The following is a 461373-nucleotide window of genomic DNA, read 5'->3' on the forward strand; positions in this document are numbered from 1 at the left end:
CTACTACAACCCCGCGCACTTCACCGCCAGACCGCGCCTGTGGGACGCCATCCAGCGCACACTGCGCTGCCGCGCCGTGACATTCGCACTGTTCGGCGGCTTCCCCGACGGCAAGGGCTTCGCCGTGGACCGGGACGTGTACGAGAAGGTCGGCGGCATCGAGATCTTCTACCAGCTCCACAATGGACACTTCGTCAACCACCTGTCCGACGACTGGGACTTCGGCATCCGGGTGCGGGGTTCCGGCGAGGACATCGTGTACGCGCCGACCTCGCGGGTGGAGATCAATCCGCGCCGGGTGGACCACGCCATCGAGGAGGTGATCACCGGCCGGGCCTACGGCAACGACGGCATCATCGTGATGCGGGACATCCGCCCCGAGCGGCCCAGCACCCGCGACGTCGACCTGACCGAGGCGCAGGCCCAGCAGGCGTGGGAGTTCTCGATCAAGGACTTCACGCCCAAGAACACCATCCTGCCGCTGCTGCTCACACCATCCCTTGTGGACTCCGCGGACGTGATCGAGTTCTTCGGCGCCGCGCTGGTCCAGCGGCTGCGCGCCCGGATCGAGGAGATCGCCGACGAGATGCGGGTCGTCGACTTCACGCCGATCCACGTCTACAAGACGCCGTCGTACCGGCTGTACCTCGAGTTCGCCGACGAGATCTTCGCCCGGCTGCGGGCGACCGTCGGCGAGGACATCGGCTACCCGCCGCCGCTGCCGGCCTGCTTCTCCGAGGTGCCGCCGGCCCGCTTCCGCGAGTTCGTGCGGTACTACTGCGAAGACCGGGAATCCGGCGAGGCACACAACTACTTCGGCAACGGCGGTGTCTTCTGATGCTGGCAGCCTTGCGCGCACCGGAAAACGCTCACCTGCTGGAGTACGTGACCCAGGATCCGTTCGGGGCCCACGTGTTTCCCGGCGACACCCCGGACTACTCCCCCGCCGAGTTCTTGGCCGACCTGGACGTGCAGCTGCGGGACACCGCCCCGATCCATCTGTGGTCGTACATCCCGACCTGTGCCTATCGCTGCCGGTTCTGCCAGTACCCGGTCGTGCTGGTCAAGGGCGATCCCGGCAAGCTGACCCAGTGGGCCGACTGGAACATGCGGGAAGCCTTGCTGTGGCTGGAAAACGTGCCGTCCTTGAGTTCGGCCCCGATCGGCGAGTTCAACGTCTTCGGCGGCACCCCGTCGCTTCTTCCCGCGGCGGACATCGCCCGGCTGTTGGAGTTCTACCGCTCGCACTTCAACTTCGGCCCGGAGACCACGGTCCGGTTCGAGGGCGATCCCAGCACGTTCACCGTGGAGAAGCTGGAGTTGTTGGCGTCCTTGGGCTGCACCAAGCTGTCCTGCGGCGTGCAGAGCTTCGACGACCCGGTGTTGAAGCTGTGCGGGCGGGAGCACACGTCTCAGATGTGCGTGGACTTCATCCGTGCGGCGCAACGGGTTGGGTTCGAGCGAATCAGCATCGACCTGATGTACGGGCTGTTGGACCAGACCGTGGACAGCGTGCGCCGCGATCTCGATGTCGTGCTGGACACCGGCGTGAACTCTGTGGTGTGCACCAAGTTGCACCTCAAGTCGTACGCCGAAACGCGGACCGGCGTCGCCGGCGAGAAGCCCGCCGCGTGGCAGGTCGACAGCTACCGCTCCCGTCTTGAACGCGACGGCCACTTCTGGCCGACGCTGGACGAGCAGTACGAGATGCGGGCGGTGCTGACCGAGGGCCTGCGCGCCGCCGGGTACGTCGAGCATCCCACGATGTACTTCGCCGCCAACGGAATCGGGCCGGAGACGTGGAAGTCCATCATGGTCGACCAGGACCGGCAGGAGGCCGAGGTGGCCATCGGGCTCGGCGGCAGTTCCAGCTGCCGGCGGTCCGAGGCCATCACCGACGTCAACTGGCAGACCTACGCCGCTTCCGTCGAGGCCGGCCGCGTTCCGCTCGGCTCCGCGACGGCGTTTTCCCCTTCCGGCCAGGAGACCCGGGCCGTCAAGATGGCCTTGACCTCACTTCAGCCGCTGCAGGATTCCTTGCACCGCAGCCGCTTCGGCCGCTCCCTGTTCGACGAGCCGTGGGCCGGCCGGTTCCGTTCGTTGCAGGACCGCGGTTTCGCCGTGCTGTCCGATGACGCGGTGACCCTCACCCCGGCCGGGGAGACCTTGGTCGAGGCGATCATCAACACGGAGTTCTGAGCAGCGGCGCCTGGGCACGGGTGTGCGGCCTAAGCGGTGGCGGCGCGGACACCGAGGGCGACCAGGACGACGGCGGTGACGCGGCGGGCCCAGGCCCGGAAAGTGTCGGTGCGAGGGAGCCGACGGAGGACGAAAGCCCACAGGGACAGCCACACCAGGGCGAGGAGGGCGTGGGCGGTGACGAGGACGAAGATCTGCGCGGCCAAGCTCTCGGTGGGGGTCACGAACTGGGGAACGAGGGTGAGATAGATGGCGGCGGCCTTGGGATTGAGGACGTTGGCCAACACGGCCCGGATGTAGGTGGGCTCGGCACGGGGCTTGGGCCGGCGGGAACCGCCGAAGAACCAGGTCCACAGGCCGAGGCCGACGAGATAGACGGCGCCGGCGATGCGGACGACGGAAAACGCCTCGCTGGACTGCATGACGATGGCGGACAAGCCGAGGACGGCCAGCGAAGCGTGCACGTACAGGCCGGTGACGGTGCCGGCGATGACGGGCAACGCGCGGCGAGGGCCGGCCTGGATGAGCAGGGCGACGCTGGCGCCGGGAGTGGCGGTGATGGGAAAGACGGCGGCGAGGAAGCCGACGACCGCGTAGAAGTGGATCACACGGAGCGGAAGTGCGTCGTGATGCGGGTGCCCTCGACGACATGGAACGCGACGCCGGGCGGCTGGTCCCAGTTGTCGAAAGAACCGCCCTCCCAAGGCAGTCGCACGGCATAGGTGACAGCGGGAGAGACGATGATGGGACGACCGGCGAAAGAACTGGCGCAGGCGGTGTGGGCATGGCCGGTGAGCACGGCGATGACCTGCGGATGGGCCTCGACGATGGCGGAGAGGCGGTCGGGGTCGTGCAACAGGATGCGGTCGATCAACGGCTCGTGCACGGGGACCGGCGGATGGTGCAAGGCGATCAAGGTCGGGGTCTGGTCCCGCAGATGGTCGAGGATCCAGCCGACGGTCTCGTCATCGAGAAATCCGTGATCATGCGCCGGCACGATGCCGTCCACCATCAGGATGTTGACGCCGCCCACCTGGTGCAGGCGGTTGACGGGGCCGTCGGAAGGCTCCTCGTCGAGCAGGGCCTTGCGGAAAGGAGCACGGACATCGTGATTGCCGGGACAGGTCAGCACGGGGAACCCGGCCCCCGCCAGCAGGCGGGAGACCTCCTCGTACTCGGACTCGGTGCCGTGATCGGCGATGTCGCCGGTGACCAGCAGGGCGTCCACGGGCTGGGCGAGGCCGTTGAGATAGTCCATCACCCGCCGGGCCCGCGCCGTCGCCCGCTCGGAACCGTCCAGGTGCAGGTCGCTGATCTGCGCCAACAACACCATGTCATCCCCCTGACAGAGCCGTCCACGGCACCGTAGCAGGGGGCTCAGTTCGGGTCGCGGGATGCCAAAGTGCTCAGCGCGTCGTCGACGCTGACCCAACAGCTCTCGGTGCCGGGCAGCACGACGTCGTACGTCCGGTCCAGAAACTCGGCCAGGTCCTCGGCGAGGCCCTCGAACACGGCCAGGCCGGCCGGCGCGCTCAGGACCAGCACCACGAGCTCGACGGCGTCGGCGGCCGGGCCGATGCGGACATCGCCCACCCCGGACTCCTCGATCAGGCCGTCGGCCAGCAGGTCACGGGCGAAGCACCATTCGACGCAGCCGGACGGGCCGGCTCGGAAGGCGGCGGTGACCGCGTACGGATCACGGGTGTCGTATCGCAGGTCGACCTTGACGCCCACGGGCGGCGACTGCGGCACGAGCAGGTCCAACGTCACCGTCGACCGCAGCGTCCGATGGTTGTTTCGCACAATTCACCTCCCCTCGGCTGTGACCGAAGGACTATGCACCTCCGGCGACCGCGCGCACAGCCGCCGTTCCGGGATCCGGAACCTTTTGCGACCAACGGCGCGGGGACAGCGCCCAGCGTTCGCCGCTACGCTGCGCGCATGACCGCTTCCTCCCTGCCGGAGACGGATCCAGTCGCCGCGCGACGCCCCCAGTACCTCGCCGACATCGCGGCCGGGCTGGACCGCTTCTTCGAACCGCGCCGCGACGACTGCCCGTGGTGCGGGTCGGCCACGTTGACCACACGGCTGCGTACGGTGGACCTGTTGCAGCACAAGCCCGGACGGTTCGAGCTGTCCGAATGCGCGGACTGCCACCACATCTTCCAGAACCCACGGCTGAGCCTGGCCGGCCTGGAGTTCTACTACCGCGACTGCTACGACGGCCTCGGTGAGCAGCAGATGGCGGCCATGTTCGAGGGCAACACGACCGGGTTGAAGGACCGCGCGGCGCTGCTGACCAAGCACCACACGCCCAAGCGCTGGCTGGACGTGGGCACCGGGCACGGGCACTTCTGCAAGGCGGCGGCGGAAGTGTTGCCGGACACCGATTTCGACGGTCTCGACCTGAGCGCCGGCGTGGAACTGGCGCAGGACAAGGGGTGGATCACCAAGGCCTACCGGGGCAACTTCCCGGAGATGACGGCCGAGCTGGCCGGCAACTACGACGTGCTCAGCATGTTCCACTACCTGGAGCACACGCTGGATCCCCAGGTCGAACTGGCCGCCGCGGCGGACGTGCTGGCGCCCGGCGGGCACCTGGTGATCGAGCTGCCGGACCCGGAGAGCAAGTGGGGCCGGGTGCTCGGCAAGTACTGGATGCCGTGGCTGCAGCCGCAGCACCTGAACCTGATGCCGATCGGGAACCTCAAGCGAGCGGCCGAAGAGGTCGGCTTCACGGTGGTGGACGAGCAGCGGGCCGAGCCGCACGGCTCGATGGACATGATCGCGGCGACCCTGTTGTGGGCCAACTGGGTCGTCGGCGGCAACAACGTGCCGTGGCACCCGAAGCGGCCGAGCGCGCTGCACCGGTTCGCCCGCAAGGCCAGCATGGTGATCACGGTGCCGCTGATGATCCTGGCCCTCATCGGTGACAAGCTGCACGCGCCGTGGGGCCGCAAGCACGGCTGGTCCAACGCCTACCGCGTGCTGCTGGTGCGCACCTAGTTGTACTGCCTTGGGAGGTTGCGAACGGGCAGACACGTGAACCGATGATCTTGAAATGAGGGAAGGCCTCCAGGTTCGGTGTGGATTGCGACGTCTACACCGAGCTCCCGGAGGCCCTCATGCCCCACCGTAACGCACCCTTGACCGAGCTGGGCAGGCTGCGGCTGGCCCGCTGCGTCGTGGACGACGGTTGGCCACTGCGACCAGCGGCCGACCGGTTCCAGGTCTCGGTCAGCACCGCTCAACGCTGGGCGCGGCGCTACCGCCAACTCGGTGCCGCTGGCATGGTCGACCGGTCCTCCCGTCCTCACACCAGCCCTGGCCGTACCCCTACCCGCACCGAACGCCGCATCATCAAGGTCCGCGTACTACGCCGCTGGGGACCGGCCCGCATCGCCTACCTGCTCGGCCTGAACCCGGCTACGGTGCACCGGGTGCTGCGTCGCTACGGCCTGGCTCGCCTGACGCATCTGGACCGCGCCACCGCGCACCCCATCCGCCGCTACGAACGCGACGCTCCCGGCGACCTGATCCACGTCGACATCACAAAGCTGGGCAACATCCCCGACGGCGGCGGTCACCGGGTGCACGGCCGTCAGATCGGCGGCCGCAACAGCCAACGCACCGCCACCGCGACCCGCAGCGCCTACCGCAACCCCTCGCTGGGCTACGGATTCCCGCACAACGCGATCGATGATCACTCCCGTCTGGCCTACACCGAGATCCTGCCCGACGAGACCAAGGAAGCCGCCGCCGCGTTCTGGCAGAGGGCGCAGACCTTCTTCCACACCAACGGAATCACCGTCAAACGGGTACTCACTGACAACGGGTCCTGCTACCGCTCACGACTCTGGCGCGACACCCTGGCCGCCGCAGACATCACCCACAAACGCACCCGCCCCTACCGGCCCCAGACCAACGGCACAGTGGAACGGTTCAACCGCACCCTGCTCGACGAATGGGCCTACGCCCGCCCCTACCGGTCCGAGACCGAACGCCGCCAGGCCCTGCCGCAGTGGCTACACGCCTACAATCACCACCGCGGCCACACCGCACTCAAAGGCCTACCACCAGCCAGCCGCGTTCCCAACCTCACGGGTCAGAACACCTAGACCAGCAGTCCGGTGCGGACGGCGTGCAGGGCGGCCTGCGTCCGGTCCTGCACGCCGAGCTTGGCCAGAATGGCGCTGACGTGCGTCTTCACCGTCTTCTCGGACAGCACGAGCGACTTGGCGATCTCCCGGTTGGACCGGCCGCGGGCCAGCTCGGCCAGCACCTCGCGCTCACGGCCGGTGAGGTGCACGCCGTGCGGCTGGGCCTCGCCGGCGGCCAGCAGGCGCGCGACATCGGGATGCAGCAACACATGCCCGGCGTGCACGGCCCGAATGGCGGCGGCCAGCGCGGGCGGGTCGACGTCCTTGTAGACGTAGCCGGCGGCGCCGGCCCGCACGGCCGGCAACACGGCCACCGGATCGGTGAAGCTGGTGATCACCAGCACCCGCGCCGGGCTGCCGGCGGCGCGCAAGCCGTGCAGCGCCTCCACTCCCCCGCTGCCGGGCATCTTCAGGTCCAGCAGCACAACGTCGGGTCGCAGCGCCAGCGCGGCGTCCACACAGGACTGACCGTCGGCCGCCTCGCCGACGACGGTGAGGTCGTCCTGGAGGTCGAGGAAGGTCCGCAATCCTTGGCGCACAACGGGGTGGTCGTCCACGACGAGCACCTTGACCACATCAGCCACCGGTCGCCACCTCCACCCGCACCGTGGTGCCACCGCCGGGCGTCGAGGTCACGGTCAGCCGCCCGCCGACCGTTCGCGCCCGTTCCCGCATCGACGTGAGCCCCAGCTTGCGCGCCGCCTGCTCGGACCGCTCGGCGTCGAAACCCCGGCCGTCGTCCCGGACCTGAAGCACGACCTGCCCGTCACCGGTCGAGAGGTCGATCTCCACGTGCGCCGGATCGGCGTGCCGCAAAGCGTTGTGCAGGGCCTCCTGCGCGATCCGGTACAGGGCCTCGCGCCGCGCGGACGTCAGCTTCGGCACGGGACAGCCGACGAAGGCGACCTCGGCCTCGTGCACCCGGTTGAGCAGCTCGGCCTGCTTGCGCAGGGCGGCATCCAGGCCGTCACCGGACAGGTCGACCGGCAGCAGCCCGACGACCACCGCGCGCAGCTCGTCGCTGACCTCGGCGGCCAGCCGGCGCACGTTGTCGATCTCGGTGACCGCCCGGGCCTGGTCCCGGTCGACCAGCGCCGCGGCGGCGTCGGCGGTCAGGCGCAGGGAGAACAGCTTCTGTGTCACGGCGTCGTGCAGCTCGCGGGCGATCCGGTTGCGTTCGGCCACAATGGACAGTTCGCGGCTGCGCTCGTACAGCCGGGCGTTGACGATGGCGATGGCGGCGTGCCCGGCCAGCAGCCGCAGCAGCTCCTCGTCCTCGGCACGGAAGCCGCCGGGCGTGTTCTTGTTGGCCAGGAACAACTCGCCGAGGATCTCGTCCCCGTCGGTGATCGGCATGCCCAGGAAGTCGGTCAGCACCGGATGGGCCGACGGCCACCAGTCGAACTGCGGATGCTGGCGGATGTCGCTCAGCCGCACCGGATTCGGGTCGCGCAGCAGCACGCCGAGCAGCCCGTGCTGGCGCGGCACCGGTCCGATCGCCTTCCACTGCTCGTCGGTGATGCCGTCGGCCAGGAACTCGGCGAAGGAGCCGTTCTCGTCGGGCACGCCCAGGGCCGCGTAGCGGGCGTCGAGCAGCCGCCGGGCCGAGGTCAGGATGGTCTGTAGCACCTCGCGCACCGACCGCCGCGCGGTCACGGCGAGCACGGCCGCGCTCAGTTCGCGCAGCTCGTCCCGGTCGCAGGTGCCCATGACGCAACCGTACCCACTGAAACCGGCCGGCGGATCGGGCGGCGGTCCTAGGTCCAAGGTCGTAGGCCGCGCGGGCCCGTCGCCCGATGGCATGGCGTCCGCGGCTGCATAGCGTCGGTGACGAGCACAGACGACCACCCGAGGAGGTGACGGGGATGCCCGTCGCGATCATCACCGGCGCGTCCCGCGGTCTGGGGCTGGCACTGGCCAAGGGCCTGTCCGACGCCGGCTGGAGCCTGGTCCTCGACGCCAGGGGGCCGAGGACCTGCGCACCGCCGCCAGTGAACTGAACGGGACAGTACAGGCGATACCGGGCGACATCACCGACCCCGCACACCGGGCCGCCCTGGTCACGGCGGCCGACGAGCTCGGCGGCCTCGACCTGCTGGTCAACAACGCGGGTGTGCTGGGGCCGAGCCCGCTGCCGACGCTGGCCGAGTTCCCGCTGGACCGGCTGCGCGAGGTGTTCGAGGTGAACGTGCTGGCCCAGCTCGCGCTGACCCAGCAGGCGCTGCCGGCGCTGGTGGCGCGGGCCGGCTCGGTGGTGTTCGTGACGTCCGACGCCGCGGTCGAACCGTATCCCGGGTGGGGTGGATACGGCTCGGCCAAGGCGGCGCTGGAGCACATCGGCCGGGTGCTGGCCGTGGAGGCGCCCGAGCTGCGGGTTTGGGTCGTCGATCCGGGCGACCTGCGCACGCGGATGCATCAGGACGCGTTCCCCGGCGAGGACATCAGCGACCGGCAGCTGCCGGAGGCCGTGATACCGGCGTACGTGAAGTTGGTGACCGAGCGGCCGGAGTCGGGGCGGATCCGGCTGTGAATCCGGTCGCACTGTGGTTGCCGTACGAGGTCGAGGATCTCGTCGCGGCGACGGAGTTCTACACGGTCCGACTTGGACTGTCCGAAGTGGATCGATTCGACGGCGGGGTCGTGCTGCGGGCCGCCGACGGCGCTTACGTGGAGCTGGCCGCGGCCGGCTCGCCACGATCGGCGCCGGCGGCGTTCCAGCTGGCCACCGACGGCGAGGTGGACGCGGCGTTCCGCGCGCTGCGCCCCCGGTCCGACGAGCTGGTTCGCGGGCCGGGCCGCTATCCCCGAGGCCACTACGGCTTCGAGGTGCGCGGCCCGGCGGGGGCGACCGTGATGATCTGGAGTGAGCGATGACCGCAACCGTGGAGTTCACGCTGCCGGCCGAGTTGGAGGCGCACGAGCCGCCGGAGGCTCGTGGGCTGTCCCGCGACGCCGTCCGGCTGTTGGTCGGCCGGCGGGCCTCCGGGGAGATCAGCCACCACCGGTTCGACGAGCTGCCGACGCTGTTGACCCCGGGCGACGTGCTCGTGGTCAACACCTCGGCGACGCTGCCGGCGGCCGTGCCGGTGCTGGACTCGGACCTTATGCTGCACGTGTCGACCAGGCAGCCGGACAGCAGCTGGCTGATCGAGCTGCGCACCGCCGACGGGCCGTTCCGGGACGCCGTTGCCGGCCAACGGTATTCGCTGCCCGGCGACGCCACGGTGACGTTGCTGGAGCCGTACTCGCGGGGTCGCCTGTGGACAGCTGCGTTCGATGTTCCTTCCGTGCCACGGTATCTGCTCGACCATGGCGTGCCCATCCGCTACGGCTACGTGCCGCGGCAGTGGCCGTTGCCCTTCTACCAGACGGTTTTCGCCGAGCACCCGGGCAGCGCCGAGATGCCCAGCGCCGCCCGGCCGTTCACCGATCGGGTCGTCACGCGGCTGGTGTCGGCCGGCATCCAGTTCGCGCCGATCCTGCTGCACACCGGCGTCGCCTCGCCCGAGGCACACGAACGTCCTTATCCGGAGCGGTTTTCCGTGTCGGCGACGACCGCGCGCATCGTCAACCAGGCGCGGGCGGCCGGCAATCGGGTCATCGGCATCGGCACCACCGCCGTGCGGGCGCTGGAGAGCGCGGTCGAGGGCACCGAGGTCGTGCCGGCGCAGGGCTGGACCGACCTGGTGATCACGCCCGAGCGGGGCGTGCGGGTGGTGGACGGGCTGCTCACCGGCTTCCACGAGCCGATGGCCTCGCACCTGGACATGCTGGCCGCGATCGCCGACGAGCCGCTGCTCATGGCCTGCTACGCCGAGGCCGTGCGGGCCGGCTACCTGTGGCACGAGTTCGGCGACGTCAACCTGCTGTTGCCCTAAGCCGTCACGGTCGGTGACCACGTCATTCGGGTGAGCGACCGGCATGGTGAACTGAATCTCATCGAACACGTGTTTCAGCACCTCGACACGGACACGGCGCTGCGCCACGGGCTCGGACGCAAGTAGGGTTGCCCGGTGCATATCAGCAGCGAAGGAACGGAGACCGTGGTCCTCGCCGTGTCCGGCGAGGTTGACCTGGGCACCGCGCCGGGCCTCGAGGAGGCCGTCACCGCGGCCGTCTCGACCGCCGGCGCCCACGCCGTGAGAATCGACCTCGCCCAGGTCTCCTTCATGGATTCCACCGGACTGCGCGTGCTGCTGTCCGGCCGCCAGGCCGCCGAGCAGCGCGGCATCGCCTTCACCGTGGCCAACCCCCAGCCGCACCTGCTCAAGGTGATGCGGGTGACCGGCATCGACGGCCTGCTGGGCCTGTCCTGACCCGAACTGTCCTAATCGGACTGGTGTCGCCAGCAGATGCCATAGCTGAAGCCCTGTTCCGGACGCTCGAACCGGGCCGCCACCTCGTCGGCGCCGTCGAGGGCGAGCAGCGGGCCGTCCGGCGTGCCCCGGTGCGGCAGTGTGCCCGGTCCGGCCCGGTCGGTGCGCCACACGGCCAGCGGCCGTCGTTGCGCGCCGAATCGGACACGCGTCTCGAACAGGGCGCACGTGACCAGCGGGTTGAACACGTAGTGATCGGCGATGGGCTGCCCGTCACGGACCTGGAAGACGATGGCATACGTGTGCGTCTCGTTCCAGGCCAGCGGCCGGGGCAGCCTGAGCAGATAGCGGAAGTGGACGGCGTTCAGGCGGTGCGCCGCGACGATGCGGGCCCCGTGCTGGATCTCGGCCTGCACCTCGCGGTCGATGTCGGCGCCGTCGCGTCGGCGCGGCACGCTGAACCGGGCGACGATGTGGTCGAGGCCGTCCCGGGTGGCGACGATCGTGCGCTCCTCAATCACCTCCGGGCACGGCCGGTCCAGCCGCACCAGCACGCGCAGCCGGCGCACCGCCCAGCCCCGCTCCGGGTCTGACGGGTCGACCGTCCGGGCGATCAGCTGGGCCAGCTTCACGAACGCGTCGTCCACGCGACGCCGGGCCGTGCGCTCGGACAGCCGGCGGTCGGCCGCCAGCAGCTCGGTCCGCCGGGACAGCGTGGCCGCGTGCAGGTCGCGGTCGAGGCCGAGGGCCACCAGCACGGCCTTGCGGTCCTCCGCCGGCAGGTCGACGTCGGTGAGCAGGCCGATGGCCTGGCCGACCAGCCGACGGACCTCCGCGCCTCCGCAGTCCGGCGGGATGTCGGCCCAGCGCGCCACCTCCCGCCCGATGCGGTGGTGGACGTCGGCCCGGTGCAGGCCGCGACCCCGTCTCAGCGTCGTGAACTCGGCGATCAGGTCGGCCTCGGTCATCCCCCGCCCCCTTCGGCCACAACCGGCGCAACATGGCCAGGACCTGGCCAGTTCCGGCGCGGCGGCCACGCGACCATGCCAGCTTCGATGCTATGAGCGGCCGGCCCCGCGGGGTGCGGCGTTCACCCGGAAGGCGGTGGAGTCCGTGGCGCTGTTTCGGTCCCGGCGGGTGCGGGCGGTGCGGGTGTGCTGCGCGGCAGTGCTGCGGGTGTGGGAGGACGGCCGGATCGTGCTGGTGGAGTCCGGCGCCCGGCCCGGGGCGTTCACGCCGCCCGGCGGTGTGCTGCGGCTCTCGGAGCCGCTGGCGCACCTGGGTTTTGCCGCCGACGACGACCACCACCTGCGCGGATCCCTGTCGACGCGGTCGATCGAGGGATTCGTGCGGTGGTTCGAGAGCGGGACGGGCCGTGAGGACGGGGAGGAGTGCCTGCGGCGTGCGCTCGCCGGGGTTCTGGCCGAGTTCGGGGTGCCCGGCCAGAACCTGAGCTTTGCTCGGTTGGGGATCGAGGTCGAACGCTCGCCCGTGGAGCTGCGGGGATTCGAGTTCTTCGACCTGGCGCCGGGTCCGGCGCGGGACCGACTGCTGGCACTGGCCGCCGATTCCCGCGTGCACACGGTGTTGTCGGCAACGGCTGCGGAGGTCGCAGCCGGTCGGATCGGCAACGCCGTGATCGCGCCCCATGCCCGCTACCTGACCAGCGAGGTGGCGGAGAACGCTCGGTGACGCCGGCCGGTCCGGCCGGCGTCATGTCCGTCAGCTCCTGGCGATTCCGGCAATGAGCACGATGACGTGGCTTTCCATGTGAATTCCCCTCCGTCTGGCAACAACGCCAGAATGCGACGGGCGGGCATTTCACACAGTGCCGTGTGACACGCGCCGAATGTGCCATGTGGCTCACAGACGGGCTAGCGACCGCAATACGTCCGGCCGTCCCACGATGATCCGGCGGCGGCCGGTCACCAACACTCCCCGGGCTCGCAGCATCGCCATCGCCCGGGCCACCGCCCTTCTCGACGCGCCCAGTTGGTTGGCGATCTCCTCCTGCGTGAACGGCGTGTCGATCACGATGCCGTCCGCCGTCGGCCGTCCCCGCTCGGCCATCAGCCGGGCCAGGTGGCCGGCCAGCCGATGGCTGATGTCCAGCGCCACCGCCCCCACCCTGGCCCGTTCCGCCTCCCGCAGCCGGACGGCCAGCGACTTGATCACCCCGATCGCGATCTCCGGCCGTTTCCGCAGGCAGGCCTGGAACTGCTGCGCCGTCAGCTGCACCACCGTCGTCGGCTCCACACTCCGCACCGACGCCGTCCGCTCCCACCCGTGCAGCGCCGCCAGCTCCCCCAGCACGTCCCCGGGGCCGCGCAGCGCGTAGACCAGCTCCCGGCCGTCCGCCAGCAGCGTCGACACCCGCACCCAGCCGCTGACGATCACGTGCAGGAAGTCGGAGGGGTCGTCCTCCCTGATCAGCACCTCGTCGCCGCCGAAAACGCGTCTGATCCCGCCGGCGAGCAGGTGTTCGCGCTCGGCCTCGGGCAGGTAGGACAGCAGACTCCCCCGCGCCGGTTGCATCACGAAGCCCCCTCCCGGTTCGCACGACCACCGTAGAGCGTTCGTGGCGCAGGAGTTGCCCGCGCGACCACCGGTAGGTGCCGCAATCGTGAGCCGTGGCTACCGTGGCAGTGTCGACCACGTTCACTCGAAAGCATGACAACGGCGGCCGGTGGTAGTCCTTCGCGGCCTCCATCCGGAACTCTCCAGAAGGGCATCCGGTGGCCACCCCGACGGCCCCACACCCCGATTGGCTGCCCTTGACCAAGGAGCACACACCATGACCTCCGCCATCGCCGACATCGTGTCCGCGGATGCGCTCGACTTCGCCGCCGACGGCGGCTTCGACGTGGTCAACCCGGCCACCGGGGAGGTGTTCGCGCAGGCGCCGCAGATCGGCGACAAGGCACTGGACTCCGTCTTCGCCACCGCGCAGCAGGCGTTCCGGAGCTGGCGCAAGGACGAGGACGCGCGGCGGGCGGCCCTGCGGGCGGCGGCCGACGCCATCGAGAAGCGGGCCGGCGACCTGGTTCCCGTGCTCACGTCCGAGCAGGGCAAGCCGCTCAACGACGCCATGGGCGAGGTCTACGCGGCGGCGATGTGGCTGCGCTACTACGCCGACCTCGAGGTGCCGCGCGAGATCATCCAGGACGACTCGGTCGCGTACCAGGAGGTCGTGCGCAAGCCGCTCGGCGTGGTCGCCGGCATCACGCCGTGGAACTTCCCGCTGGCCCTGGCCACGTGGAAGATCGCGCCGGCCCTGCGTGCCGGAAACACATTGGTGCTCAAGCCTTCCCCGTACACGCCGCTGGCCACCCTGGCCATGGGTCAGGTGCTGCGCGATGTCCTGCCGGACGGTGTGCTCAGCGTCGTCACCGGCCGCGACCCGCTCGGCGCGGCCATGGTCGCGCATCCGGTGCCGCGCAAGGTCAGCTTCACCGGCTCCACCGCGACCGGCAAGAAGGTCGCCGCGTCCGCGGCCGACGACCTCAAGCGCGTGACCCTCGAGCTCGGCGGCAACGACCCGGCCATCGTGCTGGGCGACGTCGACGTGGACGCCATCGCGCAGGAGCTGTTCTGGAGCGCGTTCCGCAACAACGGCCAGGTCTGCCTTGCCGTGAAACGGGTCTACGCCCACGAGTCGATCCACGCCCAGCTCGTCGAGGCCCTCGCCGCCATCGCGTCGACGGTCAAGGTCGACGACGGCACCGTGGACGGCGCGCAGCTCGGGCCGATCAACAACCGGCCGCAGTTCAGCCGGGTCAGCGAGCTCGTCACCGACGCCCTCGGCCGTGGCGCCCGCGCCGTCACCGGCGGCGCCCCGCTGGACCGCCCCGGCTACTTCTTCGCCCCCACCATCCTCGACCAGGTCTCCGACGGCGTGCGCATCGTCGACGAGGAGCAGTTCGGGCCGGTGCTGCCGGTGCTCTCCTACCGTGACGAGGACGACGCCATCGCGCGGGCCAATCGCTCCAACTACGGCCTGACCGCCTCCGTCTGGTCCGGCGACGCCGAGCGCGCCCACGCCCTGGCCACCGAGATCGACAGCGGCCAGGTGACGATCAACAGCCACGGCGCCGGCGTGCGGCCCAACCTGCCGTTCGGCGGGCACAAGTGGAGCGGCCTCGGCGTGGAGAACGGCCCGTGGGGCCTCTACGGCTTCACCGAGATCCAGGTCGTCGCCGGTCCCCCGCGCCAGCAGTGAACCGGCCGAGCCGGCCGCCCCGACGGGGCGGCCGGCCCGGTGATCAGTTCGCCGAGGTGGAGATGATCTTCGCGTTGGGGCCGCTCCAGGTGCCGGAGGGGCTTTCCCAGCCCTGGTAGGAGAACAGCGGCGTGACGATGCCGGTCGGGCCGCCGTTGGCCACGTAGATCCGGGTCAGGCCCCACGGGTAGTCGTAGAAGGCGGCGATGTCGGTCTTGCCGTCACCGTTGAAGTCGCCGGCCACGAAGGTGGCCAGGTTGTTCTCCCAGTTGCCGGCGCCGCTGGACCACTTCTGGTCAAGGGTGAAACCGGTGCCGTTGGAGGAGAACGCCCAGTATCCGGTCTGGCCGCCGTCGTAGTAGTAGAAGCCGCCGATATCGGTCTTCCCGTCACCGTTGAAATCACCGGACACGTACTTCGCCCGGCCGCTGTCCCAGTTTCCGGGGCCGCTGTCCCACTTCAGGTCGAGCGTGAAACCGGTGCCGTTCGACGTGAACTGCCACAGTCCGGTCCGCGCGCCGCCGTAGTCGTAGAACGCGGCGATGTCGGCCTTGCCGTCGCCGTTGAAATCACCGGCCACGAACCGCGCCCGGTCGTTCTCCCAGTTGCCGGGCCCACTCAGCCAGCTGTCGCTGCGGGTGAAGCCGCCGCCGGTCGAGGTGAGCAGGACCAACTTGGTCTGGCCGCCGCCGTAGTAGTAGAACGCGCCGATATCGGTCTTGCCGTCGCCGTTGAAATCACCGGACACGTATTTCGCCTGGTTGCTGTCCCAGTTGCCGGGGCCGCTGTTCCACTTCAGGTCGATCGTGAAGCCGGTCGCGGTGGCGGTGAACACCCACAGCCCCGTCTGCCCGCCGCCGTAGTCGTAGAACGCGGCGACATCGCTGCGGCCGTCACCGTCGAAATCGCCGGTCACGAACCGGGCCCGGTAGTTCTCCCAGTTGCCGGGGCCGCTGTTCCACTGCGAGACCGGGTTGCCGCTGATGCCGTTCGGGGCGCCGCGCCAGCCGAACAGGGTCATGTTGGCGTTGGACTGGTCGTAGCCGACGACGATGTCGTCCCGCCCGTCGCCGTTGATGTCACTGCCGGTGGAGGCGTGCGGGACGGCCTTCTGCTTGATCCAGTCGGCGAGGTCGTCCACCCGGGTCTCGATCGCGCCGTTGCGGGTCTCGGTCTCCCCAAGACACCCGTGCTGCCAGGAGGTGCTGGAGATCGCGACGAGTTCGACCTTCCCGTTGGCCTCCCGCAACGCCGGTCCGCCCGCGTCACCCTTGCAGATCGCCGCGTCGCCCGTGGCACCCGTGATCGACACCGTCGAGGCCTGGACCGCTTGCACCGTAAAGGATCCGGCGTGCAGCTGGTCCGGCACCCATTCGGTTGCCGTACGGCCATATCCCGCCACGCGCAGCGTGTCACCGGCGACCGGCGCCGCCGTGCCGATCGCCACCGGCGCGATGTCCACCCTGGTCTGCAGCCGGGCCAGCACCAGGTTCCGGTTCTCGTGCGGCACCAGCTCCACGACGTTGGCCACCCGGCCCTTGTTGCCGGACAACAGCGTGCGCCCGATCGTCGCCGTCGTCGGCTGCTTCGGCGCACCCGCCGTCACCGTGCCGCCCGCCTCGGCGAAGCAGCTGCTGGCCGTCAGCACCCACTGCGGCGTGACCAGCACCCCCGTGCACGCCCGCCCCGCAGTCTCGATCTTCGCCACGAACGACAGCGAATCCTCCGCAACCGGCGGGCCGACAACGGCGCCGGCCGGCGCACCGGTGGATAGCATCACCGTCGCGACGAGCAGGCCGGAAATCCACGCCGCGCGCGGATGTCTGTGAGACACCTTGAACAATCCTCCTTGTTGACGCATGCCGAGGTCAGGGATTCGCGGTCAGCTGGAGCAGGGCGGTCGGCGCCGAGCCGGTGCCCTGGCCGACCGGCGTGCTGCTGTTCGGGTTGACGTCCACAGTGGACTGCGCGCCGGCGTCGGTGGTGAGCCGGGCCTTGACCTTGTGGCCGGCGCCGGGCGCGTAGCCGTCGCCGCGGATCTCGAACACGGACGGGATCTGCATCTGCACCGTGCCGGTGGTGGCCAGCACCTGGAAGCAGACGACGCCGTCGTGCTTCATGCCGATGGCCTGCGACGAGTGCACGACCAGCAGGCCGAGGTCACCGGTGCGCGGAGTCGCGCAGTCGGCGAACAGGATGTGCCCGTCCCCCGAGATCAACTTGACCCCCGTGTCGGCGAGGATCTTGTCCGCGCCGGGATAGCTGAAGTCCTCCACCGCGGACGGCGGCTGGTCGGTGCCACCGTCCGCGAAGGCCGTCGCCACACCGCCGGCCGCCGCCGCGGCCGCCAGCGCGGTGACGAGCAGCACCGATCTGAACGTGCGTTCCATTGCTTGTCCTCGTTTCGGTGAAATCAGTCCAGGAAGAACGCGTACGGCTCGTAGCGCTGGACGAGGCTCTTCAGTTGCGTGATCTGGTCGGCGTGCAGGCCGACGGTGTCGACGAGCACGTAGTTGGCGGTGCTGCCCTGGTGGGTGTTGATCGCCTTGAGGACCTGGTCGGCGATGGCCTGGGCGTTGAAGTTGTTCGGGTCGAACGGACCGAGCACGCTGTAGGTCATGCCGTCGGCGCCGACCCAAGCCGGCCCGGAGCGCAACGGCCAGCGGAACAGCTTGACCCCGAGCTTGTTCTGGATGGCCACGGCCAGATCCTGTTGGTGCTGCTGGAAAGCGCCGTTCAGGTTGGGGTCCATGCCGAGCCGCTTGACCCGGTCGGCGTCGCTCAGCCCGGCGAACAACTCGGCCTCGGTCTCCACCAGCGAGTCCTTCGTCTGCTCCAGGAGCACCTCACGCCACTGGTCCCAGCCCTCGCCCCAGAGCGCCACCGTCGGACCGTGCACCGCCAGCGTCACGCCGACCTCCTGCCAGGTGGTGGCGGCCAGTTCGGAGAGCTGCTCGGTGACGTAGCTCCACTGGGAGTACGCGGCATCCGCCGCGCCGCCGCAGAACTCCATGAGCGCGAGGCAGAACAGCGCGGCCTGGTAGACCAGCTCACCGTTGGCCACCGCGGTGATCATCTGGGTCATGGTGTTGGTCTGCACCAGGAACTGGTCGGTCATGAACGTCGGCTGCAGCGCGTCGGCGGCGCAGTTCTCCAGGTACTTCCCGGAATCGCCGTACATGTTCTGGCAGAAAAGGCCGCGGCCGTAGATGTGGCCGATGCGGTCCTCCGGGCTCTCGCCGGCGAACCGGAGGCAGTCCTCGTAGGCCTTCTGACCGCCGATGGTCCCCTGCGTCTCGCAGGCCCGGGACATCTGGTCGGCCTGGGCTGCCCGCGCGTCGTTGATCTTCTGTGTGGCCGCGTCCTGGGCCTTGCCGGCGGCGTCGATCGCCGCCAGCAGGTCCTTGCCGGCGGCGACCGCCGAGTCATAGGCGGCGTGCCAGGCGGCGACGGCCTGCGTGGCGTAGCCGTACGCGCGATTCGCGGACACGTTGGCCCGCACCGCGAACCACTGCGCCTGCTGGGCCGCCTGCTCGGCGCGGGTCGCGGCGTTGCGGGCGGTGTCGGCCGACGCCTGGGCGTCCTTGGCCGACTGCTCGGCCTTGACCGCGGAATCGTGCGCCTGCGCGGCGTACGTTCCGGCCAGGCCGGCCGCGGCCTTGGCCTGGTCGGCCCACTGCGCTGCCTGGTCGGCGGCGTTGCGGGCGACGGCGGCGACCTGCTGGGCGGTGTCGGCGTCCGCGGTTGCGGCGGCCGCGGCGCCGGCGGCCTGCTTGAGGTAGCCCTGCACCTGGGCTTCGTGGTTGGCCGCCTCCTGGTCGTGCCGGTTCGCGATGTACTGTCCTGTTTGGACGAACTGGTGCAGGTACCCCGCGGGGCCGTCCAGCATGGCCTGCGCCATGCCCTTGGTCTCCGGCCCGGAGTTCGGGTCGGCGATGAGCCGGTTGGCGACCAGCCGCTCGTCGTTGGCGGCCGCGGCGTACTGCCCGGCGGTCACGAAGGCGTGCAGCGTGTCGGCCGAGCCGTCGTCCAACGCCTTCTGACCTTCGGCCTTCACCGTCGGACCGCCGGCGGTGACGATCTGGTTGGTCTGGATCCGCTCGTCCATCGCGCGGCTCGGGTAGACCGGGTTCAGCAGGAAGCTGTGCACCCCGGAATCGGCGCCCTTGGTCACGGTGTCGATGGCGGCTCGGAGCCCGTCGGTGCCGTTGTCGCCGACCGTCTCCAACGTCTCCCTGTCGTCCTGTGCGGCCGCGACGTTGACGCCGTTGCGGACATAGGCGACCGCCTCGGCGTCGGTCGCGGCCAGGGTGGCCAGAGCCGCGGACCGGCCCCACGGGCCGCCGGACGAGGCCAGCGTCAAGGCGACCTTGCGCGCATCCGCGACGACCACCGCCTGCGCCGTCCCGGCCGCGTTGGCCTCCGCGATCAGCCGGTTTGTCTCGGCGTCCCGCCGGGCGTCCTGCGGCGCGTCCCACGCCCGGAAGCTCAGCCGGTCGGCGTCGGCCTTGGCCGCCAGCGCGGCGTCGTCGGCCTGGCCCACGTTCGTCGCGATGCGGGCGGCCTCGGCCTGCACCGCCGCGTCGTGGATCTGCTGGGCCTGGTTGGCCGCGTCGGTGGCCCGCGCGGCGGCGGCTGTGGCGGCGTTGGCGTGGTCGGTCGCTTCCTTGGCCGCGTCGGCCGCGTGCCCGGCGTGGTCGGCGGCGTCATCGGCGGCCTGTGCCGCCGCGACCGCATCGGCTGCCGCGCGTTGCGCCGCGTCCCTGGCCGCGAACGCCGCGTTGGCGGCGACCTGGGCAAAGGCCTGCGCGGCGTTGGCGGCGGTGTCGGCTCGCGCGGCCTGCGCCCGGGCTCGAGCGGCGGCGGCTTCGGCCGCGTGCGCGTCGGCGCCGGCCCGCTTCGCGAAGGTCACCGAGTCCGTGGCCGCCTTGGCCGCATCGTTGGCGTGGCCGCTGGCGTCGCGGGCGGCGGTCGCCGCGTTGTAGGCCTGCTGCGCTGCCTTGCCGGCCGCGTCGGCGGACACTGCCACCGCGTTGATCCCGGTCGCGATGTCACGCGCGGCTTGAGCGGCCTTGCGAGCGTCGCTGGCCTTGGTCGCATCGCCAGCCGCTGCGGCAGCAGCCTGCTGAGCCCGCGACGCCGCCCCACCGGCCAGCGCCGCCGCGTTGGCCGCACGGGCCGCCGCCGACGCCGCGCCTCGGGCGGCCGTGGTGGCCGCGTTGGCGGCACTGATCGCCACCTGGGCCGCGTCGGCGGCGTGGTTGGCGGCGTCGGCCGCTCGACCGGCCGCTGCTGCCGCGTCGGCGGCGTTGTGCTGAGCGGATTCCGTTGCCTGGGCAGCGGCTACAGCCGCCTGCCGGGCCATCTCCGCCTCGACGACCGCACGTTGGGCGGCGTCCTTGGCCGCCTGGGTCTGTTGGGCGGCTTCGTCACCCGCGTCCTTGGCCACCGTGGCCAACTGCGCGATGCTGGCCGTCTCCTGGTCCCGTGCCTGGGCGACGGCCAGTTCGGAGGTGAGGAACCGCGCGTAGGCATCGGCGGTGCCGGCGTCGAGGGCAACCTGTGCGGCCGCCTTGACGGCATTGCCGCCGCCGGACACCAGCTGGTTGATCCGGATCCGGGTGTCGGTCAGCCACGGGTTCACCCAACCGTCGTTGAGGAACTTGTGCAGCGCGTCGGTAGAGCCGTCGTCCAGCGCCTGCTGGCCCGCCGCGCGCTCGAGTGGACCGGCCGCGGCGATCAGCTGGTTGACCCGCAGCCGCTGGTCCTGTCCGGACGGCGTCTGCCAGCCGTTCTCCAGGAAGCCCGCCAGTGCGCCGGGATCGGTGGCGTCCAGTGCGGTCTGGGCGGCGGCCCCGACGGCCGGACCGCTCGTGGAGATGATCCGGTTCACGCTGATCCGGCGGTCGATCTGGGCCGCCGGATTCAGTCCGTGGGCCAGGAAGTCGGCCACATCGGCATCGCTGCCCACCAATGCGCGTTCGGCCCCCGCCCTGACCTGCGGGCCGCCCGTCTGCCACAGCATGAGCAGGGTGGCCCGCGGCGGCGCCGCTGCCGCCGGTGGTGGCGGATCCGCTTGTGCCGCCGGCACTTGAGTCAGCGTGGCCGCCAGGCCGACGCCGAGCGTGGCGGCCAGCAGCCGCCTTGTCGAGAACATCTCCAGCTCCCCCTTCGACCAGATCTCGGTCGCCCGATCAGGCGACCGCCGGGCGGCGCCAGCAGGGGTCAGGGGCGGGAGATCGGGCCGGCGGACGGATCCGTGGACACGTGGATCCCGTCGGCCGCCGGCAAAACACCAGATTCTCGCGACACCGCAGATGCCCCCCTCAAGGCGATGTGTGGGTAGTCAACCAGCTGACGTCCGGGCCGAGGCCGGCAACTTTTCGGCCGGGCTCGGGGGACGCCGTCCCACCGCGGGCCAATGGTGGTGTCGGGCCGGTACGGCGACCAGGCCACGGGACCGGCCATCTATGGCCGGTCGGCCGCGGCCGGGTGGTCGGCGGTGCTCGTCGGCGCGGGCGGGAAGGTGGTGCGGAATTTGGAGCAGGGGATAAAAGCCGAATTGCAGGGTTGCCTACGGCCGATCAGGCGACAATGACAATTGAGCGCCACGTGGACTGTTAGCATACCGGCATGCAGGCGACCCCCGCACTCAAACCATTGTTGATGAACGCTGAACCACTCGCCGAAATCCTTCGTGACAACCCGGAGAGATGGGCGGTATTGGCGGCCGAACTGGCGGCGGCGTATCCGCAGGGCGCGAAAGAGGACAAGGTGTACACCCTCGGCACGGTGTACTACGCGTTCAAGAAGGACCGGCTGATCGTGCCGTACCAGAAGGGCGTCAACGAGGGCCTTGTCACCAAGGTGGTGAATTTCCTCGAAGTGTTCATGACGGCCAACGGGTAGTGGACCTACATCAACCAGCAGCCCTGGTACACGAATCATGGGCACGTCATCGGTATCGACATCAACTTCTATCCGAACCGGGCCCAGGCGGCCTACAAGGTGACGCCGCAGTTCCACAAGGACACCGGCGGCAACAACATCTTCGTCAACCTAGTGTTCGACAACGCCAATCCCATCGAGGCCACCGAGTGGTTCGTCGACGTCGAGGAGCCGGGCGGACTGCGCGCGAAGTGGCAGGAGCGGCTGCTGCCGGCGGAGCACCGCAAGGAGCTGGCCGACCTGCGCGAGTACCTCCGACTCCACCGCGACGAGCAGCGAAGCCTGCTCGAGGTGCAGGGCGGCGTGCTCGAAGGCCGGCACATCTGCGTGTCCTGGGTGGACGACCTGGTCTGGCACGCGACGCCGACGGTGAACCAGCGCTACGAGTACCACGCCGCCGACGCCATCGCCGACTACGCCGCCAGCACCAGGGCAGCCACGTTCCTGGCCACCACTGTGCTGCCCGACCGCTCCGTGAGCAACTACTACGATTACAGCAGGCTCACCTACCGGAGCACCGGCAAGAATTACGACATCCATCTGGTCGAGCTCGTCGGCACGATCGCCGACGAACCTGGCACGGCACTGGTCACCTGGCTGACAACCGCGGGCAAACGGCAGCAGGACATCGACTGCGACCTCGCCGTCACTGCCTGGATGGCGCTCTACGCCAACGATCGGAAAACCTTCGAGAACGACGTGGCGTTGCGCGACAAAACGTCGTGGCGGCTGACCGGGGGCACGGCCGAGGCGATCGCCTACGACGACCGGCTGGCGAAGGACCCCTCCGTCGGCGAAGCGATCACCACCAACGAACAGCCGGTCGGCCTGGCCAAGATCCGCCGGGCCAACAGCGCCGGTTCCGAGGAGTTCAAGAAGCGGCTGGCCGATGTCGCCGCGGCCAATGCGAGCGTGCCTCGCCGATTCATCCGAACCTGGGTGCGAATTCTGCCGGCGACCAGCGCCGAGGTGCGGGACGCCGGTTTCCGGGTCCAGTGAGGCGTCCGGTCACCGTAAATCGCGTGGACAGGTGACCGACGAGAGGCCATGATCGCCCGAGCGTCACGCGGAGCGGTCACAGCCCTGTGCGACGTGGCGGAGGAAGACCCCTCCGCGGGGCCGGCCGGGTCGACGACCCGGCCGGCCCTTCACCTTTCGCCGGGCGTTCAGCCGGCCAGTGCCCAGCTCACGTGGCGCAGCGCGGGCGCGAAGCCGGCCTTCTCGTAGATGCCGAACGTCTCGACGGGATTCTCCTGGTCCACGCTCACGCGGACCTGATCGAAGCCCTGATCGGCGGCAGCCCGCAGCGCGTGCCCGATCAACGTCCCGGCGACACCCCGCCTCCGGTAGTCCCGGAGCGTGCCGATGAGCACGAAGCGCGCCTCGCGAACTCCGGTGACCACCGTGTCGCCCTCCCAGTACTTGGTCAGCAGCATGCCCGCCGCGGCACCGTTGGCCACGTCCCGGAGCAGGAAGCTGACGTCGGGCCGGAACGTGTGGTTGATCATCCTGTTCTGCCAGTTGTCCACGGGCATCTCCGCCAGCCCCGCGTCCTTGAACGCCTCGTTCCGGATCCGCCGGAACTCCTCGTCGTTCCGCTCCGACCACGGCTCGACCCGCAGCCCGTCGGGGACCGCCGAGTCGGGAATCGCGGCACCGAGCGGGTGCACCAGGTGCTGGGAGTAGAAGACCGGCGCGAAACCCCGGGAACGGAACAACTCGGCAGCGCCCGCGATGTGTTCGGCCTTCTGGGCGACGATCACGAGCTTCACCGTCGGGTGCTGCCGCGCGTGTTGTGCCTTCACCGCCGCCACCGCGGCATCCACGAGCACCGTGCCGATACCGCGGCGGCGGTAGTCGGGATGGACCCCGCCCTCGACGAGGACCCGGTGGACTTCTTCCGTGGCCGGCTTGTAGCTCGCCTTCATGAACCCGACCATCAGGTTGCCGTCGAAGGCCGCGAGGCTCGCACGCTGCCGGTCCAGGTAGGGGTCGACCAGCTCCTGGAGCGTGTCCTCGGCAAGGTAGAACTCGCCGAGCTGGTCGGCGGTCTCCATGGCGTTGAGGAGATCGGCCGACGTCTGCGCGTCCGCAGGGGTGAGCGGCCGCCACGTGAGCGAGCTGGAATCGCTGGTCATGCGGCCGACAGTATGGACTCCCGGCCAAGGCTGTCACCTCGGTTTCCGCTGGATCCACAGTCGGCCAGATCCGCCAGGTATCGGGACTCCTGGCGGATCTCGACGGCCGTCGAACCGTGTGCTACCACTTCGTGGGGCGCGCTCGTCTGGTACGGCGGCGGTGGCGGGCACGGCCACGTGGCCATCGCCACCAGCAACCACGACGTCATCGGGACCTCGGCGCCACGGGCGGTCGGCGAACGGTCCATCGACGCCCACTCGCAGTACCGCGGTTGGAGCACCGCTACGTTCCCGTTCGCGGGCTGAGCAGCCGCCCCGCGGCCGCCGCCCGAGCATCGGGCGGCGGCCGCGGGATCAGCACGGCGGCTCGTAGGCATCGTCGCCGAAGTGCTGTCGCCACTCCTCCGGCGAGATCCGCGCGCCCGCGAAGGCGCAGATCCGCCCGGCGACCGCCTCGACGTCGGTGTCCCAGACCCGGGTGAGGGTGTCGCCGACGGTGGCGAAGCGTCGGGAGTCCGCCGCGTAGGCCGGGATCAGCAGCTCGGGATCGGACACCACTGCCGTCAACTCCGGGTGCCGGCGATCGGCCAGCGACCAGACGCGGATCGTGTTGTCCAAGCCGGCCGTCAGCAAGGACTTCCCGTCCGGGCTGAACGACGCGCCCACGACAGCGTCGGTGTGCCCGACCAGGGTGACCGGATCGTCGAGCTTTCGGCCGGTGACGTCCCACAGACGCGCGGTCCAGTCGTAGCCGGCGCTGACGAGGATCTGCTGGTTCGGGCTGAAGCGGGCCACGACGACGGCCTCGGTGTGCGCTGTGGAATGGGAGAGCTCAAGCGGGTTGGCCGGGTCGGTGGTGTTCCAGAGCCATATGCCGTGGTTGGTATCGGCCGTGGCCATGAGGGCGCCGTTGTCGGCGAAGGCGATGCTGTTGACGTCGTCGAAGTCCTTGTCGATCGTCTTGAGCCATCGGGGATCCCGAGGTTTGCTCACGTCCCAGATCATGAGGTGGCCGGCGTTGTCGCCGGTGACCAGGATCCGTCCGCCGGGATGGAGCGCGGCGGCGCGAAGGTCGTCGATCGGCAGCTCGACCAGCCGCTCGGGATGCGTTGGGTCGCCGATGTCCCACAGTGTCACGGCTTTGTGCTTGGCCACGGTGACCTGCAAGCGCAGAGAGTGCTCGGCGGCACCGGGGCCTTCGACACCGACCAGCATGCGGCGGCCCGGATCGGTGACGTCCCACAGCTGCGTCGGCCGGTCGCCCAGCAGAGCGAGTTCGGGCCCGGGCGGCCCGACTGCGCGTGGACCACGGGTGGTGAGCAGGGACAGCGGGTCGTGCCAAACGTGGACGCTGCCGCCGACGCCGCCGGCGATCACGTCGCCGTCGCGGGTGAAAGCCGTGCTGAGCAGTCGGCTGGACAGCCCGAGGTGCGCGAGTTCCCTGCCGGTGGCGGCGTCGTACAGGGTGATCCGCTTGTCGTTGCCGCCGGTCGCCAGGATCGTGCCGTCAGGGCTGAACGCCAGCCCGAACAGCATGTCGCTGGTTGCCGGCCGCACGGGAGTGGAGAAGTGACGATCGGCGTCCACATGATAGATCCGCAGGTCGTAGCCGGAGCCGGACACGGCCAGCGTGCGGCCGTCCGGGCCGAACACGGCCGCGTCCAGCCCTTCGCCGGCGTTCATCGTGATCTGAGTCGGCGGCCGGTCGAGGTCGTGGGCGTCCCACAGCAGCACCGTCCCGTTCCCACCGGTGAGCAGGCTGGCGCCGTCCGGGCTGAACGCCACGAACTCGGCCACACCGTGTCCAGGCAGCACCGTCAGCGGCGTGACCGATCCCGACGGGCCGACGCGCCACAGGCGAACGACGTCCGAGTCACCGGTCGCGAGCACTTGGCCGTCCGGGCTGAACGCGCCGCCGCGAATCGCGCCGTCCAGCCGGGCCACTTCCGTCGGATGCTCGGATTTGGTGACGTCCCACAGCCGGCCTTGGCCTGTCTCGGCGGTGAAGAGGATTCGCGTCGCCGGACCGGGACGGAAGGCGACGGCGGAGATATGCCCTGAAGTGGGCAGCACACCGAGCGGCTGTTGCCGGTGCGGCTGCGTGACATCCCACAGCTGGGTGATGCCGTTGTTGGTGCCCATGGCCAACGTTCGCTGATCGGGAGCCACGGCGAGGGCCTGCACCCAGTCCCCGCCGCCGGCGTAGCGGGTGACGTAGGGGGCGATCGAGTCGAGCACCGCGCCGCGAGCTTCGACGGTCTGCGCCCGCCGGTACGCCGCCAGCGCCAGCTGCATCGCCAGCGCGGGATTGGTCTTGCGCAGCACGGCAACCTGCCCCGCGACCTTCTGCGAGACGGCGATGTCCTGCGCGCGGCGGGCCTCAGCCCGTTGCCACAACGCGGTTCCGGTGGCTGCGGCCGACAACAGCACGAGCACGCTGAGCACCGCGACCAGCCGTCGGAGTCGGCGGGTGCCACGCTGCTGCTCGCTCGTGCTCGCGTCGAGGAACTCCCGCTCCGCCGGGCCGAGCTCACCGGTGTGGTCGGCCGCCCACGCCGTCGCGATCACAAGAGGTGCACCCTGGTAGAGCAGGGCGCGACTTCGCAGCGGCCGCCATGCCTCGGCGGCTTCGGCCAGGCGCTGGTAGGCAGCCAAACCGGCGCGGTCGGCTTCGATCCACCCCGACAGCCGCGGCCACGCCGTCAGCAGCGCCTCGTGGGTGATCTCCACGGTCGCCGTGTCCGCGGTGAGCAGCCGGGCCCGGACGAACACCGCGAGCACATCGGCCAGCGCCGGATCGGGCACCTGGCGATACAGCTGCTCGACGGCGACGCGGCGGCGGGTCTGACCCGTATCGGCCCCCACCTGCACGAGCCTCAACAAGAGCCGCCGGGCGGCGTCCTTGCCCGACGCGTCGAGTGAGCCGAATGCGCGTTCGGCCGTTGTCGCCACCGCGGCGCGAATCCCCCCGGTCAGCTGGTAGCCGGCGACCGTGAGCAGCCGGCCCTGGCGGTTCTGCCAGGTGACCAGCAACGCGTGCGCCAGCAACGGCAACGCCCCTGGATCGGCGGCCGTACCCGGCGGAGTCAGGTCCCGCAGCAGCAGCTCGACCAACCCCGGCTCCAACCCGAGTCCGGCCTGCCGGGCCGGGCGCTCGATCGCGACGTGCAGTTCGTCGGCGGTCATCGGGCCCAGGGTCACCTGCCCGTCGGGCAGCGAGGCGGCGAGCGCGGGGTGAGCCAGCAGGTGCCCGTAGAAGTCGGCCCGCACGCCCAGGACCACCAGCGCCCGGGGCGCCTGCCCGTCCTGCGGGCTGGCCAGCGCGCAGAGGGTGTCCGAGGAACCGCTCGCGCTGCTGTTCGTCCTGGCACTGCGTGAAAAGCTCTTCGAGCTGGTCGACGACCAGCACCGCACGGCCGTTGTCCGGCAGTTCCGGCAGCGCCGCGAACGGGTCGTCGCCGGGCGTGAAGATCGTGACCGGCCAGTCGCGCGCGCCGTCCCGGGGCAGCACGCCGCGGGCCAGCGCCGGGATCAACCCGGCTCGCAATAGTGAGGACTTGCCCGCGCCCGACGGCGCCACGACCGTCACCGGCCCTGTGTCAAGGCTGGCGGTGACCCGCTCCAGCAGCTGCGCCAGGGCCCGTTCCCGGCCGTGGAACCACTGCGCCTCCCCCGTCGTGAACGCCGCCAGCCCGCGGTACGGACAGCTCTCGTCGTTCGCTGCCGACTGGACGGGAATCGGCGGCGGAGCCGGCACCAACGCGAGCAGCTCGCCGCCGGCGTCGAGCGCTTGGTCGCACAGCCGCGCCAGCGCCTCGGTGGCCGGCTTCTCGGCGTTCTCGATCTTGCTCAGGTAGCTCTTGCTGTAGTGCACCAGCGCCGCCAGCCCGGCCAGCGACAGCTCGCGCTTGGCCCGCCACCGTCGCAGCTCGGCCCCGAACACCGCGGATCTGTTCGGATCGGCGTCCTGGCCTGCTGTTTCCCGCTGTTGACTTCCCATCGGTGGACGGTCAACCCCTCGACTGCGCCGACGGGCACCCCGACGATCGAGGTGACAACCCGTGACCGAGAAGTTACGACAGGTTCCGGTCAGGTCCGTCGGCCGCGGGATGTCACCGCCCGAGGAATCCCCGATCGAATGACAGGAGTGGTTGACATGCGCACGACTCTTCGCCTGATCACGGCGGCCGCCGTGATCGCCATCGGCTGTGCCGGCACCGCGCAGGCCGGCGCGACCTCGTATCAGCAGACCGTCACCATCGTGGACGTGCAGGGGCAGAGTCCCCGCACTGTCGCCGGGTCGAAGGACGGGGTCTGCGACAACCAGGAGTTCTGCCTCTACACCGGCGCGAACCGCACGGGCAGCGTGGTGGACCAGTTGGTGTACGACAACAATCTCGACGACACCTACATCGGACACCAGGGCACCGGCTCCTGGTGGAACCGCAGCAGCCACGACTGGTACGTCTTCGACGGCCTGCACTGCAGCGGCCGCCAGGTTCGACTCGGAGCCAATTCGTGGAGCAACACCTCCTCGGCCTGGCGCGGCCACATCCGGTCGGCGGCCCGCGCGGACAGCCTGAGCACCTGTCAGAAGGGATGATCTACCACCAGCTCCCACGATAACGGGGGCATGATCGCCAGGCGGGCCGTCGAGGCTGTCGATCGGCGGCCCGCCTACTCGGGCTTTGCCGTGCTGTCGTCGATCTTGGCATCACTCGGTTGCGCTGACACCGCCGCACGTTTGGCGGCAAGGAATTTCACGATGATGAGCTTGGCTGCGCTCTGCTCCTCTTCCGGCATCGTGAGCACGATTCGCTCGGCCGCCAGCGCCCGTTCGACCTCAAGTGGGTGCGCGAAGAACGCCCCCAGTTCCTTGGACGAGCTCTCCGAGTTCCGCAGGACAGCCCGCGCGACGTATCCGGTCACGCCCGCGCTGACCGCCGTGAGCACCGCGGAGGAGATCGCGGACGACGTGCTGTCGACGAACAGGGAGAAGGCTCCGACGCCCAGCATCAACACGGCCGCGCCGACCAGGGTCAGCCGCGTCAGTTGCCGAGTCGACTCGGCGTACTTGAGCACCAGCCGGTGGTAGTGCCGAAGCTGCTGCTTGTTCGACACCCAGAGGTTCTCGAACTCGGTTGACGGCACCTTCTCCTGCTCGTCCTCGATCGCCTTGAGGGCGGCGGCTATTTCGGCACGCCGCTCCGCCTCAAGTCGCAGGTGCCGCTTGACCGGAAGGTAGAGCAAGCAGAGGGCCAACAGCACGCCAAGGCCGATATAGGCGGAGTTCGTGACCCGTGACGCGAAGGCGTTCGCGCCGTCGAGCCGCGCACTCGCGTCCGCGAGCGCCTGCTCGGCCTTGCTCATCTTCGCGGCGCTGCTCTGATATTCGCCTTGGGCGAACGTCACAGCATCCTTCAGCGCATCAATTTCGCTGGCCGGCGAGAGAAAGACCGGATCCGTCGCCGCGCTGAGCGAAGCGCGGGCCGCTCGCAACCGATCATCCGTGGCCGACGCGTCGCGGCTGGCCGACAGAGCCGCGTTCTGGGCGGCCACCTGGGCATGGCCTGCTTCTTCGATGGCGCCGCCAGCGACGACGAATCGAATGATCGCCCAGGTCACGGCCGAGACCACCACAACGGCGGCCATCGCCAGCCGGATGATCGACAGGTTGCGCGGCAGATGCCCGTCCGGGGCCTTGGGCACATCCGCCGTCGGTTCCGTTTCGGGTTCCGAGTTCGCGGTCTCCACCCGTTCTCCCTCAGCTCGTCCGGCCCAGGATGAGTCGTGGGAGCTCGGGCAGTCGTTACCGCGTGGGAAGCAGCGAGGCAAACCCGAACATCGAGCAGCTCGGCACGCCGGTCAGTACTGGTCCCGCTCGGCAGGCGCTCGCCCGCGCCGAACTGGCTCGCGTGCCACGGCAGAGCCTGCGGGGATTCGTCCACTGTGGCACCGACGGCGAACAGCCTGTCCAGCTCGGCGAGTTGGATCGGCGGTGTCCATTGCGGACACATGCCGGAGGCAGGCGGTCAGGTGCCGGTCAGGATGTCGTTGATCTCCTCTCGGAGTGCCGCGGAGCGCGGATCATCGAACTCGGTGAGGATGGCGGCGGCTTCGTGCCAACGAGGGCGAGCGCGGTCGATTCCTTCGGTCTCGTTGAGCGCTCGGGCAAGGTTGTTCAAGGCGGTCGCGAGCGACCATCGGTCGCCGGTCTCGCGAAAGGTGGCGGCGGCGCGGCGGTGGAACTTCGTCGCCTCGTCGGGTTGTCCGAGTTCCCGATAGGTCTCACCGGTGCCGTCCAGCGCCATGGCCTCACGGTTGCGGTCATTGATCTGTCGCTGTATCGCCGCGGAGGTCTGATAGGTGCTGAGAGCCTCGCCGGCATCGCCTCGCCGGCGCTGCAGGCGGGCGAGTTCCAGCAGCCAGAAGGCTTCCCAGGCGTGGTGACGTTCCTCGCGGGCGATGGTCAGCGCCGATTCGATCGAGGCCATGGCCCCGTCGAGGTCGCCGCGTTCGCGCTGGGTCCGGGCAAGGCAGAAGGAGGCGTTCCCCTCGTATGCGCGATCGCCGAGCTCACGGCACAACGCCACGGACTCGATCAGCGCGGCCTGCGCCGACTCGAGGTGGGCCAGTTCGTGCAGGCTCATCCCCAGATTGCTCAGCAGCACGGCCTCCCAGCGGCGGTTGCCGAGATCCCGGACAGCGGTTAGAGCTGACTCGAAGTGGGCGACGGCGTCCACGAGTCGGCGACGGCGCCAGTTCAACAGGCCCAAGGCATTGGTCGTGATCGCCTCACCGAGGCGGTCGCCGAGCTCCCGGCGAATGGCCAGCGCCGCGCGGTGATGCTCCTCGGCGAGATCGAGCTTCTGGCTCTGCAGGTAGGCTTTGCCGAGGCTGTCGAGAAGTTCGACCTCACCGGCGCGGTCCTGGACCCGACGAGCCGACTCCAGGCCGATCAGGCTGGTCTCGATCCACTCCTGGAAGAAGTTCTGCCGGGCGTAGATGGTGCGCAGCGTTGCCGGTATTCGCCACGCGGTCTCGTGCAGGCCGGCCTCGGCGGCCGACCTCACCGCCGCGACCAGATTGGCGCGTTCGTTCTCGTACCAGCGCATCGCCGCCGCGGTGTCGGTGAACGTCATCGGTGGCACGGCCGAATCGGCCGTCGGCAGTGCGATGTGCTCGTTGAGCGGCGCGATGGTCGTGACCGCGGCATGCGCGCTGTGCAGGTACCAGTTCAGCACCCGCTGCAGCGCGTCACGACGCCCCTCCGGAGTCTCCTGCTGCGCCGCCTGTTCGGTGGCGTAGATGCGCAACAGGTCGTGGAACTGATAGCGGCCGGCGACCTGGTGCTCCACGACATGGGCGCCGACGAGCACGTCGAGGAGGTTGCGGACCTTGGTCACGGTCACCCCGGCCAGAGCCGCGGCCGCCGAGATGCCGAATTCCGGACCGGGGTGCAGACCGAGCAGTCGGAACAACCGTGCCGCCGCCTCCGGCAGGGCGCGATAGGACCACGCGAAGACGGTACGCACCGCGTCGGCCTCCTCGTCGTCTTCCGCCGTGAGAGCGTCCCAGAGCGCGGACTCGTCGCGCAGGTCGGCGATGAGCTCGTCCAGGTGCATGAACGGGCGGCTGGAAGCGCGCTCCGCCGCGATCCGAAGTGCCAGCGGCAACCGCGCGCACAACGCCGCCAGCTCCCGCAGCATCGTCGGGTCGTCATGGGGCCGGTGGCCGCCGGTGATGACCCGGAGCAGGTTGACCGCCTCGGGCTCCGGAAGGACGTCCACGGTGAGCCGATGTGCGCCGTCGCGCGCGACCAGGCCCGACAGGCGGCTCCGGCTGGTGACGATGACGAGGCACTCGGCGTTTCCCGGCAGCAACGGCCGGACCTGTCGGACCGTGGCGGCATTGTCGAGCACGACGAGCACTTTCCGGTCCGCCAACAGTGACCGGTACAGCGCTGATTTGTCCTCCAGTTCCTGCGGAATCACCGACTGTTGAATGCCCAGCGCGCGCAGGAAGCGATCGAGCGCCTGGTCTGCCGACACCGCCGGCCCTGGATCATAGCCGCGTAGGTTCACATAGAGCTGCCCGTCAGGAAACTGGTGCCTCACTCGATGCGCCCAATGCAGCGCCAGCGATGTCTTCCCGACACCGGCCGTTCCGGTGACGACGAACACCCCGATGACAGCCGATTCTTGACGTTCCGCAGCAACGACCTCGTCAAGCCGGCCCAGCTCGTCATATCGGTTCACGAATCCGCCGACGTCACCGGGCAGCTGCCGCGGCGTCAGTTCAGCCACATAGTGGATACCGTGGAAATGAACTCCGCCGTGAACTTCCCCGGCCTGCACCACATCGGACGCGCCGCCCGACAACGTGGCTCGATGATCGTATCGGGACGCAGGCTCGCGATTATCCGATCCCCCGGTCGACATCGCTCACTCTCCGAACGAGTCCTTCAGTGAAGGCACCTCGCGCTCGCAGTACACGTCGATTTTCTCGCCAGCTTCGTAGAGGTCCTTGGTGATGTTCCGCCAGCGCTCGATCAGTTCGCGATCCGTGTATCGAACGCCACCCTGACCGACGCCGTCATCGTCGTAGAGGACCTCATACATGACGGCGTCGCCGAGTATCACGATCTCGGGCAGCTGTCCGTTTCGCTCCAGCTCCGCCACCTGCTTCGCATCGACGATGCGGGCCGCGCCGCCGAGCTCGTCGCGCAGTCGCAGCAGATGCAGTTCCCACCGCAGGTACGGGGAGATCGGCTGTTCGACGATCCGCGCCCGGCGGGTGTAGAACCCGTGCGCCGAGATCTTCTGGTAGTACTCGGCCAGCTCGGGACGACGCGCGTCGGTGAGCCGGCGCGCCTGCGCCAGATCACCGGCCGCGAAGGCTCGCCAGCTCTCGCTGCGGGGTTCCCGGAAGGTCTGCCGACGTTCCAGTTTCCAGAAGCCCGATTCACCGATATTCCAGAACGCCTTGTCGAAGTCCTCCGGATAGGCGTTTCCAGGCAACAGCTCACCCTGAACGCCGTCAAGAGTGTCACGCATCAGGAATATCCACCTTCGCCGCGATTATCATCCCACGCGGGATAATGACGAGTCTTTCATTCGAACCGACGGTAACGCCGCCGGGAAGTCGCTGCGCATACACATCGGTGAGATCGCGACCGATTACCGCGACATCACCGTTGTCGAGCTCCCAGATTTCCGGACAGTCATTGTCCTCACCACTGGCCTTTTCGTCGCCGAACCGCCCACTACCCGCCACATGCGGCGATATGCCGAGACGACGCGTGAATTCAGCGGTGGGATCAGCCTGCCACACTTTTCCGGCCATACCCGCCTCCCCAGGAAGGGTTCCCTCCAGAACAAATGACTATATCGAATAAATACCCATGACGCGAGAGCTGACACTGAGCCGATCGAGTGTTACATCACTCCTTCGAGTGGACTGCCGACTGGACACAGCACAGCCGACGCGCCACGTCCAGCGGACTTGCCAGAACCCGTCACGACCGCCGGGACAATATCGACTTCTACACGGAACTTGTCGAACAAACTGTTCACAAGCTGCGTGTATTCACGACCATCCCACGGACGCCACCAGAGGGCGCGGCACACCTGGTCTACGCCTTCTCTCCGTGTTGACGATCTTGACGGGGAGGTCATATCACGGCGCGCGGCGCCGAGGCCAGGGTCCAGCGGCGAGTCTGCCCACTACCTCGATTTCACCCTTCCGCACAGCCGTCCGTGTGCCGGCGGGCGGCTCGTGCACGTGCACGACCGCGACGTGCCGACCGAGCGGTCACCCATGGACGCCCAAGCACGGAAACACCGGCCGCGCGGCGACGCAGTATTCGTCAGGCCAAGCGAAACACGCCCAGCGACGGCGGCAACCACACGCGAACAAGCACAGCGCGACGCCCGTCTCGCTCGACGATGTCACGTGGAGCCATCGATCAGACCCCACCTCCGCACGGCCGAACCGAGCCGGACACTTGCATTGCGCAATGCGGCCTTCGCCGCCTCGGCGCCGTCTTCCGTGAGTTTGTAATAGCGACGCCGAGGACGCTGTTCGTCGTGCGGGTCGATCATTTCCCACCGGCCGTCGATCCAGCCCGCCTGCTGAAGCCGAAGCAGGATGGGATAGGTCGTGCCCGGCAGCAGGCCGGTCCGTTCGGCAATTTCGAGACCATACAGTTCCGCATTGGGGTCGGCGAGAAGCGCGTGCAGCACTGCCTGTGTTTGCACTGTCATCCGCGGCCGACTCACTCGACCGACCCTATCCCGCCCACAATCGGACCGGCGCGCGGATGTGCTGCGGACCACCAAGATCAACACCAACGGACCGCGCGGCTTCAAGCACGCGCGGGTGCGCGCCGCCCGAGCCACCTATATTGAATAAGATGTAGGGTACAGTGGACGCCGTGATCCCAGTGGCGACCCCACGGAGCGAGGCCGACCACCGACTGTTCCCGGTCCGCGGACACGCTTGCCGCCCCCGCGTCTGCGCTTGCCCCGCCACACACCGGGCCGAGCGACGAGTCCCTCCACACGAGACACTCCGACAACGGCGACGGACCGACCACCGGTTCCCCTCATTTGGGGGACAACAAAGGGTTTCACGACTCGATCGGGTGCGAGGCCGTCTGGCATGCGCATCACAGCACCCTCTAAAGCACACTTGTTACGTCCTACCGGACAGTCGAGAATCACACGTTCGCACCAGCAAGTTCACCCCTGATGCTGGCTAGCGACGCATAAGGTTCTTCCATCGCACACGGCTCACCCGTGACAGTCGGCCAGCCACACTGATCACGCGGCCGCCAAACATCGTGGAGTGGACAGTGACATCGCTCTGGAGTCGTTGTGATGTCAACATTGCGGCCGCGCACGCGAGCGGATCCGGTATCGCCGCGTCCCAGCTGGACGGGCCTTCGGCCGGCACCGTCCTCGCCGCCGGCGTAACGGCGCTCGGTCTGCTGGCCGGCAGCCGGCTGCGGGCTTTCTCCAGGTACCGCCGAAGTGGACGGCACGGCATGCTGGCCGCCGTGGCGGCGCTGATGCCAGCGCCCCTCGCCGTGTCATGGCTGGAAGAAATGCAGGCACAGCTGGAAATGCGCCCTGACGCTGGCCGGCTCCGACTCCTGCTCGACTTGGCGATGCGGTGTCCGTCGACGTGGTGCGCGAGTTGGGCCGTGTACTTCAGGCACGCCGAGCTGCTGCGCGTCCACGGCAAACGAACCACGCTCGCAACCCGGCTGCATGACGCCCTCGAACCGCGGACCGACCTGCACATCTCCGTAGCAGCGCTGGAGGTTCTCGGGTTGTCACGGTCCAGGGTCCTCCATCCGACCAGGACGGTGCCCGCGCTCGCCACCGCTCGAAGGCTTCTCACCCAACGCGGACCGGAGCTCCACACGATCAGGGAAGATGTGGAAAGACTGCTGCGCGCACGCGAACAAGCCCATACCATCGCTCGCGCACTTCGCAGGCACCAGTTGAGGGTCTGGCCCGGCGCACACGAGGATTCCCAAGCACACCAACGCAGTGAACTGACCAGGCTGCGCGTCGAGGTGGTCAGCCACGCTGCGTCGCTGCGCACCGCGCTGCACGACTACGTCACGAACCGCTCCACCCGCAAGCCCACAATGGACTGATCTCTCGACTTCCGCGAGCCGCACGCCGACATTCGGACGGGCATCGTGGGCGACACACCCCGCCAACGGCGGGCGATCCCGGCCGACAGCTGTCAACCCGAACAGGCCGATGCCTGTTCAGCCGGCCGGGAGCTCGAACAAACGAACCATTGTCAGGAGGGACTCAATGGCCAGTTCGGCCGAAGCTCGTGGCGAGCAGCACGAGGGACAGTCAGGTTCGGAACACGACAGGGGCGGGGAGGACTGGAACTGATCGATCTCCGGTGACGTGGCGCGCTGGCCGGTCCGGCTCGCGCGCTCGTCCCCTCGTTCCCCCGCGAGGCCGACAGCAACCGTGACGGGCATCGTCCGGAACGGCACCCTCGTCCCGGGGCTCACCGTCGCGGCCGCGTCACACCTCGCGCTCGACGCCATGACGGCGCCGGTCAGACGATGACGATCCGCTCGTAGGTGTCGCCGCGTCTGATCAGGACGTCGTCGCCGTCGAACTTGATCGCCTGGTAGATCACGTCGCCGTAGCCGACCAGGCGCCGCACCGCCTCGGTCACGGTGACCCCTTCTGTCGCTGCCAACCGGTGCAGCGCCGTCATGGTGGCCGGGTTCAAATTCGCGGTGAGCCGGGTGGACGCCGGCGCCGAGGCCGCCCGACCCGTGCGGCGGGCCGGCGTCTCACCTTCGTCGTCGGCTGCGGGGCTGCGCTTGGCGCGTCCGGTCATCGCCTCCCCTTCCGCGTTGTCGGTGCACTCTGCCGTGGTCGCACACGCTCATCACCGGAACCGTAAGTGATCATCGTTCCATCATGGCACAGTGCACGCGCAATATGCACGCGCATCTGCATGCGCGCTTTCACTCTCCGCAAGCGCAAGCGCTCACTCCCGTTAGCAACTCATGAAACACCTACTCGAATGGCCTCAACCTCCTCTGACTCCGCCCGCACAACCCGACCTGCGACCGCCTCACCGCCGGAGCCCCTGAAACTGCATCATGGCGGGAACAATTCGAACTGCCGATCCCACCACCGAGGCAATGGCCACACTCGCCGCTATCAGGCCGAACGCCGTCCATCCATCATCCAATGAGCGGAATCGAGAACCACCCGCGCGCCAAACCACGACACCATCCGAGTGAATTCGGGCAATCGAGCCTGATTTCACAGAATTACGCGATCCCGACTCGTGCTCGCATTTACGGCGGGCGTGACGCGTATGAATCTCACGGCGCAGCAGCCGTCGCCCGGGGCGGCAGGACGGATGACCGCGCCGTGCCACCCGAGCCGCCAACCAAGTCGTCCAGGCCGGCGAAGTGCCGGTGTGCTCATCCACGTCGAACAGCGGCACCAACCAGCCGGCGAGCTGGTCGGCGGCAGCGGCGATTCGGGCGGCGATGTGGCAGAGGATCGCGCCGCCGGACTTGGAGTCCGCCAGGGCCGGGCAGAGTCCGGCCGAGCGGCGCCCGATTGGCAGACGAAAGTGCCCGGACGCCGCAGCGTCAGGGCACCATCGCAATTACGAGGGTTGTTCAGCTTGCGGGGGTGAGGACCTTGTCGATGACGAACACGGTGGCGTTGCCGGTGGGGATGTTGCCGCACAGCACGTGCGCGTCGTTGACCATCATGCCGGCGCTCTTGTCACCGGAGATCTTGACGGTGCCGCCCTGCAGGGTCTTCTCCGAGCCGGCGGCGATCAGGCCGTCGGCGTCGAAACGCTGCGGGAGCACGTGGTACTGCAGGATCGGCGCCAGGGTGGCCGGGTCCTTGGCCAGCGCGGCGAACTTGTCCGCACCCAGCGCGTCGAACGCCGGGTCGTACGGCGCGAACACGGTGATCGCCTTCTGGGAATTGAGGGTGTCGACCAGGTTCGCGGCCTTGACCGCGGCCACCAGCTTGGTCAGCAACGGGTTGTTGCTCGCCGCGGTCGCGACCAGGTCGCTGGCCATGCCGTTGAGCGAACCCTTGCCATCGGCCGGGATCTTCCCGCACGCCGGACCGAAGGTGTCACTGGTCTTGGTGACACCGTCCGACGCCGCGCCGGACATCGTCGTGCTCGGCGCCATCGACGTCGTGGTGGTGCTGCTCGACCCGGACGACGAGTTGCTGCCGCCGCATGCGGCAAGCGTCAGGGCGCCGGCGGCGACCAGGGCCGCGGCGGCGATACGGTGGTAGTTGCGCACGAGGATCACTCCATTGGTTTAATAGCGAGGAATGCTCAACCTTGTGGTCGGCATCTCCGTTGTCTGACTTGGCGTTCGCTCGACCGCGAAGGTCGGTTCGACACCTCTGGTAACGCTTCGATCACACGCCGGCTCAGGTCGTGGTGAACAGGATCGTGTGCCAGCCCGTCGCACCGTCGGGGATGGGACTCACCCGGTCCTGCGTCTGGGTGTAGCCGGTGCTGTCGGTCGCGCGGCAGACCACCTGATGAGTACCCGGCTTGAGGTCGAAGGATTTCCGCCACATCCGCCACGTCTCGTCGTTCACGGTCACCGCGAGATCGGCCTCCTGCCAAGGACCGTTGTCCATCTGCAGCTCTACCTTGCGGATGCCCTTGGTCTGCGCCCAGGCGATGCCGGCGACGACGACCTTGCCACTCGGCAGGGCCTGGAGCCCCTGCGGAACGTCGATACGAGACTCGGTCTTGATCGGCGCCCGCGCGGAGTAACCCCGCGGCACCCAGTACTGCTGCTTGGCGGCGAACGTCGTCAACTCGATGTCGGTGACCCACTTGGTCGCCGAGGCATACCCGTAGACACCGGGAACGACCAATCGCGCCGGAAAGCCGTGCTCCGGCGGCAGCGCCTCGCCGTTCATCCCGATGGCCAGCATCGCGTTGCGCCCCGGGTCCATCACCGTCGCCAGCGGCGTTCCGGCGCTGTATCCGTCCACACTGGACGAGAGGACCTGGTCGACGCCCTGCTGGACACCGGCTTTGGCCAACAGCTCCCTGAGCAACACCCCGGTGAAGTCGGCCGTGGACACGTACGGGTCACCGACCTCGTTGGAGACGCACGTCATGGTGATCGTTCGGGTCACCAGGTCCATCGACTTCACGTCGTCGAAGGACAGGCGCAACTCGCGGTCGACCATGCCGTGGACACGGAGCGACCAGTCCTCGGCCCGCAGCTGCGGCACCGACAGCGCGGTGTCCACGCGGTAGAACTTCGCGTTGGGAGTAAGGAAGGTCTCCGTTCCCTGAACCGCGAAGTCGGCGCCGTCCGGGACCGACGTCCGGGTGAAGCGGCTCAGGAAGGCCGTGACCTTCGACCTCGAGCCCTGCACGTCCACTCGGCCGGTGAGCCACTGGCCGAGCCCGCCGGCGACGGCGACGCCGAGCACTGCCGCCGCTGAACCGAGCATGAACCGGCGGCGGCCCGCGGATTCCGGCTGGACCGCGTTGTGTTGGTCGCGCATGGCGAGGGCATGCAACCAGCGGAAGACCGCGACGCCGGCAACCAGGCTCGTCACCGGCGCCAGCACAGCCACCGGAGTCAGGTTCGGCCGCGCGAGCACGGCGGCGATCGCGAGCGCTCCCAGCAACACAGCGAGAACCGTTCCCGGGACTGCGGTCCGCCGAGAAAGACCGCCGGCGGTCGCCGCTACCAGCAACAGAAACACGCCCATGCCCGTCAGGAGCACGAGCTTGTCGTACGTCCCGAACGTGCGGACAGCGAAATCCTTCAGGGGCAACGGCGTCAGATCGATCGCGCTGTTGCCGACGGCGAGGAACGGCGAGGCAGCTGGATCGATGAACGCGGCCACCAGGTGTCCGGCCGCCAGCGCCGCCGCGACACCGACGATTCCGATCACCACCGCGATGATGACCGGCAGCCTGGGTGAGCGTTCTTCCATATCGGGACGTTCGCCCCGGCCGGCCACATCGGTTCGTCGCTACGAGGGGTGAATTGTTTCCGTCAGGCGGTCGTGGTGAAGCGGAACTCGACCGAAGCGGGCAGGATGTCCAGGTCGAGCGCCTCGCGCAGCCGAGGCAGGCCCTCGGTCTCGAGTCGCTGACGGATGTCGGTCACGTCGGCGTCCTGCCCGGCGATGACCACCACCATCATTCTCGGCGCAGCCATGGTGCCGGCAAGAACGGCGCGGGCGGCACGCACGCCGGGGTAGGCCTCGATTTCCCCGCAAAACGGCGTGGTCGCGACGTTCGACGCGAACCGCGAGACACCGTCGTCGCCTTCCAACCGCCACACACCGGCCTTGGGCGCACGTGAGAGCTGCGCGAACAACCACCGCAACGACAGCAGCCCGATGACCACAGCGACGCCGCCCGCAGCAAGAAGGACACCGGTTGCCGGCGTGTCCGCGGTGTACAAAACGCCGGCTTGCCGTTCGACGATGCGGAGTCGGCCGTAGTGGGCGGCGACGGCGAAACCCCCGGCGGCGAGCAGCACGAGCCCGATCAGCGCGAGCAGGAAGCGATTGAGACGAGCCGGACGGTTCATGCCGGTCATGAGGCACTCCTGCGAGCTCGGACCCTGACCGCCACCGCGGGCCGGGGCAACGGCGTGATCTGGTCGAGTCGTCGGTCCAGAGCGTCACGAACGCCCTGCTCCAATCCCGCCGGATTGGTTCGCTCGGTTCGAACCACCGCGACGACTCGGCGCCGGCTCAAGGCGACCTTGGCGCCGCTGACCCCGTCCACCGCCGACGCCACGGCTCGCAGGGTCATACGAAGGCTGTGACGCTCGGCGCCCGCAACGATGCCGCCGTCGTCGCCGTCCAAGGGCGACACCACGAGGCCTCCAGGTAGGAGCGCCACGAGCACGAGGATCGCCCCGACCACGCCCGCGGCACCACCCGCAATCGCCATAGCTCGGTCCTCCCAGCGGAGCGAGCGCAGGGTGTCCGTGACCGAGGCATAACTGACCCAGGGCTGCTGTCCGGCCAGGGTCTGCGCGGCGGAGACCGCGACGATGACGCAGACCGCGAGCAGCGCCAACGCGACCAGTGCAGCGGGGAGGACGCGGCGGGGCCTGAGTTTCATTGGATTCTCCTGACGGCCGTGACGCTTGAGGTCATCCCGGTCACGACGATGTCCACTCTGGACACCGAGCAAGCCGAGGTGAGTGGATGTCATGGTGGGCTCCCGTTCGGTTCGGACACCGGACGCGTCATTGCACGCGGACAGTCTCGGCATCGTCGATCTGCTCGTCGGTGGGCAGATGGATGTCGCTGACCGCGATGTTGACCTCGACCACCTCCAGCCCCGTCATCCGCTCGATCGCGGTGATCACATTGCGGCGAACCGCCCGGGCCAGGTCGGCGATGGACACGCCGTACTCGACGACCAGTTGGACGTCCACGGCCGTTTGCTTCTCGCCGACCTCGACCGACACGCCCTGGCCGACGCTGGCCGAGGCGCCCGGGATGCGGTCACGCAGCGCGCTGAACGCCCGCGCGGCGCCACCGCCGAGGCCGTGAACGCCGGACACCTCCCGCGTGGCCAGTCCCGCGATCTTCTGCACGACAGTGTCGGCGATGCTGGTCATTCCGTGGGTCGACATCAGTGCGTGGCTCTTCTCGATCTCGCCGCCGGTCGTGATCGAGTTCGGGTTCTTCGCGGTCGAGGTGGTCATGACGTCTCCTCATGTTGGTCGGTCGAGTCGGGCGCATCGGCCCACGACAGATAGATCCGCCGCGCGGCGCCGCGATCTCGTCGTACGAGCGACCGTGCACCTCCCGGAGCAACCAACAGGCCCGCTGCTCGGCCGTCAACTTCTGCAGAGCCGTCGTCAGAGCGGCCATCTGGGCATTGGTCTCCGCGACCCGATCCGGTCGGTCCCCGCGGCTGGCAAGCTCGTGCTCCGCCGGGTCGGCCTCCACCATCGGCTTGCGGTTGCGGATCACCTGCAGACAGCGGTTGGTGGCCGTGCGGTAGAGCCAGCCCACGAACGCTTCGGCGTGCTCCAGCTGGGCGAGCCTGCGCCACACGGTCAGGAACACCTCCTGCACAACGTCATCCGCGTCCGCCGTGCTGGACAGCATGCGCACCGCGAGCCGGTAGATCGGCGCCTGGTGACGCCGCACAAGCTGCTCGTAGGCGAGAAGGTCGCCATCACGCGCCCGGACGACCAGCGTGGCCTCGTCCAGCGCTCCTGGTTCGATCGCCGGTTCGGTGAGGCCGGACGGCACCGTCATCGGCCCCACCAGCGCATCGCGTGCATCTCATCCCCCTCCGCCGACTCTCGTGAGCGCCGACCACTGGTGGGATGCGTTCGCGGCCACGCTCGTCACGGTTCGAGTGCTCACTCGTTGGTGTGGCTGCGATCACCCCACGAGGGCCGTGACGTCCGCACGCGTGGCCGCGTCTTCACTGCGACACGCGCCAGTCCGGCGCTCCGAGGACGACCTCATGGAGGCCGCCGGGGGTCTGGTGAACAAGGTGAAGGAAGCCTTCTCAGAAAAGTGACCGGTCATCAGGCGGAGCCTTCAGAAGTGGATGTCGACGATTTCCTGCTCCCGTCCGCCAGCCCGTCCCGGCAACAGGAATCACGGATGGTCTTCCTCGTCCTCCGCACGCTGCTCGCGCAACAACCCGGTGCCTCACCACAGCTGCTGGCTGTCGTGCTCGCCTTCGTGACCGGCGCCGTGATGTCCGTCGGCTTTCTCCGGCTCTGGCGGCTGGAGGGCGGCGTTCGGTATTCGCTTCGCAGCCAGCGCAACAGCCCCGGCCATTCAGTACGGAAACTCTCCACAGGCTGACTCCGGCGCATCTGCTGCCCCACACGACGCGGCAGGTCGTCCTCGACAGACCGAACCGGATCGGTACCGGCGCACGAACACCGCGAAGGTCCGCGGTGGCGCAGCGCGAGGGGCCTGCGTCACCACGGACACCCAGGTACGGAGGACAACGATGGACGACAGTCTGGTGCTCGACATCGGCGGCGAGATCGGCGCCCTGGTCATCCGCGGCGGCGAGGTGACCGAGTACCGGTGGCTCGGTGAGCGCTGACCTCGACGACCACGCATGGTTGCTGCGGGCGGTCGCCCTGTCGCGGCCGACGACGTGCACACAGCTCGTGCTGGCGGCAGGCCTGCGTCGAGTGGTGTACGCCTACCGGGAGCCCACGTTGTTCGTGGCGAACTGTCAGGGGGTGGAGGTCCTCGCCGAGCACGGCGTGACCGTCGTCCAACTCCGGACCTTGGCGGCCGCGGCATGCCTGGTCAACCAACACTTGGATCTATAGCGGCTCGGTTCGGGAACGTCCTACGGGAACCGAACCGAACCGTCGGTCCCGACCGAACCACGGAGGTGACGACCTGTATGGACGCCGACCCGACCGCCGCGACGCAGGCCGCTGACGCGGAACTGGTCAAGGCTGTGGCGGCCGGCGACCATGAGGCCTTCGCGGCGCTGTACGACCGGTACGGTCGGCAGGCCTACTCGCTGGCCCGCCGGGTTTGCGTCGACCCGGAGTTCGCCGAGGAGGCCGTGCAGGAGGCCTTCCTCTCGGTGTGGAAGGACCCCAGTCGGTTCGACCCGGCCCGCGGTGCGTTCGCCAGCTGGCTGCTCACTCTGGTGCATCACCGTTCGGTGGACGTCGTGCGCCGGCAGGCAGTTCACCGCAGGCGCACCGTGTTCGGAGACGACGAGGCGCTCGATCAGGCCACGCCGTCGGAACACGGAGCTGATGAGAAGGCGATCAGCGGCATGATCGGGTCACTGGTGCGCGAGGCGTTGGGGCAGCTGACCTCGAACCAACGTGAGGTCATCGAGCTGGCATACCTCGGCGGCTACACCCAGAACGAGGTCTCCTCGATTACCGGGTTGCCGTTGGGCACGGTCAAATCCCGCACGTTCGCCGGGATCAAACGGCTGCGACAACTGTTGTCACCGCTGACCGCGGGACCCGACAACGACGAGGGAATGGAGGTGCAGTGATGGACGTGATCCGGGACGACGGGCACTGCCCACAGTTGGAGGACACGGTGGGTTGGGCGCTGTATGCACTCGAGCCTGAGGAGGAGGACGCCGTCCGCACGCATCTCCTGACCTGTCCGGTGTGTCGGGAGACGGTGCGCGCCACCGAGCAGGTCGGCGCACTGTTGGCTACGACGGTGCCGTATGACGAGCCGCCGCCGGGGTTGCGGAGCCGGTTGATCGCAGCGATCCAGGACGCGCCCCGGCTGTCGGTGGTTTCGCCGCCGGCGCCCATCCATGTGGTCCGTCGTCGGCGACACGGGCCGACTCGAGGTCTGCTGGCCGCCGCCGCTGCAGTGGTGGTGGCGCTGGGCGGTGCGACCGCGGTGCTGGGCGTGCAGGTCAGCAACCTCACCAGCGAGCAACAGGCGCAGGCCGCGGGCGATGCCGCGATCAGGTCCGTCGTCGGCGACCCCGCCGCCAAACGAGCCGTGCTGACCAACGCCGCCGGCAAACCCGCCGCCATGCTGATCACCAGTGCGGCCGGCGCGGTCGTCGTGCCGCTGGCGCTGTCCCCCAATGCCGCGAACCAGCGGTACGTGGCATGGGGGCTGGTGGACTCCGGTCCCGAGGCGCTTGCTGCCTTCGACGTGCCGGCCGGCGGCATCGGTCCGATGGTGATCAATTGGCCGTCCACGGCCGGTGCCCTCACTCGCTTCGCGATCTCGCTGGAGCCGGGCCGGACCATGCCGGCCAAGCCGTCCAACGTGATCGCCAGCGGCGCCGACGCCTGAGGCGTCGATGCGACTTACAGACCGGCTGATCGCCACCTTCATGCACGCCGCCGCAACGTGGACGGTGTGTTACGGGGACAACCTGCGATTCGCCGGTGACGACCTTCCCGCACCCCGGCGGGTCCGTGTGCCCTCGCGGCACGGTTCGGTGCCGGTGTGGGTCTATCAGCCGTCGTCGCCGGCCCGAACCGCGCACGTGCATTTCCACGGCGGGGCATGGCTCATGCGCTTTCCCGGTATGGACGACTGGTGGTGCCGCTACCTCGCGGCCACTGCCAAGGTCACCGTGCTCAACGTGGACTTCCGCACCGGCCCCTACGTCACGTACCCCGTGGCTCAGCACCAATGCCACGACGTCGCCGAGTGGGCGGCCAGCGGCGGCGGCGACCTCCACCTCGGCCCGATTTCCGTCGGAGGGTTCTCCTCCGGCGGCGGGCTCGCCGCCTCTGTCTGCCTGCAGGCCCGTGACGCCGGGCGGTGGCTGCCGACGTTGCAGGTATTGGGTGTGCCGGCGCTCGACCTCGCCACCGATCCCGTGGTCGAGGAGCGGGGCAGGTTGTCGGTGGAGCTACGCAGACTCGTGCGCCGCGTCTATTTTCCGGACCCGGCAACAAGAACACACCCCTACGCCTCCCCCGTGCTCGCACCGTCGCTCGCCGGACTTCCGCCCGCGATCGTGCTGACCGCCGAACACGACGTACTCCGCCACGACGGCCGCCGCTACGTCGCCCGGCTGCGCGAAGCCGGTGTGCCGGTGATCCACGACGAGACACCGGGCGTGGACCACTACTTCCTCACCGAGAACCCGGTCCGCGCCCGCGCGACGATGGCCATGGTCGCCGCGAAGATCGCCGAGACCGCCCGCTGACCGAAACCCCTTGCCAGCAAGGGAAACGATGGTCCGAGCATGGTGTGCCCGACCCGCCGTCATCGTTGCCGCACGGGCCCGACAAGCTCGGCGACAACGCCGGCCGACCCTGCGACTGAGCCGACGTGGAGTCACGTCTACATCACTGTAGTTGTTAGGTGAGGCTGCCCTGAGTTACGGTGTGCGCCGCTGTACCGCCCTCGACCTCGGGAGTTACCCATGTCGTCCGCGCAGATCGCCCTGCTCGGTGCCATCGCCGGCTTCACCATCTACCTCGGCCTGCCGCTCGGCCGGCTGCGGGCGCCGATGCCACGGCTCAAGGCCGGGTTGAACGCGGTCGCGATCGGCATCCTGGTGTTTCTGCTCTGGGACGTGCTCACGCACGCATGGGAGCCGGTCGACGAGGCGCTGGGCCACCAGGAGATCGGGGCCGCGCTGGGCAACGGTGTCGTGTTGGCGGTCTGCGTCGGCATCGGGCTGCTCAGCCTCGTGTACTTCGACCGCTGGTCGGCGCGGCGCGGCGGGCGGCCCGGTCCCGGAGCGGCCGCCGTCGGCGAGCTCGCCACCGGCACCTGGCGCAGCGCCTCCGGGCAGCTGGCGCTGATGATCGCCATCGGCATCGGGCTGCACAACTTCGCCGAGGGGCTGGCCATCGGCAACTCCGCCGCCAAGGGCGAACTCGCGCTGGCGGTGCTGCTGATCATCGGCTTCGGCCTGCACAACGCCACCGAAGGCTTCGGCATCGTCGCCCCGCTCACCGGCAGCCGTCCATCCTGGGGCTTCCTCGCGCTGCTCGGCCTCATCGGCGGCGGCCCCACCTTCGTCGGCACGCTGGTCGGGCAGAGCGTCGTCAACGACACCCTGTCGATCGCCTTCCTTGGCCTGGCCGCCGGATCCATCCTCTACGTCGTGATCGAACTGCTGGCCGTCGCCCGCAAGGCCGCGTTGAAGGAGATCACCACCTGGGGCGTGTTCATCGGGCTGGTGCTCGGTTTCGCCACCGACGCCGTCATCACCGCCGCCGGAGCGTGACGTCAGGATTCGGCGTCTTCTGCGGCTACGCGACCGTGGCGGTGATCCTCGGCGCGGTGCTGCTGCGCCGCCGCGACGCCTGACCCGGCCTATTTGCCGAGCCCGGCCACGAGGTTGATCATCGCGGCGATGATGACCGCGCCGAACAGGTAGGACAGCAGGGCGTGCCGTAGGGCGGCCCGCCGGATCTCCTTGGTCTTCAGTTCGGTGTCCGAGACCTGGAACGTCATGCCGATGGTGAAGGCCAGATAGGCGAAGTCGGTGTAGCACGGTGGCTCGTCCTCGTTGAAGTCCACCCCGCCGGGCGAGTCGCCGTAGTACAGGCGCGCGTACCTGGTCGTGAACACCGTGTGCACGGTGGCCCAGGAGACCCCCACCGCCCCGATGCTCACCAGCGCCTGCACGGTCTCCGCGCCGGCACCCCCGCCGTTGGCCGAAAGCAGGGCGCCGACGGCCGCCAAGCTCGCAACCGCCGCGACGAGCACCAGCGCGTCGGCCGACGCCCGGCCCGGGTCCTCCCGCACCGCGTGGGACGAGGTGCGCTCCCCCGACATCGGCCAGATGATCACCCACAGCCACGCCACGAACGTCCCCGCACCGACCAACCATCCGGCCAGCAGCCCGTAGCGCCACCCGGCCAGCATCGTGCAGATCACCCCGACGACAACGGCGAGCACGACCGACGTGAGTGTCCGCGCCCTCGCCGACACAGCACTCCCACGTGGACCAAGTCGCATCCGGCCAGGGTTCCCACCACAACCGCCAGCGAAACGACCGCCCCACGCGTTCCGCCGAACAACCAACAGGTCACGTGACCGCGTACCGGTGTTCTGGGCGTCCCGCGCGGCCGTACTCCAGGTGCAGATGAACGGCGCCACGGCGATGCAGCTCGCTCAGGTAGCGCTGCGCGGTGGGACGGCTCACGCCCAGCTGGTCCGCGAGGGTGCACGCGCCCACCGGCTCGACGGACAGCCGTACGGCGTCGAGGATCTTCCGCATCGTCGGCGGCATCATGGCGTCGGCCGACTGCGACGGGGTCGCGCCGCGCAGCAGCGTGTAGAGGGCGTCGACGGTGGCCTGGTCGGCTTCGCCGCCGCCGCTGGTCTGCGATCGCCACAGCCGGTATGCGTCAAGCTGGCGACGCAGCTGCGGCAGCCCGAACGGCTTGACCAGGTAGTAGATCGCGCCCATGTGCATCGCCGACCGGACGGTGGCCAGGTCGCGGGCGGCGGTGATGATGATGCAGTCGGGCGCGGGGCCGTCGGCGGCGGCCAGGTCGCGCAGCAGGGACAGCCCATCGCCGTCGGGCAGGTAGAAGTCGAGCAGCAGCAGGTCCGGTGCGGATTCGGCGATCGCCTGCCGGGCCTCGGACACGGTGTGGGCCTCGCCGACGCACGTGAAGCCGGGAACGCGCGCCACACTGGCGGCGTGGATGCGGGCCACCCGGTAGTCGTCGTCGACGACCAGCGTTCTGATCATCTGGCCACCTCCAACTCGGTGGTGTGCAACGGAAGCGTGATCTCGAACCGCGCGCCGGGGCCGGCGGCCACCTCGATCGAGCCGCCTGCGCGCACCACGAGCCGGCGGACCAGGGCCAGTCCCAGGCCGCGCCGCATCCCGTTGCGCGTGGACTTGGTCGAATAGCCGTCGAGGAAGATCTTCTCGACCTCCGTCGCCGGAATACCCGGCCCGGTGTCGCTGACGAGCACCCGAACCACGTCGGCGGTGTCGGTGATCCGCACGGTCACCTCGCGCGGCTGCGGGCCGCCGGCCACCGCGTCGACCGCGTTGTCGATGAGGTTGCCGAGCACGGTCAGCAGCGGCCCGGTCTCGGCGTACCCGCGATCGAGCCGCGAATCCGCGTCGATGATCAGACGGACACCCGACTCGGCGGCGGTGGTCACCTTCGCCACCAGCAACGCGGCGAGCTCGGCCGGCGCGATCCGGACCTGGATGTCGCCGGCCTGCGCGGCGCCGCCGCCGGCGACCTCGGCGAGGTAGCGCGCGGCTTCGTCGGTCTCCCCCAGCCCGAGCAGGCCGGCCAGCACGTGCAGACGGTTGGTGAACTCGTGTTCCTGGGCCCGCAGGGCATTGGTCAGCCCGGTCAGCGCGTGCAGCTCCCGCATCAGGCCCTCCAACTCGGTGCGGTCCCGCAGGGTCACCACGTGTCCGGCCGGCCGCCCGGCCAGCAGGACCGGCATTCTGTTCACCACCAACAGGAACTCGTCGGTCAGCACGATCTCGTCGTTGCCCAGCGGGCCGTCCACGAGCAGATCCCGCAGGCGCCCCGCCGGCACCAACTCCGCGACCGGGCTGCCGGTGCCGGCTCGGCGGATGCCCAGCAGCCGGCGGGCCTCGTCGTTGAGCACGCTCACCCGGCCCCTGGCGTCGATGCCCACGACGCCTTCCCTGATGCCGTGCAACATCGCCTCGCGTTCCTGGAGCAGCGCGGCGATCTCGGACAGCTCCAGTCCGAAGGTCACTCGTTTCAGGCCCCGGGCGAGCAGCCACGAGGCCAGCACGCCGATGCCCAGCGCCAGCAGCGAGTACAGCGCGATGTCACGTAACTGCAAGAAGATCTGGCTGCTGACCCGCTCCTCGGGGATGCCGACGGACACCTCGCCGATGATCGCGCCGTTCGACGCGCGCAGCGGCACCTTCGCGTTGGCGGAGTTGCCGAGGCTGCCGGGGTCGATGCCGGTGTGGACGTTTCCGTCCAGCGCGACAACGGGTTCTTCCAGGCGCTGGCCGATCAACGCCAGAGTGGGATGCGAGTACCGCACGCCGTTGCGGTCGGCCACCACGACGTAGCTGGCGCTGGTGTTCTTGCGCACCTGCTCGGCCAACGCCTGGATGCGGTGGTCGGGATCCTTGTGCGCCAGCGCATCGGCGACCTCGGGAAGCTGCGCGACGGTGTTGGCGATGTCCAGCGCGCGCTGCGTGTACTGGACGTCCAGGGTCTGGTCGGTCAGGTTCGCGTACAGCACGGCGCCGGCCGCGCTCGTCGCCAGCAGGATGGCCAGCACACAGAGCAGGATCTGGGTTGCCAGCGGGCGGGTACGCCACATGGCCACTCCGATCTGCCACGTCTCGTCGGGGCGTCGGCGAATGACATCACGCCGTCACACCGATGCCAAGCCGGCGGACCGTTTTGCCGGAATCGCGACTGAGCGGAACGAGCAGAACTCAGGGAAACGCACTCCTCGACGGGTATCGAGCGTTATCTGTCGGCCTGATCCCGTCCTGCCTACCGTCCTGCGGCAACGAGAACGAAACACGCCGGCAGTGACGGAGGGAATCCTACCGTGTGCGCAGAGAAATCACCGCCCGCGATCGAACTGCGACAGGTGACCAAACGGTTCACCACGGCCGGCGGCACCCCGTACACGGCGCTGCGCGACCTCGACCTCACCGTGGCCGAAGGAGAGTTCTGCGCGGTGGTCGGCCCGACCGGCTGCGGCAAGTCGACCACGCTGACGCTGGTGTCCGGGTTGGAACGGCCGTCGGTCGGTTCGGTGACCGTGCACGGCAAGCCGGTGGACGGCATCACTGCCGGCGTCGGCTTCATGTTCCAGACCGACGCGATCCTGCCGTGGAAATCCGTGCTGGACAACGTCTCCGCCGGTCCGCGGTTTCGCGGCGTGCCGAAGAAGCAGGCACTGGAGTCGGCCCGCGACTGGATCAGGAGGGTCGGCCTGGCCGGGTTCGAGGACCGCTTCCCGCACCAGCTCTCCGGCGGCATGCGCAAGCGGGTCGCGCTGGCCCAGAACCTGATCAACGAGCCGCGGGTGATCCTGATGGACGAGCCGTTCTCCGCGCTGGACGTGCAGACCAGGGCCAAGATGTCCGACGAGCTGCTGGCGCTGTGGGACCTGACCCGCCCGGCGGTCGTGTTCGTCACGCACGACCTGGAGGAGGCCATCGCGCTGGCCGACACCGTGGTGGTGCTGACCGCCGGCCCGGCTGCCACGGTCAAGGCCCGGTTCCGGGTGGACCTGCTCCGGCCCCGGGTCGTGCAGGAGATCCGGTTCGAGCCGCGCTTTCTGGACATCTACCACCAGATCTGGGAGGCGCTGCGCGCCGAGGTGGACATCGCCTACTCGCAGAGCACCCGGTTGGACAGGGCGTCGTGATGACCGCGCAGCAGGCACAGGTAGAGGTGGCGCCGGTCGAGTCACTGCACCGCCGGGCCGCCCGCCGGCACCGCGTGCTGGTGCACCTCACCCAGGTGGCGGTGCTGCTCGTGGTCGTCGGCGGCTGGCAGCTGACCGTCCAGGACAGCCCGCGCAGCGTGATCCTCTACGGCGTGCCGTCGGGCATCGTGGGCCGGTTGACGACCTGGATCACCGAGGGCACCGCGATCGGCTCGCTCGGCGACCAGATCGTCACCACGCTGGAAGAGGCGCTGATCGGGTTCGTGATCGGCACCGTGCTGGGCATCGTGTGCGGCGTCGCGCTGGGCCGGGTGCGGTTCCTGTCCGAGGTGTTCGGCCCGTTCATCAAGGTGCTCAACGCCATTCCGCGCATCGTGCTGGGCGCGGTGTTCGTGCTCGCCTTCGGCCTCGGCATCGAGTCGAAGGTGCTGCTGGTGATCGTGCTGGTGTTCTTCGGCGTGTTCTTCAACGCCTTCCAGGGCACCCGCGAGGTCGACCGCAACTTCATCGCCAACGCCAGCATCCTCGGGGCGTCGCGCTGGCAGGTGACCCGCCAGGTGGTGCTGCCGTCGGCGTTCACCTGGATCATCGCCAGCCTGCACGTGAGCTTCGGTTTCGCGCTGATCGGCGCGATCGTCGGCGAGTTCCTCGGCGGCACCTCGGGCCTGGGGGTCCTGATCAAGAACGCGCAGGGCACGTTCGACGCCAACGGCGTCTGGGCGGCGATGGTGATCATGGCCGTGGTCGCGCTGATCGCGGAATGGCTCATCACGCGCCTGGAGAACCGCCTGCTGCGGTGGCGCCCGGCCCAGTTGGCCGGCCCCGACCTGTGAATCCCCCGCTGTCAAAGGAGATCGTCGTGGTGAAGAAGTCGTGGATCGGTGTGGTGGCCGCCGCGCTGGTGTTGTCGGCCGGCTGCGCGAACAACGCGTCGCAGAGCGCGGGCAGCGGCTCGGGCGGGAGCTCGTCCGGCGGTTCGGGCGAGAAGGTGTCCATCATGGTCGGTGGCCTGAACAAGCAGATCTACCTGCCGTTCATGCTGGCCGAGCGGCTGGGCTACTACAAGGAGCAGGGCCTGAACGTCACGCTCCAGGACGAGGGTGCGGGCGTCGACGCCACCACGGACATGGTCGCCGGCAAGGTCGACGGCGTTGGCGGCTTCTACGACCACACGATCGCCATGCAGGGGCTCGGGCAGCAGCTGGAGTCGGTGGTGTCCATGCTCACCACGCCCGGCGAGGTCGAGCTGTGCCGCAACGAGGTCAAGGACCAGATCCACTCCCCCGCCGACTGGAAGGGCCACAATCTCGGCATCACCGACGTCGGCTCGTCCACCGACTTCCTCACCCAGTACCTGGCCCAGAAGAACGGCGTCGACCCGACCAGCACCCACCGCATCGGCGTGCAGTCCGGGGCCACCCTGATCGGCGCCATGCAGCACGGCAACGTGGACTGCGCGATGACCACCGAGCCGACGGTGTCCACCATGCTGGCCACCGGTGACGCCTACATCCTGCTGGACATGCGCACCGCCGCCGGCACCGCCAAGCAGCTCGGCGGCGAGTACCCGGCGACCTCGCTCTACATGACCGCCGACTACGTCGACAAGCACCCCGACATCGTGCAGAAGCTGGTCAACGCCTACGTCAAGACGCTGACGTGGATCCAGGGCCACAGCGGCGCCGACGTGGCCGCCCAGATGCCGGCCGACTACTACGCCGGCTCCGGCAAGGACGCCTACGTCAAGGCGTTCGACAGCGAGAAGGGCATCTACAACCCGACCGGCATCATGCCGCCCGACGGGCCGGCCACCGACCTGAAGGTGTTGCAGGCGTTCAACCCGGACGTGAAGGGCAAGTCGATCGACCTGGCCAAGACCTACACGGACAAGTTCGTGCTGGCGGCCAAGTAGCTCCCAGCCGCCGACCGCCGTCGGCGGTGAGAACTGCGGGATCAGCGGCGTCTCGTGTAGACCTGACGCAGCACGCCCGAACCGGCGTCCTCGCTCGACACCAGCGTGAGGTCGAGCGGTGCTGACGCGGCGTCGAAGATCCGGCGGCCCTTGCCGAGCACGGTCGGGAACACCAGCAGCCGGAACTCGTCCACCAGGTCCTGAGCGATCAGCTGGTCAACGACGCAACCGCTGCCGGTGACCACGACATCCTGGTGACGGACCCGGTCGCGCACCGTCGAGACCAGGTCTGTCTCGAGGGCGGTCGAGTTGGCCCAGCGCCCGACGTCGACACCCGAACGAGTCGCGACGATCTTGTCCATCGCGGTCAGCGCACGGGAGAAGTCGTCCTCACGGCTGGCGAAGAGCCCGGCGAACAGTTCCCACGTGGTCCGGCCGAGCAGGTTCACGCCGGTGCGGAGCAGCGCGCCCAGCGCGAACTTGTCGCCGGCGACGGGGCCGGGCCCGTAGCGGAAGGCCCAGCCTCCGTTCGGGGTGCCGGCCGAGCCGTCGGGGTCGTCCGTGACGCCGTCGAGCGAGACGAACTGCGCGACGATGACCTTCTGCATGATGCCCTCCTCGGGAAGTCGTTCATCGAGAGGACGAACGCAGGGGACGCCGTAGGACCCGATCGAAGGTGACCTGGATCACAGTCACTGTGGCCGGCCGACTGCTGCCCGGGTAGACGTCCAGCGACCCGACTTCGGGGCCAGCACCACACCACGTCGAAGCGGTCGTCCGGCCGGCGGCGCCGGGGTGACCTGGCCGAACGACGCGACAGCGGTCCCGCCGACGGCCAGGGCCGGACGGCGCTCCGCCAACCCGGTGGTCTACCGTGGCGTATGAACTACTACGTGCATGTAGTAGAAGGTCAGGAGGTGCCGGCATGGACGACGCGCTGATGCGGGCGATCAACTCCTTCGCCCGCGCGACGCCCTGGCTGCACAGCCTGATGTACGGCTACGCCACCTACGGCGTGGCGCTGTTCGCGGCGCTGCTCGTCGCCGGCTGGTGGATCGCCCGCCGCTCCGGCAACCCGGCCCGAGTCGCCGCCGCGGCCTGGGCCGCGCTCGGCACGCTCATTGCCGTAGGCATCAACCAGCCACTCGTGAACACCTTCCACGAGGCTCGCCCGTACACCACGGCGCCCGACCTGCTGGTGCTGGCCGACCACACCACCGACTTCTCCTTCCCCAGCGACCACGCCACCATGGCCGGCGCGGTGGCCGCCGGCCTGTTCCTGGTCCGCCACCGGCTGGTCGCATGGCTCGCAACCGCGGCGGCGCTGCTGATGGCCTTCTCGCGCGTCTACATCGCCGCCCACTACCCACACGATGTCGTCGCCGGCCTCCTGCTCGGCGCCGTCGTCGTGCTGGTCGGCTGGGCCCTGCTCCGCGGACTCCTCACCAGGCTGGTCTTCCTGGCTGCGCGAACCCCACTTCGACCGCTGGTCACGACCGGCGGCCTGCCATGACCATGCTCGCAGCGATGGTGACATCGCCGCCGCCCTCATCGGCGCGGCCGGCCGTCCTTGACGACGCCATCACCATCGCCGTGCCGAACTGACAGTCACAGTCGTCAAGCCCGCACGATCGGACGTGACGCTGCCCCCGGCCGAAATGACGGCCGGGGGCGGTCGCATTTTGTTGGATCACCACCAGTTGGTGCAGTTGAAGTAGACGGTCCCGTTGCTCGTGACTCCACCGCACGCCCGCATGGCCGTGCTGGCCAGGCTGGACGTCTGGAAGGCATGCGTCCAGGCCTGCCCGCTGACCGGCGAGCTGGTGCTGCCGCACGTGGCGTGGGTGGCCTGCGAGTCCCGGGTGATGTCGAGCCACATGCCGTCACCGGGACGGGCGTTGCCGATCCGGGTCCAGGCGTACTCCACGTTGTTGCCCCAGGTGAACCCGTGGCGCAGTTCCACCGTGACGGTGCGGCCGCCATGGGTGGCGGTGGTGGAACGCACCGTGGACACGTTCTGAAGCCCGGTCGGATCGCCGATGTCCTGGGTGCACGAGGAACTCGCCGGGGTCGCGACCGACGCCTGGGCCGGCGTCGCGAACGCGCCGCCGAGCAGCGCGCCGGTGCCGATCAGGATGGCGATGAGTTTCCGCATAGTCGCTCGGTCCTTTCCGAGGTCGTCACGGCCAGATGAGGTATTCGCCGTCGGCCCAGCCCGACACCCTGGTCGACCCGTTGTAGCCGTAACCGTCGACCCAGTAGATGCCGCCGACCGTGCGGCCGGAGGCGCTGTTGAAGCAGAAGCCCGAACCACCCGGGATCTGCCCCACGGCCGGCGTGTTCACGCCGGGCGAGGTGTGGATCCGCAGCCAGTCGATCGAACTGCGGACGTGGGTGTAGGACTGGCCGCAGGCGAACGCTGGTCCGGCCGCCGGGGACGCCGACGCGATCGGCGCGGTGACCACGACGGCGCCCAGCGCCGCCGCGGCTGCGGCGAGCACACGCTTTCCGTGCATTTCCTTGTCCTTTCAGGCGGAATAACCCTTCGGCGGAACGAGGCTGGCCAGTTTGCCCAGGGACAGCCAGTAGTGCTGCGGCACGGCGCCGAATCCCGGCAGGCCGGAGGCCGGGTCGACGATGTACACGTTGTCGGTGCCGGGCTCGTATCCGGCGACGGTGAAGTAGTGCAGGATCTCGTAATTGGGATAGCCGGGCGGGTGATTGCTCGCCGGCGCGTCGATGTTCACCACGAGCGCATAGCCGTGGTCGACGTCGTAGGTGATGTCCGACCACAGCAGGTTGACCTGGGCCCCGGTCGGCGGGTCGTTGCGCATCCATTTCGTCTCGTACCAGCTGGTGTGCAGGTCCCGGTTGAGCACGCCGGTCACCAGCCCGACGTTGTCCGTGCCGGCCGTGGTGGTGCCGAGTTGGCCCGCCAGCGTCGCCTGGCTGGGCAACCCGGAACCCATTCGCGCGGACAGCGCGATCCGGGTGGCCGCCGGCCCGCACCAGTAGTTGTACGATTCCCGCTGCCAGACCACGTTGAGGACTTTTCCGTTGCCGCCGCCCGGTGGTGTCGACGCGTTCGCGACACCGGTGGTCGCGAGACCGGCGCCCATGACACCGAGCAGCGCGACGACGGAAACGAGCACCCGTCGAAGCATGTGTTTCCCCTCCATTGCCGTTGCGCGCGGGGAAAGTCCGGATTGCCGGGCAATTCCGTCCCCGCTCGGGCAACAGTGCCGACCGGACCCACGGCAAACCCTTCAGGAACCTTGAACCGCCAGGCCGGGTCTGGTCTGCTTGACCGGGCGGAGGTCGCAGTGGGGGTGGCCGATGACGGTGCGGTTCCGGGTGTTGGGCCCGGTGTCGGCCCTGGCTGCCGGCCGGCCGATCGACCTCGGTCACGCCCGTCAGCGCGGCGTGCTCGCCGTCCTGCTGCTCGCGCCCAACCATCCGGTGTCCGCCGACCAGTTGATGGCCCGGGTCTGGGGAGACACCCCGCCCCAGCGGGGTCGCGAGGTGCTCTACAGCTACCTGTCACGCCTGCGGGTCGCGGTCGCCGGCCCGGCGGGAGTCGAGATCCAGCGAGGCCGGGGCGGCTACACGCTGGTGGTCGACCCGGCCGACGTCGACGTGCACCGCTTCCGGGAAATGAGCGCCCGGGCCCGCGCCGCCGGCCCGGCCGACCAGGCCCTGAAACTGTTCGACGAAGCCCTCGATCTCTGGCACGACAAGGCATTCGCCGATGTCGACAGCACGTGGTTGGACGCGATGCGGCAGTCGTTGGACGCCGAGCGGCGCGCCGTCGAACTCGACCGGACCGACGCCGCCCTGCGGTGCGGGCGGCACGCCGAACTGCTGGCCGATCTCGACCGGCAAACCGCGCGACACCCGCTGGACGAGCGCGTGGCCGGACAGTTGATGCTCGCGCTGTACCGCGCCGGTCGGCAGGCCGACGCACTGTCCACGTACCAACGCCTGCGCGAGGAATTGGCCGAACAGCTCGGCGCCGACCCCAACCCCGCCCTGCGGCAGCTGCACCAACAGATCCTGACTGCGGATCCGGCCCTGTCCGCCCCGGCCCGAGCCACCGGGACGTCGGCCCCGACGCCGCGCCATCTGCCGCTGGCGCCGGCGGGATTCACCGGGCGGGCGACCGAACTCGCGACCCTGACCGCAGCCGTCGAGACGGCGTCGGCGGACCCGACCACCGTGTTGATCACGGCGCTGGCCGGAGCCGGCGGCATCGGCAAGACCTCGCTGGCCCTGCACTGGGCCCACACCCACGCCGACCGGTTCCCCGACGGGCAGCTGTTCGTCGACCTGCGTGGCTTCAGCCCCGACAGCGAACCCCTCGATCCGCTCACCGCGGCCCGTGGTTTCCTCGACGCCCTCGGCGTCGACTCCGCACATGTCGGCGGCGGCCTGGACGAGCACACCGCCCGCTACCGCAGCCAGATCGCCGGCAAGCGGATGCTCGTCGTGCTCGACAACGCCGCGACCGCGGACCAGGTCACGCCGCTGCTGCCGGGCACCTCGACCTGCACCGTGCTCATCACCAGCCGCGCCGTGCTCACCCCGCTGCTGTCGCGGCACAACGCCCGCCATCTGAACCTGGACGTCCTCACCGGCGCGGAGGCACGGGCCCTGCTCGTTCAGCGCCTCGGCCAGCCCAGGGTGACAGCCGAACCGAACGTCGTGGCCGAGATGATCCAGCTGTGCGGCCGGTATCCGCTGGCGCTCACCATCATGGCCGGCCGCGCCCAGGCTCTCCCCGACCTGCCATTGACCGATTTTCTCGCCGAACTGCGCGGATCCGGCCTGGACGCGCTCGACGACGCCGATCCCACCGCCAGCCTGCCGGCCGTGCTGTCGTGGTCCCTGCGTGGCCTGACCGACCAGCAGCGCACCGCATTCGCCGTGCTGGGCATCGCCCCCGGTCCCGACATCGGCCTGCCCGCCGCCGCCAGCCTCATCGGGCAGGATCTACCTGAGACCCGAACGGTGTTGCGGACCCTGGTGGAGGCTTCGCTACTGCACCGCAAGCCCCACGACCGGTATGCGATGCACGATCTGATCCGTACCTACGCCACGACCACCGCCCACCACGACCTGAACGAGCAGCAGCAGGAAGCGGCGCTGCTGCGGGTGTGCGATTTCTACGCCCGCGCCGCCGACAGCGCTGCCCGCGTCCTCTCACCGCACCGCCGGCCACTCGAGCTCGGCGCGCCCCCGCCAGGCGTGCAGGACCACTCCCTGCCGGACGACAAGGCGGCGCTGGCCTGGTCGGACACCGAGCATGCCGCCTTGCTGGCCGCTCAACACATCGCGGCCGACCACGGGTGGCACCAGCTTGTGTGGCAATTGGCCTGGAACCTGGAGACCTACCACGACCGGCAGGGCCACCGTCACGATCGGCTGGCGGTGTGGCTGGCCGCGGCCGAAGCCACCGCACCCCTTCCCGACCCCACCGCCCACATCCTCGCCCAGCGGCGCCTCGGCGCCGCCCATGCCGAACTAGGCCAACGCGCGGAGGCGTTCGCATGCCTGGACCAAGCCATCGCGCTGGCCGAGCACCACCACGACACGAACCAGTTGGCCCACACCCACCATGCGCTCGCCCGAGCCTGCGAGCAGTGGGGCGAATCGCGACGCGCCCTTGGGCACGCCACCAGTGCCCTGCACCACTACCGCACGCTGGGACAGCCGGTGGGGGAAGCCAGCGCGTGCAACCTGGTGGGGTGGTTCGCCGCCCAACAGGGCGACTACGACAGCGCTCGCCAACACTGCCTGCTCGCTCTCGCCCTCCACCGACGCCATCAGAACCTCGCGGGCGAGGCGGAAACCCTCGACAGCCTCGGCTACATCGACCACCACACCGGACGTCACCGACAGGCCGTCGACCACTACAACCAGGCCCTGGCGCTAACCCGCGCCATCGGTTACCCGGCGCAGGGCGCACGCACCCTAGAACAGCTCGGGCACGTCCATACCGCTCTGGGCGAAGGGAAGCAGGCTCAGGCGGTGTGGCGGGAGGCGCTGGAGCTGTACCGGGAACAAGGCCGCGACTCCGACGCCGAACGCGTTCAACGGCAACTCGACCAACTCGACGACCCAGGTGTTGCCAGCGATGGTCCGGATGATTGCTGACCTGGCGGCCGTCGAGGACGAACATCCTGACCACCGAAGAGCACTACACCGTGGCCGCGCCAGCCGCGGCGAGGGCGGTCGGCACTGCCACCAACCGAGAGCAGGAGCTCCTGCACGGTGTCCAGCGCGAGCCTGACGGGGTCCTCCCGGTGCGTCACAACGGTCTCACCGCCCAGTCCGGGCCGGCCCGACGCTGCGCTGCTCTCGCACCGATACGGCGCTCAGCCAATCGCCCATGAACCAGCTCAATAAATTCCGCCGCGGAATTGCCTGAACGTCCGCGCCTCAAATGCGGAATAGCCTGAGCGTCGCAGCACAACAACACCGGCCATACATGGCCGGTCACATTGCCTGTTCCGCCCGGAGATGCGCAGCCAGGATCTGTCTCACCGAAGCACCGGGACAAACCGGAAACGGTCATCGAATTCCCGGCGACATCGCGCAGTAAATTCCCGAGGGGGACACGTGAAATTCCGCAGGTTGTTGGCCGGGGTGCCGGCCCTTGCTTTGCTTGCCGCGACCGTGACCACGGCGCTCGCGCCGGCCGGCGTCGCCGCGCCGAGCTCGACCGTGGCCGCCACGGCCGGTTCGGCCCAGGCCAACTCAACCCTGGGCGGGCAGATCACCCGGTCCGAGGTGATCGACCGGGCCCGGTACTGGCTCGAGAACTCACCCTCCTACAACCAGGGCGCCTTCTCGGTCGACAAGGACGGCGACGGCTGGTACCGCCACGACTGCTCCGGCTACGTCTCCATGGCCCTGCACATCGCCAGCAGCCGCAGCAACCCCAGCCCCAACACCGCCGGTCTGCCCGGATTCGCCCACAAGATCTCGCGGTCCGAGCTGAAGGCCGGCGACTTCCTCGACCGGTCGGCCGCCGACTATCCCGGCGACGGCCACACCTTCCTGTTCGAGAAGTGGGACGACAACAACGGCAACTTCTCCTACTACAACTTCGGCAGCACGCCGGTGAACCACGGCCACACCAACATCAACAACCCCAGCCTGGTCGGCCACCCGAACGCCAGCTACGTCGCCTACCGGTACAACAACATCGTCGACGACGCCCCGTCCGTGCCGCAGCGGCCGTCGCAGAAGGCGTTGGTGACCAAGGACGGCACCATCGCGTTGTTCCAGACCAACACCGACGGCAACGTCTGGAGCACCAAGCAGGATGCGGTCGGCGGCCCATTCCGGGCGTGGCAGCAGATCAGCTCAGGCGTGCAGTTCTCCGGTACACCGGAAGCCGTCCAGCTGCCCAACGGCACCATCGCGCTCTATGACCACACGGTCGACAACCACGTGTTCGGCACAAGCCAGCAACAGCCCGGTGGGGCGTTCGATCCGTGGTACCAGATCGCCAGCGGCGGCGTGGCCAGCGATCCCACCGCGGTCGTGCTCAACAACGGAGCCATCGCTGTCTACGCCGTGTCCACGGACGGCAATTTCGTCGGCACCAACCAATCCGCTCCCGGCACCGACTTCCCGGACTGGGTCCACATCGGCAACGGCGGCGGCTGGACGGGCAAGCCCGCCATCGTCAAGCTCGCCAACGGAGCCATGGCGCTCTACTCACGCACCACCAACAACACCATCGTCGGCACCAGCCAACCGGCACCCGGCACCGACTTCGACCCGTGGAGCCAGATCGGCAGCGGCGGCGTGGCCAGCGACCCCACCGCCGTGCTCCTGAACAACGGAGCCATCGCCCTCTACGCCGTCTCCACCGACGGCAACTTCGTCGGCACCAACCAGCCCGCCCCCGGCACCGACTTCCCGGACTGGGTCCACATCGGCAACGGCGGCGGCTGGACCGGCCGACCCGCCGTGATCAAACTCCCCAACGGCGCCATAGCGCTCTACTCCCGCACCACCAACAACACCATCGTCGGCACCAGCCAGCCCGCACCGGGCACCGACTTCGACCCGTGGAGCCAGATCGGCGGCGCGGGCGCGATCAGCGACCCCGCGGTCATTCTCAGCAGCACCAACACCATTGCGATCTACGTCGCGGCCGGCGCGGACTACGTGGCCGGGACCAGTCAGCAGACGCCCGGTGGGGACTTCCCCGAATGGACGCCGATTCGCTGACCGTGCCCGTTCACTTGCCAGCAAAGGAAAAACGATGAAGCACACCCCGATCAGGACGACAATCGCCGCGCTGCTCGTCGCCGCCGCGGGCCTGACCGCCACGGCCGTCACCGCGACCGCCGCCCCGCTCAACGCCATGGCCCTGCCGCAGCTCGCGTGCCAGCCCGGCGGCCCCAACAGCACCGACTCCGCGATCGCCGACCAGGTCAGCCGTCAGCTCGGCGCGACGTTCAACGCGTACCAGATGTCCTGCGGCCGGGCCATTGCCGGCGTGGTGCAGTCGAGAGGCTTACCCAAGCAGGCGCTGTACATCGCGCTCACGACGGCGCTGACCGAGACCACCCTGCACAACTACGGCGCGGGCGCCGGGCAGGATCATGACAGCCTCGGTCTGTTCCAGCAGCGGCCGAGCCAGGGCTGGGGCACGCCGGCGCAGCTCGAGGACCCGGTGTACGCCACCAACAAGTTCCTCGACGTGATGCTCACCAAGGACTGGCAGAACCAGGCCATCCACATCACCTGCCAGCAGGTGCAGCGGTCGGGCACCGCCGACGGCAGCAACTACCTGGCCTGGGTCGGCCGAGCCCAGGTGATCGCGGACGCGCTGTGGGGCCAACAGGTCACCCCGCGGCCGTCGCAGAAGGCATTGGTGACCAAGGACGGCACCATCGCGTTGTTCCAGACCAACACCGACGGCAACGTCTGGAGCACCAAACAGGACACTGTTGGCGGCCCATTCCGGGCGTGGCAGCAGATCAGCTCAGGCGTGCAGTTCTCCGGTACGCCGGAAGCCGTCCAGTTGCCCAACGGTGTGATCGCGCTCTATGACCACACGGTCGACAACCACGTCTTCGGCACAAGCCAGCAACAGCCCAGTGGAGCGTTCGATCCGTGGTACCAGATCGCCAGCGGCGGCGTCGCCGGCGACCCGACCGCGGTCGTGCTCAACAACGGGGCCATCGCGGTCTACGCCGTGTCCACCGACGGCAACTTCGTCGGCACCAACCAATCGGCCCCCGGCACCGACTTCCCGGACTGGGTGTTCATCAACTCCGACCACCAGTCCACCGGCAAGCCCGCAGTCGTCAAACTGGCCAACGGCGCCGTCGCCCTGTACGCCCACACGGTCAACAACACCATCGTCGGCAGCAGCCAACCGGCGCCGGGCACCGACTTCGATCCCTGGAGCCAGATCGGCAGCGGCGGCGTGGCCAGCGATCCCACCGCGGTCGTGCTCAACAACGGAGCCATCGCCGTCTACGCCGTGTCCACCGACGGCAACTTCGTCGGCACCAACCAATCCGCCCCCGGCACCGACTTCCCAGACTGGGTCCACATCGGCAACGGCGGCGGCTGGACCGGCCGACCCGCCGTGATCAAACTCCCCAACGGCGCCATGGCGCTCTACTCCCGCACCACCAACAACACCATCGTCGGCACCAGCCAACCGGCACCCGGCACGAACTTCGACCCGTGGAGCCAGATCGGCGGCGCAGGCGCGATCAGCGACCCCGCGGTGATCCTGACCAGCACCGGCACGATCGCGATCTACGTCGCGGCCGCCGCCGACTACGTCGCCGGCACCAGCCAGCAGACGCCAGGCGGAGACTTCCCCGAGTGGGTCCCGATCCGCTGACAGCGTGACCGAGCGGCCCGTCGACGACCAGCGCCGACGGGCCGTTCTGCTGTCAGGCCGGCTGCCGGCTGAAGATCACTGCACGTTGTCCCAGGCGCCGGCCGAGGCGACGATCATGGTTTGCCGCGACACCAGGGAGCTCGGACTCGGCGCGTTGACGACGCTTCCCTTGCGGTAGCCCCCGAACAGCAGGCCGAGCAACAGCACCGCGAGGACGGCCAGCAGCAACCACAGCCAGATCGATCTACGCACTGCGCCTCCCCGCGTTTCCCCTACGATGAATAGCCGTACGCCCGCTCATCAAACCGTCGACAGCACGGTACTGGCAGCGAGGGGAGTCACGTGCGCATGGGGATCTGGCGGAAACGTGCCATCGCCGCGGTTGTCGCCGTCGTCCTCCTATTGGCGGCACTATTGGTTGGATCGGCCGTACAACTGTTACCCCAGTTGCGCAATCCGTTCGCCGACACAACCCAGGAGCGGTCCGGGCCCGTTCTGCTCAAGTCTATCGTCCAGATGTCCCGGTACGAGGCTGCCAGCGGCACCTTCCAGGTCGTCGTGGACATCTCGTCGGGCAACTCGTTCCTGCCGAGCTTTCTGGAAGGCAGCGACACGATGTTCGTCGGTGTCGGCACCGTGAACGCCTACGTCGACTTCGCCCACCTCTCGGGCGACGCCGTGCATGTGTCCGACGACCGGCTGTCCGCCACGATCACCCTGGACCACGCCCAGTTGGCCGCCGCGGCGCTGGACGTCAAACAGTCCTACGTCTACGCGCAGCAGCAAGGGTTGTTCACCAGGATCAACGACTTCCTCAACGGCAACCCGAACTCCCAACAAGCGCTCTACGAGCTGGCGCAACGCAACATCCAAGACGCCGCTGGCAAAAGTGAGCTGACCGCCGACGCCGAACGCAACACCAAGGCCATGCTGGTCAACCTGCTGCAGTCACTGGGTTTCAAGGCCGTCACCGTCACCTTCGGCCACCCGAGCACGAACTGATTGGGGATGGTGGCAGCCGCGCGCCAACGCACTCTCGGGCCCTCGACAGGGAACCCACCGGGCGGCGTCATAGCAGGTCAGACGGCCCCTGGTGCACTCGCACCGGGGGCCATTCTTGTCCCCTGCCTGTCCCGTGGCCAGCGATGGACACCCACAGATGCTGACGGACAGTGACAGGCCCCGCCGTCCCGCACCCATCAGCGTTTACGCTGGTCAGAGGCGGAAAATGCCCTCAGCCGGCGGTGCCGTCGAGGTGCAGGGAGTTGCCGGCGAAGATGCCCAGCTCTTCCTGGTAGAACTCGAGGCCGACGCCGTTGGGGTCGCGGACGTAGAGGCTGTCGTCGGCGCCGCGGTCGGGGCCGAGGTAGTCGATGCCCTCGGCGTCGAGCTTGGCCTTGATGGCGGCGAAGTGCTCGGCGTCGACGGACAGGGCCAGGTGCTGCACGGCGCCGACGGTCTCGACGTAGTCCTGGTGGGGATGGCCGGGGAAGTCGAAGAAGCCCAGCAGGTTGCGGTTGCCGAGGTCGAAGAAGAAGTGGCTGGAGCCGGCGTAGTCGCGGTTCTCGACCAGCTCGACCAGGGGAAAGCCGAGGAACTCCTGGTAGAAGCGGATGGTGGCCTCGACATCCTTGGCGACCAGGGCGAGGTGGTGCACGCCCCGGACGGGGGTGGCGGGACGCTCCCCGACGGGTCGCAGGTACTTGTCCTTGAGCTCGGCGCGGCGGGCCCGCGCGGCCTCCAGCTCGGCGCCTTCCGGTTGCGGCATGGTGCTCTCCTCTCGGGTCGTCACCAGTATAGTTGAATGCTCAACAACTCGCCACCGCCTGGACGAAGGCGCGGATCCGGCCGTGATCCTTGACCCCTTTGGACGCCTCGACGCCGGAGCTGACGTCGACGGAGAGGGTCCGACAGAGCGGGCGCAGGGCGGCGATGCCGGCGGCGACGTTGTCGGGGGTGAGGCCGCCGGACAGGACCAGGTGCGACGAGGGTGCGGCCGGCAGCAGGGACCAGTCGAAGGTGCGACCGCCGCCGCCGTAGCCCGGAACGTGAGCATCCAACAGGATGGCCCGCGCTTGATCGAAACGCTTCGAGAAGCCGACCAGGTCGAACGGCGGCGCGTCGGGGTCCAGCGGGATGCGTGCGGCACGAAGGAAGGCGTAGCGCCCGAAACCCGAAGCCTCGTGACACTCCTCGGGCGTCTCGTCGCCGTGGAACTGCAACAACGCGCCGGGCACACCGGCGGCGGTGGCCAGCACCTCGGCCGGCGGGGTGTTCACGAACAGCAGCACCGGCGTGACGAAGGCCGGCAGCCGCGCGGCCAACTCGGCGGCTCGTTGCGGCGTCACATATCTCGGGCTCGGCGGGTAGAGCACGAAGCCGATCGCGCCGGCCCCCGCCCCGACCGCCGCATCCACGTCCTCGGGCCTGGTCAGGCCACAGATCTTCACGGGCGTCGCACTCCCCATGGGCCGCACCGTACACGTAGTCACGGGCTTCCCCCATTCGAGTTCACCACGCTAACGGGACCGTCTCCACGGCGAACTAACCGACATGACGCCATGCCCGACGTGCGGCCGGGAACTCGGTCCCCACGCGCGGTTCTGTGGATCGTGCGGAACGCCCGTCGCGCAGCAGCCGCAGCCGCAGCAGCCACTGCCGCCCGAGCCGCAGACGATCCCCCAGCCGACGCAGTACCCGCCGCCGGTCCAGTCCCGTCACAGCGCGCCGCGCAGCCTGCTGCTGCCGATCGTCGCCGGCGTCGCCGTGCTTGCGCTGGCAACAACCGGCGTCGTCGTGTTCCTGTTGCCCCGCTCCACAAGCGAGGCCCAGCCGCCGGCCACGACCAGCAGCGCGCCGACGACCACGACCACCTTCACCACCACGGTCACCACGACCACGGAGACGACAACCACGACCACGCCGAGGCCGCCGACCGAGTCCGACCTCCAGGAGCAGGCCCGCGCCGACCACGACACCGTGGAAACCCTTGTCGGACAGTGGGTTCCGCAGATCTCGTCGAAGAAGCCGGGCCTGGTGGTCAACGGTGTGCAGTTCGGCTATCCCGAGATCATGGCCGACTACCAGTCGCTGAAGGCCCGCTTCCCGCAGGCCGTGCTGCTGAACTCCAACGACTACACCAACTTCTCCGGCAAGGACTTCTGGGTCACGGTGCAGGCCACCACCTTCGGCACGGCCGACGAGGCCAACGCCTGGTGCGACCAGCAGGGCTTCGCCACCGACGACTGCTACGCCAGCCGCCTCATGCACACCGGCGGCCCGGCCGGGAACTCCAAGACCCGTTAGCCGACCCGGGCGGCCCACGTCGCCGGGTCGGCCAACTGCGCCAACAGCCGGGCCCGTCCGCCGGAATTGGTGCTCACGGCGACGGTGTTGTGGTAGTCCCGCGACCGCGTGATCTTCCCGTTCACGACCGTGGTCACGATGGCGTTGTGCACCCGGTAGGGCTCACCGGTCGCCCGCGCGAAGCCCCGATATTCCCACTCCGCCACGACTTCGTCCGGCCCGGTCTCATGGATCACGAGGTCGTGCACCTCGACGTTGCGCAGGTTCGACGGGTCACGCCCGGACATCGCGGCCAGCACGCCGGCGGAGCCGACGATGGTCAGCGGCCTCGGCAGCTCCAGCCGGACCTCCACCGGCGCGTCTTCCGTGTACAGCGAGGCAAAACGGGCGATATCGCCGGCGGCGGAGGCGTGGATCAGATCGGTGACGACCTCGGCCGGTGTCGGGTACTCAGCCATTCAGCGCCTCCAGCAACGGGTTCAGGCCACCGGTGATGAAGGCCCGCGTGACGTGGTCGAGGTAGGGCCGCTCGCTCACGATGCGACCGTCGCGGACCCGGACGATGAGCAGGTTGCCGGTCACGACGTCCTGGCCGGTATCGGGATTCCGGCCCACGTAGTCCCATTCGGCGATGGCCACCTCGGGGTCCGGCGTGGTCCGGATCGTGAGGTCACGCACCGGCAGCGCGGTGTGGCAGGCCTTGACCAGCGCACGGGCCTCGGCCCCGCCGAACAGCATCGGGCCGTCGGGGGCCAGCGGCGCGAACACGACGCAGTCGTCGGAGTAGAGCTCGGCCGCGTCGGCGAAGCGGCCGGTGGCGAAGCACTCGATCAGCTGACCGACCACTTCGGACGGTGTGTCTGCCATGACTTCACCATGGCAGAAGAAATGCCGGCGGCTGACCGGCGACGACCGGTCGGCCTCCCGTTCGTGTCCGTCCGGCGCACCGGACCGGAAATCCGGACCGCTCAGGCCAGAAACTTGGCGATCAGCTTGGTGACCTCCATGACCGGCTCGCTCAGCACACCGACCACGGCGGCGATGCGCTGCCAGCCGGTGCGCACGACTTCCTTGTCCGGCTTGCCACTTCGCAGCTGGGCCTCGATCTCGTCCAGCCGCGCCCGCACGTCGTCACGGCCGTCGGGCGGCGCGTCGCCGAGCAGATCCGTCCGCCGCGACAGCAGTGCCGTGAGCAAGGCATCCGATGCGGCCCCGTAGTTGTTGACGGTGGCGCGATTGCCGATGGCGCTGCCGCTGATGTGCGCGTTGCCGAGGTCGAACTTGTCGCCCATCGCCTAGCCCTTCTTGTTGTTCACCGAGCTGCCGGTGCCCACCGCGGAGTCGACGAGCGTGCTGCCCTGGAGGTTGTAGTTGTTGACCTGCGGATCGGCCAGCTTCATGAACTCGACCGCCGAATAACCCCGCTCCTGGAGGTACTCCCCCACCGCACGGAACAGCGTCGAGTCGAGGATGCGCACGTACCGCTCGACGTCCACGTCCTGGAAGTAGCTCTGCACGCGGTCGGCCTGGGCGTACTCGCGCAGGCTGCGGTCGGCCCCGTACTTGGCCGGCATCACCTCGTTCACGCCCTGCTTCAACGGCTTGAACCGGCGGAACACCGACACCGCCCGGCGCACGATCGTCGCCGGCAGCACAAGAATCTCCAGCAGCGACGACTTGATCGGCGCCAGCAGGGGATCCCGGTACTCGTCGATGGCCCGGAACCCGGGCATGATCGGCAGCAGCGCGAAGAACTGCCACTCCAGGAACAGCATCTTCTGGTCGGTGCCGGCGTGCACGTAGCAGGAGGTGGTGAGATCCCGGTCCCACGCCTCGACCCGGTAGCAGCTGTAGTAGCGCGCCCATTCCACGGCGGCGTCGGCCAGCGACCGGGCCTGCTCGGTGGTGATGCGCGAGCTCGGCGCGTGATCAAGCGTGGGCAGGATCTCCGGCACGGTCCGGTGGTCGATCACCAGCCGGTCGGCCGGGATCAGCACCTGCTCGCGCCGCACCAGTTCCTCCAGCCGACGGCCCGGCCCGAGGGTGGACGTGGACCGCAGCCGGTTGATCGCCGCGGTGATGTGGTCGTGCAAACCGGTGACGCTGATGGGTTCCGGCGCTTCGTCCTCATCGGACGGTTCGAGGGCCAGCGCGATGACCTGGTCGTGCACCGGCACGCCGGCCCCGATGAACGGTGAGAAACCCCGGTGCACCACCACATCGGCGTCGCCGGCCCGCTGACCGGACTGCTCGGTGGCGGCGACCCGGTTCAGCGGCAGCTGGAAGGTCGGCAGCCCGAGGCCGCGCAGCCGGGCCTCCCACTCGTGCCGGCTGGTTCGCCCGTCGGGCAGGAAGTCGTTGCGGCGGAAGCGGTTGAACACCAGGTAGTGCACGGCGAACTCGTCGACCACGATCACCGCAACGATGGCGATCAGCAGCAGCACCGTGATGATCAGGTCGAGGGTCAGGAAACCGCTGCCCGACGACGTGTCCACGCCACCGGAAGGGTAGCCGCCCGAGGGGTAGCCGCCGGGATAGCCATAGCTGCCCGAGGAGCTGCTGCTGCCCAGGGACGAGAAGATCGCGAACGCGGCGAAGCCCAGCGTGCCGAGAACAGCGGCGAGGACCGCGCCGATCACCACCACGACCACGGCGATGATCGCGCTGCGCCGGCTGATCACGAAGCGCCCCAGCAACATCGCCACCACCAGCGCGAACACCAACCACGGCACGAACAGCACGGGATTGGCGATCAGCAAGGCGGCCAACAGGATCAGCAGCACGCCGTCGCGGATCCGGCGGCGGGCCCGGGCGGCGACGGCCTCGCGCAGCACCGACGTGGTGTCGACGCCGGGCGCGGGCGGGATGGCCCGCAACGGTTCCACCAGGAACTCCCGGATCGCCGTGTTGGCGTAAACCTCGCTGAGCTGCGCGGCCGCACACAGATAGCGTGTCGTGTTGTCGCGCTGCACCAGCGAGGCCCCGCAGCCCTGGCAGAACTTGTCGCCGGCGGCATTCACCGTGGCACAGCGCCAACAGTGCTGGTTGCGTTCGGTGATGCCGGCAGCCATGGCCGCTCCCTCCGGGCGAGTTTCCCGCCCGGAGATCGCGTCCTACGCCAGTTGTCGTTAGCTCATGTCACTCGTTCGCGGCAATGCTGGCGTAGCCCACCTGGCTGCCGATCCAGTCCGCGACCACGTCGACGCGGGTGGTGGTCTCCGGGGTGTCGTGCGGGCAGTCCGGCCCGTCGCTCTCCACGGACACCAGCACGCCGGCCTTCACGCCGATCGGGCGGAAGTAGGGCGCGCCCGAGTCGTACAGGCAGGCGCTGGTGTCGGGCGCCGGGGAGACGCCGTGCACCAGCAGGTTGACGTCCTCGACCGTGGACACGGCCACGCCGCCGTACGTCATGTGCGTGCCCGGAGTCGGGTTGACCGAGTCCTTCGCGCCCCAGCCGGCGATGGTGAGCTGCTGGCCGACGGTCGGCTGCTGCCGGTTCACCAGCAGCGGCAGGATGCCGTACACCGGCTTGTCCAGCTTGCCCAGCGCGATGTCGCCCTTGGGGGCCTGCCGCACCTCGACCACGTTGGCGGTCTTGCCGCCGGCATCGGCCAGGTCGACCTTGCCCAGGGTGGCCGTGGTCGGGTACGGCACCGGGCCGCTGACCGGGTTGCGGTTGACGTCGTGGAAGCAGTGGCCGGCGGTGATCACCCACTGGGGCGCGATCAGCGCTCCGGAGCAGGCGCTCGACCGGGTGGTGCCGTCCGGGTTGGGGATGTTCGTCATGGTGAACTTCACCGAGAACGGGAACATCCCGGGGGTCGCGTCGTGGCCGTCGGCCACCGCGCCGGCCGGGGCGGCGAACGCCCCGGACAACGCGAGGGCAGCCGCCACCGCTACTGCGTAACGCTTGTGCGCCACGGAAACTGGTCCAATCTCTGGGGGTGTTTGTCGCCATCCGGCCGTATGGGCAGGCCCGGATGGACGTTTCGCACGCTAGGAACACAACACGTCGGTCACAAGGGACGCGTGCGGGTGACCAGCGATGCGTGCCCGGAGTGTCGCACACCTAAGATCGGCCGGAAGGCAATTGGCACGAAGGGGCACGACAGTTGCAGGTGCTGCTGGTCGAGGACGACGACGGCGACGCCGTGCTGGTCACCGCGCTGCTCGACGAGGTGGGCGCGACGGTCGACGTGACGCGCGCGCGGACCGTGCGGGACGCGGTGGGGCTGCTGCCCGGCTTCGACTGCGTGCTGCTCGACCTCGGTCTGCCCGACGCCAGCGGCCTCGACGGCCTGCGCCGCATCCTGGAGCAGGCGGGGCAGGCCGCGGTGCTGGTGCTGACCGGTCACGACGACGAGGAGCGCGGGATTCAGGCGCTGGCCGTCGGCGCGCAGGACTACCTGGTCAAGGGCCAGGTCGACGGCTCGCTGCTGCTGCGCGGCATCCGGTACGCGGTGGAGCGCCGCCGGGCCGAGGACACGCACCGCCAGCTGCGCGAGGAGCGGCTGCTGGCCCAGGAGACGGCCCGGCTGGAGCGGGGCCTGCTGCCGACGCCGCTGCTCACCGAGCAGTCACCGCGGCTGACGTCCCGCTACCGCCCCGGACAGCGGCGCATGCAGCTCGGCGGCGACTTCTTCGACGCCGTCACCGGCCCGGACGGCTCGCTGCACGTGGTGATCGGCGACGTCTGCGGGCACGGCCCGGACGAGGCTGCGCTGGGCGTGTGCCTGCGGATCGCGTGGCGGGCCCTGGTGCTGGCCGGGCAGGCCGACGACCAGGTGCTGAGCACGTTGCAGGAGCTGCTGATCCACGAGCGGCACCGTGAGGGCATCTTCACCACGCTGTGCATGGCCACCGTCGCCGCGGACCAGTCGTCGGCCGCCGTCTACCTGGCCGGGCACCCGTCGCCGATCCTGATCGACGACGCCGGGCCGCGGCCACTGCCCCGGGATCGCGCCGGGCTGCCGCTGGGCGTGCTGACCGAGGCCAAGTGGACGGCGTTGGAACTGGCGCTGGAGCCGGGGTGGTCGCTGCTGCTGTACACCGACGGCCTGATCGAGGGGCGGACCGGCGTCGGCCACGAGCGGCTGAACGTGGAGGGGCTGGTCGACCTGGTGGCCGTCTGCCACCGTGACGGCCTGGTCGGCGAGCTGCTGACGGCGGTGGAGCGGAACACCGTCGGCCAGCCGGACGACGACCTGGCCGTCGTCCTCCTCCAGGACAGCCGCTAGTTTCCTGCCACATGCGCTTCCCATGTGGCGTTCAGTGCCACATGGGAAGCGCATGTGCGTCTTCGGGCGGGTTGCGGCGGCATCACGGGGTCGGTTGCCAAGGTGCGGGATCATTTCCGACGGCCTGAGAGTCGATCGGGAGGGGATTCATGCGAGCGCGCAAGAATTGGCTCAGCACGGCAGTGGTCGCCACGGTGGTGGCGACCGGACTCGGCCTCGGCGGCGGTATCGCGTCCGCCGGCCAGGACTTCCAGCGGCCGACCGCCGGCAGCGACGGCGGCGGCGACAGCTACTACCCGCAGGACGGCAACGGCGGCTACGACGTCGCCGACTACAACCTCAAGGTCGGCTACGACCCGGCCACCCGCCAGCTCACCGGCCTGGAGCGGATCACCGCCTCCGCGACGCAGGCGCTGAGCTCGTTCGACCTGGACTTCCGCGGCCTGACCGTGGACTCGATCAAGGTCGACGGCCGCGCGGCGACGTTCACCCGCACCGGCGACCACGAGCTGGTGATCACGCCGAAGCTGCCGCTGTGGCGGTGGCAGCGGTTCTCGGTGGAGATCGCCTACCACGGCGTGCCGACGCCGATCGCCAACCCGCTGCTGGGCGACCTCGGCTGGCAGTACACCAACACCGGCGCGGCGTTCGTGGCCGGTGAGCCGCAGTCGGCGACCACCTGGTACCCGGTCAACGACACGCCGCGGGACAAGGCCACCTTCCACCTGGCGATCACCGTGCCGGACGAGTGGGGCGTGATCTCCAACGGCCGGGAGAAGGGCACGCACAAGGCACAGAACGGCACCACGCACGTGTGGGCCGAGGAGACGCCGATCGTGCCCTACATGACCACGGTGGCGATCGACAAGTGGACGTTCGACCGGCAGCAGCGGGCCGACGGGACGCCGATCGTCAGTGCGTTCTCCCCGGGCGTGCCGGACTCGGTCAAGCAGGCCGAGGCCCGGCTGCCGGAGATCCTCGACTTCCTCGAGTCGAAGTTCGGGCCGTACCCGATCGACGCGGCCGGCGGCATCTTCCTCAACGCGCCGATCGGCTTCTCGCTGGAGACGATGAGCCGGCCGATCTACACCAGCCTGGCCGGTTCGGTCGGCGTGATCGTGCACGAGAACGCCCACCAGTGGTACGGCGACTCGGTCGCGGTGACGTCCTGGAAGGACGTCTGCATGAACGAGTGCTTCGCCTCCTACGCGCAGTGGCTGTGGAGCGAGGCCAAGGACAATGTCGACCTCAACGCGCGCTACCTGACGGCCGTGAAGAACGCGTCGACCAACTTCTGGAACGCCAAGCTGTACGACATGGGCCCGGGCAACGAGTTCACCTATGTGTACTCGAAGGGCCCGGTCATGCTGCACGCGCTGCGCAACTACATCGGCCAGGAGGCGTTCGACCGCGTGCTGCGCACGTGGCCGTCGCTGCACCGCGCCGGCAACGGCACGATGCAGGGGTTCCAGCGGCTGACCGAGACGATCGCGCACCGCGACCTCTCGGGCTTCTTCAACGCCTGGGTCTACGGCACCGGCAAGCCGGCTGACGAGTTCCTCTACCCCGGCGGCCTCAAGCCCACCGCCTGACGGACAAAACCGCCACATGCGCTCCGCACTTGCCTTTGAACGCCAAGTACGGAGCGCATGTGGCACCAAAGCCGCCGGGACTGTCACATGAGCGTCATACTTGCCTCCCTGAGGCACATCCGGACCGCATGTGCCGAAAAAAGTGGGGGGTTGCGCTGCGCGGCGGGGCGGGCTGGCCGATGCTGTAGAGATCATGGACGAGCGGATGGGGCCGGGCTGGCCGTTGCAGCGCTGGTATCTGGCCGTGGTCGTGGTGATGGTGCTGGTGGTGGCGGCCGCCGTCGGCGTCGGGGCGTGGGCGCTGCACAGCCTCAACGGCGCCCGGTCGCTGGTGGTCGACCAGATCGACCCGGCGTCACGGCAGGCCCTGTCGCTGACGAACGCCCTGGTCGACGAGGAGACCGGCGTCCGCGGCTACGTGCTGACCGGCCGGCAGGACTTCCTCCAGCCCTACCAGGACGGTCAGCGGCAGGAAGCTCAGGCGGTCAGCGCCCTGCGCACGCTCCAGACGGGCGATCTGGCCTCGGCCGGCGCGGCCCTGGACGCGGTGCAGCAGGCGGCCGACCAGTGGCGTGACGAGTACGCCGTGCCGGCGATGGCCCAGGCCAACGCCGGCGACATCGAGCGGGGCAAGGCGTTGTTCGACCGGGTCCGCGCCGCGCTGAGCAGCCAGGATGCGCAGCTCACCGCGGCACGGGCCGGCGCTCGGGCGGCGTTGGCCGATGCCGCCGACAACCTGGTGACGGTCGGTGTCGTGGTGGCGGTCGCGCTGCTGGCGCTCATCGTGTTGCTGGCCCTGCTGGCGCACTACGGCATGGTGCGACCGGTGTCGAAGCTGGCCACCGAGGTGCGGCGGGTCGCCGACGGCCAGTTCCAGCGCAAGGTGGCCGGCAGCGGGCCGCGGGAGTTCGTCGGGCTGGCCGCGGACGTGGAGCAGATGCGGCTGCACATCGTCAACGAGCTGGACACGCTGCACCAGGTGCACGACGAGCTGGAGCGGTCCAACCGCGAGCTGGAGCAGTTCGCCTACGTCGCCTCGCACGACCTCCAGGAGCCGCTGCGCAAGGTGGCCAGCTTCTGCCAGCTGCTGGAGCGCCGCTACAAGGGGCAGCTGGACGAGCGGGCCGACCAGTACATCGGCTTCGCCGTTGACGGGGCCAAGCGCATGCAGGTGCTGATCAACGACCTGCTGGCGTTCTCCCGGGTCGGCCGGCTGACCCGGGAGAAGGTCATCGTCGATTGCGACGAGATCGCCGCCCAGGCGGTGGCCAACCTGGGCCCGGCGATGGAGGAGACCGGCGCCGAGATCGAGGTCGGGCCGCTGCCGTCGGTGCGGGGCGAGCCGGCGCTGCTGGCCGCGGTGTTCCAGAACCTGCTGGGCAACGCCGTGAAGTTCCACGGCGAGGATCCGCCCCGGGTGACCCTTTCCGCCTTGCGGGACAACGACTTCTGGACGTTCACCTGCGCCGACAACGGCATCGGGATCGAGCCGGAGTACGCTGAGCGGGTCTTCGTGATCTTCCAGCGGCTGCATCCGAAGGACGCCTATCCGGGCACCGGGATCGGGCTGGCGATGTGCCGCAAGATCATCGAGTACCACGGCGGTCGGATCTGGCTGGACACCGACGCCGACCGGGGCACCGTGTTCCGGTTCACCCTGCCGGTGGCCGACGAGGAGGCGCAGTGACGGAGTCGTTCATGGACGTCGTGGACGTGCTGCTGGTCGAGGACGACCCGGGCGACGTGCTGATGACCCGTGAGGCCTTCGAACACCACAAGCTGCGCAACAAGCTGCACGTGGTGGCCGACGGTGTCGCGGCGCTGTCGTTCCTCCGCCGCGAGGGCGAGCACGCCGACGCGCCCCGGCCGGGCCTGGTGCTGCTCGACCTGAACCTGCCGCGCAAGGACGGCCGCGAGGTGCTGGCCGAGATCAAGTCGGACGAGTCGCTGCGCAGCATCCCGGTGGTCGTGCTGACCACGTCGGAGGCGGAGGAGGACATCCTGCGCAGTTACGACCTGCACGCCAACGCCTACGTGACCAAGCCGGTGGACTTCGACCGGTTCATCGACGTCATCCGGCAGATCGACGACTTCTTCGTCACCGTGGTGAAGCTGCCGCGGTGAGCGCCTCGGCCAGCGACCGGGTGGCGCTGGCCATGCCCCGCTCGTTGGCCAGCTCGCGCCAGATGGCCAGCGCCTCCTCGAGGTAGCCGACGGCGTCGGCCGGCAGCCCGGCCCGCAGTAGGCTGGTGCCGGCGTGTTCCGAGGCGTAGCCGAGCATGTGCCGGTGCCGGGCCCCGGTCTGGCGGAGCAGCGCGGCACCGCGTTGGCCGTATTCGACGGCCCGCGCCGACTCGCCCCGTTCGGACAGCAGCTCGCACAGGTTGAACGCGGCGATGGCCTCCAGGAACAGCGCGCCCTGTTCACGAGCGTCGGCCAGGTCGCGTTCCAGCAGCTCGACCGAGCCTTTGTGCCGGGCGAGCCGGGTGTGCGCGACGGCCAGGTTGGCCGCCACCGCCGGGTCGGTCCGGTCCAGCCGCACCAGGATCTCGGCGGCGACCTCATGGCAGGCGACGGCCTGCTCCTGGTCGTCGAGGAAGTAGTGGTAGGCCACGCCGGCGTCGTTGCACAGCCGGGCGATGTTGAGTTGGTCGTCGGTGCGGCGGGCGGCGGCCAGGCCGATGTCGATCACCCGGAGCCACATCGCCCAGTGGCCGGTGCCGAAGCACAGCACCGCCAGCGTGGCCGCGAGCTGCGCGCACAGCCGGTCGTGTCCACGGTCGGCGGCCGCCTTGGCCAGCGCCGCCAGGGTCGGCAGGCGCTCGCCGGCCCAGGCCAGGGCCTCGTCGTAGCCGATCGGGTGCGGGTGCGGGCAGGTCACGCCGGGCACGATGTCGCCGAGGCCCGGCGTGAGGGCCGCCCGGGCGTCGTGGGCCGCGGCCAGGGCGCACTCCAGCAGCCGTTGCACGGCGGCGTCGGCCTCGGGCTCGGGCTGCTCGGCGGCGAAGATCCGTAGCAGGTCGTGCAGGCGGTAGGAGTCGGTGTGCGCCACCAGGTGCTGGCTCACGAGGCGGGTCATGATGTCGCGGGCCGCGTCGATATCGGTGTCGAGCAGGGCGGCGACATCGTGTAGGTCGATCTCCGCGCCGGGATGCCGGCCCAGCAGCCGAAAAGCGCGGGCCAATGTCGGTTCGAGGGACTTGTACGACAGGTGGAAGACCGCTCGCACATCGGACAGCTCGTCGTCGTCCGGCGTGAGGGCGTCGAGGCGGTCTTCCTCGCGCCGCAGCTCTTCCACCATGTCCACCAGGGCGTACGAGCTGGAGCCGATGCGCTCGGCCGCCACCCGCAGGGCCAGCGGCAGATGACCGCATTGCACGGCCAATTCGCCGGCCGAGTCGGGGTCCTCGCGCACCCGGTCGGCCCCGAGCACGCTGGCCAGCAGGGCCACGGATTCCGCCGGGGACAACGTGTCCAGGCCGAACCGCGGTCCGTCCAGGCTCAGCCGGTTGCGGCTGGTGACCACCGCGAGACAGCCCGGGGCGTCGGGCAGCAGCGGCCGGACCTGCTCGGCACTGACGGCATTGTCCAGTACCACAAGGACTTTGCGGTCGGCCAGCAGCGAGCGGTAGTGCGCGCCACGGTCGGCCTGCTGCTCATCGGCCCCGAGCGCGCGCAGCATCCGGTCCAGCGCCTCTTCGGCGGTGACCGGCTGCGCGATCGGGTCGAAACCGCGCAGGTCGATGAACAGCTGGCCGTCCGGGAAGCGCGGGGCCATCAGGTGCGCGAACTGCACGGCCAGCGTGGTCTTGCCGACGCCGGCTTGGCCGTCGATCACCGCTGTGGCGCCCGGTTTCGTGGCCTGTAGTTCGCGTAGCAGCCGCGCGCGGCCGGTGAAGTGCGCGACGCCGTGCGGCAGCTGGGCCGGCACCACGGTCGGCGTCAGCAGGGCGAAGGCTTCGCGCAGGCCCCGGCCCGGCTCGATGCCGAGTTCGTCGTCCAGGGCTTGGCGCGCACGGTCATAGGTCTGACGCGCCTCGGCCGCGCGGCCGGTGCGGTGCTGCGCGGTCATCAGCAGCTCGTGCAGCCGTTCGCGCAACGGGTTCGCCGTGGCCAGCCGGGACAGGTCGATGATCGCCTCGTCCGGGCGGCCGACCGCCAGCAGCGCGGAACAGCGCAGCTCCTGGACGTCCACCCAGAGCGCCTCGATCCGGTCACGCTCGTGCGCCACGAACGGCCCGACCGCACCGGCCAACGGCAGGCCATGCCATTCCTGGACCGCGCCTTCGCTGGCCGTCAGCGCGCCGACGAAGTCGCCGGCCGCCCAGTGCCCGCGGGCGTCACGGAAGCAGTTCTCGAATCTCCTCAGGTCGACCGCCGTCGGCAGCACGGCCAGCCGGTAGCCGACCCGGCTGCCGATCACGTTGTCGCCCAGGGCTTTCCGCAGCATCGAGACGTACGTGTACACAGTGGACCGTGCCGTCCGCGGCGGCTCGTCGCCCCACAACGCGTCCACCAGGTCGTCCGCCGACACCGTCTCGCCGGCGCTCAGCGCCAGCCGGGCGAACAGCGACCTCGGCCCCGGCGCGCCCAGGTTCAGCTCGACACCGTCCAGCACCGCGCCGACCTGGCCGAACAGCCGGACCGCCAGACCAGTCATGCTGCCATTCGAGCCAACCCCCGCCTCCCGCGCAAGTGATCGAGGGACCGATCCTGTCGTTCAACGTCAGGAAGGGCCCCTCACTGTCATTCAACGTCAGTAAGGGGCCCTTCCTGACACAAGGGGCTCAGCGCCAGCTGGGGAGCCAGAGTTCGGCCTGCCAGCGGGCGTTGGTGATCAGGTCGCCGTTGAGGATCGGCCACAGCCAGGCGAAGTTGGCCACGACCAGGCCGGTGTAGATGGCGACGACGAGCAGGCCGGTGCCGCGGCGTTCCGCGCCGGCGCGAGCGCGGCCGAGGATGTCGCCGCAGGCCAACACCAGGCCCAGCACCAGGAACGGCGCCATCGGCGTCACGTAGAAGAAGAACATCTGCCGGTCGATGTTGACGAACCACGGCAGCAGCCCCGCCATGTAGCCGACCATCACGGCGGCGTGGCGCCAGTCGAACTTGACGATGGCCCGCCACAGCGACCAGCCGATCATCGGGAAGGCCAGCCACCACATGGCCGGCGTGCCGACCAGCATCTCGGCCCGGATGCACTGCACCGCGCCGCAGCCGGTGGCGAACGGGTTGGGGCCCTGCTCGATGTAGTACAGCATCGGCCGCAGCCCCATCGGCCACGTCCACGGCTTGGATTCCCAGGTGTGGTGGTTCTTGCTGCTGAGCAGGTTCTCGTGGAACTTCAGCACGTCGGCCTCGTAGTAGAAGAACGAGCGCAGCGCCGTGTCGAAGGAGTGCCGGTCGATGCCGGTCTCGCTGCCGAACCATCCCCACCAAGTGGCGAAGTACACCAGCACGGGGATCGCCACGAGCGACCACAGCGCCGGCAGCACGTCACGGACGACCGCGCCGACCCACGGCCGCTCCACGCCGGCCGCGCGGCGGGCCGTCGCGTCCCAGATCACGGACAGCAGACCGAAAGCGACGATGTAATAGAGGCCGTTCCATTTCACGCCGCAGGCCAGGCCGAGCGAAATGCCGGCGGCGAATCGCCACCAACGGAAACCCAAGCGCGGACCCCAGCGGGAATCCTCCACCCAGCCCTCGGTTACCGCGACGGCCAGTCGATTTCGGACCTGATCCCGATCGGCCAGCAGACAGGCGAAGGCGATGACCACGAACAGCGCCACGAAAATGTCCAGCAACGCCGTCCGTGACTGCACGTGGCTGACGCCGTCGCAGATCAGCAGCACCCCGGCCAGCGCGCCGAGCATGGTCGACCTGGTCAGGCGACGGGCGATCCGAATGATCAGGAAAATGCACACCGCGCCGGCGATCGCCGAGGAGAAACGCCAGCCCCAGCCGTTGTAGCCGAACAGCCATTCGCCGGCCGCGATGAGATATTTACCCACCGGCGGATGCACGATGAACGCGTAGTCGAAGCCGATATCGTCCTCGAAGCCGCCGTTGCGCAGCATCTGCCACGCTTCCGGGGCGTAGTACTTCTCGTCGAAGATCGGCGTGCCGCGATCGGTCGGCCAGCCAAGATTCCAGAACCGGACCAGTGCGCCGATGGCCGTGACGGTCAGGGTGACGATCCAGCCGCGGGCCGTGTCCGCCGGCCGCCAGACCGCCAGCCGCTCCAGCGGCCCCGCAGTCGACGGTCGTGTTGTCGGCGGCAGTTCCCCGACGTCCACCACGCCGTCGATCGTCCCCATAGGTGACGATCATGCCTCATTCGGCGTGAACACGTGGTCAGGCGGGCAATGCCGGCCAGAAACGAGCCGCGCTCAGGACAGTGCGACTACGTACGCCGCCGGCCGACTACGTACGCCGGCCGCGTACTGCGTAGGTCGCGCCGGTCGCGGGAAGGTGCGTAGGTTCACCAATAGCTGGCGTCGTGTTCACGGGAGGAGGCTGTACCCGGAGTGTGGGTCACGAGCCGGAGGTGTGACGTGGACGATCAGCGGTTGCCACGATCGATCGGGAAAGCCCTGATGGTGTTCGCGGCGCTGCGTGAGGGCGGCACCCCGATGCGGCTGACCGAGCTGAGCGTGCGCACCGGGATCGCCAAGTCGACCACGCACCGCATGTTGTGCGCCCTGACCTCGGCCGGGCTGGTCGCCCGCGCCGGCACGCACTACCAGCCGGCCCGGCTCGACTCGCCGACCGGTCACCGCGACGGGCTGCGCCGGCTGGCCCCCTTCCTCGGCGACCTGTTGGTACGTACGGGAATGACGGCCAGCCTGGCGGTGCTCGACGGCGTCGAGGTCGAGTTCGTGCACCGGGTCTACGGCCACCGCCACATCTGGGGTCCCGACGACGCCGACCGGGCGCCCGCGCATGGGTCGGCCGCCGGCCGCCTGCTGCTGGCGTACGACGAATCCGCCGCCCGCACCGTGATCCGACTGGCCGAGCTCGGCACTCCCGAGGCGGCCGAGCTCGGCGGCGACCTGATGCGCATCCGCCAGCGCGGGTACGCCGAGCTCACCGGTTCGTACGGCAACACCATGCTGGCCGTGCCGCTGCGACTCCCCAAGCCGCCGGCCGTCGCCCTCGTCGTCGAAGGCAGCGGCGACCGGGACCGTGCCCTGCACTGGTTGCGCCGCGTCGCCGACGCCGCCCTGCGCGAGGTGTGCTGGGCGGCCTAGGTCGGCCTGCGGTCCACGACCCAGGCCGCGAGCTGCGCGCGAGAGGTGAACCCCAGCTTCTTGGTGATGTTGGCCAGATGCTTCTCGGCGGTACGGGTCGAGATCACCAGCCGGGCCGCGATCTCCTTGTTGGCCGCGCCGGCCGCGACCAGCTCGGCCACCTCCAGCTCCCGCCCGGTCAGGGTGATCGGGCCGGCCTCGCACGCCTGGGCGATCGTCGTGGACAGCTTGAGTAAATGATCGACGGCTTCGTCGAGATTGGCGCCGATGGAGGTGCCTCGGGCGTACGCGGTTCGGTAGCGCTCCACCCCCAGCGCCGCGCGCGTCACCGCCTCGCAGTTGCTGTGGGGCACGCGCCAGTTGTCGGACGTGGCCACGAGCTCGCTGCTCATGTGCCGCCACACCATGCTGGCCACGCCGAGCGCCTCGGCCGCCTGCTGCGCCGAACCGGCGGACGTGACGATCCAGGCGACCGTCTCGCCCAGCACGGCCAGCCCGAGCAGGTCGTTGAAATCGGCCTTGAGCTGGAGACTCTCCGTCGCGTGCCGGGCCGCCTCGGCGTACCGGCCGACCCGCCAGTTCGCGAGCGCGACCGCGTAGTGCGCGTACGAATTGGCCCAGCGCTCGCCGCGTTTCTCGGCGATCTCGATCGCGTCGGCCGCCCGGGCCTCGGCCAGCGCCAGGTCGCCGCCGGTCGCCGCGACCATGGCCATGGACGCGTAGGCCAGCACGATCCGACAGTCGATCACCTTGGCGGCGAGGTAGCACTCGGCCGACCGCTGATAGTGCCGGTCGCCTTCCGCCAGCTCGCCGTGGATGAAGGCGGAGCCGCCGGTGATCAGCCTGGCGTTGGCCTGTTGCAGCGGATCACCGGTGCGGTCGGCGATCTCGGTCGCCTGTTCGGCGAAACGCTTGCCGGCCGGTAGTTCGCCGAGCGCGGTCGCGGCGTACGAGTTGATCCACAACGCGTCCTGGCGGATGTCGTCCGGCAGCGCATCCAGGTCGAGCACGCGATCGAGCCAGCGCCGGGACTCGCCGAGGAATCCGCACAGCCAGTAGAAGTACATCGCGGTGGCCAGCCTCGCGCCGACGAACCGCTGCTCGGGGTCGCCGAGCCCGAAGTCCAGTGCGGCGCGGAGGTTGTTGTGCTCACGGCGCATCTGTGTCAGCAGCTCGACCTGGTCCGGGCCGCACCACTGTTGGCCGATGCGGTCCACCACGCTGTGGAAGTAATCCAGATGCCGGCGGCGGAACTGCCGCTCGTCGCCCGACTGTTCGAGTAGCCGCAAACCGTAGTGGCGGATCGTGTAGAGCATGCGCAGCCGGGTCACACCGTCGACCTCGTCCCGGATGAGCACGGACTTGTCGACCAGGCCGCCCAGCAGCCGTAGCAGCGCTGTCGGTGGAATGCGGTCGTCGGTGCAGACCGCGGCGGCCGCCTCGACCGTGAAACCGCCGGTGAACACCGAGGCCCGGGCCCACAGCGTCTGCTCGTCGGGGGCGCACAGCGCGAAACTCCAGTCCACGGCGGCGATCAGCGTCTGCTGTCTCGACGGCCGGGCCGCTGCTTCGGCCGTCAGCAGCGCGAACGTGTCGTCGAGCCGGGTGAGCACGTCGTGCGCCGACATCACGCGTAACCAGGGCACCACCAGCTCGATGGCCAGCGGGATGCCGTCGAGCCGGGAGCAGATGCCGAGCACGGTCTCGCAGTTGTCGTCGTTGACCGTGAAGTGCGGCAACGCGAACGTGGCGCGGTCGGCAAACAGCGCGACGGCGTCGTCGGCGCGGGCCGTGTAGCGGTCCGGCACCGACAGCGGGCGGATCGGCAGCAGCTGCTCGCCGCCGATGCCCAGCACGTGCCGGCTGGTGGCGAGGAATCGGACGTTCGGCGCGGTGTCCAGCACGGCCGTGACGAACTCGCGGCAGGCTTGGACCATGTGCTCGCAGTTGTCGAGCACGATGAGCAGGTTTTTGGTGCGCAGGAACGACAACAGCTGCGCCGTCGGGTCCAGCGGCACGTCGCGCAGGCCCAGCTCGACCGCCACCACCTGCGGCAACAGTTCCGGGTCGGTCAGCGCGTCCAGCTCGATCACCACCACGCCGTCGCCGTGGTCCTGGGCCAGGCGTTGCGCGATGCGGGTCTTGCCGACGCCGGCCGGGCCGACCAGGGTGAGCAGCCGGACCACATCGAGCAGGCGGCGGGCTTCCGCGAGTTCGGTGTCCCGACCAACAAAGGTGGTCAGCTGGCTGCTCACTGTGTGCTCCCGCGCGGGATCGGAGCACTCGAACGTAATACACGACGTGAGCAGCCACAATCCCCGGGAATCGCGTTCTTGGTGACCTGCAAAACTTGAGATTGTTCACCCGATTTGATGAATTACTCAGGTGCCTTTGGCCCGTCGGCCGGCGATCCAGGCGGCCAGTTGGGCCCGTGAGGTGAAGCCCAGCTTCTTCAGGATGTTGGCCAGGTGTTTCTCCGCGGTGCGGGTGGAGATCACCAGCCGGGCCGCGATCTCCTTGTTGGCCGCCCCGGCCGCGGCCAGTTCCGCCACTTCCAGCTCGCGACTGGTCAGGGCGTTCGACGTCGGCGGGTGGGCCGCCGCCAGGCTCGTCGCCACCTTCAGCGTGTGCGCCACCGCGTCGTCCACCGTGGTCGAGCCGGCCATGCCTTTGGCGTGGTTCGCCTCGTACCGCTCGTCGCCCAGCGCCGCCCTGGCCGCCTGTTCGCAGCGCTTGTGCGGCACTGCCCAGTTGTCCGAGGCCAGGAACACCTCGCCGCCGGTGTGGCGCCACAGCGCGCCGGCCACGCCCAGCACCTCCGCCGCTTTCGGCATCGCCCCGGCCGACGCCGCGATCCAGGCCACCAGTTCCACCAGCAGTGACAGGCCCAGCAGGTCGTTGAACTGGTCCTTGATCCGGATTCCGGTCATCGCGTGCCGGGCCGCCTCGGCCGGGCGGCCCGTCTGCCAGGTCGCCACCGCCATCGCGTAGTGCGCGTACGACCGCACCCAGCGTTCGCCGTGGGCGTCGGCCAGGTTGATGGCGCGTTCCGCCGCCGTCACCGCCCGGTCGAAGTTGCCGGCGAAGGCCGCGCACATGCCCAGCGCCGCGTAGGACAGGATCGTCTGGCAGTCGATCACGTTGGCCGCCGCGTACTGCTGCACCGCTTCCTCGTACAGCGTCTGGCCGAGTTCGAGTTCGCCGCCCACGAACGCCGCCCCGCCGTGGGCCAGCAGCGCGTTGCCCATCATGAACGGGTCGCCCGTCTGTCCCGCGATCTCCACCGCGTCGAGGCTGAGGATCCGCCCCGCCGGCACTTCACCGAGCGCGATCAGGCAGTAGGCGTTGATCCACAGCGCGTTCTGCCGGATGTCCGCGGGCAGGTCGATCTCCAGCACCCGGTCCAGCCAGCGCCGTCCTTCGCCGATGAAGCCGCAGTCCAGCCAGTAGTACTGCAACGCCGTCGCCAGCCGCGCGCCTTTGTGTTCGTCTTCGGTGAGCGCGAATTCCAGCGCCGATCTGATGTTGTTGTGTTCCGCCCTGGTGATCGCCGCCAGCGTCACCTGGTCCGGCCCCAGCCATTCCGCCGCGCATTTCTCCGCCAGCGCCAGCAGGTATTCGAGGTGCCGGTGCCGTGTGCGCCGTTCGTCCTGCGATTCCGCCAGCAGTTGCAGGCCGTACTGCCTGATCGTGTACAGCATGCGCAGCCGGGTCACCCCGCCGGTTTCGTCCCTGATCAGCACCGATTTGTCGACCAGTCCGCCCAGCAGCCGCAGCACCGCCGTCGGCGGTATGCGGTCGTCCGCGCAGACCTGCACGACCGCTTCGACCGTGAAGCCGCCGCTGAACACCGCCGCCCTGGCCCACAGCAGTTGTTCGTCCGGGGCACACAGCGCGTAGCTCCAGTCCACCGCCGCGATCAGCGTTTGCTGTCGGGATGGCCGGGCCGCCGCTTCCGCCGTGATCAGCGTGAACGTGTCGTCCAGCCGGCTCAGCACGTCTCGGGCCGACAGCACCCTGAGCCAGGGCACCACCAGCTCGATCGCCAGCGGTATCCCGTCGAGTCGGGAGCAGATGCCCAGCACCGTGTCCCAGTTGTCGTCGTTCAGCCGAAAGTTCGGCAGCGCATTCGTCGCCCGGTCCTTGAACAGCGTCACCGCGTCGTCTTCGGTGTCTTTCGCCTTGGCCGGCACCGCCAGCGGCCGCACCGGCAGCAGTTGTTCCCCGCTGGCCCCGAGCACGTGCCTGCTCGTCGCCAGCACCCGCACTTCCGGCGCCGCCACCAGCACTTCGTTGACGAATTCCCGGCAGGCTTGCGCCATGTGTTCGCAGTTGTCCAGCACCACCAGCAGGTTCTTGCCGCTCAGAAACGACAGCAGTTGCCGCGTGGTCTCCACCGCGACGTCCCTCAGCCCCAGTTCCGACGCCGCCACCTGCGGCAGCAGTCCCGGGTCCGTCACCGCTTCCAGTTCGACGAACACCACGCCGTCCTGGAACCTCCGCCGCGCCTGCCCCGCCACATGTTGCGCCAGCCGCGTCTTGCCCACCCCGCCCGGCCCGATCAGCGTGAGCAGCCGCGCCGTCTCCAGCAGCGTCGCTGCCTCCCGCAGGTCGTCGCCCCGGCCAACGAAGGTGGTCACCTCGCTGATCACTGCACGCTCCCGAGCCCTTGGCTGCGCCGAACGTAGTACAGCGTCCCAACCAGGCGCAATCCGCCCCATACCCCCCGTTCATCCCCGTATCTCCCCCGATCCGGGTGATCCCCTTTTCCCACCCTTCGCCCGTCCGTGACCCCCATCCCGCGGGCAGGAACCGGCTTTCCCGCGACCGCCCCGAGTTCGGGCATACCGAGGCCGGAACGTGTAGCCCCGCACCGTGAACTCGGCCGGGTCGCCAATCCCGTGGCACGGGCACCAAACCCCGCCACAATGCTGAGAACCCGTCCGGACGGGGATCGGCGGCAGCCCGTCCGGACGGGGCGGCGGGCCGGGCTGGGAGGGGCCTGGCGGGCCGCATGTCGCCACCGCGGAAAGGCAGCCGCGGCCGGGGTGAGGGGGTGCCCACCACCAGGCGATGCCGGGCGGCTGGGAATGGGTTACCAGCCAAGCCTTTCCACGGTGCGCCCGCTCGACCGCACAGAGTGTAGGAACGGCGGGGACGGGCGGCCAAAAGGCGTTCTGGGGTGCGGAACAAACCTACACGGGAGAGCCGATCGAACGGCCGAAGCGGACGGGGTCGGCTACGGGGCCGGTGGCGGCGCGGAGCTTGGCGGCCTCTTCGAGGCGGGAGAGCTGGTCGCCGCCGCCGATCTCGCCCAGCAGGATGCGGCCGCCCTCTACGCCGAGGACCTGGAATCGGGTGCCGGGGAGGAAGACGATGGGCTCGAGCTCGGGCTCGAAGTAGCCGGTGCGCCGCCCACTGTCGGACCAGATGACGAACTCGGCGTCGCCGGGGAGCGCCACCTCGGAAGAGGTGACGGCGTTCAAGAAGCTGACCTCGGTGAGGATGGCGCCGGCGCGATGGGTGCTGGGGTCCAAAGCGCCGCCGCAAAAAGCGACGCCCTCATAGACCGGCAAACGCTGTAGACCGGAGATTACGCAGCTCAAAAAAGGCAGGAGAGCGTCGACGTCGCCGGAAAGCAGGGCCTCGTCGGCCTTGCGTTCGCCGGCGGCCAGATAGACCAACACCGCGACCAGGTCGGTGACCACGGACTGGAGTTCGCCGTCGCGCAGGGATGGGTGCTGGACGAGCAGACGCAGAACCCGGCTGGCGTAAGAGTCGTACTGGTCGCCGAGGGTGCGGCGCATCCACGCGCGATGCTCGTCCAAAGCGGTCTCGGCGGCGACCAAGGTGTCGAGCATGGTGTCGACGTCGATACCGGGATCGACCAGAAAAGGCTCGACGCGGGCGGGCACGGGAGGCGGCTCGACGGGCCAGATGTCGAGCGACGCCGTGGCGGAGCCGGAAACGGGCTCGGCGACGGCGACAGCGACCGAAGCCGAAGCGGAGGCCGAGGCGGCGGAGATCTGGAGTTCCATCTGACGCCGCAACAACACCATGGTCGGCAGGTCGTCGCCGATGTCGTAGTTGATGTCGGCGTCCACCGCGGTCGGCACGGGCTCGGCGTCCTCGACGGGAACCTCGACGACGGCCTCGACCTCAGGCTCGGCGGCCTTGGGCGCTTCCCCGAAGACAAGACGCACCACGCGCTGCGTCTCGGCGTCCAAACCGGCGAACAGCTTGGCCCCGGCCACGCTGACCTCGTCGCCGACCTGCTCCCCGGGAACACCGACGGTCAACCGGGCCCACTCGGGGTCGACGGGCATGGAGCGGACGGAATCGCCGTCAACGGCAGCGGCGGCCCGAACCCACAGCCCGGACGCGACGGCCTCGACGACAACGCTCTCGGTGAGCTCCCAAAGCCCGGGCCGCAACGGCTTCAACCCGGAGACGGGCGGCCGGGCGGCAACGACCTCAGGCGCCTTCCCGGGCCGGTATCGGAGCTCGGTGGCGAAAGACCGCCAGGTCGGACGGCCGTCCGCGGACACGATGCCGACCTCGATGCCTCGCTCGGTCGACAGGGGCAATCCGTTATAGGCAATTACGGGGCGGCCGATGGTGTCGGCGGCGAACTGGCCGAGCTCGGCGCCGAAAGACGCGAACCGAACCCGGCGGCGGATCTCCTCGGGCAGCGCCTCCCACAACGCCCGCAGGTCGGAGGACGGCAGCCGGGCCTCCTCGGGCCCGCCCAGAACAACCGTCAACACGTCCATCCGCACGGGCACGCCGAAGGCCAGCACGGAATGCCGGCGCAAGGCAGCGGTTGGCGTGGCGTGCAGCCACAGCCCGGTCGGCACGGGCTCGGCGACGGACACGGGCCCGGCCCGCCACGGGGCGGTCGTCATGAACGACTCCCACTCGGGCGACGGGAACCGAGCGCCGAGGGCCTCGCTGGGCTTGTCGGGGTGGAAGCTGCGCCACGCCCCGGTGGCATGGGCGTTGGCGACGAACGTCGACCCGCCGGGCACGGGCACCAACGTCCCGTCGGGGGCGACGACCTCGGCCTGGAGCTGCTCGGCCAACCACTGGGCGGCGATGGCCCGGGTCGGCCCGCTGCCGGACGCGCTGCCGGCGCCGGACACGGCCAACCGCACGGGACCGCGACCCCGCAGCGCCTGCACGAGGGCGCTCCAATAGCCGCCGTTGTCACCGGACGGGAAGTCGACGACGACCATCGTGCGCCCGGGGTCGCCTGGCACGGACGCGGCCAACGCCATGGCGTGCCACCCGGGCCCGGGCGGCGCGGAGACGACGAGCGCGGCACCGACCTGGCGGGTCTGGAACTCGACGACGGGCGCCTGCGGCGCGGCCGGCGTCGGCGTCGCGGACTTCGACCGGCGCGACTTCAACCAGTTGATCATGGAGCCCCCACTACGGGCTCACCGAGGTCGAAGGACACGCGCACGCCCCCGATACTGCCAGGTCCCCCGGACACCTTCACCCGGCCGGGTGAACAGCGGCGTCGGCGATGGTGGACGCCAACAGCCGCGTCGACGTCGTCGCACCCGGGTTGACCAGGGCATCCACCTCGTGCTCGGCCAACATGCCGGCCAGCTCGGCCGCGTTCACGACCTGCCACGCCTCGGCCCGCACGCGGCCCCGGTGCGCCGGCGCGGTGGTCACCAGCAGCGACAGCACGTCGTCGGGCGCGGGGGCGATCAGCGGCCGCTGGTGCTCGTCCAGCGCCACCCCGAACTCGGACTCCCGGATCACGGCGAACAGGGCGTCGCTGTCCACCTCGCCGTCGGCGGCCATCCGCAGCGCGGCGTCAACGGGGTCGGTCGGCGACTCCGGCGTCAACGGCTCGTAGTCGGGGTTGGGCTCGAACCGCCCGACCACGCCGTCGGTCACCAGCCAGCCCCCGACCACCGACCCGGCCGGCGGGTTCTGCCCGTCCTCGGCCGCCTGCCAGGCCGGGTCGACCAGGAACAGCCACTGGTCACTGCTCATCGGTCCCACGCCCCTCACCGGCAGAGCTGACAGAGCCCGGAGGCGGCAACTCTATCCCTATCATCCGCATCTCCATCTGTGCGGCGGCCGCGGCCGCCGCATTGCCGCCCTGCGCCCACGCCCGCGCCATGCCGTGCAGCAGGTGCGACAGCATCAGCCCGGCGGTCACGGGATCGCCGGCCTTGCGCAGGTACGGGTTCAAGGCACCGTCCCGCTCCAGCATCTCCACGGCCCGCTGCAACCCGGTCCGGAACTTGCCGGCCGCGGCCTCGCCCTCGACGGCCTTGATCTCCTCGGCGGCCTCGTCGGTCGTCGACTTCACCAGGTCCACGGTCTCCGGCGCGGCCCCGCTCCCGGCCAGCCGCTCATCGACACCCTTGACAGCAACGGGCGTGTCAGGGATGGGCTCCAGCAGGTGCGCGCTCAGCGGCGCGGGCCGCCGGAGCCGGCTGAACGGCGTGGCCGACGTCCAGCGCTTGATCCGCGACAGCGGGCTGTCGTCGCTGAAGTGCTTGCCCAGCTCGACACCGGCCGACCGGACGGCCGCGTCGTGGAACCGCGCGGACGGCTCGGCGACGGTGTGCCGGGCCTGGTCGCCGTGATCGAGGTGGGTCGTGACGACGGCGTCGCGCCGGTGCGCGTCGTACGCGCCGACGGTGTCGGACTGCGGCACCAGCTGCTCGACGTCGAGCTCCCGCGTCCGCGGCGGGGCGTAGATGGTGAGCTGCCGCTGGATCTGGTTCATCAGGTACTCGCGCACGTCGTCGGCCCGCTGCCGGCCGGACACCTCGCCGGTGGCCCGGGAGTTGCCCAGCGGCGAGCCGCTGGAGTACCCGGTGATCTTGGCGACCGGCAGCGGCAGGTCGTCGGCCTGCCGTTCCAGGGCCAGCTTGGCGAACTTCTCGGCGAACGCGTCGAGTTCGGGCACGCGGCCGGCCGGCAGCTTGAACTTGCCCCGCTTGAACTGCACGTCGACCGGGTCGTGCCCGCCGGGCTCGCTCAGCGGCCCGTGCTCGCCCAACGCGTTGAGCCGCACCGGCCGGCTCACCTTGCCGTCGCCCTCGTGCCAGGTCGACTCGCCGGTGACGGTGAACCGCTCGCGGGCGGTGCCGACCGGCACCGGCACCCACTGGTCGCGCCGGTCGCGATACCGGTCGGTGATGGAGTGCACGGCCCCGCTGGTCGCCGGGTCGGAGGCGATGTGGGACAGCACGATCGCGGTGACGATGTCCGGCCGCTGGTGCTTGCCGGCCTTGCGGTGCACGTCGGCGAGGTCGAGGTGGCCGCCGTTGCCGGGCAGCTTGGCCACGGCGTCATCGGCGACGGCCTTGGCCAGCCGCAGCGTGTTGGCCCGGTCGGACAGGCCGATCTTGCCGTCGATGCGGGTCGGGCCGTCGGCGTACTTCCACCCCTTGCCCAGTGCGGTGGCGATCTCGGACACGATGGCGGCTTCGTGCTTGGGCAGGACCGGCCCGAAGATGTTGTAGTGGCCGCCGCTCTCCACCGCGGTGAGTCGGTCGCCGTGGCCCTCGCCGAACAACGTGATCTGGCTGGCGCCGATCACGCGGTCGGCCTTGTCCTTGGCGGCCAACGCCAACTGGAGGTCGTGGGCCAGTCCGCCCGGCCCGTCGACCGCGCCGGCCTTGCAGGCCAACAACATCGTGGTGCGGCGGCCGCCGTCGACGGCCTTGGCGAAGCCCTCGGTCCGTACGGCGATGTCGGCCAGCGTGCTGGCCTTCACCCGAACGTCGCCGAGGCCGCGCACATGCAGGCCGGCGCTGTACGGGTTGGCGTGCGCCATCAGCACCGCGGACTCGTCGGCCAGACCGGGCACGGTCGTGGCCAGGTCCTTGTCGTTGACGACGCGGCCGCGGCCGTCCTTGTCGTACTGGTAGACCCGGTCCGGGTTGGCGCCGCCGGCCCAGCGGCGGGCCAGCTTGCGGTCGGCCTCCTCGTGGAAGAAGGACGTGCCGAACACCTTGCCGGAGCTGTCCCGCAGGGCGGTGTGGGTGACGCCGGACATCGGGAACCGGCGCTCGCGGCCGGCGTCGTCGTGGCCGCTGAACCAGTCCTGCCTGGTGTCACCATGGGAATCGTTGTGCGGCAACGAGTCGACGCCGCGACGCGGGTCGTTCTGAAGCTGCTCGAGGTGGTGGCCGGTGAGCTTCTCGCCCACCTGGTGATCGGTCAGCCCGAGGTGGGTGCCGATCTTCTGCGCCAGCTGCGCCGGGCTGTCCTTGAGGCTCCAGACGGCGTGTCCCTCGGCCGGGCCGTCGGCGACCAGCTTGACCCGGGCGTGGGCGTCGAGCCGGTCCTCGACCTGCTGGAAGCGGACCCGGAACTGGTCGCCGCCGGGCAGCCGCTCCTGGTTGAACTGCTTCTCCGCGCCCAGGTCGAGGTTGCGCAGCACGTCGCGGGCCTGCCGCGGCGTGACGTCGCCGTCGAAGTGCACCTTGACGGTGGCCTCGCGGACCCACTCCCCCGGCTTGACCTCCATGCGGCGCATGTCGTAGCTGAACCGGCCGTGCTCGGTGGACGCACGGACGATGTTCAGCGGCGCGTCGTCACGGACAAGGTCGATGTCGGCCAGCTGCACGCGCTCATGTTGGGGCGCAACGACATCCGGCGCGGACCGCATCTCCGCGCGCTCGTGCACCGGCTGCGGGTACGCCGGGCCCTCGATGCCGGTCTTCGGCACCACCTGCCGCGGCGCGGGGCTGCTGTCGTTGAGCCGGGTGTGCGGCACGACGGCCTGGTCCTGCGTGACCCGCTCGACCTGCCAGAGGTCGCGGGGCCGCAGGGCGGCACCGGTGTCGTGGGCGTGCAGCACGCCGGCCTCGTCGCGCGGGCCGAGGTACTGGAGCACGGCGTGGGCCAGGGTTGCCGGGGAATCCTCGGTACGCCAACGGTCCTGGCGGGTTTCGGCGCCGCCGACCCGTACGGACGCGTGGGCGTCGTTGGCGTCCACCCGCTCGATCCGGACGTGGAACTGGTCGCCGGTCGGCAGGCGGTAACCCTTGTTCAGCACGTCCCGAACACCGTCGGAAGCCTTCTGCCAGGCGCGATCCACGTCCTCATGGGTGGCGCCGGAACCGGGCTCCATGTGCAGCTTGACGGTGTACTCCTGCACGAACCGGCCCTGCTCCACCTCGATGCGCCGCACGTCGTAGCGCACCATGCCGGTGTCGGAGCTGAGGATCCGGGCCGGGCCGGAGACGTCGCTGTGCCGGTCGTGCACGCCGGTGTTCTCGGTGTGCACGGAGTCCAGCAGGTCGTCGCGGCGCAGGTGCTCCCACTGGTCGGGCGTCATCGGCCGGTTCGGCTCGAACCACGGCGCGGTGTCGGCCGGGTTGTGCCGCCACTGCTCGTTGCCCAGCACCGGGTCATTGGCCGACCGGTGCGAGTCGTGCAGCGCCGAGGCGATCTGGTCCACGCTGTAGCCGCCGTTGAACAGCTCGCTCATCTCGGGCCGGATGGCCGGCTCGAAACCGTGCTGTAGCAACAGCTTCGGTAGCAGCGTGTACACGTTGAGGCGGCCGTTGGCGTCCTCGAACGGGTGCAGCACGTGCAGCGTGCGCACGACCCGGCCGATGGCCCGCAGCCGGTCGAAGTCGTCGTGGGCGCGGCCGATCTCGGCGTGGAACTGGGAGAACGCCGAGTCGATCAGCTGCGGGGCGTGCTCCTGCGAGTAGTTGGTGGTGATCGTGGTGTTCTTGCCGACCAGCGTGCTGGTGAACGTGGCCGGCGGCTGGTCGTGCTGGTCGTTGACCATCGAAGCCAGCGTGGCCACCAGGCGCCGGTCGCCCAGCCGCTCGGTCAGCATGTCGTGGGCCAGCGGACGGTCGCCGATCGGGAAGTGGGTGTTCTTGGTCTTGCCGCTGCTGCCGGTCGAGCCCGACCACTTGTAGGTCTTGCCGAGGTGCGCGGTGACGGCGTCGTGCATCTGCTTGTACTTGGCCGAGTCGTAGCGCTCGTTGGGGTCGATGGTGTTCAGGTAGCGCTCGTAGGCCGCTTCCATGCTCTGCTGGAAGCCCTTGGACTGCTCGTGGTCGTACATCGAGCCCGGGTCGTCGGGGAAGCGCTGCTGCGCCTCCTCGTGGTGCGCCGGGTCGATGTACAGCTTCCACCAGTCCTTCTTGGGCAGCACGGAATCCAGCTGCCGGGCCGGGCCGGCCGGGATCGGCTCGGGGTTCTCCTCCTGCGGCTCCGCCTCACGCCGGGCCGACGCCGCCTGTCCGCGCCGCAAAGCCTCCTGGGCCAGCTGCTCACGGTCGTGATCGGCGTTGCGCTCGCGCACCGGCGGCAGGTGCTCGGGCACGTCGTGTTCCGTGCGCGGCAACGTGTTCCAGTGCTGCGGGTTGGGCCCGTTCAGCCGGGTTTCGGGCACGTTGACCTGGTTGCGGGCGATCCGCTCGACCTGCCACAGGTCGCTGGGCCGCGGGCCGACCGCCGGCTCCGAGGTGATCGGCCGGCGCGGGTCGTCCCGCGGGCCGACGTACTGCATCACCGCGTGGGCCAGGGTTTCCGGCGAGTCGTGGCGGTCCCACTGGTTCTGCCGGGTCACACCGTGATCGCCGACCGACACCGTGGCGTGGGCGTCGGCCGCGGTGGCCGCCCGCTCCAGCCGCAGGTGGAATTGGTCGCCGGAGGGTAGGCGGAAACCCTTGTTCAGCAAGGAGTTCACGCCGGTCTCGGCCTTGTGCCAGACCGCGTCGGCGTCGGGGCCGTCCACGTGCAGCTTGACGGTGTACTCCTGCACGAAGCGATCCGGCGCGACCTCGATGCGCCGCAGGTCGTAGCGGACCATGTTGGCGTCCGAGGAGATCGACCGGGCGTCGCCCCGCTGGTGCACCGCCTTCACGTCGCTGACCTCGGTGTGCACGGTGGCCTTGAGGTCGTCACGACGCAGGTGGTCCCACTGGTCGACGGTCAGCCGCTGGCGCGGCTGCGACCACGGCGCGGTGTCGGCCTCGCTGTGCCGCCAGCGCTCGTCGGTCAGCACCGGGTTGCGCATGGCCAGGTGCTCTTCGTGGATGGCCGAGACGATCTGGTCCAGCGACCGGCCGCCCTGGAACAGCTCGTCCATGTCGGGCCGGATCACCGGGTCGAAACCGTGCTCCAGCAACAGCTTCGGCAGCAGCACGTGCACGTTGAGGCGGCGGTTGCCGTCCTCGAAGGGGTGGATGATGTGCAGCGTGCGGACGGCACGGGCGATGGCCCGCAGCCGGTCGAAGTCGTCGTGCGCGCGGCCGATCTCGTCGTAGAACTGGTCGAAGGTGGTGTTCACCATGTCCCGGGCCTCGCCCGGGTTGTAGTTGGTGGTGATCAGCCGGCGGCCGCCCTCGATGTGGGTGTAGGTCACCGGGTTCGTGCCGCGGGTGGACAGCGCCTTCATCACGTCGACGACCAGCGGGCGGTCGCCGACCTTGTCCAGGAAAACGTCCGGGTCGACCTCACGGCGTCGCACCGGGAAGTTCGTCGGCACGGTGACGCCGTTGTGGACCTGGCTGCCGGTCCACTCGAACTTCTTGTTCAGGTTGCTGGTCGCGGTCTCGTGCATCTCCTTGTAGATGTCGGCATCGAGCCGCTCGCCGCGCCGCGCGTCGAGGAACTTCTCGTAGGCGCCGACCATGCTGCGCTGGAAGCCCGGCGAGCGCTCGTTGTCGTACAGCGAGCCCGGGTCGTCCGGGAACTCCCGCGCGGCCTGCTCGTGGTGGCGCGGGTCGAGGTAGAGCCGCCACCAGTCGTTCTTGGGCAGCGCCTCGGACAGGGTGCGCGCGGGACGCGGCTCGTCCGGCAGCGCCCGCATCTCGGGCTCGTGTTCCTCGATCTCGGCGATGGACTCCAGCATGTGCCGACGGTTGTCGGCGAGCCGCTGGCCTTCGCTGTGGATCCGTTGCAGCGCAGCCATTCCCCGGCGCGTGCCGGGCAGGTCGCGGTCGTGCAGCGCCTGTCCGAAGCGTTCCCGCGCGGCGGCGGCGTTGGCCATGTGCACGGCGCTGTCCCGGGTGTTGCGCTTCAGCAGCGAACGGTGGTGCTGCAATTCGTCGCTGTGGTCGCGATCCGGTGGCGTGAACGGCATGTCGTCGTTGGAGGAGTGGGTTTCCTCGGGCACGGGCGGTCGGCCGGCCAGTGCGGCGTCGCGCTCGCGGCGGGCGGCCCACCACGCGTCCTCGGCGTCGCGGGCCTGACGGTAGGTGTCGACGGCGTGGTCGAACGCCTGCTGCCGGGCCTGGTCGGCCTGCCGGAACGAGTTCGTCAGCTCGTCCTGCTGGCGGGTGAGCTCGTCGGCGTGCTCGTGGGCCAGCGTGAGCTGCTGCTCGACCTGGTCGATACGGGGCCGGTCGTCGGCCGCGTAGGCGTTGTACAGCTCGCCGCGCAGCCGTCCGAGCTCGTCGTTGTTGGTCTCCTGGGCCCGGCGGTTGCGTTCCAGCTGCTCGCGCAGCGGCTCGGTCTGCTCCTTGGCGGCCAGGTAGGCGTCGTCGGCCACGTGCCGGGCCTTGACGACGTTGTTCTCGGCGGTCCGCCAGGCCTTCTCGGTGTCGCGGACCTTGTCCTGGGCCTGCCGGACCGGCTCGGGCAGCGTGCCGTCGTCGTAGGTCCGGATCCGGGACGAGTCGTCGAACTTGAGCGACACCGCCCGGTCGCCCTTGACCAGGCGGATCTCGGTGTCGTGCACCAGAACCTGGGTGCGACCGGGGTGGCTCGTGCTGCCGGCCGGGGCCGGGTGCACGGCGCCGCTGGTGCTGGAGCTCTGGCTGTGCGACATGCCGCCGCGGTCCAGGTACACGCCGGACTCGCCGGCGTTGAAGTCCCGGTGCTGCGGGGCGTGCGGGCCGTCGGTGACGTTGCCGCCGACGCCGCCGATGATCGCGTTGACCGAGCCCGAGACCGTCCGCGACACGGTCGTGTCGATCTTCGACGAGTGCGCGGTGCCGCCGCCCAGGTCGACGGAGTCGCTGACGGTGACCAGGCGCGGGTTGGTGAGCTTGGCGTACGCGGTCAGGCCGGCTTCGCGCAGGCCGGGCAGGTCGACCGGGCCGCGCAGCATCGCCGGCAGGTTGGCCTTGATCACCTCGGGGGTGAGCGTGGTGGTCAGCGCGTGCTCGGAGGTGCTGCTCAGGTCGCCGGCCAGCCGCCGGGCCTCGGTGCGCAGCAGGTTCACCGGGCCGGTGAAGTCGTCGACGTGCACCTCGTCCGGCAGCTTGGCGCCGTCACGCTGCCAGGCGGCGTGGTCGACCGGCCCGTCCTCCATCCGAGTAACGGTTGCACCGTTACGTACCGGCACGTCGGTGGTGGTGCTGACGTCGTCGGCCAGCTTGCGGACCACCAGGTCGTGCGGCTCGGGCTCGGAGAACTGGAGGTGCTCGCCCTTGTGCTTGATCTCCAGCCGGAAGTTCACCGGCAGCTTGAACCGGGCCTGCGGACCACTGGCCTCGCTGGTCTGCGTGACCTCGGTCGAGTCGGTCCTGGTGGTCTTGGTGCCGGTGGAGTGGGTGATGCTGGCCGAGGTGGCATTGTTGACGGTCATGCTGGCCGCCGGGTCCTTCAGCTGCGGCAGACCCGTGCCCAGGAACCGCCCGCCAACGCCGGAACTGGCCTCCTTGCCCTTGGTCTGGGCCTCGGACAGGGCGCCGGTGGCGTTGTGCGCCATCTTGCTGCCGTCGTGGGACACGCCGAGATAGGTCGGCCCGTCCTCGGTCGGCGTCGCGTGCAGCACGACCTCGTAGTTGTCGTGCGTGAAGGTGTTGGGCTTCGGCGTCATCAGCGACACGCCACCGTTGAGGGCACTGTCCACAAGGGAGCGAACACCGTCCTGTGAGGACTGCTCCTCAAGGCGGCGCAGGTTGCCCATGGCGTCGTCCAGCACGGACTGCGGCAGCAGCTCCTTGCCGAGGCCGCCCAGGTTCTCCCGCAGCGACGGCACCAGCTTGACCAGGTCGCCGGTCGGCTCGACGTGGCCGAAGCCGATCGACGGACGCTCGGTGCGCAGCGTGTTCGGCACCGGCAGGCCCGGCTTGGGCCCGATCGGCGTCGGATCGGTCGCCAGGTCGTGCTCGGGCAGCACGCCCATGGCCCGCGCCTGCTGCTCGGTGACGCGCACGAACACGCTGTCCGGCAGGTCGACCGTACGGCCGGCGGTGCGGACATCGGTGTCGTGCAACATGTTCGTCTGCCGCGACTCGGCCACGACGTGGACCTTGGCGTTCATCCGCAGCAGCACGGTCCGGCCGTCCGGCGAGGACACGCTGTGCTCGGCGGTGCCGCCCATCGACCGCGCGATTTTGGACGTCCAGGTCCAGTTGCGCAGGCTCGCAGTGGCGAAGATGCCGGCCCGGCCGTGCGGGTGCGCGGTGTCCGGCGTGAGGGTGAGGGCGTTGCGGGACGAGGACGTGCCGACGTTGATGCCGACGGAATGCTGCGTCTGCTTGGCCCCGCTGGCCGAGTAGCCGCCGGATTGCTGCTGCTTCAACGAGATCTCGTCGGAGACCGACACCAGCTTCGGCTCGGTCAGCTCCATGGTCATGCCGACCGCGCCGACCCGGTCCATCACGCGCCGGTTGTGCTGCAAGCCGTCCAGCTGCACGCCGTGCGAAACCAACTGCGGGTCGGCGGTCAGCGTCTCCGGGCTGAAGGCGTGGTGCAGCGCGTCGGCGCTGACCGTGCCCTGCAAGGCCAGCGCGCGGTCGCCGCCGCCGGCCTCGGCCAGGGCCTCCTCGGCGGCGCGGTGGATGTGCTCCGCGCCGACGATCGCCTCCACCCGCTGGAACTCCGGCTGCCGCTTGGCCCGGGCGGTGGCCCGCAGGTCGCTGATGTGCGGCGCGTCGGCCATCGGCGTGGTGACGTGGTTGTCCACGTGCTGGTGCGGCGGGGTCTTGCTGGTCAGGCTGTGCGGCACCAGCACGGTGACCTCGCCGGCCGGCGGCGTGCGGTGCGTGCCGTCGTTCGGGCCCACGTGCGGAGTCCGGTGCACGGTCGGCACATCGGTGCCGGGGGTGCCCGGGGTCAGCCGGCGGACCCAGGATCGGGACCGGCTGTGGTCGTCCACGGTGACGTCGTAGGCCACCTTGGCCTTGAAGCCGTGCACGTCCTCGCCGCCGCCGGTGGACAGCTTGTGCCCGGTCGACGGGCCGGCTTCGGTGTCGTGGGCCCGGTTGTAGCCGTACTGGACGCCGACCGAGGCGGTCGGCGCGCCCTTGACGTGGCCGCCGTCGAACGGCGTGGTGACGCGGCCGTCCGCGTACACCGTGACGCCCTTCTTCGACGAGCCGGAGATGCCCAGCTCGTGCGAGGTGCCGCCGGCCCCGGTCACGGTGTGGTCGGGGGCCTGGCCGAGGTGCTCGAACTCGGTCAGGCGGGCCTTGACCGTGACGGTGACGTAGCGGTTGAAGAACAGGCCCGGCTTCTTCAGGCGGATCTTCATGCCGTCGCCGAGCATGCTGTCCATGTTGGCCGCGAGGTGCTCGTCGGACAGCTTGGTGTCCAGCTCGCGGCGGTTGGCCGCGGCCAGCGCCTTGTCGCCACGGGAGGCGTCGGCGAACTTGGCGCTGCCGAAGTCCGGCGCCAGCTCCTTGAGCTTGTCGTTGCCCAGCAAGGTTTCCTCGACCCGCTGGCGCACGTCGTCGCCGCCGGACAGGCTGAGGATCTTGGCCAGGCCCATGGACTTGCCCGAGGACAGGTAGCTGGGCGCGTGCAGCGGCTCCGGCGTCGGCTCGAAGTCGGTCTTGGCGCCGTGCGGCGGCTCGATACCGGCCCGGTTGGCCTCGACACCGGACATCCGCACGTGCGCGGCGCCGTCACGGAACACCACCGGCTCGTGCCCGATGGCCTGCACGTGCAGCTTGAAGCCCATCTTGTACAGGCCGGTGACGCCCTCGGTCTCCAGCACCGACTGCCACTTGGCGGCGTCGCCGATCTTCGTGCCGAGGCTGTCGGTCTTGCTGAACGCGGCGGTCAGGCTGGCCCCGGCGGAGATGCTGTGCGTCGGGTCGGCGACGCCGGCGGCGCTGCCGCCCAGCCACAGTTCGCCGCCGGTGGTGGAGGTGTTGGACCGGCCGGCGCTGCCGGATCCGCCCAGCGTGGAACCGATCTTGTAGCCCTGGCCGCTGCCCTCCAGCGTGGCGTCGACCGGTTCGATCTTCATCCGGACCGCGCCGATCTTGCTGCCGTCGGCGCTGAGCAGGTCCGGCGAGTAGATCCAGTCCTTGCTCATGGCCGGCAGGTTGTCCTTGATGTTGCCGGCGGACAGGAAGTGCAGCAGCTGCTTGCGTCCGGGCGAGCCGATGGCGGTGACCTTGGGGTGCAGGTCCTTGGCCATCAGGTCGAACGCCCCGTGCACACCGCTGACCGACTCGGCGGCGAACACCGACAGGCCCTCGGTCCTTACGGCGTGCGGGACCGCGGCCGCCGGCTTGTCGCCGACGGCGTCGTGCGGCAGGGCGATCGAGGCGTCGTGCTCGAACCGGTCGATGCCCGCACCGGTGACGGCGCCGTCCTTGTCGGTCAGCCGGATCTCGATGTGCGCCTTGGCATCGACGACGTCCGAGCCCTCGTGGCTGATCGACACCGAGTGGCTGGCGCCGTGCGAGGACTCCAGCGTGACCACCGGCTTGGCGTGCAGCACCGAGGCGAACACCGAGCCGCCGCCGATGCCGTTGCCGGCGCTGACCGCGGCGGCCAGGTCGTGCTGCTTGGCCTTGGTCGTGCTCTCGGACGTGGACCGGTCGGTGCCGCCGGCGCGGTCGAGGCTGCGGTCCGGGTCGCTGACCCGCAGCGAGTCGGTGAAGTCCACCTTGGCCTTCACGGTGGCCTCGTACACCTTGTCGCCCACCCGGACCTCGAACTTGCGGCCCTGGCCGAGCAGCGAGTCGAAGTTCTCCGTCACGGCGTGGTGCACGTCGTCCAGGCCCCGCGCGGTGGCCCGCTCCTCGATGCCGTGCGGCAGCAGCTCGGTGATGCCCCGGCCGATGCGGTCGGCCAGCGCGTCACCGTCCATCAGCCGGCCGAGACCGAGGGATTCGTTGTCCCGCACGTAACTCGGCAGCTGCTCGTGGTCGAGGAACTCCTCCTCGTGGATGGCCGCCATGCCTCCAGGAGCGGGCCGGGACCGCGTCGGCACCGGCACGGTTTCGCCGCTGTGGTCACGGACCGGGACCGGGTGGTCGACGAAGTCGGTGGTGTGGAAGGCATGCGCCACCGCCGAGTTGGCCGCCTTGATGTGCTCGGCGGTCCAGCGGTCGCCGGACTCGATGCGGTCGGCGATGTCGTTCTGGACCTTTTGGTCCAGTCCGGGCAGGTGCCGCTCCGGGTCGGCACGGAGCTCGTCGGCCAGCCGCTGCCAGATGTCCCAGCTGTCGTGGGCCTTGCCCAGGTGCTGGTTGAGCCGGCTGGCGAAGGACCGGCCGACGCCGGTACCGCCGGGCGTCGGCTCGGCGGTGTCCTCAGCGGACTGGTCGATCTCCTTGGCGTGCAATCCTTCCGGCACGTCCCGCTCGCCGGTGAACATCTCGTGCGAGGTGTCCGGCAAGGCGGCGTGGTCGTCGGCCACGCGCTCGATGGTCGCGAGGTCGACGTCCTGGAAACGGGCGTCACGGTCGGCGATGCCCTCGCCCATCGGGCTGCTGCCGTCGTCGATCCGGTTCCGCGCCCCCACACCGGTATCGCTGTTGAACACCCGGACGGCGTCGTCCTTGCCGGCGATCCGGTTCGGGTTGGCCGGGTCCGGCGCGACGTCGTTGTAGCGGTCGGGCAGGCCGAGGAAGTGGCCGACCTCGTGTACGAACAGTCGTTCCGAGCCGTCGATCGGCCAGTGGTGCTGGTCGATCGGCCCGTCCTGGCCCACGTGCACGGTCTCGTGCGCGGCCGCCGGGTCGTCGTGGAACTCCACCCGCACGTGCAGCAGGTCGCCGGACTCCGGCAGCCGGTGCTGGTGGTTGTACAGCTCGTCGACGCCCTGGGCCACGCGGGCCTTCAGCACGTCGAGCTGCGCCGGGTGGATGTCGGCGTCGGCGGCCAGGTGCAGCTTGACGGTGTGCTCCCGGACCCAGTGCCCGGGCTGGACCTCCATGCGGCGCACGTCGTAGTGGATGCGGCCGTCGACCCGGTTCAGCTCGGCCGGGCGGCCGTCCTCGTGGGTGCGCGGAACCTGGCGCAGCACGTCCGGGTCGTCCAGCTCGACGGTCCGGTGCGGGGCCCGCTCGCGGCCCTCGTCGTACTGCCGGTTCCACTCGTCGGCGGTCAGCTCGGACGGCCGCGGCTCGGGGGCCGTGGTGTCCGGGTGCAGCGAAACCGGCTGGTCGGTGGCGGTGTGGTCCTGCCAGTGCGGCGCGGGGCGGCCGTCGTACAGCGGCCGGCGCGGCGTCGGGTTGAGCACCTGGTGCGCGCCGTCCCGCGGCACCAACAGGTTCCAGCCCTCACGGGTCAGGTGCAGGCCTTCACGGTCGCCGTGCACCAGGTTGGCCCCCGACAACGCTTCGAAGGCCCGCCGGAAAGCGCCCTTCGACATGCCGAACTGCTGCCGGACCTCCATCTCGTTGCCGACGTCGTCGAGCTTGCGGAAGCCCCGCTCGAACACCAGTACCTTGGCCACGGCAATGGCCTCGGGCGAAGCGTTGGGCAGCACCGACCGCAGGTCGCGCTCGACGTCCGGCGCGTGCAGGCCGGTCAGCTCGTCCACCGGCCGTTCCGGCGTGGACCGGCCCGAGTGGTACTCCGGCGACATGGACCGGTCGCCCTGCACGTTGCCGGCCTCGCGGATGTTCTTCGACGACTGCGGCGGGCCGTAGCTGGACCGGTCGTTCCACTGATCCATCCACGGCCGGACCGCGTTGGTCGCAGCCGGGTCGGTTTCCAAGCGGCTCAACGACTCCAGCTGCCGTTCGATCCGACGCCGGCGGCCCTTGGTGTAGTCCAGGTCCTGCTGGAGCCGGTGCGCCGCATAAGCAGCGTCCTGGTTGCCCCGCTTGGCATCGCGCTGGGCCAGGCGGAGCTGCTCCTCGATGCCGCGCTCGCGCTTGCGCACGATGTCGTGGAACGCCCGCTGGCGGTCGCCGTTCTGCACGTGCGCCCGGGCCGTCTCGACCAGGCGGGCCTTCATCAGGTCGTGCACCTGCTGGTCGGTGAAGTGGTGCAGGTTGGAGCCCTCGAGATTGCCGCTGCGGTAGTCCTCGATACGGTCGCGCAGCGCCTGGTCGGCGTGCCGGGCGACGCCGGCGTTGCGGTCCAGCAGGTCGGAGGCGTCCAGGAAGTCGATCAGGTCCTGGGCCACCTTCTTGACGCTGTCCTCGTTTCGCTTGGTGCGCTTGAGGATCGTCTTGGCCTTGTCGGCCCGCAGGTCCTCCAGCGACAGCACGTCGATCGGCCGGCCGCTGCCCGGATCCTTGCGCACGGTCCGCGGCCGGTGGCCGCCGACGGCCGAGAGGCTGACCTCGTGGCCGAACCAGTTGTGCGTGCCGATGGTCCGGCCGCCGCCCAGCTCGCCCAGCCGGTCCAGCTGGCCGCCCCGACCGGCCTGCCCGGCCTTGACGTCGACGTGATACTCGTTGATCTTGCCGGGGATGATCGTCTCGTTGATCGCCCGGAACAGGTCGGTTCCCCTTGCGCCGTCGGCGAAGTTGAGCACGCCGCTGTCGCCGGCGACCCGGAAGTCCAGGTCGCCGATCGGCCGCAGACCACCGTGGAAGCCCAGCGCGGCACCGCCGGACAGATACGGCTTGTAGCCCAGCTTCTCGACCGCCTCGGCGAACTCCGACGCGACCCGGCCCAGCGGCCGGACCACGGTCGGCTCGGTCTCCGGGGCCCGCGTGACCGTCTCGAACGGCCGCGGGTCGGGGCGATTGCCGGACAGCTTGTCGTCGCGCATCTCCTGCCGCGACAGGCGCCGGCCGCTGCCGCCCTGGTGCGCCGGCAGCTGGTGGTACGGCGAGTTCTGGTCGAACGGGGCCGGGGCCGGCCGGTGCTCGACGCCGTCGGCGTCGCGCTCGGACGTGGTCCACGGGTCCTCGGTGTCGCCGCGCTTGGCCGTCTCCGGCAGCGGGCCGCGGTCGACCAGCGGGTGGTCGTGCTGGACGGTGCCCGACTTGGACACGTCGTCGATCGTGCGCAGGTGGTCGTCGGTCAGCTCCGGGGCCTTGTCCAGCACGGACTTGCCCATCGGGCCTTCGACATCCGCGTCCTCGACCTTGGCCCGGAAGATCGCGTCGTCCTGGCGGTACTCGTCCTTGAGGCCCAGGTTGTGCAGGACCTCGTGCAGCAGCACGGGTCCGGTGGCCTTGGCCGACCACTTGGCCTGGTTGGTGTCGCCTCCATTGTGGACGGTGACGTCGCCGTGCTTCGGCCCCTCGCCGCCGAATTCGACCCGCAGGTGGAACTGGTCGCCGCCGGGCAGCCGGTACCGGCCGTTGATGTGGTCCTCGACCGTCTTGGTCAGCTTCTCCTGCGTGGCCCGGACATCGTCGTGACTGACACCTTCGCCGGCCTTGGTGTTGAGGCGGACCGTGAACTCACGGACCCACTTGCCCGGCTCGACCTCGATCCGCCGCGTCTCGTGGGCGATCCGGGTCTGCCAGCCGTCCAGCCGATCAGCCGTGCGATCGCCACGGGTGCTCGGGTCGAACCGCTCGGTGTCCACATGCGACACCGGCGCGTCGTCCCGGCGATGGGCCCACTTGTCCTGTGCGAACAGGGTTTCGTCCTTGGCCGACGGACCGTGCGGCTCGACACCGTCGCCCTTCGGCGCGTACGCCGGGTAGTGGCTGGCGTAGTCGTAGAGCGGCCGGCGCGGCGTCGGGTTGGGCACGCGGTGCGCGCCCTCCTGCGGCACCAGAAGCTTGTAGCCCTCGGTGGTGAGGTGGAAGCCCTCCTTGCCCGGCATGGCCAGCTTGGCCTTGGTCAGCTCCTTGTACGCCTTGGCGAACTCGTTCTTGGAGACGCCGAACTGGCGCTGCGTCTCCATCTCGTCGTTGGTGTTGCCCATCTTGCGGAAGCCGCGGGAGAAGGCCAGCGTCTTGGCCACCTTCACGGTCTCCGGCGCGGCGTTGGGGATCTTCGTCCGCAGGTTCTGCTCGACGTCCGGCGCGTGCAGCTCGTGCAGCTCGCGCACCGGCTGCTCGGGCGTGGAGGCGCCGGAGTGGTACTCCGGCGACATCGACCGGTCGCCCTGGATGTTGCCGGTGGCACGGATGTTGCGCGAGGTCGACGGCGGCCCGTAGTTGGCCGGGTCGTTCCACGTGTCCATCCACGGCCGGACGGCGCTGGTGGCGGTGGGCTCGGTGTGCAGGCGGCTCAACGACTCCAGCTGCTTCTCGATGGCCCGGCGGCGGTCCTTGACGTAGTGGTACTCGTCGTTGAGCCGGTCGACCACGGCCGGATCCATACGGCCGCGCTTGACCTCGTGGGCCGCGTACTTGATCTGGTCCTCGACGCTGCGCTCGCGCTTGCGGATGATGTCGTGGAACGCGTCGGCCCGCGCGCCGTTGCGCACGTGGTCCTTGGCCGTCTCCACCAGCCGCGCCTTCATCAGGTCGACGACCTGGCGGTTGGGCAGGTGGTGCAGGTTGGAGCCGTCGAGGTTGGCTCCCTTGTACTCGTAGACCCGGTCGTGCAGCGCGGCATCCACGTGCTGCCCGACGCCGGCCCGCTTGTCGATCAGCTGCGCGGCGTCCAGGAAGTCGATCAGGTCCTGCGCGACCTTCTTCACGCTGTCCTGGCCGTGCTTGGTACGGGTCAGGATCGTCTTCGCCTTGTCGGCGCGCAGATCCTCCAGCGACAGCACGTCGATCGGCCGGCCGAAGCCGCCCGGGTCCATCGTCACCGTGCGCGGCCGGTTGCCCGGCACCGCCGACAGGCTGACCTCGTGGCCCAGCCAGTTGTCGGTGCCGATGGTCAGCGAGGAGCCGATCGGGTGCAGCTGGTCGAGCTGGCCGCCGCGCTCGGCCCGGTTGGCGTTGGCGTCGTTGTGGTACTCGTTGACCACGCGCGGCAAGGTGTTGCCGTTCAACGTGGTCAGCACGGCCGAGCCCTTGCCGCCGTCGGCGAAGTGCACGATCTCGCTGTCGCCGGCCACCCGGAAGTCCAGGTCGCCGATCGGGCGCAGACCGCCGTGGAAGCCCAGCGCCCCACCGCCGGACAGGTACGGCCGCAGGCCCATCTTCTGCAACGCGTCGGAGAAGTCCGCGGCCACCCGCTCGCGCGGCCGGACGACCTTGGGCGGGGCCGTCGGCAGCGCCTGCGCCAGCGGCCGCAGCGACGGCAGCTCACGCTCTTCGTGCTGGGTGGAACGCTTGGCGTCGAACCATTCCTGCCGCGACGGCCGGCGGCCGCTGTTGCCCTGGTGCGCCGGCAACTGGTGGTAGACCGAGTCGCCGTAGTACGGCGACGGTGCCGGCCGGTGCCCGTCACCCTCGTGCTCGGTGGTGGTCCACGGGTCCTCGACGTCCCGGTGCTCGGCCGACGGCGGCAGCGGGCCGCGGTCGACCAGCGGCAGGTCGTGCTGCACCGCGCTGGCCTTCTGCACGTCGTCGATCGTGCGCAGGTGTTCGTCGGTCAGCTCCGGGGCACGGTCGAGGACATCCCGGCCCATCGGGCCGCGCACGTCCTTGTCCTCGACCTTGTCGCGGAAGACGGCGTTGTCCTGCTTGTACTCGTCCTTCAGGCCCAGGTTGTGCAGGACCTCGTGCAGCAGCACGGATCCGGTCGCGTCCTTCGACCAGCCGGCCTGATCGGTCTTGGTTCCATTGTGGACGGTCACGTTGCCGTGCTTCGGCCCCTCGCCACCGAATTCGACGCGCAGGTGGAACTGGTCGCCGCCGGGCAGCCGGTAGCGGCCGTTGATGTGGTCCTCGACCGACTTGACCAGGCGTTCCTGCGCCGACACCAGCTCGTGCTCGGAGACGCCCTCGCCGGCCTTGGCGTTGAGCCGAACGGTGAACTCGCGGACCCACTTGCCGTCGGTGATCTCCATCCGGCGCGACTCGTAGCCGATCCGGGTCTGCCAGCCGTCGATGCGGCCCTTGCCGTCGGCCCCGCGCTTGCTCGGGTCGAACCGCTCGGTGTCGACGTGCGCGGCCGGGGCCTGGTCCCGCAACGACTCCCACTGGTCGTGGTGGAACAGCTCCGGGTCCTTGGGCGACGGCTCGTGGTGCGAGACAACGGAATCGCCCTCGGGGGCCCAGGCCGGGCGGTGGCCGTACGGGTCGCCGTGCGAGGTGCTCGGCCGCGACAGCGAGACGCCGCGCAGCGCGTTGGTCACGTTGGTCAGGCTCAGCTTGCGACCGCGAACCTGGTCGCCGCCGGTGACGTCCTTGAGGTGCGCCTTGGCCTCCCGCAGCTGGTTCTGCACCTGCTGGAGGTGGTCGTGCGCGCCGTCGGCCACCCAGGTCTGGTAGTGCGCGCCCTGCTCGGTCTGGGCCAGCGCCTGGTTGGCCTCGCCGATCCGGCGGTGATCCGACGGCAGCTTGTTCTGGTACCACTTGAGATTCGCGTCGACATCGGCCCGGTACTTGGCCTGGATGTTGCGCTGTTCTTCCCAGTGCGCGCGGGTGTTGGCCAGCTTGGTCAGCCGCGAGCCGCTGACGCCGGCGTCCCGCGCGTCGCGGTGCGCCTTCTTGGCGTCGTCATAGGTCCGCTGCACGTCGGTCAGCGTCTTCTGGGCGGCGTCGAGCTGCTTGCGGTGCTCGGCGATCTGCCGCTCGGTCTCGGCCCGCTCCGACTCGGCCGCGGTCACCGCCTCGCGCGCCCGCTGCTCGGCCTCGGCCTGCTCGTGGGTGACCTTGGCCTTGCCCTTGTTGATCGTCTGGACCTGCTGCTTGGCCGCGCCGAGCTCCTTCTCCAGCCGCTCGACGTCGGCCCGGGCCTCGTCCACCCGGATCTTGTGCAGCTGCTGCCGGGCATCCCGCAGCGTGCCCTCGGCCTTCTCCACCGCGACGTGGGCATCGTCGCGCTGCTTGTACCACGGGGCCGCGTCGGCGCTGGCCTTCTCGTGCCACTGTGCGGCGGCATCGCGCTGGCCCAACGCCTCCCGCGTACCTTGCCGGTACGCGGACAGCTGCCGGTCGGCCTCCTTGGCCGCCAGTTTGGCGTCGTCGCGCTCCCTGATCGCCTGGTTCTCGAGCTCCTGGGCGTGCTGGGTGCGCAGCCGACGGCGGTCCTCCCGGGCCGTCTCCCGCGCACGCTGAGTCGTGTCGGCGTGGTCGTCGGCCTGGTCACGCTGCCGCCGCAGCTCCTCCTGGTGCCGTACCCGGGCCAGGTAGTGCTCGTCGGTGTCGCGGGCCGCCTTGGCCGCCTTGCGGGCCGTGTCGTCCAGGCTGCTCAGGTGCTTCTCGACGTCGGCCAGGTACTTCCGGTGGTCGGCCAGGTTCTTGTCGAGCTTGGCGATGTGCTCGACCTGCGCGTGCTCCATGGGCGACGGCACGTGCTGGGCCGCCGGCGCGGCCACGTCCCGGCGCGGGCCGACCGACTGGCTGCGGCCGTGGCCGGTCTGCCCCATGGAGAACGACTCGGCACGAGCACGGCCGCCGCCGATGTCGAAGACGTTGCGCCGCGGCTTGGGTGCGGCGCTGTACATGGCCAGCCGGACGTTGTGCGCGCCACGCGGCAGCTCGGCCAGGCCGTTGCGCTGCCCGTCGAGGAAGACCACGCCGTGCTCGGTGTTGAGCACGTTGACCACGTGGCTGCCGTTGCTGTGGTCGAACCAGACCAGGCCGCGGTTGAACCGGTCGCCCGAGATCCGGTCGATCACGTCGTCGAAGCCGTTGACGTGCTCGTACTCGGCGCCGACCCGCTTGAGCATGCGCCGGTCGGCCCGGTACGGCTCCAGCTGCGGCTTCGGGTGCACCGGCGCGACCGCGCGCTCGCCGTCGAGCACCTTGTCCACCGCGGCCACGGCCGAGGAGCAGTTGACACCGGCGTTCGGGTCCCGGCCGAAGCTCGGGTTGACGCCGCGCACGTCCGGGAACTGGTCCTTGACGAACTCGTTCTCCTGCCGGATGCGCTCGTGGTCGTACGACGGGGTGTGCGTGATGGCGGCCTTGGAGGTCACGCCGGGCACGGTGTGCTTGAGGTCGCTCCACGGCGTGTGCAGGTTGGACCAGCTGCTGCCGCTGCTACGGGCCGAGGCGTCGTGCTGGGGCTGCTGGTGGCGCAGCTGCTGGATCTCCGGCCGCGGGCCGGAAACGCTGCCGCGACGCAGGCCCTGCATGAACTTCTTCATGCCGCCGGGGCCGCCCTCGGTCCGGCGGGTGTCGAAGACGTCCCGCAGGGTCTCGGACAGCCGCTCGGCGCCGTCGAAGGGATGGCGGTTGTTGCGGTCCTCGTACAGGCGGTAGGCGACGGCGGTGTGGATGTCGTCGAGCAGCTTGGCGTGCGCCGTTTCCTCGGGCGTGAGGTCCTTGCGGAACAGCGGCGGGGCCTCGTGCCGGTCGGCCATCAGGTCGCCGGCCTCGGCCAGGTAGTGGTGCTGCTCGTCCTGGTCCAGCTCGGCGAACCAGGCCTTGCGCAGGTTCATGTCGTCGCGCCAGGCCTCCCGGCTGGAAGCGGGACTTTCCTCCTCGTGCGGGGCCGGGGCGGGGCGGTGGCCGGGCGTGTCCTCGTCGTGCCGGGTCAGGTTCCACGGGTTCTCGACGTCGCGGTCCTGCCGCGTCGGCGGCAGCGGGCCGCGGTCGACCAGTGGGTGGTCATGCTGGACCGCGCTGGCCTTCTGCACGTCGTCGATCGTGCGCAGGTGGTCCTCGGTCAGCTCCGGGGCCCGGTCGAGGACGTCCTTGCCCATGGGGCCACGGACATCCTTGTCGTCCACCTTGGCGCGGAAGATCGCGTCACCCTGGCGGTACTCGTCCTTGAGGCCCAGGTTGTGCAGGACCTCGTGCAGCAGCACCGGTCCGGTGGCGTCCTTGGACCAGCCGGCCTGATCGGTCTTCGGACCATTGTGGACGGTCACGTCGCCGTGCTTCGGCCCCTCGCCGCCGAATTCCACCCGCAGATGGAACTGATCGCCGCCGGGCAGCCGGTGACGGCCGTTGATGTGGTCGTCGATCGACCGGGTCAGCTTCTCCTGCGCGGCACGGACATCCGCCGGCGTGATGCCCTCGCCGGCCTTGGTGTCCATACGGACCGTGAACTCACGGACCCACTTGCCGTTCTCGACCTCGATCCGCCGTGACTCGTACCCGATCCGCGTCTGCCAGCCGTCCAGCAGCTTGGCCGTGCGGTCGCCACGGGTGCTCGGGTCGAACCGCTCGGTGTTGACCTGGGCCACCGGGGCGTCGTCCCGGCGATGAGCCCATTTGTCCTGCGAGAACAGGGTTTCGTCCTTGGCCGACGGCCCGTGCGGCTCCACGGCGTCGCCGTGCGGGGCGGATGCCGGGTAGTGGCCGTCGGTGTAGTCGTGCAGCGGGCGCCGCGGCGTCGGGTTCGGGACGCGGTACGGGCCCTCGTGCGGCACCAGCAGCCGGTAGCCCTCGGAGCTCAGGTGCAGGCCCTCACGGCCGTCCAGCACCAGCTTGGCCTTGCTGAGTTCCTTGAACGCCTTGGAGAACTCGTTCTTGGACAGCCCGAACTGCTCGCGGGTCTCGTTGCTGTCGGCGGCGTTGTGCAGCCGGCGGAAGCCGCCGGAGAAGGCCAGCGTCTTGGCCACCGCCATGGCTTCCGGCGATGCCTTGGGCAGCTTGGACAACAGCTTCTGCTCGACGTCCGGCGCGTGCAGGTCGGCGATGTCCCGTACCGGCAGCTCCGGCGTGGAAGCGCCCGAGTGGTACTCCGGCGACATCGAGCGGTCGCCCTGGATGTTGCCGGTGGCGTGCACGTTGCGGGACTCGCGCGGCGGCCCGTACGAGGACGGGTCGTTCCACTGGCGCATCCACGGCCGGACCGTGCTGGTGGCGGCCGGCTCGGTGTGCAGGTGGCTCAACGACTCCAGCTGCCGCTCGATGGTCCGGCGGCGCGACTTCACGTACTGGAGCTCGCGTTCCAGCGACTGCGCGTGCCGGGCCGCGTCCTCGCTGACGTGCGCGTACCGGGCGGCGTGGTTGAGCTGGCTCTGGACCTGGTTCTCGCGCTTGCGGACGATGTCGTGGAAGGCGTCGGCCCGGGCGCCGTTGCGCACGTGGGCCTTGGCCGTCTCGACCAGGCGGGCCTTCATCAGGTCGACGACCTGGTGGTTGGGCAGGTGGTGCAGGTTGGAGCCGTCGAGGTTGGCGCCCTTGTACTCGTTGACCCGGTCGCCCAGCGCCTCGTCCACGTGCTGCGAGATGCCGGACCGGCCGTTGCGCCGGCCGTCGATGAGGTCGGCCGCGTCGAGGAAGTCGATCAGGTCCTGCGCGACCTTCTTCACGCTCTCCTGGTCGCGCTTGGTCCGCGTGAGGATCGTCTTCGCCTTGTCGGCACGGAGATCTTCCAGCGACAGCACGTCGATCGGACGGTGCAGACCGCCCGGATCCATCCGGACCGTCCGGGGCCGGTTGCCCGGCACCGCGGACAGGCTGACCTCGTGGCCCAGCCAGTTGTCCGTGCCGATGGTCAGCGGCGAGCCGACCGGCCGCAGCTGGTCGAGCTGGCCGCCGCGCTCGGCCCGATTCGCGTTGGCATCGCCGTGGTACTCGTTGACCACGCGCGGCAATGTGTTGCTGTTGAGGGTATGCAGCACGCCGGAACCGCGGCCGCCGTCGTCGAAGGTGCGGATGCCGCTCTCGCCGGCGACCCGGAAGTCCAGGTCGCCGATCGGGCGCAGACCGCCGTGGAAGCCCAGCGCCGCGCCGCCGGACAGGTACGGCCGGAGACCCATCTGCTCCAACGACTCCGAGAAGTCGGCGGCCACGTGCTCGCGCGGGCGCACCACCTTCGGCGGGGCCGGCGGCAGTGCCTCCAACATCGGCCGCAGCGACGGCAGCTCACGATCGTCGTGCTGGCGCTGCTCCTTCCAGTCCCGCTCGTCCTGGCGCGACCCCCGCCGGGTCCGGTTGCGGTGCGCCGGCAGGTTCGAGTACGGGTCGTTCGGCGCGGGGGCCGGCCGGTGCCCGTCGTCGTCGTGCCTGGTGGTGGTCCACGGGTCCTCGACGTCCGGGCGGTGCTCGGGCGACTTCGGCAGCGGACCGCGGTCGACCAGCGGCAGATCATGCTGCACGGCACTGGCCTTCTGCACGTCGTCGATCGTGCGCAGATGGTCGCCGGTCAGCTCCGGCGCCTTGGACAGGACGTCCTTGCCCATCGGGCCACGGACATCCTTGTCGTCCACCTTGGCGCGGAAGATCGCGTCGCCCTGGCGGTACTCGTCCTTCAGACCCAGGTTGTGCAGCACCTCGTGCAGCAGCACCGGGCCCGTGGCGTCCTTGGACCACGACGCCTGGTCCGTCTTCGGACCATTGTGGACGGTGACTTCGCCGTGCTTCGGCCCGTCACCACCGAATTCCACCCGCAGGTGGAACTGGTCGCCGCCGGGCAGCCGGTAACGGCCGTTGATGTGGTCGTCGACCGTCTGCGTCAACTTCTCCTGCGCGGCACGGACATCGTCCGGACCGAGGCCCTCGCCGGCCTTGGCGTTCAGGCGGACCGTGAACTCACGGACCCACTTGCCGTTCTCGACCTCCATGCGCCGCGACTCGTACGCGATGCGGGTCTGCCAGCCGTCCAGCCGGTCGGCCGTGCGGTCGCCACGGGTGCTCGGGTCGAACCGCTCGGTGTTGACGTGCGCCACCGGCGCCTCGTCCCGGCGATCGGCCCACTTGTCCGGCGAGAACAGGGTTTCGTCCTTGGCCGACGGCTCGTGGTGCGCCACGCCCTCGCCCTCCGGCGCCCACGCCGGCCGGTGGTCCTGCGAGGTTCCCGGGCGGGACACCGACATCGAGCGGAGCCGGTTCGTGATGTTCTGCACGCCACCGGAGAAGCTGCCGGCCCGGGCGCGGCCGCCAGTCGGCCGGCCCCGGTTCTCCACCTCGGTCAGGTGGCTGCGGGCCGCCTCCAGGTTGCGGCGCGCGACATCGAGGTTGCGGGTCGCGCCGGCCACGTGCCAGTTGGGCGTGGTGCCGAGCTGCCGGTGCTGGCGCAGCCGCTGGTCGAGCGTGCGGACCTCGCTGCGCGCGGTTTCCAGTGCGGCACCGACCCGATTGGCCTCACGGCGCGCGTTGTCCCGCGCGGTGCGGGCATCGTCCCGCTCGTCGCGCAACGTGCGGCGGGTGTCGTCCAGCCGGCGCATGCGATCGCCGGACACGCCACGGTTGCGGGCGTTGTCGGCGGCCTGCTTCGCCTCGTCGTACTTGCGCTGCGCCTCGTTGTACTCGCCCTGACGCTCGTTGAGGTCCGTTTCCCTGGCGCGGAACGGGCCCTCGAGCTCGTTGCGGCGGGCAGTGGCCTGGCCCAGCTGGATCTCCAGCTGGCGGCCGCCGAAGTTCTGGGCCGGCGCGGCCTGCCGCCGGGCCGCCTCGGCATCGGCCAGTTCTTTCTGCGCCGCCTTGTGCTTGGCCTCCGCGTCCCGCACGTGTTCGCGGGCGTTGGCCAGCTCGGCCTCACGCAGCTGCGTGTGGGCCTGGGTCAGCTCGGCACGGGCACCGTTCACCTCGCTGCGGGCGTGGTTCTGTTCCAGCTCGACGTTGTGGTCGATGGTGCGGGCCTGCTCCTCGTGCCCGACGGCAGTGTCAAGATGCTGCCGCGCGGCCTGCACGTGCGGCTCGAAGTCGCGAACCGCCTGCGAGGCCCGGGAGTAGGTCTCGTCGGCCCGCGTCCGGGCCCGCCTCGCCTCCCGCTCCAGGTGCCGGTTCTCGGACGTGTTGTTCCGGTCCGTGATGGTGCGCATGCGCTCGCGGTAGGCCTGCGCCTCGCCCGCGGCCCGCCGGGCCACTTCCTCCTCGTGCCGCAGCTGACCGTGCTGCTGCTCGAGCTCGGTCAGCCGCCGCTCGGCGTCGCCGGCCAGTCCCTCGTAGCGACGGAGCTGGTCCTGCGTGGTCTGGCGCTGGGTGGTGAGCTCCTCCAGCCGGCCCTGCTTCTTCGGGATGTCGGTTTCCAGGTGCCGGATCCGCGACGACAGCTGGTTCTGCCGCTGCGACGGCAGCGGACCCTGCTGCACCCGGTCGTTCGGGCCTTGCGAGCTGCTGCGGCCGTGACCGCCGGAGATCGAGGTCGACCGACCGCGCTGGTCGCCGCCGAGGCTCAGGAAGTTGCGGCGGGGCGTCGGCGTGTCGACGTAGCGGGCGAACTGGATGTCCCGCGCGTTGTGCGGCAGGATGCCGAGGCCGTTGCGCTGGCCGTCGAGGAAGACGACGCCGTGGTCGGTGTTGACCACGTTGAACACGTGCGCCGTGCCGTCCGGATTCTGGAACCAGACCAGGCCGCGGTGGTCGGGGTTGCCCCGCATCTGCTGGACGACCTCGTCGAAGCCGCGCACCGGCCGGTAGTTGGCGTTGTTGCGCGCCAACAGGTCCAGGTCGCCGCGATAGGCGTCGTTGTGCGGGATCTCGTGCATGTTGGCGACCGCCGGCCGTCCACTGAGGACGGAGTCGACGGCGACCACGGCCGAGCTGCAGTTGACCTGGGCCCGGCGGTCGTTGGCGTAGTTCGGGTTGACGTTGGCCAGGTCCGGGAACAGGTCGCCGACGAACCGGCGCTCGTTGGCGAACATGTTGGGATCGCCGACAACGAAGCTGATCGCCCGCTCGGTGGTGACGCCGTGCACCGGCCGGTTCAGGTCGTCGAACGGGGCGTCGACGGCCGACCAGCTGCTGTGGGAACTGCCGTCGGAGGTCGGGCGCGGGCCACTCATCGACGGCCGCCGGCCGCCGTTGTTGCTGGTGGACGGGTGGTTGCTGGTGGAGGCGTGCTGCGGGCCGGAGCTGGTCGACGGCCGCAGGGCGTTGCTCAGGCGGCGCAACCGCTTCATGCCGCCGACGCCACCCTCGGTGCGGCGGGTGTCGAAGACGTCGCGCAGGTTCTCGGAGAGCCGATACGCGCTTTCCCTGGGGTTGCGGCTGTTGCGGTCCTCGTACAGGCGCTGGGCCACTGCGGTGTGGATGTCGTCCAGCGTCTTGGCCCTGGCCGCCTGCTCCGGCGTCATCTCACGGCGGTTGATCGGCGGGGACTCGTGCCGGCCGGCCATGATCTCGCCGGCCTCGCGCAGCCAGTGCCGCTGCTCGTGGGCGTCGAGCTCGCCGAACTGGGCCCGGCGGAAGTTGAAGTCCTCCCGCCACGCGTCCTGCGTGGCCCGCTTCTCCTCTTCCGGGGTCGGCACGTGGTCCTCGACGTGCTCGTCCGGGCGGGGCGGGGCTTCGGCCGGCTCGTGACGGCCGCCCTGGTGCACCTCGTGGGGCAGCGGAGGCTCATCCACGGCGACGTAACCGCGGTCCTCGCGCAGCTTCTGCGTGAAGTCCCGGAACTTCTCCAGGTGCTCGACCGGGTGTCCGCCCTGCCGCGCGTCATGGATCTGCTGCTGGACGTGCTCGTGCACGGACTCCAGGTCGGCCCGGCTCATGTCCCGCCAGCCGCGGCCGCCGGGGTCGTCGGGCAGCCGCAGCGCCTGCACGGTCAGCGCGGCGTCCCGGTCGTTGGTGAGCTTGGTCAGCCGGTCCTGCGCCGTCTGCACGCGTTGGTCGTTGGCGGCCTGCTCGCGCCGCATGGTGTCGTTCTTGAGCGCGTTGGGCACGACATCGGTGAGCCGCCAACGGTTTCGGCGGTTCTGGGCGTCGCGCAGGCCCTCGCGCGCGGTCTGGATCCGGTGGTCGTAGTCGCCGGCCCGGTTCAGGTCGACCATGCGCTTGATCGCGTCCGTGCGCGCCGGGTCGTGGGCGTAGCGCTGCTGGAGCTCTTCGAGTTCCGCGCGGTCGCGGCCGTACAGCGACGCCTCGAACGAGCGCAGGCCACCCTCGGCCACCGGGTGGATGCCGCCGGGCAGGTGCAGGTCGGCGTCGGGCGTGTGCTCGGATCGGGTGTCCGACCCCGACCGCATGAACGGCCGCGGCTCCGGCGTTGGCTCATGGTCGGCGACGGGCTCGCGCGCCGGCGGCGTCTCATGGCCGGCGTCATGGCTCGGAACGTGCGGCCGCGGCTGGGAATCCGCTGCCGGCAACGGAATCCGGTCCACCACCCGCATGTCGCGGGCCCGGTCGAACAGACGCTCCAGGTGCTCGGTCGGGTGGCCGCCCAGCTGCGCGTCGTGGATCAGATCGCTGACGTGGTCCTCGACCGCCAGCAAGTCGTTGGGCGTCAACCGGTCCCAGCCCGGCGCGTGCGGATCGTCGTTGAGCGACAACGCATGCGTGGTCATCGCGCCGTTGCGGTCGTGCCGCAGCCGCTCGATCTCGTTGTTGAGCCGCCACACGTGGTGCTTGAGCTCGGACTGCTGCCGCTCGCGGTCGGCCTGGTCGCGGCGGGTCAACTCGGACTTGAACGCGTCCGGCAGCAGGTCGGTGGCCTTGCTCAGCTCGCCGGCCCGGCGGCGGGTGTGCTCGGCCTCGCGCTCGAGGTCGCGCAGGTGCTGCTCGATGCCGCCCGGCTTCTGCGAGATCGCGTGGTTGTCGATCATCTGCTCGATGGCCCGGTGCCGGAACGGGTCGTCCCCGTGCACCTCGTCGAGCTCCCGCAGCTCCTCGACGCTCTTGCCGTACAGCGAGGCCTCGAACGCGCGGAACTCCTGCCGCGGCGTGAGATCCCGCGGCGGTGCGATGTTCGCCTCCCGCTCGGCGCGGGACAGCTGCTCGTCCAACTCGTGCTGCTGGCGCTCCAGCGCCGCGTCGAGCCGGTTGCGGTCGGCCTGCTCCTGGATCCGGTCCTGGTCGGCCTGCATCCGGTCCAGCTCGCGCTGGATCTCCTGCTGCTGGCGCTCGATCGCGCCGTGCTCGATGTCGTGCGCCAGCTGCTCGTCCAGCTGCCGCTGCTTGGCCTCGGCGTCGGCCAGCATCTCGGCGATCTCGGCCTGCTGGCGCTCGATCTCCTCCTGCCGGCGCTGCTCGACGAGGGCCATCATCGCCTGCTCGGCCCGGGCCTCCTGGCGTTCCTGGACGCCGCGCGAGCGGGCGTTGATGCCACGCAGCTTCTGCATGGTCCGGAAGTTGTCCTCGGCCCGTTCGAACCGCTCCCGATAATCGGGATGGTCGATCAGCTCCAGCTGGCGCCGGGACTCGTCGACACCGTGCTGGGCCTTCTGGAAGTCGGCCTCCAGCTCGTCGTCCTGCTGGCGGGTGCGCTCGTCGAACAGGCTGGAGAACATGTGCAGGAAGCCGCTGCGGGACTCCTTGCCCTCCGTGGTGTTGCGCAGCGCGACCTCGTAGTCCTCCTGGATCTTGCGCAGGCTCTCGACGCCGTCCTTGGAGACCTTGCTGTAGAGCGTCCGAACCTCCATCTCCTTGCTCACGCGGTCGTTGAGCGACTTGAGGTGGGAGGCGTCGAAGCCGGCCTTCTCGGCCGCCGAGACCTGCTTGGACAGGTGCTCGCCGAGGTTGACGATCTGGTGCCCGCCGAGGGTGGCGAGCCCGTCGGCGTTGCGGCCCTCGACGTGCTTGTCGACCAGGTTCATCAGGCCGAGCGTGTGCGACTCCGAGCGCAGCTGGGTGATCCGCTTGTTGCGGTCGTCCAGCAGCTGCCGCAGATCGTCGATCTGCTGCTGCCGGCGCTGCTCGGAGCGCTGGGTCTCCTTGCCCTGCATGAACTTGGGCAGGGCGCTGCCCTCGGACTCCAGCTTGCGGATCCGGTCCCGGAAACCGTTGGCCTCGGACGTGAGGTCGCGGACGAACTCGTTGGGGCCGCCCGGGTGCTCGACCGCGCGCTTGAGCGTCTGCATCCGCTGCACGGCATCGAAAACGCGCTTGTCCTGGCCGCCGTGCACGATGTCGGCCACGTGCTCGCCGATCTCGCGGGTGGTCTTGCCGGACAGCCACGCGTCAAGACCGGCCCGCATCTCGTCACGGTTGGGCTGGCCCAGCGCGGAGAACTGGCCGTCGCGCTGGCGGACCTCCACGTGCGGGGCGTTGTCCGGGCCGTGGTGGGTCTGCGTCTCGCCGTCGTGCACGACCACGTGCGCGCCGAGGCCGTGGGCCACGGCGTCGGGCAGGTGCTGGCCGACGTGCGACGAGTGCCAGGAGGGCGTTTCCAGGCCCTTGGTCAGCAGGTCGGCCGAGGTCGGCAGGTGGTGCTCGTTGACGACCGTATCGGTGACGTGGTTGAGGACTTCCTTGTCCCCGTGGGACATCGGCCCGTCATGCAGCGTGTCCCGGACCGACTGCCAGCGCTGCGCCGAGCCGCCTTCGAGGTCGTGCGTGAGGGCATCGCGCCACTGCCGCGTGTGGGCGTCATCGGTCAGACCTTCGCGGTTGGGCCGCAGGTCGGGTGCGACGCGCTCCAGGCCGTCCGGCCCGACGTGATCGGCCGCCCAGCGGGACAGGCCGCGGTTGCCCAGCCCCGGGAAGGCGAAGCGGTCCGGGTTCTGCCTGATGTTGGACAGCACGGTGTCGGTGGCGGACTTGACGTTCTCGCGGTTGGCGAACGGCGTCGCGCCGGGCACATCGGCGTGCTGGAAGGCCGAACTGCGCAGCACGGACTCCACGAGTCCGATGCCGTCCATGTTCGGCTGGTGCTCCTGGAACGGCTGCGGCTCCTGCTCGCGGGGATCACCCGGGACATGCTGCTCGAACGCGCCCGGCATGTCGCGGTCGTCGCGCGTGATCACCTCGGCCGGCGTGTGCCGCGTCGGGCGGTCGTTTTCCGTTGCCGGCGGGAGGGTGTCGCGGTCCAACTCCTCGCGCGGCGGCGGTGCGTCGTCGCCGAGGTGGTGGTCCCGAACGTTGGCCTGGTTGGAAATGTCCTCGATCTTGCCCAGGTTCTCGCGGGTGATCGTGTTGTCGGACCAGGCGTCCCGGCCCATCACGCCGGGCTCGTCGTCCCGGTTGAACAGCAGCTTGTCGTTCTTGTAGCCCTCGCCGAGACCGATGAAGTGCATGATCTCGTGGGTCAGGCCGGTGCGCGGATCGCGGACGTCCCAGTTGGTCTGGTTGGTCGGCGGGGCCTTGTCGACCCGGCTGTCGTGCACGTTCACCGGCACGCCGAGCAGGTCGTGCGTGCGCCAGTGCTGGTCCTTGTCGTTGCTGGACCGGGCATCCACGGTCACGTGCAGCTGGTCGCCGCTGCCCGGCAGGTTGTAGCGGTGGTTGACCGTCTCGTCGAGATGGCGCTGGAGGTCGGCGGCCATCGCGGCGCGGTCCTCGTGCGACACGGAGCCGCTCTGCGAGCGCAGGTCCAGCGGCACCGTGAACTCGCGGACCCACTTGCCCGGGCTGGACTCGAAACGCCGCACGTCGTAGCGGATGTGCTGCATCGCGCCGTCGAGCTCGCCGTCCTTGAGCCCGGACCGGTCGCCGCGGAACTGCTCGGCGATGGACTTGGCCGGGTCGAACCGCTCGGACACGAACCGGGTCGGGCGGGCGCTGTCGCTGCGGTCGCCCCACTGGTCACGGCCGGGCAGGTGACCGCCGTGATCGCTGCGGGTAGCCGTCGTGGTGGCCGGGCGGGGCGGCGCGGCGGCCGGCTCGGACCGGGCGGGCGGTGGCACGACGTCGTGCGGGCGGATGTGCGTCGGGTCGGGCACCTTGTGCGGGCCCGTGGTCGGCACCAGCTGGTCGAAGCCCTTGGGCGTCAGGTGCAGGCCGGCGTCGGACGGCTCGACCAGGCCGGCCTTGTGCAGCTCGTTGTAGGCCTTGCCGAACTGGGCCTTGGTGAGGTCGAACGACTCCAGCGTCTGCGCCTCCGACTTGCTGTCGGACAGCGACCGGAAACCCTTGGAGAAGGCCAACACCTTGGCCACCTTCTCGGCGTGCTCGGACGCCTTGGGCAGCACCTCGTGCAGCTTGTCCGACACGTCGGGCGCGTGCTTGTCGAGGATGTCGTGCACCGGTGTCTGCGGCCGCGAGTACGGCTCCGGCGACAGGTCGCGCGGGCCCTGCTCGTGGGCCGGGCCGTGCACGTTGCGGGAGCGCGACGGCGGCCCGAAGCTGGCCGGGTCGTTCCACTCCTTCATCCACGGCCGGATCGCCCTTGTCGCCGCCGGGTCGGTGTCCAAACGGGACAGTTTGACCAGCTGCTCCTCCAGGCTGGCCCGGCGTTCCTGGATCTCCGTGAGCTCGTGCGACAGCTCCGCCGCCGACTTGCCCTTGGGCGGCAGCCCCTCCTCCAAGGCCTTGTTGGCCTCGTTGAGGTCGTGCTCGATCTGCTGCTCGCGCTTGCGGATGATGTCGTGGAAGGCGTCGGCCCGCGGGCCGTTCTGCACGTGCGCCTTGGCCGTCTCGACCAGGCGGGCCTTCATCAGGTCCAGGACCTGCTTGTCCGGCAGGTGATGCAGGTTCGAGCCGTCGAGGTTGGCGCCCTTGTACTCGTTGACCCGGTCGCCCAGCGCGGTGTCCACGTGGTGGCCGATGTCGCCGCCGTTGTGGCCCGGCTTGGTGTTGATCAGGTGCGAGGCGTCCAGGAAGTCGATCAGGTCCTGGGCCACCTTCTTCACGCTGTCGTCGCCGTGCTTGGTGCGGGTCAGGATCGTCTTCGCCTTGTCGGCGCGCAGATCCTCCAGCGACAGCACGTCGATCGGCCGGCCGTGGCCGCCCGGGTCCATCGACTCGGTGTGCGGGCGGTTGCCCGGCACCGCCGACAGGCTGACCTCGTGGCCGAACCAGTTGTCGGTGCCGATGGTCAGCGGCGAGCCGACCGGCCGCAGCTGGTCCAGCTGGCCGCCGCGCTCGACGTTGCCCTTGTTCAGGTCGTTGCGGTACTCGTTGACCTTGCCGGGAATGGCCGTCTCGTTGATCGACTTGAGCACGCCGGCGCCGCGGCCGCCGTCGTCGAAGTTGCGGATCCCGCTGTCGCCGGCGACCCGGAAGTCCAGGTCGCCGATCGGCCGCAGCCCCCCGTGGAAGCCCAGCGCCGCGCCGCCGCTCAGGTACGGCTTGAGGCCCAGCTTCTGCACCGCCTCCGAGAAGTCCGCCGCGACGCGTTCCCGCGGCCGGACCACCTTCGGCTCCGGCCCCGACGACTTCTCGATCGGCTCCCTGACCGGCGGCGGCTCGGTGAACTCGTCGTTGTGCTTCCGGTCGAAGTCCGCCTGCCGGTCCCGGTGCCCCTGCTGCCCGCTGTGCGCCGGCAGATCCTCGAACCTCCGGCCGCCCTTCGGTTGCGGCGCTTCGGCCGGAGTGTGCCGGGACGGCTGCTCGTGGTCGACCGCCCGTCCCTTCCCCTTGTCGACCGGGGCGGATTCCTTGTCGTTGGGGACGTGCTCGCTGTCGTTCGGGGTGTGGCCCTTCGACCCGGGCGCGTGGTCCTTGTCGCTGGGCGCGTGGTCGTGCTGCTCGCTGTCCCGGCCGGCGGTGTCCTTGCCGCCCAAGCCCTTGTCGCCCAGGCCCTTGCTGCCCGGCTCGGTGTCCTTCGCGCCGGGCGCGTCGCGCTCGGTGGTGCCCTTGTCCCCCAACCCCTTGCTGCCGCTGCCGTGGTCACTGCCGGGCTCGTGCGGCGGGGGCGGCGGGGCGTCGTGGCCGGACTTGCCGCCGCCGGTCGCGTTGTGGTCGGCGTAGACCAGTTCCGGGCGCTCGCCGGGGAAGAAGCGGATCAGCGGCTCGGGCCGGGTGTGCGACTCGCTGTGCTTGTTGGCGATGTCGTCGAAGATCTTCTGCTGGAACTCGCCGTTCGGGCTCCAGTACATGTGCGCGCCGTGCTGCACGCCGGAGCCGCGGTTGGTCAGCATCCAGACGACGTTGTCGTAGTCCTCCTTGGGCAACGGCTTGCCGTCGTCGAGGAGGCGGATGTGGAACAGGTCGTGGTCGCCGGTGACCTTGCGGTAGCTGCCGTCCTGGGTGTGCGCCTCGACGACGCCGTCGGTGACCCGGAACTTGTTCTGCTCGGTGTACTTGTCCAGCTCGGGCTTCAAGTTCTTGTACTCGTTGGCCCGGTCGTCGAACCGCTGGTTGACGATGTCCTGGTCCTGCTTGGGCAGCTTGGCGAACTCGTCGGGCGAAGGCCGCTTGGGCTCGAACAGGCCGACCAGCCCGACGTGGTCGGGGTTGGCCCCGAGGTGCACGTCGTACTTGTTGATGGTCTTGGCCTTGATGTCGACCGGCTTGGGCACCGCGCCCTTTTCCAGCCAGCGCACCGAATCCGGGTTGCTCGGCCGGACGTCGAGCACCACGTTGAACCGGTCGGCGAAGTCGCGGAACCGCTTCTGGTTGTCCCGCGTGATGCCGAAGTCCTTCTCCATGCTCTCGTACGAGAGCGGGCCCTCCTCGTGCGGCTTGGGTGAGGACCACTCACCTTCGCGCAGGTCGTGCGGGCGCGGGGCCGGCGGCACCTGGTGCTGGATCGCGTCCATCAGGTTGGGCACGAAGTCGCCGATGCCCTCGAGCTTCAACGGCTTGAAGTCGCCGATCGGCGTGAACTTGTTGAGCGTCTCCTCGTCCAGCTTGGGCAGGCCGTGCTCGTCAAGCCCGTGCTCGACGGAGGACACGAACTTGTCGCCGGTCTCCGGTTCCGGCAACGGGTGGAAGTCCTCGACCGGCGTGTGCTCCGGCGGCCGGTTGGACGGGCCGGCGTCGTTCGACGAGCCGAACAGCTTCTTCCAGAAGTCCCGACCGCCGCCCGGGCCGCCTTCCTTCAGCCTGGTGTCGAAGACGTCGCGGGCATGCTCGGACAGTTGCCGCGCGTCGTGCGTCGGGTTGGCCCGGTTGCGGTCGACGTACAGCTCGTTGGCCACCGCGCTGCGGATGTCGTCCAGCAGCTTGGCGTGGGCCTGCTGGTCCGGGGTGAGATCGCGCCGGTTGATCGGCGGCGCCTCGTGCCGGCCGTTCATGATCTTCGACGCCTCGTCCAGGTAGTGCTTCCTGGTCTCGTTGTCGAGGGCGTTGAACTCGTCCTTGGCCCGCAGCACCCGCTGGTGCAGCTCTTCCCGCTCCTCATGCCGCTGCGGCGGAACCTCGTGCTGCTCCTCATGCTGCTGAGGCCGCTGCTCGTGATCCTGCGGCCGCTGCTCGTGGTCCTGGGAGTGCTGCTCCTGCTGGTGTTCCTGGCTCGACCCGTGTTCTTGGGTCGGGCCGTGTTCCTGGGTCGGGCCGTGTTCCTCGGTCTGCTCGTGGACCTGAGTCTGGTCGTGGGTCTGGGTCTGGTCGTGGACCTGAGTCTGGTCGTGGGTGTCGCCGGGAGTGCGGGCCGGGGCGTTGCTCTCGGTGGCGATCTTCGGAGCGTCCTTGGCCGTGGTGTCCGGCTTGCCCTTGCCCGTCTCCGACTTGACGTCGTCGGTCCTGGTCGCGACCGGCTTGTCCGTGCCACGGTTGCCGGTCGGCGTCTCGTGCTGGGTGCCCCGGGTCGGCGGCGGCGTCGACGTCTGCCGGTCGCCGCCCGTGCCCGTGTTGCGGTCGCCCCGGGTCGGGCCGTCGTGGTGGCCGCCCATCGGGACCGGCGGTGCGACGTTCTGATTCTGGTTCTGGTGCTGGGTGTTCTCGTGGTCGTCGCTCGCGGAGCGGACCTCACCGCCGTCGTGCGTGGGCGGCCGGACGCCGTGGTCGGTGAGGTTCTCCTGCGAGGTCGTGTCATGGGTCTGGACGTTGTCGTGCGGCGTGTCCGCGCGCTGCGGCACGTTCGATCCGCCGGTCTCCTGCCGCACCGGCGGCGGCGACTGCACGGACTCGTGCTGCCCGGCGTTGTTCTGCACGGTGTTGTCGTGCTGCACGGTGTTGTCGTGCTGCACGGTGTTGTCGTGCTGGACCGTGTTGTCGTGCTGGACCGTGTTGTCGTGCTGCACCGTCGGGCCGTCGTGCTCGACCGGCGGCGCGGTGTGCTGCACCGGCGGGGCATTGTGCTGGGCCGGCGGCTGCGCGGTCTCGTGCGGCGGGACGTTCTGGTTCTGCTGCGGCCCGTCCTGGTGCTGCGTCTCCTGATGCTGGGACGGCGGCACGTTCGAGGACCCACCGGTCTCGTTGCGCACCGGGGGCGGCTGGTTGACGGCCGGGCCATGACCGCCCGCGTTGCCCGGCGGCGGCTGGCTCACGGTGGTGTTGTGGTCACCGGTGTTGTTGCCACCACCGGTATTCGCCGGCGGCGGCTGATTCACCGTCGGGTTGTGACCACCAGTGTTGCTACCGCCCGTGTTCGCCGGCGGCGGCTGGTTGACCGTAGTGTTGTGGTCGCCGGTGTTGCTGCCGCCAGTGTTGGTCGGCGGCGGCTGATTCACCGTCGTGTTGTGGCCACCAGTGTTGCTACCGCCCGTGTTCGCCGGCGGCGGCTGGTTGACCGTGGCGTTGTGGTCACCGGTGTTGTTGCCACCGCCCGTGTTGGTCGGCGGCGGCTGATTCACCGTCGTGTTGTGGCCACCGGTGTTGCTACCGCCCGTGTTGGCCGGCGGCGGGGCGCCGACCTCGGTGTGGCTGCCAGAGTTGTTGCCACCGACGGAATTCCCACCACCAGCGCTGGTGTGGCTGCCGCCGACGCCGGACGGCGGACTCTCCAAACCGGACAGTCCACTGTGGTTGCCGTTGCCCTCGCCGAGGCCAAGGGATTCCTTGGGCGGCGGCACATCGAGGTTGAGATCATCCTTGATGTTGGGCATGTCGAAGTGCACGCCGTCGACGTTGCCGACGTGGATCTCGCCCATCTTGGGCACGCCGCCGTGCGCGCCGCGACCGCCACGGCCGCCGCCGATGGCACTGCCGATCGCCCCGGCCAGACCGGAGGTGACGCCGTAGCCGAGGTCCTCGGTGTCGTGCTCGGGATCCATGGCGACGTTGATGCCGGTGATGCCGAGACCGGTCAGACCGGCGTTGGTGAACAGACCGGCGACACTGTCGCCGAAGCCCCGCGACATGCCCTTGTTCAGACCGATGTGCAGGCCACCGCCGAGCAGACCGCCGAGGCCGCCCATCGCGGCGGCCATGCCGGTGTTCTGCAGGTTCCAGGAGAACTCACCCGGGTCCTTGGCCTTGAGCTTCTGGATGAGCTGGATGGCGACGTCCAGCGCGACCTGGGAGATGACGCCCATGGCGATGGCCATGGCCAACCGCCGCAGGATCATGCCGACGGTCAACCGGGTGGCGGCGATGAACACCGGCTCCATGGCCAGCGACCCGCCGAACGTCCACACCGCGTTGGCCACGGCCCAGGCCAGCTCGGCGGCCAGCAGCACCAGCTGGCCGATGATCATGTACTTGGAGTACTCGACCTGCTGCGCGGTCTTGTAGGACAGCTTGGTGATCTGCGCGCCCGCGTCGACCAGGGCCGGCAGCTGCTGGTGCATCTGCTTGACGAACTCGGCGAACTGCTGCCCGGCCGAGCCGGTCGCGTTGCCCGTGACCATCTGGAAGTACGGCTCGAAGTCCGCGGAGATGTCGTGCACGGACGTCGAGAACTCGGTCCACGCGCGCGCCAGCTCGCGCAGCTTGTCCTCGTCGCCCTTGGGCCAAGCCTGACCGGCCACGATCTTGAACAGCCAGTCGAGCTCGGACGGCATCTCCAGACTCATGGTCTGCCCTTCACTGTCCTACCGCAGTCAGGTCTACTTCTCCGGCTCGGCCGGGATCGCCGGCTCGGCGGGAAGGAATATCTCGGGCTCCAGCTCGGCGAAACCGACCGGCTCGGAGCGGTGCCTCGGCGACGTCGCCTCGCCCGGCGCGAACCGTGCCGTCGGATGCGGCGCGTTGACGTGCGACGGCGGCGTCGCGACACCGTCTGCACGGTGCAACGGCTCCCCCGGCACACCCTCGTGCCGGGGCAACGTCACCTCGCCCGGCGCAGGCTCCGTCACGAACCGCGAAGTCGCATGCGGCGCATGCACGTGGGAGGGCGGCGTCGCAATGCCGTCCGCGCGGTGCAGCGGCTCAGCCGGAATGCCCTTCTCCGCCGGCAAAAGCGCCTCGCCCTCACGTGGAAGCAGGTGCCCCATGGGCGTTCCCGGCTCGGCGGCGGACCACTTCGCGTCGGTCAACGGAACTCCCGGCGTCTGCGGGACGAACTCGCCCCGCTCGGCCGGAATCGCCGCCGCGAACCGGCCCTCGGCCGGCACGCCGGGAGTCGTGGGGATGAACTCCGCCGGCTCGGCCGGAACGGACTTCACGAACTTCCCCTTCTCGGCCGGAATCGACACGTCCTCGACCGGACGGGCCGGCACTTCCGCGGTACGCGGCAACAGGTCGTGGCGCTCGGTCGGCTCCAGCGGCACGCCGTCCCTCGACGTGGCCAGCACCGGCTTCGACGGGATCGCCGGCTTGAGCTCCTCACGCAGCGCCGGCCGCAACGGCTCCAAGGGCTCACCGTTCTCGCCGGTCGCCGGGATCCGTTCTGCCTCACGGCGCAGCGCGGGCTGCAACGGCTCGGCCGGCGTCTGCCTGGTCAGCTCACGGCGGGTCGCGCGCTCCAGCGGCACCTTCTTGTCGTCGCCGGTCACGCTGAGGTTCTTGGTGTTGCCGGGGCCATTGCCGCCCCCGCCACCGCCACCACCGCCGTAGCTGCCACCACCACCGCCGCCCCCACCGCCACCGCCGTCGCCGCCGCCCTCGCGGCGCAGCTGCATCTTGCGGGCCAGCTCCTGGTTGTGCTCTTCCACCTTCTCGTAGGCGTCGATCATCTGCCGCACGCCCTCGCCCACGCTGTGCACCACGTCGGCCATGTCGGTCACGCCGGTGAGCGTCTGGTCCCGGGCGGTGCCGTACTGCTTGAAGAAGGCGTGCCCGTTCTTGTCGTTGCCCCACGGCGTGCCGAGGCTGTCGAGGGTGTGCTCCAGCTTGGACGTGATCTGCACCAACCGGTCACCCAGGCTCTTGAAGCCGTCGACCGCGGGCGCCATGCCCTCGGTGTTGACGGACACCTTGTCGTCGGCCATGAGAAACCTCCTGTGTCGGGTGGCCGGTCAGAACTTCTCAGTCGTCGGAGACGCCGGGAATGCGCCCGTTGTCCACGTACTCGCGCAGCTCGTCGGACATGAACGGGTTGCGGGGCATGGCCTTGGTCAGGTCGGCGTCCGATCCGAACAGCGCGCTCACGTTCACGCCGGCCGGCGCGTTGGCCGCCATCAGCTCACGCTGCTGCTTGATCAGGTCGTCGCGAGCCGTGCTGAAGGTGTCGATGATCAGGTTCGACAGCTCGGTCGGCGCCATGTCCCGGTAGGAGTCGGTCAGGAACTTCAGCTCCATCAGCTGTCCCTGCGCGCCCACCGTCACCGACACCTGCTTGCGCTGCGACACACCGACCCCGGTGAGCTCCGACATCTTGCGCTGGTGCTCACCGAGCTTCTCCAGCTGCTGCTGGTAGTCGGCCATCAGCTTCTGGACGGCGTCGTCGTACTCCGACATCGTCAGCTCCTCTCCACCACGATCACGGTCATCCCAGCACTCCGGGCACATCGGAGCCGCGGCTGTCCCACTGGTCGGACCGCCGGTCGAGCAGGTCGGCCGAGGTCCGCTCGGGCTCTTCCTCGGGCTCCTCGCCCTCGGCGACGGCCGAGTCCGGCTCCGGCTCCGGTTCCGGCTCGGCGTTCGGGTCGGGCACGTGGAACGAGCTGCGCGCGCCGCTGACCTCGGGCTCCGGCTCGGCCGAGCCGGGGATGATCTTCCCAGGCCGCCAGGTTGCCAGCTTCGCCTGGTCGTCGGCCGGTGCGGGCACGCCGCGCAGGTCGCCCTGCACCCACTTGTCGTTGTCCTCCACCGGGGCGTCGGTGGCCAGGTCCTCCTGGCCGTCCTGTCCCTTGCGCCCGAACAGCCACGGCAGCACGGCGGCCGACGACGCGCCGCCGACCTCCCACGCCGTGAAGTCCTCGGCCCCGTCGTTCCCGTGCACCATGGCCACACGGTCGGGCGGCGTCGCCGGTTCAGCCGACGGCACGCCGATGTGCTCGGTGTTACCCGGGTGATGGCCGCCGTGGCCCTCGGCGAAGGCGCTCTCGCCGACCCCGCTGCCCGTCGCGAGCAGCTCCGACGCGTCCGACCGGTGACCGGCCGGCGTCGACGACGGCTGCCCCGGGGCCACGCCCGGCGTCATCATCGTCGGCATGCCGGGCGTCGGCTCGGCCGCGGTCTCCGTGACGTCGGCCGGCGTGGTGCCGTCGAGGCCGTAGAGCGTGCCGGAGCCGCCGGCCGCGCCGGTGCCGCCGGAGAGCAGCACCGACGGATCGCCGGCATAGTCGGCCATGCCGCCGCCGGGAAACGCGGTCGGATCGAGCAAGCCACTGGCATCGGACTTGGGCGGGGCCTGGTTCTGGTTGCCCATACCGCCGCCCATGCCACCCATACCCGGGCTCATCGGCATACCCGCGCCCGGTGCGCCAGGCGTACCGGCGGGGCCGCCGCCAGCCGGCAGCTGCTGGTTGTCGCCCGCGCCATCCTGGCCGAGATCGTGGACGCCGCCCGCGCCGGCCAGCGACGGGTCGTTGACGTCGGTGCTGCCGGGGAAACCACCGACCGGCGGCAGATCGGCACCGCCATCGGAGCCGGCCAGGTTGTCCAGACCGTCCAGCGAGCCGGAGCCGCCGGCCGCACCGGTGCCGCCCGAGAGCAGCACCGACGGATCGCCGGCATAGTCGGCCATGCCGCCGCCGGGGAACGCGGTCGGGTTGAGCAGGCCGCTGGCGTCCGACTTGGGCGGCGCCTGGTTCTGGTTGCCCATACCGCCGCCCATGCCACCCATACCCGGGCTCATCGGCATGCCCGAACCGGGCACGCCGGCGGGGCCGCCGCCGGCCTGCGCCAGCTGCTGCTCGTTGCCGCCGAGGCCGTCGCCGAAACCGTCCTGGCCAAGGCCATGGTCGCCGGTCAGCGACGGGTCGTTGACGTCGGTGCTGCCGGGGAAACCGCTCACCGGCGGCAGATCAGCGCTGCCGCCGCCGCCACCGCCGCCCGCGCTGGTCAGGTTGTCCAGACCCTCCAAGCCCTTCAGACCGTCCAAACCGGACAGTCCGCCACCGCCGCCGGACGCGCCGTCGCCGCCGTGCAGCAACGTGGACGGGTCGAACACGTCGCCGTCCAGCGAGCCCGGGAACTTGGTCGGGTTGAGCAGGCCGCTGGCGTCGGACTTGGGCGGCGGGTTGTTCTGCCCCATGCCGCCCATGCCACCGCCCATGCCACCCATCGGCGGCATGCCGCCGGCGCCGAGCTGGTTGTTGTTCGCACCGCCAAGACCGCCGCCGGTGCCGTCACCGAGGCCGGGGAACTGGTTGGGGGCGTTCTGCTCCAGGTTGTTGGCCAGGTTCTTGAGGTCGTCGAGGCCGCCGCCACCGGCGCCGCCCAGCTTGTCGTCGCCGAGGCCGCCCGCGCCACCACCACCGCTGCCACCGAGGCCGGTGTCGCCGGGGAAGCCGCTGACCGGCGGCGGGCTGAACTTGGTGTTGCCGAGGCCGCTGCCGTCCTGGCCGCTGGTGTCGTTGAACAGGTCGTTGTTCTTGCCCAGCCCGTCAAGGCCGCTGTTGCCGAGACCACTGTTGCCAAGGCCCGTGTTGCCAAGGCCGCCGCCACTGCCGCCGAGGCCACCGGGGAACTGGCTCACCGGAGGCGGCACGAAGTTGCTGCCCCCACCGCCACTTCCGCCGCCGGCGCCACCGCCGAGGCCGTCGCCACCGAGACCGTCGCCACCGCCCGGGAACTGGCTCGGGGGCGGGATCGCGGCCAGGTTGTTGCCGCCGAGGCCACCTCCGCCGCCACCACCGCCGCCGAGGCCGTCGCCGCCAAGACCATCGCCACCGCCGGGGAACGGGCTGATGGGCGGCGGCTTGAAGTCGCTGCCGCCACCGGTGCCGCCACCGCCACTGCCCCCACCGTCACCGCCACCGTTGAACGCGTTGACGGGTGGCGGCTTGAAGTCGCTCCCGCCGCCTCCGCCGCCACCGCCGCCGTCGCCGAAGGGGTTGTTGTTGCCGTCGCCGAACGGGTTGTTGTTGCCACCGCCGTCGCCGCCACCGGGCGGCGGCGGGATGTTGAAGTTGCTGCCGTCGTTCGGGCCCGGCAGGTCGTCGGGGCTCGGCGCCGTGAAACCGTCGTTGGTGACCGCGTAGTGGCCGGACAGGTTGGTGATGACCTTGCGCATGTCATTGGTCATCATGTCCACGATGACCTGGTCCTCGTGGACCATGACGTAGCCGTTCTTGTCCTTGCTGGCCCCGCGGGCCAGGGCCTGGTCGGCGTACCACTGGTCGATGGCGTGGATGGTCTGGATCGCGGTGTCCAGCCGGACGCCGTTCTGGAAGACCTGGTTGGGGATGTTGTCCGCGGCGATGTCGCCGCCAAGCACCTGCGCGTTGGCCTTGATGTTCTGGCTGAGCTGGTACATCTTCGTGTTGAAGGCGGAGGCCGCCTCGCCCTTCCACGGCGCGTCGTCGCCGTAGGACAGGGCGTCGGCCTGGTCGCGGATGCTCTGGCCGACCATCTCCAGCGCGCCCTTGACGTAGTTGAGCGCGTTGGCCGCGTCCTTGAGCGACTGCGGGTTGGACAGGCCCGAGTTCGACGCGCTGCCGTAGTAGCCGACGATGGCCGTCATGATCTTGTGCCAGTCCCAGGTGCTGAAGTCGTCGGGCGTGCCCTCGCCAGGGTTGTTGTTCGTCTCGCTCGGGTCAGCCATTTCCGCTCCAGCTCCTTGAACCGACTACACACCGGCCGGCCGGCCACCCGTCCATTGTGGACGGGCGACCGGCCATCAGCCGGTCAGGACCCGCTACTTACCCTTGCCGAACGCCGAACCGGCGTCGCCGACGGCGCCGATGTCGGTGCTGACCCAGCTGTCGTTCAGAGCCCGATTCAGCTGCTGGCCGGTCATCTTGTTCAGGTCGTCGACGTTGTCGTAGTCCTTGGCCATCTTGACCACGGCCTCGTGCACGTCGGTGACCGTCTTGATGGTCTTCTTCAGCACCGTCTCGAAACCGGCCTGCATCATGCCGGTGCCGTCGTTGGCGGTGAGCATGGTCTTCATGACGTGACCGGTGTTGAAGTCACCGGCCTCGACCGGCTTGAGGTCCTGGAGCTTGGTCAACGCGTTGTTGAGCGGCTCCTTGAGCTTGTCGATGTTGTCGGCGAACACCTTCAGCGTCGCCGTGTGGACCTCGGTCTTGCCGCCCTTGCCGTCGCCCTTGGTGCCGGGCACGTCCGGCGGGGTGAAGCTCGGGTTGTCCGGCGTGCCGGTCGCCGTGGTGAAGCCGGGGATGTTGTTGGTGTCGAACGGCTTCGCGTCGGGCTTGGGCGGCGGGGGTGGCGGCGGGATCGTGCTGCCGTCGAGTGTGCCGTACGTCATGACGAACCTCCTTCGGTCACACGCCCCACTTGGAGGAGCCGACCCGCTCCGCCTCGAGGATGTGGTTGCGGATGTCTTCCAGGTCGCGCTGGGCCAGCGCGAGGTCGCTGGTCATGGTCTCGTGGGCCTGCTCGTACTGGGCCTCGACCGTGACGAACGCGTTCTTGGTGTCACCCTCGAACTCGTTGGTGTGCTGCTTGACCTGCTGCGACAGCGTCTCGCCGACCTGGTTGAGGTGGTTGGCCACGGCCTGGATGGACTGCGAGATGTCCTCGACGACGTGGAGTTCCATGGAGTAGTCGGACATTGTCTCCTCTTTCGTACGGGTCTACAGGGGGAACGGAAGGTGAGGGAGGCTCAGATGCCCAGGCCGCTGGTGTGGCTGCGGGCCTTGCCGGCGACCGAGATGATGTTGTCGTTGGTCGCGCCGTACAGCTTGGCCGTGTCCAGCATCGTCTGCTGCATCTCCTTCAGCTTCGCCACCACCTGCTTGGCGCCGTCCTGGAAGGAGTTCATGGCCTCGTGGTAGGTCGAGGCGGCCTGCCCGGTCCACACGCTGGCCAGCGTGTCGCAGTGCTGCTGAAGGTTCTGCAGCTCCTTGTCCGCGCCCTGGATGGCGTCGTCCTGGCTGGTCGCGGTGTTGTACAGCTCCTGCACAGTCACCTTGGAAACGGAAGCCATGCGGTTTCACTCCTCGAACTCGGTGGTGCGCTCGGTCACCACGTGGGGTTGTCTCGGTCGTCCGTGCCGCTTCAGGCCGGCACGGGAACCGCCTTTCGCTCCTCGGTCGACGGCATGGCGCCGTCGAGGTCGGCCGTGGTGACCGTCCTTGAGGTGGCGTTCGCGGCGACTGCCGCCGCGAACCGGTGCGCCTCGCGCACGCCGCCGGCCGTTGCCCCGGCCGACAGCGCCGCCATGACGCCTTCCCCCGCCTGCCAACCGTTCTCGGTCCACCAGCGGAGGACGAGTTCGGCCTTCTCGGCCGGCGAGTAGTCGGTGAAGCGCAGGTGCTCGGCGAAACGGCCGGCCAGCTCCGACCGGCCGCCGAGCAGTGCGCTGATCAGCTGCTGCTGCCCGGACAGCAGCAGCACGGTGTCGGACGCGGCCCCGAGCACCTCGTGCACGGCCGCGACCACACGGTTCTTCTCCTCGTCGGACCGACGCAGGAACGCCGGATCGATGTCGACGAGCAGCGCGCCGCCGGCCGCCGCGTCCAGCGCCGCCCGCACCCGGATCGCGGCCTGGCCGTCGTACCGGCCGGGCACCGCGGACAGCGGAAGTTCCGTGACCACACCGGAAGCCAGCAGCCCCAGCTCGGACAGCGAGCGCGTGAACAGCCGGGCCACCGTGCGGCGGCCGGTGCCCAGCGGGCCGTCCAGCACCAGGTTGGCCAGTCCGCCCAACGGCTGCCGACGCCGGCTCAGCGCCAGCAGACCGGTCAGCCGGGCCAGCAGAGCCTCCTTGACCGCGGCCTGACCGACCAAAGTGGACAGTCGGCGGGCGCTGGCCCCGGGCGGCAGGTTGTCCTCGGGCGTGTCGGTGCCGTCGTCGCCCTCGGCCAGCGGCACATCGCTGATCGCGAAACGGGACAGCTCGTTGTCCGCGCCGCCGGTCATGGCCAGCCGGGAGGCCTGGGTGGAGATCATCGACTCGAACAGCTGGCGCGCGACACGGCCGTTGCCGAAGGTCTTGCCCTTCGGCGTCTTGTCGAAGAACCGGTGCAGCGCGTTGAGCACGTCGTCGTCGAGCTCGTAGTAGTGCTTGGCCGCCATCCCCCGCACGATGGTGACCAGCTCGTCCACCGTGTAGTTGGGGAATTCCACGGTCTTGGTGAAGCGGGAGGCCATACCGGGGTTGGAGGCGAGGAACTGCTCCATCTGGTCGGTGTAGCCGGCCACGATGACCACGATGTCGGACCGGTGGTCCTCCATCAGCTTCATCACCGTGTCCACGGCCTCCTGGCCGAAGTCCGGGCCGGAGCCGCCGGACTGCGAGGTCAGGGTGTAGGCCTCGTCGATGAACAGCACGCCGCCCAGTGCCTTCTCGAACACCTCGGTGGTCTTGATCGCGGTGGCGCCGATGTACTGCGCGACGAGGTCGGCCCGGGCCACCTCGATCATGTGGCCTTCACGGAGGATGCCCAGCTCGGCCAGGACCGAGCCGTACAGGCGGGCGACCGTGGTCTTACCGGTGCCGGGCGGGCCGGCGAAGACCAGGTGCCGGCTCACCGACGGCATCGGCAGACCCAGCTGCTCACGTCGCTGGGCCATCCGGTTCAGGTTGATCAGACCGGTGACCTCGGCCTTCACCGAGTCAAGGCCGACAAGGCTGTGCAGGTCGGCCAGCGGGCCGTCGCCGCGGTGCTGGGCCTCCTCGGCCTGCGGCAGCGGCGGCTGCTCCGGCTTCGCGGCCGGGGCGGCCGGCTGCACGACCGAGGCCGGCGCGGGAGCCACGGGAGCGGGGGCCGGCGGGGCTGCGGCCTCGTTGTCGAAGATCTCGCAGCTGTCCAGTTCGGACACTCCGCTGCCCCGGACATCGATACCGGGCCCCGAATTGTGGTGCACACGGCAGCGGGTGGCCCGCAGCGTGCCGCCGTCGGCGACGACGATGCCGGCCCCGTTGACCTCCGAGACCTCGCTGGCCTCCAGCGTCAGCAGGCAGCCGGAGCCGATCTCGATCGGGCAGCCCTTGGCCGCCGCCGACGTCACGGAAGCGTTGGCATTGCCCGTGAGCAGCAGGCCCGCGCCGGATCCCGTACGCACGCTGAGCTCGTCGACACGGCCGGTGGAGGAGCCCTCCAGCGCGACACCGACGCCGCTGTCCAGCTCGACCAGCGCCCGGCGCAGGTCGATCCGGGAGTCCACGACCCGGACGCCGCCGGTCACCGAAAGCCCGTCGATACGGGGCTTTCCACCGCCGCTGACCAGAACCGAGGACTGCTCGGCCTTGGTCACGGTCAGCATTCGCACGCTCGGGTCGGCGTTGGCGTCGACCAGCAGGCCGATCGGGCTCTCCGTGATGGTGCAGCCCTCGATCACCGGCGACGCGCCGCCGGTCACGTGCACGCCCTGGCGGGCGGCGGCGGTGAACGTGCAGTCCCGCAGCACCGGCTTGGCGCCGTTGGCGATGTGCACGGACTGGCCGCCGGAGCCGGTGAACTCGCACTCGGTCAGCGTCACCGCGCCGGCGCTGGTCAGGTACGCGTCCAGGCTGGCGCTGCCGGTGATGGACACCCGGGTCAGGTCGGCCCGGCCGTCCTGCTCGATCACCACGGCCGGCTTGCCGGCGCCGACGATCCTGGTGTCCTCGACCTGGCCGACGCCGTTCCCGTTGACGCACAGGCCGTTTCCCTTGACCCGGTCGAACACGCAGCCGCGGACCTGCACCCGGCCCTGCTCGGCAACGACCATCGCCGACGAGCCGACCTCGACGATCACGGTCTCCTCGACCGAGCTGTTGCCGACGGAGGTGACCACGATGCCGGCACCGGTCGGGTTCTGCACCCGGCACTGCCGCATCGCCAGCACACCGGTCTGCCGGGCCAGCACCGCCGTCCACGCCGCGCCGCCGACCCGGCAGTTGTCCAAGGCCGCCTCGCCGTGCCGGACGTCCAGCACCGGCAGCTCGGCGTCGTCGCCCGTGATGTCCAGACCGGACAGCTGCACCGCGCCACCCGCGACCACGACGGTGCTGCCGGTGGCCGAGTGCAGCCGGACCGTGCCGGGGCCGTCCTCGGCGTTGATCGTGACGACGCCGGTGATGGCCAGCGACTCCTCGTAGCGGCCGGCGGCGACATTGATCACCGAGCCGTTGGTCGCTCTGGTCAGTGCCTCCGCGATGGTCCGGAACGCGCCCGGGACCTGAAGGACCTGGCGGGTCATGCGCTCGTCCTCTCCAGCGTGGTGGACAGCAGCCCGGGCGGGGCGCTCGCGGTCGGCCGCGCCGTGTCCTTGGCCGGCTGGGCCCACGCCTCGGCCGCCTGGTCGAGGCCGTTGAGGGCCAGGTCGTCGAACATGCTGCGGCCGGTGTTGACCTGGCCGTCCTCGCCGATCTCGGCGGTGGACAGCTCACGCAGCAGCACCACCGGGGTGGGCTCGGTCCGCACGTCCAGCACCTTGAAGTTGGTGCCGGGCAGGAACAACACCTGGTCGGCCACGGACGGGTCGATCAGCTGGGTGCGGCGGGCGGTCATCGACCACACCCGGAACTCCACCTCGCCGGCCGCGGCCGGCCGGCCGTTGATGGTGGCGGTCAGGAAGGCCCATTCGCTGACCAGCAAACGGTTCCGGTACCAGTCCAGTTCGGACGGTCCGGCGGCGGCCCACAGCTGGGTCGCGCCACGGTAGGACGGCAGCCGCTTCAGGCCGGAGCTGACCACCCGGGCCAGCGGCACGTGCGGTCCGGGGGCGGCCGCGCGGATCGCCTCGTCAACGCCGGCGGCATCGCCGGTCAGGTACAGCCGCACGCCGACCAGGTCGGCCAGCACCTCGTCGGCGTCCACACCGACGCGCAGGCCCGGCACCTGGGACAGCATCCGGCCGACCGTGCTGGCGGCCACGTCGTACTGGGAGCTCAGGGTCTTGCGCAGCCAGGCCCGTTCCTCGGTCAGGGCCCGGCCCGGCGGCACCGCGCAGGCGTTGGCCGCCGGCACCGGCTGCACGGCCACCCGCTTGGCCGTGGCGGCCACTGGTTTCGGCGCCTCGGTGGCCACGGGAGTCTCGGCCACGACGACCGGTTCCGGCTGCGGGACCGGCTCGGGCTCCAGGATCTCCTGCGGCGACGGGGTTTGCGGTGCGGCGGGGGCCGGGGCGGCTGCCACCGGGGCCGGCACCGCGATGGCCGCGAAGTCGATGCCGAAGTCCGGCACCGAGGACTCCAGCCGCAGCCCGGACGGCATCGCCGCCGGCGGCGCGTCCACGGCAGCGGTCATGATCGGCTTGGGGGCGGCGTCGGTCGGCGACTCGATCACCGGCCCGGCGACCGCGACCGCCGGCTCGACGACGTCGGGCTCGACCACCGGGGCCTCGACCACCGGAGCCTCGGCGACCAGAACCTGCACACCCGGCGCTGCAACGGTTTCGGGCACAACCACCGGAGCCTCGACGGTCTCGATCACCGGAGCCTCGGTCACCAGGACCTCGGTCACCGGCGCCTCGACCACCGGCTCGTCTTCGACGATGTCCTCGGTGTGCCCGATGACCGCCGACTCCAGCACGATCTCCGTGCCGGTCTCCACCGCGATCGGCTTGGCCGGAACCCGCTTCGCCGCAACGGTTTCCGCCGGCTCGACCTGGGCGGTGAACGGGACGTGCACGGTCGGCGCGTCCAGCTCCTCGCCCTCGACGACGTCGGCGTCCCCGATCAGCTCGACCGACACGATCTGCGTGGCCTCGACCGGGGCGTCCACCGGCGCCGAGGGCAAAGCCGGCAGCGACAGCTGCGGGGCCATCTGCTCAACGCCGGTGTCGGCCGGCAGCTGCACCGTCGAGCCGGCGGTCCAACGGCCGGGCACGCTCTCCACGATCATGCCGCGCGCGGCCGGCAGCGTCGGCACGTGCGACGAGAAGGCCGAGGCCGGCAGCACGCGGAACATACGGCGCATGGCCGGGTCCAGCGTGCCCATCAGGTCGCCGGCCAGCTTCTGCATACGCTCGGACAGGTGCCGCGTGGTCGTGTCGAACACCACGGCGGCGTGGCGGGGGTCGATCGGGGCGGTACGCACGAAGTCGGCGTTGACCGGGGCCACCGGCGGCCGCAGCCACAGTCCACTCTGGACGATCTCGACCACGGCATCGTTGGCGTACCAGTAAACCCCGGGAGAAAGCTCAGTCGCGCCGTCGATCGGGCTGTCGTGGGACAGCAGCTGCGGCGGCAGGATCCGGCCGGCGGCCGCGGCACGCGGCTGGTACCGCAGCTCACGGGCGAACGAGCGCCAGCCCAGCTGCCCGTCCGGGGACACCACGTGCAGCGTGCCGGCGGTGGACGGCATGCCCGCATGGAAGGTCACCGGCGCGCCCAGCTGGTCCGCAAGCGCTTGCCCCACCGAGGAACGCAGCGTCTCGACCGGTCCGTACTGGATGAACCGCAGTCGGTCGCGGCTCTCCGGCGGCACCGAGTGGCAGAACCGGGCGATCTCGCTCATCGGCACCGGGCGGGACTTGGGCGAGCCCAGCACCACGGTCATCAGGTCCAGCCGCGGCACCAGGCCGGAGATCAGCAGCGCCCGCTGGTCGTCGGCCGACTCCAGCGGCCGGATCCACACGCCGGACGGCAGCGGCTCGACCACGCTGACCGGACCCGGCTGCCAGATCTGCTCGGTGCCCGGGTACGTCCACTCCGGAATGGGAAAGCGGCGCGAGTCGTGCTGCGGCGCGCGGCCGCGCTTGAACAGCACCCAGCCGACGCCCTTGAGCGCGGAGCTGAACAGCGCGCCGCCGGGCGCCATCACGACATCACCGTCCGGCACCAGCACCGGCACGTTGAGCCGCTCGGCCAGCCACTGGCCGGTCATCACGGCGGCGTCCCGGGAGTGCTTGCCCAGCACGAGGCGGTACCCGCCGCGACGACGGCCCAGCAGCGCCGCGACGGCGTGCCACAGCTCGATCGGCCCGTCCGGCGGCACGTCCACCACGACCACGGTGTGGTCGGGGTCCTTGGCGATCATGCGGGCGAACGCCAGCGCGCGCTGGTTGAGGTGTCCCTCAAGGTGCAGCAGCATCGCGTGACCCGCGTCGACAGCGACCACCTGTGGCAGTGCCGTGTTCTGGGAAGTGGTGCCCACGGCCCAGGTGCGCAGCCTCGTGCCCAGCATCATGTCACTGCCCTCCTCCGCGATTCGCCGTCAACACGGCCTTGCCCATCACCAGGTCGGGACCGGACGGCATGGCGTCCAGCACCTCCTTGGGCACGCCGACCGGCGCGTTGCCGAGCCCGAGCGGTCCGAAGGCCTGCTGCGCCACCCGGAACTTCTCGCCCTGGTCGGTGATCAGGTAGTAGGTCCGGTTGTTGGCCTGCGACGGCGCCGGCTCGGCCACCGCGAGCATTCCCTTGCCCGGCGGCACGTTCATCAGGGTCCGCCCGGCGTACACCGGCAGCGGCTCGATCACCAGCTCCCCCTTGCCGACCACGTCGCCGCGCGAGTGCTGGAGCACGCACATCGCCTGGTCGGCGATGAAGTTGCGGGCGGAAACCAGGTTCGGCGTGCCCTGCAACAGCGTGTGGTCGGCCGACTCGGGCAGGGTGGCCAGTTCGGCCGTGCTGATCTGCTTGGGCTGCGCGGCGCCCGGCTGGCCGAGCAACAGGGCCAGCGCGGTCGGGTTGACCGGGGCGACGCCGTCCTTGCGCACGACGAAGGTCTGCTGCTCGCCACCCGCGTCGGCCCGCACGAGGTCGCCGACCTTGAGCCCGGCCTGGAAGTTCGTCCCGGCGTCGGGGATCTTCGGCACGTCCAGGGTCGGGCCCTGGTCGAGCTGGTGGATCCACACGGTCGGCACCTTGGTCGGCGGCACGTCGCCGAAGCCCAGCGCGACCAGCGCGGTGTGCGAGGCGATCGGGAAGATGCGGCTGCGCCAGACCGCGTAGTTGACCTGGTCCGGTCCCTGCACCAGGTAGCGGGCGTTGTCGTCGAGCCCGGTGGTCCTGGTGTTCGGGTCGATGTCGATCACCAGGGACGGCGCGGTCGCGCCGGGGGCCGCGCACAGCGACCACTCGGGCCCGACCATGTCCTTGGCCTGCGGCACGGAATCCGGCGCGCCGGGGATGCCGACCGCCGCGCCGTGCGGCACGCCGACCAGCGAGTTGCGGGAGACCGGGGTGAACTGCCCGGTCTGGTTGCTGCCGGCGTAGAACAGCATGGCCGAGGCGGTGTTCAGCGTCGGGTACAGCGCGCCCTCGAGGTAGAGGTACCGGTTGCCGGTCTCCTTCTCCACCACGATCGCGCCGGCCTTCTTGTAGTCGGTGTTGCCGCCCGGCACGATCAGGCCGTACACCGCGAAGCCCAGGCACAGCAGCACGGCGACCAGCACGCCCCACATCAGGCCGAGCGATGACCGGCGCAGCGGCGGCTCGCCGCGGCCGGGGTCGCCGGTGGTCAGGGCGCTGGCCAGGCGGGAGGTGACGAACTGGTAGGCCTGGACGTGATCGCGTCGACTCTGCATGCCTCAGCCCGCCAGCGCCCGGAACCAGTGGTACGCGTCCAGCACGACCAGCAGCAGCGGCACCAGCGCGATCGCGGTCCACAGCTCGGCGATGTCGCCGACCTGGCCCCAGATCGGCAGCAGCCGGGTCTGCGGCAGCCGCCACGCGCCGATCACCAGCGCCACCACGACCAGCAGCACGCCGACGAGCAGGCCGATGCGGCCGGTCGGGGACAGCGAGAAGGCGTAGTTCAGCACCACCGAGGTGATGATCAGGGCGCCGGCCCACACCGTGGATCCGCGCTGCCACACCGACAGCAGCGACTTGGCCCGCAGCAGCGCGGCCAGCCCGAACACCAGCGGCAGCACCCAGCCGATCCAGCCCTCGACCATCCGCACCAGCACCAGGCAGTCCACAATGGACACGATGGATGCGGCCACGATGACCGCGGTCAGGTAGCCGTCGGCGATGGCCGCCTTGGCCGCCACCTGGTTGGCCGGCGCCGGGTCGATGTCGGTCTGCAGCTCCTCGGTGGTGCGCGGCAGGTTCGGCACCCTCAGCCGGGCCAGCCGGGCCGCGATGCGCGCGCCGAACGTGGCGAACAGGAACAGGAAGACGGCGACGATGCTGACCGCGCCGGGCACGTCGGCCGAGGTGCCGGTGAGCAGCACCGAGCCGAGGATGCCGCAGAGGCCGAGCAGCCCGGCCGCGCCGTAGACGGCGATGCCGCCCCTGGTCGCGGCGGCCAGCGCCGCCGCGACCAGCACCACGCAGATGCCCGACAGCAGAACCCCGGACGGCTGTGGGGCAAGCACATCGGCCACGTCCTGCTGGCCGATCAGGCCGGCGGCCGCGGCGAACACGCAGGCGGCGACGCCGCCGACGTAGGAAAGCGGGCGGTCCTGGGTGATCTCGTGGATGGCGACCGCGCCACCGCCGAGGGCCAACGTGATCACGCCGCAGTAGATCGCCAGCAGGCCACCGGGTCCGCCGGCGAACAGCACGGCGACGCCGAGCACGACCACGGTCAGCGTGGCCAGGCCCAGGAAGATCCGCCGGGTCGACTCGGGCCGCCAGCGGTCCGGCCGGGCGGCGATGGCCTCGCCGACGCCGTCGGCCAGGTCGTCGTAGGTCAGCTCGGGCATCGGGGCCACGGCCGCGCGGAGGTAGAGCACGTCGCCGTCGTGCAGGTCGGCCTGCTCCGGCGTGGCGTCCAGGTCAAGCGGGGGCTCGCCCAGCCGCTGCAACACCCAGTCCTTGCCCTCGTCCTGGCCCCGGTTGACGTGCCGGGCCAGCACGGGCAGCAGCAGCCCGAACGTGGCCGCGGCCGGGATGGCCAGGTCGGCCCGGCCGTCCGGGCCGTGCACGGTGATCCGGCACAGGTCCGCGCCGCCGGCGCCACCGGCCAGCGCCACCTGCTCGACCGGGGCGTCCTGGACGGCCACCATGGTCCCGCGCGGCGTGGCCGGGAACGACGCGTCCGCGCCGATCGCGTCCGTGGGCCTCATTCTTGTGCTCCTGTCCAGGATCCGTGCCGGGAGTGAGACGTGCTCAGGTTCTGGGTATGACGCGAGGTGGCGATCATCACGCGGCCCCGCTCTGGAACAGGCGGATGGACCGGCGGGTGACCAGCTGGGCCCGGCCCGGCGGCAGCGTGCGCGGCTTGGCCTCGCCGAGGAACTTGCCCTCTTCCTTGGGGTAGCTCAGCAGCACGCCCGGGTTGCCCAGCTCCCACATGCGGCGCAGCAGCGGGTCCATCATCGCCCGCATCGCGCCGGAGGTGCTGCGCGAGATCACCACGTGCATGCCGATGGTGGCGCCGTGGGCCAGCAGCGGGATCAGCGGCTGCGTCGGCGAGGCCATGCTGCCGCCGCTGACCAGCAGGTCGTAGTCGTCGACCAGGATGAACAGCTTCGGACCCGAGTACCAGTCCCGCTTGGCCAGCTGCTCCGGCGTGATGTCCTTGCCGGGCATGCGTTTGGTCATCGAGACGCCGGCGTTGGCGATCAGGTCGGTCAGCGCGTCGGCGTCGACCGCGTAGCCGATCCGGTACGGCTCGGGCACGTCGTCGTGCAGCTGCCGGCGGGTGTCGCCGAGCAGGATGCGCGCCTCCTGCGGGCTGTAGCGGCCGATCACGTTGCGGATGATCAGCTTGAGCATGTTGGTCTTGCCGACCTCGGTGTCGCCGAACACCGACAGGTGCGGCGTCTGCTCGAGGTCGTGCCACACCGGCGCGAGCCGCTGCTCGTCGATGCCGATGCAGAACCGGCTGCCCTCGGGGGCCGGCAGGTCGCCCATCGGCAGGCGGGTCGGCAGCATCCGCACCTCGGGCGCGCGCTGCCCGCCCCAGAACGTCGCGATCTCCTCGCACGCCGCCTTGGTCGCCGTGGTCAGGTCGTCGGTGGCCGAGGAGCTGTCGATCCGGGGCAGGCCGGCCAGGAAGTGGAACTTGGTGTGGGTCAGGCCGCGGCCGGGCTGCTCCGGCACCCGGGCCGCCACGCGGGCCCCCAGCTCGGACTCGACCGGGTCGCCCAGCCGCAGCTCCAGCTTGGTGCCCAACGGATCCCGGGTCGCCGGGCGGATCTCCGACCAGCGGTTGGACGCGATCACCACGTGCACGCCGAAGGCCAGGCCGCGGGAGGCCAGCTCGTTGACCCGCGGCTCCAGGTCGGGGAAGTCGTTGCGCAGCGTGCTCCAGCCGTCGACGATCAGGAACACGTCGCCGTTGGGGTCCTGGATGCGGCCGGTGGTGCGGCCCTGCCGGTAGGCGACCATGGAGTCGATGCCGGCCTGCGCGAACACCTGCTCGCGGCGTTCCAGCACCTGCGAGATCTCCTCGATGGTCCGCAGCACCCGGTCGCGCTCGAGGCGGGTGGCCACCGAGCCGACGTGCGGCAGGCCGGCCGTGGAGACCAGGCCGCCGCCGGCCAGGTCGAGACAGTAGAACTGGATCTCGTCCGGCGTGTGGGTCAGCGCCAGCGACAGGATCAGCGTGCGCAGCAGGGTGGACTTGCCGGACTGCGGCGCGCCGACCAGGCCGACGTGGCCGTTGGCCCCGGACAGGTCGGCCACCAGCAGCTCGCGGATCTGCTCGTACGGGCGGTCGACGATGCCCAGCGGCACACGCAGCGAGCGGGTGGCCGGGTGGTCCAGCGCGGTCATGCCGCGGACCGGGTCCGGCACGATGCCGGGCAGCAGCTCGTCGAGGCTGGGCGAGGCGGCCAGCGGCGGCAGCCACACCTGGCGGGCCGGCGGGCCCTGGTCGACCAGCCGGTCGATCAGGACCTCCATCAGGCTGTCCTCGTCGTCGTTGGCCGACTCGAGCCGCTCCTCGCGCACCTGCTCCGGCTCGTCGTCCTCGGGACGGCGGATGCGGCCGGGCAGCAGCGCGAACGGGGCGACCTCGCCGACGGCCCGGTTCTGCGCGGCGGCGGACTCGCCGGGGCCGTCCGGGCACGGCCCGGAGACGTAGGCCGCCTTGAACCGCACCAGGTTGGTCGTGTCGATCTTGAGGAAGCCGTGGCCGGGGGCCGAGGGCAGCTCGTACGCGCTGGGCACGCCGATGACGCTGCGGGACTCCATGGCCGAGAAGGTGCGCAGCGCGATCCGGTAGGACAGGTGGCCCTCGACCCGGTGGATGCGGCCCTCGTCCAGACGCTGCGAAGCCAGCAGCAGGTGCACGCCCAGCGACCGGCCCAACCGGCCGATCTGGACGAAAAGGTCCATGAACTCCGGCTTGGACGACAGCAGCTCGGAGAACTCGTCGACCACCACGAACAGCACCGGGAACGGGGCCAGCTGCGCGCCGCCGGCGCGGGCCTTCTCGTAGTCGTACAGCGAGGAGTAGCCGTGCTGGCGCAGGAACTCCTGGCGGCGGTTCATCTCGCCGCTGATCGAGTCCTGCATGCGGTCGACCAGCGGCAGCTCGTCCTGGAGGTTGGTGATCACGGCGCTGGTGTGCGGCAGCTTGTCCATGCCCATGAACGTGGCGCCGCCCTTGAAGTCGACCAGCACCATGTTCAGCACCTCGGACGAGTGCGTCGAGGCCAGGCCGATCACCAGCGTGCGCAGGAACTCCGACTTGCCCGAGCCGGTGGCGCCGATGAGCACGCCGTGCGGGCCCATGCCGCCCTGCGCCGACTCCTTGATGTCCAGCTCGACGACCTCGCCGCTCTCGGTGACGCCGACCGGCACGGTCAGCCGCGCCTTCTGGTTGCGCCGCGGCCGCCACTGGTTCTGCACGTCGAAGTTGCGGGCGTCGCGGATGCCCAGCAGCGCCGTCAGGTCGAAGTTGCTCTCCAGCGGCTGCTCGATCAGGTCCACGGTGCCGCTGGTGCGCATCGGGGCCAGCTGCCGGGCCACGTTCTCGGCGGCGGTGACGCTGACCGTGTCGACCACGGCCTTGCCGGTGTTCTCGCCGGCCGGGAACTCCACCTCGGCGCCGGACACGGTCAGCCGCAGCACGTCCGGGCCGCCGTGCATGGCGCCGGTGACGTCCAGCAGCACCACGTTGCGCAGGCCGGTGTCCAGCAGCCGGGAGTGCTCGGGGATCTGCACCCGGTGCGCCACCACGACGTGGAACGGCTCGTTCGGGCCGGGCGGCACGGTGCGGTCGAAGTCGGGGCGGTCGGTGACGGCCGCGCCGAGCAGGTCCATCAGCGTGTCGTGGTCGTCGGAGACCAGCCGCAGCGGGCCGGCGCCGTCACGCATGGCGGCGTGCGTGACGTGCGGCAGCCACTTGCACCAGTCCCACTCGGCGCTGCCCGGCTCGTCGGTCAGGATGGCGATCTTCAGGTCGTCCGGCGAGTGCAGCACGGCCAGTTGCAGCAGCATGGCGCGGACCAGGGCCAGCACCGGGCCGGCCTCGCCGGCGAACTCGACGCTGGTGAAGCTGCGCAGGCCGACCGCGATGGGCAGGTCGCCGACGGTGCGGAAGGCGCGGATGAAGCGACGCAGCGCGATCGCCGTCAGCGGTTCGAGGTCCTCGATCGGGCGAGTGCGCGGCGGGATGAACTCCAGCGCGGCACGCTGCGCGCCAAGGCCGATGCGGACCCGGCCGAAGTCCTCGTGGCTGGCCCGGCGCTCCCACAGCCGCGGACCCGAGACCAGCGACCAAAGCGAGGAAGGCTCGGGATTGTCCCAACGGGAGGCGGCGCGCTGCTCATCGGCCGCGGCGCGGGCCTGGCCGCGCAGCTGGGCCAGGTAACGCAGGTAGTCGCGGCGCTCGGCGCGCATCTTGCGCTTGCGCTCCATGCCCTGGCGCCCGATCTGGGTGACGCTCATGGACACCATGGAGACGCCCATCATGCCGGACATCATGTAGACGGTCGGCGAGCTGCCGGCGATGGAGAACATCATGACCATCGCGGCGCTGCCGAGACCCATCGGCAGGTAGACCATGGCCGAGCTGAAGTCGAGACCGGCGGGCTCGCCGAGCACGGGCGGCTCGGCCAGCTCCACCTCCCCGGTCGGCAGGGCCGGGCCGGCGACGCGCTGCGATCGTTTGACGATCACGATGCTCATCAGTCTGACTCCATGGTCGCGGCGGCACGCTCATCAAAGGCTATGTGAGGCGATGAGTCGCTGTTGTACTACAGGGGATCAATGGCAAGCGATGAGTGCCCTAAGGTCCCTCACCAGGCTTGTCCAGCGGTGGCCCCACCGGTTCAAACTTCCCAGGTCGGGATGCATGAGCCGACGGACGTGAAAAAGCTACAGGAACGTTATTCGACGTTTGCACCAGGCCATGCGGGAACTACATCACAACAATGTCGTACCGTTTGTCTTGCGTCGAGGTTCCGTTCCGCTTCCCGGCACACGCTTCACACGGACGAGCGACAAAACCGGTTCGGGCCTGTGACCTGCTTCACACTCGGCCGGGTGGCGGGCATGTGCGCTGGTCACCGGCGCGCGGTAACCAACGTGCTGTCACGGCCGGCCTCCTCGACTGCCTGAGCAGGTCCATAGTGGACGGAAGCCGGATGGCGCGCCAGTCCCTCGACGCCCACGCGAACGTCCTATGGGACACCGCCCCGGCGGCGCGACGGCACCTGACCGAACGTGCCCCTGAGCACGAGCGACGCTGCACGATCATTCACCCGCTCGGTGGGAGCGCTCTCTCCACCCCACCGATCCACCTCCCATCGATCTCCACCCTGCCCTGTCCAGATCCACAGCCAATCAATGCCGTCTCCACACCTTCTCCACGGATACTTTCAGGGACAACAGATCCCGAGGTGGGAAGCCTTTTTTCGGATCCGTCACGACTGCTTGACCCGACCTTCGTAGGGTGTCGGAAGTGAGCCGGGACACCCGTCCACATCTGTCGTCTCCAGGACGTGGAGAGCGGTCGACCCGCTACGGGCACCCCGGCCGAGCCACGGCCGCCGACGCCCCGTACATTCGCCGGTTGTCTTGCGCCGCCCCGGAAGTCGATCGTGTCGAATCACCGGAAGGGGTGACACCGGTTCCGCGCTCGCCTCTGCCCGTTCGGGAGGCGCCCCGGCCGCTACCGTCGGGGCCATGGCGGAATCCGACGAACAGTACGACGCGCTCGGCCAGACCTACGAGCGGGCCAAGCACATCCCCACCGGCCGCGCCGAGCAGGCCACCTTCCTGTCGGCGCTGCCCGACCTGGCCGGCCGGTCCGTGCTGGACGTGGCCTGTGGAACGGGTTTCTATCCCCGCAGGTTCGTCGACCTCGGGGCCGCGAGGGTGGTCGGCGTCGACTCCGCGGCCGAGATGCTGGCGTACGCGAACCACGTGGAGCGCAAGGAGCCGCGCGGTATCGAATACCACCAGGCCGACGCCGCCGCGCTGCCCGACCTGGGGCGGTTCGACGTCGTGACGGCGGTGTGGCTGCTGGGCTACGCCGACAACCCCGACAGCCTCGACCAGATGGCGGCCAACCTCGCGGCGCACCTGGTGCCGGGCGGCACGCTCGTGGTGCTGGTCCCCAATCCCGACGCCGACTTCGACATCCTCGCCGGCCCCTACGGCCGCTACGGCTACGACGTGATCAGGACCGGCGAGGCGACCTTCCGGCAGCCGGTCTCGGTCCGGGTGCTGGACGACCCGGCCTTCGCCTTCGACTCCTTCTTCTGGCCGCCGGGCGCGTTCGAGACGGCCCTGTCGCGGGCCGGCCTGGTCGACGTGCGCCGCGCGCCCACCGTCATCCCCGACGACGACCTCGGCGAGGAGTTCTGGGCCGACCTCCGCCGCAGCCCGAGCTTCGCGGTGTTCACCGCCCGTTCGAACTAGGCCAGTCGAAATAATCGAATTCGCGGCCGGGGAACAGCGTTCCCCGGCCGCGATTCGGCTAGCCCCTGGTGTACGTCATGCAGTTGCTGGCGTGCCCGCCCTCCCCCGGCGCGACCCGCACGCCGCCGGCCGCCGTGCACTCCAGGTCCTGGTTGTGCAGGCAATCACTGCGGGAGCAGGCCCCGACCTGGGCCATCACCCTTGGCAGGCCGCCCTTGCGGGCCAGCGGGATGAACGTCGCGCAGTCGGCGCTGCCGTTCTCGCCGCTCACCGTGATCGCGAACGCGTGGCACCCGTCGTGGTTGTAGGAACAGCCGGTCACCGTGCACTCGCTGACGACCGGCATTTCCGTGGTGGTCATGAGCTCTCCTCATGGCGTCGTGTTCGGCCGATCCGACGCTGCCAGCGAACCCCCATGATCGCAACGTGAAATCAATAAGGTAAGGCTCAGCTGAACGTCCACAAGAAACGCTCGTATTCGGCAGTCCGGCGGGGATTTTCGGTCAGCGCCGGACGTGCGGACCACGGTCGCGCGGGTAGCGTACCGAGACATGGGCCAGCAGATCGATGTCGACGCCGCCGTGAACGCCTTCTACGACACGCTTCGCCGGTTCACCGAGTTGTGCCCCGGCATGCTGACGCGGGAAGGCGCGGCCGGCACGAGGCTGCTGTACACCGGTCTGCCGGTGTCCACATTGAACTGTGTGGCCGTCGCACCCGACCCCGATCTGGCCGAGGTCGACGCGTTCGCCAAGGAAATAGCGGCAATGGGCGTGCCGTGGAGCATTCAGACCCGCGGTGAGCCCGAGGCCGGCGTGCGCGACATCGCCGCCCGGCACGGCCGTACCAACGTCAGCACGCTCCCCCTGCTGGCCGCCGACATCTCGCAGCCGCCGCTGACCGCCGTCCCGGCCGGCGCCACCGTCCGCGGGATCACCGGCCAGGACGGCGCCGTGTACGCCGCCGTGCTGGCCGAGGGGTTCGAGATGCCGCAGGAGATGGCGGACGTCTTCACCGAGCCCGCGCTGCTCGACGCCCCCGGCTGCACCGCCTTCGTGCTCGAGGTGGACGGCGAGGCCGTCGCCGCCGGCTTCAACGTGGTCATCGGCGAGTACGTGGCGCTGTACAACGGCACCGTGCCGGCCCGCCACCGCCGGCACGGCTACTACCGCGCCCTGGTCGCCGCCCGCCTCCGGCACGCCGTCGCCGCCGGCGCGCGCTACGGGATCACCCAGAACAGCACCATGTCCCGGCCGCTCTACGAATCCCTAGGCTTCGCCCTCTCCGAGGACTGGCGCTACCTCAGCGGCTGACACCACATGCGCTTCCTATGTGGCATCTGATGCCACATAGGAAGCGCATGTGGCACTCAGAGCTCGATGCCCAGCAGGGCGTCGACGGCGGTGCGGATCAGCGCCGGCGCTTGCTCGTCCGAGCCGCCGTGGGTCAGCGCCTGCTCGGCCCAGGCGTCAAGCGCGGCAAGGGCTTTCGGCGTGTCCAGGTCGTCGGACAGGTGGTCACGCAGCCGGGCGACGGTGTCGGTGGCGTCCTGCGCCGACGACAGCGCAACGGCCTCCCGCCAGCGGGCCAGGCGGGCCTTGGCCTCGGTCAGCAGGCCGTCGGTCCAGGCCCGGTCCTGACGGTAGTGCCCGGCGAACAGGGCCAGCCGGATCGCGCCCGGGTCGATGTTGTCGGCCCGCAGCCGGGACACGAACACCAGGTTGCCGCGGGACTTGGACATCTTCTCGCCGTCCAGCCCGATCATGCCGGCGTGCGCGTAGTGCCGGGCGAACGGGTGCCGGCCGGTCAGCGCCTCGGCGTGCGCCGCGCTGAACTCGTGGTGCGGGAAGACCAGGTCGGAGCCGCCGCCCTGGACGTCGAAGCCGTCGCCCAGCCGGTTCAGGGCGATCGCGCTGCACTCGATGTGCCAGCCCGGACGGCCCGCGCCCAGCTCCGACTCCCACGACGGCTCGCCCGGCCGGGCCATCCGCCACAGCAGCGCGTCCAGCGGGTCCCGCTTGCCGACCCGGTCCGGGTCGCCGCCGCGCTCGGCGAAGAACTCGGTCATGGTCGGGATGTCGTAGTTGGACTCGTAGCCGAAGTGGCCGGAGGCGTTGCGGTCGAAGTAGACGTCCGGGAACTCCGGGTCGTCGGCCCGGTAGGCCGCGCCGCTGGCCAGCAGCTTGGCGATGGACTCGACGATCTCCGGGATGGCCTCCACCGCGCCGACGAACTCACGCGGCGGCAGCACCCGCAGCGCCACCATGTCCTCGCGGAACAGCGCCGTCTCCCGCATGCCCAGCACGACCCAGTCGTCCTGGTCGCGCTCGGCCCGCTCCAGCAGCGGGTCGTCGATGTCGGTCACGTTCTGCACGTAGTGGACCTGGTGCCCGTTGTCCAGCCACTGCCGCTGCACCAGGTCGAAGGCCAGGTACGTGGCGGCGTGGCCGAGGTGGGTCGCGTCGTACGGGGTGATCCCGCAGACGTAGATGGTCGCCGTCTCGCCGGGGGCGGTCGGCCGGACCTGCGCGGTCGAGGTGTCGAACAGCCGCAGGGGTCGGGGCGTGCCGGGGACCCGGGGTACCGGGACTGAGGACCAGGTCTGCATGACACCGACACTAACTTGGGGGCCGACGTGGGACAGCACACCCCGACCGACCGGCCGAATCAGCCGTCCACGATCTGGGACGACACCGCGTACACGGCGGTCTGGGAATTCCGCCACACCGGTGTCAGGCTCCGGACCTGGTCAAGTCCCTTCAGGCCGGGGATGGGGGACGGCTTGGCCCCGACGATCTGCCCCTGCGACACGAAGACGTAGCGGATGTTCAGGTCGCGCACGGCCGCCTGCACCGCGCGGTCGGTGTCCAGCATGTTGAACCGGTTGAACAGCAGCATGCGCTGCGGGCCGGCCGGGACCGCGTCGCCGGGCAGGATCAGGGCGTGGCCGAACACGGGGTGCGCGCCGGCCAGCGACCACATCCACGGCGAGCCGTCGAACGGGTCGTTCATCACCAGCGAGCCGGCCGGGGCCAGCCGGGCCAACTCCTCCATGCCGGCCTCCATTGTGTGGGAGACGACCGGGCCGTCCGAGAACGCCTGGGCCAGGCGTTCGGTGTTGCGGTTCACGTACAGGCCCCTGGTGGCGATGATCACCAGCAGCGCCACCAGGCCGACCGCCGCCACTGAGGTCAGGCGGGGTGTGACGCGACTGAGCAGGCGGCCGATCGTGACCAGGCCGACCGCGGCCAGCACCACCGAGCCCATCGCGCCGATCGCGTCCAGCCGCCAGGAGTCGTTCCACCACGGCTGCGTGACCGCCCGTACCCATGGAGCCTCGGAGGACGAGTCCAGCACGAACAGCACCGCGAACACCGCGCCGCCGACCAGCCACCACAGCAGCGGCCGGGTGCTGCGCAGCAGGAACAGGCCGATCACGCCGACCGCGCACAGGCCGGCCAGCCAGACCTCCGGCAGGCCGATCGAGCGGCTGCCCGTGGTGAACTCCTCGACCGCTTGCCAGGCCGTCCAGTCCGCCTTCCAGGCCGATCCCCCGCCGCCGGCCGCGCTGAGCGTGCCCAGCACCTGGAAGACGCCGGTGAGGCCGCCGACCACGGCGATGAGCAGCAGGGTTCGCAGGTCGGCCAGCGGGACCCTGCGGCGCGTGATCCAGCGTTGGGCCAGGAAGAACGCCGCCGGGATGACCGCCGCGACCGTCACGCTCGGGTGCACCGCCGTCAGGCCGACGCCGGCGATCGCCGTGGTGAGGACCGTGCCCGGGCTCGGTGCGTCCATGGCCCGGCCGAGCAGCGCCAGCAGGGCCGGGATGAGGGCCACGCCGGCCGTGAACGGGAACAGCGGGCCCCAGGTGAGCGTGTCATAGGGGAATTGGGTGAATGCGCAGGCCAGAATGGCCGACGCCGCCGCCAGTGCCGGCATTCTCGTTGTCCGGGCAACCATGACCGCAATCGACAGGCTGAACAGACCGGCCTGAAAACCATTGCTCACGTCCATGACCTGCGGAATCGGCCAGCCGCCGAGCTGCTGTACCGTGGCATCCAGCACGTGATACGCGTTCGGGTAGAAGAAGTTATTACTCGCCGTCGCATTGACGGCTTTCAGCGCCGCCGGCGACGAGTTGCCCGAGTCGGCGATGAACCGGATCGCGTTGGCGTGGAACGAGGCATCCCACCATTGTGGGATCGCCGTGAAGCCACTCGCGCGACCCATAGCCAGCAGGCCCACACCGGTCGCCACCAGCACCGCCCCGGCCAGCATCCAGTGCCTTGACCTGGGCCAATCCAGGCTCTGCGGCCTCCGTTCAGTCCTTGTCAGCCGCCCGAGGCCGTAGGCGATCGCCGCCGACAGCACACTCACCGCCAGCAGCGTAAGCACATTCCACCGCAGTCCGATCAGCGGCACCAATGGCCCGTAGATACCAATTACACCATACGTCAATGGTGCCGCCGCAGCCGCCAACAACCAGCCACGAATTCCTGACGCATACCCGACAAGCAGCCCCGGCGCAATGACGACCAGCAGATAAACGGCAGCCGTCATCGCGACGGCCAGCGCCGCCCCGTTCATGTGGTTCCCCCCACAGTTCAGTGCATTCGGCGATCGTCGACGCGCGACGATCACCCCCATTGTGCCGTACAGGGAGTAGACGGATCCTCTGAATTAACGTTGCCCCGTGACCACGGTCGTTATCGACCTGAGACCGTCGAGCTGGTAGAACCGCACCTCGTGACGACTCGTGTGGACAGCGTCGGCGACTTCGACCTGCCGGTATGGCTGCCGGCCGGCGGGCAGGGGCCCGCCATCGTGTTGGTCCAGGAGATCTTCGGTCTGGACGACTACCTGCGTTCCGTCGCCGCCGAGCTGGCCGCCGCCGGCTTCGTCGTCGGCGTGCCGGACCTCTTCTGGCGTACCGACCCCGGTTGGTCTTCCGGCCACGACGAGGCCGGCCTCTCCGCCTCCATGGCCGTAGCCGGCGAGTTCGACCCCGCGTCCGGCGTTTCCGACGTCGCCGCCGCCCTAGCCCACCTTCGTTCCCTCCCCGAGGTCACCGGCAAGGCCGGCGCCCTCGGCTTCTGCCTCGGCGGCTCCCTCGCCTACACCCTCGCCGCCGTGGCTTCCCCCGACGCCGTCGTCTCCTTCTACGGCTCCACGGTGCCTTCCCAGCTCTCCCTCTTGGACCAGATCACCTGCCCCCTCCAGTTCCACTTCGGCGGCCAGGACCCCTACATCCCCCGCTCCGCCGTCGCCCAGGTCGAGGCCGCCGTCGCCGGCCGGCCCGGCGTCGAGATCCACGTCCAGGAGCAGGCCGGGCACGCCTTCCACAACCACGCCGCCCCCATGTTCCACCACCCCGAAGCCGCCGCCGCCGCATGGAAGCTGGCCACCGCTTTCTTGAACACCCACCTGGCGCCGTCCTGATGTCAGGAAGGGCCCCTTACTGACGTTGAACGTCAGTATCGGTCCCTTGATCTTGCGGTGGCGTCAGGAAGGGGTCCTTCCTGACGTTCAACGAGAGGATTCGTCCCTTGATCTTGGGCCGGGGGTGTCGGCCGCGGGGTCGAGTCCGGTGCCCGCAATGGACGGATGTCGAGCCGAGGATGTTCGGGCAACGGCGGGGGTACAACCGGGACGTCTTGACGGAGCAGCCGACGGCTGGTGTCGGGACGCGAATCGAGGGCGGCGGACGAGAACTATGACGGGAGGCGCTCGAAGCGGCGGAGTGCCGGCCGGCGGGCACGATGGTGCAGGTGGGGGCACTGACCGACCCCGGGATGCCGCTGGTGGCGGTGCGGTGAGCTGGGAAAACCGATTGCCACCGTCAGGCATGATCGGGCCGTGGAACCTCTCGACGAAGCAACCATCCGCGCCTCCTTCGTGAACTGCTCGAAGGGGAAGCCCGCCGGCTGAGCCTGCCGGGGCGGCTGGCCGACGTCGACTGGGCCGACCTGGACTTTCTCGGCTGGCGCGACCCGAAGGCGCCGGCCAACGCGTACCTGGTGCTGCCCCGCGACGGCAAGGTGGTCGGCCTGGCGATGCGCGCGGCGGCGCCGCATCTGAGCCAGCTCAAGCGGTCGGTCTGCGCGCTGTGCATGACGACGCACACGGCGGCCGACGTGTCGCTGTTCGCGGCCCGCCGGATCGGCAACGCCGGCAAGCTGGGCAACACGGTCGGCACCTACATCTGCGCCGACCTGGCCTGCAGCCTCTACCTGCGCGGCAAGCGCAAGCCGAGCACGCCGAGCCTCAAGCCGACGTCCACTGTGGACGAAGACGTGGCCAGGACGGTGGCCAGCCTCAACAAGTTCGTCGACGAGGTGCTGACCGACAACGCCTGACGCCCTTGCGGCAAGTGGATCAAGGGCTACCGGCCCCGGTCAGGCGTGACGGTTATGGTCCCGCGCGTGGAGACGATCGACGACTTCGGCGCGGTGCTGAGCAAGCACCCCGTGAACAACAAGCGCCGCCTGGTGACGGGCTTCTGGGCACTGGCCATCGGCGCGGTCGGCACCGTGCTGGGTGGCTACCTGTTCGTCACCGTGGACGACACGGTCAGCTACGCGCTCAACCGCAACGTCGGCGTCACGCTGGGCATCGGCCTGGTCGGCCTGTGGATCGCGGCGATCTCGCTGGGCCGGGCGCTGCGCGGCGGCTCCGACGAGTACTTCGAGGTCCGCCAACACGGCCTGGTGCACGCCACGGCCCGCCAGGTCCGCGGCTGGACCTGGGACAGCATCGACGACCTGGTGATCAGCCGCTCACTGAAGGAAACCGCGCTGTCCCAGCGGCTGGGCGGCGGCCGGGTCCTGGTCTCGTTCGACAACGGCCAGAAGGCCCGGTTCGACAACACGACCGCCGACCGCTACGCGCTGGAAGACGCGATCAGGAGCCGCTACCCCGGCGTGGTCCGCGCCGAGCGGATGGACTGGGCGCGCAAGGTCGGCTCGTGGTGGCTGGCCTTCGCGGCGGTGTTCCTGGCGGCCGGCATCTGGATGGTGGTCACGATCGCCAACTCGAAGTCCGAGCAGATCGTGGACACCGGCAGTGGCACCACGGCGATCGAGATCACCACGGTCAGCGACGCCGGTTACGTCTGGCTCGCGGTCGGCCTGGTGGTGTGCGCGCTCGGCCTGATCACCAGCGCCAGCTTCTACTTCACGTACCGACGCTGAGAAACCGCCTGGCGTCCCGAGAAAGGGGACGCCAGGCGGTCGGACGTCAGCTCCGGCGGCGGTTGCGCAGGTAGTCGCCGACGACGGCGGCGCCGAGGCCGTCGAGGTCGGGGGCGATCACGCGACCGCCGCTGCGACGGGCGATGACGTCGACGAAGCGGGCCAGCCGCGGCTCGTCGCCGAGGCGGAACACGCTGATGGACGCGCCGAGCTTGGCCAGCGAATCCACTTCCACCAACGTCTTGCCCAACGTGCGTTCCAGCGGCGGATAGTTGAACACGGCCTCGCCGTCGGACTCCAGGTGCGCGGTGGGCTCGCCGTCGGTGACGACAAGAACCACGGGCTGCGCATCGGGATGCCGACGAACATGCCGGCCGGCCAGCAACAACGCGTGGTGTAGGTTGGTGCCCTGCTCCCACGCGCCCTCCAGCGCGGTCAGCTCGCCAATGTCCACAGTGGTCGCATGCCGCCCGAACGTGATGAGCTGCAACGCATCCGTACGGAATCGGGTGCTGATCAACTGGTGCAGGGCCAACGCGGTGCGCTTCATCGGCAGCCACCGCCCGTCCTGCACCATGGACCACGAGGTGTCCACGCACAGCGCGACCGCGGCCCGGGCCCGCTGCTCGGTCTCGGTGATCTCGACGTCCTCGACGGCCAGCCGAACCTTGCCGCCGCCGGAGGAAACGGTGCGCAGCACGGCATTGCGCACGGTCCGCGACACGTCCCACGGCTCGGTGTCGCCGAACTCCCACGCCCGCGTGGAACCCGTCGGCTCACCGGCCGCGCCGGCCTTGTCGCTGTCCCGCTCGCCGCGACCCCGCAGCTGGTCGACGACCTGACGCAGCGCCGTCTCGCCGAGGCGGCGCAAAGCCTTGGGCGTCAACCGAAGGCTGCCGTCGGCCGCCCGCTCCAGCAGACCCTGCTGCCGCAGCGCACGCTCCATTTCGGACAGTCGACGGGCGTCGACGCCGGCCTCCTGCCCGAGCTGGCGGACCAACGACTCGACGTCGATGTCCTCCAGCGAAGCGCCCGGATACGACTGGGCCAGCTGCTCGGCCAACGCGTCCAGCTCGGCCAGATCCTGCATGGCCTGGGCGCCCTCGCCCAGTCCCATCGGGTTCTTGCCACGGAACCGGGCCGAGCCGTTCCAGTCCTCCCCCGGCCGCAGCTGCTGGAGGTGCGCGTCGAGCAGGTCGAGCTGCGCCCCGAGGCTCGGGTCGCCGAACGCCTGCTGGCCCAGCTGGGCCAACTCCGCCCGCTGCTCGTCGGTCATCGAGTTCAACATCCGTTGTGCCGCAGCGGAACGCTGCGCCAGCAGATCGGCCAGCTCGTCGGTGTTGCGCGGGTTCTCCGGGAAGAACTCGCCGTGCTTGGCCATGAACTCCTGGAACTGCTCGGTGGTGTCCTCGCCCGCCGAGTGCGCCGACAGCAACGAGTTCAGATCGGACAGCATGTCCTTAATCCGCTCCACGTCCTGCGGCGTGGCGTTCTGCATGGCCTGCTTCATGCCCTGGAACCGCTGTTCCAGCATCTCCCGGCCGAGCAGGTCCTGGATCTGCCGGTACGACTCGCGGGCGTCCGAGGACTGCCAGTCGTAGTTGGACAGCTCGGTGACGGCGGCCGCGGTGCCGGGCGGCAGCGCGTCCAGCTGCGCTTCCCGGAACCGCGCGTCGTCGGACGGGTTGGGGAACAGCTCCCGCCGCTCGGCCGTGAGGGCGTCGTTGAGCAGGCGCTGCACCTCCCGCATGGTGCCGTCCAGGTTGTTGCGGCGCTGGATCTGCGAGCGCCGCTCCCACACCCGGCGGGTCAGGTCGTCGAGACCCTGCGTGCCCTGCACGCCCCGACGCATCAGCTCGCGCAGCGCGGCCTGCGGCGACGAGCCCTCCATCACCTCGCGCCCCAGCTCGTCCAGCGCCGCCCGCAGATCCGGCGGCGGGGCGAGCGGATCATCGCCACCCAGCCATTCGTGGTAGCGGTAACGCCGTGCCGGGGTGGCCATCAGCCGTAGACCGTCATCTCGTCGTCGGCGTCCTTGCCCAGCTGGCGGCTCAGGTACAGGTACTCGAGCGCGAACTCGACGGCCGAGGCGATCCAGCCGGCCGGCTGGTCCGGCTTGATGTCGAGGCGCGCCGCGACCTCGTGCAGCACCGGCAGTTCCGGCAGCGCCGCCAGCACCTCGGACGCCGGCACGCGCTCGCCGGTGGCCACCGGGTGGCCGTCGGTCACGGCCTCGGCCAGCGACCGCAGGTTGAGCCCGGCCAGCTTGCCGCGGGCGGTGTCGGCCACCGACCGGCGCAGCAGGTGTTCCAGGATCTCGTGCTCACGGCCCTCTTCGCCGGATTCGAACTCCAGCTTGCCGCGCAGCACCGACGGCACGGCCTCCAGGTCGACCGGACGGGCCACGGCCTCGGGCTCACCGGTCAGCGCGGCCCGGCGCAGCGCCGCGGCGGCGACCGTCTCGGCCGCCGCGATGGCGAACCGGGCGGACACGCCGGAACGCTGGTCGACCGACGCCGACTCGCGCAGGTGCCGCACGAAGCGTGCGACCACCTCGACCAGGTGGTCGCCGACCTCGGCGACGAGCTGGGCCTCCTGGCGGATCAGGTCGATCTCGCCGGCCACCTCGAGCGGGTAGTGCGTGCGCACCTCCGCGCCGAAGCGGTCCTTGAGCGGCGTGATGATCCGGCCGCGGTTGGTGTAGTCCTCGGGGTTGGCCGTGGCCACCAGCAGCACGTCCAGCGGCAGCCGCAGCGTGTAGCCGCGGATCTGGATGTCGCGCTCCTCCATCACGTTGAGCAGCGACACCTGGATGCGCTCGGCCAGGTCGGGCAGCTCGTTGATGGCCACGATGCCGCGGTGGGCCCGCGGCACCAGTCCGAAGTGGATGGTCTCGGGGTCGCCGAGGCTGCGGCCCTCGGCCACCTTGGTCGGGTCGACGTCGCCGATGAGGTCGCCGACCGAGGTGTCGGGGGTGGCCAGCTTCTCGGTGTAGCGCTGGGAACGGTGCAGCCAGGCCACCGGCAGCTCGTCGCCGAGTTCGGCGGCGCGGCGGCGGGCGGCGGGGCTGATCGGGTCGAGCGGGTGCTCGGCGAGCTCGGCGCCGTCGATCACCGGCGTCCACTCGTCGAGCAGGCCGGCGAGGGTGCGCAGCAGGCGGGTCTTGCCCTGGCCGCGCTCGCCGAGCAGCACGACGTCGTGGCCGGCGATGATCGCGCGCTCCAGCTGCGGCAGGACCGTGCGGTCGAAACCGACGATGCCCGGCCACGGGTCGCGCCCGGCGCGCAGCGCGTCGAGCAGGTTGTCCCGCAGCTCGGCCTTCACGGAGCGGGGCTCGTGCCCCGCGGCGCGCAACTGGCCCACGGTCGTCGGCAGCGAGTGGGATGGGGTCGGAACAACTGTCACCCCCATGAAGCTAATAGCCCCAGGCAAGCGGGTCGACGTGGAGCAACTCCACCGGCCCACTTCGTCACGTCACGGTGGCCGTTCTGCCGGCATCAGGCGGTCGGGCAGGGTAAAATGCGGTGGTACGTCGGTTCGGGATCGGGCAGGCTACGCCCTGTGACCGATCTGTTTCCCCTGGCCAACCGTATTGCCGACGTGGCCGGAGTAGTGGGTGTCGTGCTCGGCGGGTCGAGGGCCCGTGGCACCGCCGATGCCCATTCCGACACCGATATCGGCGTCTACCGCCGGGGTGAGATGGACTTGTCCGCTCTCCGCGAAATCGCCGCCGAGTACCCCGGATCGTCCGTGGCCGCGCCCGGCGAATGGGGTCCGTGGGTCGACGGCGGCGCGTGGCTGCGGACGCCCGGTTCCAAGACCGACCTGCTCTGGCGGGACCTCGACCGGGTCGACGCCGTCCTCGCCGAAATCCAGCAAGGCGTCGTCCGCTGCGAACAGCAGGTCGGCCATCCCCTGGGTTTCTTCTCTTACGCGTACTTGGCCGAGCTCGCGACCTGTCAGGTCCTCGTCGACCGCGCCGGGGCGCTGGCCGAGGTGCTGGCGGCCCTCGATCCGTATCCCCCAACGCTGGCCGCCGCGATCGAGCGGACCTACGGCTTCGAGGCCCGGTTCAGCGTCGACAACGCCGTGGTGCCGGCAGCGCGCGGAGATCGCTTCTCCGCCAACGGTTTCCTGTTCCGGGGCATCGGCTGTCTGGTGCACGTCCTGCACGCCCGGGCCGGCGCCTGGCTGGCGACGGAGAAGAACGCCGTCGCCTCCGCCGCCAAGTTGCCTTGCGCACCAACGGATTTCGCCGTCCGCGTCGAGCACGTCCTGGCCGCCGCGGATGTCGCGGCGGCACAGGACCTGCTCACGGAATGCCGGTTGTGACCTCAGGCGTCCAGGAAGGGCCGGGCGTTATGCGACGTGCCACTCCTTGAGCAGGTCCGCCTGGGGGATTCCGCTGTCGCGGCATACCAGTGCGGGTAGGTCACGTACACCATCTCCGTGTCCTCGTCGGCAACGTAGTCGACCTGGGTCCCGGCGCGCAGGTAGAGCAGCTCGCCGACGCCGGCCGACACGGGACCGCCCGGCCCGTTGACGGTGAACCGGCCCTTGGTGATGACCAGGACCTCGTCGTAGTTCACCTGCCACGGGTTGGTCTCGCCCTTGCCGTACCGGCCGTAGCCGACGCTCATCTGTGCGCCGTGTTCCTGGTTGAGCACGTCGGCCAGGAAGATCTGCTGGTCCAGCCGCTGAAACCAGGACGTCGGGGTGTCGACGCCAAACCGTTGCACCGTCATCATCGCCTCCGGAGCTAAGTGGAATTTCTTCCACTTATAGAAGTGGAGAAAGTTCCACTTGTCAACCGGCTAGGCTGCCGCGGTGCTTCCGATCTCCGGGTCCGGCCCCACGGAGCGAGCCGACGCGGCGCGCAACCGGCAGAAGATCCTGCGGGCCGCGGCCAAGCTGGTCGCCACGCGCGGGGTGGAGAGCCTCGCCCTGGACGAGGTGGCCGCGGCAGCCGGAGTCGGCGTCGGCACGGTCTACCGGCGGTACCCCGATCGCGGCGCGCTGGCGCACGCATTGCTCGAGGAGAACGAACGCGAGTTCCAGGCGGCGTTCATCGGCGGCCCACCGCCGCTGGGACCGGGCGCGCCCGCGAGCGAGCGGATCCGCGCGTTCGTGCACGCATTCGTGGATCGCTTGGAAGACCAGGGAAAGCTGCTGATGGTCGCGGAGACCGAGACGCCGATGGCGCGCTTCGTCACCGGCGCCTACCGGTTGCACCACAACCACCTGGCGATGCTCATCGCCGAGGTCGAACCGGACGTCGACGCGGACTTCCGGGCGGACGCGCTGATGGCGCCGCTGGCCGCGGCGCAGTACGTCCATCAGCGCGAGAACGGCATGAGCGTGGACCGCATCAAGGCCGGCTTCGACCAGCTGCTGAGCTGATCGCCGCCGGCCTCGAGCGGGATTTCAGTGCGTGGGCTTGGGGACGTTCGTCGGGGCAAAGGTTGCTGCCGGCGGAGTTGTCGGCCATTCCGCCGCGCAGTGGGTGCCGCGGGCCGGCAGCGTGAGATCGAGCAGGTAGGCGTTGATGGCGTCACGGGCGCAGAGGCTGTTGCCGTAGTCGCCGTGGCCGGTGCCGTCGTAGGTGAGCAGCCGCGCGGTGGGGATCTGCGTGACGACGTTCTGGGCCCACTCGTACGGGGTCGCGACGTCGTGGATGCCGTTGGTCATCAGCACCGGTGGGGCGTTGCGGACGTGCAACGCGTGCTGGGGATTGTTCAGCGGCCCGGTCCAGCCGAGGCAGTTGGTGACGTCGGAGAAGAAGTCGGAGAAGTGGGTGTGCGGGGCGACGGCCTCGGAGGTGGCGCGCAGGGCGCTCAGCGACGAGAAGTTGTCGATGTTGGGCCAGGTCCAGTCGGAGCACCAGATGGCCTGGTAGCTGTTGTCCTCGGTGTCGGACGGCGGCGCGAGGTGGACGGTGCCGGCGGCCAGCTGCTTGAGGGCGTCGGCGAGGGCGAACCAGTCGCGGGCCGGGTGGTACATGGCGCTGAACGCGCGGTCGCGAAGGCCGGCCGGTGTGATGTCTCCCAGAGTGCCGGCCGACGCCTTGGCGTAGAGATTGTCCCACAGTGCCAACACATCCTGGTCGTGTAGCGAGCACGACGGCGTGCGGTCGCACCAGGAAGCGAAGTCCTTGAACGAGTTCTCGAACGCCAGCGCGGCCGTGGCCTCGTAGCGGAAGGCACCGATGCTGTGGTCCATGTTGGAGTCGAGCACGATGGCCCGCAGATTCCGGCCGTACCGCTCCAGATACTGCTGGCCGATCTGCGTGCCGTACGAGACGCCGTAATAGCTGATCTTGGATTCGCCGAGCTGCTCGCGCAGGAAGTCCATGTCCCGCACCACACTCACGGTGTCCACGTGATCGAACAGCGGCCCGTTCAGCTGCCGGCAGTTCTTGGCCACCCGGTCGTTGTGCGCCAACAGGTTCCGGTACTGGTCACGGGTCGTCGGCACCAACTCGACCGGCTCTTCCAGAACCTTGCTGTCACACCGGATATCCGCGCTGGCCCCGACGCCGCGCGGGTCGAAGCCGACGATGTCGAACGAGTCGGCCAGCGCCTGGTAGCGGGCGCTGTGGGCGATGGCCTCCACGTAGCTGACGCCGGAACCGCCCGGACCGCCGGGGTTGACCATCAGCACACCCTTGCGCTGCGCCGGTTTCGCCGCCTTCAGCCGGGCGACGGCCATCGGTGTGGTCGGCCCGTGCGGACGGGTCCAGTCCACGGGAACGGGCACCGTGGCGCAGTCCACCGCCGGCTGGCCGTCACACGGATGCCAGTCGACAGTGGCCGCGGAAGCGGTTGCGGGGGCGAGGGTCGACAGCAGGGTGGCAACGCCCAGGCAGGCAAGGAGTCGGCGCATGGACCCACCCTCGCGGACGGCGAGAACCGGCCACAACGGTCACGTTTTCACTGTGAATCAGGTCGGTCAGCGACCGGCCCGCCGCACCCCGGCCGCCGCGTCGATTGCCGCCAAACGGCGGCGCACCTGCTCCACCCGATGGTCGCCGACCTGCTCGAGAATGGCCAGCGACTGCTCCCAGGACTCCTTGGCCTCGGCCAGCTTCCCGTCCTCGTGCAGCACGCTGGCCAGCTCGTGCAGCGACCACGCCTCACCCGGCCGGCCGCCGGACTCCCGGAACAGCCGCACCGCCCCACGGAAGCAGTCGGCGGCCCGGTCGAGCTTGCCGAAATGCCGGTGCGCCTCGCCCAGTTCGCGATACACCTTGATCGCCCCGGCCCGGTCGTCCATCTCCACGAACAGCCGCAGCGCCCGGTCGAAGTTGGCCACGGATTCCTGGTACCGCCCCAGAACCCGGCAGTACGAGCCGAGGTGGCTCAACGCCCAGGCCTCGCTCCACCGGTCGCCGTTCTCCCGGCTCACCGCCAACGCGCGGTTGGTCAGCTCGAACGCCTCGTCGACCCGCCCGGCCCAGAAGTACGCCGACCCCAGCGCCCCGCCGACCACGTGGTCCAGCGGCCCGCCGGACAGCGGCTCGTAGACGATCCGCGCCCGCTCCATGCACTCCAACACCTGCATGTGGCGGCGCAATTCGTTGTAGCAGTAGCCGAGTCCGATCAGCAGCCGCACCTCGCCGTACCGGTCGCCGGCAGCCACCGCAGCGCCGATACCGGTCTGGTGACTGCTGATCCACTCCGGCCACGGCGTCCGCAGCGCGAAGAACGCCCACATGGCCCCGGGAATCCCGGTGGCGTGGTAGGTGTCGCCGAGCTCGGCGGCCTGCGCGGTCGCGGCGACGAGGTTGGACAACTCCGTCTCGCACCATGCCAACGCGGCGCTGCCGTCGGTGAACGTCGCCGGCTGCCCACCGGGCACGGGCGGCGGCAGTTCGGAACGCCGCCGGAACGGGGCCAGCATCTCGTCGACCGTGTTGGCGGTGTGCAGATAGAAGTCCAGCAGCCGGCTGACCGCGCCAATCCGCTCGGCCCGGCTGTCGTGCTCGGCGGCGCACTCGGCCGAGTAGACGCGCAGCAGGTCGTGGAAGCGATAACGGTCGCGGCCAACGCCTTCCAGCAGGTGCCCACTGGCCACGACGTCAAGCAGCCGCCGCGCCCGCACCACCGGCACGTTGGCCAGGGCCGCTGCGGCGGCGACGCTGATCTCCGTGCCAGCGTGCAGCCCGAGCATGCGGAACATGCGGGCCGGCTCCGGCTTCAAGGCGTGGTACGACCACGAGAACACGGCCCGGACGGCAGTGCTCTCGTCGTCAACGGCCAGCACGTCCAGCCGAGCCCGCTCATCGGCCAGCTCCTGGCACAGATCGTCCAGGTCGAGATGCGGACGGTCGTTGAGCTGCGCGGCGGCGATCCGCAGCGCCAGCGGCAGATGCCCGCACAGCCGAGCCAGCTCGGCGGCGGCCTCCGGCTGCGCCTCGATCTGTGCCTTGCCGACGCCGGCCGCCAGCATCTCCACGGATTCCGGCTCGGCCAGCACGTCCAACGTCACGCGATGGGCCCCGTCCCGGGCCACCAGCCCGCCCAGCCGGCTGCGGCTGGTGACGATCACCGAGCAGCTCGGGCTGCCCGGCAACAGCGGCCGGACCTGGTCGGTGCTGGCCGCGTTGTCCAGCAACACAAGCATGCGCTTACCGGCGATCAGGCTCCGGTACAGGCCGGCCTGCTCGTCGGTCTCGGCCGGGATCGCCGACGCCTCCACGCCCAGGCCGCGCAACAGCTGCCCCAGCGCGGCGGCCGGTTGCAGCGGCGGCTGCTGCGGGTCGAAACCGCGCAGGTTGACGTAGAGCTGCCCGTCGGGGAACTGCTCGGCCACCCGGTGCGCGACGTGCACGGCCAGCGCGGTCTTGCCGATGCCGCCGCTGCCGTCGATCGCCGAGATCACGGCCACCGTGCGGTCGCCGCCGACCAGCACGTCCTCCAACTGGGCCAATTCCTGCACCCGTCCGGTGAAACCGGGCACGTCGTGCGGCAGCTGGGCCGGCTTGGGCGTGGTGATGGCGCCGGTGCTGATCGGCGCGGCAGTCGGCGCCGGCGCGGCCGGCTTGTCGGCGATCAGGTCGCGGTGCAGGTCCCGCAGCTCGGGGCCGGGCTCGATGCCCAGCTCGTCGACCAGCACGCGACGAGCGTCCTCGAACACCTCCAGCGCGTCGGCCTTGCGGCCGGCGCCGTAGAGGGCGGTCATCAGCAGCGCCCGCGGCCGTTCGCGCAGCGGCTGCTGGCGCACGACCGGCGACAGCTCGGCCACGGCGTCGTCGTTGCGGCCGAGCGCGATCAGCGCGTCGGCCAGCGACTCCACGGTGGCCAGCCGCAGCTCGTCCACCCGGGCCCGTTCGCCCGCGACGAACGGGCAGGAGATGCCGTCGAACGGCAGCCCCCGCCACAGCCGCAGCGCCGACTGGAGCTGGACCACCGCGCCGTGAAGATCGCCCGAGCTTCGCGCGATTCTTGCCCGTTCGCGCAGCTGCTCGGCCCGGTCGCAGTCGAGCGCGCCCGGTTCGAGCCGGAGCAGGTAACCGGAATTGGCGCCGGCCGAGACCAGAAGCGCACTGGGCGCACGACTGGGCCGATCGGGTTCGAGGGCGCGGCGCAGGGCCGAGAGGTACGTGGAGACGCTGCCGCCGGCCGTGGTCGGCGGGTCGTCGCCCCACAGGGCATCGACCAGCTCCGTGCGTCCGACGGCGCGATTCGCGCGCAGCGCCAGCAAAGCCAGCAGGGCGCGTTGCATCGGGGGACCCAGTGCGATCTCGCGATCCCCGAGAAGCGCCCGCACCGGTCCCAGCACCTCGACCCGCAGCGGAACCCCGTTCGCCGCGTGCACCTTTCCACCACCTGCCCCAGCAGAGCCGCGCCGGGAGCATACAGCGCGAACGAGAATGCGAACCGTTGTCAGTTCTATTACGGACAGTGTGATGTGATGACGCTCGGCGAACCTGGACAACCGCCCGGCGCGCCGAAGTGGCAATCGATCACTCTTCCGGAGCAGACTGTCGCATCCGCAGTGTGACGTAGATAACGGAGGCGCCCGTGCGCGTCGAGTTCTCCTGGGAGCCGGAAGCGGCCGATCGCCGCGATGCCCTGCGGGCCGTCGCGCCCGCGGTCCGGTGGGCTCCCGCGTTCGCGGTCTGCCTGGTGATCCTGGCGGCCTTCCTGCTGCTCGCCGACAACACCTCGGCCGCGGTGTTGACCCTGGTGGCGGCGGCCGCGGTGGCCGTCGGCGTGCCGTGGCAGGCCAGCCTGCTCTACCGCGACACCCTGTCGGCGAACCAGCGCGTGCGGGCCACCGCCGACGAGTTCGCGCTGCGCATGCACGGCATGGGCCTGCCCGACGAGCTGGCCTGGTCCTCGCTGCAGAGCTGGCAGGAGACCGAGCACGGCATCGTGCTGCGGCTCGGCGCGCGGGCCCACGGCCCGGTGTACGCGGTGCCGCACCGCGCTTTCGCGCTCCCGTCCGATGAGCACATGTTCCGCGAACTGCTGATCCGGCGGGTGGGTCCGACCGGCTGACCGTCTTCGCCTCTGTAATGTCGGTAGGCGTGTCTTGTCCGAGTGCGACGCTGGTCGTCTGGACCTCTGCCTGGCTGCACGGCGCGGCCGCGGCCGACGATGTCCTTGACGCCCTCCAGATCTGGGCCGAGCTGCACGAGGTGGTCGCCGACGACGACGGCACCGCCACCGCGCTCGACCTGCCCGGCCCCGATGAGATGCCGGCCGCCCCGGCCATGCTGCTGGCGGCGCTGCGGCGCACCCAGGCCGGCGACGGCCGACTGGTGCTGCCCGTGCCCGGCGACACCCGTGGACTCGGCGGCAACGGTCCCCTGAGCGCCACCGCCGTGCGCGCCGGGCAGGCCATGGTGCTGCCGGAGGCCGGACTGGGCATCGTGCCGCGACTGGTGGCCGATCAGGTGATCCGCTGGACGGTGTTCGACCACCCGGAGATCACCCCGCCGGAGCACATCCCGCTGGGTGAAGCCGAGCACGCGCTGGCCGGCGCGATGCGCGAGGCCGCCAGCACGCTCGTGGACCTGGACGTGGCCCGGGAACGGCCCAACGTCCGCAAGGACATCGAGTCGGTGATGGCCGCCCAGCCCACGCCGTTGTGGCCGGCCGGCATGCCGGCGCGGTCGCTGCGGGTGCTCCAGCGGGCGGCCGAGGTCGCCGCGATCCTGGAGGTCGCGGCGGGCGACTCCCCCGGCGGCGCCATGTCGGCCTCGGCCACACGGGGCCGAGAAGAAGCCTTGCGGCCGCTTCTCGACGCCGTGCGCCGGGCCCGGTGTGCCGCCGTGGACGAGGCCGTCCGGGTGCTCGGCGAGCACGCCAACAAGAGCCGCTAGCTGAACTTCACGTTCATCGGCAGGTTGATGAAGTCCGGCGTCGGGTTCGGACCGCTGAAGCAGACCACCGCGTTCAGCGGGCTGCCCGGCGAGAACGGCGGCGTCGACGAGCCGAAGATGTCGGTCATCTGGGTCGGCGTCGTTGTCGCGCCCTCCGGCAGCGCCACCACGGCGTTCGGGTCGCCGCACTCGGACGTCGAGTGGTGCAGCTTCACGAACAGCAGCGTCGTGTCACGGAAGCCCGAGGCCGGGAAGGTGATCGAGCTGGCCGTGCCGGGCCGGGTCACGCCGAACGGCGGGTAGGCGCCCCTGAACGGGATGAAACCGCCGACGGTCGGCTGCCGGTTCAGCGTCAGCGTCACCTGGGCCGGGCCGGGCGGCGTCGCGCCGGGCGCCAGGGCGACGATGGCCGGGTTGGTGCCGGTGGCCACGAGCTGGCCGGTGTCCCGCTTGGTCGACGCCGAGTCGAACGTGATCAGGTGGTGGTCGCCGCTGTGGTGGAAAGCGATTTCCCAGTTGCTGTTGGCGTCGACGGCGATGGCCGGGCTGGTGCCGGGTTCGGCGGTCAGGCCGCTCTCCAGCCGGTGGCCGTTGCCGTTGATGTCCACCCAGACGGTGTCGTCGCCGGCCGTGAAGGCCATGTCGAAGGTGCCGTCGGGCAGCACCGCGAGGCTGGGGCTGGTGTTGGCGGCCAGCACCGACGGCGTCTGGTCGGTGGCGCCCGGGAAGATGCCGAGCTTGGCCGTGACGGTCGTCAGCCGGTTCTTGCTGTCGTGGTAGGCCACCCGAACCTGGCCGGCGGCGTTGACCGCGATGGCCGGGCTGGTGCCGGGCGCGGCCGGGAAACCCTGGCCGGCGATGTGCGCCGCCTGGTTGGGCTCGCTGAACCGGACCAGGCCGTCCTTGCCCACCCAGGCCGAGACGAAGCCGCCGCCGAGCGGCCCGGGCACCGGGGCCACCACGGGACTGGTGCCGTCGGCGATGTCGCCGTGCGAGAAGCTGCACACTCCATTGTGGATCGGGATGTTGAGGCCGTTCTCCTCGCCGCCTTCGGAGAACTCGATCTCCACGGCGTTGGTCGAGCTGATCGTCACGCTGGGGCTGGTGCCGGGCGTCACCGGGAAGGGTGCCGGGCTACAGGCCGTCTGCTTCACCTGGCTGCCGCCGGACACGCTGTTGGCCAGCCACAACGTCCGGTCCGACGCGGCGAACGCCTCGTCGAAGCTGCCATCGGGCAACGCGGCCAGCGACACGCTGGACTGCGCGGCCATCACCGAGGCAGTGGTGGTCACCTGGCCGGCCGGGTTGATCTCGGTCAGGCGGGCCGACGGGGCCTGGAAGGCGATCTCGAAACCGCCGGCCGTGGCGGCGTCAGCCGTCGATGGGAGGAGCACGATGGCGGCGGCCGCCGCCAGTGCGCTGGCCATTGTCTTCGTCAATTGCTGCACGTCACCGAGATAGCGGTCAGAGTTACGATCAGTGCCGCGCGCACCCGGCGTAACCCCTCGGCCTATCAAGAGGTGATGGGGCGGGGCACCTCCGGAAGAACACGGGGCGGTAGCGCATGGGGCGGCTACGGAAGATGGCAGGCGACGGTGAAGCGGGTGACGGCGGTCCGCAACGGCCCGTGGACAGCGGAGCGCCCGAGGCCAAGCCCGTCCAGCTGCCGACCGCGGTCTACCCCAGCTGGGACGCCATCTACGACGACAACGTCACCCGGCTCTACCGGCTGATGCACAGCAAGGTCGGCAACCGGCCGGACGCCGAGGACCTCACCTCCCAGGTGTTCGTGGCCGCGCTGAAGTCACTGCGGCCGTCGGCCACGATCGGCGAGGTGCGGGCCTACCTGCTGGCCACGGCCCGTACGGTGCTGGCCGGGCACTGGCAGCGCACGCTCGGCCGCCAGGTCACCCTGATCGACGTGGACGCCACCGATCTGGACGCGTTCGCCCAGCCCGCGTCGAGCCAGTCCTCGAACAAGGCCATCGACCACGCCACCCGCATCCTGGCCGCCCTGCCAGAACGGCACCGGCGCATTCTCGTGCTGCGCTTTCTGCACGGCTACTCCATCCGCGAGGCAGCGGCGGAAATGGACATCACCGTCACGAATGCGAAGGTGTTGCAGCATCGGGCGCTGCGCAAAGCCGCCGGACTCGACCCGGAATGGTCGGAACTCAGACCGGCGGATTCGGAATGAGACGCCCGGTCGACCGGTACGTGAACCGTCTGCTCGACGACCGTCGGCCGCGTGCGTTCGCGGCGTCGGCGGATGATGCCTGCTGTTTGCGGGCGGCCATCGAGTTGATCGGCTGTCGTGGTGTGACACCGAGCGATGCCTTCCGCAGCCGTCTTCGGCGGTCTCTTTCCCGGGTGTAACTCGGTGGCGTATTCATGGGCATGCCAATCATCTCGAAACGAAAAGTCGCCGCTATGGCGCTCGTCGGGACCGTGGGACTGATTTCCGCGTGCGGCGCGCCTGGGCCCGCCTTGACGTCACCGAACAGCAGCCTCGCCGGTATGCCGGGCGCTTCCGGTTCGACGTCGATGCCCGGAATGGACATGCCGTCGTCCTCGGCCGCGGCGTCGGCGCCGGCCGCGCCGGTGTCCGGCACGACGGTCGCCATCACGAACTTCGCCTTCTCACCGGCCTCGCTCACCGTGAAGGTCGGCACCAAGGTCACGTGGACGAACAAGGACGGCGACGCGCACACGGTCACCAGCACCGGCTCGGGTGGGCCGCTGAACTCGCCGGCCATGGCCACCAACGACACGTTCAGCTTCACGTTCACCACGCCGGGCACCTTCAACTACCTGTGCACGATCCACCCCTTCATGACGGCCGTCGTGACGGTGACGCCGTGAGGGAGCCCATCGAGGAGCAGGAGGCCGGGCCCGAGGGCATGACCCGGCGGCAGCTGATGCGGCACGCCGGCTGGTTCGGCGGCGCGGTGCTGCTCAGCGTCGTCGGCGGCGAGGTCATCAGCAGCCTCGCCACCGACGCCACGGCCGCGTCCGATCCGAACACGTTGAGGTTCGTACAGGTGTCCGACAGCCACATCGGCTTCACCGGGCCGGCGAACACCGACGTCACGGCGTCGTTCGAACACGCGCTGGATCGCATCAACTCGCTCGGGTTTCGCCCGGACTTCGTCATGCACACCGGCGATCTCACGCATTTGTCGACGCCGGCGCAGTTCGACCAGGTCAAGCAGATGCTGTCGACGGCCCGTACGGACCGGGTTTTCGTCGTCCCCGGCGAGCACGATTCCGTCGGTGACGGTGGCAAGGCGTATCGACAGGCGTTCGGGGCCAACACGATCGGCGACGGCTGGTACAGCTTCGACACGCACGGCGTGCATTTCCTGGCGCTGGTGAACACTTTGGCCCTTGAGAAATTCGGCCACCTCGGCAATGATCAGCTGGATTTCGTGCGCAAGGACCTGGCCGGGGTGAAATCGGACACGCCGGTCGTGGTGTTCAGCCACATTCCGCTGTTCGCGATGTATCCGCAGTGGGGCTGGACCACCGACGACTCGCTTCAGGTCATCAACCTGCTGCGGCGTTTCTCGTCGGTGACCTGTCTCAACGGGCACGTGCACCAGTTGTTCACCAAGACCGAGGGCAACATCACCTTCCATTCCGCGACCACGACGGCGTATCCGCTGCCCAAGCCGGGAACCGCGCCGCAGCCGACGCCGCAGGTCCTGCCGGCGCGGCAGCTCCAGGACGCGTTGGGCATTCGCAGCGTCAGCTATCGCACGGGCGACCAGGCGCTGGCCTTGAAGGAGGAGCGGCTCACGTGAGCGTGTTGATTCGACTGGCCATCGTCGCCACCCTGGCCGAGACCGGGTTCGTGCACGCCAAGCTGTACCTGGGCGGCTACCGCGTCATCCCGTACATCGGCCCCATGTTCCTGCTCCAGGCCGCCGTGTCGTTCGCCGTCGCCGCGCTGCTGCTCTTCGCCGCGCCCGTGGTCCTGCGGCTGCTCGCCGCCGGCGCGGCGGCCGGTGCGCTGTTCGGCTTCGTTCTGTCACGAACGGTTGGCGTGTTCGGCTTCACCGAGCGCGGCTTCGACCCCGCGCCCGACGCCCTGCTCAGCGTGCTGGCCGAAGTCCTGTGCCTGCTGTTGATCGGCGTGCTGTGGGTCCGTGAAATCCGGCGTCGGCGCCCAGCGTTGTAACCTGCCGTGCTATTCCATCCCGAGGAAGGGATGACCTGATGAAACGTGATGCCCGGCGGTTTGTCGACGATCTCCTCGGGCAGCGCCGGCCGCGTCCGTTCCAGGCCGATGAGGAGGACGAGGCCGTGGTGCGGACCGCCGTCGAGCTGGCGGCTGCCCGTCCCGGGGCCGACGAGCCCAGTCCCGAGTTCGTCAGCCAGCTGCGGGACCGCGTCACCGGCGACTCCCAGCCTCGTGCTCACACGAGCCGTCGCCGCCGGGTCTTGCAGGTAGCGGCCGCCGCCGCCGGGGCTTTCACCGTGGGCATCGTCGCCGACCGGGCCGTCGCGTCCGGCGGCGACACCACGCCCGTCGTCGCCGCCCCCGAGACCGAGATCATGCCCACCCACGGCACGTGGGCCACCGTCGCCGCCAGCACCGACCTCGTCGAGGGCGCCGTCCGCGAGTTCGACCTCGGTGCCGTGGTTGGCGTCGTTCAGCGCACGTCGGGCCGGCTCCGGGCTGTGTCGTCGGTGTGTACCCACATGGCGTGCCGGCTGGGGCTCAACGACAAGCGCGACACCCTGGTCTGCCCTTGCCACGGCGCCACGTTCAGCGTCGCCGGCCAGCCCGTGCGCAACCTACGGTCGGCCGACCCGCTGCCCGCGTTGCCCCGGCTGGCCGTACGGGAGTTCGAGGGTTCGATCCAGATCTATTGCCCGGTCCGGGGCTAGAGACTCCCTGACGTCCTCGAGCCGCGCCACCCCGACATCTCGACCACCCGCCCCATCCCTCGCACCCCAGCCGCATAGCCGCCCGCTGCATCTCTCGCACCGCAGCCACCCACGCCACCCCTGACACCTCGGTCGCCCGCTCCATCCCTCGCACCCCAGCCGCCTGCGCCATCCCTCGCACCCTAGCCGCCTGCGCCATCCCTCGCACCAGCCGCCTGCGCCATCCCTCGCACCGCAGCCGCCATAGCCGACTGCCTCCCAGGCATCTCGACCGCCCTCGCCGCCTGTTGCACCCGGACACCTCGGCCGCCCTCGCCGCCGCTCCGCCCTTGACACCGCAGCCGCCCGCGCGGCCTTCCGCCTGTTGCACCGTGACCACCTTCCCCGCCACTTCCCGAACCCCTGTCACTCGGGCGACCCTTGCAACCAGGGCGACCTTCCCGGCACGGTCCGCCATGACTGCCTTCGCCGGCTATCCCGCTCCAGCCGTGCCCTTCGGCCACTGCCCCCAGCCGCGAAGCCGTACCCAGCCACCTGCTCGACACCGACCATCGCCTCTTGTCTCACGGCTCCTGTTGTCCCGCCACGACATTCGCCCTGCGCCACAAGACCTTTCGCCACGCCGCCAAGGTGGTCGCGCACCCCCATTCGCTTCCCCTGCATGCACAATGCCCTTCGCCCTCCGCGACAACCCCTCACCGACAGCGCCATCCCGCAACTCTCTTTCCTTGCACCGCAACACTCACAGCTTTCGTGACCGAAAGTCATTGCCTGCCAACGGTTTCTCACTCTATCGAGCGATACTCACACATCGAGTCGATCTTTGCGCGGGCGTAGAATTGCTGGTATGGACAGGAAAGTCGCTCGTATCATCGAGATCGAGCACCAGAAACGAGCACTCGCCGCCGAGCAACTCCGCCTCACCGCCGAGATCGCCACCGACGAATACGTCGCCACCGACCTCGCCATGGCCTTACAGCTCTCGCCCTCCAACGCCGAGGACTACGTCGACTGGGCCACCCGCGTCGAGACCTACTTCCCCGACGTCATCGACGCCATGGCCGCCGGCATCATCAGCGAACGCTCCGCCCACGCCATCGTCGACCCGACCCGCTTCTACCCCGAAGAGCTCGCCCAACGGGTGGTGAGCGCCACCCTCGCGACCGCCGCCGGCCGCACGCCGCAACAACTCCGCCGCTCGTCGCTGGGCCGGCTGCAACGGGCCGATCCCGCCTTGCACTTCCTCAAGCGGGAAGAAGCCCGCCGCAACCGCAAAGTCGTCATCTACGACGAAGAAGACAGCATGGCCACCCTGGCCTGCCAACAACCCGCCGAGATCACCCAGGCCATGTACACCAAGATCGATCGGATCGCCCAACAGGAAACGAAAAACGGGCGCACGATCGATGAGGTTCGTGCGGATGTGATGGCGGGGTTGATCCTTGAGGACCCGAAGACTGCTGGTTTGAAGCCGTTGATTCAGGTGACTGTGCCGATCACCGCCTTGCTCGGTGTGGATGAGCGGCCGGGCCAGTTGGACGCCGGTCAGTTGATCCCGGCGCCGGTTGTTCGGGAGCTGATGTCCCACCCGGGCACCGTGTTTCACCGGCTGCTGACCGACGAGGCCGGGCAGCTGCTGGAGTACAGCCCGGAGATCTACCGGCCGAAGGCCGATGTGGACCGGTTCATCCGGACCCGGCACAGGACGTGTGTGATGCCGTGCTGCTCGCATCCCTCGCGGTCCTGCGACATCGATCACGCCGTCGCTTGGCCGGAGGGGAAGTCGACCGGGACGAATCTGGGGCCGTTGGATCGAAAGCATCATCGGTACAAGCACGCGACCAAGGCGAAGGTGACCATCGCGGACGATGGCACGACGACGCTGGAGACGCGGTGGGGGCTGACCTACACGACTAAGCCGGAGCCTGTTGAGGAACCGCCGTTCTAGGGAGCTCTCCAAGCTTTCGAGCACCAGGTGTCGGTCAGCGAGGGCCACGGGCCTGGCGGCGCCGCTGCCGCGGCCACGACGGCTAGACCACGGGTGGACAGACTACGGGGCCGTCGCGGCCTTGCCCCTTGGCACCGTGGGCGCGTCGACTGGTGGGTTTGAGTCGGGTGGTTGCTTTCGTTGGGGCGCTTGCGTTGGGTGGGGGGTCCTGCTTCCTGATGGGCATGTGGGGGTTGCTGCTACGCGGTTTGCCTGCCATTTGTGGGGTGGCTATGAAAAAGCCGGGGGCGATGGAAGCTGCCCCCGGCGTGATCAGTGGATCGCTACTTCTTGACGCCTACGGCGGCGTAGTCGTACATGCCGTAGCCGTCGGAGACGAAGAGGTTGGTGCCCCTGGCGGGTCGGTAAAGGAGGGACTTGGCCACCAGGCCGGGGAGGATGTAGGCGTCGTCCATGACCTTCTGGTCCACCTGGCTCCAGATCTGCTGGCGGGCGGTGGAGTCCTCGGTGATGGCGGCCTTGTCGACCAGCTGGTCGACCTCGGGGTCCTTGACGCCGAGGTTGCTGTTGCCGCCGGAGGCGCGGATGACGCGGCTGTCGACGATCTGGCTGAAGTAGCCGAAGCCCTCGGGCCAGTCGGCCTGCCAACCGAAGATCATCAGGCCCAGGGAGTTGTTCTTGGCGTAGTCGGGCTTGCCGGCGTAGAGCTTGCCGTAGTCGCCCTGGGGGAAGGGCTTGATGGTGAGCTTGATGCCGACCTTCGCCAGGGACTGCTGGAGGGACTCGGCGGTGGCCTTCTCGCGGGGGCGCTCGGCGCGGTACGAGATGTTGGTGCTGAAACCGGTGGGCTGGCCGCAGGCCTCGAGCTCCTGCTTGGCCCTGGCCTCGTCGCCGGCGTTGTTGGGGGTGGGGTACGGGTCGAACTTCTGCGCACCGGGGATGACGGGGGGCTGCAGGTTGGTGGCGATGTCGCCGCCGATGCTGCCGCCGTACGCGGCCTGGTAGGACGTCTTGTCGGTGGCGTACTCCACGGCCCGCCGACAGTGCACGTTGTCCAGCGGCGCGACGTCACCGTTGATCGCGGTGTACCAGAGGCGGGCGCTGGCGGGGTTGTCGGTGTTGGCCTTCTGCTTCTGGTCGGCCAAGAGCTTGCCCTGGGCGGCGGCCTGCACACCCACACCGCTGACCTCGAAGTCCAGGTCGCCGGCGATCAGGCGCTGGTCGATGTCGTCGGCGTTGGTGTTGAGGGCCACCTCGAACTTGTCGGGCAGCGCCTTGCGCAGTGGATCGGTCTGCTGGTCCCAGTGCGGGTTGCGGACCAGGGTGAAGCTCTTGCCCAGGTTGTTGTCGCCGAACATGTACGGCCCGCTGGACACCACGTGCTTCTTGTACTCGCTGCCGGTGTCCTTGGCCGCCGGCACCGGAATGGTCGACGGCAGCATGGCGAAGTAGTCGAACGCGGCGAACGCCGACTTCAGGTGGAAGACGATCGTGGTGTCATCGGGCGTCTCGATGGCCTTCAGACCCAGCTTGTCCTTGGACGTGTCCTTGTAGGCCGAGGTGTAGCCCTGCAGATCCAGGTAGTCGTTGAAGTACGTCGGCCCGTCCGGGAACACGGTCTTGTCCAACGACCGCTCCACCGCGTACTTCACGTCCTTGGACGTCACGGTCGAGCCGTCCTCGAACTTCACGCCGGTCCGGATGTGATAGGTCCACGTCTTGTCATCGTCACTGGACTTGCCCAGGTCGGTGGCCAGATCCGGGACCAGCTTGGCGCCGGCCGGGCCGGGCTGCGGGGCGAACGTGAGCAGGCTGCGGCCGAACAGCCGGGAGAAGTCCCACTCGTAGCTGTAGTACGAATCGGCCGGGTCCAGGGAGTCCCAGTCGCCGGGGTTGGCCATCCGAATGGTGCCGCCCTTGGCGTCGGACGCGTTGAACACCTTGCTGACGGCCGCGTTGAACTGCGCGCCGCCGCCCGAACCGTCGCTGCCGGAGCCGCCGCTGCAAGCGGTCACACCCGTGGCGAGCATGGCGACGGCACCGACCGCCGCCATGATCCGCTTTCTCCCCATGTGAGCTCCCATCTCCGTGCAGGGTTGCCGAAGTTCACCAGAAGCCGGCGCCCGGGGTCGAGGCGGCCTCGGCAAATTCGGCGATTTCTGGCCCTAAGTGCCGTGCCCGATCAGGCATTACCGAGGACGGCGGGCCGGTGGTTCACAGCACGCGACGGCGCAGAACTCGCCGTTCACAGTGCAGCCAAGTGTCGAAAACGTCGAAAGCTTGCGGGGTTCGACGCCGTCGACGTGCTCACGCACCAGCTCCACGACCATGTCGGCGAAGCGCTGGTCGGGGCCGGGGGTGGCGGCGCGGGCGAAGCCCATGCCGTACGACTCGGCCCGCTCACGGGCCTCGGTGTCCAGGTCCCACACGACCTCGAGGTGGTCGCTGACGAAACCGACGGGACACACCACCAGGTTGGCCACGCCCTTGGCGTGCAGGGCATCCACGTGGTCGACGATGTCCGGCTCCAGCCACGGCACCTGCGGCGGCCCGGAGCGGGACTGCCACACGACGTCGTACTCCGTGACGCCGAGCTCCGCGGCGACCAGCCGGGCGGCCTCGGCGACCTGCTGCGAGTACAGGTGCCCGGACGGCCCGCCGGTGGCGTCGAAGGCGTTGGGGATGGAGTGCGCGGTGAACACGAGCCGGAAGTCGTCGAAGCCGGCGGCGGCCGTACGCACGGCGTCGGCGAACGGCAGCACGAAGCCGGGATGGTCGAAGTACTGGCGCAACTTCACCAGCTCGGGCGGGTCGGCGACGGCGGCCCGGGCCCGCAGGATGTCCTCGTCGTACTGGCGGCAGGCCGAGTAGCCGCCGTAGGCGCTGGTCGGGAAGACCAGCGCACGACGAACACCGTCGGCGATCATCTCGCCGACGGTGTCCTCGAGCATCGGATGCCAGTTGCGGTTGCCGAAGTAGACCGGCAGGTCGACGCCGGCGGCCGCGAGGGCCGCGCGGATCCCCTCGATCAGGTCCCGGTTGAGCCCGTTGATCGGGGAGACGCCGCCGAAGTGCAGGTAGTGCTGGGCGACCTCGTCGAGCCGCTCGGGCGGCACGCCCCGACCCCTGGTCACGTTCTCCAGGAACGGCCGGACGTCGTCCGGTCCCTCCGGACCACCGAAGGACAGCAGCAGCAGGGCGTCGACACTCACGCCTGACAATCTAAGCGCTGTCACTCCGGGATCGCGGACCCGGCCCTCCGCTTGCCGCCGTTGTTGCGCCGCATGATCGGGATCAGGATCGCGCCGCCGGCCATCAGCGCCGCGATGACGAACACCCCGATGCTGCTGTTGTTGTTGGACGTGATCTGCGCCGCGGTGGTCACCGGGGTGATCGGCGGCGCGGTCGGCGAGGCCAGCGCGCTGTAGTTGACCAGGCCGGTCTGCTCCAGCACGGTGATGTGGTCGAGCACGGTGGTCATGCACTGGTTGGCGAAGTCGCGGATCAGCGAGTTCCGGGTGCCGGCCCGCACCTGCGACAGCAGCTGGTAGACCGAGCCGTGCTGGTCGCGCAGCGGCCCGACGAAGGCCCGGTCGAAGTCGATGCCCGGCTGGGCGTTCTGCATGTTGGTCAGGAAGCCCTGCTGCTCGGGCAGCGGCTTCGTCGGAATCGTCACCCCGAGCTGCTGGGCGATCTGCACGTTCATCTTGTTGAGCAGGGTGTGGCCCTGGATGAGGTGCTGCCCCGCGGTGCGGACCGAGGGGTTGTTGGTCATGGTCTGCGCCATCTCGCCGCTGGGCAGCTCCCACGAGCCGGCCAGCGCGACCTTCACCAGCATCAGCCGGTCGGCCGGGCCGACCGGGCCCCACTGGCTCTGCGTGACCTGGGTGCCGACGTCCAACGGGTTGTTCGGGTCCACCTGGCCGGGCGGCGTAGCCGCCTGCGACTGGCCGATGGCGCAGCCGGACAGCGGCAGCACGGCGCTGATCCCGATAACGACGAGGACGGCGGCCTTGCGCACCGCGCGAGAGATCACCGGTCCGACCACCTTTCCTGGATACGAATAGCTATCCGGCATTACGGGGTGGACCGGTGACCCGATCACTGCGGCGACTCGCCGTTACCTTATCGTGATCTGAATCGCTTCAGCGAGGACGTCAAGGCCGTCGTTCAGGACATCCGTCGGGATCACGAGCGGCGGCAGCAGGCGCAGCACGTTGCCGTACGTTCCGGCGGTCAGCACCACGACTCCCCTTGCGTGGCAAGCCTTCGCGATCCGCCCGGTCAGCTCGGCGTCCGGTTCGGACGTGCCCGGCTTGACCAGCTCGACGGCCAGCATCGCGCCCCGGCCCCGCACGTCGCCGATCGCCGGGATGCCGGCGGCCAGCTCGCGCAGCCGCGGCAGCGTGATCTCCTCGATGGCCTTGGCCCGCGCGTTCAGGTCCTCGTCCCGCATGATCCCGATCGACGCCAGCGCGGCGGCGCAGGCCACCGGGTTGCCACCGTAGGTGCCGCCGAGACCGCCGCCGTGCACGGCGTCCATAACCTCGGCCCGGCCGGTGACGGCGGCCAGCGGCAGGCCGCCGGCGATGCCCTTGGCCGTGGTGACGAGATCGGGCACCACGCCCTCGTGCTCGCTGGCGAACCACGCGCCGGTACGGCAGAAGCCGGTCTGGATCTCGTCGGCGACGAACAGGACGCCCTTGGCCCGGCACCAGTCCGCGACGGCCTTGAGGAAGCCCGGCGCCGGCACCACGAAGCCGCCCTCGCCCTGGATCGGCTCGATCAGCACGCAGGCCACGTTGTCCGCGCCGACCTGCTTCTCCAGCTGGTCCAACGCGCGGGCGGCGGCCTGCTCGCCGGTCAGGCCGGCCGGGTCGCGGAACGGGTAGGACATCGGCAGCCGGTACACCTCGGGCGCGAACGGCCCGAACCGGTGCTTGTACGGCATGTTCTTGGCGGTCAACGCCATCGTGAGGTTGGTGCGGCCGTGGTAGGCGTGGTCGAAGACCACGACCGCCTGCCGCCCGGTGGCGTGCCGGGCGATCTTGACGGCGTTCTCCACCGCCTCGGCCCCGGAGTTGAACAGGGCCGACCGCTTCTCGTGCGAGCCCGGCGTCAGCTCGGCCAGCTGCTCGCACACGTCCACGTAGGCGTCGTACGGCGTGACCATGAAGCAGGTGTGGGTGAACTTGGCGACCTGTTCCTGCACAGCCGCCACCACCGCCGGCGCGGCGTTGCCCACGCTGGTCACGGCGATGCCGGAACCCAGGTCCACCAACGTGTTGCCGTCCACGTCGTGCAGCAGCCCGGCACCGGCCGACTCGACGAACACCGGCAGCCCGCTGCTGACGCCGGCGGCCACGGTCCGCAACCGGCGCTGCTGGGCGGCCTGCGACTGGGGGCCCGGGATCTCGGTGACGAGGTGCCGGGCGAGAGTGGGGGTAGCCACTGGGATTCCCTTCCTATACGGACACGCGGGCGCGGTGCCGGACGAAGCTGACGACCAGCACCAGCGCGCCGACGAGCAGGCTGAGCAGCAGTTGCGAGCGGGCGTCGGCGTCGAAGGCCATGCCGGCGAGCAGCACGATCATCGCCACGATCGACACCCACGTCAGGTACGGGTAGCCCCACATGCGCAGGGTCAACCGCTCCGGGTCGTCCCGTTCCAGCTGACGCCGCATGCGCAGCTGGGACACGGCGATCACCAGCCACACGAACACCGCGATCGCGCCGGAGGAGTTGGTGAGGAACAGGAACACCTTGTCCGGCGAGACGTAGTTGAAGACCACGGTGATGAAACCGACCACAGTGGACACCAGAACGGCCGCCGTCGGCACGCCGGTCCTTCCGATGCGGCCGAGGAACTGCGGGGCGTCACGCCGGTTGGACAGCGAGAACATCATCCGGGAAGCGGTGTACAGACCGGAGTTGAGGCAGGACAGCACCGAGGTCAGCACGATCACGTCCATCACGACACCGGCCGCCGGCAGCCCGATCCGGTCCAGCACCGCGACGTACGGGCTCTTGGCCACGCCCGCGTCGTCCCACGGCAGCAGGGTCACCACGATGGCGATGGACCCCAGGTAGAACACGATGATCCGCCACACCACCGAGCGCACCGCCGACCGCACGGCGTGCCCCGGGTCCTCGGACTCGCCGGCGGCGACGGTGGCGATCTCCGCGCCGAAGAAGGAGAACACCACCACCAGCATGGCCGCGAACACCGGCGACGCGCCGTTGGGCAGGAAGCCGCCGTGCCCGGTCAGGTTGGACAGGCCGGGCGACGGGAAGCCCGGCAGCAGCCCCAGGATGGCCACGATGCCGACCAGCAGGAACACCGCGATGGCGGCGACCTTGATGGAGGCGAACCAGAACTCGAACTCGCCGTACGAGCGGACCGAGAACAGGTTGGTCACGGTGAGCAGGGCCATCAGGATCAGCGCGCACGTCCACTGCGGCACCTCGGGGAGCCAGCGGTGCACGATGGTCGCGCCGGCCGTCGCCTCGACGCCGAGCACGACGACCCAGAAGAACCAGTACAGCCAGCCGATGGTGAAGCCGGCCCACGGCCCGATGACGCGGTCGGCATAGGCCGAGAAGGAGCCGGTCTCCGGGTTGGCGGCCGACATCTCGCCGAGCATGCGCATCACCAGCACCACCAGCAGGCCGCACACCGCGTAGGCGAGCAGCGCGCCCGGACCGGCCTGTTTGATCGCGGCACCGCTGCCGACGAACAGGCCGGCGCCGATCACACCGGCGATGGCGATCATGGACAGGTGGCGGCGTTGCAGGGTGGACGCCAGCTTGCGCGGCGGTTGATCGAGGTCGGACGTGCTCACGGGCGGCTCCGGTTTCCTCAGGGCGGATGGTTCACGGTGGTCTGGCGGGACCGCCGCGGCCAAGTAGCCTGTTTGGACAAGTCAGTCCGAATTGTTCGCCGAACTGTCGAGGACCGCCGAGTGACGCCCACTCTCGCCGCGCTGGTCGACCGGCCCGAACTGGGCCTGGTCGTGCGCGCCGGGGCCGAGCACCTCAACCGGCCGGTGCAGTGGGTGCACACCAGCGAACTGGCCGATCCGACGGCGTTCCTCGAGGGCGGCGAACTGCTGCTGACCACGGGTTTGTGGGTGCGCTCCGGGGCCGCGGCCTACATCGGGCGGCTGCACGAGGCCGGGGTCGCCGGGCTGGGCTTCGGTACCGGGCTGACCCACGCATCGGTACCCGCCGCGGTGATCAAGGCGGCGGCCGCGGTCGGCCTGCCGGTGATCGAAGTGCCGCGGCCGGTGCCGTTCATCGCGATCAGCAAAGCCGTGGCCAAGGCCGTCGCGGCCGCCGAGTACGCCGCCGTGACCAGGGCGTATCAGGCGCAGCGGGCGCTCACTTCGGCGGCTGTAAGACCCAATGGCGTTACGGGTGTTACCCGGCAGCTGAGTCGTCGCCTCGACGCGTGGGCGGTCCTGCTCGATCCGCGCGGGCAGGTGCTGGCCGGCGACAGTGCGGTGCTCGACAAGCTCCGCGCCGAACTCCCCCGGTTCCATGCCGGGCCGGCCAGCCTCACCTACGAGTTGGACGGCGACGAGATCACCGTGCAGACCCTGGGGGCCGGCGAGCGGATCCGCGGCTTTCTCGCGGTCGGCCGGGCCACTCGACTGACGCCGGCCGACCAGCAGGTGCTGACCACCGCGGCCTCGCTGTTGACGGTCAGCTTCGAGCGGCCGCACGCCGTGGAGGCGGCCACCCGGAGGTTGCGCGGCGGGCTGCTGCGGCTGCTGCTGGCCGGGGAGACGGAGCTGGTGGCCGAGATCGCCGCCGATCTGTGGGGCGAGCTGCCGGCGGCCCCGGTGCGGGTGCTGCTGGCGGCGGGGCCGGCGCGGGCTCGGCAGGCGGCGGTCGACCGGGCCGAGGACAGCGACGCCTTCCATGCGCCGTACAGGGATTCGCTGCTGCTGATCGTCGCGGACGAGGTGGCGTTGCCCGGGCTGAACGTCGGCGTCTCCGATCCGGCCGAGTACGGCGGTCTCGATCGGGCATTGCGGCAGGCCGAGCGGGCGTTGGCCGCGGCGGTGCGGGCCGACGTGCCGGTCGTGCGGTTCGCCGAGCTGGCCGACGACGGCGTGCTCACGTTGGTGGATCCACAAGTCGCGGGCGTGTTCGCGGACCGGTTGCTCGCCCCGCTCGTTGAACACGATGCGACCGGCCGTGGCGAGCTGATCGCCTCGCTGCGGGCCTGGCTGGCGCACAACGGCCAGTGGGACCCGGCCGCGGCGGCGCTCGGCGTGCACCGGCACACGCTGCGGCACCGGCTCGCCAAGGTCGGGCAGCTGCTCGGCCGGGACCTGGACTCCGCCGACACACGCGCGGAGTTGTGGCTGGCTTTGCGCCTGCGGGCCTGAGGAACAGTAGGACTGAGATGGACGAGAGCGCGGCGCAAGCGCTGGCGGCGGGTGTGGCGGAGCGGGTGCCGGCGCTGGCCGACCAGCTGGTGCTGGTCATCGCCGAGCAGAACCCGGGCTACCGCCGGGTCGGCGTGGTCTCCGACGACGACCTGCGGCGGTCCTGCCACGACAACATGTCCAGCGTGCTCCGGCTGATCGGCCGGGACGAGGACGCCGAGGAGTTCTACGCCGCGGCCCGCTGCACCGGCCGTCGCCGGGCCGAGCAGCGCATGCCGCTGGACGACGTGCTGCGCTCGTTCCGGCTCGGCGGCCGGCTGCTGTGGCAGGCGCTGGTCGACCAGGCCCGGTCCGACGGCAGCGTGGATGCCGAGGGGCTGCTGGAGATCGCGACCTGGCTGTGGGAGGTCGTCGACTCCACGTCCGCGCACGTGGCCGCCGCCTATCACGCCGCCGAGCGGCAGCTGGTGCGCGTCGACGAGCAGCGGCGGGCGACGCTGTGGGAGGGCCTGCTTCGCGGACGCGCCAAGGATCTCGCCTTCGCCCATGAGGCCGCTCGCATCATCGGCGTGCCGGTCGACGGTCCGTACGCCGTCGTCGTCGCCGATGCCTCGACCGCCGTCGGCCAGGTGCTGGCCGAGCACGGCATCCACTCCGCGTGGCAGCTCCGGGCCCACACGCTCGTCGGCCTACTCTCCTTGGATTCACCCGAATTGGGCATTGTGCTGAAGGTGCTGCGCGATGCGCTGACCACGCCGGCCGGGGTGTCGCTGGTGGTGCACGGCTTGGCCGACGTGGACGTCGCCTACCGGCAGGCGACGCTGGCCCGTCGCTCCATCCAGCCCGGCCGGGTCGAGGTCGCCGCGCTGGCCGACCGGCTGCCCGAGGCCCTCGTGCTCAGCTCGCCCGAACTGGCCGAGGAGCTCATCCGGCTGCGGCTCGGGCCGCTGCTCAAGATCCCGGTCGGCGAGCGCCGGATCCTGTTGGACACCTTGGCCGCCTGGGTCGCCACCGCCGGCTCGGTCAGCCGCACCGCCGAGCTCGCGCACTGCCACCGCAACACGGTGATCAACCGCCTGGCCCGTATCGAGGCTGTCACCGGCAACGACCTGTCCGACGTGCCGCACCTGGAGCTCTCCCTGGCGCTCAAGGCCTCCTGGCTGCTGCCGCCGGGGCCGCTGGCCTGACCGCAGGTGCGGGCGCCAACCCGGGCAGCGAGCCGCGCCTGCGGCGCTTGTGCATCGTGCACAGTCTGACTACGCCAGAAGTAGGCACGTCGGTCATGGCGACCCCCTGTGATGGGTGACACACTCCGCGCCATGGCCGAAGACCTCCGTCGCCGTAGGTTCCTCGCGTATCTCCTTGCCGCACCGACGCTTGCCGTCGCGGTGCAGTGGATCGATCCGCAGCGGGCCGACGCCGCCGTCCCCACCCTGCCGCAGCCCGAGGAGATCTTCGACCTCGGCGATCTGCAGAACCTCGCCGCCGCGCCGACGGCCAATCTCGTGTCCGTGCAAGTGAATCGGGACGGCAGCGCCACCTTCGCCGTGCCACGGGCCGAGGTCGGCCAGGGCATCACCACCGCCGTGGCGATGATGGTGGCCGAGGAGATGGACCTGCCGCTGGACAAGGTCACCGTGACGCTGGCCGACGCCCGGCCGGAGCTGCTGATGAACCAGCTCACCGGCGGCTCCAACTCGGTCCGCAGCATCTACACCCCGGTCCGCACGGCCGCCGCGGTGGCCCGGCAGCGGCTGGTCGAGACCGCCGCGAAGCAGTGGGGCACAACGGCGTCCTCGCTGACCACACGGGACGGCGTGATCAGCGACGCCACCGGCCGGACCGCGACCTACGCCTCGCTGGCCGTGGCGGCGGCGAGTTCCAAGATCGAGGCCGCCACCGTGCAGCTGAAGTCCACTTCGGACTTCAAGGTGCTGGGCACGCCCCAGAACCGGATCGACGCACGCGACGCGGTCATGGGGCGCAAGACGTTCGGCATGGACATGCAGGTGCCCAACGCCAAGCCGACCATGGTCCGCCGGCCGCCGACGATCAACGGCACGGTCCGCTCGGTCAACAACAAGGCGGCGGTGCTGGCCATGCCCGGCGTCACCGACGTCGCCGCGGTGACCAACGGCGTCGCCGTGCGGGCCGACACGTTCGGCCAGTGCATCGACGGCCTGCGCGCGCTGGACGTGAGCTGGGGACCAGGCACAGTGGACGGTCACTCGGACGCGACTGTGTTGGCAGCGCTGAAGAAGGCCCAGCTGCCGATGCTGGTGCCGGGCCTGCTGACCGAGGTGCTGGACGCCGAGTTCACCTTCGCGTTCGCCAGCAACAGCCCGCTCGAGCCGGACAACGCCATCGCCGACGTGCGTTCGGACTCGGCCGAGATCTGGTCCAGTCTGAAGGTGCCGATCGTGGCCCAGGAGGACATCGCCGCCCAGCTGGGCCTGCCGGTCGGCGCGGTGAAGGTGCACGTGGCCCAGGGCGGCGGCTCGTTCGGCCGGCACCTGTTCCACAATGTGGCCGCCGAGGCCGCGGAGATCTCGCAGAAGATGGGCAAGCCGGTCAAGCTGATGTGGTCGCGCACCGACGACTTCCGGCAGGGCCGCACCCACCCGATGTGCACGTCCCGGGTGCGCATGACCTACACGCTCGGCAACGTGGTGAGCTACGAGCAGCGGCACACCAGCGTGCAGACCGAGTTCAGCCACGGCCTCGGCGAGATGCTGACCTCGTTCGCGGCCAAGCTGCCGATCGCCGGCAACCTCAGCTTCGCCGAGTCGATCTTCCTGCTGACCCAGTCCTCGCCGTACAACTTCGGCGTCACCACCCAGCTGCTCAACGAGATCCCGCTCAAGTTCAACACCGGCAGCATGCGCAACATCTACTCGCCCAACGTGGTCACCGCGCAGGAGCTGGTGGTCGACCAGCTGGGCAAGAAGATGGGCAAGGACCCGGTGGCGATCCGGCGGGCCTTCCTGAGGGACAACCGGCTGAAGGCCGTCTTCGAGAAGGCCGTCCAAGTTGGACAGTGGGGCAGGGCCTTGCCGCAGGGCGTGGCGCAGGGCATCGCCGTGCACTCCGAGTACCAGGCCGCGGTGTGCTGCCTGGTGGAGATCGACTGCCGGCCGGAGACGGTCAACCGACCGGTCACCGACGGCGTCACCGGGCCGCGGGTGACCAAGGCGCTGATCGTCGTGGATCCCGGCTTCGCGGTGAACCCGCGCGGGCTGGAGGCACAGATGATCGGCGGCATGAACGACGGCATCGCCATGGCGCTGACGTCCAGCCTGCACATCAAGGACGGCATCCCCCTGGAAGGCAGCTGGGACAACTACTTCTACACCCGGCAGTGGAACACGCCGCTGGACATGCAGGTGGTGATCGCGCCCAGCGGCGGCAACCCCAGCGGCGCCGGCGAGCTCGCGGTCGCGCCGTCGATGGCCGCCGTGGCCTGCGCCTACGCCCGGGCGGTCGGCCAGATGCCCACGTACTTCCCGATCAACCACGGCACGCTCGGCTTCGAGCCCTACCCCACCGAGCCGTCAACGCCGCCCTCGCCGACCAACGGCCTCGACTCCTGAGGAGACCCGCCGCATGTCCAGTCACACCTTCGTGCTCAACGGCGAGCGGGTCACCGTCGAGGTCGCCGACGACGTCCGGCTGCTGTGGGTGCTGCGCGACCTGCTCGGCGTCACCGGCCCCAAGTACGGCTGCGGGCTCAACGTCTGCAAGTCCTGCACCTCGCACATCAACGGCAAGGCGTTCAACCCGTGCTCGGTGCCGGTGTCGGCGATCAAGGCCGACGACGAGATCACCACCATCGAGGGCCTGCCGGCGACCGTCGGCGCGGAGCTGCATCCCATGCAGGAGGCCTGGCTCGAGCAGGACGTCGCCCAGTGCGGCTACTGCCAGCCGGGGCAGATCATGACCGCGGTCGCCCTGGTGCACAGGGTCAGGGCCGAGGGCCGGGCCATCACCGACGACGACCTGGACCAGATCCGCAACATCTGCCGCTGCGGCACGTACTCCCGCATCCGCACCGCCATCAAGTCCGGCGCGGCCAAGATGTAAGCCCTATTTTTTGTCACATGCGGTCCGGATGTGCCGAATAGAGGCAAGTATGACGCGCATGTGACGTCAGGGCCGGCGATAGGCGCCGTGCCACCAGATGAGCGCCAGCTCACGCGCGAAGGCCTCGTCCTGGTCGGGATCCCCGGCCAGGACGTGGTCGACGATGGCCTTCTCGCCGCCCATCACGATCACCCGCGTCGCGTTGACGACGTCGACACTCGACGGCGTCCGGCCGGCGGCCTGCTCCTGTTCGAGGACCTGGACCGTCCGCGCGCTGAACGGGGCGATCAGCCCGGACCAGAAGTCCCGCACGGTCGCGTCGTAGGCCGAGACCTCCGCGACCGCCAAGACCATGGTGATGTTGTCCCGGTAGATCGCCACCACCTGCTGGAAGGCCTCGGTGAGGCCGGCGACGCCGCTGTCCGGCTCCCACGCCGACGCGACGCCGAACGACGTCTCCACCATGTCGCCGGCCAGCCGCAGCAGCAGGGCCGTCTTGTCCTTGAAGTGGGCGTAGAAGGTCGAGCGGGCCACGCCGGCCTCGGCCGAGATGTGCTGCACGCCCAGCTCGGTGAACGTCGCGCCGCCGTCGAGCAGCCGCCGCGTCGCGGCCAGTATCTCCGCGTCGGCCGAGGCCCGGCGCTCGGGGTTCGGCGCGCGGCGGGTGATCGAAGGCATGGGCAGAACCTAGTGCACGTCCGCGCGGCCGGACACTACACAGTGTCCGGACACTGTGTAGTGTCGAACGGGACGTCACTCGAAAGGACCAGTCCCGTGAAATATCGCCAGCTCGGCCGCACCGGCGTGTGGGTCTCCGAGATCTCCCTCGGCACCATGACCTTCGGCGGCAAGGACCACCCGGTGTTCAGCAACATCGGCGCCCTCGGCCAGCCGGAGGTGGACCGGGTCGTCGGCACGGCACTGGACGCCGGCGTCAACTTCATCGACACCGCCGACGTCTACGCCGAAGGCGAGTCCGAGGAGCTGCTGGGCCGGGCCATCGGCAAGCGCCGGCGCGAGGTCGTGCTGGGCACCAAGCTGCTCGCCGCGGTCGGCCCCGGCCCCAACGACCAGGGCCTGACCCGGCTGCACATCATGCGCGCGCTGGAGGACAGCCTGCGCCGGCTCGGCACCGACTACGTGGACCTGTACCAGATCCACAACTTCGACCCGATCACGCCGCTGGAGGAGACGCTGGCCGCGCTGGACGACGCCGTGCGGCAGGGCAAGGTCCGCTACCTCGGCTGCTCCAACCTGGCCGCGTGGCAGGTCAGCAAGGCGCTGGGCATCTCGGCCCGTGACGGCCGGGCCCGGTTCGTGGCCAACCAGGTGCACTACTCGCTGGTCTCTCGTGACGTGGAGCGCGACCTGGCCCCGCAGTCGCTGGACGAGGGCGTCAGCCTGACCGTGTGGAGCCCGCTGGCCGGCGGCTTCCTGGCCGGCAAGGTCGACCGCGGCGGTGTGGCCACCGACCAGGAGAGCCGCCGGGCCAAGGTCGGCGGCGACTTCGTCCAGTTCGACGTGGAGCGCGGCGTGAAGATCGTCGAGGTGCTGCGGGCCGTGGCCGGGCGGCACGAGGTGAGCCCTGCTCGGGTCGCCATCGCCTGGCTGCTGGCCCAGCCGGCCGTCACCAGCGTCGTCGTCGGGGCCCGCCGCCTCGACCAGCTCACCGACACCATCGCCGCCAGCGACCTCACCCTGACCGACCAGGACCTCGCCGATCTGGACGAGGTCAGCCGGCCGCCGACGGCCTACCCGAACTGGATCCAGGAGGCGTTCAACCCGAGCCGCATCCCGGCGGCCAACCAGTCATGACCGGCCAACCCGCATAGGTCACCGTGACATAGGTCCTCCCCTAGGTTACGGTGACCTATGTGTGGGTGGAGATAGCACTGCTCTCGAACCTGGCCGGCCGCCCGGCCCACGGCTACGAGCTCCGGCACCGGGTCGAGCAGGGCCTGGGGATCTCGCTGTCCAACAACTCGCTGTATCCGACGCTGCGCCGCTTCACCGAAGCCGGCGCGGTCACCAGAACGCCGCAGGCCCAGCAGGGCCGACCGACCCGGCACGTCTACGAGATCACCGAGGTCGGCGTCGAGATGCTGCACGACATGTTGGCCGAGCTGCCCTCCGAGCTGGCCGCCGACCAGACCGAGTTCTCGGTCCGGCTGGCCCAGTTCGACCGGCTGACCATCGCCGAGCGCCTGGCCGTGCTGGACGCGCGGACCCGAGCCCTGCTCGACAAGTCCGCGCGGCTGGACGAGATGGCCGGGACGGTCGACGCCGACGGCTGGGCCCGGCTCGTGCTGGACGAGGGACTGCGCCGCTCACACGCCGAACTGCGCTGGCTCGAGACCCTGCGCGTCCGCGCCGCGTCACCACTGGGAGGACCGTCATGACCACCACCGAGGCACGTCCGCAGCTGCCCTTCGAGCGGCCGAACGTCATGGACATCGCGCCGCTCTACACCGTGCTCAACCGGCAGGACGCTCCCGTCCAGGTGACCACTCCGGCCGGCGACCCGGCCTGGATGATCACGCGGTTCGAGCAGGCCCGGCAGCTGCTCGGCGACACCCGTCTGGGCCGGTCCCACCCGGCGCCGGAGCAGGCCTCGCGGGTCTCCGACGCCGTCACCCTCGGCGGGCCGTCCGGCGAGCAGGACAAGGAGGCGGCCAACCACACCCGGATGCGCAAGCTGCTCGTGCCGGCCTTCTCCGCCGGCCGCATGCGCCGGCTGTCCGACCACGTCCAGACGCTGGTCGACGGCTACCTGGACGAGATGGCCGCCCAGCACGAGTTCGGCCCGGTCGACCTGCACGCGATCCTGTCCTTTCCGCTGCCCGTTCGGGTCCTCTGCGAGCTGCTGGGCGTGCCGGTCGAGGACCGCGAGTACTTCCACGACCTGTCCACCCGCTTCAGCCGGATGGATCTCGGCGTCGAGGCGGCGAGAGGCGCATGGGACGAGCTCACCGAGTACTTCCTGCGCCTGGTCAGGGCCAAGCTGGCCGACCCGCGGCCCGACGTGATCAGCGACCTGGCGCTGGCCCAGGCCGAGGACCCCACCTTCAGTGACGAGGAACTGGCCGCGGTCGGCGGCGGTGTGCTGTTCGCCGGGCACGAGACCACCATGACCCGTATCGACATGGGCGTGGTGTTCCTGACCGCCGACCTCGACCGCCGGGACCGCTTCGCCGCCGACCCCGACGGGCAGGTCCAGGCCACCGTCGAGGAGGTGCTGCGGATCACCGCCCCCGGCGCGCTCGGGCAGCTTCGCTATGCCCACGAGGACATCGAGGTCGACGGCGTCACCATCCGCCGCGGCGACTGCGTGCTGATCAACACCGGCGTGGCCAACCGCGACCCCGCCGTCTTCAGCGAGCCGGACACGTTCGACCCCGGCCGCAACCCCAACATCCACCTCGGTTTCGGCCACGGCATCCACTTCTGCGTCGGCGCCAGCCTGGCCCGCACCGAGCTGCGCATCGCACTGTCCACACTGTTCCGCCGGTTCCCCATGCTGCGCATGGCCATCGCGCCGGAGGACCTCCAGCCCCGTCCCGGCTCCGTGGCCGGCGGCCTGGTCTCCCTCCCCGTCACCTGGTGACGCTCCGGCGAGTCCCGCCCCGGCGGGACTCGCCGGGTACGGTCGGCGCCATGTCTTCAACGCAGCGCAGCGTGCGCGCGATCTGCGACCGGTACGTCGACGACTACGCGGCGTTGGATCCGGTGTCGGCCACCGAGTTCGGCATCATGGGCCACGAGTCCGAGCTGCCCGACTACTCGCCGGCCGGCTACGCGGCCCGGGCCGAGCTGGCCCGGCGGGCGCTGGCCGAGATGGCCGCGGCCGAGCCGGTGGACGAGGCCGAGCGGGTGGCCAAGGCCGTGTTCACCGAGCGGGTGTCGCTGGACGTCGAGCTGTACACGGCCGGCCTGACCTCGACCATGCTGAACGTGATGATCGACCCGCTGCACAGCCTGCGCGTCGTGTTCGACCTGATGCCGACGGAGACACCCGAGCACTGGGCGGCCATCGAGTCCCGCCTGCGCCAGGTGCCGGCAGCGCTGGCCGGCATGCGCGTGTCGCTGCTGGCCGGGGCCGACAACGGCCGGGTGTCGGCGCTGCGGCAGGTCAGCAAGGTCGCCGACCAGTGCGAGACGTGGGCCGGACTCGGGGCCACACCAGGGTTTTTCACCACTCTCGTGGCCGACGGCCCGGACGGCCTTGCCCCGCTCGCCCACGCCGCCGAGGAGGCGTTCGCCGAGTTCGCCGGCTTCCTGCGGGCCGAACTCGCGCCGCTGGCCCCGACCAAGGACGCCGTCGGCGAGGACGTCTACCGGCTGTGGTCCCGTTTCTTCCTCGGCGCCGACCTCGACCTGCACGAGGCGTACGCCTGGGGCTGGGCCGAGTTCGCCCGCATCGAGACCGAGATGCGCGCGGTGGCCGACCGGATCAAGCCCGGCGCGACCGTGGCCGAGGCCGCCGCCCAGCTGGACGACGACCCGCGCTACCAGGTCAGCGGCCGCGACGAGTTCCTCAAGCGCATGCAGGCCGTCGCCGACGACGCACTGAACACGTTGCGGGACAAGCACTTCGACATCCCCGACCGGCTGATGACGGTCGAGGCGCGGATCGCCCCGTCCGGCGGCAACGCCAGCATGTACTACACCGCGCCGACCGAGGACTTCAGCCGGCCCGGCCGGATGTGGTGGTCGCTGCCGGCCGACAAGAACGAGTTCACCACGTGGCGCGAGGTGTCCATCGTGTACCACGAGGGCGCGCCCGGGCATCACCTCCAGATCGGCACCGCCGTCAACCAGGCCGGGACGCTGACCCGGTACCAGCGGCTGATGGTGATCGTCTCCGGCCACTGCGAGGGCTGGGCCCTCTACGCCGAGCTGCTGATGGGCGAGCTGGGCTATCTGTCCGACGACGGCTACCGGCTGGGCATGCTGGCCGGCCAGCTGTTCCGCGCCGCCCGGGTGATCGTCGACCTCGGTATGCACCTGGAGCTGGAGATCCCGGCCGGCACCGGCTTCCACGAGGGCGAGCGCTGGACGCCCGAGCTGGGCCTGGAGTTCCTGCTCACCCGCACGGTCGCCGAGCCGTCCATGTCGCACGCCGAGATCGACCGCTACCTGGGCTGGCCCGGGCAGGCGCCGTCGTACAAGCTCGGCGAGCGCCTCTGGCTGGCCGCCCGCGACGACGTCCGCGCCCGGCAGGGCGATGCCTTCGACATCAAGGCGTTCCACAAGCAGGCGCTGGAGATGGGTGGCATGGGCCTGGACACGCTGCGGGAGCAGCTGGCCCGGCTCGGCTAGAGCGGCGGGAACGCGCCCGGCGACGAGGTCACGTGCAGCGCGAGCTGGGTCCGGTCCCGCAGGCCCAGCTTGCGCAGCGTGCTGGAGACGTGGTTCTTCACCGTGCCCTCGGTGATGAACAGCTCGGCGGCGATCTCCCGGTTGGACGCGCCCGCGCCGACCAGTCGGGCCACCTCGGCCTCCCGGCTGGACAACACCGGTTGGGCCGGTGCTTCCCCGCGCAGCTGGGCCACCACCCGGCCGGCGACCTGGTCACTCAGCACGGTGCCACCGGCCGCCGCCCGGTGAATGGCCGCGACCAGCTCCTCCGGCGAGGCGTCCTTGAGCAGGAAGCCCCGCGCGCCGGCCTTCAACGCCCCGAACAGGTACTCGTCCTCGTCGAACGTGGTCAGCACGATGCTGGCGATCTCGGGATGCCGGCGGGTCAGCTCGGTGATCAGCTCGATGCCGTCCATGCCCGGCATCCGGGCGTCGACCAGGGCCACGTCCGGAAAGCAGGCCGGCACCACGGCCAGCGCGTCCGGCCCGCTGCCCACGTCGGCCACGATCTCGATGCCGTCCTCGATCTCCAGCAGCTTGCGCAGCCCGCTGCGCATCAGGATCTGGTCGTCGACCAGCAGCACCCGCACGCTCATCGGCGCCGCACCGGCAGGTCGGCGACCAGCTCGAAGCCGCCGGCCGGGGCGTTGCCGGCGACCAGCACACCACCGGCCGCCTCGGCCCGCTGTCCCAGCGACGACAGCCCGAAACCCCTGGTCAGCTCGCCGACGCCCTGCCCGTCGTCGCCGATGCGCAGGCTCACCCGCTCGTCACGGAACGACAGCACCGCCTCGGCCCGCGTCGCCCCGGCATGCCGCAGCACGTTGGTCAGCCCCTCCTGAAGCACCCGGTACAGCACCACCTCAGTGTCGCCCAACAGCGGCTGCTCACAACCGTGAACCTGGAACCGGACCTCGATGCCGGTGCCGTCGAAGGTCCGGGCCAGCTCGGCCAACGCCTGGCTGCCGCTCCGCCCCTCCATGGCCAGCGGCCGCATCGCCCGCACCCAGCGCCGGGTGTCGGCCAGCGCCTCCCTGGTCAGCTCCTTGGCCTGCGCCACCTCGTCCCACGCCTGGTCGGGCCGCTTGTCCCGGAACCGCTCGGCGTTGGTCAGGCCGACCTGGATGACCGTCAGGTAGTGGCCGACGGAGTCGTGCATCTCCCGGGCCATCCGGGCCCGCTCCTCGGCCACCGACAGCTCCCGCACCTGGTCGGCGTAGGCCCGCAGCTCCTGGTGCGCCTCGGCCAACTCGCCGAGCAGCTGCTGCGACTCGGTCCGCCGCCGCCATGCCTCGGTCACCGCGGAGGCCAGTCCGGTGACCAACACCGTCAACACCACCACGACCACGCTCTGGATGCACGCAGCGAGCACCGTGTAGCCGGGATCGGTCAGTGTGTAGGCGAAGGCGAACGCGACGACGCACGCGGCGGTGATCACGGCCCCACGCACGCCGAACAGGAAGGTGCAGTTGGTCAGGACCAGCAGCAGCCAGATGTCGGTGGCGTTGTACGAGGACAGCAGGGTCAGCGCGACCATGCCGGCGAGGAACAGGACCAAGGCCAGCCTGCGGACCAGTGGCGCGGCCGGGTCCCACGGCATCGCCAGCCACGCCAGCGTCATGACGCCGAGGCAGGCCAGCGGCCACAGCCCGTACGGCTGCGGCTGTTGGGCGTAGTTGGTGACCTCGGCCGCGGCGACGACCACCACCGTCACCCAGAACACGGCCCCGTACAGGGCCGGACGGCCAGCGGCCCGGTCGGGGGGCCACCCTACCCGACCGGGCCGTCGAGACTCCTGCGCCGTTGTCGTCGTCTGTTCGGAGCCCACGCTGGACAACGGTAGCCAGACGGAGCCCCGGAAGCATCGCCCCGGCGGCATGGTGGCGTCCCATGACCAAAGTCATGGCCAACAGGGACCTTTGGCGCGCGGGACCTTCGGCGCTACATGCCGACCGCGTGCACCCCGCCGTCGACCCACACCATGGAGCCGGTGGTCGCGGGCAGCCAGTCGGACAGCAGCGCGCACACCGACTTGGCCACCGGCTCCGGGTCGGTCGGGTCCCAGCCCAGCGGGGCCCGCTCGGTCCACGACTTGTCCAGCTCCACGAAGCCCGGGATGGACTTGGCGGCCATGGTGCGGACCGGGCCGGCGGCCACCACGTTCACCCGGATCTTGCGCGGGCCCAGGTCACGGGCCAGGTAGCGGGTCACCGACTCCAGCGACGCCTTGGCCACGCCCATCCAGTTGTAGGCCGGCCAGGCGACGCGGGCGTCGAAGTCCATGCCGACCACCGAGCTGCCCTCGGTCATCAGCGGCAGCAGGGCCTTGACCAGGTCCTTCAGCGAGTACGCCGACACCTGCACGGCCGTGGCGACGTCCTCCCACGGGGCCTCGAGGAAGTCAGAGCCCAGCGTGGACGGCGGGCCGTAGGCGATCGAGTGCAGCACGCCGTCGACGCCGTCCAGGTGCTCGCGCACCTTGTCCGGCAGCGCCGCCAGGTGCTCGGCGTCGGTGACGTCGAGCTCGATCACCGGCGCCTCCTGGGGCAGCCGCTTGGCGATCCGCTCCACCAGGCTCATCCGGCCGAAACCGGTCAGCACCACCTTGGCGCCCTGCTCCTGCGCCACCCGTGCCACGTGGAAGCCGAGTGAGGCGTCGGTGATCACCCCGGTGATCACCAGGCGCTTGCCGTCGAGCAGTCCGGTCACGTGCTTTCCTCTCCGAGATTTCTGCGGTTGATCAGTGGCCCATGCCGAGGCCGCCGTCGACCGGCAGCACCGCGCCGTTGACGTAGGCGGCCGCGTCCGAGGCCAGGAAGGTGACGGCCGCGGCGATCTCCTGCGTAGCGCCGAAGCGGCCGGCCGGGATCTGCGCGAACGCCTTGTCCTTGACGTCCTGCGACAGCACCGCGGTCATGTCGGTCTCGATGAAGCCGGGCGTGATCACGTTGGCCGTGATGTGCCGCGAGCCCAGCTCACGGGTGATGGAGCGGGCCATGCCGATCAGGCCGGCCTTGCTGGCCGCGTAGTTCACCTGGCCGGGGCCGCCGTTCATGGCCACCACCGACGAGATGTAGATGATCCGCCCCCAGCGGGCCCGCAGCATCGCGCGGGTGGCCCGCTTGGTCACCCGGAACGCGCCGGTCAGGTTGGCGTCCAGCACCCGGGTGAACTGCTCCTCGGACATCCGCATGAGCAGCGTGTCGTCGGTGATGCCGGCGTTGGACACCAGCACCTCGACCGGGCCCTGGTGGGCCTCGACCTCGGTGAACGCCTGGTCGACCTGCTCGGCGTCGGTGATGTCGCACTTCACCCCGAACAGGCCCTCCGGCACCGCGGAGCCACGGTGCGTGATGGCGACCTTGTCGCCCTGCGCGGCGAACGCCTGCGCGATGGCCAGGCCGATGCCGCGGTTGCCCCCGGTGACCAGTACGGACCGTGCCACTGCTGCTCCTCGTCTCGCGGGTGTCGCGTTGGAGGCTATCTGTTACCGGCCGGTCGGCTCGCATCGGTGTTAAGTGACGCCTATGACGTCGAGGCTGGTGGAGCGGCTGCGGGCCGAGGTGGACGGCGACGTGCTGGCCGATGCCGGGACACGGGCGATGTACGCGGCGGACGCGTCCAACTACCGGCACGTGCCGCTGGTGGTGGTCCGGCCGCGCACGGTCGACGCGGCGGTGGCGGCGGTCGGCGTGGCCGCTGAGCTGGGCGTGTCGATCACCGGGCGGGGCGCGGGCACGAGCATCGCCGGCAATGCCTGTGGCGAGGGCATGGTGCTCGACTTCGCCCGTCACCTGAATCAGGTGCTGGAGGTCGACGCGGGTTCGCGGACGGCACGGGTGCAGCCGGGAGTGGTGCCGGACGTGCTCAACCGCGCGGCGGGGCAGCACGGCCTGCACTTCGCGCCCGATCCGTCGACCCACAGCCGCTGCACGATCGGCGGGATGATCGGCAACAACGCCTGCGGGGCGCACTCGGTGGCGTGGGGGAAAACCGTGGACAACGTCGAGTCGCTGGACGTGCTGCTGCCGGACGGGCGGCGTTTCGAGGCGGGGACCGGCGAGAGTCCCGTGCACGGCGAGCTGCGGGCGTTGCGGGATGACGTCATGGCGGCGGTGCGGACGGGGTTCCCGAGGATTCCGCGGCGGGTGTCGGGCTACAACCTCGACCAGCTGTTGCCGGAGAACGGCTTTCACGTGGGACGGGCGCTGGTCGGCAGCGAGGGCACCTGCGTGACGGTGCTCGGGGCGACGGTTCGCCTGGTTCCCCTGCCCTCGTCGCGGTCGTTGGTGGTGCTGGGTTTCTCGGACACCTATGCGGCGGCCGATCAGGTGGTGGCGCTGCTGTCGCTGGACGTGCTGGCGATCGAGGGCGTCAACGAGGACATCGTGTCGATCCTGCGGCAGCGCAAGCCGGGGACGCCGGGCCTTCGGGCGCTGCCGGCCGGGCGGAGCTGGCTGTTCGTGGAGACGGTCGATCCGGCCGCGGTCGTGAAGGCGATGCCGGGTGCGGTGGGATCCGTAGTCGTGACGGATCCGGCGCGGACGCGGGAGCTGTGGCGGATCCGGGAGGACGGGGCGGGGTTGTTGACCCGGACGGCCGATGGCGCCGAGGCGTGGTCGGGGTGGGAGGACGCCGCCGTGCCGCCTTCCCGGCTGGGCGCGTACCTGCGGGACTTCGACCAGCTGCTGGGGCGGCATGGCCGGCGGGGGCCGACGTATGGGCATTACGGGGATGGCTGCCTGCACGTGCGGATCGATTTCGACCTTGCCGGGCCGGGGTATCGGTCCTTCATGGAGGAAGCCGCCGATCTCGTTGTGTCGCACGGGGGATCGCTGTCCGGCGAGCACGGTGACGGGCAGGCACGGTCGGAGTTGTTGCCGCGCATGTACTCCCCCGAGATCATGGCCGCCTTCAGCCGGTTCAAGTCGATCTTCGATCCGCGCGGGCTGATGAATCCGGGGCGGATCGTGGATCCGCTGCCGTTGGACGCCGATCTTCGTGTTGTTGTTGCCCCGGCTCGGATTCCGGTGCGAACTTCGTTGGCGTTGCATGCCGATCAGGGAGACTTGGCGGCGGCTTCGCGGCGATGCGTTGGTGTCGGCAAGTGTTTGACGACGTCCGGTGGCGTGATGTGCCCGAGTTATCGGGCCACCCGGGAGGAGAAGCATTCCACCCGCGGCCGGGCACGTCTCCTGTTCGACATGCTCAACGGTTCCGTTGTGCGGGACGGTTGGCGGTCGGCCGAGGTTCGCGAGGCGCTGGACTTGTGCTTGTCCTGCAAGGGATGCAAGCGGGACTGTCCGGTCGACGTGGACATGGCCACCTACAAGGCCGAGTTCCTGCACCAGCACTATCGTGGCCGTCTGCGGCCGATGTCCCACTACTCCATGGGTTTTCTCCCACTCTGGTTGGCCCTGGCTCCCGGCCTTGTCCGGGCTTTGGGCGACCGCCGAGTGGTGAAACGCTTGGGCGGCATCGATCCTCGGCGCTCGATGCCTTCCGTTGCCGCCGGGTCGTTCCGCTCGCAGTTCAAGGGTTCCGGCGTCGGCGAGCCCGTCGTGCTGTTCACCGACACCTTCACCGACCATTTCGACCCCCAGGTCGGCCTCGACGCCGTGACCGTGCTGGAACACCTGGGGTTCAGCGTCTCCTTGCCCCGCAAGCGAGTCTGTTGTGGACTGACGTGGATGTCCACCGGCCAGCTCGGGGTCGCCCGGCGGGTCCTCCGCCGCACGGCTCGTGTGCTGGACGGCTCCACGACCCCGGTCGTCGGCCTCGAACCCAGCTGCACCGCTTTCCTGCGCAATGACGCCCTGGAGCTGACGTCCGATCCGGCAGTTGGCCGCCTCGCTGAACGTGTCCGCACCTTCGCCGAACAGATCGCCCCGGTGGTCGGGCCTTTGGGCGCGACCAAGGCGGTCATGCAGCCCCACTGCCACCAGTACGCCGAACTCGGCCTCGACGCCGACCGTTCCGTCATGCAGACCGCTGGTGTCGACGCCACGGTCCTCGACGCCGGCTGCTGCGGTCTCGCCGGCAACTTCGGCTTCGAGGCCGGCCACTACGACGTCTCCGTGGCCGTGGCCGAACAGGCGCTGCTGCCGGCCGTGCGCGCCACCTCCGACCCGATCCTGGCCGACGGCTTCAGCTGCCGCACCCAACTCCGTCAGCTCACCGACCGCGACCCCGTCCACCTGGCTACTCTGCTGGCTTCGATGATCGATCGGCCGCACCACCCTAAGCGGATGTAAAGCGTTGGCCGCCGGCCTTGTCGCGGAGTGCTTTCGACCCGACATTGGCCCACATGACTGTGAACGTCAACGAGGACGTGCGGCCGCGGCGAGGCGTGATCGGCAACGTGCTGCGCGGGTCCATCGGCAATCTGATCGAATGGTACGACTGGTACGCGTACACCGCGTTCAGCCTGTACTTCGCCAAGGTGTTCTTCCCGGCGGGCGACTCCACCGCCCAGCTGCTCAACACCGCGGGCGTGTTCGCGGTCGGCTTCCTGATGCGGCCCATCGGCGGCTGGATCATGGGCCGCTACGCCGACCGGCACGGCCGCCGGGCGGCCCTGACGTTATCGGTGGCGATGATGGCGCTCGGGTCGCTGGTCATCGCCTGTACCCCCGGGTACGCCTCCATCGGGGTGGCCGCCCCCTTGCTGCTGGTGGTCGCACGGCTGACCCAGGGCATCTCGGTCGGCGGCGAGTACGCGACCTCGGCCACGTACCTGTCCGAGGTGGCGACGCCGGGCAAACGGGGCTACTACTCGAGTTTCCAGTACGTCACGCTGACCGCCGGGCAGCTGGTGGCGCTGGGCGTGCAGATCATCCTGCAGAACACGTTGTCGTCGGCCGAGATGGCGTCGTGGGGCTGGCGGATCGCCTTTGTCATCGGAGCTTTCGGCGCGGTCATCGTGATGTACCTGCGGGCGACCATGGACGAGTCGGAGGCGTACCTCAGCCAGTCGTCGGGCGAGCGGGGCAGCCTGCGGGTGCTGCTCCAGCACCCCAAGGAGTGCCTGCTGGTGTGCGGGCTGACCCTGGGCGGCACGGTCGCGTTCTACACCTACACGACGTACCTCCAGAAGTTCATGGTCAACACCAGCAAGATCGACATCAACACGGTGACCTGGGTGAACTTCCTGGCACTGCTGGCTTTCGTGGTGATCCAGCCGCTGGCCGGCGCGCTGTCCGACCGGATCGGCCGCCGCCCGCTGCTGCTGTTCTTCGGCATCGCCGGCACTCTGCTCACCGTGCCGCTGCTGTCGGTGCTGGCCGGCACCCGCACCCCGGCGCTGGCCTTCCTGATCATGCTCGGCTCGCTGGTGATCGTCACCGGGTACACGTCGATCAACGCCATCGTCAAGGCCGAGCTGTTCCCGACCAACGTGCGGGCCATGGGCGTCGGGCTGCCGTACGCGCTGACCGTGGCGATCTTCGGCGGCACCGCCGAGTACGTCGCGCTCTGGCTCAAGCAGGCCGGCCACGAGACGGTCTTCTACTACTACGTCGCCGGGTGCATTCTGGTGTCCCTGATCGTGTATGCGGTGATGCGGGAAACCACCAAGGAATCCACGCTGGATGGTTAGGTGGAGACCGTGCGTGTGCTACTGGTCGAGGACGACGACGGCGTCGGCGACGCCCTGGTCGAGGCGCTGTCGGCGGCCGGCCACCGGCCGACCCGGGCCCGGCGCGGCGCCGACGCGCTGACCGGGCACCACCAGGCCGACCTGGTGCTGCTCGACCTCGGCCTGCCCGACCTGCACGGCCTTGACGTGCTGCGCAAGCTGCGGAAGGTCACCGACCTGCCGGTGCTGGTGCTGACCGCGCACGGCGACGAGCGTTCCGTCGTGCGCGGCCTGCGCCTCGGGGCCGACGACTACCTGGTCAAGCCCGTCCGGCTGGCCGAGCTGCTGGCCCGGATGGAGGCCGTGTCCCGGCGGGCGGCGGCTCGGGCCACGCCGCCGCCGTCCGTCGTGGAGATCGGCGACGTGCGGATCGACCTTCACGCGCGTCAGGTGTATGTCGCCGGTGCCCTGGTTCCGTTGACCTCCAAGGAGTTCGACGTGCTGGCTGTGTTGGCCGTGCGGCACGGGGCCGCCGTCAGCCGGCAGCTGCTGATGGACGAGGTGTGGGGCGACGCGTACCTGGCGATCTCGCGGTCGCTGGACGTGCACGTCGCTCAGCTGCGGGCCAAGCTTCGGCGGCCGGGCCTGCTGACCACCATCCGTAACTTCGGCTACCGGCTCGGTTGACATGCGCACCCGGTTGTTGGTCGTGCTGCTGGCCTTCTCCGTCACGGCCGTGGCCGCCTTCGCCTGGCCGCTACTGTTGGTGACCGCCCGGGAGCGGACCCAGCAGCTGTCCATCGGGCGGACCGCCGACCTGGCCCGGTTCGCCGGGCTGGCCCAGCAGGACGACTCCGCGCAGCTGGTCAGCGAGGTCGACCGGTACAGCGCTCTCTACGGCGAGCCGGTCATCGTCGTCAACGCTTCGCGGCAGGTGGTCGTCGCCGCCGGGCTGTCCGTCGACGATGTCGCGCCCGTGATCGACGCCGCCTTGCGCAACCAGCCGTTGCCCGCCTTGGACACCGTGTTGCCCTGGTCCACTTCGGACGTTCTCGTCGCCCGTCCCATCGGCACCGGCTCCCGGGTCATCGGCGCTGTCGTCATGCGGGCCTCGGTGCGTGCCGCCGCTGCCGACGTCCTTCGCGGTTGGGCGTGGATCCTCTCCGGCGCTTTCGCCGCCCTGGTCGGCTGTGTGCTGTTGGCCCTCGTCGTCGCCCGTTGGGTCCTTCGGCCGTTGGCCGAGCTCTCCCTCGGCCTCCGCGCCGTCGCCGCCGGCCAGCCCCATGCCCACGTTCGTGGCCGTCTCGGCCCTCGTGAACTCCGTGAGCTGGCATCGTCGTTCAACCGCATGTCCGACGCCGTCAGCGAGGCCGCCGAGCAGCAGCGCCGCCTCATTTCCGACGCTTCCCACCAGCTCCGCAACCCTTTGGCCGCACTGCGTCTGCGCGTCGACTCCCTCGCCCCCCGCGTCGTCCCCGCCGGCCAGTCCTCCTACCGCTCCGCCGTTTCCGAGGTGGAGCGTTTGGAGTCCCTTTTGGACAGTCTGTTGGCCATGGCCCACGCCGAGCACACCGCCACCCGCCTCGCCGCCTCCCCCGACCCTGCCGTCTGCGTGCCGGCCGTAGTCGTCCTCGAACGCCTTGACGCCTGGTCCATCTCCGCTTCTTCCGCCGGCGTCTCCTTGCTCCCCGGCGACATCGACACCTCTTTCGAGGTCCACTGCCCCGAGCACGACCTCAGCCAGGTCCTCGACGTCGTCCTCGACAACGCCATCAAGTACGGCGGCACTTCGGTGACCGTGTCGTGCACGCCGTCCGCCATCACCGTCGTCGACGACGGTCCCGGTTTGTCCGCGGCGGAGATCCCCCTCGCCACCACCCGCTTCTGGCGCTCCCGCCGCGCCGACCACCCCGGAGGCAGCGGCCTTGGCCTCCCCATCGCCGACCGCCTGATCACCGCGTGGGGCGGCCGTTTGTTGTTGCAGGTCAGCGAACCCTCCGGCCTGGCCGTGATCATCGAGCTGCCGTCATGAAGCGCCGCGCCTTCCTTGCCGCCTTGGCCGGCGCTCTCGCCGCCGGCTGCACCGCCACGGGGCCCACCCGGTCGCTGACCATCGCCGCCGGCGAGCCCCAGGGCTTCTATCTCGCCTTCGGCCGTCTGCTGGCCGCCCAGATCAACTCGGCCGAGCCCTGGCTTCAGTGCACCGCCGTGGAGACCACCGCCAGCCTGGCCAACATCGACCTGCTCCGCACCGGCAAGGCCGACCTCGCCCTCGTGCTCGCCGACGCCGCCCGCGCCGCCGACTCGGCCCAGCCGCCTTTCACCACGTCCGTCGACCTGCGAGCCCTCGGCCGCGTGTACGAGAACTATCTACAACTGGTCGTCCTCAACGACTCCCCGTACACCAAACTGTCCGATTTGGACGGTCACAGCATCTCACTCGGCGCCACCGGCTCCGGCGCATCCCTCACCGGCGACCGCATCATCGCCGCCGCCGGCATCAGTCCCCGTGTGCAGCATCTTCCTTTGGCCGACGCCGTTTCCGCTCTCTCCGCCCGCGCCATCGACGCCCTGCTCTGGTCCGGCGGCGTCCCCACCCCCGCCCTCGCCACCCTCGACTCCGCCGTCGGCATCCGCCTACTCCCCCTCGACGGCGTCCTCCCCGCCCTGCGCTCTCGTCACGGTCTGCTGTACGAGCAGCTCCCCGTCCCCTCCGGCGGTTACCGCTACGTCCACCAGGTCCCCACCATCGGCGTCGCCAACCTCCTCGTCAGCCTCCCCACCCTCCCCGACAACGTCGCCGCCGCCATCGTCGACGTCCTCATCGACCGCGCCGGCCAACTCGTCCCCCAGGAAGCCATCGGCACGCAGTTCCTCGACATCCAAACCCTCATCGGCACCGCCGACCTGCCCCTGCACCCCGGGGCGGCCGCCGCGTACCGACGGCATCACGGCTAGGACGTCACGTCGTCGAGCGGCGCATGCCTGCGCCGCTCGACGACGTGGAGGCCGAGCTCAGCCGGCTACCGACGGGCTGTACTCACCCACCAGCGTGACGTCGGTGAACTCCGGCGACTCGACGGCACGGCTGGCGAAGTCCTGCTGGAACTCCTTGAACGCGGCCGACCGCTGCAAGGGGTTGTCGTCCTCGCTGTCGTACGCCACGAGGTGCACGAACGTGACGCCGTCGGCCAGGCGGAACGTGGCGTAGCGGAAGCCGCCGGGGTCGTCGGCGTTGAGCTCCCGGTACACCGCCTCGACCAGGCGCTGGTTCTCCTCGGCCGCCTCCGGCGTGGTGCGGTAGCGGACCATCATCGACTTGGGCACTGGAACCTCCCGGATCGTGGATTTCACCAGTACCTACCCGCGACACGAACCGGACTCATCGCGATGAGTTCCGGCGGGACGGCGAGTATGTACGGCGTGACGTTCGACCTTGATGCGCATCGGCGGGAGCTGCTGGCGCACTGCTACCGCATGACCGGCTCGGTCACCGACGCCGAGGACCTGGTCCAGGAGACGATGCTGCGGGCATGGCGGGCCCGTGACGACTTCGACCCCGGACGGGCGTCGCTGCGGACCTGGCTGTACCGGATCGCCACCAACGTGTGCCTGACGGCCCTCGAACGCCGCGTGCGACGACCCCTGCCGTCCGGGCTCGCCGGCGCCACGTTCGACCCCGACACCACGCTGGTGCGCAGCCCGGAAGTGCCGTGGCTGCAACCCATACCCGACGCCATGATCACCGACCCGGCGTCCATCGTGGCATCGAGAGGCAGCGTCCGGCTGGCGCTCGTCGCCGCCCTGCAACACCTCTCCGCCCGACAACGGGCCGTGCTGCTCCTCCGTGACGTCCTCGCCTGGCCCGCCGCCGAGGTCGCGTCCCTGCTCGGCACGTCGGTCGCGGCCGTCAACAGCCTGCTCCAGCGGGCCCGGACGCAGGTCGCCGACGTCTCCGAGGACACCATCGCCGAGACGCCGGAGCAGCGCGGCGTCCTCGACCGCTTCGCCGCCGCCTTCGAAAACTCCGACGCCGCCCTGCTCAGCCGCCTGCTGGCCGAAGAGGTCACGCTGGAGATGCCGCCGCACAGCACCTGGTTCGCCGGCCACCACGCCGTCTCGACCTTCCTCGGACGAGTGGTCCGGACCGGCTCCTGGCGGCTGCTGCCCACCCGCGCCAACGGCCAGCCGGCCTTCGCCAGCTATCTCGACGGCCACGAGCACGGCATCACCGTGATTTCGCTGACCGAAGCCCGAATTGACCGTGTTGTGGCGTTCCAGGACCCGGACCTGTTCCGCCGGTTCGACTTCGGTCCTCACTGAAGCCACAGCGCATCCTGTACCTGTTACGTTCCCGGCATGCACCGCTGGCTGAAGGTCGTCGCACATGTAGTTGAGCCCTCACATAACGCCGCTGGCGCTGTGCACGGCACGGCCATCTCCGCGGCGCTCATCGCGGTGGTCGAGGACCACAACGGACTGATCGACTCGATCGTGGCGGTGCCGGCAACGCTGCTCGTGTACTGGATTGCCTTCTCCTACGCCCATTTCCTCCAGGAAGGCATCGCCGGCGGCTCGCCGAAGTGGCTGCGCGGCCTGCGCCACTCGCTGGCCGAGGAGTTCTCGATCGTCGAGAACGCCCTGCTGCCGCTGCTCGTGCTGCTGCTCCTGGCCGCGGCGGGCGTGCCGATCGACACGGCGGTGTGGATCGCGCTCGGCTCGGCGGTGGCGCTGATGTTCGGCTGGGGCATCCTCGCCGCCGGCCGCAGCGGGCACTCCGGCCGGGCCAGCATCGGCATCGGCCTGACCAGCGCGCTCGTGGGGGCACTGGTCATCGTCCTGAAGGTCGCGGTGAAAGCCCTGTCCTGACCGGATCTGGCAGGGTGGACGGCATGGAGCCGACCGACCTGTCCGCCCGGATCTTCCAGCACGCCGTGGGCGCACTGGAGCTGTACACGATGTATCTCGGCGAGCGCCTCGGCTACTACCGGGCGCTCGCCGACGGCCCGCTGACGTCGGCGGAGCTGGCCGCGCGGACCGGCACGGCCGAGCGGTACGCCCGCGAGTGGCTGGAGCACCACGCCGCCGCCGGCCTGGTCGAGGTGGTCGAGCCGGGCCGGTACCTGCTGCCCGAGGGGCATGTTCCGGTGCTCGCCGACCCGTCGAGCCTGATGTTCGCCACCTCGATGAGCATCGAGCTCGTCCGGGCGTCACGACGGCTCGGCGACGTGGTCGACGCGTTCCGGACCGGCGGCGCGCCGACGCCGATGAGCTGGGAGCCGGAGGGCCGCTGGCCGTCCAACAAGCCGGTGTTCATGAACCTGCTCGGCCAGGAATGGCTGCCGTCCATTCCGGACGTCCACAAGCGACTGTCCACTTCGGCCCGTGTCGCCGATATCGCCTGTGGTCTCGGCTGGTCGAGCATCGCGATGGCGCTGGCCTACCCGGAGATCACCGTGCACGGTCTCGACTTCGACGCGCAGGCGATCGAGTCGGCCGCCCGCAGCGCCGAGGAGTCCGGCGTCGCCGACCGGGTGCGGTTCTCCGCCGCCGACGCGGCCGGCCTCGACGGCCACTACGACCTGGTCACGATCATCGAGGCACTGCACGACATGTCACACCCGGTAGCCGTGCTCAGCGCCGCCAGAAAGTCGTTGGCCGACGGCGGTTTCGTGCTCGTAATCGATGAGCGGACCGATCCGGAGCCGACCACCCCGGCCTCCCAGCGCGAGCAGTACCTGTACGGCTGGAGCGTGATCTCCTGCCTGCCCGACGCCATGGACGCGCCCGATTCCGCCGCCACCGGCACCGTGATGCGGCCGGAGACCGTGCGCCGGTACGCGGCCGAGGCCGGTTTCGCCACCGTCGAGCTGCTGCCCATCGGCGCCGACAAGTGGTCGTTCTACCTGCTGTCCGACTGAAAGTTCCGCCGTACGTGCAGTGGCCGCAGGCCGGCCCTGGTCAGGTTGCCGAACGACGGGTTCGGCCGACCGGGAGCCGGCTGTCCGGTTTCGGCGACCAGGCGTTGACACCCAGCCGCCGCGGCTTCCTTGACGCGGCGGCTGATCAGCGCCGACTGGATGCCACGGCCGCGGTGTGACGCCACGGTGGCCGTTGTGGTCAGGTAACCTAGTTCTCCTTGCTGGTAAAGGCATGCCGCACCAACGGCCTGCGCTCCATCCCAGGCGATGAAGTGCCGTGCGCCCGGTTTTCCCACCGACGCCGCCAAAGTTGGCCGGAGATGCGGGCCGAGGCCGAACCCGCCGGCGATGACGCCGGCCCACTCGTCGGCCTGGATCGCGCCGATCTCGGTGATCGGGAACGCACTGTCGTCGCATCGGGCTTGGCCGATGTCGCAGGCCACCTTCACCCACGGGTCCGCCTCGATCAGGCCGTGAGACCGGCGGATCCGCTCCCATCCCGGCGGAAAGGCCCAGGGCGCCAACTGAAGTTCGCCCGCGCCCTGGTGGAAATCCAGGATCGACAGCATCTCCTCGTCCGTGAGCGGCCGGTCGAAGGCGAACGCCCGTGTCCAGAAATGCCCCGGGTCCGGCGTCGCCTTGGCCACCACCCCGCCGCCGACCCGATACGTCACAATGCCTTCGGACAGGCACTCCGTCACGAAGGCCGCTTCCACCCGCTCGGCTTCCCGGTGCACAGCACCGACGTTAACCGAGATCCGCTCAGGTCGTCAGCAGGATCTTGCCCACGAACCGGCGGGCCTCGATGTCGGCGTGCGCCGCCGCGGCCTCGGCCAGCGGGTAGGTCCGGCCGATGATCGGCGTCAGCCGACCGGCCGCGGCCTCGGTCAGCACGTGCTGCACCCGTCGCGGCGTGTCGGCCCAGAACTCCGGCAGCTGCGCCATACCCACTGTCGCCTTGAGACGACTGCGGTCGGTCTCGCCGACCACCGTCTCGCCGCCGGCGACCATGCCGTAGGCCGAGAACCGGCCACCGTTGACCAGCAGTGCCAACGCCGCGGACCCCACGTCGCCACCGATGCCGTCAAAGACCACGTCGACGCCGGCCGGGAGACGACCCGGCCAGCCCGGCTCCGAGTAGTCAACTGGCTGGGCGCCCAGCTTCTCCGCGATAGCCGCCTTCTCGCCGCCGCGCACCCCGGCGATCACCGTGGCGCCGGCCTGGACCAGGAGCTGCACCAACAGGCTGCCGAGGCCACCCACACCCGGCGCGATCAGCACCTTTTCCCCCGCGTGGACCGGAGTTCGCTCCAGCAGCGCGACCGCCGTGCTGCCGTCGTCCAGCACCGCCAGGGCGTCGGCCAGGTCCAGACCCGGCGGCACCAGGTAGCACTCTTCCGGCCGTGACACCGCCGCCTCCACGTAGCCACCGGCCGGCGCTCGCGTGATCACGCGGGCGTGCAACCAGCCGATGTCCACCCCCTCACCGACCGCCGACACCCGGCCCGCCACCGCGCCACCCGGCACGTACGGCGGCGTCACCGGGAACGCCGCCGGCCCGTGGCCCGACCTGATCAGCGTGTCCAGCCAGCCCACCCCGGCCAGTTCCACGTCCACCAGCAGCTCGCCGGCCGCCGGTTCCGGCGTGGGCAGGTCGGTCGGCACGAGCACGTCCGGCCGACCGAACCGCCTCGCCATGATCGCTCTCATGGCTCCAGTGTCGAACCTCCACCAAACCTGAGGTCAAGCGTGCTGCCCGCACGGGCACACCATGCGGGCAGCACGATTACCCCGCCCCATTTGCGGCGAGAGCGCTCCCACGCGTCAGCCCAGGTCACGGACCGCCTCGTCGATCAGATCCACGATCGGCAGCGGCTGCGAGGCCAGCGAGGCGTGTGCCGCGTCCAGCTCGATCACCTTGCGCGCGTTCATCCGTGCCGCCATCCGGCGCTGGTTGTCCGGGGCGATCATTCGGTCCTGAGTGGACACCTGGTACCACGTCGGCTTGTTGCGCCAGGCCGGCTCGCCCGCCGGGGCCACGTAGGCCGCGCCTTGCGGCGCCTTCTGGGTGACCGCCATGACCAGCGCCTCCTCCTCGGGCAGGTCCTGGCAGAAGCTCTCGTGGAACTTGTCCTGCCGGATCCAGAGATAGCCGTCCGAGTCCGGCGCGATGTTCGCGCCGCCCGGGGCCGGCGCCACCTCGCCGATCGCGGCCAGGCTCTCCCCCTTGTCCGGCGCGAAAGCCGCCACGTAGACCAGGCCGACCACGTTCGGCAGGTCGCCCGCCTCCGTGATCACCGCGCCGCCGTAGGAGTGGCCGACCAGCAGGACGGGCCCGTCGATCTGCTTGATCATCTGCTGGGTGCGGGCCGCGTCGTCGGCCAGCGAGGTCAGCGGGTTCTCCACCGCGTGCAGGGTGTCGTAGCCGCGGCGGCGCAGCTGCGGGATCACCTTCGCCCAGTGCGCCGCCCCGCCCCAGAAACCGTGCACCATCAAGATCGCCGGCCTGGACATGTCCGGTTGCCTCCTCGGCTCGTATCGGGTGGACTCGACCACGCTACGAGGACGATGGGACAAGAAACATGCCTCAGAAGCCGGACATCTTTGCCGTTCCTCCAGCCGATGCGCTGTCGGACCTGCTCCAGGCCGTCCACCTGCACGGCGGGGAGATCGTCCGCACCGCCGCCGGCCACCCCCACCGGGACCACCATCCCGTCGGTTCCCGCATGCTGCACCTGGTCGAGCACGGCTCCCTCCGACTCGAATTCCGGTCCTCCCCCGCCGTCCGGCTCGGCCCCGGCGACATGGCCCTGCTCGCCCGTGGCGACGCCCATGTCGTTCGGACCTCCGACGCCGGCTGGTTCACCGGCCACTTCCACGTCGACCGCGTCGTCGCCGATCCCTTGCTCGCCGTGCTCCCCGCCGCCATCGTCGTCCGCGGCGACTCCGGGGATGTGTCCTGGCTGTCGCTGGGCCGTCAGCTCATGCTCTCCGAGCTCACCGACCCCCAGCCCGGCTCCCGCGTCATGGTCGCCCGCCTACTCGACCTGCTCTTCATCCGCGCCCTACGCCTGTGGGCCGCTTCCGCCACCGGGGCTCATCCCGGTTGGCTCACCGCCGCCATGGACCCCGTCATCGGCCCCGTGCTCTCCGCTATCCACCGCGACCCCGCCCGTGACTGGTCCGTCCCCCACCTCGCCGCGTTGGCTTCCCTCTCCCGCTCCGCCTTCGCCAGCCGGTTCACCGCGCTCGTCGGCCAGCCACCGGCCGCCTACGTAGCCCGCCAACGCCTCGACCGCGCCGCCCACCTGCTCAGCTCCACCCCCGAGCCCATCGGCCGCATCGCCACCTTGGTCGGCTACACCTCCGAGGCCGCGTTCAGTCGAGCCTTCAGCCGCGTCTACGGAATATCCCCGCGTATCTGGCGGAAAGCACCTTCGCCCTGACTCAGGCCGCCGCGGGTCCCCGGTGCCCCGCGGCGGGCTGGAATCAGGCTTGCAGCGGCTGGGAGGCCGCGGCCGGAATGCTGTATCCGGTGCCCCAGCAGAAGGCCGCCGACTCGATCCCCAAGAGAAGGGCGAGCGCGAGCACACCTGCTGCGATTTGTTTGAACACTGAAGGGGCTCCTCGTGGTGCGTGGTGGTAATCGGGGGCCGCCCGGTCGCACTACCGAGACGGTCAGTTGATCATACCCCGAATCACTCGGACGATACCTCCAGGGTGCGTAACGGTGACCGCGCCACACTGAGTGACGCAAGCACGCAAAAACTATATGAACGGTTAGTTGGTCCAGACAACACAGACCTGCACGAACTCAATCGTCACTCGTTCGAGTGACACCAAGTCGGGCGATGCGGCCCGCATTCACCGATTGAGGTCGTCGGCTTGAACTACCCGCCCGTCACGCTCTCTCGGCTCGGGCATCGCCGTTTTGTTGACCGCGAGTTCGGCCAGGCAGGCTTCGACGACCTGGCCACGACTGTCATTCCGCTCGGCATAGATGGCCGCGGCGGCACTCCATGCCGAGGCCGCGGCATCGCGCTCGCCGCCCAGCAGCCGGAGTCGCGCCAACATGTCGAGCGCGGCCGCCTCGGAGTCACGATTCCAGGTCAGCCGCGACAGCTCGACTGCACGAATCGCGTGCTCGGCCGCCGTCCGGTCACTCACGGTGACACCGATGCGAGCCAGCTCCAGCCGGGCCGCTCGTTCGCCGGCCAGATCCCGGATGCCAGCAAGCAGATCGACCGCGGACATGCAGTGCGACAACGCGCTCGCATGGTCGCCCAACTCCGCCAGCACGGCGCCGAGCTCAGTCAACACCAGACCCTCGCCGTGGACGTCCTTCGCCTTCTGCCGCAACCAGAGCTCGTGGTGCAGCACCTTGTTGGCCTCGTCGAGACGACCGCACAATCGGTGAAGCCGCCCCAGACCGTGCATGGCATCGGCCTCGACCTGCCGTATGTCACATCGGGTGGCCACGTCCAGCGCACGCTCGAACAACTCGCGAGCAACCGCGTGCCGCGAATTCCCAGCTTCCGACTTTCCGCTCTCAACGCAGGCAAGCTCGACGCAGGCCAGATTGTGCAGCGCGACGGCGATGCCGAATTCGTTCGCGATCCGTTCCGCGAACCTGAGCCCGATCTCGAACCACGGCTGCGCGGCGACATGGTCGCCGAGATGCAGGTGGTACGTACCCAGATTGTTCAGCGACGCACCTTCACCGTACTCGTCGCCGTCAAGCCGGGCACTGGCGACCGCCAACTCCCATGCTTCCTTCGCGCCGCCGATACCATAACGAACGAAAGCGGGGGCCACCACTTGCGGAATCCGCCAGCCGTAATCGTGCCGTTCGATGTCGGCGGCCATCCTCATCACCGTTGACAGGCACGCCCTCTCGGCCTCGAACCAACGAATCGCGTCGTCAGCATTACGGAAGTCCAGAGGAAAAACACCGTCCTCCAACGCGATCAGGGGAACTTCACCACGGGTCGGGAAAACCTGACGGTTCGCATTGAACGCACTATGCAGATAGAAGGACAACAATCGGCGAATCGCCGCGTTCCGTTCGGCGGTGAAATCATCCTGCCCGGCGAGCACTGCGGCGTAACCGCGCAGGAGGTCGTGGAAGTGGAACCGATCGAGGTCCTCGCGCAGGTCCAGCAGATGCGCGTCGACGAGACCGTCGAGCGCGTGCTCCACATCGGCCCCGGCGATCGCGTTCGCTGCGGCCAGGCTGAACTCCAGCCCAGGATGCAGTCCGAGCAGACGGAACAGCCGCCGCGCGGTGTCGTCGAGCGCCAGGTAGGACAGTTCGAAGACGGCTTCCAGGTTTGTCGACCCCGCGTCGCCGTGGCTGCCGAGGGTGAGCAGACGAGGCCCCCGTAATCGGGCCAGGAAACTGGACAGCGGAATGGACCGGCGCGCCGAAATATGGTCGCCGACGAGGTTGAGGGCGAGCGGAAAACCCTCGCACTGGGCCGCGAGCCGAGCCAATGCGTCCGGATCGTTCTCCCGGCTTCCGATCCGGGTTCGCAGCAGCTCGACGCTGTGCTCGTCGACCAGTGGCCCGACCGTGACGACCCGGGCGCCGTCGGCCACGACCAGACCGACAAGTCGCCACCTGCTCGTCACCAACACGACCGCGCCGCCGAACAGCGGCAGCAGTGGGAGCACCTGGCCCGAGTCGGCCACGTTGTCGAGCAGAACCACCATGCGGTCGCTCATCAGCTCCCGGAGCTTCGCGGCCCGGACCTCGGGTGTCGGGAGCCGGTCCGCCGGCACGCCGAAGGCACTGAGGAATCCGTCCACGACGTCGGAGGCGGTGGCCTTCGGTCCGCGGCTGAAACCGTTGAGGTTGGCGTAGAGCCGGCCGTCCGTGAACTCTGGTCGCCTGCGGGCCCATTGCACCGCGAGAGCCGTCTTGCCGATGCCTCCGGCTCCGCCGAGCACCAGCACACGTCCGCCGGCTGTCAGCGCGGTGTCGAGGTCGGCCAGCAGATCGGCGCGCCCGGTGAAGTCCGAGACCGCGTCCGGCAGCTGATCGAGCGGCGGTCGGGCCACGACGCGCTCACGCTTGCCGCCGTGTGCGCGGGCTAGTTCCTCGTGATAGCGGTGGATCTCGTCAGCCGCGTCGTCCTCGTAGTTGTCGCGCAGGTGCCGGCGGATCTGGGCCCGGTACTCGTGGGCCGCTTGGACGCGCCCCTGGCGGTAGTACGCGTACAGCCGGAGCTTGGCCAGCGCGAGGTGCGGACCATGCTCGCGCTCCAGCTCGTTCAAGGCGGCGACGGCCTCGGTCAGCTGCCCCCGGCCGATCAGCGAGTCGATCAGTGAAGCGTTGCCCGGCAGCCACTCGTTCTCGAACACCCGGAGCCTGAAGTTGCGCGCCCTGGCCCCCTCAGCCTCCTGCAGGGCCGTGCCGCGCCACAGCTGCAGCGCCCGTCGGGCGTACGCGCACGCCTGGTCGTGGTTGCCCTGCTTGCCGACGGAACGAGCGTGGCCGAGTTGGTCAAGGAAGACGAAATAGTCGATCAGCGCGCGGTCGACGACCAACTTGTAGGCGTGGTGCTCGCTCAGAATTTCGATCGGCGCTTCCACCTTTTTAAGGAGTTCCGGATGCGCCCCACGTGCGTGTGCAGGGTGGACACCAGATTCGCCGGCTCCTCCCCGTCGGGCCAGACCCAGTCGCTCAGGGTGTCGATGGACATGGATTTACCTGGCATTGTCGCGAGCGCAGCCAGCACGGCTCGCTCCTTCGGCCGGCCCCATTCCGCACCGAAGCTGCCGTCGATCAGCAGTGCGGTCTCGCCCAGAATCCCCAGCACGATGTCCATTTGCACACCCCCTGCGCCGGCCCATTCCGAGTGTGCCCGGACTAGGAACACCAATCCAGACACCGAATCCATATCGTTCTCATCCCGATCCGCCGGTGCACGTGCACGTGACAGCGATCTGACAGTGAATCGGCTCTCGATCAACGCCCGGCCGACCGAATTCACGTGGGCGAACCGAACACAGAGCGGACATCGCGCGTGTCAGCTGCCGCTTTCCCGGCGGACTGGATCCTGTTGGCGATCTGACAACTCGGCGTCCCACGCTGCTGCCACGGGGTTTCCACGAGGGGAGAAGGGCGATGGACGGGCAGACGTGGGTGCGGGCGCCGATCGGGATGGGGGCGGCCGAGCGGGTGACGGTGGCGGGGTGCCGGCCGGTGCTGGTGATGGTGCCGACGATGACGGCGGGCACGAGGCTGGCGGAGGTGGTGCCGCTGGTGGAGGCGGACCACCGGATCCAGCCGGTGTACACGGTGCCGGGGTCGACGGAGCGGTGGCACGGCCTGGAGGAGTACGTGCGGAGCCTGGGGGCGATGGTGCTGCCCTGGGAGCAGGCGAAGAGGGAGAGCTACGACCTGGTGCTGACGGCGAGCCACCGTGAGATCGAACAGGTGCGGGGCAAGGTGATGGTCCTGTCGCACGGTGTGGGCAACGCGAAGAGCAGGCGCTACAGCCGGAAAGCGGGCGGGGCGACGAGGGGAACGACGGGGCTGGACCGGGAAGTGCTGACGTACCGGGGAAGGGTGATCCCGGCAGCGCTGATGTTGAGCCACGACAAGGAGTTGGCGCTGCTGCGGAAGAGGTGCCCGGAGGCGCACGGCGCGGCGGTGGTGGCGGGGGACATCTGCCTGGACCGGATGGTGGCCAGCCGGCGGTATCGGGAGGGCTACCGGATGGCGCTGGGGGTGAGCGAGGACGAGTGCCTGGTGACGATCAGCTCGACCTGGGGCCCGGAGTCGACGTTCGGGCAGCATCTGGAGCTGTACCAACGGTTGTCGGCGCAAGGCTGCCGGGTGGTGGCGCAGCTGCACCCGAACATCGTGGCAGCGCACGGAAGCGGGGCGGTGCTGGGCTGGCTGGGCGACAGCATCCGGGCGGGGCTGCGGGTGCTGCCGCCGGATCGGGGGTGGCAGGCGGCGGTGATCGCCAGCGACGTGGTGATCGGCGATCACGGCTCGTGCACGATGTACGCCGCGGCGAGCGGGACACCTACGGTGGTGGCGACGGAGCCGCCGGCGCTGTGGCCGGGAAGCCCGGCGGATGTGTTGGTACGCAACGCACCGCGGCTAGATCACGGGCGGGAGTTGTGGTCGCAGCTGCGGAAGGTGATGGCGGAGCACGAGGGACCGGACGTCGAGCTGGCGACCGCGATCACCGCCCGGCCGGGACAGGCGGCGGCGATCACCAGGTCGACGATGTACCGGCTGCTCGGGTTGCCGGAGCCGGCCAGGGCGTTGCCGGCGAACGTGGTGCCGGTGCCATGGACTTCCTGATGGCGCCGGCCGACGACCAACACTGGCGGTCGTTCGCGGATGTGGTCATCCACCCCGAGGCGGCGGAGCCGGCGAGCGTGGCGGCACGGACGTTGGCGGAGTTACCGGGGTGTGTGCTGGTAATTGTGTCGATGGGAGCCGGCAGCTGGATGGTGGTGGCCCGCGGGCGGAAACCGGTGATGGTGGCGGGGGACGTCGAGAAGGTGGCGGTGGAGGGTTACTGGAGGCTGGTGAGTTTGGCGCGGACGAGGGCGGCTTTGGGGTCGGAGAGCTGGTCGTAGAGGGAAACGGCGTCGGTGTAGGCCTGCCGCGCGGACGAGAGGTCGCGGGTCCGCGCGGCGAGGTCGCCGAGGGCGGTGAGGATCTCGGCCGAGAAGTAGGTGGACCCCAGCTCCCGCATGAGGGTGAGGGCGGTGGTGAGGGGGGCGGTGGCGGAAGCGGGGTCGGCGGAGTCCAGGGCGGCGAGGCCGAGGAACATCAACGCGCGGGAATGCTGGGTGCGGTCGCCGAGGGACTCGAAAGCGCTGGCTGCGGCCTGGAGCTCGGAGACGGCCTCGTCGTGGCGGCCGAGCTGGGAGAGGACCTGGCCGATGCGCCGGCGGCACAGGGCGACGTCACGGGCGGAACCGATGGCGTACTGCATGTCCCGGGCCCGAGAGTAGTGCGCGATGGCCTCGGTGAGCCGACCGGAGTCACGGGCGGAGCGGCCGAGCCGGGAGTGGGCGGTGGCGAGGATGCGCTGGTCGCCTGCGGCCTCGGCGAGCTGCATGGCCTGGGTGTTCTGCTCGACGGCGGCGTGCTGATCGCCGATCTTGGCGTGGGCGTAGCCGAGTTGCAGGCGAAGGCGGGCCTCGGCGAGGGGATCGGCGAGCCGGTGAGCGGCCAGCACGCCGGCGCGGAACATGTCGATGGCGGCCTGGTAGTGCCGGCTGTGCAAGAAAAATCCCCAATACGCCTCGCAGTACTGCCAGACGAGGTCGTCCCAGCCGCGCTCGACGGCCTCGGCGAACGTGGCCCGCACAGTGACACGGTGGGCGGTGAGCCAGGCGAGGGCCTCGATGTCGTTGTGGAACAAGGCAAGCGGCCGCTCGTAACGCGGACCGGTGCGGCGGCGCAACGGATGCAGCGCGAGGTCGGCTGAGACGAGAACGTCGAGGTACCACTCGACGACGCGACGGAGCGCGGCGGCGTGCTCGGTGGCGCTGAGCTGGTCACGGGCATGAACACGGACGAGGTCGTGGTAACCGAACGTGCGGTCGTCGACCTCGCGGAGCAGGTTGGCGTCGAGGAGGACGTCGAGGAGATTCTCGGTGTCGGGCAACGGAAGTCCGGCGCAGGCGGCCGCCGCGGGGAGGTCGAAGTCGCCGACCGGATGAACGGCGCAGAGGCGGTAGAGACGGGCGGCGGCGGGCGGCAGGTCACGGTAGGAAAGGTCGAAAAGGGTCTGCACGGAAGGCTCCCCGTCAACGGTGAGGGCGGCGATGCGCTGCTCGCGCAAGGTGGCGGCCTCGCGGGCGAGCGAGCGGCGAGGACGGGAGGAAAGCCGGGCGCCGACAACGGAGATGGCGATGGGCAGCCCGCCGCAGAGACGGGCGAGTTCTTGCGCGGCAACGGGTTCAGCCGACGTACGGTCGTCGTCGACGACCTTGGCCAGCAGTTCGACCGAAGCGGGCAGGTCCATCGGATCGACCTCGACGAAGCGGGCGCCGTCCATGGCCAGCCCGGCGAGGCGCTGCCGGCTGGTGACAACGGCGATGCTGCTGCCACCCGGCAGCAACGGCCGGACCTGCGCGGCGGAAAGGGCATTGTCGATCAGCACGGCCAAGGACTTGCCGGCGACCAGTGACCGGTACAGGCCGGTTCTGGCGGCCAACTCCACCGGCATGGAATCGGGCCGGACACCCAAGGCGGTCAACAGCCATTCGAGTGCGTCGTCGGCGCTCACGGGCCCGTCGACGGAAAAGGCACGGAGATCGGCGAACAGCGTGCCGTCCGGGAATTCGCCGGCCAGGCCCTGGAGGAAGCGCACCGCGAGGGTCGTTTTGCCCACGCCGCCCACGCCGTGCAGCACCACCACCGGAGACTCGGACCGCCAGCGCGCCAGCCGGTCGAGTTCCCGTTGCCGGCTGGTGAAACTGCGCGGCACGGGCGGCAGCTGGGCCGGCACGACGGGCGAGTCGCCGCGGTCGAACACCTGGACTATTTGCCGCACATCACGAGCCTGAACCACACTTCCGTGCACAGAACCGGAATAGGCATTGTCGTGCTCCGCGCCCCGCATCGCGTTCCCCGTCCCCGAGTCGGATCTTCCAGTACAGCCCATGACGGGCGGCACCGGGACCGCGGTGCGAGTTTTCTCACCCGGGAACGGGATTCGAGATGTCCTGGTCAGTGGAGCGGACTCCGACTGGTGCGATCAGCCTAGCAATACAGGGGCGTAAACGAGCTTGCGCTGGAGCGCACTCCAGGTGATGGGATGAAACCCATGACGAGGAACGGGCGGGTGGCGCTGGTGACGGGCGCCAACAAGGGGATCGGACGGGAGATCGCCCGGGGGCTGGGGCAGCGGGGGTTCACGGTGCTGGCTTCGGCGCGGGACCGGCAGCGCGGCGCGCAGACGGTGGCGGAGCTGGCCGACGACGGCCTGGACGTGCGGTTTCAGCAGCTGGACGTGACCGATGAGATGTCGATCGACGCGGCGGCGGACCAGGTGGCGGCCGAGTACGGCTGCCTCGATGTGCTGGTGAACAACGCCGCGGTGGCCAACGAATTGGAGGTGCCGCCGAGTCTGACGCTGCTGGACGACATGCGGCGGGTGTACGAGACGAACGTGTTCGGCGTGGTGGCGATGACCAACGCGATGCTGCCGCTGCTGCGGAAATCCGACGCGGCGCGCATCGTGAACGTGTCGAGCCGGCTGGGGTCGATCTCGCAGCTCGCCGCGCCGAACAGCCGGCTGGGCCTGTCCATGGCCTACGGCAGCTCGAAGTCGGCGCTGAACGCGATCACCGTGCAGTACGCGCGGGAGCTGGCCGACACCCAGATCAAGGTGAACGCCTGCACGCCGGGCTACGTCGCCACGGACCTGAACGGGCACAAGGGAACCCGTACGCCGGCCCAGGGTGCGAAGATCGCCGTCGAGCTGGCCATGCTGCCCTCGGACGGTCCGACCGGCGGTTTCTTCGACGAGCACGGCCCGGTCAGCTGGTAGGCACAACGTCCTTGCGCACCAAGCGATCCCCGCAGGAGGAGCAGTCCAGCGCCGCCTCGAAGCCGGCGCCGCACGGGAGGTGCCGGTAGCTCAGCGCCGGCCCCTCGGCCGCGCGGTACCAGCGCTGGGCCCAGCCGACCAGGCACATGACGACCGGGAAGAACGCGAGCCCCTTGGCCGTGAGGCGGTAGTCGTCGCCGAGCACGCCGAGGGCGCACAGGGTGCGGATCCGGTCGGCGACCATGGTCGGCGAGGTGTTCAGGCAGCGCTGGAAATCGCTGAACCGGTGCACGCCTTGGAAAGCCGCGCCGACCAGCGCCGCCGACCAGCGGTTGCCGATCAGGGCCGTGGTCTCGGGGAACAGGCCCGCGTCGCCGGCCGACCGCCGCCTCGTCGTCGCCTCCGGCACCGAGCGTTCCCACGAGCCGCTGGGGCCGAAGCCGCCTTCGAGGGTGTGGTCAGTCGCCAGCACTGCCGTGTCGCACGCCGAGCAGACCAGCACGGGGTCGAACGGCTTGCCGCACAGGCGATGCACGCGGTCCGGGAGCCGCTCGGGGTGGCTGGGGACCCAGCGGTCCTCCCAGGCCCAGATGCTCAGCAGCACCGACCAGCTGTCAGCGCCCCGTTCGGTCAGCCGATATCCGTTGCCGCGCAAGAAAAGCCCGGCCTCGGTCAGCCGCTGCAGGCGGGCCGCCAGCACGGCGTTGGAGATCGGGAGCCGGGCCCGCCAGTCGACGAACCGAGTCGCGCCGAGCAGCGCCTCGCGCAGGATCAGCAGCGACCACTCGTCACCCAGCAGGCCGAGCGTAACGCCAATGGCGTTACGCTGGCCGGCCGGCAGTGCGGTGTGCTCAGTCACGCCAGCCCGGTAGGGAGGAGCCGGGGGCCCACGTCGAGTGGGTGCCGCTGGACACGCGTTCGGGCAGGCGAATCCGCGCTATCGGGCCGTCCGAGACGCGCTGGGCGTCGAAGACCAGGCACTCGGAGCGGTCGTCGGCCATGTCGGTGGTGAGGGTGACGAGATAGGCGTCGTCCTCCCCGTCGAGCCGATCCGGGGTGCGACGGCGGTTTCGCTGCCGTAGACGCCGTCGCCGAAGGAGAAGCGTTCCTCGCCGCCGGTGAGCAGGTCGTGCTTGACGAGACCGTCGAAGAGGAACCAGCCGGGCTTGCCCGTGGCGGCGTAGGTGTAGCGGTGACGACGGCCGCCGACCCCGGAGTTGATCATGCCGAACTCGGTGACGGAGTCGGTGAGCTGCTCCTCCTTGCACGCGCCGGTGGCGAGGTTGAGCCGCCAGCGGTGCAGCCGGGTCTGGAGGCGATCCAAGGCCAGGAAGCGGAAGATCCGCTGGATCGAGCCGGGCTGGCCGTTGTCGGCCGGCATCGGATCGTGCTGGAAGAAGCCGTCGAGCACGATCTCGTCGCCTTCTTCATACGCGTTGACCCAGTGCAGCACGTAGGTCGGCTCGGCCTCGAACCACAGCACCTCGTCGCTGCCGCCCCGACGCGGAACGACGCCGAGTCGCAACGGCATGTCGCGGTGGAAACGCGGCACGTGCACGCCCTTGGCCATCAGGTCGGCGTCCCAGAACATGGGGCAGTCGTTGAGGATCGCGTAGTTCTCGGTGAACGCCATGTCGTGCGGCAGCCGAGGCCCGGGCAGCGGCACGTCGATGTAGTGCACCAGCTGATCAGCCGCATCCACGACGCCGTAATGGAGATAGGGCGCGTCGGTGCTGTAGTTGAAGAACAGCAACTCGCCGGTGTGGTCGTCGACCTTGGTGTGCGCGGAGACGCCGCATTCGGGCACCCACGAGGACTTGCCCAATGTCTCAAGGGACAACGGGTCGAGCCGGTACAGATCTCCACATTGGTAGAAGCTGCTCAGCGCGATGCCGTTGTGCACCACGATGTCGGTGCTGGACGAGTCTTTCATCCGGCCCCGCGCACCCCAACCGTCCCGTGTGGACTGACCGGCCCGCTCGGCGATACCCGCCCACAGCGGCCCGCCGGCCTCGTTCTCGGCCAGCAGCCCGTCGGTGCGCACGAACCGGTTGCGGTAGAACGCCCTGCCGTCCCGGAAGCCGACCATGTGGATCATGGCGTCGCCGTCGAACGGGTGGTAGCGCTCGATCGCCGGATGCACCGGGTTCTCGGTGTTGCGCAGGTACACACCGTCCAGATCGGACGGCAGCTCACCGATCACCTCGAGGTCGTCGGCCCGCCACTCGGTGTGCTGCGGCCGCCACGGGCCGGTCCGATAGGGATGGTCGTCCTCCGCCGGTAACGTCGACAGCATCCGCCCGACGATCTCAACGTCCATCTGCACTCCCCACCACGAAAGTCACGGTTGTCGTCGTGCTGCCGCCGATGTTGAGCGTGCCGATCCGCCGCGCGCCCTCGATCTGGCACGCACCGGCCCGCCCGGTCACCTGCCGACTGGCGTCGAGCAGCATGCGCACGCCGGTCGCGCCGACCGGATGGCCGCCGCCGATCAGGCCGCCGCTCGCGTTCACCGGAATTCGCCCGCCGCGCTCCAGCTCGCCGTTCTCGACGGCTTTCCAGCTCTCCCCCGGCCCGGTCAGGCCGAAATGGTCGATGGCCATGTATTCCGACATGGCAAAGCAGTCGTGTGTCTCGATGCCGTCGACGGAATCGACGCCGGCCCGGCCATAGGCGTCGAGAACGGCCTGCCGGACGTGCGGCAGCACATAGCGCTCGTCCCGGCTGCGGTCGAACTTGGCCTTGAGCGGCAGGCCGACGGTCCGGTGGCCCCAGCCCTCGATCCGGGCCGTGCCCGGCGAGCCGGCCCGGGCGTGCCGGTCCGAGACCAGCACGACGCCGACGCCACCATCGGTGACCTGGCTGCACTGCTGGCGCCGAACACGGCCTTCGATGCGCGGATTGGCCAGGTCGTCGCCGGTGAAGCCGGCCGGTCCGAATTCCCAGGCCCGGGTCTGGGCCAGCGGGTTGGACCGGGCGTTGCGGAAGTTGAGCTCGGCGATGGCGTTGAGGTGGGCGTCGTCGAGGCCGTAGCGGCGGTCGTACTCGTCGGCGAGCAGGCTGAACATGTGCGGCCACATGAACTTGGCCTGCTGGCCCTCGTGACCGACCCAGGCGGCGGCGCCGAGATACTGGGCGCCGAGGTCGCCGGGGACCGTCTTCTCCAGCTCGACGCCGAGCACCAGCGCGCAGTCGTAGCGGCCGGACTCCAGATCGGCCATCGCCGACAGGATGGCCACGCCGCCGGACGCGCAGGCGGCCTCGTGCCGCGAGGCCGGCACGCCCCAGAGCCGGTCGTCGACCGTGGCCGGCATGCCGCCGAGCTGGCCCTGGCCGGTGAACAGCTGGCCGAAGGCGTTGCCGACGTGGATCACGCCGATGGCCGCCGGGTCGACCCTGGCGTCCACCAGGGTCTCCTGCACGACCTCGGCGACCAGGTCGGAGACCTCGAGGCCGGCCCGTGGCCAGTTGCGCGCGAAGTCCGTCTGGTATCCGCCGAGCACCCACACCATGCCCGCGATGCTACAACTAACAGAGTGACGTGGGTTACCCCCGAATCGGTGGCGTGAGCCGTCCGACCCGCGTCGGCGTGTGCCGGGCGAGCGTCACCGCACCGACCGCGACCAGGGCGGCCGCCCCCAGCACCAGTGCGGCCAGCGCCGTCCGGCCGTCCAGCGTGAGCTGCCCGAGCTGGTCGACGACGAAGCCGCTGTACAGGCCCCAGCTGACGGCGGCCGTGCCCAGCGCGGCAGGCAGGGTGGTGGTCGCCGATACGACGAACGTGACCACGGCCAGCGTGACCAGCACGGCGACGGGATGCGCGAAGGCGCCGACCGCGGCCGCCCCCAGGACGACCACGGTCGATGCGGCGAAGCCGAGCGGGAACCCGAACCCGCCGGCCAGCAGGTGCTTGTCCGACATGCTTGCCAGTGCAGTCCCGATTGCGCCGAAAGGACCGGTCCCTGACCTGGTCCGTACGCTTTCGACCTGGACTTTGACGGGTTCCTGACACGAGTTGACGCAGTGTCCGTAGGCTGTCCGGGTGACAACGCCAGGGGAGCACCAGCAGAACGGGCGGCATGCCGCGGCCGAGGGGGCCGAGCGGCATCCGCTGATCGACATGGACCGGGACCCGACTCCCGGCAAGGCCGACCACGCCCGTCCGGGCGAGGACGACGAGTAACCAGTGACGGCCGGGCAGCAAGCCCGGGCGAGAGAGATCGACCAGTCACGGCCGGGCCACGTGCCCGGCCGTTGCGCATTCCGGCCGTTCGGCACATGCGGTCCGGATGTGCCGCAGGGAGGCAAGTCCGGCGCGCATGTGACATTTGCCTTCGCGAAAGAAGGCGGTCAGGAGCGGGCGGCCAGGCGGACGCGCTGGCCGTCGACCGCCACCACGTCGCCGTCGACCAGCTGGCGGCCGCGGCGGGCCTCGGGGCGGCCGTTGACCTCGACCTCGCCGTCCTCGAGCAGCTCGCGGGCGTGGGTGCCGTCCTCGGCGAGGTCGGCGAGCTTGAGGAACTGGCCGAGGCGAATGGTGTCGTCGCTGATCTCGACGGTCCGGATGGGTGACGTGGGCATGGCGACATGATCTCGCACCCCGAGCGGCGCTAGGCTCGGCACGTGGCACAGGAGCATGTGGTCCTCCTGGACGAGGACGGTTACAACGTCGGCACCACTCCCAAGGCAACGGTGCACCACGGCGCGACGCCGCTGCACCTGGCCTTCTCGAGCTACCTGGTCAACGACGACGGGCAGGTGCTGCTGACCCGGCGGGCGCTGTCCAAGGCGACGTTCCCGGGGGTCTGGACGAACAGCTGCTGCGGCCACCCGGCCGACGGCGAGTCGATGTCGGACGCGGTGCGCCGCCGGGTGAAGGACGAGCTGGGCCTGGACGTGGGCCGGGTGGACCTGATCCTGCCGAGGTTCCGCTACGTCGCCGAGCAGGACGGCATCGTCGAGAACGAGATGTGCCCGGTGTTCCGGGCCCGCGCGTACGGCGAAGTGGCGCGCGACCCGGCGGAGGTGGAAGACGCCCGCTGGGTGGACTGGCCGGAGCTGCTGGGCATGCTGGACGACCCGCGGCTGTCGACGTGGTGCCGGCTCCAGCTGACGCAGCTGCGTGAGCTGGGAGAACACCCGGACCAGTGGCCGACCGGCGACCCGGCGCAACTGCCGCCGGCCGCTACGCCCTGACCAAAGACCGCAGCCGGGCCATGGCGGCGGCCCCGAGCAGGGGGCCGATCGCCAGCAGCGGCACGGCCAGCCGCCAGCCGACGAGGTCGGCCAACACCGGCAGCGCCTGGATGGTCACGACGCTGACCAGGAAGCCGATGGCCGTCTGAGCGGTCAGCGCGGTGCCGACGTAGCGCTGGTCGGCGACCTCGGTGAGGGCGGCGGAGAACTGGGCGGAGTCGGCGATGACGGTCGCGCCCCAGACAGCCAGCACGATCAGGAACAGCCACGGCACGTCGAACACGGCGACCGACAGCAGGCCGCTGGCCGCGCTGAACAGCATGGCCAGCATCGCCACGTAGGCCCGGCCGTGCCGGTCGGCCCAGTAGCCGGCGGCGAGGCAGCCGACCAGGCCGCACCCGCCGGCGATCAAGAACGCCGCCACGCCGATGCCGGCCCGGCCTTGCACGGCAGACGACGCGGCGAGGTAGGTCGGCAGCCAGGACCACAGGGCGTACAGCTCCCACATGTGGCCGAAGTAGCCGAGGTTGACCAGCCGCTGCTTGCGGTCGGCGAACATCGTCAGCACATAGCGGGGATCGGGAACGCGAGTCGGCCTCATCGCCGGGCCCGAACGCATGAACGCCAACGAGAGCGCCGCGCCGGCCAGGGCCAGCACCGCCGCCGCCAGCAGCACGCCGCGCCACGGCAGCGTGGTCAGGCCGTTGATCAGCTGCGGCGCGGCCGAGCCGACCGACAGCGCGCCGACGACCAGGCCCAGGGCCAGGCCGCGGGCGTTGGGCAGCCAGGAGACGACGATCTTCATGCCCGGCGGGTAGACGCCGGCCAGGCACACGCCGGTGAGCAGCCGCAGCGCCAGCACCGTCCACGTGTCGTGCGCGGCCAGGGCCAGCGCCGCCGTGGCCGCCGCGCCCAGGACCGCGCTGAGCGCGATCAACACGTTCGGACGGATCCGGTCGGCCAGGTTGGCCAGCGCCGACCCGACCGCGCCGATGGCGAAGCCGACCTGCACGGTCGCGGTCAGCCACACCGACTGGGTGCCGGTCAGCGTGAAATCGGTCCGCAGCGCCGGGGCGACCGCGGAGGCGGAGAACCACAGCGCCAGCACGAGGACCTGGACCAGGGCGACCAGGGCCAGCTGGAACCGTGGAGTGTGGACCATTCGGGCGACGCTAGTGCAAACGACTGCTCAAAGCTTGGAAGGGGGCCTTCCTCCACTCGGAGTGGAGGAAGGCCCCTTCCAAGCGTCTGGGGTCAGGCGCCGGGGGCCTGGAAGAGGACGGGGGGTACGGCGGGAGGGGCGGTGCGGGGCTTTTCGACGGGCTCGGGGGTGAAGGTGATTTCGGCCACCGGTTCCTTGCGGACGGCGGCGACCGGCTCCTTCTCGACCGGCGCGGGCTTCTCGACGGCCTTGACCGGGGTGGGCTTCTCCACGGGCTTGACCGGCGCGGGCTGCTCCGGAGCCGGCTCGGCACCAGCGGCGGCCGGCTTGTCGGCGGCGGCCGGCTTGTCAGCAGCGGCGGCCGGCTTGTCAGCAGCGGCGGCCGGCTTGTCCGTGGCGTCGAGCACGGCTCGGGCCTGGTCGATCCACATCGTCCACATGACCTCGTCGCGGGTGCCCTTGACCTCCGCCCTCAGCGCCGACAACGCGCCGCGGACCTGGGCGGCCAGCACGGAATGGGCCCGCACCTGCGTCCAGATCTGCTTGGCTTCGGCGTCCCGGCGCTTGACCACCTGGCGGACCTTGTCCTGCAACACCGTCCGCGGCAGGCTCTGCCACTGCTCGACGACGGAGGCGGGAGTCGGGGGCATACGACGGCCATCCTTACAACTCGAGAAAACAACCTTCGGGCTGGACAAATGGCGCCGCCCCGCCCTGCCGCGATTCTAGCCGGTGGCAGCGGAGCGTGACTCCACGCTGGGCCGAATCGGTGAGGAACTTGCGTGAAGACTACCCGGTGGGCAAATTATCAACCTCATGAGGCCGGCTTCGCTGTCCGCACTCGCCGCGTTCCTGGTCGTCATCTCGCTGACGACGCCACCGTCCGCCACCGCGGAACCGACGACCCCGCCACCGGTCCAGGTGGACGGCACCAGCAAGCCGATCGGGCCGGGCACCACCCTGTCCACGTTCAGCCGGGTCGACCCCGACGGCTGGCTGAGCGGCACCGTACTGACCGCGGACCTGAGCAATCCACGGCTCACGGTCGGCCTGCTGACGCCGCCGCACGTGGGCCAGGTCCAGACCGTGACCACGATGGCCACCGCCCAGCACGCCTTCGCCGGCGTGAACGGGGACTTCTTCGACATCAACAACACCGGCGCGCCGCGCGGTGTCGAAGTGTCGAACGGGCAGCTGGTCAAGGGCCCGTGGACCGATCCGACCCCGTGGCGGCCGTCGGTCGGTGTTGACGTCAACGACATCGGGCGGATCGTGAACGCCTATCTGGACGGCAAGGTCACGCTGCCGTCCGGGCCGTTGCCGTTGGACGGCCTGAACCAGGAGCAGGCCCCGCCGAACGGTCTCGCGGCGTTCACGCCGGCGTGGGGCACCGCCTCCCGCGCCTTCTACAACGTGACCAAGGTTCACGAAGTGGCCGTGGTCAACGGGGTTGTGGCGGGACACGATCCGGGACCGATTCCGGACAACGGATTCGTGCTCGCCGGCACCGGTTCCGATGCGGATCTGCTGGCGGCACTGCACATCGGCGATCCGGTGTCGGTCACGTACGGGCCGCGGACGGAGCCGGCGAACACCTTCCGGACGCTGATGGGCGTACGGGACGTGGCCGTGCGGGACGGGCAGGTGCAGACCCTGGACGATACGGCGATCAACCCGGAGACGGCGATCGGGTTCTCCCAGGACGGCAAGAAGATGCAGCTGGTCGTGATCGACGGCCGGACGCCGGCCAGCCGGGGCGTGACCGAGCAGCAGCTGGCATACATCATGCGGCAGCGCGGGGCCTACAACGCCGTGATCATCGACGGCGGCGGCTCTTCCACACTGGTCAGCCGCGACGCCGGCACGCCCGATGTGTGGCAGCGCAATGTGCCGTCGGACGGCGTGGAACGCGAGGTGGGCAACGGAATCGGGCTGTTCGCCGCGCCCGGCAGCGGCCGGCTGACAGGCATCGATCTCACCACCGGTGACAAGGTGTTCACCGGCCTGCACCGACAGCTCAAGGCGACCGGCTACGACGAGGAGTACGGCCCGGCCGATCTCGGGACGCCGCACTGGTTCGGGGCGGACCGCAACGGCCTGGTCACCGGGCGTCAACCCGGCACGGCCCAGGTCGCGGTGGCAGCCAAGGGAATCAGCCAGCCGGGCAAGATCCAGGTGCTGCCGGCGTTGGCCCGGATCACCGCCACACCGAAGACGGTGTCGCTGCTGGCCGGCCAGACCGCACGCGTGCAGGTCACCGGCTACGACGCGATCGGCGAGTCGGCGGCCATCGATCCCGTCGACATGACCCTGGACTACGACCACTCGCTGGTCGGCATCGCCCCGAATCCCGACGGCACGCTGGCGCTCACGCCGAAAACGCCTCAGGGCACCGGCGTGGTCACCGTGCGCGTCGGCGGCCACGTGTCCAAGTTCGGCGTGACCATCGGGCTGAAGTCCGAGCCGGTGACCGGTTTCGACGACGTGACCGGCTGGAAGTTCAGCTCGGCCCGCGGTTCCGGGGCGATCAGCCAGGCCGGCGGCGCACTGCGGCTGAATTTCGACTTCACCAAGTCGACCGAGATCAGGACGGCGGTGGCGACGGCCCCGACGCCGATCCCGGTCGACGGCGCCACGCGGCAGTTCCAGCTGTCGGTCAACGGGGACGGCAAGGGCGAGTGGCTGGCCGCGCTGATCACCGACGCGTCCGGGGCCAACAGCTCGGTCTACGGCGAGCACGTCACGTGGAACGGTTGGCAGCGAACGACTTTCACCGTGCCGACGACGGTGAAGCAGCCGATCACCGTGCGCGGCGTGGAGGCGATCGAGGCAACCAGGGCCCGGTACAGCGGGCAGCTGGACTTCGACGACCTGACCGCCGGGGTGGCGCTGCCGGTCACCGTGCCGCCGGAACCACCGGTGCTCGACCCGCTGGTCCGCGAACAGTCCACTTCGGACGGTGGCATGGCCGTGCTGTCCACCGTGACCGACCGGACGCTGGCCGAGGCCGTCGCATCGCACCCGAAGTTCCTCGTGGTCGACGGCACCACGCCCGACACGAAGGCCAAGGTCGACGCGGCGGTGCAGGGCCGGTTCCCGGTGTACTACTCCCCCGGCCGGGACTACGGGCCCGACTGGACGAGCGTGTTCGGGCCGGACCACCAGTCGTTCGTACGGGACGGTATCCGCTATGTGCTGCTGAACTCGGCCACCGGTGCACTTCGCACGTCTGACTACGCACAACTGGCCGACCTCAGGGGCCAGTTGACGGGCCGGGTGGTCGTCGTCACCTACGGGATCAGCGACCCCAATGAGCGGCGAATGCTCGACCATTGGCTGCCGCACGGCGCCGAGGTGATCGAGGCCACCGGCCCAACCGGCGTCGAACGGGACGACGGCCTGCCCTGGATTCACGTGCCGACATCGGACCTCGGCTGGACGACCGTCACCGACCAGGTCGAATTCCGACCCGTACTGGACGGAATCACCGTCGCCGTCGACCCCGACAAGATCACCGCGACGAGCACGACGGGCCTCCCGCTGCGCTACCCGATGAGCGTGACGTGGACCGGCAGCCGCGGCGTGCACATCGGCGACATCCGGTGCGGCTGGGGCGACATCCTGGCCTTCGACCCGTCGACCGGCGACTACAAACGCTGCCGGCCGGGGCCGGCCGCCCTGACCATCACGACCAACCACGTCAGCCAGACAGTCACGCTATGACAAGGAAAAGCGGCCCCCGGCAGAGCCGGGGGCCGCTTTGTCACGCCTCTGCCGTTACGCGTTTCGGCACGAACAGCGAGCCGGCCGCGCCGACCACGCCGAGCACACCGGCCACGATGAACGCGGCCCGCAGCCCGGTGGCGTCCGGCGAGGTGCCCGAGACCGTGGCCAGCGTGGCCACCGCGACGAACAGCGTCGTACCGAACGCGCCCATGACCTGCTGCAACGTCGCCATGATCGCGCTGCCGTGGGAGTACAGGTTCTCCGGCAGGTCGTTCAGGCCGGCGGTGAACAGCGGCGTCATCATCAGGCCGAGGCCGGCCATCAGCAGCACGTGGATGCCGATCACCGCGATCAGCGGCGAGTCCGGCCCGAGCACGGCGAACAGCCACAACGCCACCGCCATGGCGATCGCGCCCGGGATGACCAGCGGCCGCGCGCCGATCCGGTCGAACAGCGCGCCGACCGGACGGCCGAGCAGGCCCAGCACCAGACCGCCGGGCAGCACGGCCAGGCCGGTCACGAAAGTGGTCTGGTGCAACACGGTCTGGAGGTACAGCGGCAGCAGGATCGCGCCCGCGCCGATGAGGCACATGAACAGCACGCTCGTCAGCACGACGGCGACCAAGAAGCTGCGATAGGTGAACGGCCGCAGGTCGAGCAGCGCCCGGTCCTCACGCTGAAGCCGCAGCTGGCGCCAGGTGAACGCGACCAGCGCGATCGCGCCGACCACCACCGACACCCACGGCGGCACCGGCTGCGACGACGGGTCGCTGCTGCCGGACAGGCCGAACAGCACGCCGCCGAAACCCAGCGCCGACATGATCACCGACGGGATGTCCAGCGGCACCGAGCGGGTCTCGCTGTCCAGCTTGAGCAGGATGGAGCCGGCGATCAACGCGGCAACGGCCAGCGGCAGCACGATGCCGAACATCCAGCGCCAGCCCAGCGAGGACAGCACCGCGCCGCCGATCGTCGGGCCGATGGCCGGGGCCACCGCGATGACGATGGTGATCGTGCCCATGGTCTGGCCGCGGCGTTCCGGCGGCACCAGCTTCATCACCGTGGTCATCAACAGCGGCAGCATCACCGCGGTGCCGCAGGCCTGCACGATGCGGCCGACCAGCAGCATCGGGAAGCCGGCGGCCACCGCGCACAGCAGCGTGCCGAGGCTGAACGCGGTCAGCGACACGAGGAACACCTGGCGCGGCGTGAGCCGTTCCAGCATGAAGCCGGTGGTCGGGATGACCACCGCCATGGTCAGCAGGAAGCCGCTGGTCAGCCACTGCGCGGTGGTGGTCGGGATGCTCAGGTCGACCGTGAGGTCCCGCAGCGCCACGCTCAGGATGGTCTCGTTGAGGATCATCACGAACGCGGACAGCACCAGGATCCCGATCAGGAGCCAGGATCGTGACGGCGCGCGACTCTCGGCTGCGTGCGTCATCTGGACGGTGTGTGTCATGAGTGGGATCCCCCGAGTGGACAGGCGCCACCATCATGACACGTAGGACGTTCGGCAGGACCCCGATTATTCCGTCGGCACGGCACGTCAACGGCCCATCACCGCTGGTCAGCGGTAATGGGCCGATGGCGTGAACTATGTTATGTCCGACCTTTACTTCTGGGCGAAGTCCTTGCGGCTGAGCATGTTGCTGATCTGGCCGGCGTCCAGCGCCTTGGGCTCGGCCACGTGCACCATGGACACGACCTCGCGGCCGAGCAGGCCGGCGCCGATCCAGCCGAACAGGATGCGCACCTTGCGGTTGAAGGTCGGCATCTTGGCCACGTGGTAGGCGCGGTGCGCGGCCCACGCGGTCCAGCCCTTGCCCTTGGTGTTGTAGACGTCCGCGACACCCTTGTGCAGGCCCAGGCTGGCGACCGCGCCCACGTTCTTGTGGAAGTAGTCGGTGACCTTCTTCTCCCGCAGTGAAGCCAGGATGTTGTCGGCCAGCACCTTGGCCTGGCGCACGGCGTGCTGCGCGTTGGGCGGGCAGGTGGCCTCGGGGTCGGCGTCGCGCTTGGACAGGTCCGGCACGCTGGCGCAGTCGCCGGCCGCCCAGATCACGCCCTCGTGGCCCTGCACCTGCATGGCGGCGTTGGCCACCACGCGCTTGCGCTGGTCGAGCGGCAGACCGGCCTCGGCCAGCACCGGGTTGGCGGTGACGCCGGCGGTCCAGATGATCGTGTCGCTGTCGTACTCGGTGCCGTCGGACAGCTGCACGTGGCCGTTCTCCACGCTCTGCGCGAAGGTCTTGAGGTAGACCTCGATGCCGCGCTGGCGGAGCTTGTCCACGGTGTAGACGCCGAGGCTCTCGCGGACCTCGGGCAGGATGCGCGGCGCGGCCTCGACCAGCACCCAGCGCATGTCGTTGGCCTCGATCGTGGAGTAGTACTTCAGCGCCGAGCGGGCCATGTCCTCGAGCTCGCCCAGGGCCTCCACGCCGGCGAAGCCGCCGCCGATGACGGTGAAGGTGAGCAGCTTCTTGCGGGTGGCGGCGTCGGTGGTGCTGGCCGCCAGGTCCAGCCGCGACAGCACGTGGTTGCGCAGGTAGACGGCCTCGCCGATGGTCTTGAGGCCGATGCCGTGCTCGGCCAGGCCCGGGATCGGCAGCAGGCGGGTGACCGCGCCGAGGGCGACGACGAGGGTGTCGTACGGGATCTCGTCGACCGAGCCGCTCTCGGTCTTGACGGTGACGACCTTGCGGTCGGGGTCGACGGCGGTGACGCGCGCGGTGCGCACGTGGCAGCGGTCGAGGGTCCGGCGCAGCGGGACGGTGACGTGGCGCGGCTCGATGGAGCCGGCGGCCGCCTCGGGGAGGAACGGCTGGTACGTCATGTGCGGCTGCGGGTCGATCACCGTCACGGACGCCTCGTTGGAGCGCAGCTTCTTCTGGAGGCGCAGCGCGGTGTAGAGGCCGACGTAGCCTCCACCGAGCACGACGATCCGAGCGGGCTGCTTGCTGCTGGCCACGGCCAATCCCCTCCGGGTTTGATACACCAATGCACTGAATGCACCGACGTACTGAGTGTAGAGCTGTATCGTGTCAGCCATGGGGCTTTCTGACAGTGACGTCAGCCACGCATCGGAGTCGGCGCCGCGCAAACGGGTGCACACGAAAGCGCGACTACTCCGTGCGGCGGTGGAGGTCCTCGCGGAGCGTGGCTACCACGCGTCGTCGATCGACGAGATCTGCGCCCGGGCGGGCTACACCCGAGGTGCTTTCTACTCCAACTACACCAGCAAGGACGAGCTGGTGGTCGAGGTGTTCGACCAGTACGCGACCCAGCGCCGAGAGCGGCTGGCCGTGCTGGCGGCCAGCGATGTGACGGCGGACATGCTGGCCAGGGAGCTGCTGGAGCTCAACGAGCAGGACAGCGCGCTGAGCACGGTGATCCTCGAGTTCCGCATCCACGCGGTGCGCAATCCGGACCTCGTCGCCCGGTTGGACCAACACGACGACGAGGCGTCGACGGCGTTCGGTGAACTCTTGGCGAAGGTCCTGCCGGCCGACTCGGCGCTCGCGGCGGTGCCGCCGAAGCAGCTCGCCACCTTCCTGCTGGCGCTGCGCGCCGGCACGCTCACCCGGATCCTGCACGGCGGCACCAGCGCCACTCAGGCCAGCGACGCATTCCACACCGTGCTCAGCACGCTCATTTCGATCAGGTGATCGACGATATGACGTTGACTACCCTCTGTGGAAACACCTGCCCTGGTAAGAGGTAGGATGGGGGACGCTCCGCGGCTGCCGTCAGCCGGCTCGCGGGTATTGGCCCGTCTGGCACACTGTTTGAGTGGAAACCCACTCGGGGGTACGCCTCACATGATCAAACAGCAGAACACTGCTTGCCCTGCCACCGACGAGTTCCTCGCCGCGGTGGATATCGGTGCTGGTCAGCGCGTATTGCAGGTCGCGGTCGGCGATCGTCTGTTCGATCCGGACGACGTCACCACCGTCACCGGCGACGCCGCTTACCTCGGCGACCCCCTCGGGGGACCGTACGACCGCATCGTGGTCACCGCGGGGGTGGCCGGCATCTCGCCGCACTGGTTGGATCAGCTGGCCCCGGGCGGCGTGATCTACGCCCCGGTGGCCCACGGCGGTATGCACCCGGTGCTCGCCGTCACCAAGCGCGCCGCCGGCCCGCACGCCCGCCCGGTGCTGTGGGGCGACTTCCCGCCCGCCACCGGCCCGCTGCGCCCCGACGCGCTGTTCCACGACCCGGACCGCGTGCTGCGCGGCCCCGCCACGTACCGGTTGCCCGGCGGCCACCTGGCCCTGTCCGAGGACAACTACCAGGACCTGTGGTTCTTCCTGGCCGCGCGGGACGCCCGGATCACCAGGGCCGAGCTGGACGACCCGGACTTCGACCCGGACCGCGGCCGGCTGGCCAAGCACGAGCCGGCGCACGGCACGGCGTGGATCCAGACCGACGGCTCCATCACCGCGGTCGGCGAGGGCAGCACCACCGTGCTCAACCTGCTGCTGGCCCAGGCCACCCAGTGGGACAAGACGCTGGACCGGCCGCGCTTCACCCAGTGGCAGTGCGGTTTCCAGCTCGACGACCTGGTCAGCCACCCGCTGTGGCTGCCGCACCGCTGGCAGCTGTCGACGCCGGCCACGACCCGGTTCAGCCCCGTCGAACCGCGAGCGCGTCGCTGGCCGTCAGAGACGCGGCCAGCGGCAACGTCGCCGCGCCGACCGCGACCAGTTGCGGCCCCCAGCCGCTGAGCATCGCCTCGACGCCCGTGCCGAGCAGGGCCCGGCCTACCCCCGCCAGGTAAGCCGGGGCCGCCCGCCCGGCCAGTACGACGCGGTCCAGGTCCAACAGGTTCACCAGGTCCATCACGGCCACGCCGAGCAGGTCGCCGGCCCAGGCGACCTCGGCGTCATCGAGCTGCGCAAACCGCGTGAGCACCAGGGATTCCGGCACGGGCGCATCCGCCGCCCTGGCCACCACCGCCACCGGCCCGCACAGCGCCTCCACGCAGCCGCGCCGCCCGCACACGCACTGCGGCCCGTCCAGGCTCAGCACCTGGTGCCCGAACTCGCCGGCGTTGGTCTTCCCGCCGCGATAGACGCGGCCGTCCAGCACGAGGCCGGCGCCGATACCGGTGCCGACGTAGATCATCGCCGTCTGCCGGGGCAGGTCGGTGGTCCACAGCTCGGCCAGCACCGCCGCGTTGGTGTCCTTGTCGACGATCACCGGCAGCTCCAGCGCGTCCGTCAACATCGGACCGAGCGCGGCGTTTTCCCACCCGGGCAAGCGATTCGCGTGATGCAGCACGCCGGTGCGGTGGTCGAGCGGGCCCGGGCAGCCGACGCCGACCCCGGCCAGCGTCGCCGGGTCCACAGTGGACGCGAGCCGGCGGATCGGCGCGGCCAGCTCGGCGATCGAGCCGACCAGCCCGGGGTGGTGCTCGGCCCGGACGACCCGGCCGGCCAGATCGATCAGCACCAGCCGGAGCTCGTCCCGGTCGAGGTGGACGCCGATGGCGTGCCGGGCCGGCGGCACCAGCCGCAGCAGCGTCGTCGGGCGGCCGACCGTTTGGGCAGCCTGACCCGCCTCCGCGACCAGTCCGGCCTCGATGAGCCTGGTCACGATCTTCGACACGGCCTGGGCGGTCAGTCCGGTGAAGGCGGCCAGGTCGGCGCGGCTGGTACCGTCGCGGCGACGGATCAGGTCCAGCACCACGCCGGCGTTGTGGTCGCGGAGGGCGCCGAGATTCGCGCCAGGTTTGCTTTGCATTTACGCAACAGTGTTGATTAACTCGGGCCATGCACGCAAGCACCGATCTGCGGGTGGGACTGCTCGGCTACGGCATCGCGGGCGCCGTCTTCCACGCCCCGCTGATCGCGGCCACCCCCGGCCTGCGGCTGTCCGCCGTCGTGACGGCCAACCCCGAGCGCAAGGCCCAGGTCGCCGCCGACCATCCGGAGACCGTGGTCCTCGACCGGGCAGAGCAGCTCTGGTCCGAGGAGCTGGACCTGGTCGTCGTGGCCACGCCCAACCGCACCCACGTGCCGCTGGCCACCGAGGCGCTCGACCACGGCTTCGCCGTGGTCGTGGACAAGCCGTTCGCGCCGACCGCCGAGGAGGCGCGCAAGCTCACCGCGCACGCCCGTGAGCTCGGCCTGCCGCTGGCCGTGTTCCACAACCGCCGGTGGGACAACGACTTCCGGACCGTGCGGCAGCTCATCGAGGCCGGCGAGCTCGGCACCGTGCACCGCTTCGAGTCCCGGTTCGAACGCTGGCGGCCCACCCCGAAGGGCGGCTGGCGCGAGCTCGGCGACCCGGCCGAGGCCGGCGGCGCGCTGTACGACCTCGGTTCGCACCTGATCGACCAGGCCCTCCAGCTGTTCGGGCCGGTTCGCTCCGTGTACGCCGAACTTGACCGCCGCCGGGCCGGTGTGCAGGTCGACGACGACTCCTTCGTGGCCCTCACACACAAGAGCGGCGTCCGGTCGCACCTGTGGATGGGGGCGCTGACCCCGCAGCTCGGGCCGCGGATGCGGGTGCTCGGCGACAAGGCCGGGTACGTCAAGTTCGGTTTGGACGGTCAGGAGGACGCCCTGCGGGCCGGCAACCGCCCCGGCGGTCCGGAGTGGGGTGTCGAGCCCAGCTCGCTGTCCGGGCAGGTCGGCGTGGACGGCTCGGTGCGGCGCGTGACCTCCGTTCCCGGCGCGTACCAGGACTTCTATGCCCTGATGCGTGACGCCGTGCGCGGCGAGGGGCTCGTGCCGGTCACGCCCGAGGAGGCCATCGCCGTGCTCGAGGTCATCGAGCAGGCCCGCGCGGTGGCGTGAGAGTCTGTCGGCTGATCCTTTCGGCGGCAGGAGAGCTCATGGCACGGCGGCTGTTTCCCGACACCAAGCGCACCATCGGCGCCGGGACCCTGGCTGTGCTCATCGTCATCGCCGTGGAGCTGTTCGGCGGGCTCGGCCCCGGGGCCATGCTGTGGGAGAAGGCGGTGTCCCTGGTCGGGGCGTTCGCCTTCCTCGGTGTCATGGTGGTGGCCATCCGCAACCTGGGCAACGTCGTCGTGCGGCAGACCCAGTCGCACATCGGCATCAGCCACGCCGGCATCATCCGGCTGGGCATCTCGCTGATCGGCTACCAGGTCGCCGTGGTCACCGCGTTGGGGCTGCTCAACGTCAGCCTCGGGCAGCTGCTCGTCGGCGGCGCCCTGACCGGCGTCGTGGTCGGCATCGCCTGCCAGCAGTCCCTCGGCAACCTGTTCGCCGGGCTGGTGTTACTGGTGTCGCGGCCGTTCAACATCGGCGACCAGATCGTGATCCACTCCGGCTCGCTCGGCGGGCCGCACCTGGGGCAGGTGGTGGAGATGGGGCTGGTGTACGTGGTGCTGGAGACCGACGACGGCGTGATCCGGCTGCCCAACAGCGCCGTGCTGGCCGCCGGCGTCGGCCCACGCCCGGTCACCGACCCCGAGCCCGCGGCGCTCGACGCCCCCGACCCGGTTCCCGGGGTGTCCGCCGACCCGTCGGCCTCCCCCGCCCCGGCAGCCGCCGCCGCTGCCGCCACTCCCGCCGACTCCCCCAGGCCCCCCGCCACCTGAGTGGCTCACTTGAACACCCCCAGCCCCACCTGAGTGGCTCACTTGGCCCCCAGCCCACGTGAGTGGCTCACTTGACCGTCTCCGCCCCACGTGAGTGGCTCACTTGGCGCTGGAAGCCAAATGAGCCACTCACGTGGCCGAAAAATGCCAAATGAGCCACTCAGGTGGCCGGATCACGAAGGGCCGGCATGAAGGTTCGCCCTGTCTCCTTCGACGTGCTCGTCGCCGAGCTGGCCGATCGGATCGCCGACCTGGGGTCTTCCCGGCTCCGAGTCCTGATTGACGCCGCCCCGGCGGCCAACCCCGCGGCGCTGGCCGATGCCCTGGTCGATCCGTTACGGCTGCGCGGCCGGGCCGTGGTTCGCGTGTCGGCCAAGGACTTCCTGCGGCCGGCGTCACTGCGTTTCGAGCACGGGCGCACCGATCCCGACTCGTACTTCGAGGACTGGCTCGACGTCAACGGCCTGGCCCGCGAGGTCCTCGACCCGGTCGAGCCCGGTGGCACCGGCCGCGTGCTGCCGTCCCTCTGGAACGCCGAGACCGACCGGGCCAGCCGAGCGTCCTATGTGGACGTTCCCGAGAGCGGGATCGTCTTACTGGACGGGGGTTTGCTGCTCGGCCGATGGCTGCCGTTCGAGCTCACCGTCCACTTGGACATGTCCCCCGCCGCGCTGCGCCGCCGCACCCCGGCCGACGACCACTGGACCCTGCCCGCCTTCGACCGCTACCGCGCCGAGGCCGAGCCGGCGACCGTCGCCGACGTCGTGGTGAAGATGGACGATCCGCATCACCCGGCCCTCATCGAACCCTAGACTCGCGGCCATGACCTGGTCCTTCGCCACCGCACGGGTGCCGGCCACGTTCGCCGCCGCCATCGACGAGCAGGCGAACATCGAGCACGCCGCCGGCGACGGGCAGACGCTGTGCGGCCTCGACCTGGCCCGCATGGAGATCTACCGGCACCTCTTCGGCGGCCGCAGCACGCCGAACTGCCCCGACTGCGCCGCCGCCGTGGCCGCCGCGCCCACCGAGCCCTCGTACCAGGAACGCCTGCACGATCGCGTTCTCGCTGCCGAGCCGAGTCGGCTGCGCGACGACCTCCTCGCGGCCCTTCGCGGCGGTGCCGAACTGCGGCTCGGGATCAACGGCCCCGCCGCGGGCATCACCCGGCATTACGCCCAGCTCGACCGGCTCGCCGAGGGCCGCGAAACCCTCGCTGCGGCGTTGTCCACCGCCACGCGTGTGATCATCAACGAGGTGGTCGACGGCGGCGGGGACTTCGTGGTCGTGCAGGCCGACGGCGCTCCCCCGGTGCTCGGCCGACGGTCCGCCTGACGTCACAAACCCGGGCCCTGCCCTGTCTTAGCGGCATGAGCCAAGCACTGGAGTCCAAGACCGGCGTCGACGGGCCGGTCACCGTGATCAAGAACTACGCCGTGCCGGCGGCCGAGGCCGACTACTTCGTCGAGGTGTACCGGGAAAACGCCCGGATGCTGACGACCCACCCGGGCTTCATCCGGTCCCGCCTGCACCGGGCACTGGCCGACGGGCCGGAGGAGGCCCGGTTCGTGCACATCGCCGACTGGAGCTCGGGCACGGCGTTGGACAAGGCGACGGCCGATCCGGCGTGGCGGGCATCGCTGCACCAGATGTTCACCGATCCCGGTCTGCACATCACGTCCGAACCGGCGGCCTACCGCATCGCGGTGGAGCTCAATCCCTCGTGAGGTCAGGCCGCCATGCCGAGTGGGACGCGCGTGCTGACGCGGCGGATCAGCCGGGCGTACGACGCGATCATCCGGCGGCGGCCGAACTCGGCCCGGGCGGCGCGGAGGGCGGGGGCGAATTCGGGGCGGCGGGCCAGCGCCTCGCACCAGGCGTCGGCAATGGCCAAGGGGTCCGAACCGGTGAGCAGGCCGCGGCCGGCGACGATGGCCGGGCAGTCACCGACGGCGGTGGCCACGGGAACGGCGCCGCACATCATGCCCTCGATCAAGCACAGCGGAGCGGCCTCGCCGAAGGCGGAGGTCAGCGCCACGACGTCCGCGGCGGCGAAGAGCACCTGGGGATCGTCGCGGACGCCGAGGCGGTGCAGGCGCGCGGACGTCTCCAGGCCGACGGCGGCGAGATCGTCGGCCAGCAACGGGTTCGCCGCGGTCATGCCCGCCCCGCACAACACGACGTGGGCGTCGGGCCGAGCGGCGAGGAAAGCGCTTGCGGCGGCCAGGAACAGTGGCACGTTCTTCATCTCGTCGTAGCGAGCGGCGAAGACGATCACCGGGGCGGCGGCGCCGATGCCCACCGACCGACGAAAGCGGGCGCGGGCCACCCGGTCGGGCCGGAAGCGGCGCAGGTCGACGCCGTTGGGAATGACCTCGAGCAGGGAGTCGGGAATCCCGGCGGCGCGATAGGCGTCCCGGGTCGACTCGGCGCAGCACACCAGCGCGGCGACGACCCCGGTCGCCACGGCCACCCGCAGCGAATCCAGCGCCGCGCCCTGGTTCTCCGGATCGGACCGGTGCAGGCAGGTGATCACCGGCTTGCGCACGTCGGCCTGGTTGACCAGACGCAGCGGCTGCTCCTTGAGCGTCAGCACGACGTCCACATCGGACACCGCCCGCTCGAACGCGGCCAGCTCCAGCGAGTCGAACGCCGCAGGACCCGTGCTGCCGGAACGCAACGCGGACACGGCAAGCCCGGCCGCCACCAGCTTGCGGTAGCAGGCGTCGTCCTCCATCCGCTGCACGGTGGCCTCGCGACGGGCCTGCCCGTGCAGGCTCAGCACGCGATGGGACTGCCCGCGGCCGTGCAGGCCGGCCAGCACGTCGCTGTGCAGAATGCGCGCGCCACCGCTGAAGAACCCCTCGTAGAGGGACAGCGCCCTGATCTCTCCGCCCACCCGCACATGGTGTGGCACATCGTGTTACGCGCCTCTAGCACGGCGAAAACGTCGTGTGAATTCAACGCCCCGCGCAGCTGAAACCCTCACCAGGGCGAAGGGGCGTAGTCCTTCAGGAAGCAGCCGTGCAGGTCCTCGCCGGCCTCGCCGCGCACGATGGGGTCGTAGACGCGGGCGGCGCCGTCGACCAGGTCGAGCGGGGCGTGGAAACCCTCGTCGGCCAGGCGGAGCTTGGTGGGATGCGGCCGCTCGTCGGTGATCCAGCCGGTGTCGACGGCGGTCATCAGGATGCCGTCGTCGAGCATCTCGCCGGCGCTGGTGCGGGTGAGCATGTTCAACGCGGCCTTGGACATGTTGGTGTGCGGATGGCCGGGGCCCTTGTAGGCGCGGCCGAACTGGCCCTCCATGGCCGACACGTTGACCACGTACTTGCGGCGGGCCTGGGCAGCAACCATGGCGGGGCGCAGCCGGCTGATGAGGATGAACGGGGCGGTCTGGTTGCAGAGCTGGACCTCGAGCAGCTCGATGGGGTCGACCTGGTCCACGGTCTGGGTCCAGCTGTTGATCGACGCCGTGTCCGGCATGAGGCCGGCGGCGTCGATGGCGGTGCCGGCGGCGTAGTGGGCCAGCGAGGCGGAGCCGGCGGTCAGGGCCAGCGCCGTCACGTCGACCGACAATGCCTTGAGCTCGGCACCGACCAGGGCCAGCGGGTGGGCGTCGTGCGGACTGCCGAGGGTGATCATCTCGGGCATGGGGCCGGCGGGCAGCGGGTCGGATTCGGCCTCGACGAGCAGCGAGTACGAGCCGGGCGAGCGCCGTACCGTCTGGGCGGCGTTGTTGATCAGGATGTCCAGCGGCCCGGCCGCGGCCACGGTGTCGGCCAGCGCCACGACCTGGGCCGGGTCGCGCAGGTCGACGCCGATGACACGGAGCCGGTGCAGCCAGTCGGCGCTGTCCGGCATGGCGGCGAACCGGCGCACGGCGTCGCCGGGGAACCGGGTGGTGATCGTGGTGTGCGCGCCGTCGCGCAGCAGCCGCAACGCGATGTACATGCCGATCTTGGCCCGGCCGCCGGTGAGCAGCGCGGTCCGGCCGGTCAGGTCGGTACGGGCGTCGCGCTTGGCCCGGTTGAACGCCGCGCACGAGGGGCACAGCTGGTGGTAGAAGGCGTCCACCTCGACGTACCGCTGCTTGCAGACGTAGCAGGACCGCGGCCGCAGCAGGGTGCCGGCGGTCGCGCCGACCGCGCTGGACACCAGCGGGATGCCCTGGGTCTCGTCGTCGATCCGCACCGCGGAGCCGGTCGCGGTCTGCGCCGTCACCAGCCGGTCGGCTTCGGTCACGGCCTTGCGGGCCTGGCTGCGGCGGTCCTGGCGGGCCAGCTTCGCGATCTTGGAGGAGGCCCGGCGCAGCTGGACCGCGGTGGGGTGCTCCGGGGGCAGCGCGCTCACCTCGGCCAGCACCCGCAGGCACGTCTCCAGGTCGGCGGGGTCGATCTCGGACATGACCGGCACTCTAACCTCGACCCGGTGATGAGTTTGCATGGCAAGGCGGCTCTCGTGACCGGGGCCACTGGCGGCATCGGGGCCGGCATCGCCGCCCGGCTGGCCGCCCAGGGCGCGCGGGTGCTGGCGCACTACCGCACCCGTCCGCCGGATGATCCGGAAACCCTTGCGGTGCAAGCGGATCTCCGCGAACCGGCCGAGGTGCAGCGGCTGCTCGACGCGGCCGTGGAGCGACTCGGCGGGCTCGACATCGTGGTCAACAACGCCGGTGTGCAACCGGTGCGGCCGCTGTCGGAGCTGACACTGGCCGACTGGCGGGAGGTGTTCGCCGGCACCCTCGACACGGCCTTTCTCGTCACGAAAGCGGCGGCAGAACTGCTGGGCCCGGGCGGTTCGATCATCAACATCGGCTCCATCGAGGGCACGCTGCCGGCCGTCGGCCACGCGCACTACGCCTCGGCCAAGGCGGCGCTGCTCATGCACACCAAGGCCGCCGCGCTGGAGTACGGGCCGCGCGGCCTCCGCGTCAACGCCGTCTCCCCCGGTCTGATCTCCCGGCCCGGCCTCGACGAGGCGTGGCCGGAAGGAGTGGCCAGTTGGCGTGAGCACGCGCCGCTGGGCCGGCTCGGCACGCCCGAGGACGTCGGCGACGCGTGTGCGTTCCTCGCATCGGATCTGGCCCGGTGGATCACCGGCCAGAACCTCGTCGTCGACGGCGGCATGTCGGTGGTGCCGGCATGGTAGACATCGTTGCGGCGCTTGGCCTTCAGCCGTTGCCGGTGGAGGGCGGGCACTGGGCCCAGACCTGGCGTGACGCCAACTCCACCGGCATCTACTACCTGCTGCGGTCGCCGGAGTTCTCGGCCCTGCACCGGCTCACGCACCCGGAGATCTTCAGCTTCCACGCCGGGGCGCCGGCCCGGATGCTGTTGCTGCATCCCGACGGCACGGTGACCCGACCGGTGCTCGGCATCGACTTCGCCGCCGGGCAGCGGCCCCAGGTCGCCGTGCCGGCCGGCGTCTGGCAGGCCACGGAAACCTTGGGCGAGTGGAGTCTGCTCGGCACGTTCATGGCCCCGCCCTACACCGACGACTGCATCACCTTCGCCGACGAGACGCTGGCCGCCGCCTACCCGGAGGCAGCCGCCGACATCCGCCGCCTGACGGCCCCATGATCAAGGGACCGATCCTCTCGTTGAACGTCAGGAAGGGCCCCTTCCTGACGCCGCCGGCAAGATCAAGGGACCGATACTGGCGTTCAACGTCAGTAAGGGGCCCTTCCTGACACAAGCCGAGGGGCGTTAGCGGGCGGGGGCGGTTGAGCCGCGGACTACGAGCTCGGGTTCGAAGAGGAGCTCCTCGGTGGAGACCGCGGCGCCCTCGATCTGGTTGACCAGCAGTTCGACCGCGGCCCGGCCCATGGCCTCGATGGGCTGGCGGACGGTGGTCAGCGGCGGGTCGATGCAGTTCATGAAGGCCGAGTCGTCGTAGCCGACCACGGAGACGTCGCCGGGCACGGTCAGGCCCTTGCGCCGCACGGCCCGGATGGCGCCGAGGGCCTGCGGGTCGCTGGCGCAGACGATGCCGGTGATGTCCTGGTTGAGCAGCTTGGACGTGGCCGCGTGGCCGCCTTCCAGCGAGAACATGGTGTGCTGGATGGCGCCGTCGATGATTTCCACGCCGGCGCGGGCGGCATGCGCCATGAAGGCCGCTTCCTTGCGGCGTGACGGCACGTGGTCGGGCGGCCCGAGCACCATGCCGACGCGGGTGTGGCCGAGCGACAGCAGGTGCCCGAGGGCCTGCTCGGCGGCCACCGCGTCGTCGCAGGCGACCTTGGGGAAGGCCAGGTCGTCGACGGCCGCGTTGACCAGCACGGCCGGCAGCTTCCGGTTGGTCAGCCGCAGGTAGTGCTCGTGCGAGGCGTCGGCCTGGGCGAACAGCCCGCCGGCGAACACCACGCCGGACACGTGCTGCTGGAGCAGCAGTTCCACGTACTCGGCCTCGGAGACGCCGCCGGCCGTGCGGGTGCACAGCACGGGGGTGAAACCCTGCTGGGCCAGCGCGTTCCCGACCACGTCGGCGAACGCCGGGAAGATGGGGTTCTGCAGCTCGGGCAGCACGAGGCCGACCAGCCGGGCCCGCTCGCCGCGCAGCTGCGTCGGTCGCTCGTAGCCGAGCACGTCCAGGGCGGTGAGCACGGCCGCGCGGGTGGCCTCGGAGACACCGGGCTTGCCGTTGAGCACGCGGCTGACGGTCGCCTCGCTGACTCCGACCTTCTGCGCGACCTCCGCAAGGCGTCTTGTCATGTCGCAACTATACGACAGGTGGCGCAAGAGGCTTGCACTCACTTGCGGCGAGCCGACGACCCCCAACGCCATTCAGGGGAATCACGTCACGATCTTGCGTATCCGTGTCAACATCTTGCGGCCACGTGTCCAGAAGATCTATGGTGTGCGCCACACTCCACCGCGTCAGGGGAGACACCTGATGAGAACTGACAGCTTTCGCACCGCCGCCGCGTTAGTGCTGGCCACCGGCCTCACCGTCGGCTTGACGGCCGCGTGCAGCGGCGGCGCCGACCAGCAGGCCGGCGGCCCGGTGACGATCACCATCGACGGCCAGCCGCCGCAGACCCAGCCGTTCGACCGCAAGATCTTCGACGCCGACGTGGCCGCGTTCGAGAAGGCCCACCCGGACATCAAGGTCCAGGCGCACGAAGGCTTCATGGACCCGAAGACGTTCTCGGCCAAGCTGGCCGGCGGCCAGCTCGAGGACGTCTTCTACGTCTACTTCACCGACCCGGCCAACCTGATCGCGCGCCACCAGGCGGCCGACATCACCGACTACGTCAAGGACGTGCCGCACGTCGGCGACATCCAGCCCGCCCTGGTGGACGTCTTCAAGGACGCGCAGGGCCACGTCTACGGCCTTCCGACGGCCAACTACTCGATGGGCCTGCTCTACAACCGGGCCCTGTTCACCAAGGCCGGCCTCGACCCGGACAAGCCGCCGACCACCTGGGACGAGGTCCGCGCGGACGCCAAGAAGATCACCGCGCTCGGCAACAACACCATCGGCTTCGCCGACTACTCGGCCAGCGGCCAGGGCGGCTGGCACTTCACCACCGAGATGTACGCCAACGGTGGCGACATCGCCAAGAAGGACGGCAGCACCTGGAAGGCCGACTTCGACAACGCCACCGGCAAGCAGGTCCTCCAGAACCTGCACGACATGCGCTGGACCGACAACACCATGGGCAGCAAGCAGCTGCTCCAGATCGCCGACGTGCAGGGCATGATGGGCGCCGGCCAGCTGGGCATGTACCTGGCCGCGGCCGACAACATCCCGACGCTGGTCAACCAGTTCAAGGGCAACTACGCCGACTACGGCCTCGGCGCGATGCCCGGCGGCAAGGGCACGCTGATCGGCGGCGAGGGGTACATGATCAACCCCAAGGCCACGCCCGCGCAGATCAAGGCCGGCCTGACCTGGATCCAGTGGAAGTACCTCAACCCGGAGCGGGTCGAGTCCGAGGTGCTCAGCACGTACAAGGCGCAGGGCCAGCCGGTCGGCCTGCCGGTGCCGCCGGTGCCGGACCTGTGGACCGGGGCCGTGCGTGACCAGCTGGAGCAGGCCAAGGCGAAGTTCGCCACCGTGCCGGTGTCCAACTACAAGCCGTACCTGGACGGCGGGCAGTCGCTCAAGGGCAGCCTCGAGCCGCCGAACGCCCAGCAGCTCTACACGATTCTCGACACCCTGATGTCGACCGTGCTGACGCAGCAGGACGCCAACATCGACCAGCTCCTCTCCGACGCGAGCCAGAAGGCGAACACCGTGCTCGCGCAGGTGAAGTGAGCACCGCCGTCCGGTTGCCGTCGGCCGCGCTAGGGGTGCGGCCGGCGGCGCGGCTGCGCCGCCGGATCAGGGAGAACGTCACCGCCTACGGCCTGCTGTGCGCGGCCCTGCTGGTCTTCGCCGGCTTTTCCTGGTACCCGATCGTGCGGGGCATCCTGCTCAGCTTCCAGCAGGTCAACTTCGTCACCGCGCCGACCTGGGTCGGCCTGGAGAACTTCCAGAAGCTGTTCGCCGACCCGCAGTTCTGGGAAGCCTGGGTGAACACGCTGCTGTTCACCGGGCTGGCCCTGGTGTTCGGCTTCGCGGTGCCGTTCGCGATCGCCGTGCTGCTCAACGAACTCCGGCACGGCAAGGCGTACTTCCGGCTCGTGGTCTACCTTCCCGTGATGCTGCCGCCGGTGGTGGTGGCGCTGCTGTGGAAGTGGTTCTACGACCCGGGTCCCGGCCTGTTCAACTCGGCGCTGCACGCGGTCGGCCTGCCCGGTCTGAGCTGGCTGGACTCCCCCACCACCGCGATGCTGTCGCTGGTGCTGGTGTCCACATGGGCCAACATGGGCTCGGCGACGCTGATCTACCTGGCGGCGCTGCAAACCATCTCCGGCGACCTGTACGAGGCGGCGGAACTGGACGGCGCCGGCCTGTGGCGGCGGCTGTGGCACGTGACCATCCCGCAGACCCGGTTCGCGCTGCTGGTGATGCTGTTGCTGCAACTCGTGGCCACCATGCAGGTGTTCACCGAGCCGTACATCATGACCGGCGGCGGGCCCGGTGACTCGACCGTCACGGTGTTGCTGCTGCTGTACAAGTACGCCTTCTTCTACAACGACTTCGGCACGGCCAGCGCGCTGAGCCTGCTGCTGTTCGTGGTGCTGGGCGTGTTCGGCCTGTTCTACGTCCGCCTGACCAGGAGGGCAGACTGATGCGAACCCTGGTCTCCGAGTCACAGCTGCGCAGCGGGCGCGGAAAGACCGTGTACTGGACGGTTTTCGTGATCGTCGCGGTCACGTTCACCACGGCGTTCGTGTTCCCCCTGATCTGGATGGTGTTGGGGGCCATGAAAACCGCGCCGGAACTGGCCCGCGTGCCACCGACTTTGCTGCCACAGCAAGCGAATGTCGGCGCGTACGTCGAGGCGTGGAACTTCATGAGCCTCGCGCACTTCTTCCTCAACACGATCATCGTGGTGCTCGGGGCCTGGCTGGTGCAGCTGGCGGTGGACGTGCCGGCGGCGTACGCGCTGTCCAAGCTGAAACCCAAGCTGGGCAACGTGGTTCTCGGCATGATGCTGGGTACGCTGATGCTGCCGGCGTCCGCGCTGCTGGTGCCGACCTACCTGACCATCACCGACGTGCCGCTGCTCGGCGTGAACCTGGTCAACTCGCCGCTGGCGATCTGGCTGCCGGGCGCGGCCAACGCGTTCAACATCTATCTGCTCAAACGGTTCTTCGACCAGATCCCGGGCGAGCTGATCGAAGCGTCCACACTGGACGGAGCCGGCCCGCTGGGGACCATGTGGCGGGTTGTGCTGCCGCTGTCGCGGCCGGTGCTGGGCGTGGTGTCCATCCTGTCCATAGTGACGGCGTGGAAGGACTTCATCTGGCCGCTGCTGGTGTTCTCCGACCCGCAGGCCCAGACGCTGTCCGTCGCCCTGCAGCGGTTCGCCCCGGACACGCCGGTCAATCTGCTGCTGGCCGGCCTGGTGCTGGCCAGCGTGCCGACCATCGTGGTCTTCCTGATCTTCCAACGGAACATCCTTGCTGGCCTCACCGCGGGCAGCGTCAAGGGCTGAAGGAGTCAATGTGACGGACAGTGGATCTGCGTGGTGGCGTGGTGCGGCCATCTACCAGGTGTACGTGCGCAGCTTCGCCGACGGCAACGGAGACGGCACCGGCGACCTGACCGGGCTGCGCCAGCACCTGCCGCACATCGCCACCCTGGGGGTCGACGCGATCTGGCTGTGTCCCTGGTACCCGTCGCCGAACGCCGACTCCGGCTACGACGTGTCGGACTACCGTGACATCGAGCCGTCGTTCGGCACGCTGGCCGAGGCCGAGAAGTTCATCGAGGAGGCGCACTCCCTCGGCCTGAAGGTGATCATCGACATCGTGCCCAACCACTGCTCGGACCAGCACCGCTGGTTCAAGGAGGCGGTGGCGGCCGGGCCGGGCTCGCCGCAGCGGGAGATGTTCTGGTTCCGGCCGGCCAGCGAGGAGCCGCCCAACGACTGGCAGTCCCGGTTCGGCGGCTCGGCCTGGAGCCGGGTGCCCGACGGCGAGTGGTACCTGCACCTGTACGCCCCCGAGCAGCCGGACCTGAACTGGCGCAATCCGGTGGTGCATCAGGAGTTCCGCGAGGTGCTGCGGTTCTGGTTCGACCGCGGGGTCGACGGTTTCCGGATCGACGTGGCCGACGGGCTGGTCAAGGATTCGGCCTTACCGAACGTCAACGGGCGCACCGAGGGCCAGTTGCCGTTCTCGGACATGGACGGCGTGCACGAGATCTACCGGGAGTGGCGGCGCATCGCCGACTCGTACCCGGACCCGCGGGTGTTCGTGGGCGAGATGTGGCTGCCCGACCAGGAGCGGTTCGCCCGCTACCTGCGGCCGGACGAGCTGCATTCGGCGTTCAACTTCGACTTCCTGTCCTGCCCGCTGGAGGCCGACCGGCTGCGGGCCGTGATCGACTCGACGTTGCAGGCACACGCGCTGGTCGGCGCGCCGGCCACGTGGGTGCTGTCCAACCACGACACCACCCGGCACGTGACGCGGTACGGGCGCGCGGACACGTCGTTCAGCTTCGCCGACCGTCAGCAGGGCGCGCCGTCAGACCTGGCGTTGGGTACGCGGCGGGCCCGGGCGGCGGCGTTGCTGAGCATGTCGCTGCCCGGCGGCGTGTACGTCTACCAGGGCGAAGAGCTGGGGCTGCCCGAGGTGGAGGACCTGCCGGACGAGGTGCGGCAGGACCCGGTGTTCAGCCGGACCAACGGGGCCGACCCGGGCCGCGACGGCTGCCGGGTGCCGCTGCCGTGGGACGGCGACGCGCAGCCGTACGGGTTCGGCGGCGACGAGACATGGCTGCCGCAGCCGGACGGTTGGGGGCAGTACACGGTGACGGCCGAGGCAACGGACGAGGGGTCGATGCTGCGGCTGTACCAGCGGGCGTTGACGCTGCGGCGGCAGCTGCCCGAGCTCGGTGACGGCCCGATGACCTGGTGCCCGTCGCCCGAGGGGGTGCTGTCGTTCGCTCGGGACGACCACTTCCTGTGTGTGGTGAATCTGTCCTCCGATGCGGTCGACCTGCCCGAGCACAACGAGGTGTTGTTGACCAGCGACGACCTCGTTGACGGTCGGCTGCCGGCGAACACGGCGGTGTGGCTGAATCGGTAAACCCACCCCCGCGAGTCCCGCTTGGCGTCACACCGAAAGCGTGAAACCGATTCGTGCTTTCGGTGTGACGCTGGGCGGGACTCACCGGGGTTGGCCGGTGAGCGAGGAGGCTCACAAGCTACGGCCCGGTAACTTCCCCTACCATCGGGACGCATGACGACGCCGTCAACGACGGGACCGGCGGAGCTGCCGCTCGCCGCCGAGTTCCCACAGGCCGATCGCGCGCAGTGGCGCCGGTCGGTGGAGTCGGTGCTGCGCAAGTCCGGCGTTCTCGGCGAGGGCCAGCAGCACGACTCCGCCGAGGACCTGCTCGCCACCACCACCTATGACGGCATCACGATCAGCCCGCTCTACACGGCTTCCGACACCGCGCCTTCCGGTGGCTTCCCGGGGCTTGCGCCTTATGTCCGCGGTGGTCGGCCGGCGGGTCAGGGTTGGGACGTGCGGCAGCGGCACGCCGACCCCGATTCGGCGGTGACCAACCGCGAGGTGCTGGCCGACCTGGAGAACGGGGCCGGCTCGGTGTGGCTGATGGTCGGTGACGGCGGCGTGCCGATCGCCGACCTTGGCGACGCCCTGAACGGCGTCTACCTGGATCTGGCTTCGGTGGTGTTGGACGCCGGGGCGGAGTTCTCGGCGGCGGCCGAGGCGTACTTCTCGGTGCTGGACGTGCCGGCCAGCGCTGCGATCGGCAATCTCGGCATCGATCCGCTGGGCGTGCATGCTCGTACCGGTGCCGCGCCGGATCTGGACGCGGCTGTCTCGCTTGCCGTCCGGACGTCTCGGGCTTACCCGAAGCTGCGGGCGATCGTCGTCGATGCCTTGCCGTATCACGATGCCGGCGGCAGCGACGCCGAGGAGCTGGGCTGCTCGATCGCGGCCGGCGTGACCTACCTGCGGGCGCTGACCGCCGCCGGTCTTGACGTCGCGGCGGCGGCGCAGTTGCTGGAATTCCGTTATGCCGCAACGGCTGATCAGTTCATGACCATCGCCAAGCTCCGCGCCGCCCGCCGGCTGTGGACCCGGGTGACCGAGGTCAGCGGCGCGGCGTCGGCCCAGGTGCAGCACGCCGTGACGTCGTCGGCAATGCTGACGCAGCGGGACCCGTGGGTGAACATGCTGCGCACCACGCTGGCCTGTTTCGCCGCCGGCACCGGCGGCGCGGATGCCGTGACCGTACAGACGTTCGACGCCGCGATCGGCTTGCCCGATCCGTTCTCGCGGCGTATCGCCCGCAACACGCAGGCGCTGCTGCTGGAGGAGTCGCACCTCGGGCAGGTGATCGACCCGGCCGGCGGCTCGTGGTACGTGGAGCGGCTGACCGACGACCTCGCCCGCGCCGGCTGGGCCTGGTTCCAGGAGATCGAGCGCGCCGGCGGCCTGGTTTCCGCGAATTCCCTTGTGCAGGAACGACTTGCGGCGACGTGGGCGCGGCGGGGCGAGAACATCGCGCACCGCAAGGACGCACTGACCGGCGTGTCGGAGTTCCCCAACCTGGCTGAGAAGCCGGTGCGGCGCAAGCCCTTGCCGGCGGTTCAGACCGGCGGGCTGCCTCGAGTCCGCTACGCGCAGGCATTCGAGGAGCTGCGGGACCGCTCCGACGCTCTGTTGGCGGAAACCGGTGCGCGGCCCCAGGTCTTCCTGGCGACGCTGGGCCCGGTGGCCGTCCACACGGGACGGTCGACGTTCGCGGCCAACCTGTTCAACGCCGGCGGCATCGAGACGCCGGCCGGTTCCGTCGCGGAGTTCGAAGGCGGCGTCGCCTGCGTCTGCTCGTCGGACAAACTGTACGCGGAGGAAGCCGCCGCGGCGGTCGCCGCGTTGAAGGCAGCCGGCGCCACCCACGTGTTTTTGGCCGGCAGCCCCAAGAAGTGGGCCGAGACCGGGGCCGACGCGTTCGTCTTCGCCGGCTGCGACGCGCTGTCCGTGCTGCACGCCACCTATCGATTTCTTTCTGGTCGCCAGCTGGAGGGGACCCGATGATCCCGAACTTCGCGGACGTGCCGCTGGGTGACCCCGAGGTCGCCGGCGGGGCCGACGACTGGCGCAAGGCGCTGCACGCGGCGACCGGCAAGGACACCGACGCCCTGGTCTGGGAATCCCCCGAGGGCATCGGCATCCGGCCGCTGTACACCGCGGAAGACCTTGCCGGACTTGACTTCCTGGACACGTACCCCGGTATCGCCCCGTACCTGCGCGGGCCCTACCCGACGATGTACGTCAACCAGCCGTGGACCATCCGGCAGTACGCCGGTTTCTCCACCGCCGAGGAGTCCAACGCCTTCTACCGCCGCAATCTGGCCGCCGGGCAGAAGGGCCTGTCGGTGGCCTTCGACCTGGCCACCCACCGCGGCTACGACAGCGACCACCCCCGCGTGGCCGGCGACGTTGGCATGGCCGGCGTGGCCATCGACTCGATCTACGACATGCGACAGCTGTTCGACGGCATCCCGTTGGACCGCATGAGCGTGTCGATGACCATGAACGGCGCGGTGCTTCCCGTGCTGGCGCTGTACATCGTAGCCGCCGAGGAGCAGGGGGTGGCACCCGAGCAGCTGGCCGGGACCATCCAGAACGACATCCTCAAAGAGTTCATGGTCCGCAACACCTACATCTACCCGCCGCAGCCGTCGATGCGGATCATCTCGGACATCTTCGCCTTCACCTCGCAGCGGATGCCCAAGTACAACTCCATTTCCATCTCCGGCTACCACATCCAGGAAGCCGGCGCGACGGCCGACCTGGAGCTGGCCTACACGCTGGCCGACGGCGTCGAGTACCTGCGGGCCGGTGTGGCCGCCGGGCTGGACATCGACGTCTTCGCGCCGCGACTGTCGTTCTTCTGGGCCATCGGCATGAACTTCTTCATGGAGGTGGCCAAGCTCCGGGCCGCCCGGCTGCTGTGGGCCAAGCTGGTCAAGGGATTCGACCCTCGCAACCCCAAGTCGTTGTCGCTGCGCACGCATTCGCAGACCTCCGGCTGGTCGCTGACCGCACAGGACGTCTACAACAACGTGGCCCGTACCTGCGTCGAGGCGATGGCCGCGACACAGGGACACACACAGTCCTTGCACACCAACGCTTTGGACGAGGCGTTGGCGCTGCCCACCGACTTCTCGGCCCGTATCGCCCGCAACACCCAGCTGTTGCTGCAACAGGAATCCGGCACCACGCGGGTGATCGACCCGTGGGGCGGCAGCGCGTTCGTCGAGCGGCTGACCTACGACCTGGCCCGGCAGGCCTGGGCGCACATCGCCGAGGTCGAGGCGGCCGGCGGCATGGCCAAGGCGATCGACGCCGGCATTCCCAAGCTGCGCGTGGAGGAGGCGGCGGCCCGCACCCAGGCCCGTATCGACTCCGGCCGGCAGCCGGTGATCGGCGTGAACAAGTACCGGGTGGAGGCCGACGAGGAGATCGAGGTCCTCAAGGTCGACAACCACGGCGTGCGGGCCCAGCAGATCGAGAAGCTCCGCCGGCTGCGGGAAGAACGTGACGAACAGTCCACTCAGGACGCCCTGGCCGCGCTGACCCGGGCCGCCGGCGGCGAGGGAAACCTGTTGGAGCTGGCCGTGAACGCGGCTCGGGCCAAGGCCACCGTCGGCGAGATCTCCGACGCGCTGGAGAAGGTGTACGGGCGGCATGCCGGCCAGATCCGTACCATCTCCGGTGTGTACCGCGACGAGGCCGGCAGCGCCGGGAACGTGGCCGCCGTGTTGGAGCGGGTGGCCGAGTTCGAGCGCGAGGAGGGGCGGCGGCCGCGGATCCTGGTGGCCAAGATGGGTCAGGACGGACATGACCGTGGCCAGAAGGTGATCGCCACCGCGTTCGCCGACCTCGGCTTCGACGTGGACGTGGGCCCGTTGTTCCAGACGCCGGGCGAGGTCGCGCGGCAGGCCGTCGAGGCCGACGTGCACGTCGTCGGGGTGTCTTCGCTGGCCGCCGGGCACCTGACCCTGGTGCCCGCACTGCGCGAGGAACTGGCCGCGCTGGACCGGGCGGACATCATGATCGTCGTCGGCGGCGTCATCCCGCCCGCCGACTTCCCCGCCCTGTACGAGGCCGGCGCCGTCGCGATCTTCCCGCCCGGCACCGTGATCGCCGACGCCGCGCTCGGTCTGATCGACCGGTTGGCCGCGCAGCTGGACCACGATGGCGCGTAAGCCCATCGACGTCCGCGAGTACGCCAAGGGCGTGCTCGACGGGTCGCGGACGACGTTGGCCCGGGCCATCACGCTGGTGGAGTCGACCAAGCCCACGCACCGTGAGCTGGCGCAGCAGCTTCTCGTGGAGCTGCTGCCCCATGCCGGTGGGGCGCACCGGGTCGGCATCACCGGCGTGCCCGGGGCCGGCAAGTCCACGTTCATCGAGTCGTTGGGCACCATGTTGACCGCCGCCGGCCACCGTGTGGCGGTCCTCGCGGTCGACCCGTCGTCCAGCCGTACCGGCGGCAGCATCCTCGGCGACAAGACCCGGATGGCGCGGCTTGCCGTGGACGACAGCGCTTTCGTCCGGCCGTCGCCCACCTCGGGGACGCTGGGTGGCGTGGCTCGGGCCACCCGCGAGTCCATCGTGCTGGTCGAGGCCGCCGGCTACGACGTGGTCCTCGTCGAGACCGTCGGCGTGGGCCAGTCCGAGATCGCCGTCGCCAACATGGTCGACTGTTTCCTCCTGCTGGCCCTCGCCCGCACCGGCGATCAGTTGCAGGGCATCAAAAAGGGCGTTCTGGAGCTCGCCGACGTCGTCGCCGTCAACAAGGCCGACGGTCCCCACGAGGCCGACGCCCGCAAGGCCGCCCGCGAGCTCACCGGCGCCATGCGCCTGCTCCGCGGCCCCACCGCTGCGCCGAAGGTGTTGACCTGTAGCGGTTTGACCGGCTCCGGCCTCGACGTCGTCTGGGACACCGTCCGCGCCCATCGCTCCCTTTTGGACAGTGACGGCTCGTTGGCCGCCCGCCGCCGTCAGCAGCAGGTCGACTGGACCTGGTCCATGGTCCACGACCAGCTCTTGGCTTCCCTGCACGGAAGTCCCGCCGTCCGTTCGCTGGTGCCGGAGTTGGAACGCCAGGTCCGCGACGGCGAGCTCACCGCCACCCTCGTCGCCGAGCACATCCTGCGCGCCTTCCGCGAGTCCCAGTAGGCGTAGCTGCGGTCCGGGGTCGGGCCGGGTGGTGCTTGGCGCGCGGTGCGGGCACCAGGAAGCAGGGGGAAGACACCATGATCGAACCGGACCCGCGGTTCCTGCCGGACTTCGAACGACTGGTCGCCGAGGAGGAACTGGACAAAGTAGCGGGGTTCCGGCGGCCGATCGAATCGGTGGACGAGGTGCCGCTGTACTCACGGGTGAGCCAGGTGGCGTTCCTGGACGGCCTCGCGCCGCGGGCCCGGGCGGGGCAGCTGATCGCAGCCGGGGCGTGGATGCTGGGCCAGATCCGAGCGGAGCTCACAGAGATGGGGCCGGGCTTCCAGTGCCTGCTGGTGATCCTGGACGGCGAACAGTTGGACGACGACGGCCTGGTCACGCCGGCGATCTGGTACACGCACCGCGAGATCGATCTGCCGCTGGTCCCGCCCAGCAGCGGGTTGGCACGGTTCGCGGTGGAGGTGCTGGGGCGGCAGGCGAAGGTGTACGACTACGGCATGGGGCGGGTGTACGTCGACCTATGACGTGGCGGCCGACAGGTCCCACAGGCGGGTGGCACTGTCGGGATCGAGGGCGTACCAGGCGACGCCGCGGGGGTGGGAAGGGATGTCTCCGTCGTCGGGACCGATCACCGCAGAACGTTGGCAGTCCTCGAAATACGCACCGGTGACGGTGGCAAGGTCGGGCGAGGTGGCGACAACGATCGTGGTGGCGGCGCCCTGGCCGACGGACTTGAGCGTCTGCTGGCTGGAGGCCTTGGTGGCCTCGAGGTAGGCGGGCGGCATGTGGCGGGAGAGGTTGGTGTCGAGAATGCCGCCGGGGTGCACGGCGTTGGCGGTGATGCCGTCGGCGGCCCAGCGCCGGCCGGCCTCGACGGCGAAGAGGATGTCGGCGGTCTTGGACTGGCCGTAAGCGATGAGGGGATCGTAAGGCCGGACGGCGAAGTTGATGTCGGTGAAGTCGACGGGGGCGCGCAGATGGCCGCGAGAGGTCAACGAGACGATGCGCGCGCCCTCGGCGGCCAAGGCGTGGTGCAGCCCGGTGGCCAGGGCGAAGTGGCCGAGGTGGTTGACGGCGAAGTGCATCTCCCAGCCGGCGGAGGTGAGCTGACGGGTGGGCAAGGCCATCACGCCGGCGTTGTTGATCAGCAGGTGTAGCGGGCCGGTCCACGCCCTGGTGAAGGCGGTGACCGAAGCAAGGTCGGCGAGGTCGAGGACGGCAACCTTAGCCCCGGGGATCTGGGCGGCGGCCCGGTTGCCGGCGTCGATATCGCGCACGGCCAGCGTCACCTCGGCGCCGGCGGCGGCCAGCACCCGGGCGGTCTCGAAGCCGATACCGGACGAAGCGCCGGTGACGACGGCCCGCTTGCCGTCCAGCCGGATACCGGAAATGGCCTGGTCGGCGGTGGTCTCCCAACCGAAAGTCATGATCTTCTCCGTTCTAACCTGAGGCACCTCCGAATAATAACCTGAGGGGCCTCCGCCTGTAACATGAGGGGGCTCACATTGGCTGGTCCGGGAGTACGAGAGATGACGGAACGACCGCTGCGCGCCGACGCGCAGCGCAACCGCGACGCGCTGCTGGCGGCGGCCGCGCCGGCCTTCGCGGCCAAAGGCGCGGACGCGTCGCTGGAGGAGATCGCCCGGCAGGCCGGGGTGGCGATCGGCACCCTCTACCGGCACTTCCCGTCACGGGAAGCGCTTTTCGTGGCGGTGCACCGGGCCGAGATGATCAACGTGGCCGAGCACGCCGACGCGCTGCTGATCACCTACGAGCCGCTGATCGCGCTCAGGCTGTGGTTGGGGCGATTCACCGAGTTCATGACGGCCAAACACGGCATGGCCGACGCATTCCGCATGGTCCTCGCCTCCGGCGAGAACCCGTTCGTGCCGATGCGGGCCATCGTGCTCGACGCCCTCAGCAAGCTCATCCTGGCCTGCGGCTACGAGCTGCGGTCCGACATCGACGGGCTCGACATCCTGACCGTGCTCAACGGGATCTCGCTGGCCACCGACGACGTCGAGCAGACCGCCAGGCTCATCGACCTCGTGCTGGACGGGCTGCGAGCACCGAGATGATCTCCGCGCTGTCGGTCTCGAAGGGCTTGCGGTCCCAGGTTCCGTACTGGTCGACGACGTCGAGGCCGGCCTCGGCGGCGAGCGAGGCCAGCCGCTCGGCCGAGAGGAAGCGCAGCCGGCCGGCGTCGGCCCGCTGCCAACCAGCGGCGACGATGTTCTCCACGAGGTCGACGACATCACCGACGATCGGCTGCACCTCGTAGAAGACGCGGACCTGCTCGCCCTCCCACGGGAACTCGAAGCCGCCGAGCGGCCACTGCTCCCACTCGCGAGCCACCGGATTACGCGTCTCGAAAACAAACCGGCCGCCTGGTTTCAAGGCGGCGCGGACGCCGCGCAAGGTGGTCAGCACGTCGGCATCCGTGAGCAGGCACTGGAAAGCGTGCCCGGTCATCACGGCCAGGTCGAACTCGTTGTCCCAGTGCAGGGTGGACAGGTCCCCGTGCACCAGATCGAGGCCGGCGGGCGCCTGCGCCAGCATCGAGGCGTCGGGGTCGAAACCGACGAGCCGCCCGGTATGCCCGGCCTCGCGGGCCTTGGCCAGCAACGTCCCCGTACCACAGCCGACATCGAGCACGGATTCCGCGCCCAGCACCAGATCCAGGTAGAACCGGTCGTCGGCCCGGCCGGACCACGGGTTCATCGCGTTGTACAGCTCGGCAGCCTCAGGCACTTCCCGAGGCTAACCGGGCTGTACACCGAATTTCACGACAGCGGCTTGTCCAGCACGGCCTTGAGGTGGCTGAACGTGTCGATGGAGTACTTGCCGTGGTAGCGGCCCATGCCGCTCTCCCCCACGCCGCCGAACGGCAGGCTCGGCACGCCGAGGTGCATCACCGGCAACCCGAAACCGACCGCACCGGACGAGGTCTCGGCCAGGATGCGTTCCTTGGTCGATTCCGAGTCGGTGAAGGCGTAGAGCGCCAACGGCTTGTCCCGCGAGGTGATGAATTCGATGGCCGCGTCGAGCGAGGGCACGGAGATGATCGGCAGGATGGGGCCGAAGATCTCCTCGCCCATCACCGGCGATGCAGGGTCGACGTCGGCCAGCACGGTCGGCGCGATGTACTTGTGCTCGCGGTCGGTCTGACCGCCGACGACCACGCGGCCGCTGGCCAAAAGGTTGCTGAGCCGGTCGAAGTGCCGGTGGTTGACGATCCGGCCGTACACCGGGCTCTGCGCGGGGTCGTCGCCGAACTTGGCCTGCACGGCGTCGGCCAGCGCGGCCTCGAGCTTCGCGCCGGCGCCGATGGCCAGCACGTAGTCGGGGGCGACGCAGGTCTGGCCGGCGTTGAGGAACTTGGTCTCGACCAGCCGCTGCGCGGTGACGACCGGGTCGACCTCGGCGTCCACCACGACCGGGCTCTTCCCGCCGAGCTCCAGCGCGACCGGCGTGAGGTGCTTGGCCGCGGCCGTCATGACGATCCGGCCGACGACGCCGTTGCCGGTGTAGAAGATGTGGTCGAACTGCTGTTCCAGCAGCGCGGTGGTCTCCGGGATCGCGCCCTCGACGACGGCGACGGCCTCCTGGTCGAGGTACTGCGGCACGAACCGGGCGATGGCCGCGGTGGTGGCCGGCGCGAGCTCGCTCGGCTTGATCACGGCGGCGTTGCCGGCGGCCAGTGCGCCGACCAGCGGGGCCAGCACGAGTTGCAGCGGGTAGTTCCACGGCCCGATGACCAGCACCACGCCCAGCGGCTCGCGCACGACCGTGCCGCGACCGGGCAGCAGCCGCTCGGGCAGCTCGGCGTCCTCAGGCGCGAGCCAGGCGTCCAGGTTGGCCAGCGTGTGGTCGATCTCCCGGACCGTGAAGTGGATCTCGGTCCGGTTGGCCTCGTCGGCGTTCTTGGCCAGGTCGGCGAACAGCGCCGCGCCGAACGCGTCCTGCTGCTCGGTCAGCATGGCCCGCAGCGCGCCGAGCTGCTCACGCCGCCAGGACACTGGCTTGGTCCGGCCGGACCGGAACGCGGCCCGCAGCCGGTGGACGACAGCCGGGATCTCCTGGAGCACATCGGTCATGTCGTGAGCCTAGCTCGATCGGCGGCTTCGGCCGAGTCGATGCCCCTGCGACCGGCCGGTACGCTCCTTTTCGGTCAGAGCCAGACCGGCTTGGACGAGCCGCGGGGCACCAGCGGCACGGCGTAGCGGCCGGGCGTCGCCGACATCCGCACCTGCTCGGTCACGCCCTGGTACTCGCCCAGCGGAGTGTCCACAGTGAACGTCTCCGGATCCAGATACCGGTGCTGCTCAACGCTTCCCGCGACCTCGGCCGCGTAGCCCTGGTCGAAGACGCCCATGCTCAAGATCCACAGGGCCGCCCGGGTCAGCGAGACGTGCACCCGGTAGCTGCCGCCGTCGACGGCCCGGCGGGCCAGCGCCTCGGCCGCGCCGGTGGCCATCAGCCAGGACACGATGTAGTCGTTGACCACGAGGATCGGCGGCAGCTTGGGGGCGTCGCCGGAGCCTTCGAGGTTCATCATGCCGACCAGGCTGCCGGCGGTCTGGTCGAAGCCGACCCGGCCGGCCCACGGGCCGTGGTCGCCGTTGAGCGAGGCCGTGACGTGCACGATGCCCGGCCGGACCTGCGCCGCTTCCTCGGCCGAGAAGCCGATCTGGGCCAGGTAGCCCGGACGGCGGTTGGCATAGAAGATGTCCGCCCCGGCCAGCAGATTGGTGATCAACTCGCGGTCGGCACGCGGATCGATCGTCGCCGACCGGGTGCCGACGTTGGCCGTGATGTACGTGACATCGTGCTCCAACTCGTTGACCCGCCACAGGTTCAACACGTCCGCGCCGTGCAGGGCCAGCGCCCGGCCGGCGCCGGCGCCGGCGATCACGTGCCCCATGCCCAGCGCGCGAATCCCGGCCAGCGGCTGATCGATCTGCGGCAGCTCGACGCCGCCGGGCAGCGGCTCCGGGTCGGAGTCGCCGATCCGCGTGATCTCGATCAGCGGCAGGTCCTCGATGCCCGTGTGCTCGGCCAGGAATTCCCCGGTGGAGCGCAACATCGGCAGCACGACGCCGGCCTCGACAGCCGCCGCCTCCAGGTCGCGAGCGTCCCATTTGGACACTGCCTGGGCCACCCGCTCGGCGTCGTCCGGCACGTCCAACAACTTCTGGGCGGCGACCTTGATCTTCGGGTACGGGTTGAGCGGCATCACCCAGCGGTCGTCGGCGGTGCGGTAGAAGCCGAAACCGAAGGCGTTGGTGGGATTGGCCGCCGACACCGGCACGTGGCCGTTGAGCTTCTCCCACTTGCGGTCGTAGAACGGGCAGAGCCGGTGCGGGGTGACGCGCAGATCGACCGAGATGTCCTGGCCGTCGCCGCCGCGCAGCCGCCACAGCTTGGCCATCGCCGCCGACTTGGCCACCAGCGCGATCGCCGCCGCGCCGCCCAGCCGCAGCGTGCTCGGCACCACCGGGTCGGCGCCGACAAAGGGTGATCTCGCCGCCGGTGTCGGCCGGGCTCATGCCGATGCCGGCCAGCACCTCGGCCAGCTCCGCGTGCGGATCGAACGCGTCCGTGGTCAACGGGTTGGCCACCGCGGCGGCCACCCGGTCAGTCAGCGACATCCCCAGTCTCCTTCAGCAGCTTCTGCACCTCCTCGATGGTAGGCGCAGCAGCCGGGCCACGTCGGGTGACGGCGAGCGCGGCCGCGGCATTTGCCCGCCGCGCCGCCTGGATCGGTGACAAGCGGTCAGCCAGGCCGGCGATGAACGCCCCGGTGTGCGCGTCGCCGGCGCCGTTGGTGTCCACGACTTCGACCGGAAAGCTCGGCACCGTAACCACTTCCTCGGCCGTGGCGACGATACAGCCGCCGGCCCCGGTGCGAACGATGGCGTTGCGGCGCCGGAGCTCGGTGACGGCCTTGATCGGATCGTCCTCGCCGGTCAGCAGCCGGGCCTCGCGCTCGTTGCAGCTGATCCAGTCGGCCCGGTCCAGCACGGGTTTCAGCACGGCCTCCGGGATCTCCGCGGCCAGCGGCCCCGGGTCGAGCACGACGGTGTTCCGTGAGTCCACTGTGGATAGCCAGGAGCACACCGCCGGGCCGTTGACCGGCAGCGCAAGGCCGTAGCCCGAGACGTACACGATGTCGTCCGGGAAGACTCGGATCCGCCGCAGGTCGTTGATCCGCAGCTGGCCCTCCGCACCGAAGGTGGTGGCGAACGTCCGCTCGCCGTCGGCGTCGATCAGTGCCACCGTGAAGCCCGTGTCCATTGTGGACAGCTTCGGTTGCAGGACGTCGACGTGCTCCTGCGCCAAACGTTTGCGGGCCAGGTCGCCCAGCGGTCCGGTGCCGTGCATGCCGCCGTACGCGGCGGTCAGCCCCTGGCGCACGGCGGCGGTGAGCACGTTGAAGCCGCCGCCGACCTCGGTGCCACCGCTGGACGCCAGCACGTCGCCGCCGCGTTCAGGCAGGTGCGGCACGTACATCACGATGTCGACGATCACCTGGCCCACGTGCACCAGGCGGCTCATCCGCGCAGCGCCAGCAGTTCCGCGGTCAGGCCGGCCAGCGGGAGGTCGTTGACCGCGTGGATGGTGCGGACCGCCTCGTCCGGGAACGCGTCGTCGCCGTGACACGCCCCGGCGATCGCGCCGACGATGGCGGCGATGGTGTCGGTGTCGCCGCCGAGCGACGCCGCCAGCAGGCAAGCCCGCCAGGGATCGTCCGGATGCACGGCCAGCACGGCAAAAGCCGCCGGCACCGACTCCTGGGTGGCCACGCTCGTGCCGACCAAACGGTAGATCGTCTCGGCGGCCTCACCCGGCGGCAAGCCCTCGACCAGCTCGGCCGCCCAGGCCAGCCTGGTGCCGACATCGCCTGCGGCGATCCAGTTTCCGCGCGTCGACGCCAACCGGGCCGCCTCCGACGCGATCTTCGTCGCCTCGGCGACGTCCGCGCCGGCAATCCCGGCGCTCACCGCCGCGGCGACCGCCGCCGCGCCGGACAGCGCCACACCGGTGTTGTGCGTCACCCAGCTCGCCTCGACGACACTGTCCACAAGGGACGGCAAATCGCCGACGTCACAAGCGATACCGACCGGGGTGATGCGCATCGCGGCACCGTTGGTCGTGCCGAACCGGCCGGCCTTCTCCAGGCTCTCGCCGGCCGCGACCGCGCCGACCGCGGCCTTTGTGGACGGTCCGAGCAGGTCGAGCGACCCGCGACGGCGCATGTCTTCTTCCCACGCCAACAGATCCGCGGCCAACTGGTGCGCGTCGACATGACCGTCACCGGCGACCACCAGCCGGGCCAACAACACTGCCTGCTCGGTGTCGTCGGTGATCGAGCCGGCGGCCATGCCCGGCGCGATCGGCTGGTCGTCCGGGCCCGGCTCAAAGCCGGTGAGCACGCCGTAGCGGGCCTGGATCGCCTCCCGCGGCATCGACTGCGTCGGCATGCCCAGCGCGTCGCCGATGGCCAGTCCGGTGAAGGCGGCCAGCGCGCGGCTCACTCCACGCCACCGAACTTGAGGTGCAGCCGGAACCGGTCCGGGTCCAGCAGACTCTCCGTGTGCTCCACGAAAACACCGTTGCCGTCCCGGCACAGCCGGCGCGCCCGCAGGAAGCGCTCTCCCGGCGTGCGGCCGAGCACAGCCGCCTCCACCTCGCTGATCCGCCCCAACTCGACCCACTCCTCCCCCTGTTCGGGCACCAGCCCCTCTTCGCGCAGCACGTCGTAGATCGAACCGTCCACACCGGACTCGGGCAGGCCGCGCATCCGCCCGGTGGCCGCCACCCGCATGCACTCGAAGGAGATCGCCGGACCGCCGGCGATGGAGCGGACCCGGTCCAGTGCCACGAATTCCGCGGTGTCCAGGCCGAACCGGTCGGCCATGTCCCTGTCGGTGACCAATTCCAGCCGGATCACCTCGATCGTGGTGTGCACGCCCTGGTCGGCCAGCGCCTTGGTCCAGCCGGCCCGGTCGTCCAGCGGGCGGTCGTCGAAGGTGACGAACGAGCCCTTGCCGGAGTGGGTGGCGATCAGGCCGCGGCTGCCCAGCTCGGCCAGCGCCTGCCGGATCGTGTTGCGGCTGACGGAAAAGCGGCTGGCCAGCACGTGCTCGCCGGGCAGCCGCGCGCCGCGCGGTAACCGGCCGTGCTGGATGTCCCGGGCCAGCTGGTCGGCGATCTGCTCGTACTTCAGGCGCAGCACGCGAGCACCTCGTCCAACTGCTTGACCTCGATGTGCGGGCTGTAGCCGCGAGCGATGTCCAACGCCCGCTCGTGCGCCGCGTCGTCCATGCCCGCGCAGGCGTCGGCTACGACCCAAGTCACCTGGCCCGCGTCCGCGGCGGCCAGCGCCGTGGACAGCACGCAGCAGTCCGTGGCGACGCCGGCCAGCACCAACACATCCGCGTCACCGACCCGGTCGGCCAGCGCCGGACCCCACTTGCCGAAGGTGATCTCGTCCACTGTGGACCCGTCAAAGCCGTCGACCAGTTGGTAGATCTCGGCATTCGGCGGCTGCAAGGCGAACGGCCAGCGCGCGTAGTACAGCTTCCACGCGCCGATCGGCCGGGCCGGCGCGACGAACCGGGTGAACGTGACGTCCGGGAAAGCGGCCACCAGCTTGTGGATCGGGGCCATCACGCCCTCGAAACCCGGCGTGAACCACTGGCTGCGCGGATCGGCGAACACGTACTGCATGTCGATCACCGCCAGGTGCGCCTTCATACGGCCACCAGCTCCTGCTCACGCACCTTCGACCGCTGGGTCGCCCACGTGACCACGAACCCGATCACCAACGCCGCCAGCACGCCGAGGTTGGCCGCGGCCCACGCCCCGTCCCGGCCGCCCAGGCCCAGCGGGCCGAGCAGATATCCCTGCCAGGACAGCCACTCCGCGTACGTGTTGGTGACAAGACCCCAACCGACCACAGTGGACACCAGCACGGTGCCGACGGCCACCCAGCGCACGCTGCCGTAGCGGCCCCTCGGGTCGTACAGGTCGGCCTCGGCGTAGCCGTTGCGGCGGGAGGCGATGTCGGCCAGCATCACGCCGCACCAGGCGGCGATCGGCGTGCCCAGCGTGATCAGGAAGCCCTGGAACGGGCCGAGGAAGTCGTCGGCGAAGAAGGCGACGTAGATCGTGCCCAGGATGATGATCACGCCGTCGATCAGCGCCGCCGCGAACCGCGGCGCCTTCAGGCCGGCGGCCAGCAGGGCCAGGCCGGAGGAGTAGATGTTCAGCACCGCGCCGCCGACCAGGCCGAGCACCGCGACGATCACGAACGGCACCAGGTACCAGGTGGGCAGCACGCTGGCCAGCGCGCCGATCGGGTCGGCGGCGATGGCCTTGTTCAGGTCGGGCGAGGATGCGGCCAGCAGCAGGCCCATCACCAGCAGCACCACCGGGGCCAGCGCCGAGCCGAACGTGGTCCAGCCGATCACCGCGCGGCTGGACGTGGTCCGCGGCAGGTAGCGGGAGTAGTCCGCGGCCGCGTTCACCCAGCCGAGGCCGAACCCGGTCATCAGGAACACCAGCGCGCCGACCACGCTGCCGGTCGAGCCGGCCGGCACGGCCGAGACCTTGGCCCAGTCGATGTGCGGGATCACGAAGGCGATGAAGATCAGCGTCAGCACGGCCGTGACGATCGTGATCACGGTCTGCATGCGCATGATCAGGTCGAAGCCCATCACGCCGCCGCCGATGGTCAGCACCGCGACCACCAGCAGGGCCAGGATCTTCACCACCGGGCCGCCGCCCCAACCGAGCTGGGTGAACACGGTCGCCGTGGCCAGCGTGGCCAGGACCGTCAGCACGGTCTCCCAGCCGACCGTCAGCACCCAGGAGATCGCCGTGGCGACCCAGTTGCCGCGCACGCCGAACGCCGCCCGGCTCAGGATCATCGTCGGCGCCGAGCCGCGTTTGCCGGCCACCGCGACGAAGCCGCACAGCAGGAAGGAGAAGACGATGCCGACAAGGCCGGCGATCACGGCCTGCCAGAACGAGATGCCGAAGCCCAGCGTGAACGAGCCATAGCTCAGGCCGAGCACCGAGACGTTCGCGCCGAACCACGGCCAGAACAGCTGTCTGGCGGTGCCCTTGCGCTCGTCGTCGCCGATCACGTTGATGCCGTTGGCCTCCACCTGGAGGGGGCCGAGTCCGCACCGGGGGCCATCGAGGGCTCCTCTGATCCTGTCCAGACCTGTTCAGTTGGCCGGACCATACGCCCGCCCACCCCACCCGGCAACACGCCCCCGGTGCCCGCCCCGAGGATCTTTCCCCTTCACCCCCTGAAACCGGTTGCGGAAGTGTGGAAGGGGGCCTTCCTCCACTCGGAGTGCAGGAAGGCCCCTTCCAAGCCGAAAGTCAGCTCAGGCCGCGGCGGATGGCGTCGAGGCGCTCGGCGGCCATGCGCTTGGTGATCTCGGCCGCGCGGACCATCTCGGAACCGTGGAAGGTGCCGGGGAAGTGGTGCAGCTCGACCGGGACGCCGGCCTGGAGCAGCCGCAGGGCGTAGATGATGCCCTCGTCGCGCAGCGGGTCGAACTCGCACACGTTGACGTAAGCCGGCGGCAGGCCGGACAGGTCCTCGGCGCGGGCCGGGGCGGCGTACTGGTCGGCCGGCTTGCCGCCGAGGTAGTACTTCCAGCTCAGGATGGCGTTGGGGCGGTGCCACAGCGGCGTGTCGACGAACTTGGTCATGGACGGCGTGTCCAGCCGGTCGTCGAGCTCGGGGATGCCGAGCAGCTGGAACTTGACCGCGGGGCCGCCGCGGTCGCGGGCCAGCAGGGCCAGGCCGGCGCTGAGGCCGCCGCCGGCGCTCATGCCGCCGATGCCGATGCGCTCGGGGTCAATGCCGAGCTCGGAGGCCTTGGCCGCGGTCCACTCCAGCGCCGCGTAGCAGTCCTCGAGCCCGGCCGGGTACGGGTTCTCCGGCGCGAGCCGGTAGTCGACCGACACCACGACCGCACCGATCTTGTCGGCGATCTCCGTGCTGATCGGGGCGTCCTGGTCCAGGTCGCCGATGGCGAAGCCGCCGCCGTGGATGGAGACGAAGCCGGGCCTCGGCGCCGGCGCCGAGGTCGGCGTGTAGACGCGCACCCGCACCTCGGGGGCGCCGGCCGGGCCGGGGATCAGCTTCTCCTCGACGGTGACCGGGTTGGCCGGCTCGTACGTCGGCATCTGCTCGCGCATCGACGCCATGCGGGCCCGGCTGGCCTGGACGTCCTCGAAGCCGACGCCGTCGGGCATCATCGCCAGCCACGGGAGCAGTTCCGGATCGATCGCGTATGTCATGCCACCAGCCTGCCGCTCGGGCCGGCGCCGGCGCACCCGACAACTGGCGCGGGTTGGCCGGTTCCGCCCCGCCAACTGGCTGCGTCCGGACAGCCGAGTCCGGTAATCGAGTGCCCGAAAATCGAACGTGAACCGCAATGCTGCACCGACGGTCCGCGAACCTTGTCGCCACCGAAAAGCCGCCGATAGCGTGAAGTCGAGACCTCGTCACATACCTGGAGGGGAATTCAGTGCGAAGAATACGGCGCGCCCTGACAACGGCCGTCGCGGCCATCGCCGTCACGCTACTCGTGGCCACGACCGCCTCGGCCAACGAGGGCTTCAACTGGGAGCAGCAGAAACCGAACAACATGATTTCCAACGATGCCGTCGGCTCGGCGTCGTTCGACGAGGAGAACGGCCCGGTGTTCCGGGTGTGGCACGGCGACGGCACCGGTCTCCGGCCCATGTACTACGAGATCAACGGCAGCGCGCCACGGGAGATCCCCGGCGGAGGGCGCACCGAGTTCGCACCGACGGCGATTTTCTTCAACGGCCGGATGGTCGTTTTCCACGTCGGTTTCGACCAGCAGATCTACTGGGCGGCGCGGATCAACGACAGCACGTGGACGCCGTGGGTGGCCATTCCCGGCCAGCGGGCCCTCGGCAGCGTGTCGGTGGCCCTCTACCAGCAGGAAACCCGGCTCATGCTGGCCTATCGGGGCACCGACAGCCACATGTACATGGGCCAGTTCGACCAGATCATGTCCTGGACCGGGCTGGGCGAGATCGCCGGCAACGGGGCGACGTCGAGCACGCCGGCCATCACGGAGCTCGGCACGCATTCATCGGTCGAGGACTACATCGTGGCGGTGCACAGGGGCATCGACAATCAGGTCTATCTCACGTTCGGCCGCATGAACAACGGACGAATGATCTGGACCGGCAACTGGCGTCAGCTACCGGGCGTCCTCATCAGCGGCGCACCGTCCATCGCCACCGCGGGCTCGGTCAACGGCTACGGCCAGATCGCCGTCCGCAATCAGGACGGCCATTTGGCGACCTACGACTTCTCGATGGACGCCAATGGCAACATCGCCCTCGGTCTGTGGCGCACCGACTCCACCAATACCTATCTCGCCGCGGCGCCCACACTGTATCGGTGGGGCTGGTACATCCTGGTCGCCATCGTCGGCTGGAACCATCTCGTCTACGAAAAGCGATCTCGCTAGCGGATAAGCCGGGCCAGCGGCTAGCCTCGATGCATGAGGGCTTGCTGCTGCGCCTGTCCGCGCTGGACTCCGACGCGGCGAGCGCGGTGCGGGTGATCAGCTTCTTCGACGCGCTGGTGGCCCAGCACGCCGGTCTCGAGCGGCTGGTGGCCAGCACCGCGCAGCTGGCGGAGTGCCCGGCCGGCCTGGCCGTGCCGGAGACCGGCGTGTGGCTGCGGGTGGACGCCGAGGGCGCGTCGCTGGCTGCCGCCCCGCCGCCGTCGGTGAGCCGCGAGCTGGACGGCGGCGGCCGGGTCTGGCTGGAGCGGGACGGCGGGCCGCTGCCGCTGGACGAGATCGTGCTGGAACGGTTCGCCATCGCGGCGGCCGTGCTGCTCGGCGAGACCAGGTCCCGACTGTCCGGTTTGGACGATCCGGCCCTTGTCGAACTGATCGTGTCGGCCTCGGCCGGCGACGCCGAGCGGTCACGGGCCCTGCACCTGCTGGGTTTCTCGCCGCTGACGCCGATCCGCGTACTGGCCGTCGGCAGCGGCCCGCTGCCGGAGCCGCCCGGCCCGCAGGCGGCGATCGGCCGTCAGCACGCGGTCCTGGTGCCGGCGGAAACGATCGTCCCGATCGGACACACGATCGGCATCGGCCCGGTGCTGCCGGCGATGCGAGCCCCGGAGTCGTGGCGGGCGGCCACGGTCGCGGTGCGGTTCGCCGCGCCGGGCGTGGTCGACGCCATGCGCTGGGACGATCTCGGCGCCCTCGGGCCGATCGCCCAGCAGATCAAGGTGGCCGAGATCGGCGACATCCCGGACGTGCAGGCGCTGGACCGGCTGGCCGCCGAGGCCGGCGGGCCGGACACGCTGGACGTGCTGACCGCCGTGGCCGCGACCGACTCCGTGCGCAAGGCCGCGACGCTCGTGCACCGGCACCACAGCTCGGTCGCCGCCCGGCTGGCCCGGGCCGAGACGAGCATCGGCTACGCCGTCGACTCGCCGGCCGGCCGGTTCCGGCTGACCCTCGCGCTGGCGCTGCGCCGGCTGCGTGACTCGGCCTGAGTCACGCGTTCGGGGGTACACAAGGGCAACTTCACTGCCCGGAGTGATCAACTTTGGGCTCTTCGGGTTAAGTGCCTTGCGCCTGCCGACGGGTCGGTCCTCACGCTGCGTGTAGTAGCTTTCCCAACACTGTGGGCACTGGGAGAGGGCGCGCTGGTGGCTGACACGACAGATCACGACTACTCGACCGGCGCGGCCGGCATCGTGCCGGCCGACGAGCGCCGGTCCCGCTACCACTTCGTCGCCCTGTGGGTGACGCTGGCCGCCGGCTTCACCTACCTGTTCCTGGGTTTCCAGTACCACGACGCGGGTTACTCGCTGCTGCAGGCGGTCGGCGCCGGCGCGATCGGGGCCGTGGCGTACTTCCTCTACGCGCTGCCCGCCGCCTACCTCGGCTCCACCACCGGCCAGACGCACGCGCTGCTCACCCGCTCCATCCTCGGCAAGGTCGGCTCGGCCCTGGTCAGCCTGCTGCTGGTCGGCGTGGCCGCCGGCTGGACCGCGTTCGCCTTCAACCTGCTGGCCACCCTGTTCGACGGCCTGTACGGCTGGGGTCACGTCGTGGTGGTCAGCGTGGTGCTGGCGGTGCTCGGCATCGCCAACAACCTGTTCGGCTTCAAGGGAATCGCCGCCTTCGCCCGCTGGGTCGCGGCGCCGCTGATGATCGTGTGGGTGCTGTACCTGGTGGTGAAGGGCATCGGCACCATGCCGGACGACGCACTGTCGGCCAAGCCCCAGCCCAGCGCCGAGCTGCCCTTCCTGACCGGTGTCGGGGTGGCCATCGGCTCCGTGATGTGGGGCAACGAGCCCGACACCTGGCGCTACGGCAAGCCGAAGTTCCTGTGGCCCGCGCCGGCCTTCGGCATCGCGTTCGCCGTCGGGCTGGTGCTGTTCGTGGCCGGCGGCTGGATGATGGCCGAGCTGTCCGGGGCCAGCCAGTTCGACTTCGGGCCGGCCTTCCGCTACACCGTCGAGTACTCGCTGTTCGGGGCGCTGTGGCTGGGCGGCGTGGTGGCGGCGGTGCTGATCGTGGCGATCAACGACGGCAACTACTACGAGATGATCAACGGCGGGCAGAACGTGCTCGGCACCATTCCCGGCTGGAAGCGGTGGCACACCTGCCTGCTGATGGCCGTGATCGCCGCCGTGTTCACGTGGCAGTTCCCGGACGTGCAGGACGGCTTCTACACGGTCGCCAGCTGGTCGTCGATCGCGTTGCCCAGCACCACGGTCGTGATGTGCGTCGACCAGTTCTGGCTGCGGCGCCGCCGGGTCGACGCGGTGCCGACCTGGCGCGAGGCCGCCTTCGCCAACTGGCCCGGACTGGTCGCCGTGATCATCGCGGTGGCCTTCGGGGCCTGGGGGCTCGGGCTCCTGCCCGGTCAGGACGCCGCGCCCGGTATCGGCATCGTGCCGGTCGAGACCTGGGTGCTGGCCGGGTTGATCTACGCTGCACTGGCCGCCGCCGTCGCCGGGACACCGAACGCCGCGGTCGTGCTCGGCTTCAGCCGGCGGCTCCGTGAGTCGACCACTGTGCTGATCAACGAGGGGGACACGTCGCGATGACCGCTTCGGCCCGCGAACTGTTGGAGACCGCCCGGAAGGACCTGGCGCCGGGCGAGCACGAGAACCGCCTGGTGCCGCTGATCGCCGCCGGCACCGCCTCGCGGAAAGCGCTCGCCGCGCTGGCCGCCGAGCAGCACCGCATCATCGTCAGCGACTGGCGCAGCTTCCTCGTGCTGGCGTCGCGCTGCGAGAACCCCGCCGCCGGCGCCTTCTTCTCCGGCCTCGCCGCCGGCGAGGGCCTGGCGTTGGACAACCTCGGCAAGTTCGCCACCGCCGCCGGGTTGGATGCCGCCGCACTGTCGGAGTACAGGCCGTTGGCCGGCTGCCAGGCCTATCCGTCCTATTTGGCCTGGTTGGCGTTGAACGGCGAGCCCACCGACGTCACGTTGGCCGTCGTGGCCAACTTCGCCGCCTGGGGCAACTACTGCGCCGCCGTCGCCACCGGTTTGCGTACCCACTACGGCTTCGACGACGAGGGCTGCTCGTTCTTCGACTTCTTCGCCGCCCCCGCGCCCGACGGCGACGAGGCCGCCATCGCCATCGTGCAGGCCGGCCTCGACGCCGGCCGTGGCACCGACGCCGCCTTCGAGTACGGCCGCCTGATCCAGAGCTACGAGCTCATGTTCTGGAACACCCTGGCCGACCTGGCCTGACCGCCCGCCCGCCCGAACGGGCGATGATCCACCACACGCCCCCGGCACCGGTGCCGGGGGCGTTACGGTCGCCCGTCGTCGATGGATGGGGGCCATGTGCAGAACTACGTCGCGGCCGTGCTGGCCGGCATCGGGACCGACCCGGAGCGTGTGGTCGTGCACCAGCCCGACGGCGGCACGATCACCGCCGCCGGGCTGACCGACCTCATTCACCGCTACGCCCACGCGTTGCGCGAGCGGGGCGTCGGTCGGGGCTCCACCGTGTCGATCATGTCGGACAACCGGGCCGAGGTGCAGGCCGCGCGCTACGCCACCAACCTGCTCGGGGCGCGGGTCGTCTCGCTGTACGAGGGCATGGCCGTCGACACGCTCGCCGTGATCGCCGCCGACGTCGAGACCGACGTGCTCGTCACCGACACGGCCCATGCCGCCGACGGGGCGCGCATCGCCGAGCAGGCCACCATCAAGCACGTCCTGTCGTTCTCGGAGATGACCGGGCCGAGCACGCCGATCGAGCCGGTTCCGGTGCACGCCGACGACATCTACTGCGTGCGCCATACCGGCGGGACTACCGGGCATCCCAAGGGGATCCTGCTGCCGTTCGGTCCGCACACCGCCCAGCTCACCGATCCGCGGCGGCCACGGCAGCCAGACGTGATGCTGGTGTGCAGCACCCTGGCCCACCTCGCCGGCATGATGGTCGACGGTGTGCTGTTGGCCGGCGGCAGCGTGGTCATCCAGACCCGTTTCGACCCGGCCTCGGTGCTGGACGCCATCGAGCGGCATCGGGTGCAGGTCACGTGGCTGCTGCCGGCTTTGCTCTACCAGCTGACCGAGCAGCAGCGCCGTTCGCCCGTGGACATCTCCAGCCTGCGGGTGATCCTCTACGGCGGGGCCTCGTCGTCACCGTCGCGGATGGCCGAGGCCGTCGAGGTGTTCGGGCCGATCTTCCTCCAGATGTACGCCCAGACCGAGGCCGGCGGCATCAGCGTCCTCATGCCGGCCGAGCACGCCCGGCCCGAGCTGCTCGGCACCGCCGGCCGGCCGTTCCCCGGCGTCGAGATCCGCATCGTCGACGACGCCGGCGACGACGCGCCGACCGGCGAGATCATCAAGCGGGCCGACGGCCAGTCCCGGGGCTACCTCAACAACCCCGAGCTGACCGCCCAGGTGTGGCGGGACGGCTGGGTGCACACCGGCGACGTCGGCTTCTTCGACGCTTCCGGCTACCTGCACGTCACCGACCGGCTCAAGGACATGATCATCGTCGTCGGCGGGCACGTGTACCCCACCGAGGTCGAGGAGGCGCTGCTCCGTCACCCCGCCATCGCCGCCACCGCTGTGTTTGGCGTGCGGGATTCCGACGGCATCGAGCAGGTGCACGCCGCTTTGGTCCTGCGGTCGGAGCTCGACCTGGACGCCGTGCGGGCCCACGTGACCGAGCAGATGGGCCGTCAGTACGCGCCGGCCGCGATCACCGTGCTGGACGCGATTCCCCTGACCCCCGCCGGAAAACCCGACAAGAAGCTGCTCAGGGCTGCTGCTCGGGAGTGAGTTCGGTGGGACGCTTGAGGTCGCCGACCTGGCCCCGGGCCAGCAGGTCGAGGAACAGGTCGACGACGTCGGGGTCGAACTGGGTGCCGCGGCCCTGACGGAGCTGCTCGGCGGCGGCGTCGACGGACAGCGCCGGCTGGTAGGGGCGGTCGACGAGCATGGCGGCCCACGAGTCGCAGATGGCGAGGACCCGGGCCTCCACGCGGATGCCGTTGCCCACGAGACGGGAGGGATAGCCGTTGCCGTCGTAACGCTCATGGTGCTGGCGGATGATGTCGGCCACGACACCGAAGCCGGGGACCATCCGGGCCAAGCGGTAGCCGTACTCGGGGTGCTGGCGGACGAGGCGCCACTCGTCCTCGGTCAGGGCGGTGGGCTTGGTCAGGACGGCCTCGGGAATGACGATCTTGCCGATGTCGTGCAGCCGACCCGCGAGCTCGGCGTTGCGGGCGGTGGCCTCGTCCTGCCCGAGGGCGGTGACCAAGGTGTGCACCCAACGGCTGATGGCCAGGCTGTGTTCCTGGGCGTGCAGCAGGGCATCGACCTCGTCGGCGACATGACTGAGGTAGTCGATCATCGCGGTGTGGTCGGTGACGGTGGCGGTGCTCGTCGCGGCGGCCTCGCCGATGACGACCCGGTCCCGGCCGCGGGCCTTGGCGACGTACAGGGCGCGGTCGGCGGTGGCGACGAGCTCGTTGGGACTGTCGCCGTGCAACGGGAAGCACGCGGCGCCGACGGAAACGGTGACGGCGATCCAGGTGTCCTCGGACAACGCGACGGGACTACTGGCGACGCGCAGGCGCAGCCGCTCGGCGATGGTGGCCAGCTCGCTCAACGACGCCTCGGGCACCAGCAGCGCGAACTCCTCGCCGCCGTACCGAGCCAGCACGTCCCCGCCCCGAGCGGCCCCACGCAGCCGGGCGGCGATCTCGATCAGGGCCTGGTCGCCGGCCGGGTGCCCGTAGTGGTCGTTGATCGACTTGAAGTGGTCGACGTCCACGATGAACACGGCCAGCGAGCCGCCGGCCCGCCGCGCCCGCGCGACCTCGATGGGCAGCTGGGCCTCGAAGAACCGCCGGGTGTGCAGTCCGGTCAACGCGTCGGTGATGGCCAGCCGCCGCTGGTCGGACACCAGACCGGCCAACCGAGCGATCGTCAGACCGAACAGCAGCGCGCAGGCCAACGCGATCACGGGGATGTCCCGAAGGTCGCCACGCGCGCTCTGGATGTACAGCGTCACCGGGGCGATCAGCGCGGCCCCGCACAGCGCGGCGATACGCGCCGGCCCGATGCTCGCGTCCCGCACGGGCGAGGGATCGGTGAGTCGAGCCATCGTCGGATGCAGCGCGGCCGCGCCCAGCGCGAGGTTGCCGGCCAGCCAGATGGCGTCGAGGTAGTTGCCGGTGACGTAGGTGCCGTCCAACTGCTGCGACACGTACATCGTGTCGGCGGCGACGAACGCGAGCATGTTGAACGTGAGCAGGTAGAACGAAGCCGGCCGCCGGCCGCCGCCGAGGATCAGTCGCAATGCCACGGTCAGCATGAGCAGGTCGAGCACCGGGTACGCGAGGGAGAAGGCCTTCACGACGACCGGGGCGTCCAGCCGCGCGTTGGGGGCGATCAGGAACAGCCAGGACAGCATGGCCGCGCCGACGCCGATCACGGCGGCGTCCAGCACGCCCGGCAGATCGCGCCCGGGCGTGCGGCGGCGGATCAGCAGCATCAGGCCGGCGACGACGAGCGGGTAGTGCGCCACGTACAGCGGGTCGGCGGCGCCGGGGTAGTCGAGGACGCCGAGCGCGTAGTGGGAGATGTAGAAGGTGGCGTCGGCGGCTGCGTAGACGACCTGGCTCAGCGCCAGCAGCAGCCACGGCAGCCGGGGCCGCGGCCGGTGGCGCACCAGACCGAAGATCACCATGACGGCGGCGGAAGCGCTGTCGAGGCAGTACAGCGTGATTCTGACGCCGGCCCCGGCCCCTTCGGTCGGCACGAGGTAGTAGGCGAGCATCACGAGTGCGCCGACCGACAGGTAGCCGATCCACAACCGGTCGTTGTCGGAACGCGGACCCCTCGCGCCCATGCAAGCACCCTCTCATCCGGAATTGGCCGACGGATCTGCGCACCGCCGCCATCCCCGATCGCGTAGCGCTCAGGATAGGGGATAACGCCGGTACGGCCGTGCCAAAGAGGGGGACGAAAGAGCAGCTCGCATTTTCGGGCCGATTTACAACGTGCCAGGTGAAGGGCCGGTGTGGGTTGACTAAGCCGCCGCGCATGTCAACCCACACCGGGGTTCGTGCTGCTCCCTCGGGGTAGCCCCGGGTTGCTGAAACACACAGTAAACGTTTTCAATGACGGTGTCCAGAGCGAACGAGGAGGCAGCGGATGTTGCGCAGTCAACGGTGGTACGAGGGCGACGGCCTGCGCGCGTTCAGCCACCGGACCAGGACCCGCCAGCTCGGCATCGGCGGCCGCGAGCACCTCGGCAAGCCGGTGATCGCCATCGTCAACACGTGGACCGAGCTCAACCCCTGCCACAGCCACCTGCGGGAACGGGCCGAGGCGGTCAAGCGCGGCGTCTGGCAGGCCGGCGGCTACCCGGTCGAGCTGCCGGCCGGCTCGATGGGCGGCGAGACGTTCCAGAAGCCGACGGCCATGCTCTACCGCAACCTGCTGGCCATGGAGACCGAGGAGCTGCTGCGCTCCTACCCGGTCGACGGCGCGGTGCTGATGGGCGGCTGCGACAAGACCACGCCGGCGCTGCTGATGGGCGCGGCCAGCATGGACCTGCCGGCGATCTTCGTGCCGGCCGGCCCGATGCTGCGCGGCAACTGGCGCGGCGAGGTGCTGGGCAGCGGCAGCGACATGTGGAAGTACTGGGACGAGCGGCGCGCCGGCCTGGTCGACGACCGGCAGTGGGGCGAGCTCGAGGAGGGCCTGGCCCGCTCCCCGGCCACTGCATGACCATGGGCACCGCCTCCACCATGACCTCCGTCGCCGAGGTCCTGGGCATGACATTGCCGGGCGCGGCCTCGATCCCGGCCGTCGACTCCGGCCACGAGCGGATGGCCGCGGCCTCCGGCATGCGCATCGTGGAGATGGTCCGCGAGGACCTGCGGCCGTCGCTGCTGCTGGACGAGCCGGCCTACCGCGACGCGATCACCACCGTGCTGGCGCTGGGCGGCTCCACCAACGCGGTGATCCACCTGGTCGCGATGGCCAACCGCACCGGCGTGAAGATCACCCCGGATGACTTCGACGAGGCCTCCCGCACCGTCCCCGTGTTGGCCGATCTGCGGCCCGGCGGCCGGTTCCTGATGGAGGACTTCTACTACGCCGGCGGGTTACGCGGCCTGCTGACGCGCCTGCGCGACCGGCTGCACCTGGAGCGTCTGACGGTCAGCGGCAGGACGTTCGGCGAAACCCTTGCCGGCGCGGAGGTCTTCCACGACGAGGTCATCCGTCCACTGGACAACCCGGTGGCCGCCGACGGTGGATTGGCCGTGCTGCGGGGAAATCTCGCGCCGGACGGGGCCGTGATCAAGCCCGTCGCGGCCCGCGCCGAGCTGCTCAGCCACACCGGCCCGGCGATCGTCTTCGACGGCTACGGCGATCTCCAGCGCCGCATCGACGACGAGGATCTGCCGGTCACCGCCGACTCCGTGCTGGTGCTGCGCGGCGCCGGCCCGCTGGGCGGTCCGGGTATGCCGGAACACGGAATGCTGCCGATCCCGAAAAAGCTGCTGCGGGAAGGCGTGCGCGATGTGGTAAGGATTTCCGACGCGCGAATGAGCGGGACCAGTTACGGTACTTGCGTATTGCATGTTGCACCCGAGTCGCATGCCGGCGGTCCGCTGGCATTGCTCCGAACCGGTGACCTGATCACGCTGGACGTCGCGAAACGGCTTTTGCACATGCATGTGGACGATGCGGAACTGGCCACTCGCCGGGCTTCCTGGACACCGCCGCAACCGCGTTACCACCGGGGTTACGGCGCCCTGTTCAGCGAACACATCATGCAGGCCGATCAGGGGTGCGACTTCGACTTCCTGGCCCGGCAAGGTCGCACGCCCGAACCTGACGCGACCTGAGGCGAAGATCCCGTACAGTTCCGGTTGCTCCAGGAAGGCAGGTGGATGTCGGTGGCAGTGACCATTCGCGACGTGGCGCGGCAGGCGCAGGTGTCGGTGGCCACGGTGTCGCGCGCGCTCACCTCACCCGACCTGGTGCGGGCGACGACGAGGAACGCGTGCTCGCGGTCGCGGCCGACCTCGGCTACCAGCCCAATCTGGCCGCACGTGGCCTGATCACCGGCAAGACCGGCAACATCGGCATCGTGGTGCCCGACCTGAACAACCCGTTCTTCACCGGGGTGCTCAAGGGCGTGCAGAACCAGGCCCGGATGGCCAGCCACGCGGTGTTCGTCGCGGACAGCGACGAGGACCCGGCGGCCGAGGAGCAGCTGGTGCGGGCCATGGCCAAGCAGGTCGACGGCGTCATCCTGTGCTCGCCCGGCATCGACGAGCAGCAGGTGCGGGAGCTGGCCGACAGCACGACACTGGTGCTGCTGAACCGCCGCATGCGGGGCGTGCCGGCGGCGCTGATGAACTCCGGCTCGGGCATGCGCCAGGTCATCGACCACCTGGTGGCGCTGGGCCACCACCGGATCGCCTTCCTCAACGGGCCGCGCACCTCGTGGTCGAACAAGGAACGTCGCCGCGGGCTGCGCGTCGCCGTGCAGCGCCACGATGTCGACCTGGTCGACATGGGGCCGTTCCCGCCGCGCTACGAGGGCGGTCTACAGGCGGCCGACCTGGCGATGGCCGAGAAGGTGACGGCCATCGTGGCGTACAACGACATCATGGCCCTCGGTGTGCTGGCCCGACTGCGCGACCGCGGCGTGCGGGTGCCGGAGGACGTGTCGCTGACCGGCTTCGACGACCTGATGTTCGGGGCGCTGTGCCAGCCGCCGCTGACCACGGTGGCGATGCCGGTCGTGCCGGCCGGGCGGCTGGCCGTGGACCTGCTGTTGGACCGGTTGGCCAACCGGGACGCCGAGGTGCGGCAGGAGGAGCTGGACACCCAGCTCATCGTGCGCGCGACCACGGCGCCGCCGGCGTAAGACCCATTACCGGGTTTACCTCTTACGGCTTGGGGAGGGCACAGCCGGCCTTGGTCAGATCGACCGCGCTGCCGGTCATGCAGCCGGCGAGCAGGTAGGTCTCCTCGCCGTAGTTCGTTCCCTCGTGGACGGTGACGTTGCCGGACTGGTCGACCTCACACGGGTTGTCGACGGTGCAGCGCTCGCCGTTCTCGTTGCCGGTGTTGTTGATGCCGATCAGCTTGCCGCTGGGGTCCTCGATCGGGGAGCCCGAGGTGCCGCCGATGGTGTTGCAGGTGGACGTGTAGCGGATCGAGTCCTTCCAGGTCCAGTCGCCTTCCTTGAGGCGGTAGACGAAGCCGTCGATGTTGCAGCTGTAGATCCGCTTCCAGTAGCCCGAGACCACCTTGATCGCGGTGCCGGCGGTCGGGTGCACCGTGGAGATCTCCAGCGGGCTGATGCCGTACCGGGACTTGATCGCGTCGTAGGTGGTGTTCAGCTGGTAGAGCGTGATGTCCGTGTCGGTCATGGTGGCGTAGGCGACCTTGGACGCGCGCAGCGTGCCCAGGTTGCCGCCGGTCGGGGAGAGCAGCGTGAACGACCGGCTGGACGACCGGTTGACCAGGACCTCGCCCGGGTCGAGGAAGCCGCCCTCGTAGCAGTGGCCGTTGGTCAGGACCAGGGCCGGGCCGGAGGTCGGGGCGCTGCCCAGCTTGACCAGGGAGCCGGAGCAGTTGTTCAGGGCGACCGTGCCGGAGAAGTCGATGGCCGCGACAGCAGGGAGTGTGGACTGCGCGGCGGTGGCCGTGGGGACGGCGACTGCTGAGGTGGCGAGCAGGGCGCCGAAGAGGGCGCCGAGCAGGGCGCGCTTGCGCATGGCAGGGATCCTTCCGTGACTCCAGGGCGTGACACGGTGTAGCAGTGTCGGACCAGTTGACCGGCTAGGCGCACCGGTCGGTACCCGCCGGAAGTCGGACGTTTCACCCACGTGAGCGACCGGGGGGACGCTACGTGAGTGGCTCATTTGCGCTCCAGGGCCACCTGAGCCACTCAGGTGCGGGCCACCACCGTCCGTAGTAGCGTCTTGTAGGATTGTTGAACAACCCTTACCCTCCTGGGAACCCCATCCCGTGAAGGAGGTCACATGATCGTCCTCATCGGCGTCGCCCTTGTGGTGATCGGCTTCGCGCTGCGGCTCAATCCGATGCTGGTCGTCACCGTCTCCGGCATCGTCACGGCCCTGCTCGGCGGCCTCAACCCGGTCGCCATCCTGGACACCTTCGGCACCGGCTTCGCCGGCAACCGCTCGGTCACCATCTACGTGATCACCCTCCCGGCGATCGGCCTGCTCGAACGGTACGGCCTGCAACAGCAGGCCGCGCGTCTGATCGGCAAGCTGCGCGCGCTGACCACCGGCCGCCTGCTCGCGGCGTACATGCTGATCCGGCAGGGCACCTCGGCGCTCGGGCTGACCGGCATGTGCGGGCCGGCCCAGACCGTCCGGCCGCTGATCTCCCCCATGGCGCTGGCCGCCGCGCTGCGCCGGCACGGCGAGCTGTCCGACCGGCAGATCGAACGCGTGAAAGCCTTCTCCGCCAGCTCGGACACCGTCGGACTGTTCTTCGGCGAGGACATCTTCCTTGCCGTCGGGTCGATCCTGCTGATCACGAGCTTCGTGGACAGCACGTACCACCTGAAGCTGGACGCGCTCCAGATCGCGGTCTGGGCCATTCCGACCGCCGTCTGCGCGTACCTCATCCACGGCGCCCGGCTGCTGTGGCTCGACCGGAGCCTGGCCAAGACCTCCACCAAGCAGGAGGTGGCAGCGCAATGATCGACGCCGAGTGGCTGTACTGGGCGTGTGGCCTGTTCTTCCTGATCGGCGCGGGTTTCAGCTATCGCCGCGCGCAGTACGGCGGCGCCGCGTTCTGGGCGCTGCTGGGACTTTCCTTCTGCTACTCCACGTTCGTCGTCAACAAGACCGCGCCGCCGTGGCCGCTGGGGCTGGCCGTGCTGGTCATCGCCGGGTTGGCCGGCTTCGGGGCCCTGGGCCGGACGACCATTGCCACCACCGGTCAGGCCGACCGCATCTCCGCGGCCAACACGTTGCGCAGCAAGCTGTTCATCCCCGCGCTGATGATTCCCCTGGTGGCGCTGATCTTCGGCACGATGATCGTGTCCATCAAGGTCGGCGGGAAGCCGTTGCTGGCCACCGGCACCGCGACCCTGACCGGTCTCGGCGTCGGCGCGATCGTCGCCACCGCGGTCGGGCTCGTGCTGCTGCGGCCGGCCGGTGGCGTGAAGCTGACGCTGCCGCTCGTCGAGGGCACCCGGCTGTTGCAGTCCATCGGCTGGGCCGTCGTGCTGCCGCAGATGCTGGCCGTGCTGGGCCTGGTGTTCGCCAACTCCGGCGTCGGGACCGCCGTCGGCACCATCGTGTCGGCGATCCTGCCCAAGGGATCGCTGCTCATCGCCGTGATCCTGTACTGCGTCGGCATGGCGCTGTTCACCATCGTCATGGGCAACGCGTTCGCCGCTTTTCCCGTGATGACCGCCGCGATCGGCTGGCCCGTGCTGATCCAGGGCTTCCACGGCAACCCGGCGATCGTGTTCGCCGTGGGCATGCTGGCCGGGTTCTGTGGCACGCTGTGCACGCCGATGGCGGCCAACTTCAACATCGTGCCGGCCGTGCTGCTGGAGATGAAGGACCGCTACGGGCCGATCAAGGCGCAGCTGCCGACCGCCGGGCCGCTGCTGGTGTGCAACATCGCGATCATGTACCTGATGGGATTCTGAGCCATGAGCACCGTGCTGCTGACCGGTTTCGAGCCGTTCGCCGGGGACGCCGTCAACCCTTCCTGGGACGCCGTCGGCCTCGTCGACCTGCCCGGTGTCTCCGTGGTCAAGCAGCTGCTGCCGTGCGTGTTCGACGAGTCCCTCGTCGTGTTGCGGCAGGCGGTGCTCGCGCACAACCCTTCCGTCGTCATCGCCGTCGGCCTCGCCGGCGGTCGCGACGTCATCACTCCCGAGCGGGTGGCGATCAACCTCAGCGACGCCCGGATTCCCGACAACAGCGGTCGGTCGCCGATCGACGAGCCCATCGTCGACGGCGGCCCCGCCGCCTACTTCACCGGTCTGCCCATCAAGGCCGCCGTCGCCGCCATGCGCACCGCCGGCATCCCCGCCGCCGTCTCGTACTCCGCCGGCACCTTCGTCTGCAACCACGTCTTCTACGGCCTCATGCACCTGATCGCCACCACCGCGCCCCATATCCGTGGCGGCTTCGTTCACGTCCCGTACAGCGCCGAGATGACCGCCTCCGCCGGCGCTTCCCGCCCTTCCCTCCCCCTTCACACCATCGCCGACGGCCTCGCCGCCTTCACCCTCGCCTGCCTCCAGACCTCCGATGACCTGGCCGTCGCCGAGGGCACGCTGCACTGACCGTGACCTGGCCACTGTCAAGTGGTCTTTCGATACCTTGCGGCCTTGGGTGACTCCTTGTGTGATGGGCTCACCGCCCTTGTCGACGAGGAGGTCCGATGTCTGTCCGGTTACGGCTGGCGGCGATCGGGGTCGCGGCGGTCACTGCGGCGGCGGGGCTGGCGCTGGTCGCCGCGCCGGCCGCGGTGGCCCTGGACAACGGTCTGGCCCGCACCCCGCAGATGGGGTTCAACAACTGGAACGCGACGCACTGCAGCGGCGACTTCAACGAGACGATGGTGAAGGGCATCGCCGACCTGTTCGTCTCGTCGGGACTGAAGGATGCCGGCTACCAGTACGTCAACCTGGACGACTGCTGGGCGCTGCCGCAGCGGGACGCGAGCGGCGACCTGGTGGCGGATCCGGTGCGGTTTCCCGACGGCATCAAGGCGGTCGCCGACTACGTGCACTCGAAAGGCCTGAAGTTCGGGCTGTATTCCAGTGCCGGCACCAAAACCTGCAACACGGCGGGCTTTCCCGGCGGACTGGGGCACGAGAGGCAGGACGCGGCGCTGTGGGCGTCGTGGGGCGTGGACTACCTGAAGTACGACAACTGCAACAACGCCGGCAGCACGACAACGCAGCAGTACATCGACCGGTACAGCGCGATGCGCGACGCACTCGCCGCGACCGGGCGGCCGATTCTGTACAGCCTCTGCGAATGGGGCGTCAACGACCCGTGGACGTGGGGCCCGGCGGTCGGCAACTCCTGGCGCACCACCGGCGACATCAGCGACAAGTACAGCTCGATGCTGTCCATCTTCAAGAAGAACGTCGTGCTCGCGCCGTACGCCGGGCCGGGGCACTGGAACGACCCGGACATGCTGGAGGTCGGCAACGGCGGCATGACCGACACGGAGTACCGCAGCCACTTCAGCCTCTGGTCGGTCATGGCGGCGCCGCTGCTGATCGGGTCGGACATCCGCAAGGCGACGCCGGCCACGATGGGCATCCTGACCAACCGGGACGTCATCGCCGTCGACCAGGATCCGTTGGGAGTTCAGGGAACTGAACTGTCCAATGCGAACGGTCTGCACGTGGTCGCCAAGCCGCTGGCCAACGGCGACCGGGCGGTGGCGCTGTTCAACGAGAACAACTCGCCGGCGACGATCAGCACCACCGCGGCGGCGGTCGGCCTGCCCAAGGCGTTCGGGTACCAGCTGAACGACCTCTGGTCGCACAAGACGTTCGAGACGGCCGGCAAGATCAGCGCCACCGTGCCGGCGCACGGCACGGCGATGTTCCGGGTGCACGCGGGCGGCAACTGGTGGTCGAACCCGCCGGCTGTGCACACCAACGCCGAGCTGCCGGTCCCCTATCCCGGCGCGCCTGCGCTCGTGCAGCCCGGCACCACGACCACCGTGACCACCACGACCAGCAATGACGGTGTCCTGCCTGGACTTTTCGCTGCCGTGAAAATCACCGGTCCCGCCGGCTGGACGGTCAGCGCCGCGACACCGACCTTCTACCCCGTCCTGTCGCCCGGCCATGATCTCCAGACCAAGTGGTCCGTCACCACGCCCGCCGGTACGCCACCAGGCAGCTATCCCTTGCACGTCAACACGACCTACGAACCCGGCAAGTCCACTATGGACTACGATCTCGCGGTCTCCGTCGCCACGCCACTGCCGTCCGGGGCCACGCAACTCGGCGACGATCCGTGGCTGTCGGCCGACAACGGCTACGGACCGGTCGAGCGCAACACCAGCAACGGCGAGTCCAAGGCCGGCGACGGGCATCCGATCAAGCTCGGCGGCGTGACCTACGCCAAGGGCTTGGGCACCAACGCCCCCAGCACCGTCACCTACTACCTCGCCGGACGATGCTCCGCCGTCGACACCGTCGTCGGACTCGACGACGAGAAGACCGGCGCCGGCTCGGTCAGCTTCGAGATCTGGGCCGACGGGAAGAAGGTCGCCGACTCCGGCCTGATCAAACGCGGTGACCCCGCCCAGACCCTGCACGCCGACGTCACCGGGGCGAGCCTGCTGCGGCTGATCGTCACCGACGGCGGCGACGGCAACACCAACGACCACGCCGACTGGGCCGGCCCGCAGGCCACCTGCACCTGACAACACGCCTGACCGGCCGGAAGGCCGGTCAGGCGCGGTCGTGCAGGGTGATCCGGTAGCCGTCGGGGTCGGCGAAGGTGAAGGTCCGGCCGAAGGGGCCGTCGATCGGTGCGGAGACGATGGCGTGGCCGTCGGCGACCAGTGCGTCGTGAATGGCTTGCACATCGGTGGCGTGCAGCCAGATCGCGGCGCCGATGCCGGGCTGGACCGATGCGAGATCAGTGCCGGGGACGAGGTCGCGGAGGGCGAACGCGATCGGCTTCGTCTCGAAGACGACGGCGTGCGGGGGCCCGGCCGGCGAGCGGACGAGGCCGAGGTAGTGCTCGTAGAACGCCTGCGAAGCGGCGAGGTCGCTCGCCTGTAGCGAGACGAAGTCGGGACCGGTGACGGGCATGACGACACTCCTTCTCTCATGTCAGCTTTCTGACACGAGTCAACGTATGTCAGAATGCTGACATGAGTCAAGACGGTGTCGACCTGCGGACGTCACTGGGCTACCTGCTCAAGGAGGCGTCCAGTGCGCTGCGCTCGGCCATGGACGACGTGCTGCGGCCGCTCGGGATGAGCGTGACGCACTACTCCTGCCTCGAACTGCTGGCGCAACGACCGGGTCTGTCGAACTCCGAACTAGCGCGGGGCGCGTTCGTGACCCGGCAGACGATGAACGTGCTGCTCCAGGCCCTGGAACGCGACGGCTACGTCACCAGGGCCACAGCGGCGCCGGTCGGCAAGGCCCTACCCACGCGGCTCACGCCCCGCGGCCGGCGCAGCCTCGAGAAGGCGACCGTGGCGGTCCGGTCCGTCGAGGTCAGAATGCTGGCCGGCCTGACCGAGGCCGAGCAGGCCGACGCACTCCACATCCTGCGCAGGATGATCCATTCCTTGCGCACCGACGCCTAGCCCGGGCCCACTGCCACCTTCGCCGAGGTGAAACCCGTCAGTGCCAAGGAAACGGCAACCGCCTGATTTATCCCACCGGAACCTGTCACGCACCGCGACCTGTCTTTCACAGGCAGGAGTACACGGCCTCGATGAGCTCCATCTTGCGCGGGTCGTCGGCGATGACGTTGCCCATCAGGTTCATGGTGTGCCCGATGGCCAGCCCGGCCTCGGGATCGGCCAGCCCGAACGAGCCGCCGAAGCCGTCATGTCCGACCGCGCGGGGGTTGGGTCCGTAGTGGCCGTCCGGGCCGGACAACCACAGGCCCAACGCCAACTCGGACTCCCGCCCGCCCAGCCCGGCGGCGCCGATGACCAGGTCGACACTGGCCCCTTGACCCTCGCGGGCCCGCTCCGCCTGGCCGGCGCTGAGCAGACGTTGTCCACCGGCGACACCGCCGAACGCGAAGGCCCCGTACAGCGCGGCCACCCCGCGGGCCGTGCCGTGCCCGTTGGCAGCGGGAATCTCCGCCGCCCGCCAGAACTCGGCGTTGCCCTCGGCCGGGCCGACTATCGGATTTGTCAGCACCGCCAGCGCCACGGGATTGAGCTGCGCGAACATCGCCTGGAACGCCGCCGGGTCCGGGGGCGGCGGCTGCACCAGGGTCGCCACCCGGTGGTTGTCCGCCGGGGACAGTCCGATCCGGAAGTCGGCCCCTGCCCGATCGGCCACCTCACGGTGGAGGAATTCCCGCACGGTCCCGCCGGTGACCCGCCGGATCAGTTCACCGACAAGGAAACCGTAGGTGAGCGCGTGGTAGCCGGACGCGGTCCCCGGCTCCCACCACGGCTGGGTGTCCGCCAGCCGAGTGATCATCAACTTCCAGTCGGCCAGCTCGTCGGCCGTGGTCGGCTCGCGGAACGCGGCCAGTCCGGCCCGGTGCGACAGCAGGTGCCGCACCAGCACCGCGTCGTTCGTGAACTCCGGCCAGTACATACGGACGGGCCGGTCGGGGTCGAGCAGACCACGGTCGACCAGCATGTGGAACGCCAGCGCGACGACGCCCTTGGTGGTCGACCAGACGTTGACCACGGTGTCTGGCGCCCAGGGTCTTGACCGGTCTGAATCGGCATGGCCGCCCCAGAGGTCGACCACTTCTCGATCATTGACGCGGACCGCGACGGCGGCCCCGATCTGCCGGCCATCGGCCAGCTGAGCTGCCAAAACGTCTCGTACGCGAACGAAAGCCGGGTCGCAGGTGCCATCGACAGTGGTGGCGGCCATGTCAACCACATCCTCGTCTGATCGGATACGGCTGTTGCTGCGGCAAGAACATACCGACTGGTTGGTCTGGACTCAAGAGGGTGGCCCGACTCAGCGCGGGGCAGGTGCGGCACGACGCGGCCGACGGCGTGATCGATGGCCCGAAAAGGTCTCATGGTGTTGATTCAGGTTGCGAAGATCTCCTGTGTGGATCACCGTATGGGGACACCGGCCGTCGGCGGGCCCACCGGGGTCACCGGAAATCGGCGCACCACGACCGGCGCTCGACACTGCTACTCCGCAAGCACCACCGGAGGACCCCGTGGTCGACACGCCTGCGCGGCCGAGTTGGACTACACCCCTGCCACCGCAGCCCACCCCTGCCGGCCACGACGTGGTGGCCATACACCGGAAGGCCGGCACCGAGAACTTCACGGTCGCCTCGCTCCTGCTGCCGCCACGGATCCGCCGGCGGCTGCTGTCCATCTACGCCTTCGCCCGGCTGGTCGACGACATCGGCGACGAGGCCACCGGTGACCGCAACGCCCTGCTGGACAAGGTCGACCGGGACATCGACCGCATCTACGCCGGCTACGTCGCGACCGACCCGCTGTGGGCCGATCTGACCGTCACCGTGCACGAGTGCGGCATCCCGCGTACCCCCTCGACCGTTTGGTGCAGGCCAACCGCCGCGACCAACAGGTCAAGCGCTATCGCGACTTCACCGACCTGCTCGGCTACTGCGAGCTGTCGGCCAATCCGGTGGGACACCTGGTGCTGCACGTGTTCGACGCGATGACGCCGGAACGGGCCGCGTTGTCGGACAAGGTGTGTTCGGCCCTCCAGGTGCTGGAGCACCTCCAGGATGTGGCCGAGGACCACCGCGCCGGGCGGATCTACCTGCCGGCCGAAGACCTGGAGCGATTCGGCGTCAAGGAAGCGGATCTGGCCGCCACCAAGGCGAATCGGGAGGTGCGGGCGCTGATCGCGTTCGAGACGCAGCGCACGTTGCGGCTGCTGGACGAGGGGGCGGCGATCGTGGGCACGCTGAGCGGACTGGCCCGGCTGGCCGTCGCCGGTTACGTCGCGGGCGGGCGGGCCACCGCCGCCGCCATCGTCAACGCCGGTTTCGACGTGCTGACAACCACACCACGACCACGTAAATCCCGCACGGCGGCCGAACTGGTGCGCTCGCTCGGCGGTGGCCGGTGACCCAGGTGCGGCTGACCGTCGACGCGGCCTACGACTACTGCGAGCGCGTCACGGGCGAGCAGGCCAAGAACTTCTCCTACGGGATCCGGTTGCTGCCGCCGGTCAAACGGCGCGCGCTCAGTGCGGTGTACGCGTTCGCCCGGCTCGTGGACGACATCGGCGACGGTGACGCGCCGGCCGCGGAGCGGTTGGCCGGGCTGAACGAAGTTCGTGAAAGGTTGCACAATCTCGCCGACCGCAAGGACGATCTGGTTGCCGTCGCGCTCAACGACGCCACCCTGCGGTTCGGTCTGCCGCTGGGCGCGTTCGACGAGCTGATCGACGGCTGCCAGGCCGACGTGCTCGGCACGGAGTACGAGACGTTCGAGGACCTTCGGCACTACTGTCGTTGTGTCGCAGGCTCGATCGGCCGGTTGTCGCTGGCCGTGTTCGGCAGCCCCGACCAGGCGCGGGACGCCCAGCTGGCCGACGCGCTCGGCGTTGCCCTGCAGCTCACCAACATTCTTCGCGACGTGTTGGAAGACCGCCGCAACGGCCGGATCTACCTGCCGGCCGAGGACCTGCGCCGCTTCGGCTGCACGCTGGACCTCGACGCGGACGGCAACCTGGTGGACGACGAGGATGCGCTGTCGGCGCTGCTGTCCTACCAGGGCGCGCGGGCCGAGGAGTGGTACGGCGTCGGTCTGCGGCTGCTGCCCCGCCTCGACGGTCGCAGCCGGGCCTGCTGCGCCGCCATGGCCGGCATCTACCACCGGCTGCTGGCCCGCATGATGACCCGACCGTGGCTGGTCCGAAGCTCACGAACATCCTTGCCGGACTGGGAGAAAGTCCTGGTCGCGGCGCGATCGCTGGCCGGGTCGCGGCCGTGACCGCGCGGGTGGTTGTCGTGGGCGGCGGCTTGGCCGGCCTCACCGCCGCCTGCGAACTGGCCGACCGGGGCCTGGCTGTGACGTTGCTGGAGGCCCGCGCCCGTCTCGGCGGTGTGACGTTCTCCTTCAACCGCGGCGATCTCGTCGTCGACAACGGGCAGCACGTGCTGCTGCGCTGCTACACCGCTTACCTCGACTTCCTGCGGAAGATCGGCGTTGCTCACCACATCGACATGCAGCCACGGATGCACATCCCGGTGCAGGGCGTCGACGGCACGCCGGGTTCCCTGTCCCGCACGGCTTTGCCGGCGCCGCTGCACCTGCTCGGCTCGCTGGCCACGTACAAGCTGCTGTCCCCGGCCGACCGGCTGCGGGCGGCGCGGGCGGTGCCCGCCATGCGGCGGCTGAATCCGGCCGATCCGCGTCTTGACGAGCAGAGTCTCGGCGACTGGCTGCGCGCGCACGGGCAGAACGACGCCACGATTGCCGCCTTGTGGAACCTGATCACCGTGGCCGCCTTGAACTGTGACGCCGACGAGGCGTCGTTGGCCTTGGCGGCCAAGGTGTTCCGCACCGGCCTGCTGGACCGCAGCGAGAACTGCGACATCGGCGTGCCGGCGGTGCCGCTGTCCGAGCTGCACGGCGAGCCGGCCATGGCGTATCTCCAGGCCCACGGGGCCCAGGTCCGCCTGCACGCCCCGGTGCAGGAGATTCGCCGTGACGACAACGGTTTCGAGGTCGTGACCGGCGAGGACACCATCGTCGCCGACGCGGTCGTGGTGGCCACCGCCGCCGACGCCGCGGCCCGGCTGCTGCCCGACGTCGTCACCGACGACCTCGGCCACTCGCCGATCTTCAACGTGCACGTGGTCTTCCCGCGCCGCGTCACCGACCTGCCGTTCGTGGCGGTGGTCGGCTCGCCGGTGCAGTGGGCGTTCGACCGGACCGCGGTGTCGGGGCTGACCGAGGGCCAGTACCTGGCCGTGTCGGTGTCGGCCGCGGGCGACTGGATCGACCTGCCCGTGCCGCGGCTGCGGGAGCTGTTCCTGCCGGAGATCAGCCGGGTCCTGCCGGGCGCCGCCGGGCAGCACCCCACCGATTTTTTCGTCACCAGGGAGCGGACGGCCACCTTCCGGCAGCAGCCGGGCAGTGGTCGCAGGCGCGCCGCCCAGCGGACCGGCACGCCCGGTCTGGTGCTGGCTGGGGCGTGGACCGCGACGGGGTGGCCAGACACAATGGAGGGTGCCGTGCGCAGCGGACAGAACGCGGCCAGGTTGTTGTCGGAGCAGCTCCCCGCCCCGGTGAGCGAGGTGGCCCGATGACCTCGACGCTGCCCCGCCCCGTCACCACCGCCGCCGACCTGGTGCAGCCGGCCATGCGGCGCGCCGTCGACACCCTCAACCCGTCCGTGCGGCACGTGGTGAGCTACCACCTCGGCTGGCTCGACCCGGACGGCAAACCGGTGAACGGCAGCGGCGGCAAGGCTTTGCGGCCCGCGCTGGCCCTGCTGTCGGCCCAGGCCGCCGGCGGCACGATCGAGCAGGGCGTGCCCGGCGCGGTGGCCGTGCAGTTCGTGCACGACTTCTCGCTGCTGCACGACGACGTCATGGACGGTGACATCGAGCGACGCCACCGGCCGACGGCGTGGAAGCTTTTCGGTGTGCCGGCGGCCATTCTGGCCGGCGACGCGCTGCTGACGCTGGCCGTCGAGGTGCTCCAGCCGGCGGCGTCTCCGGCCGCCATCGACAGTGTGACGCTGGCCGTGCAGGACCTGATCGCCGGGCAGAGCGCCGACCTGGAGTTCGAGCGCCGCCGCGACGTGACGCTGGTCGAGTGCATCGAGATGGCCAACGGCAAGACCAGCGCGCTGATGCGCTGCGCCGCGTCGATCGGCGCCATCCTGGCCGGCGCGCCGCCCGAGCGCGTAGACCTGTTGGCGCGCTTCGGCATGCACCTCGGGCTGGCCTTCCAGCTGGTCGACGACCTGCTGGGGATCTGGGGCGCGCCCGAGGTCACCGGCAAGGCGGTGCTCGCGGATCTCAAGGTACGCAAGAAGTCCCTGCCGGTCGTCGCCGCCTTGACGTCCGGCACCGCGGCCGGCGACGAGCTCGCGGCGCGCTATCTCGTCGAGGGCACCCCGGCCGACGAGGAGCTGCCCGAGTTCGCCCGGCTCATCGAGCAGGCCGGCGGCCTGGCCTGGGCCGAGGCCGAGGCCGACCGGCAGGTCCGCGCGGCCGGCGAGAACCTGGACGCGGTCGGCGCCCCTGCTGATGTTCGGGAGGCTCTGTGGCAGATCACGCACTTCGTGACGGAGCGCGATCGGTGAGTGATGTCGATCTGGCGCGGCGCAAGGCCATCGACCACCTGGTGTCCTTGCAGGACAGCGACGGCTGGTGGAAGGGCGAACTCGAGACCAACGTCACGATGGACGCCGAGGATCTGCTCATGCGGCAGTTCCTCGGCATTCGGGAACCGGTCGGCACGGCCGAGACGGCCGCGTGGATCCGTTCCCAGCAAAGGGAAGACGGCACCTGGGCCACCTTCTACGGCGGTCCCGGCGAGCTGTCGACGACCGTCGAGGCGTACACCGCGCTGAAGCTGGCCGGCGACCCGGCCGACGCCGAGCACATGGTGCGGGCCCGGCAGTGGGTGCTGGACCACGGCGGCATCGAGAAGACCCGGGTGTTCACCCGGATCTGGCTGGCCCTGTTCGGGGAATGGTCCTGGGACCGGCTGCCGGTGCTGCCGCCGGAGATGATCCTGCTGCCCAAGTGGTTCCCGCTCAACATCTACGACTGGGGCTGCTGGGCCCGGCAGACCGTGGTGCCGCTGACCATCGTCGGCTCGATGCGGCCGGTGCGGCCGCTGGGGATCTCGGTCGCCGAGCTGAAGACCGGCCAGCCGGCCGCGCCGCTGGCGCCGGCGCTGAGCTGGGCCGGCTTCTTCCAGCGCCTGGACAAGGTGCTGCACCTGCACTCTCGGTTGCCGGTGAAACCGTTGCGGGAGTTCGCCATCCGCAAGGGCCTGAAGTGGATTCTGGCCCGACAGGAGGCCGACGGTGGGTGGGGCGGCATCCAGCCGCCGTGGGTGTACTCCATCCTGGCGCTGCACCTGCGCGGCTATCCGCTGGATCATCCGGTGTTGAAGAAGGCTTTTGCCGGCCTGGAGTCGTTCACCATCAAGGAGGACGGGGTCCGCCGGCTGGAGGCGTGCCAGTCCCCGGTGTGGGACACGGCGTTGGCGGTCACGGCGTTGTTGGACGCCGGCATGCCGCCGGACGATCCCGTGCTGAAGGAAGCCGGGACCTGGCTGCTGGACGAGGAAGTCACCGTGCGCGGCGACTGGGCCGTGCGCCGGCCGTCGCTGCCGCCGGGCGGGTGGGCGTTCGAGTTCGAGAACGACAACTACCCGGACGTCGACGACACCGCCGAGATCGTGTTGGCGCTGCGGCGAATGCTGCCGTCCGACGAGCCCGCGGTGCGGCGGGCCGTCGAGTGGACCATCGGCATGCAGTCGCGTGACGGCGGCTGGGCCGCGTTCGACGCCGACAACACCCGGCGGCTGGCCGAGAAGCTGCCGTTCTGCGACTTCGGGGCCGTCATCGACCCGCCGTCGGCCGACGTCACCGCGCACGTGGTGGAAATGCTGGCGCACGAGGGGCTTTCCGGGTTGCAGCCGGCGCGGCGGGGCATCAAGTGGTTGCTGGACAACCAGGAGGCCGACGGTTCGTGGTTCGGCCGCTGGGGAGCGAACCACGTGTACGGCACCGGGGCCGTGGTGCCGGCGCTGATCGCCGCCGGCCTGCCGACCGTGCACCCGGCGATCCGCCGGTCGGTGAAGTGGTTGGAGCAGCACCAGAACGCCGACGGCGGCTGGGGCGAGGACCTTCGGTCCTATCGGGACAAGTCGTGGGTCGGCCGTGGTGATTCCACGGCGTCGCAGACCGCGTGGGCGCTGCTCGCGCTGCTGGCCGCCGGCGAACGCGGCACCGCCACCGAGCGCGGGATCCGTTGGCTCGTCGCGACCCAGCGTGATGACGGCACGTGGGACGAGCCGCAGTTCACCGGCACCGGCTTCCCCGGCGACTTCTACATCAACTATCACCTGTATCGGCTGGTTTTTCCGTTGACCGCGCTGGGTCGGTATCTCGATGGGTGATCTCGTCGTCGTCACCGCGCTGCGGATCGAGCGGTTCGCGCTGCGGCGCGGACTGGGCGACGTGCCGGTGATCGCGGTCGGGCTGGGTGTTCGGCACCCGTCCCGGCTCTCGCTGCCGCCCGGCGCCTGTCTTGTCGTCGCCGGGGTCGGCGGCGCGCTGGTCGACGGGATCGCCCCCGGCGACCTGGTCGTCGATGATCTCTCGCTGGCCATGTCGTTGCGGGCCAACGGCTTCCCCGTGCACCACGGGGAGGTCGCGCTGAGCGACCACCTGGTCGGCCCGTCGGAACGCTCGGAACTCGCACTGCACACCGGCGCGCTGGCCGTGGACATGGAGTCCGCCCGCGTGCTCGCACTCGCCGGCGACCGCCCGCACGCCGTGGTGCGCGCGATCGTCGACACGCCGTCCCGGGCACTGCTCGGGCCGGCGACCCTCGGCGGTGGCGTCGCTGCGCTGCGCCGCCTCGCCGCAATCGGCCCGGTGTTGCGACACTGGGCGGAATCGCAAGTGAAAGAGGTCCAACAGTGAACATGCCGTTGCACCAGAGCCTGCGGATCGCCGGCTATCTGCTCGGGCAGAAGCTGCGCCGGCGCGAGAAGTTCCCGCTCATCGTGGAGCTGGAGCCGCTGTTCGCCTGCAACCTCAAATGCGCCGGCTGCGGCAAGATCCAGCAACCGCACGACCTGCTGCGCCAGCGCATGCCGGTCGAACGCGCGGTCAACGCCATCGAGGAGTGCGGCGCCCCGATGGTCTCCATCGCCGGCGGCGAGCCGCTGATGCACCCGCAGATCGACGAGATCGTCAACGAGCTGGTGCGGCGCAAGAAGTACGTCTTCCTGTGCACCAACGCCGTGCTGCTGCGCAAGCGGATCGACAAGTTCGACTTCAAGCCGTCCAAGTACTTCGCCTTCGCCGTGCACATCGACGGGTTGAAGGAACGCCACGACCTGTCCGTCGACAAGGACGGCGTGTTCGACGAGGCCGTTGAGGCCGTGAAGGAGCTCCAGAAGCGCGGGTTCCGGGTCACCACCAACACCACGTTCTTCAACACCGACACGCCGCAGACCGTCATCGAGGTGCTCGACTACCTCAACGACGACCTCAAGGTCAGCGAGATGATGATCTCACCGGCCTACGCCTACGAGAAGGCGCCCGACCAGGAGCACTTCCTCGGCGTGCAGGAGACGCGGGAGCTGTTCCGCAAGGCCTTCGCCGACGGCCGGCGCAAGCGGTGGCGTCTCAACCACTCCCCGCTGTTCCTCGACTTCCTCGAGGGCAAGATCGACTTCTCGTGCACCGCGTGGGGCATTCCGTCGTATTCGCTGTTGGGGTGGCAGAAGCCGTGCTACCTGATGTCCGACGGGTACGCCAAGACGTACCGGGAGCTCATCGACGAGACCGATTGGGACGCCTACGGCCGGGGCAAGGATCCGCGCTGCGCCAACTGCATGGCGCACTGCGGCTACGAGCCCACCGCCGTGTTGGCCACGCTCGGTTCGCTCAAGCAGTCCTTGCGCGCCGCAGTCGGTCGGTGACGAAGTAGGCCACGGTCGCCAGGATGCCGGCGGTGAGGAGGTAGACCGGCATCCAGGCGGCCGTGAGGGCCGCCGCGATGAAGACCATTGTGGACAGTACCGTCGGGGTGTAGCGGCGGTCGTTGCGGATCAGGCCGCGCAGGTGGGCGCGGACCGGTTTGGCCAGGCGGGTGACCAGTCTGATCACCATCACCAGCCAGAGGATGGAAAGCAGGGCCGCTATCGCCTCCGGGAAGGCGTGGCCCCCTTCGGAAGTCACCGTCACGAAGCCGACGCCGATGAACACCGTCTGCGACGCCAGCCTCGCGCCCCTCAGGACTCTTCGGCAGACCAGGTCGATGTTGTCACGGGCCACCTGGAGCCTCGGGTTCTCCGCCAGCGCCGCCGCGAAGCCCGCCGTCGCCGCTTCGAGGTTGTTGCCCCTCAGCTCGATCGTCGCCAGGTTGTTGCGGGCGGCGGCGTTCTCCGGGTCCAGCCTCAGCGCCTCGCGGTAGTTCCTTTCCGCCTCAGGCAGATTCCCTTTCGCTCCATTGAGGACACCCCGGGTCAGGTGCGCCTCCGCTTGCAGCGGCGCCAGCTCCACCGCGCGGTCCGCCGCCTCCGTCGCTTCCGTATAGTACTTGTCCAGCAACGGGATCAGCGTTGTCACCAGGACCACGTACTGCTGCCACTGGTGTGGCGCCAGCCTGGTTGCCTCCCTGGCCGAGGCGATCGCCTCTTCGTGCCGCTTCAGCTTGTGCAGCGCCAGCGCTTGCAGCCGGTGCGCCCATTCACTGTCCGGATTGGACGCCAGCGCCTGACTCGCCGCATACCGCATCGCCTGGACGTCGCCCGTCTTCTGCTCGCACTGCGCCAGCAGGCACCAGGCCTCCACCGATGCCGGGTCTTCCGCCAGGGCCTTGGCCAGTTCTTCCCTGGCTTGCTCGTGGCGGCCCAGATCGATCAGCGTGCGGGCCCGGCCGATGCTGTCCATGTCAGGCCAGCCGGTGCTTCTTCAGGTAGGCCAGCAGGTCGTCGTACATGCCGCCTTCGTTGGCGAACATCGCCACGTTCCTGGCCGCCGCAAACCATGGCCCCGTAGACGGTCTGACCTCCCTCAGCGCTTCTTCCAGATCCTTCGCGCCGATCATCCTCGTCCGCCCGGTCTTCACGGAGTCCAGCAGCGCCTTCTCCGCCGCCACATCGCAGGCGTGCGCCAGATCCGCCCCCGAGTACCCGTCCGTCTTCTTCGCCAGCTTCGCGATGTCGATCCCTCGCGCGTGCCTGTCCTTCAGGTGGTATTCCAGAATCGCTTGCCTGGCTTCGCCATCCGGCGGCAGCACCAGCAGCGTCCGATCGAACCTGCCCGGCCTCTTCAGCGCCGTGTCCACGTCCCAGGGGTGATTCGTCGCCGCCAGCACGAAGACCCCTTCGTTGCTGTCCCTGACGTCGTCCAGCTCCACCAGCAGCTGGTTCACCGTCCCCCGCATGGCGGACGACCTCAGCTGACTCCGCTTCTGCCCCAGCGCGTCCACTTCATCCAGGAACAGCACGCAGGGCGCATTCCTCCTGGCCAGCTCGAACACTTCGTGCAGGTTCCGCTCCGACTGCCCGATGTACATGTCCAGCACATCCGACAACGTCACCGCGATGAACTTCGCCCCCAGCTCCCCCGCCACCGCCTTCGCGATGAACGTCTTCCCACACCCCGGCGGCCCGTACAGCATCAGGCCGCCTTTCATGCCCTTCCCGTACAGCCTCCGCAGCTCCGGATTCCGCATAGGTGCCAGAAAGGCCGCTTCCAGCCTCTCTTTCACCGCTTTCAGGCCACCCACGTCTTTCAACGTGATCCGGCCTTCTTCAACGTCCAGAAACCCCAGCTGCTCTTCGGCCGCCGCCCAGTCGAACACCACTTCCCCCACACGTTCCGCGTTCGCGGGGTCGTGCTCTTCCCTCGGCTCCACCGCCTTCGGCTCCGGCTCCGCATTCGCCACGGACGGCTCCGCCTCTCGGGTCGGCTCCGCGTCCGACTTCAGCTCCGCCGCGCGCTCCGGCTCCGCCTCCGCTCGCAGCTCCGCTTTCGTCGGCTCGCTCCGCACCCCCGGCGTCCCCAGCGCCCGCCCCAGCACATCCCTGGCCGCTCCCGACGTCGGCTCGTACCCCAGCGCCTCCGCCGCCTGCTCCGCCGCCCCTTCGGTGTCCCCCACCACCAGCAGCAGCTCCGCCAGATGCAGCCGCAGCGTCACATCTCCCGGCACCGCCGCCACCGCCGCACGCAGACTCCGGATCAACGGCGTGTCCGACACTCGGGCCCTCCCCTACACCAGGATCCCGCTAGTCTATCCCGCCGATCACCGCAAGGGGCCTCCCCCGATTGCGACGCAAGGCCGAAAACCCCCAATTCGCCACTCAGGCTCGGCCGAAGCAGACACAGGGCGATTCTTCGTTCGTCCACCGCGCACACGCGAGACTGTCGACCATCCCACGGTCGAACTTGATGCGCGCCCCGTCCGGCAAGTCCGACAATTCGTTCGCAAGCCTGCCCATGTACCTCATAGCCACCGCCGCCTCCACCGACACCATGTTGTCGGCCACGAACTCACCGCCCAGCACAAACGGGATACGCGGAACAAGTCGGTGACCGACAGGAAGCGCGCCATGAGCCTGCTGCCACGCATGAGCAACCGAGTATCCGGTGACAAAGTCGTATTGATCAAGAACCTCAGCCGCCCAGCCTCCCACGCCCTCAGCAAAGGGTGACAGTTCCGCGGTCTCAGGATTGAAGGTGTAGACCGTGGACCCGACGAGCACGAACTGGCCACCAAAGACGTCTTCCGCAAAGAAACGACCATCGGTCACCAGGCCACCGTAGGCCCGCTTCCACAGACCGCCGTCGTTCCACTCCTCGATCGAACGCCCCGGAGCCGAACTGTCCCCGGACGCATAAACGTGCAACGCGGACTCAAACGCATAGAACCCGTTCTTGCGCAGGAGCAGTCCGTCGAGCGACCAAGCACCACTGTCGCCCGCCGCTGGCCCTGGCGGCTCGACGGACGACAGCGCGTCACCACCGATCGACAGCAGCTTCTCCACGGCATCCGAATACGGCAAGTCACCCCACCTTCGATGACATGAACTACTCCACCGGCCCGGGTGGTCAGGTGGGCTGCCGGCTAAGCCGACTCGAGGCCCAGGGCCAGGCGGATCAGGGGCAGGTCGATTTTCGGCACGGTCAGCTCGTAGTCGTTCTCGCCGGCGGAAAGCAGGCATTTGGCGAAGCTGGCGCCGAAGGGGAGCTTGCCGCCGGTCTCGTTGAGCTCGAAGGGCCCGGTCAAGACCTGCACTCCGGCCCGGCCTTTCCAGGTGATCGGCTCGCCGGGAACCAGGTTCAGGAGTCCACGGGTGAGGGTCAGCGGAGTGCCGACGGCCTCGACGGGACGCAAGAAGCTGATCACCTTGAATCCGGCCCCGTTGCGGTACTCGTCGAGGTCGAGTTCCGACTTCGACTTCCGCAGCACGAATCGGGCCACGGGGGTGTAGGTACCGGTCGAACGACGAACGCGCGCAGTCACGAACTCAACTCCACTTTCGAGAGATCCCCCCTTGCGCGCGGACACGGCGCAAGCCAGGGGTGAGGCTGCCGGAGGGGAGTGACCGGAGGAAAGAGGCCGAAAGGCGCAATCTGGCGAACCAATCGGGCAATCGGGATGGATCAGCCGAAACGGCGTTGGAAGACGCGGACGACGGAGGGGAGGAAGCCGTTGAGGCGGGCGGGGAAGCGGAGCCAGGAGGGGACGAAGATCTCGGGGCGGTTGTGCTCGATGGCGGAGACGAGGGCCTCGGCGACGGTGACGGGAGGGAGGGGGCGGGGGCGGCGGCGGGTGTAAGGGGTGCCGCGGCGGTCGAAGAAGGGGGTGTCGATGACGCCGGGGTGGACGACGGTGACGCCCATGGCGGGGACCTCCAGGCGGAGGGCGTCGGCGAAAGTGCGGAGGGCGGCCTTGGTGGCGGAATAGACGGCCTCGTCGGCTACGCCCATGGCGCCGGCGATGGAGGAGACGAGGACGATGTGCCCGCGGCGGCGGGAAATCATGCCGGGGAGGAGGGCGCGGGCGAGCTCGAGCTGGGACACGACGTTGACGGTGAAGAGCTCCGCGATACGGCCGGGGGGCATGGCGGCGAAAGGGCCGGCGTGGCCGAGGCCGGCGTTGAGGACCAGGAGGTCGACGTCGCCGGCCCAAGAGGCCAAGGCGGAAACGTCGATGGCGAGGTCGCAGGCGAAGGAGGAAGGGCCGGTGATGGTGCGGGCGGTGCGGAGAACGGTGGCGCCCTTGGCGGCGAGGACGTCGGAGGTGGCGGCGCCGATGCCGGAAGAAGCGCCGGTGACGAGGGCACGCAGGCCGGTCACGGAAGGCATGCGGCCTCCGAGCGAAGCATGAAGGTCTCCTCGGCAGGGTGGGCGGGAATCCCGGTCACCGCTGGCATTCGGGCTCCTTGGCGGCGGTCATGGGGGCACGGCGGCTGAGGACGAAGACGCCGCCGGACAAGGCCGCAAGAGCGAGAACCTGGCCGATGACGGGGCCGACGCCGGAGCGGAGGGACTCGTCGAGCCAGAGGATGCCGATGCCGATGCCCACCAGGGGGTCGAGGATGGTGATGACGGCGAGGGCGGGGGCAAGGGCGCGCTCGGCCTGGAAGGCGTTCTGGCTCAAGAGGAAACCGACGGGGCCGCAGACGGCGACCGCATAGATGGGCCAATGGGTGAGCATGACGAGAATGCCCTGGGACAGCTCCTCGGCGGCGAGCTTGGCGAGACCGGCGCTGACGCCGTAGAGAACGCCGGCGGCGACGGCGAGGGCGAGGGCACGGGTGTTGCCGGGGCGGCGGGCGGCGACGACGAGGCAGATGGCCAACAGGGCGAAAAGGCCGATGGCCAAAGGCAGAACGGCGCCGAGGGTCATCTCCTGGCTGTCGCCGGTGGGCTGGGCGACCAAAAGGAACGCGGCCAGGCCGAAAACGCAGAGGCCGGCGCCGAGCAGGACTATGCGGTCGAAAGAGCCGGAGAACAGGACGCCGAACAGCAAACCGGTGACGAGCAGGGGCTGGACCAGAACCAACGGGCCGGTGGTGAGGGCGACCCACTGGAGGATCACGCCGAAAGCGTTGGCGACCAAGGAAAGCAGCCACACGCGCTGCTGAGCGAGGTCGACGAGCAGCCCGGGCTGCAACGCCTCCCGCCGCCGCACCTGCTGGGTCGCCCGGTGCTGGAGGGCACTGGTCAGCCCGAAGAAGGCGGCGCCACCGACAGCGGCGGGCACGGCGACGAGGAGATTCATGGTGTCCTGCCTGAGAACTCCCTCAGCGCGTCGACCATCCGGGCGGCGAGCGGCTGGCCGTCGGCCGCCCCGCCACCGGTGACGCACACCGTCACATACCGTCCCCAGGTCAACGCGCCCCACGCGACGGGGACACCCTCGGCGAGCGGAAGCACCGCGTAAGCGGCCTCGATCTCCGAGCCGCCCAGCGAGACCTTCCACCGCGGCCCGGGGATCACGGAAGCGATGGCGCCGAACCACCGCGACTGGTACACGAGCCGAGCCAACAATCGATGCACGGGTGGCGGCAGCAAACCGATAAGGCGCACAACGAAGTTCGCGGCCTCGGGGGCACCGGACTCGACACCCGACCTCAGGGCGTCCTGAACCAATTTCAAGCAGCGCAACGGATCTGTCTCCTGCACGGGCAGGTCGACGGACACGGCCCCGGTCCAGTTGCCGGCGGCGCGCAGGGTGTCGGTGCCACGCAACGACCACGGGACCATCACGCGAAGCTGATCCCCTTGGTAGGCCAGGGCAAACATGGCGAGGAGCAGCTCGGTCGGCGTCGCACCAAGAGCACGGGCCGTGGCGCGCACCTCGGCGCCGGGCAGCTTGGCCAGACCAAAGCGCCGGGTGGCGCCGAATTTCGACCCACGCGGCACGGAACCGGCGCGGGCCAACGCCTTCAGGCCACTGAACCGCAGCCGCGGCAGCTTGTGGCTGACCTGATGCCCTACGGGACTGGTCCACGCACGACCTTTGCCGTCGGTGCCACTCAACAGCCCGCGCAGCACGGCAACGCCATCACCTAGAGCGTGGTCGAGCTTGAACAGAATGGCCGGAGTAGCACCATGAACGATCAACGCCGCGGCGGTCGCGCCGATGGGCAACGGCTCGGCGTAGAAGGTGTCCACGGCGTGCTGCAACGGCATACCGTCCACTTCGGACACCAATGCCTTGGTGTCGAGGGACTCGTCCTGCGCCCAGCGCGGCCGCCGCCACCACGACCCAGGATCCACGTGCCCGCGGACGCCGTGCATGGTGTCCAACATCCCGGCGACGTCGGAAACGTCGACCTCACGGGACATCTCCAGAATTGCGCCGACGTGCTGCGGCACGCGCGGCGACGCGATGTGCACGAACAGCGCGTCCTCGGCCGACAACACCCGCTCGAGTCGCTCCGGCCGAACCGAGTTCAGGGCCTGCAAACCCTCCTCGACCAGCCGCTCGTCGGCCTGCTTCAACGCCAGCCGCTCCATCTGCGCCAGTCGCGGCAGGTCCCGCACGGCCGCGGCCAGCTCGCCCTCCCGCTGGCACACCACAGCAATCCCGGCGTCCTCCATCAGCTTCGCGTTGGCCCGCCCGTGAGCCGCGATCGGACGGTGCATGAGCACCGGACGGCCGACCGCGAGCGCCTCCAACGAGGTTGCCCCGCCGGCATTGGTCACCACGACATCGCACGCCACCATCAGCGACGCCATCCGGTCGGTCCAGCCGAGCACCCGGACCCGCGGATCGTCGCCGACGGCGGCGCGGATCCTGGCCCGCAGCCGCTCGTTGCGACCGCAGACCACCACCACAACGCCGTCCGGAGTGCCCTCGAGCAGTTCATGCACGGTGTCCTCGGACCGTCCGAAACCAAGGGAACCGCAGGCCACCAACGAGATGAACTTGTCATGGGGCAGGTCCAGCTCGGCCCGCGCGGCGCCGCGATCACCCGGTTGGAAGACCTCGTCGGCGGTCGGCGCGGAGATCGCCACCGTGGCGCCGGGCGCGCTGCGCGCGGCCACCGGCACGGCGACCTCGTGCATCACCAGGTTGAGGTCGATGCCCTGGTACACCCAGAACGGATGCGGCGCGAAGTCCGACACCCAGGCGCCGATCGGCGTCTCCAGGCCGCGATGCCGGCGCAGCCAGTCAAGGCCGGCCGTGCCCAGTGGATACGTGGACAGGATCAGGTCGGGCTGGATCTGGTCGATCCTGGCGGCCAGCCGCCGACCGGCCCATTCGCCGACGAACCGCTTCGACGCCCGGGCGAACCACCGGTAGCGCCACACCGAGTCGTAGAAGAACTCGTACAGCCAGGGCGTTTTCTCCACGTTGGTGACGTAGATCCGCCGGAAGGCGGGCCCGACCCCGCGGCCCATCACGTCCAGGGTGTCCAGCCAGTGCGTCGAGGCGTCGGGCCACAGCCGCCCGGCGGCCGCGCGCAGCGCACGGCCGGTGGCGTTGTGGCCCTCGCCCATGTCGGCGGACAGGATCAGGATCCGTCGCGGCGTCGCCGAGTCCAGCACGGTGATCAGCTTGGCTCACCGAGGCCGACCGCGCCACACGACTTACCGAATGAACTCCTCCCCTGGACCGCGCATCCCGGTGACAGAAGGTAGTCAGCGCAGCACAAGCCGGGGTTAGACTGCCGATCATGGCGACGGTGCGGCAAGTGACCAGGGATCTGCTGCGAAGCTGGGGCTGCACAACGGTGTTCGGCAATCCCGGCTCGACCGAGCTGCCGTTCCTGGCCGACTGGCCGGACGACTTCCGGTACGTGCTCGGCCTGCACGAGTCGTCGGTGGTCGCGATGGCCGACGGTTACGCCCAGTTCAGCGGCCGCCCGGCGGTGGTCAACCTGCACTCCTCCGGCGGCGTCGGTCACGGCTTGGGCAGCCTGGTCACGGCGTTCCGCAACCGGTCGCCGCTGCTGGTCATCGCCGGTCAGCAGGCGCGGTCGCTGCTCAACGGGGAGCCGTTCCTCGGCGCCGTCGACGCGCCGGAGTTCCCGCGCCCGTACGTGAAGTGGAGCGCGCAGCCGGCGCGGGCGGCCGACGTGCCGGCGGCGCTGGCACGAGGTCTTCTTTTGTGCACTCAGCCGCCACAAGGTCCGGTGTTCGTGTCAGTCCCGGTGGACGACTGGAACCAGCCAGGAGTTGACGTTCCGTCACGTCCGCCGGTCGCCGGCTTCGGACCGGACGCGGCGGCCATCCGGGTGATCGCGTCGGCATTGGACACGGCTGAGCGGCCGGCGATTGTCGTCGGGGCGTCGGTGGACGCGGACGACGCCGTCGAGGACGCCGTGGCCCTGGCCGAGCGCACCCGGGCGGCGGTGTGGGCGGCGCCGATGTCGTCCCGCTGCTCGTTTCCCGAGGACCATCCGCTGTTCGCGGGCTTCCTGCCGCCGGCCGATCGGCAGCTCCGGCACACGTTGCAGCCGTACGACTGTGTGCTGGTGATCGGGGCGCCCGCGTTCGTCTATCACGTGGAAACCCCGGCCGACGGCCCGGAACTGCCGCCGCTGCACCTCGTCCACGACGATCCGACGGTCCTGTCGTGGGCACCGGCCGGCAGCGCGCTGTTGTCGACGCCCCGGCGGGCCATTCAGGCGCTGACCGAGCTGGTCGGGCCGTCGTCACGGCCGGCGCCTACCGTCCGTGCACGGGCTGCGGAGCCGACACCGACCATCCCGATGACCGGGGCATTTGTGCTGTCGGAGATCCGGCGGCTGCTGCCGGCCGACGCCGTCGTCGTCGAAGAGGCCCCGAGCCACCGCAACGACCTGCACGAACACCTGCCGATCACGGCCCGTGGCCGCGGCTTCTTCACCATCGCCAGCGGCGTGCTCGGCTACGGCCTGCCCGGCGCGGTCGGGGTGTCGCTGGCCGCGCCGGACCGCCCGGTCGTCGCGGTCGTCGGCGACGGCTCGGCGATGTACGGCATCCAGGCGCTGTGGACCGCGGCCAAAGAGCACGCCTCGGTCACGTTTGTCGTGCTGGACAACGCGCAGTACGCGGCGCTGCGGTCGATGGCGGAGAGCGCGGGCGTGGCCAAGGCGCCCGGGGTGGAGCTCGGCGGACTGGATTTCTGCGCGCTCGCCGAGGGTATGGGCTGCCGGTCGCGGCTGGTGGAACGTCCGGACGAGCTCGAGGAGGCCTTGACCTCCGCCGTACGGGCGAGCGGGCCGACGGTGCTGCATGTGCGGGTCGATCCGGGGTACTCACCGCTGTACTGACGGCCCGTGTTACCTTGGACGGTATCCCCGAACTGGCTGGTCAAGCGCCCGATCGTGGGCATTTCACGAAGGAGCGCAGTGTCGGACGCCAAGACCACCCGTGGGTTCTGGACCCGGGTCGCCGACTCTTTCCTGCCCGGCGTCACCGATGGCGCGCCGACCCTGAACGTGCCGACATGGATCCGGCGGGCAACACCGTGGGCGATCCTGGCCGTGCTGGCGTGGTTCGTGGTGTGCACGATCATCTGGCCGGTCGGCATGTGGTTCCAGATCGACCTTGAGGTCTACCGGGCCGGCGGGCTGACCGTGCTGGACGGTCGGTCGCTGTACGACCACCCGCTGGTGGCCAGCCTGATGTTCACCTACACGCCGTTCGCCGCGGTCATCTTCGCCCCGCTGGCGCTGCTGCCGCTGGGCGCGGCCGACATCGTCTACACCGTCGTGACCGTGCTGCTGCTGGTGTTCGCGGTGGCGCGGTGCTGGCGGTGGATGGGGTATCGGCGGGACCGCAACGTCATCGTCGTGGTGGCGCTGACCGCCGGGCTGGCGCTGATGTTCGAGCCGGTGCGGACCACGTTGTACCTGGGGCAGATCAACGTCCTGCTGCTGGCCATCGTCGTCGCCGACCTGCTGCGCATCCGCAGGTCCAACTGGATGGGCGTCGGTGTCGGCATCGCCGCCGGCATCAAGCTGACGCCGCTGATCTTCATCCCGTACCTGTTGTTGACCAGGCAGTTCAAGGCGGCCGGGGTGGCCGTCGCGAGCTTCGTCGGCACCATCGCGCTCGGCTTCGTGTTCAAGCCGAGGGACGCCTACAACTACTGGTTCGGGCAGAAGTTCGGCGAGGTCGCCCGAGTGGGTGACGTCTGGTCGACCGGCAACCAGTCGCTGCGGGGCTTCCTGGCCCGGCTCGTGTCGCCGCCCGAGGCCACCCAGACCGCGTGGATCGTGCTGGCGGCGCTGATCGGCGGGCTCGGCATCTGGGCCGCCGTCGTGGCGCACAGGCGGGGCGAGGACCTGCTCGCCGTCGCCCTCGTCGGCATGTGCTCCACGGCTGTGTCGCCGTACTCGTGGTCGCACCACTGGGTGTGGTTCGTGCCGCTCGCCGTGTTCGCCCTGCACCGGGCCCTGGCCACCCGGCTGGCGTCCATGTGGGTGCTGACCGCGTACGTCTACATCAGCGTGTTCGCCTGGCCCGTCGGCTTCCCCGTGCACGACCCGGGCGCGCGGGCCCCCGCCGGCATCTGGATGATCAACTGGCCCGGCGAGATCGTGACCCGCAACTGGTACCTGATCGCCTACCTGGTCACCGCCGTGTTCACGCTCGTGCACCTACGCCGTTCGAAGGTTGTCACGTCAACCGACGGGGTGATCGACAACCGGGATCGGGTGCCCAGCCGCTAGGGTTGGCGCCAAGCCCGTCTCCGGGCGGCGTGGCCGCGGCCCGCGAAGGGTTCGAATAGCCCATGGCATTCGAACCCTTGGGGCACCACGATGTTCTCTCCCGTTTCCGTTCCGTGCCGGCTTGTCGACGGCACTCCCACCGTGACTGTCGTGCGGCACGACCGCCGGGTCCGGCAGGCCGTCATCCGGCTCACCCGTGCCGCGCAGTTCACCGTCACCGTGCGGGATCAGCACCTCGCTGAGCTCGCCGAGGCCCTCCGCGAGGGCGACAGCCTCGGCGTCCCCTGCCGGCACGCGACGTACGGCGATTGGCTGCTCGGCGTGCACCCCCACCAGTGGTGGGTGAACCCCGCCGCGCCGCGGCTGCCCATGGAGCTCTACCTGCTGCTGCCCGAGGACCAGCAGGCCGTCGTCGTCTTCACCGCGGATGAAGTGGTCGAGCTGACGGAGACGCTCGAGGTCGAGGAACTGTGCGGGGCCGAGCAGTGACGTTGAAGGTGGGCGAGATCATCAAGCTGATCGAGGCGGACGGATGGCGGCTACATCGAACGACCGGGAGTCATCGGCACTACGTGCACCCGACCAAGCCAGGTGTGGTGACCGTGCCGGGCAAGCCGAGCCGAGACTTGCCGGTCGGCACCGAGCGAAGCATCCTGAAGCAGGCAGGACTTGGCAGGAGGCCCCAGTGATGAGCACGTACGCGATCATCGTCGAACGCGCCGAGGACGGTGGTTACGGCGCCTGGTCTCCCGACCTGCCCGGCTGCGTGGCCCTTGGCGACACGCCTGAGCAGACGCTCCAGGAGATGCGGGTGGCTGTCCAGGGGCATCTCGACGTGATGCGCGAGCTCGGCGAGCCGATGCCGCGGCCGAACACCGTGATCGCGACGACGGTCGAAGCCGCCTGAGTCACTGGTCGGGGCCGACGAGGTCGATGAACGGGAGTGCGGCGAGGTTGGCGGGCGGTAAGGCCCGGGCGGCGGTGAGGACGCGCTGCTGCTGGTCGTTGATGCGCTGGTCGACGAGGCGGGTCAGCTCGTAGGCGAGGGCGCCGGTCTGGCGGACGGTGACGTCGTCGAGGACGGCCTGGTCGACGGAGGTGATGGCGATGCCGCCGACCAGGCCGTCGGCGGCCTCGGCGGCGCCGACCTCGAAGCGGGCGCGGGGATTGAGGGTCTCGGAGGCATAGTGCTCACGCAGCTGGCGGAGCAGCTTGTGCCATTCGAGGACCTCGCCCTTGAGCGGCAGGGTGCTGACGTCGTCGTCGGTGAGGCGGTCGTCGGCGAAACAGCGGGCGTAGGACAACACGGCGGTGGTCCAGACCCCCTCGATCACGACGGCGTCGGCCTCCTCGTCGACGAGCTCGGCCACCAGGCGCTCGCAGCAGCGCAGCACGGTCTGCAGGTCGTCGAAGACGCCGACCAGGTCGGCGAGCGTCCGCGCGGCCGGGCTGTCGATCCGGCGCACGGTGGTCGGGTGGCTCGACTCGGTGCTCATGCGGCGCTCCTCCTCCGGGCTCGGGCGTCTAGCCTAGGACCGGCCGGCGCGACCGGACGTCGCATCTTGAGACACCGTCCACTTCGGACAGGAGGATGGTCGTGACCAGCGAGAACACCGCCAAGCTGGCCGTGCTCATCGACGCGGACAACGCGCAGCCCTCGATCACCGAGGCGCTGCTGGCCGAGGTGGCCAAGTACGGCACCGCGCACGTCAAACGGGCCTACGGCGACTGGACCGGCACCAACCTGAAGGGCTGGAAGGACCACCTGCTGGCCCAGTCGATCCAGCCGATCCAGCAGTTCGCGTACACCACGGGCAAGAACGCCACCGACGCCGCCATGGTCATCGACGCCATGGACCTGCTGTACTCCGACCGTTTCGACGGGTTCTGCATCGTCTCGAGCGACTCCGACTTCACCCGGCTGGCCGCCCGGCTGCGGGAATCCGGGCTGACGGTCTACGGCTTCGGCGAGCGCAAGACGCCCAAGCCCTTCGTCGCGGCGTGCGACAAGTTCATCTACGTCGAGAACCTCGCCTACACCGAGGAGACCGCCGCCCCGGCCGCGTCCGCCGCGCCGCGCAAGCCCGCCGCCCAGCTCAAGGCCGATTCCGCCCTCGTCTCCCTGCTGCGTGGGGCCGTCGAGGCCGCTTCCGACGACGACGGCTGGGCCTCGCTGTCCGGCGTCGGCAACATCGTCACCAAGCAGCGGCCCGACTTCGACTCCCGCACCTACGGCTATTCCAAGCTCAGCGACCTGGTCACCGCGACCACGTTGTTCGAGGTCAATCGCCGCAGCTCCGGCGAGGGCAAGTCGTCGACCGTGTACGTACGGGACAAGCGCCGCAGCTGAGGGTTTTCCCCAAGATCCCCTGCCCGCGCCCGATCGTCGCGCTCGGTCGCGAGTACCGCTCCTATTGTCGCTGGCGTTCTTCGACCAACGATCTTGAGGAGAAACGCATGCGCGCATCCGTGGCCGCGGCGGCAATTGCCGCGCTGGGACTGACCGTTGTCGCCCCGGCGGTGTCGTCCGCCGCACCGGCCGGCGGCGGTGCGCAGCTGTGCGTCGACCGGCTCGCCGACTACAGCGCTTCCTTGCAGTGGCCCAGCCGCGGCGGCCAGGAGACGTTCGTGATCCGTCCCGGCCAGTGCAGCAACTGGGGTCCCGGCGATGCCGGCGAGCTCATCGTCGTGTTGGCCTCCTACAACGGCGCGACCGTCAACATCGGCCACTTCTACGCCACCGGTCGCGGCGACCAGGTCGAAGCCGTCGGCCGTTTCAGCAACGGCACCGAAGGCATCAACCTCGGCGTCTGAGCGCCGTCGGTCACTTCACAGGGCGAGCAGTTCCTCGATTGCCGCCGCCGGGCCGTTGTAGGTGAGGTGGGCGATGGCGGTCATCGGTGCAGTGGCCTGGGCCCAGGCGTGGAGCCGATCGCCGTCGAGACCGCAGGCGGTGGCGACCCGATGGCAGCGGGCGGCGATGCCTTCCTTGCCGGCGCCGTCCAGGACGTAGTCGACGGCGTCGAAGCAGGGATCGCCGAGGCAGGCCTTGGGGTCGATGGCGATGAGGCCGCGCGACGGCCCGCCGTCGAGGGCGTTGCCGAGGTGCAGGTCGCCGTGGAGGAGAACGACCGGGGACTGGGTGTCGAGCAGGAACGCGCAGCGGTCCATGGCCCGTTGCCAAGTGGCGCAGTCGATTCGGGCGGCGATGGTGGGGTCGGAGAGGCGGCGGCCGATGCGGGCGAAGGCTTCGTCGAGGCGGCCGCGGAGGTGCAGCGGCCAGTGCGCGGGCGGGGCGACGGAGTGCAGGGCGGCGAGTAGTTCGCCCCACTGTTGTGGCAGGGAATCCGGCGGGAGGTTCTCGGCTTCGGTGCCGGGGAGGATTTCCTCCAACGCCATGGCGCCGGTTTCCACGTCGGCCGCCAACACTGCCGGCACCCGACCGGTGGGCTCGAAGAGGCGGAGCATCTCGGCCTGTTTGGCCAGCAATGGCTGATCGGGGCTGAGTTTGAGCACGGCCGGCGTGCCGTCCGGCCACTGGCACCGCATGATCACGGACGAGGCCCCGCTCTCGAACAGTTCGCCAGGCGTGAATCCCCATGCGGAGGCCAGCCGCGCCGTGACGGCCGGGATCGCAGCCAGCCAATCCACGGCCTCGGGGCCGAAACGGCTGGTCAGACGGGCGGCGACGTCTTCCATGTCCACTGGGACAGCTTGCACGTCGTGCCAATCGCTTTTCGGGATGGCGGGGAAGCTAAACGCCGTCCACCGGGAGGCGGCCGCGCAGTTCCATTGCGGTGCGGACGCGGGACTCGGCTAGGGAACGGGCGGCCTGGTGGGGGGTGGTGCCGGCGGAGGAAGAGGCGGAGATAACGGTCTGGGCGTTAGCTCGGAGCTTGGTGGAGATGGTGGCGTAGATGGCGGCGGGGTCGGGGCGGAACGGGGAAAGGCGGGCGTCCATGGCGTACGCGGCGGCGACGACGCCGCCGGCGTTGGCGATGAAGTCGGGGAGGACGGGGATGCCGCGGGCGGCCAAGACCTGCTGGGCCTCGACCGAAGTGGGCATGTTGGCGCCCTCGACGACGAAAGAGCACGAGAGGCGCGCGGCCAGCGAAGCGTCGATGACGTCCTGGAGGGCGCAAGGGGCCACCACGTCGGTGGGGATGAGCAGCTCGGAGCCGAGGGGAAGGTGCTCCCCGCCGGCGTAGGCGGGGACGGCGGAGTCGTCGGGAACGGCAAGAAGACGGTCGATGTCGAGACCGGAAGGGTCGTGGACGGCCCCGAGGGAGGTGGAAGCGGCGATGACGGAGGCGCCGAGCTCGACGAAACGACGGGCGGCGGCGCGGCCGACGGCGCCGAGGCCCTGGATGACGACGCGGCGGCCGGCCAGGGGGAAGACGGCGTCGGTGGCCTCGGCGACGCCGAAGCCGGTGACGCCGAGCTGGTCATAAGGCACGCCACCGAGCTCAGCAGGGGTGCCGACGGCGGCCCCACGAGAGCGGAGCTCGTCCTGGACGATGGCGGCGTCGCGCTCGGTGAGACCCATGTCGAGACCGACGACGTACTCGGACGGGATCTCGTTGGACAGCAGGCGGACGAAGGCCCGGAGGGCGGCTTCCTTGTCCACGGACGCCGGGTCGAAGCGGATACCGGCCTTGGCGCCGCCGAAGAACAGGTCGACGCCGGCCCACTTCCAGGTCATGACCCGAGCCAGCCGGGCGACCTCGGCGACCGACAGCGAAGGGCTCATCCGCGTCCCGCCCTTGCCCATCCCCCGGGCGGTGTTGTCGATGACCAGCACTCCCCGCATGCCGGTCCGCGAATCGGACACGCAGACGACCTTCTCGGGACCCCACTCGTCCATCAGCTCGAACATGCGCCTCACGCTAGCGACATGCAGGAGGAACAGGGCTTTGGGATCCAAGAGTAAGCACTGCTGGAGCTAGAACCAATCAGCCCGAGTCCTCACGGAGTTGGCGAAGCGACGCGCGGTTGGCCAAGGTAGAGGCCATGCAGCACAAGTGCGCCTCCGTCGTCGCCGGCAACCCGCAGGCCGACGGCACCGTCCTCCTCTCCCGCAACCCGGCGAACCTCGACGACGTGGTGGCGGAGGTGACGCTGGCCGGGCCCGACACCTTCGTTCGAGCGGCCGAAGCGGCGAAGAACGCCCAGCCGGAGTGGGCCAAGATCCCGGCGCCGGTCCGCGGCCAGGTGATCGCCCGCCTCGGCCGGCTGGTCGAGGCGAACAAGGCGGCGCTGGCCCGGCTGATCACCCGCGAGATCGGCAAGCCGCTGGCCGAGTCGCTGGGCGAGGTGCAGGAGATCGTCGACACCTGCGACTTCTTCCTCGGCGAGGGCCGCCGCCTGTACGGCCAGACGGTGCCGAGCGAGATGCCGGACAAGCAGCTGTTCACCTTCCGCGTCCCGGTCGGCGTGACGGCGATCATCACGGCGGCGAACTTCCCGGCCGCGGTGCCGTCCTGGTACCTGGTGCCGGCGCTGCTGTGCGGCAACACGGTGGTCTGGAAGCCGGCGGAGCTGTCGGCGGCGGTCGGCCAGGCGCTGGCCGAGCTGGCCTGGCGCGCGGGGGTGCCGCGCACCGTGCTGAACCTCGTTCAGGCAGACGGCAAGGCGACGTTCGAGGGGCTGGACAAGGCCCTCCAGGACGGGCTGATCGACAAGGTGGGCTTCACCGGCTCGACCGAGGTGGGCCGGCGGATCAGCGAGCTGTGCGGCCGGCACCTCCAGTCGCCGTGCCTGGAGCTGGGCGGCAAGAACCCGCTGGTGGTGATGGCCGACGCGAACCTGGACCTGGCGGTGGAGGGTGCCCTGTTCAGCGGTTTCGGCTCGGCCGGGCAGCGTTGCACGTCGCTGGGCACGGTCTTCGTGCAGCGCGAGGTGCACGACGAGTTCCTGAGCCGGTTCACCAAGGCCGTGGAAGAAGCGATTGTCGGCGACCCGAGCCAGGGCGTCCTCTACGGACCGCTGATCGACACCCGTTACGCGGAGCGCTTCGAGGAGTACCTGACGCTGGTCCAGCCGCATCACACGGTGCACGGCTCGACCGGCACCGGCCGCATCACGGATGCCAACCCTCGCAAGGGTTTCATCGGCAACGCCGAAGACGGCATCTTCGTGCATCCGACCATTGTGGACGGTATCACCAAGGAAGACGCCCTGTACCGCAACGAGACCTTCGGCCCGCTGGTCGGCGTCGGCACGTTCGACACCTTCGACGAGGCGGTCGAACTGGCCAACGGCCACGGATACGGCCTGTCGGCGGCGATCTACACCACCAACGCCAGCAACGCGTTCCGGTTCCGCGAGCGCTGCCGGGCCGGCATGGTCAGCGTGAACAACTCGACCTCGGGCGCGGAGGCGCACCTGCCGTTCGGCGGCAACGGCCTGTCGGGCAACGGCAGTCGCCAGTCGGGCGTGTGGGTGCTGGACCAGTTCACCCGCTGGCAGTCGATGAACTGGGACTACGCCGGCAAGCTACAGAAGGCGCAGATGGACATGGTCGAGCTGCCCGAGGCCGACCTCGCCTACCGGCTGGAGGGCTGAATGGATCCCCTTGACCTGCTGGGTGTCGCCGACGGCTTCTCCGACGAGGAACGCCTGATCCGGGACACGGTGAGGCAGTTCGTGGACGCGAAGGTCCGGCCGAACGTGGGACGCTGGTTCGCCGACGGCACGTTCCCCCGCGAGCTGGCGCCAGAACTGGGCGAGCTGGGCCTGTTCGGCATGCACCTCAACGGTTACGGCTGCGCCGGGGCCAGCGCGACGGCGTACGGCATCGCCTGCATGGAGCTGGAAGCCGTCGACAGCGGCCTGCGCAGCTTCGTGAGCGTGCAGGGATCCCTGGCCATGACGGCGATCCACAAGTACGGCTCGGAGGAGCAGAAGCAGGCCTGGCTACCGAAGATGGCCAAGGGCGAGCTGATCGGCTGCTTCGGCTTGACCGAGCCGGACTTCGGCAGCAACCCGGCCGGCATGCGGACCACGGCGAAGCTGTCCGACGGCGAGTGGATCCTCAACGGCAGCAAGCTGTGGATCACCAACGGCGGCATCGCGGACGTCGCGGTCGTCTGGGCCCGGGCCGACGAGGGCGTCAGGGGCTTCATCGTTCCCCGTGGCACCAAGGGTTTCACCACCCGAGACATCAAGGACAAGCTGTCGCTGCGGGCCTCAGTGACCTCGGAGCTGGTCCTGGACAACGTGGCGCTGCCGGCGGACGCGGTGCTGCCGGAGAGCCGCGGCCTCAAGGCCCCACTGTCCTGTTTGAACGAAGCCAGGTTCGGCATCCTCTGGGGCGCAGTGGGTGCGGCCCGCGACTGCTACGCCACGGCCCTGGACTACGCCAAGACCCGGGTGCAGTTCGACCGCCCCATCGCCGGTTTCCAGCTGACCCAGCAGAAGCTGGTGGAAATGGCGCTGGAGTTGGAAAAGGCGTTCCTCACGGCCGTCCACATCGGACGACTCAAGGACGCCGGCAAAGCCGAGACGGCACATGTCAGCTTCGGCAAGCTGAACAACGTCCGGGCGGCACTGGAGATCGCGCGATCGGCGCGCACGATCCTGGCGGCCAGCGGCATCACCACCGAGTACTCGGTGCTGCGGCACGCCAACAACCTCGAGTCGGTGCTGACCTACGAGGGCACCAGCGAGATCCACACGCTGGTGCTGGGCGAGGCGATCACCGGGATCGGCGCCTACCGTTGACGGAACAGGTCGACGAGCACTTCATCGAAGCGGTGCAGGCGTTGTCGCCGGGTCGACGCCCGGCGACGAAGCTCGGGCCGGAGCTGCTGGAGCTGTTCGACGCCCAGCTGGGCAGCCGGCACATCGACCTGGCCGCGCGCGAGTTCCGGGCGCGCGGCCTGGGCTACTACACGATCGGCTCGTCCGGGCACGAGGGCAACGCGGCGGTGGCGGCGGCGCTGCGGCCGACGGATCCGGCGCTGCTGCACTACCGTTCGGGCGCGTTCTACCTGGCGCGCATGGCCCAGCTCGGCCGCAGCGGGCTGCTGGACGTGCTGCTGGGCATGATGGCCGCCACCGATGAGCCGATCGCCGGCGGCCGACACAAGGTGTTCGGCCACCACGACGCGGCGATCATCCCGCAGACCTCGACGATCGCCTCGCACCTGCCGCGCGCGCTGGGCGTGGCGTTCGCGATCGAGCGGGCGCGCAAGCTCGGGGTGCCCTCCGCGTGGCCGGACGACGCGATCACGGTGTGCAGCTTCGGCGACGCCTCGGCCAACCACTCGACGGCCGCCGGGGCGATCAACGCGGCCGTCTACACGGCATACCAGGGCCTGCCGGTGCCGCTGCTGTTCGTCTGCGAGGACAACGGGATCGGCATCAGCGTGCCGACGCCACGCGGTTGGATCGCCAGCGCCTACGGCTCACGCGAAGGCCTGCGGTACTTCCACGCCAGCGGTTTCGACCTCGTGCAGACACGCGAGGTCGCCGTGGAGGCGGCGGAATACGTGCGCCGACACCGGAAGCCGGCGTTCCTGCACCTGTCGACCGTGCGGCTGATGGGCCACGCCGGCTCGGACGCCGAGGTCGCGTACCGCAGCGGCACGGACATCGCCGCCGGGCTGGCCAGGGATCCCCTGCTGGGCACCGCAGAAACCCTGGTCGCGGCCGGGGTTCTGACGCCGGCCGAGGTCCTCGACCGGTACGAGGCCAAACGCGCCGAGGTCCACCGGCTGGCCACCGACGCGTCCGAACGGCCGCAGCTGGACAGCGCCAAGGCGGTCATGGCCCCGCTCGCGCCCCGACGGCCGGCGCAGGTCGAAGCACGCATCGACCGGCTCACGTGGACCGAGCCGTCGACGTTCGCGCAATCGGTCAACCGGACGCTGGCCCAACTGCTCGGCCAGTACCCGAACCTGTGCGTGTTCGGCGAGGACGTGGCCCGCAAGGGCGGCGTCTACGGCGTGACGCGCGGCCTGCAGAAGCTGGCCGGCGCCGGCCGGGTGTTCGACACGCTGCTGGACGAGCAGTCCGTTCTGGGGCTGGGCCTCGGCCTCGGTGTGTCCGGGCTGCTGCCGATCCCGGAGATCCAGTACCTGGCGTACCTGCACAACGCGGCCGACCAGCTCCGCGGCGAGGGCGCGACCCTGCCGTTCTTCTCCAACGGCCAGTACCGCAACCCGATGGTCGTGCGGATCGCCGGCTACGCCTACCAGAAGGGCTTCGGCGGCCATTTCCACAACGACAACGCGATCGCCGCGCTGCGGGACATCCCCGGGCTGGTGATCGCCTCACCGTCCCGGCCGGACGACGCGGCGGCCATGCTGCGCACCTGCGTCGCGGCGGCCGATGTCGACGGCACGCTGTCGGCCTTCCTGGAACCCATTGCGCTGTACCACACCCGCGACCTCCACGAGGACGGCGACGGCGGCTGGCTGGCCCCCGCGCCGACGGAGCATGTGCCGATCGGCCGAGCCCGAACGTATGGCGACGGCACGGATCTGACCATGGTCACGTTCGGCAACGGCGTCCGCATGAGCCTGCGGGTGGCCCGCCGGCTGGCCGCCGACGGCGTCTGCGCCCGGGTGCTGGACCTGCGCTGGCTCGCTCCACTGCCGACCGACGACCTGCTGCGCGAGGCCGCCGCCACCGGCCGTGTGCTCGTGGTCGACGAGACCCGCCGAACGGGGGGTGTCTCGGAGACAGTTGTCACCGCGCTGAGTGATCGCGGCTTCACCGGACTCGTCCGAAGGGTGGCCAGCGAGGACAGCTTCATCCCGCTCGGCGATGCGGCGCGCACCGTCCTGCTGTCCGAGGACACCATCCACGACGCCGCGATTTCCCTTGCGGCACAACCACTGCACAGCTGACGTTCACCGTTACCACTGCCCGTGTGAGTGTCGCCACTCCGGTCCGATTGCCCCAACAGGGGGTGATGGTCGCCAACGGGGCCGTTGAGGCCTTACCATGACTCGCCGCGATGCGCAGCGCATCGTGACCACCCAAGCGGCGAGCGGGTCGACGCACACACTGACCCGAGAATTGGTAGGTACGTAGCGGAATGGGACAGAGCCTCGCCGTCATGGCGCCGCAGCCGACAGCATCGGTCGACACGGCGACACCTCCGCCGACAGCGGTGGAGCTGACCGGGGCGATAGCCCGTATCCGCGAGTACCTCGAGCGGGAAAAGCCCGCGACCCCGTGCCTGGTCATCGATCTCCAGACCGTGCGTGAGCGCTACACGGAGCTGTTCGAGGCTTTCGACGGCGCGAAGCTCTACTACGCCGTCAAGGCGAATCCGGCTCGCGAGGTGGTGCGCCTGCTGGTCGAGCTGGGCGCGCACTTCGACGTGGCCAGCCCGCCGGAGATCGACCTGTGCCTGGCCGAAGGGGCCCGTCCGGAGCAGATCTCCTACGGCAACACGATCAAGAAGCGAGCCGACATCGGCTACGCCTACGAGCGCGGCGTGCGGCTGTTCACCACGGACAGCGAGGCCGATCTCGAGGCCATCGCCGAGATGGCCCCGGGCGCGGCGGTGTTCTGCCGGATCGTGCTGGCCGACACCGGTTCGCTGACGCCGTTCGGCCACAAGTTCGGCTGTGCCCCGGAAATGGCCACCCGGCTGCTGGCCAAGGCCCCCGAGCTGGGGCTGACGCCGGCCGGGGTGTCGTTCCACGTGGGTTCGCAGCAGCTGGATCCGCGAGCCTGGGACGCGGCCGTCGAGCAGGCCGGGGAGATCACCGCCAAGCTCGCGGCCGAGGGCATCGAGCTGCGGATGCTCAACATCGGCGGTGGCCTGCCCGGCCGGTACAGCCGTCCCGCGCCGCCGCTGGCCGACTTCGCCGCGGCGATCAACGCCTCGGTGACCGAGCATTTCCCGAGCCGGCCGCAACTGGTGCTGGAACCGGGACGGTTCCTGGTCTCCGACGCCGGCCTGCTGCGCTGCGAGGTCGTGCTGGTCGCCCGCAAGTCCACTGTGGACGATAGGCGCTGGGTCTATCTCGACGTCGGCCGGTACAACGGACTGGCCGAGACCGAGAACGAATACATCACGTACCTGCTGGCAACCCCGGGTCGTGACGGCGACACGGGACCGGTCTACCTCGCGGGGCCCACCTGCGACGGTGATGACGTGCTGTACCAGCACAACATCTACCGGCTGCCGATGGGGCTGCGCGCGGGCGACCAGCTGGACTTCCTCAATACCGGGGCCTACACGGCCAGCTACTCGTCCATAGCGTTCAACGGTTTCGCGCCGCTGCCCACGCACTGCCTCTGAACAGGCAAACCCCCGATTTTGTGTGCAGGCCTCGCCGGAGGTCTGTCTTCACCTGGAACAGTAGGGAGTGATAGATGACCGGAGTACTGGGCTCGGTGCAGGAGACCGTCGGGTCGTTCACCGGACAGCACGTCCTCGCGGAGATGGAGGGCATCGACGCCGATCTGCTCAACGACGAGGCGTTGCTGCGCGACATCCTGACCAGGGTGCTCGACCAGGCCGGTGCGACCGTCTTGGACGTGACCTCCAAGCGGTTCGAGCCGCAGGGCGTCACCGTGCTGGCGCTGCTGTCGGAGTCGCACGCCTCGCTGCACACCTACCCAGAGATCGGGTCGGTCTTCGTCGACGTCTTCACCTGCGGCCACCGGGCCAAACCCGAGCTGGCGGTGCAGCTGCTGGCCGAGGAGCTGCGCACCGGGTACGTGCACGCGAAGACCATCCGCCGCGGCAAGGACGACTGACTTTCCCTTGCCTGACATGAAGATTGTGAGAAGTTGACGTGACAACACTGGAACGAACCAGCCAGATCCACGAGCCGGTCGGCCACGGCCTGACCCGGGTGTGGGACCTGGACGAGGTGCTCTTCGAGGGCGACACCGCCTTCCAGCACGTCGTGATCGCCCGTACCGAGCAGGGCGTGTCGCTCTTCTGCGACAACGACCGGCAGAGCACCGAGTTCAGCCAGCTGACCTACCACGAGGCGCTGATGGTGCCGGCACTGCTGCTGGCCGACAAGATCGAGTCGGTGCTCGTCGTCGGCTCCAGCGAGGGCGTCGTGTGCCAGATGGCCGTGGCCTCGGGCGCGACCCGCGTCGACCACGTGGACATCGACACGCAGGCCGTGCAGCTGTGCGCCGAGCACCTGCCCTACGGCTACACCCCCGAGGAGCTGGCCCGCGCCGAGCGCGGCGACGGTCCCGTGCAGGTGCACTACGCCGACGGCTGGCAGTACCTCGTGGACGCCGCCAACGGCGACACCCGGTACGACATCGTGCTGGTCGACCTCCCCGACGAGCGGGAGGAGGAGGCGCAGCACAACCGCCTCTACGGCGTCGAGTTCCTGACCATGTGCAAGGCCGTGCTCGCGCCGGGCGGCGTGGTCGTCACCCAGGCCGGTTGCCAGACCATGTGGCGCAACCAGACTTTGCTCACCTCGTGGCGCCGGTTCACCGAGGTCTTCGGCACCACCGCGTACTACGGCTCGGACGAGCACGAGTGGGCCTACCTGTTCGGCCGCGCCGACGAGGTCGCCGACCCGACCGCGCTGATGCAGTCCCGGCTGCCCGGGCTGGGCTACCGCCCGGAGTCCATCGACGCCGAGGCGCTGGTGGGCAACTCCGTGCCCCCGTACCGGGTTCGCCACCAGGGCTGACCCGTCGCCATACATGGGCCTGGTGTCCGCACCAGGCCCATGTAACGGTGCGCACGCGGCCGGCGACTGCTTGAGTTGTGGTGGGCCTGCTGATCGTCGTCGCACTCGGCGCGGCCGTCGGTGTGCTGCTCGCGTATCTCTTGTACCGCAAGCAGTACCAGCTCGCCGGCGCGGTCGTGGCCTTGGTGGCGGTGGTGCTCGTGCTCACCGGATTGCCGCTGGACTCCAACCCGATCGGGGCACCGCCGACCACGTCGCCGCCCGCCACTGCCGGCAGCAACCCCGACGACAGCACCCAGCACATCTTCCAGACCACGGTCGTCGGCGACCAGCAGTATCTGATCGACGGCTACGTGAGCTATCCCGACAAGGTCACCACGGACGTGGACCAGGCGGTGATCTTCTCGGCCTCGGTGTGCGGCAGCGCCAGCAGGCGCTGTGGCGGCGCACCGGCTCCGCTGCCGGCCACGCCGAGCACATCGACGACCGCCCAGGCCCCGACCAAGATCGGTGCTCGCATCCGCGGACACCTGACGTCTGATGCGCCGGCGCAGATCGACCTGGACTCGACGGAGATCCAGCCGGTGCTGCGCGACACCGACCGTGCGGTCTGGTCGTGGACGGTGAAGCCGAGTGCCAGCGGCAGCTACACGCTGACCGCCACCTTCACGCCGTTGCGGGCGGACACTGCCGAACCGCTGGCGGCGGACACGCAGGTGAGCGCCGTCTTCGAGGTGCGCCAGACCACCGGCCACGCGGTCGGCAGCGTGTGGACGGTGCTCAGCAGCGGCCTCACCGCGATCATCGCCTCGCTCAGCGCGCTGGGGATCACCGGGGTGGCGGTGTGGACCTGGTTGCGGCGCAAGAAGACCAAGGCCGCAGAACCAGCCAAGCCGGCCAAGCCGGGCCGCAAGCGCCGGCGTTGAGTTCTGCACGAAACCGACATTCGGTGTGACGCTAAGCGGGACTCGCGGGGGTCAGGGCGGGTTCGGGGAGCGGGGCTTTGCGGCTCGCCAGCATGAGCAGGGACAGGACCGCGGCGAAGCAGCTGAGCAGGCCGGCGACGTACCAGGCCACGTCGTAGTTGCCGAGCTGGTCGCGGACGATGCCGGCGGCGACCGCGGCGAAGGCGGCGCCGACCTGGTGGGAGGCGAAGACCCAGCCGAAGACGATGGGCCCGGCGGTGCCGTAGTAGCGGCGGCACAGGGCGACGGTCGGCGGCACGGTGGCGACCCAGTCCAGACCGTAGAAGACGATGAACACCAACATGCTGGGATGCGTGCTGCCGGCGAAGAGGCTGGGCAGTGCGAAGAGGGACAGCCCGCGCAGACCGTAGTACGCGCCGAGCAGCACGCGGGAGTCGAGGCGGTCGGTGAGCCAGCCGGAGAAGATCGTGCCGACGATGTCGAAGACACCGACCAGGGCCAGCAGGGACGCGGCGGCGGTCTCCCCATGCCGTGATCCATGGCGGCGGGGATGAAGTGCGTGCCGACGAGGCCGTTGGTGGTGGCCCCGCAAATGGCGAAACCGGCGGCCAGCAGCCAGAAGTTGCGGGTCCTGGACGCGCCGGCCAACACCTGGATGGCCCGCCGGCCGGCGCCGACGGTGATTTCCGGGCGAGGCTGGGGCTTCGTCGCCCCGTACGCGAGCAGGCCGATCTCCTCGGGACGGTCCCGCAGCAACCACGCGACCAGCGGCACCACGATCAACGCCGCGGCGGCGACCGTCAAGGCGGCGATGCGCCAGCCGACGGAGCCGGCGATCGAAGCCAGCAGCGGCAGGAAGACCAGCTGCCCGGCCGCGCTGCCGGCGGTGAGCACGCCGGTGACGATGCCTCGGTGCTTGACGAACCAGGCGCTCGTCACGGTGGCGACGAAGGCCAGCGCCATGGAGCCCGTGCCCAGGCCGACCAGCACCCCCCAGCACAGGATGAGCTGCCAGCTGGCGGTCATGAACACCGTCAGACCGCTGCCGACGGCGACCACGAACAGGGCCACCGACACCACCCGGCGGATGCCGAAGCGCTCCATCAGCGCGGCGGCGAACGGCGAGGTCAGGCCGTACAGGGCCAGGTTGACCGAGACGGCGGCCGAGATCGTGCCCATGGACCAGCCGAACTCGGCGTGCAGGGGATTCATCAGGACCCCGGGCGTCGCCCGGAACCCGGCCGCGCCGACCAGCGCGACGAATGTGACGGCGGCCACCCACCAGGCCCGATGCAGCTTCAACACGCCGGAAATCCTGACAAGGATGGCCGGCCGGAACGAGTGGCCCGAAGGCCACTATGTGCAAGAATCAGGCCATGACCCATCGCGTGGTGGTGCTGGCCCTGGAAGGCGTGGTGGCGTTCGACCTGAGCATCGCGTCGCGGGTGTTCACGTCGGCGTCGCTGTCCTCGGGCCGGCCGCTGTACGAGACGCTGACCTGCACGCTGGACGGCGGACCGGTGCGGACGACGGCGGGCTTCCGGCTGATGCCGGACCACGGACCGGAGATCCTGGCGACGGCGGACACGGTGGTCATCCCGGGCCCGTACGAAGGGCCGCTGATGGAGTCCAAGGAGCTGTCGCCGGAGCTGGCAGCGGCGCTGAAGACCGTGCCGGAGAAGGCGCGCTGGGTGTCGATCTGCACGGGGGCGTTCGTGCTGGCGGCGGCGGGCATGCTGGACGGGCGCGAGGCGACGACGCACTGGTTCCACGCCGACGAGCTGGCGGAGCTGCATCCCCAGGTCCACGTCACGCCGGACGTGCTGTTCGTGGACGACGGCCAGGTGCTGACCTCGGCCGGCGCCGCGGCGGGCATCGATCTGTGCCTGCACATCGTGCGTACGGATCACGGCAGCGAGATCGCCAACCACACGGCCCGGCGCATCGTCGTGCCGGCCTGGCGTGAGGGCGGCCAGCGGCAGTTCATCGAGCGGCCGGTGCCGGAGGTCGCCGACGCCGGCACGTCGGCGACCCGGCAGTGGATGTCCGAGCACCTGGACCAGCCGGTCGACCTGCGCCGGCTGGCCGCGCACGCCCGGATGAGCGTGCGCACGTTCACCCGCCGGTTCCGCGAGGAGACCGGCCTCAGCCCGGGCCGGTGGCTGCTGCGGGAACGGGTGGAACGGGCCCGGCACCTGCTCGAGTCGACCGACCTGTCGGTGGAGCGGATCGCCCGCGACGCCGGCTTCGGCACGACCGCCGGCCTGCGGCAGCACCTGAACGCGGCGGTCGGCGTCGCCCCGCTGGCCTACCGGCGCAACTTCACTTGTAAGGATCCTGGCCGACCGGCCTGATCACGATCTCGTTCACGTCCACAGTGGACGGCTGGGCCAGCGCGTAGAGCACCGCCCTGGCCACGTCGTCCGGCGCCAGCTTGGGGTCGTCGCGGCGGTCGGACGGGATGGCGTCGGTGTCGGTCAGGCCCGGCTGGATGATCGTCACACGCACGCCGGTGCCGACACATTCGGCCCGGATGGCCTGCGCCATACCGCTGACGGCCCACTTCGTCGCGGAGTAGAGGCTGCCGGGACGCACGCCGCGACCGGACGCCGAGCCGGTGAGCACCAGGTGCCCCTGGAAACGGGTCAGCACCGGCAGGGCGGCGCGGGCGGTGTAGGCCGGCCCGCACACATTCGTGACGACCATGTCCCGCCACAGCTCGGGATCGTCGCCGCCGCGGCCGAGGAACGAGGTGCCGACGCTGCTGCCGGCGTTGGCGAACACCGCGTCCAGGCGCCCGAAGTGGGCCTCGGCCTGCTCGACGACGCCGCTGATCTGCTGCCAGTCGCCGACATCGCACGGCAGCGTGAGCACCGGGGTGTCGAAGCTCCCGGCGAACGCCGTGAGCCGGTCGGCGTGGCGGGCGGTCAGGACGAGGCGGTAGCCCGCCCGCGCGGCCATCCGGGCAGTGGCGGCGCCGAGCCCGCTGGAGCCGCCGGTGATCAGCAGCACTGGATCGGTCATGAACCTCACCCTAGGGGTCGACGGACTGGCGGAATTACCCCCAGGGGGTATGCTCCGGACATGTTCATCGTGGATGCGTTGGCCATGGCCGGATCGATGACCTGGGAGATCCTCTGGGCGCTGATCCTGGGTTTCGCCCTGTCGGCGGTGGTGCAGGCGGTGGTGCGACGGTCCACTGTGGTCAGATTGATCGGCACCGACTCGCCGCGCTCACTGGCCATCGCGGCCGGCCTCGGCGCGGCGTCCTCCTCGTGCTCGTACGCGGCGGTGGCGCTGGCTCGGGCCCTGTTCCGCAAGGGCGCGAACTTCACCGCGGCGATGGCCTTCGAGATCGCCTCCACCAACCTGGTCGTCGAGCTGGGCGTGATCCTGGCCCTGCTGCTGGGCTGGCAGTTCACCGTGGCCGAGTTCGTCGGCGGGCCGATCATGATCGTGCTGCTGGCCCTGCTGTTCCGGCTGTTCCTGCGCTCACGGCTGGTGGCCGCGGCGCGAACGCAGGCCGACAAGGGCATCGCCGGCTCGATGGAAGGCCACGCGGCCATGGACATGTCGCTCAACGGCCAGAAGCTGTTGTCCCGCCAGGGTTTCACCGCGGTGTCGCACGTGTTCGTGATGGAGTGGGCGGCCATCCTGCGTGACCTGGTGATCGGCCTGCTGATCGCCGGCGCGGTCGCCGCCTGGGTGCCGGACTCGTTCTGGCAGGGCTTCTTCCTGGCCGACCACCCCGTGCTCGGCGCGATCTGGGGGCCGATCGTCGGCCCGATCGTGGCGATCCTCAGCTTCGTCTGCTCCATCGGCAACGTGCCGCTGGCCGCCGTGCTGTGGTCCGGCGGCATCAGCTTCGGCGGCGTGGTCGCGTTCGTCTTCGCCGACCTGATGATCCTGCCGATCCTGAACATCTACCGGAAGTACTACGGCACCCGGATGGCGCTGTTCGTGTTCGGCACCTTCTTCGCCGCGACCGTCGGCGCCGGCTACCTGGTCGAGCTGCTGTTCGGCGTGACCGGCCTGACCCCGACCGACCGCTCGGCCCGGATCGTCGAGGCCGGCATCAGCTGGAACTACACGACCTGGCTCAACATCGTGTTCACCCTGCTCGGCCTGGCCCTGGTGCTGCGGTTCTTCCGGTCCGGCGGCCGGGACATGCTGAAGATGATGGGCGGCGCGCCGGACGCCGGCGAGCACGACCACCACCACATGTGACGTGGCTCTACCGTGGGACTAACCCACGACGGCACGGCGTTGACGTCAAACGTGACCGAAGCCAGTGGTGTGCCCCTGTCCGTACTCGACCTCGCCCCGGTGTCGCAGGGTTCGACCAGCGCGCAGGCGCTGCGCAACACCCTCGACCTGGCCCGGCACGTCGAGCGGCTGGGCTATCACCGGTACTGGCTGGCCGAGCACCACAACATGCCGGGCGTCGCCAGCTCGGCCCCGGCGGTGCTGATCGGGCAGGTGGCGGCGGCGACCGAGACGATCCGGGTCGGGTCGGGCGGCGTGATGCTGCCCAACCACCCGCCGCTGGTGGTCGCCGAGCAGTTCGGCACGCTGGAGGCGTTCCACCCGGGCCGGATCGACCTGGGCATCGGACGCGCGCCGGGCACCGACGGAGTAACGGCACAGGCGTTACGGCGCAGCACCGGGCCGCTGTCGGCCGACGACTTCCCGCAGCAGCTGGCCGAGCTGCTGCGCTACTTCGAGGAGCCGGCGCCGGACCAGAAGGTGGTCGCGGTCAACGCGCCCGGCAACAAGCCGCCGCTGTGGCTGCTCGGCTCCTCCGGCTACAGCGCCCAGGTGGCCGGCCTGATGGGCATCCCGTTCGCCTTCGCGCACCACTTCAGCGCCGAGAACACGTTGCCGGCCTTGGCTTTGTACCGCGAGGCGTTCCGGCCGTCGGCCGTGCTGGACCAGCCGTACGCGATGGTCGCGGCCGCGGTGGTGGCCGCCGATGACGACGAGCACGCCCGCTATCTGGCCGGCCCGAGCGGGCTGTCGTTCCTGCGGCTGCGCAGCGGGCGGCCGGGGCTGTTCCCGTCGCCGGAGGAGGCCGCGGCCTACCCGTACACGGACCTGGAGCGGCTGTTCATCGAGGACCGGGCCCGGTCGATGATCATCGGCGGGCCGGAGACGGTGGCGTCCCGCGTCGCCGAGCTGCTGGAGTCGACGCAGGCCGACGAGCTGATGGTCACCACCATGGTGCACGACCACAATGACCGGCTGCGTTCTTACGAATTGCTGACCAAGGCCGTTCGCGGTTCGTAAGCACCTATTGTCTTGTGAGCGCCACCGATGGCGCGGTGGAATCGTTCCATGGTGATATCGGTGGCGCATGAGGTGCAGACCTCGACCCGGCTCACCCGCTGGCTGATCACGGCCGTGCGGGTGATCACCGGAATGCTGTGGGTGCAGAACGTGTCCTGGAAGTCGCCGCAGCCGCCGAACTACGGCGGATTGCGGATGTGGACCCAGGACGCCGTCGACCATCCCGTTCTCCCGCCCTTCTCCTGGCTGGTCCAGCACGTCGTGCTGCCCGGTTTCCCGCTGTTCGGGGCGCTCGCGCTGGCCGTGGAGATCCTGCTCGGCGCATTCCTCGTCGTCGGCTTCGCCACGCGATTCTGGGCCGTAGTCGGTATCGGTCAGACGCTGGTCATCACCCTGTCGGCCCTTTATGTGCCCGGCGAGTGGTTCTGGTCCTATGCGCTGATGTTCGTCGCCCATTTCGCCGTGTTGGCCACCGCTGCCGGCCGATTCGGCGGTGTCGACGCCGTGCTGCGTCCCCGCTGGCAGGCCAACGGCAACAAGTGGCTGCTGCTCGCATCCTGAACTGAACGACTCCGTCGCGCGTAAATCAAGGAGTGGGCATGAAACTCGCCGTCGGAATCGGCGTCGGCCTCGCACTGGCCACGCTGCTGGCGATCCCGCGGGGCCTGCCGTGGCACATGATCGGCCTCGGCGTCCCCGGCTATCTCGTCGTGCTGGCCCTGGCCGCGGCGGCGGTCACCGGCGGCTGGCACGAGCGCCGGTCGCTGGTGCTGATCGCCGGCGTCGGCCTGCTGATCGCGGGCCTGTTCCAGCTGGTCGAGCTGGTCATCGGCGGTCAGAACACCCTGGGCGGCGACCTGTCCACGGTGTCGCTGCTACTGGGTGGGGGTATCGGTCTGACGGCCATCGGCTGGGTGGAGAAGACCGCCTGATGGAGCAGCTGGGATGGGGTGCGGTCGCCGGGCTGGCGGCCGCGCTGCCGGTCGGGGTGCTGATGGCGACCCAGCACATGGTCACCGCGTTCCCGGGCTGGTTGGCGTTCGCGGCGTATGCGCTGGTCATCGGCCTGGTGCTGAGCGCGGTGGCCCGTGGTTCGCGGCAGGGTCTGGCCATGACGGCGTCGGCCGGCGTGCTGCTGGGAACGCTGGGCTGGCTGGTGTTCTCGCTGACGTTGGAGCCGTTGTTCCACGGCGAGCTGCCGACCTGGTCGGCCGCGGCGGCGGCGAAGACGTATCCGGAACTGGTCGGCAATGTGCTGCACGGCGCACTTACGGGGCTGCTGCTGCATTTTGTCGCCGGGGTGTGGAGTCTCAAGGCGCGCGAGCGGCGCGATTCGGTCGAGCGGGCGCGAATTGTCGTGGTGGGCGGCGGATTCGCCGGTGTTGCCGCGGCGCAGCGGTTCGAGCGTCTGGTGCTGCGCGGTGCGAAGCTCGATGTCACGCTGGTCAGCGATTCGAACTTCCTGCTGTTCACGCCGATGCTGGCCGAGGTCGCTTCCGGGGCCCTGGAACCGGCGCACATCAGCGCCCCGATCCGGTCCGCCGCCGCGCACACCACGTTTCACCACGGCCGGGTCGACCGCGTCGATCCGGTTGGCCGGGAAGTCGTGCTGGAATCGGGAGAAGTCCTTTCGTACGACCATCTCGTGCTGGCCGTCGGTTCGGTGCCGCACACGTTCGACCTGCCTGGCGTGGCCGAGCATTCGTTCCCGCTGAAGAACCTCGCCGACGCCGTCGCCCTGCGCAACCACGTGCTGCGGCTGCTGGAGGCCGCCGACCGCGAGACCGATCCGCGGACCCGGCGCGAGCTGCTGACGTTTGTCGTGGCCGGGGCCGGCTTCGCCGGCACTGAGATGATCGCCGAGCTGTTCGACCTCGTACACGGCGTGTCGCACTACTACCCCGGCATCCAGCCGTCGGAACCCCGTTTCGTGCTGGTGCACGCCGGCGGCCGCATCCTGCCCGAGCTCGGGCCCGAGCTGGCGGCGTACGCCATGGAACGCCTTGCGGCGCGGGGCATCGAGCATCGGCTGAACCTGCGCGTCACCGAGGCCGCCGAGGATCTGGTCCGGTTGGAGAACGACGAGCTCATCCCGACCCGCACGTTCGTCTGGACCGCCGGCAACAAGCCCACTCCCTGCTCGGCTCGCTGACCACCGACACGTCGCTGCGGGTCGAGGGCTTCGAGCACGTCTGGGCCGTCGGCGACTGCGCTCGGATTCCCACTGTGGACGGGGGTTTCCATCCGCCCACCGCCCAGCACGCCCTCCGCCAGGGCGTCACGGTCGCCGACAATGTCGCCGCCTTCGTGGCCGGCCGAGCGCCGGTCGAGTTCCGGTTCCGGACCATCGGCGTGCTGGTGGCGTTGGGACACCGGACGGCCGCGGCGGAGATTCGCGGTCGGCGCTTCGCGGGGCTGGTGGCGTGGCTGCTGTGGCGGGGGATCTACCTGTCGAAGCTGCCGGGTGTGGAGAAGAAGCTCCGGGTGTTGTTCGACTGGACGCTGGATCTGGTGTTCCCACGGGACATCGTGGTGACGGCCGCCGCGCCGCGCCGCTCGAAGGTGAGGGCGCAATGAAGGGCACCGGCGAGGTTGGCCGGGCGCAGGCCGCCGAAGGCACGAGCATCGGCCGCGCGCAGGCCGCCGCAGGCACGAGCCAGCTCGGCCGGGCGATGAAAGCCCGTGATGCCGCCATCTCTGGCGCGCTGGCCGGGCTGGCCGGCGGGGCCGCTTTCGCCGGCACCATGGCGATCCAGGGGCAGCTGGCCACCGTGGCCTCCATCGTGCACACCGACAACGTGGTCGCCGGACTGGCCGTGCACATGGTGATCGCCACGATCCTCGGCGTCGGCTTCGGGTTGCTGATCTCGCGACAGCGGGCCCGAGCCGGTGAGACCGTGTTCTGGGGCCTGATCTACGGGGCTTTCTGGTGGTTCCTGGGGCCGCAGACGTTGCTGCCTTTGTTCCTGGGCAAGCCGGTGGCGTGGGACCTGGCCGGGGCGCAGGCCTTGTTGCCCAGCCTGATGGGGCATCTGCTCTACGGGGCCGTCAGCGGCATCGCCTTCGTCGTCCTGCAACAGGACACGGATCCGTTCTGGCGCAAGCCTTCGCGCGGCATGGTCCTCCGTGGACTGATCACCGGCCTGGCCGTCGGCCTGGTGCTGGGATTGCCGTGGGAGGGACTGTTGGCCGGCGCCGGTTACGCCCTCATCGCGTCGCCGGAGAGCACGGGGCCGGCCTTGGTCCGGGGCACGGTGTACGGCTTCGCCTGGTGGGTGTTCGCCGCGCTAACGGTTGAACCGTTACTTTTCACCGTCACCCTGGACTGGTCGCAGCAGGCCGCCGCTCGCGACGCCCACCTGATGCCGGCCTACGTCCTGCTGGGCGCGGGGATCGCCGTCGGGTACACCTGGCTCGGGCTGTTGGCCAAAGTCCTGTTCACGGACGACATCCGGCTGGTACGAACCGAGGCCGCCGGCAAGCAGGGCCTGCGGGCGCTGGGCTACGGGGCGCTGTCGGGCATCGCCGGCGGCCTGGTGTTCACCGTGGTGATGCTGGCCGTCGGGGAATTCCCTCTGGTGGCACAGATGATCGGCTCCCGTTCGGCGGTGGCCGGCTTCGTCGTGCACATGGTGATCGCCCAGATCCTCGGCATCTCGTACGCGATCCTGTTCCGGCGGCGCAGTTTCGACCTGACCTCGGGCATCGGCTGGGGCCTGTCGTACGGCTTCTTCTGGTGGACGCTGGGCAATCTCACCCTGCTGCCGCTGTTCACCGGCACCCCCGTCGACTGGAGCGCCGCCGGCATCGCCGCCGGATTCCCTTCCCTGGTCGGACATCTGGCCTACGGCGCGGCGCTCGGCGCCGTCTACCACCGGCTCGAGCGGCGGGCCAATCCCTGGTGGCAGACCCGCAGTAAGGTGGTCGCCGAGCAGACCGTCGCGCGCCGCGACCAGATCCGCGGCGCCGCCCCCGCGATGTGGGTGTTCACCGTCCTCATCGCCCTCATCATCCCCATCCTCGTCGGCACCGGCCCCTGATGGCACATGCGGTCCGGATGTGCCTCAGGGAGGCAAGTATGACGCGCATGTGACGTTTGCTAGCGCAAAGTGCGGGGGCGGACGGCGTTGGCGCGGTCGACCAAGGCCACCCGCTCGGTGACGGAGCTGGCCAGGCGGGCCAGGGTGCGGTAGCACTCCTCCAACCCGAAGCGCAGGCCCCGCTCGGTGAGCTCGGCCCCCAGCACGGTGGTCACGCCGTTGTCGCCGCCGGGTTTGCCGGCCAGCACCCAGTCGAACGCGGCCCCGAGCACGTCGGCGATGAGCTTGGTGCGTTTCTGCACGTCCAGCAGGAGGTGGTCGAGCCGGTTGCCGGCCTCCAGCAGGTCGGCCACGGTCAGCTCGGCCGGCCGCCGGTCCCGTATCCGCACCTTCAGGGCCCCGATCTGCGCGGACAGGTACTGGCTGGAGCTGTCCGGCACGGTGTCGAGGATCTCCACGGCCCACGACCGGTGCCCCTGCTCCAGCCGGGTCCGGGCCAGCCCGAAGGCGGCGCTGACGTACCCGTGGTCGGTGCGCCACACCAGCTCGTAATACCTTGCGGCTGCGCCATGATCGCCGCACAGCTCGGCGCTGACCGCCAGCGCCAGCTTGACGGCGGGCTCGCCGGGCAGCCGGTCGAAGACCTGGTTGAAGGCGACCTTGGCCTCCTTCGGCTTCGACTGCGCGATGGCCACCAGCCCGCGGTACCAGCTGACCCGCCAGTCCCCCGGCACGTCCTCAGAGGCCTCGTCCAGCGCGCCGATGGCCGACGGCAGGTCCTCCAGATCGATGTACGCGCGAGCCCGACGCAGCAACACCTCGGGCGTGACCATGGGGGCGTTGTCCAGGCTCTGCAACATGGCCTTCGGATTGACGCCGGTCACCGTCGCCAGGAAACCGGCGGCCGGATCGCCGGCGTCGACCTGCGGCACCGGCAAAGCGACCGCGACCTCGTGTGGCTCGGGGGCCAGCAGCTCGTCGCGCGGCCCGAAAGGACGGCGCTCGGTGCTGAACAGGTGCGACAGTCGCGGCGGCGGCTGCTCGCCGCCAATGGCCACGACCTCCCGCAGCACGCCGACCAGCTGCTCGGCCATGTCCTCGGCCGAGTGGAACCGCTGCTCCGGCTTCTCGTGCGTGGCCCGCAGCAGAAACCGGTGGTACGACTCGAAGATCTCGAACAGCGGCACCTCGTCCGGGCCGGGCAGGCTGTGCTTGCGGGCGCCGCGGTACTCCGGGAACTCGAAGCTCAGCACGGCCATCATGCGGCCGACCGTGTACAGGTCGGACGCCACCGACGGCCCGCGCCGGCCCAGCTCGGGCGCGCTGTAGCCGGCGGTGAAGAACAGCGGGCTCTCGAAGTCGTCCATCCGCCGCACAGCCCCGAGATCCAGCAGCTTGAGCTGCTCGTCGGTCTGGATCACGTTGTCCGGCTTGAGATCGCAGTACAGCAGGCCGACGCCGTGCAGATAACCCAGCGCCGGCAGGATCTCCAGCCCGTACGCGATCACCTGCGGCAGCGGCATCGGCTCGATGCGCCGGTCCGGGCGGCGGCGCTTGTAGGCCAGCTCCCGCAAGGAATCGCCGCCGACGTACTCCATCACGATGTAGCCGACCATGGTGCCGGTGTCGGGATCGGGGTGCTGCACGAAGTTGTAGATCTTGACGATGTTTGGGTGCTCGACCTCGGCCAGGAACCGCCGTTCGGCCACCGCCGCGGCCATCGCCGCCGGGTCACCGGTGTCGATCAGGCCCTTGAGCACGACCCAGCGGTCGTTGACGTTGTGGTCGCGGGCCAGGTAGATCCAGCCGAGGCCGCCGTAGGCGAGACAGCCCAGCACCTCGTACTGGCCGCCGAGCACCTCGCCCGGCGTCAGCTTCGGCACGAAGGAAAACGGTGTGCCGCAACGGGGACACACGCCGACGGTCAGCCCCGGCACGCCGTCGTCGCTGCGGCCGACGCGGGACGCGCAGTGCGAGCAGAACCGCTTGTTCTCGGCCACGACCGGGTCGTCCAGCACGGCCGTCGACGGGTCCCGGTAGGGCACGCGCGGCACCTCGACCAGGCCGGCGCCCAGGCCACCACGGCCAAGCGACGGCCCGGTCAGCGGTCTGGAGCCCTGGCTGGACGGCCGCCAGTGCGAGTCGGTGTGACCGGTCGGCGCGAGGCCGGTCGCGGTCGGGTCCCACTGCTCGGTCGGCATGTCCTCAGTCCAGGTATCGCGGGGTCGGCGGGGCGGGCACCGGCCCGAGCCGGTCGCCCAGCCAGTGCTTGTAGTCGGCGGTCCAGGTGCCGTCGGCGCGGATCTTCTCCAGCACCGCGTTGATGAAGCGGACGAAGTCGGTGTCGGTCTTGGGCACCGCCAGCCCGTACGGCTCGTCGGCGAAGCGGGGCCCGACCACCTTGGTGTACGGGTCCTGCGCGGCCAGGCCGGCCAGGATCGTGTCGTCGGTGGAGGTGGCGTCGACCTGGCCCTGCTGCATCAGCACCAGGCAGTCGGTCCAGTTGTCCACCGACACCAGCAGCGGCTTGGAGGCGACCTTGGTCAGCGCGTCCAGCGAGGTGGATCCCTTGGTGGCGCACACTTTCTTGCCACCCATGCCGCCGATGTCCTGCACCGTCGAGTTGGCGTCGACCAGCACCCGCTGCCCGGCCGAGAAGTAGACCGAGGAGAAGCCGACCTGGGCGGCCCGGGCGCAGTCGATGGTGAAGGTGCGGGCCACGATGTCGACCTGACCCTGTTGCAGCACCGGAATCCGGTCGGCCGAGGTGATGGCCTTGAACTGGATCCGGTCCGGGTCGCCGAACAGCGCCTGCGACACGGCGTGCAGCATGTCCACGTCGAAGCCCTCGACCTGGCCGGTGACCGGGTTGCGGAAGCCCATCGGGAACGTGTTCTGGTCGACGCCGGCGATCAGCCGGCCGCGCTGCACGATGTCGGCCATGGTGGAGCCCTCGGGCATCTGCCCGGGCGGCGGCAGCGGGCCGCTGGGCCGCAGGCTGGCCGTGGCGTCGCAGGTGTCGCCCGGGGCTTTGCTGCCGGTGGTCGGCGCGGGCGAGCCGCCCAGGCCCGGCGGCTCCGGCACGGTGACGGTGGACGAGCTGTCGACCGGCTGCGCGGGCAGCGTGGAGCCGCACCCCGCCAGCACCAACGCCAGCGCGGTCATCGCAACCGCCGCCCTCACCAGTACTCCCTGAACCGCTGCCAGATTCCCCACCCCGAGGCTACGCCGATCACGACCGCGATGACGATCAGTCCGGGCCGCAGCAGCGTGAGCGCCGCGTCGGCGGCCGAGGCCTGGCTGTTGAAGGCCGTGCGCGCGGTGTCCAATGCGGACACGAGGTTCTTGTCCAAGTCGGCGAACAGCGTGCCGCTGCTGCCGGCGCTGGCGCCGATGCTGGACTGCACGGCCTGGTTGTACTGGCCGGCGTCGTCGGCCTCGCGGATCCGGCGGTGCACCGACATCCAGGCCTGCTGCGCCTTGATCGCGTTGTCCAGCGAGGTCCGGACGGTCGGGTCGGTGGCCAGCTGCCGGGCCTGCCCGAGCAGCCCCTCCGAGCCGTCACGTCCGCCGAGCCGGTTGGCGGCGGTCAGGTAGTCGGTCTGGTAGCTCTGGCCGTTGCCCCGCACCACCAGCGTCAGCGTCTCGTCGGCCCGTGCCTGCACCGCCGCGAACCGGGCCTGCACCAGCACGGCGACCTGGTCCGAACCGTCCCTTCTGGCACTGTCCAGATGCAACGTCACGGCGGTCATGGCCGCGGCCGTCCACAGCAGCCCGATCACCGCCGCGACCGTTCCGACCAGCAGGCCGGTGTTGACCAGGCGGTTGGTCGCGCCGAGCAGGTACCACTGGGCCGCGAACAGCAGGCCGACCGTGATCAGCAGCAGCACGATCTGGCCGAGCGGGAACGAGGTCGCCGCGTCCTGTTCCTGCGTGAGACGGGCATTCTCGGCCTTGTACAGCTGTTCGGCCGCCGGCAGCAGCTTGGCCCGCATCAGGCTCGACGCCTCGCGCAGGTAAGCCGCGCCGACCGGGAAACCCTGCCGGTTGTTGGCCCTCGCCGTCTCGACCAGTCCGGTGTAGATCGGCAGCTGGCTGGACAGCGTCTCGAGGGCGCCCGGGGCGATCTCCGTGCCGGCTTGCAGCGTCAGCGCCGAGGTCGCCTGCGCGATGTCGGCCAGGTACTGCTGGCGGGTCGCCGCCGGCTCGATGCCGCCGGCCAGGAAGGCGCTCGACGCCGTCGCGTCGGCGTCCTGGAGGGCCCGGTAGATGTCCTGCGCCGCCACGCTCAGCGGTTCCGCGCTGGTGGCCAGGTCCCGCACGTCGTCGCCCTTGGCCTGCACGCCGTTGGAGGTCACGATGCCCACGACGATGGCCAGCACGACCAGGCCGGCCGCGATGCCGACCAGCCGTCCCGGCGTGGACCGGACCAGCTTGCGGGCCACCCGCCAGAGGCGGATCGGGGCACGCGGCAGGGCCGCGGCCCGGGTGATCACACCGGCCACCGGCGATCACCCCTCTCCCACTGGCGTCCTCCCATGTCGACTATCGATCGTGTGGTCGCGTAGCGCTACCCGAATCGAAGAGCGGGCACCACATGTCTGCCCCTGGGTGTGGTTCTCCTCACCTGGTTGGCGCAGGATGACGGGGTATTAACGGACCCGATTGGTCTAGATAAGAGACAATGACCGGCATGACCAGTGACGTGCTGCGCTACGCGGCGTTCACCACCACGCCCGATGGCGGCAATCCCGCCGGCGTGGTGCTGGACGCCACCGGGCTGGACGACGCCGACCAGCAGAAGATCGCCGCCGACGTGGGCTATTCGGAGACCGCCTTCGTCACGCGGGCTCCTTCCGGCTACCGGGTGCGCTACTTCAGCCCGTTGGCCGAGGTCGCTTTCTGCGGGCACGCCACCATCGCCGCCGCCGTCGCTCTGGCCGAACGGGACGGTCACGGACAGTTGCTGTTCCACACCGTGGCCGGCGACATCCCCGTCACCACCACCCTCGGTGACGACGGTCTCGTGCGGGCCAGCCTGACCAGCGTGCCCACCTCGTCCCGGGAGGCCACCCCCGAGGAGATCGCTGACACCTTGGTCGCGTTCGGCTGGTCCACCGCCGACCTGTCCGGCCAGCACGTTCCCCATGTCGCCTTCGCCGGCAACCACCACCTCGTTCTCGTGCTCTCCTCCCGTTCGCGGCTCGCGTCCCTGAGCTACGACTTCGACCGCCTGGCCACGATCATGACCCGGTTCGGTTGGACCACCGTCCAGCTGGTCTGGCCGGAGTCCGACACCGTGTGGCACTCCCGCAACCCGTTCCCCGTCGGCGGCGTCGTCGAGGACCCCGCCACCGGCGCGGCCGCCGCCGCTTTCGGCGGTTACCTGCTCGCCACCGGCCGCGTGTCGGAACCGGTGCGGCTGACAATCCGGCAGGGCGAGGACATGGGCCGGCCCAGCCTGCTCACCGTCGACCTCGACCCGGCCGACCCGCGCGTGACCGTCAGCGGCACCGCGACTCGGATTGTTTAGCCGAGGGTCTTCGACAGGAAGACCCGGCTGATTCCGTTGTCGGTCGGCACCTCCCCGAAGACCTGCCAGCCCTGTTTCACGTAGAAGTCGGGGGCTTGGAAGCTGATCGTGTAGAGGACGCCGGTGCGGCAACCTCGGTTGACGGCTTCCCGCTCGGCAGCGGCGAGGAGCTGCGCGCCGAGGCCCGTGCCGCGGTATTCGGCCGGCAGGTAGAGCAGCTCGACGAACAGCAGGCCGAGGCTGGTCCGCCCGATCAGGCCGCCGACGACTTCGCCGGTGTCCGGGGCCCGGGCCAGGACCGCCAGCTTGCGATGGTCGACGACGCCGGCCTGGGCGAGGTTGTACTCGTCCAGACCGGCGTCGATCAGCTCGATGTGCTCACGTTCGGGGCTGTCGGTGACGAAAATGTCCATGCCCCGAACGTAACGATGAGGTCTGACAGTGTCATGGCGCCGCCTCCGGCGTCGCGGCTCGGCCCCCGGGTAGCCGACGCCTCGCCCTTGCCGAATTTAGCCCGCCGCATCGGCTTGGTGAGTGGGCGCGTCGGGTGGCGGCGGGCGAAATCCGCCAACCGGGCGAAACGTCGGCGGGGCCTCGCTTCTAGATACCTTGCCAGGACGGCTTGGTGGCGTAGGTCGAGCGGTAGTAGTCGGCGAGCTTCAACTGGCTGGCGGCGGCCTCGTCCAAAATGACCGTGGCATGCGGGTGCAACTGGAGGACCGACGCGGGCACGATGGCGGCGAGGGGGCCCTCGACGGCCAGTGCCACGGCCTCGGCCTTGGACTCGCCGGTGGCCAGCAGGATGAGGTGCCGGGCCTCCATGATGGTGCCGATGCCCTGGGTTAGCACGTGCTGCGGCACCTCGTCGAGGCTGGCGAAGAAGCGGGCGTTGTCGACCCGGGTCTGCCGCGTGAGGGTCTTGACGCGGGTCCGCGAACCGAAGGATGAGATGGGCTCGTTGAAGCCGATGTGACCGTCGGTGCCGATGCCGAGCAGCTGGAGGTCGACGCCGCCGGCCGCGGCGAGGGTCCGCTCGTAGTCGGCGCACGCCTGCACGACATCGGCGGCGGAGCCGTCGGGGCCCATGAAACGGTCGTCGCCGATGCCGAGGCGGTCGAGCACCTCGCGGCGGACGACCTCGCGGTAGGACTCGGGGTGCCCGGCGGGCAGCCCGACGTACTCGTCGAGCTGGCAGATCCGCGCCCGGTCCAGGCTCAACCCCTGCTCACGACGTCGCTGCAACGCCTGGTAGACGGGCAGCGGCGTGGAGCCGGTGGCCACCCCGATCACCGCGTCGGGCTTGCGCGCGACCAGGTCGGCGATGGCCGCCGCGGCCAGCTCGCCCTGTGCCGGCGCGTCCGGCACGATCACGATCTCCATCTGTGGCCCCCGACGACTCGATCCAATGGTTCAGACCAATCGTAACGGTGACCGGCCAGTAGGAGAACGTGCGCGGGGACACGTTCATCCCCGCAGGTACCCGGTCTCCGCGAAGACGGCGGCGGCCGCGTCGTCGCGGGCGGCGGCCAGGGCCATGCCCTCCAAGAGGCGGTAGCCGGCGGCGCGAGCCATGTCACGGGCCTGCACGGCCTCGGCCACGGCCCGGTCGTGTTCCCCCAGGTCATGACGGGTTTCGGCGCTGCCGATGAGCGCCGTGCAGGTGAGGTACGCGGCGTCGACGACGTCGGCCATGACCAGGGCACGGTCGAACTCGGCGGCGGCCTCCTCGACAGCGCCGGCACCACGCAGGGCGTTGGCCAGGGCGACGTGACCGCCGCACTCGGTGTGCTGGTCGCCGGTCCGGCGGGCCAGCTCGATCGCGCCACGGGCGTCGGCCGCGGCCTCGGCATGCCGGCCGGCCTCGCACCGAATCCGGGCCAGCAGGGCCAGCGACTCGGCCTCGTCCTGAATCCGACCGATCTCCCGGTAATACGCCAGCACGGCCGTCACCTGGGCCTCGGCGTCGTCGAACCGGCCGCGCAGCCCGGCCACCGCGCCGAGATAGTACCGCGCGTCGGCCTCGCCCTGACGGGAGCCGAGCTCGCGGTTGATCTCCAATGCGGCGAACAGGCTGCGCTCGGCGTCGATCAACCGGCCCAGTTGAGCGTGCACGGCACCGAGGTTGACCAGCGTCGCCGCCTCCAGCTGACGCGCGCCGGCCCGGCTGCTCCGCTCCCGGCCTTGCGTGTAGCGCTCAGCGGCCTGTCTCAGGTCGCCACGGACCTCGTCGATCAGCCCCAGGTTGATGAAAGCCGACGCCTCGCCCGCACCCCAGCCGGCAGCCTCGGACAGCCGCAGGGAGGAAAGATAGTGCTCGGTCGCCGGCTGGTAGTCGTTGCGGGCCTGGTTGGCCAGCGCGAGGCTGAAGTTCATCGCCGCCTGCCCACGAAGATCACCGTCCTCAGTGGACGCCACAAGTCCTGCCCCAGCAACGGAGAACCAGTCGGTGAACTCTCGGGTCTGGTAGAAGTAGCCGCGCAGTGCGTCGGCGAGCAGCCAGCTGGTCGGCCGCGGGCCGTGCACTGCGGCCGCGACCAGATTGGCCCGCTCCGCGTTCAGCCAAGCCTGCGCCTTGGCCCACTCGGTGAACCGTGACGGCTGCTGTGAATCCCTTGGCAGCCGGAGCATGTAGGGATAGAGCAGCTCGACAGCGTCGGACACTGTCTGTAGGTAGAACCGGGTGAGGCGGTCCACCGCCGCGGCGCGCTCATCGGGGCTTTCCTCGGCGACGCTGCGTTCTCTGGCGTAGCGGGACAGCAGGTCGTGCAGGAAATACCGGCGGCCTTGCACGTGCTGCGTGAGCAGATGTGCGGCGGCGAGCTGGTCCAGCAGACGGGCCGCCTCGGGTGCATCACAATCGGCCAACACGGCGGCCGCCTCGGCCGTCACGTCCGGCCCCGGAAGCAGACCCAGCAAGCGAAACAGGCGCTGATACTGAGGTTTGAGGGCGCCATAGGACAGATCGAAGGCCGTCCGGACCGCACCCTCGATACCGTCGGCGGACCGCAGCTCCGCGATGTAGGCGTCGACCGTCTTCTGTGGATTGTAGACAAGATGCGCTGCCGCCATGCGCAACGCCAGCGGCAGATGCGCGCAGGCCAGCGCCAGCGCCGGATCGGCCCGATTGCCCAATGCCTTGCGTAGCAGGGCATCTGACTCATCGGCGGTCAGCACGTCCAGCGGCACGCGGATCGCGCCGTCCCGGGCGACCAGCCCGTCCAGGCGCTCACGGCTGGTCACGACCACCACGCAACCCGGGTCGTTGGGGATCAGCGGCCGCACCTGGTCCACGCCGGCGACGTTGTCCAGCACGACGAGAATTCGCTTGCCGGTCAACCGGGTTCGGAACATCCCGGTCGCGTCGGTCAGGTCCGTCGGCAGCTCGGTCGGCGGCACGCCCAGCACGCGCAGGAACCGCAGCAGCGCCTGCTCCGCGCTCAGCGGCGGATCGGAGGAGTAGCCACGCATGTCCAGGTAGAGCTGCCCGTCGGGGAAACGGTCGCGGCGCAGGTGGGCCCAGTGCGAGGCCAGGGCCGTCTTGCCGACGCCGGCCGTGCCGACGATCGCGCCGATCCGCACGGCCAGGCCATCGCCGCCGGTCGCCGCGTCCAGTTTGGCGATGTCCTTGTCCCGTCCGGAAAATCCGGTCACGGGCGGCAGCATCGACGGCAGCCGCAGCTCGGCCTCCAACTGCCGGAACTCCGTGCCAGGATCCATCCCCAGCTCATCGGCCAGCCAGTTCCTGGTTCGCCGCAACACTTCCTGCGCCTCGCCGGCCTGTCCCCCGTCAGCAAGAGCCCGGGCCAAGCAGCCGACCAGCCGTTCCCGCGCCGGGTGTTCGGCGGCCAGCTCGGTCAGCTCGTCGATCACGTCTTCGTGCCGGCCCAGGCGCAGCAACGCCGCGGCGCGGTCCTCGATCGCCACCAGGCGCGTCTCCTCCGCGCCGGCGCACAGTCGTTGCCGCGTCGCGTCTTCCGCCGTGTCGGCCAGCGCTGGACCCCGCCACAAGCGCAGCGCCTCGCCCAGCAGGCCCACCCGCTCTTCGTCGTCGGCCAAGCCGGCCTTGGCCACCAGGGCCGTGAAGCGGTGCACGTCGACCAGCAGCGGGTCGGCCCGCAGCAGGTAGCCCGCGCCGTGCGTCTCCAGCTCCACGCCCAGGCCGGCCAGCCGCGTCCGCAGGTCCGAAACCCCCACCTGGATCGCGTGCGCCGCCCGCCTCGGCGGCGAGTCCGGCCACACCAGCTCCTCGATGCGGGCCAGCGGCACGACCTGGTTGACCTGCCAGGCCAGCACCGCGAACATCAGCCGCCGCTGGCGCGGTCCCAGCGGCACGTCCCGGCCGCCCACCGTCACCCGGACCTCGCCGAGCAGCGCGATCTGCACGTGCCCTCCAGTCCGCAGGATGCTGCCTCCTGCGTACTGTATGCGATCTGCGGCGCTAGTCGAAGCGCACGAAAGCGCGCAGTGTGCCCGGGCCGAAGTCGCGGATCTCGGCGTAGCCGAGGGCCTCGTAGAAGGCGCGCTGCGCGGGCTCGTCGTCGGTCAGCAGCACCTTCTGGCGGACCGCGGCGTAACGCTCGATCACGGCGTTGACCAGGGCGCGGCCGATGTTGCGGCGCTGCGCTTCCGGGTGCACGAGTACGTCCTGGAGGTAGCAGATGGTGGCGTCGTCCGAGATGGCCCGGGCCAGGCCGACCAGGCGGCCGGCCAGCCGGGCGGTGACCACATAGGACGAACCGGCGACGGCCGCGCGCAGCAGATCGGGGTCGGCGGTGTACGCGGTCCAGCCGACGGCCTGGTACAGCGGCAACAGCTCGTCCAGCGACTTTTCCTCGGCGATCACGGGCTCGTCCATGCCCCGCACTCTAGGGTCCGACGAGCCGCGCCACATCGAGTTTCGACTTGAGCTGTCCGTACGTCAACATCAGGTCGGCGACCCGCTGCAGCCGGTCCCGGGACACCGAGGTCGGGAACACGGGGATGGCCACCTCGCGGGCAATGTCGGCCGTGACACCGCCGACGAAGGTCGGCAGGATCTGTTGCACGGCACCAACATCGCGGGCGTCGGCGGCACCGTGTTCGATCGCGCGGCGGAAGGCCGCGACGGCGGCGGGATTCTGCTGGGCGAACGTGGACAGGGCGAAGTAGCCGGCGATGGGCAGGTCGTGCGCGGGACCCGGGCCGTAGAGGTCGACGACGGGAACGATGCCGCTCTGCCGGCGGGCGATGGTGATGAACGGCTCCAGCTGCAACGCGGCGTCGACTTCCTTGCCGGCCAAGGCCGCCGGGGTGTCGGCGTGGTGCACGATGGGCGTCTTGACGCTGCCGGGGTCGACGCCGTCGGCCTGGAGGATGGCCTTGAGCGCGAGCAGCGGGATGTCGTTGGGGGCGTTGCTGCTCACGGTCCGACCGGCCAGGTCCTTGGCCGAGTGGATGCCGGAATCGGGCCGCGTGGCCACGATCTGCACGTGCGGGCCGCCCTGCGAGCCGTCGGCCAGCACGCGGTAGTCGCCGGTGCCGTTGGCCTGCGCCTGGAACAGCGTGGCCCAGTTGCCGAAGCCGATGTCGATGTGGTCGCCGGCCAGCAGCGGCAGGCTGTCGGTGCCGCTCTTGGTCGGCGTGATCTTGATGGTCAGACCCTCGTCGCGGAAGTAGCCCTTGCTCAGGGCCAGGTAGAACGGGGCGGTGTCGATCACCTGCATCACGCCGACACGGATCACCGTCTCACCGTTGCCGTGCTGTTCCTGGGTTCCGTTGAGCACACTGCACCCGGTGACGGCGACCAGCACCGCCGCCAGCGCTATCCGGCGCATGCCTCACGCTCCTTTGTGGACGGTGCGCCAGCAGACCGTGGTGAAGGGGACATCGATCGGATCCGAGGGCACCAGTGAACGTTGTCGATCGAGGAATTCCTTTCGTGCCAATGGCTCCAGGGCGAGGACGTGACTGTAGGTGCCGAGCAGGGCCACCAGGTCGTCCACGTGCCGACGCCAGGTCCAGCGCAGCACGCGGTACTGCGGCGTGGCGAACGGCGCGTCGGCCGCCAGGATCAGCCGGCCGGGGCGGCGGGTCTCGTCGTGGGCCGAGGTCACCGGCCACCAGAACTTCGCGGTCCAGTCATCCACGATCTCGGGCAGATTCCACGCCGTGGCAAGAACTCCACCGGGCCTGAGCACCCTGGCCGCCTCGTGCGTGGCCCGCGGCTGGGCGAACCAGTGCCACGACTCGAAGGCCACCACCAGGTCCGCGCCGCCGCCCTCGACCGGGATGTTCTCGGCCGTGCCGGCCAGCAGGGTCGCCCCGTCCACCGCGAAGGCCGCCCGCATGCCCGGATCCGGTTCGACCGCCAGGGTTTCCTGAGCGAACCGAGCCAGCCGGCGAGTCTGAATGCCCGTGCCCGCCCCGAGTTCCACCGCCCGCCGACACGGCTGCGGCACCAGCCAGTCGAAGGCGGCGTACGGGATCTCGGACCGCGACCGGTGGTACGCCTCGGCCACGGCTCCGAACGGGCGGGACACACCGGCAGCATGGCGACCCGAGCCGTCGATCCGCCGCCTTTCGCTGACACGTCACCGGATCGGCGCACGCGAGCGGCAAGTTGCGGTGCGATTGCGATACCACCGCGGCACCGGGGTCAGGCGGTACCGTCCGGGTGATCGAGCGGAGAGCCCATGAGCGACTGGCCCACCGACCTGGTGACCGCGTTGCGGCTCGGCCAGCGGCTGGTCGCCGAGGTGCCGTCCGCCGGGCCCAACCGGCGGGCGTTCGTCGACATCACGCCGCACGCCACCGCGGCCGACGCCGAGGCCCGCGTCAACGGCTGGACGCGGTCCGACCACGAGCGCACCTTCACGCTGCGGCACTGGGACTACGACGCCGGCCGCCTGGACGGGTACGACTACGAGATCTGCGCGTACCTGATCCGGTCCACGACCGTCGTCGGCGAGCCGGACCTGGCCGCCGCTGTGCGCGCCTGGCGGCTGCATCCCGCGCAGTTCCAGTACCCCTGGCACACCGACGATCCCCGGTGAGCCGGCCCCGTTGTCACATGCGGACCGGATGTGCCTCAGGGAGGCAAGTATGACGCGCATGTGACATTCGACTGCGCGGGGTCAGAGCCTGGCGGCGATGTCGGCGATGTCGGCCGGGCCCAGTTGGCAGCAGCCGCCGACGATCGTGGCGCCGTCGCGCAGCCAGTTGCGCACGGCCGAGGGGTCGAAGGTGCGGCGGCCGTCCCAGGATCGGGCGACGGGATCCCAGCCCTCACCGCTGTTCGGGTACACGACAACGGGTTTGCCGCTGACCGCGGCGGCCAGCGGGACGGCGGCGGTGGCGTCGAGGGGATCGCAGCAGTTGACGCCGACGGCGACGATCTCCGGCACGGCGCGGACCAACTCGAACGCCTCGGCCAGCGGCTGGCCGGCGCGCGTGCACGGGCCGTCGATGCTGAACGAGAGCCAGGCCGGGATGCCGGTGCCGGCGATGATCGAGACCAGCGCCTCGGCCTCGTCAAGGTCGGGAATCGTTTCCAGGGCAAGCACATCGGGGCCGGCGGCGGCCAGCAGCTCGATCCGCGGGGCGTGGAAGTCGATCAGCTCATGGCGTGAAAGTCCGTAGCGGCCATGGTATTCGGAGCCGTCGGCCAGCACGGCGCCGTAGGGGCCGACGCTCGCGGCGACCCACAGCCGCCGGTCGTCGACCTCGGCCTGGTACGAGGCCTGCCGGGCCAGCCGGACGCTGAGCCGCAGCAGCTCGGGGGTCTCGTCGCCGAAGCCCTGGAACGAGGCCTGGTAGCTGGCGGTGGTGGCGATGTCCGCGCCGGCCTCGTAGTACGCCCGGTGCGCGGCGATGATCGCCGAGGGATCGTCACGGAGCAGCCGGGCCGACCACAGGTGGTCGGACAGGTCGTGGCCGGCCGCGGCCAGCTGGTTGGACAGTCCGCCGTCCAGGACGAGCGGCGTGTCCGTGCGGAAGGCCATGGTTACTGCGCCGGCCCCTTCGCGAGTTGCACGTTCACAGTCTGGTCCCCGTCGGCCGTCAGCAGACCGACCGACACCCGGTCGCCTGGGTGGAACTGGGTCAGCAGGTTGGTCAGCGTGTTGGCCGAGTCCACCGTGCGGCCGTTGATGGCCGTCACGACGTCGCCCTGTTGGATGCCGGCCGCCTGGGCCGGGGAGCCCGACAGCACGCCCGCAACAAGAGCACCGTTGGTGGCCTGCGCCCGCCGGCCGCGGCCGGTCTGCGGGTCCACCTGGACGCCCAGCAACGCCGAGTCGCCGATATGCACGGTCGCGCTGGACTGGTGCTGGGTGATCTGCTTTTCGATGGACATCGCCTGGTCGATGGGGATGGCGAAGCCCTGGCCGCCGCCGGTCGGCTGACCGCCGCGGTTCATCTGGAAGCCCTGCGAGGCCGCCGTGTCCACGCCGATGACCTGTCCTTGCGAGTTCACCAACGGGCCGCCCGAGTCGCCCGGCTGCACGTTCGCCGCGACCTGGATCAGGCCCGTGAGCTGCTCGGATGTGCCGTCCTCGCTGGACGCCGTGATCGACTGACTCAGGCCCGTGACGCTACCAGCGGCCACACTGGGTGCGCCGCCGACGCCGCCCGCGTTGCCGATGGCCAGGATCTGGTCGCCCTGGGCGACGTTGGCCGAGGTGCCGATCGGGGCCGTCGTCAGGCCGCTGGCGTTCTGCAGCTGGATGACCGCGATGTCGTGCGACCGGTCGTAGCCCACCACGCTGGCCTGGTACGTCTTGCCGTTGCCGATGTCCACCCCGCTGATGCTCGTCGCACCGTTGATCACGTGGTTGTTGGTCAGCACCAGGCCGTCGGCCGTCAGCACGATGCCCGTGCCCGCCGCCTGGGCCTGCTGGAAGCCCAGCGTCGTGTTGATGTCGACCAGCGCCGGGTCGATCTTCGCCGCGATGCCGTCGCTGTCCGCGGGCGTCTGCTGCTCCGTGTGGCTCGGCTGGCCCGGCAGGTTGTACTGCTCCGTCGGCCCGCTCGACGCCTGACCGTGCAGCAGCGTCGGGATGTAGTTACCCGCCGCCGCGCCCAGCGCCACCCCGGCGGCGACCGCCAGCACCACCGTCAGCACCGTTCTCCCCGTCCGGCGCGGTGGCGGCGGGGGTGGAGGCGGCGGCGGGTAGCCGAAGTAACCGCCCTGGTCCGGCTGCTGCGGGTAGCCGTACGGCTGGGTCATCGCCCTCTCCTCAGTCATCCCTGCCTACCACTACACCTCGCGTTCCTGAGACCAGCCTGAGTGCAGGCTGTCAAGGGAGGGGTAAGAATGGGCGCATGGACGACGGCGATGTGCTCGGACGGGTCAAGGCGCTGGTGGACGAGGAGCACAAGCTCCGGGGACACCACGAGCCCGACGCCGACCGGTTGGCGCAGGTGGAGGCGGAACTCGACCAGTGCTGGGACCTGCTGCGGCAGCGACGGGCCAAGGAGGAGTTCGGCCAGAACCCCGACGACGCCGCGGCCCGCCCGGCCCGCGAGGTCGAGAACTACCGGCAGTAGTGCCGAGGTGGGGGCCGGCGCGGTGGGCGTCGGTCCCCAGCAAGGCACACGGCCGGTGGTCACGCCCGGGCGTCGGGGCCGGTGCAGGTGTAGCGGCGGTGCAGGATGCGACGCCCGAGGGAATCGGTGACGCGGGGGCAGCGGCAGGCGCCGATGTCGAGGCCGTCCTCGACGGGGCGGGTGCGGTAGGTCGGCCGGCGCACGCGCTGGTGCAGGGTGGTCATGGCGGTGCCTCCTGGGTTCCGGTGGGGTACAGCTGGCGTACCCGCACCGAACCGCAGGTCAAACGCGAGGTGAACAGGGTTACCGGAATGGCCGCCGAGGTGACGGAGGGTGGCGGGGGCTGCGCCGAGCGTGGGAATCCGGTGCGGCTGCGCGTCCTCAGGAAGACATCACTACTCTCACGGTGTGATCGTCACTCATTCCACCGCCGGAGCGGTCCATGGCCGGTAACCGGTTCGGGCCGCTGGACCCGTTCTGCTTCCTGGCGGTCGTGCCGCTGGTGATCGTGGCGGTCGTGCTGGTCATCAGCGACCTCCTGGTGTTCGCGTTCGTGCCGCTGGTGCTGGCCGGACTGATCCTGCTGGGCGACAGCTGGGCCAACCGCCGACCGTCCTAGGCGTCACGGCGGCGCAGGAGATAGCCGCCGAGCACGAGGGCGAGCAGGGCGTAGCCGCAGAAAACCGCGAAACCGGCCCACGGGCCGAGCGTGGCCCCGGCATCGGGGTGCACGACCAGGACCTGCTGACCGGCGTTGCTCGGCAGGTAAGGGTTGATCTTCTCGGCCCAGTCGGACGGCAGGGCCTCGCCAAGGGCGGGCAGCACGAGCAGCAGTCCGAAGACGGTCGCGACGGAGCCGGCGGTGCTGCGCAGGACGAAGCCGACGCCGGTGCCGAGCAGGCCGACGACGGTCAGGTACAGCCCGGTGCCGATGACGGCCCGCACCACACCGTCCGCACCGAGGCCGACGTCGAGGTGCTGCCCAGCCAGGAACGCCTGCCCGACGAAGAACGCGGCGAACGAGGCGATCTCGGTGACGATCAGGGTGATGACGGCGAACACGACCGCCTTGCCGACGAGCACGGGCCAACGCCGAGGCGCGGCGGCGATGCTGGAGCGGATCATGCCGGTGCCGTACTCGCCGGTGACGACGAGCACCCCGAGCACGCCGATGACCAGCTGGGCGATGGCGTAGCCGCGCAGGCTGACCTGGGCCGGATCCAGCAGCAACTGCTGGGCGTGCGGCATCTTCGGGTACTGGTTGGCGGTCACGGCGGAGAACAGCGCGCCGAAGCCGACCATGGCCAGCACCATGCCGCCGAGCGCGAAGTACGACGATCGCAGCGACCAGAACTTGGACCACTCGGAGCGCAGCACGCGCGGCAGGGTGACGCGAACGTCGGCGGGCAGCGCGGTCCGCGAGACGACGGGCTTCGAGGCCACGGCAGTCATGACGCCTCCCGGTATTCGACGGCGTCCTTGGTCATGTCCATGAACGCCTCTTCCAACGACGCGGTGACTGGCGTGAGCTCGTCGAGGGCAATGGCGTGCCGGCACGCGACGAGCCCGATGGCGGAGCTGTCCATGCCGTGCACCTGCAACACATCCGGCTCGAGAAGGTCGACGGTCACGCCCGGACCGACCAGCCGCGCCCGCAGCTCCTCGGCCTCACGGGCCCGGACCCGCACGCTCTCGCCCATCATGGCGGTGAACTCGGCCATCGAGGTGTTGGCGATCAGCTTGCCCCGGCCGACGACGATCAGGTGGTCGGCGGTCAACGCCATCTCGCTCATCAGGTGCGAGGAGACGAAAACGGTCCGCCCCTCGGCGGCCAGCGCCCGCAGCAGGTGCCGGATCCAGCGCACGCCCTCGGGGTCGAGCCCGTTGACCGGCTCGTCCAGGATCAGCGTGGCCGGATCGCCGAGCAGCGCGGCGGCGACCCCGAGCCGCTGCCCCATGCCCAACGAGAAGCCGCCGACCCGCTTGCGGGCCACCTCGCGCAGCCCGACCAGGTCGATCACCTCGTCGACCCGGCTGCGCGGAATGCCGTGGGTGAGCGCCATGGCCAGCAGATGGTGGTACGCGGACCGTCCGGTGTGGACGGCCTTGGCCTCGAGCAGCGCGCCGACCTCCCGCAGCGGCGCGGCGTGCTCGGCATAGTGCCGGCCGTTGACCAGCACGTCGCCGGACGTCGGCCGGTCAAGACCCAGGATCATGCGCATGGTGGTGGACTTGCCGGCCCCGTTCGGGCCGAGGAAGCCGGTCACCGCCCCCGGACGCACGGTGAACGACAGGTCGTCGACCGCGACCCGCTCGCCATATCGTTTGGTCACACCGTTGACTTCAATCACGACCGTAGGGTGCTACGACCGTCCTGAGAGGGCTGTCAGAAACCCTGGGTCCAGGCGGCGGCGACGGCGGCCCGCGTCTTCACGCCGAGCTTCTGGAAGATCCGCGACAGGTGCGCCTCGACGGTCTTCGGGCTCATGAACAGCTGCTCGGCGATCTGCCGGTTGGTGTGCCCGGCGGCGACCAGCTCGGCGATCTGCCGCTCGCGGTCGCTGAGCTGCACGGGGGCGTCGGCGGCCGGCTTGCGGGTGCGCCCGCCGACCCGGCGCTGGTGGATCTCGGCCTGCCGGAACAGCGGTTCGGCCCCGCAGGCGGCGAACAATGCCTTGGCCCGCCCGAATTCCTCCATGGCGGCGGTGCGATCTTCCAACACGGAACCGGCGAACATATGGGCCTGTGCTTGGTAAAGACGCATGCCGGCGCCCTCGAATGCCGACGCCGAGGCGGCTGCGGCGGTCGCCGCACCGGCCTGATCTCCCTGCGCCAGCAGGATTGTCGCACGGGCCAAGCAGGCGTGGCCGCGATGACCGTTGAGGCCGCTGACCGAAGCCGTCATCTCGGCCCGCTGCGTGGAAAGCTCGGCCGCGGCGAGATCGCCGAGTGCCAGCTCGGCGTGCACGAGCGTGCGGAGCCAGGCCGCGCGGGTCGGGAATTCCAGCTGTGGCAAGGTTTCCCCGCCACCGATCTCCAACAGCGTGCTGCGCGCACCCGGGGCGTCGCCGGTGATCAGCTTGGCCTGGGCCAGCATGCCGGCGGCGATGGTCGGCCCGCGCCCGGCGGCACTGCCCATTTCGGACACTGTCTTTTCCGCTTCCCGCAAGGCGATCGCCGGCTCGCCGGTCCACAGCTGCACGGCCACGACGACACCGGCGGCCATGGTGCGCAGCTCGTCGCTGCCGACCAGCACGGCCGCCTCGAACGCCTCGTCGGCGTGCCGGGCGGCCTCGTCCAGCCGGCCGGTCCACAGGCAGGCGTAGGCCAGGCCGACGAGGATGTCGGCCAGCAGGTAACTGCGGCCGCTGGCCCGGGCCAGCTCGAGGCCACGGCCGAGGTGCCGCACGGCATCGTCGTGCCGTTCCAGGAAAACCTCGGTCCACCCGGCCCGCAGGATGGACTCCAGCTGCCCCATCAGCATCTTGTCCTGAGCCCGGTCGATCATGCGCACGGCGTTGTCGAGATGGGCCGCCGCCTCGGCGGTCGAGCCGTAGAAAGTGTGCGCCAGGGCCAAAAGGGCGGTGATGGTGGAGATCAGCTCGTGCTCGTTCTCGGCCGTCGCCGACTCCAGGGCGCGCTCACCCCAGCTGACGGCCGTAGCGAAGTGGCTGCCCCGCATCGCGCCGGCGGCGACCTCCAACTCCAGCGCGGCCTTGCCCTTGCCGGTGCCGAGTTCGCTGAGCAGCAAGCGTTTCACACCGGTCGGACTGCCCAACAGCCGCTCGACCATGGCCAGCGTGGTGACGGCCTCCAGCCGCTGCTCGCTCGGCCCGGCGGGTAGTCGGCCCAGCACCTCGTGCAGGATCTCACGGCTTTCGTTGAGCTGGCCGGCGACCGCCAGCGTATGGGCCAGCCGCATGGACAGCGCGGGCTGCTCCACAGCCCGATCTCCCAGTAGCCGCAACGCTTCCCGTAGCCAGTGCGCGGCACGGGCCGGGGCCAGCGAGGTGGCCTGGTCGGCCGCCTTCACGAGCACCTCGACGGCCCGCGTGTCGCCGATGGTCGCCGAGCGTTCCAGGTGAGTTGCTTGCACGGCAAGGGAAGCGCCACGTTCGGCCAGCAGGGCCGCGGCCCGCCCGTGCGCACCGATCCGCCAGCCGGCGCCGGCGCTGCTGTACACGACCGAGCGCAGCAGCGGATGTCGGAACTGGAAACGTTGCCCGGCAACGGATTGCCGAATCAGGTCGCGGGCGATCAGCTCGTCGAGCGCGTCCAGGGTGACGATGACATCGGTCTGCGCGACGGCCCCGATCAGCCCGGCCTCGAACTCCTCGCCCAGCACGGCGGCGGCCTGCGCGACCAGCCGCACCGACGACGCGAGATAGGCGAGTTCGCCGATGAGCACGGCCCGTACCGTGTCCGGCAGCTCGTCGCTGTCCCCGGGATCCAGTCGTAGCAAGGCATCCAGGTAGAACGGATTGCCGCCGCTGGCCAGGAAGAGCTCGGACCGACGCGCCGCCGGCACGGATTCCCCGCACATCAGCGCGGCTTCCATCGGCGTCAAGGGGCCGACCTCGATACGCCGCCACCACTCCTCCCGCCCCAGCGTGGAAAACGCCGTGGCCAGGCGGTCCGGCAGCTGCCGCGGGCGATAGGCCATCGCCAGCACGGCGGGGCCTTCGGGCGGGTGCCGCAACAGGTGCTCGATCAGCTCCACGCTGGCCTCGTCGGCCCAGTGCACGTCGTCCAGCACCACCACCGTGCCGGGCAGCAGCGACCGCGCCGACCGGTACAGCGCGGCCCGGCCGTCCGGGGTGTCCACGCTGGTCAGCAGGTCGATCCAGGCGTCGCCGAAGGCGTCGGAGAACATCGCGAACGGCAGCCGCTCGAACTCGGTCGCCTTGCCGCCGGCGACCCGCACCCGGCGGTCGGCAGCGCCCGCCCGCAGCTCGGCCAGCAGGGCCGTCTTGCCCATGCCGGGCTCGCCCACCAGTTCCACGACCCGGAAACCGCCGGCGTCGAGGGCGCGCGTCAGCTCCCCGAGCTGCGCTTCTCGTCCGACTACGCCGAATGCCACGCGCTGTCCTCCAGCCGAACCCCATGACCCCACGTATAGGGAAATGCCGGATGTTAGCGGAAAGGACGGATCGGCGAGGGTCTTCGGTGTCGCGGTCGAGCATGCCCGCCGATCGCGTAAAGAGAGGAATACGACCTTGAGTACGTCCCAGGCCATGCTGCCGGCGGTTCGGCGACCCGGCACGATCATGGCCGCGCTGATCGCCACCCTCGTCTCGGTGGTGGCCGGCGTCGCCGCCGCGGTCACGGTGTTCAGCGGCGGCACGAACATGGTGAAGTCGCTGCTGGAGGACCCGGACGTGCAGGCTCGACTCGGCCTGTCCGACGACCTGATCCAGACGGCGAAGCAGCTCGGCGACGACCTGTTCCAGCAGGTCCTCGACCAGGCGTACAGCACGCTGGCGGCCCGGGCGGCGTTCGCCGTCGTGCTGGCCGGCCTGCTGCTGGTGTTCGCCCTGCTGGCGCGGGGCGGTGCGCTGTGGGCCCGCATCGTGATCACGGTGCTCGGCGTGGTCGCGATCAGCCTGCAACTGCTGGTGGTGACCGATGTGGCCACCAGCGCGATGAAGCTGCTCGGCCTGCTCGTCGTGGCCAGCACGCTGGTCGCGGTGGTGCTGTGGTGGCTGCCGGCCAACGGCCGCTATGCCAAGGCGCGCAAGGCGCAGCACTGATTCAGGGGGTTGAACGTGCAGAGGCGGGGCCGACGTCCGCGGCCCCGCCTCCACGCGTGCTCAGTTCTTGCTGACGAACGTGGACGCCACCTGGCGGCCCTTGGTCACGGTCGCGGCGTGGTCCTCGATCTTGCCCGACTTGGAGCCCGGGAAGACGATGTAGGTCACCGGGTCGGCGGTGCCACCGTTCTTCGGGTCCGGGTTGATGCCCAGCGCCTGCGCGGTCGCGTAGGACGCCTCGCCGATGATGCTGTTCGGGCCCTCGTCACCGAAGACCGCGTACTCCACCTGTCCCTTGTAGACCACGGCCAGGATGTCGCCGCCCTTGATGCCGTTGGCTCCGTAGTTGAACCGGCTGCTGGGCAGCGGAATCACCACGTACGGCGTCTTGGCCGCGTTCATCGGCTTGCCGTCGGACTGGTGGAACGAGGTGTCGTTCTGGTAGCAGCAGTCGGTGTTCTCGTTGCACTGGGTGGTGCGCTGGCCGTCGCAGTCGATGTTCATGCCGGACGTCCAGAAGAAGGCGCCGGTGGCGCCACAGATGTTGACCTTCTTGTTGGCCTGGGTGTTCGTGTACGTGCCCTTGCTGACGACCTTGCAGTTGGCGGTCTTCGCCAGCAGCTGGGCCGCGGTCGGGCTGCCTCCGTCGGCGTGCGGCGCCGCCTGCACGGCGGCCGGCGCCTGCGGTGCGGCCTGGGCGGTCAGCTGAGCAGGGACGAGCACCGCGGCGGCCGCGAGCAGGGTGGCCAACGCGTACTTCAACTTCGCCATGCGATTCCTTCCGCAAGATGGCTTCACGAACCACGTTGCGGCGGCGGATGGACATCGTTGTACGGCATTCGAAGCTGAGCCGTCAACGGCTCTCAGCCCGGCAGCCGGTCCAGGAACGGGCGCTGGCCCTTGACCAACTTGACGCGGGCGTCGTCCACCGCGAACCAGGCCACCCGGTCGACCTCAGGAAACTCCCTGGTCTTCCCGGACTTCGGCGGCCACTCGAGCTCGAAGGTGCCGGGCACGACGTCGTCGGGATCGAGATCTCCCTCGACGGCCCACAGGGCCACGGTCTTGCCGGACTGCTTGACCTCGCCCAGCGGCACCAGCTCCCCGTCCGGCGCGGGCAGGCCCAGCTCTTCCTGGAACTCACGGCGGGCCGCGGCCAGCGGGTCTTCGCCGTCCTCGATCAGACCCTTCGGCACGGACCATGCCCCGTCGTCCTTCCGCGCCCAGAACGGACCGCCCATGTGCGCGATCAACACCTCCGTCCGGCCGTCGACCCTTCGCCACACCAGGATCCCCGCGCTGCGCATACGGACCAGTATGTCGTGACGGACCGGTGACGACCCGCCGATACCCTCCAGGTCACCAACTGGGAGGGAAGCACCATGTCACGACGGCCCGTCCTCGCCGTGCTGGCGGTCATCGCCGCGACCGTCGGCCTCGCGCCGGAAGCCGCCGCGGCTACCGCCGGCCCGCAGCACCACCGGCCGACCGCCGAGATCTTCGCGACGAACAACACCGCCACCATCACGGACCCGAACGACCCTCGGCTGAAGGACCGCCTGGTCAAGTTCGGCGTGCAGGTGCAGGGCATCATCGCCACCAACGGCGCGTGGCCCGGCTGCAGCACGCTGCTCAACGGCGTGTTCTGGTCCGACGACCTCAAGACCGCCACCTACGAGCGGTCCCGCGAGTTCGATGTGGACCACGTCAGCGCGGCCGGCCTGCACCACATCGCGTCCGTGATCCGCAAGCAGTACCAGCAGGAATCGGTGCTCACGTTCCAGTACCTGCCGCCGGCCGGGGCCGACTCGGTCGAGGTCGAGGTGCCGGGCGTGACCGTGCAGCAGCTGTTCAACGGCCTGGCCGCGGACCCGGTGCTGCGCGAGGAGCTCGGCGGCGGGTCGGTGACGGCCGACGGCGACCGGCTGGCCCTGATCGCCGACAAGTCCGAGCTGACCTCGATCCAGAAGTTCGTCGGCGTGCTCGGCGCGTCGTGGTCGAAGGCCACGGTGGCCTACGGGCACCTGGAGTTCGTCTCCGACTGACCTCCGCCCTGCCCCGCCCCCGAATGTCACATGCGCGTCGTACTTGCCTCCCAGAGGCACATCCGGACCGCATGTGACACGGGGGCGGAGGCGCGGGGGTTAGCGCTGTGACGTGCGGAAACGGGCCCGGTAGGCGGTGGGCGTGATCGAAACCGTACGCAGGAACAGCCGGCGCAGCGTCTCGGCCGAGCCGAGGCCGACCCGCCGGGCGATCAGGTCGACCGGGTCGGTGCCGCCTTCCAGCAGCGCGCGGGCCGCCTCCACGCGCACGGTGTCGACGTACTCGGCGGGCGTGCGGCCGATCTCGGCCGTGAACAGCCGGGCCAGGTGCCGGCCGCTCATGTTGACCCGGGCGCCCAGCTCGGGCAGCTTGTGCGGGCCGGCCGGGTCGGCGACGATCGCGTCCATCACGTGCCGGACGACCTCGCTGTGCGGGTTGCGCGGGCCGAGGCGGGCGCTGAACTGGGACTGCCCGCCGGGCCGGGCCATGAACACCACCAGCTGCCGGGCGACGGCCCGGGCCAGGTCGGCGCCGTGGTCGTCCTCGACCAGGGCGACCGTCAGATCGATGCCGGCGGTGACACCGGCCGACGAGATGATGTTGCCGTCCCGGACGAACAGCGGATCCGGCTCCACGGTGACCTGCGGATAGCGGCGGCTCAGGTCGTCGGCCAGCTGCCAGTGGGTGGCGGCGCGACGGCCGTCCAGCAGCCCCGACTCGGCCAGCGGGAAGGCCCCGGCGCACACGCTGGCCACCCGCTGCGACCGCTGGGCCATCGTCCGCACGGCCTCGACCAGCGGCTCGTCGGTCACGGCCCGCTGCCAGTCCGGGCGACCCGGCACCAGCGTGGTGCCGATGCGCTCCGGCACGCCGGCGAACGTGGTGTCGGCGGCGATCCGCACACCGGCCGAGGTGGTGACGGGCTCGCCGCCGGCCGAGGCGATGATCACCCGGTAGTCGGCGCCGTGCTCGTTCGCGCTGGTCAGCACGTCGACCGGGCCGGCGACATCCAGCAGTTGCACGCCGTCGAAGGCCAGCACGACCACCAGGTGCGGGCTCACTCCGGCCACTGCGAGTTGAGGATCGTCTCGACGAAGTCGCCGCGCTGGAAACCGGGCATGTAGTGCTGGAGCACGTCCGCCTTGACGTTGCCGAAGGTGGTGTCCGGCTTGGGTGCGATGCCGTCCGTGAAGGCCTTGAGGATGCGGCGCTTGAAGTCGGGGCGGGGATGCGCCGTGACGACCTCGGTCCGGTCCTGGGGGCTGATGTCGTGATAGCCGATGCCCAGCACGTCGTACTCGACGCCGGCGGTCAGCAGCGCGATCTCCGGCTCCATGAACTCGGGGATGCCGGGAGTGGTGTGCAGGGCGATGGCTGTCCACACGCGACGGACGCTGTCGTCGGGAACGCCGTGGTCCTTCAGGAAATCCCGTGCCACCTCGGCGCCGTCCACCTCGAACCGGCGGCCGCTGCCGTGGTGCCGCTCGGCCAGGCCCACGTCGTGGAACAGGGCGGCGAAGTACAGCAGCTCCGGATCCCAGCTCAGGTCCCGGTTGCGGCCCTGAAGGCTGCCCCAGTGGTAGACCCGGAGCGAGTGCTCGAACACCAGGTCGGTGGTCTGGCCGCGGACGAACTCGGTGGCCGCCGAGGCCAGTTTCGTGCCGGGGATCTGGATCGTGGTCATGACTACGATCCTGACCCGCCGTGGCGTTGTCGGGCCGTGTCCATCGGGACACGAACCCCACGGATCAGGACATCCGTCGCTGCCACCAGCGGCGCTTGCGCTCGGCCACGACCGGTTGCGGCGTCACGGGCTTCGGACGGGATTTCCGCCACTGCGCGACGATCTCGTCCGCGTCGACCGGCCCCACCTTGACATGCGGGCCGGTCGGCGACCGCAGCCAGGCCACGATCCGTTTGTTCAGCTCCGACACATGCTCACGCACCAGCCGTTCGGCCGGCAGGTCGTTGACGACTTCAGACAGGCGCTCGATTTCCTTGCGCAGCTGCAACGACTCCGGCAACAATGCGCCACCGGTGCCGCCTTCGCGTGCGACAAAGCTGCGCGCCCACCAGTCCGGGTCGCGCAGCTCGCCACGATCGGGCAGCGGTTTCCCCTTGCCCGGCAGGTCGTCGAACTCCCCGCTGTTCCCCCTCACGGATCTGCTTGTCCAGCCACGACTCGTAACTCGTGCCGGCCGGTCGGCGTTCCGTCATGGTCGCCAGTTTACTGGATCTTCCCGGAGAACGAGGCGGAGCTGCGGCAGGTGCCCGAGGTCGCCGACTGGCAGTTCACCGTGATCACCAGGTGCTGGCCGGGCAGGATCCGCCAGGTCTGGCCGACGTGGTAGTCGAAGGCACGGAAGTTGCCGAGGCCGAACTCGGCCAGCACCTGGTTGTCCCGCTGGATGCGGATGATGCCGGTGTCGCCGTACGGGTTCTGCAGCAGGAAGTCCGTGACGACAAGGGTCTTGTCCGCCGGCGGCGGCACGTCCATGCCGAACTTCTTGAAGTTGTTGGCATCCGCGGTCACCGCGGCGTTGGCCACGATACGGAAGTCGGTCGCCGTGCCCGGGACGTCGGTGACGCCGCCCGTGCCAGTGCCCGTGCCGGTGCCCGGCTTCGGGGCGCCGCCGGCCGCCGCCTGCTGCGCCGCCGCGGCCTGCTGCTGCGCGGACTCCGCCTTCTGGTCGGCACGGTCGGCGATGGAGATGACCGGGGTCACCTGCTCCTGCGCCGCCTGCTTCGCCGTGGACTGCACCTCCGGCTTGACGATCGTGAACCACAGCACGATGGCCAGGATCAGCAGCGCCAGCAGCGCGGCCAGCGCCGGCAGCAGCCACTTGGGCAGCAGCTGGTTCTGGATGAACGTGCCGTCGGCCGAGACCGGGTCGCCGCCGGTGGTCAGCACCGTCGCCTGGAACTGGTGCTTGTGCTCGACACCGCGCAGGTAGCGCTTGTGCGGACGGGCCGTGAACGGCACGAACGCGGCGGTGCCGGGCTCGACCGTCAGCGTCGGCTGCCGGAAGCGGAACGACAGCCGTTCCTCGGTGTCGGTGGCGATCAGCTCGACCTCGGCCGGGCTGTTGCCCAGGTTGTCGATGACCAGCTCGTGCCGGCCGTTCATGCGGCCGTGCGAGGTGCGCGGCGTGACCTCGGCCCGCAGCTCCATGAACGGGGCGACGGTGATGACACCCTCGTCGACGACCGAGCCCTCCGGGTCCTCCCGGGACTTCACGCGCACGCCGAACGGCGTCTGCCCGGCGCGCACCTCGGCGCTGCGCGGCGGGGCGAAGGTCAGCGCCACGGTGCCAACGTCGCCGGGCATCAGGTTCACGACGCGAGGCTCGGCGGTCGCCCACTTCTGCGCGTCGCCGATGACGTCCACGGCGAACTGGTCCACGATGCTGCCGGTGTTGCGGATCTGCACGACACAGTGGGCCTGCTCGCCGGGAGTGACGGCCAGGCTCGGCTGTTCGAGCGACGTGATGGCACCCATGGCGAAAAGTGTCGTGCGCTGGCACGATCGAAGGCAGCGACGTTCGGGAGCCGCAGGGGGCGGCCCGGCTCGCACCAAAGGGCGAGCATCGGCGGCCGGAAGGACGCCTGTTCAACGGGCGCGGCCGCGGTCGGTGTTGCCCTAGCTTCGGGCCCATGAGCTTGCATGTCCGCGGGCCCCTGCTCGCCCTCTTGGCGGCGGTCGGCCTCCTCGTGGCGACGACCGTCCTGCTGGTGATCGGCCAGGGTTCTGCCGCGGTCGCCGCCGTGTCGCCGGGAACCACCGTCCGCGCCTCCGTGCTGAACAACGGCTCCCAGGCGCCGAGGGGCGGCGCGCAGACGGCCATGTCGGCCGACGGCCGCTACGTGGCGTTCACCAGCCATGGCCTTGACCCGGTGGACGCGGACGGCAAGGTTCAGGACGTGTACGTGCGCGATCTGGTCGCCGGCACCACCACGTTGATCAGCACCGGCATCCCGGTGATCATCCACGCCGCCCCGGAGGCCGCGGCGGCGACCGGCGTGGTCGAGGCCAACGGCGACAGCAATGAGCCGTCCATCTCGGGCAACGGCCGGTACATCGCGTTCAGCACGCGGGCGTCCAACATCTCCGGCGCGGCCGGCGGCGGCGACCAGGCGATCGTGGTGTGCGACCGGGATCCGCTGGGCACCGGCACGTTCCAGAGCCCGTGCGCCTACACCACCGTGAGCGTGCTGCCGCCCGAGACCGGGACGCACGGCGAGGGATTCTTCGCGAACTCGCCGCGGTTGTCCGCGGACGCCAGCCGCATCGCGTGGCTCGAGGGCTTCAGTTGCTTCAACTTCCAGGACAACCAGGCTTCCCTGGTCACCACCACGCTGCACAAGTCGGCCACCGGAGCACTGTCCGCGCCGGCCCGCACCGACTCCGTCGCGCAGACCATGCCGCTGCCCGAATCCCGCACGCTGGGCTTCTGCGACCCGTCACTGTCGGCCGACGGCAACAACCTCGTCGTGTCCGGGCGGTACTTCTCGACCCAGACCGATGGCAACTTCTACGCGATCGTCAGTCTCGACCTGCGTAGCAACAAGCTCACCCGGCTGGACGTGGACACCTCGGGCCAGCCGCTGAACTCGCGGGCCCAGTACTTCGAGACCACCGTCACCGCCGACGGCCGGCACGTCGCCTTCACCAGCCTCACCGACGGCGACACCTCGGCCCGCGTGCACGTCGTCGACCGGGCCGATGGTCCCGGCGCCGTGACCAAGACTTCCGTGGTGTCCAAGGACTTCGCCGGCAACGAGCACGACGGCAAGTACCCGGCGCTGTCGGCCGACGGGCACTACCTGGCCTTCGTCACCGACGCCCCGGAGATCACCGAGAGCACCGGGGCGTCCGTCCTCAACAACTGCTTCCACCCCTCCGAGGTGGGACTGCGCAAGAACGCCGTCATCCAGTCCTCCCCGTCCGGGCCGACTCTCCAGGCGTGCCAGGTGGTCGTGCTCAACCTGCTCACCACGCAGCACCCGGAGTTGGCTTCCGCCAACACGAAGTCCGCGCCGGGCGACCTGGACAGCCTGTTCCCGGTGATGTCGGGCGACGGCGGCTCGGTGGCGTTCGACTCCGATGCCCGGGACCTGGTCGCCGGTGACACCAACAACAACACCGATTCCATGGTCCGCACCTTCCAGCCGGCCATCCTGGCCGACCCGGTCGACTTCGGGCAGGTGACCGTCGGGCAGACCGGTGAGCGCACGGCGACCATCCACCACACCGGTTTCGGGCCGCTGGTCTTCGATCAGGTGACGACGTCCGGCGGTGTGTTCGCCCTCGGCGGGCAGACCTGTACGAACGCCCCGTTGAACGGCGTCGACACCTGCTTGGTGACCGTCAAGTTCACGCCGACCGACACGACCGCGCGTACCGGCACCGTTACCTTGCGGGCCAAGGGTTCCGGCAAGACGTTCACCGTCGACCTGAAGGGCGTCGGCACCCAGGTCGTGCTCAAGCCGCCGCAGTTCGCCGCCGGGCCGGATCCGCTGGACTTCGGGCAGCAGCTGCCGTTGGCCAAGAACGTGACCAAGAACGTGACCGTGACCAACAACGGGCAGTCGCCGCTGACCGTGACCGGGGTGTCGATCACCGCCGGGCAGCAGGCCGGTGACTTCTCCGTGGCCACCAACGGATGCACGACCGTCCAGGCCGGACAGACGTGCGTGGTCACCGTCAAGTACAGCCCCACCGGTCGGGCCGCCTTCGCCACCACTCCCGATCAGCGGACCGCCGTGCTTCGCTTCGACGACAACGCCGCCGGTTCGCCGCACCTCGTCGCGCTGAGCGGGTCCGTGACCATTCCCACCATCAAGCTCGGGCCGACCGTCGGCTCGCCGGGTTCGGTGATCACCGTGACCGGCACCGGGTTCGCCGCCTCCAGTCCGATCGCCATCCACTACCTGAACGGCTTCCCCGAGACAGCCACCGTCAACTCTGACGCCAACGGCGGCTTCACCACGCCACTGCTCGTGTTCCCGTTGAGCGAGCTCGGTCCTCGGACCGTACAGGCCTCGGTGACCGGTTCCACGCCGGCCGTGGCGGCCAACGCCGACCTGCTGGTGACGCCCGGAAGCCTGGTCGCACCGGAGTACGACTCCCGGCACTGAGGTTTCGCCGGGCCTGAAGGGCCTCCGCGAGGGTGGTACCACCTTCGCGAAGGCCCTTTCTGGCTGTTGATGGAGCGCGCGTGTCCCGTTCTCGGCCCCCGCGTGTCACGCTCTCGGGCTGGAGAGTTCCGTCCTCGGGCCCACCCACTTACGCAACCACGCTGGCAGTGGCCCGAGGGCGGAACTCGCCAAGGTGCCCGAGAGCGTGACACGCGGGGGTTCCCCGCCAACCCCGGGGTTCCCCGCCAACCCTCAGCAGCCGTGTGCCTGAAACTGCATTTCGGTATGCCCGAGAGCGTGACTCGCGGAAACACAAACCGCCCCGGACCCTTCGGGTCCGGGGCGGTTTGTGTGGCGTCAGCTGCGCTGGAAGAGCTCGATCTCGCTGATCGCCAGGTCGGTGCCGTGCAGGGACTGGTAGGTCGCCATCACGTGCATCTCGACGCTGGTGATGTTGTGGGCGTTCTGGAGGGTCAGCTCCTGCGGATCGGGTTGGTCCTTGAGCTGGAGGTCCTCGGTCTTTCCGTTGGAGTAGACCAGGTGCAGCCGCTCAACGCGGAAGGTCTGGTCGAACTTGTCGTTGTCGCCGTTCTGGATGATGGCCTTGTCGAGGCTCACGGCCCGGTCGAAGGTGAACACCAGCGTGGCCTCGCCCTTGGTGGTGGGTGCGGCCCAGAAGGTGTTGCTGATGCTGTCGGCGACCAGGTCGGCGGGGTGGGTGGGCTCCTGGAGGGTGGCGGTGACCTTGGTCGGGTGCACGGGGGCGTACGTCATGTCCAGGGCGGACTGGGCATCCTGCTGCCACGAGGCGACCTGGTTGTTGACCCACGTGCGCACGGCCGGCAGAGAGCCGTAGGCAATGCCGCCGAGCACCAGCACGACGGCGACCAAGGCCCGGACAGTCTTGAAGATGGCCCGGAACGCCGTGCTGGAGGCGGTGCGCTTGGCCTTGCGGTCCTTGGCGGTCCGCTCCAGGGCCTTGCGGACCTTGGTGCGGCGCTTGGGCAGGATCTTGCGCCACCACGGCGTCTTGACGACCTCGGCGGTGAGCAGGCTGTGGCCACAACGGCTACAGAACTTCCGCGTGTCGGGATTGCCCTCGCCGCAGTCGCCACAGATGAGATCACCGGGCTGAAGACGCCGCGTCGGCGGCTTCTTGACCACGGCCGTGACCCGCTTCTGCTCACGTTCAGGGAGAACGGACAGCGTTTCGGGCTTGGGCGGCGTGGCGGTGGTGGATTGCAGCGGTGCGACGAGTGCTGCCTCCACAGGCGGTTGGGACGTGTGGGCTTGCGGGGCCGGCAGTTCGAGGGACGCCTCGCCCGCACCAGCGGCCGGCGGGACGGAACCCGACGGGCCGACGGGCGTGAAGGCACCCGAGGGCGGCCCGGTCGGTGGACCGACAGGTGCGGGCGGACCGACGGATCCAGCCGGCGGACCCACCGCCCCAGCAGATGGTCCGGTCGGCGGACCGACAGGCGAGCCGATGGCCCCGGCAGGCGGACCGACAGGAGCCGCCTGCCCGACAGTGCCCGCGGGCGAACCGGGAGGACCGACCGGCGGCGCACCGACGGCAGCGGCGAAAGGACCCCCGGAGGGACCCGCCGGCACACCGGCAACTCCGGTCGGCGGACCAACCGGCGCGGCGACAGCGCCAGCCGGCGGTCCGGTGGGAGGACCCGAAGGCCGTCCAGGCGAACCGGCCGGCGGTCCAGGAGGACCAGCAGGTGGACCGGCCGGAGGGCCAGGAGGCGGTCCGGGAGGACCGGCGGGGCGCGGCGGACCGACAGCGCCGGCGGGAGGACCAGCCGGAGGCCCCGGAGGGCCGGGCGGACCAACAGCGCCGGCGGGAGGACCGGTGGGCGGGCCGGGAGGACCGGCCGGTGGCCCAGGAGGGCCTGCCGGCGGCCCAGGTGGGCCTGCCGGCGGCCCAGGTGGGCCTGCCGGCGGACCGGGAGGACCGGGTGGGCGGGGAGGGCCGCCTACGCCGGGGGGACCGGGAGGGCCCGGCGGGCGAGGAGGGCCGCCCATGCCGGGAGGGCCGGGCGGCCGGGGCGGACCGCCCATCGGGCCGCTCTGGGCGGGGAGCGGATCACGCTCGCCGACGTCCATGTACACGAGCGACTGGATGCGCTCCAGCAGCGACCGCTTGGCGGGGGCGGGCTCCTCGGGCTCGGGCTCGACCACGGGCGGGGGCTTCGGCGTTATCTTCTCGCCGGTCCACTCCAGGAACTCGCCGCAGGACCCGCAGAATGAGTCGGCATCCTTGTTGTGGAAACCGCAGCTCCGGCAGACGATCACGACGCAATCACCTCCACCCTGTGCACGACGTGCGCCGGCTTGGCGGCGGACACGACGGCGTCGACGGCACTGACGGAAACGGAAGACGGGTCGGCGACGGACACCCGCACGGCCAACCGGGGCTGGTCCTGGCCGGGGAAGTCGGCGCCGGGGGTCTGCGAGACGGCGACGCCGCCGGAGTCGGCGACGCGAACCCGGCCGCCGGTGAGGACCTCGAGGTTGTCGCGAAGCCCGGAAACGGTGCCACGCATGCGATACATGTGCGCGGCCTGGGCGATGGCGGCGCGCTGGCGCTCGACCGGCCACGACTCGTCGAGTTCGAGCCCGACCCAGCCGGCCAGCCAGGCGAGGAAGTCCTCGGGGGCCAATGACGGGTCGAGATAGGCGGTCAGATTGTCCAAAGTGGACAGGATGGGCGCCAGCACGTCGTCGAAGCCGGACACGAAGCGAACGGTGAACGGGTCTTCCTGGAAGATGCCGGGCAGCATGGCCGACAGCGGAACGGCGGTCGGCAGCCCGGGCACGGTGCCACGCATCAGTGCTGCTCCACTCTCACCTGGTGCTCATAGGAAAAGACGAGGCTGCACGGGTCGAGCTCGATCCGCTGGCTCTCCCCCTCGCGCACGCCGGTGACCGGATTGGCCCCGAACAGGCGCACGTCCTCGACCATGTCGACGCCACGAACCCGTTGCAGCAGACCGAAGATCTCGCCGGACGCGACGGGACGGCCGAAGGGCCAGCCGGTGCCGTCGGGACCGCCGCTGATCGGATTCAGGTACGCGTACAACGCGGCCAAGGCGTCGGTGCGGATGCGAGTGGTGTCGACGCGAGGACGGGCGACCAAGCGCGTGACGACGGTGATGCCCCGGTAGCGCGGCGGCTCGACGAGCACCCGCGTCCCGATGAGACGAACCTCGTCGAGGTGCTCGGCGATCCGCTGGAGCATACCCTCCTCGGGTACCAGCTCCCCCAGCTTGATCCCGCCCTCCTCGGACGCCGCCGGCACGACGAGCACCCGGACCGCCCCGGCCTGCACGTCGTCCTCGCCGGCGGTGACGCACCGGACCCGGGCCAGTTCGGGCGCGATCTCCCGCACGATGGCCTCGTAGTCCTCGGCCGTCACGGCCCGGCTGCGCGTGCGCAGCAGGATCGGTCCGCGGGCCTTGGCCTCGTCGATGGTCTCGGCGTCCACGCCGCCCTTGGCGAAGTCCAGGTTCTCCACCCGGTCCACGAACGGGATCGACGACTTCAGGGTGCGAATGGTGCCGCGCCCCACGTTGCCGTGCCGGCCGCCGCCGGTGGCGTAGCGCCGAATCCGCACGGTCTCGCCGGCGGCCGGCACGGCGCCGTGCTGGCGGACGCTGCCGTCGACGTCACGGACGGCCGGCCCGAATGACACCGTGCCGGCGACCTCGTCGAGCAGGTAGTGCCGGTCGGTGGGCCCGCTCCACGCGAAACCACTGACCGGACGCCACTCCTGCCACCCGTCATCCGAACTGACCTCGACGACCGGCGTGGCCACGCCTCCCAGCAGCGGGGCCCGGGAGGTGTGGAACTGCTGTCCGGCAACGCCTTCGGTCATGCCGAGCAGCTCGACGTCGACGATCTCGGCGTGGATGGCCTCCACGGTGCCGCCGACGGTCGATGCCGACAGGCCCATGATCACGGGCGAGTCACTGTAGGTCGGGAACTCGGCCGGCACGGCGATCACCCTGGCGCGCAACCAGCCCGCCCGCTGTCCAACCAGGACAGACGCCTCGTGGTCGTCCGGCACGTGCACCAGCACACCGCCGGCCTTGTTCAGCGCGGCGGTGCCGTCGCTGCTGACCAGGCACTCGGTCCAGCCGTTGCCGGTCCACGCCTCCCACACCAGCGGCGGCTGCTCGGGATGCACGCCGACACCTTCGACGTGGCAGTCGAAGTCCAGCCGCACCACGCACGACGGCACCGGATCGGTCAGCCCGACCAGCAGCACGTCGTCCACCTGCGGCGCGGGACTGAAAGCACCGAAGTGCCTCCCCAGCTTGAGTTCCTCGGTCCGCTCGACCGGCGCATCGTCCGAAGTGGACTGTGTCGCCACCTGGCTCAGAGCACACGGCACGATCTGGAGATCGCGGCGCGTGCTGAACAGGATCGAGTCCTCAAGGTCGGTACGCGGCGTGGCGACACTGGTTCCCATGGCCACGCCGACCGAGGTGATCGCCGGCGCGGACAGCCAGAAGGTCACCGGCACCTCGGCCGGTGTGGCCGGGATCAGCCGCAGGCCGATCATGTCGAGGAACTTGACGTACAGCCGGTCCGGCACCTGGTTGAGGCGGAACAGCAGCTGGTCGGTCATGTACGCGAAGGTCTCGATCAGCGTCACGCCCGGGTCGGACACGTTGTGGTCCGTCCACTCCGGACAGCGGCGCATCACCATGCGCTTGGCGTCGTCCACCAGGTCCTGGAACCGGCGGTCGTCGAGGTTGGGCACCGGCAGCGCCATCAGTAGTCACTCCCGTCCTCGGGGATGGTGTAGAACGGGAACACCAGGTTGCGGCGGTCGTTGGTGTGCTTGATCCGGTAGCTGATGTCGATGTACAGCACGCTGCGGTCGTCCCGGTCCGGCCGCACGTCGACCAGCTCGATGTCGACCCGCGCCTCCCAGCGCAGCAGCGCGTTGCGGACCTCCTCGGCCAGCTCGGCCGCGGTGGCGGCGTCGGCCGGCCGGAACACGAAGTCCCGCAGCCGGCTGCCGAACGCCGGCCGCATCGGCCGCTCGCCGGGATAGGTGGCCAGGATCAGCCGCATGGCCTGCTCCAGCTCCACCTCGCGGCGGACCAGCTCGATGCCGCCGCGCGGCGACACGTTCAGCGGGAACGCCCACCCGGCGCCGACGAAGTCCTGTGACACCACTGCCTCTTCTCAGTTCAGCTTGATCATCTGGCCCGACACCTCGACCAGGGCCGGGCTGGAGATCTTCACGCCGGCCTGGCCGGACAGCTCCAGCTGGCCGTCGCTGGTCAGCTTGAGCCCGCCGGCGCCGGCCTTGATCTCGATCTTTCCCGCGCCGGAGCAGTCGATGGTCAGCGTGCCGGCCGGGGTGCGGCTGGCCGGCGGGGCCGGTTTGCACGTCAGCGTGACCGTGCCGCCGACCTGGTCGATGGCCAGCCCGAGGTTGCCGTCGCCGGTGCCGAGCGTGATCGACGACGTGGTCGGCGGCGCGGCCCCCGGCGGTCCCGGCGGCAGCTCGTCCTGGAACTGCAGGGTGTTGCCGGCCGGCGAGGTGATGGCGCGCTTGACCACCGCGCCGGAGCCGTTGACCGCCGAGCTCAGCGGCTCGAAGGACGTGTTGTCGTTGATCAGCCCGCCGATCACGTACGGCCGCCGCGGGTCGCCGAACTCGAAGCCCAGCAACACTTCGTCGCCGACCTCGGGCACGAACACCAGCCCGCTGCGGCGGCCGGCGCCGAGCTGCACGACCCGGGCCCAGTCGGACTCGTAGTTGGGCGACAGCCACGGCAGCGCGACCTTGACCTTGCCCTTGTTGTCCTGGTCGTTGGCGTTGGTGACCACCCCGCAGACCAGCCCGGACAGGCCCGGATGTTGTTGCCCGGAGCCGGAAGCGAGCTTGAACAGCGACCGGTCCTGCCGTCCGGAGACGTAGAACTTCGTGTGGTAGCCGCCCTCGGCCGGGTCGAAGACGTGCTTGGCGTTGGTGACGGTCCAGCTGCCGGCGAACTGCTTGGGCACGGCGGCCACGGTCACCTTGACACCGGCCTGGATGCGGGGATCGCCGACGGCGGTGCCCTCGGCTTCGGCGAAAGTGCTGGAGATGTGGTCCGCCAAGCCTTTCGCCGCTTCCTCGGCCGCCGAGTCGGCGTCCGATCCGGTCGCGAGTGGACGGTCGACGACCACGTAAGCCGTGTTGCTGGGCGAGGAACCGAAGTCGATGCGCGGCAGGCCGGGGATCGGCGGCAGGGCCGGCAGGTGCGGCAGCGGCGGCAGCAGGCCGTCGGTGAAGGAGTTGGCCAGCTGCGCCGGCTCCTCGCCGTCGATCTGCGCGGTGCCGGTGGACGCCGACGCGGAGCCGACGGCCACCCGCGCGGACTTGGCGTCCCACACCCGGACCTCCACGTCCGGCGTGATGTTGGCGGCCGAGATCCGGGGCAGGAAGGTGGTCAGGTTGTCCTTGAACGTCAAGGTCGGTCCGGCGCCGATACCGACGGCGGAGGCCAGCGTGTCGAGCAGCCCGCCGCCGCTGGGCTGGCCCGACGCCTTGCGGAAGAAGAACTCCCCGCCGACAACGCCGGTCTCGTAGCCGATCTCCCTTGCCCGCGCGACCAGGAACTCCCAATCGGTCTGGGCGACCTGGGCGATGTGCGTGTGGGTGGTGCCGGACTCCTCGATCGTGCCCGGTTCGAGCCCGGCGTGGCTGGCCACCTGCCGGGCGATGTCGGAGTCCTTCATGTTGAGGAACGTCCGGGTGCGGCGGGCCCGCTGCAACCGGTGCGCCTTCTCGTAGCCGCGGATCACGGTGTAGATCACGGCATCGGCGCAGATGGCCTCGATCGCCGTGACCTCGCCCTTGATCAACGACGTGGTCGTGGTGGACGTGGCGTCGCCGGCCAGGATCTCCACGGCGGTGCCGATGGACAGCCCGGCGTCGTCGGTGACCGTGCCGGACTCGTCGATGAAGGTCAGCTCGAACATGTCCGGCAGGTGCAGGTGGGTGTCGACGAGTGCCCGCACGAGCTTGCTCTGCACCAGCGGGGACAACGGCATCCCCATGATCGCGCCGATCTTGACGGTCGGCCACACCATGGCGGTGGCCTGCCCGAGCAGGCCGCCGGGCATCATCGCCGGCCCCCGGACGTCAGCTCGTCGCCGTTGGGCAGGTAGACGGTGGTGCCGGGGCGCAGCCGCGTCGGGTCGTCGATGCCGTTGACCTCGGCGATCCGTCGCCACAGCGCGGGCGTGCCGTAGTTGGCAGTGGCGATGGACTGCAGGGTCTCGCCGGCGCCGACGGTGTGCGTGCGCCGGCCGGGCTGGCCGCCGGAGGTCGGGTTCATCGGCAGGCTGCCGAGCAGGCTCGGCACCTCCTGCATGGTCAGGTTCAGCGTCGCCCGGATGGGGATGCCGGCCGAGGTGAACCGCTCGTAGACGACCTTGCAGCTGGTCAGCCGCACGCTGTACATGAAGCCGACCATCGGCGGACCCCACTGGAAGGTCAGCACCGGCGGCTCGGTGGTCAGGTTGACGCCGGCCAGCGCGGCGACCATGCCGACCAGGTTGAGCGCGCTGCCCGGGGCCATCCAGCCCAGCAGGGTGTCGCAGCGCATCTTGGTGGTCATGCCCTCGAACTTGATGTCGGACACGACGATCTGGGCGTTGCGGACGTTGTTGGCGGACGAGGCGTTGCTGCTGCCGTTGGTCGCGGTCGGCGTCGAGCGGTTGCTGTACGTGCTCTGCCGGGACATCTCGATCTTCTTGGGATTGAAGTCGAACGACACCAGGCCGAAGTTGGCCGGGTCGGTGCAGCGCAGCTGCGCCGGCACGCGCGCGCCGGCCAGCATGGCGGCGCCGATGGCCGCGCCGGCGGCGATGTCGGCCGCGGCGGCGACCGCACCCAGTGCTCCGGTCATAGGAACCCCTCATGCACGAGTTGCAGGCTTTCGATGGCCACGCCGAGCGTGCGGGCGTCCAGCTCGGGACCGTCCCACTTGCTCGGGTAGACGTTGCGCAGCGACCAGCTGGCCACCTTGATCGCCTGGGAGTCGTACAGCGTGATCTGCGCGGTGCCCCCGCCGCCGCTGGAGTTGGCGTTCACCCAGCTGTGCGCCTTGCCGCTGAGCCAGGCCTGCACGCGGGGCGTGTCCTGCGAGTTCATCGCCCGCTGCAAGGTGATCGGCTGGTACTCGATCTGCCCCGGCAGGTAGGTGACGTGCTGGTAGTTGCCGCCCTCCAGCCAGGGCTCCGGCTTGAAGTCCACGCTCAGGCCCGAGCAGCGGGCCCAGCCGCCGAGGTCGACGCCGTCGACGGTGACGTGGAAACGGGTGACGAGGCCGAGCATCGCGGCCGTGCTCATCGCCATGGCTCAGCCCTGGTACGTGACGTCGTCGTCGAGGAAGCCCTCGTGCACCAGCTCCAGCGTCTCGATGGCCACGTTGCTGCCGCCGGCCTCGAAGTTGGCGATGGACCACTTGGCCGGCATCGCGTTCTTCAGGTGCCAGTCCAGCACCTTCTTGGTCGACGAGTCGTACAGCGTGACCTGGATCTCCTGGTTGGCCTGGTTGTGGAAGGAGGTCTTGCTCAGCCAGTCCTTGACCTTCTTGGAGTCGCCCTCGGACGCGGCCCGTGACAGCCGGACGTGGCTGTACTTGGTGTTGCCCGGGAAGAACCAGCGCTGGTTGCCGCCGTCGCCGGCCCGGTAGTCGGCGATGTCCCAGGTCACGTCCAGGCCCTCGGCCTTGGTCCAGCTGCCGAGGTCGTGGTCGCCCGGCGTCACCTTGACGGTGAACCGGTTCGCGAGGCCGATCACCGACTGGTCGTTGAGTGGCATGACTTCTCCCCTATCGGTAATCGCTCAGCTGGCCGGACCGTTCCCGGTCGACCAGCAGCTCCATGCGCAGCCGGCTGCGCAGGCGGCTGTAGAGCCGGGCGGACAGCTCCTCCAGGTCGAGATCGTTGATGTCGACGTGGTGGTGGGCCGGCGCGGCGCCAGTGGTCTCGGCGTGGTCGGCGCTGTGCGTCCCGGTGGTCTGGGACTGCGGCCGTTGGCTCTGTGCCTGGGTTTGCGTGCCCTGGCCCTGCTGCGTCTGGTCGTGGTGCTGCTCGGTGGTGCGGTGCAGGTGCTGGCCGTGCCGGGTCAGCCGGCCGAGCACCGCGGCCTCCAGGTAGCCGGCGGTGGGATCCGGCTCGGGCTCCTGGTCCTGTTGCTGCTGCGGGGTTCCGGTGCCCGGTGTTCCGGTACCCTGCGCCGTGCCCTGGGTCGACTGCGGCTGAACCGCTGTCGCGGTGGTCTGCGACAACGGTCCCTGCTGCGTCTGGGTTGTCTGGTGGCTGCCCGGCGGCGCCACTGGCGCATGTCGGGCGTGCGATGGTCGCAACCGCGACAACACCGCCGCTTCGAGATAGCCGGCGGTCGGATCGGACTGATCTTGTTGTTGCTGTTGGTCCTGCTGTTGCTGTTGTTGGGTCTGCCCTTGCGCCGGCAATCCGAGGGCGCGGCGTTGTTGCGCGGTGAGCGACGGGTTCGACCATTCCTGTTGCACGACGCGACGGGCGGTGTCGGTGGCCACCCGGTCGACCTCCTCGCGCACCCGGGCGTCGATCACCTGCTGGTGCTCGGACGAGGACGGAGCCGTCGTCGTCGCGGGGGTCGAGATGGGGTCGAGCTGCGTGTAAGACCCTAACCCGGGCATGGGTGTTACCCGCGGCGAGTGAATCAACGGCTGCGGGGCCGGCGCGGACGACTCGCCGGCGTAGAAGCGTTCCACGGCAACGGCTTCCGCCTCCAGGGCCTGGCCGTGCTCGGACGACGGCGACGGCAGCGACAGCCCGAGGGTGCGCTGCTGCACGGCGTGCACGAGCTCGTGGGCGATGAGGCCACGGGCCTTGGGCGAGGTGACCGGGCCGGCCTCGTCGGGCAGGTGGACCTTGCCGTCACGGGTGAACGCGCGGGCGCCGTGCGAGCGGGCCTCGGCCGACACGGCCTTTCCGCGCACCACCGGCACATCGGCGACATCCACGTTGTGGGTCTGCCGCAGCGAGGCGGCGAGCTCGGTCGGCACCGACTCGTGGATCAGCGGCGGCGGCTCGTCGGCAACGGGGTCGGCAACCGGGGCCGCGATCGGGGAAACGACCGGCAGGACAACGGGTTCGACGACCGCGGGACCGGCGGTGGCCGGAGCCGGGACAGGAGCTGGGATCAGAGCCGGGGCTGGGGCAGGCTCCTCAGGAGCCGGCTCCTCCTCGACGGAAGCCTGGTGCTGCGCCGGGGAGATCGGCGCGCCCAGCCCGAGCCGTCGACTCTGGGCCAGGTTGGCCCGGCGCTCCGGCTTCGGGCGCACCACCGGGGCGGGCGGCGGCGGGGGCGTCTCCATGATGGGCAATAGCAGAGGCAACGGCTGGGGCAGGTCCGGGATGCCCGGCTCGTCGTTCTGCGGCATGGCCCATGGCGGCGGGCTGTAGCGCAGCCAGGCCGGGGCCCGGTGCGGCACCCTTGGCTCGCGGGGCTCTTCGACGCGCTGTTCGTCCACATAGGTCAGTGGCTCGGGCTCCGGCGGCTGCGGCAGCACGACCGCCCGGCGGGTCAGCGGCCGGTGCACGACCTCCGCGGCGGCCCGGTCGAACTGCACCGGCTTGATCACGGAGGCGATGCCCTGCACCGAACCACGCAGTGGCGCGTCGCTGGCCGGCAACGGCTCGCGCCGTCCGGGCAGCGGCGGCAGCACCGGGGCCGGCCCGATCACCACCGGGGCCTTGCTGGAAAACGTGCCGGGCAGGGGGGACAGCGCCGTCCACTCGCGCGCCTGCGGCCGCTCGGCCGCCACCGGCTCGGCGGCGGCCGAAGCCACCGCCGGGTCGGTGTCGGCAGTCCGCTTGCGGAACGGCCAGCGCATATCGCCCCTCCCCTTCGTCACATCTCGTTACTGCCTTGCCGTTCGGAACGGACCATTCCACAACTCGGAGTTGTGGAACGGTCCGTTCACAGCTTGCCCATCCGGCGGGATGTGACTGTGGGTCACATCTCGGACTGGTCGGCCAGCTGGGTGTGGATCTTGCCGATCTCGGTGATCATGCGTTCCCGCACCGGGTGCTCGAGGTCGAGAATCGAGTCGAAGGTCCAGTGCAGGTAGTAGGCCACGTACGCGACTTCCTCCCAGATCCGGTCAGCCGCGCACGTCAGGATCCCCCGGCGCATCACCGGCGATGTCGACCCCGAAGTCCTTGCCGCAGTGCGGGCAGCTGACGGCGACCTCGGTGTGGCCGTCCTGGTTGATGCGCCGGTACAGGTCCTGGAGGAAAGCCAGGTCCGAGGCGAACAGGTTCTCGATGACGAACGTGTCCACAGCGGACAGATCGCCGAGCTCGGTGACCGTGCGCTCCAGCAGAAGCACCGTGAGGTACGCGGGGTTCTGCTTGGAGCGCTGGTCGGCCTGCGTGGTGATCTCGTCGCGGGCCGTGGCCAGCCGCATGATCCCGTTGCGGTGCACCCGGCCGTTCTCGTCCACGTAGCCGCGGGGCAGCGTGAACGGGTACTCCGTGCGCAAGGTCTCCTGCACTGCGGTCATGGGGCCACTCGCTGGATGTGCTCGCAGACCAACGTCACCGTCTCCATCAGCACCTCGCTGGCGCCGGCCTTCAACGCGCCGATCTCCAGCTTGGCCGGCCACGCGTGCTCAAGGTGGTAGCGGGCCACCGGCTTGCCGTCGGTGGAGTACATCACCAGCGAGCAGCTCTTGCGGGCGGCCACGATGTCGCCGTTGAGCACGGCCTCGTGCCAGGCCCACAGCTCCATGCTGGAGTTCTTGCCCCGCTTGAGCACCAGGGTCGGCGGCTTGACCTTGCCGGGCAGCTTCTTGAGCACCACCGACTTGTCGGTGGACTCCATCAGCTCGACCGCCTCGACCTCGGTGGTGATGCCGAGCAGCTCCGCGAAGGAGGCGATCTCGTAGCCGTCGATGGTGATGGAGAAGCGGGCCGCGGTGAGCGCGTCGCTCGGTTGGTTGGGGCCGATTCCGCCAGGCATCTTCGTGTCTCCTCAGCGTGGGATTCCTTGGGGGACGGTCGGGTTTACTCTTCGAGCGAAGCGCCGTCGGAGAACTGGGAGATGCGGAACACCACGAACTCGGCCGGCTTGACCGGCGCGATGCCCAGCTCCACGGTGAGGATGCCGGCGTCGCGGTTCTCCGGCGGGTTGTTCTCCTCGTCGCACTTGACGAAGAACGCCTCGGCCGGCGTGCGGCCGAACAGCGCCCCGTCCCGCCACACCCGGCGCAGGAACATGGTGATGGTGCGCTTGACCGAGTCCCACAGCTTCGGGTCGTTGGGCTCGAACACGACCCAGTTGGTGCCCTGGAGAATGGACTTCTCCACGTAGTTGAACAGCCGCCGCACGTTGAGGTAGCGCCACTCCGGGTCGCTGGACAGCGTGCGCGCGCCCCACACCCGGATGCCCTGGCCCGGGAACGAGCGGATGCAGTTGACCGCGACCGGGTTGAGCGTGTCGTGCTCGCCCTTGGTGATGTTGAGCTCCAGCGTCACCGCACCGCGCACGACCTCGTTGGCCGGGGCCTTGTGCACGCCGCGGGTGCTGTCGTTGCGGGCCCAGATGCCGGCCATGTGCCCGCTCGGCGGCACGAAGACCTGCTTGCCGGCCACCGGGTCGGCGACCTTGACCCACGGCCAGTACATGGCCGCGTACTTGGAGTCGTAGCCGGTGAAGTCCATCCGCCATTCCTTGACGCGCTGGGCGTTCAGGCCGGGCGGGGTGTCCAGGATGGCCACGCGGTCGGACATCAGCTCGCAGTGCGCGATCATGGCCAGCTGCACGGCCTTGACGTCGTCCAGCGAGATCTTGCCGTGCTGGTAGGCGGCCATCAGGTCGGGCACGCACAGCATGGTCACGTTGTCGATGGCCTCGAGGCCGCCGAAACCGGTGCGGTCGGCCGAGTTGCCGACGTAGTCGCCGGCCGACACCACCTCGGCGCCGCCCGCGGGCAGCGCGACCTCGCCGACCTGCGGCGCGGCGACCACGCGGCCGCCCTTGGTGTCCTCGACGGTGATCAGCTGGGACTGGGTCCGCACCACGGTGACGACGTTGTTGGCGCCGCGCTTGGTGGTGACGTTGTCGAAGGTCTCGACCGGCTGGCCGCCGCGCTTGACGACGAGCTTGAACGTGTCGTCGGCCGGCTCACCGGCCGGCTGCACCTCGACGCTGATGCCGGGCTCGGCGTTCTTGGCCGACACGGTCAGCGCGGCCCGGCCGTCCACCGAGGACGGCAGCTCGGCCACCGGCGCGGCGGTCTCGCCGCCGGCGGCCCCGCCGACGCGGACCACGTACGCGGTGCCGCCGCCGTTGAGGAAGTAGCCGTACACGGCGTGCGCGAGGTAGTAGCCCTCGACGAAGTCGCCGAACGAGCGCTTGAACTGGGTCCAGCTGGTGACCAGGACCGGCTCGTCGACCGGCCCCTTCTCGGCGAATCCGACGAAGGCGGCGACCGCGGTCCCGACGGCCTCGATCGGCCGCGAGCCCGATGAGACTTCCTCCATGTACACGCCGGGCGCGAGGTAGCTGCTTGGCATCGGGCCCTCCCTGACAGACACTTGCGACCACGACATCGTGACCAATCAAGGGCACAAGAGCCCAGTCACGGCGGGGCGGGACGAAGGGCGGCCGGGTCTGCCCCTAAGGGCGAATCGGCCGGGTCCGAAAGGACGCCTGTCCGCCACTGCGATCGCCGGCGTCCGACACGGACACTCGATCCCGTGATCCCAGGAGTCGACCAGGCGCTGCGCGACCTGCTGCGGAAACGGCTGCCCGACGGTACCGCCGTCCTGCTCGCGGCGCAGACGGATTTGGGCGCAGACGACAAGCAGACCGCAGTCTCGCTGACCCTGTTCGGTCTGCGGGACGACGCGCAGGGCCGGTCGGCCGGCCGTGACGACGTGCGGGGCGCGGACGGCCGGCTGCTCGGCCGGCAGGCGCCGACCCGTCGCTACGAACTGTCCTATGTGGTGCAGGCGCACGCCGCCGACCCGGAGACCGAGCACGAGCTGCTCGGGCAGGCGCTGATCGCGCTGACCGACGAGGACACCGGCCTCGACGTGAAACTGGGCGCGTCGATGCCGTGCGAGCTGGGTTTCCCGCCGCGGGCGTCGTTCGTCGTGACGGTCAACGCGGCCTACACGCCGCCGCTGGACACCGAGCTGGCGCCGCCGGCCGACGGCGTGCACCTGGGTGTGGCCAACACCGTGCGGCCCATGGTCGCGCCGACGAGCGGTCAGAAGAAGCAGTGGCCGCGCCGGCGGATCGAGGAGACGTCATGAGTTTCGGGGCCAAGCAAGGCGACCAGGTCGTCGGCACGGACACGCACATCGTGATGATCCCGTCGCCCGGCGGCCCGGTGCCGACGCCGCTGCCGCACCCGTTCGCCGGCAAGATCACCGGCGGGTGCAGCACCAACGTGATGATCGGCGGCATGCCGGCGGCCACCGTGGGCAGCACGGCGACCAACGCGCCGCCGCACATCCCGCAGGGCGGCCCGTTCCAGGTGCCGCCGACCAACCAGGGCACCGTCACCCAGGGCAGCTCGTCGGTGCTGATCAACAACAAGCCGGCCGCCCGCATCGGGGATCCGGTGACCACCTGCAACGACCCAGCGCCGGCGCCGACCAGCTCCATCGTCGGCGCGGGCACCGTGATGATCGGCGGTTAGGCACATGACAGAACCGTGGGAACCGTTCAGCCACAGCGAGACCGTCGGCATGGTGTACCAGCACGACAACACCAGCTGCTGGGCCGCCGGCATCGCCATGCTGGCCGGCAGCGACCTGGACACCGTGCTCGGCGAGTACCGGGACGTGGCCATGACCTGGGAGCGGATCGAGCCGATCGCCCAGCAGTGGGGCGTGCACGAGGTCTACCCGGCCTGCGGCTGGCCGTCCTACTGGGTCACCGAGCTGTCCGACCACGGTCCACTGTGGATCGTGATCAAGCAGGGCGGCGGCCACGTCAGCCATGCCGTCGTGCTGTACGGCATCTATTCCGACGGGACGACCGCCGGCACCTGGATGTACTACAACGACCCGATCCACGGCCCGCAGCAGCTGGACTACACGACGTTCGAGAGCTCGTTCGAGCTGGGCGCCAACTCGCGCGCCAACATCTTCGCCACCCGCTAGGAGAAATCCGATGACCGACACCACACCCCAGGTCAGCCAGAGCGACTTCGAGCAGGCGCTGCAGGCCGACGAGTCCAACTTCGCCGTCTACAACGCGTCCGACCAGCTGGCCGGCACCGGCCCCGGCGAGGAGACGATCGGCGGCGACAGCCCCGTCGACACCATCGTCAACGTGGGCAAGACCGTGATCGACCTGCTGCACAACTCGGCCAGCATCAACGCGACCGAGTACGCCAACGCGGTGCCGGCCGGCGTCGACCCGATGACGCTGACCGGCTGGGCGTCGGAGCCGGGCAACATCTCCCGGCACTACAAGGCCTCCAGCGAGTGGTGGCGGGTGTGGCAGGCCGACTACGACTTCCAGGTCGGCATCTCCTACTACTACGGCGCCAGCCACAACGGCGTCGGGCGCTACCTCGACTACGTGGCCCCGTGGATCGCCGTCAACTACCTGCCGCCGGACTTCTCCGTCGACGTGCACGTGATCGTGCCGAACCACGCGATGAACCGCGGCGACGCCAACTCGGGGCCGATCGCGGCGCTGCCGATCCAGCTCAGCGTGACGCTGAACGGCTTCTTCTCGCACCTGGTCAGCTGGAGCCGGCACTACAACGCCGAGGTCGTGGGGACGGGCGCCGGGTACTGGCACTGAACCCGGACAGTGTTCGAGGGGGCGGCCGTCCGCGCCGCCCCCTCGAACACCGGCAGAACTACTTGTCAGATAAGGCCTTCACGCAGCGCGTAGGCCACGGCGTGCGGGCGGTTGCGCAGGTGGAAGCGGTTGGTGATGTCGTGCATGATCGCCTTCACGGTGCGCTGCGAGTAGCAGAGCTGCTCGGCGATCTCCTTGGTGGAGAAGCCTTCCGCCACCAGCCGCAGCACTTCGGTCTCCCGCGCGGAGGTGCCGCCCAGGTGCAGCCCCCGCGGTTCGAGCACGTTGCGCTGGAGCCGGGCGACCCGGTCCAGCAGCCGGCCGAGCAGGTCGGGCGGCAGCGCCCCCTCGCCGGTGTTCACGGCCTGAGCCAGGCGCACCAGCGCGTCGGCGCTGACCTCCGAGCGCCGGGCCACCGCGCAGACCCCGTTCTCCACCGCGGTGAGGATCTCGTTGTCGTCGATCTGCCCGGCGATCAGCGCCACCTTGGTGTGGCCGCCGCACTGCAGCGTGCGCAGCAGCTTCACGGCGTGGTCGTCGAGCCGGTCGGCGACCACGAAGACCACCGCCGATCTCGCCTCCGCGTGGTCCTCGTCGACCAGGCGGACCTCCGGCCTGGTGCGCAGCGTGACGGCAACCCCTCCCTGGAGGATCGGATCCGTGGCCCGCACCAACACCGGGACCCGGGTCAGCGTGGTTGCCGCCGTGTCAAGTTCCATCTCGCCTGTCTCCTTCGGCTGTGGAGTGCGGACGCTCACAGGAGTGAGCACCCGAAGCTGGGAGACCTGGGAGGATCGAGGAACAACAACTTTTTCCGGGAAAATTTCTGCGACTTCTCTGCGTCACGAGATGACGGTCCATCGTGCACTCACGGTAACGGTCTGGCCGCCGGTGGCGGTGAAGGTCAGCGTGGCCCCGCCGGAGCTGTCGAACGTGGTCAGCACCACGGAGACCGTCACCGACCCGTTCGCCGCCAGCGACCCACTGCCGGGCGAGACCGTGACATGCGGGTTGGAGCTGCTGACGCTCCAGCTGAGCGGTCCCCCCTTCGAGGTGATCGTGACGGCGGCCTTGCCCGGGTCGAGGTTGATCTCACGCGGCGTGACGTTGAGCGCGCCCCGGGGGACGCTGCTCGACGACGGCGGGGTGGTCGTGGTGGTCGTCGTGCTGGTGGTCGTAGTCGTCGTCCTGGTTGTTGTCGTCGTCGTGACGCCCCCGGTCGTCCGCGGCGGTGCGACGACGTTCGACGTGGTGGTCGAGGTGGTGGTCGTCGGCCCGTCCGTGGTGGTGACGGTGGTGGTCGTCTCCCCGGTCGTGGTGAAAGGTGGTGGCAGGGACGGCGTCGGCGTGAACTCCGACGGTGGCAGGGCCTCGCGCTGGTCGGCCTGGATCGGCGCCAGGAAGGTGTACGCGCCGAGCACGACGATGCCGGCGCTGACCGCGGCGATCGTCACCCACGGCGGCCGGCGCCACAGCTCGTTGCCGTTCGGGAAGCCGTTGCGCCGGAACTTCCCGGCCCGGTCGGCCAGGTCGCGCCGATAGGCGACCAGCTCGGGGTTCTCGATCTCGCCGCTGGTCCGGTCGAGCAGCTCGCCGGCCACCGCGAACAGCGGCAGCAGGGCCAGCAGCGCCTTGGCGTTGACCCGGCGGCGCTTGTTCTCGCCGCAGGTCTCGCAGTTCTCGATGTGCCGGGCGATCCGCTTGCGCAGCAACGGAGTCAGCACGCCGTCCCAGCCGTGCAGCAGGTCGTCGAGCACCGCGCAGGCCTCGCGGCCGGTGCGGGCGATGATCAGCGCGGCCAGCGACTTCTCGAACTGCTGGCGGGCCCGCGACAGCAGCGCGTTGGCGTGGTTGGCCGTGACGCCCAGCGCCAGGGCCAGGTCCGGGCCGTTCAGGCCGTGCGTGCCGGCGAGCTGGAGGATCTCCCGCTCGCTCGGGTTGAGGCCCTCGACGGTGTCGCGGACCAGCCGGCGCATCTCGTCCAGGCGCAGCCCGGTGTCCACGTCCTCGCCGGCCGCCGGCAGGTCGCCGGCCTCCTCCAGCGCGACCAGCCGGCGGTGGCTGCGCCGGCGCCGGTGGCACTCGTTGCGGGCGATCGCGTACAGCCAGGGGCGCAGCCGTTCCGGGTCGCGCAGCTGGGACACGCGTTCGGCCGCGACGATGAGGGTGTCGTGCAGGACGTCGGCGGCCGCCTCACGGTCCTGCAACTGGGAAACACAATAGGTGTAGAGGGGGTCGGCGTACCGCTGGTAGAGCTCGGCCCACCCCTGTCGGTCGCCTTCGACAATGGCGCCGACCAGCTGCGCGTCCTGCACAATGTAGAACCGTAGGGGCGAAACGCGGGATTGACGATCAGCCGGGCGGCCCCATCGAATGCGGCCGAATCGCCGTTAGGGAAATCCCTATACAACTGTCTAAGGGTCTCCTCAGAGCGACACGCCCGTTGCCAAAACGTTGTTCAACGTCTACGCGGTCACCAGACCGGTGCGCCAGGCCCATGCGGCAATCTCCACCCGATTTCGGGCACCGATCTTCTGCTGAACCGAGGCCAGATGTGTCTTGACCGTGGACAGCGACAGGAACAGGGCCGCGGCGATCTCGGTGTTGGTCAGGCCGCGGGCCACCTCGCGGACCACGTCCTGCTCCCGTTGGGTCAACAGGTCCAGCTCGACGCCGGGCCCGGTTTCCGCCGTTGGACGGGTGAAGTGCGCCAGCATCCGGAGGGTGATCTGCGGCGAGATCAGCGCGTTGCCGGCGGCCGCCGCGCGGACGGCCTCGACCAGCAGCGCCGGCCCGGCGTCCTTGAGCAGGAAACCGCAGGCCCCGTTCTCCAGGGCCGCGTAGACGTACTCGTCGAGGTCGAATGTTGTCACCACAACTACTTTCACCGGATCGGCGACACCGCGCCCGGCGAGCTGCCTGGTCACCTCGAGACCGTCGATCCCGGGCATGCGGATGTCGACCAGGCACACGTCCGGCCGCAGCTCGCGCGCCCTGGCCACGGCCGTGACACCGTCCGGCACGTCGGCCACCACCTCGATGTCCGGCTGGTTCTCCAGGATCATCCGGAACCCGACCCGGACCATCTCCTGGTCGTCGGCGATCAACACCCGGACCGTCACGCCTCGATCCCTCCCCATGGCAGCTCGGCCAGCACCTGCCAGCCGCCGCCCACCTCGCCCGCCGAGAACAGGCCGCCGAGCAGCTCCACCCGTTCTCTCATACCGACCAGACCGTAGCCACCCGACCCGCCGATCGGCACGACCCGGCCGCCCTTGCCGTCGTCCTTCACCCGCAGCCGCAGTGTCTCCGGCGTGCTGGTCAGCTCCACGGACACGTCGGTCGGGTCGTTGGCGTGCTTGTGCACGTTGGTCAGCGACTCCTGGACCAGCCGCAGCACCGTCCGCCCGACCTCCTGCGGCACCGAGTCGGGCAGCTGCATCAGCAGCCGGGCCGGGATGCCGGCCTGCTGGGCCCGGTCGACGGCGGCCCGCACGTCGGCGTGCAGATCGGTGGTGGCGGTGTAGAGCGGCTCGCTTTCCCGCAGCGTGCCGACCAGCCGGCGCATGGCGGCCAGCGCGTCGGTGCCGGAGTTGACGATGCCGGGGAGCAGCCGGTGCGCGGCCATCGGGTCGTTGTCCGAGACGACCATCGCCGCCTGGGCCTGCACGACCATGCCGGTCACGTGGTGGGCGACGACGTCGTGCAGCTCGCGGGCCAGTTCCACCCGCTCGGCCCGCTGCGCGTCGGTGATGGCGGCGGTCAGCTCGCGCCGCCGCATGCCGGCCCGGGCCCGGAAGTAGATCGCCACCATGACCGCGACGCCGACCACCGCAACGCACAGCGCGAAGTTGAGCCGCAGCTCCGAGGAGTACAGGTTGACGGCGTCCCGGTAGACCAGGGCGAACGTGGCCGAGATGCACAGCAGGGCCACCTCGAACGCGGCGGCGCCGGGCTCGCTGTCGTACACCACCCACATGATGATGATCAGGAACGCCACGGTCTCGGCCGGCGTGAGCGGGCTCAGGAACGTCGGCTCGGAGACGTGGTAGGCCCGGGCGTACACCGTGCCGCAGCCGGCCGCGATGGTGGCCAGCACCACCGCCGCCACTGGGCGCTTGACGCAGATCACCGCGGCCACGCAGGTCAGCAGGATGAACGGCTGCATGCCCACCGTGGTCAGCCGCGCGAAGCGGTAGTACAGCGGCAGGGTCTGGAACAGCCACAACGCGGCCAGGCCGAGCGCGATGAACAGGGGCGCGCGCAGCGCGGTCAGCATCCGGTCCACGAAGGACACAGTACGGCCGGTCGACCGGCTCCGACCTCGGCCGACCGGCTCGGCGCGGCATCGGTCATTCGGCCGATGGACGGCCGAGGTTGCGTGCCGCGCGGCCGAGGTGGCCGGCGGTCGATCTCCGGCACCGTCTCACCCCGACAGCTGAGGATCTTTCAGGAGGCGACGGTGACACCGGTGCTCGCGGGGCGGGGACTGACCAAACACTACGGCGGTGTGCACGCGCTGGACGGCGTGGACATCGGCATCGAGCCCGGCGAGGTGATCGCCGTGATCGGGCCGTCCGGCTCGGGCAAGACCAGCCTGCTGCACGTGCTGTCCGGGATCCTGCGGCCGGACGGCGGCGACGTGTTCCTGGACGGCCGATCGGTCGGCACGCTGTCCGAGACGGCCCGCAGCGAGCTGCGGCGGACCGCGTTCGGCTTCGTGTTCCAGTCCGGCATGCTGGTGGCCGAGCTGACTGCCGAGGAGAACGCCGCGCTGCCGCTGCTGCTGGCCGGTATGCCGCGTCAGCAGGCCGTGGCCAACGCCCGCGACTGGCTGCACAAGCTGGGGCTGGACGGGTTGGCCGGGCGGCGGCCGGGCGAGATGTCCGGCGGACAGGCGCAGCGGGTGGCCATCGCCCGGGCGTTGGCCCACCGGCCGCGGGTGATCTTCGCCGACGAGCCGACCGGTGCCCTGGACACCCGTACCGGCCAGGACATGATGTCCGCCCTGCTGGCCTCCGCCGAGGAGACCGGGGCCGCCGTGGTCGTCGTGACGCATGACGCCGCCATTGCCGCCCGGGCCAAGCGCCGGGTGGAGCTGAGCGATGGTCGCATTGCTCAGGAGGTGTACGTATGAGCGTCTTCCGTATCGCGTTTGCCGTGCTGCGCAACGACTCCCGTAGCCGGATCAGCACGGCGCTGGTGACGGTCGGCGTGGCCTTGGGCGTGTCCCTGGTGCTGTGGCTGGCTTCCGCGCCGCACGCGTTGCAGGAGCGGGCCGACCGGACTGCCTGGAGCAACGGCGACAACACGGTCAGCCAGACCGACAACCGGGCCCAGGTGGTGATGGCGACCAACCAGGACCAGTTCGACGGCAAGCTGATCCACCGGTACGACATCACCCGCGCGCACGTCGGCGGTTACGTCTCACTGCCGCCGGGAATCCGGGAATTCCCCGAGCCGGGCCAGGTTCTGCTGTCGCCGGCACTGGCCGCGCTGGTCAAGGCCAACCCGCCGGAGAAGCTCGGCGACCGGTTCCCCGGGCAGCTGGTCGACGAGATCGGCCCGCAGGCGCTGGAGTACCCGGACGAGCTGGTCGCGATCATCGGCCACGACGTGGGCACGGTCGACGGCTGGGCGCTGACCGGCCTCGGCGGCAAGGTCGGCTACGCCGCCGACAACGCCGACATGCTGTACCTGCTGACCCGCATCGGCATGGTGGTGCTGATCGTGCCATGCCTGGTGCTGGTGGCCTCGGCCGCGCGGCTGACCGCGACCCGCCGGGAGCGGCGGCTGGCGGCCCTGCGGTTGGCCGGCGCGTCCCCGACGCAGGTGATCGCCATGGCGGCGATCGAGACGGTGGTCGGGGCGGTGCTGGGCAGCGTGATCGCCGTACTGGCGGCCGAGCCGCTGAGCCATCTCACCGCGCAGATCCCGTGGGGCGGCGGGACTTGGCAGCCCGGCGACTTCACGTCCGGGCCGCTGTTCACCGCCTTCATCGCCGTGCTGGCGCCGGTGCTCGTGGTCGCCGCGGCGGTGCTGGGGCTGCGCCGCGTCGTCGCCAAGCCGCTGGGCGCGGCCACGGAGCAGACCCGGCGCAAGATCAGCCCGGCCCGGCTGCTCGGGCTGATCGTCGCCGGCGGCGTGTTCCTGCTGGGGACGACCATCGCGACCGGCCAGGTCGGTGGACGGGACCGGTTCACCGTGGTGCTGGTCGGGCTCGGGGCGGTCGGGATGGCGCTGGTGCTGGCCGGCCCGGTCGTGACGGCCTTGGTCGGACGGTATTTCGTGGCGCGGTGGCGTAAACCGTCCACGCTGCTGGCCGGGCGGCGGCTGCTGGGCGACCCGGTGGCGTCGTTCCGGGCCGCGGCCGGTGTCGTGGTGGCGGTGTTCGCCGGCTCGCTGGCCCTGACCATGCTGCCGGGGATCGAGGACCAGGTGCGGGTGTTCACCGGGCCGTGGAAGGACTCGGCCATCGTGGCCGACTCCGTCGGCCGGAACACCGACGTCATCGGGCAGCTGCGGGCCCGGCTGGCCGAGCACAAGCTGGACGCCGAGGTCGTCCCCCTGGTGGGTGGTTATCTGAAGTCCACTTCGGACGATTACCAGCCGAGCTACAAAGCCGTGATCGCGCCGTGCAAGGATGTCGCGAAAGTCCTGTCGGGACTGTCGGCAAGCGATTGCGTCGAAGGGCCGGCCGTGTACATGCCGCTGGGCTACCAGAGCTCCATGCACGACCTGGAGTTCGCGAAGGGCAATCGGAGTCCCAACGGTGACGTGCCGGCGCCCGTGCGGCTGCCCGAGGACACTCCGCTGCACGCCATCGCCGGCGACGCCCAGATCATGGTCATCGACCCGGCCGTGTTCCCCGACCTGGCCGCGCAGCCGACCGGTGCCGCCACCACGACGACACCGTCCAATCGGGACGCCGTGTACACCGCGGTGGTGCGGCTGCTGCCGGATGTGCCGGTGGCGGACAACATCCGGGACTCCAGCCACAGCGCCACGCTGATGGACGACCTGCGCCGGGCCACGGCCATCGGACTGGCACTGATGGCGTTGCTCAGCGGGGCCAGCGCGGCGGTGGCCGCGGCCGGCTCGGTGATCGACCGGCGACGGACGTTCGGCGCGTTGATCGCCGCCGGCACGCCCGTACGGGTGTTGGGGCGGGCGCTGCGGCGCGAGGTCGTGCTGCCGGTGCTGGTGGCCACACTGGGCGCCAGTCTGGCCGGAATGTTGGTCGGCCTCGGGTTGCTTTCTGTGACGCACAGCATCTCCGGGCGCGGTGAGGCTTTGCTCAACTTCTGGATTCTCGCGCCGGCCGCCGCCGGATTCGTCGTCGCGTTGGCCGCGGCGATGGCGTGTGGACCTGTGCTTCGCACATTCAGCGCCAGAGACTACTCGTACGAGTGACCGGCGTCACACCCAATCGTCGCAACATGACCCCGTGCTCGCGCATCAAGTGGACGTGGGGATCGCTCGGGGGAAGGAAACCGAATGCTGCTCAGGATCGACCCGGTCCAACGCTGGCTGGCGGCCAACGCGCGCACGATCTTCGCCGTCGGCCTCGGGGCCGCCCTGCTGATGGGCGCGCTGTGGCCGGGTGGCGGCCTGATCGACATGCAGGTCTACCAGGCCGGCGCCCAGACCTGGCTGCACGGCGGCCCGCTGTACTCGCACCCGGTCCTCGGCCCGATGGAGTTCACGTATCCGCCCATCGCGGCCGTGCTGTTCCTGCCGCTGGCCGTGCTGCCGCTGCCGGTCCTCGGCGTGTTGTGGGTGGCCGGCAACCTCGGCCTGCTGTGGCTGATCATCCGGCGCTGCCAGGAGCGCGTCGGCCTGCCGCCGGAGCTGGCCCTGGTGTTCGCGGTGGCGGCCCTGTGGCTGGAGCCGGTGCGCACCACCCTGCTGCTCGGGCAGATCAACCTTGTGCTGCTTGCCCTTGTGGTGTTCGACCTGTGCCGCAACAAGCGTTCCAAGTGGGCCGGAGTCGGCGTCGGCCTGGCCGCCGCGGTGAAGCTCACGCCGCTGCTTTTCGTGGTGTACCTGGTGTTCGCGCGCCGCTTCCGTGAGGCGGCGGTGGCCATGGCGACGTTCGTGGCGACTGTCGTGATTGGACTGCTGATCGTGCCGGAAGCCGCGCATTACTGGCTGGGCGGCGTGTTCGGCGACTCCACGCGGGTCGGCCCGGTGCTGAACTGGTCCAACCAGTCGCTGCACGGCATGCTGGCCCGGGTGCTCGGCGAGCCGCAGTCCAAGCTGCCCTGGCTGGCGGTCGCCGGCGTGGTCGCGCTGGCCGGCACGTTCCTGGCCGGACTGGCCGACCGGCGCGGCGACCGGGTGCTGGCCATCGGCCTGGCCGGCCTGACCGCGTGCGCGGTGTCGCCGTTCTCGTGGGAGCACCACTGGGTGTGGTTCCTCCCCGTGATCATCGGGTTGGCCGGCAAGCGGATCGGCTGGTGGGCGCCCGGCCTGGTGTTCCTGGCCGCCTTGGCCATGCCGACCGAGCTGGTGCCGGTCGACTTCATCCACGGCATGCCAACGGGCTTCATCTCCTGGGACCGGCTGTCCGGCCCGATCGAGTTCTTCGTGCGCAACATGTATCCGACAGTGCTGGTGGCGCTGCTCATCGGCATCGGGATGCGCTATGGTCGACAGCGGCTCGCAGGGAGCCGCCGGTCCGCGGAAAGGGTTCAACCCGCCTGAGCGGTTCCCTGGTTGTGTGCCGGTACCTCCTTTCAGCCTGGCTACGCGGACAGCAGGCGCGTGAAAGGAGGTCGCCGTGCCTTCGCTGCCGGACGACCCCAGTTTCGACCACCTCCGCCGTCAGGCGCGGGCGCTGCACCGCGCCGTTGTCGCCGGGGACGCTGACGCCCTGGCCCGCGTGCGGCGGTCCTACGGGACTTTCTCGCGATTCCCGCTGGCCACGGCCCAGCTGGTGGTGGCCCGTGAGTACGGGTTCGCCAGCTGGGCCCGGCTCAAGGAGCACGTGGCGGTCATCGACCGCTACCGCTGGCCGCGACGTAACGGCATGCCCGTTACGTCATCACCGTCGGACGAGTTCTGCCGGCTGGCCTGCCTGAACTACACCAACGACGACCCGGCATCCCGGGCCCGGGCGGTCCTGCCGGACGAGCCGCACATCTGGGCCGCCGCAGCGGCCGGCAACACCGCGCGCGTCGCCTCACTGTTGGCCGCCGACCCTTCGCTGGCGCGGCGTGAGGGCGGGCCGCACCTGTGGGAACCGTTGGCCTACCTGGCCTACTCCCGGGTCAGCCCCGGCGTGCCGCTGCTGACCGCGCGGCTCTTGCTGGACTACGGGGCGGATCCCAACACCGGGTACCTGTGGGGCGGGCTGCCGTCTCCGTTCACGCTGCTGACCGGGGTCTTCGGCGAGGGCGAGCAGGGTGCCGACCGGCAGCCCCGGCACCCACAGTCGTTGGCGCTGGCCGAGATGCTGTTGCGGGCCGGGGCCGATCCCAATGACAGCCAGACGTTGTACAACCGCCAGTTCAACGCCGACGACTCCCATTTGACGCTGTTGTTCCGCTACGGGCTCGGGCGGGGCGACGGCGGTCCCTGGCGGGCGCGGCTGTCGTTGCCGTCGCCGCCGGAACTGATGGCCACGCAGCTGCGGTGGGCCGTGACGCATGATCAGCGGGATCGGGTGCGGCTCATGGTGTCCGAGGGCGTCGAGTTCCGTACCGGTTTCGTGGAACTGGCCCTGGTCAACGGAAACACCTCGGTGGCCGAGTTTCTGCGATCGGCCGGAGCTGTGGAACCGGTGCTGGATCCGGTGTCCTCGTTCGTGGCCGCCGTCCTCAGCGGCGGCTCGTTCGATCCCGCCGTCGTGTCTTCGGCACTGGCCGCCCGGCCCGGCCTGGTGGTGTGGGCCGCCGCCAACGACCGGCTCGAAGCCGTGCGATTGTTGGTGTCACTGGGTTTCGACGTCAACACCCTCGGCCGCGGCGATGTGCCGCTGGAGCAGCCGTGGCAGACCGCGCTGCACACGGCCGCCGGCCGCGGCAACCTGGCCATGGCCGAGCTGTTGCTATCCCTGGGCGCGGACCCGTCGATCCGTGACGCGCGGTTCGACGCCACTCCCCTCGGCTGGGCCGAGCACGAGGGACATGCCGAGCTCATCGCACTGCTGACTCCGTAGTCGCCCGGTCGGCGAGGCCCTGCACGAACTGTTCGGTGATTCGTTGCAGGGCCCGCCGGTACAGCCAGCCCATGCCCGGCACCTTGGCCCGGAACGTGGTGTGCCAGTGGATGTCCGTGCCGTCGCCGGCCGGCGTGAGGTCGATGTCGGCGCGGTAGTCGCGCAGGGCAAGGCCGGCCAGCAGGGCGTAGCTGAAGCGGCGCTCCGGCACGATCTCGACGATCTCCTCGCGCATCAGGTAGCGCCCGGTGCGGAAGTTCCGGATCGCGCCGACGCTCTCGCCGCCGTCCGGTCCAGGTCGTTCCAATGTGAAGCTTTCCACCGTGCCCCACTCGGGCCAGGTCGAGCCGTCCCGCAGCAGGGCATGCACGGTCGCCGGGCTCGCCGCGGCGTGCGCTCTCGCCTCGATCCGCTTGGTCATGTACCAAACGGTACACGTACCATCTGGTACATGAAAGACCCCAAGCGCGACCTGCTCCTACGGGCCGTCGACTACCTCTCCGCGCACGGCGTCATCGCGCGCAGCCTGCGGCAGCTGGCCGCCGAGCTGGGCACCAGCCACCGGATGCTGATCTACCACTTCGGCTCCATGGAAGGCCTGCTGGTCGAGGTGGTGCGCGAGGTCGAGGCCCGGCAGCGGGCCGTGCTGGCCGATCTCGACCCCAGCGGCTCCCCCGCCGAGCTGGCCAAGGCCTTCTGGCGGCGGTTCACCGACCCGGCGCTGTATCCCAACGAGCGGCTGTTCTTCGAGCTGTACGGGCAGGCCTTGCAGGGGCGTCCCGGCACCGAGGCGCTGCTGCCCGAGGTCGTCACCGCGTGGCTCGCGCCGCTCACCGAATTGGCGAAGAGTCACGGTCTTTCCGCGCAGGATGCGCTCGTGAGTGCGAGGCTGGGACTGGCCGTCACCCGCGGACTGCTGCTCGACCTGCTCGCCACCGGCGATCTGGCGGCCGTCAACGCCGCCATGGACCGTTTCGTGGACGCCTACGTGGCCGGGCTGCCGTGACGATGTCTCGGTTTACCCACGCCGTATGGGTATGTTCACCCATTTTGTGAACAACCTCTGGCGCGGTCCTCCGTGGTCACGCCAAGCTCCCGAGCATGGGGAGCATTTCGGTCGTTCTCGCCGACGTCAACGACGTGGTGCGCAGCGGTCTTCGGGTGCTGCTCGCGCACGACCCCGAGATCCGGATCGTCGCCGAGGCCTGCGACGCCGGGCAGGCCGTGCGCGAGGTGCAGCGGCACCAGCCCGACCTCGTCGTCATGGACCTCCTCGCCGTTCGCGACGTCATCCAGGCCCGGGCCGGCGTCCGGGTGCTGGTCTTCACCCACGCCGACGACGATGAAAGCGTTTACCAGGCCATCCGCGCCGGGGCCCGCGGCTACCTGCTCAAGTCCGCCCAGCAGGCCGAGATCACCCGCGCCGTCCGCGGCGTGGCCGCCGGCGAGGCCATCTTCGGCGACGGCGTCGCCCACCGCGTCGCCGACCTGCTCACCGCGCCGGCCCAGCGCACCGAGGACGTCTTCCCCGAGCTCACCCGGCGGGAGCGCCAGGTGCTCGACCTCATCGCCGACGGTCGTTCCAACTCCACCATCGCCCGCCAGCTCCACCTGGCCCCCAAGACCGTCAGCAACCACATCTCGGCGATCTTCACCAAGCTCCGCGCCGCCGACCGCGCCGAGGCCATCGCCCGGGCCCGCGACGCCGGCATCGGCGCCCGCCCCCGTCACCTCACCTCAGTCACCGCCTGACCCCCGCGAGTCCCGCTCTCCGTCACACCGAAACACGTTCCCAGGCACACGCGTCGTGCCACGTGCGCTTCCTATGTGGCACCAGCGGTCAAGTGGGAAGCGCATGTGGCAGGGGCCAGCAGCTCGTCGGCGTCACGGGCGGTGGTGCGGAAGTGCCGGTGGCGTGGCGCGGTGGAAACCGCTTACCAGTCGGATCCGTAGGTCGTCATCAAGGCGACATGGCCGGCGGCCAACGAACCAAGCTCCACCACGCCGACGCCGGTGGTGACGCGGGCAGCGCCGAACCACACGGCGGAATCCCGCACCACAGCAGTGATCCGCGGCGTGCAGATGGGCGGATCGGGCTCGTGGCGAAGACCGTCCAGCGCAACGGAAGGCGGCTGACCGGCGGACAAGCGGTCGAAGACGGTGGCAACCTGCTCGCCGTTGCGGGGCTGCGGCCGGTGAGGGCGTAGCCGCCGAGCAGGGAACGGCCGATCCGGGCCAGGAGCACTACCCGACCCGGATACGGCGTCAAGGCGAAGCTCACGAGCTGAAGGCGGAGTCGAAAGAGGCCTCGGGGGGCTCGATGCGGGTCATGGAACGGACGAAGGCCAAGGCGTCGGGGGCGCCGGTGAGGCGGTCCATGCCGGCGTCTTCCCATTCGACGGAAATGGGGCCGTCGTAGCCGATGCTGTTCAGCATCCGGAAACAGGCCTCCCACGGCACATCGCCGTGGCCGGTGGAGACGAAATCCCAACCGCGCCGGGGATCGCCCCACGGCAGGTGGGAGCCGAGCCGCCCGTTGCGGCCGTTGAAGCGCTTGACGGATTCCTTGCAGTCGACGTGATAGATGCGGTCACGGAAGTCGTAGAGGAAGCCGACGGGATCGAGGTCCTGCCAGACGAAATGGCTGGGATCGAAGTTGAGGCCGAAAGCGGGGCGGTGGCCGATGGCCTCCAGGGTGCGCACGGTGGTCCAGTAGTCGTAGGCGATCTCGCCGGGATGCACCTCGTGCGCATAGCGCACGCCGACCTCGTCGAAGACGTCGAGGATGGGGTTCCACCGGTCGGCGAAGTCCTGGTAACCGCGCTCGATCATCGAATCGGGCACGGGCGGGAACATGGCCAAGGTGTGCCAGATGGACGAGCCGGTGAAACCGACGACGGTGCTGATGCCGAGCTTGGCGGCTGACCGGGCGGTGTCGGCGATCTCGGCGGCGGCCCGCTGCCGGACGCCCTCGGGATCGCCGTCGCCCCACACCCGAGGATGCAGGATGTTCTGGTGCCGCTCGTCGATGGGATGATCGCAGACGGCCTGACTGGTCAGGTGGCACGACAGCGTCCAGCACTGAAGGTTGTGCCGGGCAAGGGTTTCCTTGAACTTCGGAATGTAAGCGTCGTCGGCCAAAGCCTCTTGCACGTCGAAGTGGTCGCCCCACGTGCAGACCTCGAGACCGTCGTAGCCCCAACCGGAAGCGAGCCGGCACACCTCCTCGAACGGCAGATCGGCCCACTGCCCGGTGAACAGCGTCACGGGACGAACCATCACACGCTCCTCAGTGAGACGCCCTGTTGCACGGCGGCCAGCACCCGCTGCACCTGCAACCCCTCCTCGAACGACGGCGAAAGCTCGGTGCCGTCGACCACGCCGGTCACGAAATCCCGCACCTGGTGGATGAAAGTGTGCTCGTAGCCGATGATGTGCCCGGGCGGCCACCAGGCATCCATGTACGGATGCGTGGCCTCGGTGACCAGGATCCGCCGGAACCCGGCGGTGCGGGCATCCTCGGTGCCGTCGTAGAACCGCAGCTCGTTCATGGATTCCTGGTCGTACGACAGGGTGCCGAGCGAGCCGCTGACCTCGATGCGCATGGCGTTCTTACGCCCGGTGGCGAACCTGGTCGCCTCGAAAACGCCGATCGCGCCGCCGTCGAAACGGGCGGTGAACAGCGCGGCGTCGTCGACCGTGACGGGCCCGCGGCCGGAGCCGTCGAGCCGGGGCCGGGAGTCCACAAAGGTCTCCAGCACGCCGCCGACGGCGGAAATCCGTTGCCCGGTCAGGAACTGGGCGGCGTCGATGCTGTGCGCGCCGAGATCGCCGAGCGCCCCGGAGCCGGCGCTGGCGGCGTCGAGCCGCCAGGTCAGCGGGAAATCGGGGTCCACCAACCAGTCCTGGAGGTACTGGGCCCGAACCTGGTGCACGGTGCCGATCCGGCCGTCGGCGATCAGCTGCCGGGCCAGGGCCAGCGCCGGCACGCGGCGGTAGTTGAACATCACCATCGACCGGGCGCTGGACGACTTGGCCGCCTCGGCCATGCGAGCGGCCTCTTCGACGCTGTTGGCCAGCGGTTTCTCGCACAGCACGTGCTTGCCGGCCTCGAGTGCGGCGATGGCGATCTCGGCGTGGCTGTCGCCGGGCGTGCAGATGTCGATCACGTCGATGTCCGGCCGGTCGACCACCGCCCGCCAGTCGGTCGCCGACTCGGCCCAACCGAACTTGGCCGCCGCGGCGGCGACCTTGTCGGCCGAACGGCCGCAGATCACCGCCATCTCGGGCGTCGCCGGCAGGTCGAAGAACCGCCCCGCGGTCCGCCACGCATGGGAGTGCGCCGCCCCCATGAAGGCGTAGCCGATCATGCCGATCTTCATGCCGTCACCGCCGCCGGTCGCTCGCAGGTGCTGCCGATCACCACGGACGTGCCGGTCTCGGCCGCCCGCAGCAGGCATTCCATCACGTCGAGCACGTGATACGCCAGGGCCCCGTCGGTCCGGTGCGGCGTTCCGTCCACTATGGACCGTGCCATGTCCGACACGCCGAAGCCGCGCCCCGCATCCGGGTAGCCACCCAGTACCGGCAGGTCGACCCAGTCGTCGCGGAAGATGCGCACGGTGCCGTCGAAGTTGTTCGGGTCCGGCACGGACAGGCTGCCCTCGGTGCCGTACACCTCGATCCGCGGCAGCTGCGCGCCCCAGATGTCGAAGCTCATCATCAACGTCGACAGCTCGCCACCGACGTGTTCCAGCACACCGGTCACGTGTGTCGCCACGCGTACCGGAAACGTCGTGCCCTCACGAGGTCCGCTGCCGATCACCCGCGTTGCCCTTGGCGCGGAGGACATACCGACCACACGCCGGACCGGCCCCAGCAACGTCACCAACGCCGTCAGGTAGTACGGCCCCATGTCCAGCAACGGACCGCCGCCGGGCTCGTAGTAGAACTCCGGCGACGGATGCCAACGCTCATGCCCGGGCGTCGTCATGAACGCCGTCGCCGCAACCGGAACGCCGATGTCCCCAGCGTCCAAACTGGACCGTGCCGTCTGCACACCGGTTCCCAGCACGGTATCCGGCGCACAGCCGACGGCAACCCCCGCTGCCGCAGCCGCATCCAGCACGGACTTCGCCGCAACCGTGTCGGCCGCCAGCGGCTTCTCGCCGTACACGTGCTTGCCGGCGGCAATCGCCGCCAGGGCGACTTCCGCGTGCGCCAACGGGATCGTCAGGTTGAGGACGATGTCCACATCGGACGCCGTATACACCTCATCGGGCGCGCACGCTGGCACACCCGCCTGCGAGGCCAACGCGATAGCCTTCGAGGCGTCGAGATCAGCGATCCGGGTGATCACGACATTGTCCAGACGCGGCAACGTCTTCACGTACTGGCCACTGATGTTGCCGGCCCCGATGATCCCGATTCTCAACGTGTCGCCCACTGCAACCCCTCGATGATCATCCGATCCACCTCCGGCACGTCGAAGTCGTCCAGCTTGTGGCCGATCGTGGTGACGAAAACCCGGCCGGAACCCCACTTCCGGGTCCATGTCACGGGTAGCGTGGTGCCGTCCTCGACGAAGTCGGTCACCGCCAACACCTCGTTGGCCGGATCGGTGTGCACGTAGTACTGCTCGGTGTGCACGGTGAACTTCGAGCCGCCGGTGCGCACGGTGTACTCGACGAACTCGGCCGGATGGTAGACGAACTGCCCACCGGTCATCTGCTGGTACCGCGTCTCGTCCCGGAAGGAGTCGACGATGCCGCCGTGCCAGCCGGCGAAGCCGGTCCCGGCCCGTACGGCCGCGGTCAGGCCTTCCACCTGGGCCGCGGAAATGGACCCCATGGTCCAACACTGCACGACGAGGTCGGTGCGGGCCAACAACTCGGCGTCCAGATAGCTGTCCAGGCTGTCCGACACGGTGACCTCGTAACCGAGGGAACGGAGCTCCCCGGCGTAGCGGTCGCTGGCCTCCACGGGCAGGTGCCCATCCCAGCCACCGCGAACCACGAGCGCGGTCTTCATGCGCTGCCCCCAATCGTCGGCCGCCACCGGTGCTCGGCGGTGAAGCCCAACAGCGTTCGGCTCAGCTCCAGGGAGAACGGTACGGCGTAGCGCCCCAGCGGGCCATCCATCCGTGTCGCGGGATGAAACATTCGCATCAGCTCGGCCGTCGGGATCAGCGAGGTGGTGTCCGGCGCGGCCACGTTGACCAGCGCGTACCCGTCGACCCGCGCGGTCAGCGCGGCGATCACCGCCCGAGCGGCGTCGTGCGTGTCGATCCAGCTCCACAGCGAGGCACGGTCGGCCCCAGGATCCCGCCGCACGTGGTCGAGGTGGTGCTGAAGCCGTTCCCCGCTGCCGATGAACGGGAATCGCAGGCTGATCACCTCGCAGCCCCACCGCCGGCTCACCGTCTCGGCGACGAGCTCGCCCACCAGCTTGGACAGCCCGTACACGTCGTCGCCGACGTACGGATGGGCCTCGGTCACCGGCGCGAACAGCGGCGACACCGGCCGGGACGACCAGGCCAGGCCGAGCGCGGAAAGGCTTGACACGTACACGATCCGCTTCACGCCGGCCCGGCCGGCGGCGTCCAGCAGATGGAACGCGGCGTCCACGTTGTTGCCGAACACCTCCGGCTCGGCCGCGCTCAGCGGCGACGGCAGCGCCGCAGAGTGGACCACAGAGTCCACTCCGGCCAGCAATGGCTCGACCTGCCGCCGGTCCCGCAGGTCCCCGACATTTCGGTCGTGGGCCAGCACATCATGATCAGCGTCGAGCGCGGCGACGATCTCCGCGCCGAGCATGCCGCCGGCCCCGGTCACCAGTACCCGCATCAGCCCTTCACCGCGCCCTGCAGGCCGTTCACGAAATACCGTTGCAGCAGCACGAAAAGGATGATCACCGGAATGACGATGATCAGCGAAGCGGCCATCAGCACGTTCTCCTGCGGTGCGGTGGACGAGTTGAGGTTCTGCAACGCCAGCGGCAGCGTGTACCGCGACGCGTCGCTCAGGGAGACCCGGGTCAGCACGTACTCGTTCCAGGTCGGCACCGCCGTGAGCAGCGCGATGGTGATCAGCGCCGGCCGCCCGATCGGCAGGTAGATCGACCAGAAGGTGCGCAGCTCGCCGGCCCCGTCGCAGCGGGCCGACTCCTTCAGCTCGGCCGGCACCGTGCGGAAGCTGTTGGTGAGCAACATGATGGACAGCGGGGCGGTGCCGTTGACGAACGGCAGGATGATGCCGGGAAAGGTGCCGATCAGCCCCAGCTTCTGCTGGAGGATCACCACCGGCAGCAGCATCGTGATGCCGGGCACGAACAGCAGCGCCAGAAACATGCCGTAGAGCAGCCGCCGGCCCGGGAACCGCAGTACGGCGAAGGCGTAGCCGGCCAACGAGTAGACGATCAGCACGCCGACCGTGGTCAACCCGGTGACGAGCAGGCTGTTCCCGAAGTAGGTGAAGAAATGCAGCTCGTTCCACGTGTGGGCCAGCGTCGCCAGCGTCGGGTTGGACGGGATCAAATGACCGTCCAACCGCACCTCGGCCGCGTCCTTCAACGCCCCGGACACCATGAGCGCGAACGGATACAGGCTGATCACCGCATACGCGATCAGCACCGCGTACACGAACACCCGGGCCTTCACGCGCGGCTCCGCAGCACTCGAAGGTTGATACCGGCCAACAGCAACGCCACCACGAACAGCGTCCAGCCGAGCGCGCTGGACAGGCCGAGCGTCGGCTTGAACCCGCTGACGAAGGCCAGGTTGTACGACTCCAGCCCCAGCACCAGCGTGTGCCCGCCGGGGCCGCCGTTGGTCATCAGCAGGAAGGTCTGGAAGTCCTGCAACGCATAGCGGAGGTTGAGCATGACCACGGCCCCGGTGATCGGCAGCAGCAGCGGCCAGATGATCGCGGTCATGGTTCGCAGCCCACTGGCGCCGTCGACCCTGGCCGCGTCCACAACGGACTGATCAATGGACTGCAACCCGGTCAGGTACAACAACATCGCCACCGGCACCGAGCCGAGCACCATCACCACGATCAACGTCGGCAGTGCGGTCGACGGGTTGCCCAGCCAGCCCTGGGGCTGGGCGATCGAGCCCAGCCCCAGGTGCCGCAGGATGTAGTTGAGCGAGCCGTCGGGCTGAAGCGCATACGTCCAGGCATAGAACAGCGCGATGCCGGCCGTGACCTGGGGCAGGAAGAACACCGTGCGAAACGCCGCGCGCAGCCGCGTGATGTGGTTCAACGCCACCGCGAGCGGGAAGCCGACCAGCACGGTCAGCACCGGCACCGCGATCATCACGACCAGCGTCCGCAGCGCCGCGCCCTGCACGACCGGCGCGATGGCCGGGTCGCGGTAGATCAGGTCGAGGTAGTTGCCGAACCCGACCCAGGTCCATTGTGGAGTGAAGCCGTTCCACTGGGCGAAACTCAGGGCCAGGCCGTAGCCGACGGTGTAGAGGCCCATCACCGCGAACAGGCCCACCGCCGGCAGCACGAACACATAGCCGGTCCATGCCTCCCGGCTGCGAAAACGCGACGCCACCGGCTACTGCCCGCTGTGCACGCTGGTGTTGTAGACCGCGAGCTGCTGGTTGGTCGCGGCCGGGTCGAGCTCCTTGAGCGGCGACATCTTCACCAGAATGTCGCCGGCCACCTGGATGTCCCAGTTCGAGCCCTTGAACGTGCTGTCGCCCGGATTCCACGCGTGGTCGCCGGTGCCGAACGCCGCCTCCATCGAGCTCAGGTACGGCCCGACCAGCTTCTCCGCGTTGGCCCCGAGATCGGTGCCCGGAAGGTCAAGCGCCGCTTGGGCGAACGCGCCGGCCTGCTCCGGCTGGGTGAGGAAGTCCAACCACTGCAAGGCCGCGGCCCGGTTGGCCGTCTGCGACGACACGGCCAAGCCGGTCAGCGCGAACGGTGCGAGCTTGAAGTCCTTGGCCACGGCGGTTTCCGGCGCCGGGATCGGGAAGGCGAGGATCTTGGCCGGGTCCATGCCGTTCTGCTGGATGGCCGAGATGGTGAACGTGCCGCCGATGTCGAAGGCCGCCTTGCCCTGCGCGAACGCCCGGTCGGCGTCGTCGATGCCGAGGGTCTGCGTGCCCGGCGTCCAGTACGGTGTCAGCTGGTTGTACAGCTCCAACACCTGCTGCCCGTTGGCGCTGCCCCACGCCTTGGACTTGTCGGTGCCGTAAAGGTCATGGAAGGCCTGCGGGCCAAGCAAAGCGAAGGCCAGCGGCTCCATCGCCCAGTCCAGGCCGGTCGACGAGCTCTTCAGGCCGAGGGTGATGCCGCCGTTCTGCGCGTCCTTGCCGTGCGTGGCCGTGAGCCAGGAGATCAGCTCCTGCCAGCTGGCCGGGGCATTGCTCGCGTCGATGCCGGCCGCGGTGAGTTTGTCCTTGTTGGCGTAGACCACGCCGAAGGTGCCGGCGGTGAACGGGATGCTGAGCAGCTGGCCCGTCTTGACGCCGGGATCGGTCGCCTTGGGCTTCAACGAGTCCTGGTACACCTGGTCGGTGATCAGGCCGGTGTCGGCCGTGCCCTTGAGGAAACGGCTCTTGTACTGGGCATTGATGTCGCCGGCCAGGTCGGTGGTGATGCCGGCGCCGCCGAGCACCCGGTCCTCGCCGGCCGCGTGCACCTCGAGCACGTCGGCCACGTTGTGGCTGGCCGCGGCGCTCTGGACCTTGCTGGTGAAGGTGTCGTCCGGCGTGTAGGCGCTGATCTCCACCGTGATGCCGGTCTTGCTCTTGAAGGTCGCCGCGGCCGCCTGTAACGCCTTGACGTGGGTCTGTTTGAAGGTCCACATCGTCAGCGTGGATCCGTCGCCGGCGCCGCTGCCGCCACCGCACGCGGTGGTGACCACGGCCAGTGCCGCCACGACTGCCAGAACTCTTCCGCCGCACCACTTTGTGCCCATGCCGTCCTCCGCCAAGTCGGCTGCCGGGTCGAGTGAGCCAGACCATAGGCGCGGTCGTTTAATAGGTCAATAGGCCAAACTATGTCGGTCCGGTCCCGGTCAGAGCTGGTCTTCGCCGGGGTTGAACATGCTAAAGTGGCCCGGTTCCAGCCACCTGTCTCGAAGGGCATACCGGGATGGCAGCGGCGACCGGCGGCGACAAGCCCCCGCTCTACCAGCAGGTCAAGCACGAGCTGCTGGCCGCGATCGCCGCCGGCGAGTACGCGCCGGGCCGGCCGTTCGTCACCCAGCGGGAGATCTGCGAGCGGTTCAACGTCAGCCACGCGACGGCCGTGCGGGCGCTCAACGACCTGGCCACCGAGGGCTACGTGGTGCGCCGCCGCGGCCAGGGCACGTTCGTCGCCGACCGGCCGCCGGCCGCGTCGTCGCCGCCGGATAAGACCATCGCCTGTGTGCTGCAGAACCAGGGCCCGCACGTCGGCCAGATCCTCACCGGCATCGAGGAGGTCTGCGCCGACCTGGGCTACCGGCTGTTCCTCAACCACTGCGAGAACGACCCCGCGCGCGAGGAAAAGGTGCTGTGGGGCGCGCTGGAACACCAGGTCAGCGGCATCATCGTGTACCCGGCCGAGGGTTCCCTCACGGTCGCGCCGTACGCGGAGGCGCGGCGGCGGGGCGTGCCGCTGGTGATGGTCGACCGGTATCGGCCGGACCTGGCCACCGATGCCGTGGTGGCCGACAACATGGCCGTCGGCCGCGAGCTGACCGCCGAATTGATCGAGTCCGGGCACCGCACGATCGCCACCCTGTGGGACGAGATCGACGTGACCAGCATCCGGGACCGGCTCGCCGGTCACGTACAGGCGTTGCGAGAAAACGACATTCCCGTCCGGCCGGATCTGACTGTGCTGCGCCGCTACCGCGAGCAGCCGACCGAGGCGCGGCGGGCCATGCTCAACGAACTGCTCCACGGCAGCCACCCGCCGTCGGTGTTGTTGTGCTCCAACGGTTACGCGCTGGCCACGGTCGCGCAGGACCTGGTGGCGCTGGGCCTTGAGGTGCCCGGCGACATCGACCTGGCCTGCATGGACGACGCCGGCCCGTTCGACGTGCTGCCGCTGACCGCCGCCGCGATCTCGTTGCCGGCGCGGGACATGGGCCGGCGGGCGATGACGCTGCTGCACGACCGGGTCAGCGGCAAGCCGTCCGAGACGCAGCTGATCGTGCTGCCGGTGACCATCCAGACGAGACAGTCGTCGGCCGGCTACATGCGGATTTCCCGGCTGGAAAAGGGGGCGTCGTGACCGGGTTGCCGGAGGTTCTGCCGCCATGGGAACCGCGTGACTCCGTGCGGGTCACCGCTGTGCGGGCAATTGTCACAGCGCCGGAAGGGATTCCGCTCGTCGTCGTCCGCGTGGACACGTCCGAGCCTGGTCTGTACGGCCTCGGCTGCGCCACCTTCACCCAGCGGTTCGCCGCCGTCGCGGCGGCGGTGGACGAGCACATGGGGCCGTTGGTGGTCGGCCGCAGCCCGGCCGACATCGAGGACATCACCCGGCTGATCCACTACTCGGCCTACTGGCGCAACGGACCCGTGCTGAACAATGCGCTGTCCGGGATCGACCAGGCGCTGTGGGACATCATGGGCAAGCGGGCCGGGATGCCGGTCTACGAACTGCTCGGCGGGCGCGGCCGGTCGGCGATCGAGGTCTACTCCCACGCCGCCGGCGCGACGATCGACGAAACCCTTGACGGCGCGGAAGGCTTGCTGGAACAGGGATATCGGCACGTCCGTCTCCAGGTCGGCGGTCCCGGTCTCGGCACGTACGGCGCACCGGGTACCCTAGGTGGGTATCCGCGGTCGCCGCATCCGGACGGCTGGGACGTGCGGCAGTATCTCCGTGATGTGCCGCGGTTGTTCGCCGCTGCAAGGGAACGGCTCGGCGACGTCAGCCTGATGCACGACGTGCACAGCCGACTGACGCCGAAGCAGGCGATCGTGCTGGCCCGTGCGCTGGAGCCGTACGATCTGTCCTTTTTGGAGGACGTGATCCCGCCGGAGCACTACGACCAGCTGCCGGCCGTGCGGGCCGCTTCGCCGGTGCCGATCGCGGTCGGCGAGCAGGTCGGCTCGGTCATCGATGCCGCCCGGCTGATCAAGGACGGCGGCGTGGACCTGTTGCGCCTGCACACTTCCGCCATCGGCGGCCTGACACCGACGCGAAAGCTGGTGGCCCTGGCCGAGCTGCTGGGCGTACGCACCGCGTTCCACTCCCCCGGCGACATCTCACCGGTCGGGGTGGCGGCCAACCTGGCCGTGGACGTGTCCACGCCGGCCTTCGGCTATCAGGAATCCCACACCTACAACGATGCCACGCATGAGGTTTTCCCTGGCACGCCAGTGGTTCACGACGGTCACCTGACACCGTCGCCGGAACCGGGCTGGGGCGTCGACCTCGACGAGGCCGCGGCGGCCAAGTACCCGCCGACGAAGTTCCTGCACGAACGCTGGTCGGCGCGGGTGCGCCGGCCGGACGGAGGTCTCGAAGCGCCCTGACCCCTGAGGGGACCGCATGCACGACGACCGCAAGGCCGCCGAGGACCGCGTCGCGCGGTTTCTCGCCGAACGGGTCCGTCCGGCCGTGTACTCGGAGCGGATCGCGATGGACGTGTCGCCGCTCCACATCGGCGACAGCTGGGGAATTCCCTGGTCCACCACGAGGTTCTCCGCGGTTGGCCGGATTCCCGCCGGGTGGACCGGCCGTGTGGAGGCCGTCTTCGACCTGGGGTTCGACCTTACTCGAGGTCCTGGCGGCCAGGCCGAGGCGCTTGTCCTTGACGTCGACGGCAATCCGCTCCAGGGCCTGCATCCGTACCATCGAAGCGTGCCGGTCACCGGTCCCGGGGTCCGGCTGGTCGTCGAGGCCGCCGCCAACCCGCCGATCGTCGCCAGCGCCGGCCGGGGCACCCACTACGGCTCGGTGGAGACTGCCGGCTCAGAACACCTTTACGTGCTCCGGCAAGCCGATCTTGCCCTGCGTGACGAGGATGCGTGGCACCTCATGCTCGACGTCGAGGTGCTGTCCTCGTTGATGCACACGTTGCCGTTGGAATCCGCTCGTAGACACCAGATTCTGCGGGGATTGGACGGCTGCATCGATCTTTCCTTCGCCGAAGCGCGCTCGGTGACGTCGAACTTGTTGTCCAGCAGGGCCCACGAGTCCGAGCACACGCTGGTCGCGGTCGGGCACGCGCACATCGACTCGGCTTGGCTGTGGCCGATCCGGGAGACGATCCGGAAGTGCACGCGGACCTTCAGCAACGTGCTGGCGCTGGCCGAGGAGTACCCCGAGCTGGTGTTCGCCTGCTCGTCGGCCCAGCAGTACGCGTGGATCAAGGAGCACCAGCCCGCTGTGTACGAACGGATCCGGCAGGCGGTCAAGGCCGGCAACTGGGTCCCGGTCGGTGGCATGTGGGTGGAGGCCGACGCCAACCTGCCCGGCGGCGAGTCGCTGGCCCGCCAGCTCGTGCACGGCGCCCGGTTCTTCCTCGACGAGTTCGGAGTTGGTCCTGATGGCGTCTGGTTACCGGACTCTTTCGGTTACACCGCAGCCTATCCGCAGCTGGCCCGGCTGGCCGGGGCCGAGTGGTTCCTGACCCAGAAGCTGTCCTGGAACGAGACGAACCGTCTGCCGCACCACACGTTCTGGTGGGAGGGCATCGACGGCACCCGGATCTTCACCCACTTCCCACCGGTCGACACCTACAACTGCGAGCTGACCGGGGCCGAGCTGGCGCACGCGGCGACAACCTACGCGGAGAAGGGTCTCGGCACCACATCGCTGGTGCCGTTCGGTTTCGGTGACGGCGGTGGCGGGCCGACTCGCGAGATGCTGGAGAAAGCCCGGCGGCTGCGGGACCTGGAGGGATCACCGAAGGTGCGGCTCGGTTCGCCGGCCGAGTTCTTCCGGGCGGCCCGGGCCGAATACCCGGACGCCCCGGTGTGGCGCGGCGAGCTGTACCTGGAGACGCATCGCGGCACGTACACCAGCCAGGCCCGGACCAAGCGCGGCAATCGGCGCAGCGAAACGCTGCTCCGGCACGCCGAACTCTGGGCGGCGTCGGCCGCTGTCCGGCTCGGCACGCCCTATCCCTACGACGAGCTGGACGCACTGTGGAAACGCGTGCTACTGCACCAGTTCCACGACATCCTGCCCGGCTCGTCGATCGCTTGGGTGCATCGCGAGGCCGAGCAGGCGTACACGGGGATCCACAGTGGACTGCACGAGCTGATCTCCATCAGCGCCGGCGACGGGGAGTCGCTGCTCAACGCCGCCCCGGTCGAGCGGCGCGAGGTGGTGATCGTCACCGAGCCGCCGCCGGTGGCCGGGCAACGCCTGTCCGACGGCCGTCACGCGGCGTTCGGGCGGGCGCCCGCTCTTGGCGTTGGCGGGTTCCTGCAGTTCAACGCCCATCCGGTGCGCGCCACCGGAACATTCGTGCTGGACAACGGCCTGATCTCGGTGCACATCGACCCAGCCGGGCTGGTCCGGTCGGTCCGTGATCACGCCACCGGCCGCGAGGCGATCGCCCCTGGTGCAGCCGGCAATCTGCTTCAACTGCACCCGGACGACCCGGTGAAGTGGAGCGCCTGGAACCTGGACGTGACCTATCGCCGCAACCGCCGCGATCTCGACGACGCCGTGTCGGTCGAGCTCGTCGACGACGGCCCGCTGCTCGCGGCCGTCCGCGTCGAGCGCCGGACCGAGCGATCCGTTATCGTGCAACATCTTCGGCTGGCCGCGGGTTCGCGGTTGCTGGAGGTCGAGACCGACATCGACTGGCAGGAAAGGGACACGGTGCTCAAGGCGGCCTGGCCGCTGGACGTGCTCGCGCCGGAGATCACCGCCGAGATCCAGTACGGACACGTCAAACGGCCGACGCACGAGAACACGAGCTGGGACGCGGCCCGGTTCGAGGCGTGGGCCCACCGCTTCGTACACGTCGGCGAGCACGGCTGGGGCGTGGCCCTGGTCACCGACTCCACCTACGGCTACGACGTGAGCAGCGACGGCCGGTCCACCACCGTGCGGCTGTCGCTGCTGCGCGCCCCGCACAGCCCCGACCCGTTGGCCGACCAGGGCCGACACAGGTTCCGCTACGGCCTGCGGCCGGCCGCCGATCTCGGCGATGCCATCATGGCCGGCTACACGTTCTCGCTTCCGCTGCGGACGGCGTCGGATCGGTTGCGCGGCAAGCCTTTGGTGTCGGTGGACAACCCGGCCGTGATCGTCGAGGCGGTCAAGCTGGCCGACGACCGGTCGGGCGCGGTGATCGTCCGGCTGTACGAGTCCCGCGGCGGCCGGGCCCGGGCGTTGGTGTCCGCCGACTTCGCCGTGACCACGGCTTTCGAAGCCGACCTGCTCGAACGGCCGTTGCGGCCCATGGCTTCGAGGGGCAGCGCGGTGCCGTTGTCGTTGCGCCCCTTCCAGATCGTCACGCTGCGTTTGGAGAGGTGATCGTGCATCCTGCCCCGTCCCGTGCCGAGTGGGAACGCCTGGCCGACTCGATGCTGTTGGCCGTGCGCCCCTGGGCCACCGACACGCACGCACTGATCCACCTGCCCGGGCCGGTCAGCGTGAGCGGTCGCTGGAGCGACGGGTTGGAAGGCTACGCGCGCACGTTCCTGCTGGCGGCGTTTCGGCTGGCCGGGGCGGCCGGTGACGATCCACACAGGATCGCCGAGTGGTACGCGCAGGGGCTGGCGGCCGGCGTCGACCCGACCAATCCCGACCGCTGGCCCCGGTTCGGCGAGTGCGGGCAGGCCAAGGTCGAGGCGGCGTCGATCGCCCTCGGGCTGCACCTGACCCGGCCGTGGCTGTGGGACCGGCTCAGCACGCGTACCCAGCAGGGGCTGCTGGACTGGCTGGCGCCGATGGTCGGCGACGCCATGCCGCAGAACAACTGGCTGTGGTTCCAGGCGGTCACCGGTGCGTTCGCCCGCAGCGTCGGCGGGGCGTGGAGCCAGGCCGACTTCGATCACGCGATCGAGTCCACGGATCGTTGGCAGGCGGGCGAAGGCTGGTACTCCGACGGCCTGTCCGGCGGCGCGCACCGCAACTTCGACCACTACAGCGGCTGGGCCATGCACTTCTACCCACTGCTGTTCTGCGACATCACCGGCGACGAGGAGCTGGCCCTCCGGTACCGCAATCGCTTGCGGCTCTACCTTTCCGACTACGCGCGGCTGATCGGCGGCAACGGCTCGCCGCTGATCCAGGGCCGGTCGCTGACCTACCGTTTCGCCGCGCTCGCTCCACTGTGGATCGGCGCCCGCTACGACGCCACGCCGCTGGAGCCGGGGCTGACCCGGCGTATCGGCGGACTGATGCTGGACCACTTCCTCAACGCGGGTGCGCTGGATCACGACGGACTGCTGACCTTGGGCTGGCACGGCCGGTTCCCGGCCATCCGGCAGGTGTATTCCGGCCCCGCGTCGCCGTACTGGGCCAGCAAGGGTTTCGCCGGCCTGCTGCTGCCGGCATCGCATGAAGTCTGGACCGCGCCTGAGGTTCCGCTACCGGTCGAGGAGGAGGACTTCGAGTTCTCCCTGCCGGCACCGGGCTGGACCGTTTCCGGCACCCGCGCGGACGGCGTGGTGCGGGTACTCAATCACGGCAGCGACCATATCGACCTCACGGAACTCGCGACCGACGATCCGGCTTACGCACGGATCGCCTACAGCACCCATGCCGCGCCGGAAATGACGCCACCGCTGGACTCCTCGGCGACGCTCGTCGATGCCGACGGTCGGGCCGCGCATCGCCGGCCGCTGACGGCATTGACGCCCGGAGTGTCGCGCAGCCGGGCGCATTGGCCCGCAGATGAGAGCTGGAATCCCTTCCACAGCCCCGAAACCACGTATAGGCTGGGCCCGTGGATCACCGTAGCGTCGGTGATCCACGGTGCCACCGAGGTCCGGCTGGTCCGGGTCGACGAGGCTGCCGAGTGCACCCATCCCGGGCCGTGGCGGCTGCGGATCGGCGGCTGGGCCACGGTTCCCGGTAGTGGGCTGCACTCGTGCCTGGTCGATCTCGCCGGGCTCACCGTCGCCGAAACGGTGGTGGGCAAGGACACCAATCCACTGGGGCCGGTGTCCGAGGTCCCCGTGCTGTTCTCCGCCGACGAGGTCGAGGTCGGCCGGATCTACGCCGCCGCCGTGCATCTCGGCGGCTCCCCGCTGGAAGCGTTGCCGGAACTGGACATCACCGCCGCCGCTGTGGAGGTGCGGTGGCCGGACGGCCGTGTCGACCGGGTGGCGATGCCGCCCGGGTAACTTTACTGGGAGGTCAATGATGACCCGCCGCTTATGGGTCCTGTTAGGACTGTTGGTCGCGCTGGTCGCCGCGCTGGCCGTGCCGGCCGGCGCGGCCCCCGTGCTGTATCCCAACGGTGTCGGCGCCGATCTCGGGCCGAACCCGCTGACCCTCGGCGTCACCGCGAGCGCCGGCGACAACGCCGCGGGCCTGCGCACCGGCAGCGTCGATGGCCACAGTTACTGGCAGACCGACGGTTCCGCCGGCACGTCGTACCTGAACTTCGCGCCGGATCCCGACTACACCGTCGCCGGGCCGGTCGTCGCCCTGGTGACGTACTACGACAGCGGCGTCGGCACGCTGACCCTCAATGGCGGCGCGGTGGCCACACTGGCCGGCAGCAACACGTGGAAGCACGCCGCGACCACCTTGCCCGCGCTGACTTCCGTCCGACTGAGCGGTTCGGTGGACATCACCGTCGCGCAGCTGCGGCTCACCGCCGCCGGGCCTTCGGCCACGCTCGGCGCGACCCCGTCGAACACCGGCATCAGCCCCAATCCCGGTGACAACCCGTCCGGGCTGATCACCGGCACCGCGGCCGGACGCGGCTACTGGCAGACCAATGCGGCCTCGCCCGCGCCGTCGACCAACTACTTGTACATGAACGTCGCCGACTCGTACGCGTACAACACCAAGGACGTCGTGCTGGTCAGCATCGACTATCTGGACGCCGGCAACGGCACGCTGGACCTCCAGTACGACTCGCCCGGCCAGGACCTGCCGGACAAGTTCAAGCCGTCGGAGATCGTGCACTACGGCGACACGGGCAGCTGGCAGACGCACGACTTCGTGCTGGACGACTCGATCCTCACCAACCGCACCAACGGTTCCGACTTCCGCATCGCCCATGACGGGTCCACTGTGGAGATCAAGGTCGCCGCCGTGCGGGTGACGGTGATTCCGTCCACTCTGGACGTCAAGGCCGGGCTGCGCAACCTGGTGTCCCAGGCCGGTTTGACCGTGTATGCGGCGCGCGAGGGCACCCGGGACGGTCAGTATCCGGCCGGGGCCAAGGCCGCGTTCAGCACGCAGATCGCCAAGGCGCAGGCCGTGATCGACGACCAGAACGCCACTCCGGCCCAGGTCAAGGCCGCCCTGCAAGCGCTGTACGACAGCTATCAGGCGTTCAAGGCATCGGCTGTGAACCTCAATGTCGCTGCTGGTAAAGCGCTTTCCACCGGCCCCGGTTGGACTCAGGTCGATCTCGGCCGGTCGCAGCCGGTCGACGACGTGTTCGTGCAGTGGGGCGCGGCCTTCTCATCGGACTACAAGGTGCAGACCTCGCTCGACGGCACGACCTTCACCACGGTCGGCGAATCCGGGGCCACCGAAGCCAATCGTTCGTCTCGTACCGGCTTCCCCTTGACCAACGCGCGGTACGTGCGGCTGGCCTACGACGGCACCGCGATCGTCGCCGATTTCCAGGTCCGCAACCAGCGGGTCGTCACACCCAAGCCGCAGCTGATCAGGACCAAGTACCCGACCGCCGACCCGGTGATCGCCGACTTCGTTGTGACCGGCGCGGATCCCAGCGGTGTCAGGGATTCCACCAAGGCGGTGCAGGCCGCGCTGTGGGACTGCTACGACGCCGGCGGCGGCACCGTGTGGCTGTCCGACGGCACCTACCGCGTCACCGACACCATTGAGGTGCCGGCATTCTGCTCGCTGCGCGGCGACCGGCGCGATGCCGATCACGGCGGCGGCAGCTACGGCACGGTGATCAGCGCCGACCTGCCGTCCGGTGACAACGGTCCGGTGCTGTTCCGGATCGGCGGCAGTGCCGGGGTGCTCGGGCTGACCACCTACTACCCGCACCAGAACGCCGCCGCGCCGGTGCCGTACAGCTATACGTTCGAGATCACCGGCAGCGCGTGGGCCAGCGACGAGAACTACATGATGGGCACGGTTTCCGACGTCACCATGCTCAACTCGTACCGGGGCATCGGCATCAGCACCATGCCTGACGAGCGTGGACGGCCGCCGGCCGTCGGGCAGACCCACGAGTCCGCCACCGTGCGCAACGTGCGCGGCACGGCGCTGTTCGAGGGTGTCGAGGCGTACAACGGGGCCGATGTCGGCACGTGGGAGAACGTCGTCTTCTCCAACTCGTACTGGGCTTCCGCCCCGCACCAGTTCAACCCGCCTCGTCGGTCCACTGTGGATGCATGGACCCGAGTTCACGGCACCGGCTTCGTGCTCGGTGACCTGGAGTGGGACCAGTTCAACGAGATCGCCGCGTCCGACTACCACGTCGGCATCCACGTCGTGGCCGGTCAGCGCGTCGACTTCGCCGGTGCTTTCCAGGGCGTGCAGATCAAGCACACCGACACCGCGCTGCTCGTCGACCAGTTCGACTCGCGCTGGGGTCTGATGATCGCCCGCGGCACGCTCGACGGGGCCGTCACCAACAACTCCGCCGGCTTCGTCAAGCTCACCGACGTCAAAGTCACCGGCGTTCGCACCGGCATCGTCTACCAGATGTCCGGCCAGGCCCCGGCCTACGACTCGTCCCAGCCGGCCGCACGCCCGTCACGTAACGCCCTATACGTTACTGACGCCCCGCACGGTGTCGGCTATATCCCCGCTCTTGACGCAACCGCCAGCATCCAGCGCACCCTCGACCGCGCCGGCCGTGACGGCGGCGGTGTCGTCTACCTGCCCGCCGGTTGGTACCGCGTCGAATCCCGGCTCGTCGTTCCCGCCGGTGTCGAGCTTCGCGGCGCTTCTGCCGTGCCCAACCGTGACGAGGACGGCCGCAGTGGCGGCACCGTGCTCATGTCGTACGCCGGGCGGGCCACCGCCACCCCTGACACCGATGCCGCTTTCATCACGCTGAACGCCAGCAACTCCGGCGTTCGTGGCCTCAGGGTCTTCTACCCCGGCCAGAACCCCGCCGCCCCCGACGGCCTCGTCGCCTATCCGTACGCCATCCGGGCTCACGGCTCCGGCACCTATGTCGTCAATGTCGGCATGTCCAATGCCTACAACGGCATCGACCTCGCCACCTTCCGCAACGACCACTTCTTCGTCGGCAAGCTCGCCGGCACTTTCGTCCGGCACGGCATCACCGTCGGCAATTCCGAGGACGGCGTCATCAACGGCGTGCTCACCAACGGCAACACTTTCGTACGCCTCGGCTTCTACCTTCCTGACTGGGCTTCCGGCGCCAACCTCTTCCCCCAGGTGATCGACGGTTTCACCCGCAAGTCGTCCGACCTCATCACCGTCACCGGCGCCCGCAACCTCACCATCACCGACGCTTTCGGCTACGGTCTGCACAACGGTCTCATCGTCAATTCCGGTTCCGTGCACGTCTTCAACCTCGGCACCGACAACCTCGGCACCGACGGCTTCACCGTGCGGGCTTCCTCGCCCGGCACCACCGTGCTCAACCTCTTGCGCTACAACGGCACCACCAGCTCCGGCCCTGTCCACCTGGTCAACGTCATGGCCATCAACCTGGTCCAGTTCGCCGTCACCACAACCGCCTCCCCCGGCGGTACCGCCCGCCTCACCGGCACCGAAACCACCCCCGGCAAATACGAATCCGGCAGCTCCGTCACCGCCACCGCCAAGCCTTCCCCCGGCTACCACTTCGTCTCGTGGACCGTCGGCGGCACCGTGGTTTCCACTTCCCCCGCCTACACCTTCCCCGTTACCGCCGACACCGCGTTGACAGCCACCTTCGCCGGTTGATCCGATCGAATGGCGTTTCCCGCGTACGCGGGAAACGCCATTCGGCCGGTTGTAACGCGAGCGGGCAACAGGACGACGGACCTCCCGTGGTTGTGGGTCGGGAGGGGCACGCGATGACGTACCGGTTCAATCCGCCGCCGAACTGGCCGGAGCCGCCCATGGGCTGGGTGGCGCCCCAGGGCTGGCAGCCGCCGGCCGACTGGCCGCAGCCCCCGCCCGGCTGGCAACTGTGGGTGCCGGTGCCCGATTTCGTGCCGCCCACCCCTGCCGCAGGACCGCCCGCGCCGCCCGCCCCGACATCCGCCTCAGCGCCGACCGCACCCCTCTTGCCACCACCCGCCTCAATGCCGCCCGCCATTCCGGCATCGGCCCCCGCCCCGCTCTCGCCAACACCCGCTCCAGCACCACCCACCATCCCGGCGCCGACCCCCACCTCAGGACCAGCCGCTCCGCTCTTGCCAATCCCCGCTCCAGCACCACCCGCCATCCCGGCACCGACCCTCACCGCAGCACCGGCCACTCCCCTCTCGCCAACGCCCGCCCCAGCGGCACCCGCCATCCCCCTGACCACCACCCCACCACCACACGCCGCGGCGCCGGAGGCCGACAGGCGCGTGGGGATGTTCGGTGCCCGCAAGCGACTGCAGGAGCTGGAAGCCGAGCTCCACCTGGCCCGTGATCAAGAGCAGCGGCTCAAGGCGCAGCTCGCCGAGGCGGCGGCCCGATACGACGAGCTGCGAGGCAAGGACGCAATCGCCGTGGAGAACGAGATCGCGGCAGCCCGCCGAAGACTCAAAGACTTGGTGGCCGAGGCCGAGGCGCAGGCGGCGGAGAACACGCAGTGGCGGGGCGAGGCCACGAAGGCGTGGACGGAGATGCAGCAGCGGATCGGATCGGCGCAGTCGGAGTTGCAGGGCATTCGCGCGCAGATCGTCGAGACGCAGGAAACCGCCCTGCTCCAAGAGGCCGGCATCTACGAGTACCGCCACCGCCTGGCGGACTCCGTGGCCTACAAGGCATCCCTCGAGCGGCTCAAGGACTCGATCAAGGTTGCCGCCAAGAACAACCACGCGATCACGGCGACGACGAACTGGACGGTCAACAACTCGGCCGTCGAAGGACAGCGGATGGTGCGGGACTTCTCGAAGCTGATGCTGCGCGCGTACAACACCGAGGCCGACAACTGCGTCCGGTCGATGCGCCCGTACCGGCTCGAGTCCGCGAAGGACCGCCTGACGAAGGTCCGTGACATCATCTCGCGGCTCGGCAAGACCATGCACATCAACATCGCGGCCGGCTACCACCGACTCCGCCTTGAGGAGCTCGAGCTCACCGCCGACTATCTGGCCAAGGTCGAGGAGGAGAAGGAGCGCGTGCGGGCGGAGCGCGAGCGTCAGCGGGACGAGGCGCAGGCGCAACGCGAGTTCGAGCGCGAGAAGGCCAGGCTGGCCAAGGAGCAGTCGCACTGGCGCACCGCCATGGAGAAGTGGACGAGTGCGGGCGACGCCGCCAAGGTGGCTGAGGCGGAGTCCAAGCTGGCCGAGCTCGGTGAGGCGATGCAGAGTGTGGCGGAGCGGGAGGCCAACATCCGCACCGGATGGGTCTACGTGATCTCCAACGTCGGCTCGTTCGGACCGGACGTGGTGAAGATCGGGCTGACCCGGCGGTTGGATCCCACGGAGCGAGTGCGGGAACTCGGCGACGCGTCGGTGCCGTTCAAGTTCGACGTGCACGCCCTCATCTTCGACGCCGACGCCGTGAGCCTCGAAACCCGCCTGCACCAACATCTTGCCGCCCGGCGGGTGAACCGCGTGAACCTGCGGCGGGAGTTCTTCCATGTCACACCGGCCGAGGTGTTGAGCATCCTTCACACCCTGGGTCTTCAGGACAACCTCGTCGATTACGTCGAGGAGCCCGAAGCCGAGGAATGGCGGTCGAGCCAACGCATGTCCGAACCCGAGTCCGGCGCCGCGGTCGCATGACGCACCATCGGGCAGGATGGCGCCGAGCCGGTGCCACCCTGCCCCGGAGCGTGGGAGAACACGACATTCAAGGTCACCGCTGGGGAGGAACGGTTTCTGCTGCGGGTGCATCGGCCGATGCGGCACGGCCGGTTCGTCGACTCGGGGGCGGCGATCGCGTCGGAGCTGCGGTGGCTGACGGCGCTGAGGGAGCAGACCGATCTCGCGGTACCGGAACCGGTGCCCACCAAGGATGGTGAGCTGACGACGGTCCGGTCGGAGCGAATCTGTTCGGTGCTGCGCTGGATGGACGGTCGGCGGCACGCGAAGTCGCCCCGGCCGGGGCATCTGCGGCAGCTGGGCGATGCGATGGCCCGATTGCACGATCACGCCGAAAAGTGGTTGCCGCCCAAGGACTTCGTTCGTATCCGATGGGACTGGGAGACGTTCTTCGGCGACACCATGGAGTACGGCGGCCTCACCGCGGCCAAGGTCTGGGACCTGCTGCCGGCAAGCCTGCGCAGGGACTTCGAGCACGTCGCCGGCACGGCCCGGAACATGATGGCGGAGTTGGACGACTTCGGGCTCATCCACGCCGATCTGCACCTGGACAACGCCCTCTTCGCCGGCGGCGAGGTCAAGTTGATCGACTTCGATGACAGCGGCGCAGGACACCGGATCTACGATATCGCCGTGGCGCTCTGGGAACTGCGCAACCGCGACGATTACGAACAGTTCCGCACGGCGCTGCTCGACGGCTACACGGCCCATCGACCACTGGCCGCCGACCATCTGGACACGTTCATCGCGATCCGCGAAGTGGAGTTCGGGCTGTGGTTTGCCGGTACAGCCCAGGTGAACCCGGTCTTCAGTGACGCACTCGACCGTGAGCTTACAGCCGTTCAGCGTCGTCTGGCCGCCCTGCTCTAACGGATCATCGCGGCGTAGCCCGGCTGGCCTTCCTGGCCGATGTCGGGGACGCGCAGGATGCTGACGGCGCCGGCGGCGGCGAGCACGGCGAGACCGCCGAACAGGGTGGCGAATCCGCCGACCGACAGCAGTGCCGGGGCGGCGAACGGGACCACGGCGATAGGCAGGATGGCGGCGATGTTGAGCACCGCGAAGTCCTTGCCGGCCGATTCCGGGTCCGGCAGCATTCTTAGGCACAGCGCGAAATCCGTGGCCAGGAAGGCGCCATACCCGAGCGACATGACCGCGGCCCCGAGGAACACGGCCGGGATACCGGGCGCGAGAGCCACCACGACCAGTCCGACCGCCAGCACGAGGCCGCCGACGAACACGAACGGCTTCTGCCGCCGGATTCGGTCGGAGAGCCATCCGGTCAGCCACGCGGTGACAGCAACACAGGCGATGCCGATCAAGGTGATGAGAAAGATCATGCCCGGCACCGCCTCGGCCGCGACGGCAAAGCGTTGCGTGAACAGGAAGGCCAGGTAGCTGTTGCACGCCCAGGCGGCGGTGATCATGAAGCGCACCGCCCAGGCCCAGGCAAACGCCGGATGCCGGCGCGGGCTCACCCAGTACGACCGCAGCATGATCGCCAGGCTCAGCCGCGGTTCGTCGATCGGCGGCCGGTGCTGGGGATCGCGGACGAGCAGCACCGTCATGATCACGCCAGCCGCGCCCAGCGCCGCAACCATCGCCCATTGCAGCAATGGTGCCGTCGGCACCGCACTGACCAGCGCGAACCCGACCACGGGACCGGCAAGGGCGACAAAGGCCACCACGCCCGACGCCGTCCCGCGCCGCTCCGGGGCCACCTGGTCGGCGGCCAGCCCGGCGTTGGCGGCCTGCTGGGCACCGATCAGCACCATGATCACGGCCCAGCCCACGACCACCTGCCACACGGCGGTGGTCCAACCCATGGCCATCAGCAGCACGGCCGCCCCGAGGCCGGTACCGAGAATCCAGCTGCGGCGTCGACCGAATCGGACCGTGGTGCGGTCGCTGAGCCGCCCGCCGAGCGGATTCGCCAGCAGGCCGGCCACGCCGCCGATCCCGGCCACGAGACTGAACACGGACGTCGCCTCAACCCCGGCGATCGCCGTGAGGTGGGTGACCAGCAGCAGGTTCAACGGCACGGCCGCGCCGAGGTAGGCCGCCGCGTTCGTGCCGATCAGCCCGGCGATGAGCCGCCGCTGGCCGGTGACCGGGGCAACCGGTAACCGGTGAACCGTCATGGCGTCACCGCCACGGCATCGATGATCTCGAGGACGGCATCGCGTACGACTGCGGGATTCTCTTGCGGGATAAGGTGTCCGGCCTCCGGCACGACGACGAACCGCCCGTGTGGGACGGCGGCCATGAGGTCGGCGGCGACCTGGTTGAACAGGGGGCGGGCGGTTTTCATGCCACGGTCGATTCGACCGGCCTGCAAACAGATCGTGGGCACGCTCGGGGTGCCAGCGGCCTGGAGTCGTTGCATGGTCGGCAAAGCGGCGACGATCTGGGTGGCTTCCCGGCGGCTGGTCCGCATGCCGCTGACGCAAGCGTAGTCGCGCAGGATAATGTCCATATCGGACGGTGCGATGTCGGGTGACACGTGCGGCACGGTGAGTTTCATGACCAGGCGGCGGCCGCCAAGGCGAGCGAGTAGCGCAAGTATGGCGAACGCGCGCGAAGCGGTACGGGCGGTACGGTCGCTCATGATCTCGGCGACGGTGGCGTCGACAAAGACCAAGCCGGCGACCCGCCGCGGGTGGCGTTCGGCGAACAAACGGATGATGGGACCGCCCCAACTGTGCCCGACCAGCACGACCGGTCGCGTCTCGCCGATGGCGTCGAGCAGGCCGGTGAGGTCGTCGGCGATCCGTTCGAGCGTCCGATCCCGCGGATCCGGGTCGCTGCCGCCGTAGCCGGCTCGGTCGTAGGACAACGTGCGGGTCCGCGCGCCGACCTGCCGCTGGGTGTGCACCCACGACGCGGCCGGCGCGCTCATACCGGCCTCGAACACGACGAGCGGCCCATCCCCCTCGCCGGCCGTCACGGCCCGCAGCCGTCGCCCGTCCGGCAACACGACGAACTTCTCGGTCAACCCCCGACCGGGGTCCAGGTGCACGCTGGTCATTCGACGTGGCCTCTCACTGATACCAACAGGGCGGATGGACGTCCTTCCACAGATCTGCGTGTTCGAGCTGTGCGGCCAGGGCGAACAACGCGGCGTCGCCGCGACGGCGGCCGACGATCTGCACGCCGTGCGGCAGACCATCACGGTCCACATGGGACGGTAGGGCGATCGCGGGCTGGCCGGTCAGGTTCGCCCATGGCGTATAGGCCGACCAGGCCAGCATCGCGTCGGCGATCGCCGCGAACCCTTCGGCCTGGAAATGCCCGAGCGGTACGGGCGGACCGGTCGTCACCGGGGTCAGCGCGACGTCGAAACCGTCGAGAGCCGCGAGGAAAGCGCTTGCGTACCCGGCCAGCACCCCTTGCGCCGCGACCAGGTCCCGCCCGGAAAGCGCTTCACCTTCCTCCGTAAGGTAACGGGTGTAAGGTAACAGCTGTCCTTCACGATCGGCCGGCACCAGCGACGACGCCACCGCGTTGACGGAGGCGGCAAACAGCGTCCGCAAGGCCGAGCTCACCGGATCGTCACAGCGTGCAGGGATCGGCACCTCCCGCACGTCATGCCCCAACTCCTGGAGCAGCGCCGCTGTCCATTCGACGGCATGGACGGCCTCGGGATGCGGACTGCGTCCAGCCAGACCGACCTCGGTCCAGAACGCGATGCGCAGCGGCCGCGTCGACCACTGCTTGATCGCGTCGACGAACCGAACCTCCGGCCGCCAGCCGTCCAGGTCGCCAGGCTGGGGCTGCGCCATGACGTCCAACAGCAGCGCGGCATCCTCGACCATACGGGCGATGGGTCCTTCGACCGTGGTGCTGACGAACGACGTCGCCTGCGCACTGACCAGGCCGCGACTTGGCTTCACGCCAACGAGATGACAGGTCGCCGCCGGAGTTCGAGTCGACCCGGCCCCGTCACCGGCGTGCGCCAGCGGCAACAGCCCCGCCGCCACGGCAGCGGCGGCACCGCCACTGGAGCCGCTCGCATACCGCATACAGTCGTACGGCGTGACGGTCGGCCGCCCGGTCACGTCGTTCTCGGTGTAGCAAGTCGCACCGAACTCAGCGGTGTTGGTCTTGCCGATCAGCACGGCACCAGCCCGCCGAAGCAGTCCAACGGTCCAGGCGTCGGCCGTCGGGGTGAACTCCGCCAACGCGGCACAGCCGAACGTCGTCCGCGCCCCAGCGGTCGAGTAAAGGTCCTTGATACCCAAGGGAAGTCCGAGCAGCGGTGACCATTCGCCCTGAGCCAGGCGGCGGTCGGCGCGATCGGCCTCGTCAAGGGCGAGCTCCGATGTGACCGTGGCAAAAGCGCCGAGCTCGCCATCGAGCTTCTCGATACGTTCCAGGTAATGCACGGTCAGCTCGCGGGAACTCACCTCGCCCAAACGCAGGGCAGTCAGCTGAGTAGCAGCGGAGAGCTCGTGCAGGTCGCCACTCATCGCGACACCGTGGCCCCAGTTAGCACACTGTAGACAACATTCACAATGGCGTTCAGGTACTCCGGTGTCAGCGGCTGACGGCCCAGCATCCGGCGGTGCATCATCGGACCCTCGATCAGGTCGCCCATGAGCGAGAGGTCGGGCGGCTCCCCGATCTCTCCCCGCTCCGTCGCCCGGACGATGGCCTGACGCAGCGGCTCACCACGACCCAAGGCCATGGTCCGGAAGGCCAGCTCGGCGTCCGGGTCGTGATGCAGATCGGCGGTCAGCCCCATCAGCCCGTCGACCCAGGACGACGACCAGGACTCGGCCAGGCCGTGCACGACGGCGGCGAGGTCGCCGCGCAGCGTCCCGGTGTCCCGGTCCGAGATCGGCGGCAGATGCTCGGCCAGCACGTCGACCACCAGCTGCGCCTTGCTGGACCAGCGCCGGTAGACGTCGGTGCGATGGGCTTGAGCCTCCGCCGCGACCTTGGTCAGCGTCAGGGCGTCGTAGCCCCGGCTCCGCAGCAGCGACCAGGCCGCGGCCAGCAGCCGATGTTCGAGATCGGGATCTCGGGGACGCCCAGGCACGTCGCCTCCTTACGCTACAGGTTGTAGCGCAAGAGGGTAGGTCGGCCCGCTGACCTGCGCAAGCCCCTCAGTAAACGTCGCGCAGGTACCGGCGGTCGGCGGCGAGCTGCTTGAGGTAGGCAGTGGCCTGGTCGGCGGTCATACCGCCGTGGTTGACGACGATCTCGCGCAGGGCGCGGTCGACGTCCTTGGCCATCCGGGTGGCGTCGCCGCAGACGTAGAGGTGGGCGCCGTCCTTGAGCCAGCGCCAGAGATGCGCGCCGTGCTCGCGCATCCGGTCCTGCACATAGACCTTGGCCCGCTGGTCGCGGGAGAAGGCCAGGTCGAGACGGGACAGCAGGCCGTCGGAGCGGAACTGCGAAAGCTCGTCACGGTAGTAGAAGTCGGTGGCCCGGCGTTGTTCGCCGAAGAAGAGCCAGTTGGGACCGCCGGCCCCGAGCGCGGCCCGTTCCTCAAGGAAGCCGAGGAAAGGTGCGACGCCGGTGCCGGGGCCGACCATGATCATCGGGGCCGACGGGTTGGCCGGCGGCCGAAAATGGGGCGAGCGCTGGACGAACGCCTTCACCGGCGCGCCGGCGGCGCGGTCGGCCAGGTACGTGGAACATACGCCGCCGTGGGATCCGTACCGCACAACGGAAACCGTGAGCCGGATCCGGGACGGGCTGACCAGCGGGCTGGACGAGATCGAGTACTGCCGCGGTTGCAGCCGCTTGAGCACCTCGGCCCACGCCTGCGCATCGGCGCGAACGGGATAGGACCGCAGCACATCGACGGCGTGGCGGCCCCAGGTCCACTTGGCCAGCTCGCCCTTGTTGTCCGGGCGGATCAGGTGCCGCAGCTCGCGGTCTCCGTTGTGCTCGGCCACGAAGTGCAGCAGCGAAGGCGTGATCCGCGCGATCTCCAGCTCGTCACGAAGGGCGTCGCCGAGGGAGAAGTCGTTGCCGTCAAGGGAAATCGAGGCGGAGCCGTCGAGTCCGGTGGCGTTGAGCCACTCGTCGACCAGCACGGGACTGTTGACCGGCAACACGCTCAGGGCGTCGCCGGTCTCGTAGGCGAGGTCGGCGGCGTCGAAGGTGAACTCCCGCACCTCCTTGCCGGCGCCGGGCAGGCTGAGCAGCCGGTTGCCGACGAGCTCGATCTCACGGTGCCGGGCCGGCGCGGTATTCAGCGCGACGATCACCTGGTCGAGCCAGCGCCGCGCGGTCGCCTGGTAGTCCGGTTCACAGTCGGTCCGCGGCACGAGGTGGGTGGCGCCCAGCTCCCGCATCCGCTGGTCGATCCGCTTGCCGTGGCCGCAGAAGTTGTCGTAGTTGGAGTCGCCGAGGGCCAGCACCGAGTACTGCAGCCCGTCCAGTGTGTCCTGTGTGGACAGATGGTCCCAGAAGCTGACGCCGTTGTCCGGGGCGTCACCGTCGCCGAACGTGCTGGTGATCATCAGCACCGGCGTGCCGGCCCGCAGCGTGTCCGCGGACGCCTCGGCCATGCTCACCAGCACCGGCTGCCAGCCGTTCTCGGCCAGTCGCCGCGCCGCCTCGGTCGCGAACTGCTCGGCGTTGCCGGTCTGCGACGCCCACAGCACCGCGACCTCCTTGCCGGGTAACGGTGCAGCCGTTACATCGCCGCGTGAGAACATGCCGGCCAGCAGGCCGTCAACCCACGCGGCCCGGGTCGGCTCGATCGGCGCGTGCGGCGGCAACACCGGCACACCGACGTTGCCGGCGCTCACCCCGGAGGCGAAGCCGGCGAGGTACTGCCGCTCGGCCGCGGTGAAGTCCGGCATCGGCACGTCTTCAACGCCGAGCATCGCCGCCAGGAACAATGCCGGCTCCGGCACAGCGACGGGCGCGACCGCCACCTTGGCCAGGGACACCGCGCACGCCTTGAACTCGGGCTGGAACGAGATCGGGTCGACGGCGTCGTTGGTCACGGCGTTCACGCTGAGGTACTCGCCGAACAGGTCGTTCCAGTGGAACGGGGCGAAGCAGCAGCCGGGCCGGACGCGATCGGTCACCACGGCGGTGAGCACGGCCCGGCCGCGCCGCGAGGCGATCTCCACCTGATCCTCGTCCACAATGGACAACGCGGCGGCGTCCTCCGGGTGGATCTCCACGAACGGGCCGGGGTTGAGCTTGTTCAGCTTGGCGACCTTGCCGGTCTTGGTGAGGGTGTGCCACTGGTGCTGCACGCGCCCGGTGTTCAGCACGAACGGGAACTCGTCGTCGGGCAGCTCGGCCGGCGGCAGGTGCGGCCGGGCGAAGAACGACGCTTTCCCCGACGCGGTGGGGAAAACCACCTTGTCGTCGGTCACGTAGCGAATGGGATTGCGGTCGGGGCCGTCCGGGGCGCTGGGCCACTGGACCGGTGACTCGCGCAGGCGCTCGTAGCTGATGCCCCGTAAGTCGTAGCCGGTGAAGGGATTGCTGGCCCGCTTGATCTCCTCGAAGATCTGCTCGGCGCTGTCGTAGTGGAACGGAAAACCCATCTCGACGGCGACGCGGGCGATGAGCTGCCAGTCGGGCAGCGCCTGGCCGGCCGGCGCGACGGCCTGCGGCGCGAGCGTGACGTTGCGCTCGGAGTTGACCATCACACCTTCGGTCTCCGACCAGATCGCGCCGGGCAGCACGATATCGGCGTAGCCGTTGGTTTCCGTGTCGGCGAAGGCGTCCTGCGTGATCACCAGCTCGGCGGCCTCGAGCCCTTCGATCACCGTGCGCCGATTCGCCACGGAGGCAACAGGATTCGTGCAGATGATCCAGCACGCCTTGATGTCGCCGGCGGCCATCCGCTCGAACATCTCGACGGTGCCGCGGCCGACGTCGGTGCGGATGCTCCCGGCGGGAATGTCCCAGAGCTCTTCGACGAACGTGCGGTCCTCTGTGGACAGCACCGACCGTTGCCCCGGCAGGCCCGGTCCCATGTAACCCATTTCCCGGCCGCCCATGGCATTCGGCTGCCCGGTCAGCGAGAACGGGCCGCTGCCCGGCCGGCAGATCGCGCCGGTCGCGAGGTGCAGGTTGCACAGGGCGTTGGTGTTCCACGTGCCATGCGTGCTCTGGTTGAGCCCCATCGTCCAGCAGCTCATCCAGTTGCCCGCGGCGCCGATCCACTTGGCCGCGGTGCGCAGGTCGCCCTCGGAGATGCCGGTGATGTCGGCGACCACGTCCGGCGGGTAGTCGGCCAGGAACTCCGGCATTCCCTCCCAGCCCTCGGTGTGCGCGGCGACGAATTCCTCGTCGACAAGGCCGTCCGCGTGGATCAGGTGCAGCAAACCGTTGAGCAGCGCCAGATCCGTGCCGGGTTTCACCTGGAGGAACAGATCCGCCTTGGCCGCGGTCGCCGTGCGCCGCGGGTCGACGACGATCAGCTTGGCGCCCTGCTTGACCCGTTCCATCATGCGCAGGAACAGGATCGGGTGGCAGTCGGCCATGTTGGAACCGATCACCAGGAACACGTCCGCGTGCTCGAAATCCTGGTACGAGCCGGGCGGGCCGTCCGCGCCGAGGGACAGCTTGTAGCCGCTGCCCGCGCTGGCCATGCACAGCCGGGAGTTGGACTCGATCTGGTTGGTGCGGACGAACCCCTTGGCCAGCTTGGTGATCAGGTACTGGGCCTCCATGGTGAGCTGGCCGGAGACGTAGAACGACAGCGCGTCCGGTCCGTGCTCGTCGAGGATGTCCCGCAGCCTCGTCGCCGCGAGGGTGATCGCCCGGTCCACATCGGTCGGTTCCGCCGGCGCCTCGCGGACAGCCCTGACCAGCCCTGTCGTCAGCCGTCCCGACGCCGCCAGCATCTCGTGGCTGGTCGCCCCCTTGGTGCACAACCGACCGAAGTTGGCCGGATGCTCCTTGTCACCGGCGACCGACACCACGCTGCCGTCCCGGACCGTGAGCACGATGCCGCAGCCCACGCCGCAGTACGAGCACACGGTCCTGACCGTCGAATCGGGCACGGGCGGGAACTCTAGGAACGGGCTGTTGCGCACCCGTTGCACGGTCCGCTGCCGCCGTTACATCTACTGCACAATCACGTTTCGACTGCGGTGAGCCGCTGTGGCATGGGCATTGCCGGCGGCGGCGTGTCCGGGATCACGCACGCACAGGTCGGCCGGGATGCCTGGCGCGCCGCCGATGTGGCCGGGGTCAGGCCTTCTTGACCTTGGCCAGTTCCTCCTGGGCCCACACGGCCCACTCCCGCTGCATCTCGGTGAGCCGCAGCCCCCACTCCAGCGCGATGCGGCCGTAGACCGCCAGATCCATGGTCTCGGGGGCGATCTGCTCCTGGGTGGCGCGCAGGCTGGCGTGGTACTCGATGGCCTCGGCCTCCCGCCCCCGCAGGTACTCCTCGGCCTGGGCGAGGTCGATGACGTTGAGGAAGAAGACCCGCAGCAGCATGTCGCTGCGCCGGGGCATGCTGGGCTCGACGTCGACGAGCCAGTGCTTGAGCTCGGCTAGGCCGTCGGCGGTGAGTGTGTACTCCTTGCGCCGGCGGGCGCCCTCCTCGGTGACGGTCACCAGCCCGGCCTCGGCCAGCTTGCCCAGCTCGCCGTACAGCTGGCTCTGGGTCGCGGGCCAGACGTTGGCCAGCGAGCCATGGAACGTCTGGAGCAGGTCGTACCCGCTGGCCGGACCGAAGGTGAGCAGCCCGAGGGCCGCGTGGCGGAGGCTCATGCCGCCATCATACTCCACTCTTGACATGTCCGCGCCGCACCTTCTAGCTTCGACATGTCACAACTGACATGAGGAGTAACGATGAGCTACCTGCGCGGATTCGTCCCCTGGATCGCCTTCGCGGTGCTGTCCGGCCTGGGCTGGCAGTGGGGCGCGCTGGCCGGCCTGGTCCTGGCGGTGGCGCTGTTCGCCGACGGACGCCGCAAGGGCACGCCGCTGGACACGCAGGTGCTGGAGATCAGCACGATGGCCTACTTCGGCGTGCTAACGGTCTATGCGTTACTTGTCCCGACCTCGCCGGTGCAGCACTTCGTCGGCGCGATCTCGATGGCCTGGCTGGCCCTGACGGCCTGGGGCGGCCTCGCCGTAAAGCAGCCGTTCACGCTGGGTATCGCCAAGCAGCAGACGCCCAAGGAGTTCTGGGGCCACCCGCTGTTCCGGCGGATCAACGTGGTGATCACCACGGCCTGGGCCACCGCGTTCACCTTGACGGCCATCGTGCTCACCGGCCTCGACCTGGTGAACGCCGGCACCGTGGCGGCGATCCTGGTGCAGGTGGCCGGCTTCGCCATCCCGGCGATCTTCACGGTTCGCTACCCGGAGCACGCTCGCGCCCGGCAGGATTCGTGACATGACGGCACTGCCACACGACTCGGTACGGGCGGCATGGACGGCGCTGCGCACAGCCACCCCGATGCTGCACCTGGACACGGCCGCCTGCGGCCGCACCAGCATCGCCACCCGGGCCGCCATCACCGCGCACCTGGAGCTCGAGGCCGAGCTCGGCGGTTACGTCGCCGAGGCGCAGGCCGACGCCGAGACCACGACGGCCCGTCGACTGCTGGGAGAACTGCTCCACTTCGCCACCGACGAGGTGGCGCTGCTGGACAGCGGGTCGGCGGCCGGCGCGCAGCTACTGGCAGCGTGGCCGTGCGAGCCCGGCGACCGGGTGTGGATCGCGCCGAGCGAGTGGGGCAACAACATCGCGGCGTTCGCCGATCGCGGCCTGGAAATCTCGGTCATGGACGTGGACGACCACGATCACGTCGACTTTGAAGCCCTGCAACGGCGACTGCGCACCGAGCGGCCGAACATGGTCCACCTGAACGCCTTCAACTCGCACCGGGCCCTCGCCCAGCCGTCGCGGGAGATCATCGAGATCTGCGCCGCGGCCGACGTGCCCGTAGTGATCGACACCGCGCAGGCGTTGGGACACATCGAAGTTCCGGCCGGCGCGGCCGCGGTGTACGGCACCGGCCGCAAGTACATGTGCGGTCCGCGCGGCGTCGGCTACGTGGCAGTGCGCGAGCCGTGGCAGCAACAGCTCACGCCCCGCGCCCCGGCCGTCAATCTCGGCGGGCAGGCGGTGCGCAACCTGGAGAGCCGCGAGGCCTACGTCGCCGGCCGGGTCGGGCTGGCCACGGCGCTCCGGCAGCACGTCGAGATCGGCCCGGCGCAGATCCGCGAGCGCCTGGGCGCGATCGGGCGTGCGCTCCGAGAGGGCTTGGCCGACCTGCCCGGCTGGTCCCTGGTCGACCCGGTCGACGCCCCCGGCTCGATCGTGGCCCTCCTGCCGCACGAGGACATCGACCTGTACCAACTGCGCGCCGACCTGGTGGCCCGCAAGGTGGTCACGACCGTGTCGGCGAAGGAGCGGGCGCCGCTGGACATCGTGCGGCCGATGCTGCGGCTGAGCCCGCACGTCGACTTCGAGCTGTCCTGGATCCCGCAGATCCGGGACCTGCTGACCGCTCGCCACCGTTGAGCTGTGCCAACGGCCGCAATCATCGACGATCCACAGTCGACGGTCCCGATCCTGGGCGCGCCGCGACCCGTTGGCTGACAACCGAGACGCTCCCCGTTGTCCGCCACGCACTGCGCGGCCGAGCCGATGCGAACGTTCGCGGTGGCGCGGAGCTGCCGTTCGAATTCACCCTGACGAACGAAGGAAACGCCGCCGTACGGCTGGCCGCCGACCAGGTGGTGCACCACCGAAACGCGCACCACGAAGGCGGCCACCCGAACCCTGGCCGCGGGCGAATCCGTGACAATTAACCGTCGCCACTCGCGCCGCCCGATCAGCTCGAGGGTCTACCACCCGGGCGAGCACGTCGTGGAACTTCAGGTCAACGGCCGCACTTTCGGGCGAACCTCCTTCACACCGCGTCCCCAGAGCTAGACGCAGGGGTGGTGTGACGCCATCGTCGTGTAGATAATCGCCGGTACAGCCACCCGTGCCGTCACCCGGTGGGAGCAACGCGGCCGGGCGACCGGGCGTAGCACAGCGGCCCGACTACGACGGTCAGGTGACCCGAGGTTCGCGGTCACCGGCCGGTGCGTGGCAGAGTAGAGCATTCACGGCGGTCACTGAGGACGGTTCAGATGGGTTCTGGTGCAACCGGGTCGGGCCGTGGCGCCCGCCCGACGGTCACCCGGCGCAGGGAGGTCAGCGACGCCAGCGCGCGCTCGCTGCTGACCACGGTGCTCGGCGAGTACGTGCTGCCGCAGGGAGAACCGGTCTGGACACAGACGATCGTCGACGTGCTCGGGCGCTTCGAGATCGAGGAGAAGTCGGCCCGGCAGGCACTGGCCCGCGTGGCCGCCGAGGGCTGGCTGAGCTCCGAGCGGGTCGGCCGCCGTGTGCGCTGGGCGCTGACCCCGCCCGGCCGGCGGCTGCTGGTCGAGGGGGCCGAGCGCATCTACGGCTTCGGCAGCGGCAACCAGCAGTGGGACGGCCGCTGGCTGGTGGTCATGGTTTCCGTGCCGGAGACCAAGCGCGAGCTGCGGCACCGGCTGCGGACCCGGTTGAGCTGGGCCGGTTTCGGCTCGCCCGAGCCCGGTGTCTGGGTGTCGCCGCACGTCGGCGCCGAGGTCGAGGCCAAGTCCATTCTGGAGGACCTGGCGCTGACCAGCGAGGTCATGTCGTTCATCGCCACCTACGGCGCGCTCGGCGACGTGCAGCGCATGGTCGCCGCCGCCTGGGACCTGCAGGAGGTGGCCGAGAAGTACGAGAGCTTCATCGACCAGTTCAGCGGGCTGGACGCGCGCACGCCGGAGAACGCCCTGCTGGCGCAGACCCGCATGGTGCACGAGTGGCGGCGCTTCCCGTTCCTCGACCCGCAGCTGCCGGGCGAGCTGCTGCCGGCCAAGTGGAGCGGCTCGCGGGCCACCCAGCTGTTCAACGACAACCACGCGGCCTGGCGGGAGCCGGCGCAGCGCGGCTGGCGCGACCTGATCGCCCAGCAGGCCTGAAGATCAAGGGACCAATCCTGACGTTCAACGTCAGGAAGGGCCCCTTACTGACGTTGAACGGGCGGATTCCAGGGGTCGTTGCAACACTGGTGATCAACTGGTGTTGGCCAGGAGCATAGTCAGACGCTCGGCTGGGGTGTCCCAGCCGAGCGTTTTGCGTGGTCGGCCGTTGAGTTGGGCGGCGACCGCGGCCAGGTCGGCGGGGGTGTGGACGGACAGGTCGGTGCCTTTGGGGAAGTACTGGCGTAGCAGGCCGTTGGTGTTCTCGTTGGAGCCGCGTTGCCAGGGAGAGTGCGGGTCGCAGAAGTAGACCTGGATGCCGGTGGCCGCGCTGAACTCGTGGTGGCGGGCCATCTCCACGCCCTGGTCCCAGGTCAGCGACCGTGTGAGGTGGGCGGGTAGGGCGGTGATGGTGGTGATCAGGCCGTCGCGGACGGTCTCGGCGTCGTGGCGGCCGGGTAGGTGGACCAGCATCACGTAGCGGGTGCTGCGTTCGACCAGGGTGCCGATCGCGGAGGCGTTGCCCAGGCCCATGATCAGGTCGCCTTCCCAGTTCCCGGGGTAGGCGCGGTCTTCCACCTCGGCCGGGCGGTCGCTGATCATGACCATCGGTTCGGTGAACCGGGGGCGGCGTTGGTCGGGCCGGCGTCGGGGTGTGCGGGCGGTGCGTCCGGTGCGCAGGGCGCCGGTCAGCTCGCGGCGCAGCGCGCCGCGTGTTTGGACGTAGAGGGCCTGGTAGATGGTCTCGTGGGTCACGTGCAGCTCCGGCCGGTCGGGGTGGTCACGGCGTAGCCGACAGGCGATCTGCTCGGGGCTGTGCCGATCGTCGAGCATGCCCTGCACCAGATCGCGCAGTTCGGGGCGGGCGGCGATCTTGCCGGTTTTCGGGCGTGGTCGGCGGGCCTCGGCCCGGGCCTGGGCGGCGTGGGGCCGGTAGTCGCCGCTGGCGGGGTGGCGGTTGCGGGCCAGTTCCCGGCTGATCGTGGACGGGGTGCGTCCCAGTGCGGTCGCGATGGCCCGTACGCCGGTCCCGGCCCGGTGCAGGTCGGCGATCGCGATCCGTTCCTCGACGGACAGGAACCGGGACGAGATCGCCGGCCGCGCGGCCGGCAGACACGCGGGCGGGGCGGACGACTGGCTGGTCGTCCGCCCCGGGCTGGGTGCTCGTCCGTGCCGCCACCGGTGGCCGGTGCGGCGGTTGATCCCCACGATCCGACATGCTTCGGTCGTGCCCACGCCCTGCTTCACAAGATCAAGATAGTGCTGGCGTTCAGCGTGGAGTTTCTTACGGCCCTGTGGTGAGCGGTCTTTGCGGATCTCGAACACGGCAACCCCTGAACGGGTCAGGTGTTGCAACCACCACTAGAACCCAAGACGTCAGTAAGGGGCCCTTCCTGACATCACACGTTCAGTGCCGGAAAGATCTTGGCGGCGTTGCCGCTGAGTATGCCGGCCAGCAGCTCCTCCCCCAGGCCCAGCTCCCGCAGCGCAGCCACGTTGCGGGCAGCACCCGGCACGCCGGGCCAGTCGGTGCCGAAGATCCAGCGGGCGGCCAGTCGGCGCAGGTCGAAGCGGGCGTAGTACTCGGGCAGCTTGCGCGGCGGCAGACCGGCCAGGTCGAGCCACACGTTGGGCTTGGCCAGGGCCAGGAACGCGGCGGTGTCGTACCACCAGCCCCGCCCGCCGTGGGCGAACACGAACTGCACGGCCGGGAAGTCCTCGACCACGTCGACCAGCAGCGCCGGATCACCGTAGCTGGAACGGGATCCGGGGAAGCTGGACACGCCGGAGTGGAAGATCACCGGCACGCCGCGCTCCTCGCACACCCGGTACACGGCGTAGACCTCGCGGTCGCCGGGCGAGAAGCAGCCGTGCACGGGATGCAGCTTCACCGCCACCGCGCCGAGGTCGAGCTGACGCTCCACTTCGGACGCCAGCGGATGGTGCAGGTGCGGATTCACGTTGGCCACCAGGCGGAACCGCACCGGATTGTGCCGCACGATGGGCAGCAGGTCCTCGATCGGCTGAATTCCGGTTGCCCGCGGACTGTACTCGCAGAACAGCAGCGCCCGGTCGACCCCCTGGCCGGCCAGCAGATCGTCCACTTTGGACGGTATCGGATCGCCGTCGTCGGAGTACACCGACCGCCACGGGTGGTCGCCGCTGAACTGGTCGGCCCACTCCAGCCACGCCGGCTTCAGCGTGGACAGCCGCGGCACGTGCACGTGGGCGTCAACGATCATCGGCCGGGCCAGAGGGAATCAGCACGTCCTTGACCATGTCCCGCAACACATTCCGGCGGACCTTGCCGGTGGCGGTCTTCGGCATCTCGGCCACCTCGACCACGGCCCGCGGCCGCTTGTACGAGGCGAGCCCGTCACGGCACCAGGAGATCAGGGCGTCCTCGTCGACCTTGTGCCCGTGCACCGGCACCACGCAGGCCACCGGCTTCTGCAAGCCGGACTCGTCGGTCGCCGACACCACGGCGACCTCCTCGACGTCCGGATGGGCCAGCAGCCGGCTCTCCACCTCGAACGGCGACACCCACACGCCGCCGGCCTTGAGCATGTCGTTGCTGCGCCCCAGATACGTGTAGGTGCCGTCCTCGTTGCGACGGTAGGTGTCGCCGGTGCGCAGCCATCGGCCCTGGAACACCTCGCGCGTGATGTCGTTGCGGCACCAGTACCCGGTCGCGGTCGACGGGCCCTGCACGAACAGATCCCCGGTGTCGGAAGGGTTTCCGGCCTCGTCGCGGATCTCGACCTCGTAGCCCGGCACCGGCACGCCACTGGTGCCGCCGATGGCCTCGCCGGGCCGGTTGGACAGGAAGATGTGCAGCGCCTCGGTGGATCCGATGCCGTCCAACACTTCCACGCCGAAGCGTGAGCGAAACTTGTCGAACAACACCGCCGGCAGCGCCTCACCGGCCGAAACCCCTTGCCGCACGGTGGAAAACGCGTCGTCGGGCACGCCGCTGGCCAAGGTGGCCGCGAAGAATGTCGGCACCCCGAACAAGACCGTGGCCCGGTCGGCGGCGGCGCGCGTGGCGATCAGCTCCGGCGTGGACCGCGATCTTTCCAACAGCGCCACCGCCCCTGCCGCCAATGGCATGAAGCACGAATTGCCCAGCCCGTAGGCGAAAAACAATTTCGACACCGAGAGGCAACGGTCCTCAGGACCGAGACCCAGCACCCCGTTTCCGTAGTACGTGCCGACCGCGCGGATGCTCTCGTGCCGGTGCATCGCGGCCTTGGGCTGCCCGGTGGTGCCCGAGGTGTACAGCCACAGCGCCGGCGAGTCGACCCAGGTCGAGTACGGCGTCTCCAGCGTGCCGACGGCCATCAGGTCGTCCCACGAGTGCACCGTCACGCCCGCGCGCGGCGAGAAATCAACTGAACCGTCCAGTACAACTGTGTCGATCTCCGGCGCCAGCTCCACGGCGGCCTGAACGGCCGCCGCGAACTCGACCGAGGCCAGCAGCACCCGGCTGCGCGAGTCGACCAGCAGCGTGGCCAGCTCGACCGGCGTCAGCATGGTCGACACCGGCACGGGCACCGCGCCCAGGTACATCGCGCCCAGCACGGCGCCGAGCATCTCCACGTCGTCGGCCATGCTCAGCACGACCCGCTCCTCGGGCCGAACCCCCAGTTCCCGCAGGCCAGCCGCGGTCCGGTGCGCCTGCTCGGCCAACTCCGCGTACGACAGCGTGCGCCGGCTGGTCACCACGGCGGTGTGCCCGCACTCGACGTGCCGGTCGACCAGGTACTCAGCGGCGTTGAACCGGTCCGGCATCGTCGCTCCTCAGGGCAGGTGGACGTACTCGTACTCGAACGGCTTGCCGTTGATGCCGTTGGTCGGCGGCGCGACCCAGGAAGCGATCTTGCCTCGTTCGTGTACCGGGCGCATCAACGACTGCACGAACGCCAGGTCCTGGCCGGTCGGCAGCCATTTGTCGCGGGCCCTGGTCCACGTCGCCTCGTCCAGGATCTCCCCGTCGGGCGAGATGTGGAAGGCCGAGTTCACGCCGACGCCGCGGTTGAAGCCCGGGTGCGGCAGCTTCAGCCTGCGGTCGATCCCGGCCTCGGCCAGGATCCGGTTCCACCGCGTGACACCGTGCTCGCAGTCGGCGATGTATTCGTTGCGCAGGTCCACGTTCAGCATCAGGATCGTGGACAGCTCGTCGCCGCCCCAGGTCCCGTCGGCCCGCGGCGTCTCCAGCATCGAGCCGGTGTCGGTGAGCTTGTGGTCGTCCTTGCGCCGGCCCTCCTGCCAGCGGCCCTTGAGCCCGGCGGTGTAGTAGTTGGCCGCGTTGGTCGACGTTTCACTGCCGAACAGGTCCAGCGACACGGTGTAGTGGAAGTTGATGTACTTCTGGATGATCTCCAGCGGGATGCCGCCGTGCGGCGCGATGTCGAACGTGTCGTGCTCGCGGATCAGCTCGGCGGTTCGGGCCACCACCCGGTCGACACCGGTGGTGCCGACGAACATGTGGTGCGCCTCTTCCTTGAGCATGAACTCGCACGTCCGCGACAGCGGGTCGAAAGCGCTTTCCTTGAGCGTGCCGAGCTGGTACTTGCCGTCCCGGTCGGTGAAGTAGGTGAACATGTAGAAGGCCAGCCAGTCGGCGGTCTCCTCGTTGAACGCGCCGAGGATGCGGGGCGAGTCCGGGCTGCCGGAGTTGCGCAGCAACAGGTCCTCGGCCTGCTCGCGGCCCTCACGGCCGAAGTAGGCGTGCAGCAGGTAGACCATGGCCCACAGGTGCCGGCCCTCTTCGACGTTGACCTGGAACAGGTTGCGCAGGTCGTAGAGGCTGGGCGCAGTCAGCCCGAGAAGTCGTTGCTGCTCAACGGAAGCGGGTTCGGTGTCGCCCTGGATGACGATCAGCCGCTGGAGGTCGGCCCGGTACTCGCCGGGAACCTGCTGCCACACCGGCTCGCCGCGGTGCTCACCGAAGCCGATGGTGCGGGCCTGCTCGCGCTCGGCCAGGAAGATGCCCCACCGGTACTCGTCCAGCTTGACGTGGTCGAAGTGGGCCCAGCCGGCGCGGCCGACGCTGACCGCGGTGCGCAGGTAGACGTCGTGCGTCTCCAGCGTCGGCCCCATTTCCGACCACCAGTTCATGAACTTGGGCTGCCAGCCCTCGAGGGCGCGCTGGAGCCGCCGGTCCGAGGACAGGTCGACGTTGTTGGGGATCTTCTCGTCATAGTTGATGGGACTGGCCATTGTTCACACCCGCTTCCGGTCGAAGACCGCCTTCTGACCGGTGCCGTAACGCCGGAGAGCGCCTTCTGGTCCCGATGCTCCTGGTCGGTTGAAGATCCAGTTCTGCCAGGCGGTGAGCCGGGCGAAGATCTTGGTTTCCAGGGTTTCCGGGCCGACGAACCGGTGGTTGGCCTCCATGCCGGTCAGGGCGTCCGGGCTCAGCGAGGCCCGGCCCTCCAGCACGATGCGGATCTCGTCGACCCAGTCGATGTCGTCGAATGCCTCGGTCACCAGGCCGAGATCGGCCGCTTCGACGGCGTCGACCGGCTTGTCCAATTCGGACAGTCGCGTGACATCCTCGCCGTAGAAACGGGATTGCAGGCGGGTGATGCCGTTGCCCATGGGGAACGGGCCGAAGTTGGCCGGGGTCAGCTGGATCGCCGCCCGCTCGTCACTGTCCTCGTCGTCGATCGGCGGACCGTCCAATATGTACTGACGGTCGCAGGCGAAGGCCAGTTCCAGCAGCATGCCGACGAAACAGGAGCCGGGCTCGATGAGCGCGATCAGGCTGCGGCTGGTGACGTCGAGTCGCTTGAGGACGCGCTTGTAGAAGTGCCGGATCTCGTTGCCCAGCCAGGAATCGTCGGTCAGCAGCCGATGTTCCTGGGCCAGCACGGCTTCCGGGTCGCCGGCGGTGGTGAACACCCAGGTGCCGAGCTCGGTCTCGTTGGTGCGCAAGCGCAAGATGAGATCGTCGAGCTCGCGGGTGACGGTCAGCGGCCAGTTCTCGTCGGTCGACGCGTGCACGGTGATCTTGACCAGGCCGAGCTCGCGGTCGTACTTCGCTTGCACGTACCGGTAACGGACGCCGTCGTCGTCCGTCTCGCGCTCCAGCGGCGTCAGCTCGATGCCCTGGGCGTCTTGCGGCCGGGTCGAGTTCCGTGCCGCCTCCAGCGCCCGCTCCCGGACCACCTCGTCAAACCGCCGTGGCGGCACGACTTCGTCGACCAGTCCCCATTGGACGGCCGCTTTGCCACGCATGCCGTCACTTCGGGTGGCGAACACGTCGGCGCGGTCCTTGCGGACGCGGCGTTTGTCCACCAAGCGGGTCAGACCGCCGGTGCCGGGCAGCACGCCCAGCAGCGGCACCTCGGGCAGCGACACCGCCGAGGAGTTGTCGTCGACCAGCACGATGTGGTCGCAGGCCAGGGCCAGCTCGTAGCCGCCGCCGGCGCAGGACCCGTTGACCGCGGCCAGATAGGTCTGGCCGGAGTGCTCGGTGGCGTCCTCCATGCCGTTGCGGGTCTCGTTGGTGAACTTGCAGAAGTTCACCTTCCACTCGTGGCTGGACGCGGCGAGCATGCGGATGTTGGCGCCGGCGCAGAACACACGGTCCTTGCCCGAGGTGACGACGACCGTGCGGACCCGCGGATGCTCGAAGCGCAGCCGCTGGGTGGCGTCGTAGAGCTCGATGTCCACGCCGAGGTCGTAGGAGTTCAGCTTGAGCTCGTAGCCGGGCACGATGCCGGCCGTCTCGTCGACGTCCAGCACCAGCCAGGCCAGCTCCCCCTCGACGCGCAGCTTCCAGTGCCGGTAGCTGTCCGGGTGCGCGTCGAAGGACACCTGCACGGTCCGCCTCCTCGATGGTGGGCGTCTATTTTCTACAGCTTAGCCGCGCCCCGTCAACTTTTCTGTAGATATTCACCCAGAACGCCGCCGATCTTGTCCACGATCTCGTCCAGGTGCTCGCGCTCGCACACCAGGGGTGGCGCGATCTGCACGACCGGCTTGCCCCGGCTGTCCGTGCGGGCAATCAGGCCGGCTTCCAGCAGGCCGGCGGTGATCGGCCCGAGGTCGTCCGTGGCCAGCTCAGCGGCGTAGAAGAAGCCGTCGCCGCGGACGTCGACGACCCCCGGCAGCTCCCGCAGCTCCTGCATGCGGCTGCGCAGGTGCGGGGTCAGCTCCCGGACGCCGTCGAGGATCTTGTCCCGTTCGAAGATCTCCAGGTTGCGCAGGGCGATCGCCGCGGCCAGCGGGTGGCCGCCGAAGGTCAGGCCGTGCGAGAGTGCTTGGCCCGGGCGGAAGAACGGCTCCGCCACCCGGTCGTGCACCAGCACCGCGCCCATCGGCGCGTAAGCCGAGGTCAGACCCTTGGCGACGGTGATCATGTCCGGCACCACCTCCGGCACCGCCACGTACTCGCCGATCCGGCCGAAGCCGGTGATCACTTCGTCGGCCACCAGCAGGATGCCGTAGCGGTCGGCCATCGCGCGCAGGCCGGTCCAGTAGCCGACCGGCGGCACGAAGCAGCCGCCCGCGTTCTGCACCGGCTCCGCGATGATCATGCCCACCGTCCCCGGATCGGCGGCGATGATCGCGTCTTCCGTTTCCCTGAGCAGGAATTCGAGGTCGCCCTCGCCCGTGTTGGGCACCCGGACCACGTCGATCGCCGGCCGGCCGAACGGCTCCTTCAGCGCGTCGACTCCCGTCAGCGCCAGCGCGCCGAGCGTCTGGCCGTGGTAGGCCGTGCGGCGGGCAACCGCTTTCACGCGCTCCGGCTGGCCGTTGGCCACGTGGTACTGGCGGGCCAGTTTCCACGCCGACTCAACCGATTCCGAGCCGCCCGAGGTGAAGAACGCCCGGTTGATCCCCTCCGGCGCCAGCTCCGCCAGCCGCTCCGCCAGCTCGATGGCCGGCGGGTGGGCCGTGTTCCAGTTCGTGTTGAACGGCAGCCGCTTGAGCTGGGCCGTCGCCGCCTCCGCGAACTCCTCGCCGTAGCCGTAGCCCAGCTGCGCACAGAACAGGCAGGACAGCGCGTCCAGATACCGCCGGCCGTCCGTGTCGATCACGTGCACGCCTTCGCCACGCTCGATGACCAGCGGAAACTGGCCGTCACGCAGCTTGGAGTGCTGGCCGAAGTGCAGCAGCAGATGGTCGCGCAGGCCCGCTTTCACGCTGTCCGTCATGCCTCGATCCTGGCCCCACCACGCCACCCCCACCAGCCCCCTACCCCCTGCGCCCCACCCACGCCTCCCCGTGGCACATGCGGTCCGGATGTGCCGCAGGGAGGCAAGTACGACGCGCATGTGACATTCGAAAGTGTGTGAGGAGGCGGGTCAGGGCAGGTACTTGGGCGCGAAGTCCTTGATCAGGGCCGCGATGACCGGGGCCTGCGACACCAGGGCGAAGTGGCCGGCGTCGAGCAGGTGGATCTGGGCGTCGGGCACGTCCCGGGCGAAGGCGCGAGCGCCGTCGGGGCCGAAGATCTGGTCGTTGCGGCCCCACACGGCCAACACGCCGGGGTGGCGCTCACGCAAAAATGCCTGCCAAGCGGGGTAGAGCGGCGGATTGGTGCGGTAGTCGTGAAACAACCGGAGCTGCACTTCGCGGGCACCGGGGCGGGCCAAGAGTGCGTTGTCGAGGGCGATGGCGTCGGGACTGACGAGTTCGGGGTCGGGCTCGCCGTGCAGGTACTGCCAGACGGTGACCTCGGGGGCCAAAGCGGCGGCAACGGGAGCCTCGGTGGTGGGGTTCCAGTCAGCCCAGAACTCCCGCAGCGGGGCCCAGAACTCGGGGACCAGGCCCTCGTCGTAGGCATTGCCGTTCTGGGTGATGATCGCCCGTACCTGGTCGGGGCGCTTGAGCGCGAGCCGGAAGCCGACTGGCGAGCCGTAGTCCTGCACGTAGATGCCGAAGGTGCCGAGTCCGAGCTGGTCGACGAACTTGTCGATCACCTCGGCCAGGTGGTCGAAGCTGTAGTCGAACTCCTCGACGGTGGGCATGTCGGACTGGCCGAAGCCGGGCAGGTCGGGGGCGATCAGGTGGAACTCGTCGGCCAGCGCCGGGATCAGGTCGCGGAACATCACCGACGAGGTCGGGAAGCCGTGCAGGAGCAGCAGCGTGGGCCGGTCCGGGTCGCCGGCCTCCCGGTAGAACACCGACAGCCCGTCGACGGTCGCCCTGCGGTACCGGATCGCCATGACATCCTCCGAAGTCGAAATAACGCCCTGTGCGTTACTTTGGCGACCGTAGCACAGGTAACGCCTTATGCGTTACTCTCTCCGACGTGACGACGTTTCCACTGGTCGGCGAGCCGCTGGCGGTCGACCTGGCCAACACGGCGGTCCGGCTCCGCGGCCGCGAGGTCGACCTGATCGCCGACGATGAGGGGCTGGCGGCCTGGCTCGAGCTGCACCCGGGCATCGGCAAGGTCGACGGTGACGAGGTCCGGGCGCTGCGCGACGACATCCGCGAGGTCTTCCGCGCGGCCATCGAGACCCGGTCCGCCGCCCACGAGGCCGTCCAGAACATCAACCGGGCCGCCTTCCGCTGTCAGACCACCCTCACGTCCACTCCGGACGGCCCGGTGGTCGAGTGGGGCGGCGGCGGTCTCTCCGTGATCGCCCGCTCCGCGGTCGAGGTCGTGGCGGCGGCCCACGTGCGGGGCTGCGCCAACCACGACTGCGTGCTGGTCTTCGCCCAGGGCGACGAACGGCGCCGGTTCTGTGACACCAAGACCTGCGCCAACCGCGCCCGCCAGGCCCGCCATCGCGAACGGCAACACGTCCAGGCATGACAAAACCCCCGGGCCGGCAAGCCTGGGGGTTTTGCCGCTGCTGTAGGGGGTCAGCAGCGCTTGCTGGTCTCCGCGCCGCCATAGTCCTTGCCGGCGCTGTAGATCAGGCCGTCCGCACGCGTGCACACGCTCAGCGTGTTCGTGCCGTACGACCAGTTCTCACGGGCGCCCTTGGCGCTCACCGTGTAGCCCAACGGATCCGTGCCCGCGTCGATCGAGCTGGCCACGTAGTAGTCCGAGTGGTTGGCCCGGAACTGGTCCCACACGTAGGTGTACGCCCAGTTCTGGTTGCAGCCCTTGAACTGCTTCACCGACGCGATCGTCTGACCGCCGTACGTGATGTACGCCGTCGACCCGATCTGCACCGTGCTCGAGCATCCCGGCGGCGTCTCGGCCTGCGCCACACCAGAACCCAGACCGGCGACGGTCAACGCGGCCGCCACGGCCGCGACTCCGAGGAACTTCACAACTCTCCTTCTCAGCAACGCTTGCTGGTCTCAGCGCCGCCAAGCAGGTTGCCGCCGACGATCCAGATCGCCCCGGCCGCCTGCGTGCAGACGCTCAGCGTGTTCGTGCCCTGCGACCACAGCTCGTGCGCGCCCCGCCCGCTCACCTGGTATCCGAGCGGGTCGCTGCCCGCGTCGATGTAGGTGTCGATGGTGTAGTCCGTGCGCTTCGACCGGAACTGGTCCCACACATACGTGTAGGCCCAGTTCTGGTTGCAGCCCTTGAACTGCTTCACCGACGCGATCGTCTGACCGCCGTACGTGATGTACGCCGTCGACCCGATCTGCACCGTGCTCGAACAACCAGGCGCCGACTCCGCCTGCGCCACACCAGAACCCAGACCGGCGACGGTCAACGCGGCCGCCACGGCCGCGACTCCGAGGAACTTCACAACTCTCCTTCTCAGCAACGCGTGTCCGTCATGGCCGAGTAGTGGTCGTACCCGATGATCGAGATCAGGCCGTAACCGGCGGTGCACTCCGACAACGTGTCGGTGCCCGTCGACCACAACTCGGTCGCACTGTCGAGGTCGGTCGTGTCGCCCTGGAACGCGTTGCGCGGGCCGGGGTTGACGTTCACCGCCGCGAGGAGGTACCAGTGCAGACCGCGCTGACGGAAGCTGTCCCAGACGTAGATGTAGCCCCAGTTCTTGTTGCAGCCCTTGAACTGCTTCACCGAGGCGATGGTCTTCCCCTGGAACGTGACGTACGCCGTCGAGCCGATCTGCACCGTGCTCGAACAACTCGGCGCCGACTCCGCCTGCGCCACACCCGCCCCGAGACCGCCGATCACCAGCGCGACCGCGGCGGCCGCCACAGTGAGGGCCTCAGCATCGCTTGTCCGTCTGGGCCACGTAGTTGTCGAACTGGTAAAGGGAGATCACGCCGTAGCCGGCGGTGCAGTCCGACAGCGTGTCGGTGCCACCGGACCACAGCTCGACCGGGTCGTCCCCCTTGTCCGTGCCACCCTTGTACGTGGCGTTCGGACCGGGATTCACCGCGACGGCGGCGGTGAGCCGGTAGTGCAGGCCCCGCTGACGGAAGCTCTCCCACACGTAGATGTAGCCCCAGTTCTTGCCGCAGCCCTTGAACTGCTTCACCGAGGCGATGCTCTTGCCCTGGAACGTGGCGTACGCGGTCGATCCGATTTGGACGGTGCTCGAGCACCCGGGCGCGGACTCCGCCTGTGCCACGCCCGCCCCGAGACCACCCGCCACCAGCGCCAACGACGCCGCGGCGGCCAACAGGAACTTCACGCTTTCCCCTCTCAGCAACGCCATCCGGTCTTCGCGTCGACGGAACCGCTGGTGCCGAACTGGATGTAGCCCGCCGCCGCCGTGCACGCGTCCAGCGTGTTCGTGCCCTCCGACCACACCTCGACCGGGCTGCCGGTCTTGTCCACGTCGCCCCACGACATACCGCCGTCGAACTGCACGTAGACCGAGGCGTGGGCCCGATAGGCGATGTGCCGGTCGCGGAAGCTCTCCCACACGTAGGTGTAGGCCCAGTTCTTGCCGCAGCCCTTGAACTGCTTCACCGAGATGACGTTCTGACCCTGGTACTGGCCATAGGCGGTCGATCCGATTTGGACAGTGCTCGAACAGCCGGGTGCCTGCTCGGCCTGCGCCACACCGGAACCGAGTCCGGTCACCACCAAGGCCGCCGCCGTGACGGCGGCCAACGCGAGCTTCATTGCTTCCCCTCTCAGCAACGCCAGCCCGTCGAGGCCTGGACGACGTTCTCGTTGCCGAACGCCAGCATTCCCTCGGCCTGGGTGCACACGGTCAGCGTGTCCGTGCCCTTCGACCACAGCTCCACCGGGCTCCCGGACTTGTCGACCTCGCCCTGGACCAACTCGGCGTCGTCGTACTGCGCGTTGACGAAAGCGCTCGCCGAGTAAGCGATGTGCTTGTCCCGGAAGCTCTGCCACACGTAGATGTACGACCAGTTCTTGCCGCAGCCCTTGAACTGCTTCACCGAGATGACGTTCTGGCCCTGGTACTGACCATAGGCGGTCGCTCCGATTTGGACAGTGCTGGCACAGCCCGGGGCGGTCTCGGCCTGCGCCGTGCCCGCACCGACCGTCGCCAACGCCAGGACTCCCATGGCGCACAACAGTTTCCGCATCACGGTCAGCACCTGATCGATGTGTGGTTGTCGGGGGTGTGATCGGCGCCGTCGATGACGACAGCGCCGAACGCGGCCGTGCAGGTGTCGAGCGTGTCCGTGCCGGTCGACCACAGCTCGCGCTGGTTGTGGTGGCCGATCGTGAGCCCCAGGTAGCGGTCGGCCTCCTGCTGGCTGGCGCTGCCGAACGCGCCGATCGCCGTGCGCAGGGTGAAGCCCTTGCCGCTGTCCACGAAACCCTGCCAGGCGTACACGTACGCCCAGTTCTTGCCACAGCCCTTGAACTGCTTGACCGAGGCGATGTGCTGGCCGCCGTAGTCGACGTACGCCGTCGAGCCGATCTCCACCGTGCCCGAGCAGCCGGGCGCGGACTCGGCCTGTGCGGTGCCCGTGGTGGCCAGCAGCGCCGCGAACGCCGCCAGCACGACCGCGATCATTCCAGTCTTCATGCGGATCACCCTTCGACGCGCGCTCAGCCGCAGTGTTCCCAGCCGCTCAACCAGATGTCGTCACGGGACATGCCGCCCCACTTCACGCAGTGCCCCCTGGCCGGGCCGGCGCCGGAGGCGTAGTACTCGTACTTGCCCGGGTCGTCGTAGGAGCCGGGCGGGTTGGTCTGGGTCTCGAGCATGGCCGAGATGTCGGTCCTGGTGCCGACGTCAGACGTCTTGATCGTGACGACGCAGTTCCAGGAACCGTTGTACATCAGGTAAACCGTCGCGCCGGAGAGGGCGTGCTGGTCGATGACGTGGTAGCTCGACCCGCAGACGCCGGTCGGCGTGTACGGGTTGGTCGCGGCGCTCGCCGGCGCGGCGAAGGCGACCGTGGAGGCCAGCGCCGCGGCGATGCCCGCGGTGGCGATCAGCTTGTTCATTTTCTTTCCCCTCAAACAATCTCAGCCGCAGTGGCCCCAGGCCGACGTCTCCCAGATGGAGTTGCCCTCCATGCCGCCCCACTTGATGCAGACGCCGGGCGCACGCACCCTGGACGCCGCGTAGTAGGCGTAGTAGCCCTCGTCATCGGCGACCTGCACCGGATTCGAGGCCACCTCGAGGATCGACTCGGTGTCGGTCTTGGTGCCGATGGCGGCGGTCTTGATGGTCACGACGCAGTCCGTGGCGCCGTCGTACATCAGGTAGACCGTGGCGCCGGTCAGCGCGTGGTGGTCCAGCTCGTGGTAGCCCGAACCGCAGACGCTGCCCGGCGTGTACGGATTCGTGGCCGCGCTCGCCGGTGCGGCGAAGGCGATTCCCGCCGCCAGCGTCGCGGCGATGGCCATCGCTCCGGTCAGCTTGTTCATGTCCCCATCCCCTCTACCGGGAAGAAAGACTGGTCGCCGGCGCTGACTCCGCCCTGACCGGTCGGCGGCGGGGACGTCAGCGACCGTGACTCAGGTCACCGTGACCCGGTCACGGTCACGGGGGCGTGACTTCACCGCACCCGAGCGTGATTCGGCTGCTGGCGGTGCCCGGCACGGAACGCTGACTTTTCGCTGACGCCCCGGGGTACAGTCGCGTTTGTTCGAACCCGTTCGAGTTGTGCGCAGTGGGGGCCATGTCCGGAATCGGCTGGGAGTTCGGCGTGCTCGGGCCGCTGATGGCGCGACGCGACGGCCGAACGGTGCAGTTGCGTTCGGCCAAACAGCAGCTGCTGCTGGCGGTGTTGTTGTTGCGCGCCAACGAACCCGTCTCCGTTGACGACCTGGTCGACCGGCTGTGGGGCGAGGATCCGCCGGACGGCGCCCGCGCCACGGTGCAGACGCACGTGATGCGCCTGCGCAACAGCCTCGGCGACAGTTCGCTGGTGCGCACGGTTCCCGGCGGCTATTCGATCCGGATCGAGCCGGACGCGCTGGACCTGACCCGGTTCGAACGGCTGCGATCGCAGGCCCGGCAGGCGGAACGCGGCGGGGACACCGCCGAGGAGTCACGGCTGCTGAGCGAGGCGCTGGCGCTGTGGCGCGGGCCGGCGTTCACCGGACATCCGACCGAGTCGCTACGCCTGGACGAGCGCCGCTGGGACGCGGTGGAGCGGCGCAACGAGGTCGAGCTACGGCTCGGCCGGCACGACGCGCTCGTCGACGAGCTGCGCTCACTAGTAACGCAACAACCGTTACGTGAGCGGTTCTGGGCCCAGCTCATCCTCGCGCTGCACCGCGGCGGCCAGCAGGCCCAGGCCCTGGACGCGTACCGGCGCTGCTGCGAAGTGCTGGCCGACGAGCTCGGTATCGACCCGAACGCCGAGCTCAGGGCGTTGCACCAGGCTGTGTTGGGCGACTCGGCCGCGCCGGCCGACATCCCACAGCGGCCGGAGCCGGCCTGGGCGCCGCGCTGCGAGCTGCCGCCGGCCGTGGCCACGCTGGCAGGCCGCACCGAGGACATCGTCCGGATGACCCACAGCCTGCGGGCCGAGCGGGATGCCCACCGGGTGTGGGTGATCACCGGCCCCGGCGGCGTCGGCAAGACCAGCCTCGCCGTGCACGTCGCGCACCTGGTGCGCAGCTGCTACCCGGACGGCCAGCTGTACCTCGACCTGCGCGCGCAGGATTGTCCGGTGGAGCCGGCGGAGGCGTTGGACCGGCTGCTGCGCGGCCTCGGCACGCCCGGCGCCGCGATCCCGGCAACGCTGGACCAGCGGGTCGCGCTGTACCGGGACCGGCTGGCCGACCGGCGGATCCTGGTCGTGCTGGACAACGCCGCGACCGAGGCCCAGGTCCGCCCCCTGCTGCCGGGCACGACCACGTCCGCGGCCCTCGTGACGAGCCGCGCCGCGCTGGCCAGCCTGGAGGCCCAGGTCCTGCCGTTGGAGGTGCTGACGCCCGGCGACGCCGTGCGCATGCTGACCGAGGCGCTGGGCGAGGCCCGGGTGAACGCGGAGCCGGAAGCCGCCGAGCAGCTTGCCGACTACTGTGGGCGACTGCCGCTGGCGCTGCGCGTGGCGGCGGCACGGCTGGTCGCACGGCCGCACTGGCGGCTGACGCAGCTGGTCACACGCCTGTCGGACGAGCGCCGTCGGCTGGACGAGCTGCGGTTCGGCGACCTGGATGTACGGGCCAGTCTCACGCTGAGTTACCGGGAGCTGGCCGAGCCGCAGCAGCGGGCGTTCCGGCTGCTGGCCCGGCTGGACACGCCGGACTTCCCGGCCTGGGTGGCCGGGCCGCTGCTCGGTGTCGACCCGGACACGGCCGAGGACCACGTGGAGGCGCTGGTCGACGCCCGGTTGGTGGAGACCGTCGGCTGGGACGCGCTCGGGCAGACCCGGTACCGCCTGCACGACCTGCTCCGGGTGTTCGGCCGCGACCTCGGCGACGTCGACGACGCGCCGCTGGTCGCACTGATGGACCAGTGGGTGGCGCTGGTCGAGTGCGCCGACCACAAGATCGCGCAGCGCGGCCCGCGCCTGCCCGGCGGCGACGCCGGCGTGCTGGGTGAGCGGCTGCTTTCCGACCCGACCGGCTGGTTCGACGCCGAGTGGACGACGCTCGGCGGCGTGATCACGCAGTGTGTCGCGCTGGGGCTGGCCGAGCAGACGACCCGGCTGGCCGTCGCCGGCGCCGCCGTCTGCGACCTGCGGGCCCGGTTCGACGACTGGGAGCACGACAACGGGCTCGGCCTGGACGCCGCGGTCGGGGCGACGCCGGCCGAGGCGATTCTCGTGCAGCAGCGCGGACTGCTGCACAGCCGGCGGCACCGGTTCGCCGAGGCCCAGCGCGACTTCACCCGGTCGAAGGACGTCTTCGAGTACCTGGAGGACGCCGACGGCGCCGGCTACGCCTGGCACGGCATCGGCTGGATGCACGAGTGGCTTGGGCGGCAGGCCGAGGCCAAGACGTGCCACGAGATGGCGATGCGGCGCTTCGAGACCGCCGGCAACCGGCACGGGCAGGTCGACGTGCTGTGCTCACTGGGCGCGATCGAGCGGCGGGCGGGTCGGTCGTCCGAGGCTGAGGCGTATCTGAGGCAGGCTCGTGAAACCGCCGCCGAGCTGGGTGACCGGATGGGCATGCTGTCCGCGGCGCTGGAGCTGGGCCGGGTGTTGCAGGCGCGCGGCGAGCTGTCCGGGGCCGTTGAGCACATCCACGCCAGCCTGACCGACGCGCACCGGCTCGGTGACCCCGATCTGGTGGCCAATCTGCGGCTGACGTTGGCCGAGACGTACCTGCGGATGGGCGCGAAGGACACCGCGCGCACCGAGGTGCAGCAGGCGCTGGTGTTCTTCGACGAGCACGACGACGTGGCCGGCAAGGCGTGGGCGTGGCGGCTGCTGAGCTGGGTCGGGCTGCTGACCAACTCGCCGGAATCGGCGCTGGCGCTGGCCGAGCGGGCCGTCGCGACGGCCGAAGGCCTTGGCCTGCCGCAGGAACACGCCCGGGCGCTGCGGCAGCTCGGGATGGTGCTGCACGAGGCGGGCAAGCTGGAGGACGCCGCTTTGTGTTGGCGGCAGGCCGAAATCTTGCTCGACAACGCCGGTTTCCACGCCGAGGCCGCCGAGATCCGTGCTCACTCCGGCACGGCCGCCGAGGGTTCCAACGTGTAGATGCGGTACGCGGCCTGGATCACCGGCTGGGCAACGTTGCGGACGCGCACGCCGCCGGCGGTGGTGCCGGCCTCGCTGCCGTAGTGCGCGTGCCCGTGCACGGCCAGATCGGTTGCGCTGTCGTCGATCGCCTCGGCCAGCAGGTACGAGCCGAGGAACGGGAAGATCTCCGGCGGCTCGCCGCGCAGCGTGTCGGCCGACGGCGAGTAGTGCGTCAGCGCGATCCGCACGTCGGCGGTCAGGCCCAGCAGCGCGGTGCGCAGCTGTTCGGCGATGTCCTCGCTGTGGTGGATGAACGCCTTCATCTCACGCTCGCCGAAGGCATGCCCGCACTTGCCGGCAAAACCGCCGCCGAAGCCCTTGGCGCCGGCGATCCCGACCCGGACATCGTTGACCTGCACCACGGTTCCGCTGCCTTCGAGCACGGTGATGCCGCGGTCGGCCAGCAGCGCGGCGATCTTGTCCTCGGCGTCGGACTGGTGATCGTGGTTGCCCAGCACCGCGACGACCGGCACGTCCAGGCCGGCGAACTCGTCGGCCACCACCTCGCCTTCGGCGACCGTGCCGAGGCGGGTCAGATCACCGGCCAGCAGCAGCAGATCCGCTTGCTCGGCAATGTTTTCGTAGGCCGGGCGCAGGGTTCCCCTGGTGTCGACGCCGAGATGCACGTCGCCGACCGCGGCGACCCGGATCATCGCAGGTCCTCCTGTTCGGTCGGCGGTTGTGCCCCGACGATGTGCACCTCGTTGTGCAGCACCAAACCGTCCGCGTGCTCGGCGGCCACCTCGGCCACCGCCGCGCGACGCTGCTCACACGCCACGTCGCCGGACAGGAACAGCTGATCGCCGCGGATCCGCACGTGGACGCCCAGTTCGGCGGTCCGCGGGTCCTCGGCGAGCGCGCGGCACAACGCCGCCACGTCGTACTGCGGCACGTTCACGGCACGACCTCCTCGATGTCCAATCGCTTGAGCAGCAACAGAAACGCTTCCGCATAGGGTGATTCGACGGTGCGGTCCCACACCTGCTTCCAGTCCACCTGCTCGCGCAGCGCCCGCGCGATCGGCAGCAGCTCGGTGAAATCGCAGCGGTGTGGCCCGAACACCTTGAGCTTGTCCACCATCAGGTCCGTGGCGGTGGCGACCGGCATCTCCGCCGGCCCCACCCGCATGTGCTCGGCCCGCTTCAGCACGTCGTCCGTAACGGGTTCACCGTTAGGATGGTGCAGCAGGTCGACCAGCCGGTCGCCGTCGTACACCTTGGCCAGCCAGTCCAGCGGCGTTTCGGCGGCGCGCAGGCCGGACGCCACCAGGGCGCTCACCGCCCGCGACACGTCCCGTTCGCGGACCAGCACGTCCACGTCGTGTGTGGTCGGCGGGCCGCCCCTGGCGTACACGGCGCAGCCGCCGGTCAGTGCGAACGGCACCTCCGTGGCCGTCAGCGTGTTCGCGACCTTGGCCAGCGACCGCAGCAGCTCCTTCTGCTCCACTTTCGGTGGCTACCCGGCTGCCCGCGCGGCTAATCCGGGCAGCGCACCTCTTCCGGCCGGCGATCCGGTCGCAGGCCGCGCCACGAGGAATGCCGCAGTACACCGTCCACAGTGAACTTTCGGTACTCCACTTCGCCGACCTTCTCCGGCCGCAGCCAGTGCACCCGGCGGGCGCGATCCTCGGCACCGCGTTGACGAACGGCGGATCCTTGCACGCCAACGGTTCCAGCTCTTGGTGCAGGTCTCGCAGCGCCTGATCGGTGAAGCCCGTGCCCACATCCCCGATGTACTTCAGGCCGCTGTCGTCGTACGCGCCGAGCAGCAGCGCCCCGATCGTGCCGTCCCGGCGGCCCTGGCCCGGCCGCCAGCCGCCCAGCACCACCTCCTGGGTGTGGATGAACGGGTGCTTCAGCCATTCCTGGCTGCGTCGGCCCGGGTGGTAGCGGGAGTTCGTGACCTTGGCGATCAGGCCTTCCAGCCGCGACGCCTCCGCGATCCGCAGCAGCTCGGTCGGGTCGACGTCCGCGTGGTCGTAGTACGGCGTCACCGAGAACCTGGGACTGCTCGCGGTCAGCTCCGCCAGCAGCTCACGGCGTCGGCGGTACGGCTCGTCCGTGAGGTCCCGGTCGCCGAGCCGCAGCAGGTCGAAGGCGAAGTACTGCACCTTGACCGCCTTGTTCTGCAGCAGGTTGAAGTCCGGGACCCCGTCCCGGTCCAACGCCACTACCTCCCCATCCACTACCGCCGCCGTCCCCAGCCCCGGCTCGGTCAGCTCGACGTACCTGTCGGTTAAATCGTTGAGGTTCCGGCTGTTCAGCCGCGTCGTGCCGTCCTCGGCGACGCGCATCACCGCCCGGTAGCCGTCCCACTTGAACTCGTAGGACCACTCCCCCGTGTCCGGCAGCGTTCCCCCGTCGGAGCCGGCCAGCATCGGCTCCACCGGGTCCGGCACCGCCGACCGTCGCGCCACCGGCTCACCGTAACCCGGACGGAGTAGTCAGGCCACCGGGACGATCTCGGCCTTGAGCAGCTGCCCTTCGGCCACCGTGAGCAGGCCGAGCGTGCCGTGCGGCTGCCGGCGGCGGTCGGTCGGCGAGCCCGGGTTGAAGATCCGCACGCCGGCCTCGGTGAGGTCCATCGGGATGTGCGAGTGGCCGAACACGACCAGGTCGGCGCCAGGAAAGCGACGTTGCATGCGCGCCGCCCGGCCGGCCTTGGGGCCGCTGTCGTGGATCATCGCGATCTGGAGACCGTCGATGTCCAGCTCCAACGTCTCCGGTGCACCCCAGGCTGCGATGTCAGGGCCGTCGTTGTTGCCGAGGACCACCTGTACTGGCGCGTACACCGCCAGCTCGTCCAGCACGGACGGCACGCACACGTCCCCGGCGTGCAGGATCAGGTCCGCGCCCCGCAGGTGCGCGGCCACCCGCGGCGGGCACGCCTTCCAGAAACGCGGCGCATGTGTGTCGGACAGAACCACCACTCGCACCGCACCAGCATGCCTGCTCGGCGGAACGGGCGCCGTTCCGCCGAGCAGGGCCGGGCTGGGCTCACCAGCCGACGGCGACCTCCAGCCACTGGGGGTTGCCGTGCGAGATGAACGAGGACTGGCCGGCGACGTCGTCGTACGGGAAGCCATAAGCCAGGTGGTTGATGGCGTGGTCGTGCCAGAACTTGGCGTAGTAGTTGCCGGGCGCGGACAGGTAGAACTGCGACGGGTCCTGCTGCTGGGACGACGGCAGCTGGGCGGTGTGGCGGTTCAGCGCGGCGCACATGTTCGGGTTGGACGCCATGGAGTTGGCGCAGCCGAAGATGTACTGCGTGGTTTCGTTCACGCCGACGGACTGGGCGTAGGCGGTGAAGTAGTTGGCGTACTGGCCACCGGGCTGGAAGGCGGCGGCGCTGCCGGGCGCCGGGATCCGGTACGGCGACTGGATCTGGGCCAGCTGCTTGAACTCGGTCGGCACCTCGTTGGTGAACTTCTGGAAGGTGGTCGCCCGATCCTCCTGGAAGGTCTGGTAGTCCTCGCCGACCTGGACGTCATAGCCGTCGTGTGCGTGCAGGCGCATGGCCAGCTTGAGCCCGAACGCGTCGACGCGGGTGGTGTTGCCGTTGAAGACCGAGGCCCCGACCGTGAACTCGATGAAGTCGTAGTACTGGCTGTTGGGCGCGCCGAGGTAGAAGTACATGCGTCCGGCGGAGTTCGCGGGCATGTCGAGGTAGGGCTGCTCGGCGATGGAGTGGGTCTGCCCGTTGAAGCTCCAGTACACCTGACTGTCCGGGTACTTGCCGTTGGTGCGGTTGAGGATCTTCACCTCGACCACGTTGTGCGCGGCCGGAATCGTGCTGGTGTCGCCCCAGAACGAGTCGGGCGGCGCGCCGGTCCCGCCGCCGGGGTTGGACCCGCCGCCGGTGCCGTAGACCTGGAACTCCCACAGCGAGTAGCCGTACGGGGTGGCGCGTTGCGTGCCGAGCATGCGCACGTAGCGGCCGGAACCCGCCATGTTGAGCGTCTGCACGCCACCGGTGCCGGTGGTGGTGCTGTAGATGGTGGTCCAGTTGGCGTTGTCGCTGGACGTCTGGATCTGGAACGCCTTGGCGTAGGCGGCTTCCCAGTTCAGCACGACCTGGCTGACGGTGGCCGCGCCACCGAGGTCGACCTCCAGCCACTGCGGGTCGCTGAAGGCGGACGACCAGCGGGTGCCAGTGTTGCCGTCAACCGCGTTCGCAGCGCCGAAACCGGCGTTCTCCGTGGACGACGAGGTGGCGGGCTTGCCTTGCGAGATCAGGGTTCCCGCAGCGTGTGCGGGTGCGATGCCGAGAAACGTGGCCGTGACGGCGACGGTGGCCAGCAGGGCGGCGCGAAGCCGCCGCCGCGGCGGTGCGGTGGTGGACATGGTCCCTCTCCAGAGCCGGCAGGGGCAGGGGGAGAGCGCTCTCAAGGGGCAGGCTCATATGATTTCCGGCAGATGTCAAGGATGTTGACGCATCTGGCGGCACACCCCTTGACGTCAACGGAATCGAGGGAGATGCTTCCGGTGAGAGCGCTCTCGCAATCTCCCTGTTACCTGCCTAGGTGACGCCTCCCGCCAGATGCGGTCGCCCTGCCCGCCCGCAAGGAGTGCCCATGTCGATCAGGGACAAGTGCGCGCGCCTGGTCCGCTCGCCCGGACGGCTCGCCACCGGCCTGCTCGCGTTGACCCTGACAGCAGCCGGCGCGATCGGAATGACCGCGCCCACCACCGTGGCGGCCGCCGTCGCGCAGCCCGCCGCGGTGCCCGCGCCACCCGCGGGATTCACCACCACCTGGAGCGACGACTTCACCGGCGCCGCGAACACCGGCCTGGACACCGGAACCTGGCGCTACGACGCCGGTCCCGGCTCCAGCTTCGGCACCGGCGAGATCGAGACGACCACCACCAGCACCGACAACGTCTACCACGACGGCGCCGGCCACCTCGTGCTCAAGGCGCTGCACTCGGGCAGCGATCCCAACGCCGGCTGGACATCCGGCCGGGTCGAGACCCAGGCCGACGGCTTCGGCGCGCAGCCCGGCGGCGTCGTGCGGATCCAGGCGTCCATCCAGCAGCCCAACCTGTCCACCGCCAACGGCGCCGGTTACTGGCCGGCATTCTGGATGTTGGGCGCGCCGCTGCGGATCGGCCAGGTGTGGCCCGGTTCCGGCGAGGTCGACATCCTCGAGGACATCAACGGCCGCAGCTCGCTGTTCGGCACGCTGCACTGCGGCGTGAGCCCGGGCGGCCCGTGCAACGAGGGCACCGGCATCGGCAGCGGCGAACGCGCCTGCGGCGGCTGCCAGACCGGGTACCACACCTACGCCGTCGAGCTCGACCGCTCCACCTCGCCCGAGCAGATCCGGTGGTACCTCGACGGAACGCAGTACTTCTCGTTGAACTCGACCCAGGTCGACGCCACCACCTGGGCCAATGCCGTCGACCACAGCTTCTTCATCATCTTCGACCTGGCCATCGGCGGCGCCTTCCCGGCCGCGTTCGGCGGCGGCCCCAACGCCGCCACCGCCTCCGGCGGGTCGCTGAACGTCGACTACGTGGCCGTGTACAACAAGAATCCCGACTACGGCACGAACATCGCCCAGGGCAAGCCCACCACCGCGTCGTCGACCGAGAGCGCGCAGTTCCCGGCCTCCAACGCCACCGACGGCGACATCACCACCCGGTGGTCGTCCGCGTTCAGCGACCCCCAGTCGATCCAGGTCGACCTCGGGCAGAACTACAACCTCACCCACGCCACCCTGACCTGGGAGGCCGCCGCCGCGTCGGCGTACCAGCTACAGACGTCGACCGACGGCAACAACTGGTCGACCGTATACACCAACAACAACTCCCCACAGGACATCCAGTCGACAGCGCTGTCGGCCACCGCCCGCTACGTCAAGGTCGTCGCCACCAGCCGGGCTTCCCAGTGGGGCGATTCCCTTTACGAGCTGGCACTGTACGGCTCGCCGACCTCCGGCGGCGGCACCGCGACCCTGCTGTCGCAGGAAAACCCGCCACCGCGTCGTCCACCGAGAACGCCAGTTTCGGCGCCGGCAACGCCGTTGACGGCAATCCCGGCACCCGCTGGTCGTCCGCCTTCAGCGATCCCCAGTCGCTCCAGGTGGATCTCGGCGCCACCCACACCATCAGCCGGGTCGACCTGAACTGGGAAGCGGCCTACGCCACGGGCTTCCAGATCCAGACGTCGAACGACAACGTCAACTGGTCGACCATCTACAGCACCACCACCGGCACCGGCGGCAACCAGTCGCTGGCCGTCACCGGCACCGGCCGCTACGTGCGCATGAACGGCACCCAGCGCGCCACCCAGTACGGCTATTCGCTGTGGGAGTTCCAGGTCTACGGCAACTGAACCGACCGGTTCACGTCAGCGGGTGGTGTGCGCACCCCCGTTGACGTGAACCGTCTGCCCGGTGACCTGCCGGGCGCCCGGCGAGGCCAGGAACTCCACCATCGCCGCGACATCGTCGGGCACGCCGGCCCGACCCGTGTGGGTCCGGCCGATCAGGGTCTCGCGGCGTCGCTCGGTGAGGCGGCCCTGGAAGAACTCGGTGGCCTCGATGTAACCCGGCGACACCACGTTCGCGGTCAGGCCCCGCGGGCCGATCTCCGCCGACAGCCCGGCCGTCCAGGCCTGCAACGCCGCTTTCGCCGCGCCATAGCCACCGCCCGCGTACTCCGCCCCGATCGAGCCCACGTTGATCACCGTGCCGCCCGGGCGCAGCTTGTCCAGCACCGCCGTGGTCGTGATCACCGCACCGACCAGGTTGGCGTCCAGATTCGCCCGCCATGACGCCGCCACGTCGTCCAGGCTCGCCGCCGCCGGCCGACCGAAGTCCGTGTTGCCGCCGGCCATGTTGACCACGACGTCCAGTTCCGGCCCGATCGCGTCGGCCAGCGCCTGCACCTGCCCCGGATCCACGCCGTCACACACGATCGGCACGGCGGCGATCTCCTTCGCCGTCATGGCCAGCCGCTCCGTGTCCCGGCCGGTGATCACCACCGTGTCCCCGGCCGCGCGGAACCTCGCCGCGACCGCCTTGCCGATACCGCTGCTACCACCCGTGACCAGCACCTTGCGCGCCATCATCCACCCCCGAGTCTGCTACGTTAAGCGCTAAACGTAGCCAGTGGAGGTGCCGGTGTCCAACTATCCGCTCGACGATCCGCGGTCGACATGGCCGGTGGCGGACATCGCGGAGGCGTGGCGGCGGGAGTTGCCGGGCGCGGACACCGACTCGATCGCGGTGATCACGCCGCTGTGGCGAACGGCCAAGGCGCTGGCCGATGATCGACGGCGGACGCTGGCGGTCATCGGCATCGATCCGGCGACGTTGGATCTGCTGAGCGTGATCCGGCGCGCGGGCCCGCCGTACGAGTTGACGACGCGGGAGATCACCGAACGCACGCTCGTGACGGCGGGGGCCATCTCGCAGCGCATTGCCCGGGCGGAGGAGGCCGGGCTGGTGGAGCGAGCGCCGTCGAATGCCTCGCGGCGGGCGGTGGCGGTGCGGCTCACCGACGCCGGTCACCGTCTGATCGAAGACGCCGTCCAGCGGCTGCTGGCCCACGAGTCCAGGGTGGTGGCCGCGCTGACCGACCAGGAGCAAAGCGTGCTCGCGACGTGCCTGGCCAAGATAGATGCCGCCCTGGCGTGACGGGTGCGCTATACATGGGGCTGTCCGAATTCTGAGGGGAATCGATGGACGGCCTGTCGGCGCTGGACTATGAACGCATGCTGGACCTGGCGGCCGCGGTGATGGACACGACGGCGCCGGAGTCGCCATGGCCGCTGGTGGCGGACGAACTGGCACGGGCGCTGGGCGGCACGATGGTGCTGCTGACGGACGTGCGCGGACCGACGGCGAAGGTGGAGGCCTGGGCGCCGGAGTGGATCGGCTCGCTGCCACTGAACACGTTGCTGCGTAAAGGACTTGACGGCGGCCACCCGCTGCCGGAGCACTACGCGCGCACGGGCGATCAACGCCCGCTGGCGGTGACGGACGTGGCGGAGATGAGCGTGTGGCGGCGAACCGAGGCGTACGCGACGCTGCGCGAGACGGTCGGCGTCACCAGGCACATCGCGATTCCTTTGCCGGCAAGGGAAAGCGGCCGGTTCCGGACGTTCGTGGTGCACCGGGACGGCGGCGAGTTCGACGACCGGGAGCGCAGCTACGTGCAACGGCTGCAACCGCTGCTGGTGAGCGTGGACCGGTTCGTCAGACAGTTGGCGGAGTGGACGGAATCGGTGCGGGAGGAGGAAAAGCCGCAAGAATCGGCGGCGGAGGCAGGTCTGACGCCGCGGGAGATCTCGGTGCTGAGCCTGCTGGCCGACGGCATGACGGCGGAGGCGATCGGCCGCCGGCTGGGCATCTCCAACCGGACCGTGCACAAGCACACCGAGAACCTGTACCGAAAGCTGTCCGCGACCGACCGCCTCACGGCCGTCCTGCGGGCCCAGTCGCTGGGCCTGCTGAGCGCTACGACCGGCCCGGCGAGGTGATCCGGTCGGTACGGTCCCGGTCGGCGGCGAAGGCGACGCCGCGAGCCCGGGGCACGGTCGGCACGCCGCCGATCGGGTAGTCGAGGGCCCGCAGCACGTCGTCGGGCAGCGACTCGGCCGGCACGCCAACGCGCAGCAGCAGCTCGCGCACCTGGATCGGGCGGGAGCGCGTGAGAATGTCGAAGACGCCGGCCCGCAGCAGGGTCAGCCGCCGCATGAAACGCTGGATGTCGACCGGCCGGCCGCCACGCAGGTCACGCCATTCGGCCTGGTGCTTGCGGGCCATCTCGGTCAGCCGCACGTAGTCGAGCAGGCTGCTGCCGGAGCCGGAACGGGCCACGTCGGTGAACTCGGAGCCGTCGATCACCGGCTGCGGCCACTGGCGGTGGTAGTCGGCCGCCGACGGGGCCGGATAGGCCCACAGGAATACTCCGTCGCCGTCCGTTGTTTGCACGATCAGCGAGGTCGGCGGCAGCCCGTAGGCCTCCGCAATCCGGCCGGCCGCGGCCATCCCGAGCTGCGATGACGTTCCGCTGACCTGTCCGCACCACCCGTGCGGCGTCGGCAGCGCGTCGAGCGTGCTTCCCGGCAGCGGCCCCGTCTCGGACGCGATCTCCCGCGCCCACACCGCGACGATCTCCCCACGCTCCATGGCGCAACGATAGCGCCCCGGAACAACAGGGCTTGCGCGGCCGACGGGCAGTGCCCTACCATCCGGATTGTCTACCTCATGTGGGTGCGGAGCTCTCCCCCACCAGAGGAACTCACCACCGAGATCCACGAGCGATCTCTGTCCGCGGCGTGTCCGCCGCATCCATCGAAGCAAGGAAACACCCATGAACACCACCGAAAACACCGCGTTCGAGGATGTCGGCGGCATCCTCGACATCGTCGGAAACCGAGCACAGCTCAGGATCGACGGCTATCTGCCGGGTCCGAACGACGTGCAGGTGAGCCCGGCGCAGATCCGTGAGCACGGGCTGCGCCGCGGCGACACCGTGCACGGAAAGGCCACCGCCGAAGGGAAACTGACCCAGGTCGACTCGGTCAACGGGCAGCGGCCGGGGCACGCCAGGCCCCGGTTCGAGGACCTGACCCCGTTGTACCCCAACGAAAGGCTCCATCTGGAGACCGAGCCGCACCTGCTCACGACCCGGGTCGCCGACCTGGTGACGCCGGTCGGCAAGGGCCAGCGCGCCCTCATCGTCGCCCCGCCGAAGGCGGGCAAAACCTCGGTGCTGCAAGCGATCGCGCACGGCATCAGCAAGAACCACCCCGAGTGCCACCTGATGCTGGTGCTGGTCGGCGAACGGCCGGAGGAGGTCACGGACCTGGCCCGGTCGGTGCCGGGCGAGGTGATCGCGGCGACCTTCGACCAGCCGCCGAAGGAGCACACGGCCATCGCCGAGCTGGCCATCGAGCGGGCCAAGCGCCTGGTCGAGATGGGCCGGGACGTGGTGGTGCTGCTGGATTCCCTGACCCGGCTGGGCCGCGCCTACAACCTGGCCGCGCCGAACTCGGGCCGCATCCTGTCCGGCGGCATCGACGCCGGCGCGCTGGCGCCGCCCAAGCGGTTCCTGGCCGCGGCCCGCAATATCGAGGACGGCGGCTCGCTGACCATCTTCGCCACCTCGCTGGTCGACACCGGCTCGCTCGGCGACAACCTGATCTTCGAGGAGTTCAAGGCCACCGGCAACGCCGAGCTGCGGCTGGACCGCAAGGTCGCGGCCAAGCGGGTGTTCCCGGCGGTGGACGTGACCGGCTCCGGCACCCGCCACGAGGAGCTGCTGATGACTCCCGCCGAGCTGGCCGCCACCCGCCGCATGCGCCGCGCGCTGGACGGCCGGGAGGTGGACGTGCTGCTCGACGGCCTGCGCAAGACCAGCACGAACGCGGAGTTCCTGACGCAGATCATGCAGACGACACCGCCGGCGCGCTGAACGTAAACTCGGAATTGTGCGGACTCGACCGACCCTGACCTGGACAGATCCCGGTGTGGAGCTGCCACGCACCACCAGTCTGGCCGAGGTCGTCGACGTGGTCGGGCGCGGCCGGGTCGCCGTGCTCAGCGGCGCCGGCATCTCCACCGAGTCGGGCATCCCCGACTACCGCGGCGACGGCGGCAGCCTGCGCCGGCACACCCCCATGACCTACGACGACTTCGTGGCCAGCGAGCACGGCCGGCGGCGGTACTGGGCCCGCAGCCACGTCGGCTGGCGCACCATCGCCCGCGCCGCCCCCAACGACGGCCACCGCGCCGTGGCCGAGCTGCAGAAGCGCGGCCTGCTGACCGGTGTCATCACGCAGAACGTGGACGGCCTGCACCAGGCCGGCGGGGCCAGCGACGTGATCGAGCTGCACGGCAGCCTGGACCGGGTGATCTGCCTCGGCTGCCGGGAGACCTCGGCCCGGGCCGAGCTGGACCGGCGGTTGCACGCCGCCAACCCCGACTTTGGTGGCGTCGCCACCCGGATCAACCCGGACGGCGACGTCGAGCTGGACGAGCAGCTGGTCGCCGGCTTCGCACTGGTCGACTGCACCGGCTGCGACCGGGGCGTGCTCAAGCCGGACGTCGTGTTCTTCGGCGAGAACGTGCCACGGCCCCGCGTCGAGCAGTGCTACCAGCTGGTCGAGGATTCCGACGCCTTGCTGGTGCTGGGCTCTTCGCTGACGGTCATGTCCGGGCTGCGGTTCGTCCGCCGCGCGGCGCAGGCCGGCAAGCCGGTGCTGATCATCAACAAGGGCCGGACGCGCGGCGACAAGGAGGCCGCGGTCCGGGTCGACCGGCCGCTCGGCCAGGCCCTGACTGAACTCGTCAGTTCAGTCTGAGCCGGAACCACTCGGTCAGGCCACGATCGACCACGGCCGCCCCCGCCGACTGCGGCGCGGGCTCGATACCGGGTCGCTCGGCCAGCGCGTGTTCCAGTCCTGGCACGGACAACAGCTCGTTGCCGGGCTCGGACGCCAGCTTCAGGGCGTCAGCACGGAAATCGGCGTGGTCGAGTTCACCGCTGACCACCAGCAGTGGCGCCCGGATCGCCGTCGCCCTGGCCACGAAGTCCAGGCTGTCGACGATCGCGGTGGTCTCCTCGTCGTACGGATAGTCGGGCCGGATCAGCCCGACCACCGGGCGCATGGTGATGGCGGCGTTGACGACGGCGCCGGCGAACACGGGAATGCTGGTGTCGGCCAGCACACGCAGGGCGACCGCGCCGCCGAGGGAGCCACCAACCACTCCGATGGGGCCGTCCCCGATCGGGAACTGCTCGCGCAGCGACGCCAAGGCGGTCGGGAACTCCGTGACGGCCTGCGTTACGAAAGCGTGCAGGTAGTCCAGCAGCGGATCCTGCTGCGCCAAAGCCATGATCGCGTTCATGCCGCCGTCGACCATCCGCGCCCCGCACATGGGCATGCCCAGATGGATCCGCCAGGCCGGGACGTCGAGCATCGGCAGCGCCGCGGCGAACGCGGCGTTGCTGGCCGGGGCGTCGATCATGTGCCACGTGACGATCAGTGGTGCTGGACCGCCGTTGACCGGGGGCAGGGCGGTGAAGGGCACGCCGGCGGCGGTACCGGTGATCGCGGAATCCATGGCGCCAACCGTAGATCCCGCCGTCGGCGGCCAGAGCTGTTTCGCCCCAAGGGGCAGCAGGCCGTCAGGGCGGCCTTGGTGCGGCAGGAACGGGGTCAGTGCGCGGTGATGGCCGGCGGCGCCGGCAGTTCGTAGCCGGAAGCGCCGAGATTGGCCTGCGCGGCCGCCCTCCACGCTCCGGTGCTGATCATCTTCTGCAGGGCGGCGTCGACCTTGGCCATGCCGTCCGGGTCGCCCTTGCGCAGGCCGATGCCGTACGCGTCGTTGGTGAACGGCTTGCCCACGATGCGCAGCAGCTCAGGGTTCTGCGCGGCGTAGCCGGCCAGGATGACGTCGCCGGTGGTGACCGCGTCGACGAGGCCGGCCAGCAGCGCCGTGATGCAGTCGGTGTACCGCGGGTACTCGACCAGCTTCACCTCGTGCGCGAACTTGTCCTTCACGGCCTGCGCCGAGGTGGTGTTGACCACCGTGCACAACCGCTTGCCGTTCAGCGACTCCGGCCCGACGATCGACTTGTCGTCCTGCCGGATGAGCAGGTCCTGGCCGAGCGTGAAGTACGGGCCGGCGAAGTCGACGAGCTTCTTGCGCTCGTCGCTGATGGTGTAGGCGGCCACCACCATGTCGACCTTGGCGCCGGTCAGCAACTTCTCCCGATCGGCCGGCTGGGCCTCCTTCCAGGTGATGTTGTCCGGGCTGACGCCCAGCTCGTTGGCCACGTACTTGGCCACCTCGACGTCGAAGCCCTTGAACTCGCCGTTGAGCGTGCGCTCGCCGAGCCCGGGCTGGTCGAACCGGATGCCGATGGTCAGGTGGCCCTGGGCGGCGTCGGCGCTGAGCGAGCCGGCGGCCCCGCGTGAGCCGCACGCGGCAATCAATGCCAGCGTCGCGAACACGGCCACTATTCGTAATCTTCCCTGGCGGCGCATGGGTCCTGGCGTCTCCTCAAGTTCGAATTGCACGGCAAAACAAACCTCAGGCAGGCAGACCTGAACTTTCATCGCACCTTAACTTATGACCCACATCACACACCACTGTGCGTAATCGGACACCGGTGTCCACAATCTCGCCGAACCGCAGGTGGACGCCATCCTTCGCGCGCCGCATCCACAACGCGACGGTATGTGTTGACGGATGCCCAGGAATTCAGGCCGGCGAAATACGGCAAGAAATACGGAACACAAAGCCTATTCAGACTTCGCCCCCCGACGACCGCCGCCTACGAGCGCGGCAGGCGGCCCGGGTTCTTGTGCAGGTCGGCCAGCAGATCGCCGTGCTTGTCCAGGCGGGCCAGCACGTCCGGGGCCGTGAACATCAGGTCCGCCGGCTCACGACAACGCTCGACCTCGCGCCACGTGACCGGAGTGGACACCGTGGGCAGCTCGCGGGCCCGCAGCGAGTAGGGCGCGACGGTCGTCTTGGCCGGGTTGTTCTGGCTCCAGTCGACGAAAACCCGGCCGGTGCGGCGGGCCTTGGCCATGACGGCGACGTAGCGGTCGGGATCGGCCGAGGCGAGCCGCTGGGCCACCGCCTTGGCGTACTCGGAGGTGCGCTCCGGATCCCGCACCTGAACCGGCACGTACAGTTGCAGGCCCTTGGACCCGCTCGTCTTGGGGTAGCCGACCAGGTCGTCCTCGGACAGGATCGACCGGATCATCAGGGCCGCCGCACAGCACTCGACCACGGTCGTGTCCGGTCCCGGATCGAGGTCGAAGACGAGCAGGTCCGGCGGCCGCACGCCGCCACGGGGACCGACCGTCCACTGTGGAACGTGCAACTCCAGCGCGGCCAGATTGGCCGCCCATACCAGGCCGGGCAGGTCGTCGAGCATGGCGAAGTCCAGCGTCTCGGCCCCGCGCGAGCTGCCGGGCGTCGGCAAGGTCATGGTGCGCAACCATTCCGGCGCGTGCCGGGAGACGTTCTTCTCGAAGAAGGACTGCGAGTCGACGCCGTCGGGAAAGCGCTTCAACGTGACCGGCCGCTCGGCCAGGTGGGCCAACAACACCGGCGCGACCTGCCGGTAGTAGTCGATGACGTGCGCCTTGGTGAAGCCGTCCGACGGGTAGAGGATCTTCTCCAGGTTGGTCAGCTTGAGCCGGCGGCCGTCGACCTCGACCGTGGTCGAGGTGTTGACCTGCTTGCCGCGCTTGCGGACCAGCCAGTCCTTGTCCTCCTTGTGGATGAAGACGTAGCGGCCGTCCAGCTTGTCGCCGTGGAACGTCACGTCGATCTCGTGGTCGGTCCACTTGTGCGTCTCGTAGGTGCCACGGTCCCAAATGGACACATGGCCGCCGCCGTACTCCCTGCGCGGGATGTCGCCCTCGAACGAGGCGTACTCCATGGGATGGTCCTCGGTGTGCACGGCCAGCCGCACCGAGCCGGGATTCATCAGCAGCCCCTTGGGCACGGCCCACGACACCAGCACGCCGGCCCGCTCGAACCGCACGTCGTAGTGCAGCCGGGTGGCGTGATGCTCCTGCACCACAAAGACGTCGTCGTCGCCGACCGGCAGCGGGCCGTCCGCGGGCACCGGCTCCGGGGTGCGCCGGGCATCCCGTTTGCGCCGGTACTCGCGTAGATCGGCCATGCGGCCAGGCTACCGCCGATCGTGCGCGTGCACCGATCGCTCGACGTCCGGCCCGATGTAGGTGCCGAGCCGTTCGCCCTGGCAGATCGCGGCCATCACGCCGGTGCGCTCGATGTCGAACACGTGCATCGGCAGCTTGTGGTCGCGGGCCAGGATGAACGCGGACTGGTCCATCACGCCGAGTTCCCGCTCCAGCACGTGGGCGTAGGTCAGCTTGGCGAAACGCAGCGCCTCGGGGTGTTCGCGCGGATCGCTGTCGTAGACGCCGTCGACGCCGTGTTTGGCCACCAGCAAAGCGTCGGCGCCGATCTCGACGGCCCGCTGCACGCTGGGATAGTCGGTGGTCAGGAACGGCTGGCCGATCCCGCCGGCCAGAATGACCACGGACCCCTTCTCCAGATGGTGCACCGCCCGCAGCCGGATGTACGGCTCGGCGACGGCGTCGATCGGCACCGCGGTCATCACCCGCACGTCGTGCTCGCCGAGCGCGGTCAGCCGGCCCCGCAGCAGCAGGCTGTTGATCACCGTGCCGAGCATGCCGATGTTGTCCGCTTCGACCCGGTCGATGCCCCAGGACTCGGATCTGTTGCCCCGAAAGACATTGCCGCCGCCGACCACCACGGCCACCTGGATGCCCAGCCGGCGAACCGAGACCACTTCGGACGCCAGGTGGTCCAGCGCGCCCGCGCTGAACCCGTACTCGTCGGGCCCGGCGATGGCCCGGCCGCTCAGCTTCACCACGATGCGACGCACGACACGGAGCCTAGATCCCGGCAACGCCGGGGCGCGATGCGACGATGTACCGGCTATGGAGCAGCCGGTCGCCACCACCTGGCGTCGCAAGCTGGCCGTGGTCGTCGTGCTGGTGCTGGTGGTGTTCGGCGTGGCGACGGTCCGCCTGTTCGTGCTGCCCGACCTCGCCCCGCTGCCGGCGCACGCCGACGCGATCATCGAGCTGGCCGGTCCGGGCAATCGGGACGCCACCACCATGGAGTTGGTGCGCGCCGGCAAAGCGCCGGTGGTGGCGCAGTCGACCGTGCCGGTCGAGGCCGGCACGCACAAATGCCTGCCGCCGGTCGACGGCGTCGAGGTGCTGTGTTTCAACCCCGATCCCGGCACCACCCTCGGCGAGGCCCGCTACATCGGCCAGATGGCGGCGCAGCGGCACTGGCAGTCGGTCATCATCGTGACCACCCCTGACCACGCCCTGCGGGCGCAGCTGCGGGTCAGCCGCTGCTTCCCCGGCACGGTCTACGTGGCGACCTCGACGCTGCCGTGGTGGGACTGGTTCAAGCAGATCCCGTACCAGTGGGCGGCCAGCGGCAAGGCCCTGCTGTTCCAGACCGACTGTTAGGCGTTGCGAGGCGCGGCCCGGACGTGCATGCGCTCGCCCTGCGGGCCGAACAGGCTGAGGAACTCCACCGGGCGGTCGTCGCCGTTGCCGAACCAGTGCGGCACGTGCGTGTCGAACTCGGCCACCTCCCCCGCCTTCAGCACCACGTCGTGCTCGCCCAGCACCAGCCGCAGCCGGCCGGTCAGCACGTACAGCCACTCGTAGCCCTCGTGCGTGCGAGGTTCCGGCTTGAGGCGGACCCCGGCCGGCAGGATGTGCTTGAACGCCCGCAGGCCGCCGGGCTGGCGGTTGAGCGGGATCATCGTCTCGTCGCCCCGGTGGATCGGTTGCAGGTGCACCCTCGGGTCCCCCGTCGGCGGCGCGCCGACCAGCTCGTCCAGCGGCACCTGATGGGCCTTGGCCAGCGGGAGCAGCAGTTCAAGGCTGGGCCGCCGGCCGCCGGACTCCAGCCGGGACAGCGTGCTCACCGAGATGCCGGTGGCCTTGGACAGCGCCGCCAGCGTGATGTTGCGGCGCTCCCGCAGAGCCCTCAGCCGCGGCCCCACCTCGGTCAGCACCTGCTCCAGCTCGTCACCCATCCCCCCATTGCAGTTTCAGCAACCCAATTTGTCAATTCAGCACACTCGGAACGGACCATTCCTCAACTCGGAGTAGAGGAATGGTCCGTTCCTAACTTCACGACGTGGATGAAGGGGTCAGGCCGAGGCGAGGGTGAGGGCGTCGAGGTGGGACTGGGTGAGCTTGAGGGAGGACGCGGCCAGCAAGGCCGGGAGCTGGGAGAGTTTGCGGGCGCTGGCGATGGGGGCGGCGACCTGCTTGCGCGAGCTGAGCCAGGCCAGGGCGATGGAGGCCGGCTCGGCGCCGGTCTGGGCGGCGACGGCGTCCAGGGCGGCGAGGACCTTGTTGCCGCGCTCGGTGCCGACGTACTGGGCGACGCCGCCGCCGCGCACCGAGTCGACCTCGACGCCGGGGCGGTGCTTGCCGGTGAGGAAGCCCATGGCCAGGGAGAAGTACGGGAACACGGCGAGGTCGAACTTCTCGGCGACGGCGGCGAGCGGCCCCTCGTAGCTGTCCCGCGACATCAGGCTGTAGTGCGGCTGCAACGCCACATAGGCGGCCTTGCCCTCGGTGGCGGAGTACTCCAACGATTCGGTCAGTCGCTCGGGCGACACGTTGGATGCGGCGATCTCGCGCACCTTGCCCGCCCGGACCAGGTCGTCCAGGGTGTCGATGATCTGCGGAACGGTCACCGACGCGTCGTCGTGGTGGGTGTAGAGGAGGTCGATCCGGTCGGTGCGCAGCCGCTGGAGGCAGCCGTCGACCGAGGCCCGGACGGTCTCCGGCTTGAGCCCCGGGTGCGTCGGGTCGTCCGGCCAGCCGATCTTGGTGGCGATCACCACGCCGTCGCGCTTGCCCCACTGCCCGATGTAGGTCTCGGACAGGTGGCCGCCGTACAGGGCGGCGGTGTCCACATGGTCGCCGCCGCCGTCGACGAAGGCGTCCAGGATGCGGGCCGCGCCCGCGGCGTCCACCGAGCGACCGAAGACGTTGGTGCCGAGGCAGTGCGGGCCGACGGTCAGAGAGCCGATCGTTGTGGTCATACAACCAACCCTAGGCCGTGAAGGTCACCGGCGCTCGCGGGGTGTCGTCCACGGTCAGGTGGAAGATGTCGAAACGGTTGTAGTGCCCGATGATGTCGTGCATCTGCTTGGGCTGGATGCACCGGGCCAGGTCGATCTCGGCGTAGACGATGCCGTCGGCGTCGACCAGCGGGTCGACCAGCGGCCGCCCGTCGGGGCCGAAGATGCCGGACAGGGCGCTGCGCTTGCGGCGCATCCGCTCGGCGATCACGGCGTTGTCGCCGGCGGCGATCTCGATCATCTCCTCGGTGATGGTCGAGCAGGCGACGATGGAGAACAGCTTGCCCTCGAAGCAGTGCGCGGCGGTGCGGATGGCGATCGCCTCGGACATGTCGTAGTCGGCCGGCGCGACCGGCAGCGAGATGTAGCTGGCCACGTGCACGAGCTCGCCCTGGGCCAGCAGGGTGAAGCGGGCCAGCGTGTTGGTGTTCTCGCCGCAGGCCAGCGCGCCGAGCGGGCCGATCGGGGTCTGGTGCACCTTCAGCGAGCTGGCGTCGCCGTTGGTCCACGTCAGCTTCTCGGCCCAGGTGGGCACGAGTTTCCGGTGCACGCCAAGGAGAACGCCGTCGGGGCCGATGGTAAGGATGGTGTTGTAGAGCACGCCGAGGCTGTGCGGACCGCGTTCGTTGACGCCGATGACGACCGTGCAGTTGGCGGCTTTGGCCGCCGCGCACAGGGTTTCCACGTGCGGCCCGGGCACGTCGATCGACGAGCGGTAAAGCCTTTCGTACCAGGGGGAACCGTCGACCGGGTTCATGGTCCAGTTCCAGTACGGATACCCCGGCACGAAAACCTCGGGGAACGCCACCAGGGACGCGCCGTTGGCGGCGGCTTCGTGGATCAGCGACACCACCTTGTCCACGGTCGCGGCGGCATCCAGGTAGACCGGAGCGGCCTGCACCGCGGCGGCGGTGAACCGCGGGAACTCATCCATGGGCCCTCCAGCGTCGATGCACGAGATCCTCGGTGGGGCGCAGGGAAAGCTGCGGGCGCAGGCGGCCGGCGGACAGGGGTCGCCGACTGCCGGCCCGGTGCATGGCCGGCCAATACGCGCCCTCGCCGGCGTAATCCAGAGCGGCGGCGGCGTGCAGCGGCCACGACGGGTCGTGCAGCTGGGCCTGGCCGATGGCCACCAGGTCGGCCCGGCCGGCCAGCACGATGGAATTGGCGTCGTCGTGGGAGGAAATGCCGCCGACGGCAATGGTCGGCGCACCGACGTCGGCCCGAATCCTTTCGGCGAACGGGGTTTGATAGCTGCGGCCGTAGGCCGGCTTCTCGTCCGGCACGACTTCACCGCTGGAGACGTCGATCGCCACCGCGCCGACGGCCATGAACGCGGCGGCGGTCTCCACGGCGTCCTCGATGGTGGTGCCGCCGGGGGCCCAGTCGACGGCCGAGATCCGGACGATCACCGGCAGCTCGCCGAGCATGCTTTCCAGCACCCTGACGGCGAATTCCCGGTTGATCCGCGGGCTGGTCAGCGGCGACAGGTGCACCGACAGCAGATTCCCGTGCCCGGCCTGGAGTTCGATGACGTCGAAGCCGGCGGCGGCGGCATTGCGGGCGGCCCGGGCGAAGTCGGCGGCGACCTCCTCCACCGGCAGCGTCACATCCCGCGACGCATGGCTGAGCTGCACGCCGATCCGCGCCCCCGTGTGCTCGTGCACGAAGTCGGTGATGCGCCGCCACCCAGCGACCTGTTCCGGCGTGTAAGACCCAGTGCAGTTCAGGGTCTTACGACCGGCAGCACTGACCGCGGTCCGGCCGGTGAGCACGAGGGCGGAGCCGCCGAGCGCCTTGCCGGCCAGGTGGGCGAACTCGGCGTCGCCGGGCACGCCGTCGACCGCCGCGTCGATGGTGATCGGTGCGCTGACGATCCGGTTGCGCAGCCGGACATCGCCCAGCGCGAAGGGCTGGAACAGCGGTGGATTGCCGTCGCCGAACCAGGAATCGAGCCTGGCCACGTACTCCGGGTCGCGCTGCCGGAGGTTGTCGTAGGTGACGCGGCGGCTGCGGGTGAGCAGGTTGAACGCGAACTGCTCCGGGTCCTTGCCGACCGCGTGCTCGATCGTCTCGAACCACTCCAGGCTGGCCTGCGCCGCCCGCTGCGTTGACTGCACCACCGGCCGCCGGTCGGCCTCGTACCGTTCCAATGCGACGGGAATGTCCTTGTGGCGCTGGATGTTCGCCGCCAGCGCCAGCGCGTCCTCCATGGCCAGCTTGGTGCCGGAGCCGATGGAGAAGTGCGCCGTGTGCGCGGCGTCGCCGAGCAGCACGATGTTGCCGTGCCGCCAGGTCTTGTTGTGCACGGTGGTGAAACGCAGCCACTTGGAGTTGTTGGTGATCAGCTTGTGGCCGCCGAGGTGGTCGCCCAGCAGCTCGGCCAGCCGCATCGGCCCGCACTCGTCGGTCAGGTGGGCGGCCTGCCAGGTGCGTTCGGTCATCTCCACGATGAACGTGCTGCGGTCGCCGCTGAACGGGTAGGCGTGCACCTGCATCGGCCCGTGTTCGGTCTCGGCGATGATGAACGTGAACGCCTCGAACACCCGGTCGGTGCCCAGCCACATGTACCGGCAGTTGCGAACATCGAGCGAGGGCTGGAAAACCTCCGCGTGGGCGGCCCGGGTCAGCGAGTTGACGCCGTCCGCCGCCACCACCAGGTCGTAGTCGGCCGCCAGCTCGGCGGCGGTCGGCGCCACCGACTGGAACCGGACGTCGACACCGAGGTCGAGGCAGCGGCGCTGCAAGATCTGGAGCAGTCGCATCCGTGCTATGGCAGCGAATCCGTGGCCGCCGGAGGTCTCGACCCGGCCGCGGTAGTGGATGTCGATGTCGCTCCAGCGGGCGAACTCCGACTCCATCGCGGCGAAGATCACCGGGTCGGCGGCGGCGATGCCGTCCAGCGTCTCGTCGGAGAACACCACGCCGAAGCCGAAGGTGTCGTCGGGGGCGTTGCGCTCCCACACGGTGATCTCGCGCGTCGGGTCGAGACTCTTGGCCAGTGCGGCGAAGTACAGCCCGGCCGGGCCGCCGCCGATCACCGCGTGCCTGCTCACGAGTCGCCTCCCGTATTGGACGAACCGAGGGCCTGCACGACCTCGTCCGGCCACGGTGTCGCCTTCTCCTGATCGGGTTCGGCGTGCACGACCACAACCGTTCCGGTGGCCGCGAGGCCGCTCGATCCGTGCACCTCGAACGCGAAGGTCAGCGAGGTCCGGCCCATGCTCTGCACCCAGAACCGGGTCTTGCCCAGCTCGCCGAACCACAGCCGGGACCGGTAGCTGACCTCGTGGCGGACGCGGGGTGTGCGGCCGAACAGCCAGGCCACGCCGTGCCGGCGCAGCAGCTCCGCCTCGGCCGCCTCGGCCCACCGCAGGATCACCGAATGGTGCTGGTGGCCGGCGGCGTCGGTGTCGTACCACTCGACGGCGCGCTCGATCGTCACCTCGGGCACGGGTGCACCTCCTTGACACCTCCACGGTATAGCGCGACGATGACGACCGTCAAGATAAGGAGATAACGGCATGACCCTCAGCGATGACGTGCTCGGCCGCGCGCGGGTGGTCGACACGGACGATCTCAAGGCGTACTACGCGAAACTCGGCCAGTTCCAGGCCGGTGCACTGTGGACGGTCGCGAACGACATCGAACCCTGGCACCCCCAGCCGAAATCGGTGCCCACGCTGTGGTCGTACCGGGAGCTGCGGCCGCTGGTGCTCGAGGCGCTCGGCCTGGTCACCGGCGACGACGCCGGCCGCCGCGTGGTGATGCTGGTCAATCCGGGCCGCAAGGACATCTCCGCCTCCGTCGGCCTGCTCTACAGCGGGCTCCAGGTGATGGGCCCCGGCGAATCCATGACCGCGCACCGGCACCAGGCCGCCGCGCTGCGGTTCGTGCTGGAGGGCCAGGGCGCGTGGACCGTGGTCGACGGGCAGAAGCTCAAGGTCGGGCCGCGCGACTTCGCCATCACCCCCAACTGGACCTGGCACGAGCACGGCAACGAGGGCTCCGACGAGCCGGTGATCTGGCAGGACGGGCTGGACATCCCGCTGGTCAACGCGCACGACGCCGGCTTCTACGAGGTGCATCCCGACCTGTACCAGAAGCAGGGCGAGGTGGTGAACTCCTCGCTGCTGACCTACGGCCACGGGCAGCTGCGCCCGTACGGCTACGAGGCCTGGGACAGGCGCTACTCGCCGCTGTTCGCCTATCCGTGGGAGCAGACTTATCAAGCGCTGCTTGACGTTGCCGCGGCCAGCGACGGATCTCCTTACGACGGCATCATCCTGGAGTACAGCAACCCGCTGACCGGCGGCTCGGTGATGCCGACGATGAGCGCGCACCTTCAGCTGCTGCGGCCGGGCGAGGCCACCAAGGCCCACCGCCACACCGGTTCCGTGATGTACACCGTGGCCAAGGGCAGCGGGCACTCGGTGATCGCCGGGAAGCGCTTCGACTGGCACGAGGGCGACGTGTTCTGCGTGCCGTCGTGGGCCTGGCACGAGCACGCCAACGGCAGCGTGACCGATGACGCGGTGTTGTTCTCGTACAACGATTTCCCGGTGATGCGGTCGCTCGCGTTCTGGCGCGAGGAGGCCTACCCGGACGACAACGGCCACCAGACCGTCGAACAGGGGCTGTGAGATGCTGCTGGTCACGTACTCGATCGGCGACGGGCCGCATCGGGTCGGTTCCCTGCGGGACAACGAAATCGTGGAGACCACCGCCGAGTCGATGGCCGACGTCATCCACAATGGACTGATCGAGACCGGGCCGCGACACCCGCTGGCCGCGGTCACGCTGCACGCGCCGCTGCGGCCGGGCAAGATCGTCGGCATCGGCCTGAACTACACCGAGCACGTGGCCGAGTCGGCCAGGACGCTGGACACCGACAAGGAGTTGCCGCAGCGGCCGGTGCTGTTCTCCAAGCCGGCCACCGCGGTCGTCGGGCCGGAGGAACCCATTCAGCACAACGGGAACCTGACCCAGCAGCTGGACTGGGAGTGCGAGCTGGCCGTGATCATCGGGCGGACGGCTCGACGCGTCCGGCCCGAGGACGCGCTGTCGCACGTGTTCGGGTACAGCATCATGAACGACATCAGCGCCCGTGACCAGCGCCGCTCCGGGCAGTGGTTCTTCTCCAAGGGCCAGGACTCCTACGCCCCGTTCGGGCCGGCGATCCTCACCGCCGACGAGGTGGCCGACCCGCACGACCTCGACCTGTCGCTGCGGGTCAACGGCGAGGTGAAGCAGAAGTCCAACACCCGCTACATGTTGTTCCGCATTCCGGAGCTGATCGCCGACATCAGCTCGGGCATGACGCTCGAGCCGGGCGACGTGATCTCCACCGGCTCGCCGGCCGGCGTCGGCGCGAGCTTCACGCCGCAGCAGTTCCTGCGGCCGGGCGACGTCGTCGAGGCGACAATTGAACGCATCGGTACACTTCGCAATCCCGTTGTCGACGCGCGCTGAGACCGGTCAAGTTAGAGTGCCGACATGGCGATCACTGCGGCCGGGGAGGCCTTCGCGGACGGTGATGCTGGCGCGCGTTCCGCTCAGCCGCGCCAGTTCATCGTCACCGTGTACGGCCTGTACGCGCGCGCCGACGGCGGGTGGCTGTCGGTGGCGTCGCTCATCGCGCTGCTCGCCGACCTGGACATCGACGAGCCGGCGGTGCGGTCGTCGATCTCGCGCCTGAAGCGACGCGGCATCCTCGTCGCCGAGCGGCGCGGCGGCGCCGCCGGCTACGCGCTGTCCGACGAGGGCCTGGCCGTGCTGCGTGAGGGCGATGAGCGGATCTTCCGACGGGAGCGCTCCACGCTGGCCGAAGGCTGGCTGCTGGCCGTGTTCTCGGTGCCGGAGTCCGAGCGCAACAAGCGGCACGTGCTGCGGTCCCAGCTGACCCGGCTGGGCTTCGGCACGGCCGCGCCCGGCGTGTGGATCGCGCCCGCGCACCTGCACGAGGCGACCGCGGCCATGCTGCGCCAACAGGATCTGGACGGTTACGCCGACCTGTTCCGCGCCGACCACGTGGCCTTCGGCGACGTGGCCAGGAAGATGCGGCAGTGGTGGGATCTGGACGAGCTGGAGCGCCAGTACACCGCGTTCCTGGACGACCACGAACCCGTCGGGAAGCGCTGGCGGGGGCCCGGCGAGGGCCGCGAGGCGTTCGTCGACTACGTGCGCGTGCTGACGTCGTGGCGGCGGCTGCCGTACCTGGATCCCGGTCTGCCGGTGGAACTGCTGCCGGCCGACTGGGTCGGAACCCGCGCCGCGGACCTGTTCTTTGCCTTGCGCGAACGGTTGGAAGCGGGCGCGCGGGCCTACGTCTCCTGAGCTTTATCGCGTTCTCTTGACTGTCGTCAGGACCGATGCATACTGGTGGCAACCCCTCAGCAAAGAGGTGCTGTCGATGCCGGTTGTCAGATCAGCGCACGTGGACACCTTCTGCCGGGACCACCTCCCGCCCGCCGACGCCTGGCCGGACCTGGTCTTCGACCTCCCGGAACTGCACTACCCCGACTGGTTGAACTGCGCCGACTCACTGCTGGACGACACCGTGCGGCGGCTCGGGCCGGACCGGCCGTGCCTGCGCACCGAGACCGGCACGTGGACCTACGGCGAGCTGCTCAGCGCGGCCAACCGGGCCGCGCACGTGCTCACCGAGCACTTCGGACTCCAGCCCGGCAACCGCGTTCTGTTGCGGGGCCCCAACAATCCGTGGCTGGTGGCCACCTGGTTCGCCGTGCTCAAGGCCGGCGGCGTCGCCGTCACGACCATGCCGCTGCTGCGGGCCCGCGAGGTCGCCGACCTGGTCTCGTTGACGCAGCCCGATCTGGCCGTGTGTGATCACCGGTTCTTGGAGGAGTTGCAACTAGGTGCACATTCGTTGCGTACCGTCGCCTACGGCGGCCCGGGGCCGGAGGACCTGACCGCCCTGGCGGCCTCCGCGAGCGACACGTTCACCAGCGTCGCCACCGCCGCCGACGACGTCGCCATTCTCGCGCCGACCTCGGGCACCACCGGCAAACCCAAGGCCACCATGCACTTCCACCGAGATCTGCTGATCTGCGCCGACACCTTCTCCCGCAACATCGTGCGGCCCACCCAGGACGACGTCTTCGCCGGCTCACCGCCGATCGGCTTCACCTTCGGTCTCGGCGGCCTGGTGCTGTTTCCGTTGCGGGCCGGCGCTTCCACGCTGCTGCTGGAGCGGGCCACGCCGGTCGAGCTGGCCGATGCCGTGGCCAAGCACCGTGTCACCGTGCTGTTCACCGCCCCGACGGCGTATCGTGCGATGTTGGCCGGCGGCAAGGCATCCGCGCTGACCGGCCTGCGCCGCTGCGTGTCGGCCGGCGAGCACCTGCCCCCCGCGACCTGGCGGGATTTCCTGGCACAGACCGGGATCCGCATCATCAACGGCATCGGCGGCACCGAGATGCTGCACATCTACATCGCCGCCGCCGACGAGGAGATCCGCCCCGGCGCCACCGGGCGCGTGGTGCCCGGCTTCCACGCCGTGATCCTCGACGATGACGGCAATCCCGTGCCGGACGGCGTTTCCGGGCGGCTGGCCGTCAAGGGACCGACCGGCTGCCGGTACCTGGGCGACGAGCGTCAGCGCACCACCGTCCACAATGGCTGGACGCTGACCGGCGACAGCTACCACCGTGACGCCGACGGCTACTACTGGTTCGAGGCCCGCAACGACGACATGATCGTCTCCTCCGGCTACAACATCGCCGGGCCCGAGGTCGAGGCCGCGCTGTTGGACCACCCCGACGTGCTGGAGGCCGCCGTGATCGGCGCGCCCGACGCCGAGCGCGGTGCCGTGGTCAAGGCGTTCGTCGTGCCGCGACCGGGAAGCTCGGTCACCGCCGCCGAGTTGCAGGATTTCGTCAAGCAGGGTCTTGCACCGTACAAATACCCGCGCGAGGTCGTGTTCCTGGACAGCCTGCCCCGGACCGCGACCGGCAAGGTGCAGCGCTATCGGCTGCGGTCCATGCCCCCATCCGGTCGACTTTGACCGGTTCCGGCCAGGCCGGCGGTAGGCTCCGGGCGGATCTCGTATCGAGGGGGAACCGGTGACCGTCAACCAGGCCGCGTGGGTGCCGAAGGACGTCAACGTCGATCTGCCCAGCGCCGCCCGGGTGTACGACTACCTGCTCGGCGGGGCGCACAACTTCGCCGCCGACCGGGCCGTCGGCGAACGGGTGCTCCAGGTGCTGCCCGATGGGCGGCAGGTCGCCATCTCCAACCGCTCGTTCCTGCGGCGGGCCGTGCGGTACCTGGTCGAGCAGGGCATCACCCAGTTCCTCGACCTGGGTTCCGGCATTCCCACCTCGGGCAACGTGCACGAGATCGCCCCGACGGCCCGGGTGCTGTACGTCGACCACGACGAGGTCGCCGTCGCGCACAGCGACCTGCTGCTCGCCGGCAACCCCAACGCCACCATGCTCGCCGCCGACCTCACCACCCCGTCCGTCGTGCTCGACGCCCCGATCACCCGGGAGTTCCTCGACTTCAGCCGCCCCATCGGGCTGCTCATGGTCGCCGTTCTCCACTTCGTGCCCGATGCTTCCGACCCCGCCGCCATCGTCGCCGCCTATCGCGACGCCCTCCCCGCCGGCAGCTACGTCGCCCTGTCCCACCTCACCGCCGACCACCAGCCCGAGGCCATGGCCGGCGTCGTCGAGGCCATGCGCAACAGCCGGGACCCCATGTACTTCCGTACCTATGACGACGTCGTGCCCCTGTTCTCCGGGCTCTCCCTCGTCTCCCCCGGCCTCGTCAGCGCCCCGTCGTGGCGGCCCGACGCCGGTCTCCGCGACCCCGGTCCCGACGGCGTCTACGCCGGCCTCGGCCAACTCAGCTGAACCACACGTCCTCGTGGTCCGGGGCCACCAGGAACCGCCAGCCCACCGGCAGGCTCAGATAGCGCGCCACTTCCGGCCGCGCCTTCAACAGATGTTCGACATGCATGGGGACGAAGAAGTCGTCATCGTCCGACATCTCCCCGCCCGACCAGACGTACCAGCCACACGTCCCGCCCTCCGCCGCGAGCCGGACGCCGTTGAGCGGCCACTCGCCGGACAACGCCTCCCGTGACACGCCGAGCTTGTCGCGAGCCGTGACGGGTTGGGGCGTCGCACCGACCCGGCGGCAGACGTCCACCTGGTCATCTCCTCATCGGTGTCACCCGGCCGCCGGTACTGGATCGGCCGCCAACCTCGTAGATCTTGTTCTGCGGCCATCCTCGCACGGTTTTGGAGACGCGCCTGTCTCGGTAATCTGATTACGGATGTAGTCGGATTACCACAGCGGAGGTGGCCCGTGATCCCGACCGTCGACCAGGTGGTCTCCGAGGTCGAGAAGCTGGCCGCCGACCGGCCGGAGGTGTGCCGCACGCGGCGGATCGGCACGTCCAGGCTGGGTGAGCCGCTGCGGATGCTGTCGGTGGGGCACGGACGGCGCAACGCGCTGGTGGTGGGCTGCCCGCACCCGAACGAGCCGATCGGCCTGCGCACGGTGCTCGACCTGGCCAAGCGGGTGGCCACCACGCCGGAACTGCGGGAGGGGATGGACTTCAGCTGGCATTTCGTGCCGTGCATCGACCCGGACGGCACCCGGCTGAACGAGGGCTGGTTCGACGGCCCGCTGACGATCCGCGGCTACCACGAGAACTTCTACCGGCCGGCCTTCGAGGATCAGCCGGAATGGACCTTCCCGGTGCTGGACGAGCGGGCCTTCTTCGACCGCACGCTGCCGGAGACGCAGGCACTGGCCAGGGTGATCGACGAGCTGCGGCCGAAGTTCCAGTACTCCTTGCACAACGCGAACTTCGGCGGTGTCTTCTTCATCCTCAACGGCGGTTTACCGGGCATGGGCGAGGATCTGGGCCAGGTGGCGGCGGAGCAGGGTGTGCCGCTGTCGCTGGGGCCGGTGGACACGCTGGGCTGGGAGACGGCGGCGCCGGCGGTGTACCTGATGCCGCCGGCCTCGAAATTGATCGAGTCGGCGGCCCGGGGCACACGGAACTCGGTGCGGCACGGGGGATCCAGCGCGCACTACGCCGAGCGGTACGGCACGACGACGCTGATCACCGAGGTGCCGTTCTGGCACGACGCCCGCGCCGACGACCTGTCCGACGCGGGCCGGTCCTACGCGGACACTCTCCGACACGCGGCGGTCGAACTGCGGGACGATAGGTCGGTGCTGTCCGACTTGTACGAGCAGATGCAGCCGCGGCTCGTGGTGCCGACGCCGATGCGACGGTCCATCGCCGACACGCTGGCCACCGCCTCATCGGCGGCCGCGGCCAACGACGCGGTGGCCGACCACGCGCCGGACCGGCCGGCCACGGTGGCCGAGGCGTTCGCGGCGTCGACCCTTGTGCACATGCTGCGGCTGCGGGCCAGCGGCATGATGCGCCGGCAGCTGGCCGTCGAGCACGCCGCCGGCAACCAGCCGCCCGAGTCCCGCCGGCTCAAGCGCCGTCTCGACGAGCTGTTCGACACCTGGTGCGCCGCCGCCGAAACCGAGCTGTCGCAGGACACCTTTCCGGTGCGGCAACTCGTTTCCGTGCAGTCCGAGGCGGCGCTGGCGGTGGTCAGAAGGCTGGCGTCATGCGATTGACCCGTTCCCAGTCGCGGCAGCGCAACCGGGACGCGCTGATCGACGCCGCGCTGGTGGAGATGGCCGAGCGCGGCTACCAGCAGGCCCGCCTCGACGACATCGCCGAGCGGGCCGAGCTCACCACCGGCGCGGTGTACTCGATCTTCGGCAGCAAGCGGAACCTGCTGCTGGCCGTGGTCGCCCGCTACGCCGACGAGCTCGACGGCCTGCTGGCCGAGCTGTCCGATCCGCGGCTGTCCCTGTCCGAGGTGCTCACCGGCTGCGCCGACGCCTTCCACCTCGTCGCCACCGCCTCCGACGCCCGCCGCCGCGTCGCCTTCGAGCTCGAACTCGCCGGTCTCATGCTGCGCGACCCCACTGTGCTGTCCCTGACCACCACCAGCCGCCTCGCCGCCCTGTTCGTCGACCGGTCGTTCACCGGCGGCGAGGTCACCGCCGAGCAGGCCGAGCAGCTGGCCCCCGCCCTCGGCGCACTGCTCGGCGGTCTGGTCCGCCGTGCCGTGCTCGAACCGGGCACGGTTGACCAGGAGTACTTCCGCCGCTCGGCACTGGCCCTGACCTGCCTGCTCAGAACGTGAGGACGAGCCGACGACGATGTCGATCAGATCACGGCCGTAATGCCCTTCATCCGGATCGCGATGTGAGCGAGGTCAGCCGGCGGAGGTACCGCGGCACGGGTGACCAAGGGGGCGTCCACACAGGTGTCCGGTCTGATCGGCCTTCTGCTACTGGCGGGGGTCATCTGGTATCTGGTCCGCCGACACCGTCGTCGTGCGGCACGCAACCGAACGAACCCGATCGCGGCAGGGCCGGCGCGACCCGCGATGCAGCCGATCCAACCGATGCCGAGAAGCACCGGAATGCCATTCGTACCGGTGATGCAACCACCGCCTGCGATGCCACCGCCTCCCGCTCCGGCACCGTGGCCCGCCGTGGCACCGCCGGCGCCGATACCGCCGCCGACCATCACGCACACGGTGATCGCACAGCCGGCACCGCCCGTCCCGAAAAGACCGCAACGCCGTCCGGGCCGGAGCATTCCCGGCGCGTTGTGGCTGCCCGCCGGGACCAGGTTCGACGTGTCAGGGCTGTCGATTCCGGGCGGAATGGTCTATCTCGGCTCGCATCTGCCCGCCGAGAACGGTCACGGCGAAGAACCCGCGCTGATCGTGCCGAATCTACCGGTCGATCTCCGACGACCCGATGTCCGAGGCGAGTCGATGGGCTACTGGCCGTCCTACTCTCGGATCACGCCGGCCGCACGTGGGGCCTACCTCCGCTGGCTCGCCGGCGGACGCGTGGATCCCAACGCCTACATCGGCTATGTCTTCCTCTACTTCTACGGGCTCGAGCGGCGGCTGTTCGTGGACGGCTTGAACACACCACTGACCACCACGGAGCAAACCGCCCTGCTCGACGAGGTCCGCCGACTGCTGTCGATCTACCAGCACAATGGCTCGTTCCGTGGCTACGCGCAGAACCTGTTGAACGCCATGGCCGTGCTCTCACCGCCCCCTCGACCCGAACACCCACCGACAGCACCGGGCGGCTGGTCCGAACAGCTGCCGCTCGAACTCCGTGTCGGGCTTTCCCAGCTGTGTGCGGAAGGAACGCCGGTTCCCGTGGATTGGGCCCTCGCCTGGATCACGCAACTGCCGGACACCTATCTCCGCACGCCGGCCACGCGCTGTTCGACACAGTTCGAACAACTCTTCGCGCTGCGCTACCGCGAGTCGTACGGTTCGGGCGTGGTCCTGAGGGCAGGACCGCGAAAGCTGTCCGTCTACCACCACTTGGCCAGCGGCGGTATTTCCAACCGCGCCGCATTCCAGAACCCTCGGCTGAGCGAGGTCAGCGACGACGGGCGAACGATCTCCGCACTACGCCAGATCGTCGAACGCGCGACGACCGAGCTCGACTCCTACAGCCGCTACCTGGGGCGACACCCGGAGGGGGCGGACGACTCCGCCGCCCTTGCCCTGCTGCCGCCCGCATTGGTTGTCGAGCCGCCCCCTTCCGTCCGCGCCCTGTGGTCATGGGCCGACGAGGAGTTGGGATCCGCCCAGCGGACAGTGACGTCAACCGAGAACATGCTCGCGCACTGGCCCGACGCCCCGGCAAGCGGCAAGCTGGTCAAGGCGGACATGGTCGTGCTCGCACAACTGCTGGACCGCAGGGGCATCGGCATCGAACCAGATGTTCGGTTCGGGGGCAGCCCGGCCCAAGCCGGCAAGCCGCTGGTGCTTTTCCGCCGTGCGGACCACCAGGTGACGGCGCCGACCCCGGAATACCCGATCGGTCTCGCCGCGGTCAATCTCGGCATGCTCGTCGCCGTCGCGGACGGCGTCGTGAGCGACCAGGAAACGAAGACGCTGCGGGAGATGGCGGTCGATCCGCTCGATCTGTCCCCGGACGAACGTCGTCGGCTGGAGGCGCATGAGGCACTCGTCGCGGCGAATCCTCCGACACCGGCGGTGCTGAGACGACGAATCGGCGTCCTGTCCGAGGATCGCAAGACAGCTGCGGGACACCTCCTGATCAGCATCGCGGCCGTCGACGGTGAGATCACCAGTGACGAGGTCCGCAAGCTCGAGTCATTGTTCCAGGGCCTCGGCCTCGACCCGAAACTGATCTACTCCGCCCTGCACGAGGCCGCCACCACCAGCATCACGGACGACGAACCCGTCGTTATGAGCACGACGGGCACCGCAGCGCCACGCGTGCCGGTGCCTCGCCCGACCCGCACGTCGGCGGCTCGCACCGGGCTGGTGCTCGACCCGGCGTTACTCGCGGCGAAACGGGCCGAGTCCGCCCGTGCCGCAGCCCAGTTGGCCGAGATATTTGCCGCCGACGACGAACCGGCCACCGCCGCGACCGCGGTCGCGGAAGACGTGGACGTGGTATCCGGTCTCGACCAGGCGCATTCCAGCCTTTTCCGGCAGCTCGTGACGCGAGAGCAATGGGCTCGGGTCGAGGTGGAGCGAATGGCGGCCGATCTCGGGCTGCTGCCCGACGGAGCGCTCGACCTGCTCAACGAGACCGCGTTCGACCACACGGACGGCCCACTGTGGGAGGGCGACGACCCGATCACGATCGATCCCGACACCGCGAAGGACATGCACGGATGAGCTCCCCCGCACCAAAACCCGCCCGGCTTCGGTCGAAGGACCGCGACACGATCATCAATGCCCTGCGCTCCGGTGTGGTGCCGAGAGTGGGCTTTCAGCACATCCAGGTCGGACGCGCCGACGAGATCACGGCGTTCACCGATGACGTCCGGCGCATCGCCGACGGCGGCGCCGCCGTGCGGTTCGTCATCGGCGAGTACGGCGCCGGCAAGACGTTCTTCCTCAACCTGATGCGCTCGGTGGCGGCCGAGCACAAGCTGGTCACCACCGCGGCCGACCTGACGCCGGACCGGCGCCTGCAGGCGAGCGGCGGCCAGGCTCGTGCCCTGTACAGCGAGCTCATGCGCAACATCTCCACCAGGTCCGCACCGGACGGTGGGGCGCTGCCCGGTGTGGTCGAGCGATTCGTCACCTCCGCCGTGCAGGAGGCCACGGCGGCGGGCACGGCCCCGGACACGGTGATCGCGCGCCGGCTCGACGCACTGTCCGAGAACGTCGGCGGTTACGACTTCGCGCAAGTCATCGCCGCGTACTGGCGTGGCCACGACACCGGCAACGAGCAGCTGAAGTCGGACGCGATTCGTTGGCTCCGCGGCGAGTTCAGCACACGCACCGACGCCAGGGCCGCGTTGGGCGTGCGAACCATCGTGGACGACAACAACTTCTACGACCAGCTCAAGTTGCTCGCGCAGTTCGTACGGCTGGCCGGTTTCGGCGGCCTCATGGTCTGCCTGGACGAGATGGTCAATCTGTACAAACTTGGGCACGCCGGTGCCCGCAAGTCCAACTACGAGCAGGTGCTGCGCATCGTCAATGACGGTCTCCAGGGCACTGTGACGGGACTGGGTGTCTATTTCGGCGGTACTCCTGAGCTGCTGATGGACACCCGCCGCGGCCTCTACAGCTACGAGGCCCTGCGCAGTCGGCTGGCGGAGAACGCGTTCGCGGTCGGCGGCCTGGTGGACCACACAGGCCCGGTGCTGCGCCTGGCCAGCCTCACCCCGGAGGACATGTACCTGCTGCTGGAGAAGCTGCGTCATGTCTACGCCGGCGGCGACCCGGACCAGTACCTCGTGCCGGACGAGGCCCTCGGCGCGTTCATGGGTCACTGCTCGGACAAGGTGGGGGACGCCTACTTCCGCACCCCACGCAACACGATCAAGGAGTTCGTCAACCTGCTGGCCGTCCTGGCGCAGAACCCGGGTGTGCGTTGGGAGGACACGCTCTCGCAAGTGAGTGTCGCTGCCGAGAGCAATCCCGATCTCGTGCCGTTCGAGGATGACGCGGACGGGCTCGGCGGCATCGACGAGGCTGGCGACGATGAGCTCAGCTCGCTCCGGATCTGAGCCGGCGGCGTCCGGGTTCGACCTGCTGCACCGGGATGTCCAGCGGTGGGTGTGGCAACGTGGCTGGTCCGACCTGCACGACGTGCAGGATCGCGCCGTTCAGCCGATTCTGGGCCGGGAACGGGACGTCCTCATCGGCGCCGCCACCGCCGCCGGCAAGACCGAGGCTGCGTTCCTGCCGATCTGCTCCGACCTGGTGTCGGCCGGGTCGGCGGGCGCCGGTGTGCAGGTGCTCTACCTCAGCCCGCTCAAGGCCTTGATCAACGATCAGTTCCGGCGCGTCGACGACCTGTGTGAGGGCCTTGGCATCCCGACCCACCGCTGGCACGGCGACGTCGCGCAGTCGAAGAAGACCGCGCTGGTCAAGGATCCAGGCGGCATCCTGCTCACCACCCCCGAGTCGCTGGAGGCGATGTTCGTCCGTCGCGGCCCGCAGCTCAGAACGCTGTTCGCCGGCCTGCGCTACGTCGTCGTGGACGAGCTGCACTCCTTCCTGGGCGTTGAACGGGGCACCCAGCTGATCTCGCTGCTGCACCGCCTGGAGACCGCGCTCCGTGACCGCGTGCCGCGAATCGGCCTTTCGGCGACGCTGGGCGACATGTCGATCGCCGCCGAGCAGCTTCGGCCTGGCGGGGGCACGCAGGTGACTGTGATCGATTCGCCATCGGGCGGGCAGGACGTCCGTCTTCAGATCCGGGCGTTCGTGGACCGACCGCCACCACGGGAGAATCCGGCCGCCTCGGATCCGGACATGACGAGCGGGCCGGCGGTGGACCAGGTGGCAGCGCACCTGTTTCGCGTATTGCGGGGTTCCACGAACCTGGCGTTCGCCAACTCACGAAACATGGTCGAGGCGCTCGCCAGCAGGCTCGCCGACCTGTCGCAGCAGACGCACGTGAGCAACGAGTTCCATCCGCACCACGGCAGCCTGGCCAAAGAGCTGCGCGAGGACGTGGAGGCAAGCCTGCGGGACCCGAGTCGCCCCAGCACCGCCGTGTGCACCAGCACGTTGGAGATGGGGATCGACATCGGTGACATCGCACAGGTGGCTCAGATCGGTGCACCACCGTCCGTTGCCGCATTGCGCCAGCGGATCGGCCGTTCCGGCCGCCGTGGAACGCCGGCAGTGCTGCGTGGCTACGTGACCACCTCGGAGCCGGACGCGCACAGCACTGTGCTCGACCGCCTGCACCCGCACGTCGTTCAGCTGGTTGCCGACGTCGAACTGTTGCGGGAGCACTGGTGTGAACCTCCGCGACCGGCTCGCCAGGATCTGTCCACATTGGTGCAACAGCTGCTCTCGCTGATCGTCCAGCACGGCGGAGCGCGGCCGGAGGAGGCGTACCGGGTGTTGTGCGGCCGTGGTGGGCCGTTCACCTCGGTGAGCCAGCGGCATTTCGGGATGTTGCTCCGCGATCTGGCGACGCACGAGGTGCTGACGCAGTCCGACGACCGCACTCTGCTCGCCGGCCCCAAGGGCGACCTCGAGGTGAATCACTACAGCTTCTACGCCGCGTTTCACACCGCCGAGGAGTATCGCCTGGTCCATGGCGACGCCACGCTCGGCACGCTGCCGGTCGACCAAGCCCTCCACGAAGAGCAACTGATCATCTTCGCCGGCCGGCGCTGGCGTGTGGTGGCCGTCCATGACGAGGACAAGATCATCCAGCTGATGCCGGCGCCTGGCGGCAAAGCGTCGATCTTCGGGCTGTCATCTGGCCGGGTGCACGCGACTGTACGGGCCCGGATGCGGTCGATCCTCGCCGGTGGTGGCTCCTTTCCGTATCTGGACAGCGTGGCACGGCAGATCCTCGAGCAGGGTCGGCGTGCGTTTGCCGAACTCCGCCTCGACGAACGCGGGTTCGTCCGCGAGGGGCGGGACGTGCTCGTGCTGCCCTGGACCGGCGATCTCGAACTGGACACACTGGCCCAATTGCTGATCTTGCAAGACCTGGATGTCGCAGCGACGAACGTGGCTCTGGTCGTCTCGGGCGCCGATGTCGACGAGGTGCGGGCCGCTGTCAAGACCGTCTCTGAGACGCCGCCGCCCGCCGAGATCGAGCTCGCCAGGACCGTGCTGAACAAGATGTCCGCCAAATACGACAAATGGCTCGGCGACGAGCTGTTGGCCGTGCAGTACGCGAGCATGAATCTTGATTGCCCGGCCGCCGTGCAGGTCGCCAAGGCCCTCGCCGCCGTGGAGCAGCTCAGAACGTGAGGACGAGTTTGCCGCGGACGCCGGCGTCGGCGCGGCGGTGGGCCTCGACGGCATCCGAGGCGGGGACGGCGTCGGCGAGGCGGGACT

386 protein-coding genes and 9 pseudogenes (2 of these 395 running past the window's edge) are annotated in these 461373 nt (G+C 69.9%); 179 read left to right on the forward strand and 216 right to left on the reverse strand.

The annotated features are described in order from the left end of the window. Both M3Q35_RS18915 and M3Q35_RS18920 read left to right on the forward strand, forming a co-directional pair. Positions 1–838, forward strand: partial view of a glycosyltransferase gene (locus M3Q35_RS18915; RefSeq protein ID WP_273943210.1) — the final stretch only. 1691 nt of this gene lie to the left of the window's left edge; only the last 838 of its 2529 coding nucleotides appear in the window; the start codon falls outside the window, past its left edge; it ends in the stop codon at positions 836–838. Then, entirely contained in the window at positions 838–2199 is a 1362-nt protein-coding gene (locus M3Q35_RS18920) for a radical SAM protein (RefSeq protein WP_273943211.1), read from the forward strand. Before M3Q35_RS18915 ends, M3Q35_RS18920 begins: the two co-directional genes overlap by 1 nt. 29 nt (positions 2200–2228) lie before the next feature. Here the strand turns inward: M3Q35_RS18920 and M3Q35_RS18925 are convergent, their stop codons facing one another. From M3Q35_RS18925 to M3Q35_RS18935, 3 genes are read right to left on the reverse strand one after another with little or no spacing between them, the layout of a single operon-like run. Continuing rightward, positions 2229–2807, reverse strand: a complete 579-nt coding sequence (locus M3Q35_RS18925) for a LysE family translocator (protein WP_273943213.1) — start codon at positions 2805–2807, stop codon at positions 2229–2231. Next, positions 2804–3532, reverse strand: a complete 729-nt coding sequence (locus M3Q35_RS18930) for a metallophosphoesterase (protein WP_273943214.1) — start codon at positions 3530–3532, stop codon at positions 2804–2806. Before M3Q35_RS18930 ends, M3Q35_RS18925 begins: the two co-directional genes overlap by 4 nt. Positions 3533–3576: 44 nt before the next feature. Beyond that, positions 3577–4002, reverse strand: a complete 426-nt coding sequence (locus M3Q35_RS18935) for an SsgA family sporulation/cell division regulator (RefSeq protein WP_273943215.1) — start codon at positions 4000–4002, stop codon at positions 3577–3579. A 138-nt stretch (positions 4003–4140) separates the two neighbouring features. On the opposite strand from M3Q35_RS18935, the gene M3Q35_RS18940 reads away from it, so the two are divergent. Together M3Q35_RS18940 and M3Q35_RS18945 are read left to right on the forward strand one after the other, a co-directional pair. Next, positions 4141–5205, forward strand: a complete 1065-nt coding sequence (locus M3Q35_RS18940; RefSeq protein WP_273943216.1) for a class I SAM-dependent methyltransferase — start codon at positions 4141–4143, stop codon at positions 5203–5205. A gap of 119 nt (positions 5206–5324) precedes the next feature. Continuing rightward, positions 5325–6317: an IS481 family transposase gene (locus M3Q35_RS18945; RefSeq protein ID WP_273943217.1), complete on the forward strand. Its 993-nt coding sequence runs from the start codon at positions 5325–5327 to the stop codon at positions 6315–6317. Here M3Q35_RS18945 and M3Q35_RS18950 read toward each other — a convergent pair. Together M3Q35_RS18950 and M3Q35_RS18955 are read right to left on the reverse strand one after the other, a co-directional pair. Then, entirely contained in the window at positions 6314–6943 is a 630-nt protein-coding gene (locus tag M3Q35_RS18950; RefSeq protein WP_337960608.1) for a response regulator, read from the reverse strand. The two genes, M3Q35_RS18945 and M3Q35_RS18950, sit on opposite strands and share 4 nt — an antisense overlap. Further along, positions 6936–8069 (reverse strand): GAF domain-containing sensor histidine kinase, encoded by a 1134-nt coding sequence (locus tag M3Q35_RS18955; RefSeq protein ID WP_273943218.1) that lies wholly within the window; start codon positions 8067–8069, stop codon positions 6936–6938. Before M3Q35_RS18955 ends, M3Q35_RS18950 begins: the two co-directional genes overlap by 8 nt. A 155-nt stretch (positions 8070–8224) precedes the next feature. Here M3Q35_RS18955 and M3Q35_RS48520 point away from each other — a divergent pair, with 155 nt between their 5' ends. From M3Q35_RS48520 to M3Q35_RS18975, 5 genes are all read left to right on the forward strand, one after another. Beyond that, positions 8225–8359: a hypothetical protein gene (locus M3Q35_RS48520; protein WP_337960609.1), complete on the forward strand. Its 135-nt coding sequence runs from the start codon at positions 8225–8227 to the stop codon at positions 8357–8359. Between the two features lie 17 nt (positions 8360–8376). Beyond that, complete coding sequence (locus tag M3Q35_RS18960) at positions 8377–8889, forward strand: SDR family NAD(P)-dependent oxidoreductase (RefSeq protein ID WP_337960637.1); 513 nt, start codon at positions 8377–8379, stop codon at positions 8887–8889. Further along, on the forward strand, positions 8886–9233 hold the full coding sequence (locus M3Q35_RS18965) for a VOC family protein (protein WP_273943219.1): 348 nt from the start codon (positions 8886–8888) through the stop codon (positions 9231–9233). The genes M3Q35_RS18960 and M3Q35_RS18965 overlap by 4 nt, the downstream gene beginning before the upstream one ends. Continuing rightward, on the forward strand, positions 9230–10237 hold the full coding sequence (locus M3Q35_RS18970) for an S-adenosylmethionine:tRNA ribosyltransferase-isomerase (RefSeq protein ID WP_273943220.1): 1008 nt from the start codon (positions 9230–9232) through the stop codon (positions 10235–10237). The genes M3Q35_RS18965 and M3Q35_RS18970 overlap by 4 nt, the downstream gene beginning before the upstream one ends. 135 nt (positions 10238–10372) lie before the next feature. Further along, positions 10373–10675 (forward strand): STAS domain-containing protein, encoded by a 303-nt coding sequence (locus tag M3Q35_RS18975; RefSeq protein WP_273943221.1) that lies wholly within the window; start codon positions 10373–10375, stop codon positions 10673–10675. Between the two features lie 11 nt (positions 10676–10686). On the opposite strand, the gene M3Q35_RS18980 is transcribed toward M3Q35_RS18975, so the two are convergent. Beyond that, entirely contained in the window at positions 10687–11643 is a 957-nt protein-coding gene (locus M3Q35_RS18980; protein WP_273943222.1) for a hypothetical protein, read from the reverse strand. Positions 11644–11788: 145 nt separating this feature from the next. Here M3Q35_RS18980 and M3Q35_RS18985 point away from each other — a divergent pair, with 145 nt between their 5' ends. After that, positions 11789–12367 (forward strand): SMODS-associated NUDIX domain-containing protein, encoded by a 579-nt coding sequence (locus tag M3Q35_RS18985; RefSeq protein ID WP_273943223.1) that lies wholly within the window; start codon positions 11789–11791, stop codon positions 12365–12367. A gap of 171 nt (positions 12368–12538) precedes the next feature. Here M3Q35_RS18985 and M3Q35_RS18990 read toward each other — a convergent pair whose 3' ends face one another. Beyond that, the gene (locus M3Q35_RS18990) at positions 12539–13210 is read right to left on the reverse strand and encodes a Crp/Fnr family transcriptional regulator (protein WP_273944396.1); all 672 of its coding nucleotides are present in this window, start codon (positions 13208–13210) and stop codon (positions 12539–12541) included. 259 nt (positions 13211–13469) lie between these two features. On the opposite strand from M3Q35_RS18990, the gene M3Q35_RS18995 reads away from it, so the two are divergent. Beyond that, complete coding sequence (locus tag M3Q35_RS18995) at positions 13470–14894, forward strand: aldehyde dehydrogenase family protein (RefSeq protein ID WP_273943224.1); 1425 nt, start codon at positions 13470–13472, stop codon at positions 14892–14894. Positions 14895–14937: 43 nt separating this feature from the next. Here the strand turns inward: M3Q35_RS18995 and M3Q35_RS19000 are convergent, their stop codons facing one another. From M3Q35_RS19000 to M3Q35_RS19010, 3 genes are read right to left on the reverse strand one after another with little or no spacing between them, the layout of a single operon-like run. After that, complete coding sequence (locus tag M3Q35_RS19000; protein ID WP_273943225.1) at positions 14938–16728, reverse strand: trypsin-like serine protease; 1791 nt, start codon at positions 16726–16728, stop codon at positions 14938–14940. A 34-nt stretch (positions 16729–16762) separates the two neighbouring features. Beyond that, on the reverse strand, positions 16763–17284 hold the full coding sequence (locus tag M3Q35_RS19005; RefSeq protein WP_273943226.1) for a hypothetical protein: 522 nt from the start codon (positions 17282–17284) through the stop codon (positions 16763–16765). Positions 17285–17307: 23 nt separating this feature from the next. Next, positions 17308–21051: a hypothetical protein gene (locus tag M3Q35_RS19010; RefSeq protein WP_273943227.1), complete on the reverse strand. Its 3744-nt coding sequence runs from the start codon at positions 21049–21051 to the stop codon at positions 17308–17310. 476 nt (positions 21052–21527) lie between these two features. Here M3Q35_RS19010 and M3Q35_RS19015 point away from each other — a divergent pair, with 476 nt between their 5' ends. Beyond that, the gene (locus M3Q35_RS19015; protein WP_273943228.1) at positions 21528–21803 is read left to right on the forward strand and encodes a hypothetical protein; all 276 of its coding nucleotides are present in this window, start codon (positions 21528–21530) and stop codon (positions 21801–21803) included. Between the two features lie 99 nt (positions 21804–21902). After that, positions 21903–22841 carry a hypothetical protein gene (locus M3Q35_RS19020; protein ID WP_273943229.1) on the forward strand — a complete coding sequence of 313 codons (939 nt, stop codon included), beginning with the start codon at positions 21903–21905 and terminating at the stop codon, positions 22839–22841. Between the two features lie 167 nt (positions 22842–23008). On the opposite strand, the gene M3Q35_RS19025 is transcribed toward M3Q35_RS19020, so the two are convergent. Further along, complete coding sequence (locus M3Q35_RS19025; RefSeq protein WP_273943230.1) at positions 23009–23980, reverse strand: GNAT family N-acetyltransferase; 972 nt, start codon at positions 23978–23980, stop codon at positions 23009–23011. A 177-nt stretch (positions 23981–24157) separates the two neighbouring features. On the opposite strand from M3Q35_RS19025, the gene M3Q35_RS19030 reads away from it, so the two are divergent. Further along, entirely contained in the window at positions 24158–24286 is a 129-nt protein-coding gene (locus M3Q35_RS19030) for a hypothetical protein (RefSeq protein ID WP_273943231.1), read from the forward strand. Between the two features lie 48 nt (positions 24287–24334). Here M3Q35_RS19030 and M3Q35_RS19035 read toward each other — a convergent pair whose 3' ends face one another. Both M3Q35_RS19035 and M3Q35_RS48920 read right to left on the reverse strand, forming a co-directional pair. Further along, complete coding sequence (locus M3Q35_RS19035) at positions 24335–27394, reverse strand: WD40 repeat domain-containing protein (protein ID WP_337960610.1); 3060 nt, start codon at positions 27392–27394, stop codon at positions 24335–24337. Next, positions 27375–27980, reverse strand: a pseudogene (locus M3Q35_RS48920) (helix-turn-helix domain-containing protein); the annotation flags it as partial. The pseudogene M3Q35_RS48920 and the gene M3Q35_RS19035, both read right to left, overlap by 20 nt. 156 nt (positions 27981–28136) lie before the next feature. On the opposite strand from M3Q35_RS48920, the gene M3Q35_RS19050 reads away from it, so the two are divergent. Further along, positions 28137–28583 carry a peptidase inhibitor family I36 protein gene (locus M3Q35_RS19050; protein ID WP_273943235.1) on the forward strand — a complete coding sequence of 149 codons (447 nt, stop codon included), beginning with the start codon at positions 28137–28139 and terminating at the stop codon, positions 28581–28583. Between the two features lie 74 nt (positions 28584–28657). On the opposite strand, the gene M3Q35_RS19055 is transcribed toward M3Q35_RS19050, so the two are convergent. From M3Q35_RS19055 to M3Q35_RS19075, 5 genes are all read right to left on the reverse strand, one after another. Then, positions 28658–29734 (reverse strand): hypothetical protein, encoded by a 1077-nt coding sequence (locus tag M3Q35_RS19055; protein ID WP_273943236.1) that lies wholly within the window; start codon positions 29732–29734, stop codon positions 28658–28660. A 278-nt stretch (positions 29735–30012) separates the two neighbouring features. Continuing rightward, the gene (locus M3Q35_RS19060; protein WP_273943237.1) at positions 30013–32421 is read right to left on the reverse strand and encodes an ATP-binding protein; all 2409 of its coding nucleotides are present in this window, start codon (positions 32419–32421) and stop codon (positions 30013–30015) included. 3 nt (positions 32422–32424) lie between these two features. Beyond that, complete coding sequence (locus M3Q35_RS19065) at positions 32425–33036, reverse strand: DUF6879 family protein (RefSeq protein ID WP_273943238.1); 612 nt, start codon at positions 33034–33036, stop codon at positions 32425–32427. Then, on the reverse strand, positions 33029–33325 hold the full coding sequence (locus tag M3Q35_RS19070; protein WP_273943239.1) for a hypothetical protein: 297 nt from the start codon (positions 33323–33325) through the stop codon (positions 33029–33031). The genes M3Q35_RS19065 and M3Q35_RS19070 overlap by 8 nt, the downstream gene beginning before the upstream one ends. 605 nt (positions 33326–33930) lie before the next feature. Then, entirely contained in the window at positions 33931–34260 is a 330-nt protein-coding gene (locus M3Q35_RS19075; RefSeq protein ID WP_273943240.1) for a PadR family transcriptional regulator, read from the reverse strand. A gap of 575 nt (positions 34261–34835) precedes the next feature. On the opposite strand from M3Q35_RS19075, the gene M3Q35_RS19080 reads away from it, so the two are divergent. Further along, positions 34836–35648, forward strand: a complete 813-nt coding sequence (locus M3Q35_RS19080; protein WP_273943241.1) for a hypothetical protein — start codon at positions 34836–34838, stop codon at positions 35646–35648. Positions 35649–36073: 425 nt separating this feature from the next. Here M3Q35_RS19080 and M3Q35_RS19085 read toward each other — a convergent pair whose 3' ends face one another. The 7 genes and pseudogenes from M3Q35_RS19085 to M3Q35_RS19115 all read right to left on the reverse strand — a co-directional run. Further along, positions 36074–36364, reverse strand: coding sequence for a hypothetical protein (locus M3Q35_RS19085; RefSeq protein WP_273943242.1), 291 nt, complete (start codon positions 36362–36364; stop codon positions 36074–36076). An 802-nt stretch (positions 36365–37166) separates the two neighbouring features. Next, positions 37167–37817, reverse strand: a complete 651-nt coding sequence (locus M3Q35_RS19090; protein ID WP_273943243.1) for a fasciclin domain-containing protein — start codon at positions 37815–37817, stop codon at positions 37167–37169. Between the two features lie 133 nt (positions 37818–37950). Further along, positions 37951–39492 (reverse strand): molybdopterin-dependent oxidoreductase, encoded by a 1542-nt coding sequence (locus M3Q35_RS19095; protein WP_273943244.1) that lies wholly within the window; start codon positions 39490–39492, stop codon positions 37951–37953. Positions 39493–39554: 62 nt separating this feature from the next. After that, on the reverse strand, positions 39555–40106 hold the full coding sequence (locus M3Q35_RS19100; RefSeq protein WP_273943245.1) for an Asp23/Gls24 family envelope stress response protein: 552 nt from the start codon (positions 40104–40106) through the stop codon (positions 39555–39557). After that, positions 40103–40639, reverse strand: coding sequence for a DUF6286 domain-containing protein (locus tag M3Q35_RS19105; protein WP_273943246.1), 537 nt, complete (start codon positions 40637–40639; stop codon positions 40103–40105). The genes M3Q35_RS19100 and M3Q35_RS19105 overlap by 4 nt, the downstream gene beginning before the upstream one ends. Before the next feature lie 127 nt (positions 40640–40766). Beyond that, complete coding sequence (locus M3Q35_RS19110) at positions 40767–41231, reverse strand: Asp23/Gls24 family envelope stress response protein (protein WP_273943247.1); 465 nt, start codon at positions 41229–41231, stop codon at positions 40767–40769. A gap of 70 nt (positions 41232–41301) precedes the next feature. Then, positions 41302–41793, reverse strand: a pseudogene (locus M3Q35_RS19115) (RNA polymerase sigma factor); the annotation flags it as partial. A gap of 297 nt (positions 41794–42090) precedes the next feature. Between M3Q35_RS19115 and M3Q35_RS19120 the strand changes: the two are divergent. The 6 genes from M3Q35_RS19120 (at position 42091) to M3Q35_RS19145 (ending at position 46210) form a co-directional block, all read left to right on the forward strand. Beyond that, positions 42091–42357: a hypothetical protein gene (locus M3Q35_RS19120; protein WP_273943248.1), complete on the forward strand. Its 267-nt coding sequence runs from the start codon at positions 42091–42093 to the stop codon at positions 42355–42357. Positions 42358–42596: 239 nt separating this feature from the next. Beyond that, positions 42597–42842: a hypothetical protein gene (locus M3Q35_RS19125; RefSeq protein ID WP_273943249.1), complete on the forward strand. Its 246-nt coding sequence runs from the start codon at positions 42597–42599 to the stop codon at positions 42840–42842. A 77-nt stretch (positions 42843–42919) separates the two neighbouring features. Then, positions 42920–43537 carry a sigma-70 family RNA polymerase sigma factor gene (locus tag M3Q35_RS19130; RefSeq protein ID WP_273943250.1) on the forward strand — a complete coding sequence of 206 codons (618 nt, stop codon included), beginning with the start codon at positions 42920–42922 and terminating at the stop codon, positions 43535–43537. Beyond that, positions 43537–44310, forward strand: coding sequence for an anti-sigma factor (locus M3Q35_RS19135; protein WP_273943251.1), 774 nt, complete (start codon positions 43537–43539; stop codon positions 44308–44310). The genes M3Q35_RS19130 and M3Q35_RS19135 overlap by 1 nt, the downstream gene beginning before the upstream one ends. 7 nt (positions 44311–44317) lie before the next feature. Continuing rightward, positions 44318–45178, forward strand: coding sequence for an alpha/beta hydrolase fold domain-containing protein (locus tag M3Q35_RS19140; RefSeq protein ID WP_273943252.1), 861 nt, complete (start codon positions 44318–44320; stop codon positions 45176–45178). 219 nt (positions 45179–45397) lie between these two features. Beyond that, positions 45398–46210, forward strand: coding sequence for a ZIP family metal transporter (locus M3Q35_RS19145; protein WP_273943253.1), 813 nt, complete (start codon positions 45398–45400; stop codon positions 46208–46210). Between the two features lie 89 nt (positions 46211–46299). Here the strand turns inward: M3Q35_RS19145 and M3Q35_RS19150 are convergent, their stop codons facing one another. The 3 genes from M3Q35_RS19150 to M3Q35_RS19160 all read right to left on the reverse strand — a co-directional run bounded on the left by M3Q35_RS19150 (position 46300) and on the right by M3Q35_RS19160 (position 49278). Then, entirely contained in the window at positions 46300–46887 is a 588-nt protein-coding gene (locus tag M3Q35_RS19150; protein WP_273943254.1) for a DUF1345 domain-containing protein, read from the reverse strand. Positions 46888–47017: 130 nt separating this feature from the next. Continuing rightward, positions 47018–47689 (reverse strand): response regulator, encoded by a 672-nt coding sequence (locus M3Q35_RS19155; RefSeq protein WP_273943255.1) that lies wholly within the window; start codon positions 47687–47689, stop codon positions 47018–47020. After that, on the reverse strand, positions 47686–49278 hold the full coding sequence (locus M3Q35_RS19160) for an ATP-binding protein (protein ID WP_273943256.1): 1593 nt from the start codon (positions 49276–49278) through the stop codon (positions 47686–47688). The genes M3Q35_RS19155 and M3Q35_RS19160 overlap by 4 nt, the downstream gene beginning before the upstream one ends. Positions 49279–49557: 279 nt before the next feature. Here M3Q35_RS19160 and M3Q35_RS19165 point away from each other — a divergent pair, with 279 nt between their 5' ends. Genes M3Q35_RS19165 through M3Q35_RS19175 form a run of 3 tightly spaced genes read left to right on the forward strand, consistent with a single transcriptional unit; the run spans position 49558 to position 52276 of the window. Continuing rightward, complete coding sequence (locus tag M3Q35_RS19165; RefSeq protein ID WP_273943257.1) at positions 49558–50343, forward strand: ABC transporter ATP-binding protein; 786 nt, start codon at positions 49558–49560, stop codon at positions 50341–50343. After that, complete coding sequence (locus M3Q35_RS19170; RefSeq protein ID WP_273943258.1) at positions 50343–51197, forward strand: ABC transporter permease; 855 nt, start codon at positions 50343–50345, stop codon at positions 51195–51197. Before M3Q35_RS19165 ends, M3Q35_RS19170 begins: the two co-directional genes overlap by 1 nt. Positions 51198–51223: 26 nt before the next feature. Then, positions 51224–52276 (forward strand): ABC transporter substrate-binding protein, encoded by a 1053-nt coding sequence (locus M3Q35_RS19175; protein ID WP_273943259.1) that lies wholly within the window; start codon positions 51224–51226, stop codon positions 52274–52276. Between the two features lie 41 nt (positions 52277–52317). On the opposite strand, the gene M3Q35_RS19180 is transcribed toward M3Q35_RS19175, so the two are convergent. Then, positions 52318–52884 (reverse strand): dihydrofolate reductase family protein, encoded by a 567-nt coding sequence (locus M3Q35_RS19180; RefSeq protein WP_273943260.1) that lies wholly within the window; start codon positions 52882–52884, stop codon positions 52318–52320. A 317-nt stretch (positions 52885–53201) separates the two neighbouring features. Here M3Q35_RS19180 and M3Q35_RS19185 point away from each other — a divergent pair, with 317 nt between their 5' ends. Next, positions 53202–53789, forward strand: coding sequence for a phosphatase PAP2 family protein (locus M3Q35_RS19185; RefSeq protein ID WP_273943261.1), 588 nt, complete (start codon positions 53202–53204; stop codon positions 53787–53789). 177 nt (positions 53790–53966) lie between these two features. Here M3Q35_RS19185 and M3Q35_RS19190 read toward each other — a convergent pair whose 3' ends face one another. Genes M3Q35_RS19190 through M3Q35_RS19200 form a run of 3 tightly spaced genes read right to left on the reverse strand, consistent with a single transcriptional unit; the run spans position 53967 to position 55440 of the window. Then, positions 53967–54431 (reverse strand): hypothetical protein, encoded by a 465-nt coding sequence (locus tag M3Q35_RS19190; protein ID WP_273943262.1) that lies wholly within the window; start codon positions 54429–54431, stop codon positions 53967–53969. A 25-nt stretch (positions 54432–54456) separates the two neighbouring features. Next, complete coding sequence (locus tag M3Q35_RS19195) at positions 54457–54792, reverse strand: hypothetical protein (RefSeq protein ID WP_273943263.1); 336 nt, start codon at positions 54790–54792, stop codon at positions 54457–54459. Positions 54793–54804: 12 nt separating this feature from the next. After that, complete coding sequence (locus M3Q35_RS19200) at positions 54805–55440, reverse strand: C39 family peptidase (protein WP_273943264.1); 636 nt, start codon at positions 55438–55440, stop codon at positions 54805–54807. A 172-nt stretch (positions 55441–55612) separates the two neighbouring features. Here M3Q35_RS19200 and M3Q35_RS19205 point away from each other — a divergent pair, with 172 nt between their 5' ends. The 3 genes from M3Q35_RS19205 (at position 55613) to M3Q35_RS19215 (ending at position 62156) form a co-directional block, all read left to right on the forward strand. Beyond that, positions 55613–58429 carry an AfsR/SARP family transcriptional regulator gene (locus tag M3Q35_RS19205; protein ID WP_273943265.1) on the forward strand — a complete coding sequence of 939 codons (2817 nt, stop codon included), beginning with the start codon at positions 55613–55615 and terminating at the stop codon, positions 58427–58429. 465 nt (positions 58430–58894) lie between these two features. Beyond that, a complete protein-coding gene (locus M3Q35_RS19210) occupies positions 58895–60520 on the forward strand; it encodes a DUF8189 domain-containing protein (RefSeq protein WP_273943266.1) in 1626 nt (541 codons plus the stop codon). A 34-nt stretch (positions 60521–60554) separates the two neighbouring features. Continuing rightward, positions 60555–62156: a DUF8189 domain-containing protein gene (locus M3Q35_RS19215; protein ID WP_273943267.1), complete on the forward strand. Its 1602-nt coding sequence runs from the start codon at positions 60555–60557 to the stop codon at positions 62154–62156. A gap of 75 nt (positions 62157–62231) precedes the next feature. On the opposite strand, the gene M3Q35_RS19220 is transcribed toward M3Q35_RS19215, so the two are convergent. Beyond that, positions 62232–62408 (reverse strand): hypothetical protein, encoded by a 177-nt coding sequence (locus tag M3Q35_RS19220; protein ID WP_273943268.1) that lies wholly within the window; start codon positions 62406–62408, stop codon positions 62232–62234. A gap of 96 nt (positions 62409–62504) precedes the next feature. Here M3Q35_RS19220 and M3Q35_RS19225 point away from each other — a divergent pair, with 96 nt between their 5' ends. Continuing rightward, entirely contained in the window at positions 62505–63158 is a 654-nt protein-coding gene (locus M3Q35_RS19225; RefSeq protein ID WP_273944397.1) for a DUF4230 domain-containing protein, read from the forward strand. Between the two features lie 232 nt (positions 63159–63390). Here the strand turns inward: M3Q35_RS19225 and M3Q35_RS19230 are convergent, their stop codons facing one another. Both M3Q35_RS19230 and M3Q35_RS19235 read right to left on the reverse strand, forming a co-directional pair. Continuing rightward, entirely contained in the window at positions 63391–63924 is a 534-nt protein-coding gene (locus tag M3Q35_RS19230; RefSeq protein ID WP_273943269.1) for a VOC family protein, read from the reverse strand. A gap of 40 nt (positions 63925–63964) precedes the next feature. Beyond that, entirely contained in the window at positions 63965–64624 is a 660-nt protein-coding gene (locus tag M3Q35_RS19235; protein ID WP_273943270.1) for a phosphoribosylanthranilate isomerase, read from the reverse strand. An 85-nt stretch (positions 64625–64709) separates the two neighbouring features. On the opposite strand from M3Q35_RS19235, the gene M3Q35_RS19240 reads away from it, so the two are divergent. Beyond that, entirely contained in the window at positions 64710–65462 is a 753-nt protein-coding gene (locus M3Q35_RS19240) for a zinc ribbon domain-containing protein (protein ID WP_273943272.1), read from the forward strand. Here the strand turns inward: M3Q35_RS19240 and M3Q35_RS19245 are convergent. From M3Q35_RS19245 to M3Q35_RS19265, 5 genes are all read right to left on the reverse strand, one after another. After that, entirely contained in the window at positions 65459–65920 is a 462-nt protein-coding gene (locus tag M3Q35_RS19245; RefSeq protein WP_273943273.1) for a nuclear transport factor 2 family protein, read from the reverse strand. The genes M3Q35_RS19240 and M3Q35_RS19245 overlap by 4 nt on opposite strands. Then, entirely contained in the window at positions 65913–66329 is a 417-nt protein-coding gene (locus M3Q35_RS19250; RefSeq protein ID WP_273943275.1) for a nuclear transport factor 2 family protein, read from the reverse strand. Before M3Q35_RS19250 ends, M3Q35_RS19245 begins: the two co-directional genes overlap by 8 nt. Before the next feature lie 101 nt (positions 66330–66430). Further along, positions 66431–66754 (reverse strand): hypothetical protein, encoded by a 324-nt coding sequence (locus M3Q35_RS19255; RefSeq protein WP_273943276.1) that lies wholly within the window; start codon positions 66752–66754, stop codon positions 66431–66433. Between the two features lie 3 nt (positions 66755–66757). Next, positions 66758–68533 carry a zinc ribbon domain-containing protein gene (locus tag M3Q35_RS19260; RefSeq protein ID WP_273943277.1) on the reverse strand — a complete coding sequence of 592 codons (1776 nt, stop codon included), beginning with the start codon at positions 68531–68533 and terminating at the stop codon, positions 66758–66760. Between the two features lie 67 nt (positions 68534–68600). Beyond that, a complete protein-coding gene (locus tag M3Q35_RS19265) occupies positions 68601–69356 on the reverse strand; it encodes a S1 family peptidase (protein ID WP_273943278.1) in 756 nt (251 codons plus the stop codon). A 224-nt stretch (positions 69357–69580) separates the two neighbouring features. Here M3Q35_RS19265 and M3Q35_RS19270 point away from each other — a divergent pair, with 224 nt between their 5' ends. The 4 genes from M3Q35_RS19270 (at position 69581) to M3Q35_RS19285 (ending at position 74415) form a co-directional block, all read left to right on the forward strand. Continuing rightward, positions 69581–70699 (forward strand): PP2C family protein-serine/threonine phosphatase, encoded by a 1119-nt coding sequence (locus M3Q35_RS19270; protein ID WP_273944398.1) that lies wholly within the window; start codon positions 69581–69583, stop codon positions 70697–70699. 149 nt (positions 70700–70848) lie between these two features. After that, positions 70849–72291: a M1 family metallopeptidase gene (locus M3Q35_RS19275; RefSeq protein WP_273943279.1), complete on the forward strand. Its 1443-nt coding sequence runs from the start codon at positions 70849–70851 to the stop codon at positions 72289–72291. A gap of 193 nt (positions 72292–72484) precedes the next feature. Continuing rightward, on the forward strand, positions 72485–73978 hold the full coding sequence (locus M3Q35_RS19280; protein ID WP_273943280.1) for a sensor histidine kinase: 1494 nt from the start codon (positions 72485–72487) through the stop codon (positions 73976–73978). Positions 73979–73989: 11 nt separating this feature from the next. After that, positions 73990–74415 carry a response regulator gene (locus M3Q35_RS19285; RefSeq protein ID WP_273944399.1) on the forward strand — a complete coding sequence of 142 codons (426 nt, stop codon included), beginning with the start codon at positions 73990–73992 and terminating at the stop codon, positions 74413–74415. Here M3Q35_RS19285 and M3Q35_RS19290 read toward each other — a convergent pair. Both M3Q35_RS19290 and M3Q35_RS19295 read right to left on the reverse strand, forming a co-directional pair. After that, positions 74390–76951, reverse strand: a complete 2562-nt coding sequence (locus M3Q35_RS19290; RefSeq protein WP_273943281.1) for an AfsR/SARP family transcriptional regulator — start codon at positions 76949–76951, stop codon at positions 74390–74392. The genes M3Q35_RS19285 and M3Q35_RS19290 overlap by 26 nt on opposite strands. Positions 76952–77078: 127 nt before the next feature. Next, complete coding sequence (locus M3Q35_RS19295; protein WP_273943282.1) at positions 77079–78611, reverse strand: dolichyl-phosphate-mannose--protein mannosyltransferase; 1533 nt, start codon at positions 78609–78611, stop codon at positions 77079–77081. 237 nt (positions 78612–78848) lie between these two features. Between M3Q35_RS19295 and M3Q35_RS19300 the strand changes: the two genes are divergently transcribed. Continuing rightward, on the forward strand, positions 78849–79544 hold the full coding sequence (locus tag M3Q35_RS19300; protein WP_273943283.1) for an IclR family transcriptional regulator: 696 nt from the start codon (positions 78849–78851) through the stop codon (positions 79542–79544). Here the strand turns inward: M3Q35_RS19300 and M3Q35_RS19305 are convergent. The 16 genes from M3Q35_RS19305 to eccCa form a co-directional block, all read right to left on the reverse strand. Continuing rightward, on the reverse strand, positions 79541–81799 hold the full coding sequence (locus M3Q35_RS19305; protein WP_273943284.1) for an ATP-binding protein: 2259 nt from the start codon (positions 81797–81799) through the stop codon (positions 79541–79543). The two genes, M3Q35_RS19300 and M3Q35_RS19305, sit on opposite strands and share 4 nt — an antisense overlap. 126 nt (positions 81800–81925) lie before the next feature. Continuing rightward, positions 81926–84196 (reverse strand): ATP-binding protein, encoded by a 2271-nt coding sequence (locus M3Q35_RS19310; protein WP_273943285.1) that lies wholly within the window; start codon positions 84194–84196, stop codon positions 81926–81928. A gap of 543 nt (positions 84197–84739) precedes the next feature. Beyond that, a complete protein-coding gene (locus M3Q35_RS19315) occupies positions 84740–86965 on the reverse strand; it encodes a hypothetical protein (RefSeq protein ID WP_273943286.1) in 2226 nt (741 codons plus the stop codon). A 76-nt stretch (positions 86966–87041) separates the two neighbouring features. After that, positions 87042–87554, reverse strand: a complete 513-nt coding sequence (locus tag M3Q35_RS19320) for a type VII secretion system-associated protein (RefSeq protein WP_273943287.1) — start codon at positions 87552–87554, stop codon at positions 87042–87044. Beyond that, the gene (locus tag M3Q35_RS19325; RefSeq protein WP_273943288.1) at positions 87544–123003 is read right to left on the reverse strand and encodes a WXG100-like domain-containing protein; all 35460 of its coding nucleotides are present in this window, start codon (positions 123001–123003) and stop codon (positions 87544–87546) included. Before M3Q35_RS19325 ends, M3Q35_RS19320 begins: the two co-directional genes overlap by 11 nt. A 33-nt stretch (positions 123004–123036) precedes the next feature. Then, positions 123037–124359: a hypothetical protein gene (locus tag M3Q35_RS19330; protein ID WP_273943289.1), complete on the reverse strand. Its 1323-nt coding sequence runs from the start codon at positions 124357–124359 to the stop codon at positions 123037–123039. A gap of 37 nt (positions 124360–124396) precedes the next feature. After that, positions 124397–124828: a YbaB/EbfC family nucleoid-associated protein gene (locus M3Q35_RS19335; protein WP_273943290.1), complete on the reverse strand. Its 432-nt coding sequence runs from the start codon at positions 124826–124828 to the stop codon at positions 124397–124399. 28 nt (positions 124829–124856) lie between these two features. Next, positions 124857–128081, reverse strand: a complete 3225-nt coding sequence (locus M3Q35_RS19340) for a WXG100 family type VII secretion target (RefSeq protein ID WP_273943291.1) — start codon at positions 128079–128081, stop codon at positions 124857–124859. 93 nt (positions 128082–128174) lie between these two features. Further along, a complete protein-coding gene (locus M3Q35_RS19345) occupies positions 128175–128747 on the reverse strand; it encodes a hypothetical protein (RefSeq protein WP_273943292.1) in 573 nt (190 codons plus the stop codon). A gap of 16 nt (positions 128748–128763) precedes the next feature. Beyond that, entirely contained in the window at positions 128764–129054 is a 291-nt protein-coding gene (locus M3Q35_RS19350) for a WXG100 family type VII secretion target (protein WP_273943293.1), read from the reverse strand. Positions 129055–129104: 50 nt separating this feature from the next. Further along, positions 129105–129428: a WXG100 family type VII secretion target gene (locus tag M3Q35_RS19355; protein ID WP_273943294.1), complete on the reverse strand. Its 324-nt coding sequence runs from the start codon at positions 129426–129428 to the stop codon at positions 129105–129107. A 71-nt stretch (positions 129429–129499) separates the two neighbouring features. After that, the gene (locus M3Q35_RS19360; protein ID WP_273943295.1) at positions 129500–132628 is read right to left on the reverse strand and encodes a right-handed parallel beta-helix repeat-containing protein; all 3129 of its coding nucleotides are present in this window, start codon (positions 132626–132628) and stop codon (positions 129500–129502) included. Further along, positions 132625–135561 (reverse strand): hypothetical protein, encoded by a 2937-nt coding sequence (locus M3Q35_RS19365; RefSeq protein ID WP_273943296.1) that lies wholly within the window; start codon positions 135559–135561, stop codon positions 132625–132627. The genes M3Q35_RS19360 and M3Q35_RS19365 overlap by 4 nt, the downstream gene beginning before the upstream one ends. 1 nt (position 135562) lies before the next feature. Beyond that, complete coding sequence (gene eccB / locus M3Q35_RS19370; protein ID WP_273943297.1) at positions 135563–136903, reverse strand: type VII secretion protein EccB; 1341 nt, start codon at positions 136901–136903, stop codon at positions 135563–135565. Positions 136904–136906: 3 nt separating this feature from the next. Beyond that, a complete protein-coding gene (gene eccD, locus M3Q35_RS19375) occupies positions 136907–138391 on the reverse strand; it encodes a type VII secretion integral membrane protein EccD (protein ID WP_273943298.1) in 1485 nt (494 codons plus the stop codon). 76 nt (positions 138392–138467) lie between these two features. Beyond that, the gene (gene eccCa / locus M3Q35_RS19380; RefSeq protein WP_273943299.1) at positions 138468–142406 is read right to left on the reverse strand and encodes a type VII secretion protein EccCa; all 3939 of its coding nucleotides are present in this window, start codon (positions 142404–142406) and stop codon (positions 138468–138470) included. A gap of 999 nt (positions 142407–143405) precedes the next feature. Between eccCa and M3Q35_RS19385 the strand changes: the two genes are divergently transcribed. Continuing rightward, positions 143406–144143 carry a class I SAM-dependent methyltransferase gene (locus M3Q35_RS19385; protein ID WP_273943300.1) on the forward strand — a complete coding sequence of 246 codons (738 nt, stop codon included), beginning with the start codon at positions 143406–143408 and terminating at the stop codon, positions 144141–144143. Positions 144144–144201: 58 nt separating this feature from the next. Here M3Q35_RS19385 and M3Q35_RS19390 read toward each other — a convergent pair whose 3' ends face one another. Continuing rightward, positions 144202–144504, reverse strand: coding sequence for a DUF1540 domain-containing protein (locus M3Q35_RS19390; RefSeq protein ID WP_273943301.1), 303 nt, complete (start codon positions 144502–144504; stop codon positions 144202–144204). 190 nt (positions 144505–144694) lie between these two features. Here M3Q35_RS19390 and M3Q35_RS19395 point away from each other — a divergent pair, with 190 nt between their 5' ends. Beyond that, positions 144695–145456, forward strand: coding sequence for a GNAT family N-acetyltransferase (locus M3Q35_RS19395; RefSeq protein ID WP_273943302.1), 762 nt, complete (start codon positions 144695–144697; stop codon positions 145454–145456). 56 nt (positions 145457–145512) lie between these two features. On the opposite strand, the gene mshC is transcribed toward M3Q35_RS19395, so the two are convergent. Next, on the reverse strand, positions 145513–146751 hold the full coding sequence (mshC, locus tag M3Q35_RS19400; protein ID WP_273943303.1) for a cysteine--1-D-myo-inosityl 2-amino-2-deoxy-alpha-D-glucopyranoside ligase: 1239 nt from the start codon (positions 146749–146751) through the stop codon (positions 145513–145515). 59 nt (positions 146752–146810) lie between these two features. Continuing rightward, the gene (locus M3Q35_RS19405) at positions 146811–148730 is read right to left on the reverse strand and encodes a DUF6541 family protein (protein WP_273943304.1); all 1920 of its coding nucleotides are present in this window, start codon (positions 148728–148730) and stop codon (positions 146811–146813) included. Positions 148731–148889: 159 nt separating this feature from the next. Here M3Q35_RS19405 and M3Q35_RS19410 point away from each other — a divergent pair, with 159 nt between their 5' ends. The 3 genes from M3Q35_RS19410 (at position 148890) to M3Q35_RS19420 (ending at position 151333) form a co-directional block, all read left to right on the forward strand. Beyond that, positions 148890–149582 (forward strand): dienelactone hydrolase family protein, encoded by a 693-nt coding sequence (locus M3Q35_RS19410; RefSeq protein ID WP_273943305.1) that lies wholly within the window; start codon positions 148890–148892, stop codon positions 149580–149582. Positions 149583–150109: 527 nt separating this feature from the next. Further along, complete coding sequence (locus M3Q35_RS19415) at positions 150110–150499, forward strand: FBP domain-containing protein (RefSeq protein ID WP_337960638.1); 390 nt, start codon at positions 150110–150112, stop codon at positions 150497–150499. 66 nt (positions 150500–150565) lie between these two features. After that, entirely contained in the window at positions 150566–151333 is a 768-nt protein-coding gene (locus M3Q35_RS19420; RefSeq protein WP_273943306.1) for a hypothetical protein, read from the forward strand. 46 nt (positions 151334–151379) lie between these two features. On the opposite strand, the gene M3Q35_RS19425 is transcribed toward M3Q35_RS19420, so the two are convergent. Together M3Q35_RS19425 and M3Q35_RS19430 are read right to left on the reverse strand one after the other, a co-directional pair. After that, positions 151380–153335: a VWA domain-containing protein gene (locus M3Q35_RS19425; protein ID WP_273943307.1), complete on the reverse strand. Its 1956-nt coding sequence runs from the start codon at positions 153333–153335 to the stop codon at positions 151380–151382. Beyond that, positions 153335–154744, reverse strand: a complete 1410-nt coding sequence (locus M3Q35_RS19430; RefSeq protein ID WP_379794377.1) for an ATP-binding protein — start codon at positions 154742–154744, stop codon at positions 153335–153337. The genes M3Q35_RS19425 and M3Q35_RS19430 overlap by 1 nt, the downstream gene beginning before the upstream one ends. Positions 154745–154894: 150 nt before the next feature. Here M3Q35_RS19430 and M3Q35_RS19435 point away from each other — a divergent pair, with 150 nt between their 5' ends. Further along, positions 154895–155665 carry a nucleotidyltransferase domain-containing protein gene (locus M3Q35_RS19435; RefSeq protein WP_273943309.1) on the forward strand — a complete coding sequence of 257 codons (771 nt, stop codon included), beginning with the start codon at positions 154895–154897 and terminating at the stop codon, positions 155663–155665. 2 nt (positions 155666–155667) lie between these two features. Here M3Q35_RS19435 and M3Q35_RS19440 read toward each other — a convergent pair whose 3' ends face one another. After that, positions 155668–156078: a cupin gene (locus M3Q35_RS19440; RefSeq protein WP_273943310.1), complete on the reverse strand. Its 411-nt coding sequence runs from the start codon at positions 156076–156078 to the stop codon at positions 155668–155670. 82 nt (positions 156079–156160) lie between these two features. Here M3Q35_RS19440 and M3Q35_RS19445 point away from each other — a divergent pair, with 82 nt between their 5' ends. Next, positions 156161–156733 (forward strand): TetR/AcrR family transcriptional regulator, encoded by a 573-nt coding sequence (locus M3Q35_RS19445; RefSeq protein ID WP_273943311.1) that lies wholly within the window; start codon positions 156161–156163, stop codon positions 156731–156733. A gap of 24 nt (positions 156734–156757) precedes the next feature. Here the strand turns inward: M3Q35_RS19445 and M3Q35_RS19450 are convergent, their stop codons facing one another. Both M3Q35_RS19450 and M3Q35_RS19455 read right to left on the reverse strand, forming a co-directional pair. After that, positions 156758–158215, reverse strand: a complete 1458-nt coding sequence (locus M3Q35_RS19450; protein WP_273943312.1) for an alpha/beta hydrolase — start codon at positions 158213–158215, stop codon at positions 156758–156760. Positions 158216–158281: 66 nt separating this feature from the next. Further along, positions 158282–161149 (reverse strand): AfsR/SARP family transcriptional regulator, encoded by a 2868-nt coding sequence (locus M3Q35_RS19455; protein ID WP_273943313.1) that lies wholly within the window; start codon positions 161147–161149, stop codon positions 158282–158284. A gap of 206 nt (positions 161150–161355) precedes the next feature. On the opposite strand from M3Q35_RS19455, the gene M3Q35_RS19460 reads away from it, so the two are divergent. Together M3Q35_RS19460 and M3Q35_RS19465 are read left to right on the forward strand one after the other, a co-directional pair. Then, complete coding sequence (locus M3Q35_RS19460; RefSeq protein WP_273943314.1) at positions 161356–161835, forward strand: YcxB family protein; 480 nt, start codon at positions 161356–161358, stop codon at positions 161833–161835. A 29-nt stretch (positions 161836–161864) separates the two neighbouring features. After that, on the forward strand, positions 161865–162662 hold the full coding sequence (locus tag M3Q35_RS19465) for a hypothetical protein (RefSeq protein ID WP_273943315.1): 798 nt from the start codon (positions 161865–161867) through the stop codon (positions 162660–162662). Here M3Q35_RS19465 and M3Q35_RS19470 read toward each other — a convergent pair. Further along, a complete protein-coding gene (locus tag M3Q35_RS19470; protein WP_273943316.1) occupies positions 162659–164101 on the reverse strand; it encodes a hypothetical protein in 1443 nt (480 codons plus the stop codon). The two genes, M3Q35_RS19465 and M3Q35_RS19470, sit on opposite strands and share 4 nt — an antisense overlap. A 188-nt stretch (positions 164102–164289) precedes the next feature. Between M3Q35_RS19470 and M3Q35_RS19475 the strand changes: the two genes are divergently transcribed. Beyond that, entirely contained in the window at positions 164290–164859 is a 570-nt protein-coding gene (locus tag M3Q35_RS19475; RefSeq protein WP_273943318.1) for an RNA polymerase sigma factor, read from the forward strand. Here the strand turns inward: M3Q35_RS19475 and M3Q35_RS19480 are convergent. Beyond that, entirely contained in the window at positions 164837–165334 is a 498-nt protein-coding gene (locus M3Q35_RS19480) for a hypothetical protein (RefSeq protein WP_273944760.1), read from the reverse strand. The genes M3Q35_RS19475 and M3Q35_RS19480 overlap by 23 nt on opposite strands. Here M3Q35_RS19480 and M3Q35_RS19485 point away from each other — a divergent pair. The 5 genes from M3Q35_RS19485 (at position 165222) to M3Q35_RS19505 (ending at position 169503) form a co-directional block, all read left to right on the forward strand. Next, entirely contained in the window at positions 165222–165524 is a 303-nt protein-coding gene (locus M3Q35_RS19485) for a plastocyanin/azurin family copper-binding protein (protein ID WP_273943319.1), read from the forward strand. The two genes, M3Q35_RS19480 and M3Q35_RS19485, sit on opposite strands and share 113 nt — an antisense overlap. Further along, positions 165521–166465 (forward strand): metallophosphoesterase family protein, encoded by a 945-nt coding sequence (locus M3Q35_RS19490; RefSeq protein WP_273943320.1) that lies wholly within the window; start codon positions 165521–165523, stop codon positions 166463–166465. Before M3Q35_RS19485 ends, M3Q35_RS19490 begins: the two co-directional genes overlap by 4 nt. Then, a complete protein-coding gene (locus tag M3Q35_RS19495; RefSeq protein WP_273943321.1) occupies positions 166462–166842 on the forward strand; it encodes a hypothetical protein in 381 nt (126 codons plus the stop codon). Before M3Q35_RS19490 ends, M3Q35_RS19495 begins: the two co-directional genes overlap by 4 nt. A 38-nt stretch (positions 166843–166880) precedes the next feature. Then, positions 166881–167555, forward strand: a complete 675-nt coding sequence (locus tag M3Q35_RS19500) for a Rieske (2Fe-2S) protein (protein WP_273943322.1) — start codon at positions 166881–166883, stop codon at positions 167553–167555. Positions 167556–168378: 823 nt separating this feature from the next. Then, entirely contained in the window at positions 168379–169503 is a 1125-nt protein-coding gene (locus M3Q35_RS19505; protein ID WP_273943323.1) for an HNH endonuclease signature motif containing protein, read from the forward strand. A gap of 323 nt (positions 169504–169826) precedes the next feature. Here the strand turns inward: M3Q35_RS19505 and M3Q35_RS19510 are convergent, their stop codons facing one another. From M3Q35_RS19510 to M3Q35_RS19530, 5 genes are all read right to left on the reverse strand, one after another. Then, positions 169827–171575 (reverse strand): ABC transporter substrate-binding protein, encoded by a 1749-nt coding sequence (locus M3Q35_RS19510; RefSeq protein ID WP_273943324.1) that lies wholly within the window; start codon positions 171573–171575, stop codon positions 169827–169829. 117 nt (positions 171576–171692) lie between these two features. Beyond that, positions 171693–172715: a ferrochelatase gene (locus M3Q35_RS19515; RefSeq protein ID WP_273943325.1), complete on the reverse strand. Its 1023-nt coding sequence runs from the start codon at positions 172713–172715 to the stop codon at positions 171693–171695. 20 nt (positions 172716–172735) lie between these two features. Then, positions 172736–173539, reverse strand: a complete 804-nt coding sequence (locus M3Q35_RS19520) for a DUF4142 domain-containing protein (protein ID WP_273943326.1) — start codon at positions 173537–173539, stop codon at positions 172736–172738. Positions 173540–173623: 84 nt separating this feature from the next. After that, complete coding sequence (gabT, locus tag M3Q35_RS19525; protein ID WP_273943327.1) at positions 173624–174955, reverse strand: 4-aminobutyrate--2-oxoglutarate transaminase; 1332 nt, start codon at positions 174953–174955, stop codon at positions 173624–173626. A gap of 13 nt (positions 174956–174968) precedes the next feature. Next, positions 174969–176276, reverse strand: a complete 1308-nt coding sequence (locus tag M3Q35_RS19530; protein ID WP_273944400.1) for an amino acid permease — start codon at positions 176274–176276, stop codon at positions 174969–174971. 189 nt (positions 176277–176465) lie between these two features. Between M3Q35_RS19530 and M3Q35_RS19535 the strand changes: the two genes are divergently transcribed. The 4 genes from M3Q35_RS19535 (at position 176466) to M3Q35_RS19550 (ending at position 181979) form a co-directional block, all read left to right on the forward strand. Further along, a complete protein-coding gene (locus tag M3Q35_RS19535; protein WP_273943328.1) occupies positions 176466–177899 on the forward strand; it encodes a PucR family transcriptional regulator in 1434 nt (477 codons plus the stop codon). 17 nt (positions 177900–177916) lie between these two features. Continuing rightward, entirely contained in the window at positions 177917–179086 is a 1170-nt protein-coding gene (locus M3Q35_RS19540) for a PucR family transcriptional regulator (RefSeq protein WP_273943329.1), read from the forward strand. Positions 179087–179218: 132 nt separating this feature from the next. Next, on the forward strand, positions 179219–181489 hold the full coding sequence (locus M3Q35_RS19545) for a molybdopterin cofactor-binding domain-containing protein (RefSeq protein ID WP_273943330.1): 2271 nt from the start codon (positions 179219–179221) through the stop codon (positions 181487–181489). 13 nt (positions 181490–181502) lie between these two features. After that, positions 181503–181979, forward strand: a complete 477-nt coding sequence (locus tag M3Q35_RS19550; protein WP_273943331.1) for a (2Fe-2S)-binding protein — start codon at positions 181503–181505, stop codon at positions 181977–181979. 66 nt (positions 181980–182045) lie between these two features. Here M3Q35_RS19550 and M3Q35_RS19555 read toward each other — a convergent pair whose 3' ends face one another. Then, positions 182046–182657, reverse strand: a complete 612-nt coding sequence (locus tag M3Q35_RS19555) for a TetR/AcrR family transcriptional regulator (protein WP_273943332.1) — start codon at positions 182655–182657, stop codon at positions 182046–182048. A 96-nt stretch (positions 182658–182753) separates the two neighbouring features. On the opposite strand from M3Q35_RS19555, the gene M3Q35_RS19560 reads away from it, so the two are divergent. From M3Q35_RS19560 to M3Q35_RS19575, 4 genes are read left to right on the forward strand one after another with little or no spacing between them, the layout of a single operon-like run. Further along, positions 182754–183794 (forward strand): aldo/keto reductase, encoded by a 1041-nt coding sequence (locus tag M3Q35_RS19560; RefSeq protein ID WP_273943333.1) that lies wholly within the window; start codon positions 182754–182756, stop codon positions 183792–183794. A 50-nt stretch (positions 183795–183844) separates the two neighbouring features. Further along, a complete protein-coding gene (locus M3Q35_RS19565) occupies positions 183845–184378 on the forward strand; it encodes a PadR family transcriptional regulator (RefSeq protein ID WP_273943334.1) in 534 nt (177 codons plus the stop codon). Next, positions 184375–185583 carry a cytochrome P450 gene (locus M3Q35_RS19570; protein WP_273943336.1) on the forward strand — a complete coding sequence of 403 codons (1209 nt, stop codon included), beginning with the start codon at positions 184375–184377 and terminating at the stop codon, positions 185581–185583. Before M3Q35_RS19565 ends, M3Q35_RS19570 begins: the two co-directional genes overlap by 4 nt. 50 nt (positions 185584–185633) lie before the next feature. Further along, a complete protein-coding gene (locus tag M3Q35_RS19575) occupies positions 185634–187298 on the forward strand; it encodes a DUF885 domain-containing protein (protein WP_273943337.1) in 1665 nt (554 codons plus the stop codon). Here M3Q35_RS19575 and M3Q35_RS19580 read toward each other — a convergent pair. From M3Q35_RS19580 to fabG, 4 genes are all read right to left on the reverse strand, one after another. Then, on the reverse strand, positions 187295–187933 hold the full coding sequence (locus tag M3Q35_RS19580) for a response regulator (RefSeq protein WP_273943338.1): 639 nt from the start codon (positions 187931–187933) through the stop codon (positions 187295–187297). The genes M3Q35_RS19575 and M3Q35_RS19580 overlap by 4 nt on opposite strands. After that, positions 187930–189165: a sensor histidine kinase gene (locus M3Q35_RS19585; RefSeq protein WP_273943339.1), complete on the reverse strand. Its 1236-nt coding sequence runs from the start codon at positions 189163–189165 to the stop codon at positions 187930–187932. Before M3Q35_RS19585 ends, M3Q35_RS19580 begins: the two co-directional genes overlap by 4 nt. Before the next feature lie 113 nt (positions 189166–189278). Continuing rightward, complete coding sequence (fabI, locus tag M3Q35_RS19590; protein WP_273943340.1) at positions 189279–190046, reverse strand: enoyl-ACP reductase FabI; 768 nt, start codon at positions 190044–190046, stop codon at positions 189279–189281. A 31-nt stretch (positions 190047–190077) separates the two neighbouring features. Beyond that, a complete protein-coding gene (fabG, locus tag M3Q35_RS19595; protein ID WP_273943342.1) occupies positions 190078–190782 on the reverse strand; it encodes a 3-oxoacyl-[acyl-carrier-protein] reductase in 705 nt (234 codons plus the stop codon). An 82-nt stretch (positions 190783–190864) separates the two neighbouring features. Here fabG and M3Q35_RS19600 point away from each other — a divergent pair, with 82 nt between their 5' ends. Genes M3Q35_RS19600 through M3Q35_RS19620 form a run of 5 tightly spaced genes read left to right on the forward strand, consistent with a single transcriptional unit; the run spans position 190865 to position 197871 of the window. Beyond that, positions 190865–193591, forward strand: a complete 2727-nt coding sequence (locus M3Q35_RS19600) for an FAD-binding and (Fe-S)-binding domain-containing protein (protein ID WP_273943343.1) — start codon at positions 190865–190867, stop codon at positions 193589–193591. 53 nt (positions 193592–193644) lie between these two features. Next, positions 193645–194934: an MFS transporter gene (locus tag M3Q35_RS19605; RefSeq protein ID WP_273943345.1), complete on the forward strand. Its 1290-nt coding sequence runs from the start codon at positions 193645–193647 to the stop codon at positions 194932–194934. Between the two features lie 9 nt (positions 194935–194943). Continuing rightward, complete coding sequence (locus M3Q35_RS19610; RefSeq protein WP_273943346.1) at positions 194944–195600, forward strand: response regulator transcription factor; 657 nt, start codon at positions 194944–194946, stop codon at positions 195598–195600. Between the two features lies 1 nt (position 195601). Then, a complete protein-coding gene (locus M3Q35_RS19615) occupies positions 195602–196945 on the forward strand; it encodes a sensor histidine kinase (protein WP_273943347.1) in 1344 nt (447 codons plus the stop codon). Then, positions 196942–197871 (forward strand): TAXI family TRAP transporter solute-binding subunit, encoded by a 930-nt coding sequence (locus tag M3Q35_RS19620; RefSeq protein WP_273943349.1) that lies wholly within the window; start codon positions 196942–196944, stop codon positions 197869–197871. The genes M3Q35_RS19615 and M3Q35_RS19620 overlap by 4 nt, the downstream gene beginning before the upstream one ends. A gap of 57 nt (positions 197872–197928) precedes the next feature. On the opposite strand, the gene M3Q35_RS19625 is transcribed toward M3Q35_RS19620, so the two are convergent. After that, on the reverse strand, positions 197929–198240 hold the full coding sequence (locus M3Q35_RS19625) for an antibiotic biosynthesis monooxygenase (protein WP_273943350.1): 312 nt from the start codon (positions 198238–198240) through the stop codon (positions 197929–197931). A gap of 87 nt (positions 198241–198327) precedes the next feature. On the opposite strand from M3Q35_RS19625, the gene M3Q35_RS19630 reads away from it, so the two are divergent. The 3 genes from M3Q35_RS19630 to M3Q35_RS19640 are packed head-to-tail and all read left to right on the forward strand — an operon-like array spanning position 198328 to position 200834. After that, complete coding sequence (locus M3Q35_RS19630) at positions 198328–199236, forward strand: sigma-70 family RNA polymerase sigma factor (protein WP_446685279.1); 909 nt, start codon at positions 198328–198330, stop codon at positions 199234–199236. A 36-nt stretch (positions 199237–199272) separates the two neighbouring features. Then, complete coding sequence (locus tag M3Q35_RS19635; protein WP_273943354.1) at positions 199273–199782, forward strand: hypothetical protein; 510 nt, start codon at positions 199273–199275, stop codon at positions 199780–199782. A gap of 23 nt (positions 199783–199805) precedes the next feature. After that, a complete protein-coding gene (locus M3Q35_RS19640; RefSeq protein ID WP_273943356.1) occupies positions 199806–200834 on the forward strand; it encodes a class I SAM-dependent methyltransferase in 1029 nt (342 codons plus the stop codon). Here the strand turns inward: M3Q35_RS19640 and M3Q35_RS19645 are convergent. The 3 genes from M3Q35_RS19645 to M3Q35_RS19655 form a co-directional block, all read right to left on the reverse strand. Next, positions 200816–201571 carry a GNAT family N-acetyltransferase gene (locus tag M3Q35_RS19645; RefSeq protein WP_273943358.1) on the reverse strand — a complete coding sequence of 252 codons (756 nt, stop codon included), beginning with the start codon at positions 201569–201571 and terminating at the stop codon, positions 200816–200818. The two genes, M3Q35_RS19640 and M3Q35_RS19645, sit on opposite strands and share 19 nt — an antisense overlap. Before the next feature lie 25 nt (positions 201572–201596). Beyond that, positions 201597–202544 (reverse strand): zinc-binding dehydrogenase, encoded by a 948-nt coding sequence (locus tag M3Q35_RS19650; protein WP_273943359.1) that lies wholly within the window; start codon positions 202542–202544, stop codon positions 201597–201599. A 114-nt stretch (positions 202545–202658) separates the two neighbouring features. Further along, positions 202659–203348 (reverse strand): alpha/beta hydrolase, encoded by a 690-nt coding sequence (locus M3Q35_RS19655; protein WP_273943361.1) that lies wholly within the window; start codon positions 203346–203348, stop codon positions 202659–202661. Between the two features lie 68 nt (positions 203349–203416). On the opposite strand from M3Q35_RS19655, the gene M3Q35_RS19660 reads away from it, so the two are divergent. Further along, positions 203417–204280, forward strand: a complete 864-nt coding sequence (locus tag M3Q35_RS19660) for an AraC family transcriptional regulator (protein ID WP_273943362.1) — start codon at positions 203417–203419, stop codon at positions 204278–204280. Between the two features lie 43 nt (positions 204281–204323). Here M3Q35_RS19660 and M3Q35_RS19665 read toward each other — a convergent pair whose 3' ends face one another. From M3Q35_RS19665 to M3Q35_RS19675, 3 genes are all read right to left on the reverse strand, one after another. Further along, entirely contained in the window at positions 204324–204449 is a 126-nt protein-coding gene (locus tag M3Q35_RS19665) for a hypothetical protein (protein WP_273943363.1), read from the reverse strand. A 249-nt stretch (positions 204450–204698) separates the two neighbouring features. Continuing rightward, positions 204699–207428, reverse strand: coding sequence for an ATP-binding protein (locus tag M3Q35_RS19670; RefSeq protein ID WP_273943364.1), 2730 nt, complete (start codon positions 207426–207428; stop codon positions 204699–204701). Then, positions 207404–207664, reverse strand: coding sequence for an AfsR/SARP family transcriptional regulator (locus M3Q35_RS19675; protein ID WP_273943365.1), 261 nt, complete (start codon positions 207662–207664; stop codon positions 207404–207406). The genes M3Q35_RS19670 and M3Q35_RS19675 overlap by 25 nt, the downstream gene beginning before the upstream one ends. A gap of 299 nt (positions 207665–207963) precedes the next feature. Here M3Q35_RS19675 and M3Q35_RS19680 point away from each other — a divergent pair, with 299 nt between their 5' ends. After that, positions 207964–209157: a hypothetical protein gene (locus M3Q35_RS19680; RefSeq protein ID WP_273943366.1), complete on the forward strand. Its 1194-nt coding sequence runs from the start codon at positions 207964–207966 to the stop codon at positions 209155–209157. A 217-nt stretch (positions 209158–209374) separates the two neighbouring features. On the opposite strand, the gene M3Q35_RS19685 is transcribed toward M3Q35_RS19680, so the two are convergent. Continuing rightward, the gene (locus M3Q35_RS19685; RefSeq protein WP_273943367.1) at positions 209375–211369 is read right to left on the reverse strand and encodes a tetratricopeptide repeat protein; all 1995 of its coding nucleotides are present in this window, start codon (positions 211367–211369) and stop codon (positions 209375–209377) included. Between the two features lie 273 nt (positions 211370–211642). Here M3Q35_RS19685 and M3Q35_RS19690 point away from each other — a divergent pair, with 273 nt between their 5' ends. Continuing rightward, a complete protein-coding gene (locus M3Q35_RS19690) occupies positions 211643–212368 on the forward strand; it encodes an SDR family oxidoreductase (RefSeq protein WP_273943368.1) in 726 nt (241 codons plus the stop codon). Here M3Q35_RS19690 and M3Q35_RS19695 read toward each other — a convergent pair. Genes M3Q35_RS19695 through M3Q35_RS19710 form a run of 5 tightly spaced genes read right to left on the reverse strand, consistent with a single transcriptional unit; the run spans position 212358 to position 216289 of the window. After that, positions 212358–213227: a winged helix-turn-helix transcriptional regulator gene (locus tag M3Q35_RS19695; protein WP_273943369.1), complete on the reverse strand. Its 870-nt coding sequence runs from the start codon at positions 213225–213227 to the stop codon at positions 212358–212360. The genes M3Q35_RS19690 and M3Q35_RS19695 overlap by 11 nt on opposite strands. Then, the gene (locus tag M3Q35_RS48925; protein ID WP_420704765.1) at positions 213220–213369 is read right to left on the reverse strand and encodes a carotenoid oxygenase family protein; all 150 of its coding nucleotides are present in this window, start codon (positions 213367–213369) and stop codon (positions 213220–213222) included. The genes M3Q35_RS19695 and M3Q35_RS48925 overlap by 8 nt, the downstream gene beginning before the upstream one ends. Then, the gene (locus tag M3Q35_RS19700; RefSeq protein ID WP_273943370.1) at positions 213306–214688 is read right to left on the reverse strand and encodes a carotenoid oxygenase family protein; all 1383 of its coding nucleotides are present in this window, start codon (positions 214686–214688) and stop codon (positions 213306–213308) included. The genes M3Q35_RS48925 and M3Q35_RS19700 overlap by 64 nt, the downstream gene beginning before the upstream one ends. Further along, positions 214678–215880, reverse strand: a complete 1203-nt coding sequence (locus M3Q35_RS19705) for an acetyl-CoA acetyltransferase (RefSeq protein ID WP_273943371.1) — start codon at positions 215878–215880, stop codon at positions 214678–214680. The genes M3Q35_RS19700 and M3Q35_RS19705 overlap by 11 nt, the downstream gene beginning before the upstream one ends. Before the next feature lie 34 nt (positions 215881–215914). Next, complete coding sequence (locus M3Q35_RS19710; RefSeq protein ID WP_273943372.1) at positions 215915–216289, reverse strand: hypothetical protein; 375 nt, start codon at positions 216287–216289, stop codon at positions 215915–215917. Positions 216290–216410: 121 nt separating this feature from the next. On the opposite strand from M3Q35_RS19710, the gene M3Q35_RS19715 reads away from it, so the two are divergent. Then, entirely contained in the window at positions 216411–216551 is a 141-nt protein-coding gene (locus M3Q35_RS19715) for a hypothetical protein (RefSeq protein ID WP_273943373.1), read from the forward strand. 167 nt (positions 216552–216718) lie between these two features. Here M3Q35_RS19715 and M3Q35_RS19720 read toward each other — a convergent pair whose 3' ends face one another. Next, a complete protein-coding gene (locus tag M3Q35_RS19720; RefSeq protein WP_273943374.1) occupies positions 216719–216949 on the reverse strand; it encodes an RNA-binding S4 domain-containing protein in 231 nt (76 codons plus the stop codon). Positions 216950–216991: 42 nt separating this feature from the next. Between M3Q35_RS19720 and idi the strand changes: the two genes are divergently transcribed. Then, on the forward strand, positions 216992–217564 hold the full coding sequence (gene idi / locus M3Q35_RS19725; protein ID WP_273943375.1) for an isopentenyl-diphosphate Delta-isomerase: 573 nt from the start codon (positions 216992–216994) through the stop codon (positions 217562–217564). On the opposite strand, the gene M3Q35_RS19730 is transcribed toward idi, so the two are convergent. After that, positions 217554–218726, reverse strand: coding sequence for an MFS transporter (locus M3Q35_RS19730; RefSeq protein WP_273943376.1), 1173 nt, complete (start codon positions 218724–218726; stop codon positions 217554–217556). The genes idi and M3Q35_RS19730 overlap by 11 nt on opposite strands. Before the next feature lie 92 nt (positions 218727–218818). Further along, positions 218819–219376 (reverse strand): hypothetical protein, encoded by a 558-nt coding sequence (locus M3Q35_RS19735; RefSeq protein ID WP_273943377.1) that lies wholly within the window; start codon positions 219374–219376, stop codon positions 218819–218821. Between the two features lie 166 nt (positions 219377–219542). Here M3Q35_RS19735 and M3Q35_RS19740 point away from each other — a divergent pair, with 166 nt between their 5' ends. Beyond that, complete coding sequence (locus M3Q35_RS19740) at positions 219543–222449, forward strand: phosphodiester glycosidase family protein (protein WP_273943379.1); 2907 nt, start codon at positions 219543–219545, stop codon at positions 222447–222449. A 40-nt stretch (positions 222450–222489) separates the two neighbouring features. On the opposite strand, the gene M3Q35_RS19745 is transcribed toward M3Q35_RS19740, so the two are convergent. After that, entirely contained in the window at positions 222490–223911 is a 1422-nt protein-coding gene (locus M3Q35_RS19745) for an MDR family MFS transporter (protein ID WP_273943381.1), read from the reverse strand. Between the two features lie 153 nt (positions 223912–224064). Next, positions 224065–225420, reverse strand: coding sequence for an NAD(P)/FAD-dependent oxidoreductase (locus M3Q35_RS19750; protein WP_273943382.1), 1356 nt, complete (start codon positions 225418–225420; stop codon positions 224065–224067). A 79-nt stretch (positions 225421–225499) separates the two neighbouring features. Here M3Q35_RS19750 and M3Q35_RS19755 point away from each other — a divergent pair, with 79 nt between their 5' ends. Further along, on the forward strand, positions 225500–226117 hold the full coding sequence (locus M3Q35_RS19755; protein ID WP_273943383.1) for a TetR/AcrR family transcriptional regulator: 618 nt from the start codon (positions 225500–225502) through the stop codon (positions 226115–226117). A 153-nt stretch (positions 226118–226270) separates the two neighbouring features. Then, positions 226271–227179: a hypothetical protein gene (locus M3Q35_RS19760; RefSeq protein ID WP_273943384.1), complete on the forward strand. Its 909-nt coding sequence runs from the start codon at positions 226271–226273 to the stop codon at positions 227177–227179. On the opposite strand, the gene M3Q35_RS19765 is transcribed toward M3Q35_RS19760, so the two are convergent. Further along, complete coding sequence (locus M3Q35_RS19765) at positions 227079–228197, reverse strand: ROK family transcriptional regulator (RefSeq protein WP_273943386.1); 1119 nt, start codon at positions 228195–228197, stop codon at positions 227079–227081. The genes M3Q35_RS19760 and M3Q35_RS19765 overlap by 101 nt on opposite strands. Before the next feature lie 29 nt (positions 228198–228226). Between M3Q35_RS19765 and M3Q35_RS19770 the strand changes: the two genes are divergently transcribed. The 5 genes from M3Q35_RS19770 (at position 228227) to M3Q35_RS19790 (ending at position 231752) form a co-directional block, all read left to right on the forward strand. Next, complete coding sequence (locus M3Q35_RS19770; protein ID WP_273943388.1) at positions 228227–229255, forward strand: Gfo/Idh/MocA family protein; 1029 nt, start codon at positions 228227–228229, stop codon at positions 229253–229255. Positions 229256–229293: 38 nt separating this feature from the next. Further along, positions 229294–230025 carry a mechanosensitive ion channel domain-containing protein gene (locus tag M3Q35_RS19775; protein ID WP_273943389.1) on the forward strand — a complete coding sequence of 244 codons (732 nt, stop codon included), beginning with the start codon at positions 229294–229296 and terminating at the stop codon, positions 230023–230025. 188 nt (positions 230026–230213) lie between these two features. Further along, the gene (locus tag M3Q35_RS19780) at positions 230214–230837 is read left to right on the forward strand and encodes a nucleoside/nucleotide kinase family protein (RefSeq protein WP_273943391.1); all 624 of its coding nucleotides are present in this window, start codon (positions 230214–230216) and stop codon (positions 230835–230837) included. A gap of 10 nt (positions 230838–230847) precedes the next feature. Next, a complete protein-coding gene (locus M3Q35_RS19785; RefSeq protein WP_273943392.1) occupies positions 230848–231360 on the forward strand; it encodes a hypothetical protein in 513 nt (170 codons plus the stop codon). 35 nt (positions 231361–231395) lie between these two features. Next, positions 231396–231752: an antibiotic biosynthesis monooxygenase family protein gene (locus tag M3Q35_RS19790; protein ID WP_273943393.1), complete on the forward strand. Its 357-nt coding sequence runs from the start codon at positions 231396–231398 to the stop codon at positions 231750–231752. Positions 231753–231754: 2 nt separating this feature from the next. On the opposite strand, the gene M3Q35_RS19795 is transcribed toward M3Q35_RS19790, so the two are convergent. Then, positions 231755–232924: a glycosyltransferase gene (locus M3Q35_RS19795; RefSeq protein WP_273943394.1), complete on the reverse strand. Its 1170-nt coding sequence runs from the start codon at positions 232922–232924 to the stop codon at positions 231755–231757. An 86-nt stretch (positions 232925–233010) separates the two neighbouring features. Next, entirely contained in the window at positions 233011–234429 is a 1419-nt protein-coding gene (locus tag M3Q35_RS19800) for an SDR family NAD(P)-dependent oxidoreductase (RefSeq protein ID WP_273943395.1), read from the reverse strand. Positions 234430–234456: 27 nt separating this feature from the next. On the opposite strand from M3Q35_RS19800, the gene M3Q35_RS19805 reads away from it, so the two are divergent. Together M3Q35_RS19805 and M3Q35_RS19810 are read left to right on the forward strand one after the other, a co-directional pair. Then, positions 234457–235173, forward strand: coding sequence for an SDR family NAD(P)-dependent oxidoreductase (locus M3Q35_RS19805; RefSeq protein WP_273944402.1), 717 nt, complete (start codon positions 234457–234459; stop codon positions 235171–235173). Further along, the gene (locus tag M3Q35_RS19810; RefSeq protein ID WP_273943397.1) at positions 235167–235604 is read left to right on the forward strand and encodes a cupin domain-containing protein; all 438 of its coding nucleotides are present in this window, start codon (positions 235167–235169) and stop codon (positions 235602–235604) included. Before M3Q35_RS19805 ends, M3Q35_RS19810 begins: the two co-directional genes overlap by 7 nt. Before the next feature lie 126 nt (positions 235605–235730). Here the strand turns inward: M3Q35_RS19810 and M3Q35_RS19815 are convergent, their stop codons facing one another. Further along, on the reverse strand, positions 235731–236735 hold the full coding sequence (locus tag M3Q35_RS19815) for a LacI family DNA-binding transcriptional regulator (RefSeq protein ID WP_273943398.1): 1005 nt from the start codon (positions 236733–236735) through the stop codon (positions 235731–235733). Positions 236736–236916: 181 nt separating this feature from the next. Here M3Q35_RS19815 and M3Q35_RS19820 point away from each other — a divergent pair, with 181 nt between their 5' ends. The 8 genes from M3Q35_RS19820 to M3Q35_RS19855 all read left to right on the forward strand — a co-directional run bounded on the left by M3Q35_RS19820 (position 236917) and on the right by M3Q35_RS19855 (position 247333). Beyond that, positions 236917–238284 carry an ABC transporter substrate-binding protein gene (locus tag M3Q35_RS19820; protein ID WP_273943399.1) on the forward strand — a complete coding sequence of 456 codons (1368 nt, stop codon included), beginning with the start codon at positions 236917–236919 and terminating at the stop codon, positions 238282–238284. Beyond that, positions 238281–239204: a carbohydrate ABC transporter permease gene (locus M3Q35_RS19825; protein ID WP_273943400.1), complete on the forward strand. Its 924-nt coding sequence runs from the start codon at positions 238281–238283 to the stop codon at positions 239202–239204. The genes M3Q35_RS19820 and M3Q35_RS19825 overlap by 4 nt, the downstream gene beginning before the upstream one ends. Beyond that, the gene (locus M3Q35_RS19830) at positions 239204–240073 is read left to right on the forward strand and encodes a carbohydrate ABC transporter permease (RefSeq protein WP_273943401.1); all 870 of its coding nucleotides are present in this window, start codon (positions 239204–239206) and stop codon (positions 240071–240073) included. The genes M3Q35_RS19825 and M3Q35_RS19830 overlap by 1 nt, the downstream gene beginning before the upstream one ends. A gap of 10 nt (positions 240074–240083) precedes the next feature. Continuing rightward, the gene (locus M3Q35_RS19835; protein WP_273943403.1) at positions 240084–241670 is read left to right on the forward strand and encodes a glycoside hydrolase family 13 protein; all 1587 of its coding nucleotides are present in this window, start codon (positions 240084–240086) and stop codon (positions 241668–241670) included. Between the two features lie 153 nt (positions 241671–241823). Continuing rightward, on the forward strand, positions 241824–243653 hold the full coding sequence (locus M3Q35_RS19840) for a methylmalonyl-CoA mutase subunit beta (protein WP_273943404.1): 1830 nt from the start codon (positions 241824–241826) through the stop codon (positions 243651–243653). Further along, a complete protein-coding gene (gene scpA / locus M3Q35_RS19845; RefSeq protein ID WP_273943405.1) occupies positions 243650–245830 on the forward strand; it encodes a methylmalonyl-CoA mutase in 2181 nt (726 codons plus the stop codon). Before M3Q35_RS19840 ends, scpA begins: the two co-directional genes overlap by 4 nt. Beyond that, the gene (gene meaB / locus M3Q35_RS19850) at positions 245820–246806 is read left to right on the forward strand and encodes a methylmalonyl Co-A mutase-associated GTPase MeaB (protein ID WP_273943406.1); all 987 of its coding nucleotides are present in this window, start codon (positions 245820–245822) and stop codon (positions 246804–246806) included. Before scpA ends, meaB begins: the two co-directional genes overlap by 11 nt. 77 nt (positions 246807–246883) lie before the next feature. Further along, on the forward strand, positions 246884–247333 hold the full coding sequence (locus tag M3Q35_RS19855; protein ID WP_273943407.1) for a hypothetical protein: 450 nt from the start codon (positions 246884–246886) through the stop codon (positions 247331–247333). On the opposite strand, the gene M3Q35_RS19860 is transcribed toward M3Q35_RS19855, so the two are convergent. Continuing rightward, a complete protein-coding gene (locus M3Q35_RS19860; RefSeq protein ID WP_273943408.1) occupies positions 247328–248236 on the reverse strand; it encodes an SDR family NAD(P)-dependent oxidoreductase in 909 nt (302 codons plus the stop codon). The genes M3Q35_RS19855 and M3Q35_RS19860 overlap by 6 nt on opposite strands. Positions 248237–248338: 102 nt before the next feature. On the opposite strand from M3Q35_RS19860, the gene M3Q35_RS19865 reads away from it, so the two are divergent. Beyond that, on the forward strand, positions 248339–248887 hold the full coding sequence (locus tag M3Q35_RS19865) for a TetR/AcrR family transcriptional regulator (protein ID WP_273943409.1): 549 nt from the start codon (positions 248339–248341) through the stop codon (positions 248885–248887). Here M3Q35_RS19865 and M3Q35_RS19870 read toward each other — a convergent pair. The 9 genes from M3Q35_RS19870 to M3Q35_RS19910 all read right to left on the reverse strand — a co-directional run bounded on the left by M3Q35_RS19870 (position 248847) and on the right by M3Q35_RS19910 (position 258137). Further along, positions 248847–249560, reverse strand: a complete 714-nt coding sequence (locus M3Q35_RS19870; RefSeq protein WP_273943410.1) for a class I SAM-dependent methyltransferase — start codon at positions 249558–249560, stop codon at positions 248847–248849. The two genes, M3Q35_RS19865 and M3Q35_RS19870, sit on opposite strands and share 41 nt — an antisense overlap. A gap of 32 nt (positions 249561–249592) precedes the next feature. Next, positions 249593–250906 (reverse strand): aldehyde dehydrogenase family protein, encoded by a 1314-nt coding sequence (locus M3Q35_RS19875; protein ID WP_273943411.1) that lies wholly within the window; start codon positions 250904–250906, stop codon positions 249593–249595. A gap of 74 nt (positions 250907–250980) precedes the next feature. Next, positions 250981–252303: a CoA transferase gene (locus M3Q35_RS19880; RefSeq protein WP_337960612.1), complete on the reverse strand. Its 1323-nt coding sequence runs from the start codon at positions 252301–252303 to the stop codon at positions 250981–250983. Between the two features lie 143 nt (positions 252304–252446). Next, a complete protein-coding gene (locus M3Q35_RS19885) occupies positions 252447–253367 on the reverse strand; it encodes a PfkB family carbohydrate kinase (protein WP_273943412.1) in 921 nt (306 codons plus the stop codon). Beyond that, positions 253364–254293 (reverse strand): ADP-ribosylglycohydrolase family protein, encoded by a 930-nt coding sequence (locus M3Q35_RS19890; RefSeq protein WP_379794383.1) that lies wholly within the window; start codon positions 254291–254293, stop codon positions 253364–253366. Before M3Q35_RS19890 ends, M3Q35_RS19885 begins: the two co-directional genes overlap by 4 nt. Before the next feature lie 50 nt (positions 254294–254343). Beyond that, positions 254344–255048 (reverse strand): GntR family transcriptional regulator, encoded by a 705-nt coding sequence (locus M3Q35_RS19895; RefSeq protein WP_273943414.1) that lies wholly within the window; start codon positions 255046–255048, stop codon positions 254344–254346. Further along, positions 255036–255569 carry a cysteine hydrolase family protein gene (locus M3Q35_RS19900; RefSeq protein WP_273943415.1) on the reverse strand — a complete coding sequence of 178 codons (534 nt, stop codon included), beginning with the start codon at positions 255567–255569 and terminating at the stop codon, positions 255036–255038. The genes M3Q35_RS19895 and M3Q35_RS19900 overlap by 13 nt, the downstream gene beginning before the upstream one ends. Then, the gene (locus tag M3Q35_RS19905) at positions 255566–256984 is read right to left on the reverse strand and encodes a purine-cytosine permease family protein (RefSeq protein WP_273943416.1); all 1419 of its coding nucleotides are present in this window, start codon (positions 256982–256984) and stop codon (positions 255566–255568) included. The genes M3Q35_RS19900 and M3Q35_RS19905 overlap by 4 nt, the downstream gene beginning before the upstream one ends. 223 nt (positions 256985–257207) lie before the next feature. Further along, on the reverse strand, positions 257208–258137 hold the full coding sequence (locus tag M3Q35_RS19910; protein WP_273943417.1) for an alpha/beta hydrolase: 930 nt from the start codon (positions 258135–258137) through the stop codon (positions 257208–257210). Positions 258138–258367: 230 nt separating this feature from the next. Here M3Q35_RS19910 and M3Q35_RS19915 point away from each other — a divergent pair, with 230 nt between their 5' ends. From M3Q35_RS19915 to M3Q35_RS19935, 5 genes are all read left to right on the forward strand, one after another. Then, positions 258368–259348 carry a DUF8189 domain-containing protein gene (locus M3Q35_RS19915; protein ID WP_273943418.1) on the forward strand — a complete coding sequence of 327 codons (981 nt, stop codon included), beginning with the start codon at positions 258368–258370 and terminating at the stop codon, positions 259346–259348. 29 nt (positions 259349–259377) lie between these two features. Next, a complete protein-coding gene (locus M3Q35_RS19920; RefSeq protein ID WP_273943419.1) occupies positions 259378–260394 on the forward strand; it encodes a helix-turn-helix domain-containing protein in 1017 nt (338 codons plus the stop codon). Between the two features lie 156 nt (positions 260395–260550). Next, positions 260551–261960, forward strand: a complete 1410-nt coding sequence (locus M3Q35_RS19925) for a cytosine permease (RefSeq protein WP_273943420.1) — start codon at positions 260551–260553, stop codon at positions 261958–261960. Further along, complete coding sequence (locus M3Q35_RS19930; RefSeq protein ID WP_273943421.1) at positions 261957–262613, forward strand: thiaminase II/PqqC family protein; 657 nt, start codon at positions 261957–261959, stop codon at positions 262611–262613. Before M3Q35_RS19925 ends, M3Q35_RS19930 begins: the two co-directional genes overlap by 4 nt. An 81-nt stretch (positions 262614–262694) precedes the next feature. Then, positions 262695–264167 (forward strand): AMP-binding protein, encoded by a 1473-nt coding sequence (locus tag M3Q35_RS19935; protein WP_273943422.1) that lies wholly within the window; start codon positions 262695–262697, stop codon positions 264165–264167. Here M3Q35_RS19935 and M3Q35_RS19940 read toward each other — a convergent pair. Continuing rightward, positions 264145–266247 (reverse strand): diguanylate cyclase, encoded by a 2103-nt coding sequence (locus M3Q35_RS19940; protein WP_273943423.1) that lies wholly within the window; start codon positions 266245–266247, stop codon positions 264145–264147. The genes M3Q35_RS19935 and M3Q35_RS19940 overlap by 23 nt on opposite strands. Before the next feature lie 305 nt (positions 266248–266552). Between M3Q35_RS19940 and araD the strand changes: the two are divergent. The 3 genes and pseudogenes from araD (at position 266553) to M3Q35_RS19950 (ending at position 269289) form a co-directional block, all read left to right on the forward strand. Next, positions 266553–268258: pseudogene (gene araD / locus M3Q35_RS19945) on the forward strand (L-arabinonate dehydratase). A 45-nt stretch (positions 268259–268303) separates the two neighbouring features. Beyond that, on the forward strand, positions 268304–268474 hold the full coding sequence (locus M3Q35_RS48525; RefSeq protein WP_337960613.1) for a LacI family DNA-binding transcriptional regulator: 171 nt from the start codon (positions 268304–268306) through the stop codon (positions 268472–268474). Continuing rightward, positions 268417–269289 carry a LacI family DNA-binding transcriptional regulator gene (locus M3Q35_RS19950; protein WP_337960614.1) on the forward strand — a complete coding sequence of 291 codons (873 nt, stop codon included), beginning with the start codon at positions 268417–268419 and terminating at the stop codon, positions 269287–269289. Before M3Q35_RS48525 ends, M3Q35_RS19950 begins: the two co-directional genes overlap by 58 nt. Positions 269290–269311: 22 nt before the next feature. Here the strand turns inward: M3Q35_RS19950 and M3Q35_RS19955 are convergent, their stop codons facing one another. After that, positions 269312–270145 (reverse strand): S1 family peptidase, encoded by an 834-nt coding sequence (locus tag M3Q35_RS19955; RefSeq protein WP_273943425.1) that lies wholly within the window; start codon positions 270143–270145, stop codon positions 269312–269314. Positions 270146–270412: 267 nt separating this feature from the next. Between M3Q35_RS19955 and M3Q35_RS19960 the strand changes: the two genes are divergently transcribed. The 4 genes from M3Q35_RS19960 (at position 270413) to M3Q35_RS19975 (ending at position 274820) form a co-directional block, all read left to right on the forward strand. Continuing rightward, a complete protein-coding gene (locus M3Q35_RS19960; RefSeq protein ID WP_273943426.1) occupies positions 270413–271102 on the forward strand; it encodes a DUF969 domain-containing protein in 690 nt (229 codons plus the stop codon). Continuing rightward, a complete protein-coding gene (locus M3Q35_RS19965) occupies positions 271099–272064 on the forward strand; it encodes a DUF979 domain-containing protein (RefSeq protein ID WP_273943427.1) in 966 nt (321 codons plus the stop codon). The genes M3Q35_RS19960 and M3Q35_RS19965 overlap by 4 nt, the downstream gene beginning before the upstream one ends. A 3-nt stretch (positions 272065–272067) precedes the next feature. Further along, positions 272068–272709, forward strand: coding sequence for a pyroglutamyl-peptidase I (pcp, locus tag M3Q35_RS19970; RefSeq protein ID WP_273943428.1), 642 nt, complete (start codon positions 272068–272070; stop codon positions 272707–272709). A 98-nt stretch (positions 272710–272807) separates the two neighbouring features. Beyond that, a complete protein-coding gene (locus M3Q35_RS19975; protein ID WP_273943429.1) occupies positions 272808–274820 on the forward strand; it encodes an NPCBM/NEW2 domain-containing protein in 2013 nt (670 codons plus the stop codon). 28 nt (positions 274821–274848) lie between these two features. On the opposite strand, the gene M3Q35_RS19980 is transcribed toward M3Q35_RS19975, so the two are convergent. Further along, positions 274849–275214, reverse strand: coding sequence for a VOC family protein (locus tag M3Q35_RS19980; RefSeq protein WP_273943430.1), 366 nt, complete (start codon positions 275212–275214; stop codon positions 274849–274851). A gap of 62 nt (positions 275215–275276) precedes the next feature. Between M3Q35_RS19980 and M3Q35_RS19985 the strand changes: the two genes are divergently transcribed. After that, a complete protein-coding gene (locus M3Q35_RS19985; RefSeq protein WP_273943431.1) occupies positions 275277–275720 on the forward strand; it encodes a MarR family winged helix-turn-helix transcriptional regulator in 444 nt (147 codons plus the stop codon). Positions 275721–275826: 106 nt separating this feature from the next. Here M3Q35_RS19985 and M3Q35_RS19990 read toward each other — a convergent pair whose 3' ends face one another. After that, complete coding sequence (locus M3Q35_RS19990; RefSeq protein ID WP_273943432.1) at positions 275827–276984, reverse strand: serine hydrolase domain-containing protein; 1158 nt, start codon at positions 276982–276984, stop codon at positions 275827–275829. A gap of 376 nt (positions 276985–277360) precedes the next feature. Between M3Q35_RS19990 and hpnC the strand changes: the two are divergent. The 7 genes and pseudogenes from hpnC to hpnH all read left to right on the forward strand — a co-directional run bounded on the left by hpnC (position 277361) and on the right by hpnH (position 284738). Then, positions 277361–278175 (forward strand): annotated as a pseudogene (gene hpnC / locus M3Q35_RS20000) (squalene synthase HpnC). Then, on the forward strand, positions 278172–279044 hold the full coding sequence (gene hpnD, locus M3Q35_RS20005) for a presqualene diphosphate synthase HpnD (protein WP_379794364.1): 873 nt from the start codon (positions 278172–278174) through the stop codon (positions 279042–279044). Before hpnC ends, hpnD begins: the two are co-directional and overlap by 4 nt. After that, positions 279041–280366 (forward strand): hydroxysqualene dehydroxylase HpnE, encoded by a 1326-nt coding sequence (gene hpnE, locus M3Q35_RS20010; protein WP_273943434.1) that lies wholly within the window; start codon positions 279041–279043, stop codon positions 280364–280366. The genes hpnD and hpnE overlap by 4 nt, the downstream gene beginning before the upstream one ends. Further along, positions 280363–281370, forward strand: a complete 1008-nt coding sequence (locus M3Q35_RS20015; RefSeq protein ID WP_273943435.1) for a polyprenyl synthetase family protein — start codon at positions 280363–280365, stop codon at positions 281368–281370. The genes hpnE and M3Q35_RS20015 overlap by 4 nt, the downstream gene beginning before the upstream one ends. After that, on the forward strand, positions 281367–283202 hold the full coding sequence (gene shc / locus M3Q35_RS20020; protein ID WP_273943436.1) for a squalene--hopene cyclase: 1836 nt from the start codon (positions 281367–281369) through the stop codon (positions 283200–283202). Before M3Q35_RS20015 ends, shc begins: the two co-directional genes overlap by 4 nt. After that, entirely contained in the window at positions 283195–283731 is a 537-nt protein-coding gene (locus M3Q35_RS20025; protein ID WP_273943437.1) for a nucleoside phosphorylase-I family protein, read from the forward strand. The genes shc and M3Q35_RS20025 overlap by 8 nt, the downstream gene beginning before the upstream one ends. Further along, the gene (gene hpnH / locus M3Q35_RS20030) at positions 283728–284738 is read left to right on the forward strand and encodes an adenosyl-hopene transferase HpnH (protein ID WP_273943438.1); all 1011 of its coding nucleotides are present in this window, start codon (positions 283728–283730) and stop codon (positions 284736–284738) included. The genes M3Q35_RS20025 and hpnH overlap by 4 nt, the downstream gene beginning before the upstream one ends. On the opposite strand, the gene M3Q35_RS20035 is transcribed toward hpnH, so the two are convergent. The 7 genes from M3Q35_RS20035 to M3Q35_RS20065 form a co-directional block, all read right to left on the reverse strand. Then, positions 284704–285711: a tetratricopeptide repeat protein gene (locus tag M3Q35_RS20035; RefSeq protein ID WP_273943439.1), complete on the reverse strand. Its 1008-nt coding sequence runs from the start codon at positions 285709–285711 to the stop codon at positions 284704–284706. The two genes, hpnH and M3Q35_RS20035, sit on opposite strands and share 35 nt — an antisense overlap. Position 285712: 1 nt before the next feature. After that, positions 285713–287023 carry an ATP-binding protein gene (locus M3Q35_RS20040; RefSeq protein WP_273943440.1) on the reverse strand — a complete coding sequence of 437 codons (1311 nt, stop codon included), beginning with the start codon at positions 287021–287023 and terminating at the stop codon, positions 285713–285715. Positions 287024–287126: 103 nt separating this feature from the next. Continuing rightward, positions 287127–287810, reverse strand: coding sequence for an SMI1/KNR4 family protein (locus tag M3Q35_RS20045; protein WP_273943441.1), 684 nt, complete (start codon positions 287808–287810; stop codon positions 287127–287129). A gap of 80 nt (positions 287811–287890) precedes the next feature. Further along, positions 287891–288247: a hypothetical protein gene (locus M3Q35_RS20050; RefSeq protein ID WP_273943442.1), complete on the reverse strand. Its 357-nt coding sequence runs from the start codon at positions 288245–288247 to the stop codon at positions 287891–287893. A 182-nt stretch (positions 288248–288429) separates the two neighbouring features. Further along, positions 288430–289134: an SDR family NAD(P)-dependent oxidoreductase gene (locus M3Q35_RS20055; protein ID WP_273943443.1), complete on the reverse strand. Its 705-nt coding sequence runs from the start codon at positions 289132–289134 to the stop codon at positions 288430–288432. A gap of 55 nt (positions 289135–289189) precedes the next feature. Beyond that, complete coding sequence (locus tag M3Q35_RS20060; RefSeq protein WP_273943445.1) at positions 289190–290053, reverse strand: DMT family transporter; 864 nt, start codon at positions 290051–290053, stop codon at positions 289190–289192. Beyond that, positions 290050–292329: a WS/DGAT domain-containing protein gene (locus M3Q35_RS20065; RefSeq protein ID WP_273943446.1), complete on the reverse strand. Its 2280-nt coding sequence runs from the start codon at positions 292327–292329 to the stop codon at positions 290050–290052. The genes M3Q35_RS20060 and M3Q35_RS20065 overlap by 4 nt, the downstream gene beginning before the upstream one ends. Positions 292330–292457: 128 nt before the next feature. On the opposite strand from M3Q35_RS20065, the gene mdlC reads away from it, so the two are divergent. The 5 genes from mdlC to M3Q35_RS20090 all read left to right on the forward strand — a co-directional run bounded on the left by mdlC (position 292458) and on the right by M3Q35_RS20090 (position 296349). Then, complete coding sequence (gene mdlC / locus M3Q35_RS20070) at positions 292458–294038, forward strand: benzoylformate decarboxylase (RefSeq protein ID WP_273943447.1); 1581 nt, start codon at positions 292458–292460, stop codon at positions 294036–294038. 78 nt (positions 294039–294116) lie between these two features. Next, the gene (locus tag M3Q35_RS20075) at positions 294117–295442 is read left to right on the forward strand and encodes a glycosyltransferase 87 family protein (RefSeq protein ID WP_273943448.1); all 1326 of its coding nucleotides are present in this window, start codon (positions 294117–294119) and stop codon (positions 295440–295442) included. Between the two features lie 150 nt (positions 295443–295592). Continuing rightward, on the forward strand, positions 295593–295931 hold the full coding sequence (locus M3Q35_RS20080; protein ID WP_273943449.1) for a hypothetical protein: 339 nt from the start codon (positions 295593–295595) through the stop codon (positions 295929–295931). Positions 295932–295939: 8 nt separating this feature from the next. Beyond that, positions 295940–296131, forward strand: coding sequence for a type II toxin-antitoxin system HicA family toxin (locus tag M3Q35_RS20085; RefSeq protein WP_273943450.1), 192 nt, complete (start codon positions 295940–295942; stop codon positions 296129–296131). Continuing rightward, the gene (locus M3Q35_RS20090; protein ID WP_273943452.1) at positions 296131–296349 is read left to right on the forward strand and encodes a type II toxin-antitoxin system HicB family antitoxin; all 219 of its coding nucleotides are present in this window, start codon (positions 296131–296133) and stop codon (positions 296347–296349) included. The genes M3Q35_RS20085 and M3Q35_RS20090 overlap by 1 nt, the downstream gene beginning before the upstream one ends. Position 296350: 1 nt before the next feature. Here M3Q35_RS20090 and M3Q35_RS20095 read toward each other — a convergent pair whose 3' ends face one another. After that, positions 296351–296938 (reverse strand): hypothetical protein, encoded by a 588-nt coding sequence (locus tag M3Q35_RS20095; protein ID WP_273943453.1) that lies wholly within the window; start codon positions 296936–296938, stop codon positions 296351–296353. A 95-nt stretch (positions 296939–297033) separates the two neighbouring features. On the opposite strand from M3Q35_RS20095, the gene M3Q35_RS20100 reads away from it, so the two are divergent. Then, positions 297034–297792: an NYN domain-containing protein gene (locus M3Q35_RS20100; RefSeq protein ID WP_273943455.1), complete on the forward strand. Its 759-nt coding sequence runs from the start codon at positions 297034–297036 to the stop codon at positions 297790–297792. 107 nt (positions 297793–297899) lie between these two features. Further along, positions 297900–298256 (forward strand): hypothetical protein, encoded by a 357-nt coding sequence (locus M3Q35_RS20105; RefSeq protein ID WP_273943456.1) that lies wholly within the window; start codon positions 297900–297902, stop codon positions 298254–298256. Positions 298257–298271: 15 nt separating this feature from the next. On the opposite strand, the gene M3Q35_RS20110 is transcribed toward M3Q35_RS20105, so the two are convergent. Next, positions 298272–299141 (reverse strand): aminoglycoside phosphotransferase family protein, encoded by an 870-nt coding sequence (locus M3Q35_RS20110; protein ID WP_273944406.1) that lies wholly within the window; start codon positions 299139–299141, stop codon positions 298272–298274. A gap of 55 nt (positions 299142–299196) precedes the next feature. Further along, positions 299197–300318, reverse strand: coding sequence for a Glu/Leu/Phe/Val family dehydrogenase (locus M3Q35_RS20115; RefSeq protein WP_273943457.1), 1122 nt, complete (start codon positions 300316–300318; stop codon positions 299197–299199). Positions 300319–300452: 134 nt separating this feature from the next. Between M3Q35_RS20115 and M3Q35_RS20120 the strand changes: the two genes are divergently transcribed. The 7 genes from M3Q35_RS20120 to M3Q35_RS20150 all read left to right on the forward strand — a co-directional run bounded on the left by M3Q35_RS20120 (position 300453) and on the right by M3Q35_RS20150 (position 309003). Continuing rightward, positions 300453–302006, forward strand: coding sequence for an aldehyde dehydrogenase family protein (locus tag M3Q35_RS20120; RefSeq protein WP_273943458.1), 1554 nt, complete (start codon positions 300453–300455; stop codon positions 302004–302006). Next, complete coding sequence (locus tag M3Q35_RS20125) at positions 302007–303164, forward strand: acyl-CoA dehydrogenase family protein (RefSeq protein ID WP_273943459.1); 1158 nt, start codon at positions 302007–302009, stop codon at positions 303162–303164. It abuts the gene before it with no gap. Further along, complete coding sequence (locus M3Q35_RS20130) at positions 303161–305296, forward strand: thiamine pyrophosphate-dependent enzyme (RefSeq protein ID WP_273943461.1); 2136 nt, start codon at positions 303161–303163, stop codon at positions 305294–305296. Before M3Q35_RS20125 ends, M3Q35_RS20130 begins: the two co-directional genes overlap by 4 nt. A gap of 212 nt (positions 305297–305508) precedes the next feature. Continuing rightward, positions 305509–306705, forward strand: coding sequence for a type III PLP-dependent enzyme (locus M3Q35_RS20135; protein ID WP_273943462.1), 1197 nt, complete (start codon positions 305509–305511; stop codon positions 306703–306705). Positions 306706–306779: 74 nt separating this feature from the next. Then, a complete protein-coding gene (speD, locus tag M3Q35_RS20140) occupies positions 306780–307166 on the forward strand; it encodes an adenosylmethionine decarboxylase (protein ID WP_273943463.1) in 387 nt (128 codons plus the stop codon). Positions 307167–307204: 38 nt separating this feature from the next. After that, the gene (locus tag M3Q35_RS20145) at positions 307205–308077 is read left to right on the forward strand and encodes a spermidine synthase (protein ID WP_273943464.1); all 873 of its coding nucleotides are present in this window, start codon (positions 307205–307207) and stop codon (positions 308075–308077) included. Between the two features lie 80 nt (positions 308078–308157). Continuing rightward, complete coding sequence (locus tag M3Q35_RS20150; RefSeq protein ID WP_273943465.1) at positions 308158–309003, forward strand: hypothetical protein; 846 nt, start codon at positions 308158–308160, stop codon at positions 309001–309003. Between the two features lie 31 nt (positions 309004–309034). On the opposite strand, the pseudogene M3Q35_RS20155 reads toward M3Q35_RS20150, so the two are convergent. Further along, positions 309035–310329: pseudogene (locus tag M3Q35_RS20155) on the reverse strand (MFS transporter). Positions 310330–310379: 50 nt separating this feature from the next. Here M3Q35_RS20155 and M3Q35_RS20160 point away from each other — a divergent pair. Continuing rightward, positions 310380–311357, forward strand: coding sequence for a GlxA family transcriptional regulator (locus M3Q35_RS20160; RefSeq protein WP_273943467.1), 978 nt, complete (start codon positions 310380–310382; stop codon positions 311355–311357). Here M3Q35_RS20160 and M3Q35_RS20165 read toward each other — a convergent pair. Next, the gene (locus tag M3Q35_RS20165) at positions 311326–312027 is read right to left on the reverse strand and encodes an SDR family oxidoreductase (RefSeq protein WP_273943468.1); all 702 of its coding nucleotides are present in this window, start codon (positions 312025–312027) and stop codon (positions 311326–311328) included. The genes M3Q35_RS20160 and M3Q35_RS20165 overlap by 32 nt on opposite strands. Before the next feature lie 60 nt (positions 312028–312087). On the opposite strand from M3Q35_RS20165, the gene M3Q35_RS20170 reads away from it, so the two are divergent. The 7 genes from M3Q35_RS20170 to M3Q35_RS20200 all read left to right on the forward strand — a co-directional run bounded on the left by M3Q35_RS20170 (position 312088) and on the right by M3Q35_RS20200 (position 318329). Next, positions 312088–313230 carry a permease gene (locus M3Q35_RS20170; RefSeq protein WP_273943469.1) on the forward strand — a complete coding sequence of 381 codons (1143 nt, stop codon included), beginning with the start codon at positions 312088–312090 and terminating at the stop codon, positions 313228–313230. Positions 313231–313281: 51 nt separating this feature from the next. Beyond that, the gene (locus M3Q35_RS20175; RefSeq protein ID WP_273943470.1) at positions 313282–314289 is read left to right on the forward strand and encodes an LLM class flavin-dependent oxidoreductase; all 1008 of its coding nucleotides are present in this window, start codon (positions 313282–313284) and stop codon (positions 314287–314289) included. A 48-nt stretch (positions 314290–314337) separates the two neighbouring features. Further along, entirely contained in the window at positions 314338–314850 is a 513-nt protein-coding gene (locus tag M3Q35_RS20180; protein WP_273943471.1) for a TQO small subunit DoxD, read from the forward strand. 38 nt (positions 314851–314888) lie between these two features. Continuing rightward, positions 314889–315221, forward strand: coding sequence for an Rv1678 family membrane protein (locus M3Q35_RS20185; RefSeq protein WP_273943472.1), 333 nt, complete (start codon positions 314889–314891; stop codon positions 315219–315221). Continuing rightward, the gene (locus M3Q35_RS20190; RefSeq protein WP_273943474.1) at positions 315221–316441 is read left to right on the forward strand and encodes an NAD(P)/FAD-dependent oxidoreductase; all 1221 of its coding nucleotides are present in this window, start codon (positions 315221–315223) and stop codon (positions 316439–316441) included. The genes M3Q35_RS20185 and M3Q35_RS20190 overlap by 1 nt, the downstream gene beginning before the upstream one ends. A 74-nt stretch (positions 316442–316515) precedes the next feature. Beyond that, the gene (locus tag M3Q35_RS20195; RefSeq protein WP_273943475.1) at positions 316516–316866 is read left to right on the forward strand and encodes an NAD(P)/FAD-dependent oxidoreductase; all 351 of its coding nucleotides are present in this window, start codon (positions 316516–316518) and stop codon (positions 316864–316866) included. Then, on the forward strand, positions 316863–318329 hold the full coding sequence (locus M3Q35_RS20200; RefSeq protein ID WP_273943476.1) for a hypothetical protein: 1467 nt from the start codon (positions 316863–316865) through the stop codon (positions 318327–318329). Before M3Q35_RS20195 ends, M3Q35_RS20200 begins: the two co-directional genes overlap by 4 nt. Positions 318330–318388: 59 nt before the next feature. On the opposite strand, the gene M3Q35_RS20205 is transcribed toward M3Q35_RS20200, so the two are convergent. Genes M3Q35_RS20205 through M3Q35_RS20215 form a run of 3 tightly spaced genes read right to left on the reverse strand, consistent with a single transcriptional unit; the run spans position 318389 to position 322834 of the window. Beyond that, complete coding sequence (locus M3Q35_RS20205) at positions 318389–320530, reverse strand: serine/threonine-protein kinase (protein WP_273943477.1); 2142 nt, start codon at positions 320528–320530, stop codon at positions 318389–318391. A gap of 4 nt (positions 320531–320534) precedes the next feature. Continuing rightward, entirely contained in the window at positions 320535–321512 is a 978-nt protein-coding gene (locus M3Q35_RS20210; RefSeq protein ID WP_273943478.1) for a glutamate ABC transporter substrate-binding protein, read from the reverse strand. Beyond that, positions 321509–322834, reverse strand: a complete 1326-nt coding sequence (locus M3Q35_RS20215; RefSeq protein ID WP_273943479.1) for a hypothetical protein — start codon at positions 322832–322834, stop codon at positions 321509–321511. The genes M3Q35_RS20210 and M3Q35_RS20215 overlap by 4 nt, the downstream gene beginning before the upstream one ends. 188 nt (positions 322835–323022) lie before the next feature. On the opposite strand from M3Q35_RS20215, the gene M3Q35_RS20220 reads away from it, so the two are divergent. Next, positions 323023–323862 carry a PhzF family phenazine biosynthesis protein gene (locus tag M3Q35_RS20220; protein WP_379794359.1) on the forward strand — a complete coding sequence of 280 codons (840 nt, stop codon included), beginning with the start codon at positions 323023–323025 and terminating at the stop codon, positions 323860–323862. Here the strand turns inward: M3Q35_RS20220 and M3Q35_RS20225 are convergent. The 6 genes from M3Q35_RS20225 to M3Q35_RS20250 form a co-directional block, all read right to left on the reverse strand. Beyond that, entirely contained in the window at positions 323859–324275 is a 417-nt protein-coding gene (locus M3Q35_RS20225) for a GNAT family N-acetyltransferase (RefSeq protein ID WP_273943481.1), read from the reverse strand. The two genes, M3Q35_RS20220 and M3Q35_RS20225, sit on opposite strands and share 4 nt — an antisense overlap. 187 nt (positions 324276–324462) lie before the next feature. Further along, positions 324463–325242 carry a glucosamine-6-phosphate deaminase gene (gene nagB / locus M3Q35_RS20230; protein WP_273943482.1) on the reverse strand — a complete coding sequence of 260 codons (780 nt, stop codon included), beginning with the start codon at positions 325240–325242 and terminating at the stop codon, positions 324463–324465. An 84-nt stretch (positions 325243–325326) separates the two neighbouring features. Then, positions 325327–328245, reverse strand: a complete 2919-nt coding sequence (locus M3Q35_RS20235) for an AfsR/SARP family transcriptional regulator (protein WP_273943483.1) — start codon at positions 328243–328245, stop codon at positions 325327–325329. A gap of 55 nt (positions 328246–328300) precedes the next feature. Beyond that, positions 328301–328717 carry a GNAT family N-acetyltransferase gene (locus M3Q35_RS20240; protein ID WP_273943484.1) on the reverse strand — a complete coding sequence of 139 codons (417 nt, stop codon included), beginning with the start codon at positions 328715–328717 and terminating at the stop codon, positions 328301–328303. A gap of 10 nt (positions 328718–328727) precedes the next feature. Continuing rightward, a complete protein-coding gene (locus M3Q35_RS20245) occupies positions 328728–329675 on the reverse strand; it encodes an ABC transporter substrate-binding protein (protein ID WP_273943485.1) in 948 nt (315 codons plus the stop codon). 3 nt (positions 329676–329678) lie between these two features. After that, a complete protein-coding gene (locus tag M3Q35_RS20250; RefSeq protein ID WP_273943486.1) occupies positions 329679–330380 on the reverse strand; it encodes a class I SAM-dependent methyltransferase in 702 nt (233 codons plus the stop codon). Between the two features lie 153 nt (positions 330381–330533). On the opposite strand from M3Q35_RS20250, the gene M3Q35_RS20255 reads away from it, so the two are divergent. Continuing rightward, positions 330534–330893 (forward strand): hypothetical protein, encoded by a 360-nt coding sequence (locus M3Q35_RS20255; RefSeq protein WP_273943487.1) that lies wholly within the window; start codon positions 330534–330536, stop codon positions 330891–330893. Positions 330894–330974: 81 nt separating this feature from the next. Here M3Q35_RS20255 and mmuM read toward each other — a convergent pair whose 3' ends face one another. Together mmuM and M3Q35_RS20265 are read right to left on the reverse strand one after the other, a co-directional pair. Continuing rightward, a complete protein-coding gene (mmuM, locus tag M3Q35_RS20260; protein WP_273943488.1) occupies positions 330975–331841 on the reverse strand; it encodes a homocysteine S-methyltransferase in 867 nt (288 codons plus the stop codon). 2 nt (positions 331842–331843) lie between these two features. Further along, positions 331844–333067: a S1C family serine protease gene (locus tag M3Q35_RS20265; protein WP_273943489.1), complete on the reverse strand. Its 1224-nt coding sequence runs from the start codon at positions 333065–333067 to the stop codon at positions 331844–331846. A 95-nt stretch (positions 333068–333162) separates the two neighbouring features. Here M3Q35_RS20265 and M3Q35_RS20270 point away from each other — a divergent pair, with 95 nt between their 5' ends. Next, complete coding sequence (locus M3Q35_RS20270; RefSeq protein ID WP_273943490.1) at positions 333163–333387, forward strand: DUF2630 family protein; 225 nt, start codon at positions 333163–333165, stop codon at positions 333385–333387. A 59-nt stretch (positions 333388–333446) separates the two neighbouring features. Here the strand turns inward: M3Q35_RS20270 and M3Q35_RS20275 are convergent, their stop codons facing one another. Then, positions 333447–333611: a hypothetical protein gene (locus M3Q35_RS20275; protein WP_273943491.1), complete on the reverse strand. Its 165-nt coding sequence runs from the start codon at positions 333609–333611 to the stop codon at positions 333447–333449. Between the two features lie 218 nt (positions 333612–333829). Between M3Q35_RS20275 and M3Q35_RS20280 the strand changes: the two genes are divergently transcribed. Next, on the forward strand, positions 333830–334006 hold the full coding sequence (locus M3Q35_RS20280) for a hypothetical protein (protein ID WP_273943492.1): 177 nt from the start codon (positions 333830–333832) through the stop codon (positions 334004–334006). On the opposite strand, the gene M3Q35_RS20285 is transcribed toward M3Q35_RS20280, so the two are convergent. Genes M3Q35_RS20285 through M3Q35_RS20295 form a run of 3 tightly spaced genes read right to left on the reverse strand, consistent with a single transcriptional unit; the run spans position 334003 to position 338467 of the window. After that, positions 334003–334839 carry an ABC transporter permease subunit gene (locus tag M3Q35_RS20285; RefSeq protein ID WP_273943493.1) on the reverse strand — a complete coding sequence of 279 codons (837 nt, stop codon included), beginning with the start codon at positions 334837–334839 and terminating at the stop codon, positions 334003–334005. The two genes, M3Q35_RS20280 and M3Q35_RS20285, sit on opposite strands and share 4 nt — an antisense overlap. Then, positions 334836–335738 carry an ABC transporter ATP-binding protein gene (locus M3Q35_RS20290; protein WP_273943494.1) on the reverse strand — a complete coding sequence of 301 codons (903 nt, stop codon included), beginning with the start codon at positions 335736–335738 and terminating at the stop codon, positions 334836–334838. Before M3Q35_RS20290 ends, M3Q35_RS20285 begins: the two co-directional genes overlap by 4 nt. A 35-nt stretch (positions 335739–335773) precedes the next feature. Next, positions 335774–338467: a helix-turn-helix transcriptional regulator gene (locus M3Q35_RS20295; protein ID WP_273943495.1), complete on the reverse strand. Its 2694-nt coding sequence runs from the start codon at positions 338465–338467 to the stop codon at positions 335774–335776. 136 nt (positions 338468–338603) lie between these two features. Here M3Q35_RS20295 and M3Q35_RS20300 point away from each other — a divergent pair, with 136 nt between their 5' ends. Next, positions 338604–339137, forward strand: coding sequence for a hypothetical protein (locus M3Q35_RS20300; protein WP_273943496.1), 534 nt, complete (start codon positions 338604–338606; stop codon positions 339135–339137). 60 nt (positions 339138–339197) lie between these two features. Here the strand turns inward: M3Q35_RS20300 and M3Q35_RS20305 are convergent, their stop codons facing one another. After that, positions 339198–339908, reverse strand: coding sequence for a glycoside hydrolase family 75 protein (locus M3Q35_RS20305; protein WP_273943497.1), 711 nt, complete (start codon positions 339906–339908; stop codon positions 339198–339200). 92 nt (positions 339909–340000) lie between these two features. After that, positions 340001–340444 (reverse strand): NUDIX hydrolase, encoded by a 444-nt coding sequence (locus M3Q35_RS20310; RefSeq protein ID WP_273943498.1) that lies wholly within the window; start codon positions 340442–340444, stop codon positions 340001–340003. 75 nt (positions 340445–340519) lie between these two features. Between M3Q35_RS20310 and M3Q35_RS20315 the strand changes: the two genes are divergently transcribed. Beyond that, positions 340520–341182 (forward strand): hypothetical protein, encoded by a 663-nt coding sequence (locus M3Q35_RS20315; protein ID WP_273943499.1) that lies wholly within the window; start codon positions 340520–340522, stop codon positions 341180–341182. Positions 341183–341281: 99 nt separating this feature from the next. Here the strand turns inward: M3Q35_RS20315 and M3Q35_RS20320 are convergent, their stop codons facing one another. The 4 genes from M3Q35_RS20320 to M3Q35_RS20335 form a co-directional block, all read right to left on the reverse strand. Then, positions 341282–342244: a GlxA family transcriptional regulator gene (locus M3Q35_RS20320; protein WP_273943500.1), complete on the reverse strand. Its 963-nt coding sequence runs from the start codon at positions 342242–342244 to the stop codon at positions 341282–341284. Beyond that, positions 342241–342867, reverse strand: coding sequence for an HD domain-containing protein (locus M3Q35_RS20325; protein ID WP_273943501.1), 627 nt, complete (start codon positions 342865–342867; stop codon positions 342241–342243). Before M3Q35_RS20325 ends, M3Q35_RS20320 begins: the two co-directional genes overlap by 4 nt. Before the next feature lie 64 nt (positions 342868–342931). Then, a complete protein-coding gene (locus M3Q35_RS20330) occupies positions 342932–343342 on the reverse strand; it encodes a DnaJ family domain-containing protein (protein WP_273943502.1) in 411 nt (136 codons plus the stop codon). A gap of 68 nt (positions 343343–343410) precedes the next feature. After that, positions 343411–344682 carry a COG1470 family protein gene (locus tag M3Q35_RS20335; protein WP_273943503.1) on the reverse strand — a complete coding sequence of 424 codons (1272 nt, stop codon included), beginning with the start codon at positions 344680–344682 and terminating at the stop codon, positions 343411–343413. 155 nt (positions 344683–344837) lie between these two features. Between M3Q35_RS20335 and M3Q35_RS20340 the strand changes: the two genes are divergently transcribed. Further along, positions 344838–347321, forward strand: a complete 2484-nt coding sequence (locus M3Q35_RS20340) for a choice-of-anchor D domain-containing protein (RefSeq protein WP_273943504.1) — start codon at positions 344838–344840, stop codon at positions 347319–347321. 357 nt (positions 347322–347678) lie between these two features. On the opposite strand, the gene M3Q35_RS20345 is transcribed toward M3Q35_RS20340, so the two are convergent. The 13 genes from M3Q35_RS20345 to M3Q35_RS20405 form a co-directional block, all read right to left on the reverse strand. Further along, positions 347679–348590, reverse strand: coding sequence for a zinc ribbon domain-containing protein (locus M3Q35_RS20345; protein ID WP_273943505.1), 912 nt, complete (start codon positions 348588–348590; stop codon positions 347679–347681). Between the two features lie 1028 nt (positions 348591–349618). After that, complete coding sequence (locus M3Q35_RS20350; protein WP_273943506.1) at positions 349619–350158, reverse strand: phage tail protein I; 540 nt, start codon at positions 350156–350158, stop codon at positions 349619–349621. After that, positions 350158–352107, reverse strand: coding sequence for a putative baseplate assembly protein (locus tag M3Q35_RS20355; RefSeq protein WP_273943507.1), 1950 nt, complete (start codon positions 352105–352107; stop codon positions 350158–350160). Before M3Q35_RS20355 ends, M3Q35_RS20350 begins: the two co-directional genes overlap by 1 nt. Beyond that, complete coding sequence (locus M3Q35_RS20360; protein ID WP_273943508.1) at positions 352107–352514, reverse strand: GPW/gp25 family protein; 408 nt, start codon at positions 352512–352514, stop codon at positions 352107–352109. Before M3Q35_RS20360 ends, M3Q35_RS20355 begins: the two co-directional genes overlap by 1 nt. A 12-nt stretch (positions 352515–352526) precedes the next feature. Next, complete coding sequence (locus M3Q35_RS20365) at positions 352527–354461, reverse strand: phage baseplate assembly protein V (protein ID WP_273943509.1); 1935 nt, start codon at positions 354459–354461, stop codon at positions 352527–352529. Continuing rightward, positions 354458–355246 carry a LysM peptidoglycan-binding domain-containing protein gene (locus M3Q35_RS20370; RefSeq protein WP_273943510.1) on the reverse strand — a complete coding sequence of 263 codons (789 nt, stop codon included), beginning with the start codon at positions 355244–355246 and terminating at the stop codon, positions 354458–354460. Before M3Q35_RS20370 ends, M3Q35_RS20365 begins: the two co-directional genes overlap by 4 nt. Beyond that, positions 355243–355695, reverse strand: a complete 453-nt coding sequence (locus M3Q35_RS20375) for a phage tail protein (protein WP_273943511.1) — start codon at positions 355693–355695, stop codon at positions 355243–355245. Before M3Q35_RS20375 ends, M3Q35_RS20370 begins: the two co-directional genes overlap by 4 nt. A gap of 3 nt (positions 355696–355698) precedes the next feature. Further along, on the reverse strand, positions 355699–356163 hold the full coding sequence (locus tag M3Q35_RS20380) for a phage tail protein (RefSeq protein ID WP_273943512.1): 465 nt from the start codon (positions 356161–356163) through the stop codon (positions 355699–355701). A gap of 10 nt (positions 356164–356173) precedes the next feature. Then, entirely contained in the window at positions 356174–358225 is a 2052-nt protein-coding gene (locus M3Q35_RS20385) for an eCIS core domain-containing protein (protein ID WP_273943513.1), read from the reverse strand. A gap of 122 nt (positions 358226–358347) precedes the next feature. Further along, on the reverse strand, positions 358348–358527 hold the full coding sequence (locus M3Q35_RS20390; protein ID WP_273944763.1) for a DUF6760 family protein: 180 nt from the start codon (positions 358525–358527) through the stop codon (positions 358348–358350). Further along, on the reverse strand, positions 358496–358897 hold the full coding sequence (locus tag M3Q35_RS20395; RefSeq protein WP_273943515.1) for a phage tail assembly protein: 402 nt from the start codon (positions 358895–358897) through the stop codon (positions 358496–358498). The genes M3Q35_RS20390 and M3Q35_RS20395 overlap by 32 nt, the downstream gene beginning before the upstream one ends. Then, positions 358894–359355 (reverse strand): phage tail protein, encoded by a 462-nt coding sequence (locus M3Q35_RS20400; protein WP_273943517.1) that lies wholly within the window; start codon positions 359353–359355, stop codon positions 358894–358896. The genes M3Q35_RS20395 and M3Q35_RS20400 overlap by 4 nt, the downstream gene beginning before the upstream one ends. Before the next feature lie 44 nt (positions 359356–359399). Further along, a complete protein-coding gene (locus M3Q35_RS20405; protein ID WP_273943518.1) occupies positions 359400–360911 on the reverse strand; it encodes a phage tail sheath family protein in 1512 nt (503 codons plus the stop codon). A gap of 183 nt (positions 360912–361094) precedes the next feature. Between M3Q35_RS20405 and M3Q35_RS20410 the strand changes: the two genes are divergently transcribed. From M3Q35_RS20410 to M3Q35_RS20425, 4 genes are read left to right on the forward strand one after another with little or no spacing between them, the layout of a single operon-like run. After that, positions 361095–361655, forward strand: coding sequence for a Pvc16 family protein (locus tag M3Q35_RS20410; RefSeq protein WP_273943519.1), 561 nt, complete (start codon positions 361095–361097; stop codon positions 361653–361655). After that, entirely contained in the window at positions 361652–362044 is a 393-nt protein-coding gene (locus M3Q35_RS20415; RefSeq protein WP_273943520.1) for a PAAR domain-containing protein, read from the forward strand. The genes M3Q35_RS20410 and M3Q35_RS20415 overlap by 4 nt, the downstream gene beginning before the upstream one ends. Before the next feature lie 4 nt (positions 362045–362048). After that, complete coding sequence (locus tag M3Q35_RS20420; protein ID WP_273943521.1) at positions 362049–362510, forward strand: papain-like cysteine protease family protein; 462 nt, start codon at positions 362049–362051, stop codon at positions 362508–362510. A gap of 10 nt (positions 362511–362520) precedes the next feature. Then, entirely contained in the window at positions 362521–363162 is a 642-nt protein-coding gene (locus M3Q35_RS20425; protein WP_273943522.1) for a hypothetical protein, read from the forward strand. 65 nt (positions 363163–363227) lie between these two features. Here the strand turns inward: M3Q35_RS20425 and M3Q35_RS20430 are convergent, their stop codons facing one another. The 4 genes from M3Q35_RS20430 to M3Q35_RS20445 all read right to left on the reverse strand — a co-directional run bounded on the left by M3Q35_RS20430 (position 363228) and on the right by M3Q35_RS20445 (position 367441). Further along, on the reverse strand, positions 363228–363881 hold the full coding sequence (locus M3Q35_RS20430) for a helix-turn-helix transcriptional regulator (protein ID WP_273943523.1): 654 nt from the start codon (positions 363879–363881) through the stop codon (positions 363228–363230). A gap of 123 nt (positions 363882–364004) precedes the next feature. After that, positions 364005–365477: a sigma-70 family RNA polymerase sigma factor gene (locus tag M3Q35_RS20435; protein WP_273943524.1), complete on the reverse strand. Its 1473-nt coding sequence runs from the start codon at positions 365475–365477 to the stop codon at positions 364005–364007. 150 nt (positions 365478–365627) lie between these two features. Next, on the reverse strand, positions 365628–366284 hold the full coding sequence (locus M3Q35_RS20440; protein WP_273943525.1) for a response regulator transcription factor: 657 nt from the start codon (positions 366282–366284) through the stop codon (positions 365628–365630). After that, positions 366281–367441, reverse strand: a complete 1161-nt coding sequence (locus tag M3Q35_RS20445; protein ID WP_273944407.1) for a sensor histidine kinase — start codon at positions 367439–367441, stop codon at positions 366281–366283. The genes M3Q35_RS20440 and M3Q35_RS20445 overlap by 4 nt, the downstream gene beginning before the upstream one ends. Positions 367442–367633: 192 nt before the next feature. On the opposite strand from M3Q35_RS20445, the gene M3Q35_RS20450 reads away from it, so the two are divergent. From M3Q35_RS20450 to M3Q35_RS20465, 4 genes are all read left to right on the forward strand, one after another. Continuing rightward, on the forward strand, positions 367634–368299 hold the full coding sequence (locus M3Q35_RS20450; protein ID WP_273944408.1) for an ABC transporter ATP-binding protein: 666 nt from the start codon (positions 367634–367636) through the stop codon (positions 368297–368299). After that, complete coding sequence (locus tag M3Q35_RS20455) at positions 368296–370575, forward strand: FtsX-like permease family protein (RefSeq protein WP_273943527.1); 2280 nt, start codon at positions 368296–368298, stop codon at positions 370573–370575. Before M3Q35_RS20450 ends, M3Q35_RS20455 begins: the two co-directional genes overlap by 4 nt. A gap of 84 nt (positions 370576–370659) precedes the next feature. Next, positions 370660–371868 (forward strand): glycosyltransferase 87 family protein, encoded by a 1209-nt coding sequence (locus tag M3Q35_RS20460; protein ID WP_273943529.1) that lies wholly within the window; start codon positions 370660–370662, stop codon positions 371866–371868. Between the two features lie 76 nt (positions 371869–371944). Then, positions 371945–373324 (forward strand): ankyrin repeat domain-containing protein, encoded by a 1380-nt coding sequence (locus M3Q35_RS20465; protein WP_273943530.1) that lies wholly within the window; start codon positions 371945–371947, stop codon positions 373322–373324. On the opposite strand, the gene M3Q35_RS20470 is transcribed toward M3Q35_RS20465, so the two are convergent. Further along, complete coding sequence (locus M3Q35_RS20470) at positions 373302–373745, reverse strand: SRPBCC family protein (protein ID WP_273943531.1); 444 nt, start codon at positions 373743–373745, stop codon at positions 373302–373304. The genes M3Q35_RS20465 and M3Q35_RS20470 overlap by 23 nt on opposite strands. Before the next feature lie 30 nt (positions 373746–373775). On the opposite strand from M3Q35_RS20470, the gene M3Q35_RS20475 reads away from it, so the two are divergent. Next, positions 373776–374330: a TetR/AcrR family transcriptional regulator gene (locus tag M3Q35_RS20475; RefSeq protein ID WP_273943532.1), complete on the forward strand. Its 555-nt coding sequence runs from the start codon at positions 373776–373778 to the stop codon at positions 374328–374330. A 95-nt stretch (positions 374331–374425) separates the two neighbouring features. Further along, on the forward strand, positions 374426–375076 hold the full coding sequence (locus M3Q35_RS20480; protein WP_273943533.1) for a LuxR C-terminal-related transcriptional regulator: 651 nt from the start codon (positions 374426–374428) through the stop codon (positions 375074–375076). A gap of 182 nt (positions 375077–375258) precedes the next feature. Here the strand turns inward: M3Q35_RS20480 and M3Q35_RS20485 are convergent, their stop codons facing one another. The 9 genes from M3Q35_RS20485 to M3Q35_RS20525 form a co-directional block, all read right to left on the reverse strand. Next, positions 375259–375471 (reverse strand): hypothetical protein, encoded by a 213-nt coding sequence (locus tag M3Q35_RS20485; protein WP_476408945.1) that lies wholly within the window; start codon positions 375469–375471, stop codon positions 375259–375261. A 130-nt stretch (positions 375472–375601) separates the two neighbouring features. After that, positions 375602–376603 carry a sugar phosphate isomerase/epimerase family protein gene (locus M3Q35_RS20490; protein ID WP_273943534.1) on the reverse strand — a complete coding sequence of 334 codons (1002 nt, stop codon included), beginning with the start codon at positions 376601–376603 and terminating at the stop codon, positions 375602–375604. Continuing rightward, a complete protein-coding gene (locus M3Q35_RS20495; protein ID WP_273943535.1) occupies positions 376603–377706 on the reverse strand; it encodes a Gfo/Idh/MocA family protein in 1104 nt (367 codons plus the stop codon). The genes M3Q35_RS20490 and M3Q35_RS20495 overlap by 1 nt, the downstream gene beginning before the upstream one ends. Continuing rightward, the gene (locus tag M3Q35_RS20500) at positions 377703–378770 is read right to left on the reverse strand and encodes a Gfo/Idh/MocA family protein (protein WP_273943536.1); all 1068 of its coding nucleotides are present in this window, start codon (positions 378768–378770) and stop codon (positions 377703–377705) included. The genes M3Q35_RS20495 and M3Q35_RS20500 overlap by 4 nt, the downstream gene beginning before the upstream one ends. Continuing rightward, positions 378755–379354: a ThuA domain-containing protein gene (locus M3Q35_RS20505; RefSeq protein ID WP_273943538.1), complete on the reverse strand. Its 600-nt coding sequence runs from the start codon at positions 379352–379354 to the stop codon at positions 378755–378757. Before M3Q35_RS20505 ends, M3Q35_RS20500 begins: the two co-directional genes overlap by 16 nt. Continuing rightward, on the reverse strand, positions 379351–380169 hold the full coding sequence (locus M3Q35_RS20510) for an NAD-dependent epimerase/dehydratase family protein (RefSeq protein ID WP_273943539.1): 819 nt from the start codon (positions 380167–380169) through the stop codon (positions 379351–379353). The genes M3Q35_RS20505 and M3Q35_RS20510 overlap by 4 nt, the downstream gene beginning before the upstream one ends. Then, a complete protein-coding gene (locus M3Q35_RS20515) occupies positions 380169–380981 on the reverse strand; it encodes a carbohydrate ABC transporter permease (protein ID WP_273943540.1) in 813 nt (270 codons plus the stop codon). Before M3Q35_RS20515 ends, M3Q35_RS20510 begins: the two co-directional genes overlap by 1 nt. Beyond that, positions 380978–381886 carry a carbohydrate ABC transporter permease gene (locus M3Q35_RS20520; RefSeq protein WP_273943541.1) on the reverse strand — a complete coding sequence of 303 codons (909 nt, stop codon included), beginning with the start codon at positions 381884–381886 and terminating at the stop codon, positions 380978–380980. Before M3Q35_RS20520 ends, M3Q35_RS20515 begins: the two co-directional genes overlap by 4 nt. A gap of 3 nt (positions 381887–381889) precedes the next feature. Next, a complete protein-coding gene (locus M3Q35_RS20525; protein ID WP_273943542.1) occupies positions 381890–383221 on the reverse strand; it encodes an ABC transporter substrate-binding protein in 1332 nt (443 codons plus the stop codon). 215 nt (positions 383222–383436) lie between these two features. On the opposite strand from M3Q35_RS20525, the gene M3Q35_RS20530 reads away from it, so the two are divergent. The 7 genes from M3Q35_RS20530 to M3Q35_RS20560 all read left to right on the forward strand — a co-directional run bounded on the left by M3Q35_RS20530 (position 383437) and on the right by M3Q35_RS20560 (position 397223). Further along, on the forward strand, positions 383437–384564 hold the full coding sequence (locus M3Q35_RS20530) for a LacI family DNA-binding transcriptional regulator (RefSeq protein WP_273943543.1): 1128 nt from the start codon (positions 383437–383439) through the stop codon (positions 384562–384564). Next, complete coding sequence (locus M3Q35_RS20535) at positions 384561–385817, forward strand: enolase C-terminal domain-like protein (RefSeq protein ID WP_273943544.1); 1257 nt, start codon at positions 384561–384563, stop codon at positions 385815–385817. Before M3Q35_RS20530 ends, M3Q35_RS20535 begins: the two co-directional genes overlap by 4 nt. Positions 385818–385833: 16 nt before the next feature. Further along, a complete protein-coding gene (locus M3Q35_RS20540; protein ID WP_273943545.1) occupies positions 385834–388779 on the forward strand; it encodes an alpha-mannosidase in 2946 nt (981 codons plus the stop codon). Next, complete coding sequence (locus M3Q35_RS20545) at positions 388776–390596, forward strand: DUF2264 domain-containing protein (protein WP_273943546.1); 1821 nt, start codon at positions 388776–388778, stop codon at positions 390594–390596. The genes M3Q35_RS20540 and M3Q35_RS20545 overlap by 4 nt, the downstream gene beginning before the upstream one ends. Positions 390597–390615: 19 nt before the next feature. Next, complete coding sequence (locus M3Q35_RS20550) at positions 390616–394332, forward strand: discoidin domain-containing protein (RefSeq protein WP_273943547.1); 3717 nt, start codon at positions 390616–390618, stop codon at positions 394330–394332. A gap of 620 nt (positions 394333–394952) precedes the next feature. Beyond that, a complete protein-coding gene (locus M3Q35_RS20555; protein ID WP_273944409.1) occupies positions 394953–396314 on the forward strand; it encodes an SNIPE associated domain-containing protein in 1362 nt (453 codons plus the stop codon). A gap of 30 nt (positions 396315–396344) precedes the next feature. Then, positions 396345–397223, forward strand: coding sequence for a phosphotransferase (locus tag M3Q35_RS20560; RefSeq protein WP_273943548.1), 879 nt, complete (start codon positions 396345–396347; stop codon positions 397221–397223). Here M3Q35_RS20560 and M3Q35_RS20565 read toward each other — a convergent pair. From M3Q35_RS20565 to M3Q35_RS20590, 6 genes are all read right to left on the reverse strand, one after another. Beyond that, the gene (locus M3Q35_RS20565) at positions 397220–398494 is read right to left on the reverse strand and encodes an MFS transporter (protein WP_273943549.1); all 1275 of its coding nucleotides are present in this window, start codon (positions 398492–398494) and stop codon (positions 397220–397222) included. The two genes, M3Q35_RS20560 and M3Q35_RS20565, sit on opposite strands and share 4 nt — an antisense overlap. Further along, positions 398491–399300 carry an alpha/beta fold hydrolase gene (locus tag M3Q35_RS20570; protein ID WP_273943550.1) on the reverse strand — a complete coding sequence of 270 codons (810 nt, stop codon included), beginning with the start codon at positions 399298–399300 and terminating at the stop codon, positions 398491–398493. Before M3Q35_RS20570 ends, M3Q35_RS20565 begins: the two co-directional genes overlap by 4 nt. 94 nt (positions 399301–399394) lie before the next feature. Continuing rightward, the gene (locus M3Q35_RS20575) at positions 399395–400822 is read right to left on the reverse strand and encodes an amidase (RefSeq protein ID WP_273943551.1); all 1428 of its coding nucleotides are present in this window, start codon (positions 400820–400822) and stop codon (positions 399395–399397) included. Beyond that, positions 400819–401394, reverse strand: coding sequence for a TetR/AcrR family transcriptional regulator (locus tag M3Q35_RS20580; protein WP_273943552.1), 576 nt, complete (start codon positions 401392–401394; stop codon positions 400819–400821). Before M3Q35_RS20580 ends, M3Q35_RS20575 begins: the two co-directional genes overlap by 4 nt. 67 nt (positions 401395–401461) lie before the next feature. Further along, positions 401462–405343 carry a bifunctional nitrate reductase/sulfite reductase flavoprotein subunit alpha gene (locus tag M3Q35_RS20585; protein WP_273943553.1) on the reverse strand — a complete coding sequence of 1294 codons (3882 nt, stop codon included), beginning with the start codon at positions 405341–405343 and terminating at the stop codon, positions 401462–401464. Positions 405344–405533: 190 nt separating this feature from the next. Next, complete coding sequence (locus M3Q35_RS20590) at positions 405534–406061, reverse strand: PadR family transcriptional regulator (protein ID WP_273943554.1); 528 nt, start codon at positions 406059–406061, stop codon at positions 405534–405536. An 81-nt stretch (positions 406062–406142) separates the two neighbouring features. Between M3Q35_RS20590 and M3Q35_RS20595 the strand changes: the two genes are divergently transcribed. The 3 genes from M3Q35_RS20595 (at position 406143) to M3Q35_RS20605 (ending at position 409313) form a co-directional block, all read left to right on the forward strand. Continuing rightward, positions 406143–406691 carry a hypothetical protein gene (locus M3Q35_RS20595; RefSeq protein WP_273943555.1) on the forward strand — a complete coding sequence of 183 codons (549 nt, stop codon included), beginning with the start codon at positions 406143–406145 and terminating at the stop codon, positions 406689–406691. A gap of 1 nt (position 406692) precedes the next feature. Continuing rightward, the gene (locus M3Q35_RS20600; protein WP_273943556.1) at positions 406693–407826 is read left to right on the forward strand and encodes an aminotransferase class V-fold PLP-dependent enzyme; all 1134 of its coding nucleotides are present in this window, start codon (positions 406693–406695) and stop codon (positions 407824–407826) included. A gap of 617 nt (positions 407827–408443) precedes the next feature. Beyond that, positions 408444–409313, forward strand: a complete 870-nt coding sequence (locus M3Q35_RS20605) for a PaaX family transcriptional regulator (RefSeq protein WP_273943557.1) — start codon at positions 408444–408446, stop codon at positions 409311–409313. 93 nt (positions 409314–409406) lie between these two features. Here the strand turns inward: M3Q35_RS20605 and M3Q35_RS20610 are convergent, their stop codons facing one another. The 7 genes from M3Q35_RS20610 to M3Q35_RS20640 form a co-directional block, all read right to left on the reverse strand. Then, the gene (locus tag M3Q35_RS20610) at positions 409407–410561 is read right to left on the reverse strand and encodes an IS30 family transposase (protein ID WP_420704705.1); all 1155 of its coding nucleotides are present in this window, start codon (positions 410559–410561) and stop codon (positions 409407–409409) included. Positions 410562–410713: 152 nt separating this feature from the next. Then, positions 410714–411556: an amidohydrolase family protein gene (locus tag M3Q35_RS20615; protein ID WP_273943558.1), complete on the reverse strand. Its 843-nt coding sequence runs from the start codon at positions 411554–411556 to the stop codon at positions 410714–410716. Beyond that, positions 411546–413105, reverse strand: coding sequence for a benzoate-CoA ligase family protein (locus M3Q35_RS20620; protein WP_273943559.1), 1560 nt, complete (start codon positions 413103–413105; stop codon positions 411546–411548). The genes M3Q35_RS20615 and M3Q35_RS20620 overlap by 11 nt, the downstream gene beginning before the upstream one ends. A 9-nt stretch (positions 413106–413114) precedes the next feature. Further along, a complete protein-coding gene (gene boxB, locus M3Q35_RS20625; RefSeq protein WP_273943560.1) occupies positions 413115–414536 on the reverse strand; it encodes a benzoyl-CoA 2,3-epoxidase subunit BoxB in 1422 nt (473 codons plus the stop codon). 3 nt (positions 414537–414539) lie between these two features. Next, the gene (gene boxC, locus M3Q35_RS20630) at positions 414540–416138 is read right to left on the reverse strand and encodes a 2,3-epoxybenzoyl-CoA dihydrolase (RefSeq protein ID WP_273944410.1); all 1599 of its coding nucleotides are present in this window, start codon (positions 416136–416138) and stop codon (positions 414540–414542) included. A 59-nt stretch (positions 416139–416197) separates the two neighbouring features. Beyond that, entirely contained in the window at positions 416198–417481 is a 1284-nt protein-coding gene (locus M3Q35_RS20635) for an aminotransferase class III-fold pyridoxal phosphate-dependent enzyme (RefSeq protein WP_273943561.1), read from the reverse strand. Between the two features lie 150 nt (positions 417482–417631). Then, entirely contained in the window at positions 417632–418495 is an 864-nt protein-coding gene (locus M3Q35_RS20640; protein ID WP_273943562.1) for an alpha/beta fold hydrolase, read from the reverse strand. 86 nt (positions 418496–418581) lie between these two features. Between M3Q35_RS20640 and M3Q35_RS20645 the strand changes: the two genes are divergently transcribed. Next, positions 418582–419091: a CGNR zinc finger domain-containing protein gene (locus tag M3Q35_RS20645; RefSeq protein ID WP_273943563.1), complete on the forward strand. Its 510-nt coding sequence runs from the start codon at positions 418582–418584 to the stop codon at positions 419089–419091. A gap of 50 nt (positions 419092–419141) precedes the next feature. Here the strand turns inward: M3Q35_RS20645 and M3Q35_RS20650 are convergent, their stop codons facing one another. Genes M3Q35_RS20650 through M3Q35_RS20690 form a run of 9 tightly spaced genes read right to left on the reverse strand, consistent with a single transcriptional unit; the run spans position 419142 to position 423024 of the window. Next, positions 419142–419558 carry a hypothetical protein gene (locus M3Q35_RS20650; RefSeq protein ID WP_273943565.1) on the reverse strand — a complete coding sequence of 139 codons (417 nt, stop codon included), beginning with the start codon at positions 419556–419558 and terminating at the stop codon, positions 419142–419144. Between the two features lie 11 nt (positions 419559–419569). Next, a complete protein-coding gene (locus M3Q35_RS20655; protein WP_273943566.1) occupies positions 419570–419989 on the reverse strand; it encodes a hypothetical protein in 420 nt (139 codons plus the stop codon). 11 nt (positions 419990–420000) lie between these two features. Continuing rightward, the gene (locus M3Q35_RS20660; RefSeq protein WP_273943567.1) at positions 420001–420414 is read right to left on the reverse strand and encodes a hypothetical protein; all 414 of its coding nucleotides are present in this window, start codon (positions 420412–420414) and stop codon (positions 420001–420003) included. Between the two features lie 10 nt (positions 420415–420424). Then, complete coding sequence (locus M3Q35_RS20665) at positions 420425–420877, reverse strand: hypothetical protein (protein WP_273943568.1); 453 nt, start codon at positions 420875–420877, stop codon at positions 420425–420427. Beyond that, positions 420865–421290, reverse strand: coding sequence for a hypothetical protein (locus M3Q35_RS20670; RefSeq protein ID WP_273943569.1), 426 nt, complete (start codon positions 421288–421290; stop codon positions 420865–420867). The genes M3Q35_RS20665 and M3Q35_RS20670 overlap by 13 nt, the downstream gene beginning before the upstream one ends. Before the next feature lie 11 nt (positions 421291–421301). Further along, entirely contained in the window at positions 421302–421724 is a 423-nt protein-coding gene (locus M3Q35_RS20675) for a hypothetical protein (RefSeq protein ID WP_273943570.1), read from the reverse strand. Positions 421725–421729: 5 nt separating this feature from the next. Beyond that, positions 421730–422173 carry a hypothetical protein gene (locus M3Q35_RS20680; RefSeq protein ID WP_273943571.1) on the reverse strand — a complete coding sequence of 148 codons (444 nt, stop codon included), beginning with the start codon at positions 422171–422173 and terminating at the stop codon, positions 421730–421732. A gap of 23 nt (positions 422174–422196) precedes the next feature. After that, on the reverse strand, positions 422197–422598 hold the full coding sequence (locus tag M3Q35_RS20685) for a hypothetical protein (RefSeq protein ID WP_273943572.1): 402 nt from the start codon (positions 422596–422598) through the stop codon (positions 422197–422199). Positions 422599–422619: 21 nt separating this feature from the next. Further along, positions 422620–423024 carry a hypothetical protein gene (locus M3Q35_RS20690; RefSeq protein WP_273943573.1) on the reverse strand — a complete coding sequence of 135 codons (405 nt, stop codon included), beginning with the start codon at positions 423022–423024 and terminating at the stop codon, positions 422620–422622. Between the two features lie 254 nt (positions 423025–423278). On the opposite strand from M3Q35_RS20690, the gene M3Q35_RS20695 reads away from it, so the two are divergent. Beyond that, positions 423279–426260: an AfsR/SARP family transcriptional regulator gene (locus M3Q35_RS20695; RefSeq protein ID WP_273943574.1), complete on the forward strand. Its 2982-nt coding sequence runs from the start codon at positions 423279–423281 to the stop codon at positions 426258–426260. Here M3Q35_RS20695 and M3Q35_RS20700 read toward each other — a convergent pair. The 6 genes and pseudogenes from M3Q35_RS20700 to M3Q35_RS20725 form a co-directional block, all read right to left on the reverse strand. Next, positions 426224–426955 (reverse strand): metallophosphoesterase family protein, encoded by a 732-nt coding sequence (locus M3Q35_RS20700; RefSeq protein ID WP_273943575.1) that lies wholly within the window; start codon positions 426953–426955, stop codon positions 426224–426226. The two genes, M3Q35_RS20695 and M3Q35_RS20700, sit on opposite strands and share 37 nt — an antisense overlap. Next, positions 426952–427200, reverse strand: coding sequence for a BON domain-containing protein (locus M3Q35_RS20705; RefSeq protein ID WP_273943576.1), 249 nt, complete (start codon positions 427198–427200; stop codon positions 426952–426954). The genes M3Q35_RS20700 and M3Q35_RS20705 overlap by 4 nt, the downstream gene beginning before the upstream one ends. Further along, on the reverse strand, positions 427197–427748 hold the full coding sequence (locus tag M3Q35_RS20710; RefSeq protein WP_273943577.1) for a nucleotidyltransferase family protein: 552 nt from the start codon (positions 427746–427748) through the stop codon (positions 427197–427199). Before M3Q35_RS20710 ends, M3Q35_RS20705 begins: the two co-directional genes overlap by 4 nt. Before the next feature lie 29 nt (positions 427749–427777). Further along, positions 427778–428679, reverse strand: a pseudogene (ligD, locus tag M3Q35_RS20715) (non-homologous end-joining DNA ligase). 66 nt (positions 428680–428745) lie between these two features. After that, positions 428746–429237, reverse strand: a complete 492-nt coding sequence (locus M3Q35_RS20720) for a metallophosphoesterase family protein (protein WP_273943578.1) — start codon at positions 429235–429237, stop codon at positions 428746–428748. 61 nt (positions 429238–429298) lie between these two features. Then, complete coding sequence (locus tag M3Q35_RS20725; protein ID WP_273943579.1) at positions 429299–430645, reverse strand: beta-1,3-glucanase family protein; 1347 nt, start codon at positions 430643–430645, stop codon at positions 429299–429301. 329 nt (positions 430646–430974) lie between these two features. On the opposite strand from M3Q35_RS20725, the pseudogene M3Q35_RS48930 reads away from it, so the two are divergent. Both M3Q35_RS48930 and M3Q35_RS20735 read left to right on the forward strand, forming a co-directional pair. Further along, a pseudogene (locus M3Q35_RS48930) lies at positions 430975–432156 on the forward strand (galactose-binding domain-containing protein); the annotation flags it as partial. A gap of 113 nt (positions 432157–432269) precedes the next feature. Further along, a pseudogene (locus M3Q35_RS20735) lies at positions 432270–432632 on the forward strand (discoidin domain-containing protein); the annotation flags it as partial. 21 nt (positions 432633–432653) lie between these two features. Here M3Q35_RS20735 and M3Q35_RS20740 read toward each other — a convergent pair. Further along, complete coding sequence (locus tag M3Q35_RS20740) at positions 432654–433376, reverse strand: SDR family NAD(P)-dependent oxidoreductase (protein ID WP_337960616.1); 723 nt, start codon at positions 433374–433376, stop codon at positions 432654–432656. A gap of 52 nt (positions 433377–433428) precedes the next feature. Between M3Q35_RS20740 and M3Q35_RS20745 the strand changes: the two genes are divergently transcribed. Both M3Q35_RS20745 and M3Q35_RS20750 read left to right on the forward strand, forming a co-directional pair. Next, positions 433429–433944, forward strand: coding sequence for a MarR family winged helix-turn-helix transcriptional regulator (locus M3Q35_RS20745; RefSeq protein ID WP_273943581.1), 516 nt, complete (start codon positions 433429–433431; stop codon positions 433942–433944). 44 nt (positions 433945–433988) lie between these two features. Next, a complete protein-coding gene (locus tag M3Q35_RS20750) occupies positions 433989–434789 on the forward strand; it encodes a helix-turn-helix transcriptional regulator (protein WP_273943582.1) in 801 nt (266 codons plus the stop codon). On the opposite strand, the gene M3Q35_RS20755 is transcribed toward M3Q35_RS20750, so the two are convergent. Then, positions 434767–435441 (reverse strand): hypothetical protein, encoded by a 675-nt coding sequence (locus tag M3Q35_RS20755; RefSeq protein WP_273943583.1) that lies wholly within the window; start codon positions 435439–435441, stop codon positions 434767–434769. The two genes, M3Q35_RS20750 and M3Q35_RS20755, sit on opposite strands and share 23 nt — an antisense overlap. A 184-nt stretch (positions 435442–435625) precedes the next feature. On the opposite strand from M3Q35_RS20755, the gene M3Q35_RS20760 reads away from it, so the two are divergent. Next, positions 435626–436729, forward strand: coding sequence for a transcription termination factor Rho, short form (locus M3Q35_RS20760; protein WP_379794351.1), 1104 nt, complete (start codon positions 435626–435628; stop codon positions 436727–436729). A 16-nt stretch (positions 436730–436745) separates the two neighbouring features. After that, positions 436746–437618: an NAD-dependent protein deacetylase gene (locus tag M3Q35_RS20765; protein ID WP_273943584.1), complete on the forward strand. Its 873-nt coding sequence runs from the start codon at positions 436746–436748 to the stop codon at positions 437616–437618. Here M3Q35_RS20765 and M3Q35_RS20770 read toward each other — a convergent pair. The 5 genes and pseudogenes from M3Q35_RS20770 to pyrH all read right to left on the reverse strand — a co-directional run bounded on the left by M3Q35_RS20770 (position 437605) and on the right by pyrH (position 441718). Beyond that, positions 437605–438381, reverse strand: coding sequence for an alpha/beta hydrolase family protein (locus M3Q35_RS20770; protein ID WP_273943585.1), 777 nt, complete (start codon positions 438379–438381; stop codon positions 437605–437607). The two genes, M3Q35_RS20765 and M3Q35_RS20770, sit on opposite strands and share 14 nt — an antisense overlap. A gap of 95 nt (positions 438382–438476) precedes the next feature. Then, a complete protein-coding gene (locus M3Q35_RS20775) occupies positions 438477–439307 on the reverse strand; it encodes a glutamate ABC transporter substrate-binding protein (protein ID WP_379794350.1) in 831 nt (276 codons plus the stop codon). A gap of 290 nt (positions 439308–439597) precedes the next feature. After that, on the reverse strand, positions 439598–440536 hold the full coding sequence (ligD, locus tag M3Q35_RS20780; protein WP_273944412.1) for a non-homologous end-joining DNA ligase: 939 nt from the start codon (positions 440534–440536) through the stop codon (positions 439598–439600). Further along, positions 440534–440965 (reverse strand): annotated as a pseudogene (locus tag M3Q35_RS20785) (DNA polymerase ligase N-terminal domain-containing protein); the annotation flags it as partial. The pseudogene M3Q35_RS20785 and the gene ligD (M3Q35_RS20780), both read right to left, overlap by 3 nt. Positions 440966–440974: 9 nt before the next feature. After that, positions 440975–441718, reverse strand: a complete 744-nt coding sequence (gene pyrH / locus M3Q35_RS20790; protein WP_273943587.1) for a UMP kinase — start codon at positions 441716–441718, stop codon at positions 440975–440977. A gap of 55 nt (positions 441719–441773) precedes the next feature. Here pyrH and M3Q35_RS20795 point away from each other — a divergent pair, with 55 nt between their 5' ends. After that, entirely contained in the window at positions 441774–442319 is a 546-nt protein-coding gene (locus M3Q35_RS20795; RefSeq protein ID WP_273943588.1) for a YdcF family protein, read from the forward strand. Here M3Q35_RS20795 and M3Q35_RS20800 read toward each other — a convergent pair. From M3Q35_RS20800 to M3Q35_RS20820, 5 genes are all read right to left on the reverse strand, one after another. After that, positions 442316–442897: a helix-turn-helix domain-containing protein gene (locus tag M3Q35_RS20800; RefSeq protein ID WP_273943589.1), complete on the reverse strand. Its 582-nt coding sequence runs from the start codon at positions 442895–442897 to the stop codon at positions 442316–442318. The genes M3Q35_RS20795 and M3Q35_RS20800 overlap by 4 nt on opposite strands. Positions 442898–443014: 117 nt before the next feature. Next, a complete protein-coding gene (locus M3Q35_RS20805; RefSeq protein ID WP_273943590.1) occupies positions 443015–443920 on the reverse strand; it encodes an aldo/keto reductase in 906 nt (301 codons plus the stop codon). Between the two features lie 10 nt (positions 443921–443930). Further along, positions 443931–444893, reverse strand: a complete 963-nt coding sequence (locus M3Q35_RS20810; protein ID WP_273943591.1) for a carbon-nitrogen hydrolase family protein — start codon at positions 444891–444893, stop codon at positions 443931–443933. Further along, positions 444886–447015 carry an oxidoreductase gene (locus M3Q35_RS20815; RefSeq protein ID WP_273943592.1) on the reverse strand — a complete coding sequence of 710 codons (2130 nt, stop codon included), beginning with the start codon at positions 447013–447015 and terminating at the stop codon, positions 444886–444888. Before M3Q35_RS20815 ends, M3Q35_RS20810 begins: the two co-directional genes overlap by 8 nt. Further along, positions 447012–447413 (reverse strand): acyl-CoA thioesterase, encoded by a 402-nt coding sequence (locus tag M3Q35_RS20820; protein WP_273943593.1) that lies wholly within the window; start codon positions 447411–447413, stop codon positions 447012–447014. The genes M3Q35_RS20815 and M3Q35_RS20820 overlap by 4 nt, the downstream gene beginning before the upstream one ends. A gap of 70 nt (positions 447414–447483) precedes the next feature. Between M3Q35_RS20820 and M3Q35_RS20825 the strand changes: the two genes are divergently transcribed. From M3Q35_RS20825 to M3Q35_RS20845, 5 genes are all read left to right on the forward strand, one after another. Continuing rightward, complete coding sequence (locus M3Q35_RS20825) at positions 447484–448602, forward strand: cupin domain-containing protein (RefSeq protein ID WP_273943594.1); 1119 nt, start codon at positions 447484–447486, stop codon at positions 448600–448602. A gap of 1 nt (position 448603) precedes the next feature. Beyond that, positions 448604–449431: a fumarylacetoacetate hydrolase family protein gene (locus M3Q35_RS20830; protein ID WP_273943595.1), complete on the forward strand. Its 828-nt coding sequence runs from the start codon at positions 448604–448606 to the stop codon at positions 449429–449431. Between the two features lie 30 nt (positions 449432–449461). After that, positions 449462–450295, forward strand: coding sequence for a PaaX family transcriptional regulator (locus M3Q35_RS20835; RefSeq protein ID WP_379794355.1), 834 nt, complete (start codon positions 449462–449464; stop codon positions 450293–450295). A gap of 76 nt (positions 450296–450371) precedes the next feature. Beyond that, entirely contained in the window at positions 450372–451985 is a 1614-nt protein-coding gene (locus tag M3Q35_RS20840) for an AMP-binding protein (protein WP_273943597.1), read from the forward strand. Positions 451986–452043: 58 nt separating this feature from the next. Continuing rightward, on the forward strand, positions 452044–452835 hold the full coding sequence (locus tag M3Q35_RS20845) for an SAM-dependent methyltransferase (RefSeq protein ID WP_273943598.1): 792 nt from the start codon (positions 452044–452046) through the stop codon (positions 452833–452835). Here the strand turns inward: M3Q35_RS20845 and M3Q35_RS20850 are convergent. Then, on the reverse strand, positions 452828–453133 hold the full coding sequence (locus M3Q35_RS20850; RefSeq protein ID WP_273943599.1) for an immunity protein Imm33 domain-containing protein: 306 nt from the start codon (positions 453131–453133) through the stop codon (positions 452828–452830). The genes M3Q35_RS20845 and M3Q35_RS20850 overlap by 8 nt on opposite strands. A gap of 159 nt (positions 453134–453292) precedes the next feature. On the opposite strand from M3Q35_RS20850, the gene M3Q35_RS20855 reads away from it, so the two are divergent. The 5 genes from M3Q35_RS20855 to M3Q35_RS20875 all read left to right on the forward strand — a co-directional run bounded on the left by M3Q35_RS20855 (position 453293) and on the right by M3Q35_RS20875 (position 461286). Next, positions 453293–454594 carry a M14 family zinc carboxypeptidase gene (locus M3Q35_RS20855; RefSeq protein WP_273943600.1) on the forward strand — a complete coding sequence of 434 codons (1302 nt, stop codon included), beginning with the start codon at positions 453293–453295 and terminating at the stop codon, positions 454592–454594. Beyond that, on the forward strand, positions 454585–455172 hold the full coding sequence (locus M3Q35_RS20860) for a TetR/AcrR family transcriptional regulator (RefSeq protein ID WP_273943602.1): 588 nt from the start codon (positions 454585–454587) through the stop codon (positions 455170–455172). Before M3Q35_RS20855 ends, M3Q35_RS20860 begins: the two co-directional genes overlap by 10 nt. 354 nt (positions 455173–455526) lie before the next feature. After that, a complete protein-coding gene (locus M3Q35_RS20865) occupies positions 455527–457722 on the forward strand; it encodes a tellurite resistance TerB family protein (protein ID WP_273943603.1) in 2196 nt (731 codons plus the stop codon). Continuing rightward, complete coding sequence (locus tag M3Q35_RS20870; protein ID WP_273943604.1) at positions 457719–459068, forward strand: ATP-binding protein; 1350 nt, start codon at positions 457719–457721, stop codon at positions 459066–459068. The genes M3Q35_RS20865 and M3Q35_RS20870 overlap by 4 nt, the downstream gene beginning before the upstream one ends. Continuing rightward, a complete protein-coding gene (locus M3Q35_RS20875; RefSeq protein ID WP_273943605.1) occupies positions 459043–461286 on the forward strand; it encodes a DEAD/DEAH box helicase in 2244 nt (747 codons plus the stop codon). Before M3Q35_RS20870 ends, M3Q35_RS20875 begins: the two co-directional genes overlap by 26 nt. On the opposite strand, the gene M3Q35_RS20880 is transcribed toward M3Q35_RS20875, so the two are convergent. After that, on the reverse strand, positions 461276–461373 hold the 3' portion of the coding sequence (locus M3Q35_RS20880) for an NADP-dependent oxidoreductase (RefSeq protein WP_273943606.1). 754 nt of this gene lie beyond the right edge of the window; the window shows 98 of its 852 coding nt (coding positions 755–852); its start codon lies beyond the right edge, outside the window; it ends in the stop codon at positions 461276–461278. The two genes, M3Q35_RS20875 and M3Q35_RS20880, sit on opposite strands and share 11 nt — an antisense overlap.

It is taken from the genome of Kutzneria chonburiensis, from assembly GCF_028622115.1.
Classification (GTDB): Bacteria; Actinomycetota; Actinomycetes; order Mycobacteriales; family Pseudonocardiaceae; genus Kutzneria; species Kutzneria chonburiensis.

Bases quoted from the DNA above. Each gene is read 5' to 3' on its own strand.
- M3Q35_RS19860 (WP_273943408.1), bottom strand. From the start codon at position 248,236: ATGACTTTCGGTTGGGAGACCACCGCCGACCAGGCCATTTCCGGTATC.
- M3Q35_RS19955 (WP_273943425.1), bottom strand. From the start codon at position 270,145: ATGCGCAAGCGCGCCCTGCTCGGCGCCCTCTTCGGCGCCCTGCTCGCC.
- M3Q35_RS20310 (WP_273943498.1), bottom strand. From the start codon at position 340,444: ATGCGCAGCGCGGGGATCCTGGTGTGGCGAAGGGTCGACGGCCGGACG.
- M3Q35_RS18990 (WP_273944396.1), bottom strand. From the start codon at position 13,210: ATGCAACCGGCGCGGGGGAGTCTGCTGTCCTACCTGCCCGAGGCCGAG.
- M3Q35_RS19195 (WP_273943263.1), bottom strand. From the start codon at position 54,792: ATGCACGGAAAGCGTGTGCTCGCCGCAGCCGCGGCGGCGCTGGGCGCC.
- M3Q35_RS20695 (WP_273943574.1), top strand. From the start codon at position 423,279: ATGTCCGGAATCGGCTGGGAGTTCGGCGTGCTCGGGCCGCTGATGGCG.
- M3Q35_RS20830 (WP_273943595.1), top strand. From the start codon at position 448,604: ATGCTGCTGGTCACGTACTCGATCGGCGACGGGCCGCATCGGGTCGGT.
- M3Q35_RS19830 (WP_273943401.1), top strand. From the start codon at position 239,204: ATGCGAACCCTGGTCTCCGAGTCACAGCTGCGCAGCGGGCGCGGAAAG.
- M3Q35_RS20675 (WP_273943570.1), bottom strand. From the start codon at position 421,724: ATGCGGAAACTGTTGTGCGCCATGGGAGTCCTGGCGTTGGCGACGGTC.
- M3Q35_RS19800 (WP_273943395.1), bottom strand. From the start codon at position 234,429: ATGTCCGAGATCGACCCCGCCGACCTGGAGACGTGCCTGCGGGTGCTG.
- M3Q35_RS20680 (WP_273943571.1), bottom strand. From the start codon at position 422,173: ATGAAGACTGGAATGATCGCGGTCGTGCTGGCGGCGTTCGCGGCGCTG.
- M3Q35_RS19200 (WP_273943264.1), bottom strand. From the start codon at position 55,440: ATGCTTCGACGGGTGCTCGTTTCCGTCGTCGCGCTGCTCGGTGTCATG.
- M3Q35_RS19005 (WP_273943226.1), bottom strand. From the start codon at position 17,284: ATGGAACGCACGTTCAGATCGGTGCTGCTCGTCACCGCGCTGGCGGCC.
- M3Q35_RS19170 (WP_273943258.1), top strand. From the start codon at position 50,343: ATGACCGCGCAGCAGGCACAGGTAGAGGTGGCGCCGGTCGAGTCACTG.
- M3Q35_RS20400 (WP_273943517.1), bottom strand. From the start codon at position 359,355: ATGCCTGGCGGAATCGGCCCCAACCAACCGAGCGACGCGCTCACCGCG.
- M3Q35_RS20595 (WP_273943555.1), top strand. From the start codon at position 406,143: ATGAGCTACCTGCGCGGATTCGTCCCCTGGATCGCCTTCGCGGTGCTG.
- M3Q35_RS19620 (WP_273943349.1), top strand. From the start codon at position 196,942: ATGAAGCGCCGCGCCTTCCTTGCCGCCTTGGCCGGCGCTCTCGCCGCC.
- M3Q35_RS19550 (WP_273943331.1), top strand. From the start codon at position 181,503: ATGTCCAGTCACACCTTCGTGCTCAACGGCGAGCGGGTCACCGTCGAG.
- M3Q35_RS20200 (WP_273943476.1), top strand. From the start codon at position 316,863: ATGAAGGGCACCGGCGAGGTTGGCCGGGCGCAGGCCGCCGAAGGCACG.
- M3Q35_RS19960 (WP_273943426.1), top strand. From the start codon at position 270,413: ATGATCGTCCTCATCGGCGTCGCCCTTGTGGTGATCGGCTTCGCGCTG.
- M3Q35_RS19815 (WP_273943398.1), bottom strand. From the start codon at position 236,735: ATGACAAGACGCCTTGCGGAGGTCGCGCAGAAGGTCGGAGTCAGCGAG.
- M3Q35_RS19345 (WP_273943292.1), bottom strand. From the start codon at position 128,747: ATGACGTACGGCACACTCGACGGCAGCACGATCCCGCCGCCACCCCCG.
- M3Q35_RS20405 (WP_273943518.1), bottom strand. From the start codon at position 360,911: ATGCCAAGCAGCTACCTCGCGCCCGGCGTGTACATGGAGGAAGTCTCA.
- M3Q35_RS19730 (WP_273943376.1), bottom strand. From the start codon at position 218,726: ATGGTCCACACTCCACGGTTCCAGCTGGCCCTGGTCGCCCTGGTCCAG.
- M3Q35_RS20420 (WP_273943521.1), top strand. From the start codon at position 362,049: ATGACAGAACCGTGGGAACCGTTCAGCCACAGCGAGACCGTCGGCATG.
- M3Q35_RS19600 (WP_273943343.1), top strand. From the start codon at position 190,865: ATGACGTCGAGGCTGGTGGAGCGGCTGCGGGCCGAGGTGGACGGCGAC.
- M3Q35_RS20380 (WP_273943512.1), bottom strand. From the start codon at position 356,163: ATGCCACTCAACGACCAGTCGGTGATCGGCCTCGCGAACCGGTTCACC.
- M3Q35_RS20875 (WP_273943605.1), top strand. From the start codon at position 459,043: ATGAGCTCAGCTCGCTCCGGATCTGAGCCGGCGGCGTCCGGGTTCGAC.
- M3Q35_RS19790 (WP_273943393.1), top strand. From the start codon at position 231,396: ATGAGCCAAGCACTGGAGTCCAAGACCGGCGTCGACGGGCCGGTCACC.
- eccB (WP_273943297.1), bottom strand. From the start codon at position 136,903: ATGCAGAGTCGACGCGATCACGTCCAGGCCTACCAGTTCGTCACCTCC.
- M3Q35_RS19065 (WP_273943238.1), bottom strand. From the start codon at position 33,036: ATGCGTGACACTCTTGACGGCGTTCAGGGTGAGCTGTTGCCTGGAAAC.
- M3Q35_RS19575 (WP_273943337.1), top strand. From the start codon at position 185,634: ATGTCTTCAACGCAGCGCAGCGTGCGCGCGATCTGCGACCGGTACGTC.
- M3Q35_RS20415 (WP_273943520.1), top strand. From the start codon at position 361,652: ATGAGTTTCGGGGCCAAGCAAGGCGACCAGGTCGTCGGCACGGACACG.
- M3Q35_RS19650 (WP_273943359.1), bottom strand. From the start codon at position 202,544: ATGAGAGCGATCATGGCGAGGCGGTTCGGTCGGCCGGACGTGCTCGTG.
- M3Q35_RS19315 (WP_273943286.1), bottom strand. From the start codon at position 86,965: ATGATCAACTGGTTGAAGTCGCGCCGGTCGAAGTCCGCGACGCCGACG.
- M3Q35_RS20385 (WP_273943513.1), bottom strand. From the start codon at position 358,225: ATGCGCTGGCCGTTCCGCAAGCGGACTGCCGACACCGACCCGGCGGTG.
- M3Q35_RS19985 (WP_273943431.1), top strand. From the start codon at position 275,277: ATGAGTCAAGACGGTGTCGACCTGCGGACGTCACTGGGCTACCTGCTC.
- M3Q35_RS20470 (WP_273943531.1), bottom strand. From the start codon at position 373,745: ATGACCAAGCGGATCGAGGCGAGAGCGCACGCCGCGGCGAGCCCGGCG.
- M3Q35_RS19530 (WP_273944400.1), bottom strand. From the start codon at position 176,276: ATGATCGCCATCGCCGGTGTGATCGGCGCCGGCCTGTTCGTCGGCAGC.
- M3Q35_RS19285 (WP_273944399.1), top strand. From the start codon at position 73,990: ATGGACGTCGTGGACGTGCTGCTGGTCGAGGACGACCCGGGCGACGTG.
- M3Q35_RS20225 (WP_273943481.1), bottom strand. From the start codon at position 324,275: ATGGACATTTTCGTCACCGACAGCCCCGAACGTGAGCACATCGAGCTG.
- nagB (WP_273943482.1), bottom strand. From the start codon at position 325,242: ATGGAGATCGTGATCGTGCCGGACGCGCCGGCACAGGGCGAGCTGGCC.
- M3Q35_RS18930 (WP_273943214.1), bottom strand. From the start codon at position 3,532: ATGGTGTTGTTGGCGCAGATCAGCGACCTGCACCTGGACGGTTCCGAG.
- M3Q35_RS20100 (WP_273943455.1), top strand. From the start codon at position 297,034: ATGGTCGTGACCAGCGAGAACACCGCCAAGCTGGCCGTGCTCATCGAC.
- M3Q35_RS19160 (WP_273943256.1), bottom strand. From the start codon at position 49,278: ATGTGGCGTACCCGCCCGCTGGCAACCCAGATCCTGCTCTGTGTGCTG.
- M3Q35_RS19580 (WP_273943338.1), bottom strand. From the start codon at position 187,933: ATGAGCGTGCGGGTGCTGCTGGTCGACGACCAGATCCTGATGCGCAGC.
- M3Q35_RS19235 (WP_273943270.1), bottom strand. From the start codon at position 64,624: ATGGGGAGTGCGACGCCCGTGAAGATCTGTGGCCTGACCAGGCCCGAG.
- M3Q35_RS19660 (WP_273943362.1), top strand. From the start codon at position 203,417: ATGCCTCAGAAGCCGGACATCTTTGCCGTTCCTCCAGCCGATGCGCTG.
- M3Q35_RS19110 (WP_273943247.1), bottom strand. From the start codon at position 41,231: ATGACCACCTCGACCGCGAAGAACCCGAACTCGATCACGACCGGCGGC.
- M3Q35_RS20270 (WP_273943490.1), top strand. From the start codon at position 333,163: ATGGACGACGGCGATGTGCTCGGACGGGTCAAGGCGCTGGTGGACGAG.
- M3Q35_RS20800 (WP_273943589.1), bottom strand. From the start codon at position 442,897: ATGGGTGACGAGCTGGAGCAGGTGCTGACCGAGGTGGGGCCGCGGCTG.
- M3Q35_RS20125 (WP_273943459.1), top strand. From the start codon at position 302,007: ATGGATCCCCTTGACCTGCTGGGTGTCGCCGACGGCTTCTCCGACGAG.
- M3Q35_RS20375 (WP_273943511.1), bottom strand. From the start codon at position 355,695: ATGGCGATGAGCACGGCCGCGATGCTCGGCCTCGTCACCCGTTTCCAC.
- M3Q35_RS19720 (WP_273943374.1), bottom strand. From the start codon at position 216,949: ATGCCCACGTCACCCATCCGGACCGTCGAGATCAGCGACGACACCATT.
- M3Q35_RS19545 (WP_273943330.1), top strand. From the start codon at position 179,219: ATGGCCGAAGACCTCCGTCGCCGTAGGTTCCTCGCGTATCTCCTTGCC.
- M3Q35_RS19785 (WP_273943392.1), top strand. From the start codon at position 230,848: ATGACCTGGTCCTTCGCCACCGCACGGGTGCCGGCCACGTTCGCCGCC.
- M3Q35_RS20505 (WP_273943538.1), bottom strand. From the start codon at position 379,354: ATGAAGACCGCGCTCGTGGTTCGCGGTGGCTGGGATGGGCACCTGCCC.
- M3Q35_RS20060 (WP_273943445.1), bottom strand. From the start codon at position 290,053: ATGAATCTCCTCGTCGCCGTGCCCGCCGCTGTCGGTGGCGCCGCCTTC.
- M3Q35_RS20740 (WP_337960616.1), bottom strand. From the start codon at position 433,376: ATGATGGCGCGCAAGGTGCTGGTCACGGGTGGTAGCAGCGGTATCGGC.
- M3Q35_RS20265 (WP_273943489.1), bottom strand. From the start codon at position 333,067: ATGACCCAGCCGTACGGCTACCCGCAGCAGCCGGACCAGGGCGGTTAC.
- M3Q35_RS20185 (WP_273943472.1), top strand. From the start codon at position 314,889: ATGAAACTCGCCGTCGGAATCGGCGTCGGCCTCGCACTGGCCACGCTG.
- M3Q35_RS19485 (WP_273943319.1), top strand. From the start codon at position 165,222: ATGCCGTCGTCCTCGGCCGCGGCGTCGGCGCCGGCCGCGCCGGTGTCC.
- M3Q35_RS19760 (WP_273943384.1), top strand. From the start codon at position 226,271: ATGATCAAACAGCAGAACACTGCTTGCCCTGCCACCGACGAGTTCCTC.
- M3Q35_RS19050 (WP_273943235.1), top strand. From the start codon at position 28,137: ATGCGCACGACTCTTCGCCTGATCACGGCGGCCGCCGTGATCGCCATC.
- M3Q35_RS19015 (WP_273943228.1), top strand. From the start codon at position 21,528: ATGCAGGCGACCCCCGCACTCAAACCATTGTTGATGAACGCTGAACCA.
- M3Q35_RS20170 (WP_273943469.1), top strand. From the start codon at position 312,088: ATGTTCATCGTGGATGCGTTGGCCATGGCCGGATCGATGACCTGGGAG.
- M3Q35_RS48925 (WP_420704765.1), bottom strand. From the start codon at position 213,369: ATGGCCGACGACCGCTCCGAGTGCCTGGTCTTCGACGCCCAGCGCGTC.
- M3Q35_RS20840 (WP_273943597.1), top strand. From the start codon at position 450,372: ATGCCGGTTGTCAGATCAGCGCACGTGGACACCTTCTGCCGGGACCAC.
- M3Q35_RS18955 (WP_273943218.1), bottom strand. From the start codon at position 8,069: ATGGGCACCTGCGACCGGGACGAGCTGCGCGAACTGAGCGCGGCCGTG.
- M3Q35_RS19775 (WP_273943389.1), top strand. From the start codon at position 229,294: ATGGCACGGCGGCTGTTTCCCGACACCAAGCGCACCATCGGCGCCGGG.
- M3Q35_RS19920 (WP_273943419.1), top strand. From the start codon at position 259,378: ATGCATGAGGGCTTGCTGCTGCGCCTGTCCGCGCTGGACTCCGACGCG.
- M3Q35_RS19890 (WP_379794383.1), bottom strand. From the start codon at position 254,293: ATGCCGACGCAGTCGATGCCGCGGGAGGCGATCCAGGCCCGCTACGGC.
- M3Q35_RS20685 (WP_273943572.1), bottom strand. From the start codon at position 422,598: ATGAACAAGCTGATCGCCACCGCGGGCATCGCCGCGGCGCTGGCCTCC.
- M3Q35_RS20480 (WP_273943533.1), top strand. From the start codon at position 374,426: ATGGGGAGCATTTCGGTCGTTCTCGCCGACGTCAACGACGTGGTGCGC.
- M3Q35_RS19745 (WP_273943381.1), bottom strand. From the start codon at position 223,911: ATGACACACACCGTCCAGATGACGCACGCAGCCGAGAGTCGCGCGCCG.
- M3Q35_RS19965 (WP_273943427.1), top strand. From the start codon at position 271,099: ATGATCGACGCCGAGTGGCTGTACTGGGCGTGTGGCCTGTTCTTCCTG.
- M3Q35_RS20445 (WP_273944407.1), bottom strand. From the start codon at position 367,441: ATGCTGACCGCGCTGCGCGCGCCCCTGTTCATCGCGCTCGGCCTGGCC.
- M3Q35_RS19085 (WP_273943242.1), bottom strand. From the start codon at position 36,364: ATGACCGGACGCGCCAAGCGCAGCCCCGCAGCCGACGACGAAGGTGAG.
- M3Q35_RS20495 (WP_273943535.1), bottom strand. From the start codon at position 377,706: ATGAAGATCGGCATGATCGGCTACGCCTTCATGGGGGCGGCGCACTCC.
- M3Q35_RS20795 (WP_273943588.1), top strand. From the start codon at position 441,774: ATGGAGCAGCCGGTCGCCACCACCTGGCGTCGCAAGCTGGCCGTGGTC.
- M3Q35_RS20220 (WP_379794359.1), top strand. From the start codon at position 323,023: ATGACCAGTGACGTGCTGCGCTACGCGGCGTTCACCACCACGCCCGAT.
- M3Q35_RS20430 (WP_273943523.1), bottom strand. From the start codon at position 363,881: ATGGAACTTGACACGGCGGCAACCACGCTGACCCGGGTCCCGGTGTTG.
- M3Q35_RS20205 (WP_273943477.1), bottom strand. From the start codon at position 320,530: ATGCCGACCGAGCAGTGGGACCCGACCGCGACCGGCCTCGCGCCGACC.
- M3Q35_RS20395 (WP_273943515.1), bottom strand. From the start codon at position 358,897: ATGACCGCAGTGCAGGAGACCTTGCGCACGGAGTACCCGTTCACGCTG.
- M3Q35_RS18995 (WP_273943224.1), top strand. From the start codon at position 13,470: ATGACCTCCGCCATCGCCGACATCGTGTCCGCGGATGCGCTCGACTTC.
- M3Q35_RS20190 (WP_273943474.1), top strand. From the start codon at position 315,221: ATGGAGCAGCTGGGATGGGGTGCGGTCGCCGGGCTGGCGGCCGCGCTG.
- M3Q35_RS19155 (WP_273943255.1), bottom strand. From the start codon at position 47,689: ATGATCAGAACGCTGGTCGTCGACGACGACTACCGGGTGGCCCGCATC.
- M3Q35_RS20600 (WP_273943556.1), top strand. From the start codon at position 406,693: ATGACGGCACTGCCACACGACTCGGTACGGGCGGCATGGACGGCGCTG.
- M3Q35_RS19570 (WP_273943336.1), top strand. From the start codon at position 184,375: ATGACCACCACCGAGGCACGTCCGCAGCTGCCCTTCGAGCGGCCGAAC.
- M3Q35_RS20115 (WP_273943457.1), bottom strand. From the start codon at position 300,318: ATGTTCGAGCTGATGGACGAGTGGGGTCCCGAGAAGGTCGTCTGCGTG.
- M3Q35_RS20665 (WP_273943568.1), bottom strand. From the start codon at position 420,877: ATGGCGTTGCTGAGAGGGGAAAGCGTGAAGTTCCTGTTGGCCGCCGCG.
- M3Q35_RS19385 (WP_273943300.1), top strand. From the start codon at position 143,406: ATGGCGGAATCCGACGAACAGTACGACGCGCTCGGCCAGACCTACGAG.
- M3Q35_RS20615 (WP_273943558.1), bottom strand. From the start codon at position 411,556: ATGATCGTTGACGCCCACGTGCACGTGCCGCGGCTGTCCACGCTGAAG.
- M3Q35_RS19215 (WP_273943267.1), top strand. From the start codon at position 60,555: ATGAAGCACACCCCGATCAGGACGACAATCGCCGCGCTGCTCGTCGCC.
- M3Q35_RS19335 (WP_273943290.1), bottom strand. From the start codon at position 124,828: ATGTCGGAGTACGACGACGCCGTCCAGAAGCTGATGGCCGACTACCAG.
- M3Q35_RS19770 (WP_273943388.1), top strand. From the start codon at position 228,227: ATGCACGCAAGCACCGATCTGCGGGTGGGACTGCTCGGCTACGGCATC.
- M3Q35_RS20770 (WP_273943585.1), bottom strand. From the start codon at position 438,381: ATGGATTCCGCGATCACCGGTACCGCCGCCGGCGTGCCCTTCACCGCC.
- M3Q35_RS19290 (WP_273943281.1), bottom strand. From the start codon at position 76,951: ATGACTGGTCTGGCGGTCCGGCTGTTCGGCCAGGTCGGCGCGGTGCTG.
- M3Q35_RS20105 (WP_273943456.1), top strand. From the start codon at position 297,900: ATGCGCGCATCCGTGGCCGCGGCGGCAATTGCCGCGCTGGGACTGACC.
- mmuM (WP_273943488.1), bottom strand. From the start codon at position 331,841: ATGGCCTTCCGCACGGACACGCCGCTCGTCCTGGACGGCGGACTGTCC.
- M3Q35_RS20390 (WP_273944763.1), bottom strand. From the start codon at position 358,527: ATGCGCCGGGGGATCCTGACGTGCGCGGCTGACCGGATCTGGGAGGAA.
- M3Q35_RS20760 (WP_379794351.1), top strand. From the start codon at position 435,626: ATGAACACCACCGAAAACACCGCGTTCGAGGATGTCGGCGGCATCCTC.
- M3Q35_RS20775 (WP_379794350.1), bottom strand. From the start codon at position 439,307: ATGCGCCGCCAGGGAAGATTACGAATAGTGGCCGTGTTCGCGACGCTG.
- M3Q35_RS20135 (WP_273943462.1), top strand. From the start codon at position 305,509: ATGGCGCCGCAGCCGACAGCATCGGTCGACACGGCGACACCTCCGCCG.
- M3Q35_RS19710 (WP_273943372.1), bottom strand. From the start codon at position 216,289: ATGTCGGACAAGCACCTGCTGGCCGGCGGGTTCGGGTTCCCGCTCGGC.
- M3Q35_RS19930 (WP_273943421.1), top strand. From the start codon at position 261,957: ATGACCGCTTCGGCCCGCGAACTGTTGGAGACCGCCCGGAAGGACCTG.
- M3Q35_RS20640 (WP_273943562.1), bottom strand. From the start codon at position 418,495: ATGGCGATCCGGTACCGCAGGGCGACCGTCGACGGGCTGTCGGTGTTC.
- M3Q35_RS19130 (WP_273943250.1), top strand. From the start codon at position 42,920: ATGGACGCCGACCCGACCGCCGCGACGCAGGCCGCTGACGCGGAACTG.
- M3Q35_RS20425 (WP_273943522.1), top strand. From the start codon at position 362,521: ATGACCGACACCACACCCCAGGTCAGCCAGAGCGACTTCGAGCAGGCG.
- M3Q35_RS20490 (WP_273943534.1), bottom strand. From the start codon at position 376,603: ATGGTTCGTCCCGTGACGCTGTTCACCGGGCAGTGGGCCGATCTGCCG.
- M3Q35_RS19180 (WP_273943260.1), bottom strand. From the start codon at position 52,884: ATGCAGAAGGTCATCGTCGCGCAGTTCGTCTCGCTCGACGGCGTCACG.
- M3Q35_RS18920 (WP_273943211.1), top strand. From the start codon at position 838: ATGCTGGCAGCCTTGCGCGCACCGGAAAACGCTCACCTGCTGGAGTAC.
- M3Q35_RS19405 (WP_273943304.1), bottom strand. From the start codon at position 148,730: ATGAACGGGGCGGCGCTGGCCGTCGCGATGACGGCTGCCGTTTATCTG.
- M3Q35_RS20355 (WP_273943507.1), bottom strand. From the start codon at position 352,107: ATGGCGCTGCCGGTGCCCAACCTCGACGACCGCCGGTTCCAGGACCTG.
- M3Q35_RS20350 (WP_273943506.1), bottom strand. From the start codon at position 350,158: ATGCGTGGCACCGTGCCCGGGCTGCCGACCGCCGTTCCGCTGTCGGCC.
- M3Q35_RS19320 (WP_273943287.1), bottom strand. From the start codon at position 87,554: ATGAGCAGTGACCAGTGGCTGTTCCTGGTCGACCCGGCCTGGCAGGCG.
- M3Q35_RS19325 (WP_273943288.1), bottom strand. From the start codon at position 123,003: ATGAGTCTGGAGATGCCGTCCGAGCTCGACTGGCTGTTCAAGATCGTG.
- M3Q35_RS19735 (WP_273943377.1), bottom strand. From the start codon at position 219,376: ATGCCCCCGACTCCCGCCTCCGTCGTCGAGCAGTGGCAGAGCCTGCCG.
- M3Q35_RS20315 (WP_273943499.1), top strand. From the start codon at position 340,520: ATGTCACGACGGCCCGTCCTCGCCGTGCTGGCGGTCATCGCCGCGACC.
- M3Q35_RS20475 (WP_273943532.1), top strand. From the start codon at position 373,776: ATGAAAGACCCCAAGCGCGACCTGCTCCTACGGGCCGTCGACTACCTC.
- M3Q35_RS20325 (WP_273943501.1), bottom strand. From the start codon at position 342,867: ATGACCACGATCCAGATCCCCGGCACGAAACTGGCCTCGGCGGCCACC.
- M3Q35_RS20165 (WP_273943468.1), bottom strand. From the start codon at position 312,027: ATGACCGATCCAGTGCTGCTGATCACCGGCGGCTCCAGCGGGCTCGGC.
- M3Q35_RS20035 (WP_273943439.1), bottom strand. From the start codon at position 285,711: ATGGACAGCATCGGCCGGGCCCGCACGCTGATCGATCTGGGCCGCCAC.
- M3Q35_RS19975 (WP_273943429.1), top strand. From the start codon at position 272,808: ATGTCTGTCCGGTTACGGCTGGCGGCGATCGGGGTCGCGGCGGTCACT.
- M3Q35_RS19605 (WP_273943345.1), top strand. From the start codon at position 193,645: ATGACTGTGAACGTCAACGAGGACGTGCGGCCGCGGCGAGGCGTGATC.
- M3Q35_RS18945 (WP_273943217.1), top strand. From the start codon at position 5,325: ATGCCCCACCGTAACGCACCCTTGACCGAGCTGGGCAGGCTGCGGCTG.
- M3Q35_RS19510 (WP_273943324.1), bottom strand. From the start codon at position 171,575: ATGGGGAGAAAGCGGATCATGGCGGCGGTCGGTGCCGTCGCCATGCTC.
- M3Q35_RS19675 (WP_273943365.1), bottom strand. From the start codon at position 207,664: ATGGACATCGTGCTGGGGATTCTGGGCGAGACCGCACTGCTGATCGAC.
- M3Q35_RS19990 (WP_273943432.1), bottom strand. From the start codon at position 276,984: ATGGCCGCCACCACTGTCGATGGCACCTGCGACCCGGCTTTCGTTCGC.
- M3Q35_RS19275 (WP_273943279.1), top strand. From the start codon at position 70,849: ATGCGAGCGCGCAAGAATTGGCTCAGCACGGCAGTGGTCGCCACGGTG.
- M3Q35_RS19025 (WP_273943230.1), bottom strand. From the start codon at position 23,980: ATGACCAGCGATTCCAGCTCGCTCACGTGGCGGCCGCTCACCCCTGCG.
- M3Q35_RS20305 (WP_273943497.1), bottom strand. From the start codon at position 339,908: ATGGCGAAGTTGAAGTACGCGTTGGCCACCCTGCTCGCGGCCGCCGCG.
- M3Q35_RS20635 (WP_273943561.1), bottom strand. From the start codon at position 417,481: ATGACGGACAGCGTGAAAGCGGGCCTGCGCGACCATCTGCTGCTGCAC.
- M3Q35_RS20550 (WP_273943547.1), top strand. From the start codon at position 390,616: ATGACCCGCCGCTTATGGGTCCTGTTAGGACTGTTGGTCGCGCTGGTC.
- M3Q35_RS18940 (WP_273943216.1), top strand. From the start codon at position 4,141: ATGACCGCTTCCTCCCTGCCGGAGACGGATCCAGTCGCCGCGCGACGC.
- M3Q35_RS20810 (WP_273943591.1), bottom strand. From the start codon at position 444,893: ATGGATGAGTTCCCGCGGTTCACCGCCGCCGCGGTGCAGGCCGCTCCG.
- M3Q35_RS19805 (WP_273944402.1), top strand. From the start codon at position 234,457: ATGAGTTTGCATGGCAAGGCGGCTCTCGTGACCGGGGCCACTGGCGGC.
- eccD (WP_273943298.1), bottom strand. From the start codon at position 138,391: ATGAGGCCCACGGACGCGATCGGCGCGGACGCGTCGTTCCCGGCCACG.
- M3Q35_RS19810 (WP_273943397.1), top strand. From the start codon at position 235,167: ATGGTAGACATCGTTGCGGCGCTTGGCCTTCAGCCGTTGCCGGTGGAG.
- M3Q35_RS20620 (WP_273943559.1), bottom strand. From the start codon at position 413,105: ATGCCGGACCGGTTCAACGCCGCTGAGTACCTGGTCGACCGGCACGTC.
- M3Q35_RS20340 (WP_273943504.1), top strand. From the start codon at position 344,838: ATGAGCTTGCATGTCCGCGGGCCCCTGCTCGCCCTCTTGGCGGCGGTC.
- M3Q35_RS20335 (WP_273943503.1), bottom strand. From the start codon at position 344,682: ATGGGTGCCATCACGTCGCTCGAACAGCCGAGCCTGGCCGTCACTCCC.
- M3Q35_RS20870 (WP_273943604.1), top strand. From the start codon at position 457,719: ATGAGCTCCCCCGCACCAAAACCCGCCCGGCTTCGGTCGAAGGACCGC.
- M3Q35_RS19010 (WP_273943227.1), bottom strand. From the start codon at position 21,051: ATGTTCTCGACAAGGCGGCTGCTGGCCGCCACGCTCGGCGTCGGCCTG.
- mshC (WP_273943303.1), bottom strand. From the start codon at position 146,751: ATGCAGACCTGGTCCTCAGTCCCGGTACCCCGGGTCCCCGGCACGCCC.
- M3Q35_RS20725 (WP_273943579.1), bottom strand. From the start codon at position 430,645: ATGTCCACCACCGCACCGCCGCGGCGGCGGCTTCGCGCCGCCCTGCTG.
- M3Q35_RS19390 (WP_273943301.1), bottom strand. From the start codon at position 144,504: ATGACCACCACGGAAATGCCGGTCGTCAGCGAGTGCACGGTGACCGGC.
- M3Q35_RS20025 (WP_273943437.1), top strand. From the start codon at position 283,195: ATGGGTGATCTCGTCGTCGTCACCGCGCTGCGGATCGAGCGGTTCGCG.
- M3Q35_RS19980 (WP_273943430.1), bottom strand. From the start codon at position 275,214: ATGCCCGTCACCGGTCCCGACTTCGTCTCGCTACAGGCGAGCGACCTC.
- meaB (WP_273943406.1), top strand. From the start codon at position 245,820: ATGGCGCGTAAGCCCATCGACGTCCGCGAGTACGCCAAGGGCGTGCTC.
- boxB (WP_273943560.1), bottom strand. From the start codon at position 414,536: ATGGCCAGTCCCATCAACTATGACGAGAAGATCCCCAACAACGTCGAC.
- M3Q35_RS19365 (WP_273943296.1), bottom strand. From the start codon at position 135,561: ATGATGCTGGGCACGAGGCTGCGCACCTGGGCCGTGGGCACCACTTCC.
- M3Q35_RS19700 (WP_273943370.1), bottom strand. From the start codon at position 214,688: ATGGACGTTGAGATCGTCGGGCGGATGCTGTCGACGTTACCGGCGGAG.
- M3Q35_RS19680 (WP_273943366.1), top strand. From the start codon at position 207,964: ATGGACGGGCAGACGTGGGTGCGGGCGCCGATCGGGATGGGGGCGGCC.
- M3Q35_RS20160 (WP_273943467.1), top strand. From the start codon at position 310,380: ATGACCCATCGCGTGGTGGTGCTGGCCCTGGAAGGCGTGGTGGCGTTC.
- M3Q35_RS20015 (WP_273943435.1), top strand. From the start codon at position 280,363: ATGACCTCGACGCTGCCCCGCCCCGTCACCACCGCCGCCGACCTGGTG.
- M3Q35_RS20860 (WP_273943602.1), top strand. From the start codon at position 454,585: ATGCGATTGACCCGTTCCCAGTCGCGGCAGCGCAACCGGGACGCGCTG.
- M3Q35_RS20565 (WP_273943549.1), bottom strand. From the start codon at position 398,494: ATGACGGTTCACCGGTTACCGGTTGCCCCGGTCACCGGCCAGCGGCGG.
- M3Q35_RS19440 (WP_273943310.1), bottom strand. From the start codon at position 156,078: ATGACGGTGCAACGGTTTGGCGTCGACACCCCGACGTCCTGGTTTCAG.
- M3Q35_RS19185 (WP_273943261.1), top strand. From the start codon at position 53,202: ATGGACGACGCGCTGATGCGGGCGATCAACTCCTTCGCCCGCGCGACG.
- M3Q35_RS19940 (WP_273943423.1), bottom strand. From the start codon at position 266,247: ATGGGCGCGAGGGGTCCGCGTTCCGACAACGACCGGTTGTGGATCGGC.
- M3Q35_RS19500 (WP_273943322.1), top strand. From the start codon at position 166,881: ATGAAACGTGATGCCCGGCGGTTTGTCGACGATCTCCTCGGGCAGCGC.
- M3Q35_RS20590 (WP_273943554.1), bottom strand. From the start codon at position 406,061: ATGAGCCTCCGCCACGCGGCCCTCGGGCTGCTCACCTTCGGTCCGGCC.
- scpA (WP_273943405.1), top strand. From the start codon at position 243,650: ATGATCCCGAACTTCGCGGACGTGCCGCTGGGTGACCCCGAGGTCGCC.
- M3Q35_RS20755 (WP_273943583.1), bottom strand. From the start codon at position 435,441: ATGGAGCGTGGGGAGATCGTCGCGGTGTGGGCGCGGGAGATCGCGTCC.
- M3Q35_RS19885 (WP_273943412.1), bottom strand. From the start codon at position 253,367: ATGAGCCGCCTGGTGCACGTGGGCCAGGTGATCGTCGACATCGTGATG.
- M3Q35_RS19260 (WP_273943277.1), bottom strand. From the start codon at position 68,533: ATGGCTGCCGGCATCACCGAACGCAACCAGCACTGTTGGCGCTGTGCC.
- M3Q35_RS19425 (WP_273943307.1), bottom strand. From the start codon at position 153,335: ATGGCCACCCCGGCACGGCGTTACCGCTACCACGAATGGCTGGGTGGC.
- M3Q35_RS18970 (WP_273943220.1), top strand. From the start codon at position 9,230: ATGACCGCAACCGTGGAGTTCACGCTGCCGGCCGAGTTGGAGGCGCAC.
- speD (WP_273943463.1), top strand. From the start codon at position 306,780: ATGACCGGAGTACTGGGCTCGGTGCAGGAGACCGTCGGGTCGTTCACC.
- M3Q35_RS20510 (WP_273943539.1), bottom strand. From the start codon at position 380,169: ATGCGGGTACTGGTGACCGGGGCCGGCGGCATGCTCGGCGCGGAGATC.
- M3Q35_RS20370 (WP_273943510.1), bottom strand. From the start codon at position 355,246: ATGACCGGAGCACTGGGTGCGGTCGCCGCCGCGGCCGACATCGCCGCC.
- M3Q35_RS19230 (WP_273943269.1), bottom strand. From the start codon at position 63,924: ATGCCGCAACCGGAAGGCGCCGAGCTGGAGGCCGCGCGGGCCCGCCGC.
- M3Q35_RS19430 (WP_379794377.1), bottom strand. From the start codon at position 154,744: ATGGGGGTGACAGTTGTTCCGACCCCATCCCACTCGCTGCCGACGACC.
- M3Q35_RS19875 (WP_273943411.1), bottom strand. From the start codon at position 250,906: ATGACCGATGTGCTCCAGGAGATCCCGGCTGTCGTCCACCGGCTGCGG.
- M3Q35_RS19355 (WP_273943294.1), bottom strand. From the start codon at position 129,428: ATGGCTTCCGTTTCCAAGGTGACTGTGCAGGAGCTGTACAACACCGCG.
- M3Q35_RS19540 (WP_273943329.1), top strand. From the start codon at position 177,917: ATGGACGAGAGCGCGGCGCAAGCGCTGGCGGCGGGTGTGGCGGAGCGG.
- M3Q35_RS19640 (WP_273943356.1), top strand. From the start codon at position 199,806: ATGGAGCCGACCGACCTGTCCGCCCGGATCTTCCAGCACGCCGTGGGC.
- M3Q35_RS19105 (WP_273943246.1), bottom strand. From the start codon at position 40,639: ATGAAACTCAGGCCCCGCCGCGTCCTCCCCGCTGCACTGGTCGCGTTG.
- M3Q35_RS20120 (WP_273943458.1), top strand. From the start codon at position 300,453: ATGCAGCACAAGTGCGCCTCCGTCGTCGCCGGCAACCCGCAGGCCGAC.
- M3Q35_RS19240 (WP_273943272.1), top strand. From the start codon at position 64,710: ATGACGCCATGCCCGACGTGCGGCCGGGAACTCGGTCCCCACGCGCGG.
- M3Q35_RS20240 (WP_273943484.1), bottom strand. From the start codon at position 328,717: ATGGACGAGCCCGTGATCGCCGAGGAAAAGTCGCTGGACGAGCTGTTG.
- M3Q35_RS20255 (WP_273943487.1), top strand. From the start codon at position 330,534: ATGAGCGACTGGCCCACCGACCTGGTGACCGCGTTGCGGCTCGGCCAG.
- M3Q35_RS19840 (WP_273943404.1), top strand. From the start codon at position 241,824: ATGACGACGCCGTCAACGACGGGACCGGCGGAGCTGCCGCTCGCCGCC.
- M3Q35_RS19280 (WP_273943280.1), top strand. From the start codon at position 72,485: ATGGACGAGCGGATGGGGCCGGGCTGGCCGTTGCAGCGCTGGTATCTG.
- M3Q35_RS20670 (WP_273943569.1), bottom strand. From the start codon at position 421,290: ATGAAGCTCGCGTTGGCCGCCGTCACGGCGGCGGCCTTGGTGGTGACC.
- M3Q35_RS19250 (WP_273943275.1), bottom strand. From the start codon at position 66,329: ATGGCAGACACACCGTCCGAAGTGGTCGGTCAGCTGATCGAGTGCTTC.
- M3Q35_RS20280 (WP_273943492.1), top strand. From the start codon at position 333,830: ATGGCCGGTAACCGGTTCGGGCCGCTGGACCCGTTCTGCTTCCTGGCG.
- M3Q35_RS19780 (WP_273943391.1), top strand. From the start codon at position 230,214: ATGAAGGTTCGCCCTGTCTCCTTCGACGTGCTCGTCGCCGAGCTGGCC.
- M3Q35_RS19360 (WP_273943295.1), bottom strand. From the start codon at position 132,628: ATGACCCGCCAGGTCCTTCAGGTCCCGGGCGCGTTCCGGACCATCGCG.
- M3Q35_RS20275 (WP_273943491.1), bottom strand. From the start codon at position 333,611: ATGACCACCCTGCACCAGCGCGTGCGCCGGCCGACCTACCGCACCCGC.
- M3Q35_RS20090 (WP_273943452.1), top strand. From the start codon at position 296,131: ATGAGCACGTACGCGATCATCGTCGAACGCGCCGAGGACGGTGGTTAC.
- M3Q35_RS19060 (WP_273943237.1), bottom strand. From the start codon at position 32,421: ATGTCGACCGGGGGATCGGATAATCGCGAGCCTGCGTCCCGATACGAT.
- M3Q35_RS19935 (WP_273943422.1), top strand. From the start codon at position 262,695: ATGGATGGGGGCCATGTGCAGAACTACGTCGCGGCCGTGCTGGCCGGC.
- M3Q35_RS20750 (WP_273943582.1), top strand. From the start codon at position 433,989: ATGGACGGCCTGTCGGCGCTGGACTATGAACGCATGCTGGACCTGGCG.
- M3Q35_RS19350 (WP_273943293.1), bottom strand. From the start codon at position 129,054: ATGTCCGACTACTCCATGGAACTCCACGTCGTCGAGGACATCTCGCAG.
- M3Q35_RS20540 (WP_273943545.1), top strand. From the start codon at position 385,834: ATGCACGACGACCGCAAGGCCGCCGAGGACCGCGTCGCGCGGTTTCTC.
- M3Q35_RS19555 (WP_273943332.1), bottom strand. From the start codon at position 182,657: ATGCCTTCGATCACCCGCCGCGCGCCGAACCCCGAGCGCCGGGCCTCG.
- M3Q35_RS19225 (WP_273944397.1), top strand. From the start codon at position 62,505: ATGGGGATCTGGCGGAAACGTGCCATCGCCGCGGTTGTCGCCGTCGTC.
- M3Q35_RS20530 (WP_273943543.1), top strand. From the start codon at position 383,437: ATGGCAGCGGCGACCGGCGGCGACAAGCCCCCGCTCTACCAGCAGGTC.
- M3Q35_RS20460 (WP_273943529.1), top strand. From the start codon at position 370,660: ATGCTGCTCAGGATCGACCCGGTCCAACGCTGGCTGGCGGCCAACGCG.
- M3Q35_RS19755 (WP_273943383.1), top strand. From the start codon at position 225,500: ATGGGGCTTTCTGACAGTGACGTCAGCCACGCATCGGAGTCGGCGCCG.
- M3Q35_RS19765 (WP_273943386.1), bottom strand. From the start codon at position 228,197: ATGCAAAGCAAACCTGGCGCGAATCTCGGCGCCCTCCGCGACCACAAC.
- M3Q35_RS19140 (WP_273943252.1), top strand. From the start codon at position 44,318: ATGCGACTTACAGACCGGCTGATCGCCACCTTCATGCACGCCGCCGCA.
- M3Q35_RS20055 (WP_273943443.1), bottom strand. From the start codon at position 289,134: ATGCCTTCCGTGACCGGCCTGCGTGCCCTCGTCACCGGCGCTTCTTCC.
- M3Q35_RS20805 (WP_273943590.1), bottom strand. From the start codon at position 443,920: ATGACCACAACGATCGGCTCTCTGACCGTCGGCCCGCACTGCCTCGGC.
- M3Q35_RS20700 (WP_273943575.1), bottom strand. From the start codon at position 426,955: ATGATCCGGGTCGCCGCGGTCGGCGACGTGCATCTCGGCGTCGACACC.
- M3Q35_RS20110 (WP_273944406.1), bottom strand. From the start codon at position 299,141: ATGGAAGACGTCGCCGCCCGTCTGACCAGCCGTTTCGGCCCCGAGGCC.
- M3Q35_RS19340 (WP_273943291.1), bottom strand. From the start codon at position 128,081: ATGGCTGACCCGAGCGAGACGAACAACAACCCTGGCGAGGGCACGCCC.
- M3Q35_RS18980 (WP_273943222.1), bottom strand. From the start codon at position 11,643: ATGACCGAGGCCGACCTGATCGCCGAGTTCACGACGCTGAGACGGGGT.
- M3Q35_RS20555 (WP_273944409.1), top strand. From the start codon at position 394,953: ATGTTCGGTGCCCGCAAGCGACTGCAGGAGCTGGAAGCCGAGCTCCAC.
- M3Q35_RS20180 (WP_273943471.1), top strand. From the start codon at position 314,338: ATGGTGATATCGGTGGCGCATGAGGTGCAGACCTCGACCCGGCTCACC.
- M3Q35_RS19655 (WP_273943361.1), bottom strand. From the start codon at position 203,348: ATGTCCAGGCCGGCGATCTTGATGGTGCACGGTTTCTGGGGCGGGGCG.
- M3Q35_RS20575 (WP_273943551.1), bottom strand. From the start codon at position 400,822: ATGAGTGGCGACCTGCACGAGCTCTCCGCTGCTACTCAGCTGACTGCC.
- M3Q35_RS19135 (WP_273943251.1), top strand. From the start codon at position 43,537: ATGGACGTGATCCGGGACGACGGGCACTGCCCACAGTTGGAGGACACG.
- M3Q35_RS20095 (WP_273943453.1), bottom strand. From the start codon at position 296,938: ATGAGCACCGAGTCGAGCCACCCGACCACCGTGCGCCGGATCGACAGC.
- M3Q35_RS19900 (WP_273943415.1), bottom strand. From the start codon at position 255,569: ATGAAGGCGCACCTGGCGGTGATCGACATGCAGTACGTGTTCGCCGAT.
- M3Q35_RS19450 (WP_273943312.1), bottom strand. From the start codon at position 158,215: ATGCGCCGACTCCTTGCCTGCCTGGGCGTTGCCACCCTGCTGTCGACC.
- M3Q35_RS20245 (WP_273943485.1), bottom strand. From the start codon at position 329,675: ATGCGCCGGATAGCGCTGGCGGCGGTGCTGGTCGCCGTCACCGGGTGC.
- M3Q35_RS20825 (WP_273943594.1), top strand. From the start codon at position 447,484: ATGACCCTCAGCGATGACGTGCTCGGCCGCGCGCGGGTGGTCGACACG.
- M3Q35_RS19255 (WP_273943276.1), bottom strand. From the start codon at position 66,754: ATGGGCGACAAGTTCGACCTCGGCAACGCGCACATCAGCGGCAGCGCC.
- M3Q35_RS48520 (WP_337960609.1), top strand. From the start codon at position 8,225: ATGCCCGTCGCGATCATCACCGGCGCGTCCCGCGGTCTGGGGCTGGCA.
- pcp (WP_273943428.1), top strand. From the start codon at position 272,068: ATGAGCACCGTGCTGCTGACCGGTTTCGAGCCGTTCGCCGGGGACGCC.
- M3Q35_RS20690 (WP_273943573.1), bottom strand. From the start codon at position 423,024: ATGAACAAGCTGACCGGAGCGATGGCCATCGCCGCGACGCTGGCGGCG.
- M3Q35_RS20285 (WP_273943493.1), bottom strand. From the start codon at position 334,839: ATGACTGCCGTGGCCTCGAAGCCCGTCGTCTCGCGGACCGCGCTGCCC.
- M3Q35_RS19330 (WP_273943289.1), bottom strand. From the start codon at position 124,359: ATGGCCGACGACAAGGTGTCCGTCAACACCGAGGGCATGGCGCCCGCG.
- M3Q35_RS19865 (WP_273943409.1), top strand. From the start codon at position 248,339: ATGACGGAACGACCGCTGCGCGCCGACGCGCAGCGCAACCGCGACGCG.
- M3Q35_RS19095 (WP_273943244.1), bottom strand. From the start codon at position 39,492: ATGGAAGAACGCTCACCCAGGCTGCCGGTCATCATCGCGGTGGTGATC.
- M3Q35_RS19820 (WP_273943399.1), top strand. From the start codon at position 236,917: ATGAGAACTGACAGCTTTCGCACCGCCGCCGCGTTAGTGCTGGCCACC.
- mdlC (WP_273943447.1), top strand. From the start codon at position 292,458: ATGGCGACGGTGCGGCAAGTGACCAGGGATCTGCTGCGAAGCTGGGGC.
- M3Q35_RS19855 (WP_273943407.1), top strand. From the start codon at position 246,884: ATGATCGAACCGGACCCGCGGTTCCTGCCGGACTTCGAACGACTGGTC.
- M3Q35_RS19630 (WP_446685279.1), top strand. From the start codon at position 198,328: ATGTACGGCGTGACGTTCGACCTTGATGCGCATCGGCGGGAGCTGCTG.
- M3Q35_RS20365 (WP_273943509.1), bottom strand. From the start codon at position 354,461: ATGATGCCCGGCGGCCTGCTCGGGCAGGCCACCGCCATGGTGTGGCCG.
- M3Q35_RS19245 (WP_273943273.1), bottom strand. From the start codon at position 65,920: ATGGCTGAGTACCCGACACCGGCCGAGGTCGTCACCGATCTGATCCAC.
- M3Q35_RS19295 (WP_273943282.1), bottom strand. From the start codon at position 78,611: ATGGGGACGATCGACGGCGTGGTGGACGTCGGGGAACTGCCGCCGACA.
- M3Q35_RS19705 (WP_273943371.1), bottom strand. From the start codon at position 215,880: ATGGTGTGGGTGCTCGGCGGATACCAGACGGACTTCGCGCGCAACTGG.
- M3Q35_RS19615 (WP_273943347.1), top strand. From the start codon at position 195,602: ATGCGCACCCGGTTGTTGGTCGTGCTGCTGGCCTTCTCCGTCACGGCC.
- M3Q35_RS19070 (WP_273943239.1), bottom strand. From the start codon at position 33,325: ATGGCCGGAAAAGTGTGGCAGGCTGATCCCACCGCTGAATTCACGCGT.
- M3Q35_RS19910 (WP_273943417.1), bottom strand. From the start codon at position 258,137: ATGACATACGCGATCGATCCGGAACTGCTCCCGTGGCTGGCGATGATG.
- M3Q35_RS19740 (WP_273943379.1), top strand. From the start codon at position 219,543: ATGAGGCCGGCTTCGCTGTCCGCACTCGCCGCGTTCCTGGTCGTCATC.
- M3Q35_RS19205 (WP_273943265.1), top strand. From the start codon at position 55,613: ATGACGGTGCGGTTCCGGGTGTTGGGCCCGGTGTCGGCCCTGGCTGCC.
- M3Q35_RS19690 (WP_273943368.1), top strand. From the start codon at position 211,643: ATGACGAGGAACGGGCGGGTGGCGCTGGTGACGGGCGCCAACAAGGGG.
- M3Q35_RS48525 (WP_337960613.1), top strand. From the start codon at position 268,304: ATGTCGGTGGCAGTGACCATTCGCGACGTGGCGCGGCAGGCGCAGGTG.
- M3Q35_RS19635 (WP_273943354.1), top strand. From the start codon at position 199,273: ATGCACCGCTGGCTGAAGGTCGTCGCACATGTAGTTGAGCCCTCACAT.
- M3Q35_RS19100 (WP_273943245.1), bottom strand. From the start codon at position 40,106: ATGACCGGCATGAACCGTCCGGCTCGTCTCAATCGCTTCCTGCTCGCG.
- M3Q35_RS19395 (WP_273943302.1), top strand. From the start codon at position 144,695: ATGGGCCAGCAGATCGATGTCGACGCCGCCGTGAACGCCTTCTACGAC.
- M3Q35_RS20605 (WP_273943557.1), top strand. From the start codon at position 408,444: ATGGGTTCTGGTGCAACCGGGTCGGGCCGTGGCGCCCGCCCGACGGTC.
- M3Q35_RS19190 (WP_273943262.1), bottom strand. From the start codon at position 54,431: ATGCGGAAACTCATCGCCATCCTGATCGGCACCGGCGCGCTGCTCGGC.
- eccCa (WP_273943299.1), bottom strand. From the start codon at position 142,406: ATGAGCATCGTGATCGTCAAACGATCGCAGCGCGTCGCCGGCCCGGCC.
- M3Q35_RS19145 (WP_273943253.1), top strand. From the start codon at position 45,398: ATGTCGTCCGCGCAGATCGCCCTGCTCGGTGCCATCGCCGGCTTCACC.
- M3Q35_RS20455 (WP_273943527.1), top strand. From the start codon at position 368,296: ATGAGCGTCTTCCGTATCGCGTTTGCCGTGCTGCGCAACGACTCCCGT.